This is a genomic window from Halomonas beimenensis (genome assembly GCF_002549795.1).
In the GTDB taxonomy this organism is placed as follows: domain Bacteria; phylum Pseudomonadota; class Gammaproteobacteria; order Pseudomonadales; family Halomonadaceae; genus Halomonas; species Halomonas beimenensis.
Genome location: NZ_CP021435.1, coordinates 2,636,348 through 3,087,877, shown reverse-complemented (window position 1 = coordinate 3,087,877; position 451,530 = coordinate 2,636,348). Strand labels below are relative to the sequence as shown.

Annotated in this window: 403 protein-coding genes, 4 tRNA genes, 3 pseudogenes and 1 riboswitch (2 of these 411 only partly in view); of the genes and pseudogenes, 224 read left to right on the top strand and 186 right to left on the bottom strand. The window is 68.9% G+C overall.

Going from position 1 to position 451,530, the window contains the following annotated elements; translation table 11 throughout:
* The 4 genes from BEI_RS14375 to BEI_RS14360 all read right to left on the bottom strand — a co-directional run.
* Positions 1-161, bottom strand: the 5' end (the start) of a protein-coding gene (locus BEI_RS14375) for a PhnE/PtxC family ABC transporter permease (protein ID WP_097790166.1). It extends 1,351 nt beyond the left edge of the window; the window shows 161 of its 1,512 coding nt (coding positions 1-161); the start codon lies at positions 159-161; its stop codon lies off the left edge, out of view.
* Positions 158-916 (bottom strand): ATP-binding cassette domain-containing protein, encoded by a 759-nt coding sequence (locus BEI_RS14370; protein ID WP_097790165.1) that lies wholly within the window; start codon positions 914-916, stop codon positions 158-160. Before BEI_RS14370 ends, BEI_RS14375 begins: the two co-directional genes overlap by 4 nt.
* The gene (locus BEI_RS14365; protein ID WP_097790164.1) at positions 916-1,770 is read right to left on the bottom strand and encodes a putative selenate ABC transporter substrate-binding protein; all 855 of its coding nucleotides are present in this window, start codon (positions 1,768-1,770) and stop codon (positions 916-918) included. The genes BEI_RS14370 and BEI_RS14365 overlap by 1 nt, the downstream gene beginning before the upstream one ends.
* 75 nt (positions 1,771-1,845) lie before the next feature.
* The gene (locus tag BEI_RS14360; protein WP_097790163.1) at positions 1,846-2,718 is read right to left on the bottom strand and encodes a MurR/RpiR family transcriptional regulator; all 873 of its coding nucleotides are present in this window, start codon (positions 2,716-2,718) and stop codon (positions 1,846-1,848) included.
* 214 nt (positions 2,719-2,932) lie between these two features.
* Between BEI_RS14360 and zwf the strand changes: the two genes are divergently transcribed.
* The 3 genes from zwf (at position 2,933) to BEI_RS14345 (ending at position 5,892) form a co-directional block, all read left to right on the top strand.
* Positions 2,933-4,438 (top strand): glucose-6-phosphate dehydrogenase, encoded by a 1,506-nt coding sequence (gene zwf / locus BEI_RS14355; RefSeq protein ID WP_097790162.1) that lies wholly within the window; start codon positions 2,933-2,935, stop codon positions 4,436-4,438.
* 81 nt (positions 4,439-4,519) lie between these two features.
* Entirely contained in the window at positions 4,520-5,197 is a 678-nt protein-coding gene (pgl, locus tag BEI_RS14350) for a 6-phosphogluconolactonase (RefSeq protein WP_097790161.1), read from the top strand.
* 32 nt (positions 5,198-5,229) lie between these two features.
* Positions 5,230-5,892: a bifunctional 4-hydroxy-2-oxoglutarate aldolase/2-dehydro-3-deoxy-phosphogluconate aldolase gene (locus tag BEI_RS14345; protein ID WP_097790160.1), complete on the top strand. Its 663-nt coding sequence runs from the start codon at positions 5,230-5,232 to the stop codon at positions 5,890-5,892.
* A 160-nt stretch (positions 5,893-6,052) separates the two neighbouring features.
* Here BEI_RS14345 and pgi (BEI_RS14340) read toward each other — a convergent pair whose 3' ends face one another.
* The 4 genes from pgi (BEI_RS14340) to ptsP (BEI_RS14325) are packed head-to-tail and all read right to left on the bottom strand — an operon-like array spanning position 6,053 to position 13,313.
* Positions 6,053-7,696, bottom strand: coding sequence for a glucose-6-phosphate isomerase (gene pgi / locus BEI_RS14340; protein ID WP_097790159.1), 1,644 nt, complete (start codon positions 7,694-7,696; stop codon positions 6,053-6,055).
* Positions 7,697-7,729: 33 nt separating this feature from the next.
* Entirely contained in the window at positions 7,730-9,478 is a 1,749-nt protein-coding gene (gene fruA / locus BEI_RS14335; RefSeq protein ID WP_097790158.1) for a PTS fructose transporter subunit IIBC, read from the bottom strand.
* Positions 9,475-10,449: a 1-phosphofructokinase gene (gene pfkB / locus BEI_RS14330; protein ID WP_097790157.1), complete on the bottom strand. Its 975-nt coding sequence runs from the start codon at positions 10,447-10,449 to the stop codon at positions 9,475-9,477. Before pfkB ends, fruA begins: the two co-directional genes overlap by 4 nt.
* Entirely contained in the window at positions 10,449-13,313 is a 2,865-nt protein-coding gene (gene ptsP, locus BEI_RS14325; RefSeq protein WP_097790156.1) for a phosphoenolpyruvate--protein phosphotransferase, read from the bottom strand. Before ptsP (BEI_RS14325) ends, pfkB begins: the two co-directional genes overlap by 1 nt.
* A 221-nt stretch (positions 13,314-13,534) precedes the next feature.
* Between ptsP (BEI_RS14325) and cra the strand changes: the two genes are divergently transcribed.
* Positions 13,535-14,524: a catabolite repressor/activator gene (gene cra / locus BEI_RS14320; protein WP_097790155.1), complete on the top strand. Its 990-nt coding sequence runs from the start codon at positions 13,535-13,537 to the stop codon at positions 14,522-14,524.
* Positions 14,525-14,534: 10 nt separating this feature from the next.
* Here cra and BEI_RS14315 read toward each other — a convergent pair whose 3' ends face one another.
* The 5 genes from BEI_RS14315 to edd all read right to left on the bottom strand — a co-directional run bounded on the left by BEI_RS14315 (position 14,535) and on the right by edd (position 20,362).
* Positions 14,535-15,488, bottom strand: coding sequence for a carbohydrate kinase family protein (locus BEI_RS14315; protein WP_097790154.1), 954 nt, complete (start codon positions 15,486-15,488; stop codon positions 14,535-14,537).
* Between the two features lie 33 nt (positions 15,489-15,521).
* Entirely contained in the window at positions 15,522-16,400 is an 879-nt protein-coding gene (locus BEI_RS14310; RefSeq protein WP_097790153.1) for an aldo/keto reductase, read from the bottom strand.
* Entirely contained in the window at positions 16,397-17,356 is a 960-nt protein-coding gene (locus tag BEI_RS14305) for a D-hexose-6-phosphate mutarotase (RefSeq protein WP_097790152.1), read from the bottom strand. The genes BEI_RS14310 and BEI_RS14305 overlap by 4 nt, the downstream gene beginning before the upstream one ends.
* Complete coding sequence (gene glk, locus BEI_RS14300; protein ID WP_097790151.1) at positions 17,353-18,321, bottom strand: glucokinase; 969 nt, start codon at positions 18,319-18,321, stop codon at positions 17,353-17,355. Before glk ends, BEI_RS14305 begins: the two co-directional genes overlap by 4 nt.
* 154 nt (positions 18,322-18,475) lie before the next feature.
* Positions 18,476-20,362, bottom strand: a complete 1,887-nt coding sequence (gene edd, locus BEI_RS14295) for a phosphogluconate dehydratase (protein WP_097790150.1) — start codon at positions 20,360-20,362, stop codon at positions 18,476-18,478.
* A gap of 206 nt (positions 20,363-20,568) precedes the next feature.
* Between edd and BEI_RS14290 the strand changes: the two genes are divergently transcribed.
* The 12 genes from BEI_RS14290 (at position 20,569) to lpxL (ending at position 31,493) form a co-directional block, all read left to right on the top strand.
* Positions 20,569-21,708: a GNAT family N-acetyltransferase gene (locus tag BEI_RS14290; protein ID WP_097790149.1), complete on the top strand. Its 1,140-nt coding sequence runs from the start codon at positions 20,569-20,571 to the stop codon at positions 21,706-21,708.
* A 274-nt stretch (positions 21,709-21,982) separates the two neighbouring features.
* Positions 21,983-22,288 carry a cell division protein FtsB gene (gene ftsB / locus BEI_RS14285; protein ID WP_097790148.1) on the top strand — a complete coding sequence of 102 codons (306 nt, stop codon included), beginning with the start codon at positions 21,983-21,985 and terminating at the stop codon, positions 22,286-22,288.
* Positions 22,285-23,016, top strand: a complete 732-nt coding sequence (gene ispD, locus BEI_RS14280; protein ID WP_097790147.1) for a 2-C-methyl-D-erythritol 4-phosphate cytidylyltransferase — start codon at positions 22,285-22,287, stop codon at positions 23,014-23,016. Before ftsB ends, ispD begins: the two co-directional genes overlap by 4 nt.
* Entirely contained in the window at positions 23,016-23,504 is a 489-nt protein-coding gene (gene ispF, locus BEI_RS14275) for a 2-C-methyl-D-erythritol 2,4-cyclodiphosphate synthase (RefSeq protein ID WP_097791099.1), read from the top strand. The genes ispD and ispF overlap by 1 nt, the downstream gene beginning before the upstream one ends.
* Positions 23,497-24,615 carry a tRNA pseudouridine(13) synthase TruD gene (truD, locus tag BEI_RS14270; RefSeq protein ID WP_097790146.1) on the top strand — a complete coding sequence of 373 codons (1,119 nt, stop codon included), beginning with the start codon at positions 23,497-23,499 and terminating at the stop codon, positions 24,613-24,615. The genes ispF and truD overlap by 8 nt, the downstream gene beginning before the upstream one ends.
* Positions 24,590-25,336: a 5'/3'-nucleotidase SurE gene (gene surE, locus BEI_RS14265; RefSeq protein ID WP_097790145.1), complete on the top strand. Its 747-nt coding sequence runs from the start codon at positions 24,590-24,592 to the stop codon at positions 25,334-25,336. The genes truD and surE overlap by 26 nt, the downstream gene beginning before the upstream one ends.
* Complete coding sequence (locus tag BEI_RS14260) at positions 25,323-25,988, top strand: protein-L-isoaspartate(D-aspartate) O-methyltransferase (protein WP_097790144.1); 666 nt, start codon at positions 25,323-25,325, stop codon at positions 25,986-25,988. The genes surE and BEI_RS14260 overlap by 14 nt, the downstream gene beginning before the upstream one ends.
* 13 nt (positions 25,989-26,001) lie before the next feature.
* Positions 26,002-26,979 carry a DUF368 domain-containing protein gene (locus BEI_RS14255; protein WP_097790143.1) on the top strand — a complete coding sequence of 326 codons (978 nt, stop codon included), beginning with the start codon at positions 26,002-26,004 and terminating at the stop codon, positions 26,977-26,979.
* Positions 26,972-28,072 carry a peptidoglycan DD-metalloendopeptidase family protein gene (locus BEI_RS14250; RefSeq protein ID WP_097790142.1) on the top strand — a complete coding sequence of 367 codons (1,101 nt, stop codon included), beginning with the start codon at positions 26,972-26,974 and terminating at the stop codon, positions 28,070-28,072. The genes BEI_RS14255 and BEI_RS14250 overlap by 8 nt, the downstream gene beginning before the upstream one ends.
* Before the next feature lie 117 nt (positions 28,073-28,189).
* Positions 28,190-29,188, top strand: a complete 999-nt coding sequence (gene rpoS, locus BEI_RS14245) for an RNA polymerase sigma factor RpoS (RefSeq protein WP_097790141.1) — start codon at positions 28,190-28,192, stop codon at positions 29,186-29,188.
* A 212-nt stretch (positions 29,189-29,400) separates the two neighbouring features.
* The gene (alr, locus tag BEI_RS14240) at positions 29,401-30,525 is read left to right on the top strand and encodes an alanine racemase (RefSeq protein ID WP_097790140.1); all 1,125 of its coding nucleotides are present in this window, start codon (positions 29,401-29,403) and stop codon (positions 30,523-30,525) included.
* A gap of 53 nt (positions 30,526-30,578) precedes the next feature.
* Positions 30,579-31,493 (top strand): LpxL/LpxP family Kdo(2)-lipid IV(A) lauroyl/palmitoleoyl acyltransferase, encoded by a 915-nt coding sequence (lpxL, locus tag BEI_RS14235; protein WP_097790139.1) that lies wholly within the window; start codon positions 30,579-30,581, stop codon positions 31,491-31,493.
* Positions 31,494-31,627: 134 nt separating this feature from the next.
* On the opposite strand, the gene ettA is transcribed toward lpxL, so the two are convergent.
* The 4 genes from ettA to BEI_RS14215 all read right to left on the bottom strand — a co-directional run bounded on the left by ettA (position 31,628) and on the right by BEI_RS14215 (position 35,609).
* The gene (gene ettA, locus BEI_RS14230) at positions 31,628-33,289 is read right to left on the bottom strand and encodes an energy-dependent translational throttle protein EttA (RefSeq protein ID WP_097790138.1); all 1,662 of its coding nucleotides are present in this window, start codon (positions 33,287-33,289) and stop codon (positions 31,628-31,630) included.
* Between the two features lie 88 nt (positions 33,290-33,377).
* A complete protein-coding gene (locus tag BEI_RS14225; RefSeq protein ID WP_097790137.1) occupies positions 33,378-33,578 on the bottom strand; it encodes a PA3496 family putative envelope integrity protein in 201 nt (66 codons plus the stop codon).
* A gap of 171 nt (positions 33,579-33,749) precedes the next feature.
* Positions 33,750-34,184, bottom strand: coding sequence for a PAS domain S-box protein (locus BEI_RS14220; protein ID WP_097790136.1), 435 nt, complete (start codon positions 34,182-34,184; stop codon positions 33,750-33,752).
* Between the two features lie 111 nt (positions 34,185-34,295).
* Positions 34,296-35,609, bottom strand: coding sequence for an MFS transporter (locus BEI_RS14215; protein WP_097790135.1), 1,314 nt, complete (start codon positions 35,607-35,609; stop codon positions 34,296-34,298).
* A 55-nt stretch (positions 35,610-35,664) separates the two neighbouring features.
* On the opposite strand from BEI_RS14215, the gene BEI_RS14210 reads away from it, so the two are divergent.
* The 8 genes from BEI_RS14210 to BEI_RS14170 all read left to right on the top strand — a co-directional run bounded on the left by BEI_RS14210 (position 35,665) and on the right by BEI_RS14170 (position 48,164).
* Positions 35,665-35,934, top strand: coding sequence for an Rdx family protein (locus BEI_RS14210; RefSeq protein ID WP_097790134.1), 270 nt, complete (start codon positions 35,665-35,667; stop codon positions 35,932-35,934).
* 140 nt (positions 35,935-36,074) lie between these two features.
* Positions 36,075-36,965, top strand: a complete 891-nt coding sequence (locus BEI_RS14200; RefSeq protein WP_097790133.1) for a DMT family transporter — start codon at positions 36,075-36,077, stop codon at positions 36,963-36,965.
* A gap of 351 nt (positions 36,966-37,316) precedes the next feature.
* Entirely contained in the window at positions 37,317-39,122 is a 1,806-nt protein-coding gene (locus tag BEI_RS14195; RefSeq protein ID WP_097790132.1) for a TolC family outer membrane protein, read from the top strand.
* 86 nt (positions 39,123-39,208) lie between these two features.
* Complete coding sequence (locus BEI_RS14190) at positions 39,209-41,377, top strand: type I secretion system permease/ATPase (RefSeq protein ID WP_227644485.1); 2,169 nt, start codon at positions 39,209-39,211, stop codon at positions 41,375-41,377.
* Complete coding sequence (locus BEI_RS14185) at positions 41,374-42,813, top strand: HlyD family type I secretion periplasmic adaptor subunit (protein ID WP_097790131.1); 1,440 nt, start codon at positions 41,374-41,376, stop codon at positions 42,811-42,813. The genes BEI_RS14190 and BEI_RS14185 overlap by 4 nt, the downstream gene beginning before the upstream one ends.
* Positions 42,814-42,817: 4 nt before the next feature.
* Positions 42,818-43,432: a response regulator transcription factor gene (locus BEI_RS14180; RefSeq protein WP_097790130.1), complete on the top strand. Its 615-nt coding sequence runs from the start codon at positions 42,818-42,820 to the stop codon at positions 43,430-43,432.
* Between the two features lie 148 nt (positions 43,433-43,580).
* Entirely contained in the window at positions 43,581-47,768 is a 4,188-nt protein-coding gene (locus BEI_RS14175; protein WP_153045798.1) for a retention module-containing protein, read from the top strand.
* 18 nt (positions 47,769-47,786) lie between these two features.
* Positions 47,787-48,164: a tryptophan synthase subunit beta like protein gene (locus BEI_RS14170; RefSeq protein ID WP_227644484.1), complete on the top strand. Its 378-nt coding sequence runs from the start codon at positions 47,787-47,789 to the stop codon at positions 48,162-48,164.
* A 25-nt stretch (positions 48,165-48,189) separates the two neighbouring features.
* On the opposite strand, the gene BEI_RS14165 is transcribed toward BEI_RS14170, so the two are convergent.
* From BEI_RS14165 to BEI_RS14155, 3 genes are all read right to left on the bottom strand, one after another.
* Positions 48,190-50,109, bottom strand: coding sequence for a bifunctional diguanylate cyclase/phosphodiesterase (locus tag BEI_RS14165; RefSeq protein WP_097790127.1), 1,920 nt, complete (start codon positions 50,107-50,109; stop codon positions 48,190-48,192).
* A 67-nt stretch (positions 50,110-50,176) separates the two neighbouring features.
* Complete coding sequence (locus BEI_RS14160) at positions 50,177-50,704, bottom strand: transglutaminase-like cysteine peptidase (RefSeq protein WP_338035682.1); 528 nt, start codon at positions 50,702-50,704, stop codon at positions 50,177-50,179.
* Positions 50,705-50,976: 272 nt separating this feature from the next.
* Complete coding sequence (locus BEI_RS14155; RefSeq protein ID WP_097790125.1) at positions 50,977-51,660, bottom strand: arylesterase; 684 nt, start codon at positions 51,658-51,660, stop codon at positions 50,977-50,979.
* Between BEI_RS14155 and BEI_RS14150 the strand changes: the two genes are divergently transcribed.
* From BEI_RS14150 to BEI_RS14125, 6 genes are all read left to right on the top strand, one after another.
* A complete protein-coding gene (locus BEI_RS14150; RefSeq protein WP_379802259.1) occupies positions 51,659-52,375 on the top strand; it encodes an ABC transporter ATP-binding protein in 717 nt (238 codons plus the stop codon). The genes BEI_RS14155 and BEI_RS14150 overlap by 2 nt on opposite strands.
* Positions 52,372-54,951 carry an ABC transporter permease gene (locus BEI_RS14145; protein WP_097790123.1) on the top strand — a complete coding sequence of 860 codons (2,580 nt, stop codon included), beginning with the start codon at positions 52,372-52,374 and terminating at the stop codon, positions 54,949-54,951. Before BEI_RS14150 ends, BEI_RS14145 begins: the two co-directional genes overlap by 4 nt.
* A gap of 27 nt (positions 54,952-54,978) precedes the next feature.
* Positions 54,979-56,403, top strand: coding sequence for a polyphosphate kinase 2 (locus BEI_RS14140; protein WP_097790122.1), 1,425 nt, complete (start codon positions 54,979-54,981; stop codon positions 56,401-56,403).
* A gap of 34 nt (positions 56,404-56,437) precedes the next feature.
* Positions 56,438-57,850, top strand: coding sequence for a hypothetical protein (locus BEI_RS14135; protein ID WP_097790121.1), 1,413 nt, complete (start codon positions 56,438-56,440; stop codon positions 57,848-57,850).
* Between the two features lie 219 nt (positions 57,851-58,069).
* Positions 58,070-59,335, top strand: a complete 1,266-nt coding sequence (gene glyA, locus BEI_RS14130; RefSeq protein ID WP_097790120.1) for a serine hydroxymethyltransferase — start codon at positions 58,070-58,072, stop codon at positions 59,333-59,335.
* 145 nt (positions 59,336-59,480) lie between these two features.
* Positions 59,481-60,467 carry an OmpA family protein gene (locus BEI_RS14125; protein ID WP_097790119.1) on the top strand — a complete coding sequence of 329 codons (987 nt, stop codon included), beginning with the start codon at positions 59,481-59,483 and terminating at the stop codon, positions 60,465-60,467.
* Here the strand turns inward: BEI_RS14125 and BEI_RS14120 are convergent.
* Positions 60,464-61,012 (bottom strand): FlgO family outer membrane protein, encoded by a 549-nt coding sequence (locus BEI_RS14120; RefSeq protein WP_097790118.1) that lies wholly within the window; start codon positions 61,010-61,012, stop codon positions 60,464-60,466. The two genes, BEI_RS14125 and BEI_RS14120, sit on opposite strands and share 4 nt — an antisense overlap.
* Positions 61,013-61,188: 176 nt before the next feature.
* Between BEI_RS14120 and BEI_RS14115 the strand changes: the two genes are divergently transcribed.
* The 8 genes from BEI_RS14115 to BEI_RS14080 all read left to right on the top strand — a co-directional run bounded on the left by BEI_RS14115 (position 61,189) and on the right by BEI_RS14080 (position 68,478).
* Complete coding sequence (locus tag BEI_RS14115) at positions 61,189-62,598, top strand: MBL fold metallo-hydrolase RNA specificity domain-containing protein (protein WP_097790117.1); 1,410 nt, start codon at positions 61,189-61,191, stop codon at positions 62,596-62,598.
* Positions 62,599-62,980: 382 nt separating this feature from the next.
* Complete coding sequence (locus BEI_RS14110) at positions 62,981-63,850, top strand: MBL fold metallo-hydrolase (protein ID WP_097790116.1); 870 nt, start codon at positions 62,981-62,983, stop codon at positions 63,848-63,850.
* 19 nt (positions 63,851-63,869) lie between these two features.
* Positions 63,870-64,289 carry a protein tyrosine phosphatase family protein gene (locus BEI_RS14105; protein ID WP_097790115.1) on the top strand — a complete coding sequence of 140 codons (420 nt, stop codon included), beginning with the start codon at positions 63,870-63,872 and terminating at the stop codon, positions 64,287-64,289.
* Positions 64,290-64,333: 44 nt separating this feature from the next.
* Positions 64,334-65,620: an NAD(P)/FAD-dependent oxidoreductase gene (locus BEI_RS14100; RefSeq protein WP_097790114.1), complete on the top strand. Its 1,287-nt coding sequence runs from the start codon at positions 64,334-64,336 to the stop codon at positions 65,618-65,620.
* Positions 65,620-67,395, top strand: coding sequence for a SulP family inorganic anion transporter (locus BEI_RS14095; RefSeq protein ID WP_227644483.1), 1,776 nt, complete (start codon positions 65,620-65,622; stop codon positions 67,393-67,395). Before BEI_RS14100 ends, BEI_RS14095 begins: the two co-directional genes overlap by 1 nt.
* The gene (locus tag BEI_RS14090; RefSeq protein ID WP_097790113.1) at positions 67,392-67,583 is read left to right on the top strand and encodes a YgaP family membrane protein; all 192 of its coding nucleotides are present in this window, start codon (positions 67,392-67,394) and stop codon (positions 67,581-67,583) included. Before BEI_RS14095 ends, BEI_RS14090 begins: the two co-directional genes overlap by 4 nt.
* A gap of 23 nt (positions 67,584-67,606) precedes the next feature.
* Positions 67,607-68,068 carry a YeeE/YedE family protein gene (locus BEI_RS14085; RefSeq protein ID WP_097790112.1) on the top strand — a complete coding sequence of 154 codons (462 nt, stop codon included), beginning with the start codon at positions 67,607-67,609 and terminating at the stop codon, positions 68,066-68,068.
* A complete protein-coding gene (locus BEI_RS14080; RefSeq protein ID WP_227644482.1) occupies positions 68,065-68,478 on the top strand; it encodes a DUF6691 family protein in 414 nt (137 codons plus the stop codon). The genes BEI_RS14085 and BEI_RS14080 overlap by 4 nt, the downstream gene beginning before the upstream one ends.
* Positions 68,479-68,502: 24 nt before the next feature.
* Here BEI_RS14080 and dsbG read toward each other — a convergent pair whose 3' ends face one another.
* On the bottom strand, positions 68,503-69,252 hold the full coding sequence (gene dsbG, locus BEI_RS14075; RefSeq protein ID WP_097790111.1) for a thiol:disulfide interchange protein DsbG: 750 nt from the start codon (positions 69,250-69,252) through the stop codon (positions 68,503-68,505).
* 125 nt (positions 69,253-69,377) lie between these two features.
* Here dsbG and nrdR point away from each other — a divergent pair, with 125 nt between their 5' ends.
* The 14 genes from nrdR (at position 69,378) to BEI_RS14005 (ending at position 85,702) form a co-directional block, all read left to right on the top strand.
* Positions 69,378-69,857: a transcriptional regulator NrdR gene (nrdR, locus tag BEI_RS14070; protein ID WP_097790110.1), complete on the top strand. Its 480-nt coding sequence runs from the start codon at positions 69,378-69,380 to the stop codon at positions 69,855-69,857.
* A 2-nt stretch (positions 69,858-69,859) separates the two neighbouring features.
* A complete protein-coding gene (gene ribD, locus BEI_RS14065; protein WP_097790109.1) occupies positions 69,860-70,990 on the top strand; it encodes a bifunctional diaminohydroxyphosphoribosylaminopyrimidine deaminase/5-amino-6-(5-phosphoribosylamino)uracil reductase RibD in 1,131 nt (376 codons plus the stop codon).
* A gap of 321 nt (positions 70,991-71,311) precedes the next feature.
* Positions 71,312-72,478, top strand: a complete 1,167-nt coding sequence (gene ribBA, locus BEI_RS14060) for a bifunctional 3,4-dihydroxy-2-butanone-4-phosphate synthase/GTP cyclohydrolase II (protein ID WP_097790108.1) — start codon at positions 71,312-71,314, stop codon at positions 72,476-72,478.
* 87 nt (positions 72,479-72,565) lie between these two features.
* Positions 72,566-73,063: a 6,7-dimethyl-8-ribityllumazine synthase gene (gene ribH, locus BEI_RS14055; protein ID WP_097790107.1), complete on the top strand. Its 498-nt coding sequence runs from the start codon at positions 72,566-72,568 to the stop codon at positions 73,061-73,063.
* Positions 73,060-73,560, top strand: a complete 501-nt coding sequence (gene nusB, locus BEI_RS14050) for a transcription antitermination factor NusB (RefSeq protein WP_097790106.1) — start codon at positions 73,060-73,062, stop codon at positions 73,558-73,560. Before ribH ends, nusB begins: the two co-directional genes overlap by 4 nt.
* A gap of 13 nt (positions 73,561-73,573) precedes the next feature.
* Positions 73,574-74,527, top strand: a complete 954-nt coding sequence (gene thiL / locus BEI_RS14045) for a thiamine-phosphate kinase (protein WP_097790105.1) — start codon at positions 73,574-73,576, stop codon at positions 74,525-74,527.
* Complete coding sequence (locus BEI_RS14040) at positions 74,524-74,997, top strand: phosphatidylglycerophosphatase A family protein (RefSeq protein ID WP_097790104.1); 474 nt, start codon at positions 74,524-74,526, stop codon at positions 74,995-74,997. The genes thiL and BEI_RS14040 overlap by 4 nt, the downstream gene beginning before the upstream one ends.
* A 46-nt stretch (positions 74,998-75,043) precedes the next feature.
* Positions 75,044-76,279, top strand: coding sequence for a DUF945 family protein (locus BEI_RS14035; protein WP_097790103.1), 1,236 nt, complete (start codon positions 75,044-75,046; stop codon positions 76,277-76,279).
* An 84-nt stretch (positions 76,280-76,363) separates the two neighbouring features.
* Positions 76,364-78,805 (top strand): endopeptidase La, encoded by a 2,442-nt coding sequence (lon, locus tag BEI_RS14030; protein ID WP_097790102.1) that lies wholly within the window; start codon positions 76,364-76,366, stop codon positions 78,803-78,805.
* Positions 78,806-79,013: 208 nt separating this feature from the next.
* Positions 79,014-80,021: a thiamine ABC transporter substrate binding subunit gene (gene thiB, locus BEI_RS14025; RefSeq protein WP_097790101.1), complete on the top strand. Its 1,008-nt coding sequence runs from the start codon at positions 79,014-79,016 to the stop codon at positions 80,019-80,021.
* Positions 79,997-81,694, top strand: coding sequence for a thiamine/thiamine pyrophosphate ABC transporter permease (thiP, locus tag BEI_RS14020; RefSeq protein WP_097790100.1), 1,698 nt, complete (start codon positions 79,997-79,999; stop codon positions 81,692-81,694). Before thiB ends, thiP begins: the two co-directional genes overlap by 25 nt.
* Positions 81,678-82,322, top strand: coding sequence for an ATP-binding cassette domain-containing protein (locus tag BEI_RS14015; RefSeq protein ID WP_097790099.1), 645 nt, complete (start codon positions 81,678-81,680; stop codon positions 82,320-82,322). The genes thiP and BEI_RS14015 overlap by 17 nt, the downstream gene beginning before the upstream one ends.
* 360 nt (positions 82,323-82,682) lie before the next feature.
* A complete protein-coding gene (gene ilvD / locus BEI_RS14010; RefSeq protein WP_097790098.1) occupies positions 82,683-84,527 on the top strand; it encodes a dihydroxy-acid dehydratase in 1,845 nt (614 codons plus the stop codon).
* Positions 84,528-84,610: 83 nt separating this feature from the next.
* Complete coding sequence (locus tag BEI_RS14005; protein ID WP_097790097.1) at positions 84,611-85,702, top strand: oxidoreductase; 1,092 nt, start codon at positions 84,611-84,613, stop codon at positions 85,700-85,702.
* Between the two features lie 116 nt (positions 85,703-85,818).
* Here BEI_RS14005 and nudE read toward each other — a convergent pair whose 3' ends face one another.
* Positions 85,819-86,403 carry an ADP compounds hydrolase NudE gene (gene nudE / locus BEI_RS14000; protein ID WP_097790096.1) on the bottom strand — a complete coding sequence of 195 codons (585 nt, stop codon included), beginning with the start codon at positions 86,401-86,403 and terminating at the stop codon, positions 85,819-85,821.
* Between the two features lie 105 nt (positions 86,404-86,508).
* Between nudE and yrfG the strand changes: the two genes are divergently transcribed.
* From yrfG to BEI_RS13950, 10 genes are all read left to right on the top strand, one after another.
* A complete protein-coding gene (gene yrfG / locus BEI_RS13995) occupies positions 86,509-87,186 on the top strand; it encodes a GMP/IMP nucleotidase (protein ID WP_097790095.1) in 678 nt (225 codons plus the stop codon).
* A complete protein-coding gene (locus BEI_RS13990) occupies positions 87,183-87,563 on the top strand; it encodes an RNA-binding S4 domain-containing protein (protein ID WP_097790094.1) in 381 nt (126 codons plus the stop codon). The genes yrfG and BEI_RS13990 overlap by 4 nt, the downstream gene beginning before the upstream one ends.
* Before the next feature lie 89 nt (positions 87,564-87,652).
* Entirely contained in the window at positions 87,653-88,528 is an 876-nt protein-coding gene (gene hslO / locus BEI_RS13985) for an Hsp33 family molecular chaperone HslO (protein WP_097790093.1), read from the top strand.
* A 244-nt stretch (positions 88,529-88,772) separates the two neighbouring features.
* On the top strand, positions 88,773-90,353 hold the full coding sequence (locus tag BEI_RS13980; RefSeq protein WP_097790092.1) for a phosphoenolpyruvate carboxykinase: 1,581 nt from the start codon (positions 88,773-88,775) through the stop codon (positions 90,351-90,353).
* Positions 90,354-90,478: 125 nt separating this feature from the next.
* Entirely contained in the window at positions 90,479-90,976 is a 498-nt protein-coding gene (gene msrB / locus BEI_RS13975; RefSeq protein WP_097790091.1) for a peptide-methionine (R)-S-oxide reductase MsrB, read from the top strand.
* Positions 90,977-91,152: 176 nt separating this feature from the next.
* Positions 91,153-93,510 (top strand): Tex family protein, encoded by a 2,358-nt coding sequence (locus BEI_RS13970; protein WP_097790090.1) that lies wholly within the window; start codon positions 91,153-91,155, stop codon positions 93,508-93,510.
* Positions 93,511-93,742: 232 nt separating this feature from the next.
* Positions 93,743-95,365, top strand: a complete 1,623-nt coding sequence (gshA, locus tag BEI_RS13965) for a glutamate--cysteine ligase (RefSeq protein WP_193765117.1) — start codon at positions 93,743-93,745, stop codon at positions 95,363-95,365.
* The gene (locus BEI_RS13960) at positions 95,362-95,913 is read left to right on the top strand and encodes a disulfide bond formation protein B (protein ID WP_097790088.1); all 552 of its coding nucleotides are present in this window, start codon (positions 95,362-95,364) and stop codon (positions 95,911-95,913) included. The genes gshA and BEI_RS13960 overlap by 4 nt, the downstream gene beginning before the upstream one ends.
* 86 nt (positions 95,914-95,999) lie before the next feature.
* On the top strand, positions 96,000-96,491 hold the full coding sequence (rsd, locus tag BEI_RS13955) for a sigma D regulator (RefSeq protein ID WP_097790087.1): 492 nt from the start codon (positions 96,000-96,002) through the stop codon (positions 96,489-96,491).
* Positions 96,492-96,638: 147 nt separating this feature from the next.
* Positions 96,639-97,613, top strand: a complete 975-nt coding sequence (locus BEI_RS13950) for a malate dehydrogenase (RefSeq protein WP_097790086.1) — start codon at positions 96,639-96,641, stop codon at positions 97,611-97,613.
* 132 nt (positions 97,614-97,745) lie between these two features.
* Here BEI_RS13950 and BEI_RS13945 read toward each other — a convergent pair whose 3' ends face one another.
* Positions 97,746-98,402 carry a histidinol-phosphatase gene (locus tag BEI_RS13945; RefSeq protein ID WP_097790085.1) on the bottom strand — a complete coding sequence of 219 codons (657 nt, stop codon included), beginning with the start codon at positions 98,400-98,402 and terminating at the stop codon, positions 97,746-97,748.
* Positions 98,403-98,550: 148 nt separating this feature from the next.
* Here BEI_RS13945 and BEI_RS13940 point away from each other — a divergent pair, with 148 nt between their 5' ends.
* Entirely contained in the window at positions 98,551-99,045 is a 495-nt protein-coding gene (locus BEI_RS13940) for an RNA pyrophosphohydrolase (RefSeq protein WP_097791096.1), read from the top strand.
* A gap of 75 nt (positions 99,046-99,120) precedes the next feature.
* Positions 99,121-101,385 (top strand): phosphoenolpyruvate--protein phosphotransferase, encoded by a 2,265-nt coding sequence (gene ptsP, locus BEI_RS13935; RefSeq protein ID WP_097791095.1) that lies wholly within the window; start codon positions 99,121-99,123, stop codon positions 101,383-101,385.
* A gap of 6 nt (positions 101,386-101,391) precedes the next feature.
* On the opposite strand, the gene BEI_RS13930 is transcribed toward ptsP (BEI_RS13935), so the two are convergent.
* Positions 101,392-102,171, bottom strand: a complete 780-nt coding sequence (locus BEI_RS13930) for an NRDE family protein (protein ID WP_097790084.1) — start codon at positions 102,169-102,171, stop codon at positions 101,392-101,394.
* A gap of 124 nt (positions 102,172-102,295) precedes the next feature.
* Between BEI_RS13930 and BEI_RS13925 the strand changes: the two genes are divergently transcribed.
* From BEI_RS13925 to BEI_RS13880, 9 genes are all read left to right on the top strand, one after another.
* A complete protein-coding gene (locus BEI_RS13925; protein ID WP_193765115.1) occupies positions 102,296-103,435 on the top strand; it encodes a response regulator in 1,140 nt (379 codons plus the stop codon).
* The gene (locus tag BEI_RS13920; RefSeq protein WP_097790082.1) at positions 103,432-104,226 is read left to right on the top strand and encodes a sulfite exporter TauE/SafE family protein; all 795 of its coding nucleotides are present in this window, start codon (positions 103,432-103,434) and stop codon (positions 104,224-104,226) included. Before BEI_RS13925 ends, BEI_RS13920 begins: the two co-directional genes overlap by 4 nt.
* A 141-nt stretch (positions 104,227-104,367) precedes the next feature.
* Positions 104,368-105,539 (top strand): IS3 family transposase gene (locus tag BEI_RS13915; RefSeq protein WP_097789061.1). Its coding sequence is split into 2 segments (ribosomal slippage): positions 104,368-104,644 and positions 104,644-105,539, totalling 1,173 coding nucleotides; the frame shifts between segments, so codons are not numbered across the junction.
* Between the two features lie 96 nt (positions 105,540-105,635).
* Positions 105,636-106,415, top strand: coding sequence for a prolipoprotein diacylglyceryl transferase (gene lgt, locus BEI_RS13910; RefSeq protein ID WP_097790081.1), 780 nt, complete (start codon positions 105,636-105,638; stop codon positions 106,413-106,415).
* A gap of 199 nt (positions 106,416-106,614) precedes the next feature.
* A complete protein-coding gene (locus BEI_RS13900) occupies positions 106,615-107,469 on the top strand; it encodes a thymidylate synthase (protein WP_097790080.1) in 855 nt (284 codons plus the stop codon).
* Complete coding sequence (locus BEI_RS13895) at positions 107,466-108,005, top strand: dihydrofolate reductase (protein WP_097790079.1); 540 nt, start codon at positions 107,466-107,468, stop codon at positions 108,003-108,005. Before BEI_RS13900 ends, BEI_RS13895 begins: the two co-directional genes overlap by 4 nt.
* Positions 108,006-108,090: 85 nt before the next feature.
* A complete protein-coding gene (locus BEI_RS13890) occupies positions 108,091-109,089 on the top strand; it encodes a ProQ/FINO family protein (protein WP_227644481.1) in 999 nt (332 codons plus the stop codon).
* Between the two features lie 471 nt (positions 109,090-109,560).
* Positions 109,561-110,580, top strand: a complete 1,020-nt coding sequence (locus BEI_RS13885; RefSeq protein WP_097790078.1) for a porin — start codon at positions 109,561-109,563, stop codon at positions 110,578-110,580.
* Positions 110,581-110,672: 92 nt separating this feature from the next.
* Positions 110,673-111,686 carry a hypothetical protein gene (locus BEI_RS13880; protein ID WP_097790077.1) on the top strand — a complete coding sequence of 338 codons (1,014 nt, stop codon included), beginning with the start codon at positions 110,673-110,675 and terminating at the stop codon, positions 111,684-111,686.
* Positions 111,687-111,735: 49 nt separating this feature from the next.
* On the opposite strand, the gene BEI_RS13875 is transcribed toward BEI_RS13880, so the two are convergent.
* The gene (locus BEI_RS13875; protein WP_097790076.1) at positions 111,736-111,954 is read right to left on the bottom strand and encodes a hypothetical protein; all 219 of its coding nucleotides are present in this window, start codon (positions 111,952-111,954) and stop codon (positions 111,736-111,738) included.
* Between the two features lie 345 nt (positions 111,955-112,299).
* Between BEI_RS13875 and BEI_RS13870 the strand changes: the two genes are divergently transcribed.
* Entirely contained in the window at positions 112,300-114,291 is a 1,992-nt protein-coding gene (locus tag BEI_RS13870; protein ID WP_338035681.1) for a sensor domain-containing diguanylate cyclase, read from the top strand.
* Positions 114,292-114,390: 99 nt separating this feature from the next.
* Here BEI_RS13870 and BEI_RS13865 read toward each other — a convergent pair.
* Positions 114,391-114,467, bottom strand: a tRNA-Arg gene (locus BEI_RS13865).
* Positions 114,468-114,580: 113 nt separating this feature from the next.
* Here BEI_RS13865 and BEI_RS13860 point away from each other — a divergent pair.
* Together BEI_RS13860 and BEI_RS13855 are read left to right on the top strand one after the other, a co-directional pair.
* Positions 114,581-115,378: a methyltransferase domain-containing protein gene (locus tag BEI_RS13860; protein ID WP_097790075.1), complete on the top strand. Its 798-nt coding sequence runs from the start codon at positions 114,581-114,583 to the stop codon at positions 115,376-115,378.
* Positions 115,375-116,364: a methyltransferase gene (locus BEI_RS13855; RefSeq protein WP_097790074.1), complete on the top strand. Its 990-nt coding sequence runs from the start codon at positions 115,375-115,377 to the stop codon at positions 116,362-116,364. The genes BEI_RS13860 and BEI_RS13855 overlap by 4 nt, the downstream gene beginning before the upstream one ends.
* 1 nt (position 116,365) lies before the next feature.
* On the opposite strand, the gene greB is transcribed toward BEI_RS13855, so the two are convergent.
* Positions 116,366-116,905, bottom strand: a complete 540-nt coding sequence (gene greB, locus BEI_RS13850) for a transcription elongation factor GreB (protein ID WP_097790073.1) — start codon at positions 116,903-116,905, stop codon at positions 116,366-116,368.
* Between the two features lie 145 nt (positions 116,906-117,050).
* On the opposite strand from greB, the gene BEI_RS13845 reads away from it, so the two are divergent.
* From BEI_RS13845 to cysN, 7 genes are all read left to right on the top strand, one after another.
* On the top strand, positions 117,051-117,692 hold the full coding sequence (locus BEI_RS13845; RefSeq protein WP_097790072.1) for a hypothetical protein: 642 nt from the start codon (positions 117,051-117,053) through the stop codon (positions 117,690-117,692).
* Between the two features lie 84 nt (positions 117,693-117,776).
* Complete coding sequence (locus BEI_RS13840) at positions 117,777-118,424, top strand: NUDIX domain-containing protein (RefSeq protein WP_097790071.1); 648 nt, start codon at positions 117,777-117,779, stop codon at positions 118,422-118,424.
* Position 118,425: 1 nt separating this feature from the next.
* Complete coding sequence (locus BEI_RS13835) at positions 118,426-118,872, top strand: DUF1249 domain-containing protein (RefSeq protein ID WP_097790070.1); 447 nt, start codon at positions 118,426-118,428, stop codon at positions 118,870-118,872.
* An 8-nt stretch (positions 118,873-118,880) separates the two neighbouring features.
* Positions 118,881-119,615 carry a metallophosphoesterase family protein gene (locus tag BEI_RS13830; protein ID WP_097790069.1) on the top strand — a complete coding sequence of 245 codons (735 nt, stop codon included), beginning with the start codon at positions 118,881-118,883 and terminating at the stop codon, positions 119,613-119,615.
* Between the two features lie 268 nt (positions 119,616-119,883).
* Positions 119,884-120,777 carry a sulfate adenylyltransferase subunit CysD gene (gene cysD / locus BEI_RS13825; RefSeq protein ID WP_379802356.1) on the top strand — a complete coding sequence of 298 codons (894 nt, stop codon included), beginning with the start codon at positions 119,884-119,886 and terminating at the stop codon, positions 120,775-120,777.
* Between the two features lie 72 nt (positions 120,778-120,849).
* Positions 120,850-121,194 (top strand): four helix bundle protein, encoded by a 345-nt coding sequence (locus BEI_RS13820; protein ID WP_097790068.1) that lies wholly within the window; start codon positions 120,850-120,852, stop codon positions 121,192-121,194.
* Between the two features lie 77 nt (positions 121,195-121,271).
* Entirely contained in the window at positions 121,272-122,699 is a 1,428-nt protein-coding gene (gene cysN, locus BEI_RS13815) for a sulfate adenylyltransferase subunit CysN (RefSeq protein WP_097790067.1), read from the top strand.
* Positions 122,700-122,786: 87 nt separating this feature from the next.
* On the opposite strand, the gene cmoB is transcribed toward cysN, so the two are convergent.
* Positions 122,787-123,773, bottom strand: coding sequence for a tRNA 5-methoxyuridine(34)/uridine 5-oxyacetic acid(34) synthase CmoB (gene cmoB / locus BEI_RS13810; RefSeq protein WP_097790066.1), 987 nt, complete (start codon positions 123,771-123,773; stop codon positions 122,787-122,789).
* A gap of 145 nt (positions 123,774-123,918) precedes the next feature.
* On the opposite strand from cmoB, the gene BEI_RS13805 reads away from it, so the two are divergent.
* Positions 123,919-124,971 carry an MBL fold metallo-hydrolase gene (locus BEI_RS13805; protein ID WP_097790065.1) on the top strand — a complete coding sequence of 351 codons (1,053 nt, stop codon included), beginning with the start codon at positions 123,919-123,921 and terminating at the stop codon, positions 124,969-124,971.
* A gap of 7 nt (positions 124,972-124,978) precedes the next feature.
* Here the strand turns inward: BEI_RS13805 and BEI_RS13800 are convergent, their stop codons facing one another.
* Together BEI_RS13800 and cmoA are read right to left on the bottom strand one after the other, a co-directional pair.
* The gene (locus BEI_RS13800) at positions 124,979-125,539 is read right to left on the bottom strand and encodes a hypothetical protein (protein WP_097790064.1); all 561 of its coding nucleotides are present in this window, start codon (positions 125,537-125,539) and stop codon (positions 124,979-124,981) included.
* Between the two features lie 79 nt (positions 125,540-125,618).
* Positions 125,619-126,359, bottom strand: coding sequence for a carboxy-S-adenosyl-L-methionine synthase CmoA (gene cmoA, locus BEI_RS13795; RefSeq protein ID WP_097790063.1), 741 nt, complete (start codon positions 126,357-126,359; stop codon positions 125,619-125,621).
* An 84-nt stretch (positions 126,360-126,443) separates the two neighbouring features.
* On the opposite strand from cmoA, the gene pgi (BEI_RS13790) reads away from it, so the two are divergent.
* From pgi (BEI_RS13790) to leuA, 7 genes are all read left to right on the top strand, one after another.
* Positions 126,444-128,129 (top strand): glucose-6-phosphate isomerase, encoded by a 1,686-nt coding sequence (gene pgi / locus BEI_RS13790; RefSeq protein ID WP_097790062.1) that lies wholly within the window; start codon positions 126,444-126,446, stop codon positions 128,127-128,129.
* A 136-nt stretch (positions 128,130-128,265) separates the two neighbouring features.
* The gene (locus BEI_RS13785) at positions 128,266-128,892 is read left to right on the top strand and encodes a YqiA/YcfP family alpha/beta fold hydrolase (protein ID WP_097790061.1); all 627 of its coding nucleotides are present in this window, start codon (positions 128,266-128,268) and stop codon (positions 128,890-128,892) included.
* A 38-nt stretch (positions 128,893-128,930) separates the two neighbouring features.
* Entirely contained in the window at positions 128,931-130,811 is a 1,881-nt protein-coding gene (parE, locus tag BEI_RS13780; RefSeq protein ID WP_097790060.1) for a DNA topoisomerase IV subunit B, read from the top strand.
* Between the two features lie 154 nt (positions 130,812-130,965).
* A complete protein-coding gene (parC, locus tag BEI_RS13775) occupies positions 130,966-133,227 on the top strand; it encodes a DNA topoisomerase IV subunit A (protein ID WP_097790059.1) in 2,262 nt (753 codons plus the stop codon).
* A gap of 82 nt (positions 133,228-133,309) precedes the next feature.
* Entirely contained in the window at positions 133,310-134,515 is a 1,206-nt protein-coding gene (gene serB / locus BEI_RS13770) for a phosphoserine phosphatase SerB (protein ID WP_097790058.1), read from the top strand.
* A 76-nt stretch (positions 134,516-134,591) separates the two neighbouring features.
* Positions 134,592-134,849: a TIGR02647 family protein gene (locus tag BEI_RS13765; RefSeq protein WP_097790057.1), complete on the top strand. Its 258-nt coding sequence runs from the start codon at positions 134,592-134,594 to the stop codon at positions 134,847-134,849.
* A 350-nt stretch (positions 134,850-135,199) separates the two neighbouring features.
* A complete protein-coding gene (gene leuA, locus BEI_RS13760) occupies positions 135,200-136,906 on the top strand; it encodes a 2-isopropylmalate synthase (protein WP_097790056.1) in 1,707 nt (568 codons plus the stop codon).
* 107 nt (positions 136,907-137,013) lie between these two features.
* Here the strand turns inward: leuA and epmB are convergent, their stop codons facing one another.
* Positions 137,014-138,039: an EF-P beta-lysylation protein EpmB gene (gene epmB / locus BEI_RS13755; RefSeq protein WP_097790055.1), complete on the bottom strand. Its 1,026-nt coding sequence runs from the start codon at positions 138,037-138,039 to the stop codon at positions 137,014-137,016.
* A gap of 108 nt (positions 138,040-138,147) precedes the next feature.
* Here epmB and efp point away from each other — a divergent pair, with 108 nt between their 5' ends.
* Positions 138,148-138,714: an elongation factor P gene (gene efp, locus BEI_RS13750; protein WP_097791090.1), complete on the top strand. Its 567-nt coding sequence runs from the start codon at positions 138,148-138,150 to the stop codon at positions 138,712-138,714.
* Between the two features lie 194 nt (positions 138,715-138,908).
* Positions 138,909-139,883, top strand: a complete 975-nt coding sequence (gene epmA / locus BEI_RS13745) for an EF-P lysine aminoacylase EpmA (protein WP_097790054.1) — start codon at positions 138,909-138,911, stop codon at positions 139,881-139,883.
* A gap of 23 nt (positions 139,884-139,906) precedes the next feature.
* Here the strand turns inward: epmA and asd are convergent, their stop codons facing one another.
* The 3 genes from asd to rsgA form a co-directional block, all read right to left on the bottom strand.
* On the bottom strand, positions 139,907-140,791 hold the full coding sequence (gene asd, locus BEI_RS13740; protein WP_097790053.1) for an archaetidylserine decarboxylase: 885 nt from the start codon (positions 140,789-140,791) through the stop codon (positions 139,907-139,909).
* Positions 140,792-141,025: 234 nt separating this feature from the next.
* Positions 141,026-141,859 carry a sulfurtransferase gene (locus BEI_RS13735; protein WP_097790052.1) on the bottom strand — a complete coding sequence of 278 codons (834 nt, stop codon included), beginning with the start codon at positions 141,857-141,859 and terminating at the stop codon, positions 141,026-141,028.
* A 34-nt stretch (positions 141,860-141,893) separates the two neighbouring features.
* Complete coding sequence (rsgA, locus tag BEI_RS13730) at positions 141,894-142,907, bottom strand: small ribosomal subunit biogenesis GTPase RsgA (protein WP_097790051.1); 1,014 nt, start codon at positions 142,905-142,907, stop codon at positions 141,894-141,896.
* Between the two features lie 82 nt (positions 142,908-142,989).
* Between rsgA and orn the strand changes: the two genes are divergently transcribed.
* Complete coding sequence (orn, locus tag BEI_RS13725) at positions 142,990-143,583, top strand: oligoribonuclease (RefSeq protein ID WP_097790050.1); 594 nt, start codon at positions 142,990-142,992, stop codon at positions 143,581-143,583.
* A gap of 123 nt (positions 143,584-143,706) precedes the next feature.
* Here orn and BEI_RS13720 read toward each other — a convergent pair.
* A pseudogene (locus BEI_RS13720) lies at positions 143,707-144,228 on the bottom strand (integrase core domain-containing protein); the annotation flags it as partial.
* Between the two features lie 85 nt (positions 144,229-144,313).
* Between BEI_RS13720 and tnpA the strand changes: the two are divergent.
* From tnpA to tnpC, 3 genes are all read left to right on the top strand, one after another.
* A complete protein-coding gene (tnpA, locus tag BEI_RS13715; protein ID WP_097788507.1) occupies positions 144,314-144,682 on the top strand; it encodes an IS66-like element accessory protein TnpA in 369 nt (122 codons plus the stop codon).
* A complete protein-coding gene (gene tnpB, locus BEI_RS13710; RefSeq protein WP_097788508.1) occupies positions 144,679-145,014 on the top strand; it encodes an IS66 family insertion sequence element accessory protein TnpB in 336 nt (111 codons plus the stop codon). Before tnpA ends, tnpB begins: the two co-directional genes overlap by 4 nt.
* 80 nt (positions 145,015-145,094) lie before the next feature.
* Positions 145,095-146,645, top strand: coding sequence for an IS66 family transposase (tnpC, locus tag BEI_RS13705; protein WP_097788509.1), 1,551 nt, complete (start codon positions 145,095-145,097; stop codon positions 146,643-146,645).
* Positions 146,646-146,682: 37 nt separating this feature from the next.
* Here the strand turns inward: tnpC and BEI_RS13700 are convergent.
* Both BEI_RS13700 and queG read right to left on the bottom strand, forming a co-directional pair.
* Positions 146,683-147,114, bottom strand: a pseudogene (locus BEI_RS13700) (leucine zipper domain-containing protein); the annotation flags it as partial.
* Positions 147,115-147,198: 84 nt separating this feature from the next.
* A complete protein-coding gene (gene queG, locus BEI_RS13695; RefSeq protein ID WP_097790048.1) occupies positions 147,199-148,308 on the bottom strand; it encodes a tRNA epoxyqueuosine(34) reductase QueG in 1,110 nt (369 codons plus the stop codon).
* Positions 148,309-148,409: 101 nt separating this feature from the next.
* Here queG and BEI_RS13690 point away from each other — a divergent pair, with 101 nt between their 5' ends.
* The 11 genes from BEI_RS13690 to BEI_RS13640 all read left to right on the top strand — a co-directional run bounded on the left by BEI_RS13690 (position 148,410) and on the right by BEI_RS13640 (position 161,596).
* A complete protein-coding gene (locus BEI_RS13690) occupies positions 148,410-149,948 on the top strand; it encodes an NAD(P)H-hydrate dehydratase (RefSeq protein WP_097790047.1) in 1,539 nt (512 codons plus the stop codon).
* Positions 149,929-150,432, top strand: coding sequence for a tRNA (adenosine(37)-N6)-threonylcarbamoyltransferase complex ATPase subunit type 1 TsaE (gene tsaE, locus BEI_RS13685; RefSeq protein WP_097790046.1), 504 nt, complete (start codon positions 149,929-149,931; stop codon positions 150,430-150,432). The genes BEI_RS13690 and tsaE overlap by 20 nt, the downstream gene beginning before the upstream one ends.
* Positions 150,429-151,880: an N-acetylmuramoyl-L-alanine amidase gene (locus BEI_RS13680; RefSeq protein ID WP_097790045.1), complete on the top strand. Its 1,452-nt coding sequence runs from the start codon at positions 150,429-150,431 to the stop codon at positions 151,878-151,880. The genes tsaE and BEI_RS13680 overlap by 4 nt, the downstream gene beginning before the upstream one ends.
* A gap of 157 nt (positions 151,881-152,037) precedes the next feature.
* Positions 152,038-153,981 carry a DNA mismatch repair endonuclease MutL gene (mutL, locus tag BEI_RS13675; protein ID WP_097790044.1) on the top strand — a complete coding sequence of 648 codons (1,944 nt, stop codon included), beginning with the start codon at positions 152,038-152,040 and terminating at the stop codon, positions 153,979-153,981.
* 16 nt (positions 153,982-153,997) lie between these two features.
* Positions 153,998-154,936, top strand: a complete 939-nt coding sequence (miaA, locus tag BEI_RS13670; RefSeq protein ID WP_097790043.1) for a tRNA (adenosine(37)-N6)-dimethylallyltransferase MiaA — start codon at positions 153,998-154,000, stop codon at positions 154,934-154,936.
* A 115-nt stretch (positions 154,937-155,051) separates the two neighbouring features.
* Positions 155,052-155,303 (top strand): RNA chaperone Hfq, encoded by a 252-nt coding sequence (gene hfq, locus BEI_RS13665; protein WP_097790042.1) that lies wholly within the window; start codon positions 155,052-155,054, stop codon positions 155,301-155,303.
* An 8-nt stretch (positions 155,304-155,311) separates the two neighbouring features.
* The gene (hflX, locus tag BEI_RS13660; RefSeq protein WP_097790041.1) at positions 155,312-156,628 is read left to right on the top strand and encodes a ribosome rescue GTPase HflX; all 1,317 of its coding nucleotides are present in this window, start codon (positions 155,312-155,314) and stop codon (positions 156,626-156,628) included.
* A gap of 108 nt (positions 156,629-156,736) precedes the next feature.
* Positions 156,737-157,951 carry an FtsH protease activity modulator HflK gene (gene hflK, locus BEI_RS13655; protein WP_097790040.1) on the top strand — a complete coding sequence of 405 codons (1,215 nt, stop codon included), beginning with the start codon at positions 156,737-156,739 and terminating at the stop codon, positions 157,949-157,951.
* 2 nt (positions 157,952-157,953) lie between these two features.
* Positions 157,954-158,838 carry a protease modulator HflC gene (gene hflC / locus BEI_RS13650; protein WP_097791089.1) on the top strand — a complete coding sequence of 295 codons (885 nt, stop codon included), beginning with the start codon at positions 157,954-157,956 and terminating at the stop codon, positions 158,836-158,838.
* 195 nt (positions 158,839-159,033) lie between these two features.
* Positions 159,034-160,230, top strand: coding sequence for an ATP phosphoribosyltransferase regulatory subunit (locus BEI_RS13645; RefSeq protein WP_097790039.1), 1,197 nt, complete (start codon positions 159,034-159,036; stop codon positions 160,228-160,230).
* A gap of 67 nt (positions 160,231-160,297) precedes the next feature.
* The gene (locus BEI_RS13640; protein WP_097790038.1) at positions 160,298-161,596 is read left to right on the top strand and encodes an adenylosuccinate synthase; all 1,299 of its coding nucleotides are present in this window, start codon (positions 160,298-160,300) and stop codon (positions 161,594-161,596) included.
* 345 nt (positions 161,597-161,941) lie between these two features.
* Here BEI_RS13640 and BEI_RS13635 read toward each other — a convergent pair whose 3' ends face one another.
* Together BEI_RS13635 and BEI_RS13630 are read right to left on the bottom strand one after the other, a co-directional pair.
* Complete coding sequence (locus BEI_RS13635) at positions 161,942-163,603, bottom strand: BCCT family transporter (protein WP_097790037.1); 1,662 nt, start codon at positions 163,601-163,603, stop codon at positions 161,942-161,944.
* Between the two features lie 42 nt (positions 163,604-163,645).
* A complete protein-coding gene (locus BEI_RS13630) occupies positions 163,646-164,071 on the bottom strand; it encodes a universal stress protein (RefSeq protein WP_097790036.1) in 426 nt (141 codons plus the stop codon).
* 452 nt (positions 164,072-164,523) lie between these two features.
* Between BEI_RS13630 and BEI_RS13625 the strand changes: the two genes are divergently transcribed.
* The 8 genes from BEI_RS13625 to BEI_RS13590 all read left to right on the top strand — a co-directional run bounded on the left by BEI_RS13625 (position 164,524) and on the right by BEI_RS13590 (position 174,048).
* Positions 164,524-165,858 (top strand): flavin-containing monooxygenase, encoded by a 1,335-nt coding sequence (locus BEI_RS13625; RefSeq protein WP_097790035.1) that lies wholly within the window; start codon positions 164,524-164,526, stop codon positions 165,856-165,858.
* On the top strand, positions 165,858-166,286 hold the full coding sequence (locus BEI_RS13620) for a RidA family protein (RefSeq protein ID WP_097790034.1): 429 nt from the start codon (positions 165,858-165,860) through the stop codon (positions 166,284-166,286). Before BEI_RS13625 ends, BEI_RS13620 begins: the two co-directional genes overlap by 1 nt.
* A complete protein-coding gene (locus tag BEI_RS13615) occupies positions 166,283-166,957 on the top strand; it encodes a DUF1028 domain-containing protein (protein ID WP_097790033.1) in 675 nt (224 codons plus the stop codon). Before BEI_RS13620 ends, BEI_RS13615 begins: the two co-directional genes overlap by 4 nt.
* A 105-nt stretch (positions 166,958-167,062) precedes the next feature.
* Positions 167,063-168,274 carry an acetylornithine deacetylase gene (gene argE / locus BEI_RS13610; RefSeq protein WP_097790032.1) on the top strand — a complete coding sequence of 404 codons (1,212 nt, stop codon included), beginning with the start codon at positions 167,063-167,065 and terminating at the stop codon, positions 168,272-168,274.
* 154 nt (positions 168,275-168,428) lie between these two features.
* Entirely contained in the window at positions 168,429-169,379 is a 951-nt protein-coding gene (locus BEI_RS13605) for a LysR family transcriptional regulator (protein WP_097790031.1), read from the top strand.
* 219 nt (positions 169,380-169,598) lie between these two features.
* Positions 169,599-171,086: an aldehyde dehydrogenase gene (locus tag BEI_RS13600; RefSeq protein ID WP_097790030.1), complete on the top strand. Its 1,488-nt coding sequence runs from the start codon at positions 169,599-169,601 to the stop codon at positions 171,084-171,086.
* 73 nt (positions 171,087-171,159) lie between these two features.
* Positions 171,160-172,569 (top strand): APC family permease, encoded by a 1,410-nt coding sequence (locus tag BEI_RS13595; protein WP_097790029.1) that lies wholly within the window; start codon positions 171,160-171,162, stop codon positions 172,567-172,569.
* 69 nt (positions 172,570-172,638) lie between these two features.
* Positions 172,639-174,048 (top strand): aminotransferase, encoded by a 1,410-nt coding sequence (locus tag BEI_RS13590; protein WP_097790028.1) that lies wholly within the window; start codon positions 172,639-172,641, stop codon positions 174,046-174,048.
* Between the two features lie 91 nt (positions 174,049-174,139).
* Here BEI_RS13590 and BEI_RS13585 read toward each other — a convergent pair whose 3' ends face one another.
* The 5 genes from BEI_RS13585 to BEI_RS13565 form a co-directional block, all read right to left on the bottom strand.
* Complete coding sequence (locus BEI_RS13585) at positions 174,140-175,000, bottom strand: glycine betaine ABC transporter substrate-binding protein (protein WP_097790027.1); 861 nt, start codon at positions 174,998-175,000, stop codon at positions 174,140-174,142.
* An 84-nt stretch (positions 175,001-175,084) separates the two neighbouring features.
* Positions 175,085-175,921, bottom strand: coding sequence for an ABC transporter permease (locus BEI_RS13580; RefSeq protein ID WP_193765112.1), 837 nt, complete (start codon positions 175,919-175,921; stop codon positions 175,085-175,087).
* Complete coding sequence (locus BEI_RS13575; protein WP_097790026.1) at positions 175,921-177,123, bottom strand: quaternary amine ABC transporter ATP-binding protein; 1,203 nt, start codon at positions 177,121-177,123, stop codon at positions 175,921-175,923. Before BEI_RS13575 ends, BEI_RS13580 begins: the two co-directional genes overlap by 1 nt.
* A gap of 174 nt (positions 177,124-177,297) precedes the next feature.
* Positions 177,298-178,449 (bottom strand): PQQ-dependent sugar dehydrogenase, encoded by a 1,152-nt coding sequence (locus BEI_RS13570; protein WP_097790025.1) that lies wholly within the window; start codon positions 178,447-178,449, stop codon positions 177,298-177,300.
* Between the two features lie 45 nt (positions 178,450-178,494).
* Complete coding sequence (locus tag BEI_RS13565) at positions 178,495-179,370, bottom strand: AEC family transporter (protein ID WP_097790024.1); 876 nt, start codon at positions 179,368-179,370, stop codon at positions 178,495-178,497.
* A 297-nt stretch (positions 179,371-179,667) separates the two neighbouring features.
* On the opposite strand from BEI_RS13565, the gene BEI_RS13560 reads away from it, so the two are divergent.
* Genes BEI_RS13560 through proX form a run of 3 tightly spaced genes read left to right on the top strand, consistent with a single transcriptional unit; the run spans position 179,668 to position 182,953 of the window.
* Positions 179,668-180,924, top strand: coding sequence for a quaternary amine ABC transporter ATP-binding protein (locus tag BEI_RS13560; protein ID WP_097790023.1), 1,257 nt, complete (start codon positions 179,668-179,670; stop codon positions 180,922-180,924).
* Between the two features lie 2 nt (positions 180,925-180,926).
* Positions 180,927-181,850 carry an ABC transporter permease gene (locus tag BEI_RS13555; protein WP_227644479.1) on the top strand — a complete coding sequence of 308 codons (924 nt, stop codon included), beginning with the start codon at positions 180,927-180,929 and terminating at the stop codon, positions 181,848-181,850.
* 47 nt (positions 181,851-181,897) lie between these two features.
* Entirely contained in the window at positions 181,898-182,953 is a 1,056-nt protein-coding gene (gene proX / locus BEI_RS13550) for a glycine betaine/L-proline ABC transporter substrate-binding protein ProX (RefSeq protein ID WP_097790021.1), read from the top strand.
* A 55-nt stretch (positions 182,954-183,008) separates the two neighbouring features.
* On the opposite strand, the gene BEI_RS13545 is transcribed toward proX, so the two are convergent.
* Positions 183,009-183,569 carry a PRC-barrel domain-containing protein gene (locus BEI_RS13545; protein WP_097790020.1) on the bottom strand — a complete coding sequence of 187 codons (561 nt, stop codon included), beginning with the start codon at positions 183,567-183,569 and terminating at the stop codon, positions 183,009-183,011.
* 179 nt (positions 183,570-183,748) lie between these two features.
* Here BEI_RS13545 and BEI_RS13540 point away from each other — a divergent pair, with 179 nt between their 5' ends.
* Genes BEI_RS13540 through BEI_RS13525 form a run of 4 tightly spaced genes read left to right on the top strand, consistent with a single transcriptional unit; the run spans position 183,749 to position 187,828 of the window.
* A complete protein-coding gene (locus BEI_RS13540) occupies positions 183,749-184,729 on the top strand; it encodes a metal ABC transporter solute-binding protein, Zn/Mn family (protein WP_097790019.1) in 981 nt (326 codons plus the stop codon).
* A gap of 35 nt (positions 184,730-184,764) precedes the next feature.
* Entirely contained in the window at positions 184,765-185,547 is a 783-nt protein-coding gene (locus tag BEI_RS13535; RefSeq protein ID WP_097790018.1) for a metal ABC transporter ATP-binding protein, read from the top strand.
* Positions 185,544-186,692 carry a metal ABC transporter permease gene (locus BEI_RS13530; RefSeq protein ID WP_227644478.1) on the top strand — a complete coding sequence of 383 codons (1,149 nt, stop codon included), beginning with the start codon at positions 185,544-185,546 and terminating at the stop codon, positions 186,690-186,692. The genes BEI_RS13535 and BEI_RS13530 overlap by 4 nt, the downstream gene beginning before the upstream one ends.
* The gene (locus BEI_RS13525) at positions 186,692-187,828 is read left to right on the top strand and encodes a metal ABC transporter permease (protein ID WP_097790017.1); all 1,137 of its coding nucleotides are present in this window, start codon (positions 186,692-186,694) and stop codon (positions 187,826-187,828) included. The genes BEI_RS13530 and BEI_RS13525 overlap by 1 nt, the downstream gene beginning before the upstream one ends.
* 410 nt (positions 187,829-188,238) lie before the next feature.
* On the opposite strand, the gene BEI_RS13520 is transcribed toward BEI_RS13525, so the two are convergent.
* The 5 genes from BEI_RS13520 to BEI_RS13500 all read right to left on the bottom strand — a co-directional run bounded on the left by BEI_RS13520 (position 188,239) and on the right by BEI_RS13500 (position 194,006).
* Entirely contained in the window at positions 188,239-189,267 is a 1,029-nt protein-coding gene (locus BEI_RS13520; protein ID WP_097790016.1) for a nickel/cobalt transporter, read from the bottom strand.
* Positions 189,252-189,941, bottom strand: coding sequence for a DUF1007 family protein (locus BEI_RS13515; RefSeq protein ID WP_097790015.1), 690 nt, complete (start codon positions 189,939-189,941; stop codon positions 189,252-189,254). The genes BEI_RS13520 and BEI_RS13515 overlap by 16 nt, the downstream gene beginning before the upstream one ends.
* 417 nt (positions 189,942-190,358) lie before the next feature.
* A complete protein-coding gene (gene fhuB, locus BEI_RS13510) occupies positions 190,359-192,365 on the bottom strand; it encodes a Fe(3+)-hydroxamate ABC transporter permease FhuB (protein WP_097790014.1) in 2,007 nt (668 codons plus the stop codon).
* Positions 192,355-193,224, bottom strand: coding sequence for an ABC transporter substrate-binding protein (locus BEI_RS13505; RefSeq protein ID WP_097790013.1), 870 nt, complete (start codon positions 193,222-193,224; stop codon positions 192,355-192,357). The genes fhuB and BEI_RS13505 overlap by 11 nt, the downstream gene beginning before the upstream one ends.
* A gap of 14 nt (positions 193,225-193,238) precedes the next feature.
* Positions 193,239-194,006, bottom strand: a complete 768-nt coding sequence (locus BEI_RS13500) for an ATP-binding cassette domain-containing protein (protein ID WP_097790012.1) — start codon at positions 194,004-194,006, stop codon at positions 193,239-193,241.
* 324 nt (positions 194,007-194,330) lie between these two features.
* Here BEI_RS13500 and BEI_RS13495 point away from each other — a divergent pair, with 324 nt between their 5' ends.
* The 4 genes from BEI_RS13495 to BEI_RS13480 all read left to right on the top strand — a co-directional run bounded on the left by BEI_RS13495 (position 194,331) and on the right by BEI_RS13480 (position 200,174).
* Positions 194,331-196,133, top strand: coding sequence for an ABC transporter ATP-binding protein (locus BEI_RS13495; protein WP_097790011.1), 1,803 nt, complete (start codon positions 194,331-194,333; stop codon positions 196,131-196,133).
* Positions 196,134-196,326: 193 nt separating this feature from the next.
* On the top strand, positions 196,327-198,495 hold the full coding sequence (locus BEI_RS13490) for a TonB-dependent siderophore receptor (RefSeq protein ID WP_227644477.1): 2,169 nt from the start codon (positions 196,327-196,329) through the stop codon (positions 198,493-198,495).
* Positions 198,496-198,670: 175 nt separating this feature from the next.
* Positions 198,671-199,234: a sodium:calcium antiporter gene (locus tag BEI_RS13485; protein ID WP_097790010.1), complete on the top strand. Its 564-nt coding sequence runs from the start codon at positions 198,671-198,673 to the stop codon at positions 199,232-199,234.
* Between the two features lie 85 nt (positions 199,235-199,319).
* Positions 199,320-200,174, top strand: coding sequence for a mechanosensitive ion channel family protein (locus BEI_RS13480; RefSeq protein ID WP_097790009.1), 855 nt, complete (start codon positions 199,320-199,322; stop codon positions 200,172-200,174).
* Positions 200,175-200,508: 334 nt separating this feature from the next.
* Here BEI_RS13480 and BEI_RS13475 read toward each other — a convergent pair whose 3' ends face one another.
* The 14 genes from BEI_RS13475 to BEI_RS13410 all read right to left on the bottom strand — a co-directional run bounded on the left by BEI_RS13475 (position 200,509) and on the right by BEI_RS13410 (position 218,943).
* The gene (locus BEI_RS13475; protein WP_097790008.1) at positions 200,509-202,590 is read right to left on the bottom strand and encodes a TonB-dependent siderophore receptor; all 2,082 of its coding nucleotides are present in this window, start codon (positions 202,588-202,590) and stop codon (positions 200,509-200,511) included.
* Between the two features lie 104 nt (positions 202,591-202,694).
* Positions 202,695-203,639 (bottom strand): helix-turn-helix transcriptional regulator, encoded by a 945-nt coding sequence (locus BEI_RS13470; protein ID WP_097790007.1) that lies wholly within the window; start codon positions 203,637-203,639, stop codon positions 202,695-202,697.
* Complete coding sequence (gene fhuF / locus BEI_RS13465) at positions 203,636-204,385, bottom strand: siderophore-iron reductase FhuF (RefSeq protein WP_097790006.1); 750 nt, start codon at positions 204,383-204,385, stop codon at positions 203,636-203,638. Before fhuF ends, BEI_RS13470 begins: the two co-directional genes overlap by 4 nt.
* A 107-nt stretch (positions 204,386-204,492) precedes the next feature.
* Positions 204,493-206,523 (bottom strand): TonB-dependent receptor family protein, encoded by a 2,031-nt coding sequence (locus BEI_RS13460; RefSeq protein WP_097790005.1) that lies wholly within the window; start codon positions 206,521-206,523, stop codon positions 204,493-204,495.
* A 148-nt stretch (positions 206,524-206,671) separates the two neighbouring features.
* Positions 206,672-207,529 carry an ABC transporter ATP-binding protein gene (locus BEI_RS13455; RefSeq protein ID WP_097790004.1) on the bottom strand — a complete coding sequence of 286 codons (858 nt, stop codon included), beginning with the start codon at positions 207,527-207,529 and terminating at the stop codon, positions 206,672-206,674.
* 3 nt (positions 207,530-207,532) lie between these two features.
* Positions 207,533-208,600, bottom strand: a complete 1,068-nt coding sequence (locus BEI_RS13450) for a FecCD family ABC transporter permease (protein ID WP_097790003.1) — start codon at positions 208,598-208,600, stop codon at positions 207,533-207,535.
* Entirely contained in the window at positions 208,597-209,616 is a 1,020-nt protein-coding gene (locus BEI_RS13445) for a FecCD family ABC transporter permease (protein WP_097790002.1), read from the bottom strand. Before BEI_RS13445 ends, BEI_RS13450 begins: the two co-directional genes overlap by 4 nt.
* Positions 209,613-210,623, bottom strand: coding sequence for an ABC transporter substrate-binding protein (locus BEI_RS13440; RefSeq protein ID WP_097790001.1), 1,011 nt, complete (start codon positions 210,621-210,623; stop codon positions 209,613-209,615). The genes BEI_RS13445 and BEI_RS13440 overlap by 4 nt, the downstream gene beginning before the upstream one ends.
* Positions 210,624-210,752: 129 nt before the next feature.
* Entirely contained in the window at positions 210,753-211,532 is a 780-nt protein-coding gene (locus tag BEI_RS13435) for an HpcH/HpaI aldolase family protein (protein WP_097790000.1), read from the bottom strand.
* The gene (locus BEI_RS13430; RefSeq protein WP_097789999.1) at positions 211,532-212,752 is read right to left on the bottom strand and encodes a type III PLP-dependent enzyme; all 1,221 of its coding nucleotides are present in this window, start codon (positions 212,750-212,752) and stop codon (positions 211,532-211,534) included. The genes BEI_RS13435 and BEI_RS13430 overlap by 1 nt, the downstream gene beginning before the upstream one ends.
* A gap of 26 nt (positions 212,753-212,778) precedes the next feature.
* On the bottom strand, positions 212,779-214,626 hold the full coding sequence (locus BEI_RS13425; protein WP_097789998.1) for an IucA/IucC family protein: 1,848 nt from the start codon (positions 214,624-214,626) through the stop codon (positions 212,779-212,781).
* A complete protein-coding gene (locus BEI_RS13420) occupies positions 214,623-215,846 on the bottom strand; it encodes an MFS transporter (protein WP_097789997.1) in 1,224 nt (407 codons plus the stop codon). The genes BEI_RS13425 and BEI_RS13420 overlap by 4 nt, the downstream gene beginning before the upstream one ends.
* Complete coding sequence (locus tag BEI_RS13415; protein WP_097789996.1) at positions 215,843-217,735, bottom strand: IucA/IucC family protein; 1,893 nt, start codon at positions 217,733-217,735, stop codon at positions 215,843-215,845. The genes BEI_RS13420 and BEI_RS13415 overlap by 4 nt, the downstream gene beginning before the upstream one ends.
* On the bottom strand, positions 217,732-218,943 hold the full coding sequence (locus BEI_RS13410) for an ATP-grasp domain-containing protein (protein WP_097789995.1): 1,212 nt from the start codon (positions 218,941-218,943) through the stop codon (positions 217,732-217,734). The genes BEI_RS13415 and BEI_RS13410 overlap by 4 nt, the downstream gene beginning before the upstream one ends.
* Positions 218,944-219,558: 615 nt before the next feature.
* On the opposite strand from BEI_RS13410, the gene BEI_RS13405 reads away from it, so the two are divergent.
* Both BEI_RS13405 and BEI_RS13400 read left to right on the top strand, forming a co-directional pair.
* Positions 219,559-219,635: transfer RNA gene (locus tag BEI_RS13405), tRNA-Ile, on the top strand.
* 302 nt (positions 219,636-219,937) lie between these two features.
* On the top strand, positions 219,938-222,166 hold the full coding sequence (locus tag BEI_RS13400; protein WP_097789994.1) for an EAL domain-containing protein: 2,229 nt from the start codon (positions 219,938-219,940) through the stop codon (positions 222,164-222,166).
* Between the two features lie 85 nt (positions 222,167-222,251).
* Here BEI_RS13400 and BEI_RS13395 read toward each other — a convergent pair whose 3' ends face one another.
* The 12 genes from BEI_RS13395 to BEI_RS13335 all read right to left on the bottom strand — a co-directional run bounded on the left by BEI_RS13395 (position 222,252) and on the right by BEI_RS13335 (position 230,025).
* The gene (locus tag BEI_RS13395; RefSeq protein ID WP_097789993.1) at positions 222,252-223,268 is read right to left on the bottom strand and encodes a phage integrase; all 1,017 of its coding nucleotides are present in this window, start codon (positions 223,266-223,268) and stop codon (positions 222,252-222,254) included.
* Positions 223,265-224,557 (bottom strand): hypothetical protein, encoded by a 1,293-nt coding sequence (locus tag BEI_RS13390; RefSeq protein WP_097789992.1) that lies wholly within the window; start codon positions 224,555-224,557, stop codon positions 223,265-223,267. The genes BEI_RS13395 and BEI_RS13390 overlap by 4 nt, the downstream gene beginning before the upstream one ends.
* A 155-nt stretch (positions 224,558-224,712) precedes the next feature.
* Complete coding sequence (locus tag BEI_RS13385) at positions 224,713-225,393, bottom strand: TraX family protein (protein ID WP_097789991.1); 681 nt, start codon at positions 225,391-225,393, stop codon at positions 224,713-224,715.
* Positions 225,390-226,244, bottom strand: coding sequence for a zonular occludens toxin domain-containing protein (locus tag BEI_RS13380; protein ID WP_097789990.1), 855 nt, complete (start codon positions 226,242-226,244; stop codon positions 225,390-225,392). The genes BEI_RS13385 and BEI_RS13380 overlap by 4 nt, the downstream gene beginning before the upstream one ends.
* Before the next feature lie 2 nt (positions 226,245-226,246).
* Positions 226,247-226,537: a DUF2523 family protein gene (locus tag BEI_RS13375; protein ID WP_097789989.1), complete on the bottom strand. Its 291-nt coding sequence runs from the start codon at positions 226,535-226,537 to the stop codon at positions 226,247-226,249.
* 10 nt (positions 226,538-226,547) lie between these two features.
* Positions 226,548-227,780: a virulence factor TspB C-terminal domain-related protein gene (locus BEI_RS13370; protein WP_153045796.1), complete on the bottom strand. Its 1,233-nt coding sequence runs from the start codon at positions 227,778-227,780 to the stop codon at positions 226,548-226,550.
* Between the two features lie 74 nt (positions 227,781-227,854).
* Positions 227,855-228,079: a major capsid protein gene (locus tag BEI_RS13365; protein WP_097787797.1), complete on the bottom strand. Its 225-nt coding sequence runs from the start codon at positions 228,077-228,079 to the stop codon at positions 227,855-227,857.
* 4 nt (positions 228,080-228,083) lie between these two features.
* Complete coding sequence (locus BEI_RS13360; protein ID WP_097789987.1) at positions 228,084-228,299, bottom strand: hypothetical protein; 216 nt, start codon at positions 228,297-228,299, stop codon at positions 228,084-228,086.
* Positions 228,296-228,625, bottom strand: coding sequence for a hypothetical protein (locus BEI_RS13355; protein ID WP_097789986.1), 330 nt, complete (start codon positions 228,623-228,625; stop codon positions 228,296-228,298). Before BEI_RS13355 ends, BEI_RS13360 begins: the two co-directional genes overlap by 4 nt.
* Before the next feature lie 379 nt (positions 228,626-229,004).
* Positions 229,005-229,223, bottom strand: coding sequence for a hypothetical protein (locus BEI_RS13345; RefSeq protein ID WP_097789984.1), 219 nt, complete (start codon positions 229,221-229,223; stop codon positions 229,005-229,007).
* On the bottom strand, positions 229,220-229,822 hold the full coding sequence (locus BEI_RS13340) for a hypothetical protein (protein WP_097789983.1): 603 nt from the start codon (positions 229,820-229,822) through the stop codon (positions 229,220-229,222). The genes BEI_RS13345 and BEI_RS13340 overlap by 4 nt, the downstream gene beginning before the upstream one ends.
* Complete coding sequence (locus BEI_RS13335) at positions 229,819-230,025, bottom strand: helix-turn-helix domain-containing protein (RefSeq protein WP_097789982.1); 207 nt, start codon at positions 230,023-230,025, stop codon at positions 229,819-229,821. The genes BEI_RS13340 and BEI_RS13335 overlap by 4 nt, the downstream gene beginning before the upstream one ends.
* A 107-nt stretch (positions 230,026-230,132) precedes the next feature.
* Between BEI_RS13335 and BEI_RS13330 the strand changes: the two genes are divergently transcribed.
* The 4 genes from BEI_RS13330 to BEI_RS19035 all read left to right on the top strand — a co-directional run bounded on the left by BEI_RS13330 (position 230,133) and on the right by BEI_RS19035 (position 232,778).
* Entirely contained in the window at positions 230,133-230,429 is a 297-nt protein-coding gene (locus tag BEI_RS13330; protein WP_097789981.1) for a helix-turn-helix domain-containing protein, read from the top strand.
* Positions 230,430-230,520: 91 nt separating this feature from the next.
* Positions 230,521-230,835: a hypothetical protein gene (locus BEI_RS19045; protein WP_153045795.1), complete on the top strand. Its 315-nt coding sequence runs from the start codon at positions 230,521-230,523 to the stop codon at positions 230,833-230,835.
* 163 nt (positions 230,836-230,998) lie between these two features.
* Positions 230,999-232,003, top strand: coding sequence for a hypothetical protein (locus BEI_RS19040; protein WP_153045794.1), 1,005 nt, complete (start codon positions 230,999-231,001; stop codon positions 232,001-232,003).
* Positions 232,004-232,214: 211 nt separating this feature from the next.
* Complete coding sequence (locus tag BEI_RS19035; protein ID WP_153045793.1) at positions 232,215-232,778, top strand: hypothetical protein; 564 nt, start codon at positions 232,215-232,217, stop codon at positions 232,776-232,778.
* A 378-nt stretch (positions 232,779-233,156) separates the two neighbouring features.
* Here BEI_RS19035 and BEI_RS13325 read toward each other — a convergent pair whose 3' ends face one another.
* From BEI_RS13325 to BEI_RS13270, 12 genes are all read right to left on the bottom strand, one after another.
* Positions 233,157-235,070, bottom strand: coding sequence for a methyl-accepting chemotaxis protein (locus tag BEI_RS13325; RefSeq protein ID WP_097789980.1), 1,914 nt, complete (start codon positions 235,068-235,070; stop codon positions 233,157-233,159).
* A gap of 204 nt (positions 235,071-235,274) precedes the next feature.
* Positions 235,275-235,706, bottom strand: coding sequence for a DUF7282 domain-containing protein (locus tag BEI_RS13320; protein ID WP_193765111.1), 432 nt, complete (start codon positions 235,704-235,706; stop codon positions 235,275-235,277).
* A gap of 111 nt (positions 235,707-235,817) precedes the next feature.
* The gene (locus BEI_RS13315) at positions 235,818-236,570 is read right to left on the bottom strand and encodes an anti-sigma factor (protein WP_097789979.1); all 753 of its coding nucleotides are present in this window, start codon (positions 236,568-236,570) and stop codon (positions 235,818-235,820) included.
* Positions 236,567-237,178 (bottom strand): sigma-70 family RNA polymerase sigma factor, encoded by a 612-nt coding sequence (locus BEI_RS13310; protein WP_097789978.1) that lies wholly within the window; start codon positions 237,176-237,178, stop codon positions 236,567-236,569. The genes BEI_RS13315 and BEI_RS13310 overlap by 4 nt, the downstream gene beginning before the upstream one ends.
* A gap of 147 nt (positions 237,179-237,325) precedes the next feature.
* Entirely contained in the window at positions 237,326-237,670 is a 345-nt protein-coding gene (locus BEI_RS13305; protein ID WP_097789977.1) for an AzlD domain-containing protein, read from the bottom strand.
* Positions 237,663-238,394 carry an AzlC family ABC transporter permease gene (locus BEI_RS13300; RefSeq protein ID WP_097789976.1) on the bottom strand — a complete coding sequence of 244 codons (732 nt, stop codon included), beginning with the start codon at positions 238,392-238,394 and terminating at the stop codon, positions 237,663-237,665. The genes BEI_RS13305 and BEI_RS13300 overlap by 8 nt, the downstream gene beginning before the upstream one ends.
* Positions 238,391-238,921 (bottom strand): helix-turn-helix domain-containing protein, encoded by a 531-nt coding sequence (locus tag BEI_RS13295; RefSeq protein ID WP_097789975.1) that lies wholly within the window; start codon positions 238,919-238,921, stop codon positions 238,391-238,393. Before BEI_RS13295 ends, BEI_RS13300 begins: the two co-directional genes overlap by 4 nt.
* A 151-nt stretch (positions 238,922-239,072) precedes the next feature.
* Positions 239,073-240,299: a serine/threonine transporter SstT gene (sstT, locus tag BEI_RS13290; RefSeq protein WP_097789974.1), complete on the bottom strand. Its 1,227-nt coding sequence runs from the start codon at positions 240,297-240,299 to the stop codon at positions 239,073-239,075.
* Between the two features lie 276 nt (positions 240,300-240,575).
* The gene (locus BEI_RS13285; protein ID WP_153045792.1) at positions 240,576-240,809 is read right to left on the bottom strand and encodes a hypothetical protein; all 234 of its coding nucleotides are present in this window, start codon (positions 240,807-240,809) and stop codon (positions 240,576-240,578) included.
* 420 nt (positions 240,810-241,229) lie between these two features.
* Complete coding sequence (locus tag BEI_RS13280) at positions 241,230-241,553, bottom strand: YnfA family protein (protein ID WP_097789972.1); 324 nt, start codon at positions 241,551-241,553, stop codon at positions 241,230-241,232.
* A 61-nt stretch (positions 241,554-241,614) separates the two neighbouring features.
* Positions 241,615-243,354 carry an isocitrate/isopropylmalate family dehydrogenase gene (locus BEI_RS13275; protein ID WP_097789971.1) on the bottom strand — a complete coding sequence of 580 codons (1,740 nt, stop codon included), beginning with the start codon at positions 243,352-243,354 and terminating at the stop codon, positions 241,615-241,617.
* Positions 243,355-243,567: 213 nt separating this feature from the next.
* The gene (locus BEI_RS13270; RefSeq protein WP_097789970.1) at positions 243,568-244,158 is read right to left on the bottom strand and encodes a gamma-glutamylcyclotransferase; all 591 of its coding nucleotides are present in this window, start codon (positions 244,156-244,158) and stop codon (positions 243,568-243,570) included.
* Positions 244,159-244,309: 151 nt separating this feature from the next.
* Here BEI_RS13270 and BEI_RS13265 point away from each other — a divergent pair, with 151 nt between their 5' ends.
* The 3 genes from BEI_RS13265 to BEI_RS13255 all read left to right on the top strand — a co-directional run bounded on the left by BEI_RS13265 (position 244,310) and on the right by BEI_RS13255 (position 246,154).
* The gene (locus BEI_RS13265) at positions 244,310-244,750 is read left to right on the top strand and encodes a YtoQ family protein (protein WP_097789969.1); all 441 of its coding nucleotides are present in this window, start codon (positions 244,310-244,312) and stop codon (positions 244,748-244,750) included.
* Positions 244,751-245,107: 357 nt separating this feature from the next.
* Positions 245,108-245,674 carry an NnrU family protein gene (locus tag BEI_RS13260; RefSeq protein WP_097789968.1) on the top strand — a complete coding sequence of 189 codons (567 nt, stop codon included), beginning with the start codon at positions 245,108-245,110 and terminating at the stop codon, positions 245,672-245,674.
* A gap of 12 nt (positions 245,675-245,686) precedes the next feature.
* On the top strand, positions 245,687-246,154 hold the full coding sequence (locus BEI_RS13255; protein WP_097789967.1) for a phosphatidylglycerophosphatase A family protein: 468 nt from the start codon (positions 245,687-245,689) through the stop codon (positions 246,152-246,154).
* A 4-nt stretch (positions 246,155-246,158) separates the two neighbouring features.
* On the opposite strand, the gene BEI_RS13250 is transcribed toward BEI_RS13255, so the two are convergent.
* Positions 246,159-248,099: a metallophosphoesterase family protein gene (locus BEI_RS13250; protein ID WP_097789966.1), complete on the bottom strand. Its 1,941-nt coding sequence runs from the start codon at positions 248,097-248,099 to the stop codon at positions 246,159-246,161.
* Positions 248,100-248,308: 209 nt separating this feature from the next.
* Between BEI_RS13250 and BEI_RS13245 the strand changes: the two genes are divergently transcribed.
* Positions 248,309-249,535: a permease gene (locus tag BEI_RS13245; protein WP_097789965.1), complete on the top strand. Its 1,227-nt coding sequence runs from the start codon at positions 248,309-248,311 to the stop codon at positions 249,533-249,535.
* Positions 249,536-249,707: 172 nt separating this feature from the next.
* On the opposite strand, the gene BEI_RS13240 is transcribed toward BEI_RS13245, so the two are convergent.
* A complete protein-coding gene (locus BEI_RS13240; RefSeq protein ID WP_227644476.1) occupies positions 249,708-250,397 on the bottom strand; it encodes a DUF4336 domain-containing protein in 690 nt (229 codons plus the stop codon).
* A 139-nt stretch (positions 250,398-250,536) separates the two neighbouring features.
* Between BEI_RS13240 and BEI_RS13235 the strand changes: the two genes are divergently transcribed.
* On the top strand, positions 250,537-251,442 hold the full coding sequence (locus BEI_RS13235; protein WP_097789964.1) for a cation diffusion facilitator family transporter: 906 nt from the start codon (positions 250,537-250,539) through the stop codon (positions 251,440-251,442).
* A gap of 67 nt (positions 251,443-251,509) precedes the next feature.
* On the opposite strand, the gene BEI_RS13230 is transcribed toward BEI_RS13235, so the two are convergent.
* The 3 genes from BEI_RS13230 to BEI_RS13220 all read right to left on the bottom strand — a co-directional run bounded on the left by BEI_RS13230 (position 251,510) and on the right by BEI_RS13220 (position 254,699).
* On the bottom strand, positions 251,510-252,031 hold the full coding sequence (locus BEI_RS13230; protein WP_097789963.1) for a cytochrome b: 522 nt from the start codon (positions 252,029-252,031) through the stop codon (positions 251,510-251,512).
* A gap of 115 nt (positions 252,032-252,146) precedes the next feature.
* Complete coding sequence (mntP, locus tag BEI_RS13225; RefSeq protein WP_097789962.1) at positions 252,147-252,719, bottom strand: manganese efflux pump MntP; 573 nt, start codon at positions 252,717-252,719, stop codon at positions 252,147-252,149.
* Positions 252,720-253,058: 339 nt separating this feature from the next.
* Entirely contained in the window at positions 253,059-254,699 is a 1,641-nt protein-coding gene (locus BEI_RS13220) for an FMN-binding glutamate synthase family protein (RefSeq protein ID WP_097789961.1), read from the bottom strand.
* 126 nt (positions 254,700-254,825) lie between these two features.
* Here BEI_RS13220 and BEI_RS13215 point away from each other — a divergent pair, with 126 nt between their 5' ends.
* The gene (locus tag BEI_RS13215) at positions 254,826-255,734 is read left to right on the top strand and encodes an alpha/beta hydrolase (protein ID WP_097789960.1); all 909 of its coding nucleotides are present in this window, start codon (positions 254,826-254,828) and stop codon (positions 255,732-255,734) included.
* An 11-nt stretch (positions 255,735-255,745) separates the two neighbouring features.
* Here the strand turns inward: BEI_RS13215 and BEI_RS13210 are convergent, their stop codons facing one another.
* Positions 255,746-256,654 carry a LysR family transcriptional regulator gene (locus tag BEI_RS13210; RefSeq protein WP_097789959.1) on the bottom strand — a complete coding sequence of 303 codons (909 nt, stop codon included), beginning with the start codon at positions 256,652-256,654 and terminating at the stop codon, positions 255,746-255,748.
* 166 nt (positions 256,655-256,820) lie between these two features.
* Between BEI_RS13210 and BEI_RS13205 the strand changes: the two genes are divergently transcribed.
* From BEI_RS13205 to BEI_RS13165, 9 genes are all read left to right on the top strand, one after another.
* Positions 256,821-258,332, top strand: coding sequence for a CoA-acylating methylmalonate-semialdehyde dehydrogenase (locus BEI_RS13205; RefSeq protein WP_097789958.1), 1,512 nt, complete (start codon positions 256,821-256,823; stop codon positions 258,330-258,332).
* Positions 258,333-258,356: 24 nt separating this feature from the next.
* A complete protein-coding gene (locus tag BEI_RS13200) occupies positions 258,357-260,012 on the top strand; it encodes a GMC family oxidoreductase (RefSeq protein ID WP_193765110.1) in 1,656 nt (551 codons plus the stop codon).
* Between the two features lie 202 nt (positions 260,013-260,214).
* Positions 260,215-260,421, top strand: coding sequence for a cold-shock protein (locus tag BEI_RS13195; RefSeq protein ID WP_097789956.1), 207 nt, complete (start codon positions 260,215-260,217; stop codon positions 260,419-260,421).
* A gap of 186 nt (positions 260,422-260,607) precedes the next feature.
* The gene (locus BEI_RS13190; RefSeq protein WP_097789955.1) at positions 260,608-262,377 is read left to right on the top strand and encodes an SLC13 family permease; all 1,770 of its coding nucleotides are present in this window, start codon (positions 260,608-260,610) and stop codon (positions 262,375-262,377) included.
* Between the two features lie 61 nt (positions 262,378-262,438).
* Entirely contained in the window at positions 262,439-263,107 is a 669-nt protein-coding gene (locus BEI_RS13185) for an alpha/beta hydrolase (RefSeq protein ID WP_097789954.1), read from the top strand.
* Positions 263,108-263,121: 14 nt separating this feature from the next.
* Entirely contained in the window at positions 263,122-264,054 is a 933-nt protein-coding gene (locus BEI_RS13180) for a prenyltransferase (RefSeq protein WP_097789953.1), read from the top strand.
* Between the two features lie 80 nt (positions 264,055-264,134).
* Complete coding sequence (trpB, locus tag BEI_RS13175) at positions 264,135-265,337, top strand: tryptophan synthase subunit beta (RefSeq protein ID WP_097789952.1); 1,203 nt, start codon at positions 264,135-264,137, stop codon at positions 265,335-265,337.
* Between the two features lie 113 nt (positions 265,338-265,450).
* Positions 265,451-266,761: a sensor domain-containing diguanylate cyclase gene (locus BEI_RS13170; protein WP_193765109.1), complete on the top strand. Its 1,311-nt coding sequence runs from the start codon at positions 265,451-265,453 to the stop codon at positions 266,759-266,761.
* 74 nt (positions 266,762-266,835) lie between these two features.
* Entirely contained in the window at positions 266,836-267,054 is a 219-nt protein-coding gene (locus BEI_RS13165; RefSeq protein ID WP_097789950.1) for a hypothetical protein, read from the top strand.
* Between the two features lie 76 nt (positions 267,055-267,130).
* On the opposite strand, the gene BEI_RS13160 is transcribed toward BEI_RS13165, so the two are convergent.
* The 6 genes from BEI_RS13160 to BEI_RS13135 form a co-directional block, all read right to left on the bottom strand.
* A complete protein-coding gene (locus BEI_RS13160) occupies positions 267,131-268,546 on the bottom strand; it encodes a PhoH family protein (protein WP_097789949.1) in 1,416 nt (471 codons plus the stop codon).
* 240 nt (positions 268,547-268,786) lie between these two features.
* Positions 268,787-269,161 (bottom strand): nitrite reductase small subunit NirD, encoded by a 375-nt coding sequence (gene nirD, locus BEI_RS13155; protein WP_097789948.1) that lies wholly within the window; start codon positions 269,159-269,161, stop codon positions 268,787-268,789.
* Positions 269,162-269,432: 271 nt separating this feature from the next.
* Entirely contained in the window at positions 269,433-271,922 is a 2,490-nt protein-coding gene (gene nirB / locus BEI_RS13150) for a nitrite reductase large subunit NirB (protein WP_097789947.1), read from the bottom strand.
* Positions 271,919-273,226 (bottom strand): NAD(P)/FAD-dependent oxidoreductase, encoded by a 1,308-nt coding sequence (locus tag BEI_RS13145; RefSeq protein ID WP_097789946.1) that lies wholly within the window; start codon positions 273,224-273,226, stop codon positions 271,919-271,921. Before BEI_RS13145 ends, nirB begins: the two co-directional genes overlap by 4 nt.
* 236 nt (positions 273,227-273,462) lie before the next feature.
* Positions 273,463-274,494: a CmpA/NrtA family ABC transporter substrate-binding protein gene (locus tag BEI_RS13140; RefSeq protein WP_097789945.1), complete on the bottom strand. Its 1,032-nt coding sequence runs from the start codon at positions 274,492-274,494 to the stop codon at positions 273,463-273,465.
* On the bottom strand, positions 274,491-275,084 hold the full coding sequence (locus BEI_RS13135) for an ANTAR domain-containing response regulator (protein WP_097791083.1): 594 nt from the start codon (positions 275,082-275,084) through the stop codon (positions 274,491-274,493). Before BEI_RS13135 ends, BEI_RS13140 begins: the two co-directional genes overlap by 4 nt.
* A 374-nt stretch (positions 275,085-275,458) precedes the next feature.
* Between BEI_RS13135 and BEI_RS13130 the strand changes: the two genes are divergently transcribed.
* Both BEI_RS13130 and cobA read left to right on the top strand, forming a co-directional pair.
* Positions 275,459-278,215 (top strand): nitrate reductase, encoded by a 2,757-nt coding sequence (locus BEI_RS13130; protein ID WP_097789944.1) that lies wholly within the window; start codon positions 275,459-275,461, stop codon positions 278,213-278,215.
* Positions 278,172-279,095 (top strand): uroporphyrinogen-III C-methyltransferase, encoded by a 924-nt coding sequence (gene cobA / locus BEI_RS13125; RefSeq protein ID WP_097789943.1) that lies wholly within the window; start codon positions 278,172-278,174, stop codon positions 279,093-279,095. Before BEI_RS13130 ends, cobA begins: the two co-directional genes overlap by 44 nt.
* A gap of 20 nt (positions 279,096-279,115) precedes the next feature.
* Here the strand turns inward: cobA and BEI_RS13120 are convergent, their stop codons facing one another.
* From BEI_RS13120 to BEI_RS13095, 6 genes are all read right to left on the bottom strand, one after another.
* Positions 279,116-279,526 (bottom strand): GNAT family acetyltransferase, encoded by a 411-nt coding sequence (locus tag BEI_RS13120; protein WP_097789942.1) that lies wholly within the window; start codon positions 279,524-279,526, stop codon positions 279,116-279,118.
* Positions 279,527-279,740: 214 nt separating this feature from the next.
* Positions 279,741-280,172 carry a GFA family protein gene (locus BEI_RS13115; protein WP_097789941.1) on the bottom strand — a complete coding sequence of 144 codons (432 nt, stop codon included), beginning with the start codon at positions 280,170-280,172 and terminating at the stop codon, positions 279,741-279,743.
* 43 nt (positions 280,173-280,215) lie between these two features.
* Positions 280,216-280,704 (bottom strand): peroxiredoxin, encoded by a 489-nt coding sequence (locus tag BEI_RS13110; protein ID WP_097789940.1) that lies wholly within the window; start codon positions 280,702-280,704, stop codon positions 280,216-280,218.
* Between the two features lie 31 nt (positions 280,705-280,735).
* Positions 280,736-281,428, bottom strand: a complete 693-nt coding sequence (locus BEI_RS13105; protein ID WP_097789939.1) for an SDR family oxidoreductase — start codon at positions 281,426-281,428, stop codon at positions 280,736-280,738.
* A 125-nt stretch (positions 281,429-281,553) separates the two neighbouring features.
* A complete protein-coding gene (locus BEI_RS13100; RefSeq protein WP_097789938.1) occupies positions 281,554-282,903 on the bottom strand; it encodes an MFS transporter in 1,350 nt (449 codons plus the stop codon).
* A gap of 363 nt (positions 282,904-283,266) precedes the next feature.
* Entirely contained in the window at positions 283,267-283,998 is a 732-nt protein-coding gene (locus BEI_RS13095; RefSeq protein ID WP_097789937.1) for a murein L,D-transpeptidase catalytic domain family protein, read from the bottom strand.
* Positions 283,999-284,191: 193 nt separating this feature from the next.
* On the opposite strand from BEI_RS13095, the gene BEI_RS13090 reads away from it, so the two are divergent.
* Positions 284,192-285,832 carry a L,D-transpeptidase family protein gene (locus tag BEI_RS13090; RefSeq protein WP_097789936.1) on the top strand — a complete coding sequence of 547 codons (1,641 nt, stop codon included), beginning with the start codon at positions 284,192-284,194 and terminating at the stop codon, positions 285,830-285,832.
* On the opposite strand, the gene BEI_RS13085 is transcribed toward BEI_RS13090, so the two are convergent.
* The 3 genes from BEI_RS13085 to BEI_RS13075 all read right to left on the bottom strand — a co-directional run bounded on the left by BEI_RS13085 (position 285,823) and on the right by BEI_RS13075 (position 290,546).
* Positions 285,823-287,685, bottom strand: a complete 1,863-nt coding sequence (locus BEI_RS13085) for an ABC transporter ATP-binding protein (RefSeq protein ID WP_338035679.1) — start codon at positions 287,683-287,685, stop codon at positions 285,823-285,825. The two genes, BEI_RS13090 and BEI_RS13085, sit on opposite strands and share 10 nt — an antisense overlap.
* 134 nt (positions 287,686-287,819) lie before the next feature.
* Positions 287,820-289,490, bottom strand: coding sequence for a peptidoglycan DD-metalloendopeptidase family protein (locus tag BEI_RS13080; RefSeq protein WP_097789935.1), 1,671 nt, complete (start codon positions 289,488-289,490; stop codon positions 287,820-287,822).
* Positions 289,491-289,694: 204 nt separating this feature from the next.
* On the bottom strand, positions 289,695-290,546 hold the full coding sequence (locus tag BEI_RS13075; protein ID WP_097789934.1) for a pirin family protein: 852 nt from the start codon (positions 290,544-290,546) through the stop codon (positions 289,695-289,697).
* Positions 290,547-290,644: 98 nt separating this feature from the next.
* Here BEI_RS13075 and BEI_RS13070 point away from each other — a divergent pair, with 98 nt between their 5' ends.
* Both BEI_RS13070 and BEI_RS13065 read left to right on the top strand, forming a co-directional pair.
* A complete protein-coding gene (locus BEI_RS13070; protein ID WP_097789933.1) occupies positions 290,645-291,559 on the top strand; it encodes a LysR family transcriptional regulator in 915 nt (304 codons plus the stop codon).
* 83 nt (positions 291,560-291,642) lie between these two features.
* The gene (locus BEI_RS13065) at positions 291,643-292,665 is read left to right on the top strand and encodes a glutathione S-transferase family protein (RefSeq protein ID WP_097789932.1); all 1,023 of its coding nucleotides are present in this window, start codon (positions 291,643-291,645) and stop codon (positions 292,663-292,665) included.
* Positions 292,666-292,841: 176 nt separating this feature from the next.
* On the opposite strand, the pseudogene BEI_RS13060 reads toward BEI_RS13065, so the two are convergent.
* Both BEI_RS13060 and BEI_RS13055 read right to left on the bottom strand, forming a co-directional pair.
* Positions 292,842-292,955 (bottom strand): annotated as a pseudogene (locus BEI_RS13060) (DUF188 domain-containing protein); the annotation flags it as partial.
* Positions 292,956-293,003: 48 nt separating this feature from the next.
* The gene (locus BEI_RS13055) at positions 293,004-293,453 is read right to left on the bottom strand and encodes a YaiI/YqxD family protein (RefSeq protein ID WP_097789931.1); all 450 of its coding nucleotides are present in this window, start codon (positions 293,451-293,453) and stop codon (positions 293,004-293,006) included.
* Between the two features lie 559 nt (positions 293,454-294,012).
* On the opposite strand from BEI_RS13055, the gene BEI_RS13050 reads away from it, so the two are divergent.
* Together BEI_RS13050 and BEI_RS13045 are read left to right on the top strand one after the other, a co-directional pair.
* On the top strand, positions 294,013-295,707 hold the full coding sequence (locus BEI_RS13050) for a DEAD/DEAH box helicase (RefSeq protein ID WP_097789930.1): 1,695 nt from the start codon (positions 294,013-294,015) through the stop codon (positions 295,705-295,707).
* Between the two features lie 133 nt (positions 295,708-295,840).
* Entirely contained in the window at positions 295,841-296,815 is a 975-nt protein-coding gene (locus BEI_RS13045) for a DMT family transporter (RefSeq protein WP_097789929.1), read from the top strand.
* Positions 296,816-296,849: 34 nt separating this feature from the next.
* On the opposite strand, the gene BEI_RS13040 is transcribed toward BEI_RS13045, so the two are convergent.
* The 3 genes from BEI_RS13040 to BEI_RS13030 form a co-directional block, all read right to left on the bottom strand.
* Positions 296,850-297,587, bottom strand: coding sequence for a glutamine amidotransferase (locus tag BEI_RS13040; protein ID WP_097789928.1), 738 nt, complete (start codon positions 297,585-297,587; stop codon positions 296,850-296,852).
* Between the two features lie 3 nt (positions 297,588-297,590).
* Positions 297,591-298,751, bottom strand: coding sequence for an acetylornithine deacetylase (gene argE, locus BEI_RS13035; protein ID WP_097789927.1), 1,161 nt, complete (start codon positions 298,749-298,751; stop codon positions 297,591-297,593).
* A 66-nt stretch (positions 298,752-298,817) separates the two neighbouring features.
* Positions 298,818-299,696, bottom strand: coding sequence for a LysR substrate-binding domain-containing protein (locus BEI_RS13030; protein WP_097789926.1), 879 nt, complete (start codon positions 299,694-299,696; stop codon positions 298,818-298,820).
* Between the two features lie 113 nt (positions 299,697-299,809).
* On the opposite strand from BEI_RS13030, the gene BEI_RS13025 reads away from it, so the two are divergent.
* Positions 299,810-300,979: a 2-aminoethylphosphonate--pyruvate transaminase gene (locus tag BEI_RS13025; protein WP_097789925.1), complete on the top strand. Its 1,170-nt coding sequence runs from the start codon at positions 299,810-299,812 to the stop codon at positions 300,977-300,979.
* A 65-nt stretch (positions 300,980-301,044) separates the two neighbouring features.
* On the top strand, positions 301,045-301,872 hold the full coding sequence (phnX, locus tag BEI_RS13020) for a phosphonoacetaldehyde hydrolase (RefSeq protein WP_097789924.1): 828 nt from the start codon (positions 301,045-301,047) through the stop codon (positions 301,870-301,872).
* 55 nt (positions 301,873-301,927) lie between these two features.
* Here phnX and BEI_RS13015 read toward each other — a convergent pair whose 3' ends face one another.
* The 4 genes from BEI_RS13015 to BEI_RS13000 form a co-directional block, all read right to left on the bottom strand.
* Entirely contained in the window at positions 301,928-302,494 is a 567-nt protein-coding gene (locus BEI_RS13015) for an antibiotic biosynthesis monooxygenase (protein ID WP_097789923.1), read from the bottom strand.
* 247 nt (positions 302,495-302,741) lie between these two features.
* On the bottom strand, positions 302,742-303,605 hold the full coding sequence (locus BEI_RS13010; RefSeq protein ID WP_097789922.1) for an SDR family oxidoreductase: 864 nt from the start codon (positions 303,603-303,605) through the stop codon (positions 302,742-302,744).
* Between the two features lie 70 nt (positions 303,606-303,675).
* Positions 303,676-306,981: an AAA family ATPase gene (locus tag BEI_RS13005; RefSeq protein ID WP_097789921.1), complete on the bottom strand. Its 3,306-nt coding sequence runs from the start codon at positions 306,979-306,981 to the stop codon at positions 303,676-303,678.
* Complete coding sequence (locus tag BEI_RS13000) at positions 306,978-308,234, bottom strand: exonuclease SbcCD subunit D (RefSeq protein WP_097789920.1); 1,257 nt, start codon at positions 308,232-308,234, stop codon at positions 306,978-306,980. The genes BEI_RS13005 and BEI_RS13000 overlap by 4 nt, the downstream gene beginning before the upstream one ends.
* Before the next feature lie 75 nt (positions 308,235-308,309).
* Here BEI_RS13000 and nfi point away from each other — a divergent pair, with 75 nt between their 5' ends.
* The 3 genes from nfi to BEI_RS12985 all read left to right on the top strand — a co-directional run bounded on the left by nfi (position 308,310) and on the right by BEI_RS12985 (position 310,370).
* On the top strand, positions 308,310-309,014 hold the full coding sequence (gene nfi, locus BEI_RS12995; RefSeq protein ID WP_097789919.1) for a deoxyribonuclease V: 705 nt from the start codon (positions 308,310-308,312) through the stop codon (positions 309,012-309,014).
* 71 nt (positions 309,015-309,085) lie between these two features.
* Entirely contained in the window at positions 309,086-309,652 is a 567-nt protein-coding gene (locus tag BEI_RS12990; RefSeq protein WP_097789918.1) for a DUF1415 domain-containing protein, read from the top strand.
* Positions 309,653-309,854: 202 nt separating this feature from the next.
* Positions 309,855-310,370 (top strand): hypothetical protein, encoded by a 516-nt coding sequence (locus BEI_RS12985; protein ID WP_097789917.1) that lies wholly within the window; start codon positions 309,855-309,857, stop codon positions 310,368-310,370.
* 45 nt (positions 310,371-310,415) lie between these two features.
* Here the strand turns inward: BEI_RS12985 and BEI_RS12980 are convergent, their stop codons facing one another.
* Positions 310,416-311,300 (bottom strand): aldo/keto reductase, encoded by an 885-nt coding sequence (locus BEI_RS12980; protein WP_097789916.1) that lies wholly within the window; start codon positions 311,298-311,300, stop codon positions 310,416-310,418.
* Positions 311,301-311,466: 166 nt separating this feature from the next.
* Here BEI_RS12980 and BEI_RS12975 point away from each other — a divergent pair, with 166 nt between their 5' ends.
* Entirely contained in the window at positions 311,467-311,892 is a 426-nt protein-coding gene (locus BEI_RS12975) for an OsmC family protein (protein WP_097789915.1), read from the top strand.
* A gap of 9 nt (positions 311,893-311,901) precedes the next feature.
* Here the strand turns inward: BEI_RS12975 and BEI_RS12970 are convergent, their stop codons facing one another.
* Together BEI_RS12970 and BEI_RS12965 are read right to left on the bottom strand one after the other, a co-directional pair.
* The gene (locus BEI_RS12970; RefSeq protein ID WP_097789914.1) at positions 311,902-312,621 is read right to left on the bottom strand and encodes a gamma-glutamyl-gamma-aminobutyrate hydrolase family protein; all 720 of its coding nucleotides are present in this window, start codon (positions 312,619-312,621) and stop codon (positions 311,902-311,904) included.
* Positions 312,618-313,613: an amidoligase family protein gene (locus BEI_RS12965; RefSeq protein ID WP_097789913.1), complete on the bottom strand. Its 996-nt coding sequence runs from the start codon at positions 313,611-313,613 to the stop codon at positions 312,618-312,620. The genes BEI_RS12970 and BEI_RS12965 overlap by 4 nt, the downstream gene beginning before the upstream one ends.
* Positions 313,614-313,709: 96 nt before the next feature.
* On the opposite strand from BEI_RS12965, the gene BEI_RS12960 reads away from it, so the two are divergent.
* On the top strand, positions 313,710-316,022 hold the full coding sequence (locus BEI_RS12960; protein WP_097789912.1) for a mechanosensitive ion channel family protein: 2,313 nt from the start codon (positions 313,710-313,712) through the stop codon (positions 316,020-316,022).
* 6 nt (positions 316,023-316,028) lie between these two features.
* Here the strand turns inward: BEI_RS12960 and BEI_RS12955 are convergent, their stop codons facing one another.
* Both BEI_RS12955 and BEI_RS12950 read right to left on the bottom strand, forming a co-directional pair.
* Positions 316,029-316,442, bottom strand: coding sequence for a hypothetical protein (locus BEI_RS12955; protein ID WP_097789911.1), 414 nt, complete (start codon positions 316,440-316,442; stop codon positions 316,029-316,031).
* Between the two features lies 1 nt (position 316,443).
* Complete coding sequence (locus BEI_RS12950; protein WP_097789910.1) at positions 316,444-317,556, bottom strand: J domain-containing protein; 1,113 nt, start codon at positions 317,554-317,556, stop codon at positions 316,444-316,446.
* A 272-nt stretch (positions 317,557-317,828) separates the two neighbouring features.
* Between BEI_RS12950 and BEI_RS12945 the strand changes: the two genes are divergently transcribed.
* The 3 genes from BEI_RS12945 to BEI_RS12940 all read left to right on the top strand — a co-directional run bounded on the left by BEI_RS12945 (position 317,829) and on the right by BEI_RS12940 (position 319,516).
* The gene (locus BEI_RS12945; protein WP_097789909.1) at positions 317,829-318,194 is read left to right on the top strand and encodes a glutaredoxin family protein; all 366 of its coding nucleotides are present in this window, start codon (positions 317,829-317,831) and stop codon (positions 318,192-318,194) included.
* A 126-nt stretch (positions 318,195-318,320) separates the two neighbouring features.
* Positions 318,321-318,647, top strand: a complete 327-nt coding sequence (locus tag BEI_RS19030) for a hypothetical protein (RefSeq protein ID WP_153045791.1) — start codon at positions 318,321-318,323, stop codon at positions 318,645-318,647.
* A gap of 80 nt (positions 318,648-318,727) precedes the next feature.
* Positions 318,728-319,516: a maleate cis-trans isomerase family protein gene (locus BEI_RS12940; RefSeq protein WP_097789908.1), complete on the top strand. Its 789-nt coding sequence runs from the start codon at positions 318,728-318,730 to the stop codon at positions 319,514-319,516.
* A gap of 168 nt (positions 319,517-319,684) precedes the next feature.
* On the opposite strand, the gene BEI_RS12935 is transcribed toward BEI_RS12940, so the two are convergent.
* The 11 genes from BEI_RS12935 to BEI_RS12885 form a co-directional block, all read right to left on the bottom strand.
* Positions 319,685-320,425, bottom strand: a complete 741-nt coding sequence (locus BEI_RS12935; protein WP_097789907.1) for a dienelactone hydrolase family protein — start codon at positions 320,423-320,425, stop codon at positions 319,685-319,687.
* A gap of 144 nt (positions 320,426-320,569) precedes the next feature.
* Entirely contained in the window at positions 320,570-322,423 is a 1,854-nt protein-coding gene (locus BEI_RS12930; protein WP_097789906.1) for a PHA/PHB synthase family protein, read from the bottom strand.
* A 270-nt stretch (positions 322,424-322,693) separates the two neighbouring features.
* Positions 322,694-327,268 carry an OmpA family protein gene (locus tag BEI_RS12925; protein WP_097789905.1) on the bottom strand — a complete coding sequence of 1,525 codons (4,575 nt, stop codon included), beginning with the start codon at positions 327,266-327,268 and terminating at the stop codon, positions 322,694-322,696.
* Positions 327,269-327,651: 383 nt separating this feature from the next.
* Positions 327,652-327,972: a hypothetical protein gene (locus BEI_RS12920; protein WP_097789904.1), complete on the bottom strand. Its 321-nt coding sequence runs from the start codon at positions 327,970-327,972 to the stop codon at positions 327,652-327,654.
* 14 nt (positions 327,973-327,986) lie between these two features.
* A complete protein-coding gene (locus tag BEI_RS12915) occupies positions 327,987-328,421 on the bottom strand; it encodes a gamma-glutamylcyclotransferase family protein (RefSeq protein WP_097789903.1) in 435 nt (144 codons plus the stop codon).
* A 194-nt stretch (positions 328,422-328,615) separates the two neighbouring features.
* Positions 328,616-329,041, bottom strand: coding sequence for a cytidine deaminase (gene cdd, locus BEI_RS12910; protein WP_097789902.1), 426 nt, complete (start codon positions 329,039-329,041; stop codon positions 328,616-328,618).
* A complete protein-coding gene (gene deoD / locus BEI_RS12905) occupies positions 329,038-329,772 on the bottom strand; it encodes a purine-nucleoside phosphorylase (protein ID WP_097789901.1) in 735 nt (244 codons plus the stop codon). The genes cdd and deoD overlap by 4 nt, the downstream gene beginning before the upstream one ends.
* A gap of 4 nt (positions 329,773-329,776) precedes the next feature.
* Positions 329,777-331,054 (bottom strand): phosphopentomutase, encoded by a 1,278-nt coding sequence (locus tag BEI_RS12900; protein ID WP_097789900.1) that lies wholly within the window; start codon positions 331,052-331,054, stop codon positions 329,777-329,779.
* Entirely contained in the window at positions 331,051-332,379 is a 1,329-nt protein-coding gene (deoA, locus tag BEI_RS12895; RefSeq protein WP_097789899.1) for a thymidine phosphorylase, read from the bottom strand. The genes BEI_RS12900 and deoA overlap by 4 nt, the downstream gene beginning before the upstream one ends.
* Positions 332,379-333,155, bottom strand: a complete 777-nt coding sequence (gene deoC / locus BEI_RS12890) for a deoxyribose-phosphate aldolase (RefSeq protein WP_097789898.1) — start codon at positions 333,153-333,155, stop codon at positions 332,379-332,381. Before deoC ends, deoA begins: the two co-directional genes overlap by 1 nt.
* 56 nt (positions 333,156-333,211) lie before the next feature.
* Positions 333,212-334,480, bottom strand: a complete 1,269-nt coding sequence (locus BEI_RS12885; protein ID WP_097789897.1) for a NupC/NupG family nucleoside CNT transporter — start codon at positions 334,478-334,480, stop codon at positions 333,212-333,214.
* Positions 334,481-334,592: 112 nt separating this feature from the next.
* Here BEI_RS12885 and BEI_RS12880 point away from each other — a divergent pair, with 112 nt between their 5' ends.
* Entirely contained in the window at positions 334,593-335,312 is a 720-nt protein-coding gene (locus tag BEI_RS12880; protein WP_097789896.1) for a DeoR/GlpR family DNA-binding transcription regulator, read from the top strand.
* 22 nt (positions 335,313-335,334) lie between these two features.
* Here the strand turns inward: BEI_RS12880 and ushA are convergent, their stop codons facing one another.
* From ushA to rbsK, 7 genes are all read right to left on the bottom strand, one after another.
* Positions 335,335-336,954, bottom strand: a complete 1,620-nt coding sequence (ushA, locus tag BEI_RS12875) for a bifunctional UDP-sugar hydrolase/5'-nucleotidase UshA (protein ID WP_097789895.1) — start codon at positions 336,952-336,954, stop codon at positions 335,335-335,337.
* Positions 336,955-337,066: 112 nt separating this feature from the next.
* The gene (locus tag BEI_RS12870; RefSeq protein WP_097789894.1) at positions 337,067-338,332 is read right to left on the bottom strand and encodes a NupC/NupG family nucleoside CNT transporter; all 1,266 of its coding nucleotides are present in this window, start codon (positions 338,330-338,332) and stop codon (positions 337,067-337,069) included.
* Positions 338,333-338,366: 34 nt separating this feature from the next.
* Positions 338,367-339,176 carry an outer membrane protein OmpK gene (locus BEI_RS12865; protein ID WP_097789893.1) on the bottom strand — a complete coding sequence of 270 codons (810 nt, stop codon included), beginning with the start codon at positions 339,174-339,176 and terminating at the stop codon, positions 338,367-338,369.
* 74 nt (positions 339,177-339,250) lie between these two features.
* Positions 339,251-340,318 carry a transaldolase gene (gene tal, locus BEI_RS12860; RefSeq protein WP_097789892.1) on the bottom strand — a complete coding sequence of 356 codons (1,068 nt, stop codon included), beginning with the start codon at positions 340,316-340,318 and terminating at the stop codon, positions 339,251-339,253.
* On the bottom strand, positions 340,315-342,354 hold the full coding sequence (gene tkt / locus BEI_RS12855) for a transketolase (RefSeq protein WP_227644705.1): 2,040 nt from the start codon (positions 342,352-342,354) through the stop codon (positions 340,315-340,317). The genes tal and tkt overlap by 4 nt, the downstream gene beginning before the upstream one ends.
* 36 nt (positions 342,355-342,390) lie before the next feature.
* Positions 342,391-343,398, bottom strand: coding sequence for a nucleoside hydrolase (locus BEI_RS12850; protein ID WP_097789890.1), 1,008 nt, complete (start codon positions 343,396-343,398; stop codon positions 342,391-342,393).
* 12 nt (positions 343,399-343,410) lie between these two features.
* Positions 343,411-344,328, bottom strand: coding sequence for a ribokinase (rbsK, locus tag BEI_RS12845; protein WP_227644475.1), 918 nt, complete (start codon positions 344,326-344,328; stop codon positions 343,411-343,413).
* 646 nt (positions 344,329-344,974) lie between these two features.
* Between rbsK and BEI_RS12840 the strand changes: the two genes are divergently transcribed.
* Together BEI_RS12840 and BEI_RS12835 are read left to right on the top strand one after the other, a co-directional pair.
* A complete protein-coding gene (locus BEI_RS12840) occupies positions 344,975-345,973 on the top strand; it encodes a substrate-binding domain-containing protein (RefSeq protein ID WP_097789888.1) in 999 nt (332 codons plus the stop codon).
* 272 nt (positions 345,974-346,245) lie between these two features.
* Positions 346,246-346,932: a CBS domain-containing protein gene (locus BEI_RS12835; RefSeq protein ID WP_097789887.1), complete on the top strand. Its 687-nt coding sequence runs from the start codon at positions 346,246-346,248 to the stop codon at positions 346,930-346,932.
* Positions 346,933-347,005: 73 nt separating this feature from the next.
* Here BEI_RS12835 and BEI_RS12830 read toward each other — a convergent pair whose 3' ends face one another.
* The gene (locus tag BEI_RS12830) at positions 347,006-348,142 is read right to left on the bottom strand and encodes an aminotransferase class V-fold PLP-dependent enzyme (RefSeq protein WP_097789886.1); all 1,137 of its coding nucleotides are present in this window, start codon (positions 348,140-348,142) and stop codon (positions 347,006-347,008) included.
* Positions 348,143-348,260: 118 nt separating this feature from the next.
* Positions 348,261-349,082, bottom strand: a complete 822-nt coding sequence (locus BEI_RS12825; RefSeq protein WP_097789885.1) for an IclR family transcriptional regulator — start codon at positions 349,080-349,082, stop codon at positions 348,261-348,263.
* Between the two features lie 196 nt (positions 349,083-349,278).
* On the opposite strand from BEI_RS12825, the gene xsc (BEI_RS12820) reads away from it, so the two are divergent.
* The 3 genes from xsc (BEI_RS12820) (at position 349,279) to BEI_RS12810 (ending at position 352,973) form a co-directional block, all read left to right on the top strand.
* The gene (gene xsc, locus BEI_RS12820) at positions 349,279-351,099 is read left to right on the top strand and encodes a sulfoacetaldehyde acetyltransferase (protein WP_227644474.1); all 1,821 of its coding nucleotides are present in this window, start codon (positions 349,279-349,281) and stop codon (positions 351,097-351,099) included.
* A 92-nt stretch (positions 351,100-351,191) separates the two neighbouring features.
* The gene (pta, locus tag BEI_RS12815) at positions 351,192-352,217 is read left to right on the top strand and encodes a phosphate acetyltransferase (RefSeq protein WP_097789884.1); all 1,026 of its coding nucleotides are present in this window, start codon (positions 351,192-351,194) and stop codon (positions 352,215-352,217) included.
* Positions 352,218-352,223: 6 nt separating this feature from the next.
* Positions 352,224-352,973: a TSUP family transporter gene (locus tag BEI_RS12810; RefSeq protein WP_097789883.1), complete on the top strand. Its 750-nt coding sequence runs from the start codon at positions 352,224-352,226 to the stop codon at positions 352,971-352,973.
* Positions 352,974-353,006: 33 nt separating this feature from the next.
* Here BEI_RS12810 and BEI_RS12805 read toward each other — a convergent pair whose 3' ends face one another.
* The 5 genes from BEI_RS12805 to BEI_RS12785 are packed head-to-tail and all read right to left on the bottom strand — an operon-like array spanning position 353,007 to position 356,850.
* Entirely contained in the window at positions 353,007-353,381 is a 375-nt protein-coding gene (locus BEI_RS12805; protein WP_097789882.1) for a Lin0512 family protein, read from the bottom strand.
* Positions 353,374-353,727 carry a Lin0512 family protein gene (locus tag BEI_RS12800; protein ID WP_097789881.1) on the bottom strand — a complete coding sequence of 118 codons (354 nt, stop codon included), beginning with the start codon at positions 353,725-353,727 and terminating at the stop codon, positions 353,374-353,376. The genes BEI_RS12805 and BEI_RS12800 overlap by 8 nt, the downstream gene beginning before the upstream one ends.
* Before the next feature lie 15 nt (positions 353,728-353,742).
* Positions 353,743-354,111 carry a cupin domain-containing protein gene (locus BEI_RS12795; RefSeq protein ID WP_097789880.1) on the bottom strand — a complete coding sequence of 123 codons (369 nt, stop codon included), beginning with the start codon at positions 354,109-354,111 and terminating at the stop codon, positions 353,743-353,745.
* Positions 354,112-354,139: 28 nt separating this feature from the next.
* Positions 354,140-355,873: a cobaltochelatase CobT-related protein gene (locus BEI_RS12790; protein ID WP_097789879.1), complete on the bottom strand. Its 1,734-nt coding sequence runs from the start codon at positions 355,871-355,873 to the stop codon at positions 354,140-354,142.
* Positions 355,870-356,850, bottom strand: a complete 981-nt coding sequence (locus tag BEI_RS12785; protein ID WP_097789878.1) for an AAA family ATPase — start codon at positions 356,848-356,850, stop codon at positions 355,870-355,872. The genes BEI_RS12790 and BEI_RS12785 overlap by 4 nt, the downstream gene beginning before the upstream one ends.
* Positions 356,851-357,077: 227 nt before the next feature.
* On the opposite strand from BEI_RS12785, the gene xsc (BEI_RS12780) reads away from it, so the two are divergent.
* From xsc (BEI_RS12780) to BEI_RS12765, 4 genes are all read left to right on the top strand, one after another.
* Complete coding sequence (gene xsc / locus BEI_RS12780) at positions 357,078-358,898, top strand: sulfoacetaldehyde acetyltransferase (protein ID WP_227644474.1); 1,821 nt, start codon at positions 357,078-357,080, stop codon at positions 358,896-358,898.
* 137 nt (positions 358,899-359,035) lie between these two features.
* Positions 359,036-360,172, top strand: a complete 1,137-nt coding sequence (gene thiO, locus BEI_RS12775; RefSeq protein WP_097789877.1) for a glycine oxidase ThiO — start codon at positions 359,036-359,038, stop codon at positions 360,170-360,172.
* Between the two features lie 144 nt (positions 360,173-360,316).
* Positions 360,317-360,700 carry a nuclear transport factor 2 family protein gene (locus BEI_RS12770; RefSeq protein WP_097789876.1) on the top strand — a complete coding sequence of 128 codons (384 nt, stop codon included), beginning with the start codon at positions 360,317-360,319 and terminating at the stop codon, positions 360,698-360,700.
* Between the two features lie 46 nt (positions 360,701-360,746).
* On the top strand, positions 360,747-362,186 hold the full coding sequence (locus BEI_RS12765) for an NAD(P)/FAD-dependent oxidoreductase (protein ID WP_097789875.1): 1,440 nt from the start codon (positions 360,747-360,749) through the stop codon (positions 362,184-362,186).
* Between the two features lie 230 nt (positions 362,187-362,416).
* Here BEI_RS12765 and BEI_RS12760 read toward each other — a convergent pair whose 3' ends face one another.
* From BEI_RS12760 to pdxR, 5 genes are all read right to left on the bottom strand, one after another.
* Positions 362,417-363,862, bottom strand: a complete 1,446-nt coding sequence (locus tag BEI_RS12760) for a cytochrome D1 domain-containing protein (RefSeq protein ID WP_097789874.1) — start codon at positions 363,860-363,862, stop codon at positions 362,417-362,419.
* A 111-nt stretch (positions 363,863-363,973) separates the two neighbouring features.
* Entirely contained in the window at positions 363,974-364,378 is a 405-nt protein-coding gene (locus tag BEI_RS12755; RefSeq protein ID WP_097789873.1) for a DUF7282 domain-containing protein, read from the bottom strand.
* Between the two features lie 58 nt (positions 364,379-364,436).
* Positions 364,437-365,219, bottom strand: a complete 783-nt coding sequence (locus BEI_RS12750) for an anti-sigma factor (RefSeq protein WP_097789872.1) — start codon at positions 365,217-365,219, stop codon at positions 364,437-364,439.
* Entirely contained in the window at positions 365,212-365,817 is a 606-nt protein-coding gene (locus tag BEI_RS12745) for an RNA polymerase sigma factor (RefSeq protein ID WP_097789871.1), read from the bottom strand. Before BEI_RS12745 ends, BEI_RS12750 begins: the two co-directional genes overlap by 8 nt.
* A gap of 329 nt (positions 365,818-366,146) precedes the next feature.
* The gene (pdxR, locus tag BEI_RS12740) at positions 366,147-367,616 is read right to left on the bottom strand and encodes a MocR-like pyridoxine biosynthesis transcription factor PdxR (RefSeq protein WP_097789870.1); all 1,470 of its coding nucleotides are present in this window, start codon (positions 367,614-367,616) and stop codon (positions 366,147-366,149) included.
* Positions 367,617-368,003: 387 nt separating this feature from the next.
* Here pdxR and BEI_RS12735 point away from each other — a divergent pair, with 387 nt between their 5' ends.
* The 4 genes from BEI_RS12735 to BEI_RS12720 all read left to right on the top strand — a co-directional run bounded on the left by BEI_RS12735 (position 368,004) and on the right by BEI_RS12720 (position 371,572).
* On the top strand, positions 368,004-369,017 hold the full coding sequence (locus BEI_RS12735) for a TRAP transporter substrate-binding protein (protein WP_097789869.1): 1,014 nt from the start codon (positions 368,004-368,006) through the stop codon (positions 369,015-369,017).
* A gap of 92 nt (positions 369,018-369,109) precedes the next feature.
* Positions 369,110-369,673, top strand: a complete 564-nt coding sequence (locus tag BEI_RS12730) for a TRAP transporter small permease (protein WP_097789868.1) — start codon at positions 369,110-369,112, stop codon at positions 369,671-369,673.
* A gap of 2 nt (positions 369,674-369,675) precedes the next feature.
* Positions 369,676-371,016: a TRAP transporter large permease gene (locus BEI_RS12725; protein WP_097791080.1), complete on the top strand. Its 1,341-nt coding sequence runs from the start codon at positions 369,676-369,678 to the stop codon at positions 371,014-371,016.
* A 64-nt stretch (positions 371,017-371,080) separates the two neighbouring features.
* Positions 371,081-371,572 carry a universal stress protein gene (locus BEI_RS12720; protein ID WP_097789867.1) on the top strand — a complete coding sequence of 164 codons (492 nt, stop codon included), beginning with the start codon at positions 371,081-371,083 and terminating at the stop codon, positions 371,570-371,572.
* A gap of 6 nt (positions 371,573-371,578) precedes the next feature.
* On the opposite strand, the gene BEI_RS12715 is transcribed toward BEI_RS12720, so the two are convergent.
* The 4 genes from BEI_RS12715 to BEI_RS12700 all read right to left on the bottom strand — a co-directional run bounded on the left by BEI_RS12715 (position 371,579) and on the right by BEI_RS12700 (position 375,515).
* Positions 371,579-372,337 (bottom strand): IclR family transcriptional regulator, encoded by a 759-nt coding sequence (locus tag BEI_RS12715; protein ID WP_097789866.1) that lies wholly within the window; start codon positions 372,335-372,337, stop codon positions 371,579-371,581.
* An 87-nt stretch (positions 372,338-372,424) separates the two neighbouring features.
* Positions 372,425-373,702, bottom strand: coding sequence for a TRAP transporter large permease (locus tag BEI_RS12710; RefSeq protein WP_097789865.1), 1,278 nt, complete (start codon positions 373,700-373,702; stop codon positions 372,425-372,427).
* An 11-nt stretch (positions 373,703-373,713) separates the two neighbouring features.
* Positions 373,714-374,274 (bottom strand): TRAP transporter small permease, encoded by a 561-nt coding sequence (locus BEI_RS12705; RefSeq protein WP_097791079.1) that lies wholly within the window; start codon positions 374,272-374,274, stop codon positions 373,714-373,716.
* A 14-nt stretch (positions 374,275-374,288) separates the two neighbouring features.
* A complete protein-coding gene (locus BEI_RS12700; protein ID WP_193765108.1) occupies positions 374,289-375,515 on the bottom strand; it encodes a TRAP transporter substrate-binding protein in 1,227 nt (408 codons plus the stop codon).
* Between the two features lie 219 nt (positions 375,516-375,734).
* Between BEI_RS12700 and BEI_RS12695 the strand changes: the two genes are divergently transcribed.
* The 4 genes from BEI_RS12695 to BEI_RS12680 all read left to right on the top strand — a co-directional run bounded on the left by BEI_RS12695 (position 375,735) and on the right by BEI_RS12680 (position 379,682).
* Positions 375,735-377,366: a GMC family oxidoreductase gene (locus tag BEI_RS12695; protein ID WP_097789864.1), complete on the top strand. Its 1,632-nt coding sequence runs from the start codon at positions 375,735-375,737 to the stop codon at positions 377,364-377,366.
* Positions 377,367-377,590: 224 nt separating this feature from the next.
* A complete protein-coding gene (locus BEI_RS12690) occupies positions 377,591-378,661 on the top strand; it encodes a YeiH family protein (protein WP_227644473.1) in 1,071 nt (356 codons plus the stop codon).
* Positions 378,661-378,867 carry a sulfur carrier protein ThiS gene (gene thiS, locus BEI_RS12685; protein WP_265331670.1) on the top strand — a complete coding sequence of 69 codons (207 nt, stop codon included), beginning with the start codon at positions 378,661-378,663 and terminating at the stop codon, positions 378,865-378,867. Before BEI_RS12690 ends, thiS begins: the two co-directional genes overlap by 1 nt.
* 29 nt (positions 378,868-378,896) lie before the next feature.
* Complete coding sequence (locus BEI_RS12680) at positions 378,897-379,682, top strand: thiazole synthase (protein WP_464388553.1); 786 nt, start codon at positions 378,897-378,899, stop codon at positions 379,680-379,682.
* Positions 379,683-379,692: 10 nt separating this feature from the next.
* Here BEI_RS12680 and BEI_RS12675 read toward each other — a convergent pair whose 3' ends face one another.
* The 3 genes from BEI_RS12675 to BEI_RS12665 all read right to left on the bottom strand — a co-directional run bounded on the left by BEI_RS12675 (position 379,693) and on the right by BEI_RS12665 (position 383,765).
* Positions 379,693-380,295, bottom strand: a complete 603-nt coding sequence (locus BEI_RS12675) for a class I SAM-dependent methyltransferase (RefSeq protein ID WP_097789862.1) — start codon at positions 380,293-380,295, stop codon at positions 379,693-379,695.
* A gap of 96 nt (positions 380,296-380,391) precedes the next feature.
* A complete protein-coding gene (gene pta, locus BEI_RS12670; protein ID WP_097789861.1) occupies positions 380,392-382,590 on the bottom strand; it encodes a phosphate acetyltransferase in 2,199 nt (732 codons plus the stop codon).
* Positions 382,587-383,765 carry an acetate/propionate family kinase gene (locus BEI_RS12665; RefSeq protein WP_097789860.1) on the bottom strand — a complete coding sequence of 393 codons (1,179 nt, stop codon included), beginning with the start codon at positions 383,763-383,765 and terminating at the stop codon, positions 382,587-382,589. The genes pta (BEI_RS12670) and BEI_RS12665 overlap by 4 nt, the downstream gene beginning before the upstream one ends.
* Positions 383,766-384,009: 244 nt before the next feature.
* On the opposite strand from BEI_RS12665, the gene BEI_RS12660 reads away from it, so the two are divergent.
* Positions 384,010-384,513, top strand: a complete 504-nt coding sequence (locus BEI_RS12660; protein WP_097789859.1) for a porin family protein — start codon at positions 384,010-384,012, stop codon at positions 384,511-384,513.
* 84 nt (positions 384,514-384,597) lie between these two features.
* On the opposite strand, the gene thiC is transcribed toward BEI_RS12660, so the two are convergent.
* From thiC to BEI_RS12635, 5 genes are all read right to left on the bottom strand, one after another.
* Entirely contained in the window at positions 384,598-386,487 is a 1,890-nt protein-coding gene (gene thiC, locus BEI_RS12655) for a phosphomethylpyrimidine synthase ThiC (RefSeq protein ID WP_097789858.1), read from the bottom strand.
* 68 nt (positions 386,488-386,555) lie between these two features.
* A riboswitch (TPP riboswitch) is annotated at positions 386,556-386,675 on the bottom strand.
* A gap of 80 nt (positions 386,676-386,755) precedes the next feature.
* Positions 386,756-387,424 (bottom strand): thiaminase II, encoded by a 669-nt coding sequence (gene tenA, locus BEI_RS12650; protein WP_097789857.1) that lies wholly within the window; start codon positions 387,422-387,424, stop codon positions 386,756-386,758.
* 276 nt (positions 387,425-387,700) lie between these two features.
* The gene (locus tag BEI_RS12645) at positions 387,701-388,627 is read right to left on the bottom strand and encodes a lysophospholipid acyltransferase family protein (RefSeq protein WP_097789856.1); all 927 of its coding nucleotides are present in this window, start codon (positions 388,625-388,627) and stop codon (positions 387,701-387,703) included.
* Positions 388,628-388,630: 3 nt separating this feature from the next.
* On the bottom strand, positions 388,631-389,011 hold the full coding sequence (locus tag BEI_RS12640; protein WP_097789855.1) for a DUF4870 family protein: 381 nt from the start codon (positions 389,009-389,011) through the stop codon (positions 388,631-388,633).
* Positions 389,012-389,267: 256 nt separating this feature from the next.
* Entirely contained in the window at positions 389,268-389,648 is a 381-nt protein-coding gene (locus tag BEI_RS12635; protein WP_097789854.1) for a VOC family protein, read from the bottom strand.
* 40 nt (positions 389,649-389,688) lie between these two features.
* Here BEI_RS12635 and BEI_RS12630 point away from each other — a divergent pair, with 40 nt between their 5' ends.
* From BEI_RS12630 to BEI_RS12605, 6 genes are all read left to right on the top strand, one after another.
* Positions 389,689-390,327 (top strand): class I SAM-dependent methyltransferase, encoded by a 639-nt coding sequence (locus tag BEI_RS12630; RefSeq protein WP_097789853.1) that lies wholly within the window; start codon positions 389,689-389,691, stop codon positions 390,325-390,327.
* A gap of 169 nt (positions 390,328-390,496) precedes the next feature.
* A complete protein-coding gene (locus BEI_RS12625; protein WP_097789852.1) occupies positions 390,497-391,921 on the top strand; it encodes an MFS transporter in 1,425 nt (474 codons plus the stop codon).
* Positions 391,922-392,060: 139 nt separating this feature from the next.
* The gene (locus tag BEI_RS12620) at positions 392,061-393,839 is read left to right on the top strand and encodes an acyl-CoA dehydrogenase (protein ID WP_097789851.1); all 1,779 of its coding nucleotides are present in this window, start codon (positions 392,061-392,063) and stop codon (positions 393,837-393,839) included.
* 79 nt (positions 393,840-393,918) lie between these two features.
* Positions 393,919-395,550, top strand: a complete 1,632-nt coding sequence (locus tag BEI_RS12615) for an acyl-CoA synthetase (protein ID WP_097789850.1) — start codon at positions 393,919-393,921, stop codon at positions 395,548-395,550.
* Positions 395,551-395,686: 136 nt separating this feature from the next.
* Positions 395,687-396,535, top strand: coding sequence for a 3-hydroxybutyryl-CoA dehydrogenase (locus tag BEI_RS12610; RefSeq protein ID WP_097789849.1), 849 nt, complete (start codon positions 395,687-395,689; stop codon positions 396,533-396,535).
* Positions 396,536-396,622: 87 nt separating this feature from the next.
* Positions 396,623-397,396 carry an enoyl-CoA hydratase-related protein gene (locus BEI_RS12605; RefSeq protein ID WP_097789848.1) on the top strand — a complete coding sequence of 258 codons (774 nt, stop codon included), beginning with the start codon at positions 396,623-396,625 and terminating at the stop codon, positions 397,394-397,396.
* Between the two features lie 71 nt (positions 397,397-397,467).
* Here the strand turns inward: BEI_RS12605 and thpD are convergent, their stop codons facing one another.
* The 3 genes from thpD to BEI_RS12590 form a co-directional block, all read right to left on the bottom strand.
* Complete coding sequence (thpD, locus tag BEI_RS12600) at positions 397,468-398,418, bottom strand: ectoine hydroxylase (protein WP_097789847.1); 951 nt, start codon at positions 398,416-398,418, stop codon at positions 397,468-397,470.
* A gap of 116 nt (positions 398,419-398,534) precedes the next feature.
* Positions 398,535-399,311, bottom strand: a complete 777-nt coding sequence (locus BEI_RS12595; protein ID WP_097789846.1) for a Mut7-C RNAse domain-containing protein — start codon at positions 399,309-399,311, stop codon at positions 398,535-398,537.
* A 32-nt stretch (positions 399,312-399,343) separates the two neighbouring features.
* Positions 399,344-400,252, bottom strand: coding sequence for a DMT family transporter (locus BEI_RS12590; protein ID WP_097789845.1), 909 nt, complete (start codon positions 400,250-400,252; stop codon positions 399,344-399,346).
* 167 nt (positions 400,253-400,419) lie between these two features.
* Here BEI_RS12590 and BEI_RS12585 point away from each other — a divergent pair, with 167 nt between their 5' ends.
* The 5 genes from BEI_RS12585 (at position 400,420) to BEI_RS12565 (ending at position 403,920) form a co-directional block, all read left to right on the top strand.
* The gene (locus BEI_RS12585) at positions 400,420-401,139 is read left to right on the top strand and encodes an SDR family NAD(P)-dependent oxidoreductase (RefSeq protein ID WP_097789844.1); all 720 of its coding nucleotides are present in this window, start codon (positions 400,420-400,422) and stop codon (positions 401,137-401,139) included.
* Positions 401,140-401,230: 91 nt separating this feature from the next.
* Entirely contained in the window at positions 401,231-401,929 is a 699-nt protein-coding gene (locus tag BEI_RS12580) for an aspartate/glutamate racemase family protein (protein WP_097789843.1), read from the top strand.
* A gap of 52 nt (positions 401,930-401,981) precedes the next feature.
* Positions 401,982-402,827 (top strand): MOSC domain-containing protein, encoded by an 846-nt coding sequence (locus BEI_RS12575; protein ID WP_097789842.1) that lies wholly within the window; start codon positions 401,982-401,984, stop codon positions 402,825-402,827.
* 100 nt (positions 402,828-402,927) lie between these two features.
* On the top strand, positions 402,928-403,302 hold the full coding sequence (locus tag BEI_RS12570; RefSeq protein ID WP_097789841.1) for a GNAT family N-acetyltransferase: 375 nt from the start codon (positions 402,928-402,930) through the stop codon (positions 403,300-403,302).
* Positions 403,303-403,305: 3 nt separating this feature from the next.
* The gene (locus BEI_RS12565) at positions 403,306-403,920 is read left to right on the top strand and encodes an FMN-binding negative transcriptional regulator (protein WP_097789840.1); all 615 of its coding nucleotides are present in this window, start codon (positions 403,306-403,308) and stop codon (positions 403,918-403,920) included.
* Between the two features lie 16 nt (positions 403,921-403,936).
* Here the strand turns inward: BEI_RS12565 and BEI_RS12560 are convergent, their stop codons facing one another.
* Positions 403,937-404,422, bottom strand: coding sequence for a nucleoside deaminase (locus BEI_RS12560; RefSeq protein ID WP_097789839.1), 486 nt, complete (start codon positions 404,420-404,422; stop codon positions 403,937-403,939).
* 108 nt (positions 404,423-404,530) lie between these two features.
* On the opposite strand from BEI_RS12560, the gene BEI_RS12555 reads away from it, so the two are divergent.
* The gene (locus BEI_RS12555; protein ID WP_097789838.1) at positions 404,531-405,496 is read left to right on the top strand and encodes an alpha/beta hydrolase; all 966 of its coding nucleotides are present in this window, start codon (positions 404,531-404,533) and stop codon (positions 405,494-405,496) included.
* Between the two features lie 15 nt (positions 405,497-405,511).
* Complete coding sequence (locus BEI_RS12550) at positions 405,512-406,321, top strand: hypothetical protein (RefSeq protein ID WP_097789837.1); 810 nt, start codon at positions 405,512-405,514, stop codon at positions 406,319-406,321.
* A gap of 3 nt (positions 406,322-406,324) precedes the next feature.
* Here BEI_RS12550 and BEI_RS12545 read toward each other — a convergent pair whose 3' ends face one another.
* The gene (locus BEI_RS12545; protein WP_227644472.1) at positions 406,325-406,963 is read right to left on the bottom strand and encodes a response regulator transcription factor; all 639 of its coding nucleotides are present in this window, start codon (positions 406,961-406,963) and stop codon (positions 406,325-406,327) included.
* 251 nt (positions 406,964-407,214) lie between these two features.
* Between BEI_RS12545 and BEI_RS12540 the strand changes: the two genes are divergently transcribed.
* On the top strand, positions 407,215-409,005 hold the full coding sequence (locus BEI_RS12540) for a PHA/PHB synthase family protein (RefSeq protein WP_097789835.1): 1,791 nt from the start codon (positions 407,215-407,217) through the stop codon (positions 409,003-409,005).
* Between the two features lie 7 nt (positions 409,006-409,012).
* Here the strand turns inward: BEI_RS12540 and BEI_RS12535 are convergent, their stop codons facing one another.
* The 3 genes from BEI_RS12535 to BEI_RS12525 are packed head-to-tail and all read right to left on the bottom strand — an operon-like array spanning position 409,013 to position 411,803.
* A complete protein-coding gene (locus BEI_RS12535) occupies positions 409,013-410,536 on the bottom strand; it encodes a PAS domain S-box protein (RefSeq protein WP_097789834.1) in 1,524 nt (507 codons plus the stop codon).
* Positions 410,536-411,186: a 2OG-Fe(II) oxygenase gene (locus BEI_RS12530; protein WP_097789833.1), complete on the bottom strand. Its 651-nt coding sequence runs from the start codon at positions 411,184-411,186 to the stop codon at positions 410,536-410,538. Before BEI_RS12530 ends, BEI_RS12535 begins: the two co-directional genes overlap by 1 nt.
* Positions 411,183-411,803 (bottom strand): CoA pyrophosphatase, encoded by a 621-nt coding sequence (locus tag BEI_RS12525; RefSeq protein WP_097789832.1) that lies wholly within the window; start codon positions 411,801-411,803, stop codon positions 411,183-411,185. Before BEI_RS12525 ends, BEI_RS12530 begins: the two co-directional genes overlap by 4 nt.
* Before the next feature lie 93 nt (positions 411,804-411,896).
* Between BEI_RS12525 and BEI_RS12520 the strand changes: the two genes are divergently transcribed.
* The 4 genes from BEI_RS12520 (at position 411,897) to BEI_RS12505 (ending at position 415,707) form a co-directional block, all read left to right on the top strand.
* Positions 411,897-412,454: an NUDIX hydrolase gene (locus BEI_RS12520; protein WP_097789831.1), complete on the top strand. Its 558-nt coding sequence runs from the start codon at positions 411,897-411,899 to the stop codon at positions 412,452-412,454.
* Between the two features lie 351 nt (positions 412,455-412,805).
* Positions 412,806-413,822 carry a TRAP transporter substrate-binding protein DctP gene (gene dctP, locus BEI_RS12515; protein WP_097789830.1) on the top strand — a complete coding sequence of 339 codons (1,017 nt, stop codon included), beginning with the start codon at positions 412,806-412,808 and terminating at the stop codon, positions 413,820-413,822.
* 68 nt (positions 413,823-413,890) lie between these two features.
* Complete coding sequence (locus tag BEI_RS12510) at positions 413,891-414,412, top strand: TRAP transporter small permease (RefSeq protein ID WP_097789829.1); 522 nt, start codon at positions 413,891-413,893, stop codon at positions 414,410-414,412.
* Positions 414,412-415,707, top strand: coding sequence for a TRAP transporter large permease (locus tag BEI_RS12505; protein ID WP_097789828.1), 1,296 nt, complete (start codon positions 414,412-414,414; stop codon positions 415,705-415,707). Before BEI_RS12510 ends, BEI_RS12505 begins: the two co-directional genes overlap by 1 nt.
* A 230-nt stretch (positions 415,708-415,937) precedes the next feature.
* On the opposite strand, the gene BEI_RS12500 is transcribed toward BEI_RS12505, so the two are convergent.
* Positions 415,938-416,249 carry a YqfO family protein gene (locus BEI_RS12500; RefSeq protein WP_097789827.1) on the bottom strand — a complete coding sequence of 104 codons (312 nt, stop codon included), beginning with the start codon at positions 416,247-416,249 and terminating at the stop codon, positions 415,938-415,940.
* 202 nt (positions 416,250-416,451) lie between these two features.
* On the opposite strand from BEI_RS12500, the gene BEI_RS12495 reads away from it, so the two are divergent.
* Together BEI_RS12495 and BEI_RS12490 are read left to right on the top strand one after the other, a co-directional pair.
* On the top strand, positions 416,452-416,958 hold the full coding sequence (locus tag BEI_RS12495) for a fasciclin domain-containing protein (protein ID WP_097789826.1): 507 nt from the start codon (positions 416,452-416,454) through the stop codon (positions 416,956-416,958).
* Positions 416,959-417,094: 136 nt separating this feature from the next.
* Positions 417,095-417,934 (top strand): fructosamine kinase family protein, encoded by an 840-nt coding sequence (locus BEI_RS12490; protein WP_097789825.1) that lies wholly within the window; start codon positions 417,095-417,097, stop codon positions 417,932-417,934.
* Here the strand turns inward: BEI_RS12490 and BEI_RS12485 are convergent, their stop codons facing one another.
* The 5 genes from BEI_RS12485 to BEI_RS12465 all read right to left on the bottom strand — a co-directional run bounded on the left by BEI_RS12485 (position 417,935) and on the right by BEI_RS12465 (position 422,488).
* Entirely contained in the window at positions 417,935-418,561 is a 627-nt protein-coding gene (locus BEI_RS12485; RefSeq protein WP_097789824.1) for an ABC-type transport auxiliary lipoprotein family protein, read from the bottom strand.
* Positions 418,558-419,496 carry an MlaD family protein gene (locus BEI_RS12480; RefSeq protein WP_097789823.1) on the bottom strand — a complete coding sequence of 313 codons (939 nt, stop codon included), beginning with the start codon at positions 419,494-419,496 and terminating at the stop codon, positions 418,558-418,560. The genes BEI_RS12485 and BEI_RS12480 overlap by 4 nt, the downstream gene beginning before the upstream one ends.
* A gap of 2 nt (positions 419,497-419,498) precedes the next feature.
* Positions 419,499-420,290 carry an ABC transporter ATP-binding protein gene (locus BEI_RS12475; protein ID WP_097789822.1) on the bottom strand — a complete coding sequence of 264 codons (792 nt, stop codon included), beginning with the start codon at positions 420,288-420,290 and terminating at the stop codon, positions 419,499-419,501.
* Positions 420,287-421,411: an MlaE family ABC transporter permease gene (locus tag BEI_RS12470; RefSeq protein WP_097789821.1), complete on the bottom strand. Its 1,125-nt coding sequence runs from the start codon at positions 421,409-421,411 to the stop codon at positions 420,287-420,289. The genes BEI_RS12475 and BEI_RS12470 overlap by 4 nt, the downstream gene beginning before the upstream one ends.
* 153 nt (positions 421,412-421,564) lie before the next feature.
* Complete coding sequence (locus BEI_RS12465; RefSeq protein WP_097789820.1) at positions 421,565-422,488, bottom strand: alpha/beta fold hydrolase; 924 nt, start codon at positions 422,486-422,488, stop codon at positions 421,565-421,567.
* 167 nt (positions 422,489-422,655) lie between these two features.
* On the opposite strand from BEI_RS12465, the gene BEI_RS12460 reads away from it, so the two are divergent.
* From BEI_RS12460 to BEI_RS12445, 4 genes are all read left to right on the top strand, one after another.
* A complete protein-coding gene (locus BEI_RS12460; protein ID WP_097789819.1) occupies positions 422,656-424,095 on the top strand; it encodes a TolC family outer membrane protein in 1,440 nt (479 codons plus the stop codon).
* 92 nt (positions 424,096-424,187) lie between these two features.
* Complete coding sequence (locus tag BEI_RS12455) at positions 424,188-425,390, top strand: efflux RND transporter periplasmic adaptor subunit (protein WP_097789818.1); 1,203 nt, start codon at positions 424,188-424,190, stop codon at positions 425,388-425,390.
* Entirely contained in the window at positions 425,387-428,566 is a 3,180-nt protein-coding gene (locus BEI_RS12450) for an efflux RND transporter permease subunit (protein WP_097789817.1), read from the top strand. Before BEI_RS12455 ends, BEI_RS12450 begins: the two co-directional genes overlap by 4 nt.
* A 146-nt stretch (positions 428,567-428,712) precedes the next feature.
* Positions 428,713-429,408 carry a hypothetical protein gene (locus tag BEI_RS12445; RefSeq protein ID WP_097789816.1) on the top strand — a complete coding sequence of 232 codons (696 nt, stop codon included), beginning with the start codon at positions 428,713-428,715 and terminating at the stop codon, positions 429,406-429,408.
* Between the two features lie 102 nt (positions 429,409-429,510).
* Here the strand turns inward: BEI_RS12445 and BEI_RS12440 are convergent, their stop codons facing one another.
* On the bottom strand, positions 429,511-430,116 hold the full coding sequence (locus tag BEI_RS12440; protein WP_097789815.1) for a TetR family transcriptional regulator: 606 nt from the start codon (positions 430,114-430,116) through the stop codon (positions 429,511-429,513).
* A 155-nt stretch (positions 430,117-430,271) separates the two neighbouring features.
* On the opposite strand from BEI_RS12440, the gene BEI_RS12435 reads away from it, so the two are divergent.
* The gene (locus BEI_RS12435; protein WP_097789814.1) at positions 430,272-431,303 is read left to right on the top strand and encodes a succinylglutamate desuccinylase/aspartoacylase family protein; all 1,032 of its coding nucleotides are present in this window, start codon (positions 430,272-430,274) and stop codon (positions 431,301-431,303) included.
* A 1-nt stretch (position 431,304) separates the two neighbouring features.
* Here BEI_RS12435 and dusA read toward each other — a convergent pair whose 3' ends face one another.
* Positions 431,305-432,306, bottom strand: a complete 1,002-nt coding sequence (gene dusA / locus BEI_RS12430; protein WP_097789813.1) for a tRNA dihydrouridine(20/20a) synthase DusA — start codon at positions 432,304-432,306, stop codon at positions 431,305-431,307.
* Between the two features lie 143 nt (positions 432,307-432,449).
* Here dusA and BEI_RS12425 point away from each other — a divergent pair, with 143 nt between their 5' ends.
* The 3 genes from BEI_RS12425 (at position 432,450) to BEI_RS12415 (ending at position 433,783) form a co-directional block, all read left to right on the top strand.
* Positions 432,450-432,689 (top strand): hypothetical protein, encoded by a 240-nt coding sequence (locus BEI_RS12425; protein WP_097789812.1) that lies wholly within the window; start codon positions 432,450-432,452, stop codon positions 432,687-432,689.
* A 118-nt stretch (positions 432,690-432,807) separates the two neighbouring features.
* Positions 432,808-433,131, top strand: coding sequence for a TraR/DksA family transcriptional regulator (locus BEI_RS12420; RefSeq protein ID WP_097789811.1), 324 nt, complete (start codon positions 432,808-432,810; stop codon positions 433,129-433,131).
* Between the two features lie 61 nt (positions 433,132-433,192).
* On the top strand, positions 433,193-433,783 hold the full coding sequence (locus BEI_RS12415; RefSeq protein ID WP_097789810.1) for a hypothetical protein: 591 nt from the start codon (positions 433,193-433,195) through the stop codon (positions 433,781-433,783).
* 1 nt (position 433,784) lies between these two features.
* Here BEI_RS12415 and BEI_RS12410 read toward each other — a convergent pair whose 3' ends face one another.
* Entirely contained in the window at positions 433,785-434,372 is a 588-nt protein-coding gene (locus BEI_RS12410) for a helix-turn-helix domain-containing protein (RefSeq protein ID WP_193765107.1), read from the bottom strand.
* Between the two features lie 106 nt (positions 434,373-434,478).
* The gene (locus tag BEI_RS12405; RefSeq protein WP_097789808.1) at positions 434,479-435,219 is read right to left on the bottom strand and encodes an SDR family NAD(P)-dependent oxidoreductase; all 741 of its coding nucleotides are present in this window, start codon (positions 435,217-435,219) and stop codon (positions 434,479-434,481) included.
* A 203-nt stretch (positions 435,220-435,422) separates the two neighbouring features.
* On the opposite strand from BEI_RS12405, the gene gltX reads away from it, so the two are divergent.
* The 3 genes from gltX (at position 435,423) to BEI_RS12390 (ending at position 437,306) form a co-directional block, all read left to right on the top strand.
* Positions 435,423-436,901 (top strand): glutamate--tRNA ligase, encoded by a 1,479-nt coding sequence (gene gltX, locus BEI_RS12400; RefSeq protein ID WP_097789807.1) that lies wholly within the window; start codon positions 435,423-435,425, stop codon positions 436,899-436,901.
* Between the two features lie 230 nt (positions 436,902-437,131).
* Positions 437,132-437,207, top strand: a tRNA-Ala gene (locus BEI_RS12395).
* 23 nt (positions 437,208-437,230) lie between these two features.
* A tRNA-Glu gene (locus BEI_RS12390) sits at positions 437,231-437,306 on the top strand.
* Positions 437,307-437,700: 394 nt separating this feature from the next.
* Here the strand turns inward: BEI_RS12390 and BEI_RS12385 are convergent.
* Together BEI_RS12385 and gltA are read right to left on the bottom strand one after the other, a co-directional pair.
* Complete coding sequence (locus tag BEI_RS12385) at positions 437,701-438,597, bottom strand: NAD(P)-dependent oxidoreductase (RefSeq protein ID WP_227644471.1); 897 nt, start codon at positions 438,595-438,597, stop codon at positions 437,701-437,703.
* 93 nt (positions 438,598-438,690) lie between these two features.
* Positions 438,691-439,977 carry a citrate synthase gene (gene gltA / locus BEI_RS12380; protein ID WP_097789806.1) on the bottom strand — a complete coding sequence of 429 codons (1,287 nt, stop codon included), beginning with the start codon at positions 439,975-439,977 and terminating at the stop codon, positions 438,691-438,693.
* A 454-nt stretch (positions 439,978-440,431) separates the two neighbouring features.
* Between gltA and sdhC the strand changes: the two genes are divergently transcribed.
* From sdhC to sucD, 9 genes are all read left to right on the top strand, one after another.
* The gene (sdhC, locus tag BEI_RS12375) at positions 440,432-440,809 is read left to right on the top strand and encodes a succinate dehydrogenase, cytochrome b556 subunit (RefSeq protein ID WP_097789805.1); all 378 of its coding nucleotides are present in this window, start codon (positions 440,432-440,434) and stop codon (positions 440,807-440,809) included.
* Positions 440,803-441,150: a succinate dehydrogenase, hydrophobic membrane anchor protein gene (gene sdhD / locus BEI_RS12370; protein WP_097789804.1), complete on the top strand. Its 348-nt coding sequence runs from the start codon at positions 440,803-440,805 to the stop codon at positions 441,148-441,150. The genes sdhC and sdhD overlap by 7 nt, the downstream gene beginning before the upstream one ends.
* A gap of 3 nt (positions 441,151-441,153) precedes the next feature.
* Positions 441,154-442,926, top strand: coding sequence for a succinate dehydrogenase flavoprotein subunit (gene sdhA, locus BEI_RS12365; protein WP_097789803.1), 1,773 nt, complete (start codon positions 441,154-441,156; stop codon positions 442,924-442,926).
* A gap of 11 nt (positions 442,927-442,937) precedes the next feature.
* Positions 442,938-443,648, top strand: coding sequence for a succinate dehydrogenase iron-sulfur subunit (locus tag BEI_RS12360; RefSeq protein WP_097789802.1), 711 nt, complete (start codon positions 442,938-442,940; stop codon positions 443,646-443,648).
* Between the two features lie 208 nt (positions 443,649-443,856).
* Complete coding sequence (locus tag BEI_RS12355; protein ID WP_097789801.1) at positions 443,857-446,694, top strand: 2-oxoglutarate dehydrogenase E1 component; 2,838 nt, start codon at positions 443,857-443,859, stop codon at positions 446,692-446,694.
* Between the two features lie 42 nt (positions 446,695-446,736).
* A complete protein-coding gene (gene odhB, locus BEI_RS12350; RefSeq protein ID WP_097789800.1) occupies positions 446,737-448,296 on the top strand; it encodes a 2-oxoglutarate dehydrogenase complex dihydrolipoyllysine-residue succinyltransferase in 1,560 nt (519 codons plus the stop codon).
* Positions 448,297-448,342: 46 nt separating this feature from the next.
* Entirely contained in the window at positions 448,343-449,782 is a 1,440-nt protein-coding gene (gene lpdA, locus BEI_RS12345) for a dihydrolipoyl dehydrogenase (RefSeq protein WP_097789799.1), read from the top strand.
* 140 nt (positions 449,783-449,922) lie between these two features.
* Positions 449,923-451,089: an ADP-forming succinate--CoA ligase subunit beta gene (gene sucC / locus BEI_RS12340; RefSeq protein WP_097789798.1), complete on the top strand. Its 1,167-nt coding sequence runs from the start codon at positions 449,923-449,925 to the stop codon at positions 451,087-451,089.
* Positions 451,089-451,530, top strand: the 5' portion of a protein-coding gene (sucD, locus tag BEI_RS12335) for a succinate--CoA ligase subunit alpha (protein WP_097789797.1). The gene runs 431 nt beyond the window's last position; the window shows 442 of its 873 coding nt (coding positions 1-442); it begins with the start codon at positions 451,089-451,091; its stop codon lies off the right edge, out of view. The genes sucC and sucD overlap by 1 nt, the downstream gene beginning before the upstream one ends.

The window sequence follows — 451,530 nt, the reverse complement described above, 5'->3', positions numbered from 1 at the left end:
CCGAGCTCCGACCAGGGATCACGGGTGATCACCGAAAGGTCGGCCAGGGGCATCAGCAGCAGCGCCAGCGCCACCAGGGTGAGGGTGTGGCGGGCCAGCCGCGGACCGCCGGCCGAGCCGGCCAGCCAGGTCGGCCGGCGGGGCTGGGTCGCCTCGTTCATGCCCGCCCCCGGGAGCAGGGCAGGGCCTCGAAGGAGGGGGCGGCCGGCTCGCCGCCGGAAGGCGACTCGGGAGGGGCGCCTCCCGCATCGGGGTAGAGGGCATCGAGGTCCGCCAGGTCGAGCTCGTCGGTCGGGGCGTCGATGACCAGTCGGCCGTCGTGCAGGCCCCAGACCCGGTCGAAACGGGAGAGGGCCAGCTCTCGCTGGTGCAGGGCGACCACCAGGGTATCGTGACGAGCCTCGATCAGGTCCAGCAGGCGTAGCGCCTGGTGAGGGTCGACGCTGGCCACGGGCTCGTCGCCGAGGAACACCGATCGCTCCTGGTAGAGGGCTCGGCCGATGGCCGTCCGCTGGCGTTGTCCCCCGGAGAGCTGGCCCACCGGCCGGCGCATCAGGCCCTCGAGGCCCAGCCGGTCGCAGAGCTCGGCCACCTCGGCCCAGGGAGCGCGCAGCGGGCGTACCAGGTTCCACAGGTTGGCCAGCGTCGAATGCTCCGCCAGCCGCCCCATGTAGATGTTGTGATAGACCGCGAGCCCCGGCACCAGGCCGTGATGCTGGGGGCACCAGGCGGCCTCATCGCCGAGGCGGGTCCGCAGGGCCTCCAGCAGGGTGGACTTGCCGGCGCCGCTGGGGCCGAGCAGGGCGACGCGCTCGCCGCGGTCCAGCCGCAGGCGCAGGCCGGGCAGCACCACCCGATCGCCATGGCCCAGGTCGGCATCCTCGAGGACGACCAGGGGCTCGCGCGGCGCGTCCATCAGCGCAGCAGGCCGAGATCTTCCGCCACGTCCTCGATGGGAGCGTACATGGCGTTGTCGGCGGGGATGAAGGCGGAGCGCGGGAAGCTGTCGAGCAGCTCCGGGTCGTCCATGGCCAGCAGGGCCTCGCGCACGGCCTCGGTGAAGCCGTCGCCGAAACGCTCGTCGGCATCGCCGCGCAGGGTCCATTGGTAGTCCGGGTAGCTGGGCGTGGACCAGATCACCTCGACCCGGTCGGTGTCCACCCGGCCGTCCTCCACGGCGGCCTCCCAGACCGCGTAGTTGACCGCGCCGAGCTCGTAGGTGCCGGCCTCGACCAGGGCGATGGTCCGGGAGTGGTCGCCGGAGAAGCCGACCCGCGAGAAGAGTGCCTCCGGGGCGGCGTCGAAGCGCTGGCGCAGGAAGTGCTCGGGCATCAGGCGGCCGGAGGTGGAGGTCTTCGAGCCGAACGTGAAGCTCTTGCCCTCGATGGCCTCGGGCAGTTCGTCTGCCGGCTCGAGGCCGGTGGACGCGTGGGCGATGAAGTAGCTCTTGAACTCGGCGTCCTCGGCGCCCTGGGCCAGGGCCCGGGAGCCGGGCACCAGGCGGCGGGCCTGGACCCCGGAGAGGCCGCCGAACCAGGCCAGCTGGACCTGGTCGTTGCGGAAGGCGGTGACCGCCGCGCCGTAGGACTTCACCGGCACGTACTCCACCTCGACCTCGAGGCGCGCCTCCAGGTAGTCCGCCACCTTGGAGAAGCGCTCGATCAGGCGCGACTGGTCCTCGTCGGGAATGGCGGTGAAGCGGAAGGTGTCGGCCGCCGCGGCCTGGGCGAACAGGGCGAGGGCGACGGCGGAAGCGGCGATCCAGCGCATGGGCGGGCTCCGTGGAAAGGGATGGGAGCCGCTATTGTTGTGATCTCGCGGGGAACCTGCAAGCCTCGGAGGCGTTCACGCCTTCTTGTCGCCCTCGACGACCGGATAGCGGGTATCGCGCAGGCTGTCCTTGATCTTCTTGAGGTGGGGCAGGAAGTCCTCGCCGCGGCGCAGGGTGACCCCGGTGGCCAGCACGTCGATCAGCGCCAGCTGGATCATGCGGGAGGTCATCGGCATGTAGTGATCGGTGTCCTCGGGGGCGGTGATCGCGAGGGTCTCGGTGCACTCGTCGGCCAGCGGCGAGTCCGGGGCGGTGATCCCCAGTACCACGGCGCCGTTCTCCCGGGCCAGGCGGGCGATATCGACGAGCTCCCGGGTTCGGCCGGTGTAGGACAGGATCACCACCACGTCGCCGGTGTGGCAGGCCGCGGCCACCATGCGCTGCATCAGCACGTCGATGTAGGCCGACACCGGCATGTTGAAGCGGAAGAACTTGTGCTGGGCGTCCTGGGCCACGGCCCCGGAGGCGCCCAGGCCGAAGAAGTGCAGCTGCTTGGCCTGGGTCAGGTAGTCGACGACTCGCTCGACCCGAGCCGGATCCACCTCGCGCCGCGCCAGGTCCAGGGCGGCGATGGTGGCGCCGAAGATCTTGCCGGTGTACTCGCCGGCGGCATCGCCGGGTTCCACCGCCTGGCTGACGTAGGGGGTGCCGCCGGCCAGGCTCTGGGCCAGCTTGATCTTGAAGTCCGGGTAGCCCTTGGCATCGAAGCTGCGGCAGAAGCGGTTGACGGTGGGCTCGCTGACCGAGGCCGCATGGGCCAGGCTGGCGATGCTCATGCTCGTGGCCGCGGCGGGATCGGCCAGGATGACGTCGGCGACCTTGCGTTCCGAACGGTTGAGCTCATCGAGTCGGTTGCGAATGCGGACCAGCAGATCGTGACTGACCATGCGCGAGGGAGTCTCCATGACGGTGGCGGCGGCGTGCCGCCTCTCTATGTGGTGATTTAACTACATTGTAGGGGGCATCCTAGCGCGACCCGGCGGCGGTCAGCCAGGGGCCTTGGTAGAGGGATCGGCATTTAGTAGTAAATTTACAAAATTATTTGGATCTACGGCGTCCGCTACGCTAGTATTTTGTTAAGTTAACCAGATGGGGGCGGAGATGAGCCAGTTCAAGCGGCCCGGTGAGGCCCGATCCTCAGGTGACATCGACACCGAAATCGATCTTGCCCTGTTCGGGGCGCTCGGCGATCTGGCCCAGCGAAAGCTGTTCCCCGCGCTCTTCCACCTGGAGCGGGAGGGGCTGCTGGCCCCCGATACGCGCCTGCTCGGCCTGGCCCGCCAGGAGCTGGACGTCGACGCCTTCCGATCCCGGATCGAGAAGGCCCTGAAGACCTACGTCAAGGCCGAAGAGCTGGATCGCGAGGCGCTGGCCCGCTTCCTGGCGCGTCTCGACTTCCTGCCCCTCGACTTCACCAAGCCCGAGGGATACGCCGCCATCCGTGAGTGGCGCCAGGAGGCCGCTCGCCCCATGGTGGTCTACCTGTCCGTGGCGGCGAAGATCTACGGCGACATCTGCCGTCACCTGGAGGCCAGCGGCAGTCTCGACGACGAGTCGCGGGTCGTGGTGGAGAAGCCGATCGGCTATGACCTCGCCTCCTCCGCCGAGATCAATGACGCCATCGGCGCGGTCTTCCCCGAGTCGCGCATCTATCGTATCGATCACTACCTGGGCAAGGAAACCGTCCAGAACCTGATCGCCCTGCGCTTCGCCAACCCCCTGTTCGGTACCCAGTGGAACCAGAACCACATCTCCCATGTGGAGATCACCGTGGCCGAGAAGGTCGGCATCGAGGGCCGCTGGGGCTACTTCGACGACGCCGGCCAGCTCCGCGACATGGTCCAGAACCACCTGCTGCAGCTGGTCTGCCTGATCGCCATGGACCCGCCGGCCAACCTCGATGCCGACGCCATCCGAGACGAGAAGGTCAAGGTGCTCAAGGCGCTCAAGCCCTTCACCGACGACATGCTGGGACGCGACGTGGTGCGCGGCCAGTACATCGCCGGCACCATCGACGGCCGGTCCGTGCCGGGTTACCTCGAGGAGGAGGGCGCCAACCGGGCCAGCCACACCGAGACCTTCGTGGCCATGAAGACCGGGGTGGCCAACTGGCGCTGGGCGGGCGTGCCCTTCTACCTGCGCACCGGCAAGCGGATGCCCGAGAAGCTCTCCCAGATCGTCATCCACTTCCGTCAGCAGCCCCACTACATCTTCGACCCCGACCAGCGCGAGCTGGCCGCCAACAAGCTGGTGATCCGCCTGCAGCCGGAGGAGGGCATCGCCCTGGAGGTGCTCACCAAGGACAGCGGGCTGGACAAGGGCATGCGCCTGCGCCGCGGGCCCCTGCACCTGGACTTCAGCAGCGCCTTTCCCAAGACGCGGATCCCGGATGCCTACGAGCGCCTGTTGCTGGAGGTCATGAAGGGCCAGCAGTACCTCTTCGTGCGGCGCGACGAGGTCGAGCACGCCTGGCGCTGGTGCGACAGCCTGATCGCCGCCTGGGAGGACGACGAGGTGCCGCGGCGCTATCCCGCCGGCTCCTGGGGGCCGGTCGCCTCCATCGCCATGATCACCCAGGACGGCCGCAGCTGGTATGAGGACTACTGAGGCATGACGATTGGCCCCAGGGCCGGTCGCGGCTCACTCAATACCGCCATGATCACCCAGGACGGCCGGAGGACTACTGAGATGCAAGACGATACCCCCAACGCGCGAGAAAGCCTGGCCCGCCAGCTCGCCGAGGCGGTGGCCGAGGCCCTGAGGCACGACCTGGAAGCCCGTGAGCGGGTGCTGCTGGTGGTCTCCGGCGGTTCGACCCCGGTGCCCTTCTTCCGCGCGCTGGCGGCCACGGCGCTGCCCTGGTCGCGCATCGACGTGACGCTGGCCGACGAACGCTGGGTGGCCGAGTCGGCCGACGACAGCAACGCCCGCCTGGTCCGCCGCGAGCTGCTGCAGGGCAAGGCCGCCGAGGCGCGCTTCACGCCCTTGACCAGCGCCGCGGAAACTCCCGAGGAGGGGGTGGCCGAGGTCGCCGCGCGTGTCGAGGCGCTGCCCTGGCCGGCCAGTGCGGTGGTACTCGGCATGGGAGGCGACGGGCATACCGCCTCCCTGTTCCCCGACAGTCCGGAGCTGAGCCTTGCGCTGTCCACCGCCGAGCCGGTGGTGGCCGTGCGCACCCCGAGTCAGCCCCAGGCCCGCATCACCCTGAGTGCCGACCGCCTGCACCAATGCCCTCGCCATTTCCTGCACATCACCGGCGAGGAGAAGCGCGCGGTGCTGGGCCGGGCGCTGGCCGGCGACGATACCCGGGCGCTGCCCGTCCGCGCCTTCCTGGCCAGCCCGCTCGGCATCTACTGGGCGCCCTGAGCCGCCATGGATCCCCTTTCAGGAGTCACGACATGACCATCGACAAACAGCTGCCGTCCACCCGTACCACCGAACTCGACAGCATCTGCCTCAAGGCCGAGGTGATCCCGGTGCTGGCCATCCAGCGCGTCGAGGACGCCGTGCCCCTGGCCGCTGCCCTGGTGGAGGGCGGGCTCAGCGTGCTCGAGGTCACCCTGCGCACGGATTGCGCCCTGGAGGCCACCCGGCGCATCAAGGAGGCCCTGCCCCAGGCCAGCGTGGGCATCGGCACCGTGCTGACCCCGGCCCAGTATCGCCAGGCCGAGCAGGTCGGCGCCGACTTCGTGGTCACCCCCGGCACCACCGAGGCCCTCTACCGCTACGGCGTGACCAGCCCGGTGCCGATGCTGCCCGGCGTGGCCACGGTCTCCGAGGTGATGATCGGCTGGCAGTTCGGCTATCGCCGTTTCAAGTTCTTCCCCGCCGAGGCCAGCGGCGGGGTCAAGGCCCTCAAGGCCTTCGCCGGTCCTCTCCCCGAGGCGCGCTTCTGTCCCACCGGCGGCATCAACCTCGACAACGCCGCGGACTACCTGGCCCTGCCCAACGTCATGTGCGTGGGCGGCTCCTGGCTCACCCCCAAGTCCCTGGTCGAGGCCGAGGACTGGAAGGCCATCCGCCAGCTGGCCCGGGAGGCCGCCGAGCGCTTCCACCACTGATTTCCCGTGTTCTCTCTCGACAGCCAGTCGCTGTCCTTTTCGCCCCGGCAACCCTGCCCGGGGCTTTTTTTGGTTGATCGTCCGGGTAGCTCGGCTCGCCGCGGCGAGCCGATGGCCGAGCCTCGTCGTGAGACGACGAGGCCGGGGGCGAGTGAGAGGGTCAGGACGAGGCCTTGCGTTTCTCGCGCTTGGCGGGCTTGGTCTCGGCGGGTTCCGGCGCCGGGAAGTGCTCGCGAACCAGCTTCAGCAGCCCCTGGGTGGAGGCGTCGAAGTCCTGGCTGTGGGCGTCGAGGCGGCTGCTGATCTCGCCGGCGATGCGCTTGCCGAGCTGCACGCCCCACTGGTCGAAGGAGTTGATGTTCCAGATCACCCCCTGGACGAACACCTTGTGCTCGTAGAGCGCGATCAGCGCGCCGAGGTTCTTCGGCGTCAGCTCGTCGAGCAGCAGGGTGCTGGAGGGGCGGTTGCCCGGGCAGCTGTAGGGATCGAGCTCGCCGCCCTTCTGGCTGCCCTCCATGAAGGCGTTGGCCTGGGCCAGCATGTTGGTGAGCAGGGCGAAGTGGTGGTCCTCCATGCCCGGCTCGGGCTTGAGCGAGGCGATGAAGTCGATGGGCACGTAGCGGGTGCCCTGGTGGAGCAGCTGGAAGAAGGCGTGCTGGCCGTTGGAGCCGGTCTGGCCCCAGACGATGGGGCCGGTCTTGTAGTCCACCGGCCGGCCGAAGATGTCCACCGACTTGCCGTTGGACTCCATGTCGAGCTGCTGGAGGAAGGCCGGCAGCTGATGCAGGGCCTGGTCGTAGGGCACGATGGCCTGGGTCTCGGCGCCCTGGAAGTTGATGTACCAGATGCCGATCAGCGCCATCAGCACCGGCATGTTGGCCTCGTTGGGCGCGGTCAGGAAGTGCTGGTCCATCTCGTAGGCGCCCTGGAGCATCTCCAGGAAGCCGTCGAAGCCCACGGCGAGCGCGATGGGCAGGCCGATGGAGGACCACATGGAGTAGCGCCCGCCGACCCAGGCCCAGAACTCGAAGACGTTCTCCTCGCGGATGCCGAATTCCATGGCCGCCTGGCGGTTGGTGGAGGCGGCGACGAAGTGGGCGCCCACGTCGGCGTCGGGGCCGGCGTGCTCGAGGAACCAGCGCCGCGCGGTCTTGGCGTTGAGCAGCGTCTCCTGGGTGGAGAAGGTCTTGGTGGAGACGATGAACAGGGTAGTGGCCGGGTCGAGGCGCGACAGCACCTTCTGGATGTGGGCGCCGTCGACGTTGGAGACGAAGTGGAAGTTGAGCTCGGGATGGCGGTACTTGAGCAGCGCCCGGCAGGCCATGTTGGGGCCGAGGTCGGAGCCGCCGATGCCGATGTTGACCACGTCCTTGATGCGTTGGCCGTCGTGGCCCTTCCACTCGCCGCTGCGCACCGCCTCGGAGAAGCGCCGGAGCTGCTCCCGGGAGCGGTGGATCTCGGGCATGACGTCCTGGCCGTCGACCCACAGCGGGCCCTCGCCGAGGTTGCGCAGGGCGGTGTGCAGGACGGGGCGGTCCTCGGTGACGTTGATGATGTCGCCGGAGAACATCTGGGCACGGCGCTGGACCAGGGCGGAATGGTCGGCGAGCTCGAGCAGCTTGTCGAGCACCGCCCGGGAGATATGGTGCTTGGAGTAGTCGAGGAAGAGCCCGCCGACGCGCAGGCTCATGGTGTCGAAGCGCTGGGGGTCGGCGGCGAAGTAGTCGGCGATGCGATCGTTGGCGGTGTCGGCCTGCAGGCGCCGGAGCGCCTGCCAGGTGATGCTGCGGGTGAGCTGGAACATGGAGGGCTCCTCGGAGATGCGTGCGTCTGGGCGTCAGGCGCTGGCCTCGACCGCCACGGGCTGGTCGCTGCGCTTGAGCGCGGCGTAGCCCAGGCCGGTGATCAGGGCGCCGGCCAGGATGGCGACCAGGTACCACAGCACCGGGGTGATGGCGTTGGGGATGAGCAGCACGAAGATGCCGCCATGGGGAGCCATCAGCTTGGCGCCGACCAGCATCGACAGTGCGCCGGTCACCGCGCCGCCGACCATGCAGGCCGGGATCACCCGCAGCGGGTCCTTGGCGGCGAAGGGAATGGCGCCCTCGGTGATGAAGCAGCAGCCCAGCACCAGCGACGCCTTGCCGGCCTCGCGCTCGGGCTCGGAGAACTTGGCCCGGGCCACCAGGCTGGCGATGCCCATGCCGATGGCCGGCACCATGCCGGCGGCCATGATCGCCGCCATGGGGGCGTAGGTCTCGGAGGCCAGCAGGCCGACGCCGAAGGTGTAGGCCGCCTTGTTGACCGGCCCGCCGAGGTCGAAGCACATCATCGAGCCGAGCAGGATCCCCAGCAGCACGGCGTTGGCCGAGCCCATGTTCTCGAGGAAGGCGGTCAGGGCCGAGAGCAGGGCGGCCACCGGCTCGCCGACGACGTAGATCATGGTGAGGCCGGTGATCAGGCTGGCGATCAGCGGGATGATCAGGATCGGCTTGAGCGACTCGATGCTCGCCGGCAGCTTGACGTAGCGGGTGACGGCCTTGGCCGCGTAACCGGCCAGGAAGCCGGCGAGGATGCCGCCGATGAAGCCGGCGCCGATCTCCGAGGCCAGCATGCCGCCGATCATCCCCGGGGCGATGCCGGGACGGTCGGCGATGGAGTAGGCGATGTAGCCGGCCAGCACCGGGATCATCAGCGCGAAGGCGGTGCCGCCGCCGATCTGCATCAGGGCCGCGGCCAGGGTGCCTTCCTCCTGGAAGGCCTCGATGCCGAACACGAAGGACAGCGCGATCAGCAGGCCACCGGCGACCACCATGGGCAGCATGAAGGACACCCCGGTCAGCAGGTGCTTGTAGACGCCCTTCTCCTTGACGCTCTTCTTGCGTTCGCCCTCGCCGGCCTGGGCGGCCGCGGCGTCTTCCATCTCGGCCTCGGCCAGGGCCGCCTCGATGGTCGGGCGGGGCTTCTTGAGCGCATTGCCGGTGGAGGTGCGATAGACCCGCTTGCCGGCGAAGCGGGTCGGGTCGACCTCGATGTCGCAGGCCAGGATCACCACGTCGGCCTCGCGGATCTCCTCGTCGGTGAGCTGGTCCTGGGCGCCCACCGAGCCCTGAGTCTCCACCCGGATCGCATGTCCGAGCGATTTTCCGGCTTCACTGAGGGCTTCTGCGGCCATGAAGGTATGGGCGACCCCGGTGGGGCAGGCGGTGACGGCGACGATCCGGCTCGCCCCTTCGGCGGCGGGGGGCGGCGCGGCGGGGGCTTGGGGCTCCGGCTCATACGGCCGGGCCTCGCGCTCGGCGCGCTCGAGGAAGGCCCGCGGATCGGGCAGGGCCTGATCGATCGCGGCCCGAAAGAGCCGCTTGCCTTCGAAGCGTTGCGGCGCGGGGACCTGGTCGGCCGCGACCACGATCAGGTCGGCCGCCGCGATGGCCTCGGCCGAGACGGGCCGGACGGGTTCCAGCTCGCCGTGCATCTCCACGTGGGTCTGCCAGCCGAGGCGGCCGGCGGCCTGCTCGAGTCGACGGGCGGCGAGGAAGGTGGTGGCCATGCCGCTGGGGCAGGCGGTGATGAGGATGACGTTCATGCGAGGGCTCCCCCTGCGTCGCCACCGGGCAGGTGGTGGACGCGGGTCTGTTGTTGGAGTCGAGGGAAATCGGCGGCATGGGCGTCGCCCACGCCGACATGGCGAACGGCTTCGGCGGACAGCGCCGTGGCCCGCCGCAGGATCTCGTCGGGTGCCTGGTGCGACAGTACGCCGTGCAGCATGGCGGCGAGCAGGGTGTCGCCGGCGCCCACGGTGCTGGCCACCCGGAGCCGCGGCGGCAGGGCCTGCCAGTCGCCGCGCCGGCTGATCCAGAGCACGCCGTCGGGGCCGGCGGAGAGCAGGGTCTCCTCGATGCCGGCGGCATGCAGGGCCCGGGCGGCCTCGAGGCGCGCGGCCTCGGTGTCGAGTGCCTGACCGGCCCAGTCGGCCAGCTCGTGCTCGTTGGGCTTGACGGCGGTGGGTCGGGCGGCGATGGCGGCATGGAGGGCCGGGCCGCTGGTATCCACCCAGACCGGCAGGTCGGCGGCGCGCAGCCGGGCGATCAGCTCGGCCAGGGCCTCGGGGGCGACGCCGGGCGGCAGGCTGCCGGCGATCACCACCGCCTCCGGGCGTCGCCGCGGATCGCCGGCCAGGTCCTCCAGCCAGGCCAGCAGCCGGCGCCAGGCGTCGGCGTCGATGGTCAGGCCCGGGCCGTTGATGTCGGTGACCCGGCCGTCGACCTCGGCGAGCTTGGCGTTGATGCGCGTCTCGCCGGGCACCCGGAGGAAGGCATCCTCCACGCCCAGGGCCTCGAAGGCGCGCAGGAAGGGGCCGTCGTTGTCGGCGCCCAGCAGGCCCGAGACGCAGACCTGGTGGCCGAGGGCGACCAGCACCCGGGCCACGTTGACGCCCTTGCCGGCGGCCTCGAGGTGGGTCTCCCGGGTGCGGTTGACCGCGCCGGGGGCCAGGCGATCCAGCCCGATCGAGAGATCCAGGGCGGGGTTCAGGGTCAGGGTCAGCAGGCGCGCCATCAGCGAGCCTCCAGGGCGTCACGGACCGCCTCGCCGGTGGCCTGGGCCAGGGCCAGCTCGGCCTGGGCTCGGGCCTCGTCGAGGTCGAACTCGCGCAGCCGGGCCTTGACCAGCGGCACCTGGCGGGCGCTGACCGACAGCTCGTCGACCCCCAGGCCCACCAGCACCGGCACCGCGGTGGGCTCGCTGGCCAGCTCGCCGCACACCCCGACCCACTTGCCCTGGGCATGGGCGGCCGCGACGGTCATCTCGATCAGCCGCAGCACCGCCGGGTGCAGGCCGTCGGCCTGGGCGGAGAGCTCGGGATGGTCGCGGTCGATGGCCAGGGTGTACTGGGTGAGGTCGTTGGTGCCCACCGAGAAGAAGTCCACCTCGGCGGCCAGGCTGGGGGCCAGCAGGGCACAGGAGGGCACCTCGATCATCACCCCGAGCTGCAGGTCGGTGGTGCGCTCGGCTTCGGGGATCTCGTCGAGCAGTCGATCGAGGATGGCCCGGGCGGCGCGGAACTCGGCCACGTCCTTGACCATGGGCAGCATGATGCGCAGCGGCCGGCCGACGGCGGCCATCAGCAGGGCGCGCAGCTGGGTCTCCAGCACCTCGGGGCGGGTCAGCGACAGGCGGATGCCGCGCAGGCCCAGGAAGGGGTTGGCCTCCTGGGGCAGCGGCCAGTAGGGCAGCGGCTTGTCGCCGCCCACGTCCAGGGTGCGGGCCACCAGCGGCCGGCCGTCCAGGGCCTCCAGGGCCTCATGGTACTCGGCGACCTGGGTCTCGAGATCGGGCTCCCGGGCATGGGCCATGAACAGGAACTCGGTGCGCAGCAGGCCCACCCCCTCGGCGCCGCGTTCCACGGCGTCCGCGGCATGGGCGGTGTTGCCCAGGTTGGACGCCACCTCGACCCGGTGGCCGTCGCGGGTGCGTGCCTCCGCGAAGCGGGCCTCCCAGGCCTCGGCCTCGCGGCGCCGGTGCTCGGCCAGGCGCCGCTCGGCGGATTGGCGGCGCTCGGCGGAAGGCGCGGGGGTGACGCGGCCGCGCTCGCCGTCGAGGATCAGCTCGGTGCCGTCGTCGATCGTCATGACCCGATCGCCGGCCCCCACCACGGCGGGGATCCCCAGGGCCCGGGCGAGGATGGCGCTGTGGGCGGTGGCGCCGCCCCGCGCCGTGAGCAGGCCCCGGACCCGGCCGGTGTCGAGGCGCGCCACGTCGGAGGGGCCGATGTCGTCGGTGACCAGGACGTAGGGATGATCCGGCGGCCGGGGGAGCTCGACCCGGCAGAGGATGCCCAGCACCCGGCGGCCCACGTCGCGCAGGTCGGCGGCGCGCTCGGCCAGCAGGCGGTCGGCAAGGCGCTCCTGGGCCTGGGCGGCGGTGTCGATGGCCTCCCACCAGCCGGCTTCGGCGGAGGCGCCCTCCTGGATGCCCTCCCGGGCGGCCTGGTGCAGTTCGGGGTCGCCCAGCATCTCCTCGTGCATGGAGAGGATCTGGGCCACCTCGCCGCCGCGGGCCTGGCGGACCAGGGCCTCGAGTTGCTCGGTCGCCTGGCGGATCGCCGCTTCCAGGCGCTGGATCTCGGCGGCCGGGTCGGCGGCACGGGCCGGGTACTCGAAGCGCGGGGTCCTGAGCACGAAGGCCGGCGCGATGGCCAGGCCCGGGGAGGCGGCGACCGCGACATGGGCCTCGTCGGCCGGCAGCGGCGCCGGCGCCGGGGCGTCCTCCCGGGGCTCGAGCGCCTCGCGATGGGCATCGAAGGGCTCGACCCGCTCGCCGAGGCCGTCCTCCAGGGCCCGGCAGACGGCGTCCAGGGCCGCCTCGGCCTCCTCGCCCTCGGCGGAGAACACCAGCTGCTGGCCGCGGCGGGCGCCCAGGTTGATGATCTTGGTCAGGCTGGTGGCGGACACGGCCTCTCCGCCGCCTTCGGCCAGGCGGACGCGGATCGCCGTGCCCTGGGCCCGGGCCACCTGCACCAGCTGCTTGGCGGGGCGGGCATGCAGGCCGTGGGCGTTGAGCACCGTGGCCCGGCGCTGGCGGGCCGCGGCGGACTCGCCGGCGAGCCGGGCGAGGAGGGTGTCGGCGTCGGCCGCCTGCAGGACGCCGGCGGCGTCGCTGTCCAGCAGCGCGAGGATGCGCTCCAGCAGGCCGCGATGGGCCTGGCCCTGGGCCGCCAGGCAGAAGACGCCGTGCACCGGCTCCCCGCCCGCGTCCAGGGGCGAGGCCGGGGTGGCCATGGCCAGGGCCGGCACGCTCACCCCGCGATCGCTGGCCACCAGCCACAGGCCCTGGCCGAGGGCCTGGGGCGCGGCCTCGGCGACGGCGGCCACGAAGCCCGAATCCACGCAGTCGGTCTGGCGCAGGCGGGCGGCGCCGGCCAGGGCCAGCTCCCGATGGTCCCGGGCGGGGAAGCCCAGGCTGAGGGTCTCGGCATCCAGCCGAGCCTCGACCACCGCCCTGGACAGCAGGCCGGCGATCTCGCCGGGGCTGTCGGCCGCGGGCAGGCGCTCGGCGATGCCGTCCTGGTCCAGCACGTGGGTCAGCTGGCGAAGGATGTCCAGGTGTTCGTCGCTCTGGGCGGCGATGGTCACCAGCACATGGACCCGCTGGCCGTCGTGCCAGTCGACGCCGTCCGGGAACTGCAGCACCCGCACCCCGGTGGCCTTCACGTGCACCCGGCTCTCCGCGGTGCCGTGGGGGATGGCGATGGCATTGCCCAGGAAGGTCGAGGACTGGGCCTCGCGTTCGTAGAGGCCGCCCCGGTAGTCGGGGGCGACCAGCCCCGCGGCGTGCAAGGCCTCGGCCGCCTGGTCCAGCGCGGTGCGCCAGTCGTCGGCCTGGCAGCCGAGCCGTACATCGTCCTGGCTGAGCGTCAACATCGGTCTCTCCGCTTCGTCGAGGGTGCGACGCCGGGGCGTTCCGTCGGCCCGAGGGCGTGGCAGTGGTGTTGTCGTGGGTAGGTGAATCGTGTCACTTGTGCTTTACTGAATGCTGGATCGATTCATCTTGCCTGGCAAGGTCGATCGACTACGACTTTCGCAGGGGGTGGAGGGCCCGCCGTCCGGCGTAGAATGCCCCCAACCACTTATAGGGGTAGACCATGACGCTCGCGGAAATCGCTCGCCTGGCCGGCGTCTCGCGTACCACGGCCAGCTATGTCATCAACGGGCAGGCCGAGAAACGTCGGATCAGCCAGGAGACCGTGGAGAAGGTGATGGCGGTGGTGCGCCAACACCGTTACCGGGTCGATCCCCAGGCGGCCGCCCTGCGGCGCGGCTCGAGTCGCACCCTGGGGCTGATCGTGCCCGACCTGGAGAACGCCACCTACGCGCGGCTGGCCAAGCTCATGGAGCGCGGGGCCCGGGAGCAGGGCTACCAGTTGCTGATCGCCGGCTCGGACGACCGGCCGGAGGCGGAGCGCGACCTGGCCCTGGCGTTGCGGGCCCAGCGCTGCGAGGTGTTGATCACCGCCAGCTGCCTGCCCATGGACGATCCCTTCTACGCCGAGCTGCAGGACGAGGGCCTGCCGGTGGTGGCGGTTGACCGGGGCTTCGAGCCGGGGCGCTTCGCCAGCGTGGTCAGCAACGACGGCGAGGCCGCCGAACGGCTGACCCGCTCGGTGCTGGACGGTTCGGTCTCGCGCATCGCCTGGCTGGATGCGGTGCCCTGGCTGTCGATCAGTCAGGAACGCCGCGCGGGCTTCCAGCGGGCGATCGAGGGGAGGGGGCTGGAGGTGATCGCACGGGCGGGGGAGCGCTACGACCGGGCCGAGGGGGCCCGGCTGATGCGCGAACTCCTCGACGGCCCGGGCCTGCCCGATGCCCTGGTCACCGCCTCCTATTCGCTGTTCGACGGGGTGCTCGATACCCTGCTGGAGCGCGGCGGGCTGCCGGCCTCGCTGCGCCTGGCCACCTTCGGCGACAGCCGGCTGCTCGATTTCCTGCCGCTGCCGGTCAACTCCGCCCTCCAGGACCATGAACGCCTGGCCGCCACCGCGCTGTCCTGTGCGCTGGCCGCCTCGCGAGGCGAGTATCGGGCGGGGCGCGAGGTCATCCCGCGGCGGATGCGGTGGCGCACCGCCGCGGGCTGATCCCCGCCGTTCAGGCGGCCAGGTCGTCCCGGGTCGGCAGGGCGACGTAGGCGCCGGGACGGGTGACGGCGTGGGCGCCGCAGCGACAGGCGAAGGCCAGCGCCGCCTCGAGGCGCTGGGTATCGCGGTGCCAGCCTTCCTCGACGCCGTCCTCGGCCAGGCGGGCCAGCAGTCCGCCGATGAAGGCATCGCCCCCTGCCGTGGTGTCCACCGGCTCGACCGCGGGCGGGGTGACGGCGAGCGAGAGCCCCGCGCCCTCGGCGCGCACGGCGCCGCTGCCGTCGGTGATCACGATGAGCCTGACGCCGGCCGCCAGGCGCTCGGCCAGCCAGGCGTCCTCCGGGTGATCCCCGCGCAGGGCCTCGACTTCCTCCCGGGACAGCTTCAGCAGGTCGGCGGTGTCGAGCAGCCGGGTCACCAGGGCCACGTCCACCCGGTCGTCGGGCCAGAGGTTGTGACGCAGGTTGGCGTCCACGCTGACCAGGCAGCCGGCCCGGGCGGCCATCTCGGCCATGGCCAGGGTGGTCTCGGCGATCGCCGGCTCGGTCAGGCTGTTGCTGCACAGGTGGAGGAGGGCGGGCTCGGCGAAGACGCCGGCCGGCAGGTGCTCCAGTCGGTAGAGCAGGTCGGCGGCGGGCGGCCGGTAGAAGTCGAAGGTGCGCTCGCCGTCGGCGTCCCGGGAGACGAAGGCCAGCGCCGTGCGCGCCTTGCGGGTCCGTACCACCCCGGAGAGGTCGACGCCCTGGGCGGCCAGCTCCGCGGCGAGGAAGTCGCCGAAGTGATCCTCGCCGAGCATGCCGAGGAAGCGGCTGGGCACGCCGAGCCGGGCGCAGGCCACGGCCACGTTGGCCGGGGCGCCGCCGGCATAGGGGGTGAAGGTCTCCGTGGTGTCGGCCGGGGCGTCTCCCAGGCGACTGGAGAGCATGTCGACGAGGGCCTCACCGAAGGCGATGACGGGCAGCATGGTCGTGGATCCTCATGGTGGAAGGGGATGGGGTCAGGCCACCTCATGGCCCCGGGCGGCTTCCAGCAGCGCGAACCAGGCCGGCCGGGGCAGCGTCAGGGCGGCGTCCCGCTGCAGGGCCTGGATGCGTTTCGCCTTGAGGCTGCCGATCACCGGGAGCGGCCGGCCGGGCAGGGCGCGCAGCCAGGCCAGGGCCAGGCCGGCGGGGGTCACGCCGAACGCCTCGGCCTGGGCCAGCAGTTCGGCTCGCGCCGGGCCGGTCAGCACCCGGCCGCCGCCCAGGGGCGACCAGGCCATGGGAGCCTGGCCGTCGCCGACCAGGGCATCGAAGAGGCCGTCGAACAGCGGCTGCGGATGCGCCAGGGAGAGCTCGAGCTGATGGGCCACCAGGCGGTGTTCCATGGCGGCCTGCAGCCGGCGCCAGGCCTCGGGCAGGAAGTTCGAGACGCCGGCGGCGCCGACCTTGCCGGCGGCGATGGCGTCGTCCAGGGCCCTGGCGGTGGCCTCGGCGTCCATCAGCGGATCGGGGCGGTGGAGCAGGAAGTGATCCAGGCGCTCCACGCCCAGGCGCTCGAGGGAGGCGTCGATGGCCGCGGTCACGTAGGCCGCCGAGCTGTCGTAGTGCTTGACGGCATGGGGCGAGGCGTCGCGCTCGGGGGTGACGATGCTGGTCTTGGTCACCACCCGGACCCGGCTGGCCAGGCCGGGGCGGGCACGCAGGGCGTCGCCGAACAGCGTCTCGCCGGCCCGGTCGCCGTAGATGTCGGCGTGGTCGAACCAGTGCAGGCCCTGGTCGAGTCGGGCCTCGAGCCAGTCGGCCAGGGCCTCGGGGGCATGCAGGTCCGGCGTCTCGTGCAGGGCCATCATGCCCAGGGCGAAGGGGACGTCGAAGGTAGGGACGGAATCGGTCATGGGTCGCTCGCCAGGGAGAGGGTGGTGCCCAGCAGGTGCTGTGCGCCGGGCACCAGCCATACCGGGTCGAGCCGGGTGTTGGCGGATTCGATGCACAGGAAGTGGCGGCCCGCCTCGGCGGGGGTGTCCGCCGGCAGGTCGTCGCCGGGATGCCAGACCACCGCCGAGTCGCTTCCCTGGCGGGCGATCCGCAGCCGCCGCCGGCCATCGTCGAGGATCAGCTCGGCGTTGCTGTGGTAGATGCGGTCCAGGCCGCCGCGCACGCCCAGCTCGCCCTGCTGCTCGCGCTCGGCGAAGTCGGCGAGCTTGTCCAGGTAGCGGGCGCCGGCCAGGCCCTCGATGCGGCAGGCCTGGGCGTCGGCCACGGCGAGATAGCTGTGCAGGGCGCCGGTGATCTTCACCGGCGTCTCGCCGACGTGCTCGGTGACCAGCTCCACGTGCAGGCGCCGGGCGTTGGCCTGGATCACCGCCCGGGGCACCAGCTGGGAATGCAACCGCTCCAGCGGCGAGAGGTGCAGCTCGACGCCCTCCTCGTGCTCGTCCACGGCGTCCAGGCGCCAGTCGGCCTTGCGGGCCGGGCCGTGCATGGGGCCGGAGTGGTCCGGCGACTCGTCGGCGGTGCGCTCGTCGGCGAACCAGGGCCAGCACAGTGGGATGCCGCCGCGGATGGCGCCGGGCAGCGCCTGGGGCGTGGGGGTGACCCATAGCCAGCCGCCGGGGACCAGGCCCTCCGGGGACTGGGAGGCGCCGGCCGCCGGGGCGCCGGCGAAAGGCAAGGAGCCCTCAGCTGGCGCGGCCCCGGGCGCCGGAAGATAGTGCAGGACCTGGGCGCCCTGGAGCGAGACGGCGAGCTCGCCCCAGGGCTCGCGGGCCAGCCAGACCTCGCGGCCGGCCCAGTCGGCGCGGCGTTGGCCGTCGGTGGCGTCCAGCAGGGCGCGCAGGGATGCGGGAATCATTCGACCTCCTCATTGTGCAGGGCCTCGGCGGCGCCCAGCAGGCCCGTCCAGGGGGCGGTCACCACCTGCACCGGGATCCGCGCCGTGTAGCCGCTCATGCGGCCCTTGTCGGAGAAGGCCTCCAGGAAGCGGCTGGCCGGCAGCCAGTCCAGCAGCCGGGGCAGGATGCCGCCGCACAGGTAGACCCCGCCGCGGGCGCCCAGGGTAAGCGCGGCGTCACCGCTGACGTCGCCGAGGATCTTCAGGAAACGCAGCAGGGTATCACGGGCCACGGCGTCGCCGCTGCCGGCCGCCTCGGTGACCTCGGCGGGGGTCTCGTAGCGTGGCGGGGCGCCCTTCAGCGAGCAGTGAGCCCGGTAGAGGTCGAGCAGCCCCTGGCCGCACAGCAGCCGCTCCACCGAGATGCGGCCGTAGCGGTTGCGGAAGTGGCGCAGCAGGTTCTGCTCCCGCTCGTCGGTGGGGGCGAAGGTCACGTGGCCGCCCTCGGTGGGCAGGGGGATCCAGGCGTGGCGACCGGGGAAGACGCCGGCCACGCCGAGCCCGGTGCCGGGGCCGATCACCAGGCGGGTCGCGTGGGGGGCGGCCTCGCCGGCCTGCAGGGTCACCCGCTCGTCCTCGGCCACGTGGGGCACGCCCAGGGCCTGGGCCATGAAGTCGTTGATCACCTTGAACAGCGAGAGGCCCAGCGCCTCGCGCACCTCGGTCCTGGTGAAGTCCCAGTGATTGTTGGTCATGGTCACCCGCTCGCCGTGCACCGGGCAGGCGAAGGCCAGGCAGGCTTCCCGGGGGGCGGCGTCGCCCACGGCGCCGACCCGGGCCAGGTAATCGCGGATGGCGCCCACCGGGCCGTCGTAGTCGGCACAGGGCAGGCTCTGGATGCCGTGGGGGTCGACGGCACCGGCCGTCACCAGCGCGAAGCGGGCATTGGTGCCGCCGATGTCACCGATCAGGGCGGGTCGTGTCATGGCTTCGTCTCGAGTGTTCTCAGGGGGCTAGCCTAGGGTGCGGCCAAGGAGGCCCGCCATGGTGCCGCCCCTCTCGATGTTCCCACCGATCAGGACGGGTCCTGTCATGGCCGCGTGCACCGATCAGGGCGGGTCGTGTCATGGCCGCGTGTCCTCAGGCGTCCTCGTCATGGATCTGGCCGGCCTGGCGGGCCAGGTCGTCGGCCTCGAAGCCGCCGAAGACCCCGGCCCCTTCCTCGGCGCGCATGGCCAGGTGGCGGAAGCCGCCGAACAGCTCCCGGCCCAGGCCCACGTGATAATGGTCCAGCTCGGCCACGTGCTGTTCGCGATCGGCCCAGGCATGGGCGTCCACCCTGGCCTCCAGGGTGCCGGCGTCGGCGTCCAGGCGCACGATGTCGCCGTCGCGTAGCCTCGACAGCGGCCCGCCGTCCAGCGCCTCGGGCGTCATGTGGATGGCCGCCGGGACCTTGCCCGAGGCGCCGGACATGCGCCCGTCGGTGACCAGGGCGACCCGGTAGCCGCGGTCCTGGAGCACCCCGAGGTAGGGCGTCAGCTTGTGCAGTTCGGGCATGCCGTTGGCCTTGGGGCCCTGGAAGCGCACCACCACGATCACGTCGCGGTCCAGCTCGCCGGCATCGAAGGCGGCCTTGAGCTCGTTCTGGTCCTCGAAGATCCGCACCGGCGCCTCCACGACCCGGTGCTCGGGCGCCACCGCCGAGACCTTGATGACGCCGCGGCCCAGGTTGCCGTCCAGCACGCTGAGTCCGCCGGTGGGGGCGAAGGGCTCGGCCACGCCGCGCAGCACGTCCGGGTCCAGGCTTTCGGCGGGACCCTCGCGCCACACCAGTTCGCCGTCCTCCAGGAAGGGTTCCCGGGTATAGGCGGTGAGGTCGGTGCCGAAGATGGTGGGGATGTCGCCGTGGATCAGGCCCGCGCCGAGCAGTTCGCGGATCAGCAGGCTCATGCCGCCGGCGGCCTGGAAGTGGTTCACGTCGGCCTGGCCGTTGGGGTAGATGCGGGTCAGGCTCGGCACCACCGCGGACAACTCGGTGAAGTCGTCCCAGGTGACGGTCAGGCCCGCCGCGGCGGCCATGGCCACCAGGTGCATGGTGTGGTTGGTGGAACCGCCGGAGGCCAGCAGGCCGACCATGGCATTGACGATGGCTCGCTCGTCGATCTGCCGGTAGAAGGGGCGGTAGTCGCCAGCCGCCTCGGTGTGGCGGACCGCCTGCTCGGCAGCGAAGCGGGTCAGCGCCTCGCGCAGCGGCGTGCCGGGATTGACGAAGGAGGCGCCGGGCAGGTGCAGCCCCATGATCTCCATCATCAGCTGGTTGGAGTTGGCGGTGCCGTAGAAGGTGCAGGTGCCGGGGCTGTGGTAGGACTGGGACTCGGCCTCGAGCAGCTCCTCGCGGCCGACCTTGCCTTCGGCATAGAGCTGGCGGACCCGGGCCTTTTCCTTGTTGGGCAGGCCGCTGGGCATGGGGCCGGCGGGCACGAAGACCGCGGGCAGGTGGCCGAAGCGGGCGGCACCGATGAACAGTCCCGGGACGATCTTGTCGCAGACGCCGAGGTAGAGGGCGGCGTCGAACATGTTGTGGGACAGGCCCACGGCGGTGGCCATGGCGATCACGTCCCGGGAGAACAGCGACAGCTCCATGCCCGGCTGGCCCTGGGTCACCCCGTCGCACATGGCGGGCACGCCGCCGGCGAACTGGGCGGTGGAGCCCATGGCGCGGGCGGCTTCCTTGATGATCTCGGGGAAGGGCTCCAGCGGCTGGTGGGCCGAGAGCATGTCGTTGTAGGACGAGATGATGCCCAGGTTGGCCGAGTTCATCAGCTTGAGCCTGTCCTTGTCCTCGGCGCCGCAGGCGGCGAAGCCGTGGGCCAGGTTGCCGCAGGAGAGCTCGGCACGATGCACGCCGCGGCGATGCTGGTCGGCCATGCGCTCCTCGTAGAGCGCCCGCCGTTCGGCGCTGCGCTCGCGGATGCGCCGGGTCACCTGCTGGACGGTGGCGTTGAGGGGCGTGCTAGCTTGGGCCATGGAACACCTCGACAGGGAGAAATGGGATATCTAGTAAGTTTAACAAAAAAATATCCGGATGCTCGGGTTTTGTCGGTTAATGCGGCTATAGTTGTAATTATTTTACCATGATTGCGGGGCGAGCCAGCGGCTTGGCGGGACGTCGGGGGACCTGCACACTGTAGGCATCCTGCCGGCCCCCTGTCAGCCGGCGCCCCGGAGACGCCATGAGCCGCCTGCACCTCGCCGAGCAGTCCGCCGTCGCGGCGGTCCCTGCCGCATCCTGGAACGCCCTGGTGGGCGACGATCATCCCTTCCTGCGGCATGAGTTCCTGCACGCCCTGGAGGCCAGCGGCGCCGTGAGTGCCGCCACCGGCTGGGAGCCCCGCCACCTGACCCTGTGGCGAGGCGATGCCCTGGTCGGGGTGCTGCCCCACTACCGCAAGCACCACTCCTTCGGCGAGTACGTCTTCGACTGGGCCTGGGCCGAGGCCTGGGAGCGCGCCGGGGGACGCTACTATCCCAAGGGGCTCAGCGCCATTCCCTTCACCCCGGCGCCGGGGCCGCGGCTGGCGCTGGCGGCGGACGTCGATCCCCTCGAGGCCCGTCGACGGCTGGCCGAGGTCTGGGAGGACGGCGAGCTGTCGAGCTGGCACCTGCTGTTCGCCGAGGAAGCCGAGGTGGCGGCCTGGCGATCGGCCTGTCCCGGGTTGATCCCGCGTCGGGGCGTGCAGTTCCAGTGGCGGGATCATGGCTACGGGGACTTCGCCGGCTTCCTCGCCGCGCTGACCTCCAAGCGGCGCAAGGCCATCCGGCGGGAGCGTCGCCGGGTGGCCGAGCAGGGTCTGACCCTGCATCGCCTGGAAGGCGAGGCCATCGGCGAGGCGGATCTGGCCCATTTCTATCGCTGCTATCAGATCACCTACCTGGAGCGGGGTCGCCAGGGCTATCTCAACGAGGCCTTCTTCGCCCGGCTGCGCCGGGCCCTGCCGGAGTCACTGGTGCTGGTCCAGGCACGCCTGGAGGGCGCCCCGGTGGCGGCGGCGCTCTGCCTGCAGGGCAGCCATACCCTCTACGGGCGCTACTGGGGGAGTGAGATCGAGGCGGATGGCCTGCACTTCGAGGCCTGTTACTACCAGGGGATCGAGCACTGCCTGGCGCGTGGCCTGACGCGCTTCGATCCCGGGACCCAGGGCGAGCACAAGCTGGCCCGGGGCTTCGCGCCACGCCGGCTGACGTCGCTGCATCACATCGCCGATCCTCGGCTGCGGGCCGGCGTGGCGCGCTTCTGCGTCGAGGAGGCCGCTCATGTCGAGGCCTATATCACCGCCGCCGAGCAGGCCCTGCCCTTTCGCTCTCCGGCGTGACGGCAGCGCGTTCGCCGCCCGAGGCTCTCGCGGGTAGGGTATCGCGCGGGGCTGATCCGTCGACAAGCTTGTAGGCCGGATAAGCCGAAGGCGCATCCGCCGTGGCGGAGACACCGTCGGCTTGGTCTGTCGGGTGCGCTCGCAAGCTCGCTTACCCTACCTACGCGACTCTCCGGCGTGATCGGGGAATGGTCGGACCCCGTTTCATGGGTGAGGGGGCGAGGGGAAGATGGCATACTAGCCGCCATCGAATTCCCTGGTGACGGACCCCCGCATGCTCAAGTGGTTGGCCATGGTGCTCATCGCCCTTCAGGCGCTGCTGCAGTATCGCCTGTGGCTCGGCGAGGGCGGCCTGCGCGAGCTCGCCGAGGTGCGCCAGCGCGTGGCGCGCCTGGAGACCGAGAACGCCCCCCTGCGGGCGCGCAACGCGCGCCTCGCCGCCGAGGTGGTCGACCTCAAGAACGGCCTGGATGCCATCGAGGAGCGGGCCCGCAGCGACATCGGCATGGTGCGCCGGGACGAGCAGTTCTTCTGGGTGCCCGACGCCGTCGACGCCGGCGGGGGAGGGCGGACGCCTTGAACGAGAGACCCTGGCTGGTGGTGCCCGCCGCGGGCAAGGGGCGCCGCATGGGGGCGGAGCGTCCCAAGCAGTACCTGCCCCTGGCCGGCCGCCCGGTGCTGGCCCGCACCCTGGCGCGGCTGCACCAGGCCTTCCCGGATGCCCGACTGTGCCTGTGCCTGGATGCCGAGGACGCCCACTTCGCCCCGGACGACGTGCCCTTCGCCGACTGGCGGCGGGTGCCCGGCGGCGCCGAGCGCGTCGACTCGGTGGTCAATGCCCTGGCGGCCATCGCCAATGACGCCGCCGACGGCGACGCGGTGCTGGTCCATGACGTGGCGCGCCCCTGCGTGACCGCCGACGACCTGCGCCGGCTGCGGGCGGCGGTGGCCGCCGATCCGGTGGGCGCGTTGCTGGCGACCCCGGTGGCGGACACCATGAAGCGCGACGACGGCGCCGGCCGGGTCAAGGCGACCGAGCCCCGTGAGGGCCTCTGGCATGCCCTGACGCCCCAGGGGTTTCGCTACGGACTGCTGCGCCACGCCCTGGCCGAGGCCGCCCGGCGCGGTGTCGCCGTCACCGACGAGGCCTCGGCGGTGGAGGCGCTGGGTCATTCGCCGCGCCTGGTGAGCGGCCGCCGCGACAACCTCAAGATCACCCATCCCGAGGACCTGGTCCTGGCCGAGCTGATTCTCGCCGCCCAGGCGGCTCGGGATGATCACTCCCCGGACAGGAACGACAACGCATGATGCGAATCGGCCACGGCTTCGACGTGCATCGCTTCGGTGAGGGCGACCACCTGATGATCGGCGGCGTCGCCATCCCCTTCGACCACGGCTTCGTCGCGCATTCCGATGGCGACGTGCTGCTCCACGCGGTCTGCGATGCCCTGCTGGGGGCCTGCGCCCTGGGCGACATCGGTCGTCATTTTCCCGACACCGATCCCGCCTGGGCCGGCGCCGACAGCCGGGACCTGCTGCGCCGGGTGGTGGCCGTCGTCACCGAGGCCGGGTATCGGGTCGGCAACCTGGATGCCACCGTCATGGCCCAGGCGCCGAAGCTGGCGCCCCATGTCGCGGCCATGGCCGGGCATCTCGCCGCCGACCTTGGCGTCTCGAGCGGCGCGGTCAACGTCAAGGCGACGACCACCGAGCGGCTGGGCTTCACCGGTCGCGGCGAGGGCATCGCCGCCGAAGCCGTGGTCCTGCTGGTCGCCCCGGAGGCCGCCCATGGCTGAGGCGATCGCCTGGCCACCGAAATGGCCGCGGGTGCTGGACGCCCGCTTCGGCGCTCCTCGTCCCGGCGACTACCGGGCCACGCCCGAGGATTTCCGGGTCGAGGAATGCCTGGGTTTCGCCCCCGAGGGGCAGGGCGAGCATCTCTGGGTGTGGGTCGAGAAGCGTGACCTGACCACCGACCGGGCGGCCCGCCAGCTGGCCCGCGCCTGCGGGGTGACGCCCCGGGACCTGGGCTACGCCGGCATGAAGGATCGCAAGGCGGTGACCCGGCAATGGTTCTCGGTGCACCTGCCCGGCCGCGAGGCGCCCGAGGACCTCGACGCCCGGCTCGCCGACACGCCCCTGACCCTGCTGGAGATCACCCGCCATCCGCGCAAGCTCAAGCGCGGGGTCCATGGCGCCAACCGCTTCCGCCTGCGCCTGACCGGCGAGGCGCTCGCCGATCCGAGCCTCGAGGCACGCTGGGACTGGTTGTGCCGGCACGGCGTGGCCAACTACTTCGGCCCCCAGCGCTTCGGGCCCGACGGTCGCAACCTGCACCGCGCGGCGAGCCTGCTGGCCCGGGGCTGGCGCAAGCGCGACGACCGTGACGGCATGCTGCTCTCCTCGGCACGCAGCTTCCTGTTCAACGAGCTGCTGGCCGGGCGCATCGCCGAGGGCTGCTGGGACGCTCCCCTGCCGGGGGAGGTGGTCGTCCTCGACGGCTCGAGCAGCCAGTTCGTCGCCGAGTCGGTCGATGCCTCCCTGAGCGAGCGGGCCGAACGCCTGGATCTCCATCCCAGCGGCCTGCTCTGGGGGCAGGGCGACTCCTTGGCCCAGGGCGAGGCCCGGGTCCGGGAACAGGCCCTGGCCGAGGCGCATCCCGAACTCTGCGCCGGCCTCGAGCGCGCCGGGGTGCGCACGGCGCGCCGCCCTCTGCGGGTACGGCTGGGTGCCGCGCGTCTGGAGCGCGGCGAGGACGAGCTCTGGCTGTCCTTCACCCTGCCTCGGGGGGCCTTCGCCACCGCGGTGCTGCGCGAGCTGATCGACCATCCCAGCCTGAGTTATCAACCGCCCCGGCAGGGGCCCGAGCGAGGAGCCGCCGATGCGTCGACTTCTGCTGTCCAATGATGATGGGGTCCATGCCCCTGGCCTCAGGGCCCTGCATGATGCCCTGACTCCCCACGCGCGTCTGCGCGTGGTGGCCCCCGATCGCGACAAGAGCGGGGCCAGCAACTCCCTGACCCTGACGCGCCCCCTGGCGCTGTCGACCCTGGACAACGGCTTCTACAGCGTCGACGGCACCCCGGCGGATTGCGTCTACCTGGGGGTCAACGGCGTCTGGGAGGAACGGCCGGACCTGGTGATCTCGGGGATCAACCATGGCGGCAACCTCGGCGACGACGTCCTCTATTCCGGCACCGTGGCCGCCGCCATGGAGGGGCGCAACCTGGGGATGACCGCCATCGCCATGTCCCTGGTGGGCCATCGCTACTTCGACACCGCCGGCCGGGTGGCGGCGACCCTGGTGGGTGCCGCCGACCGCCTCTCGCTGCCGCCGCGCAGCCTGCTGAACGTCAATGTCCCGGACCTGCCCTGGCAGGAGCTGCGAGGCTTCCGGGTGACCCGCCTGGGCTACCGGGGGCCGGCGGCGGAGCCGCTGGAGGTCCGCGACCCGCGGGGCCGCAAGCGCTACTGGATCGCGCCGGTGGGCGAGAACGCCGACGACGGCCCGGATACCGACTTCGCCGCCGTGGAGGCCGGCTTCGTGTCCATCACGCCGCTGCAGACCGACCTGACCCGGCACGCGGCGCGCGACGACGTTCAGGAATGGCTGGATGCGCTCACCTGACCTTCGCGGTGTCGGCATGACATCGCAGCGAACCCGCGACCGCATGGTGGATCGCCTGGCCCGTCAGGGCATCGCCGACCGTCGGGTGCTGGAAGTGATGGCGACCGAGCCGCGGCACCTCTTCCTCGACGAGGCCCTGGCCCATCGCGCCTACGAGGACACCTCCCTGCCCATCGGTCATGGCCAGACGCTGTCCCAGCCCTGGATCGTGGCACGCATGACCGAGCTGGTGCGCCAGGAGGCGCCGGGCCGGGTGCTGGAGATCGGCACCGGCTCCGGCTACCAGACCCTGGTGCTCGCCCGGGTGGTGACGGAACTCTGGTCGGTGGAGCGGATCAATGCCCTGCACCGACGCGCCGCGGAGCGGCTGCGCCTGCTCGGCGTGCACAATGCCCGGCTGCGGCTGGCCGACGGCGGCCATGGCTGGCCGGAGGCGGCGCCCTTCGAGGTCATCCTGCTGACCGCCTGTGCCGGGGCGCTGCCCGAGCCCCTGCTCGCCCAGCTGTCCGACGGCGGGGTGATGATCGCCCCGGTGGCGGGCAAGGACGGTACCCAATGGCTGACGCGGGTGCGTCGCCAGGGGGATCACTACGAGACACAGCGGCTCGAGCCGGTGCGCTTCGTGCCGCTGCTGGAAGGCGTCATCCGTTGAAAGGAGTCAGTTCTTGAAGCGTCACTTCGGCCTCTTGCTCAGGGGCGCCGGCATGGGAGCCGCCGATGCGGTCCCCGGCGTCTCCGGCGGCACCATCGCCTTCGTCACCGGCATCTACGAGGAGCTGCTGCATACCATCCGCCGTTTCGGCCCCAGCGCCCTGGGGGCCTGGCGCCGCGGCGGCCTGGCCGGCCTGGCGGCACACCTCAACCTGGCCTTCCTGCTGCCGCTGCTGGCCGGCATCGCGGCCAGCCTGGTCAGCGTCGCCCACCTGGTGGTGTGGCTGATGGACGACCATCCGCTGCTGCTCGACGGCTTCTTCTTCGGCCTGGTGGCGGCCTCGGTCCTGGTGGTCGGTCGACACCCCGCCGACTGGCGCATCTGGCACGTCCTGCCGCTGGTCGGGGGGCTGCTGCTGGCCCATCTCCTGCCGGGGCTGATGCCCTGGGTCACCCGGCTGGGAAGTCCCGAGCTGGTGCTGGTGGTGGGGGGAGCCATCGCCATCAGCGCCCTGCTGCTGCCGGGCGTCTCGGGCAGCTTCCTGCTGCTGGCCATGGGGCTCTATGGCAAGGTGATGGAGGCGGTGCGCTCCCTCGACCTCGAGGTGATCGCGCTGTTCGGCGGCGGTTGCCTGGTCGGGCTGTTCGTCTTCTCGCGGCTGCTGTGCTGGTTGCTGGACCGCTACCACACCGCCACCCTGCAACTGCTGGTGGGCTTCATCATCGGCTCGCTGCCGGTGCTGTGGCCCTGGCGTGAGCTGGTGCGCTACCAGCTTGGTCCCGAGGGCCAGATGATCCCCCTCGACTTTCGTTATCTGACACCGGGGGAGTTCACCCAGGTCACCGGGGAGCCCGCCCAGCTGGTCGCCGTGCTGGCCTTGATGCTGGCCGGTGCCGTCCTGGTGTGGGGCGTCGGCCGTCTCCATCGCGCCCCGGCCCCGTCGCCGGGCATGGGAGGCCACAAGGACAAGGAGAAAGGTTCCAATGCATAAGGTATTGCTGATTTCCGGCCTGGCCCTGAGCCTGGCGGGCTGCGCGGCGTCTCAGGAAACGCCCCAGCCGGTGAGGGTCCAGGACCTGTCCGTCGGTCGGGCGGACGCCGTGCCCGCCACCTATACCGTCGAGCCCGGCGATACCCTCTACGGTATCGCCTGGCGCCATGACATGGACTATCGCGACCTGGCCCGGCTCAACCGGCTGGGCCCGCCCTACCGCATCCAGCCCGGGCAGCGGCTGGTGCTGGGCGGCGACGGGCCGGCCGAGGCCGGCTCGTCCGCGGCGAGCGGCGGGGTCGTGGCCACCGGCCTGGGGGGCGGCGCCGAGGAGGATGGCTCCCTGGACTGGTTGTTGCCCGATGACGCCGGCGAGACGGGCCAGGGGCCCGACGAGACGCGCCCCGAGCCAGCCGAGGCCGTCGCCGATGCCGAGGCGAACGTGAACGTCGAGGGCCCCGGGCCGGTCTACGACTATGACAGTCCCGGCGCCGACGGCGAGTTGAGCGAGCGGGACCTGGCCGAGCGTCGCGACCGAGAGGCGGCCGACGAGGCGCCATCGGCGGAGACCGAGGCTCGGCCGGCGCAGGCGAGCGACGAGGCGCCCGAGGAGGCGGAACCGGCCGCCGAGGAGGCCGTACCCGAGGCCGATGCCGGCACCCAGGTGGCCGGCGAGCCGGAGACCCGTGCATCGGAGGGACGTCGCTACACGCCGGTGGACGAGGTGCCCTGGCAGTGGCCCGTCGACGGCGACGTGATCGGTGCCTATGGCGAGGGCGGCAGCATCACCGCCGGCATTGATATCGGCGGACAAAAGGGGCAACCTGTCAAGGCGGCCGGTCCGGGCATCGTCGTCTATGCCGGCAGCGGCGTGAGGGGCTACGGCAACCTCATCCTGCTCAAGCATAACGACCAGTTCCTCAGCGCCTACGCCCACAACGACAGCCTTCGGGTGAAGGAAAACGACGTGGTCGAGGCCGGCGAGGTGATCGCCACCATGGGAGACAGCGATGCCGAAGACGTCAGGCTGCATTTCGAGGTGCGCAAGGATGGCCAGCCTCAGGACCCGCTGGACTACCTGCCGAAGCGTTGAAAGGGTGGGGCACTGCGAGGCTCGTTACAGCACAGCAACGTCATACAATAACAACCTCTGACATCGATCGTGTCGGGCATGACACGATGCCCAATCGCAACCACGGGGTAGCAATCGATGAGCATGCTTGAACGGGATCTTCAAGAAGTGGACCTGGACTCGACCACCGAGGCCAGGGATGCGGGGGACGAAGAAGAAGAGGTTGAGCTGGATACCGGCAACGATGCCGAGGACGAGGAGGCCTTCGAGAAGGCCCTCAGTCGCGAGGATCGCCACTACCATCACAGCCTGGATGCCACCCAGATCTACCTGAACGAGATCGGCTTTTCCCCGCTGCTGACCCCCGAGGAAGAGGTCTACTACGGCCGCCTGGCCCGGAAGGGCGACCCGGCGGGCCGGGCCCGCATGATCGAGTCCAACCTTCGCCTGGTGGTCAAGATCGCGCGGCGCTACCTGAACCGGGGGCTGACCCTGCTCGACCTGATCGAGGAGGGCAATCTCGGCCTGATCCGGGCCGTGGAGAAGTTCGATCCCGAGCGGGGGTTCCGCTTTTCCACCTACGCCACCTGGTGGATCCGCCAGACCATCGAGCGGGCGCTGATGAACCAGACCCGCACCATCCGCCTGCCCATCCACGTGGTCAAGGAGCTCAACATCTACCTGCGCGCGGCCCGCGAGCTGACCCAGAAGCTCGATCACGAGGCCACCGCCGAGGAGATCGCCGACTACCTCGACAAGCCGGTGGAAACCGTCAAGAAGATGATGGGGCTCAACGAGCGGGTGTCCTCGGTGGACTATCCGGTGGGCAACGAGAGCGACAAGCCGCTGATCGAGACGCTCACCGACGACAACGACCTGGGGCCCGAGTCGACCCTGGTGGACGGTGACGTCAAGCAGCACGTCGACGAGTGGCTGGCCGAGCTCACCGAGAAGCAGTGCGAGGTGGTGGTGCGTCGCTTCGGCCTGCGCGGCCACGAGGCCTCGACCCTGGAGCAGGTCGGCGAGGAGATCGGCCTGACCCGCGAGCGGGTCCGCCAGATCCAGGTGGAGGCCCTGAAGAAGCTGCGCCGCATGCTGGACAAGCAGGGGCTCGACCTGGATGCGATCTTCGAGTAGTCATCGCCGCTCCCCACGACCCGGGAAGCCAGGACCTCGTCCTGGCTTTCTGCGTTCTGGCCGGTGAAACATGGCGCTGAGGATTGTTCTGGATTTAATCCATAAATTGGTTTTTATGACTGATATTTTTGATGTTTTTGGAGATTAATGCCGAGAAATTGCCGTTTTCTTGGAAAATAATGGGTGTTTCTCTTTCGTCTCCGGAGTGATTCATGGCCCGACCCCTGCGTGCCGACATCGACCTCGACGCCCTGCGCCACAACTATCGTCTGGCCATGGAGCTGGCCCCCGACAGCCGCGCCGTGGCGGTGCTCAAGGCGGACGCCTATGGGCACGGCCTGGTGCCCTGTGCCCGGGCCCTGGAGGGGCTGGCGCCGGCCTATGCCGTGGCCTGCCTCGAGGAGGCGGAGCGCCTGCGCGAAGGGGGCATCTCGGCGCCGATCGTGCTGCTGGAGGGTATCTTCGAGGCCGCCGAGCTCGAGCGCGTGGAGGCGCTGGGCCTGTGGATGGCGATCCACAGCGACTGGCAGCTGGACGCCCTGCTGGCCCGGGGCCCCGGCCGGCCCATCCCGGTCTGGCTCAAGGTCGACTCCGGCATGCATCGCCTGGGCTTCCCCCCCGAGCGGGTGGAGGCGGCCTGGCGCCGTCTGGCCGAGGCCCCGGCCCACGCCTGCGACCTGCATCTGATGAGCCATTTCGCCACCGCCGATGCCGAGGACACCGCCTACTTCCGGCGCCAGTCGGCCCTGCTGAGCGAGCTTGCCGAGCGCCTCGGCGCTCCCACCTGCCTGGCCAACTCGCCGGCGACCCTGGCGCGGCCGGAGAGCCATGGGGCCTGGAACCGTCCCGGGGTCATGCTCTATGGCAGCGATCCCCTGGAGCGGGACAACGCCGCCAGTCGGCGCCTGGCGCCGGTCATGACCCTGCGCTCCGAGATCATCGCCGTGCGTGAACTTCCGGCGGGCGAGCCGGTGGGCTACGGCGGCCGCTGGGTCACTCCCCGGCCGTCGCGCATCGGGGTGGTGGCCTGCGGCTACGGCGACGGCTACGACCGTCATGCCGTGGACGGCACCCCGGTGCTGGTCGAGGGGCATCGGACGGCCCTCGCCGGCAAGGTCTCCATGGACATGCTCACGGTGGATCTCACCGACCTGCCGCAGGCCGGCATCGGCAGCGAGGTGGTGCTCTGGGGGCGGGCGAGCAATGGCGAGGTCCTGTCCGTGGACGAGGTGGCCCGTCACTGCGATACCATCAGCTACACCCTGCTCACCGGGGTGCTGCCCCGGGTGCCCAGGCGGTATCATGGGGCGCCCGGGAATGCCCCCGACCCCCGTTAAACCCAGACGAGAGATCCGAGGCGCGCCACCGACGAGCTCGCCTCCCGACGACCATGTCCAAGGATGACTCCCCGACCGCCTTCGCCCATCCCCGTTACTGGCCGACCTGGCTGGCCATCGGCGCCATGCGAGTCGCCGCCTGGCTGCCCTGGCGCTCGAAGCTGTGGCTGGGCCGGGGCATCGGCCTGCTGGCCTGGCGCTTCGCCGGGCGCCGCCGGCACATCACCGAGACCAATATTCGACTGTGCTTCCCCGAGCTCGACGAGCGGCGGCAACGTCGACTCGTCAAGGAGACCTTCATCGCCAACGGCATCGGCATCCTCGAGACGGCCACCGGATGGTGCCGGGATCCCGAACACCTGCGCCATCGGGTGGTCTTCAAGGGCCGCGAGCACATGGCCCGGGTGCAGGCGCAAGGCAAGGGCGCGCTGATCATCGGCATCCACTTCTCGACCCTGGACCTGGGCGGGGCCCTTCACTCGCTGTTTTTTCCCGCCGATGCGGTCTACCGCCCCCATGACAACCCGCTGTTCGAGCGCTTCATGACCCGGGCCCGCTCGCGGATCTTCGACCGGACCATCGATCGCCACGACCTGCGCGGGGTGGTGCGCCGGCTCAAGGCCGGCCACAACGTCTGGTACTCCCCGGATCAGGATTTCGGTCGCGACGCCAGCGTCTTCGCGCCCTTCTTCGGGCTCCAGGCGGCCACGGTCAAGCTCACCGCCAAGATCGCGCGAATGACCGGGGCCCCGGTGATACCGCTGATCTTCCACCGCAATCCCGACGATCGCACCTACACCCTGGAGTACCTGCCACCCCTGGAGGACTTCCCCTCCGGCGACGAGGTCGCCGATGCCGCCCGGGTCAACGCCGTCATCGAGGCCGCCATCCGCCGCCACCCGGAGCAGTACCTCTGGCTGCACCGCCGCTTCAAGACCCGGCCAGAGGGCGAGCCCAAGCTCTACTAGCGCCCTTCGGGCAGCTACAAGCTACAAGCGCCGAGCTACAAGAAAACCCCACGAACCTTGCGGTTGTGGGGTCTTCTTCCAGCTTCAAGCTTCAGCCCGCGAAGCGGGCGATCTTAGAGCTCCGGCGAAGCCGGTCAGGCGTCGATGCGCTTGTACTTCATCCTGTGCGGGGTATCGTCGCCCACGCGCTTGCGGTGATCCGCCTCGTACTCGGTGTAGTTCCCCTCGAAGAACTCCACGTGGGAATCCCCCTCGAAGGCCAGGATGTGCGTGGCGATGCGGTCGAGGAACCAGCGGTCGTGGGAGATCACCAGGGCGCAGCCGGGGAAGGCCAGCAGGGCCTCCTCGAGGGCGCGCAGGGTCTCGATGTCCAGGTCGTTGGACGGCTCGTCCAGCAGCAGCACGTTGGCGCCCTGCTTGAGGGTCTGGGCCAGCTGCAGGCGGCCCCGCTCGCCGCCGGACAGGTCCGACAGGCGCTTCTGCTGGTCGTTGCCCTTGAAGTTGAAGCGTCCCACGTAGGCCCGGGAGGACACCTCGTAGCCGTTGATGTTGAGGATGTCCTGGCCGTCGGAGACCGCTTCCCACACCGTCTGCTTGTTGTCCAGGGCGTCGCGGAGCTGCTCCACGTAGGCGATGTCGACGGTCTCGCCGACCACCACTTCGCCACGGTCCGGCTGTTCGGTGCCGTTGATCAGCTTGAACAGCGTCGACTTGCCGGCGCCGTTGCCGCCGACGATGCCGACGATGGCCCCGGGGGGGATCGCGAAGTCCAGGTTCTCGTAGAGCAGCTTGTCATCGAAGGCCTTGGACACGCCGTGGAACTCGATGACCTTGTCGCCCAGGCGCGGGCCGGGCGGAATGTAGATCTCGTTGGTCTCGTTGCGCTTCTGGAAGTCGCCGGACTGCATCTCCTCGAAGCGGTTGAGGCGCGCCTTGCTCTTGGCCTGGCGACCCTTGGCGTTGGAACGCACCCACTCGAGCTCGTGCTTGATGGCCTTCTGGCGGGAGGCCTCCTGCTTGGCCTCCTGCTCCAGGCGCTTCTCCTTGGCCTCGAGCCACTGGGAGTAGTTGCCCTCGAAGGGAATGCCTTCGCCGCGGTCCAGCTCGAGGATCCAGCCGGCCACGTTGTCCAGGAAGTAGCGGTCGTGGGTGATCGCCACCACGGTGCCGCTGTAGTCGTGCAGGAAGCGCTCCAGCCAGGCCACGGACTCGGCGTCCAGGTGGTTGGTGGGCTCGTCCAGCAGCAGCATGTCGGGGCTGGAGAGCAGCAGGCGGCACAGCGCCACGCGGCGACGCTCGCCACCGGAGAGGTTGCCCACCTGGGCCTCCCAGGGCGGCAGGCGCAGGGCCTCGGCGGCGACCTCCAGCTTGCGCTCCAGGTTGTGGGCATCGGCGGCCTCGATGATGTTCTCGAGCCGGGCCTGCTCGGCGGCCAGGGCGTCGAAGTCGGCGTCCGGCTCGGCGTAGGCGGCATAGACGCCATCGAGCTTCTCCTGGGCTTCCTTGATGGCGCCCAGCGCCTCCTCCACGGTCTCGCGGACGTTCTTGGCGTCGTCGAGCTCCGGTTCCTGGGGGAGGTAGCCGACGTTGATGTCCGGCATCGGCCGGGCCTCGCCCTCGAACTCGGTGTCGACGCCGGCCATGATGCGCAGCAGGGTCGACTTGCCCGCGCCGTTCAGGCCCAGCACGCCGATCTTGGCGCCCGGGAAGAAGGACAGCGAGATGTCCTTGAGAATCTGCTTCTTGGGGGGCACGACCTTGCCCACCCGATTCATGGTGTAGACGTATTGCGCCATGGAATCTCACTAAGGTTGGAGGTTCGGGATTGGAGCATCCAATGGCCCAAGATGATAGAGCCCGGGCGGAGGAAAGGCCAGGGGCGCCTCACTCCTCTTCATCGAGGTCCCAGTCGTCCTCGATGGCACGCCTCAGGCGCCGATCCTCGAGCAGCGTCTCCAGGCGGCGACGGGCCCGTAGCTGCTCGGCGCGGCTGGCCGGGCGGGCGCGTTGATAGGTCTCGTCGTTGACGGCGGGGTCGTGGTCCGCCTCGTCGAAGAAGTCGTCGTCCAGGGTATCGGGGCGCATGCGAAATCCTCCCATGGCCGAGCCGCTCGTGGCGCGGCGCATCCAGTCCGCCACCCTGCCCAGGGCAGGGTCACCCGGTGCCCATGGCGGGCACCTGACGGCTATATAAGACGGGAGGCGGCCGAGCGCAAGCCCCGAAAGGGCCGATTTGTCATCGGCCGGGGAGCGGGCTCAGGACAGGCCGTGCTCGGCCTTGAGACGTTCGAGTTCCTGCTGGGCCTCGACGCGCTCGGTGACGTCCTTCTGCACGCCGATGAAGTAGGTGAGGTTGTCGTCCTCGTCGAAGAGCGGCGTGATCGACAGCTCATTGTAGAAGAGGGTGCCGTCCTTCTTGTAGTTGCGCAGCACCTCCCGGCAGGGGCGGTGCTCCTGAAGCGCCTTGCGGATGACCGCCAGGGCAGGTTGGTCGCGATCCTCGTTCTGCAGGAAGCGGCAGTCGCGGTAGAGGATCTCGTCGGCGCTGTAGCCGGTCAGGCGCTCGAAGCCCTGGTTCACGTAGATCAGGATGTTCTCGTCGCCTTCCTGCTCGGCGACGACGATGCCATCCTCGGAGGCATCGACCATGCGTTCGAGGAGGTCCGGGCTGATCATGGGGGGTCGTTTCATCAGGGCGTTCCTGGTAGCGGAGGCTGTACGGGCGCCGTTCCCTCGTCGGTACCCTTTGCGAAATATCATGGCCAGCCGGGCGCGGGATTTCAACGACCGGCCGTCGAGCGGCTATTCGACCTCGGGCAACCGTCGGGCGCTGGCCGCCGCGGCCAGCGCCGTGGCGGCCAGCACCAGCAGCAGGGCGGGGGCGCCGAGCCACTGGGCCTGGGCACCGACCGGCCCCCCCACGGCCAGCATCAGCACCCCGGTGAGGGTGTTGGACAGGGCCACGTAGAGGGCCCGGTCGTCCTGCCCGGCCAGGTCGACGATATAGGTCTTGCGGCCCAGTCGGACGCCGGCATGCACGATCACCAGCAAGGCATAGACCAGCGCGTAGGGCCATACGGTCTGGGTCCAGGCCGCGGGCCACCAGGCGAAGAGGGCGCCGAGCAGGCAGCCGACGGTCGTCCCCAGGGCGGCATCGCGCATCACGATGCGGCTCGAGGCGTCGGCGCGCCGGCCCCAGATGGGGCTGGCCAGCATGCCGGCCACCCCGGAGACGATCACCAGCGCCCCTAGTCCGCCGAGTTCGGTACCGGCCTGCTGCTGGCCGAGCAGGGCCACGTAGGGCAGGGCCAGGGCGCTGGACAGCAGCAGGGCGCGGGCCAGGTTGAAATGCAGGAAGGCGCGATCCTCGCGCAGCAGCCGCAGGCCGGTGCGGATCGCCGACCAGGCGTTCTCGCCGCCCTCCACGGCGCCGGGCGTCTCGACGATCCGCGACGCGCAGAAGGCGTTCAGGGCCCAGCCCAGGGCCGCCACCCCCAGCAGCGCGGCCAGGGCGAGCTCGCCGGGGCGGTCCTCGAACAGCATCAGCACCGCGCCGGCGGCCAGGGTCGCGGCGCCGGCCAGGCTGCCGCTCCAGCCCATCAGGGTGCCGCGCCGGCGCTTGGCGATGGTCTTGCCCATCACGTCCTTGGTGGCGATGGAGGACAGGCCCCGCGCCAGCGACAGGGCCACCAGCACGGCCAGCACCAGCCCACCGCCGATGGTGCCGCCGCCGAACAGCGCCAGCAGGGCCAGGGCGGCGGCGGTCAGCGCCTGGAGCACGCCGCCCACCACCCAGACGCCCTTGCGCTCGGGGCGGCCGCGGATCAGCCCCGCCACGAACAGCTGGGGGAGCAGGGCGCCGGCCTCGCGGATCGGCACCAGCAGGCCCACCATCCACAGCGGTGCGCCGATCACCCCGAGCAGCCAGGGCAGGACCAGCCGGGCGCTGGCCAGCTCGTCGGCGAGCTTGTTGCCCAGCGAGGCGGCGAGGTGCAGGAAGAAGTTGCGCGGCTGCTCCCGGCAGGCCTCGTCCGGGATGTCGCGACACATGCGGCTGTCCTCGTCGCCGGTCAGCCACTCGTAGAGGCGGGTCTGGCTGATCTCGGGTACGGCCATGCGGGCTCCTCGCTGGTAGGATGGTGACCTTCATTGTTGCGACAGGAAGGGCGTCGTGTCACGTATTCGCATTCACTACTGTACCCAATGCCAGTGGCTGCTGCGCAGCGCCTGGTACGCCCAGGAACTGCTCTCCACCTTCGGCGAGGAACTGGAGGAAATCGCTCTGGTGCCTTCCCACGGAGGCTACTTCGAGATCTTCTGCGACGACGAGAGCCTCTGGGAGCGCAAGCGCGACGGCGGCTTTCCCGACGTCAAGACGCTCAAGCAGCGCGTGCGCGACCGGCTCGACCCGGGGCGGGATCTGGGCCATATCGATCGATAATGCTGCGGGCTGCGGGCTGCGGGCTGCGGGCTGCGGGCTGCGGGCTGCGGGCTGCGGGCTGCGGGCTGCGGGCTGCGGGCTGCGGGCTGCGGGCTCGAGGTTCGAAGCTCGCGGCCCGAAGCTGACTACAAGGAGCTGCCATGACACCGGATCGTCGCGCCATGCTCTACGGCCTGGGCGCCGTGGGCCTGTGGTCCACCGTGGCCACCGCCTTCAAGGTGGCGCTCGGCCACATGACCCCGCTGGAGCTGATGTGGATCGCCTCCCTGGTCTCCTGGGCCGTGATCGGCCTCCTGGTGGTGCGCCGCGGCCAGCTCGGGGAAGCATTGAGCCGCGGCTGGCGAACCGCCGCCTGGGCCGGACTGATGAACCCGGTCGCCTACTACCTGGTGCTGTTCGCCGCCTACGATCGCCTGCCCGGCCAGGAGGCCATGGCGCTGAACTACACCTGGGCGCTCGCCATGGCCTTCCTGGCGGTGCCCATCCTCGGTCAGCGCCTCACGCCGATGGACGTGGCGGCCGGGCTGATCGCCTATGGCGGCGTCTGGGTGATCGCCACCCGCGGACAGGTGTTCGACGTGGCCTTCGCCGACCCCCTCGGGGTGGGGTTGGCGCTGGCCTCGACCCTGCTGTGGGCGCTGTACTGGCTGCTCAACGTGCGTGACCGCCGCGCGCCGCTGGTCGCCCAGTGGCAGAACTTCTCGGTCGGGGTGCCGGTGCTCACCCTGCTGCTGTTGCTGGGCCCGGGGTTCGAATGGCATGGCGTGACCGGCCTGGCCGCCGGGGTCTACGTCGGACTGTTCGAGATGGGCATCGCCTTCGTGCTCTGGCAGCTGGCGGTGGGCACGGTGTCCCGCACCGCCAAGGTCTCGAACCTGATCTTCCTGTCGCCGCCGGTGTCGCTGGTGCTCCTGCATGTGATCGTCGGCGAGCCCATCCTGCCCTCGACCCTGCTCGGCCTGGTGCTGATCCTCGGCGGGCTGGGACTGCAGCAGTGGCAGAAGGCGCCGGCCTCCCCGGCCGAGGCTTAGATGATGATCCGGGATGTGCCTGCGCTCGACCGCCCGGGGCCAGACCATCGGCTCGGAGTACTCATTTTCCTCCAATAAGACGCCGGAGCATTCAAGATCTGGCTGGGGCGGCCGAAAACGGTCATACCGACACTTGTGCGAGGTAAGCGAATCCCCCGGGGTTCGCTTTCTTTTACAAGAGTGTTGCGCATGACCAAGTGTTGTTACATTGTGTAGCGTTTTGATGCTTGATCCCTCATGTTCATGGCCAGGGCTTCTGCGGGCCTTAGGCGGGCTATTGCGTTCCGTCATATAACTAAAAGCAATAAAGACTCCGATTGCGGAGCGAAGGGAATTCTAGGAGACAGCCTGATGAAACTGCCGGTCGATTCTCGCCGGGGAATCGTATGGGGGAGGCGTGCCCTTTCCCGGGGCTCGTTGCTGGTGATGGGGCTGTTGCCCATGGCCGCCTGGTCGCAACCCGAGAGCGGACAGCTAGGCGAGGTGGCGCAGCGGGCGCTCTCCACCAATCCCCAGGTACAGGCGGCCTATCATGACTTCCTGGGGGCCGAGCATGAGGTCGATATCGCCCGGGGCGGCTACCTGCCCAGTATCGATGTCAGCGCCGGGTTAGGCAGGGAGAGCCGCGAGGGCGATGGACGTGGCAGTTTCGGCTCGGATTTCGCCGAAGTCTCCCTGACCCAGATGATCTACGACGGCTTCGCCACTCGTGACGAGGTGACGCGTCTCGATCGCACCAAGCGAGCGCGCTATTACGAGCTGCTGGATACCGGCGAAGAGATCACCCTGGAGGTGACTCGCGCCTACCAGGACGTGCGGCGTCGCCGCGAACTGGTGGAGCTGGCGCGAGACAACTATGCCAAGCACCTGGAGGTCTTCGAGCAGATCGAGCAGCGCGTCATCGCGGGCGCCGGCCGGCGCGTCGACCTGGAGCAGATCAGCGGCCGCCTGGCCCTGGCCGAGTCCAACCTGATCACCGAAGCCTCCAATCTCCACGATGTCAGCGCCCGTTATCAGCGCCTGGTGGGAGTCCTCCCTGCCGACACCCTGGCCCGAGCCCCCTCCTTCGAAGCGAAGCTGCCGGCCTCGGTCAGCCAGGCGGTGCGCCTGGCCTACGAGGGCAACCCCGGCTTCCACGCCGCCATCGAGAATATCGCCGTGGCTCGCGCCGAGCGCGACGGGACTCGCTCGACCTTCCAGCCGCGACTCGATTTCCGGGCCACCGCGGGCACCAACAACCTCGACGACGGAGTCGGGGGCCGCGATCGTCAAAGCGTCGAACTGGTGGCCAGCATGAACCTCTATCGGGGCGGCAGCGACCTGGCCAGCTTCCGTCGCGCCGGCGAGCTGGTGGCGCAGGCGCACAGCCAGCGTGACCTGGCATGCACCAATCTGCGTCAGACCACCCAGATCGCCTATAACGACGCCCGTCGCCTGCGCGAGCAGCTCACCCATCTGAACCAGCATCGCCAGTCCATCGACCGGGTGCGCGGTGCCTACCAGCAGCAGTTCGATATCGGGCAGCGCACCCTGCTCGACGTGCTGGACAGCGAAAACGAATACTTCGAGGCCAGTCGTGCCTACGTCAATGCGCAATATGATGTCGCCATTGCCGACGCTCGTACGCTGGCGGCCATGGGGCGCCTGATGCCGGCCCTGGGGCTGGCGAGCGACCGGATATCGACCCTGGCCGAGGCGTACAGCGGGGACGTCAGCCTCGACCCGGAGAGTCTCTGTCCGGTGGAGACGCCGGCCGCGCCGAGCCTGGAGGATCTCATCGGCGACATAACCGTATCCGTGGAGCCCTATGCCCCGGACTTCACCCTAAGCGCCGACGCCCTCTTCGCCGTCAACAGCGCCGCGCTGAGTCCCGCCGCTCAGGGCGAGCTGACGCGCCTGGCCGACCGGCTGCGCGCGCGTCGCGATATTCGACGCATCCTGATCGCCGGCCATACCGACAGCACCGGCAGCGATGCCATCAATGAGCCGCTCTCCCAGTCGCGTGCCGACAGCGTGGCCGAATTTTTGATCTCAAGGGGCGTTTCCGTCGAGCTGATCGAGAGTCGCGGCTACGGGGCCAGCCGTCCCGTGGCCGGCAACGACACGGCGGAAGGGCGGCGCCAGAATCGGCGCGTCGAGATCACTCTCGACGGTTGAGAGCCATCGCGCCCCCCGTCCAGAAGGGGGATCGAGCCTAGGGGGCGCGCGCCGCGCCTGCGGAATCGGTTTGGGAATCTTGCACAGTGACGACGGATGCGAAAGAGGCGTTGGCGGCCTCGCGGGCCTTCCCTCAGGACGACTTGCTGGGCTGCCTGCAGATCATCGCCAAGGCCCATGATCACGAGACCAGCCTCACGGCCCTGGTCGGGGGATTGCCCCTGGAAGAGGGGAAGCTGACCCCCGGCATCGTGCCCCGAGCAGCGTCCCGCGCCGGCCTGTCGGCGAGTCACGGCCGGGCGGCACTGGGGCAGATCAATCGAGACCTGCTGCCGGCGATCCTGTTGCTGGAGCCCGGCCGCGCCTGTGTGCTGGTGGGGCTGGATGACGAGGCCGCCGAGGCCGAGGTCATCTACCCGGAGCTTGGCGGGGCCAGCGTACGACTGGACCTCACGGACATCGAAGCGCGGTACAGCGGGCAGCTGATCTATGTGCGTCCCAAGTTTCGCTTCGATAGCCGGGGCAGCAAGGTCAAGCGTGAAGACAAGGGGCACTGGTTCTGGCGCGTGATCGCCGAGAACCGTCCCCTGTACCGGGACGTGCTCCTCGGGTCGGTGATGATCAACCTCTTCGCCGTGGCCATGCCGCTGTTCGTCATGAACGTCTACGATCGGGTCGTGCCCAATCAAGCCACGGAGACCCTCTGGGTGCTTTCCGTGGGCATCTTCCTGGTGCTCTGCCTCGATCTGTTGCTCAAGCTGCTGCGGGCGGCCTTCGTCGACCTGGCCGCCAGCCGCGCCGACGTCAAGCTGTCGGCGAGCCTGATGCAGCGCGTGCTGGGCATGCGTCTCGAGGGGCGGCCGGCCTCCACCGGCTCCTTCGCCGCGACCCTGCAATCCTTCGAGTCGGTGCGAGGGTTCATCGGTTCGGCCACCGTGGTGGGCCTGGTCGACCTGCCCTTCGTGCTGCTGTTCGTGACGATCGTGGCCTGGATCGGAGTGCCCTTGGTGGTGCCCATCGTGGCGGGAATCGGCTTCGTGCTGCTCTATGCCCTGGCGGCCCAGAGCAAGCTGCACGACCTTTCCGAGACCACCTGGCGAGTCAGTGCCCAGCGCAATGCCTCCCTGGTGGAGTCGCTGGGTAACCTGGAAACGGTCAAGACCCTGCGTGCCGAGAGCCGGTTGCAGGCCATCTGGGAGAAGGCGACCGCCTACCTGTCCAGGACTTCCGCCCAGCTCCGGCTGATCGGCACCTCGGTGTCCAGCGTGGCACTCTGGGCCCAACACACCGTGGCGGTCGCGGTGATCATCATCGGCGTCTACCTGATCATCGCCGGCGACCTCTCCCAGGGCGGGCTGATCGCCGCCTACCTGCTCTCGTCCCGGGCCATGGCGCCGGTCAGTCAGGCGGCGGCCCTGCTGGCGCAGTATCACCAGTCCTCCACGGCGCTTTCGTCGCTGGACGAGGTGATGGAGACGCCGGTGGAGCGTCCCGAGGAGAAGGCCTTCGTCTCGCGCCCCGTGGTAGAGGGGGCCCTGGAGGCGAAGCGGGTCAGCCTGCGCTACCCGGATGAGGAGCGCGAGGCGCTCCGTGACCTGTCGCTGTCGATCCGTCCCGGCGAAAAGGTGGCCCTCCTGGGAAGAGTCGGCTCCGGCAAGTCGACCCTCAACAAGCTATTGCTGGGGCTCTACCAGCCCACCGCCGGCGCCCTGACCCTGGATGGCGTCGATATCCGCCAGTTCGACCCCCACGAACTGCGTCGACACATCGGCTACGTCCCCCAGGACGTCGCCCTCTTCTTCGGTTCCCTGCGCGAGAACATCGTCGTCGGTGGCGGCAGCCAGGGGGTGGATGACGAGGCCCTGCTCAAGGCATGCGAGATCAGCGGGTTGGCGCCGCTGGTCAACAGCCACCCCCAGGGCATCGACCTGCCGGTGGGTGAACACGGGCAACGGCTGTCCGGCGGGCAGCGCCAGGCGGTGGCCATCGCCCGTGCCGTGGTCAGCGACCCCCAGGTGCTGCTGATGGATGAGCCGACCAGTGCCATGGATCATGCCAGCGAGGAAGCCTTCAAGAAGCGTCTCGGCGAGTATGCCCAGGCCAAGACCCTGGTGATCGTCACTCACCGTACCTCGCTGCTTGCCCTGGTGGAGCGCATCGTGGTGGTCGACGCCGGCCAGGTCGTTGCCGATGGCCCCAAGGACCAGGTGATGGCCGCGCTGCGGAGTGGTCAGATCGGGAGGGCCGGCGCATGACCGAGTCCCGGCCGTCATCTCTGGAACAACGAAGCTTCGAGGCCATCGGGCAATTCTCCCTGCGGGGCGGCAAGCCGATGCGTCCCTTGATCGATCGTCTCTTCGCGCGAGGGGTGTCGTCACTCCACCTTCATCGCGACTGGGCAAGCGACGCCGATTGGGCGCGCCTGCAGCAGGAGCCGCTGCGTGCCCGGGGGCTGCTCTATGTCGTCTTCCTGTCGCTGATCTTGCTGGCGGGGTGGGCCTTCCTTGCCCAGCTCGACGAGGTGGCCCGGGGCGCGGGGAGGGTCATCCCCTCCTCGCAGCTCCAGAAGGTACAGTCCTATGATGGCGGCGTGGTGCAGGAGATCCTGGCGCGCGAGGGCGAGCGGGTCGAGGAAGGGCAGCTCTTGATGCGTCTCGACCCTACCCGCTTCGTGGCGAACTTTCGCGAGAATCGTGCCCAGGCACAGGCGCTGCAGGCCCGGATCGCCGGCCTGCGCGCCCTGGTGAACGGTGAGCCATTCCGGCCGGGGGCGGCGCTGGTGGAAGAGGCACCGGAGCTCGTCGCCCAGGAGCGGGAGCTCCACGCGAGTCGTCGCGCCGAACTGGAGGAGGCCCGGGATATCGCGCGGGAACGGCTCGAGCAGCGCCGGGAGGAGCTCAACGAGGCCCAATCGCGGGTGGATACGGCAAGCCGTGAGTTGCGGATGGTCAACCGCGAGCTGGAACTGACTCGTCCGTTGCTGGAGGCCGGCGCCGTCTCCGAAGTGGAGGTATTGCGGCTCGAGCGAGAAGTGTCTCGGGCCTCCGGCGAGCGCAACCAGGCGAGGTCCCAGGTGGCCCGGCTGGAGGCCGCGGTGGAGGAGGCCGAGGCTCGGCTGCGTGAGGTGGTGCTGGAGAAACGCGGCGAGTGGCGCGATCGGCTGGCATCGGCCGTCGGCGAGCTTTCGGCGCTAGACGAGTCGAGCGCCGGCCTGCAGGACCGGGTACGCCTGGCGGAGATTCGCTCTCCCGTGGACGGGGTCGTACAGCGGATGCATATCAATACCCTGGGGGGCGTCGCCCAGCCCGGCCAGGATGTGGTGGAGATCGTTCCCGAGGATGAGCTGCTGCTCGTGGAAGCGCGAATCGCGCCACGGGATATCGCCTTCCTGCGCCCCGGGCAGCCCGCCACCATCAAGCTGACGGCCTATGACTATGCCATCTATGGCGGCCTCGAGGCGGAGCTCGAGCATATCAGCGCCGACACCATCGCCGACGATGATGACAACACCTTCTATCTGGTTCGAGTGCGGGCAACCGAGGAAAGCCTGGCCGGCTTTCGGCGCCGCGAGCTGACCATCATCCCCGGCATGACCGCCCAGGTGGATGTGATCACCGGCAAGCGCAGCGTACTGGAATACCTCCTCAAGCCGATCTTGCGTGGCGCTGGCAACGCCCTATCCGAAAGGTGATCGCATGGAACAGACGCTTATCGTGGTTCATGGGGAAGAGACGCTCCCGCGCTGGCAGGCCGCCTTCCCGGAAGGCGAGTGCGGCACGGTAGAACAGGCCCGGTCGCAGATGGGGAGCAGCGGCCTGGTCTGGGTTTCCGAGCGAGTCGATGAGTGGCCGATGCTGGTACGGCAGTGGAGTCAACGGGGAGCGGCGGTCGTGGTGCTCTCCTACCGACCCAATCAGGCTCAGGGGCTCGAGGCCCTGGAGGCTGGCGCCCGGGGCTATGTGCATGCCCTGGCCAATCCCGAGGTGTTGCACCGCGTGGCCACGGTGGTGACCCATGAGGGGCTCTGGGTAGGGCCGGAGCTGGTCTCCCGCGTCGTCGGCGCCGGCTTCAGTGCCTTGGGCGGCGCCCCCCGGGGCAGTCAGCAAGGGCTTGAGCGCCTGACCGAGCGCGAGCGCGCCGTGGCCTTGGCCGTGGCGGAAGGCCAGAGCAACAAGGAGGTGGCTCGGCACCTGGCGATCAGCGATCGCACCGTCAAGTGCCACCTCAGCGCCATCTTCCGCAAGCTGGAGGTGCGAGATCGCATGCAGCTGGTGCTGCACCTCTCCCGATCGGAGACCGTCGATGCCTGATCGGTCCCGCCCTATCGCAGCGATGGCCGCCTAGGCCATCGGTACGATAGGTTTCCTTCCTCGCCTTGCATAGCATCTTTTATCAGTAATACAAGGACCAAGGCCGCCCGCTCGGCACGGTCAAGGCTTATGCAAAGGAAAATTCGTTATGGCAATGCCAACCATTCAATCGATTACCGGTCAGGCCTGGGCGCGAGACGCCGATGGCAACCTGAGGGAGTTGAGCGTCGGCGACCTCCTGCGAGAGGGCGAGGTGCTGGTTACCTCCGATAACGGCATCGTACACCTCGACTTCCATGATGGCCTGGCGCCCGTGGCTATCGAGGGTGGTCAGGAAGTCGCCATGACACCCGAGGTGGATGCCGAGACCTCGCCGGATGTGGAGGCCAGCAGCGTCCAGGATGCCGATCTGGAGGCCCTGCTGACCGCGCTGAACGAGGGCGAAGGTGACCTGCTCGAAGGCTTGGAGGCTACCGCCGCCGGTGGCGGTGGTGGTCCGGGCGCCGGAAGCGGACATGATTTCGTGCGCCTGGCGCGTATCATCGAGGAGACTCCGGAGGCCGGGCTGGCCTTGGGCAATGCCCAGGAGGGCGAGGATTCCGACCCACCCACCACACCCGAGCCGGTTGCTCTCGAGGTGACGCAGCTCGACCCCGAGCCCGAGCCGGAGCCCGAACCGGAACCGGAGCCGGAACCCGAGCCGGAGCCGGAGCCGGAGCCGGAACCCGAGCCGGAGCCCGAGCCGGAGCCCGAACCGGAGCCGGAACCCGAACCCGAACCGGAGCCGGAACCCGAGCCCGAACCGGAACCCGAACCCGAACCGGAGCCGGAACCTGAGCCCGAACCGGAACCCGAACCGGAGCCCGAGCCCGAGCCCGATACTCAGTCTCCAGGCGTGACCGTGACCCTGCAGGGGGCCGGCGAGGACGGCGTTTTCAATCGGGAAGAGATCGGCGAAGACGGCACCGTGACCACCCTGGTGACCCTGGAGGAAGGCACCGAGTTGGGCGATTCCCTGGTGGTCACAGACGACAAGGGCAATGAGCTGTTCAATGGGGACGTCACCCAGGCGATGCTCGATGACGGCCTGAGTATCGAGGTGGCGGTGACCACTGCTGATACCGAGGTCAGCGTTGTCGCCACAATCATGGATGCGGCCGGCAATCGGGCTAGCGATCAGGACAGCAAGGGGCTCGACACCGAGGCCGACGCCAGCATCGGCATCGATCCCCTCACCGGCGACGACGTGATCAACGGCGACGAAGCCACCCAGACCATCACCGTGACCGGCAGCGTCGGCGGCGACGCCGGCGAGGGCGACACCGTGACCCTCACCGTGGGCGGCAACGACTACACCGGCACGGTGGACGCCGACGGCAACTACGCCATCGAGGTGCCGGGCGGCGTGCTGGCCGACCACGACCGGGTCGAGGCCAGCGTCAGCGGCGAGGACGACGCCGGCAACGCCTACGGGGCCGAGGCCGAGCGCGACTACGCCGTCGACACCGAGGCCGACGCCAGCATCGGCATCGATCCCCTCACCGGCGACGACGTGATCAACGGCGACGAAGCCGGCCAGCCGATCAGCGTGACCGGCAGCGTCGGCGGCGACGCCGGCGAGGGCGACACCGTCACCCTCACCGTGGGCGGCAACGACTACACCGGCACGGTGGACGCCGACGGCAACTACGCCATCGAGGTGCCGGGCGGCGTGCTGGCCGACCACGACCGGGTCGAGGCCAGCGTCAGCGGCGAGGACGACGCCGGCAACGCCTACGGGGCCGAGGCCGAGCGCGACTACGCCGTCGACACCGAGGCCGACGCCAGCATCGGCATCGATCCCCTCACCGGCGACGACGTGATCAACGGCGACGAAGCCACCCAGACCATCACCGTGACCGGCAGCGTCGGCGGCGACGCCGGCGAGGGCGACACCGTGACCCTCACCGTGGGCGGCAACGACTACACCGGCACGGTGGACGCCGACGGCAACTACGCCATCGAGGTGCCGGGCGGCGTGCTGGCCGACCACGACCGGGTCGAGGCCAGCGTCAGCGGCGAGGACGACGCCGGCAACGCCTACGGGGCCGAGGCCGAGCGCGACTACGCCGTCGACACCGAGGCCGACGCCAGCATCGGCATCGATCCCCTCACCGGCGACGACGTGATCAACGGCGACGAAGCCGGCCAGCCGATCAGCGTGACCGGCAGCGTCGGCGGCGACGCCGGCGAGGGCGACACCGTCACCCTCACCGTGGGCGGCAACGACTACACCGGCACGGTGGACGCCGACGGCAACTACGCCATCGAGGTGCCGGGCGGCGTGCTGGCCGACCACGACCGGGTCGAGGCCAGCGTCAGCGGCGAGGACGACGCCGGCAACGCCTACGGGGCCGAGGCCGAGCGCGACTACGCCGTCGACACCGAGGCCGACGCCAGCATCGGCATCGATCCCCTCACCGGCGACGACGTGATCAACGGCGACGAAGCCGGCCAGCCGATCAGCGTGACCGGCAGCGTCGGCGGCGACGCCGGCGAGGGCGACACCGTCACCCTCACCGTGGGCGGCAACGACTACACCGGCACGGTGGACGCCGACGGCAACTACGCCATCGAGGTGCCGGGCGGCGTGCTGGCCGACCACGACCGGGTCGAGGCCAGCGTCAGCGGCGAGGACGACGCCGGCAACGCCTACGGGGCCGAGGCCGAGCGCGACTACGCCGTCGACACCGAGGCCGACGCCAGCATCGGCATCGATCCCCTCACCGGCGACGACGTGATCAACGGCGACGAAGCCACCCAGACCATCACCGTGACCGGCAGCGTCGGCGGCGACGCCGGCGAGGGCGACACCGTGACCCTCACCGTGGGCGGCAACGACTACACCGGCACGGTGGACGCCGACGGCAACTACGCCATCGAGGTGCCGGGCGGCGTGCTGGCCGACCACGACCGGGTCGAGGCCAGCGTCAGCGGCGAGGACGACGCCGGCAACGCCTACGGAGCCGAGGCCGAGCGCGACTACGACGTCGATGTCAGTGCGCCTACCGTCGATGTCACCCTGGGTAACCAGGGTGAGCCGCTGATCGAGGGAGCGTCGACCGCGATTACCATTGCCTTCAGCGAGATCGCTCACGGAGCGGACGGGGGTGAGCCGCTGACGGCTGAGCAGGTAGCCGAGTTGCTGCAGCTTGATGGACTGGAGCTGGAGGGTGAGCTGAGTCAGGATGGCGCCGACTCGACACTCTGGACCGGTACCGTGGTCGCGACCGGGGAGCCCGGAGAAGATGCCACCGCCACCATCGACGACGACAGCTATGCCGATGCCGCCGGCAATCTCGGTAGCGGTGATAGCGACGACTTGCTGGTGGCGACTGCCGAGACCTTCGAGCCGCCGAGTGTCGACGGCATTATCGCTGGGGTCGCGGCCCACACCAGCGGCAATGGCGGGGGCAATGGCAATACCGGCACCTACGCCAACAATGGTCACGGCGGTCGTCTGAAGGGTGATGCCATGGAAGGGAGTGGCTCCACCAAGGGGGCGCCGAAGGATTCGGAGGGGTATTTCGGCGTCGATCATCGCTCCAATGGCCATCAGGATGACCCCGGGATGATCGATGGCCACGAGGCGCTGTTGATCCAGGTCACACAGCCCTTGGAAGCCATGACCTTCTCGATCAAGGGCGAATTGAATGGAGCGACCTACTCGCTTTTCGATAGCGACGGCAATCGCATCGGAGATCCGTCCCCGGTCGAGGCCTCGAATGGTCGAGTGGAGATCACCAGCGACGACTCCTTCAGCTATATCGCCTTCGATGGAAACTCCAGCGGCGACTCGGAGTTCGCCGTCAAGCCCATCGGCTATCTTGCCGAGTCCGGTGAGGCGTTCGTCCATGGAGACGGCGGTGCCAATACCCTCCAAGGCGGAGAGGAGGGGGACGTCCTGATCGGCGGTGCCGGAGACGATCTCCTGATCGGCGAAGAGGGTGACGATGTGTTCCAGTGGCAGCTTGGAGATGAGGGAACCATTGGCGCTCCTGCCACCGATGTGGTCAAGGACTTCGCCGAAGGCGATGATGTGCTGGATGTGGCCGACCTGCTCCAGGGAGAAGAATCGGCGGTCGATCTCAGCAGCTATATCGTCGCCGAACAGGAAGACGGCGATACCGTACTGTACCTGAACTCACAGGGCGAGCTGGGTGGCGACAAGCAAAATGCCGACCAGGTGACGCGTCTGGAGGGCCAGTCCTTCAGTGATTTCGGCGCATCGCCGGGAGATGGTGAAGACCTGATCGCCAAGATGGTGGCCAGTGGTCAACTGAATATCGATCAGTAGAATACGCGTCTTCACCCCTTGCCTAAGATCACCGCCCGGTTGTGCCGGGCGGTTTTTTTGAATGGAATGAACGCCATGTATGTGAAGCGCGATGATAGCGGTAGCATCATCAAGGTCAGCAAGATCGAGGATGAGGACTGTACGGAATTCGTGGAGAGTCGTGATCAGGGGCTGAGAGACTTTCTTGACAGGGCGGGCCAACATGATGAGATGACTCGCTCGGATCTCGACTTCGTTCGCGTGCTGGAAGACGTGATCCATCTACTGATGGACAAGGGGGTGATCCGCTTTACCGACCTGCCGGATGCGGCAAGGGACAAGCTGATAGCGCGGCAGAGCCTGAGGAGTCGCATCAACCATGTGGGTCTGATGGCGGAAGGGGATGACGTCATCTAACGCCGTCCCCCATGCCGGATCATGATCAGGCCATCTGCAGGTCTGGCTGGCGGACGCCGGGGCCGGTGACGCCATCCAGGCCGATGTCGATCACCGTTTCCCATTCGAGATCGTTGCCCACACCTTCGGCGATGGCCAGGATGCCCAGGGAGTGACAGAGCGTTGCCATGCCCCGCACGATGGCCTGCTGCTGGGGGTTGGTATCGATGCCCCGTATCAAGCTGCGGTCGATCTTCAGGTAGGCGAGGCCGCTGTCCTGCAGGTCGCCGAGGCGGGTGAATTCACTGCCGACATGCTCCAGGCCGATGCGGCAGCCCAGCGGCTGCAGCTCTCGACACAGGCTGCGGAAGCTCTCCAGGTCGCGAAGGGCCAACGATTCGGGCAGCTCCAGCCACAGTCGGCCGGCCTCATCGGGGTGCGCCCTGAGCAGCGCGCTGAGTTCGAGCAGGAAATGCGCATCGTGAATCGAGGCCGGAGACAGGTTGACAGCCATCGGCCGTCGCTCCGTCGCAATGGTGGCGATGGCGGTTCTGGTCACCGCCAGATCCAGCTGGCTGGTCAGTTCCAGGCGAGACATCCAGGGCATGAAGGTGCCAGCCGCTCGCCACTCGCCTTCGAGATAGAGCCGTGAGGGAGACTCATGATGGATGAGCGCTCCGTTGTGATCGAGCACCGGGAAGCTGGCGAGTCGCGCCCCCCGGGAGAGAGCTTGAAGCAGGGCGTGACGCCACTCGGCGTGGGTGGTATACAGCAGGTCGCGTCGCTGGGCCTCGACCCACTGCAGGCCCAGATCGCCCTGAGTCTCGGCGGCGGCCAGGGCACCGTCCAGGCCCGCCAGCAGTTCGCCGACCGGGTCGCCGGGAGCATAGTGGCAGAGTGCCGATGGCAGTCCCGGTCCTGCCGAGGCGTCGCCGTGCCGTAGGGCCTTCAGCTCTCCCAGCAGGGCCGATGTCAGAGCCTCGGGGGCTTCGCCGCCGGGGATCAACAAGGCGAAGTCGCTGCCGTTAAGGCGTCCCACGATGCCTCCGCCGTGAGTGTCGCCCAGCCTGCGTAGGCTCTCGCACAATGCCCTCAGTAGCGAGTCGGTACCGGTGCGTCCGAGGGCCTGATTGATCTCCGTCAGACGTGCCAGGCGCACCAACACGAGACAGCCGCTGGCTCGCTCATCGTCGCTTTCCAGATGAGTCGTCAGTTGGGTGAGGAAGGCGTCACGGTTCAGGGCGCCGGTCACTTCATCCTGCTGCACGCGACGGCGTAGCCTGTCGAGCTTGTTGCTCTCATCGCTCAGCATCTGGCGCACCGACGCGGAGAGCTGATTCATGGCCTGCACCACCTGGCGCAACTCTCGGGTTCGGGGCTCGGGGCGGCTAGTGAAGCGACGGGCTCCGATGTCGCTGGCCTGGGAGGTGACCGCCGCGAGGGGGCGGCGGATGGTGTGGACGATCCAGCCGGCGAGCACCAGGCCGATGACGGCGGCCAGTCCGAACCAGGCAATCAGCCGAATGGCGCCATGCCAGAGGGAGTGATAGGCGAAGCTATGATGGCTCTGCAGTGTCAGGCTCCCGTACTGTTGCCAGCCGCTCTGGATCACCGCCCGACTCGGTGGCACTTCGAAGCGTACCAGTTCGATGAACCAGCTCGGCACGCCGTCGATAGTGCCATCCGCCTTGCGACGGGCGATCAATTCCCCCTCGGGATTGCGGAGCTCGATCAGCTGATAGTGCCCGGTATCGAACTGGGCGGCCATCAACAGCTCGAGGCTCACCGGATCCTGGCTCAACTGGCTCATGGAGAGTGCCAGGGCATTGACGTTATCGCTGTTCTTGACGCGGATTTCCTGCTCGGTGTAATCCCTCAGCACCGTCAGGCCCACGGCCAGGCTCCCCCCCAAGGTCAGGAGCAGGATGGAAAGAACAGTTAACCAAAGGTGTTTGATCAGCGACATGGGGGCCACTCCCTGGCGGTTTTCCGCGTTGATTCGATGGCATGTCTGGTAAGGGGGTGGGGTGACATCATAGGAAACCCTGCTCCTGCATTCGGGTCAGCACGCTGCTCCAACGGGACAGGCGCTGAGCCGGGTTGGCACGTGACTGTGTCGAACCGCCGGCCCAGAGGCCATCGCTGTTGAAGCTGAAGATGGGGTCCAGATCGACTCGCTGAGACGCAGGGGTAATCGAGGGCACTAGATTGTCGAGGATCAAGGGTTCGCTGGCGGGCGTCTCGTAGTAGCCGAGCACCATATGGGCCTGGGTGATCTGGCTGCGGCCGATGCGTGCTCGAACATAGATCAGGCGCAACGTCCGCGTCGGTACGCCAAGGCGGTTCAGGGTGATGTACTTGGCGATGGAATAATCCTCACAGTCGCCTTCGGCTCTGCCCATGGTCTCCAGTGGTGTGGCCCAGTAATCCTCATGACCCCAGATATCGATATCCTCCAGCCAGAGGATGCGGCGATTGAAGAAGTCATTGGTATCGCGAAGCTGGGTCCGTAATGGTTGGGATGTCAGGCGGTCGAGCAGGCGGAACCACTCTTCCAGCATGGCACGGCCGCGACCGCCATAGCGCGAGTGCATGGTGAGGCGCAACTGGGCAGGGTTGAGGCTACCCGTTGCCCGGCTTGACCATCCTCCCAGGAGGGGCGTGGCCGTAAAGGCCAGGCCGGCGCCGAGAAAGCCTCGGCGCGAGCAGCACAAGGAAGAGTGAGGTGGCTGGGCCATGGTAGAGGTGGTCCATCTCGCAAACGGCGCCAGGCATGTGGCGCCGCGAGGCTGCCCAGCTCTACCGGGGACTATCGGCAGTGGAGCGGCCGGCTTTAGTGCGCTGCTTCGGTTTGGGCCAGGTCGGCCTCCAGCAGGGGGGCCAGCGCCGGCCAGACATTGGCCAGGATGGCGGGCTGGGCCGCCGCCGTGGGGTGGATGCCGTCGGCCTGCATGAGCCCGTGGTCCAGGGCGACCCCCTCCAGGAGGAAGGGCACCAGCGGCACAGAGTAGCGATCCGCCAGCCGCTGGAAGACCCCGGTGAAGGCGTCGCGGTAGGCCGGGCCGTAGTTGGGCGGGACGTCGATGCCGAGCAGCAGCACCTCGGCCCCGGCGGCCCGGCTGGCCTCGATCATCGTCGCCAGGTTGGCGCGCAGCTGGCCGGGCGGCAGGCCGCGCAGTCCATCGTTGCCGCCGAGTTCCAACAGAACGATATCCGGGGCATGCTGTCGGAGCAGCTCGGGGAGACGCGCCGCACCGCCGCTGCTGGTCTCCCCGCTGATGCAGGCGTTGACCACCCGGGCCTTGCCGTCGAGCCGCTCGGCGAGCAGGTGCACCCAGCCGGCCTCGCGTTCGATGCCATAGGCGGCGCTCAGGCTGTCGCCCATCACCAGCACCAGGGGGCGCTCGGCCGCCGCCAGGGGGGCGGCCGCCAGCAGCATCGCCAGCAGGCCCCACAGGAACACGGGGATGAGGCCTCGAGTTCCTCGGGATCGACCAACAGGGATGCGCTTTCTCATGTCCAACTCCTTGCCAGGAAACCGTTCTCCGATTCTGCACGCCGCTCACCTGACCAAGCGGGTGGAAAGCGGCGAGCGCTCACTGACCATTCTGAGTGATCTCGACCTCGAGGTGTTCCCCGGGGAGTCCCTGGCCATCCTCGGGCAGAGCGGCGCGGGCAAGTCGACCCTGCTCGGCCTGCTGGCCGGACTGGACGCCCCGAGCGCCGGGGAACTGCGGCTGTTCGGCGAGTCGCTGGGGGAGCTGGACGAGGACGGGCGGGCCGCCCTGCGGGCCGGCCGCGTGGGCTTCGTCTTCCAGAACTTCCAGCTGCTGCCGACCCTGACCGCCCTGGAGAACGTCCTGCTTCCCCTCGAGCTCGCCCCGGGGGCCGATGCCGAGGCCCGGGCCCGCGACTGGCTGGGCCGCGTGGGCCTCGGCGAGCGCCTGGATCACCTGCCCAAGCAGCTGTCCGGCGGCGAGCAGCAGCGGGTGGCCCTGGCCCGGGCCTTCGTGACCGGCGCCGAGCTGGTGTTCGCCGACGAGCCCACCGGCAACCTGGATCCGGCCACCGGCGAACGCATCATCGACACCCTCTTCGCCCTGAACCGCGAGGCAGGCACCACCCTGGTGCTGGTCACCCACGACCGGGCCCTGGCCCGCCGCTGCGATCGTTGCCTGGAACTCGTCGAGGGACGGCTGCGGGTGGCCGAGGCCGAGGAACTCGGGGCATGAGGGGCCGTCACCTGCACGCGCTGCGGCTGTCCTGGCGGGGGCTCGGGCGCGACCTGAGGGCCGGGGACGTGCGCGCGCTCTTCCTGGCGCTGACCCTGGCGGTGGCCGCCGCCACCATGATCGGCTTCTTCCTCGATCGCCTCGAGCGCGGCCTGACCCGCCAGGCCGGCCAGCTGCTGGGCGGCGACATCGTCCTCGAGCAGTCGCGGCCCTTCGAGGCCGAACTGCGCACGGCCCTGGAAGGCGCCGGCCTGACGCTGTCCGACCAGGTGGACATGGTCTCCATGGTCAGCCATGGCGAGGCCTTCCAGCCGGTGAGCGTCAAGGCGGTGGATGACGCCTATCCCCACTATGGGGTGTCCGTGGTCGATCGCGGCGCGGGCACCGAGTCACTGCCCCGCGGTCCCGCCCGGGGCGCGGTCTGGGTCGCCCCGCGCCTGGCCCTGCTGCTCGCCCTGGCGGTCGGCGACGCCCTGCGCCTAGGACAGGCCGAGCTCGTGGTGAGCGGCATCATCGAGCGTGAGGCCGACCCCTCGGCGGGCTTCGGCAGCTTCAATCCGCGCTTGATGATGCACGTCGACGATCTCGAGGCCACCGGCCTGGTGCAGCCCGGCTCGCGCATCGAGTACGAGATCCTGGCCGCCGGTCCCGCCGAGGCCGTGGAGCGGATCACGCCCCGGCTCGAGCGGCTTCGCGCGGCGGGGGTGGAAGTCCGCGACGTGCGCCGGGACCGGCCGCGGCTGGGCAGCGCCCTGGAACGCGCCGATCGCTACCTGAGCCTGGCGGGCCTGGCCGCCGTGCTGCTGGCGGGGGTCGCGGTGGCCATGGCCACCCGTCGTTACGTGGAGCGCCACCTGGACACCGCCGCCCTGCTGCGTTGCTTCGGCGCCTCCCAGGGCGAGCTGGTACGGCTGTTCGCCCTGCAGCTGCTGTGGCTGGCGCTGGCGGCCTCGGCGCTGGGCGCCTTGCTGGGACTGGCCGGCCAGGCGGTCCTGCTGGCGGTGCTCGGCGCGCTGGTGGCGGTGGAGCTGCCGCCCCCCGGGCTCATGCCGCTCGCCCTCGGCGTGCTCACCGCCCTGGCCGTGCTCGCCGGCTTCGCCGGCCCCACCCTGCTGCGCCTGCGGCGGGTCAGCGCCCTGAAGGTGCTGCGCCGGGAGCTGGATCCGCTGCCGGCCTCCGCCTGGGCGGTGGTGGGCGTGGCCGGCCTGGTCTTCGGGGCCTTGCTGTGGCTCTACTCCGGGGATCTCGCGCTGTCGCTGGCCTTGCTCGCCGGCGGGGCCCTGGCCGCGGCGGGGCTCTGGGGCCTGGGCGGGGCGCTGCTGGCCGGCTTGCTCGCGCTCTGCGCGCGGCTGCCGCGAGGCGACGAGGCGGGGCCGTGGCAGGCCCTGCGCCTGGGCGGCCGGCAGCTGGCGCGGCGCCGGGGCAACAGCCTGGGCCAGCTGCTGGCCTTCTCGGTGGCCTTCTTCGCCATGGCCATGATCGCCCTGGTGCGCGGCGACCTGCTCGATGCCTGGCGCGATCAGCTGCCCGAGGACACCCCCAACCACTTCGCCATCAACATCCAGCCCGGCGAGCGTGACGCCTTCGAGGCCGCCCTGGCCGACGCCACCGAGGAGGCGAGCGCCCTCTATCCCATGGTGCGCGGACGGATCACCGCCATCGACGGTCGTCTGCCCCGCGAGGCGGTGCCCGAGGAGGCCAGGGGCGACAACGCCCTGCGTCGCGAGCTCAACCTGACCTGGCGGGCCACCCTGCCCGAGGGCAACCGCCTGGTGGCCGGCGAATGGTTCCAGCCCGACGAGCGCCGGGGCGCCGGGGGCTGGGTCGACGCCGCCGAAGCGGGGCAGGGGGGAACCCGGGTGCCGATCTCGCTGGAGCGCGGCCTGGCCGATCGCCTCGGGCTGAGCCTCGGCGATACCCTGACCTTCACCATCGGCAGCGACGCCATCACCGGCGAGATCGCCAGCCTGCGCGACCTGGACTGGGACAGCTTCCGGCCCAACTTCTACGTGATCTTCCCGCCCGGGGTGCTCGAGCGCTTCGGCCACAGCTTCATCACCGCCTTCCACCTCGCCCCCGGCGACCGGGAGACCCTGGGCGGCCTGGTGCGCGACTTCCCGGGCGTGACCCTGCTCGATGTCGAGGCCATCCTCGAGCGGGTCCGCGAGGTCCTGGCCCAGGTCACCCGGGCGGTGGAGCTGGTGCTGGCCTTCGTACTGCTGGCCGGCGTCAGCGTGCTTCACGCGGCGCTGACCGCGAGCCTGCCGGTCCGTGCCCACGAGGCCGGGTTGCTGCGGGTCTTCGGCGCCGGGAACCGGCTGCTGTCGCGGGTGCAGGGTGCCGAGTATGCCCTGCTGGGGCTGGCCAGCGGCCTGCTCGCCGCGGGGCTGGCGGAACTGGCCGTGGCCGGGCTCTACTGGGGCTGGCTGGAGTTGACGCCGCGCTGGCACCCCTGGCTGTGGCTGGGGCTGCCGCTGGGCGGGGCGCTGCTGGTCGGCGGCATCGGCCATCTGCTGTCCCGGGGACTGCGGCGGCAGGCCCCGGCGGCGAGCCTCGGCCTATTGGGGGAGACATAGTCCCGGGCGTCCATCAGGGAGGAAGGTATGAAGGAATCGCTGCGCTATCGCCTGCTCAGCGCCCAGCTCGAGATGGCCCGCCAGGCCTCGCGCTCGGTGGTGCTGGTGGTCACCGGCCATGCCGCCACCGGCAAGACGGCGCTGATCAACGAGCTCAACCATCGGATGGAGAACCGTCTCACCGAGGTGCATGCCCTGGCGCCGAGCAGCGAGGAACGCGCCCGTCCCTACTGGTGGCGCTACTGGCGCCGCCTCCCGGCGCGGGGGCGGGTCGGGGTCTTCGTGCACGGCTGGTACGGCGATGCCCTCTTCGCCCGAGCGGAGCAGCGGATCGGGCCAGGCGCCTTCCGGGACCACCTGGCGGAGATCCGTGCCTTCGAGGCCGAGCTCGCCGCCGAGGGCATCGCCCTGGTCAAGCTGTGGCTCGACATCGATGCCGAGGAGCAGGGGCGCCACCTCCAGGCCCTGCAGCGAGATCCGTCCCGGGCCTGGCAGGTCAAGGACCATGACTGGCAGCGTCACCTCCAGCATGGGGTGCTGGAGACCCTGGGCCGGGAGATGCGCGAGGCCACCGAGGCCGAGCACGCTCCCTGGCGGCGTCTCGCGGGAGGGCCGCGCCATGCCCCGGCCAAGACGGTGGAGCGTCGTCTGGTGACGGCGATGGCCGGGCCCTTGCCCAGCGTCACCCCTCCGGAGGAGGCGGTCACCCCGCTGGCCGAGGCTCCGCCCCGGCTCGCGGATCTGCCCGTGCCGACGGACAAGGCCATGGACAAGGACGACTACCTCGAGCGTCTGGCCCGAGCCCAGGCTCGACTGGCGGGCAACGCCCGGGAGATCCAGCGCCGTGGCATCCCCGTGGTGCTGGTCTTCGAGGGGCAGGATGCCGCCGGCAAGGGAGGCTGCATCCATCGCCTGACCTCGGCGCTGGATGCGCGCCTCTATCGTGTCCACCGCATCGGCGCCCCCAGCGACGAGGAGCGGGCTCACCCCTGGGCCTGGCGGTTCTGGCGACGCCTGCCCCTGGACGGGCGAGTGGCCATCTTCGACCGCTCCTGGTACGGCCGGGTCCTGGTCGAGCGGGTCGAGGGGTTGGCCTCGCCGGAGGCGTGGCGTCGGGCCTACGGCGAGATCCGCCGCTTCGAGCGCCAGCTGCTGGCCCATGGGGCGGTGCTGGGCAAGCTCTTCCTGGCCGTCGACAAGGACGAGCAGCTGAGGCGCTTCCGGGCTCGGGCCGAGACGCCCCACAAGCGTCACAAGCTCACCGAGGAGGACTGGCGCAACCGCGAGCGCTGGGAGGACTACCGAGAGGCCATCGACGCGATGTTCGCCCATACTCATGGCGTCGATGGGGGCTGGGCCCTGATCGACGCCAACGACAAGCGCCGCGCTCGCCTGGCGGTGCTGGATCACGTCAATCGCCTGCTGGAGGCGCGTCTCGACGCGCCGCGCTGACGTCCCGCGGGCTCGATCATCAGGGAGGTGACGCATGCTCACGACCACGACCCGGATCGCCGCGCTCGCGGCCATGCTGGCCTTGTCCACCGGCCCGGCCCTGGCCGACGCCGAACGCCTCGAGGCCGACCTGCGCGCCCGCTTCGCCGGGACGCCGGGCGAGTTCACCCTCGGCGAGGTGTCCGACAGCCTGCTCGGTGGCCGGACCACCGCCGAGGACCTGAGTTTCGTCGAGCCGGGCGGCGAGCGGGTCAGCGTGGCCCGCTACGTCGTCGAGGGCGACTACGATGCCCCCGATGCCGTGATCCTGGAGGGCTTGAACGTCGAGGCCCGGGGGGAGGACGTGGGACGGATCACCGCCGAGCGGATGCGGGTCGCCGAACCCGAGGGGCCGCTGTTGTGGGGGGAGGGGCGCTCCCTGGAGGAGGCCTTCGTGGCCGCCGAGCTGACCATCGATGGCCTGGCCATGGAAGGGGAGGGCGGCGGAGTTGCCTCCGCCGACGGCAAGAAGCCCCGGCCGGCCCGGGCCGCCTCCCGGGGACGCGTCACCGTCGAGCACCTGCAGGCCGTCGACCTGTCGCGCCGGGCCGTCGGCCGCCTGGAGATGAGCGGCATCGCCGGCGAGTCGGAGGGAGGCGACATCGGCGCCGGCCGCTTCTCGCTGGCCGCCCTGCGGATCGAGGGCCTGCGCCAGCGGGACGGCGAGGAAGAGGATGCCACCCTGGATCGCCTGGAGATGAACGACCTCAGCATCGAGGCCGACCGCCTCGTGGCCGAGCTGGCGAGCCTGAGCGTCGACGGCGACATGACCGACGGCGAGGGGGGCGTCCGGCTGGAGTCGCTCGAGCTGGACCTGGCGAGGATGATCGAGATGGCCCCGCCCGCGGAGCGGACCCAGCTGCGCATGGCCAGCAACGTGCTCACCGGCGGCAGCGGCCGGCTCACCCTGGATGCCGTGTTCGACGGCAACTGGGAGGCCCTCGGCGCCAAGGCCCTGCTGGCCGGAGAGAGCCGGATCAGCGCCGGCGACGCCTTCCGCTGGGATCTCGACGTCGAGCTGCCGGTGCGCCTGCCGGACGGCGTGGAGCCGTCGACCTACCTCGCCCGGATGGACGATCTCGAGGGCGTCACCCTGCTCGGCGGCGAGATCGAGACCACCCTGACCGATCTCGGGCTCTTCGGCCGCATGCCCGCCGTCATGGCGGCCAGCCGGGGGATCGGCGAGGCCCAGTTCCTGGAGCAGGCGCGCACCCAGGCCAAGGGCTTCGGCACCATGCTGGGACCGGAGTTCGGCGCCGTCCTCGACGGCCTGGTGGACATGATGGAGGGCCAGGCCAGTGAATTGATGGTGCACCTGACCCTGCCCGCCGAGAGCGGTGTGGACAGCCTCGCCGCCGACCCGCTGGCCCTGCCGAGCAAGCTGTCGATGCGCGTCGAGACCCGCTGATCCTCAGTCGCCATGGGACCTTGGGATCCTGTGGGAGACAAGCGTCAGTCGTAGGGGAGATAAGCGCCAGCGCATCTGCCAGGATCCCTGCCTTCAGGATTTCTTAAGCGAGCATAAGAAATGATGGGGCGCAGGATGACGGGCTTTCATGTGAAAGCCGCCATGGGCTGGGGTATCATGAGGGCCTTCGATTCTCCCGTGACGCGAGGTTCCCCGCCGATGTTCAGCCGTGATATGCAGATTGCCGGTTTCGATGACGCCCTGTTCGACGCGATGCAGAAGGAAAGCGCGCGTCAGGAGGCGCACATCGAGCTGATCGCCTCCGAGAACTACGCCAGTCCTCGGGTCATGGAGGCCCAAGGCAGCCAGCTGACCAACAAGTATGCGGAAGGCTACCCCGGCAAGCGTTACTACGGCGGCTGCGAGTACGTCGACGTCGTCGAGCAACTCGCCATCGACTATGCCAAGGAGCTGTTCGGCGCCTCCTATGCCAACGTCCAGCCCCACTCCGGTTCCCAGGCCAACGGCGCCGTCTTCCAGGCCCTGGTCAAGCCGGGCGACACCGTGCTGGGCATGAGCCTCGATGCCGGCGGTCACCTGACCCACGGTGCCCGCCCGAACTTCTCCGGCAAGCACTACAATGCCGTGCAGTACGGCATCGACGAGAACGGCCGCATCGACTACGACGAAGTGGCCCGCCTGGCCCGCGAGCACCAGCCGAAGATGATCATTGCCGGCTTCTCGGCCTATTCCCAGATCATCGACTGGGCCAGGTTCCGCGAGATCGCCGACGAGGTGGGCGCCTACCTGCTGGTCGACATGGCCCACATCGCCGGCCTGGTGGCCGCCGGGGTCTACCCGACGCCGCTGCCCCACGCCCACGTGGTGACCACCACCACCCACAAGACCCTGCGCGGTCCCCGTGGCGGCCTGATCCTCTCCAGCGAGGGCGACGCGGACATCGAGAAGAAGCTGCAGTCCGCGGTCTTCCCGGGCAGCCAGGGCGGCCCCCTGGAGCACGTCATCGCCGCCAAGGCGATCTGCTTCAAGGAAGCCATGGATCCCGAGTTCAAGACCTACCAGCAGCAGGTAGTCAAGAACGCCCAGGTCATGGCCGGCGTCTTCATCGAGCGTGGCTTCGACATCGTCTCCGGCGGCACCGAGGATCACCTCTTCCTGCTGTCCCTGGTCAAGCAGGGCCTGACCGGCAAGGATGCGGACGCCGCCCTGGGCCGCGCCCACATCACGGTCAACAAGAACGCCGTGCCGGGCGATCCCCAGAGCCCCTTCGTGACCTCCGGCCTGCGCATCGGCACCCCGGCGGTGACCACCCGCGGCTTCGGCGAGACCGAGTGCCGCGACCTGGCCGGCTGGATCTGCGACATCCTCGACGTCATGGCCAGGGGCGACGACACCGCCGCCATCGAGGCCGAGGTCAAGGGCAAGGTCGAGGACGTCTGCGGCCGCTTCCCCGTCTACCGCTGATCCGCGCCCGACCCCGTCGACGTCCCGGCCTGTCCGGGACGGGGCGTCGTGCATTCAGCGCCCGGAAGCGGGCCCTGTTCGGCCCTTTGCGTGCCGGGCGGCTGGGCTAGGCTTGGCGCCTTCGCAGGAAGGACCGAGTCGAGTCATGCTGGAACACCGTGGGCCCTCCCGGCACGAGTCCCTGTTGCCTCCGGGGCGGGAGGATGAGAGCGCTCAGGGCTGGATGGTCAGCTACATCGATGTGATGACCCTGCTGGTGGCGCTCTTCGTGCTGGTCATCGCCCTCTCCGATCGCCTGTCACCCCCCGAGGGAGGCGAGGCGGGGGCCGAGCCCGGGGACGGGGTCACCCCGGCGCGGTTCGGCGTGCCCCTCCCGCCGGCCCTGCGTCAGGCCCGGGCCGAGGCGCCGCCCCCGGCTCGGTCCACGGGGCTGGCGCCGACGGCGATCACCGCGGCCCTGGGCGTGGCCGGCCTGCCGACGCGTCGCGCTCCCGCGCCGCCGACGCTGCTGGCGAGTCACCCGGAAGCGCCGGCCGGTGACGTTCCGGCCATGTCGCTGCCCCGACTGGCGCTGCCCTCCGGCATCGAACTCTCGGCGCCACTCGCCGACTACATGGTGATCCTCACCGATCGGCTGCCGGCCGGCGTGGAGGCGGCGCCCGAGGCCGCCGGCGAACGCCTGACCCTGGCCGCCCGGGAGGTCGCCGAGGAAGTGGCCTCCGCTCCCTACCTGCCGAACCTGGAGGGCGTGGAGGTCTCGCGGGTGCCGGAGGGCATGCGGCTGCGGGTCGAGGATCGCCTGCTGTTCCCCTCGGGCCAGGCCGAGCTCACCGAGGCGGGCCGCGCCCTGGTGGCCGAGCGCCTCCGCGAGGTGGTGGCTCGCCACGTCGGGGAGGTGGCCGTCCAGGGCCATACCGACGACCGGCCGATCCGCACGCCGCGCTTCCCCTCCAACTGGGCGCTGTCCAGTGCCCGGGCCATCGCCATCGTCGAGGCGCTGATCGAGGCCGGCGTCGAGCCCGGCCGGCTGCGCGCCGTGGGGCTGGCCGACACCCGCCCCCTCGCCGCCAACGACACCCCCGAGGGACGCGCCCGGAATCGGCGGGTCGAGGTGGTGATCCAGGCCCGTTAGGGCGACCAGCCGTTCAGCATGGCGCGCAGGTCGTTGGTCAGCGGCAGGCGGATCGTGGTCGCGGCCATCGCATTGGCGTCCCCCACCCGCACCACCCTCAGGGTCAGGTAGAGGCTCTCCTCGCCCACGGCGTAGGTGCCCACCAGCAGCGAACGGGCCCCCTGGTCGACCCCGATTCGCGGCGCCAGCCGCGACAGCATCAGCTCGCCGGTGCCTTCCTCGACGTAGAGGCTGCCGCGCAGACGCACCTCCCGCACCCTCAGGCCGGCCTCGGTCAGGGCGGCGGCGGCGATCTCGGTGGCCAGGCGCCCCAGGGTCGAGGAGCGTCCCAGATCGTCGATATCGACCAGGGTGGTGGCGATCAGCGGATCGTATTCCGCCAGGCGGGGTTGTGACGCGACCATCTCGGCCGTCGCCGTGGTCAGGACCTCGTCCAGGGTGGTGGGCGGTACCGGCGCTTCCGAGAGGGTGGCGCAGCCGGTCAGGCCGACGGCCAGGCCGGCGGCGAGGACGCAGCGAAGGAGCGGGCGTGGCGATGCGGACATGGGCAGGGCGTTCCTTTCAAGTCGGCGAGACGGGGCCAGGGCGGCGGCACGAACGAGGGCGTGCCCTCGCCGTTCCTTCATCGGCGACCGCGCGGGAGACTTGAACGCCGGGCGGTCAACGACGGGCTTCGTTATGCTGAGCGGGAAGGACCGAACCGATGACGAGGAGAGGTGCCATGTCGACGTTGACCTTCCTGGGCGCGGTGGGCGAAGTCACCGGCTCCCGCTATCTGCTCGAGGTGGATGGCGATCCCCGGCCCCACAAGCTGTTGCTGGAGTGCGGCATGCACCAGGGCGGGCGCGAGGCCGAGGGGGCCAATGCCGTGCCCTTCGGGCGCCTGGTCGAGCAGCTCGAGGCGGTGGTGCTGTCCCATGGCCACCTGGATCATGCGGGGCTCCTGCCCAAGCTGGTCCGGGAGGGATATCGAGGCCCGATCCATTGCACGGCCGACACCGCCGAGCTCCTCGAGATCATGCTGGTCGACGCCGCCTTCGTGATGGCCAAGGACGTCGAATGGGAGAATCGCTGGCGGGCACGGAACGGCAAGCCGGCCATCGAGCCGCTCTACGACGAGGACGACGTGGCCCGGACCCTCTCGCTCTGCGAGCCCCATGGCTACGGCCAGCCCGTGCACCTGCCCGGTGGCGTGACCCTGGTGTTTCGTGATGCCGGCCATATCCTGGGCTCGGCCATCGTCGAGCTGGGCATTCCCTCCGGCGGCCAGCAGCGCCGGCTGGTGTTCTCGGGCGACCTGGGCAATCCCGCCTCGGTGCTGATGAAGGACCCCGAGAAGGTCTATGACGCCGACCTGGTGCTGATGGAGAGCACCTACGGCGACCGGGATCACCGCCCCCTGGAGGAGACCCTCGAGGAGTTCGCCCGGGTGCTGGAGGAGGCACACGCGGACGGGGGCAACGTGCTGATCCCGGCCTTCGCCGTGGGCCGGACCCAGGAGATCCTCTACCACCTGAGCGTGCTCTACCATGAAGGCCGGCTGCGCCAGCAGATGGTCTTCCTCGACAGCCCCATGGCGATCCGCGTCACCGAGCTCTATGCCCGCAAGCGCAAGGCACTCGATCCCGATGACCTCAAGGTCCTCAACGTGGCCGCCCATGGCGACCCCGGCCGGTACCTGCCGATCCTGCGCCTGACGCGCACCGTGGAGGAGTCCATGGCCATCAACCGCATCCACGGCGGGGCCATCGTCATCGCCGGCGCCGGCATGTGCAACGGCGGGCGCATCGTCCATCACTTCCGCTACAACCTGGAGCGGCCCAGCACCCGCCTGGTGATCGTGGGCTTCCAGGCGGAGGGTACCCTGGGCCGCCAGATCGTCGACGGCGCCGAGCGAGTCCGGGTGCTGGGCGAGGAGCTGGCCGTCAAGGCCCGGGTCCACACCCTGGGCGGCTTCTCCGCCCATGCCGGTCAACGCCAGCTGATCGGCTGGGCCGGCGCCTTCCGCGACCATCCCCGCTTCTATCTGGTGCACGGCGAGCCCGGAGCCCAGCAGGCGTTGCAGGCGGCGCTGGCCGGGAGCGGCATCGATGCCGAGATTCCTGCCTACCGACAGCGCATCGAGCTCTGACCGCCCCTCGTCTCCGACGACGCTTCCCTCCCTCGCACCCCAGCCCCCGACGCGTCGTCAGGGGCGCCATGTCTCCCTTCCCCTGACCCGGCAAGGCGCTGACTCGAACTTGCGGCAGGTCAAGGAACGCCGGCTAGCACCCGCTAATGTCAAGACTGGGGCCGGACCGATGCCGGGTGGCCGGGCGCCCCATGGCTCAACGCCGGGGCGTTGCATGTCCCCGAGTCATGGATCATAGCGCCCGGCGATCTTTCCCGGCTCCCATATTCCAAAAAAGTCTAACTTTAGATTAAATTATTTGTTTATCATGCGGTCATACCCGCAGACCCGGGACGCGCCGAGATCGCCGTCCCCCATCCTTCGCGGCCAACGGAGGCACACCATGTCCCAGCAGCCCATCGTCAAGGCCTTCTTCGACGAGCCCACCAATACCTTCAGCTACGTGGTCCGCGATCCGGACTCGAATGCCTGCGCCATCCTCGACTCGGTACTCGATTTCGACTACGCCGCCGGGCGCACCGACGTGCGCTCCGCCGACGAGATCATCGCCCATGTCGAGGGCGAGGGCCTGACCGTCGAGTGGATCCTCGAGACCCATGTTCATGCCGACCACCTCTCGGCGGCTCCCTACCTGCAAGAGAAGCTCGGCGGCAGGACCGGCATCGGTGGGCGCATCACCGAGGTCCAGGAGATCTTCGGCAAGGCCTTCAACGCCGGCACCGAGTTCGCCCGGGATGGCAGCCAGTTCGATCGCCTCTTCGAGGAGGGCGACACCTTCGCGATCGGCGGCCTGGAAGGGCGGGTGCTGCACACCCCGGGCCACACCCCGGCCTGCCTGACCTATGTGATCGGCGACGCCGCCTTCGTCGGCGACACCCTCTTCATGCCCGACTACGGCACGGCGCGCTGCGACTTCCCCGGCGGCGACGCCCGCACCCTCTACCGTTCCATCCAGAAGGTGCTGGCGCTGCCCGGCGAGACCCGGCTCTTCCTGTGCCACGACTACAAGGCCCCGGATCGCGAGGAATACCAGCACGAGACCACCGTGGCCGAGCAGCGTGCCCACAACATCCATGTCCACGAGGGCATCGGCGAGGACGACTTCGTCAGGATGCGCACCGAGCGCGATGCCACCCTCGGCATGCCGCGTCTGATCCTGCCCTCGGTGCAGGTCAACATGCGCGCCGGCGAGATGCCTCCCGCCGAGGACAACGGCCAGGTGTACCTCAAGGTACCGATCAACCGCTTCTGATCCCGAAGGAGAGACGTCCATGAAGATTCAGCAACTCGAGCCGGGGGTGGCCATCGCCGACGCGATCAGCGTCGCCGATCTCGACGAGGTGGCGCGCCGGGGCTTCCAGTCGGTGATCTGCAACCGCCGTCCCGGCGAGGCGGAGGATCATCCCGACGACCGTGCGCTTCGCGAGCGAGCCGAGGCCCTGGGCCTGGCCTGGTGCTGCATCCCGGTGACGCCCGGCGAGTACGGCGAGGCGGACATCGAGGCCTTCGGCCGCGCCCTGGACGAGCTGCCGACGCCGATCCTGGCGTTCTGCCGCACCGGGAGACGAGCCGTGCATCTCTGGGCCCGGTCCCGGGCCCGCGAGCCGGGCTGCGATATCCCGGCGCTGCTGGAAGCCGCCCACGCGGCCGGCCACGATCCCCAGCCGATCCGCGAGATGCTGGACGCCTGACGGCGCCCGCCACGACAACGACAACTCGACCCCGGAGCCACGCCATGCCACATCCGACCTCCCAGACCTCGTCCCGCCGCCACGACGTCGTCGTGATCGGCGGCGGCGCGGCGGGCATCGCCGTGACCGCGAGCCTGCTGAGGCGCCGCGGCGATCTGGACATCGCCATCGTCGAGCCCGCCGAGATGCACAGCTACCAGCCCGGATGGACCCTGGTGGGCGGCGGCGTCTTCTCTGCCGCCATCACCCGGCGGCCCATGGCCGACGTCATCCCGGACAAGGCGACCTGGTACGCGGCCCATGCCGAGCGGGTGGACCCGGGTGCCCGGGAAGTGGTGCTGGGGGATGGCCGCCGGCTCGGCTATACCCGCCTGGTGGTGGCCCCGGGGCTGGTGATCGACTGGGGCGCCATCGAGGGACTGGAAGCGACGCTCGGCCAGCACGGCGTGACCTCCAACTACCGCTTCGATCTGGCGCCCTATACCTGGTCGCTGGTGCAGTCGCTGGAGAAGGGCAGGGCGCTGTTCACCCAGCCGCCCATGCCGATCAAGTGCGCCGGCGCGCCGCAGAAGGCCATGTACCTGTCCTGTGATCACTGGCGTCGCCAGGGCCGCCTGGGGGACATCGAGGTGAGTTTCTGCAACGCCGGTGAGGTGCTGTTCGGCGTCGCCGACTACGTGCCCGCGCTGGAGCACTACATCGATCGCTATGGCATCGAGACGGCCTTCGGCCATCGCCTGGTAGAGGTGGATGGCCCGTCACGCCGGGCGCGTTTCGCCGTGAAGGATGCCGAGGGCGAGCGCGAAGTGGAGAGAGGCTTCGATATGCTCCATGTGGTGCCGCCGCAGAAGGCGCCAGCCTTTATCGCGGCGTCGCAGCTGGGCAACGAGGGCGGGTGGCTGGATCTGGATCCGGAGACGCTCCAGCACGCTCGCCATCCGGCGGTGTTCGGCCTGGGTGACGCCAGCGGCACCGCGAATGCCAAGACCGCCGCGGCGGTGCGCAAGCAGGCCCCGGTGGTGGCCGAAAACCTGCTGGCCTCCCTGGACGACAAGCCCCTGTTGGCGGCCTACCTGGGCTATGGCTCCTGCCCGCTGACCGTGGAGCGGGGGCGTATCGTGCTGGCCGAGTTCGGCTACGGCGGCCAGTTGCAGCCCACCTTCCCGCGCTGGGTCAACGACGGCACCCGGGCGACCCGGCGGGCCTGGTGGCTCAAGGCCAAGCAACTGCCCTGGCTGTACTGGAACGGCATGCTCAAGGGGCATGAGTGGCTGGCCAGGCCGGCCCGCCGCCATGCCGATCGAGACGACACTCAGACCGCGAGAGGCTGATGATCCCTTCACGCTGGCTTCCCCTGATCGGTTGGCTGCACGGCTACCGGCGCGACATCCTGGCTCGCGACCTGCTGGCGGCGGTCATCGTCACCCTGATGCTGGTGCCCCAGGCCCTGGCCTACGCCCTGCTGGCCGGTCTCCCTCCGGAGGTGGGGCTCTATGCCAGCATGCTGCCGCTGGTGCTCTACGCGGTCTTCGGCACCAGCGCCACCCTGGCGGTGGGGCCGGTAGCGGTGGCCTCGCTGATGACCGCCTCGGCGCTCTCCGGCATCGCCGCCCCCGGCAGCGCCGAGTACGTGGGGGCGGCCCTGGTGCTGGCGGCGTTGTCCGGGCTGGTGCTGGTGGCCATGGGCCTGCTGCGTCTCGGGTTCCTCGCCAATTTCCTGAGCCACCCGGTGATCTCGGGATTCGTCACCGCCTCGGGCATCCTGATCGCCGCCAGCCAGCTGCGTCATATCCTCGGCGTGGAGGCCTCCGGCCATAACCTGGTGGAAATGCTCTCGGCGTTGATCGCCTCGCTCGGGGAAGTGAACGTCATCACCCTGGCCATCGGTGGCGGGGTCTGGGGGTACCTGTTGCTGTGCCGGCGGCATCTCAAGGGCGGGCTGCACCGCCTGGGGCTGTCCGCCAGGGCGTCGGACCTGGTGGCCAAGGCCGCGCCGGTCTCGGCGGTGATCGTCACCACCCTGCTGGCCTGGGCCCTGAGGCTCGGCGAACGCGGCGTGGCCCTGGTCGGCGAGGTGCCGAGCGGCCTGCCCAGCCTGGCCCTGCCGAGCCTCGAGCCGGGGCTGTGGTCGAGCCTCGCGCCCTCGGCGGTGCTGATCAGCCTGGTGGGCTTCGTGGAGTCCGTCTCGGTGGCCCAGACCCTGGCCGCCAAGCGACGCCAGCGCATCGACCCCAACCGGGAGCTGATCGCCCTGGGCCTGGCCAATCTCGGTGCCGGCGGAAGCGGCGGCTCGCCGGTGTCCGGCGGCTTCTCCCGCTCGGTGGTCAACTTCGAGGCCGGGGCCGCCACGCCGCTCGCCGGCGCTTTCACGGCGGTCGGCATCGCGCTGGCGACCCTCACCCTGACCACCCCGCTGGCCTTCCTGCCCAAGGCGACGCTGGCGGCCACCATCATCGTCGCCGTGGTCACCCTGATCGACCTGGGCGCCATCAAGCGTACCTGGGCCTATTCCCGGGCCGACGGCGTGGCCATGCTGGCGACCCTGGCGCTGACCCTGGTCCATGGCGTGGAGAGCGGCATCCTGGCGGGGGTGTCGCTGTCCCTGGGCCTGCACCTGTATCGCACCAGCCGCCCCCACAGCGCCGTGGTGGGCCGGGTGCCCGGCAGCGAGCACTTCCGCAACGTGCGCCGCCACGAGGTGGAGACCGACGAGCGCCTGGTCATCCTGCGCGTCGACGAGAGCCTCTATTTCGCCAACGCCCGCTACCTGGAGGACACCGTCATGGCCCTGGCGGCCCGCCAGCCGGGCCTGGCCCATATCGTGCTGGCCTGTCAGGCGGTCAACGTCATCGACGCCTCGGCGCTGGAGAGCCTGGAGGCCATCAACAACCGGCTGAAGGACGCCGGCGTCAGCCTCCATCTGGCCGAGGTCAAGGGGCCGGTGATGGATCGCCTGGAGCACACCGACTTCTACCGGGAGCTGACCGGCCGGATCTTCCTCAGCACCTATGACGCCTGGCGGGCCCTGCACGGGGATGACGCCGGGGTCGTCCCCGCGCCGGACGAGCCGTCCGGCGCTTCCCTCAAGCAAGGAGTCTCACCATGAAGACGAACGTCGGCGGCATCGACAAGATCGCGCGCATCCTGATCGGGGCCCTGCTCATCGTGCTGGCCCTGACCGGCACCATCGGCGCCTGGGGCTGGATCGGGGTGATCCCGCTGGCCACGGGGCTGCTCAATACCTGCCCCCTCTACTCGCTGCTGGGCATCAGCACCTGCAAGCCCCGTCACTGACACCGACAAGGAGGAACGACGACTTGGATATCACGGCAAGCCTGCACGGCCTGATCGGGGGCATCCTGATCGGGCTCTCGGCCACCTGGCTGATGATCACCCTGGGCCGCATCGCCGGCGTCAGCGGGATCATCGGCACCCTGGTCACCGTCCGCCCGAAAGGCGACAGCGCCTGGCGCCTGGCCTTCCTGCTGGGGCTCGTCTCGGGCCCCCTGGCGCTGGCGCTCGACGGCGGCGGGCTGGGCAACGTCCTGGGCCGCCCCGAGGCGGTGATCGGCGAACCCGCCGGCGGCGTCGCCCTGATGCTCGTCGCCGGACTGCTGGTGGGCGTCGGCACCGGCATCGGCAGCGGCTGCACCAGCGGCCACGGGGTCTGCGGCCTGGCGCGGCTGTCGCCGCGTTCGATGGTCGCGACCCTGACCTTCCTGGTGGCGGCGATCGTGACCGTCTTCGTGGTCCGGCATCTGATCGGAGGTGGGGCATGAGCGTCCTGATGGCCTACATCGCCGGATTGCTGTTCGGCCTCGGCCTGGCCGTGTCCGGCATGACCGATCCCGCCCGGGTACTGGGGTTCCTGGATATCCTGGGGGCCTGGGACCCCACCCTGATGTTCGTGCTCGGCGGCGCCGTGGTGACCAACTTCTTCGGCTACCGGCTGGCCCTGCGTCGGCCCAACCCGCTGTTCGCCGGGGCCTTCCAGCTGCCCACCCGGCGCGACCTGGACGGCCGCCTGATCGGCGGCGCGGCGCTGTTCGGCATCGGCTGGGGGCTGTCCGGCTACTGTCCCGGCCCGGCCTTCGCCTCCGTGGCCGGCATCACCGCTCCACTGGCCGCCATGCTCGGCGCCATGATCGTCGGCTGGTTCCTCGCCCGGGCCCTGCCCCAGCGCGGCTAGGCAAGTGGGCGGCACCGAGGGTGGTCAGGGCCGCGGGCCGAGGATCTCGGTGAGGCGTTCCTCGGAGGGCATCCCCTGGTCGGTCTGCAGTCGGTCATCGACCCGGTAGACCAGCCCCGGCGTGGCCACCAGGCCCAGCCGTTCCATCAGGCCATGGTTCTCCTGCAGGGCCAGTTCCCACCGGCGGGGCAGGGGCTCCAGCGGCTCGATCCCGTCGCCTCGCTCGTGGGCGGCCAGGGCCGCGGCCGGGTCCGCGGCGGCCAGCAGCGAGACGGCCAGGCGCGGGCTGTCGTGCTCGAGGATACCCACCATGACGTGGCGCAGCCGGACGCGACCGGCCTCCACCCAGGGGCGGGCGGCCTGCCAGAAGCGGCGGCAGTAGGGGCAGTTGGGGTCGGTGAACACATAGACGGTGCGAGTGGCGTCCGCGTCGCCGTCGGCGATCCAGGCGCTGTCCTGCAGGGCCTGCCAGGTCTCGGCCTCCTGCGGGGCGCGGACCAGCCGGTCGAGGGGGGCCTCGGAGAGGTTGTTCCCCTCCGTGTCCACCAGGTTGCCGATCACGGCATGCTCCCCGTCGGCGGTGACGAAGACCGTCATCGGCCGTCCCCGGGCGCTGGCGGCGTAGCCGGTCAGGCCGCCGGGGGCCGCGAAGCGCCCATGGACGGTCAGTCCCTGGGCCTCGAGGGCCGCGAGCGGGGCCGGCGTCTCCTCGGCGGCGGCGGTGAGGGACAGCAGCAGCGTGGCGGGCAGCAGGGCGCGTGACAGGGCGGGCATGGGATCCTCCGTGAATGCATCGGCCCCCTGAGGACAGCGTCGCGCGCCCGGGGTTCGCTGGGCGCCCTGGCCGCAAAACCGTTACAATGCGGTCACATCGTCTTTCCCGACCTCGGATACCTGCTATGCACTGCCCCTTCTGCGGCGCCCATGACACCCGCGTCACCGACTCCCGCCTGGTCGCCGACGGCGATCAGGTGCGTCGGCGGCGCCAGTGTGCGGCCTGCGGCGAGCGCTTCACGACCTACGAGACCGCCGAGCTGGTGATGCCCCGGGTCATCAAGTCCGACGGCTCCCGGGAGCTGTTCGACGAGGCCAAGCTGCGCGCGGGCATGCTGCGGGCCCTGGAGAAGCGACCGGTCAGTGCCGAATCCATCGAGGCCGCGGTGGAGCGGATTCGCCAGACCCTGCGGGCCCGGGGCGAGCGCGAGGTGCATGCTCGCGATATCGGCGAGGAGGTCATGCACGCCCTCAAGCGCCTCGACCAGGTGGCCTATATCCGCTTCGCCTCGGTCTACCGCCGCTTCCAGGATATCGACGAGTTCCGGGCCGAGATCGATCGCCTGGCCCAGGAGCCCAGCTTCCGCCCCGACGAGTCCGAGTGACCATGACCGACCTGTCCGATTCCCCCGAGGCCTGGATGGCCCGGGCCCTGGTGCTGGCGCGCCGGGGCCTGTACACCACCGATCCCAACCCCCGGGTGGGCTGCGTCCTGGTCAAGGACGGGCGAGCGGTGGGAGAAGGCTGGCACGAGCGGGCCGGCGAGCCCCATGCCGAGATCCATGCCCTTCGCCAGGCCGGCGAGGCCGCCCGCGGCGCCACCGCCTACGTGACCCTGGAACCCTGTTCCCACCAGGGGCGCACCGGTCCTTGCGCCCTGGCCCTCGTCGATGCCGGCGTGGCCCGGGTGGTGGTGGCGATGACCGATCCCAACCCCCTGGTGGCCGGTCGCGGCATCGCCCGGCTGCGCGAGGCCGGCATCGAGGTCGAGGTCGGCCTGCTCGAGGTCGAGGCTCGGGCCCTCAATCCCGGCTTCGTCTCGCGCATGGCCCGGGGCCGCCCCTTCGTGCGGCTGAAGATGGCCATGAGCCTGGACGGGCGTACGGCCATGCGCTCCGGCGAGTCCCAGTGGATCACCGGCCCCAGGGCGCGGCGCGAGGTACAGCGCCTGCGCGCGCGCTCCAGCGCCGTGATCACCGGTGTGGAGTCGGTGATCTTCGACAACTCCCGGCTGACGGTACGCGCCGACCAGCTCGAGTTGCCCGACGGCGAGGCCATCGCCGCCCGCCAGCCCCTGCGCGTGGTGGTGGACTCGCGGTTGCGCCTGCCGGAAGCGGCGGCCTGCCTGCGCGAGCCGGGGCGTACCCTGGTGGCCACCGTCGAGGGGCAGGACGGCGAGCACCGGGCCCGTCTCGAGGGCGCCGGGGCCGAGGTGCTGGCGCTGCCTGCCGGGGCGGACGGCCGGGTCGACCTGGCGGCCCTGCTCGCGCACCTGGCCGAGCGCGAGGACGCCAACGAGGTGCTGCTGGAGACCGGTGCCACCCTGGCCGGCGCCATGCTGGACGCCGGCCTGGTCGACGAGATGCAGCTCTTCGTGGCCCCGACCCTGCTGGGCGGCGAGGCCCGGCCGCTGTTCGCCCTGGCGGGGCTCGAGCACATGGCCCAGCAGCGCCCCCTGGAGATCCTCGACATCCGGGCGGTGGGGCGCGACTGGCGCATCACTGCCCGGCCGCGGTGAGCGACAAGCGCCCTTCGGGCAGCTACAAGCTACAAGGTGCAAGCGCCAAGGAAACCCCGAAGGTCGAGGCCTTCGAGGTTTGCTCTCCCTCGGTGAGACTCCATGCTGCTGACTTGCAGCTTGCAGCTTGCAGCTTGCAGCTTGCAGCTTGCAGCTTGCAGCTTGCAGCTTGCAGCTTGCAGCTTGCAGCTTGCCGCTCACGAAACTGGCGCCCGCGGCCGCACCACGGTACCCTGACGCGGTTTCAGAGCGGGCGACGCCCGGCGGCGACCCCGACGTCGTCGCGTCGCGACAGCCGCCGGTAGCATCAATGGAGATTCCATGGAGCACTCCTCCTCCGGGGGCCTGGCCCCCATCGCAGAGCTGATCGAGGACATCCGCCAGGGGCGGATGGTGATCCTCATGGACGACGAGGATCGCGAGAACGAGGGCGATGTCATCATGGCCGCCGAGATGGTCGAGGCCGAGCACATCAACTTCATGGCGCGCCACGCCAGGGGGCTGATCTGCCTGCCCATGACCCGCGAGCGCTGCGAGCGACTGCAGCTGCCGCTGATGGTGCGCGACAACGGCTCCGGCTTCGGCACCAAGTTCACGCTGTCCATCGAGGCCGCCGAAGGGGTGACCACCGGGCTCTCCGCCGCCGACCGGGCGCGGACCGTCCAGGCGGCCGTGGCACGGGACGCCAAGGCGGAGGACATCGTCCAGCCCGGCCACATCTTTCCGCTGATGGCCGAGCCCGGCGGGGTGCTGCGCCGCGCCGGCCATACCGAGGCGGCCTGCGACCTGGCGGCCCTGGCCGGCCTGGACCCCAGCGGCGTGATCTGCGAGGTGATGAACGAGGACGGCAGCATGGCCCGCCGGCCCGAGCTCGAGCGGTTCGCCCGCGAGCACGGCCTGAAGATGGGCACCATCGCCGATCTCATCCACTACCGCATCCACAACGAGCAGACCGTGGAGCCCCAGGAGTCGATGCCGGTGCAGACGCCCCACGGCGAGCTGATGTTGCACGTCTTCCGCGACCGCATCCAGGGCGCCCACCATCTGGCCCTGGTCAAGGGACACCCCCATCCCGAGGCCCTGACCACCGTGCGGGTCCACCTGGCCAACGTGATGCGCGACCTGCTGTCGCTTCAGAAGGGCGACGTGGCCGGCTGGACCGCCCATGAGGCCATCGCCGAGGTGGCCCGCGCCGACCAGGGCGTCTTCGTGCTGCTCGACGACGGCCGTCCGCGCCAGGACCTCCAGGACCTGCTCGACGTCTTCCTCGAGCGGCGTCGCCCGCCGCGCACCACCGACTCCGACGGTGCCGGCAACTACCTCACCATCGGCACCGGCTCGCAGATCCTGCGCGACCTGGGCGTGGGGCGCATGCGCCTGCTCAGCTCGCCCTGGAAGTTCTCGGCGCTGTCGGGCTTCGACCTCGAAGTGGTCGAGCGCCTCGAGCCCGGCCAGGCGCCGGCCGCCGAGGCCGGCGACGGCATCTGAGCCAGCTTCGTTCAACGCATTGACACGACGCCGCCCCCGCGGCGTCATGTGGATTCCGTACCCCTCGGGTTCAGCAGGAAAGAGACCATGCAACCGATTTCCCAAGTCGAAGGCAGCTTCGTCGACGTCGATGGCCGCTACGTGATCGTGGTGGGCCGCTTCAACCATCATGTGGTGGACAGCCTGGTGGAGGGCGCCGTGGACAGCCTGGTGCGTCACGGCGTGGACGCCGACAACATCGACATCGTCCACACCCCCGGCGCCTGGGAGCTGCCGCTGGCCATCAAGCGGGTGCTCCAGGTGGCCCGCCCCGAGGCGGTCATCGCCCTGGGCGCGGTGATCCGCGGCGGCACGCCCCATTTCGAGTACGTGGCCGGCGAGTGCAACTCGGCCATGAACCGCCTGCAGCTGGAGTTCGATACCCCGGTGGCCAACGGCGTGCTCACCGTCAACTCCATCGAGCAGGCCATCGAGCGCGCCGGCACCAAGGCCGGCAACAAGGGCGCCGAGGCGGCCATGGCGGCCATGGAGATGGTCTCGCTGCTGCGCTGCTTCGGCGACGACGGCGCGGAGGAGGCCCGATGAGCGAGCGCCGAAGGGAGCCGTCCAGGGCCCAGCAGGGGCGTCATGCGGCCCGGGAGCTCGCGGTTCAGGGGCTCTATCAGTGGCAGTTGACCGGCAAGTCGATCGCCGCGGTGGAGGCCGAGTTCCGCAGCCAGGTGGCCGACGAGGATCTGGAGGATCACGAGAACTGGCACAAGGTCATGGAGATCGCCGACCTGGCGCTCTTCCACCAGCTGCTGCATGAGGTGGTCCGCCACCGTGCCGAGCTGGATGCCGCCATCGCCCCGCTGCTCGACCGCCGGCTCGAGGACCTCGACCTCATCGAGCTGGCCATCCTCCGCCTGGGCGCCTACGAGCTCGCCAAGCGTCCCGAGGTCCCCTACCGCGCGGTGATCAACGAGGGCGTCGAGCTGGCCAAGTCCTTCGGCGCCACCGAGGGGCACAAGTACGTCAACGGCATCCTCGACAAGCTCGCCGCCAGGCTCCGCGGCGCCGAGGTCAGCGCGCGGCGTCGCTGAAGGCCGAGACCGGATGCACAGCGAATTCGAGCTGATCGCCCGCTACCTCGCCCCGGCTCCGGCGACCCCCGACCAGGGCGTCACCCTCGGGGTGGGTGACGACTGCGCCCTGCTGGCGACCACGCCCGGCGAGCGACTGGCGGTGAGCGTCGACACCTCCGTCGCCGATGTCCACTTCCCCGCGGGTGCGCCCGCGGCGGCCATCGGCCACCGGGCGCTCGCCGTCAGCCTGAGCGATCTGGCCGCCATGGGGGCCCGGGCGCGCTGGTGCCTGATGTCGCTGACCCTGCCCGAGGCGGACGATGCCTGGGTCGCCGCCTTCGCCGAGGGCTTCCATGCCCTGTGCGAGGCGACCGGCGTCGCCCTGGCCGGCGGCGATGTCACCCGGGGCGAGCTGGCCGTGGGGGTCACCGTCATGGGCGAGGTGCCGCCGGCCCTGGCCCTGACCCGCGGCGGGGCGCGGCCCGGCGACGTCCTGGCGGTGACCGGCGCGCTGGGCGGCGGCGCCGGCGGTCTGGCGCGCTGGCAAGCCGGCCGGCGCGATCCCGGGGATCCGCTGCTGGCGCGTTACCTGACCCCCCGGCCACGGCTGGCGGCCGGCCTGGCGCTGCGCGACCTGGCGACCTCGGCCATCGACGTCTCCGACGGCCTGCTCGCCGACCTGGGGCACCTGCGCCAGGCCTCGGGGCTGGGCGCCGCCCTGGACCCGGAGCGGCTGCCCCTGGCCGAGGGGCTCGTCGATGCCCTGGGCGAGGCGGGCGCGCGCCGCGCCGCCCTGGCCGGCGGCGACGACTACGAGCTGCTGGTGACCCTGCCCGGCGAACGCCTGGAGGAGGCCCGAGCCCGCCTGGCCGGGCAGTCGCTGGCGCTCACGGCGATCGGGACGATCACCGAGACCCCGGGAGTGACCGGCGTCGAGACCGGCGGGACCACCGGGTGGCAGCACTTTTCAGGAGACACGCCATGAACCGTGCCCCCCAGAGCGTCTGGCATCGGCCGGTCCACTTCCTCGCCTTCGGCTTCGGCAGCGGGGCCGTGCCCTTCGCGCCGGGCACCGTCGGCACCCTGGCGGCGATCCCCTTCTACTGGCTGATGTCCGAGCTGCCGTTGGGCTGGTACCTGATGGTGGTGGCGATCACCTTCCTGTGGGGCGTCTGGCTGTGCGAGAAGAGCTCCCGGGACCTGGGCGTCCACGACCACTCCGGCATCGTCTGGGACGAGTTCGTCGGCTACTGGCTGACCATGACCGCGGTGCCGTTCTCCTGGGAGGCCGCCCTCTGGGGCTTCGTGGTCTTCCGGGTGTTCGATGTCTTCAAGCCCTGGCCGATCCGCTGGGCCGACCGACGGGTCGCCGGGGGCTTCGGCATCATGATCGACGACGTCCTGGCCAGCGCCTACGCCTGGAGCACCATGCACCTGTGGTTCTGGCTGCACTGAGGCCCGGGGCGCCGGCGACGGGGCGTCCCGGGACAAGGAGAGGGGAATGCGCAAGGAGCGCCTGATCGTGCCGGTGCTGGCGGTGCTGGCCCTCGCCTGGGCGGTGGCCCAGACGCTCGCCGGCCTGCTCTTCGAGCGGGAGCTGGCCAGGACCCTCGAGGACCTCCAGGCCCGGGGCGAGCTGTCGATCCGCCGCAGCGACGTCCAGCGTGGCTGGCTGACCTCCCGGGGCATCCTGCACGTCTCGTCGCCGTTCGGCCAGGGAAGGCACCTGGACATCGTCTACCGGGCCCGTCATGGCGTGCTGAGCACGCGCCTGGCGGGCACCCTGCGTCCCCACCTGCCCGCCCGGGGCGAGACGTCCCCCGGCGACGTCGAGCTCGCCCCCCCGGACTGGGAGGCGAGCTACAACCCCTTCACCGCCACCTTCGACGGTCGCCTGGAGCTTTCGCCCCTGGTCGTCCACCAGCAGGGGCGCACCCTGACCCTGCAGGGGGGGCGCGTCCTGGTGCAAGGCAGCTTCGGCGACTGGCGACTGAAGGCACGGCTGGCGAGCCTGCGACTCGACGACGGCGAGGCCAGCCTCCGGGCCGGCCCGGTCATCCTGGAGAGCCGGTACGCCTACACGGAAGGGGCCTATCACTTCACCCAGCAGGACCTGTTGCGTCTCCAGGGGCTGGCCTGGCGTTCCCCGGACCTGTCCCTGGATGCCGAAGAGATCGCCCTGCACGGCCGGACCACCCTCGACGAGGAGGAATTGCGCCTGCGCGGCCGCCTGGACCTGGGGGAGATCCGCTCCTCCGGGGAGGTCCTGGCCACGGGGGACCTGACCGCCGAGCTGTCCCGGCTCGATGCCGACGCCCTGCGGACGCTGCTGGCGGCGCTGCGGCGCGAAGCGGCCCGCGGTCCTTCGCCTGCGCCGTGGCGGGAGACGTTGAGCCCCGTGCTGCGTCAGCTGCTCGCCGACTCCCCCCGGCTGGACATCCACTCGATCGATCTCGACAGCCCGATGCTGGGGCTTTCCCTGCAGGGCGAAGGCGTGCTGGTGTTCGATGCCCGCGACCTGGCGGCGCTGGATCCGTCGGCCCTGGACGAGCCGGCGGAGCGCGGCGAGTGGCGTGAGCGCCTCGACGGCGATTTCCTGTGGCGGGACCTGCCGCCGGTCATCGCGCTGTGGCTGGGCCTGCCCCTGGACACCCGGGAACTGCAGATCGACGTGGTGCGCGGCGAGGTGCGCCTCAACGGCCGACCGCTGCCGCCGGTCCTCGAATCCCTGCGATGACTTGAAGTTCGGCTCTCTCGCCCGCATTCCCGAACACATCACATCACGGGTCGCGATGTCCCGCGCCTTCAGGACGAGGTACGCATGAGCGAAGACGATCAGCGCTTTGACGAGGATGGCCTGGAATGGGTCCAGGCCGACGCCGCCACGGACGACGAACTGGAACTCGAACTGGACCAGGGAGCCGGGCATGCGGTGGTGCCGGCCAGTGACACCCTGCCCGAACGGGTCTACCTGCTGCCGATCCACAACCGTCCCTTCTTCCCCGCTCAGGTCCAGCCGCTGGTGATCAACCGCGAGCGTTGGGAGGACACCATCCGCCGCGTCGGCAACACGCCGCACCACATGGTGGGCCTGGCCTTCGTGGGCGAAGCCGGCGTGGACGAGCTGAGCCACGAGGACTTCCCCGAGGTGGGGACCGCGGTGAAGGTCCACAAGCTGCAGGGTGAGGATTCGCAGCTGCAGTTCATCGCCCAGGGCATGCGGCGCTTCCGCATCCAGCGCTGGCTGTCCAAGGAGCCGCCCTACCTGGTGGAGGTCAGCTACCCCAGGGAGCCGGTGGACGCCGAGGACGAGGAGACCCGCGCCTACGCCATGGCGTTGATCAACGGCATCAAGGAGCTGCTGCCGATCAACCCCCTCTACGGCGAGGAGCTCAAGCACTACCTCAATCGCTTCAGCCCCCACGAGCCGGGGCCCTTGACCGATTTCGCCGCGGCGATCACCTCGGCCAAGGGCCCCGAGCTGCAGGACGTGCTGGCCACCCTGCCGGTGATGGAGCGGATGCAGAAGGTGCTGCCGCTGCTGCGCAAGGAGATCGACGTCGCCCGGCTGCAGAGCGAGATCAGCGAGCAGGTCAACGCCCAGATGCAGGAGCGCCAGCGGGAGTTCTTCCTGCGCGAGCAGCTCAAGGTCATCCAGCGCGAGCTGGGCATCTCCAAGGACGACCGCGAGAACGACGTCGACACCTTCCGCGCCCGCCTGGCCGACAAGACGGTGCCCGAGCGGGTCATGGAGCGCATCGACGACGAGCTCGAGAAGCTCTCGGTGCTGGAGACCGGCTCGCCGGAGTACGGCACCACCCGTCACTACCTGGACTGGCTGACCTCGCTGCCCTGGGGCGTCACCAGCGACGACCAGCTCGACCTGGGCCATGCCAGGGTGGTGCTCGACCGCGACCATGACGGCCTCGAGGACGTCAAGGAGCGCATCATCGAGTTCCTCGCCGAGGGCACCTTCAAGGGCGACGTGGGGGGCTCCATCCTGCTGCTGGTGGGCCCCCCCGGGGTCGGCAAGACCTCGGTGGGGCGTTCCATCGCGGAGGCGCTGGGCCGCAAGTTCTACCGGTTCTCGGTGGGCGGCATGCGCGACGAGGCCGAGATCAAGGGCCACCGGCGCACCTACGTGGGCGCCATGCCCGGCAAGCTGGTCCAGGCCATCAAGGAGGTCGACGTCGAGAACCCGGTGATCATGCTCGACGAGATCGACAAGATGGGGCAGTCCTTCCAGGGCGACCCGGCCTCGGCCCTGCTCGAGGTGCTCGACCCCGAGCAGAACGTCGACTTCCTCGACCATTACCTGGACGTGCGCCTGGACCTCTCCAAGGTGCTCTTCGTGTGCACCGCCAACACCCTGGACACCATCCCCGGGCCGCTGCTCGACCGCATGGAGCAGATCCGCCTGTCCGGCTACATCGCCCAGGAGAAGATGGCCATCGCCAAGCATCACCTGTGGCCCAAGCTGCTCGAGCGGGATCGCATCCCCAGGAAGCGCATCAACCTCACCGACGCGGCCCTGCGCCAGGTCATCGAGGGCTATGCCCGGGAAGCCGGGGTGCGTCAGCTCGAGAAGCAGTTGCACCGCATCGTGCGCAAGGCGGCGGTCAAGCTGCTCGAGTACGACCAGCAGAGCGTCAAGGTCTCGGTGAAGAACCTCGAGAGCTTCCTCGGCGCGCCCACCTTCCGCAAGGAGAAGGTGATGAAGGGGGAGGGCGTGGTCACCGGCCTGGCCTGGACCGCCCTGGGCGGCGCGACCCTCTCGGTGGAGGCCGGCAAGGTCCACTCCCTGGACCGCGGCTTCAAGCTGACCGGCCAGCTCGGCGAGGTCATGAAGGAGTCGGCCAACATCGCCTACAGCTATGCCCTGGGCCATCTGAGCGACTACGGTGCCGATGCCGACTTCTTCGACTCGGCCTTCGTGCACCTGCACGTCCCCGAGGGGGCGACGCCCAAGGACGGCCCCTCGGCCGGCGTGACCATGACCACGGCCCTGCTGTCGCTGGCCAAGCACCGACCCATCGGCCGGCCGCTGGCCATGACCGGCGAGCTGACCCTGACCGGGCATGTGCTGCCGGTAGGCGGGATCCGCGAGAAGGTCATCGCCGCCCGGCGCAGCGAGATCTTCGAGGTGATCCTGCCCGAGGCCAATCGCCGCGACTACGAGGAGCTGCCGGACTACCTCAAGGAGGGCGTGACGGTGCACTTCGCCGGCCACTACAAGGATGTGGCCAAGGTGGTGTTCGGTTAGCGAGGAACGAGGTTCGAGGAGTGAGGCGATGGAGTTCGCCGTAGGGTGGGTAAGCGAGCCCGCGAGCGCACCCACCGTTCGGTAGATGCGCTGTCGCTTATCTCCCCTACGCCTGCCGCCGAGCCCCGTCGGTCACGTCCCTCCGCGCGCCCGCCATGGCATAATGGCGGGCGCGCTCGTTTTCATTCCCGAACAACAAGGAACGCTCATGACGTCCAAGCTGCCGGCCGCCGGCCTGGCGCTGGCGACGCTGCTCGCCGGCGGCGCCGCCCAGGCCGATCGGACCCTCACGGTCTATACCTACGAGTCCTTCGTCTCCGAGTGGGGCCCCGGTCCCGGCATCGAGGAGGCCTTCGAGGCCCGCTGCGGCGACTGCGAGCTCGAGTTCGTGGCCTTGCCCGGGGGCGTCGACATCCTCCAGCGGCTGCGGCTGGAAGGGGAGGGCACCGCCGCCGACCTGGTGCTGGGCCTGGACATGAACCTGATGGCCGAGGCTCGGGCGCTGGACCTGCTGGCGCCCCATGGCGTCGACACCCGCCCCCTCGCGCTGCCCATCGACTGGGACGACGATACCTTCCTGCCCTACGACTGGGGGCACTTCGCCTTCGTCTACGACACCGAGCAGCTCGCCACGCCCCCCGGCAGCTTCGAGGAGCTGCTCGAGGCCCCCGAGGACGTCCAGGTGATCCTGCAGGACCCGCGCACCAGCATCACCGGCCAGGGGCTGATGCTGTGGATCAAGCATCTCTATGGCGAGCGGGCCCCGGAGATCTGGGATCGCCTCGACGAGCGGGTGCTGGCCGTCACCAACGGCTGGAGCCAGGCCTACTTCTCGCTGTTCATGAACGGCGAGGCGCCCATGGTGCTCTCCTATGCGACCTCGCCGGCCTACCATATGGGAGTGGAGGGCACCGACCGCTACCAGGCGGCGCACTTCGAGGAGGGGCACTACCTGCAGGTGGAGACCGCCGCCATGGTGGCGAACACCGAGGTGCCGGCGCTGGCCCGGGACTTCCTCGCCTTCGTGCTCACCCCGGACTTCCAGCGCCACATCCCCCTGGGCAACGTCATGAACCCGGCCATCGACCTGGGCGACGAGCTGCCCGAGGTGTTCGGCCGCCTGATCGAGCCGAAGAGCCTGACCTTCACCCCGGAGCAGGTTCGCGCGCATCGCCGCGAGTGGATCCGTGAATGGCTGAACGCCGTGGCCCGGTGACGCCGGTGTCACGCTGGGCCACGCTCTCGCGCTGGCCGCTGGGGTGGGGGCTCGCCGCCTTCACCGCCGTGGTCGGGCTGGGACTCGGCAGCCTGGGGGCGCTGCTGTGGCAGGCCCGGGGGCTGCACCCGGCGATGCTCTGGGAGGAGCCCTGGCTCGCCGCCGTGCTGCGCTTCACCCTCTGGCAGGCGAGTCTCTCGACCCTGCTGTCCATCGGCCTGGCCGTGCCCGTGGCCCTGGCCCTGGCCCGGCGACCCCGCTTCCCGGGCCGGCACCTCCTGCTGCGCGCCATGGAGCTGTCGCTGGTCATTCCCAGCCTGATCGCCCTGTTCGGCCTGGTGGCCGTGCATGGCCGCCGGGGCTGGGCCGCCCCGCTGCGCGACTGGCTCGGCGCCCTGCCGGAGGATTACCTCTACGGGTTGTCGGGGATCGTGCTGGCCCATGTCTTCTACAACCTGCCCCTGGCGGCCCGGCTGATGCTCCAGGCCCTGGAGGAGGCGCCGGCCGCCCAGTGGCGGCTGGCCGGCCAGTTGGGCCTGACCCGTGTCGCCCTGTGGCGGGCCCTGGAGTGGCCGCGCCTGGCGCCCCTGGTGCCCCGGCTCGCGGCGCTCGTGTTCACGCTGTGCTTCACCAGCTTCGCCATCGTCATGACCCTGGGCGGCGGGCCCAACTCCTCGACCCTCGAGGTGGCGCTCTACCAGGCCATGAAGTTCGACCACGACCTGGCCCTGGCCGCCCTGCTGGCGCTGACCCAGCTGACCATCTGCCTGTCCCTGTGGCTCCTGGCCCTGTCCCGGGGTGGCACCCCGAGGCTCGCCGTGAGCGGTCGGCCCGGCCGGCCCCCCGGGCGCTGGTGGCGGCGCGATGCCGGCGGCCTGTCCCGGTTCACCGACTCCCTCTGGCTGGCGGGGCTCGCCGCCCTGCTGTTGCCGCCTCTGGTCGCGGTGCTGGTGGCCGGCATCGTCGGCCTGCCCGAGCTGCCCCAGGGCGCGAGCCTGGCCCCCGCGGCCCTGCGCAGCCTGGTCATGGCACTGGGCGCCGGGCTGGGGGCCCTGGCGCTGGCGGTGGCGCTGCTGGCCGGCAGCCAATGGCTGCGGGCCAGCCGTCGTCCGTTCGAGGCGCTGGTCATGGAAGGGGGAGGGCAGCTGATCCTGGTGATCCCGGCGCTGGTGCTCGGCACCGGCCTCTTCCTGTTGCTGCGCCCGCGACTCGGCAGCGGCTGGGAGGGCTACGCCCTGGTGGTGCTGGTCAACGCCTTCATGGCGCTGCCCTTCGCCATGCAGGTGGTGCGCGGGGCCCTGCCGGGCCTCTCGGCGCCGGAGCAGCGTCTGGCCGACCAGTTCGGTGTGCGGGGCCGGGCGCGGGTGCGCTGGCTGATCTGGCCCCGGCTGCGTCGGCCGCTGGCGCTGGCGCTCGCCTATGCGATGACGCTGTCGCTCGGCGACTTCAGCGTCATCGCCCTGTTCGGCAGCCCCTCGGCCCCGACCCTGCCGATGCTGCTCTTCCAGCAGCTGGGCGGCTACCGCTGGCAGGGAGCGGCGGCCACCGCCATGCTGCTGCTCGCCCTGGTGGCGCTGGTCTTCGCCCTGCTCGACCGGCTGACCCGGCGTCCTCCCCGCCATGCCTGGACATTCCTCCCGCCACGAGAGAGGCGCGATGCTCGACTGTCATGACCTGACCTTCCACTACCGCCGCTGCGATCCGGGGGAAACGCCGGACTTCTGCTTCACCTTCGCCCTTCCCCCGGGGGAGTGCCTGGCGGTGGAGGGGCCGTCGGGGTCGGGGAAGAGCACCCTGCTCGCCTTGCTGGCCGGTTTCCTGGAGCCCGGGGGCGGTCGCCTGACCTGGAGGGGGCGCGACCTCCTGGGGCTGCCACCCTGGGAACGGGGCATCACCACCGTCTTCCAGGATCACAACCTCTTCGACCACCTGCCGGTATGGATCAACGTGGGGCTCGGCCTGGCGCCCGACATGAAACTGTCCCGGGAGCAGCAGGCGCGGATCCGCGAGGGGCTGGCCGAGGTCGGCCTGGCCGGGCTGCACGATCGTCTGCCCGGGGAGCTTTCCGGCGGCCAGCGCCAGCGGGTGGCGCTGTTGCGGGCCCTGCTGCGCGGCTCGCCGCTGCTGCTGCTCGACGAACCCTTCACCGGCCTCGACGAGGCCACCCGCCAGGGCCTCTGGGCCCTCGTGCGTCGCCAGAAGGCCGCGGGGGTGGCGGTGCTGCTGGTCAGTCACGACCGTGACGATATCGAGGCCCTGGCCGATCGGCGCTGCCGGCTGGATAGCGGCCGGCTGGTGTGAGCCGGCGTCGCCGTACGCCGTAAGAGTCAACGGCCGGGGGGGCGGTCCAGCGTAATCATAGTTGAGCCTGACGAGGGGCGCCGGGGACAAGCCGAAGAGGAGGTCCTACGCCAGGGATGGCGTCGGTAGCGTACAGGGAAGTATTCACAGCGCCTCCTCGGAGGCTTGTCGACGGATCAGCCCCGAGCGATACCAGCTAACGGCTGTAGCGCTGGGGAAGGGCGAGGTGTGATCTCCCTGTTGCGCGAGGCCGCAAGGCACTGGCCCCTCGCCCGGGGGCATGACAGAATCGAGCGCACTGGACACCAAGGATCGCCCGGGCCCGACCCAGGGCGGCATGCAGCATTTCAAGAGGACACCATGCCCGAGTATCGCTCCCGCACCACCACCGCCGGCCGCAACATGGCCGGCGCTCGCGCCCTGTGGCGCGCCACCGGCATGAAGGACGACGATTTCCACAAGCCGATCATCGCCGTGGCCAACTCCTTCACCCAGTTCGTGCCCGGGCACGTGCACCTCAAGGACATGGGCCAGCTGGTGGCCCGGGAGATCGAGAAGGCCGGTGGGGTGGCCAAGGAGTTCAACACCATCGCCGTGGACGACGGCATCGCCATGGGCCACGACGGCATGCTCTATTCGCTGCCGAGCCGCGACATCATCGCCGACAGCGTCGAGTACATGGTCAACGCCCACTGCGCCGACGCCCTGGTGTGCATCTCCAACTGCGACAAGATCACCCCGGGGATGCTGATGGCCGCGATGCGTCTCAACATCCCGGTGATCTTCGTCTCCGGCGGCCCCATGGAGGCGGGCAAGACCAAGCTGCTCGACCACGGCCTGGACCTGGTCGACGCCATGGTCATGGCCGCCGACGACAGCGTGGACGACGAGACCCTCAGCGAGGTGGAGCGCAGCGCCTGCCCGACCTGCGGCAGCTGCTCCGGGATGTTCACCGCCAACTCCATGAACTGCCTCACCGAGGCCCTGGGCCTGGCGTTGCCCGGCAACGGCACCCTGGTGGCCACCCATGCCGACCGCCGCCGGCTGTTCGAGACCGCGGGCCACCGCATCGTGGAGCTGGCCAAGCGCTACTACGAGGGCGACGAGGCGCACCTGCTGCCCCGGGCCATCGGTTCCAAGGCGGCATTCAGGAACGCCATGACCCTGGACATCGCCATGGGCGGCTCCACCAACACCATCCTGCACCTGCTGGCCGCGGCCCAGGAGGCCGAGGTCGACTTCACCATGGTGGACATCGACCGGCTGTCCCGGGAGGTGCCGCAGCTGTGCAAGGTGGCGCCCAACACCCAGAAGTACCACATCGAGGACGTGCATCGCGCCGGCGGCATCATGGCCATCCTCGGCGAGCTGGACCGGGCCGGCGTCCTGGACACCCGGGTACCCACCGTCTACGGCGACAGCCTGGCCGAGGCCCTCGAGGCCTGGGACATCATGCGCTCGCCGAGCGCCGAGGTGGTGGAGTTCTACAAGGCCGGTCCCGGCGGGATCCCGACCCAGACGGCGTTCTCCCAGAGCGCCCGCTGGCCCAGCCTCGACGGCGACCGGGCCACCGGCTGCATCCGCGACCTCGAGCATGCCTTCTCGAAGGAGGGCGGCCTGGCGGTGCTCCATGGCAACATCGCCCGGGACGGCTGCGTGGTGAAGACCGCCGGGGTCGACGAGTCGATCCTGGTCTTCGAGGGGCCGGCCCATGTGGTGGAGTCCCAGGACCAGGCCGTGGAACACATCCTCGACGGCCGGGTGAAGGAAGGCGAGGTGGTGGTGATCCGCTACGAGGGCCCCAAGGGCGGCCCGGGCATGCAGGAGATGCTCTACCCGACCTCGTACCTGAAGTCCAAGGGGCTGGGCAAGGCCTGCGCCCTGCTCACCGACGGCCGCTTCTCCGGCGGCACCTCGGGCCTGTCCATCGGGCACGTCTCGCCCGAGGCCGCCGGCGGCGGGGCCATCGGCCTGGTGGAGAGCGGGGACCTCATCCGCATCGACATCCCCAACCGCACCATCGACGTCCGGCTCGCCGACGAGGAGCTCGAGCGTCGCCGGCAGGCCGAGGAGGCCCGCGGACGCGAGGCCTGGAAGCCGAGCATCCAGCGTGACCGCAAGGTCTCGGCGGCCCTCAAGGCCTATGCGCTGCTGGCCACCTCCGCCGACAAGGGAGCGGTGCGCGACCTGACCAAGCTCGATTGAGCGACTGAGCGCGCGCCGGCCCCGGTCTCCGGGGCCGGCGGCGCCCGCCACGACAAGATTCGTTCCTGCAGGGAAGCCTCGGTATGAAGACTCAGACCCTCAACGTCGGCCTGATCGGTTTCGGCCTGGCCGGCAGGACCTTTCACGCCCCGCTGATCCAGGCGGCGCCGGGCCTGGAGCTGACCGCGGTGGTCTCCAGCGACCCCGCGAAGGTCCAGGCGGCCTATCCGGAGGTCACGGTGCATGCCAAGGCGGCCTCGCTGTTCACCGACCGGGACATCGACCTGGTGGTGATCGCCACCCCCAACGAGACGCACTTCCCGCTGGCCAAGGCGGCCCTGGGCAAGGGCAAGCACGTGGTGATCGACAAGCCCCTGGCCGTCTCCCTGGCCGAGGCGCGCCAGCTCAAGGCCCTGGCCGACGGTGCCGAGCGGTTGCTCAGCGTCTTCCACAACCGCCGCTGGGACGGCGACTTCCTGACCCTCAAGTCGTTGCTCGACGAAGAGCGGTTGGGTCGGGTGGTGGAGGTGGAGTCACGCTTCGACCGCTTCCGGCCGGTGGTTCCCGACCGCTGGCGGGAGCAGCATCGCCCGGGCAGCGGCCTGTGGTTCGACCTGGGCCCCCACCTGCTGGACCAGGCCCGGGCCCTGTTCGGCATGCCCCGGGCCATCCTGCTGGAACTGGCATCGCTGCGGGACGGCGCCGAGATCGACGATGACTTCCTGGCGGTGCTGGAATACGACCGGCTGCGGGTGACCCTGCGGGCCGGTTGCCTGGTGGCCGAGCCCACCCCGCGCTTCCGCGTGCACGGCACCCAAGGGAGCTTCGTCAAGTACGGCCTGGATCCCCAGGAGGCCTGGCTCAGGGAGGGCGAGAGCCCACAGCCGGCCTGGGGCATCGACCCGAGCCCGGGGCGGTTGACGCTCGAGGAGGGGCAGGGCGAGGACGCCGCCCTCGTGGAACGCGAGGTCGAGGGCGTTCCCGGCGATTACCGGGCCTACTACGACGGCATCGCCCGGACCCTGCTGCGTGGCACGCCGCCGCCGGTGACCACCGAGGAGGCCCTGGAGGTGATGACCCTGCTGGCGGCCGGCCTCGACAGCTACCGCCAGGGCCGCTGGGTCAAGCTCAAGGAGGGCGGCAGCCTGCCGCGACGGCTGCACGCCAAGCACTAGCACCGCCTGCCATGGCCGTGGGGCTTCCGGCTTCCAGGCGCCTAGCGCCGCTCTTCCAGCTTCGAGCTTGACGCGAAGCGTCGGGAGACGCGCTGTCGCCGGTCTCCCCTGCGCCCCTACCAGAGCGAGGGCTCGGACGCCTCGGCGCGGACCTTGTCCCGGGCGATGTAGAGCGCCGCGATGGCTCGGGCCTCATGGAAGTCCTCCCGGGCCAGCAGGGCGGAGAGCTCGTCGATGGCGTGGGTCTCGACGATCAGCGGCTCCGGCTCGTCGCCGGGCAGGCGCCGGGGGTAGAGGTCGGTGGCCAGCATCACCTGCATGCGATGGCGCATGTAGTTCGGCGCCAGGGTCAGCTCCACCAGCGGCTCGATCCGGTGGGCACCGAAGCCGCACTCTTCCATCAGCTCGCGGTTGGCGGCGCTGACGATGTCCTCGCCCGGATCCACCAGCCCCTTGGGCAGGGTCAGGGTGTAGTCCTCGACGCCGGCGGCATACTCGCGGATCAGCAGCACGTGGTCGGGATCGGGCATGGCCACGATCATCACCGCGCCGGCTCCTCGCCCGGTGCCGCCCAGGCGCTCGAAGGTGCGCTCGGCGCCGTTCGAGAAGCGCAGCTCCATCTCCTCGACGTGGAACAGCCGGCTCCGGGCGACGCTGCGCCGGGCCAGGACGTGGGGCTTGGAGGGGTGGTGGTCGGACATGGGGGCTCCGGTCGGGCGGTGGAATGCGTGCGCGGCGTCGATTGGTTACACTATCACGTCTCCCCCGAGGAGACGTTACCGCGCCGACCCTGACCGAGGAAGCCCATGATCGACTGGCGTGCCATCGACACCGTCCTGCTGGACATGGACGGCACCCTGCTGGACCTGCACTTCGACAGCCACTTCTGGCTCGAGCACCTGCCGCGTCGCTACGTGGAGCTGCACCGTCTCGACGAGGCCACCCAGGAGGAGATCCGCGAACGGATCATTCGCGAGCAGGGCACCCTCAACTGGTACAGCCTGGCCTACTGGAGCCGCGAGCTCGGCGTCGACATCCTGGCGCTGAAGCGCGAGGTCCAGCACCTGATCGGCCTGCGCGGCGACGCCCTGGACTTCCTGCGCTGGCTCAAGGACGCCCATCCCCGGGTGGTGCTGGCCACCAATGCGGATCGCGAGAGCCTGGCGCTCAAGCTGCCGCTGACCGGCCTGGAGGATTTCGTCGACGCCATCGTCTCGTCCGCGGACCTGGGCGTGCCCAAGGAGGCCCAGGAGTTCTGGTTCGCCCTTCAGGAGGTCGAGCCCTTCGACCCGGCCCGCACCCTGTTCATCGACGACAATCCGGCGGTGCTGGAGAGTGCCCGGGAGTTCGGCATCCGCCACCTGCTGGGGATCAAGCAGCCCGACAGCCGCCGGCCGGAGAAGGAGCTCGAGGAGTTCATCGCCCTGGATCGCTTCGCCGCCATCCTGCCCGGCAACCGCCCCCCGGAGGGAGGTCGGGAATGAGTGGGGTGCGGCTCGACAAGTGGCTCTGGGCGGCGCGTTTCTTCAAGACCCGCGCACTCGCCAAGAAGGCCATCGAGGGCGGCAAGGTGCACTACGACGGTGCCCGGGCCAAGACCAGCAAGGCCGTGGAGGTCGGGGCGCGGATCCGCGTACCCCAGGGCTGGGACACCTGGGAGGTCGAGGTGGTCGCGCTCTCCGATCAGCGCCGCGGCGCCCCCGAGGCTCGCGCCCTGTATCGCGAGACGCCGGAGAGCGAGGCGCGGCGGGCGCGAGAGGCCGAGCAGCGTCGCCAGGCCAACCAGGCCATGCAGCATCCCCTCAAGCGGCCCGACAAGAAGCAGCGGCGCGAGATCAAGCGCTTCATGCGGGGGGAATAAAGAGGGAAGAGGAAAGAGCGAACAAGGCGTGCAGGGGGCTTCTTGTTCTCTTCCCTCTTATCTCTTGCCACTGATTTCAGGCCAGCATCATGACCGACCAGATCCAGCGTTTCCTCTTCGAGGACACCAACATCCGCGGCGAGATCGTCCACCTCGAGCAGGCCCATGCCGAGGTGATGGAGCGCCACGACTATCCGCCCGCGGTGACCCGTCAGCTCGGCGAGCTGCTCGCCGCCGTGGCCCTGCTCACCGAAACCATCAAGCTCGACGGCACCATGAGCATCGAGGTGCGCGGCAAGGGGCCCCTGTCGCTGCTGATGGCCGAGTCCAATCCCGGGGGCGAGCTGCGTGCCATCGCTCGCCTCGACGAGGAGGCGGCGCTGCCCGCCGAGGATGCCGGCTTCAGGGACCTGGTGGGCGAGGGCCAGATCACCATCACCCTGGACCCCCGGGAGGGCCACCGCTATCAGGGGATCGTCGCCCTGCACCGGGACAGCCTGGCGGGCTGCCTGGAGGACTACTTCGCCCAGTCGGAGCAGTTGCCCACCCGGCTGTGGCTGGCCGACGATGGCCGGCGCGCCGCCGGCCTGCTGCTGCAGCGCCTTCCCGACGAGGCGGCGAACCAGGACGACGACGCCTGGGAGCGCACCGTTCACCTCGCCTCCACCCTCACCGACGCCGAGCTGCTCGAGGTGGAGCAGCGGGAGCTGCTGCATCGACTCTTCCACGAGGAGACGGTGCGGGTCTTCGAGCCCAAGGCGCTGCGTTTCGCCTGCACCTGCTCGCGGGAGCGGATCGCCGGGGCCCTGCTGTCCCTGGGCGCGGAGGAGCTGCGCGACATCCTCGCCGAGCAGGGCGGCATCGCCACCCAGTGCCATTTCTGCCATACCCGCTACGAGTTCTCCGTCGCCGAGGTGGAGGCGATGCTCGCCGATCCCGAGGGGACGCCCCCGACACTGCACTGATTCATGACGGATCATCGAAACGTGCCGTCAATGGAGACGATGTAGTAGTAAAACTACATGATCGTCGCGCATCGATGCCGTTTCCTGTCGCGCGGGTTTTTGCCATAATGCGCCGCGTTCTTCCGAATCCGGGCGCCGTCCACACAAGACGGTCAACCGCAAGCGGCGTCCGGGGTGGAACCCATCACGCGTACCCTACGCCCGGCAAACGAGAGAGAATCGGCCGCAAGGCCCAGGACACGACATGACCACGACTCAAGCCGCCCCCCAGGCCGCCAGCGAGCAGGCCGCCATCGCCCACGTCAACCTCACCACCGCCGAACTGATCGAGCGGGCCGTGGCCAACGGCGAAGGCCGCCTGTCCGCCCAGGGCGCCCTGGTGGTGAACACCGGCGAGCGCACCGGCCGCTCCCCCAAGGACCGGTTCATCGTCGATGAGCCGTCCACTCGCGACGAGATCGACTGGGGCAGCGTCAACCAGCCCTTCGACGCCGACAAGTTCGAGGCCCTCTGGGACCGCGTCGAGGCCTACCTGACCGGCGGCGAGCACTACATCTCCGAGCTGCACGTGGGCAGCGACCCGAGCCACTACCAGCCGGTGCGGGTCATGACCCAGACCGCCTGGCATAACCTCTTCGGCCGCACCATGTTCGTCCGTCCCGAGGCCTACAACCCCTCGGCCAAGGAGGAGTGGACCATCCTCAACGCGCCCTGGTTCGAGTGCGACCCGGCCCGGGACGGGACCCGCAGCGAAGGCTGCGTGATCCTCGACTTCGCCGGGCGTCGGGTGCTGATCGCCGGGATGCGCTACGCCGGCGAGATGAAGAAGGCCATGTTCACGGTGCAGAACTTCCTGCTGCCGGCCGCCGACGTCCTGCCCATGCACTGCAGCGCCAACGTCGGCGAGGACGGCGAGACCACCCTGTTCTTCGGCCTGTCCGGCACCGGCAAGACCACCCTGTCCGCCGATCCGGCGCGCTTCCTGATCGGCGACGACGAGCACGGCTGGGGCCCTGGCACCGTCTTCAACATCGAGGGCGGCTGCTATGCCAAGTGCATCGACCTCTCCGAGAAGAACGAGCCGGTGATCTGGAACGCCATCAAGTTCGGCACCGTGCTGGAGAACGTGGTCCTCGATGACCGTCGCGAGCCGGACTATGCCGACGACAGCCTGACCCAGAACTCCCGGGCCGCCTATCCGCTGGAGCACATCGAGAAGCGGGTCGTCGAGAACCGTGCCGGCGAGCCCAATGCCATCGTCTTCCTGACCTGCGACATGAGCGGCGTGCTGCCCCCGGTCTCGGTGCTGTCCAAGGAGGCCGCCGCCTATCACTTCCTGTCCGGCTACACCGCCAAGGTGGGCTCCACCGAGATGGGCTCCTCCAGCGGCCTGGAGGCGACCTTCTCCACCTGCTTCGGCGCGCCCTTCTTCCCCCGCCCGGCGCGGGTCTATGCCGACCTGCTCATCAAGCGCGTGGCCGAGAAGGACGCCCAGGTCTACCTGGTCAACACCGGCTGGACCGGCGGCGCCTACGGCGAGGGCGGCTCTCGCTTCTCCATCCCGACCACCCGCGCCATCATCAGCGCCATCCAGAGCGGCGTGCTGCGCGACGTGGAGACCCGCGAGATCGAAGGGCTCAACCTGTCCGTGCCTGCCGCCGTGCCCGGCGTCGACCCGCGCCTGCTCGACCCCCGCGAGACCTGGGAGGACAAGGCCGCCTATGATCGTCACCTGCGTGACCTGGCCGCCAAGTTCGTCGACAACTTCAAGAAGTTCGACGGGGTCAGCGAGGCCATCGTCAAGGCGGGCCCCAGCCTGACCTGAGGGTCGAACCCGAGCGTGATAACCCTGTCCGAAAGGGGGAAGCCGAGGCTTCCCCCTTTTTCGTGGGTGTAAGGATGGCGGGGTGAGCGCGACTCAGGGTCACCCCCGAGGATGGGAGAACGAGCATGAAGCGACGCAATTTCCTGGGGCTGCTGGGGCTCGGTGGGCTCTCGACCCTGGTCCCCGGCCTGGCCGGCGCCCGCCCCAAGCTGGATCTCGCCCCGGCCCCGGGCCTGGAGCGCCTCGAGCTTTCCGAGGCGGAATGGCGCGAACGCCTGTCCGAGGCCCGTTTCGAGATCCTGCGCGAGGACGGCACCGAGCCGGCCTACTCGAGCCCCCTGGACCAGGAGACCCGGGACGGGGAGTATCGCTGCGCCGGCTGTGACCTGCTGCTGTTCACCAGCGACATGAAATACGACTCCGGCACCGGCTGGCCGAGCTTCTTCACCCATGTGGAGGGGCACCTGCTCACCGAGCTCGACCTGGTGCTGCTGATTCCCCGGACCGAGTACCACTGCGCCCGCTGCGGCGGCCACCAGGGCCATGTCTTCGAGGACGGCCCTCGGCCCACCGGCCTGCGCTGGTGCAACAACGGGCTGGCGCTGCGCTTCGTCCCCGCCTGAGCCGGGCCCCGGCTTCGCCGGGAGCATGAAGCCTGAAGCTTGAAGCTTGAAGCTTGAAGCTTGAAGAAAGACCTTGCCACCGGAATCGGTGGCAACAGGCTGCCTTCCAGCTGCCGGCGCCGCCGGGGTTGTGATACCTTGTCGCGATCCTCTGCACCCGGATTGCCAAGGAATTCATGGACGCACAAGCCAAGATCATCGACCGTCTCGCCGAGGAACTCGGCGTCCGCGCGCCCCAGGTGGCGGCCACCGTGGAACTGCTCGACGGCGGGGCCACCGTCCCCTTCATCGCCCGCTACCGCAAGGAAGTCACCGGCGGGCTGGACGACACCCAGCTGCGCCAGCTCCACGAGCGCCTGGGCTACCTGCGCGAGCTGGAGGAACGCCGCGAGGCGGTGCTGGCGAGCATCGACGAGCAGGGCAAGCTGACCCCGGAGCTGGCCGCGAGCATCCGCGCCGCCGACACCAAGCAGCGCCTGGAAGACCTCTACCTGCCGTACCGCAAGAAGCGCCGCACCAAGGCCCAGATCGCCCGGGAGGCCGGCCTGGAGCCCCTGGCCGAGGCGTTGCTGGCGGACCCTGCCCGGGATCCCGAGACGGAGGCGGCCGGGTATCTCCGCCCCGCGGAAGGAGACACCCCGGCCATCGAGGACGCCAAGGCCGCCCTGGACGGTGCCAAGCAGATCCTCATGGAGCGGTTCGCCGAGGAGGCCGAGCTGGTCGGCCGCCTGCGCGAGCGGCTGTGGAGCGAGGGGGAGCTGTCCGCCCGGGTCATCGACGGCAAGCAGAAGGAGGGCGCCAAGTTCTCCGACTACTTCGAGCATGACGAACCGCTGGCCAAGGTGCCCTCCCACCGGGCGCTGGCCATGTTCCGCGGGCGCAACGAGGGCGTGCTGTCGCTGAGCCTGCGCCTGCCCGGCGAGGAAGAGGCCGTCATCCATCCGGCCCAGGTGGCCATCGCCCGGCACGTCGGCATCGAGGATCGTGGGCGCCCCGCCGATCGCTGGCTCGCCGAGGTGGTGCGCTGGACCTGGCGGGTCAAGCTCTACACCCACCTGGAGACCGAGCTGATGGGGCGCCTGCGCGAGCGCGCCGAGCAGGAGGCCATCGAGGTCTTCGCCGCCAACCTCAAGGACCTGCTGCTGGCCGCCCCGGCGGGGCCCAAGGCGACGCTGGCCATCGATCCGGGGCTGCGCACCGGCTGCAAGGTGGCGGTGGTCGACGCCACCGGCCGCTTCCTGGAACACGCCACCATCTACCCCCATGCCCCGCGCAACCAGTGGGACGAGTCCCTGGCGATCCTGGCCCGGCTGGTGGATCGCCACGAGGTGGCCCTGGTCGCGGTGGGCAACGGCACCGCCAGCCGCGAGACCGACAAGCTGGCGGGCGAGCTGGTCAAGGCCCTGGCCGGCAAGCGTCCGCTCGCCAAGGTGATGGTCAGCGAGGCCGGGGCCTCGGTGTATTCGGCCTCGGAGTATGCCGCCCGGGAACTGCCCGACCTGGACGTGACCATCCGCGGGGCGGTGTCCATCGCCCGCCGCCTGCAGGACCCGCTCGCCGAGCTGGTCAAGATCGAGCCGAAGTCCATCGGCGTGGGCCAGTACCAGCACGACGTCTCCCAGGTGCAGCTCTCCCGCAGCCTGGAAGCGGTCATCGAGGACTGCGTCAACGCCGTGGGCGTGGACCTCAACACCGCCTCCTCGGCGCTGCTGTCGCGGGTGGCCGGCCTCAACGCCGGGCTCGCCGAGAACATCGTCGCCCGTCGCGACGCCGAGGGCGCCTTCACCAGCCGTCGCCAGTTGCTCGACGTCGGCCGCCTGGGCCCCAAGACCTTCGAGCAGTGCGCCGGCTTCCTGCGCATCATGGACGGTGACAATCCCCTGGATGCCAGCGCCGTGCACCCCGAGGCCTATCCGCTGGTGGAACGCATCGCCGAACGCAGCGGACGCCCCCTGGCCGGGCTGATCGGCGACAGTGCCACCCTCAAGGGCATCAAGCCGGCGGATTTCGCCGACGAGCGCTTCGGCGTGCCCACCGTCAGCGACATCCTCAAGGAACTGGACAAGCCCGGCCGCGACCCGCGTCCCGAGTTCAAGGCGGCCGAGTTCCGCGAGGGCGTCGAGACCCTCAAGGACCTGGAGCCCGGGATGGTGCTGGAGGGCAGCGTCACCAACGTCACCCACTTCGGCGCCTTCGTCGACATCGGGGTGCACCAGGACGGCCTGGTGCACATCTCGGCGTTGTCCGACAAGTTCGTGGAGGACCCGCGCTCGGTGGTCAAGGCCGGCGATATCGTCAAGGTCAAGGTCATGAGCGTGGACCTGGACCGGGCACGCATCGGGCTGTCCATGCGCCTCGATGACCAGCCCGGCGAGGACGGCGAGCCGGCCAGGCGTGGCCGAGCTCCCCGCGGGCGTCAGGGCAAGGCGCCGCGCAAGGGCGGCGGCTCGCCCAAGTCGGGGCAGGGCGGCCAGGGCGATGGCCAGCTCGGCGCCCTGGGCGCGGCCCTGCTCAAGGCCAAGAAAGAGCGCTAGCATCGCGGCCACGGGCCACGGGCCACGGGCCACGGGCCACGGGCCACGAGCGACGAGCGGTCGGTAGCGAGCTCGATGCGACGGAGGCTGCCCGAAGCCCGTGGCCGGCTTGCCTTGAATCGGCGCTTTGCGGCGCCATAATCTGTTGTCTTGCGGGTGCCCCGGCGCCCGAACCGTCAACCGGGAGGCCGGCCGCCGCCTTGGCCGGCCTCTCCGACATGGGGTGACCATCTTGTCCGAAACGCTTTCCCCCCACATCAAACGCCTGGGCCGGTTGGCCGACCAGGGACGCTTCGGTCGCCTGCGCCGCGGCATCGAGAAGGAAGGGCTGCGCGTCGATGGCGCGGGGCGCATCGCCCAGACCCCGCATCCCCGGGCGTTGGGGTCCAAGCTGACCCATCCGCACATCACCACCGACTATTCCGAGGCCCTGCTGGAGTACATCACCCCGGTCTACAGCCGCCCGGAAGACGCCCTGGACTTCCTCGCCGACCTGCATCGCTTCAGCTATCGCCACCTGGGGGAGGAGCTGATCTGGCCGGCCAGCATGCCGGCGCGGCTCGAGGGCAACGACAGCGTGCCCATCGCCGACTATGGCGCCTCCAACGTGGGCATGATGAAGCATGTCTATCGCAAGGGGCTGGACGTGCGCTACGGTCGGATCATGCAGGCCATCGCCGGGGTCCACTACAACGTCTCGCTGCCCGACGACCTCTTCGCACTGCTCCGCGAACTCGATGGCGAAGGGGGCACGGCCATGCAGGACTACCGTTCCGCCCGCTATTTCGGCCTGATCCGCAACTTCCGTCGCCACAGCTGGCTGCTGCTCTACCTGTTCGGCGCCTCGCCGGCGGTGGATCGCAGCTTCCTGCCCGACGGCCGGGTGCCGGAGGGGCTCAGGCCCCACGGGCGAGAGACGCTGGTGTCCCCCTACGCCACCAGCCTGCGCATGTCCGACCTGGGCTACCAGAACAAGGTGCAGTCGCAGCTCAAGATCTGCTTCAACTCGCTTTCCAACTACGTCAACACCCTGCGTCATGCCATCTCCACCCCCTGGCCGGACTACCAGGCCAAGGGGGTGCGCCGGGACGACGACTGGCGCCAGCTCAACGCCAACATCCTGCAGATCGAGAACGAGTACTACAGCGACATCCGTCCCAAGCGGGTGGCGCGCCACGACGAGACGCCCAGCCAGGCCCTGGAGGCACGCGGGGTGGAGTACATCGAGGTGCGTTGCCTCGATCTGGATCCCTTCGATCCCTTGGGGATCGACGCCACCCAGAGCCGCTTCCTGGACACCTTCCTGATGTGGTGCCTGCTCACCGAGAGTCCCTGGATCTCCGACGAGGAGTGTGCCCACCTGGACGACAACCGGCGCCTCGTCGTCGCCCGGGGCCGTGATCCCGAGCTGCGCCTGGATCACCTGGGCCGCAAGCGCGCCCTCGCCGACTGGGGAGGCGAGATCTTCGCCGGGCTCGGCGAGGTCGCCGACCTGCTGGATCGCCTCGAGGACGGCGCGCCGCATCGCCAGGCCCTGGAGGCCTTGGCGCCCCGGCTCGAGGATGCGTCGCTGACGCCCTCCGGGCGCCTGCTGGCACGGCTGGAGGAAAACGGCGAGGACTTCATCGAGACGGTGCTCGGGCTGGCCCGAGAGCAGGCCGCCCGGCTGCGTGAGGAGCCGATCGGCCGAGCGCGGGAGGCGCTCTTCGACCAGCTGGTGGAGACGTCCCACCAGCAGCAGGGGGACATCGAGGTCGCCGACGTCGAGCCCTTCGCCGACTTCCTGGCCCACTACTTCGAGCGGGCCCGGGAATCCCGGGCGCTCACGCCCCTGCGGGCCGGAGGCCGGGCATGATCGAGTTCCTCGACGACTGGCGGGTCCGCCACTGGAGCCTGGCAGGCCTGGCCTTCTCGGTGCTGATGATGGCCGTGGCCCTGGGGCTCGAGCACCTGGGCGGGCTCGAGCCCTGTCCGCTGTGTATCTTCCAGCGGGTCGCGGTGATCGCCGCCGGGGCGGTGTTCGCCGTGGCGGCGATCCACGACCCCCGGGGGCGCGGCGGGGCGGTGGCCTACGGGCTGGCCGCCCTGGTGGCGGTGGGCGCCGGCATCGGCCTGGCCGGCCGGCATCTCTGGCTGCAGTCGCTGCCCGCCGACCAGGTGCCGACCTGCGGCCCGGGGCTCGACTACATGATGGAGGTCCTGCCCCTTCAGGAGGTGGTGGCCATGGTACTCTCCGCGTCCGGCGAGTGTGCCGAGATCAGCGCCCGCTTCCTGGGGCTGTCGCTGCCCGGCTGGACCCTGATCGGCTTCCTGGTGCTGGCCATCGCGCCCCTGGGCCTGCTGTGCCGGTCCCTGCGCCGGCGCTCGGGGTATCGTTGGCCGGGCGGCGAAAGGCAGGATTGACAGCGCCCCTCCCAGGGAGGACGCTGAGGCTCCTGGCCGGGTCATCGCCGTGCCCGAGACGGGTTTCATCGAGCGAGGGAGGCATCATGCTGGAAGACTGCAAGAGTGCACAGGAGCGCTGGGGGGGCGTCCACAAGCTGATCGACCGCTGGCTCGACGAGCGCCGCGAATTGCTGGTGCACTTCGTCGAGCTCAAGGAAGCCTGCGACGCCGACCTGGAGGAAGTGACCAAGGCGCGCATCGATGCCTTCAGCGAGCTGTTGATGGACTACATCAGCGCGGGCCATTTCGAGATCTATCCCCAGCTCAAGGCCGAGTGCGAGGCCTTCGAGGACCACGAGGCCCTGTCCGTGGCCGATCGGCTGCTGGCCCGCCTGGACATGTCGACCGAGCTGGTGCTGGCCTTCGACGAGGACTATGCCAGCCCGGTACGCTGCCAGCACTACCTGCCGCGCCTGCCGGCCTGGCTGGACCGCCTGGCCAAGGGGCTCACCGAGCGCTTCTCCCTCGAGGATCGCTTGATCGCCCGCCTGCATGCCGCCCACGCCCCCCGGCCCCAGGCCTCCACCGAAGCCTGATGCCGCGGCGCCCGTCGCCCCGGGCTAGTCGCAGGTCGAATTGAGTTTTGTGCACTGCAGGCCTACCATTCCTCCGGTTCGACTCCCGGCCGGGACGGTCACCGCGCCGTCCGGCCCATCCTCACGGCGACAACCGAAGGAGCCATGATGAAAGATCCCGTCCGTATTGCCATTACCGGCGCCGCCGGCCAGATCAGCTACTCCCTGGCCTTCCGCATCGCTTCCGGTGACATGCTGGGCAAGGACCAGCCGGTCATCCTGCAGCTGCTCGAGATTCCGCCGGCCATGGACGCGCTCAACGGCGTGGTGATGGAGCTCAACGATTGCGCCTTCCCGCTGGTGCAGGACATCATCGCCTCCGACGATCCCAATGTCGCCTTCAAGGATGCCGATTTCGCCCTGCTGGTCGGTGCCCGTCCGCGTGGCCCGGGCATGGAGCGCAAGGATCTGCTCGAGGCCAACGCCGCCATCTTCTCCGTCCAGGGCAAGGCCCTGAACGATCATGCCAGCCGCGATGTCCGCGTCCTGGTGGTGGGCAACCCGGCCAACACCAACGCCCTGATCGCCTCCTGCAACGCGCCGGACCTGGATCCGGGCCAGTTCACCGCCATGATGCGCCTGGACCACAACCGCGCCCTGACCCAGCTGGCCCAGAAGGTCGGCAAGCACGTCACCGACGTGGAGTCCATGATCGTCTGGGGCAACCACAGCGCCACCCAGTACCCCGACCTGGCTCACTGCAAGGTGGACGGCACCCCGGCCCTGGAGCTGGTCGAGCGCGACTGGTACGAGAACGACTTCATCCCCACCGTGCAGCAGCGCGGCGCCGCCATCATCAAGGCTCGCGGGGCCTCCTCCGCCGCCTCCGCCGCCTCCGCCGCCATCGACCACATGCGTGACTGGGCGCTGGGCAGCGACGGCATCGTCAGCATGGGCATCCCGGCCGACGGCAGCTACGGCATCGAGCCGGGCGTGATGTACTCCTACCCGGTGATCTGCAAGGACGGCAAGTACGAGATCGTCCAGGGCCTGGAGATCGACGACTTCAGCCGCGAGCGGATGACCGCCACCGAGAACGAGCTGCGCGAGGAACGCGCCGCGGTGGAGCATCTGCTGGGCTAAGCGCCGAGCTACAAGCGCCGAGCTACAAGCAAAACCCCCGAAGGTGGAAGCCTTCGGGGGTTTGCTTTTGCCCGGTCTGGGACCATGCTGCTGCAGCTTGCAGCTTGCAGCTCCCGGCGAAGCCGGGCCGGATCAGTCGCGCAGGCTGATGATCTTCCAGCCGCGCTCCTCGGCGGCCTGGCGCAGGGTCTCGTCCGGGTCCACCGCCACCGGGTGGTCGACCCGTTCCAGCAGGGCCAGGTCGTTGTGGGAGTCGCTGTAGAACCAGGCATCGTGCAGCGAGAGCTCGCGGCCTTCCAGCCACTGCTCGAGCCGGGTGACCTTGCCCTCCCGGTAGCTGGGCACGCCGCTGACCCGGCCGGTGTAGCGGCCGTCGATCATCTCCGGCTCCACGGCGATCAGCTCGTCCACGCCCAGGCGCTCGGCGATGGGGCCGGTGATGAAGCGGTTGGTGGCGGTGATGATCAGCAGGGTATCGCCCCGGGCCCGGTGCCGGGCGATCAGCTCCTCGCCCCGGGGCAGGATGTGGGGCTCGATCTTGCTGGCCATGAACTGCTGGTGCCAGGCCGCCAGCTGTTCCGGGGAGTTCTCGGCCAGCGGCTTGAGCGCCACGGCCAGGAACTCCGCCATGTCGAGGGTGCCGGCCTCGTAGTCGGCCATGAAGCGGTCGTTGGCTTCCTTGTAGGCCACCGGATCCACGGCGCCCTGCTCGAGCAGGAACTCCCCCCAGGCATGGTCGCTGTCGATGGAGAGCAGGGTGTTGTCCAGGTCGAAGATGGCGAGGCTCACGGCTTTCCTCTTGTTGTCGGTGTCACGTCGAGCCCGCGATTATGGCAGAAGCCCGGCCCCCCTTCGAGGGCGCCGCCATCGGCGTATTGATACGTTTCACGGCCTTGTGGAAGAATGCATTCAATACTGGATTCATAAGGTGAAGTCCGTGATCGACGCAGACGGCTTTCGCCCCAACGTTGGCATCATCATCGCCAACGACCACGGGCAGCTGCTATGGGCGCGTCGGGTAGGGCAGAATGCGTGGCAGTTTCCCCAGGGAGGCATCAAGGCGAACGAGACTCCGCAACAGGCACTTTTTCGCGAACTGCACGAGGAAATCGGCCTGACCGCCGAGGACGTCGAGGTGCTTGCCTGTACCCGGGGCTGGTTGCGCTATCGCCTGCCGCGACGCATGGTACGAACGCATTCCCGGCCGGTGTGCATCGGCCAGAAGCAGAAGTGGTTCCTGCTCAGGATCCGCTGTGGCGAGACCCGGATCTGCATGGATGGCGGTCCGGCGAAGCCGGAGTTCGACGGCTGGCGCTGGGTCAGTTACTGGTATCCCCTGGGACAGGTGGTGCCCTTCAAGCGTGAGGTCTACCGGCGCGCGCTGCGCGAGTTGTCGCCGCGAGCCCAGCGCCTGGCCCTGGGGCATGGCTGACGACCCGAGATGACCGGGGCGCGTCCCCGGTGACACCCTCAGCGAGGCATAACGACAATGGACAGCAAGACGCCGATGCTCGAGGTGTTGCGCCGCATCATCCTGGAGGTCAACGGGGCTCGCAACCTGGACGCCGCCCTGTCGACCATGGTGCGTCGCATTCGCAAGGCCATGCGTACCGACGTATGTTCCTTCTACCTCTACGACGCCGAGCTCGAGCAGCTGGTGCTGATGGAGACCATCGGCCTGCGCAGCCAGGCCGTGGGCCATGTGGCCCTGCCCGTGGGCGAGGGGCTGGTGGGACTGGTGGCGCAGCGCGAGGAGCCGATCAACCTCGAGGATGCCCGGGCCCACCCGCGCTTCCGCTACTTCGAGGCCACCGGCGAGGAGCGCTACTCCAGCTTCCTCGGCGTGCCCATCATCCATCAGCGCCGCATGCTCGGCGTGCTCGTGGTCCAGCAGGCCGACAAGCGGCGCTACGACGAGGCCGACGAGGCCTTCCTGGTCACCATGGCCGCCCAGCTGGCCGGGGTGCTCGCCCATGCCCTGGCCACCGGCAGCCTCACCCGTCCCTCCCTGCCCGGCGGCCAGGCGACCTTCACCGGCGTGGCCGCCTCCCCGGGCATGGCCATCGGCGAGGCGGTGATCATCGCGCCGCCGGCGGACCTGGACAGCGTGCCGGATCTCATCCCCACCGACGAGGAATACGAGATCGCCCGCCTCAGGGAGGCGATCGGCAAGGCCCGGGACGAGATCCGGGCGGCGGGGGAGCGGCTGGCCAATCGCATCTCCGCCCAGGAGCTGGCGCTGTTCGACGTCTATCAGCAGATGCTCGGCGAGGCGGCGCTGTCCCAGGAGGTGGTCAAGCGCATCCGCGAGGGGCAATGGGCGCCCGGGGCGCTGGCCGACGTGGTACGCCGCCATGTCCAGTACCTGGAGCGGGTGGACGACGATTACCTGCGCGAGCGGGCGGCGGACGTCCGTGACCTGGGGCGGCGCGTGCTCGCGCACCTGCAGGAGGAGGCGGCCGCCACCCCCGCCGTCTACCCGGAGAACACCATCCTGGTCAGCGACGAGATCAGCGCGGCCATGCCCGGCGAGGTGCCGCGGGAGCGGCTGGCCGGCATCGTCTCGGTACGCGGCTCGAGCACCTCCCATGCGGCGATCCTGGCCCGGGCCATGGGCATTCCCACGGTGCTCGGCATGGTGGACCTGCCGCTGCCGAGGCTCAATGGCGCGCGGGTGGTGCTGGACGGCCACCGGGGGCGCCTCTTCGTGCGTCCCTCCGCGGAGCTCGAGAGCCACTACCAGGCCCTGATCGAGGAGGAGCGGGCGCTGGCGGAGGTGCTCGAGCACGAGCAGGACCTGCCCAGCCGCACGCCGGACGGCTACGACATGCCGCTGATGGTCAACACCGGGCTGGCGGTGGACGCCGTGGCCCTGCTCAAGTCGCGCATCGGTGGGGTCGGCCTCTACCGCACCGAGGTGCCCTTCATGACCACGGAGCGTTTCCCCGGCGAGCAGGAGCAGACCCGCCTCTACCGGGAGCAGCTCGAGGGGTTCGCCCCCTTGCCGGTGGTGATGCGCACCCTCGACATCGGGGGCGACAAGGACCTGCCCTATTTCCCCATCGAGGAGGCCAATCCCTTCCTCGGCTGGCGGGGCATCCGCGTGACCCTGGATCATCCCGAGGTGCTGATGGTCCAGTTGCGCGCCATGCTGCGGGCTTCGCAGGGGCTCGACAACCTGCAGATCCTCTTGCCGATGATCACCAACGTCGACGAGGTCGATGATGCCCTGCGTCTCCTGGACCGGGCGATCAGCGAACTCGGCGAGGACGGCATCGAGGTCTCGCGGCCCAAGGTCGGGGTGATGCTGGAGGTGCCGGCGACGCTCTACCAGCTCGACGCCCTCGCGGAGCGGGTGGACTTCTTCTCCGTGGGCAGCAACGACCTGACCCAGTACCTGCTCGCGGTGGACCGCAACAACCCCCGGGTCGCGGAACTGTACGACGCCTGTCACCCGGCGGTGCTGTCGGCCATGGCCCGGCTGGCCGGGGAGGCGAAGGCGCTGGGGGTGCCGACCTCGGTGTGCGGCGAGCTGGCCGGGGATCCTGCCGGGGCCCTGCTGCTGATGGGCATGGGCTTCGATGCGCTTTCCATGAACGCCCCCAACCTCCCCAAGGTCCGTGCGGCCATCCGCCGCGTCTCCCGCGACGCCGCCCAGGGGCTGGTCGAGGAGACCCTGGCGCAGCCCTCGCCGGCCCGGGTTCGCCGCCTCCTGGAGGAGCGGATGGGGGAGTGGCAGCTCACCCATCTCCTGCCGCCCAAGGACGAGTGAGACGGCTCAGCCCGCCGGTGGGGCCTCGAGCTCCAGGTGGCGGGCCCCGAGCGGGATACCGTCGGGGCCGAAGCGTCGCTCGCCGATGGTCAGGCGGCCATCGGCCCGCCAGTCCAGCCAGGTGGTGGCGCGGGTGCCGTAGTCCCGGCCGAGGATGAAGGCGGCCGACAGCCGGCGCTCCAGTTCGAGCCCCACCCCGGTATCCGGCAGGTGATGGTCCTCGGCCTCCGTGGTGTCGCTCAGGGCCGCCAGGGCGTCGTCCGGCCAGCGGCCATGATGAAGGCTCCCGGCCAGTCCCTGGCGAGCGGCGATCAGCTTGGGCCAGGGGGTGTCCAGGTCGCCGTTGGACAGGCCGTGCAACCCGGAGGGGACGCGGCGCAGGGTGACCCGATCCCGGCCCCGATGCAGGTGCCATAGCCGGCGGCCGTCGCCGGCCAGCAGGTTGAAGCCGGCATAGCGGCGGGCGTCGCCGTCGGCGAGCTCGGCCAGCCAGGCCGGCAGGTCGGGACACTCCAGGGCCGTGCGGACCAGGGCGCCGCGGCTCGGCGCGTCCGTCGGGACGCGCAGGCCGGGATCGCGGACATTGGTCACGGCGGCGAAGCGGCCATCGCGGTGGACCGCCAGCCAGGTGCCGCCGGCCTCGAGATCCCGCCCGCCGACGATCGCCGGCGAGTCCACCTGGGTGGCCAGGGGCGCGGCGGGGCGGGCATGGAACTCGTCGCGATTGGCCACCAGGCGCAGCCTGACGTGGCCGTCGGGCGAGTGAGAGAAGGCGATCAGGCACATGGCCGGAAGCCTAACCCTTGCCGAGACGAAGGGAAAGCCGGTGCCATGACAAGGCGGCGCCGCCATCGTACACTCTGCGGGAATCACCGATTTCCGCCTTCATCGACCCGGTACAGGGATGAAAATGCGAGTCGAGACAGACGAGGGACAGGTCTGGTCGCGTCTGGTCAAGCCGATCCTCTGGCCCGTGCTGAGCGCCCAGGGCGTGCTGGTGCTGCTGTGCCTGGCCCTGGCGCTGAGCGGCTGGTGGCTGATGCCGGGCCAGGCCTCCTGGGGCGCGACCTTCGGGCTGCTGCTCGCTCTGCTGGTGGGCAGCAGTCTCAACGTGGCGGTCTTCCTGATGCTCTTCAAGCAGCGCCTGCGGGCCCGGGAGCAGGGCCTCGAGGCCGCCCTGGCCGGCATCGGTCGGCGCCTCGAGGCGGCGGGGGCGGCCACCGACTCCTCCGAGCTCCAGTCCCTGATGGATCCCCACCTGCCGCTGTCACGGCGCCTGGATGCCGTGACCCGAGCCTGCGAGGTCATGGCCGCACGCTGGCAGGCCGAGCGGGAGGCCGCCCGAGGCGTGGAGCGACGCCTCACCGATGACCTCGAGGCCCAGCGAGGACGCCTGGCCCGCCTGGAGACCGGTCGAGTCAGGGCCCGCGAGGAGTCGCGCCTCAAGTCGGGCTACCTGGTCCACCTGCAACAGATGCTCGGCCCGCTGCTGGAGTCGGTGGAGCGAGTGCTGGACAGCGACGTCTGCCGACGGGAGGCCAGCGAGGACGAGCGGGCCGCCTTCCAGGCGCTGCAAGACCGACTGGCCGAGACCGCGGTGCTCCTCGAGACCCTCGGGGATCCCGCGAGCCTGGGCGAGGGGCGCGTGTCCGGCCGTGTCCTGGTGGTGGACGATGGCCCGGTGAACCTCATGCTGGCCCAGAAGGTGCTGGAGCGTCAGGGGCTGGAGGTGGCGACCGCCACCAGCGGCAAGGAGGCCCTGACCTGCCTGGAGAAGGAGCCCTTCGATCTGGTCTTCATGGACATCTACATGGCCGACATGGACGGGGTGGCCACCTGCCGGGCCTGGCGGGCCCGGGAAGCCGAGCAGCCCGGGAGGCCTCGCAGCATCATGGTCGCCCTGACCGCCAACGCGGGGGATGCCGATCGCCGGCGCTTCCGCGAGGCCGGGATGGACGACTACCTGGCCAAGCCCTATCGTCCCCAGGATCTCCTGGCGCGGGTGCGGCACTGGCTCCCCGGCACCCTGACCGCGGAGGAGGGCGCATGAGCGCGATGACCCTGTTGCTGGGCTATCTGCTGCTGGGCAGCCTGGCCGGCACCCTGGCGGGGCTGTTCGGGATCGGTGGCGGCCTCATCATCGTGCCCGCCCTGGTCTTCGCCTTCGACCTCCAGGGAGTGGCCTCCGAGGTCGGGATGCATCTGGCGGTGGGCACCTCGCTGGCCACCATCGTGGTCACCGGGGCATCTTCCGCCTGGGGGCATTACCGCCGGGGCAGCATCCACCGTGAATGGTTCCTGGCGCTGCTGCCCGGCCTGATGCTGGGCGCGATCGGTGGCGTCTTCGTCGCCGGCAACCTCTCCGGAGGCCTGCTGGGGCTGCTCTTCGGCCTCTTCATCCTGGCGGTGGCGCTGCGCATGGCGCTGGGGCGCGGCCCGGAGCCGGGCGAGCTGCAGCCCGGCCGGGCGACCATGGGGGTGGCCGGCGGGGTGATCGGGGCAATCTCGGCGCTGTTCGGCATCGGCGGCGGCACCCTGAGCGTTCCCTGGCTGACCCGTTGCGGCGCCACCATGACCCAGGCCGTGGGAACGTCCTCGGCCTGTGGCCTGCCCATCGCCCTGTTCGGGGCCGTGACCTTCGTCGTCGTGGGTTGGGGCGTGGCGAACCTTCCCCCGGGGGCCACCGGCTACGTGATGTGGCCCGCCTTCCTCGGCATCGTGCTCACCAGCGTGCCGTTCGCCCGGGTGGGGGTGCGCCTGGCCCACTTCCTGCCGGCTCGGGCGCTGCGCCTGTCCTTCGCGGGGCTTCTCGCCCTGGTGGGGATCAAGTTCCTGCTCTAAAGCTTGAAGCCGGAAGAACACCCGCTTCGCGGGCTTAAGCTGGAAGAAACCCCTTGACCCTTATGGGCTGGCTGGAGAGGGTTTGTCTGGAGTGCCCCTGAATTTGTAGACACCTTACCTGCAACCCGGAGGTAAGGTGCTATGCGCTTGAAAACCCGTCGCCAGTTCTCCCTGGAGTTCAAACGCCATGTGGTCCAGCATTCGCTGGAGTCCCCCGAACCCCAGGCCCGCGTAGCGGAGCGGTTCGGGATACACCCGAAACTGCTAGGTCGATGGAGGCGAGAACTCGTGACCACGGATGACCGCCAGCCCAAGGGGGTGCCCAACGCGGGTCCCCACAAGAGCCAGCATGAGCTGGAGCGTGAGAACCGGCGACTCAAGAAGCGTCTCGAGCGGGCCGAGCTGGAAGTCGAAATCCTAAAAAAGGCCAACGAGTACTTCGCCAAAGACCCGAAGTGAAGTTCGCCTTCATCAAGCGCTACCGCTCCCGACGCTGGACGGTTGTTTTGATGTGCGGAGTACTCGGCGTGTCCAAGGCGGGCTTCTATCGCTGGCTAAGTCGCCGACCGTCCCCCCAGGTGACGGAGAACGAGCGCCTGTTGCGCTTCCTGCTGGCCGAAGCTGACCGGCAGGCAGGCGTACCAGGTTATCGCAAACTCTGGCAGGCGGCCGTGAACGTGGGCTTTGCCTGTAGCCAGAATCGTGTGCAGCGGCTCCTGCAGCGCGCGGGCTATCGCTCGACACGGGCCTTGCGCCCCGGTTATCGGCGCCCCAAGCCTGGCCTGCCGGCCTTACCCAACCTGCTGAACCGAGAATTCGATGTGACGGCGCCCAATCGCGTCTGGGTCTCGGACATCACACAGGTACGCTGTCACGAAGGCTGGTGGTACCTGGCCATCGTCATGGACCTGTATTCCCGGCGGATCGTCGGCTGGGCCGGTGGGCCTCTCAACGACAGCCACCTGGTGGAGCGGGCGCTGAGGATGGCCTGGGCGGCGCGGCAGCCCTCAAGCGGAGGCATGCTGTTCCATTCAGATCAGGGGGCGCAGTACCGCAGCGAGAACGTGATGCGGTGGCTGACGGAGCGAGGCATCACGTTGAGCATGTCCCGTCGTGGCAATTGCTGGGATAACGCCTGTGCCGAGAGTTTCTTTGCCCAGCTGAAGGAAGAGTGGCTCCGTCGCCTGGCACGGCAGAGTCGTGCTGAACTGCAGGCTGAGGCGGAGTACTACATCGAAGAGTATTACGATAAGGTGCGGCTGCATGGCGCCTTGGGCGGGGTATCGCCCAAGGCGTTTGAAGCCGCTGCCTGATCAAGGTGTCTACTTTTTCAGGGCCACCTCAGTCTTCCAGCTTCCAGCTTCCAGCTTCCAGCTTCCAGCTTCCAGCTTTCCGTTTCCGAGGATTCCATGCTGCCCTATCCCGATATCGATCCCGTGGCCATTTCCCTCGGGCCCCTGCAGGTCCACTGGTATGGCCTGATGTACGTCATCGGTTTCGTCGCCGCCTGGTGGCTGGGGCGTCGCCGGGCACCGCGCATCGGCCTGAACGGGGACGACGTGGGCGACCTGATCTTCTACGCGGCCCTCGGCGTGGTGCTCGGCGGGCGGCTGGGCTACGCGCTCTTCTACGGCCTGGAGCAGTGGCTCGCCGACCCGTTGTGGATCTTCCGCGTCTGGGACGGCGGCATGAGCTTCCATGGCGGCCTGGTCGGCGTGCTCCTGGCCTCCTTCTACTTCGCCCGCCGCAAGCGCGTCGCCTATTTCACCCTCACCGACTTCGTCGCCCCGCTGGTGCCCATCGGCCTGGGGGCCGGGCGCATCGGCAACTTCATCAATCACGAGCTGCCGGGACGGGTCACCGAGCTGCCCTGGGGCATGGCGTTTCCCGGCATGGGGCCCGAACCGCGTCACCCCTCGTCGCTCTACGAGGCCTTGCTGGAAGGCGCGGTGCTCTTCGCGGTGCTCTGGTGGGTGTCGGCGACGCCGCGCCGGCGGGGCCTGATCTCCGGGTTGTTCCTGTCCCTCTACGGCCTCTTCCGCTTCGCCGTGGAGTTCGTCAGGATGCCGGATGCCCATATCGGCTTCGTGGCCTTCGGCTGGGTGACCATGGGCATGCTGCTGACCCTGCCGATGATGCTCGCCGGCCTCGCGCTGATCGCCTGGTCGCGGCGACAGCCCATCCCCTGACCCGGACTGCGTCCGGGAGCTTGAAGAACGCCCGCTTCGCGGGCTTAAGCTGGAAGCTCGAAGAAAAACCTTGACCCCATGATGTCGGGGTTCATGCTGCCTTCCAGCTTCCAGCTTCCAGCTTCCAGCTTCCAGCTTCCAGCTTCCAGCTTCCAGCTTCCAGCTTCCAGCTTCCAGCTTCCAGCTTCGGCTGTGTAGAATGGTCGGCCCATTTCCCAGCTTCGACGATGCCGTGACCGACGACACCCTGCCCGCCCTCGAACAGCCCTATCTGGACCTGATGCGCGCCGTGCTCGACCACGGCGTGGAGCGTGACGACCGCACCGGCGTGGGGACCCGCTCGCTGTTCGGCCACCAGATGCGCTTCGATCTCTCCCGTGGCTTCCCGCTGCTGACCACCAAGAAGCTCCATCTGCGCTCGATCATCTTTGAACTCCTGTGGTTCCTGAAGGGCGACACCAACATCGCCTACCTCAAGGAGCACGGGGTGCGCATCTGGGACGAGTGGGCCGACGAGAACGGCGACCTGGGACCGGTCTACGGCTACCAGTGGCGCAGCTGGCCGGATCCCCGGGGCGGCCATGTGGACCAGATCGTCCGGCTGCTCGAGCAGCTGCGTACCAACCCCCAGTCCCGGCGACTGATCGTCTCGGCCTGGAATCCGGCCCTGGTGGACGAGATGGCACTGCCGCCTTGCCACTGTCTCTTCCAGTTCTACGTGGCCGAGGGGCGGCTGTCCTGCCAGCTCTACCAGCGCAGCGCCGATATCTTCCTCGGGGTGCCCTTCAACATCGCCAGCTATGCGCTGCTGACCCGGATGATCGCCCAGGTGGCGGGCCTCGAGCCCGGCGACTTCGTGCACACCCTGGGGGACGCCCATCTCTACCGGAACCACCTGGAGCAGGCCGAGCGGCAGCTCGCCCGCACCCCGCGTCCGGCGCCGCGTCTGGAGCTCGACCCGGGCGTCACCGATCTCTTCGACTTCCGCTTCGAGCACATCGCCATCCGGGACTATGACCCCCATCCTCACATCAAGGCGGAGGTGGCCGTATGACCGACGACACCCTGGTGCCGGTGGCGATGATCGCCGCCATGTCCGCGAACCGGGTCATCGGCGTGGACAACCAGCTGCCCTGGTACCTGCCCGAGGACCTCAAGTTCTTCAAGCGCATGACCCAGGCCAAGCCGCTGGTCATGGGCCGCAAGACCTTCGCGTCCATCGGCCGACCGCTGCCCGGGCGTCTCAACATCGTGGTGACCCGGGATCCCGACTTCCACCACGAGGGGGTTCGCGTCTGCCACGACCTGGCCTCGGCCCTGGATCTGGCCGACCGTCAGGCCACCATCGACGGGGTGGACGAGATCATGGTCATGGGCGGTGGCCAGATCTACGCCCAGGCGTTGCCCCATGCCAGCCGGCTCTATCTCACCGAGGTGGCCATCGAGGTGGAAGGGGACGCCCGCTTCCCCGAGCTGGACATGACCGAGTGGGAGGAATGCCAGCGCGTCCCCGGCACGCCGGCGGAGGGGCAGCCGGCCTATGACTTCGTGCAGTATCGACGCCGGGGTTTGCCAGACACGGCGGCCTGACACAGACTGAGGTGGGCGGACGTGGCCCTCCCCGGGCGCGGGAGAGGGGCTCGCCAGGCCCTCGTCACGCATGGAGGATCAGGAGTTGATCGAGGAAAGCCCCTTGCGCCTGATGGCGTCGCTCGAAGCCCGGGTCGAGAGCCTGTTGGCCGTCCAGTGCGAGTCCCGGGTGAAGCACCAGGCCCTGCAGGCCCGTCTCGATGCCCTGGAGCGGCAGCGACAGGCCCTCGAGGCGCACAACGCCGAGCTGGCCGCCGAAGCGGAGCAGGTGGCGGCTCGCCATCGCGAACTGCAAGCGCGCCTCGCGGAGGCGGAGGCGGCCCGGCTGGAGCTCGCCGAGGAGAATCGCGAACTCGAGGAGCAGAACCGCGAGCTCGAGGCCCACAACCAGCGGCTCCAGGCCCGCCTGGACGGGGGCGAGTCGACCCCGGTCTTCCAGCGCCCCCATCGCCAGGCCCGCGGGCTCGCCGCACTGATCGGCCACCATCGCGCCGCGTCCCGAACCGACGACGCGCCGCCCGAGCCCGAGACGCCGGCCCCCGAGGCCCAGATCTCGCCGGCCCAGAGCGACCTGCCCATCGGCGAGGCGCCATCCCCCCAGGCGCTGCTCGAGCAGTGGTACCGGCGCTATCCCGACACCTTCTTCAAGGGCCATACCCGGCCGCTGAAGGTGGGCATCCACGAGGACCTGGCCGCCCGTGAGCCCTGGCCCGAGAAGCTGGTGCGCCGCGCCCTGGCCTGCTACGTCAACCTCCCGCGATATCTCAAGTCGGTGCGCGAGGGTGCCGAGCGCCTCGATCTCGCCGGCGAGCCGGCCGGGGCGGTGGACCGGGGAGCCGCCGATCACGCCCGCAAGAAGCTCGAGCGCCTCCAGGCCGAGCGCCGGCGCAAGGGCAAGCCGGCCAAGCGACGCGAGGCGAAGCGGCCGGACTCTTCCCGCGGCGCCAGCGACGCCCCCGCCCGCCGCAAGCGTCATTCCGCCCCCGCGGCCGCCATCGAGCCGGCCCCCCGTGAGGACGAACCCTCCGACCAGCGGCTCCAGCGCAAGCTGGACGAACTGGTCGCCCGCCACAATCCCCGTTGATCCCGCGACCGGCTGCGTTGACGGCCGGTCGCGGCTCCAGCGTTCGTTTGACTTGAAACCGTCATATCGGCGGGGCATGATGAACCCGCTCATCGCTGCCTGATGCTGTTTTAGCTCACGGTGAACGGCGTCCTGGCGACGTCCGTTCCCGGGCCTCTGGCCGGCGGCGTCGGCGGGTCCGCCGGGATGGCGCCCTGACCGATTTCGCAGGGAAATGCTCCGCGATCGGGTGATGTGACGAATGAAAACAGTGTTTTTTTCTTGTTGCGCTCCCGCGAATCACGGTATAGAGTTCCCCCTGCGAGCATTGGACTATAACAAGGCTTCGCCGTGGTCTGGCTCGCTGCTGCCGCCTCCGGGAGGAGAGGGCACCAACGAGAACCGGCACCAAGACCGGCAAGCCCGCCGCCAAGACTCGAAGAGAGCAGCGGCAACGATCGAAACAGCAAGCTAGTCAAAAGGATTATCGCAATGAAAAAGACACTGTTAGCGACTGCCATCGCCGGTGCCATGGCCGCCTCCGGCGCCCAGGCCGCCACCGTCTACAACCAGGACGGCACCAAGCTCGACATCTACGGCAACATCCAGATTGCCTACTACGATACCAACAATGCTGCCGGCGATAGCCAGGACGGTATCGCCGACAACGGCACCACCTTCGGCTTCGCCGCCGAGCACGTCATCTCCCAGGGCCTGACCGGCTACCTGAAGCTCGAGTTCGACGACATCAAAGCCGACGAGATGAAGACTGCCGTCGACAACGATGATTCCGGTGATACCGCCTACGTCGGCCTGCGCGGCGATTTCGGTGACGTTCGTGTCGGCTCCTACGACCAGCTGATCGACGACTGGATCCAGGATCCGATCACCAACAACGAAGGCTTCGACGTCTCCGACTCCACCGGTGCTCACGGTGGCGGTGCCGATCAGGAGACCGACAAGGTCACCTACACCTCTCCGTCCCTGGGTGGCTTCCAGTTCGCCGTGGGTACCCAGTACAAGGGTGACTTCGACTCCGCCGACGGTGGTGACGCCGACGAAGGCGACAGCAACGCCTCCTTCTTCGGTGGTGCCAAGTACACCATGGGCGCCTTCTCCGTCGCCGCTGTGTATGACAATCTCGATAACATCAACTACACCACCACCGGTGGCGATGTCGAGAGTGTTGGTGACCAGTACGGCGTGACCGCCCAGTACACCATCGACACCCTACGTCTGTCGGCCAAGTGGGAAACCTTCGACGCCGACCAGGAAGACAGCGACGTCGACTTCGCCGCTCTGGGCGCGCGCTATGGCTACGGCATGGGTGACGTCTACGGTGCCTACCAGAACGTCGACTCTGAAGGCTCCGACGACGATCGCGACGAGGTCATCATCGGTGCCAACTACAGCATCTCCGACGCCATGTACACCTGGGTCGAGGCTGCCTGGTACGACAAGGAAAACGACGAAGATGACGGCGTGGGCGTGGGTATCACCTACCTGTTCTAAGCCCGCCTGCAGGGCTATCCTGCACATGGGTTGAACATCGAAAGCCGATCCCCCGGGATCGGCTTTTTTCATTGGCGAAGAGCGAGACACGCATGAGACGACCGATCCTGACGGCCGGGGTGCTGGCCCTGGGGTGTTCCCTGGCGGCGGCCCCGGCCCTGAGCAGCGAAATGGAGGAGCGCTTCCGCGAGCAGGGCAAGGCGATGGACCTGACTGGCTTCTTCAATGCCGAGACCGACGCCCTCAGCCAGAGCTTTCGCTTCGGCAGCGTCAATGCCCATGACTTCACCGTGACCGAGCCGGGCCTGTACCGCTTCGAGAGTCGCGTCACCGCCGGCTATTCCGAGGATTACCGCATCGCCGCCGCGCTGCTGGACGACCAGGGCAACGTCATCGCCCGCAGCGAGGCCTTCGGCCAGGATGGCGGCCTGGCCCTGCGCCGGCGGCTCGCGCCCGGCGACTATGTGCTGCGGGTCGAGGCGCAACGCTTCGGCACCCGGGGCCGGGCCGGGGACGGCTACTCCGTGTGCGTCGTCGCCCTGGACGACCAGGGGCGCGTGAGGGAAAACCGCATCAGCGACGGCGAGGGGATCTTCTTCTCCGGCCGTAACCGTCAGGGCGGCGAGTCCGTCTTCGTGCGCGGCGACGAGGCCGTGGCGACCCTGGGCGGTGCCTCGCCGGCGGGGAGCGAGGCGGTCGGCGAGCCCTCGGCGCCCGAGCCGGTCAGTCGGGCCGAGACAGCCGCCGACGAGCCTCACGAGGCCGAGGTGGCATCGGCTGCCTCCGGGGTCGAGACCATCGTCACCGACGTCAAGATCCGCGCCCGCGGCGAGGTGCTGACCTTCGAGATGGCCGAGCCGGGCAACGTGGCCATCACCACCTCGACCTATCCCACCGGCTACGAGGATACCTATCGGATCGAACTGGAGGTCCGGGACGGCTCGGGTCGGGTGGTGGCCGAAGGAGCCGGGGAAGGCTTCGACGGTGACGTGGACATGACGACCGAACTGGCGCCGGGGCGCTACCGTATCCATGTCCAGGGGCAGAAGTTCGGGTCGGGCATGACGGGCGTGAACAACTACGAACTGCGCGTGGAGAAGCGCTGACAAGCGGCGGGGCGCCTCGGGCGCCCCGCGAGTTCTCCTGCTGGCAGGATCAGCTCATCTCGTCGGATTCCATCATCATGTGGATCAGTTCCTGAAGATCCTTGACCTGCTGCTCGAGGGCCTTCACGCGGTCCTCGGCCGCATCCTCCTGGGCCTTCTGGTTGATCTCGTCCATGCGCTCCTGAAGCATCTCGGAGTCCATGGCATACGCGGCACCGCCCATCATCAGCATGGCCAGGAAACCGGCAGTCAGAGTCTTGATGTTCATGGGGCACCTCTCGGTCGGTGGATTGAGCCTGGGACCCGCGAATGGGTCTTGCTCGCTTAGTGCCTCCGCCGTCGCATTCCTTACAGCTGGTTTAGCAGAGGCCTGTTTGAGGTATAGCAGAGAGCGGCAGGAGCTGCTGCTCATCTCAGCCGACAGGCAGAGGGGCGCGAATGTTCCCCCCGGAGCGTGCCGTCAACCGGTCGCGGCGAGGCGCAGCCAGGCAAGAAATGCCCGGATCGGCATGGCGGAGTCCCGCTGTTCGGGGGATGGAGGAGGCTCCCGGGCTGCTATAATTAGACAAAACTGATACATTGTCCTTGTGCCCATCCTGGAAGAAGGTGTTTCGTGCCGTTCCACCTCCCGAGCTACCTGCGCCGGCTCCTCTCCCTCAAGGGCCGCCTGATGATGGGGCTGATCGCCACCTGGGCCGTGGTCATGGCCCTGTTGCTGGGGTTCGGCTGGCAGACGGGGCACCGGCTGCTGGAGGATTCCAACCGGACCCACCTGCGCTACGAGACGCGCCTGATCGCCGATGCCCTGACCCGCCAGATCGAGTCCCGCCTCGAGGCCCTGGAACGGCTGGCCGGGCGCCTGGACGCCGGGCGCCACCACGGCGACGCCTACCTCCTGCAGGAACTGCAACATAACGATGCCCTGCTGGAATGGTTCGACGGCATGCTCGTCACCGACGCGGAGGGGACGGTGCTCGCCGGCTGGCCCGGCAACGATGTCCTGCAGGGGCTCGAGCTCGGGGAACGGGACTACTTCCAGCACGTGAAGGCGTTTCGGGAGCCTCATGTCAGCCAGCCGATCCTCGGCCGGGCCCGCGGGATTCCCGTGGTGATGTTCGTGGTGCCGCGGTTGGGGGAAGGTGGCGCCTTCCGGGGGCTGGTCGGGGGTGCCGTCAAGCTCCACGGGGGCGGCCTGTTCAGCCGGCTCGATCGCCTGCGCCTCGGCCGCGACGGGTTCGCCGCCGTCATGACGGCGTCCGGCACCATCCTCTATCACCCCACGCGGGACCATATCCTCGATCCGGTGCCGGATGCGGACACCAATCCCTGGCTCAACCTGGCGCTGCTCGGCTGGGAGGGAGAGGCCGAGGGCCCCCTGCTGTCGGGAGACCCGGCCTATCAGGCCTATCGCCAGATCTGGCCGGCGGACTGGATCGTCGGCGTCGCCCTGCCCAAGGCGCAGGTGATGGCTCCCCTGGAGGCCTGGGTCAGCCGCCTCGGCTGGCGGGTGCTGCTGGTGGCCGGCCTGATGCTGCCGGTGATCAGCTGGCTGCTCTGGTTGATCCTGCGGCCGCTGTTCCGCCTCGAGCGTCAGATCGAGGAGGTCGGTCGGGGGCGGCGCAGCCGAGTCACGCTCGATACCCGGATGCACGAGCTGCAGCAGGTGGCCGATGCCTTCAATCGGGTCGAGGTGGAGCGCAGCGCGGCCCTCGAGCGGCTGAGGGATCGCCAGGCCTTCCTCGATGCCATCCTGGCCTCCTCGCCGGGAGGGATGTTCGTGACCGACACCGCCGGCAATATCACCTACATGAACCCTTCCCTGGTGGAGCTGACCGGCTATGCCTTCTCCCAGCGGCCCCAGGGCGAATGGGTGGAGCACATCCATCCCGATGACCGTCAGTCGGCCCTGGACCTGTGGCATCACAGCATGGTGACCGGCGAGGATTTCCTCCAGCAGTATCGCCTGTACCGCCGGGGAGGGGACCTGCTGTGGCTGGAGGTGCATGCCAGCCGGGTGTCCATCGACGGGCGGATCATCGGCTTCGTGGGCACGGTGAAGGACATCACCGAGCGTCGCGAGGAGGAGGCGCTGCGCCAGTGGGAGGCCGAGCATGATCCGCTGACCGGCCTGCTCAACCGGCGGGGGTTCGAGCGACGCCTGGAGGAAGCCCTGGCCGACTGGCGCAAGACCGCCACGCCCTCGGTATTGATCCTCTTCGACCTCGATCACTTCAAGCCGGTCAACGACGAGGGGGGGCATGCCCTGGGCGACGAACTGCTTCGCCGCATCGGCCAGGTCGTGGCCTGGGAGGTGCGTCGCAGCGATCACGTGGCGCGTCAGGGAGGCGATGAGTTCGGCATTCTGCTGCCCAGCTGCACGCTCGAGCAGGCCCAGGGCATCGCCCAAGGGTTGCGTGATGCCGTGAGCGAGGTGAGCGTCACTCACCAGGACAAGGAATATCGGGTGACGCTGAGCCTGGGAATCACCAGTTTCCGGGAGGGCGACCAGCGGGTAGCCGCGGTGATGGAGCGAGCGGATGCCGCCAGCTACGCGGCCAAGCGTCAGGGACGCAATCGCATCGTGGTCGAGGCGGATACCGCCTAGGGAGCGTGATGGACGCCTCGTGCCCGGTGCAGGGCCGCCCCGGAGGGAAGAGGCATCATCGGTTCGAGAGCACGGCCGGGAGAGGGGCTCGAGAGGGCGTGGCGCCCTCTGCAGGATTCGAACCTGCGACCTGCCGCTTAGGAGGCGGCTGCTCTATCCGGCTGAGCTAAGAGGGCGAAGCGAGCGCTAGTATAAGCGCCTGAGCGGGCAAGATAAACCCGTCGCGGACCATGCCGTCGCCGCGACAAGCCGGGTAGAATGGACGCCATCCTGGATGTGGACCTCAGCCATGCGCGACCGACCTTCCTACCTGTCGCCGGCCGGCGATCGGCACTTCGACGGCCTCGCCGACAAGTTCTCCGAGAGCCTCTATGGTGCGTTTCGCGGCGAGCTGCGCCTGGCCCTGCTGGATCGCCTGCTCCCCGAGATGCTCGAGCTCCATGGCCAGCCGGTGCTCGAGGTCGGCGGCGGGCTCGGCCAGCTGGCCGGCTGGCTGGTCGAGCGCGGCCATGCCGTGACGCTCACCGAGCCGTCCGCCGAGATGCTGGACCGGGCCCGCTCGCGCCTGGAAGGCCAGCCGCTGACCTGTCTCCAGGCATCGCTCCAGGCCTTGCCCTCGCTGGCGCCGGGCCCCTGGCCGCTGATCACCTGCCATGCCGTCCTCGAGTGGATGGGGGAGCCGCGAGCGGCGCTGGCGACCCTGGCCGGCCTGCTGGCCCCGGGCGGGCAGCTGTCGTTGATGGTCTTCAATCGTGATGCCCTGCGGCTGTCGAATGTCATCAAGGGCAACCTGGAGAAGGCCCTGGCCGATCGGCTGGAAGGCCAGGGGCGCCGACGGCGCCTCACCCCCATGTCGCCGCTGACCCACGACCAGGTCGTGACCTGGGCCGCCGAGAACGGCCTGGCGGTCACCGCTGTCGCCGGCGTCCGCGTCTTCCTTGACTACCTGCGTTGTGCCCCCGAGGAGGCGGCCGACCGCCAGGCCCTGCTCGAGCTGGAGTGGCGCTACTGCCGCGTCGACCCCCACTGGCGGCTGGGCCGCTACCTGCTCTACACCCTGACCCGTCCCGAGGAGCCCGCTTCATGAGTGCCGAGACCCCCGTCTGCCAGCTGCTGGAACGCCAGGACGCCGACTATCGCGGTTGGCTGTGGGTGGCCCCGCCCCGTGACGCCTGGCTGGAGGAGGGCGAACGGGCGCTGCTCGCCGCCGACCAGGCGGTGCTGGAGGCCTGGCAGGAGCGCGGCCGGCCGGCCCACTCGCCCTTCGCGGGCGAGCCGCCGTCGCCTCCGGGCGTGGTGCTGTTCTGGCCCAAGGCCCATGCCCTGGGGGAGTGGTGGCTGCTCTGGCTGTGCGCCTATCTGCCGGCGGGGACGCCCTTGCAGGTGGTGGGCGAGAACCAGGGCGGCATCAAGCGGGTGCTCAAGGTGCTGGCGGCCCTGGGGCTGGGCTGCCGCAAGCTCGACGGTGCCCGGCGCTGCACCCTGTTCGAATCCCGCCTGGATAGGGTCGGCCTCGATCCCGACGCCGCCTGGACGACCTTCGAGGCCGAAGGCCTCACCCTGGCGAGCCATCCGGGGGTCTTCGGTCACGGCAAGCTCGACGATGGCACCCGGCTGCTGATGGGCGAGCTGCCGGGGGTGTTGCCGGATCGCGGGGAGGTCCTGGACATGGGATGCGGGGACGGGATCCTCGCCGCCTGGCTGGCTCGCCGAGGCCTGGCGACCACCGCGGTGGACGTCAATGGCTTCGCCGTGGAGGCCACGCGGCGGACCCTGGCCGCCAACGCCCGGCCCGGCGAGGTGCTGGCCGGCGACGTCTACACGACCCTGCCGGGGCGGCGTTTCGATGCCATCGTCAGCAATCCGCCCTTCCACCAGGAACGTTCCATCGACTATGGCCCCGCCGGGCGGCTGATTCGCGAGGCCCCGGATCATCTGCGCAGGGGAGGGCAGCTGGTGCTGGTGGCCAACGCCTTCCTGCCCTATCCGGACCTGCTGGAGGCGGCGTTCGGCGGCTTCGAGGTGCTGGCCGACGATCGTCGCTTCCGGGTCTATCGGGCGAGCAAGCGCTGACTCAGCGCCGGGGGGCGCGGTAGGCGATATCGGTGATGATGTAGGTGGTCTCGCCCCCCGGGGCGGCGACGGTGACCTCGTCGTCGAGCCCCTTGCCGAGCAGGGCCTTGGCCAGGGGCGCGTCGACGCTGATCCAGCGCTTGGCGGTGTCGGTCTCGTCGTGGCCGACGATGCGCAGGGACATCTCCTCGCCATCCTCGTCCTCCAGGGTGACGAAGGCGCCGAAGAAGACTCGGTCCGTGTCCTCGGGCAACCGGTCCACCACCTGCAGCTCGTCCAGGCGCTTGGTCAGGTAGCGGATGCGCCCGATGACCCGGTTGAGTTCCTTCTTGTTGTAGGTGTAGTCGGCGTTCTCGCTGCGATCGCCCAGGGCGGCGGCCTCGCCGACCTTGGCCGACAGCGCGGGGCGCTTGACCCGGGACAGGTGATCGAGGATCCCGCGGAGGCGGTCGGCTCCCTCGGCGGTGATCAGGTTGCTCTTGGGCTCCTGGCGCGGGTCCTTGGCGGGATCGCGCCAGCGCGTCATGTTGCGGCCTTTCATCCTCGCCTCCCCTTTGACTGAGAGCCGAAACATACGCCATCCGCGGGCGGGAGGGCAATCCGGGCGCGGGTGGCGAATAATTCAAACGTTCGTTACATTTTCTCCAGTGGGACCCAAGCCACAACCACAACAAGGAGACCCCCCGATGATCCGACGCTCGCCGTTCGCCGCCGCCCTGAGCCTGGGCCTCGCCGCCGCCCCGCTCGCCGAGGCCCTGGCCTGGGAGGAGGCGCTCTTCTCCCTGCGCAGCCGCTGGGAGCACACCACGACCGCCATGGACGAGGCGCGCCGCGTCGATGCCCTGGAGGCGCTCGCCGAGGAAGCCGAGGACCTGGCCGACGCCAATCCCGAGGCCAGCACGGTGCTGGTCTGGCAGGGCATCGTCCTGGCCTCCCTGGCCCGCGAGGCCGGCGGGCTGGACGCCCTGGGGGCGGCCAAGGAGGCCCGGCGCGTCCTGGAACGGGCCCTCGAGCTCGATCCCCGGGGCCATCGCGGCTCGGCCTATGTCACCCTGGGCGCGCTCTACGACCGGGCGCCGGGCTGGCCGGTGGCCTTCGGTGACGACGACACCGCCGAGCGCATGTTCCGCGAGGCGCTGGAGATCCGGCCCGAGGGTATCGACGTCCACTATTACTATGCCGCCTACCTGGAGGAGGAAGGGCGCGAGGACGAGGCCCTGGTGCATGCGCGGCGCGCCGCGAACGGCCAGGCGCGGGAGGGGCGCGAGGCCTCGGACGAGGCGCTGCGGGGCAAGGCCAGAGCCATCGTCGCTCGCCTGGAAGGCTAGGTCCGCTTCGGTCGCGGGGGCGCGAAGGTTGGCAGCTCCCCACCGGGTCACGATAATGAAGGCTTCGTGAACACCGGAGGTCCCATGTCGGAGCGCGATACTCCCCCGTCCCCCGATGCCTTGTGCGCCGCGCCCTTCGACGCCGCGGACGTGGAGTTGATCGAGCGGCGTTGTCTCCACCAGGGCTTCTTCCGCCTCGAGGAGCTGCACCTTCGCCATCGCCTCTTCGAGGGTGGCTGGAGCGCGCCCATGGTGCGCGAGGTGCATCATCGCCATGACGCCGTGGGGGTGTTGCTCTACGATGTGGAACGCGACGCCGTGGCCCTGGTGGAGCAGTTCCGGCCGGGAGCCATCGACGATCCCGCGTCCCCCTGGAAGCTCGAGGTCGTGGCGGGACTGGTGGAACGCGGCGAGAGCGTCGCCGAGGTGGCGCGCCGCGAGGCCCGGGAGGAGGCCGGTTGCCGGGTGGGCGAGCTGATCGAGCTGCACACCTACTACCCGAGTCCGGGGGCCTGCGACGAGCGGGTCACGCTGTTCTGCGGGCTGATCGACAGCCGCGGGCTGGGGGGCATCCATGGGCTCGATGCCGAGCACGAGGACATCCGTGTGCATGTGCTGTCCTTCGCCCGGGCGTGGGAACTCTTGCAGGCCGGACGACTCGACAATGCCATGTGCCTGATCGCCTTCCACTGGCTGGCGACGGAACGGGCCTCATTGAGAGCGAGGAGCTAGCGTGTCGAAAACCGCCTACGTCACCGACCTGAGGACCCTCCAGGGCGAGTGCACCGCCAACTACCTGCGGCTCACTCGCCTGCTGGGGGATCTGGAGGCCGGGGAGACTCGCGAGGTCGAGCTGGTCAACGACGGTCGCCGGCTCGGGGCCCTGTGCCTGAAGATCCAGGAGCGGGCGCCCTATACCAGCATCGTGCGGGTCTCCCAGCGTGGGGTGCTCGACGGGCTCATCGAGACGCCGCGCATGCGGGTCCACCTCTACCACGACGTGCGCATGGCCGAGGTCACCGACTTCCAGCGCCAGCGCCACTTCGACGGGCGCTACCGCTATCCCAACGCGCGCATGCACCAGCCCGATGAGAAGCTGCAGCTGAACCGCTTCCTCGGGGAGTGGCTGGATCACGGCCTGGCCCACGGCCATTCCCTGGACCTGCCCGAGCTTCCCTGAGGCGTCCGATGCGACTGATCCAGATCACCGATTGCCACCTGCATGCGGATCCCGAGGCACGCTCGCGGACCGGCATTCCCTGTCGCCAGCTCGAGCGCGTGGTGGCCGCCGCGGCGGCCCTGCGCCCCGACCTGGTCCTGGTGACCGGCGACGTCAGCGAGGACCGGACCGCCGCCTCCTACGCCCTGGCCGAACGCTGTCTCTCGGTGCTCGACCGTCCCTGGTTCTGGTTGCCGGGCAACCACGACGACCCCGACCTGATGAGCGACTGTCGCCCCTTTCACCCCGAGGTGGAGCTGGGCGACCGGCGCCTGCTGATCGTCGACACCCAGTGGCCCGGCCGGGAAGGGGGGCGGATCGGCGAGGCGCGCCTGAAGGGGCTCGCCGAGCGTCTCGCCGAGGACGACCGGCCGATCCTGGTGGCCATGCACCACCCGCCGCTCGCCGTGGGCTCCGCCTGGCTCGATGCGCTGGGGCTGGCCGATGCCGAGGCCTTCTGGGAGACCCTGGCCGACCATGAACATGTCGAGGCGGTCTTCTGCGGACACATCCACCAGGCCTTCGTCGGCCATGGCCCGGCCGTGGCCGGCGCGATCCCGGTCTATGGCTGTCCCGCCAGCAGCGACCAGTTCCTTCCCGGGTCCACGGACTTCAGCGTGGACGAGGCGTCCCGTCCGGGTTTCCGGGTGATCGACCTGCACGGCGATGCCCTGACGACCTGGGTGGAGCGGGTCGATCCCTGAACCATGCCCCGAACCCGACGAAGGACGGACGGGCATCCCGCGAGCGCCGGCGTTCCCCATGGCGCCAATAGCTCTTTTTTGAATAAAAAGATAGATATTAATTCTTTTACGTTATTATCGGCCGAACGGTACCCTCTGGCCCAAGATTCCCATTTCCGCCCACGTCATGCGAGGTAGCCGGGCCATGAACAGTCTTCATGCACCGACACGCGAGAGCGCCGTCACCGCCGAGGGCAGCAGCGCCCCCGCCGGCCTGACGCCGCGGCGGCTGACCCACCTGCAGCAGCTGGAAGCCGAGTCCATCCACATCATCCGCGAGGTGGCCGCCGAGTTCTCCAACCCGGTGATGCTCTACTCCATCGGCAAGGACTCCTCGGTGATGCTGCATCTGGCGCGCAAGGCCTTCTACCCGGGCCCGCCGCCCTTCCCGCTGATGCACGTCAACACCACCTGGAAGTTCCGCGAGATGATCGAGTTCCGCGACCGCATGGCCGCGGAGTCCGGCATGGAGCTGATCGAGCACATCAACCAGGAAGGCGTCGAGGCGGGCATCAACCCCTTCGACCACGGTTCCAGCGGCTACACCGACGTGATGAAGACCCAGGCCCTGAAGCAGGCCCTGGACCAGTACGGCTTCGACGCCGCCTTCGGCGGGGCGCGCCGGGACGAGGAGGCCAGTCGCGCCAAGGAGCGCGTGTTCTCCTTCCGCGACAAGCACCACCGCTGGGATCCCAAGAACCAGCGCCCGGAGCTGTGGAACCTCTATAACGCCCGGGTCAACAAGGGCGAGTCGATCCGCGCCTTCCCGCTCTCCAACTGGACCGAGCTGGACATCTGGCAGTACATCTACCTGGAGTCCATTCCCATCGTGCCGCTCTACTACGCCGCCCCGCGGCCCGTGGTCGAGCGCGACGGCATGCTGGTGATGGTCGACGACGACCGCCTGCCGCTGGCGCCCGGCGAGAAGCCCCAGGAGAAGTGGGTGCGCTTCCGCACGCTCGGCTGCTACCCGCTGACCGGCGCGGTGGAGTCCAGGGCCGATACCCTGCCGGAGATCATCCAGGAAATGCTGCTCACCCGTACCAGCGAGCGCAGCGGCCGCGCCATCGATCACGACCAGGCAGGGTCGATGGAGAAGAAGAAACGGGAGGGGTACTTCTAACGCGCCGTAGGCGCGTTAGAAAGCCGGAAGCCCTAAGCTTGAAGCTGGAAGAAAACCCGGGAGGGACTCCTGATGGATTTCGAAAAGCTTCAAGTGTGGAAGCGTTCGGTGCGGCTTTCGGCGGAACTCTACCAATCCCTGCGAGAGCTGCGCGATTACGGCTTCAAGGACCAGATCACCCGCTCCGGGCTTTCGGTACCCAGCAATATCGCAGAGGGCATGGCACGGGGTACTGGCAAGGACAAGCGTCATTATCTGCTGATTGCCAAGGGATCCTGTGCCGAACTCAGAACGCAGCTCTACATCGGCATAGAGATCGGCTACGTCGATGAGACCTCCGGCCACCGATGGATACAGGAAACACGTGAGATTGCCGCCATGCTGTCCGGCCTGATCGGCAAGCTCGCTACAGATTGACATCGGCTGAGGAGCGAGTGGCTGGTGGGGTTTCTTCCAGCTTCAAGCTTCCAGCTTACAGCTATTGAAGGTGTGTCATGGCACATGCGTCGGAATTGATCGCAGACGATATCGAAAGCTATCTGCGTGAACACGAGCAAAAGGACCTGCTGCGTTTCATCACCTGCGGCAGCGTGGACGACGGCAAGTCGACCCTGATCGGCCGGCTGCTGCACGACTCCAAGATGATCTTCGACGATCAGCTGGCGGCCATCACCCAGGCGTCGAAGAAGAGCGGCACCACCGGCGAGGAGGTGGACTTGGCGTTGCTGGTGGACGGTCTGCAGTCCGAACGGGAGCAGGGCATCACCATCGACGTGGCCTACCGCTTCTTCTCAACGGACAAGCGCAAGTTCATCATCGCCGACACGCCGGGGCACGAGCAGTACACCCGCAACATGGCGACCGGTGCCTCCACCGCGGGCCTGGCGGTGATCCTGATCGATGCGCGGTACGGCGTCCAGACCCAGACCCGTCGGCACAGCTTCATCGCCGACCTGCTGGGGATCCGTCACCTGCTCATCGCGGTCAACAAGATGGACCTGGTGGACTACAGCCAGGCGCGCTTCGAGGAGATCGTCGCCGAGTACCGGAACTTCGCCGAGCAGCTCGGCGCCGACGACATCCGCTTCGTGCCGCTCTCGGCGCTGAAGGGCGACAACGTGGTCAACCGGAGCGAGGCCATGCCCTGGTATCAGGGGCCGGCACTGCTCGAGCTGCTCGAGACCGTGGAGGTCCGTCACGACCAGAACCTCACCGACCTGCGCCTGCCGGTACAGTACGTCAATCGCCCCAACCTGGACTTCCGCGGCTATGCCGGCACCCTGGAGGCGGGCATCCTGCGTCCCGGGCAGGCGATCAAGGTGCTGCCTTCCGGCAAGACCTCGACGGTCGAGCGCATCGTCACCTACGACGGCGACCTGGACGCGGCCTGGCCGGGCCAGGCGATCACCGTCACCCTCGCCGATGAGATCGATATCTCCCGGGGGGACTGGATCGTCGCCGCCGACGCCGAGGTGGCCGAGGCCAGCGCCTTCGATGCCGACATCGTCTGGATGAACGAGCAGGCCCTGGAGCCGGGCCGCCAGGTCGACATCCGCCTGGCCGGGCGCTCGGTGGCCGGCCAGGTCGAGACCATCCACCACCAGGTGGACGTCAATACCCTGGAGCGCCATCCGGCCGAGCGCCTCGAGCTCAACGCTATCGCCCGCTGCCGGGTGGCGCTGAACGGGGAGGTGCCCCTGGACGCCTACGACCGCAGCCCCGGGACCGGCAGCTTCATCGTCATCGACCGGTTGTCCAACGTCACAGTGGGGGCGGGGATGATCCGCGGCGCCGCCGAGGCCGAGGGCGCGACCCCGGGCGAGGTCGACTGGGCCGGCTTCGAGGTCGAGCTCAATGCCCTGGTGCGCAAGTACTTCCCGCACTGGGAGGCCAAGGACATCAGCAAGCTGATCGACCGCTGACGCGCCTTCCTCCCAGGCCATCCCCGTCGAGGCCCCTTCGCGCAAGCGGCGGGGCCTCGTCGTCTGGGCCGGAAACGACCGGCGACCTCAGGCCGGCCGATTGGCGATCACCACCGCCCGGCGCGGCGCCGGATGGCCCTCGCGGGTCTTCGTCGGGTCGTCCGGGTCGAGGAAGTCGGCCAGGGACTGGAAGGTCATCCAGTCGGTGGCGCGCTGCTCGTCCAGGGGGGTATCGGCCTCGTCCACCACCCGCACGTTCTCGAAGCCGCCGCGTTCGAGCCAGGTGCACAGGGCGGCGGAGGAGGGCAGGAAGTAGACGTTGGGCATGGCGGCGTAGCGATCGCCCGGCAGCAGCACGGTGGTGGCGTCGCCCTCCACCACCAGGGTCTCGAGGACCAGCTCGCCGCCGGGGCGCAGCGCCGCCCGGAGCTGGGCCAGGTGCTCCAGGGGCGAGGGGCGGTGGTAGAGCACGCCCATCGAAAACACGGTGTCGAAGAAGGCCAGGTCCTCCGGCACGTCCTCGATGCCCACCGGCAGGAAGTGCACCGCGCCGCCGTCGGCGTCGCCCACGAAATGCCGCACCGCCTGGAACTGCCAGTAGAAGCGCGGCGAGGGGTCGATCACCAGCACGAAGCTCGCCCCGGCGCCGGCCATGCGCCAGGCGTGATAGCCGTTGCCGCCGCCCACGTCGAGCACCCGGCGGCCGGAAAGCGGCGCCAGGTGAGGGGCCACCCGCTGCCACTTCCAGTCGGAGCGCCACTCGGTGTCGATGTGCACCCCACCGAGGCGATAAGGGCCCTTGCGCCAGGGCGCCAGGGCACGCAACAGGTTTTCCCCCTGCCGGCGCCGGGAGGCGTCGAGGTCGGCCTCCACCGTCACGGTGTCGGCGTCGAGCACCACCCGGCGATCCTCGGGCAGCGGCGGCAGCTTGGCCACGGCCTTCTCCCAGGCCGGCAGATCGCCGTAGCGCTTGCGGTCCAGGCCGCGGGCCAGCTGCTCGGGGAGCCGGGCCAGCCAGGTGTCGAGGCCCTGGTCGACGAAGGCGCGGTAGAGGTCTCGGTGTAGGGGCTGCATCGTTTCGCCTAGGCTGAGGGTAAGACGGGACGCCGCGGCGGGCGGCTCCGCGCGGCGGGACAGAGTGTACCCGAGGGGACGGCTGGATGACGACGCTTCCCGGTCCCCGGCGCGTTTCGGCGAGGGGAAGCGAAGGAGGGCGATCATGACCCGCGAAACGCCTTCCGAGGGCGTGGTGCCGCTCGACGAGCTGGAGGTCCTGGTCGTCGTCGACAACGAGACCGACACCCTGTCCAGCATCGACGAGGGCGTGCCCCAGCGCCCCGAGGTGGCGGGGCTCATCGAGCGCACCCCGCCGAGCCGTCATTACCAGGGCCATGCCTGCAAGACGGTGTTCGACCGGCTGTGCTGCGCCTGCCACGGTTTCTCCGCGCTGTTGATCGGACGCCGCGACGGCCGGGAGCATCGCCTGCTGTTCGATGTCGGCCCCTATCCCGGCATCTGGCTCGACAACGCCGAGCGCCTGGCCCTGGACCCGGGCAGCATCGAGGGCGTCTTCCTGTCGCACTGGCACTTCGACCACAGCGGCGGGCTGCCGGAGGTGATCGCCGCCATTCGCGCGGCCCGGGACGCGGCGGGGGCGCCACCGCCGCTGGTCGACCTGCACCCCGACCGTCCCGACCAGCGCGGCGCCCTGCTGCCGAGCGGGACCCTGGCCATGCTGCCGGCGGATCCGACCTTCGAGGCACTCGATCGGGCGGGAGGCCGGGTCGTCACCCATGGAGCGCCCCATCCGCTGTGCGAGGGTTTCTTCCTCGGCAGCGGCGAGATCGCCCGGGTCACCGACTACGAGACCGGCCTGCCCGGTCACCACAGCTTCCACGGCGAGCGGGGCGAGCCCGACCCCTGGATCATGGACGAGCGCTTCGTCGCCGCCTGGGTGCGGGGGCGGGGCGTGAGCGTCTTCTCGGCCTGTTCCCACGCCGGCATCGTCAACGCCTGCCTGACGGCCCAGGACCTCTTCCCGGGCCTGCCGCTGGACCTGGTCCACGGCGGCTACCACCTGGCGGGCAAGGGCATGGAGAAGCGCATCGCGGCCACGGTGCACGACCTCGAGACCCGCATCCGGCCCCGGCTCGTCGCCCCCGGGCACTGCACCGGCTGGCGGGCGAAGATGCGCCTGGCCGAGGCCTTCGGCCCGGGCCACTATGCGCCGAGCCTGGTGGGCAGCGTCTATCGCCTGACGGCCACGTCCTGACGCCCGCTCACGGGCCCGCGGCGAGGCGGCGGTTGCTCTCCTCGAATCGCCTCAGGTTGCGCTCCAGGTCGTAGGGCCTTTCCTCCAGTCGTTCCGGCTCCCATTCGCTGCGGGCCTGGGCGAAGAAGTCGCCGCCGTAGACGTGCAGGGCGCCGGTCATGCGGTCCAGCGGATTGATCACGGAGTGGATGGCGTCGTGGCCCAGCGGCAGGATCTCGCCGGCGCCGATGGAGGTCGCGCCCCTCGCCTCGATGCGGCCGGCGGGGGCATCCGGTACCCGTTGCCAGAGGATGTTGTCCTCGCGGCCGGTGTAGATGCCGATGACCGCCCACATGCGGTGGTCGTGGGGCAGCAGGACCATCCTCGGGCCCCACACCACGTCGAGGATGGTGAGCTCGTCCGAGCGATAGAGCGTCCGGACGCCGGCATGGTCCGGCTCGCCCAGGGCCGCGAGTACGGCCCGGGGGGCCTCCAGCGCCAGGGTCAGGCGCTCACGGGTGGCCTGCCGCGCCTCGCCTTCGGTCACGGCCTGGCAGCAGCCCTCCACGAAGCGGTCGAGATCGAACATGCCGCGCTCCACTCCCTCTCTGCTCTCGAGGGATCCGGTGGGGTCTTCCTTTCCAGTCTAGTGGTGGCGGGCGAGGGCGCTATTCCTTGAAGGCGATCAGGGAAGCGAAGTTCAGGTACTGGAACCACACCAGCGAGCGGTCGAAGCCGGCCTGGGCCAGGCGGGCCCGGTGGGCCTCGAGGGTGTCCGGCACCAGGACGTTCTCCAGGGCGGTGCGCTTCTGGCTGATCTCCAGCTCGCTGTAGCCGTTGGCGCGCTTGAAGTCGTGGTAGCGCTCCACCAGCCAGGCGTTGTCCTGCTCGTCGGCGGCCTTGATCTTCTCGGAGAGCACCAGCACGCCGCCGGGTTCCAGCGCCTCGAAGAGGCGGGCGATGACGGCGTCGCGGTCTTCCGGGGCCAGGAACTGCAGGGTGAAGTTGAGCAGGATCATTCCCGAGGGCCGGTAGTCGAGGTGGCGGATGTCGCCTTCCTCCACCGTCATGGCATGTTCGGGGTGCTCCGCGCTCAGGGTCTCTTTGGCCCGCTCGACCATGGCCGGGGAGAGATCCACCCCGGTGTAGCGGAAGGCCGCCGGCGGCAGCTGGCCGGCCAGCGCCAGCCCGGCGGCGCCCAGCGAGCAGCCCAGATCGTAGACGTGGCCGCCGTGGCGCAGGTGGCGCCGGGCCAGCGGGCCGAGCATGGCCAGGATCTGACCGTAGCCGGGCACCGAGCGGCGGATCATGTCGGGAAAGCAGGCCACCACCCGCTCGTCGAAGGAGAAGCGCGCCACCCGGTCCAGGGGTGTCGAAAAGATGGCGTCACGGTAAGATGCGTCACTCATGGGCAGGGCTGGGCGTCGGGCTGGAGGCCCGACATTGTACGCCTCCCTGCCCGCGGCTGCACGACAGGACCTCCAGGAGGCATCATGAGCCATCTCCCCGTCGACCAGCGGGGTGCCTGGCGCGCCCTGGCCGACCATGCCCAGCGCATGGGACGCCGCCATCTGCGCGAGCTCTTCGCCGAGCACCAGGGACGACATGCGACCTTCACCCGGCACGCCGCCGGGCTGACCCTCGACCTCTCCAAGCAGCGGTGGAGCGAGGAGACCCTCGAGCTGCTGCTGGATCTGGCCCGGGACGCCGGCGTTCCCGAGGCCATCCGCAGGCTGCTGGCCGGCGAGCGCGTCAACCGCAGCGAGGACCGCCCGGCGCTGCACACCGCCCTGCGCCTGCCCGCCGACGCGCGCCTCGAGGTCGACGGCCAGGACCTGGTCGCCTCGGTGCATGCCACCCTGGAACGCATGTCCGGCATGGTCGAATGCTTCCACGCCGGCCAGTGGCGGGGCGCCACGGGCAAGCCGATCCGCGACGTGGTCAACCTGGGCGTCGGCGGCTTCGACCTGGGCCCGCTGATGGTCACCCATGCCCTGGCCGACTATCGCCCCGAGGACGTCCATCGCATCGACGTGCACTTCGCCTCGACCATGGACGGCTCCCAGCTGGCCGACTACCTGGCGCGGCTCAATCCCGAGACCACGCTGTTCGTGCTGTCTTCCAAGTCCTTCACCACCATCGATACGCTGTCCAACGCCCGTACCGCCCGGGACTGGCTCAAGGCGCGGCTGCTGGGCGGCGCCCGCCAGGAGGGCGTCGACGAGGCGCTGGTGATGCGCCAGCACTTCATCGGCGTCTCGGCCAAGCCGGAGAAGATGAGCGAGTGGGGCATCGATCCCGACCACCAGCTGGAGTTCTGGGAGTGGGTCGGTGGACGCTACTCGCTGTGGGGCGCCATCGGCCTGCCCATCGCCCTGGTGGTGGGCATGGACCATTTCCGCGCCCTGCTCGCCGGGGCCCATGCCATGGATCGCCACTTCCGTGAGGCGCCGCTTGCCGACAACCTGCCGGTGCTGCTGGCGCTGGCGGGGATCTGGAACGTCAACTTCCTCGACATCCGCGCCCATTCCATCCTGCCCTACGATGGCCGCCTGGAGTACTTCGCCGCCTACCTGGAACAGCTGGAGATGGAGTCCAACGGCAAGGCGGTGACCCACGAGGGCGAGCCGGTGAGCTACTCCACCTGCCCGGTGCTGTGGGGGCAGCTCGGCCCCAACGCCCAGCACGCCTTCTACCAGCTCCTCCACCAGGGCACCCAGGCCGTGGAGTGCGACTTCATCGCCCCCAAGGTGCGCTACGACGACGTCCCCGATCCCGCCACCCGGGACCATCTGATGGACCAGCATCGCCTGACGCTGGCGAACTGCTTCGCCCAGTCCCGGGCGCTGATGCTGGGCGATGCCGCGGTGGCCGACGATGGCCCGCGGCCCGGCTACCGCCGCTACCGGGGCAACCAGCCCTCCAGCACCCTGCTGCTGGATCGCCTGACGCCGGAGACCCTGGGCGCGCTGATCGCCCTCTACGAGCACAAGGTGTTCGTCCAGGCGACCGTCTGGGACATCAACCCCTTCGACCAGTGGGGCGTGGAGCTGGGCAAGACCCTGGCCGGCGAGACCCAGCGCATCCTGCAGCGACAGCAGGGCCTGGACGGCATGGACGACTCCACCCGGGGCCTGATCGAGGCGGTCTGGGCGGCCGAGCCGGAGAACGACCGGTGAGTCGGCGGGGCAGGGATATCGCCATCAGGTTGTCCCTCGGGGCTGACCCGTCGACAGGTCCCGGCGCCCCTCGACGTCTCCACCTCGATCCTGGGATCGCCGGGGGTGGGCTGGCCATTTATACAGGGGGTCGGGTATGCTGAGCGCCGGCCTGCCGCGGGTCCCGACCAGCGGGGTGCTCTATCTCCACGGCTTCAACAGCGCCGCCGCCTCGCCCAAGGCGGCGCTGGTGCGCGAGGCCTGCGCGGTGCTCGGGCTCCGCTGCGTGACCCCGGACCTGCCGCACCGCCCGGATCAGGCCCTGGACGAGGCCGCCGCCCGGCTCGGCGAGCTGGGGGACTACCCGCTGGTGGTTGGCAGCTCCATGGGCGGTTTCCTGGCGACGCTGCTCGCCGAGCGCCACGACCTGCCGGGGGCGTTGATCAACCCGGCGGTGGCGCCCGGACGACTGGTGGCGGACTGGGTCGGTGAGACCTTCGTCAATCGCTACAGCGGCGAGCGGTTCGTGGTCGAGGAGGCCCACCGTCGGGCGCTGGAGGCGATGACGCCGACGGGGGTCACGGCGGGGCGCTACCTGCTGCTGCTGGGAACCGACGACGAGACCCTGGACTGCCGGGACGCCTTCGCGCTCTACCGGGGCGCCAGGACGATCCTTCATCCCGGCGGCGATCACGGCTTCTCGGCCCTCGCGGAGTACCTGCCGGCCATCTTCGCCCAGGGCGGGCATGCCCTGGCCTACGGCACCGTGGCGGCGCGGGGCTGACGCACCGATTCGAACACCTACAGGAAGCAGACGACGCCATGACCCAATACAGCGCCAGCTCGATCGAGGTGCTCGCCGGACTGGAACCCGTGCGCAAGCGCCCCGGCATGTACACCGACACCGCGCGGCCCAACCACCTGGTCCAGGAGGTCATCGACAACAGCGTCGACGAGGCCCTGGCCGGGCATGCCAGGCGGATCGGCGTGCGGCTGTTCGAGGACGGAGGCATCGAGGTCGGCGACGATGGTCGCGGCATGCCCATCGACCTTCACCCCGAGCACGGCGTCTCCGGGGTCGAGCTGATCATGACCAAGCTGCACGCCGGCGGGAAGTTTTCCTCCTCGAGCTACCGCTTCTCCGGTGGCCTCCACGGCGTCGGCGTCTCGGTGGTCAATGCCCTCTCGAAGCGCCTCGAGGTGGAGGTGCTCAAGGGCGGGGAACGTCACGGCATGGCCTTCGAGCACGGCGAGACCGCGTCCCCGCTGGAGGTCATCGGCTCCGCCGCCAGGCGGGCGACCGGCACCGTGGTGCGCTTCTGGCCGGAGCCGAGCTACTTCGACTCGCCCAGGCTCTCGCTGTCGCGGCTCAAGCACCTGCTGCGGGCCAAGGCGGTGCTCTGTCCCGGGCTCGAGGTCACCCTCACCGAGGCCGACGGCACCCGGAGCGTCTGGCAGTTCGAGGACGGCCTGCGCGACTACCTGGCTCAGGCCACCGACGGCTATGAGGTGCTGCCGGCCTCGCCCTTCGTCGGCCACTTCGCCGACGACGATCAGGCGGTGGACTGGGCCGTGCAGTGGCTGCCCGAGGGGGGCGAGCCGTTGCTCGAGAGCTACGTGAACCTGATCCCCACGCCCCAGGGGGGCACGCACGTCAACGGCCTGCGCGCCGGCCTGCTCGAGGCGTTGCGCGAGTTCTGCGACTACCGCAGCCTCTTGCCCCGGGGCGTCAAGCTGACCGCCGAGGATCTCTGGGAGCGGGTGTCCTTCGTGCTCTCGGTGAAGATGCTCGATCCCCAGTTCGCCGGCCAGACCAAGGAGCGACTCTCGTCGCGGACCGTCGCCGGCTTCGTCTCCGGGGTGGTCAAGGATGCCTTCTCGCTGTGGCTCAACCACCACGTCGACCAGGCCGAGGCCCTGGCCGAGCTGGTGATCAGTGCCGCCCAGCGGCGCCAGAAGAGCGCCAAGAAGGTGGCGCGCAAGAAGGTGACCTCGGGGCCGGCGCTGCCCGGCAAGCTGGCCGACTGCTCAGGCCAGGACCCGGCGGGCAGCGAGCTCTTCCTGGTGGAGGGCGACTCCGCCGGCGGCAGCGCCAAGCAGGCCCGGGACCGCGAGACCCAGGCGATCCTGCCGCTGCGCGGCAAGATCCTCAATACCTGGGAGGTGGACTCCCATGACATCTACGGTTCCCAGGAGGTCCATGACATCGCCGTGGCGATCGGCATGGACCCCGGCAGCGACGACCTCACCAAGCTGCGCTACCACAAGATCTGCATCCTCGCCGACGCCGACTCCGACGGCCTGCACATCGCCACCCTGCTGTGCGCGCTCTTCGTGCGCCACTTCCCGGCGCTGGTCGACGCCGGCCACGTCTTCGTGGCCATGCCGCCGCTGTATCGCATCGACCTGGGCAAGGAGGTGTTCTACGCCCTGGACGAGAGCGAGAAGGCGGCGATCCTCAAGCGCCTGGAGGGCAAGCGCGGCACCCCCAACGTCCAGCGCTTCAAGGGCCTGGGCGAGATGAGCCCGCTGCAGCTGCGCGAGACCACCATGGCCGCCGACACCCGCCGGCTGGTGCAGCTGACCCGGGAGGACGGCGACGGCACCCTGGAGATGATGGACATGCTGCTGGCCCGCAAGCGCGCCGCCGACCGCAAGAGCTGGCTGGAGGACTACGGCAACCTCGCCGAGATCGAAGTCTGACCCGGCTTCGCCGGGAGCTTGAAGCCGTAAGCTTGAAGCTGGAAGAAGGGGGGGCAGCCGGGTGTCTTCCAGCTTCTAGCTTCCAGCTCATCACAGCAGTTGAAGGGGGCGCAGTCCTCGATGACTCCACAAGTGTGAACAAGGCCACCGTGCTATGAGTATGGATATCCAGGTGGCGGAGGGCGACGTCGAGCGCCTGTCCCTCCGCGAGTACACCGAGAAGGCGTACCTCGACTACTCGATGTACGTCATCCTCGACCGGGCGTTGCCGCACATCGGCGACGGCATGAAACCGGTCCAGCGGCGCATCGTCTACGCCATGCGCGAGCTGGCGCTGAACGCCAGCGCCAAGTACAAGAAGTCGGCGCGCACCGTCGGCGACGTGCTCGGCAAGTTCCATCCCCACGGCGACAGCGCCTGCTACGAGGCCATGGTGCTGATGGCCCAGTCCTTCAGCTACCGCTACCCGCTGGTGGACGGCCAGGGCAACTGGGGCAGCCCCGACGACCCCAAGTCCTTCGCCGCCATGCGCTACACCGAGGCGCGCCTGTCGAAGTTCGCCGAGGTGCTGCTCGCCGAGCTCGGCCAGGGCACCGTGGACTGGACCCCCAACTTCGACGGCACCATGCAGGAGCCGGTGGTGCTGCCGGCGCGGCTGCCCCACGTGCTGCTCAACGGCGGCACCGGCATCGCCGTGGGCATGGCCACCGATATCCCGCCCCACAACGTGGGCGAGGTCGTCGAGGCCACCTGCCACCTGCTGCGCCACCCCGAGGCCACCACCGCCGACCTGGTGGCATACCTGCCGGGCCCGGACTTCCCCACCGCCGCCGAGGTCATCACCCCGCGGGCCGAGTTGCGCAAGGTCTACGAGAGCGGCCGCGGCTCGGTGAAGATGCGCGCCCGCTACGGCCTCGAGGACGGCAACGTGGTGATCACCGCGCTGCCCTACCAGGTCAGCGGCGCCAAGGTGCTCGAGCAGATCGCCGGCCAGATGCAGGCCAAGAAGCTGCCCATGGTGGCCGACCTGCGCGACGAGTCCACCCACGAGGAGCCCACCCGGCTGGTCATCGAGCCGCGCTCCAACCGGGTCGACATCGAGGCGCTGATGGCGCACCTCTTCGCCACCACCGACCTCGAGAAGAACATCCGCATCAACATGAACGTGATCGGCCTGGACGGCCGGCCCCGGGTCATGCCGCTCCCGGATCTGCTCGGCGAGTGGCTGCGCTTCCGCCGCAGCACGGTGCGCCGGCGCCTCGAGCATCGCCTGGGCAAGGTCCAGGACCGGCTGCACATCCTCGAGGGCCTGCTGGTCGCCTACCTCAACATCGACGAGGTGATCCGCATCATCCGCGAGGAGGACGAGCCCAAGGCCGCGCTGATCGAGGCCTTCGGCCTCAGCGAGCGCCAGGCCGAGGCGATCCTCGAGCTGCGCCTGCGCCACCTGGCCAAGCTCGAGGAGATGAAGATCCGCGGCGAGCAGGACGACCTGGAGGCCGAGCGCGCCCGCCTGGAGGAGCTGCTGGGCTCCGAGGCCGCGCTCACCGACCTGATCGAGGAGGAACTCCGCGCCGCCGCCCAGGACTACGGCGACGCGCGCCGCTCGCCGCTGGTCGAGCGGGAGGAGGCCAGGGCGCTCTCCGAGGTCGAGCTGCTCGGCGCCGATCCGATCACCGTGGTGCTTTCCGAGAAGGGCTGGATCCGCAGCGCCAAGGGGCACGACATCGACCCCGCCGGCCTCTCCTACAAGGCCGGCGACCGCTTCGCCCTGGCCGCCCGGGGCAAGACCAACCAGCCCCTGGTGCTGCTCGACGACACCGGCCGCGCCTACACCCTGACCGCCCACAACCTGCCCAGCGCCCGTAGCCAGGGCGAGCCCGTCACCGGCCGGGTCAACGTGGCCGCCGGGGCGCACATGGCCGGCGTCATGCTGGCGCCTCCCGACACCCGCTACCTGCTGGCCTCCGACGGCGGCTACGGGTTCGTGGCTCGGCTGGAGGCGCTCACCGGCAAGAACAAGGCCGGCAAGGCCGTGCTCACCCTGCCCAAGGGCTGCAGCGTGGTGCCCCCCCTGCCGGTGCCGGAAGGGGAGGGCATCAGCGTGGCGGCGGTCTCCAACGAGGGCCGCCTGCTGGTCTTCCCCCTGGAGCAATTGCCGGAGCTGGCCAAGGGCAAGGGCAACAAGATGCTCGACATCCCCGGGGCGCGGGCCGCCCGGCGCGAGGAGTTCCTCCGCGACCTGGCGCTGCTGGCTCCCGGCCAGGCCCTGGTGGTGCACGCCGGCAAGCGCAAGCTGACGCTCAAGGCCGAGGATCTCGACTACTATCGGGGGGAACGCGGCCGCCGCGGCAGCAAGCTGCCCCGGGGCCTGCAGAAGGTCGACCGCCTGGAAAGCTTGAAGCCGGAAGCTTGAAGCATGAAGAAAACCCGGCTCGGCGCTGGAAACCGGCACACTTCCGGCTTCCAGCTTCGAGCTTCTAGCTATCGGGGTTGTAATGACAAGACGACTGTTGATCCGCGCCACCGGGTCCGCTCGACCCGGCCAGCTGGCCGGGCTGGGCCGTGCCCTGGCCCAGAGCGGGGCACGCCTGCTGGACATCAACCAGAGCGTGACCTTCGGCATGGTCTCGCTGGAGGCCCTGGTGGGCCTCGACCATGACGTCGACCTGGAGGGCGCCCTGGCGGCGGCCGGCGATCACCTGGGGCTGGACGTCCAGGCGATCCAGGTCAGTGCCGAGGACTATCATCGCTGGAGCGTGGCGGCCGGCGAGCCCCGGCTGATCATGACGCTGCTGGCCCCCCACCTGCCGGCCGGGATCCTCGCCGAGGTGGGGGCGCTGACCGCCGAGCACGGCCTCACCGTGGAGCTGATCCACCGCCTCTCCGGCCGCGAGCCCCTGGACGGCGGCATGCCGGAGCACGGCGCCTGTGTCGAGTGCTGGCTGCGCGGCGAGGAGATCGACCTGGAGGCGCTGCGCGAGAAGGCCCTGGCGCTGGGCGCGGCCCACGGCGTCGACATCGCCCTGCAGGAGGACTCCATCTGGCGCCGCCATCGCCGCCTGGTGTGCTTCGACATGGACTCCACCCTGATCCAGGCCGAGGTGATCGACGAGCTGGCACGCCGCCACGGCGTCTATGACGAGGTGGCCGAAGTCACCGAGCGGGCCATGCGCGGCGAGCTGGACTTCCAGCAGAGCTTCCGCGAGCGCATGAGCAAGCTCAAAGGCCTCGACGAGTCGGTGCTCGCCGAGATCGCCGAGGAGCTGCCGCTGATGGACGGCCTGGAGCGGCTGATGCACCACCTCAAGCGGCTGGGGTATCGCACCGCCATCCTGTCCGGCGGCTTCACCTACTTCGCCCGTCATCTCCAGGAGAAGCTCGGCTTCGACGAGGTGCATGCCAACGAGCTGGTGATCGAGGACGGCAGGGTGACCGGCGAGGTCCGCGAGCCCATCGTCGACGCCGACCGCAAGGCCGCCCTGCTTCATGAGATCGCCGAGCGCGAGGGCCTGACCATGGAGCAGACCATCGCCGTGGGCGACGGCGCCAACGACCTCAAGATGCTGGCCGCCGCCGGGCTCGGCATCGCCTTCCGCGCCAAGCCGCTGGTCCGCGAGAAGGCCCGGCACTCCATCTCCACCCTGGGGCTGGACGCCGTGCTCTACCTGATCGGCTACCGCCAGGGCGACCTGGAGGCGTGAGGCGTTTTTCCCTGGCGCCGCCTCGCCAGTCGCGGTAGCGTCGGGGGACGCCCACGAGAATGCCAAGGAAAGCGTCATGACCCAGCCCCGCTATACCCCGGAACTCCTCGACGAGCTCAAGGTGCTCGGCCTGTTCAATCCGGTCAACCACCAGGAAGGCATCAAGGTGCACTCCAGCGCCGAGCCGACGATGATCGAGGCCACCCGGCGCCTGTACCAGAAGGGGCTGGTGACCCAGGCCGACGGTGGCTACCTCACCGCCCTGGGCCAGGAGGCGGCGGAGCATGCCCGCGACCTGCTGACGATCCTCGGCACGGCCGACGTGACCACCTGAGCCTCCGGCCGGCAGGCGAGAGTTGACAAGCCGCGCCGGGCCTGATTCTCTAGAGGCATGAACATGACATCGCGCAACCTCGTCCTCGACCTACGACTACTAGCCCGCCGCTGAGCGCGCCGGGCGATGTCGCTGCATCGCCCATCCGTACCGGTCGAATCGAGGTTGCTCCATGTCTACCATTGCCAGTATCACCCCCATGAACATCGTCGCCCGCCATGTCGCCCCTGTGGTCCGCTCGGTCCGCGGGGAGATGACGGTCGCCACCGTACACCATGACGACGCCCCGTCTGCCGCCCGGCAGCCGGGGCGTCGCCGTTTCTGAATGCCGCACCCGGGAGAACGCCACCATGATGCTCGATAACCCCTCCACCAAGTACCGCCCCTTCGTGGCCGTCGACCTGCCCGACCGCCAGTGGCCCAACCGGCGCATCGAGACGCCGCCCCAGTGGTGCGCCGTCGACCTGCGTGACGGCAATCAGGCGCTGATCGATCCCATGGACCAGGAGCGCAAGCAGCGTTTCTTCGACCTGCTGGTGAAGATCGGCTTCAAGCAGATCGAGGTCGGCTTCCCCTCCGCCTCCCAGACCGATTTCGACTTCGTGCGTTCGCTGATCGAGAACGACAAGGTGCCGGACGACGTGCACATCCAGGTGCTCACCCAGGCCCGCCCGCACCTGATCGATCGCACCTTCGAGGCGCTCAAGGGCGCCAAGAACGCCATCGTCCACGTCTACAACGCCACCGACCCGGTGTTCCGCCGGGTGGTGTTCAACGTCAACAAGGCCGAGTGCATCCAGATCGCGGTGGACGCCACCACCCGCATCCGCGAGCACATGGCGGCCGCGCCGGAGACGAACTGGACCTTCCAGTACTCCCCGGAGCTGTTCTCCACCACCGAGATGGATTTCGCCGTGGAGATCGTCGACGCCGTGGAGGCCACCTACGGTGGCAGCGTCGAGAAGCCGATGATCGTCAACCTGCCGGCCACCGTGGAGTGCGCCACGCCCAACAACTACGCCGACCAGGTGGAGTGGTTCTGCCGCCACGTCGCCCATCGCGACCACCTGATCGTCAGCGTGCATCCGCACAACGACCGCGGCACCGGCGTCGCCGCCGCCGAGCTCGCCGTGATGGCCGGGGCCGACCGGGTCGAGGGCTGCCTGTTCGGCAACGGCGAGCGCACCGGCAACGTCGACCTCGTCACCCTGGCCATGAACCTCTACACCCAGGGCGTGCACCCGGGCCTCGACTTCTCCAACATCACCCCGATCATGCGCGAGGTGGAGTACTGCAACCAGTTGCCGGTCCACCCGCGCCATCCCTACGTGGGCGACCTGGTGTTCACCGCCTTCTCCGGCTCCCACCAGGACGCGATCAAGAAGGGCATGGCCGCGCGTCGCGAGAACCCGGACGGCGTTTGGGAGGTGCCCTACCTGCCCATCGATCCGCTGGACGTGGGCCGCAGCTACGAGGCGGTGATTCGCGTCAACAGCCAGTCCGGCAAGGGCGGCATCTCCTACCTGCTGGAGCAGGAGCACGGCATCGAGCTGCCGCGCCGGCTGTCCATCGAGTTCAGCCAGGTGGTGCAGGAGGTGGCCGACCGGCTGGGCAAGGAGATCACCTCCGAGATGATCTACCAGGCCTTCGTCGACGAATACCTGGACCAGCGTGAGCCCTTCGCCCTGGTCAGCCACCGCATGTCCTCCGAGCCGGACAGCCCCACGGTGACCCTGGAGGCCACCATCGAGGAGCGCGGCGCGCGGCGCACCATCCAGGGGCAGGGCAACGGCCCGCTGGCCGCCTTCATCAAGGCGCTGGCCGCCGAGGGGCATGACGTGGAGATCATCGACTACCACGAGCACTCCCGCGGCCAGGGCGCCGACGCCGAGGCCATCGCCTACGTGGAGGTGCGCGTCGGCGGCGAGGCGGTGTTCGGCGTCGGCACCGACGAGAGCATCACCAGCGCCTCCATCAAGGGCGTGATGAGCGCCATCAACCGCAAGCTCTCCACCGAGGCTCCCGCGGCCAATGTGACGGCCGCCTCCTTAGCTTGAAGCCATAAGCGGGAAGCTTGAAGACACCCCGATAAACCCAGCCCCCATATCGATTCCTCGGCATGGGGGCTGGGCTTTCTTCTGGCTTCAAGCTTCAAGCTTCAGGCTTACAGGGGTGTCTTGCTGGCTTCACCGGGCACCTCGCGCACCAGGGTCGGCATCAGGAACCCCGGCAGCCGGGGGCGCAGCTCGGCGACCAGGGCCCGGGCCGTGTCGTCGGGTACCGCGAAGTGGGCGGCGCCGGCCACCGGGTCCAGCACGTGCAGGTAGTAGGGCAGCACCCCGGCCTCGAACAGTCGCTCGGAGAGGGCGGCCAGGGTGTCGGCATCGTCGTTGACGCCACGCAGCAGCACGCTCTGGTTGAGCAGGGTCACCCCGGCCGCCTGCAGTCGGCGGCAGGCGTCGACCACGGCCTGGTCGATCTCGTTGGCGTGGTTGACGTGCAGCACCATGACCTTATGCAGCCGGGTGCCGCCCAGCCAGGCGAGCAGGGCGTCGTCGATGCGATCGGGGATGACCACCGGCAGCCGGGTGTGGATCCGCAACCGCTTCAGGTGAGGGATGGCGTCCAGGCGCTCCACCAGCCAGGCCAGCTGGCGGTCGCTGGCCGCCAGGGGATCGCCGCCGGAGAGGATGGCCTCGACGATGGACGGATCGTCGCGCAGGTAGGCCAGGGTCTCCTCCCACTGGGCCCGGGACGGCGCGTTCTCCTCGTAGGGGAAGTGGCGGCGGAAGCAGTAGCGGCAGTTGACCGCGCAGGCGGGGCTGGCGATCAGCAGCACCCGGCCGGCGTACTTGTGGATCAGCCCGCGCCGGGGGGTATGGTCGGCCTCCGCCAGGGGGTCGGCCACGTAGCCGGGGGCGGCCTCGGCCTCCTCGCCGAGGGGCAGCACCTGGCGCAGCAGCGGGTCCTGGGGGTCGCCGGGCCGGATGCGCGCCAGGTAGGCCTCGGGCACCCGTACCTCGAACAGCGCATGGCCGGTCTCGGCGCCGGGCCACCAGCGCGGCTCGAGCTCCAGGCGCCGGCACAGTTCCCGGGGATCGCGGAAGGCGGCGGCGAGCTGGCGCTGCCAGGCGCCGGGAGACGGCTCGGCGGCCCGGCGCTGCAAAGGGATGGGGCTTCGGGTTATCATGCGGGGCACCCGTCGATGCGAGCGAGGGGATCCCCCTCGACCACCGTCATTTGCTTGCGCGCGCCCTCGGCCCTGGCCGGCGGCGCGCTGGAATATGGAACGATCATCATGGCGAACTATTCTACCAACGAATTCAAGCCCGGTCTGAAGGTCATGCTGGATGGCGATCCCTGTGCCATCCTCGAGAACGACTACGTCAAGCCGGGCAAGGGCCAGGCCTTCAACCGCGTCAAGCTGCGCAACCTGATGACCGGACGGGTCTGGGAGCGCACCTTCAAGTCCGGCGAGTCCCTGGAAGGCGCCGACGTCCTCGAGCTGGACATGGAGTACCTCTACACCGACGGCGAGATGTGGTACTTCATGCTCACCGACGGCTCCTTCGAGCAGTACCCGGTGGAGAAGAAGGCCCTGGGGGACACCGAGAAGTGGCTCAAGGAGCAGGTGGTCTACACCGTGACCCTGTGGAACGACAACGTCATCAACGTCACCCCGCCGAACTTCATCGAGCTGGAGGTCACCGAGACCGACCCCGGCCTCAAGGGCGACACCGCCCAGGGCGGCTCCAAGCCGGCGACCCTGTCCTCCGGCGCCGTGGTGCGCGTGCCGCTGTTCATCAACGAGGGCGAGGTGCTGAAGGTGGATACGCGGTCCGGCGAGTACGTCTCCCGCGCTTGAAGTGCGGCCCTTCCTGCACTCGCTCATACGGCGTTGAATCCCGAGACGGCTTACTCATTTAGCGCTGCTAAACTCCGCCGCCTTACTCGGGATTCGCCTTGTCTGAGCATCGCTCGGAGAGGGCTATAGCTGGGCTGATACGGTTCCAAGGCCACGCCAGCGGCGTGGCCTTGGCGATTCTGGAGACCCTCAAGATGATCGATGATTGGCGACCCTCGGCCGAGATCGCGACCCTGCGCGAGCGGGCGCGGCTCATCGCCGAGGTGCGGGCCTTCTTCGCCGAGCGCGGCGTGCTGGAGGTGGAGACGCCGGTGCTGGGCCACGGCGGCAGCACCGACGTGCACCTGGCCTCGCTGGCCTGTGCGGCCACCACCCCGGCGGGACGCGAGCGACTCTGGCTGCAGACCTCGCCGGAGTTCCACATGAAGCGGCTGCTGGCCGCGGGCAGCGGGCCCATCTTCCAGATCGCCCGCTGCTTCCGCGACGGCGAGGTGGGGACCCGCCACAACCTCGAGTTCACCATGCTGGAGTGGTACCGGCCGGGGCTCGACTTGGACGGGCTGATCGAAGAGACCGCCGCCTTGATCCGCCGGGTGCTGCCGATCGATCCCGGGCCCCTGCGCCGCCGCCGCTATCGCGAGCTGTTCCGCGCGTCCCTGGGCCTGGATCCCTTCCACGAGCCCCTGGAGGCCCTTCGTCGCCTGGCCGGGGAGAAGGGTGGCCTCTCGATGGCGGACGCCCCGCGGGACGATTGCCTGGACCTGCTGATGAGCCTCGAGATCGAACCGGGGCTCGGGCGGGAGGGGATTGAGGTGGTGGTGGACTATCCCGCCGGCCAGGCGGCGCTGGCCCGTCGCTACCGGGACCCGGAGGACGGCGAGTGGGTCGCCGCCCGCTTCGAGGTCTACCGCCAGGGCCTCGAGCTCGCCAACGGCTACGACGAGCTCACCGACGCCGAGGAGCAGCGGGCGCGCTTCGCCGAGGACAACGCCGCCCGCCGTGCCATGGGCCTGGCCGAGGTGGATGTGGACGCGCGCCTGCTGGCCGCCCTCGAGGCCGGCATGCCGGAGGGCAGCGGCGTCGCCCTGGGGCTCGACCGGTTGATCCAACTGGCGCTGGGCAAGGCCCACGTGGCCGAGGTGATGGCCTTCGCCACGCCCCGGGCCTGAGAGTCTTCGGGCGGGTCTGCTCGTCAGGAAGGGCTCGATGCCGCTTCCTGGCGAGGAACTGCTCCCAGCGTCTCGTCGAAGAAGCCCAGCCGCTCGCCCATCCGCACCCTGCGTTCCGTGTCCTGGGCGTCGAAGGCCACCGGCTCGGCGAAGGCCATCACCACGGTGGAGCCGAGCTTGAAGCGGCCCATCTCCTCGCCCTTTTCCAGGCGGACCGGGGTGTCGAAGCGCAGGCGCTGCACCTCGCCCCGGGGCAGGGGCGTGATCTGGCCGGCCCAGACCGTCTCGATGGCGGCGACGATCATGGCGCCGACCAGCACCAGGGCCATGGGGCCGTGGGCGGTGTCGAAGTGGCAGACCAGCCGCTCGTTGCGGGCGAAGAGGTTGGGCACGTGATGGGTGGTGGCGGCGTTCACCGAGAACAGCCGGCCCGGCACGTAGACCATCTCCCGGAGGGTGCCCGCCAGCGGCATGTGCACCCGGTGGTAGTCGCTCGGCGAGAGGTAGACGGTGGCGAAGCTGCCGTCGCGGAAGCGCGAGGCGGCCTCCAGGTCGCCGCCCAGCAGGTCGGCGGCGGTGAAGTCGTGGCCCTTGGCCTGGATCAGCCGGCCGTGGCCGATGGGGCCGAACTGCGAGAGGGTGCCGTCGGCGGGCGAGACCAGCCCCTCGCCGATGGGCCGCGCGCCGTCCTTCAGCGGTCGGGTGAAGAAGTCGTTGAAGCTCGGGTAGGCGCTCGGCTCCGGCTCGTGAGCCTCGCCCATGTCGACCTTGAACTGGCGGATGAAGGCGCGAATCAGGGCGTTCTTCAGCCAGCCGACGCGACAGTCGGCCAGTCGGCCGATCAGGCGCGAGAGCAGGTGCTGGGGCAGGGGGTACTGGATCAGGGCGAACAGCTTGGCTGGGGTCACGAAACGGAAGTCCCTGTAGGTATGTCGTAGATCAAGAGTTGAGCTGGAAGAGCGGCGCTTCGCGCCTGGAAGCTTGAAGCCGGAAGAAAACCCGGCTGGGCTTCGTCCGGAGCCTGAAGTCATAAGCTTGAAGCTGGAAGAAAATCCTCGATCCCTTCGGTGGCGGATTCAAGCTGTCTTCCAGCTTCCAGCTTCCAGCTTCCAGCTTCCAGCTTCCAGCTTCCAGCTTCCAGCTTACGGCTTCTCTATGGGCGTATCGTCGCGGTTGCCCCACTCCTTCCAGGAGCCGGCATAGCCGCGCATCTTCTCGAAGCCCAGTGCCCTGCCCACCAGCCAGGTGAAGCCGCTGCGGTGGTGGCTCTGGCAGTGGGTGACCACCTCCATGTCCGGGGTCAGGCCCAGGGCCTCGAGTTCGGTGATGAGCTCGGCATAGTCGCGGATGCGCAGGTCGCGTTCCTTGTCCATGGCGTCGGTCCAGTCCAGGTTCACCGCGCCGGGGATATGGCCGAGTCGCTTGTTGTCGCCCTTCTCGCCGTCGTACTCGGCCCGGGAACGCGCGTCCCAGATCGCGAAGCCCTTCTCGCCCAGGCGTTCCTGAAGCTCGGCGCGGTCGATGGCCACCTCCGGGTGGAGGATCTCGGCCTCGTAGCGGCTGGGCGTCGGCGGCGTCGGCTCGGTGGACACCGGCAGGCCGGCGGCGCGCCAGGCGTGGATCCCGCCGTTCAGGTAGGAGTAGCGGGTATGGCCGATCAGCTCCAGGGTCCACAGCAGCCGGCCGGCCCAGCCGCCACCCTCGTCGTCGTAGGCCACCACATGGGTGTCGCGGGTCAGGCCGAGGGACGAGAACAGTTCCGACAGGGCGGCCTCGTCCGGGACCTCGTTGGGCACCTCGCCCTTGCCGCGCAGCAGCCGCTTGAAATCCAGGTAGACGGCGCCGGGCACATGGCCCTGCTCATGGCTCTCCGCCTTCAGCGGCACGTCGATGACCAGCAGGGAGGGGGCGTCCAGCTGCTCGGCGAGGCGTTCGGGCTCGACGATCAGCGGCAGCAGGTTGTCTTCGGAACTCATGGCGCTCTCCTGGCTCGGGTTTCCGTCTTTTCTCTCAACTGTCTTCGAGACTATCGACGATTCGGCGATAGCTGGCAAAGCGGTCGGCGTGGACCTCTCCGGCCTCGACGGCATGGATCAGCGCGCAGCCGGGTTCCTGGCGGTGCCGGCAGTCCCGGAAGCGGCAGCGGCCGAGGAGCTCGCGGAACTCGATGAAGCCCCGGGCCACCTGATCCTCGTCCAGGTGGGTCAGGCCGAACTCGCGGATGCCCGGGGAGTCGATCAGCTCGCCGCCGCTGGGCATGTGGTAGAGCCGCGCCGTGGTGGTGGTGTGGCGACCCTTGCGGGAGTCCTCGGACAGCGCGCCGATGCGCAGTTCCTCGTCCGGCAGCAGGCGGTCGATCAGGGAGGACTTGCCGACCCCGCTCTGGCCGACGAACACCGAGGTGCGACCCGCCAGCCGCCGGTGCAGGGCATCCAGGCCGCCGTCCCGGGCCGTGGTGGTGGTCACCACCGGGTAGCCAAGTGACTCGTAGCGGTCCAGCAGCTCGCGCAGTGCGCCGCCCGAATCCGGCAGCAGGTCGATCTTGTTCAGCACCAGCACCGGGGGGATGCCCGTGGCCTCGGCGGCCACCAGGTAACGATCGATGAGGTTGGCGTGGGGCTCGGGCTCCACGGCGAAGACGATCAGGATCTGGTCGATGTTGGCCGCCACCGGCTTGAGCTGGCCCCGGGGATCGGGACGCTCGAGCACGTTGTCGCGCTCGCCGCGGGCCACGACCACGCCGCTGCCGTCCTGCCCGGCTCTCCAGATCACCCGGTCGCCGGTGACCAGGCCCTCAAGGTTGGCCCGCAGGTGGCAGCGCACCGGCGCCTCGCCGCCCTCGGGCAGCACGTCCAGGGTACGGCCGAAGTGGGCGATCACCCGGCCGGGCTGCTCGGGACCGTATTCCCCGGCGGCCAGCTGCTCGGATTCCTTGGCGCCGCGCTTCTCGGCGCGCCTGGCGCGTTCGGCCTGGATCTTCTCGATGCGCCAGCGCTGCTGGCGGCTCAACTTGCGCTTGCTCATGATGGCCCGAAGGTCGGTACAATGGCCGCATTGTACTCATCAACGGGACCGGCTGTCGCCGGCCGCCCGACAAGGAAGCCCCATGGCCGCAAACCAAGAGACCCCCGACCCGCGTACCCAGCGCCTGGTGTGGATCGACCTGGAGATGACCGGGCTCGACCCGAACCGCGAGCGCATCATCGAGGTGGCCACCCTGGTCACCGACGCCGACCTCAACGTCATCGCCGAGGGGCCGGTGATCGCCGTCCATCAGCCCGATAGCCTGCTCGTGGCCATGGACGACTGGAACCAGAAGACCCATGGCGAGTCCGGCCTGGTCAAGCGGGTCAAGGAGAGTCGCGTCGACACCGCGGAGGCCGAGCGCCGTACCCTGGAATTCCTGCGCCAGCACGTGGCGCCGGGCAGCTCGCCCATGTGCGGCAACAGCGTCCACCAGGACCGCCGTTTCCTGGAGCGCGAGATGCCCGAGCTGCTGGCCTTCTTCCACTACCGCAACCTGGACGTCTCGACCCTCAAGGAACTGGCCAAGCGCTGGAACCCGGGCGCGCTCGCCGGCTTCAGCAAACGCAACGTCCACCTGGCCATGGACGACATCAAGGAGTCCATCGCCGAGCTGGCGCATTACCGCCGGACCTTCCTGCGTCTGGAGGATAATGCCCGCGATGAAGAGGAGTAGCCGCAAGCGCCGTGCCGCCAAGTGGCGAGTAGCAAGTGACCTCACACCTCAGTGACCTCGGGTGGGATGTCGTGTCTTTCTACTTTCTACTTTTTACTTGAACCTCGGAGGACCGCTTGGCCGCTAGGTGTGTAAACCCACCAGGTTGTTCACGGAAAGGCCTAACCGGTGAACCGGAGAGCAGTAATCCAAACTGGCATGCGGCCGATGCCAGTTGTACTGGTGCAGCCAGGCCGGCAGATGTTGCCGGCGCTGCTCCGAGCTCTCGTAGGACCGCGCATAGGCCCATTCGCGAAGGGCGGTTTGAATAAACCGCTCTGCCTTGCCATTGGTGCGTGGGGTATAAGGGCGAGTGCGCTTGTGCGTTAGCCCCAGGCGCCGGCACAGGCGCTGGAATGCCTTGGATTTGTAACAGGCGCCGTTGTCGGTCAGGACACGGGCGAAGCGAACCCCGAGCCGCCGGTAATAACGCATCGCGTCCAGCAGCGCGTAACACGCGCTCCAACCGGTTTCATTGGGATAGAGGGTGCCGAAGGCCACCCGTGAGTGATCGTCGATAGCGATATGGACATACTCCCACCCCGCGCCGGGCGTGTTCTGCTGGCGATCGCCCGTCACCCGATGGCCCGGGCGTTCGAAACGTCCGTAACCGGTCGCTGAACACACCTTCTGCGAAGGGCCTTGGCCGGTGACAGTAGGTGCCCACGTAACAATAGATGGGCACCTATTCATGACATCCCCAAGCACCGAACGCGAGGTCCGTCGTCGCCGTCGCTATACCCCGTCGTTCAAGGCCAAGATCGTCGCGGCCTGCCTACAGGGCGACGCCTCGATTGCCCAGATCGCCCTGCAGCACGGGCTCAACACCAACCTCGTCCAGACCTGGATTCGCAAGGCCAAACGCCAGAGCCAACTGCCGACCGTGCCGGAGTTCGTGCCACTTCCGGCCCCGGCAGCAACGGCTGATTCCCCTACGCCTCCCACTTCCGCCGCGGCAATCCGGATCGAGGTGCCCTCGGCGCATGGCACGATCACCGTGCGTTGGCCGGTCGCCGAGGCGGCCCAGTGCGCGCAGTGGATGAAAGGGCTGCTGGGATGATCCGTATCGACGAGATCTGGCTGGCCACCGAGCCGCTGGACATGCGCGCCGGCCCGGATACGACGCTGGCTCGGGTGGTGAAGGTGTTCGGCGCGGCTCGCCCGCACTGTGCCTATCTCTTTGCCAACCGTCGCGGCAACCGCATGAAGGTGCTGGTTCACGATGGCCTGGGCGTCTGGCTGTGCGCCCGGCGTTTGAACCAGGGCAAGTTCCACTGGGCCGGTAACTGGCACGGCGATCGCGTCGCGCTGTGTTCCGAGCAGGTGACGGCGCTGGTGCAAGGCCTGCCCTGGCAGCGTCTCGGTGCCGACGGGGTGATCTCGGTCGTGTGATGAGCGGCACAGACTTGGCGGCCCGGCTATTCGCGGATGCGCTAATCCCGCTGTCGCCGGCGGGCTGGCATACTTGGCGGATGAAAACGCCGCCCGATCTGTCCCAGCTCACTCCCGATCAACTCCGTCACCTGGCGGCAACCCTGATGTCGCAGGTCGAGCAGCAGGAACAGGCACTGGCGCAGAGTCAGAAAACGCTGCGGCATACCGAGCAAGTCAATCAGAAGCTGAGCTACGAACTGGCGCTGCTCAAGCGCCATGCCTTCGGCAAGCGCAGCGAGCAGCTCAACGTCCTGCAGATCAGCCTGCTGGACGAGGTGGTGGATGCCGACATCGCCGCCATCGAGACCGAGCTGGAGGACCTGAAGCTCGCCTCCGCGACACCGACGCCCAAGAAGGCGCCCAAGCGCGCCCCCTTGCCGCCCGAACTCCCGCGCACCGAGATTCACCATGATCCGGAGAATGATCTCTGCGCGTGTGGTTGTCAGCTGCGGCGGATCGGCGAGGAAATCAGCGAGAAGCTCGACTACACGCCGGGCGTGTTCCACGTCGAGCGCCATATCCGTGGCAAGTGGGTCTGCGACCAGTGCGAGACGCTGACCCAGGCGCCGATGCCGGCGCAGATCATCGACAAGGGCATTCCCACCGCCGGCCTGTTGGCCCAGGTGCTGATCGCCAAGTATGCCGACCACCTGCCGCTCTATCGTCAGGAGCAGATCTTCGCCCGGGCTGGCGTGGCGATTCCGCGCTCCACCCTCGCCGAATGGGTCGGCGTCTGCGGCGTGCGGCTCCAACCGCTGATCGATGCCTTACGTGACCTACTGCTCAGCGAGCCGGTGCTGCATGCCGACGAGACCCCGGTGCCGATGCTGGCCCCGGGCAAGAAGAAGACGCACCGCGCCTACCTCTGGGCCTACGCCACCACGCCCTACGCCGGGTTGAAGGCGGTGGTCTACGACTTCAGCGAGAGTCGCGGCGGGCAGCATGCCCGTGACTTCCTCGGCGACTGGCGGGGCAAGCTGATCTGCGACGACTACAGCGGCTACAAGCAGAGCTTCGCCAACGGCGTCACCGAGATCGGCTGCATGGCCCATGCGCGTCGCAAGTTCGTCGACCTGCATGTGGCCGGCAAGAGCCAGATCGCCAAGCAGGCCATCGAGCTGATCGGCCAGCTCTACCAGGTGGAGCGCGAGGCACAGACGCTCACCGCGGAAGAGCGCCAACGACTGCGAGAGACACGAGCGAGGCCCATCGCCGACGCGCTGCACCGCTGGATGCTGGCTCACCGCGAGAAGGTGCCGAACGGCTCGGCGACGGCCAAGGCGCTGGACTACAGCCTGAAGCGTTGGGTGGCGCTGACACGCTACCTCGACGACGGCGGGCTGACGATCGACAACAACCGGGTTGAGAACCTGATTCGCCCCTGGACGCTGGGCCGCAGCAACTGGCTGTTCGCCGGGTCACTGCGCAGCGGCCAGCGCGCCGCCACCATCATGAGCCTGATCCAGTGCGCCAAGCTGAACGGCCATGAGCCCTACGCCTACCTGAAGGATGTGCTGGAACGGCTGCCGACACATAAGGCCAGCCAGCTCAGCGAACTCCTGCCTCACAACTGGCAGCACACCGACTGATTACCGGCAAGCGGTGTTGCCCGTTCGCTTACAAACGTCCCAACTTCTTGATATCCAAGTGCAGGAGATCCCCTGGCGCGTCATGTTCATAGCGGTTATCAGGCCTTGCCGGTGACAGCAAGGCCAGCCGGTTCAGCCCCTTGCGCTTGAGGATCCGCGCCACCGTGCTCTGCCCGATGCCCAGCGCCCGGGCGATCTGGCGATAGGTCTGACGCTGCTGACGACGTTCGATGACCTGCTCCACGGTGGCGGCATCGGTGGCACAAGGGCTCCGCCCCGGGCGCGACGAGCGGTCTTGAAGCCCCGGGAGGCCTTCTTCGCGGAACCGGCGGACCCACTTGTAGACCGTTCTCACACTGACGCCCTGAGCTTGAGCCACTTCCCTTGGCCGTATCCCTTCATCGATGACACGACGTGCCAGCAGGGCTCGACCATGTGGGGTAAGACGGGCATTCTGGTGAGTGTTCATCCGGACCTCCTGGAGCGATTGGTTGGTTCGCATCTCCAGTCTTCCGGGTAGGTTCCGGATGAACAACCTACCGAGAGATCACAGCTAGGCGCTTTCCGTGGCGATCAGCCGCTCGCGCTTCTCCCGCTGGCGGTCCAGCGCCCAGCGCACGTGCTCGCGGACCAGGTCGGAGGGGTAGGGCAGGCGGGCGCGCAGGACGGCTTCCACGCTCTCGCTCCAGGGGGCGTTGCCGAGCCCCACCGCCAGGTTGCGCAGCCAGCGCTCGTAGCCGATGCGCCGGATGGGACTGCCGGCGGTCTTGTCCAGGAACTCCTCCTCGCTCCAGGCGAACAGCGCCGTGAGCTCGGCTCGGTCCAGGTCGTGGCGGGGGGCGAAGTCGGCCTCCCGGCTGACCCGGGCGAAGCGGGTGAAGGGGCAGACCAGCTGGCAGTCGTCGCAGCCGAACACCCGGTTGCCCATGGCGGCGCGAAACTCCTCGGGGATGGGCCCGAACAGCTCGATGGTGTGATAGGAGATGCAGCGCCTGGCGTCCACGACCCTGTCCTCGACGATGGCGTCGGTGGGGCAGGCCGTGCGGCAGGCGCTGCAGCTGCCGCAGTGCTCGGCCTCGAAGGGCGCGTCCACCGGCAGAGGCAGGTCGGTGTAGAGTTCGCCGAGGAAGAACAGCGACCCGGCCTTGGGGTTGAGCAGCATGGCGTTCTTGCCGAACCAGCCGAGGCCGGCCTTGCGGGCCAGGGCGCGCTCCATCACCGGGGCGGAGTCCACGAAGGCGCGGTAGCCGAAGGGACCGGCCTCCGACTGGATCCACTTGGCCAGCGTCGCCAGGCGCTTGCGCATCAGCTTGTGATAGTCGCGGCCCACCGCGTAGCGGGAGACGTAGGCCTTCTCCGGCCGGGCGAGCATCTTCGTCGTCTCCACCTCGGCGGGCAGGTAGTCCAGGCGCACGCTGATCACCCGCGCAGTGCCGGGCACCAGTTCCTCGGGACGCGTGCGCTTGGTCCCGTGCTTGGCCATGAAGCCCATCTCGCCGTGGTGACCGGCGTCGAGCCAGCGCTGCAGGCGGGCCTCGTCCTCGGCCAGGTCGACGTCGGTGATGCCCACCTGCTGGAAGCCGAGTTCGCGCCCCCAGGTCTTGATGCGCTCGGCCAGCCGGTGGAGATCGGGGGCGTCGCCTTGGGGAGACGGCTGGGTCATGATTCAGGAAACACCGTGCGGAAAGGCGCCGCGACGCTTGGCGTCCGGCGAGAGAAACGACACACTCCATGGTAAAGCATCGCGTTCAGGGGAGATAGCGCATGACGGGGTCGTCCCATGCCGCCGGTGTCCAGGAGGGCAGGGCGCTGTATCGCGCCGAGCAGGTCCGGGAGCTGGATCGTCGCACCATCGCCGCCGGCATCGAGGGCTTCGCCCTGATGCAGCGGGCCGCGGCGGCCGCCTGGCGGGTGCTGAGGGAAGCCTGGCCCGAGGCGCGCCGCCTGAGCGTGTTGTGCGGCGGCGGCAACAACGGCGGCGACGGCCATGTGCTGGCCGCGCTGGCCGCGGCCGAAGGGCTCGAGGTCCAGCGCGTGGTCCTGAAGCCCGTCGAGGAGCTCTCGGGGGACGCCCGCCGGGCGGCGGACATGGCCACGGCCGCCGGGGTCGGCCTCCAGCCCTGGACGACCGGGCTTTCGCTGACCGGCGAGGTGTGGGTGGATGCCCTGCTCGGCACCGGGCTGTCCGGGGAGGTGCGCGGAGCCTTCCGCGACGCCATCGCCGCGCTCAACGACGGCCCCTGGCCGGTGCTGGCCATCGACATTCCCTCCGGCCTGCATGCCGATACCGGGGCCGAGCTGGGTATCGCGGTGCGGGCCGATCGCACGGTCACCTTCATCGGCGACAAGCTGGGGCTGCACACCGGCCGGGCCCCGGCGCTCACCGGTCCGGTGTGCTTCCGCGATCTCGAGGCTCCCGCCGAGGCGCGCGCGGGGCTCGCCCCGGCGGCCCGGCGGCTCCACCGGGGCCTGATCGCCGCGGCCCTGCCGCCGCGGCCCCGGGACGCCCACAAGGGCGCGGCCGGTCATGCCCTGGTGCTCGGCGGGGCGCCGGGCTTCGGCGGCGCGGCCCTGCTGGCCGCCGAGCACTGCGCTCGGCTCGGGGCCGGCAAGGTCAGCCTGGCCACCGCTCCCGAGCACGTCACCGCCAGCCTGGTGCGGCGTCCCGAGGTGATGGTGCACGGGGTGCGCGGCGCCGCCGACCTCGGCGAGCTGCCCGCCCAGGCCGGCGTGCTGGTGGTGGGGCCGGGCCTGGGTCAGGGCAGCTGGGGACAGGCCATGCTGCAGGCGGCACTGGCCGCGGGCCGTCCCCTGGTGGTCGATGCCGATGGCCTCAACCTGCTGGCGCATCGCTTCACCGGCGAGCATCGCGACGACTGGCTGCTCACCCCCCATCCCGGCGAGGCCGGCCGCCTGCTGGGCATCGGCGCCGCCGAGGTGGAGGCCGACCGTCCCGCGGCGGCCGCCGAGCTGCAGCGCCGCTATGGTGGGGTGGTGATCCTCAAGGGCGCCGGCAGCCTGGTGGCCGGGCCCTCGGGGCTGGCGGTGTGCCCCTACGGCAACCCGGGCATGGCCAGCGGGGGCATGGGCGATGCACTGTCCGGGATCCTCGGCGCGCTGCTGGCCCAGGGACTCGACCCGGAGACCGCCGCCCGAGTCGGCGTGATGGTGCATGCCCTGGCCGCGGACATGGCCGCCGCGACGGGCGGCGAGCGTGGCCTGCTGGCCGGCGATCTGGCATCCTGTGCGCGAATTCTGGTCAACCCGACGATGGGCGAAGACGATGCAGCTGCGACTCGATGACGAGGCCCGCCAGGTGGCCTTCGGGGAGGCTCTGGGCCGGGCCCTGGCGGGCCATGGCCGGGTCTATCTCGAGGGTGAGCTGGGGGCGGGCAAGACCACCCTGACCCGGGGCATCCTGCGGGCCTATGGCCATCGCGGGGCGGTGAAGAGCCCCACCTACACCCTGGTCGAACCCTATGAGCTCGAGGGGATTCGGGTCCACCACTTCGATCTCTATCGTCTGGGCGACCCGGAGGAGCTCGAGTTCATCGGCGGCCGCGACCTGCTGGCCGACGACGCCCTCTGCGTGATCGAGTGGCCGGCCCGGGGCGAGGGCTGGCTGCCGGCCCCGGACCTGGTGGTGCACCTGGCCCTGGCCGACGGGGGACGCCGGGCGACCCTCACCGCCGGCAGCCAGTACGGTCGCCGGGTGATCGAGCGCCTGGCCGACGATCCGGCCCTGCCGTCCGCGCGACCGGCCGAGGAGGACAACGACGCCTTATGAGGAAGGGAGTCCTGCGTCGCCGCCTGCTCGGGGGCCTGCTGGCGCTGGCCCTGGCGGTCCCGGCCTCCGGGCTGGCCGCCAGCATCGATAACCTGCGCCTCTGGGCGGCGCCGGACCATGCCCGGCTGGTGTTCGACCTGTCGTCGCCGGCCCAGGCCGAGGTGTTCCGCCTCGACGACCCGCGCCGGCTGGTCATCGACCTGCAGGACACCCGCCTCGCGACGGATATCGAACGGCTCGACCTGCAGGGCAGCGCCATCCGCCGAGTCCGCACCGGCATCCGCGCCGGGGACGACCTGCGCGTGGTGCTGGAGCTCTCCCGGGCGATCGAGCCACGCCACTTCACCCTGGCGCCCAACGAGCAATACGGCCACCGCCTGGTGGTCGATCTCGAATACCCCGGCGAGAGCGCCGTGGAGGATCCCATCGATCCCATCGAGGCGATGATCCGCGAGCAGGAGATCGCCGCCGACCGGGCCCAGGCGGAAGCCGTGGCCGAGGGCCGCGACCCGGCCTCGGTGGCCGCGGTCCTCGAGCCCGCCCGTCCGCATCCCAAGCGCGACATCATCATCGCGGTGGATGCCGGCCATGGCGGCGAGGACCCGGGGGCCATCGGGCCCAGCGGCGTGCGGGAGAAGGACGTCGTGCTGTCCATGGCCCAGCGCCTGGCGCGCCGGATCGATGCCACCGAAGGCTTCAAGGCGGTGATGATCCGCGACGGCGACTACTACGTGGGCCTGCGTCAGCGCACCCGCATCGCCCGGGAACAGAAGGCCGACTTCTTCGTCTCGATCCACGCCGATGCCTTCCGCAGCCCGCGTCCCCACGGCAGCTCGGTCTATGCGTTGTCCCAGAGCGGTGCCACCTCCGAGACCGCCCAGTGGCTCGCCGCCAGCGAGAACCGTTCGGACCTCATCGGCGGCGTGGACGGCAACCTCTCCCTGGACGACAAGGACGAGGTGCTGCGCGGCGTGCTGCTCGACCTGACCATGACCGCGACCCTCAACGACTCCCTGACCATCGGCGGTCAGGTGCTCGATCGCCTGGGGCGGGTCAACGACCTGCACAAGTCGCGAGTGGAGCAGGCCGGCTTCGTGGTACTCAAGTCGCCGGACATCCCCTCGCTGCTGGTGGAGACCGGCTTCATCTCCAACCCCGACGAAGAGCGCCGGTTGCGCGATGCCGGCTACCAGCAGCGCATGGTCGAGGCCATCTTCGGCGGCATCGAGGCGCATTTCCGTCGCAATCCGCCCCCGGCCAGCCTGCTCGCCTGGCGGCGGGACCAGGGCCGCGACACCGCCGGCAACGAGTATCGCATCCAGCCCGGCGATACCCTCTCCGAGATCGCCGCCCGTCACGACGTGCCCCTGGTGCAGCTGCGCCAGGCCAACGAGCTGGAGGGCGATGTCATCCGGGTCGGGCAGGTGTTGCGGATACCCCGTTCATAAGCTGGAAGCCTGAAGGGCGGCGCTGCGCGCCTGGAAGCTGGAAGTCCCCGGCTTCGCCGGGAGCTGAAAGTCTTGAGCTTGAAGCTAGAAGATGGACCTTGATACCAGAATTGGTGGCTACAAGCTGCCTTCCAGCTTACGGCTCGAGTGGAGTGATATGACAGACAGCCAACGCATCCAGATCCTCGACCCCCGCCTGGCCAACCAGATCGCCGCCGGCGAGGTGGTGGAGCGCCCGGCCTCGGTGGTCAAGGAGCTGGTCGAGAACGCCATCGACGCCGGCGCGGGCCGCGTCGAGGTGGAGCTGGAGGCCGGCGGTGCCCGGCTGATCCGGGTGCGCGACGACGGGCGCGGGATCGGCGAGGACGACCTGCCGCTGGCGCTGTCCCGCCATGCCACCAGCAAGATCGCCTCCCTCGAGGACCTGGAGGGCGTGGCGAGCCTGGGCTTTCGCGGCGAGGCCCTGGCCTCGATCAGCTCGGTGTCGCGGCTCGAGCTGGTCTCCAACACCCACGAGGACCCCACCGGCGGCTGGCGGGTGGTGGTGGAGGGGCGTCGCATGGAGCCCCGGGTCACCCCCTCGCCGCATCCCCGGGGCACCTCGGTGACGGTGCGCGACCTCTTCTTCAACACCCCGGCCCGGCGCAAGTTCCTGCGCACCGAGAAGACCGAGTTTGGCCACGTGGAGGAGGCCTTCCGCCGCCAGGCCCTGTCCCGGCTCGACGTCGGCTGGGTGCTGCGCCACAACCAGAAGACCATCCACCAGCTGCGTCCGGGGGGCGACCTGGTGGGCCACGAGCGGCGTCTCCAGGCGTTGCTCGGCAAGGCCTTCCTGGAGAATGCCCTGCACCTGGACATCGAGACCGGCGGGCTGCGCCTCTGGGGCTGGGTGGGCCTGCCCACCCATTCCCGTGCCCAGGCGGACCAGCAGTACTTCTTCGTCAACGGCCGGGTGGTCCGCGACCGCCTGGTGGCCCATGCCATCCGCCAGGCCTACCGCGACGTGCTCTTCCATGGCCGGCATCCGGTGTTCGTGCTGTATCTCGAGGTGGATCCCACCGTGGTCGACGTCAACGTGCATCCCACCAAGCACGAGGTGCGCTTCCGCGACGGACGGATGGTCCACGATTTCCTGTTCTCCAGCCTGCATCGCGCCCTGGGCGAGGCCCGGGCCGGGGCGGCTCCGGAAGGCGAGGGCGGCAAGCCGGCGGTCCGGGAGGAGGCGGTCGTGGCGGAGACCGGCGAGGTGCGCGAGGCACCGCCACAGCCGACCTGGCAACAGCAGCCCATGGCGCTGCATGGGCGCGAGGAGGGGAACGAGCATAAGGTGACCCCGGACCGGGTCCGGGCCTTCATGGAAGGCTACCGGGCCCTGCACCCGGAACACGAGGAGAGCCTGCTCACGCCCCAGCCCGCCGCGCCGGGGGCCGGCGGCACCGCCGCCGGGGTCGCCCTGGCCGAGCGCCAGGGCCAGGCGACGCCGCGGCCGGCCATGCCCGAGGCGGATGCCACCCGGGCGCCGCCCCTGGGCTATGCCGTGGCCCAGCTTCACGGCATCTATATCCTGTCCCAGACCGAGCGCGGCCTGGTGGTGGTCGACATGCACGCGGCCCACGAGCGCATCGTCTACGAGCGCATGAAGGCCCAGGTCCATGGCGGGGCGCTGGAGGCCCAGCCGTTGCTGGTGCCGGTGTCCCTGGCGGCCAGCGCCGCCGAGGTGGCCACCGCCGAGGGCGAGCGCGAGGCCTTCGCCCGCCTGGGGGTGGAGCTCGATGCGGCCGGGCCCGAGACGCTGCTGGTGCGCCAGGTGCCGGCACTGCTGGTCGACGCCGACGTCGAGCCGCTGATCCGCGACATGCTCGGTGACCTGGAGCGTTACGGCCGCTCGGATCGCATCGAGGCGCATATCAACGAACTGCTGGCCACCATGGCTTGCCATGGCAGCGTGCGGGCCAACCGCCAGCTGACCCTGGAGGAAATGAACGCCCTGCTGCGCGACATGGAGCGCACCGAGCGCAGCGGCCAGTGCAACCACGGTCGCCCCACCTGGACCGAACTGAGCATGAAGGAGCTGGACCGCCTCTTCCTGCGCGGCCAATGACAGACGACGAACGACCATGAATGATACCCGCCCACCGGCGATCTTCCTGATGGGCCCCACCGCGGCCGGCAAGACCGACCTGGCCATCGAGCTGCACGAGCGGCTGGGCTGCGAGCTGATCAGCGTCGACTCGGCGATGGTCTACCGCGGCCTGGACATCGGCAGCGCCAAGCCGTCCGCGGAGGAGCTGGCCCGGGCCCCGCACCGCTTGATCGACATTCGAGAGCCCGACGAGCCCTATTCGGCGGCGGAGTTCCGCGAGGATGCCCGCCGGGAGATGGCCGCCATCACCGATGCCGGCCGGGTGCCGCTGCTGGTGGGGGGCACCATGATGTACTTCCAGCGGCTGACGGAGGGCGTGGCCAACCTCCCCTCGGCCGATCGCGAGGTGCGTGCCGAGCTGGAACGCGAGCTCGAGCGCCAGGGCCTCGCCGCCCTCCATACGGAGCTCGCCCGGGTCGATCCCGTCGCCGCCGAGCGCATCCATCCCAACGATCCCCAGCGGCTGATGCGGGCCCTGGAGGTATACCGCGTCAGCGGCCGTCCGCTCACCGCGCTGTGGCGTGAGCAGCGGCCGGAAACCTTTCCCTGGCGCACGCTGTCGATAGGGCTCGCGCCCGCCGACCGGGCCATGCTGCATGCGCGCATCGCCGCTCGCTTCGACGCCATGCTGGAGGCCGGCTTCCTCGACGAGGTCGCCGCCCTCCGGGCACGCGGGGGGCTTCACCCCCAGCTGCCGGCGATGAAGAGCGTGGGCTATCGTCAGGGGTGGGAGTACCTGGAAGGCGCGCTGGATTACCCGACCTTCCGGCACCGGGGCATCGTCGCCACCCGCCAGCTGGCCAAGCGGCAGCTGACCTGGATGCGCGGCTGGCCGGAGCTGCACTGGGTCGACAGCCTGGGCCCGGACCCCCTCGGCGAGGTCCTGAAACTGGTGCGCGAATTCGGCACTTAGCGTAAGATGGCCGTTTCGAGTGGCCGTCTGATCGGGCCCGTCGGTTAATTCGTGTCGCCCCTGGCGGGGGCGAGCACACCAAGATCAACCCCAGAGACAACTCAGGGAGAGCAACATGTCCAAAGGGCAGTCCCTTCAAGATCCGTACCTGAACATCCTGCGCAAGGAGCGCATTCCGGTATCGATCTTCCTGGTCAACGGCATCAAGCTGCAGGGCCAGATCGAGTCCTTCGACCAGTTCGTCATCCTGCTGCGCAACACCGTCAGCCAGATGGTCTACAAGCATGCCATCTCCACGGTCGTGCCGTCGCGCAACGTGCGACTGCCGGCCCCGGACGCCGGAGCGCAGTCCGACAGCAACGCGTGAGGTATTGATTGTTTTTCGAACGTCCCGACGCCGGTGAGACGGCGGTCCTCGTCCATGTGGATTTCCAGGACGAGCAGGAGCGAGAGGATGCCGGCGAGTTCCTCGAGCTCGTGCGCTCGGCCGGCGCGGAGCCGGCCACCCTGCTGACCGGGTCGCGCAACCGGCCCGACCCGCGTTCCTTCATCGGCTCGGGCAAGGTCGAGGAGCTGCGCGAGGCCCTGGATGCCCACAAGGCCGAGCTGGTGATCTTCAACCATGCCCTCAGCCCCTCCCAGGAGCGCAACCTCGAGCAGTCGCTGAAGTGCCGCGTCCTCGACCGCACCGGGTTGATCCTCGACATCTTCGCCCAGCGCGCGCGGACCCACGAAGGCAAGCTGCAGGTCGAGCTGGCTCAGCTGGAGTACATGTCGACCCGGCTGGTACGGGGCTGGACCCACCTGGAGCGCCAGAAGGGCGGCATCGGCCTGCGTGGTCCCGGCGAGACCCAGCTGGAGACCGACCGGCGGTTGCTGCGTGCCCGCATCAAGGCGATCCACAAGCGCCTCGACAAGGTACGCAGCCAGCGCAGCCAGAACCGCCGTGCCCGGTCCCGGGCCGAGATCCCCAGCGTGTCCCTGGTCGGCTATACCAACGCCGGCAAGTCGACGCTGTTCAACGCCCTGACCGCCTCGAGGGTCTATGCGGCCGACCAACTGTTCGCTACCCTCGACCCGACGCTGCGGCGCCTGGAGGTCGAGGACGTCGGGCCGGTGGTGCTGGCCGATACCGTGGGGTTCATCCGCCACCTGCCGCACAAGCTGGTGGAGGCCTTCCAGGCGACCCTCCAGGAGGCCGCCGAGGCCAGCCTGCTGGTGCACGTGATCGACGCCGCCGACCCCGATCGCGAGCTCAACGTGAGCCAGGTGGAGGACGTGCTGGACGAGATCGGTGCCCTGGAGGTGCCGACCCTGAAGGTCATGAACAAGATCGACCTCTTCGACAGTGCCCCGCGCATCGAGCGTGACGGCGAGGGGCGCCCCGAGGTGGTCTGGCTGTCGGCACGGGACGGCAAGGGACTGGAGCTGTTCGAGCAGGCGCTCTCCGAATGCCTGGCCGACGACATCATCGACTTCGAACTGACCCTGGAGCCGCAGCAGGGCAGGCTGCGGGCCGGCCTGCACGAGCTGGGGGCGGTGCGCGACGAACGCTTCGACGAGCAGGGGCGCACCCTGCTGGAGGTACGGCTGCCGCGGCGCGACTTCCTGCAGCTGATGGCTCGGCTCGGCGAGCGAGCCGACGACTACCTGCCCGAGACGCTGCAGGATCGCCCCCTGTGGGAACAATGAGTCGCCTTCGGGTGCCGGCCGGTGCAGGCCGGCCGGCGCCACAAGGATCGCAACCGATGCCTGCCGCGCATGGCGGCGGCGGAATGGAACGCATAGTGGAGACGACGTATGGCCTGGAATGAGCCCGGTGGCGGCAACCAGCACGATCCCTGGAGTGGGGGAGGGCGCCGTGGCGGAAGCGGCGGCGGTGGCCGTGGTGGCGGCAACCAGGGGCCGCCCGACCTCGACGAGGCCCTGAAGAAGTTTCAGGACAAGCTCAACAGCATGCTGGGCGGCCGCGGAAAGCGTGGCGGCGGCGGCGGAGGCGGTGGCGGCAAGCCGCGCAATGCCTTCGCCCTGCCCGGCCTGCTGTTGATCGTGGCCCTGGCGATCTGGGCGGCCTCCGGCTTCTACCTGGTCGACCAGTCCGAGCGCGGCGTGGTACTGCGCTTCGGCAAGTTCCAGGAGGTGGTCACCCCCGGCCTGCAATGGAACCCGCCGCTGATCGACGACGTGCGCATGGTCAACGTCACCCGGGTACGCTCGGTGAGCCAGACCCAGTCGATGCTGACCCAGGACGAGAACATCGTCTCCGTCGAGATCTCGGCCCAGTACCAGGTCGCCGATCCGCGCGGCTACGTGCTCAACGTGCGCAACCCGGAGCTGTCGCTGGAGAACGCCCTGGACTCGGCGCTGCGCCACGTGGTGGGCGGCACCGACATGATCGACATCCTGACCTCCGGCCGCGAGATCCTCGGCACCGCGGTGGCCAGCCGCCTGCAGTCCTACCTGGACAGCTACGGCACCGGCATCCGCCTGCAGACGCTCAACGTCGAGTCCACCTCGCCGCCCGACGCGGTGCAGGACGCCTTCGACGACGTCATCCGCGCCCGCGAGGATCGCCAGCGCACCATCAACCAGGCCATGGCCTACGCCAACGCCGTGATACCCGCCGCCCAGGGCCAGGCCCAACGCATCGTCGAGCAGGGCCAGGGCTATCGCGAGTCCGTGGTGGCCGAGGCCCGCGGTCAGGCCAACCGCTTCAATGCGTTGCTGACCCAGTACCAGGACGCCCCGGCGATCATGCGCGAACGCCTCTATCTCGACGCCCTGTCCGAGGTCTACGGCGAGACCGCCAAGGTGATGGTGGACGTGGACAGCGAGGCGCCGCTGATGGTGCTGCCCATGGATCGGCTGAGTCGCGGCTCCACCGGCGGGATCGCCGGCGAGAGCGGCCGCGACGAGCTCGATCCCGCGGTGCTCGAGCGCCTGCGCGCCACCCAGTCCTCCAGTGACAGCAACCGCAACTCCAGCAGCAACGGAATCCGCAGGGAGGGCCGTTAATGATGATCAACAACCGATCCCTGCTCATCGTCGGCGGCCTGGCCGCCGCCGCCTGGCTGGCCAGCAACAGCCTCTACGTGGTGGACGAGACCGAGCGCGCGGTGAAGCTGCGCTTCGGCGAGGTGGTCGAGGAGAACATCCAGCCGGGGCTGCACTTCAAGGTGCCGATCACCCAGACCATCCGCAAGTTCGACACCCGGGTGCTGACGCTGGACACCGATGCCAGCCGCTACCTGACCCTGGAGCAGAAGGCGGTGATCGTCGACTCCTACGTCAAGTGGCAGGTGGTCAACCCGACCCGCTACTACGAGGCCACCTCGGGCAACGAGATGCAGGCGGTGCGGCTGATCCAGCCACGGGTCGACGAGAGCCTGCGGAACGAGTTCGGCCGCCTGAACCTCCAGCAGATCATCTCGGAGAAGCGCGACGAGCTGATGACCGGTCCCACGGAGGAGCTCGACCGCCTGATGCGGGAGGAGCTCGGCGTGGCCGTCCTCGACATCCGGGTCAAGCGCATCGACCTGCCCGAGGACGTGTCCTCGGCGGTCTACGACCGCATGCGCTCCGAGCGCGAGCGGGAGGCCCGCGAGTGGCGCGCCCAGGGCCAGGAAGAGGCGGAGCGCATCCGCGCCAACGCCGACCGTCGTCGCCAGGTGCTGCTGGCCCAGGCCAACGAGCGCTCCGAGACCCTGCGCGGTGAGGGCGATGCCGAGGCCGCGGCGATCTTCTCCGAGGCCTATGGGCAGGACGAGGAGTTCTTCTCCTTCTGGCGCAGCCTCGATGCCTATCGCAACAGCTTCAAGGGCGACGGCAACATGCTGGTGCTGGATCCGTCCAGCGACTTCTTCCAGTACCTGAAGAGCCCGCGTCCTCAGGCCGGGGAGTGACGGCCGTGGCGGGGCGGCGACGCCGCCCCGCCACGGGGTTCATCCCGTTCCCAAACGTGGTAGACTCCTGTAACCGGGCGTGGCCCGGTTTTTTTGTGGCCTCTCCACTTCCCCGGCAACCCCCTCCGGCGCTCCCGCCACGTCACGCCGCGAGGCTTGCCGAAGGCCCAACCACCGTCTTGCAGGAAGAACGACATGACCATCGCTGACCGCTGGCTGTTGCCCGACGGCATGGACGAGGTGCTGCCGCCCCAGGCCAGCCGCATGGAAGAGCTGCGCCGGGCATTGCTCGACCTCTACCATCGCTGGGGCTACGATCAGGTGATGCCGCCCCCCGTGGAGTTCCTCGACTCCCTGCTCACCGGTACCGGCACCGAGCTGGACCTCCAGACCTTCAAGCTCACCGACCAGCAGACCGGCCGCATGATGGGCGTCAGCGCCGACGTCACGCCCCAGGTCGCGCGCATGGACGCCCACTCCCTGAAGCGCCAGGGGCCGGTGCGGCTGTGCTACTGCACCAACGTGCTGCGCGCCAAGGCCGACCAGCACCAGGGCGGCCGCAGCCCGGTGCAGGTGGGGGTGGAGCTGTTCGGTCATGCCGGGCTGGAGGCCGACGTGGAGATCCTGCGCCTGGCGCTGACCAGCCTGCAGGCCGCCGGCGCCGGCGAGGTCCACCTGGCGCTGGGTCACATCGGCATCTACCGTAGCCTGGTGGAGGCCGCCGAGCTCACCCGGGAGCAGGAGAAGGCGGTGTTCGAGGCCCTCGAGCTCAAGTCCCCGGGCGAGCTGGCGGCGCGGGTGTCCGAAAGCGTCGCCGACCCGTCGCTGGCGGCGATGCTGTGCGCGCTGGGGGAGCTGCATGGCGGCCCCGAGGTGCTGGACGAGGCCCGCGAGGCCTTCGCCGAGGCGCCCCAGGCGGTGGGTGCGGCCCTGGACCAGCTGCGCGCGCTCCATGCCGGCGTGGCCGCGGAGCATCCCGAGGTCGACCTGTACTTCGACCTGGCCGAATTGCGCGGCTATCAGTACCACACCGGGATGATGTTCGCCGCCTACGTGCCCGGCTACGGCCAGGCGCTGGCCAAGGGAGGGCGCTACGACGACACCGGGCGAGCCTTCGGCCGTGCCCGCCCGGCCACCGGTTTCTCCCTGGAGCTCAAGCTGCTGGCCACCCTGGTGCCCAGCGAGCCCCGCCACGACGGCATCTGGGCCCCGGCGGAGGGAGAGGGCCTGGCGGAGGTCGTCAACGCCCTGCGCCAGCAGGGCGAGCGGGTCGTGCAGGCGCTGCCGGGGCAGCGCACCGGCCCCGAGGAACATCGCTGCCATCGACGCCTGGTCCAGGCCGACGGCGGCTGGCAGGTGGCGCCCCTGGCGTCGACCCCCGATCAGGCCTGACGCAGGCAGACACGATACCGGCACCGCCCCCGACTCCGGCGGCGCAGCAACGAGAGACGAGAGCACTATGGGCAAGAACGTAGTCGTACTGGGCACCCAGTGGGGTGATGAAGGCAAGGGCAAGGTCGTCGACCTGCTGACCGAGTCCGCCGGCGCGGTGGTGCGGTTCCAGGGCGGGCACAATGCCGGCCATACCCTGGTCATCGATGGCGAGAAGACCGTCCTGCACCTGATCCCCTCCGGCATCCTGCGTGACGACAAGACCTGCGTGATCGGCAACGGCGTGGTGCTGTCGCCTGAGGCCCTGATCGAGGAGATCCGCGAGCTGGAGGCCAAGGGCGTGCCGGTCCGCGAGCGCCTGCGCCTGTCCCCGGCCTGTCCGCTGATCCTGCCCTACCACGTGCGCCTCGACCAGGCCCGGGAGAAGGCCCGCGGCGTGGCCAAGATCGGCACCACCGGACGCGGCATCGGCCCGGCCTACGAAGACAAGGTGGCCCGTCGCGGCCTGCGCCTGGGCGACATGCTGCACCGCGAGCGCTTCGCCTCCAAGCTCGGCGAGGTCCTGGACTACCACAACTTCGTGCTGACCCAGTATCACGGCGAGGAGCCGGTGGACTTCCAGCAGGTCCTCGACGACGCCATGCGCATGGCCGACGAGCTGCGAAGCATGGTCTGCGACGCCGTGACCCTGGTGCACGATATCCGCAAGGCCGGCGACAACATCCTCTTCGAGGGCGCCCAGGGCTCGCTGCTGGACATCGACCACGGCACCTACCCCTTCGTGACCAGTTCCAACACCACCGCCGGCGGCACCGCCACCGGCTCCGGCGTCGGCCCGCTCTACCTGGACTACGTGCTGGGCATCACCAAGGCCTACACCACCCGCGTCGGGTCCGGTCCCTTCCCCACCGAGCTGTTCGACGAGCACGGCCGTCACCTGGCCGAGAAGGGCCACGAGTTCGGCGCCACCACCGGCCGGGCACGGCGCTGCGGCTGGTTCGACGCCGTGGCCCTGCGCCATGCCGTGCAGATCAACTCGGTGTCCGGCCTCTGCCTGACCAAGCTCGACGTCCTGGACGGCCTGGAGAACATCCGCGTCTGCGTGGGCTATCGCAGCAAGGACGGCGACGTCCTCGACACCCCGGTGGATTCCGAAGGCTACGAGGCCATCGAGCCGGTGTACCAGGACCTGCCCGGCTGGTCCGAGTCCACCCTGGGCGTCAAGCGCGTCGAGGACCTGCCCGCCAACGCCCGTGCCTACATCTCCTTCCTCGAGGAGCAGGTGGGCACCTCCATCGACATCATCTCCACCGGCCCGGACCGCAACGAGACCATCGTGCTGCGCAATCCCTTCGCCGAGCACTGAGGTCGCCGGCGCCCGCCGGCGTCGAGATCACGCCATAACGAACGCCGCCCGGGAGGACCCGGGCGGCGTTCTCGTATCCGGCACGCGTCCTCACGCGGGCGGATGAACGAGCCGTAGGGCAGGTAAGCGAGCGTGCGAGCGCACCTGCCATGAGGCAGGCAAGTCGGAAGAATCGGTAGATGCGCTGGCGCTTATCTGCCTTACGACGGCCATGAGCGCACCCTGGCTCATTCGGTGGCGACATCCCCCGTTCACGCTGATCTGCGAAGTACCAAAAAGATCGCCCCGCACGGGGCGGGGCGATCCTCGTCGAGAGCGCCGGCGAGGCCGGCTCGATGGTGGGGGTCAGACGCTCTTGGGCTCGCTGGTCAGGCCCTTGACGATGGCGTAGCAGGCTGCCAGCAGCACCAGGGTGAAGGGCAGGCCGGTGGTGATCACCGCCGTCTGCAGGGCCGTCAGGCCGCCGCCCAGCAGCAGGGCGATGGCGACGGCGCCCTCGATCAGGGCCCAGAAGATGCGCTGCGGCTTGGGCGCGTCCACCTTGCCGCCGGCGGTGATGGAGTCGATCACCAGGGACCCGGAGTCCGAGGAGGTGATGAAGAACACCATCACCAGCACGATGCCGACGAAGGACGTGATCGCGGTCAGCGGCAGCTGGCCGAGCATCACGAACAGCTGCAGCTCCAGGGCCGCTTCCTGAACGCCCTGGAAGCCATCCCGAACGACCTGGTCGATGGCGGTGCCGCCGAAGGAGGTCATCCACAGCACCGAGACCACGGAAGGCACCAGCAGCACGGCGATCAGGAACTCGCGGACGGTACGGCCGCGGCTCACGCGGGCGATGAACATGCCGACGAAGGGTGACCAGGAGATCCACCAGGCCCAGTAGAAGGCGGTCCAGCCCTGGCTGAAGTTGGCGTCCTCGCGGCCGAACGGCATGGACAGCGCCGGCAGGTTCACCAGGTAGGACATCAGGTTCTCGAAGAAGCCGGTGGCGATCAGCAGGGTCGGACCGACGAAGATCACGAACAGCAGCAGCAGGAGGGCCAGTACCATGTTGAGCTGGGAGAGGCGCTGCACGCCCTTCTCCACGCCCAGCAGGATGGAGCACAGCGCCACGGCGGTGATGCCCATGATCAGGATGACCATGGTGGCGTTGGTGTTGGGTACGCCGAACAGGTAGCTAAGCCCCGCGGAGGCCTGGGAGGCCCCGAGCCCCAGGGAGGTCGCCAGGCCGAAGAGGGTGGCGAACACCGCCAGGATGTCGATGACATGGCCCGGCCAACCCCAGACGCGCTCGCCCAGGATCGGGTAGAAGATCGAGCGCATGGTCAATGGCAGGCCCTTGTTGAAGGAGAACAGGGCCAGCGCCAGGGCCACCACCGCATAGATCCCCCAGGGGTGGAGGCCCCAGTGGAAGATGGTGGCGGCCATGCCCAGCGAGATGGCGGCATCCTGGTTACCCGCGGCGGCGCCCAGCGGCGACCAGTCGGTGCGTACCCCGTTCTCCACGGTGGTGCCGCCCATGGCGGTGCCGAAGTGGGTCAGCGGCTCGGAGACGCCATAGAACATCAGGCCGATGCCCATGCCCGCGGCGAACAGCATGGCGAACCAGCCGGCATAGCTGAAGTCCGGGGTGGCATGGGCCCCCCCGATCCTCACCTTCCCGAGGGGGGTGAAGATCAGCACGATCGACAGCACCACGAAGATGTTGGCGGCCAGCAGGAAGAACCAGGACAGGTTCCCGGTCAGCACGCTGAAGATGGCGTTGAAGATCGGCTCCACCTGATCCTGCAGGGCCAGGGTGATGATCACGAAGAACAGGATCACCAGCGAGGAGAAGGTGAAGACCTTGCCGTGAAGGTCGAGGCTCACGCCCAGCTTGGTGGTGGCGATGTTGTCCTGACCGATCACGTAATCGGTATCGATGAGATTGGCCGGGCCCTCGGGGGCGGGAATGCCCTCCCCCGGGCCGGCCGCCTCTGGGGCTTTGTTGTCGTTCGTCACGAGAGTCTCTCCTTGTCGACGTCGATGTGCGAAGTGTAGGCGTCAATCCTGCGAGGGACGCACCAGAAAGACCGAAGCCTTGGTGTGGGTGGCGACCTTGCCGCCATGGGACGGGATGACGACGTCCAGATGCTTCGGCGGGTGGGTCGGCATGATCACCAGGTCGGCGCTGACCTCGTCGATGGCATCGATGAGGACGTCGTCGAGCTCGGCGATCGGATCCGGCGTGGTGAAGACCCGGGCGCTGACCGGCTGGCCGTGCACCTTGGCCCGCTCCTGGGCGAAGGCTTCCAGCTTCTGCTGATACTCCTCCGGATTGTGGGCCACGCTGCCCGGGACCGTGGAGGTCACGGCCACGTAGCAGACCTCGGCCTTGTAGTGCCTGGCCTGATCCGCCACCACCTGAAGCGATGGTTCGATCACATCGAAATGCGCCAGGTCCACTGGCACCATGATCTTCTTGAACATGCCTACGCTCCTTCTGGGTCGGGTATCGGCTGTCATACCCGACAAGTGTGGCCTCTCGATGACCGTGAAGCTTGTCACGCTTTCAACGGATTACGCCGTCGATCGGTGCACGCTCGGGCGTGCAGGGATGGCTCGCCGGTGGCGAGCCATGACCCATGGCCATTTCGAATAACGCATTGTAATCAAGCGCTCTTTTCCTGATAACCATAAATTAGATAAACCCTTGCCTTCATTGGGGCTTTGCTCGTTGCGGCATAGTCTTGTCCTGGGGCGATGCCCGGCGGAGAAGGGCACTATCGTTGATGATCAATCCCGGGCTCGGTGGAGGGCGGCCCCGACGGTAGTTGTCTTTGCATAGATATTTATGATGCCAAAGCCATAATAACTATATTTTATTTAACCAGGGTGGGCTCCTAAGGTGGTCGAGACTAGACAACAAGGAGATCCCTCCCATGACCGAGCCCGTTTTCGAGAAGGAATACACCGATACCCTGGTGGTCGGTGGCGGTCAGGCCGGCGTGGCCATGAGCGAGCACCTGGGCAACCTCGGCGTGCCCCACCTGGTGCTGGAGCGCGACCGCATCGCCGAGGCCTGGCGCAGCCGTCGCTGGGATTCGCTGGTGGCCAACGGGCCGGCCTGGCACGACCGCTTCCCCGGTATGGAGTTCGAGGATGTCGACGCCGATGCCTTCGCCCCCAAGGAGCGCGTGGCGGCCTATTTCGAGGCCTATGCACGCAGGATCGGTGCCCCCATCCGCACCGGCGTGGAGGTCAGGAAGGTCGAGCGGAACCAGGGCCGGCCGGGCTTCACCGTCGAGACCTCCCGGGGCGTGATCGAGGCCAATCGCGTGGTGGCGGCCACCGGCCCCTTCCAGCGTCCGGTGATTCCGCCGATCGCCCCCGAGGACGAGCGCCTTACGCAGATTCATTCGGCCGAGTACCGCAATCCCCGGCAGTTGCCCGAGGGGGCAGTGCTGGTGGTCGGCGCCGGTTCCTCCGGGGTGCAGATCGCCGAGGAGCTGCAGCGCAGCGGCCGGCAGGTCTACCTCTCGGTGGGGCCCCACGATCGCCCGCCGCGTGCCTACCGCGGGCGCGACTTCTGCTGGTGGCTGGGCGTGCTCGGCGAGTGGGATGCCGAGGTCATGAAGCCGGGCACCGAGCACGTCACCATCGCCGTCAGCGGGGCCGATGGCGGCAAGACGATCGATTTCCGCGAGCTGGCGCATCAGGGCATGACGCTGGTGGGACGGACGAAGGCCTTCCAGGGTGGCGTCGTGACCTTCGAGGACGACCTGGCCGACAACCTGGCCCGGGGGGATGCCAACTACCTGGCGATGCTGGATGCCGCGGACGATTACATCGCCCGCAACGGCCTCGACCTGCCGGAGGAGCCTGAGGCCCGTCGCATTCCGGACGACCCGGCGTGCGTCGTCGACCCGCTACGCGAGCTGGCCCTGGACGCAGCAGGCGTGACCGCGATCGTCTGGGCAACCGGCTTCTCGGTGGACTACGGCTGGCTGGACGTCGACGCCTTCGACGAGAACGGCAAGCCGCAGCACCAACGCGGCGTGTCCCGCGAGCCAGGCGTCTACTTCGTGGGCCTGCCCTGGCTGTCCCGGCGAGGTTCCAGCTTCATCTGGGGCGTCTGGCACGACGCCAAGCACATCGCCGACCACATCGCCACTCAGCGCAAGTACCTGGCCTACCACGCGGCCGCGCAGCGCCGGGAAACGAGCGCGCCATCCACGTCATCGCGCGACGATGCCAGCGCAGAGAGGGTCAACTGATGCCGACGCACACGCGAATCCGCATGTTCAACACCCAGGAGACGTACCCCAACCAGTCGCTGGACAACGATCTCTGCCAGGCGGTACGAGCGGGCAACACCGTCTATGTCCGCGGCCAGGTCGGCACCGACTTCGAGGGCCGGCTGGTCGGCCTGGGCGATCCCCGTGCCCAGGCCGAGCAGGCCATGAAGAACGTCAAGCAACTGCTCGAGGAGGCCGGCTCCGAGCTCGGCCATATCGTCAAGACCACCACCTACATCACCGATCCGCGCTTCCGGGAGCCGGTCTATCGCGAGGTGGGCAGCTGGCTCAAGGGCGTCTTCCCGATCTCCACCGGCCTGGTGGTGGCCGGCCTCGCCCAGCCCGAGTGGCTGATGGAGATCGACGTCATCGCCGTGATCCCCGACGACGAGGAGGGCAACTCATGACCTTTTCCATCGCCGGCTTCTGCCGCGAGACCGGCCAGTTCGGCACCGCCATCAGTTCCTCGAGCATCTGCGTGGCCAGCCGTTGTCCCTTCATCGCCCCCGGCAAGGGGGTGGTGTTGACCCAGAACGTCACCAACCCCGCGCTGGGGCAGCTCGGCGTCCAGCTGCTTCAGGAAGGGCTCGATGCCGAGGAGGTGCTGGCGCGACTCGTCGAGGGCGAGGCCTACCCCGAGTGGCGCCAGCTCCAGGTCCTCGACGCCGAGGGCCGAAGCGCCACGCACAGCGGGGCCGAGACCCTGGGCCGCCACGCCACCCGGCAGGGCCGGGACTGCGTGGCGGGCGGCAACATGCTGGCCGATCCGGGCATCGTCGACGCCATGGTCGTCGCCTTCGAGTCCCATGACGGCGAGCTCGCCGAACGCCTGCTGGCCGCCATGGACGCCGGCCTGGCCGCCGGCGGCGAGATGGGCCCGGTATTCTCGGCGGGCCTCAAGGTCACCGACCGGGCCAGCTGGCCGGTGGTCGACCTGCGGGTCGACTGGCACGTCGCGCCGCTCACCGAGCTGCGCATGATCTGGGAGCATTATCGCCCCCAGCGCGACGCCTACGTGCTGCGGGCGGTACGCCCCGACGACTCGCCGTCCTATGGCGTGCCGGGGGATGAGCGCTGAGCGTATCCCGGTGAGGTTCGGCCGGGAACTGGCCAGCCAGGAGTGGTCATGGCATAAGAACCATGACCACCGCGGTTCGTTTTCCCTGACCATTCGGGTGTTTCCATGTCCCAAGACAGCGTCGTCGACCTGCTCGCCGAGCTGGTCGCCTTCGACACCACCAGCCACCGTTCCAACCTGGCGCTGATCGCCTTCATCGAGGACTACCTGGCTCGCCACGGCGTGGCCTCGCGTCGCGTCCTCGACGACTCCGGTGAGAAGGCCAACCTCTATGCCACCATCGGTCCGGCGGACCGGGCCGGGGTGATGCTCTCCGGGCACACCGACACCGTGCCGGTCACCGGCCAGGCCTGGAGCGTGGATCCCTTCCGGCTGACGGCCGAGGGCGAACGTCTCTACGGGCGGGGCACGGCCGACATGAAGGGCTTCCTCGCCGCCATGTTGGCCGCGGTGCCGGCCCTGGTCGAGGCCGACCTGGTGGTGCCCGTCCACCTGGCCTTCTCCCATGACGAGGAGGTGGGCTGCCTGGGCGTGCGCACCCTGCTGGCCGACCTGGCCCACCAGCCGGTGCGCCCGGCCGCCTGCCTGGTCGGCGAGCCCACCTCCATGCGGCTGGCCACTGCCCACAAGGGCAAGCTCGCCTTCCGCCTGCACGTGCGCGGCAAGGCCTGTCATTCCGGCATGGCACCCGAGGGCGTCAACGCCATCCACGTCGCCGCTCGCCTGGCCACCTGGGTCGAGGAGACGGCCGCGGCCAAGGCAATGCGCGGCCCCTTCGACGAGCGATTCGCCATTCCCCACACCACCCTGCAGGTGGGCACCATCCAGGGCGGGGCGGCGCTGAACATCGTGCCCCAGGATTGCCGGCTGGACATCGAGATCCGCAACGTCGCCCAGGACGACCCCGAGGCGCTGCTCGGCGAGCTGATGGCCGTCGCCGCCTCTCTGGAAGCCGAGATGCGCGAGACGCATCCCGAGGCCGGCATCCGCCTGGAGCGCCTCAGCGACTACCCGGGCCTGTCGATGGCCGACGACCATGCCCTGGTGGACTTCATCCTGGCGCTGCTCGACGAGCGAACCCTGGAGCGCATCGGCTACGGCACCGAGGGGGGGCTCTTCCAGCGCGAGCTGGGTATCCCGACCCTGGTCTGCGGGCCCGGCAGCATGGCCCAGGGCCACCAGCCCGACGAGTTCGTGACCCGCGAGCAGCTGGCCCGTTGCGAGGCCTTCCTGGCCCGGCTGACCGGGGCCCTCTCCGGGCCCGAGGCGCGGCGTCGCCTGGCCGAAGGCGAGCTGCTGGCCGCCGCCCCGGCGTGAGTCGACGGATCATCCCCGGGCGACAACGCTAACGGCGATAGCCCGGCCCAGGCCCCGCCGCCGAGACGCCCGGCCCGGGCGCCTGGTATGCTGACGGGGATCGCCCCGCCTGCGCGGCGGGGCGCCCCTGTCCGTCAGCGGCGGTACCCAGTCGATGCGTCAATTCACCCTCAAGCAGCTGCGCTACTTCGTGGTCGCCGGAGAGCTCTCCAGCGTCACCCAGGCGGCCCGCAAGCTGCATGTCTCCCAGCCCTCGATCTCCGCGGCCATCCAGCAGATCGAGGAGGTCACCGGGCTGCAGCTGTTCGTTCGCCACCATGCCCAGGGGCTGTCGCTGACACCCTCGGGCAAGCAACTGCTGGGCCGGGCGCGGAAGCTGCTCCGCGATGCGGAAGGGCTCGAGAAATATGCCCTGTCGCTGGGCGAGGAGATCGGCGGCGAGTTGCGCCTGGTGGCCTTTCCCACCTTCGCGCCGGTGTTCCTGCCCCAGCTGTTGCGTCGCTACGCCGATCGTCACCCCTCGGTCAGCCTCTACTGCGACGAGATGAACCAGGTCGATGTCGTGCGTGGCCTGACCCAGGGGGACTACGAACTGGCCTTCACCTACGATCTCCAGGTTCCCGAGGAGGTCGAGTTCACGCCGCTCTACCGTTTCCCGCCCTATGCGGTGGTCGCCGCCGATCATCCCCTGAGCCGGCGTGACAGCATTCGCCTCGACGAGCTGGTGGCCTATCCCATGGTCCTGCTCGACTGGCCGTTGAGCCGTGAGTACTTCCTGTCGATCTTCACCCACCACGGCCTGACGCCGTCCGTGGCCCACCGTGCCAAGTCCATGGACATGCTGCGGGGGCTGGTGGCCAACGGCTTCGGCTTCTCGCTGTTCAACACCCCGCTGACCGCCCTCGAGTCCCTCGACGGCGGGCGCCTGAGGCCCCTGCCCCTGGAAGACGAGGCGCAGCCGCTCTCCATGGGCATCGCCTGCCTGCGCGGGCTGCGCCTGAGCCCCGCCGCCGAGGCCATGCATCGCCTGGCCCAGGACAGCGAGGCGCGGGGCGATGTCTTCGAGCGGCTGGGGGCGGGGCTGGCCCAGGCCATTTCTTCCTGACCGGGACTCGCCCCGGTCACCAAGGACGACCCCATGCATAGGAGATGAGCCGTCCTCACGGATGCGATGGCGTGACGGCATTGCATAGGAATTTATGATTCTGTTCTTCGAATTATAATATTTTATTTAACCAAGAGGCCGGGACTATCGTGACCCTACGGTCGTGAGAGAGGCCGAGACGACCCGACAACAATGACACTGACAACGGAGACCCTCCCGATGGCGGCACACGATCTGTCCTTCTGGCGAGACCTGCGCTCCCGGCTGACCCTGCCGGACGGGGCCTTCATCGACGGCCGGCCGGTCCAGGCCGGCGACGGCGCCACCCTGACCACCTGGAACCCGGCCACCGGCGAGGCCCTGACCGAGGTCGCGGCCTGCGGCGTCGAGGACGTGGAACGCGCCGTGGCCGCGGCGCGGCGCAGCTTCGAGGCCGGCGACTGGTCCCGGGCCGCGCCGGCGAGCCGCAAGGCGGTGCTCCAGCGCCTGTCGGCCCTGATGATGGAGCACCAGGAAGAGCTCGCCCTGCTCGAGACCCTGGACACCGGCAAGCCGATCCGCGATGCCTTCGAACTCGACATCCCCGGCGCCGCGGGCTGCTTCGGCTGGTACGCCGAGGCCACCGACAAGCTCTACGGGGAGGTGGCCCCCACCGACGGCGACAACCTGGCCACCATCACCCGCGAGCCCGTCGGCGTGGTGGCCGCGGTGATTCCCTGGAACTTCCCCCTCGACATCACCGCCTGGAAGCTGGCCCCGGCGCTGGCCGCCGGCAACAGCGTGATCCTCAAGCCCGCCGAGCAGTCCCCGCTCACCGCGCTGCGCCTGGCCCAGCTGGCCACCGAGGCGGGCCTCCCCGATGGGGTCTTCAACGTCCTGCCGGGCCACGGCCATGTCACCGGCCAGGCGCTGGGGATGCACGCGGACGTGGACTGCCTGACCTTCACCGGCTCCACCGCCACCGGCAAGCGCTTCCTGGAGTATGCCTCCCGTTCGAACATGAAGCAGGTCTGGCTGGAGTGCGGCGGCAAGAGCCCCAACCTCGTCTTCGCCGACAGCGACCTGGACGCCGCGGCCAGGACGGCGGTGCAGGGCATCTACTTCAACCAGGGCGAGGTCTGCTCGGCCAACTCGCGGATCCTGGTCCAGCGCGACGTCAAGGACGCCTTCGTCGAGCGCTTCGTGGCCGCCGCCTCCGAGCTGGTGGTCGGCGACCCGCTGGATCCGGCGACCGACGTGGGCTCGCTGATCGACGCCGATCATGCCGGCAAGGTGCGCGGCTATATCTCGCTGGGCCTGGAAGAGGGGGCTCGCCTGGCCCTGGGCGAGGCACCCGGCGGCGAGGAGCAGGGCGCCTTCGTCTCGCCGACGCTGTTCGAGGGCGTGACCCCGCGGATGACCATCGCCCGGGAGGAAATCTTCGGCCCGGTGGCCGCGCTGATCGAGTTCGCCGACGAGGACGAGGCGGTGGCCATCGCCAACGACTCCATCTACGGCCTGGCCGCGTCGGTGTGGACCGAGAACCTGTCACGGGCGCATCGCGTCTCGCGTCGCCTGCGGGCGGGGACCGTCTCGGTGAACACCGTGGACGCCATCGACTTCACCACCCCCTTCGGCGGCTACAAGCAGTCCGGCTTCGGGCGCGACCTGTCGCTCCACGCCCTGGACAAGTTCACCCAGCTCAAGACCACCTGGGTGCGTCTCTGAACCGCCCCTGAACAGGCCCGCCGCTGCCTCGCCGGCGAAAGCCTAACCCCACAACAACAAGAGGGTGACCTCAATGCAAGATGCCGTATCCAAAGCGGCGGCCCCGACGGCCGCCGGCAAGAAGGCCCGCGGGATCCTGGGGCTCAAGTCCCTGATGGCCGTCGCGGTTGGCCTGGTGGTGTCCCAGGGCGTCATGGTGCTGATGCTCCAGGGCGTCGGCATCGCCGGCTCCGCCTTCATCGTGCCCCTGGGCATCGCCTGGGTGCTGGCGCTGTGCTACGCGGCGTCCTTCTCCGAACTGGCCCTGCTGGTGCCCCGGGCGGGCAGCCTGAGCGCCTACACCGAGGTGGCCCTGGGGCACTTCCCGGCGATCCTCTCGGTGTTCTCCGGCTACGTGGTGGTGGCGATGTTCGCCCTGTCCGCCGAGCTGCTGCTGGTCAACTTCCTGCTCGGCGTGCTGTATCCGGCCGTGGAGGGCACCCAGTACGTCGCCTTCGGGATCCTCGGCGCCTTCACGGTGCTCAACCTGCTGGGCATCGACGTCTTCGCCAAGCTGCAGAACGTGCTGGCCTTCGCCATGGTGGTGGCCCTGACCCTGCTCGGCGTCAGCGCCCTGACCGGCGGCTTCGCCCCGCATGCGTTCCGGGCCGCCGAGCTGGCCGGCGACTTCAACCTGGGCGACGGGGCCTTCACCCTGATCGCGCTGGCCATCTGGGGCTATGTGGGGGCCGAGTTCGTCTGTCCGCTGGTCGGCGACGCGCGTCGTCCCGAGCGCTACATCCCGCGCTCGATGTACCTGGGCCTGACCGTGATCTTCGCGGTCTTCGCCCTCTACTGCCTGGGCGCGCTCTTCTACCTGCCGCGTGAGGTCCTGATGACCGCGGAGCTGCCGCACCTGGAGTACGCCACCGCCGCCTTCGGCGGGTCGGGCACCTTCCTGCTGGCCGTGGCCGCGATCACCGCGACCTGCAGCACGGTGAACACCTCCCTGGCCGCCGTGCCGCGCATGCTGCAGGGCATGGCCGAGCAGGGTCAGGCCTTCCCGGTGCTGGGCTGGAAGACCCGGAAGACGCGCGAGCCCTGGGTCGCGGTGCTCTTCACCGCCGGCGTCACCGGCCTGCCGCTGCTGATCTGGGGCAACGACGCGGGCACCGTGGGCCTGCTGCTGATCTCCGCCGCCATCGCCTGGCTGATCGCCTACATCATCGCCCACGTCAACGTCATCGCCCTGCGTCGTCGCTATCCCGACGCCGAGCGCCCCTATCGCTCGCCCTTCTATCCGCTGCCGCAGCTGATCGGCATCGCCGGCATGGTCTACGCCATCGTCTACGCCTCGCCGGCCCCGGAACTGACCGTGGAGATCTTCACCAACGCCGGCGTGGTGCTGGGCATCGTCAGCGTCGTCGCCGTGGCCTGGATCAAGCTGGTGATGAAGAAGCCGCTGTTCAAGCCCGAACCCCTGAACGAGATCGCCAAGCGCTGATTCCCGGCGCTCGAAGCAACCCAGGGAGGCGCCCCGCGGGGCGCCTCCCGACCCCGAAGGAGTCACACCATGACCAGTCAGCAATCCCCCGCCCAGCTCGAGAAACAGGAAATCTGGCAGAAGGATCGCGATCACTTCATGCATCCCTGGACCGACTTCTCCACCTTCAAGGAGACCGGGTCCATGGTCTTTCACCGGGCCGATGGCGTCTCCCTCCAGGATGCCGACGGCAAGCGCTACCTGGACGGCATCGGCGGCCTCTGGTGCGTGAACATCGGCTACGGTCGGGACGAGATCGCCGAGGCGGTCGCCGCGCAGATCCGCGACATCCCCTACTTCTCGACCTTCGGCCACCACACCACCGCCCCGGCGGCCCGCCTGGCCGCCAAGCTCGCCGAGCTGGCGCCGGGTGATCTGAACCACGTCTTCTACGGCTGCGGCGGCTCGGTGGCCAACGACACCGCCGTGCGCATGATCCACTTCTACTTCAACCAGCTCGGCAAGACGAGCAAGAAGCAGATCATCTCGCGCATCGACGGCTATCACGGCAGCACCTACATGGCCATGTCGATCACCGGGGTCGAGTTCGACCACATCGGCTTCGACATCGACCGGCAGCTGGTCCACCACATCTCCTGCCCGAACCCCTACCGTCGGCCGGAGGAGCAGAGTCTGGAAGCCTTCTGCGACGAGAAGGTGAAGGAGCTCGAGGACAAGATCCTCGAACTGGGCCCGGACAACGTGGCGGCCTTCTTCGCCGAGCCGATCATGGGCGCCGGCGGCGTCATCGTGCCGCCCGAGGGCTACCACCGGAAGACCCTGGAGGTGTGCCGCAAGTACGACGTCCTCTACGTCTCCGATGAGGTGGTCACCGCCTTCGGCCGCCTGGGGCACATGTTCGCCTCCGAGGACGAGTTCGGCATCGTCCCGGACATCATCACCTGCGCCAAGGGCCTGACCTCCGGCTACCTGCCGCTGGGCGCGACCATCTTCTCCGACCGCATCTACGAGGTGATCAGCGAGCCCCAGGCCGACGGCGCCATCTTCACCCATGGCTTCACCTATTCCGGCCATCCGGTGAGCTGCGCGGCGGGCCTCAAGAACATCGAGATCATGGAGCGGGAAGGCCTCTGCGATCACGTCAAGGACGTGGGCGCCTACTTCGAGAGCCGCATCAAGGCACTGTCCGACCTGGAGATCGTCGGCGACATCCGCGGTCGCAAGTTCATGATGTGCCTCGAGAACGTGGCCGACAAGGCGACCAGGGAGCTGATCGCCCCCGAGGCCAAGGTGGGTAACCGCATCGCCGACGAGTGCCAGAAGCGCGGCCTGATCGTGCGCCCCCTGGCCCACATGAACATCCTCTCCCCGACGCTGATCCTGACGCGGGAACACGTCGACTTCGTGGCGGACACGCTGCGCGAGAGCATCGAGGCCGCGACCGCCTCGCTCAAGGCCGACGGCTACCTGCCGCGCTGATCCGTCGCCCGCTCGCCCGGGAAACAACGAGAAGGGGAGATGCCGCCAGGCATCTCCCCTTCGTCTCGTCGCGGCCGTCGAGGCTGTGACCTCAGGATTCCGGCAGCCACTCCTGGACCAGGTCCTGGTTCTCCGCGACCCACTGCTTGGCGTTCTCGTAGGGGTCGGCGTCCTCCTGCTGGTTCAGCAGCTGGACCTCGCCCATCTGCTCCGGGGTCCACTCGAAGGCGTCCAGGATGGCGTAGGCCTCCGGCATGTCCTCCTCGAGACCCTGGCGAGCCATGGTGTGGATCTGCTCGGCGCCGCCGTAGACGTTCTTGGGGTCCTCCAGGTACTTGAGGTCCCAGCGGGCGAACTTCCAGTGCGGGGTCCAGCCGGTCACCACGATCTCCTCGTCGTTGGCGACGGCGTTCTGCAGGGCCGCGGTCATGGTGGCGCCGCTGCCGCTCTGCAGGTCCACATCGAGGTCGTATTCCTCGATGACCTCCTCGGTCAGGCCCATCAGGCCGGCGCCCGGGTCGATGCCGGTGATCTTGCCGTCGATGGCATCGGCGTGGTCGTCGAGGTCGGCGATGGAATTCATCTCGCTGTAGGCCGGCACCACCAGGCCGAGCTTGGTGCCGTCCAGGTTGACCCCCAGGTCGACCACCTGATCCTCGAGACGGTCATGATAGTCCTGGTGGGTGGTGGGCAACCAGGCGGTGGTCATGGCGTCGGCGTCGCCGGTGGCCACGGACTGCCACATGGCGGCGGCAGACAGGGAGGTGAGCTCCACCTCGTAGCCGGCCTGCTCGAGCACGGCGCGCATCACGTTGGTGGAGGCGACGGCATCGGACCACTCGACGTAGGCCAGGTGGACGGTGCCCTTGTCGGCGGCCTGGGCGGTGGCGGCGGTGAGGCTGGCACCGGCGACCAGGGCCAGGCCGGCGAGACGCATCGGTTGCTTGGTCATCGGAAGTCCTTGATTAAGAATGCGTACCAAAGGATGCAGAGACGGGCCGCGGCATGCAACCGACGGCCCACCAACGCAGGGGCCTCAGGCCTTCTGCTTGCGCAGCGACTGGGTCAGGCGATCCAGCAGCATGGCCAGGATCACCACGGCGATGCCGGCCTCGAAGCCGTCGCCCGGGCGCAGGCGCTGGATGGCCCGCCAGACCTCGCTGCCCAGCCCGTCGGCGCCGATCATGGCGGCGATCACCACCATGGACAGCGCCAGCATGATGGTCTGGTTGATGCCGGCCATCACCGTGGGCAGCGACAGCGGCAGCTGGACCTTGAACAGCTTCTGGCCGCGGGTCGCCCCATAGGCGTCGGCGGCCTCCACCAGCTCGGTGGGGACCTGTCGGATGCCCAGGGTGGTGAAGCGGATCGCCGGCGGCATGGAGAAGATCACCGTGGCGAAGATCGCCGACACCGAGCCGATGCCGAAGAAGGGGATCGCCGGGATCAGGTAGACGAAGGCCGGCATGGTCTGCATGAAGTCCAGCACCGGCATGATCGCCCGGTAGAGCCGCTCGGAGAGCGCCGCGGCGATGCCCACGGGCAGGGCGATCACCACCGCCACCAGGGTGGCGATCACCACCAGGGTCAGGGTCTCGATCATCGGGTCCCAGAGGCCCAGGTTCAGGATCAGCACCAGCCCGGCCACGGCGCCGATGGCCAGGCGGACGTTGGCCAGCCACCAGCACAGCGCGGCGATGATCACCAGCAGCGACCAGTCGGGCAGCCACATCAGGGCGTCGTTGAGGCCGTCGATGCCGGTCTGGGTGAGGCGCGAGATGCCGCGGGTCACGGCGGAGTATTCGCTGGTCAGCCAGTTCAGGCCGCCCTCGATCCAGTCACCCAGCGGCATGCGGGGGAATTCGATAGCCATCAGTGTTCTCCTGCCTGTGCGAGTTCATCGAGGACGGCGCCCTTCACGACCACGCCCTGCAGTACCTGGTTGTCGTCCACCACCGCGATGGGGAAGCGGTTCTCGCTGAACATGGCGAAGAGGTTGTGCAGGGGCTCTTCGCGGGTGACCTTGCGGAAGTCCTGGGTCATCGCCTCGGTGACGGTTTCCTTGCCTTCCTCGAGGGCCTTGCTGGCGGCGTCGGCATCGATCAGGCCGATCAGCCGGCGCTCGCGGTCCAGGATGTAGATGGAGTCCAGGCTGTGGTCACGCATCTTGCGCAGTGCGGTGCGCGGGCCATCGGTGTCACGCACCGTGGAACGCACCTTGCGCATGGCGCTCTCGGCGCTGAGGATGCGCGACTTGTCGACGCCTTCGATGAAGCGGCGCACGTAGTCGTCCGCCGGCTTGGTGAGGATCTCCTCGGGGGTGCCGATCTGCACCACCTCGCCGTCCTTGAGCAGCACGATGCGATCGCCGATGCTCAGGGCCTCGTCCAGGTCGTGGGTGATGAAGACGGTGGTCTTCTTCATGCGATGCTGGAGCTGCAGCAGCTCCTGCTGCATGTCGCCACGGATCAGCGGATCCAGGGCCGAGAAGGCCTCGTCCATCAGCAGCACGCTGGCGTCGTTGGCCAGGGCACGGGCCAGGCCGACCCGCTGCTGCATGCCGCCGGACAGCTGGCGGGGATAGGCGTCCTCCCAGCCCTCCAGGCCGACCTGCTTGAGCGCATTGCGGGCGGTCTCACGGCGCTCGGCGGCGTCGATGCCGCGGATCTCCAGGCCGAACTCCGCGTTCTGCTGCACGGTGCGGTGGGGGAAGAGGGCGAAGTTCTGGAACACCATGGAGAAGTGGCGGCGGCGGCACTCCAGCAGCTCCTTCTCCTTGAGGCTCGGGATGTTCTGCCCGTCGATGACGATTTCCCCCTCGGTGGGGTCGATCAGGCGGTTGAGACAGCGGATCAGGGTCGACTTGCCGGAGCCGGAGAGCCCCATGATCACCAGCAGCTCGCCCTCGTAGACATCGAAGTCGATGTTGGACAGGCCCAGGGTCTGGCCGGTCTTGTCGAGGATCTCGGGGCGCTTGAGGCCCTGGTCGCGCAACTCCAGCGCCTTCTTCGGCTGGTTGCCGAAGACCTTGCTGAGGTTGCGGACCCGAATCTTGACGTTTCGGTTGTCACTCATTGGCGGTGCCTTGGTCGGCGCCCGGCCTTGGCCCCCAGGGGCCCAGGCCGGGAATGGGTTGTCGGGGTCGGTGTCGCGTCAGCATGCCATTCGGCCGCGTTGACGCGTAGTGAGGCGGCATACCCTAGCGTTTATTGAATGGTCATTCAAATTTGTGCCAGGGATGACGGGGCCTCAGGAGGGACAGTCGTTCGACTCGGCGGAAGCGGGCCGAAGGCGAAAAAGGCTACCGTTGTCCCGGTCGTTGAGCAAGTAGAGGGCACCGTCGTGGCCCTGGTGCACGGTGCGGATGCGGCCGATCTGGCCGGCGAGGATGGCCTCGCGCTCGACGATCTCGTCGCCCTCGAGGCGCAGGCGCAGCAGGGTCTCGCTGCGCAGCCCGCCGGCCAGGAAGTCGCCGTGCCAGGGGGCGAAGTCCTCGGCGGTCACCTGGGCCAGGCCGGAGGGGGCGAAACGGCCCTCGAAGACATGCACGGGGTCGCGCATGCCCGGCGCGCTGTCGCGGCCGATGGGCAGGTTGGTGGCATAGTCGCGGCCCAGGGTGACCTCCGGCCAGCCATAGTTGACGCCGGGCTCCAGGCGATTGAGCTCGTCGCCCGTGCGGGGGCCGTGCTCGGTGGACCAGGGAACGCCGTCCTCGGCGATGGTCAGGCCCTGAGGGTTGCGATGGCCGATGCTGAAGAGCGCGTCGAGCGCCTCGGGATCGCCGACGAAGGGGTTGTCGGCCGGGACGCCGCCGGTGTCGGTCAGGCGCAGGAAGCTGCCGGCGTGGTCGCCCCTGTCCTGGGCCCGCTCCGGTGTCACGCCACGATCGCCGATGCTCATCAACAGGGTGCCGTCGGGCAGCCAGGCAAGTCGCGAGCCGTAATGCCGGCCTGGCTGCGAGAAGCGGTCCTGGACGAACAGGTGCTCGAGATCCTCCAGGCGCCCCTCGCCCAGTCGTGCCCGGGAGAGGCTGGTCGCCGTACCGCCGGGGCCGGGGCGGCTCCAGGTGAAGTAGAGCCAGTCGTGGTCCCCGTCGCCGTAGTCGGGGTGAAGGGCGAGGTCGAGCAAGCCGCCCTGGCCCCGGGTCGAGACCTCGGGCAGGGCCGCGATCCAGCGGATCCGGCCGTCGTCGATCGAGGCCAGGCGGCCATCGCGCTCCCCGACCAGGAAACGCCCGTCGGGCAGCATGGCCAGCCCCCAGGCGTGATCGAGGCCCGACGCCACGGTCGTCAGGCAGACGTCCAGGTGGCGGGTGGGGATCAGGCGGGCATCCGCCGGGTCGGTGGCGCCCAGGCCGAGCAGCAGGGCGATCGCCGCCAGGGGGCGAAGCGGAAAAGCCATGGTGTTCCCTCCGGAGGTTTCCCGTCCCCATTATAGGCGGGGGGGCTACATCAGCAGGGCCAGCAGGATCGGCAAATAGATGAGCGACAGCAGGGTGGAGCAGAACACCAGGCTCGCCACGTAGTCCGGCTCGCGTCGGGCGCGTTGGGCGAACAGGTAGTTGAACACCGCCACCGGCATGCTCATCTGCAGCACCAGGATGGCATGGGCCGTGGGGGGCAGCGAGAGAAGGGCGCCGATGCCCCAGGCCATGCCCGCCGCCAGCGGCAGTCGCAGCAGGCTGAAACCGAGTCCGGACCGCAGGCTTCGGACCTGGATGTTGGCCAGGGACACGCCCAGGGTGATCAGCATCAGCGGCACGGTGAAGCCGGAGATCAACTCGACGCTGTTGGCGAGCCAGCGCGGCAGGGCGGCGTCGGTGAGCAGCAGCCCCAGGGCGACCAGGATGGCATACACCGTGGGCGTGGTGGCGAGCACCTTCAGGGGGTTGCCACGTCCGGCCATCAGCGAGCCCAGGGTGAACTGGAAGAGGGTCACCGTCACCATCACGGTGATGCCGAACACGAACCCCGCGCTGCCGAAGGCGTAGAGCACCACCGGCAGGCCCATGTTCCCGGTGTTGGGGTACATCATCGGTGCCAGCAGCACCCGCCAGTCACGTCGCAGCAGGCGACTGGCCAGGCCGGTGGCGATCGCCATGCCCAGCAGCACCAGGGCCGTGGCCAGCATGGTGCGGCCGAAGCTGCCGGCATCGATCTCGGCGTCGGCCAGGGAGGCGATCACCAGCGCGGGGGTACCGATGTTGAAGACCAGGCGGGTGACGAAGTCGACCGGGAAGTCGTGGCCGAGCCTGACCCAGCCGAAGCCCAGGCCGGCCCCGGCCAGGACCGGCGCCATCACGGCGAAGAGTTCGGCAAGCATGGAGGCGGGAGCGTCCTTGTTCCGTCGTGTGTCTCAGGGGCGTAGGGAGGATCGCCATCCTAGCAGACGTCGCGTCGGTCGACCTCTTCAGGGCCGGCTTGACGCTCCCGGGGCGCGGCTTCTAGTTTTCAAATACGAGACATGCAGGAATCCCGGTGCCGGGCCATCGGCTCCGCCGGAGGATTCCTCAGCACTGCCCGGGCGCGCGACGCTCGGTGCTCCTTTCCTTGATTCCGGCTGGATGCCGCCCTCTCGAAGCCGCGCCGACCCGTCGCCCGCCCCGCATCGGGAGGAGGCATGACGGACGGCAACGAGGTTCCGGCCAGTCGCCAGAAGGTCGTCGTGGAGCACCTCTACAAGGTCTTCGGCGATGACCCCGAGGAGACCATCCGGCGCGCCGCGGCCGGCGAGACCAAGGACAGGATCTATGCCGAGACCCGCTCGGTCGCCGCCGTCGCCGACGTCTCCTTCACCGTGGCCCCGGGCGAGATCTTCGTCGTCATGGGCCTCTCCGGGTCGGGCAAGTCGACCCTGATCCGCTGCCTCAACCGCCTCATCGAGCCCACCCGGGGCCGCATCCTGCTGGATGGCCAGGACGTGGTGGCCATGGACGCCGAGGCCCTGCGCGAGTTGCGTGCCCGCAAGCTCTCCATGGTCTTCCAGCACTTCGCCCTCTTTCCCCACAAGACCGTCGGGGAAAACGTCGAGTTCGGCCTCAAGGTGCGCGGGATGCCGCCCGGCGAGCGTCGCGAGAAGGCCTTGCGCGCCCTGGCCCAGGTGGGGCTCGAGGCCTATGCCGACGTGCCGCCGGACAACCTCAGCGGCGGCATGCAGCAACGCGTCGGGCTGGCGCGCGGGCTCGCCGTGGATCCCGAGATCATGCTGATGGACGAGCCCTTCAGCGCCCTGGACCCGCTGATTCGCCGCGACATGCAGGACGAGCTGCTGGCGCTCCAGGAGCAGCTGCACATGACCATCCTGTTCATCACCCACGACCTGCACGAGGCCCTGCGCATCGGCGATTGCATCGCCATCATGAAGGATGGCCGCTTCGTGCAGACCGGCACGCCCGAACAGATCGTCGCCGCCCCGGCCGACGACTACGTGGCCGCCTTCACCCGCGACGTGGACCGCGGCCGGGTCTTCCGCATGGGCCGGCTGAGCCACGAAGCGCCCACCGTGACCCCGGACGACGACCCGGCGACGGCACGACGGCGCTGCGAGGCGCACCAGGTGACGGGGCTTCATGTGGTCGACGCGGACGGCTATCCCTTGGGCATCCTGGTGCGCACGGACCTGGTATCGGCCGAGGGCCGCGCCCTGCGTGACCTGATGCGGCCCGACTTCCCGGCGGCCCGGGCCGACCAGGAGCTGATCGAGCTCTATGGCGAATGTGCCAAGGGCTTGCCCATCGCCGTGCTCGACGAGACCGGACGCCTGCTGGGCAGCGTCGATCCCCTGCGGGTCTTCGCCCTGCTGGCCGGCAATGGAGGCGAGGGGCAGGCGTCCCCCAGTGCCGAGGCCTCGGCCCCCCTGGCGGCGAGGGAGCAATGACCATGGCCGACAGCATCTCCGACTTCTATACGCTGCCCCTGGACGACTGGATCGAGGTGGCGGTCAAGGATTGGCTGGTGCCGAACTTCCGGCCGGTCTTCCAGGCCCTGCAATGGCCGATCGACCAGGTGCTCGGCGGCCTCGAGGACTTCCTCTTGTGGCTCCCCTATCCGGTCTTCGTGGTGGTGGTGCCGCTGATCGCCTGGCGGGCCGCCGGCACGCGGGTCGCCATCTTCGCCCTCTCGGCGGTGATCTTCATGGACCTGCTGGGCATCTGGCGGGAGACCATGATCACCCTGTCGATGATCGTCACCGCGGTGACCTTCTGCACGATCGTGGGCGTGCCCCTGGGGATCCTCGCCGCGCGCAGCGACCGCTTCGCCGGCATCATCCGGCCGGTGCTGGACATCATGCAGACCATCCCGCCCTTCGTGTACCTGGTGCCCATCGTGATGCTGTTCGGCGTGGGCATCGTGCCCGGCGTCATCGCCACCATCATCTTCGCGCTCCCGCCGATCATTCGCCTGACCAACCTGGGCATCCGCCAGGTACAGGGGGAGCTGGTCGAGGCCGGGCTGGCCTTCGGCGCGACCCGGCGACAGCTGCTGTTCGAGATCCAGATCCCGCTGGCGCTGCGCACCATCATGGCCGGCCTCAACCAGACGCTGATGCTGTCGCTGTCGATGGTGGTGATCGCCGCCCTGATCGGCGCCGGCGGGCTGGGGCTGACGGTGTTCACGGGACTGGGGCGCCTGGACATCGGCCGGGCGACCCTGGGGGGCATCGGCATCGTGCTGCTGGCGATCCTGCTCGATCGCGTCACCCAGGCCCTGGGGGAGGGCGGGCGCGCCGATACCGGCAAGAAGCGCTCCTTCAAGAAGCTGCTGTTCAAGGGAATCAGGAGGACCGACAGGGATGACCACTGATGATCCGGCCCCGGGGCGCTTCGGGGCCTCGTAGAGGAGGGCATCGCATGCATTCGCGACTCCAAGCCAGATCCGTGCTGGGGGCGTCGGGACTCGCCCTGGCGTTGTGCCTGACGCCGGGATGGGCCGCCGCCGACCAGCACCTGCCCGGGGAAGGCGTCACCGTGACCCCGGCTCGGGCCACCTGGGACACCGGCTGGTTCCCGGCCGCCGTCTACAGCCATCTCCTGGAGGAGCTGGGCTATGAGGTGGATCGGCCCACCACCCTCGACAACCCGCCCTTCTACCAGTCGGTGGCCCAGGGCGACGTGGACTTCTGGGTGAACGGCTGGTTCCCCCTGCACAACACCTATCGCCGCACCTTCCGGGCGGGGGCCGAGCTGATCGGCTACGTGGCTCAGGGGGGGGCCCTGCAGGGCTACCTGATCGACAAGAGGACCGCCGACGAGCACGGCATCACCGGCCTCGAGGACTTCCGGGATCCCGAGGTCGCCGCCCTGTTCGACTCGGACGGCAACGGCAAGGCCGAGCTGGTCGCCTGCCCGCCGGGCTGGGGCTGCGAGCTGGTGATCGCCCACCATCTCGAGGCCTATGGCCTCACCGATACCGTCGAGCCGATCAAGGCGAGCTACTCCGCCTCCATGGCCGATGCCCTGGGGCGGTACCAGGAAGACGGCTCGATCTTCTTCTATACCTGGACCCCCAACTGGACGGTGGGCCTGCTCGAGCCGGGCAAGGACGTGGTGTGGATCACCGTGGACGAGGCCACCCTGCCCGAGGACCAGCGGGACTTCGAGGACGATACCGTGCTCCATGACGTCGTCGGCTGCACCGAGAACCCCTGCAACCTGGGCTGGCCGGCCAACGACATCCGCCCGGTGGTCAACAGCGCCTTCGCCGCGGAGAACCCGGCGGCGGCCGAGCTGTTCGAGGAGGTCCGGATTCCCGTCGACGACATCTTCGCCCAGAACGCCAGGATGTTCGACGGCGAGGACAGCGCCGAGGACATCCAGCGACACGCCGAGGAATGGATCGCGACCCATCGCGAGCAGGTCGATGCCTGGCTCGACCAGGCACGCCAGGCCGCCGCCTCGGCCATGTAGCCCCCTGGGCGCGAGCGCGGCGCCGGGCCTGGCCCGGCGCCGTCGGGGGGGAGCCTTACTGGGCGGAGTCCTCGGCGGCCCGTTGCGTCCGCTCGCCGGCGGCCTCCAGGGCGCGGCCGATGCGATCCAGGGCCCGCGAGGCCCCTTCCTGGGTCGTCTCCCAGGCGCTGGCGGCGCCCTCCCGGGTGTCGCTCCAGGCCTGCTGCATGTTCTGGCGGGCCTGGCTCCACCAGCCGTCGGTGTATTCCGGTTGCCGGGTGATGGCGGACTCGTCGAGATCGACGGTTACCCGGTACTCGATGGCATCCAGGCGGTCGCCGTGGCGGGTCTCGACGCTGAACTCCCCTGCCTCGATCACGTACTGCTTCTCGCCCATGTCGAGCAGGTTGCCGGTGTCGATCACCAGCGCCCGCAGGCGCATGTCGTCGTCGAGCAGCAGGTCTTCCACCTCGCCGATGACCACGTCGGGCGCCTCCCGGCTGGTGACCTCGGCATCGAGCAGCTCGTCGGCGGAATAGAGTCCCTGGGGGGCGGCCTGGGCGGTGCCGGCCGAGGCCAGGCCGGTGGCCAGCAGGGCCGCCACCAGCGGACGTGTCAGGGCGTTGGGTCGAGTCATCCGATGTCTCCTTGAACTGAGTCCTTGCCTGACGCCGCATGGCGTCAGGCCTTCCATTGGTCTCCCGTCGGCCGCCAGGGTTCAGCGCCTCGGGGCGAAGGGTTTACGGCGCCGCTTTTACTCCGGTGCCCGGCGAATGCTATACCTGCGATTTCGCACGGTACGAAAGGAGAGGCGACATGGGAACCCGCCGGACGGCGATGGGAATGCTGTTGCCACTGTGCCTGGGGATCACGGAGCTCCAGGCCCAGGCGCCCCAACCGGTGGAGGCCGTGGTGACCATCGGGATGATCGGCGACGTGGCCGAACGGGTCGGCGGCGAGTGCGTCGAGGTCACGGCGATCATGGGCCCCGGGGTTGACCCGCACCTCTACCAGGCCAGCGCCCGGGACGTGGCCACCTTCCAGGACGCCGAGCTGATCCTCTACTCGGGCTATTCCCTGGAGGGCCAGCTCGGCGAGGTGCTGGGACGCTTCGCCGAGATCAAGCCGACCCTGGCGGTGGCGCCGTCTTCCATCGAGCCCGCCGACCTGATCACCGTCCAGGACGTCTACGGCATCGACCCCCACCTGTGGATGGACGTCTCGCTGTGGGCCAAGACCCTGCCAGTCCTGGCCTCGGCGATCACCGAGGTGCGACCCGAGTGCGAGGCGGCGATCCAGGCCAATGCCGAGGCCTACGGCCGCCAGCTCGAGGCGCTCCACGCCTGGATCGGCGAGAGCATCGCCACCATCCCCGAGGCCCAGCGCATCCTGGTCACCGCCCACGACGCCTTCAACTATTATGGCCGAGCCTACGGGATCGAGGTTGCCGGCATCCAGGGCATCAGCACCGAGACCGAGACCGGCGTGGCCGATATCCGCGCCATGACCGAGGTGGTGGTGGAACGCGAGGTGCCGGCGGTATTCATCGAGAGCACCATCAACCCGCGCACCGTCCAGGCGGTGATCGATGCCGCCCGCCAGCAGGGCCAGGAGGTGGAGATCGGCGGCCAGCTCTACTCCGACGCCATGGGCGAGGCCGGCACCGCCGACGGCACCTATATCGGCATGCTCTACACCAATACCCGGCACATCGTCGAGGCGCTCGGCGGCACCCCGGCGCCGCTGCCCGAGGCCCTGGCCGGATGGGCCGAGCGCTGGGACATTCCCATGCCATAGTCGATTCGGTCGCCGACCAACAGGAAAGCACCTTCATGACCCTCTCGCTGCATGAACCGGACCTCGCCCTGCACGTCGAGGACCTGACCGTCAGCTACCAGAGCAAGCCGGTGCTGTGGGACATCGACTTCGACGTGCCGCCCGGGGTGATGGCGGGCATCGTCGGGCCCAACGGTGCCGGCAAGAGCACCCTGATCAAGAGCGTGCTGGGACTGGTGCCGGCGGTGGCCGGCCATGTGCGGCTGTTCGGGCTGCCCTACAAGGCCCGCCGGCGGCGGGTGGGCTACGTGCCCCAGCGCTCCAGCGTCGACTGGGACTTCCCCACCACCGCCCTGGACGTGGTCACCATGGGGCTCTACGGCCGGCTGGGCTGGCTCAGGCGCCCGGGGCGGCGCGAGCGCGACGAGGCCATGGCGGCCCTGGAGCAGGTCGGCATGGCGGACTTCGCCCGCCGCCAGATCAGCCAGCTTTCCGGCGGCCAGCAGCAGCGGGTCTTCCTGGCCCGGGCGCTGGTCCAGCAGGCCGACGTCTATTTCCTGGACGAACCCATGGCCGGGGTCGACGCCACCACCGAGCGCGCCATCGTCGACATCCTTCGTCGCCTGCGCGACGACGGCAAGACGCTGATCGTGGTGCACCATGACCTTCAGACGGTGCGCAGCTACTTCGACTGGCTGCTGATCCTCAACGTGCGGGTCATCGCGCAGGGGCTGGTGTCGGAGGTCTACACCGCCGACAACCTCAAGCGGGCCTACGGCGGCCAGATCGCCCTGCTCGACGACACCGGCCTCCTGTCCAACCAGGCCTCCGGCTCATGATGGGCGTGCTGGCGCTCCTTCAGGACTACACCATCCAGAACGTGGTCGCCGGGGCGGCCCTGCTGGGACTGATCAGCGGGGTGTTGGGCAGCTTCGCGGTGCTCCGCCAGCAGAGCCTGCTCGGGGACACCATGTCCCATGCGGCCCTGCCCGGGGTCTGCCTGGGCTTCATCATCGCCGGGACCCGGCACATGGGCAGCATCCTGCTCGGGGCGCTCGCCACCGGAGCCCTGGCCGCCCTGGTCATGCTGCTGCTGACCCGCATGAGCCGGCTCAAGACCGATGCCGGCCTGGGTATCGCCCTGAGCGTCTTCTTCGCCCTGGGCGTGGTGCTGCTGACCTACATCCAGGGCATGAACAACGCCGCCCAGGGCGGCCTCGATGCCTTCCTGTTCGGCCAGGCGGCGGCCACGCTGCGGTCGGACGTCTGGATCATGGCCGGCATCACCGTCGTCGCCCTGGCACTGGTGGTGGCGTTGTGGAAGGAGTTCAAGCTGGTCACCTTCGACCCGGAGTTCGCCGCCTCCCTGGGCATGCCGGTGGTCTGGCTCGAGGTCGGGCTCACGGTGATGATCGCGCTCGCCGTGGTGGTCGGCCTGCAGATGGTGGGCGTGGTGCTGATGGCGGCCATGGTCATCGCCCCGGCGGTGGCGGCGCGCCAGTGGAGCCATCGCCTCGAGGACATGGTCTGGCTGGCCGCGGCCATCGGCGTGGCCGGCGGCGTCTTCGGCGCCCTGCTCAGCGCCCTGTCCCGGGGGTTGGCCACCGGCCCGCTGATCATCCTCAGCGTCTCCGGCGTGGTGCTGGTGTCGATCACCCTGGCCCCGGGGCGCGGCCTGGTCTGGGAGGCGCTGCGGTTGTGGCGGGGGCGGCGCCGGCAGCGCGACCAGCAGGTGCTGACCACCCTTTACCGGCTCGCCGCCCACCACGACGACCCCGTCTACCGCTCCGAGCAAGGCATGCTCGACACCTACCATGGCCTGGGCACCAGGGCGGCGTTGCGAAAGCTCGAGCGCCGCGGCCTGGTCGAATGGGGGCAGGCGCCGCCGGGCGAGCCCGGCCCCGAGCGGCGCTGGGTGCTGACCCCGGCCGGCATCGCCGAGGCCGAGCGCATCCTCGCCTCGTTGAACGGGGAGGGGGCCTGATGCTGGCCGCGCTGTTCGACAACGTGCCGCTGATGATCATGCTGGTGGGCGCGCTGGTGGGCATCGCCTCCTCCCTGGTGGGCACCTTCCTGGTGCTGCGCGGCAACAGCATGCTCTCCGATGCCATCGGCCATGCCATCGTCTTCGGCATCGTCATCGTCTGGCTGCTCACCCACCAGCAGAGCGGGCCGGTGCAGCTGGTCGGCGCCGCCCTGACGGGGCTGCTCACCGTGGTGCTCACCGAGCTGCTGGTGCGCACCCGGCGGGTCAAGCAGGACGCCGCCATCGGCCTGGTCTTCCCCGTACTGTTCTCCATCGGCGTGCTGCTGCTCAACCTCTACGCCCGGGACGTGCATATCGACACCCACACGGTGCTGCTCGGGGAGATCGGCTTCGTCTGGCTGGACACCGTCACCCTCGGCGATCTGCGGGTGCCCCGGGCATTGCTGTCCATGGGCGCCATGACGCTGCTCAACGCCGCCTTCGTCGGGCTCTTCTACAAGGAACTCAAGCTCGCGACCTTCGACGAGGGCCTGGCCCGGGCCCTGGGGCTGGCGCCCGGGGTGCTCTTCTACGGCCTGTTGATGCTGACCAGCGGCACCGCGGTGGCGGCCTTCGACGCCGTGGGGGCGGTGCTCTTCGTGGCCTTCGTCATCGTGCCGCCGGCCACCGCCTACCTGCTCACGGACCGGCTATGGCTGATGTTCGGCTACGGCACCCTGGTGTCCATCGCCGCCAGCGTCAGCGGCTACTATCTGGCGGTGGCCTGGAACGTCTCCATCGGCGGCATGATGGCGGTGATGACCGGCGTTTTCCTGATGCTGGCCTTCCTCGCCGGCCCCCGCTACGGGCTCGTCGCCCAGTGGCTGCGCCGTCGTGGCCAGCGCCGGCTCAACGAGATCCGCACCCTGGCCGTGCACCTCTACAACCACGAGGGGACCCCGGCGCAGCGCGAGGAGAACGTCACCCGGGCGCTGCGCGAGCACCTGCTGTGGGACGACGCCAAGGCCCGCCGGGTGGTGGAGCGCAGCTGCGAGCGGCGACTGATCGTGCGCGCCGGCGAGGCCCTGTCCCTGACCTCCGCCGGCCGCGAGCTGGCCCGGGAGATCCTCGAGCCGGGACGCTCGCGGCGCTAGGGTCGTGGGAGCGCAGCTTGCTGCGCGATGGAGTAATGTCGGTACCGAATGGTCGCGGGTGCGCTCGCAGGCTCGCTTACCCCCCCCTGCGGACTCGGGGCCAGCGCGGCCGTCGTAGGGGAGATAAGTGCCAGCGCATCTACCGATTTCCCCGGGGGAACGCCATGGCCTTCCATGACCCGAATCCGAAAGTCCGTGAGATCGAGCGGCAGAATGCCCGGTTGCGTGCCGCCTTCTTCGCCAGGCTGTTTCGCGGTGCCTGGTGGAAACTTCGCACGGGCTTGTTGCGTCTTCGGTTCCGGCGTCGTCGGCGTCAACGTCGAGGCTGAGGCGCTGCGCTCGCGCCTTCCTGTGCTGTCGGGGATAACGCCCGGCCCCTGGCCAGGCGTCGCCCTGGGAGTAGTCGGGCACTACCCGCCGAAGGGTGAGGGAGCGGCGCTGGGAGCCGCGTCGAGGAGCGGAAGGTCCCCGGGGGCGCGCACCCCGGCCATGAAGAGGGAGAGGCCCAGGAGCAGGATGAGCAGGCCTCCCGCGAAGCCGGCTCCTCGCAGGCATCGCTGGATGCCCGACACGCGCAGGGAACGCTGCAGGCGACGCTCGGCCCATCCCCTGGCCATCACGCTGGCCAGGGCCAGCGCCGAGACCGTGAGGGCCGTCCCCACGGCCATGGCCAGCACCGCCAGCACGCCGGCCCAGTAGTGGCCCAGCAGGGAGGCGGCCCCGACCAGCAGGACGCTGCCGCTGCAGGGCCGCATGCCGATCGACGCCACCACCGCCAGGGCGCCCCGCCAGTCCTCGGCCTGCCGGGGCGTCAGGTGATGGGCGCAGTCACACTCGTGATCGTGGTGATCATGGTCATGGCCAGGGTCGGCCGCCGCGTGGCGGTGAGGCGAGTGCGCCAGCGCGCGCCAGCAGAGCCAGAGCCCCAGCATCGCGACCAGCAGGTAGCTGGCCTGCTCCAGCCAGACCACCGAGCCCATGGCCTGGCGCGTCAGCCATCCCAGGCCGTGGACCAGCACCGTGACCAGGGCGATGGCGACCACGGCCTGCAGCAGCGAGGCCAGGCAGGACAGCAGCAGGGCCCGGCGCAGGGCGCCGCCCTGGCTGAGCAGGTAGGTGCCGAGCACCGCCTTGCCGTGGCCGGGGCCGGCGGCATGGAAGACGCCGTAGCCGAAGCTGAGGCCGAGCAGGCTCAGCCAGGCGGTGGTGCCCGGGGCGGCGTCGAGGGTGGCGACCGCCTCCGTCAGGGCGCGGTGCAGGTCCCGCTGCCAGGCGACCAGCTGCAGGCCGAGCCCTTGGTCCCCGGCGAACCAGGCCAGGCCGAACACCGCCAGCGACAGCGCGCCGAGTCCGAGGAGCCAGCGCCATCGGGGCCGGGCAGCCGCGGGGTCAGGCGCCGAGGAGGCGGCACGATCGGAGGACGTCAGAGGGAATCGCATCGCACTTCTCCGGTCTCGGCGAAGAAGCGGCCCAGCCCCTCCGGCGCCTGCTCGGTACGGTCCAGCCGCGCCGCCTCGGCGACTCGGGCCGGGTCGGGATCGGCGGCCATGATGCGCGTGGTGCAGTCGGCACCCGTCACGCGCAGGGCATCCGGCCGGGGCGTTTCGCCCTCCGCCTCGTGCAGCACCTCGAGATAGTAGGTCGGGTCGTAGATCCGGTAGTGCATCGCGGCCTGCTCCAGCGGCAGGGGCTCGGCCAACGGCAGCCGGAACATGAGGACGACCCGGCCGTCGCGCGCCAGGGTGGTGAAGTCGTCGACCTCGCCGAGCGCCACCGCCTCGCCGTCATGGGTGACGTGGGTGAAGTAGTGCTGCGGGGACAGGTTGTGACGGATCTCCACGCCGAGCTGGTCGAGGCGAGCCTCCATGGGGGCCTCGCCGGAGGCGGCTCGCAGCTCCTCCAGCACCAGCTGGCTGTAGAAGGGATCGAGGCGCCAGCGTTGCTGCAGGGCCTCGACCCGGCCGTGCTCGTCCATCAGCACGCGCACCGAGACGTCCACCCAACCGTGGGGGTGGGCCGGGCTCGCCAAGGGCCAGAGCGACAGGACGCTGGCGAGGCAGAGGGCGAGGAGGCGGCGCCGGGCCCCGCCTCGTGATGGGCATGTAGTCAGCATGGCCGATATCCTATGGCAGCGGCGAGGGGGCGGCAACGCCGGGCGATGCCGCTCCAGAGTCATCGCAGGAATGATTGTTTCTCGGGGCTTATCCGTCGACAGGTCCCGGAGCGCCGGACCGACGAGGGGGCGCTGTGAACCCCTCCATGGGCGCTACCGACGCCCTGCGGCGCTTTCGCCTCCTGCTCCGCTTGCAGGACCGGTGCTGGCCATCCCTGGCCAGCCCGTTCGGAGCCGTGCTCCTCACCCCTGGCGTAGGACCCCCTCTACGACCTGTCCCCGGCGACCCTCGTCTGGCCCAACGGTGATGGCCCTGGATGCTGACCTCGGTCGTGCATCCCTCAGAGTCGGAGCCGCTGTCGGCCGGGGCTGTCGGGTGCGCTCGCAAGCTCGCTTACCCGACCTACGCCGCATCGCTCAGAGCCGCCGCAGCCCCCACATGAAGTAGGCGCCGCCGAGCAGCGAGGCCACCAGGCCGGCGGGGATCTCCTCGGGGAACAGCCACTGGTGCCCCAGCCAGTCGGCGAGCACCATCAGCAGCGCCCCGGCGAGGGCGGCGCCGAGCAGGTGCGTACCGGCCCGGGAGAAGCCCAGCAGCCGGGCCAGGTGCGGGGCCAGCAGGCCGACGAAGGACAAGGGGCCGACCACCAGGGTGGCGCCGGCGGTGAGCAGGGCCACGAGCAGCAGCAGGGCCAGCCGCGCGCGCGCCAGGGGCAGCCCCAGGGCGGTGGCGGTGGCCCCGCCCAGGGGCAGGATGTCCAGCCAGCGGGCCAGGGGCGCGGCGACCAGGGCCAGCAGCAGCGCCGCCCCGGTCACCGTGAGGGCGCTGGTCAGGTCGACGTAGTAGGTGGATCCGGAGAGCCAGGCGATCACCTGCTGGCCCCGGGGGTCGCCGCCGGCCAGCACCACGGCCCTGACCGCGTCGAACAGCGCCATGATGGCCACCCCGGTGAGCAGCAGCCGCTCCGGCTGGAAGCCGCTCCTGCGGTTCAGCCCCACCAGCACCGCCAGGCTGGCCAGGGCGCCCAGGGTGCCGGCGCCCACCAGGGCCAGGTTGCTCGGGGCGGGCAGCAGGAAGATGGCGCCCATCAGGGCGATGGCGCTGCCCCCGCTGATGCCCAGCAACTCGGGGCTGGCCATGGGGTTGGCGGTGAGCCGCTGGATCAGGGTGCCGGCGATGGCCAGCATCACCCCGCAGCCGGCCGCGGCCAGCACCCGGGGCAGGCGCCACTGAAGCAGGGCCCAGTCGCCCGGGGACGCCCACTGCCAGCCGCTGCCCGTCTGGCCGGCCAGCAGCGCCACCACGGCGAGCCCGGCGAGGGCCAGGGCCAGCCAGGTGGCCAGGCGTCCGGGGGCCGGATGCCGGGTGCCGAAGGCCCGGGCCTCCCGGGGCGGGGTCTGGCCGCCCAGGTGCAGCCGGGGGATCAGCCACAGCAGCAGCGGCGCGCCCAGGGCCGCGGTGGTGGCGCCGGTGGGGATCAGGGTCGGCAGCGCCCCGGAATAGCGTTGCAGCAGCTGGTCGGTGGTGGCCAGCAGCAGGGCGCCGAGCAGCGTCGACCAGAGCAGCCGCGGGCCCAGGCGGCGGGCGCCGGCCAGGCGCACGATGTTGGGGGCCGCCAGGCCGATGAAGCCGATGATACCCACCACGCTGACCACGCAGCCGGTGAGGAAGACCGCCAGCCCCAGGCCGGCCAGGCGCAGGTGCTTGAGCGAGATGCCCAGGCTCCGGGCGCCGGCCTCGTCGAGCTCCAGTACCGCCAGGGGGCGCAGCAGCCAGATCGCCGCCAGGGCGCCCAGGGCCAGGCGCGGGGCCAGGAAGGCGGCGTCCTGCCAGCCGTTCTGGGAAAGCGAGCCGGCGCCCCAGATCAGCAGCCCCTTGAGCTCCTCCTGATGGAAGAGCAGCAGCACCATGGACAGGGCGCCGAAGTAGAGGTTGACCACCAGGCCGCCGAGTACCACGACCACCGGCGCCAGGCCGCGGCGCCAGGCCAGGGCGAAGACCAGCCCCATGGCCAGGCCGCCGCCGGCGAGCGCCACCCACTCCCGTCCCAGGCCCAGCAGGCCGGGCGCCAGCAGGCTGGTGGCCAGCAGCGCCAGGTTGGCGCCGTTGGCCACCCCCAGGGTGGTGGGGGCGGCCAGGGGGTTACGCAGTACCTGCTGCATCAGCACCCCGGCCAGGGCCAGGCCGCCCCCGGCGAGCAGCGCCATGGCCAGGCGCGGCCACCAGGCGAAGTGCAGCACCAGGGCCTCCGGCGTGGCGCCGGTGCCATCGATCAGGGCGGCGAGGCCGGGGCCCAGCCCGGTCCGGGCATCGAGGACGGCGAGGCTCAGGGCCAGCAGGGCGAGGCCCAGCACGAGACAGGCGCGCCCCGGTGTCAGCTTCGGCCAGGGCCGGCGGGGATGGGCGAGGGCATCAGACGGCATCGGGGGCCTCCAGGGCGGTCACCAGCAGCTCGGCGAAGCGTTCCGCCGAGGGCAGGGCGCCGAAGCTCCACACCGGCGGCAACACGAGGGGCTCGCCCCGGCTGGCCTCGGCCAGGTGGTGCCACAGCCCGCCCTCGGCCAGGGCCTCGCGCACCCCGGCGGGGTAGGGCTCCACCACCACCAGGCGGGCGTCCAGGCCGGCCAGCGCCTCGATGCCCACCAGCGAGAAGCCCCAGGCATTGGTGGGCCCGGTCCAGCCGTTCTCGAGGCCGAGCCGGCCGATCACCGCCTGGAAGAGGCCGTTGTCGCCGAACACCCGCACATGGCGGCTATCCATGAACTGCACCATCACCAGGGGAGGCTCATCGCCATTCAGCCGTTCCCGCAAGGAGTCGATGCGGGCCTCGGTTTCCTTGATCAGCCGGGTCGCCGTCCCGGGGCGGCCCACCAGCTCGCCGAGCGAGAGCGTCAGCTCGAGCATCTCCGCCCAGGTGTCGCGGCCGGGGCTGTAGAGCGGCAGGGTCTCCACCGGGGCGATGCGCTCGAGACGCGGCGTGAGGTTGGCGAACATCGGCGAGATCAGGATGCGCTCCGGGGCCAGGCTCGCCAGCAGCTCCAGGTTGGGCTGGCTGCGCAGGCCCAGGTCGACCGTCGTCTCGGGCAGGGCGGGCTCGCCCACCCAGTCGTGGTAGGCCTCCACCTGCGCCACCGCCCGGGGCGGGGCGTCCAGGGCCACCAGGGTCTCGGCCAGGGTCCAGTCGAGGGTAGCCAGGCGGGGCGTGTCGGCCGGGGCAGAGGCGGCGACCAGCCAGGCCAGCAGCCCGGCCAGCCATGACGAGGCGCGTCGAGGAGGGAACACGGGCGACTCCGGGGCTAGTGGGCGATGGCGACGCGGTGCTCGCCGGTGGGGTGGGCCATGACGTGCATGGGCAGGCCGTAGATGGCCTCGAGGGTGTCGCCGTTCATCATCTCCTCCGGCGTGCCATGGGCCAGCAGGCGACCGCCGTGCAGCGCCACCAGGCGGTCGCAGTAGCGGGCGGCCATGTTGATGTCATGGAGCACGATCACCACGCCGAGGCCCAGTTCGCGACACAGGCGCCGGGTCAGGGCCAGCACCTCCACCTGGTGGGCGATGTCCAGGGCCGCCAGGGGCTCGTCGAGCAGCAGGAAACGGCTGCCCTGGGCCAGCAGCATGGCCAGCCAGACCCGCTGGCGCTCGCCCCCCGAGAGGGTGTCCACCTGGCGGTCGGCGAAGGGCTCGGTGTGGGTCAGTTCGAGGGCGCGGTCGATGGCCGCCTCGTCCTCGCGGCCGTGGCGGCCCAGCAGCCCGTGCCAGGGGTAGCGGCCGAAGCCCACCAGCTCGCGGCCGGTCAGGTTCTCGGCGGCGGGCAGGTGCTGGGGCAGGTAGGCCACCCGGCGGGCGAAGGCGCGATGGCCCCAGGTCGAGAGCGGCTTGCCGTCCAGGTGCAGCTCCCCCCGGCTGGCGGGCTGTTGGCGGGCCAGCAGCTTGAGCAGGGTCGACTTGCCCGACCCGTTGTGGCCGATCAGGCCGTGGATCCGACCTTCCTCGAACCTCAGGTCGAGGGGATGCAGCAGGCATTGACCGTTGACCTCGAAGGAGGCGGCGCGCGTTTCGATCATGGGGGGCTCCGCTACCGGGGTGCCGCCCGGAGGGGCGGTCCATCGCGCGGCAAAGCGTAAGACAAACGAGAATTCTTATCAATGTTATCGGTTGGTCCTGCACGGCAACTGCAGTTGGTTCTGGCGAGGGGCGCCGGGGACAGGTCGAAGAGGGGGTCCTACGCCATGGATGGCGTCGGTAGCGCCCAGGGAGGGGTTCACAGCGCCCCCTCGCAGACCTGTCGACGGATCAGCCCCGAGTGACAAGACTCACTTCGATAGCCCTGGTTGGTCCGGCACCCCGCATGGCGTAGGCTTGGGCCCCCGTCCACAAGGAAAGTCCCGATGTCTTCCACCGCTTCCAGTTTCCAGGCCCTGGGGCGACTGCTGCGCTATGCCCGGGGGTACCGGCGTCGCATCATCGCCGCCAGCCTCTGCTCGATCCTCAACAAGCTCTTCGATATCGCCCCGGAGATCCTCATCGGCGTGGCCATCGACGTGGTGGTCAACCAGGAGGAGAGCTTCGTCGCCGGGTTGGGCTTCACCACGGCCCAGGAGCAGATCCTGGTGCTCGGCGCCCTGACGTTCTTCATCTGGGCCGGCGAGTCGCTGTTCGAGTACCTCTTCCAGATCCTGTGGCGCAACCTGGCCCAGCGGCTGCAGGCCGACCTGCGCCAGGACGCCTACGAGCACGCCCAGCGCCTGGACATGGGCTTCTTCGAGTCGAAGAGCTCGGGGCAGCTGGTGGCGACCATGAACGACGACGTCAACCAGCTCGAGCGCTTCCTCGACGGCGGCGCCAACGCCATGATCCAGGTCGGCGTCACCGTGGTGGCGGTGGGCGCGGTCTTCTTCGTGCTCTCGCCGCTGATCGCCCTGCTGGCCTTCACTCCCATCCCGCTGATCGTCTGGGGCGCCTTCTACTTCCAGCGCAAGGCCGGCCCCCTTTACGCCGACGTCCGCGAGCGGGTCGGCGACCTCTCCAGCCGGCTGGCCAACAACCTGGCGGGCATCGCCACCATCAAGAGCTTCACCGCCGAGGCCCGCGAGGCCGAGCGGCTCAAGGCCGCCAGCGAGGCCTACGTGGAGGCCAACCGGCGGGCGATCCGCATCAGTTCCGCCTTCATCCCGGTGATCCGCATGGCCATCCTCACCGGCTTCCTGGCCACCTTCACCGTGGGCGGCATGATGGCGCTGCGCGGCGAGCTCAACGTGGGCGCCTACGGCGTGCTGGTGTTCCTCACCCAGCGCCTGCTGTGGCCGCTCACCGGCCTGGCCCAGGTGATCGACCTGTTCGAGCGGGCCATGGCCAGCACTAGGCGCATCCTCGACCTGCTGGCCACCCCCATCCGGGTGCGCGATGCCGCCGACCGGCCCCTGGCCGATCCGGTACGCGGCGAGGTGCGCTTCGAGGACGTGGCCTTCCGCTACGGCGGGTCCGGCGCCGGCGTCGAGGGCATCGACCTCGCGGTGCCGGCGGGCCATACCCTGGCCCTGGTGGGCGCCACCGGCTCCGGCAAGTCGACGCTGATCAAGCTGCTGCTGCGCTTCGTCGAGCCCGACGCGGGTCGGGTCCGGGTCGACGGCCAGCCGGTCGATTCGGTGAGCCTGGCCTCGCTGCGCCGGGCCATCGGCCTGGTCAGCCAGGACGTCTACCTGTTCGAGGGCACGGTGCGGGACAACATCGCCTACGGCAAGCCGGAGGCCGAGGAGGGCGAGATCATCGAGGCGGCCAGGACCGCCGAGGCCTGGGACTTCATCCGGGCGCTGCCCGAGGGCCTGGACACCCCGGTGGGCGAGCGCGGCGTGCGACTGTCCGGCGGCCAGCGCCAGCGCCTGTCGCTGGCCCGGGCGCTGCTCAAGGACCCGCCGATCCTGGTGCTCGACGAGGCCACCAGCGCGGTGGACAACGAGACCGAGGCGGCCATCCAGCGCTCGCTCCAGCACATCGGCCATGGCCGCACCGTGATCATGATCGCCCACCGGCTCTCGACCATCGTCCATGCCGACGAGATCGCCGTCATCGAGGCCGGCCGGGTGGTCGAGCGCGGCACCCACGGCGAACTGCTCGCCCGGGACGGCCGCTATGCCGCCCAGTGGCGGGTGCAGACCGGCGTGGTCGAGGCGGCCGACGTGCCCCAGGCCTGATCCCTTCCCCCCATCCCTTCCTCGACCGGCGGCCCCTGGGCCGCCGGTGTCGTCTCCGAGCCTGATCCCCACGCGTTCCGGTGAGGGCAGACCCATCGTTCTTCTGAAATGCGAAGCATTCTTATTGTGTCAATTAATGCGAGTCATTATCATGCGCGTTCCCGTTGTATTAGAACCGAAGGCTTGCTCACCCATGTCCCATCCCGCTTCCCGCCCCGTCGGGGTCGATCCCCTCGCCCTGGCCGTTCGCCGGGCCCTTGGCCTGGCCACCGCCGGCGCCTTCGTGCTGATGTCGCCCGCCCTGCTGGCCCAGGAGAGCGAGTCCGCCGAGGAACTCGAGACGGTGACCGTCGAGGCCGAGGCGCTGTCGATCGTCACCGAGGGCTCCGACGACTATCGGGTCCCGCGCACCAGCACCGCGACCAAGCTCGACCTGACGCCCCGCGAGACCCCGCAGTCCGTCTCGGTGGTGACCCGGGCGCAGATCGAGGACTTCAACCTCGACACCATCAACGATGCCCTGGAGTCCACCCCCGGCGTGACGGTGGAGCGGGTCGAGACGGACCGGACCTACTATTCCTCGCGGGGCTTCGAGATCTCCAACCTGCAGGTCGACGGCCTGCGCCTGCCGATGCCCTACAACAACGTCCACGGGGACATCGACACCGCCGTCTACGACCGCATCGAGGTGGTGCGCGGCGCGACCGGCCTGATGTCCGGCTCCGGCAACCCGGCGGCCACCGTCAACTTCATCCGCAAGCGCCCCACCGAGACCCCTCGGGCCTCGGTCTCCGCCACGCTGGGCAGCCGGGACCATCGCCGCCTGGAGCTGGACGTCTCCGGTCCCCTGGACGACGAGGGCCGGGTCCGCGGCCGCCTGGTCGCCGCGGGACTGGACTCCGATTCCTACCTGGATCGCCTGCACCGCGAGCGCGGCGTGCTCTATGGCGTGCTGGAGGCCGACCTCACCGACAGCACCCAGCTGGCCCTGGGCCATACCTGGCAGCAGAACGATACCGACGGCAACATGTGGGGGGCGCTGCCGCTCTACGATTCGGCCGGCAACCCCACCGACTATGACCGCTCGACCTCCCCGGCTCCCGACTGGTCCTACTGGAACGGCGAGACCCACCGCAGCTTCGTCGAACTGACCCAGCGTCTCTCCGACGACTGGCAGGTCAAGGGGACCGTCACCCACCTGGACATGCTGTCCGATACCAAGCTGTTCTACATCGGCACCGTGCCCGACGCCTCCACGGGCCGGATCCCCAACAGCTTCTACCTGAGCAAGTACGATCGCCACCTCGAGCAATGGGTCGCCGACCTGCATGCCAAGGGCGATGTCGAGGTCCTCGGGCGCCACCATCAGCTGGTCCTGGGCGCCGACTGGAGCCAGAGCCGCAATCAGCAGAGCTCGCTCTACGCGGCCGCCACGGAGGACCTTCCCCCGCTGGACGAGTGGGACGGCAGCTACCCGGAGCCCGAGTTCGGCGATCCCGACTTCGCCAACGACGCCACCATCAAGGAGCGCAGCCTCTACGGCGCCGCCAAGCTGGACCTGGCCGACCGCTGGACCGCCGTGGCCGGTGCCCGCCTGAGCTGGCTGGATACCGTGGGCGAGCAGTACGGCAGCTCCCAGGACACCACCCTGGACAACGAGCTGACGCCCTATGCCGGCCTGATCTACGACGTCACCGACCAGGCCTCGCTCTACGCCAGCTACACGGAGATCTTCAATCCCCAGACCGAGACCGACCGGAACGGCGATTACCTCGATCCGGTCGAGGGGGTGAGCTACGAGCTCGGACTCAAGGCCGACGTCTTCGACGGCGGTGCCGACGCGGCCCTGGCGCTGTTCCGTACCGAGCAGAACAACGTGGCCCAGGTGGTCGGCAACGTCGGGGGCCGGGACGTCTATGCGGGCGCGGACGGCATCACCAGCGAGGGCGTCGACGTGACGCTCGCCGGCGAGCTGGCCCCGGGCTGGCAGGCCAGCGTCGGCTACACCTACCTGGAGATCGAGGACGCCGACGGCGAGGCCACCAACACCTACATCCCGCGCAACATGGTGCGGGGGACCACCAGCTACCGGCCGGCCAGCCTGGATGCGCTCAAGGTCGGCGCCCGGGTGCGCTGGCAGGACGACATCGAACGCGAGCGGGATCGCGACGATGGCAAGACGCGCCAGGACGCCTACGCCCTGGTCGACCTGATGGCCAGCTACGACTTCAGCGACAGCCTGACCGGCTCGCTGAACGTCAACAACGTCACCGACGAGAAGTACCTGACCAGCCTCAAGTGGGACCAGGGCTTCTACGGTGCCCCGCGTCACGTCATGGCCAACCTGACCTGGACCTACTGAGTCCCGAGCGGGTGACCCCGGCCAACCAGGGCCCATCCCGGCGACGGGGTGGGCCCTTGGCGTACCCGGGTGCCGCGATGCGCGACTGGACAATCCCGCCGCTTGTCACGACGCTTGGCCAGGATGGGGACGGCCGGGAGCCGTCGCGTCACGCCTTGCAAGGGGAGGGTCGGGCATGACCGTCGTCGCCTTCGTGGCCGGGCTGGTGTTGTTGATCGTGGGCGCCGAGGGCCTGGTCCGCGGGGCCTCGCGGTTGGCCGCCCGCCTGGGCATCTCCTCGCTGATCATCGGCCTGACGGTCGTCGCCTTCGGCACCAGCTCGCCGGAACTGGCGGTCAGCCTCAAGGCCGCGATCGGCGACCAGGCCGGCATCGCCATGGGCAACGTGGTCGGCAGCAACGTCTTCAACCTGCTGGGCGTGCTGGGGCTCACCGGCCTGCTGGCCCCCTCGGGCATCGCCCTCTCGCCCGCCATGATCGGCTTCGACCTGCCGGTGATGATCGCGGTGGCCCTGGCCTGCCTGCCGATCTGCGTCACCGGCGGCCGGATCAGTCGCTGGGAGGGCGGCGTGTTCTTCGGCTACTACCTGGCCTATACCCTCTACCTGATCCTGGCGGCGGCACGCCACGACGCCCTGCCCGGATTCGGCATGGCGATGCTCACCTTCGTGTTGCCGATCACGGCGCTGACGCTGGTCCTGCTGGCGCTGCGCGACCGGCGGCGGACCCGAACACGCTGAAGGGGCTCCCCCGATCGACGCCGCGGCGTCGCTGTGCGATGGTCGTGCCTGACCATCGACCGGTACCGAGGAGCGCCAACCCGACATGCCTGAGGATTCCTTCTGGGTGGAACTGCTGAGCAACCGTGGCGTGAGTTCGGTGGCGCTGGTGGCCGTGCTCGTCGCCTTGCGCATCCTCGCGGTGCGTGTCATCCGGGGCCGCAAGGAGATCCTGTCCGATTACCGACGCGCCTGGCTGGCCCGCACTCGCAATGCCACCGTGGTCCTCGCCCTGGCCGGCCTGGTGCTGATCTGGCTGCCTTCCCTGCATGCCTTCGCGCTGTCCATCACCGCCTTCGCCGTGGCGCTGGTGATCGCCACCAAGGAGCTGATCCTCTGCCTGTCGGGCACGGTGCTGCGCGTCGTCAATCAGCCCTTCGAGATCGGCGACTGGGTCGAGATCGGCGACCTGCGCGGCCAGGTGGTCGACGAGACCATGCTGGCGACCACCCTGCAGGAGATCGGCGGGCCCGTGGGCCGCTTCGAGTACTCCGGCAAGACCATCGTGGTCCCCAACAGCGTCTTGTTGACCACGCCGGTCCAGAACCAGAACTTCTTCAAGAAGTGGGTGTATCTCGAGGTCTGCGTCGTCCTGGAGCCCGACGTGGACATGCGATCGGAACTGCCGGCCCTGGAGCAGGAGATGGCGATGCTGTACGACCCGCATGCCGAACTGGCCGAGCGCTACAGCGCGATGATCCGGAAGCGCAGCGGCATCGACATCGCCGAACCCCACCCGCGCGTGACCCTTGCCACCACGGACATCGGCAAGCAGCGTATCGACGTCACGCTGTTCTGTCCCACGCCCAACGCCTTCGAGGTGGAGCGGGCCATCAACGATGCCGTCCTGCGCCGCTACTGGCGCCTGCGCCAATCGGCGAGCGCCTCGACGGAAGCATGAGGTGAGACCGCCAGGCTGAGCTGACCCAGGCCTGCAGTCGGGGCCGGCGGCTGCGACGTCTCGCCAGATGGCGATCGAAGCTGTCTAAAGAATGGCTCTTCGCAGATTCGCGGGAAGTGGGGTGTCGTGGGAGCACTGCTTGCTGCGCAATGACCTCGCGCTCTAAAGAGCGCTCCCACCAGGGATCTCGAGAACCGAGGCGAGTTCGGAAGTGGGAGCGCAGCTTGCTGCGCGATGGGGTGATGTTGGCAACTGATGATGGCGCGAGGTTGTATGACAAAAAAACCGGCGGCCCGAGGGCCGCCGGTCATCGTCGAAAGGACAGGGGCGCGGGTCAGAAGTCGTAGCTGACCGTCGCCTTGACGCTGCGCTCGGCGCCGAAGTAGCAGAAGTTGATGCTGCTGCAGCCGGAGACGTATTCCTCGTCGAGCAGGTTGGTGACGTTGAGCCGCGCGGAGACGCCTTCGAGACCCAGCTCGGCCAGGTCGTAGCCCAGGGTGGCGTCGACCACGGTGTAGTCGGGCACCTTCTCGGTATTGGCCTCGTCGGCGTAGATGTCGGCGTAGTAGCGCACCCCGAGGCCCGCATCCAGGCCGGCGAGCCCGCCCTGCTGGAAGGCGTACTGCCCCCACACCGACGCCTGGTGACGCGGCACCCAGTTGTCGGTGTTGCCCTCGTTGGCGTCGTCGGTCTTCTCGAGGGTCACGTCGGTGTAGCTGTAGCCGGCCTGCAGGCGCAGGTTCTCGGTCAATCGGGTATGGGCCTCCAGTTCCACGCCCCGGGACTCGATCTCGCCGGTGGCCCGATGGAAGCTCTCGCTGGCGCGCTTGGTGGCCAGGTTCTCCTGGGTGATGTGGAAGAGCGCCAGGCTGTAGCGGTCCTGGGTGCCGGCCGGCTGGAACTTCAGGCCCGTCTCCACCTGCTCGCCCTGGGACGGCTCGATCAGGTCGCCGTTCTGGTCGGTGGCGGAGTTGGGGCTGAAGGAGGTGGTATAGCTGGCGTAGGGCGCCAGGCCGTTGCCGAAGAGGTAGAGCACCCCGGCCCGACCGCTGAACTGGGTGTCGTCCAGTGTGCTCTCGGCCCCGCTGTCGCGGTCGGTGTTGGTGATGTCGACCCAGTCATGGCGCCCGCCCAGGTTCAGCCGCCAGTTCCCCACGGCCAACTGGTCCTGGAGGTAGAGGCCGGTCTGTTCGAGCTCCCGCTTGCGGCGGATATCCGGGTACATGGCGGTAGGCTCGGCGCCGTATTCGGGGTCGAAGGCATCGATGGCGGGGAAGGCGCCCGAGCCCCAGACGACGTCGTTGTCCAGCTGCTGGTAGTCGACACCGGTCAGCAGGGTATGCTCGACGGCGCCGGTGGTGAGCCGCGCCTCGAGCTGGTTGTCTACCGCCAGGGCCTCGAGGGACTCGTCGCCGCTGGAGAAGTAGCGATTGAGCTCGGTGGCGCTGGCCCAGCCGAAGGCATAGACCTGCTGCAGCTCGACGTCGGATTCGGTGTAGCGCAGCCTCTGCCGGCCGGTCAGGGCGTCATTGAAGCGGTGCTCGAGCTCGTAGCCCACCATGGTCTGTTCGCGCTCGAACTTCTCGAAGTCCTCCTCGCCCTCGAAGAAGGTGTTGGCGATGCGACGGCCGTTGCGATCTTCCACCGTGCCCTCGAAGGGCAGGCCCGAGTGTGAGCCGCCCTCCGGATCCTTGTGCAGGTAGGCGTGCAGGGTGAGGCTGGTGGCGTCGGTCATGTCCCAGGTCAGCTGGGGGGCGAAGGCGTAGCGTTCCTCCTCCACCGGCCCGAACTGGGTGTCGGCGGCCCGGACCAGGCCGGTGAGGCGGAAGGCGAGGCGGCGCTCGTCGTCCAGCGGGCCGGTGAGGTCGAAGGCGGCGCTGCGCTGGGCGTTGTTGCCGGCGCCCAGGCGCAGCTCGCCGCCGCGCTCGAACTCGGGGCGCTTGCTGGTCTGGGCCACCAGGCCGCCCGGGGAGGCGCGACCGTAGAGCACGGAGGCCGGCCCCTTGACCACCTCGATGCGCTCCAGGAACCAGGGATCGATGACCAGCGAGCTGAAGGAGCCGCCGTCGCTCATCACCTTGAGGCCGTCGAGGAAGGTGTTGTTGACGCTGCCGTCGGTGAAGCCGCGCAGTATCAGGTAGTCGTAGCGGTTGGAGGCGCCGACCTGGTTGGTGTAGACGCCCGGCGTGTAGTCGGCGGCGCGCTGCACGGTCTCGGCGCCGCGGGCTTCCCACTCCTCGCTTTCGACGATCGACACCGACTGCGGCGTCTCGTTGAAGGGCGTCTCGGTCTTGGTGGCCGCCTCGGCGGTGACGGTCAGGGTGGAGAGTTGCTCGGCGTCTTCGGCGTGGGCCGCCAGGGCCATGCCGGCGGCGGCGAGCGAGACCGCCAGCGCCAGCGGACGGGGAGTCGGCATGCGGGGATTCCTTTCTGATAGCGTGTGACGTTAGGCAATGAGAATTATTCCTTTTTGGCTGCCCGGCGAGGTATGCCAGACGCTCACACGGCTATGCGGAATGCTCAGCGCGTCGGCGGGAGGGAACTCGGCGAATGGCCGAAGCGACGGCGGAAGGCGGTGGCGAAGTTGCTGGCATGGCGGTAGCCGCAGAAGTGGGCGGCCTGCTGCACGCTGTAGCCCTGGCGAAGGTAGTCGTGGGCCAGGCGCAGCCGACAGTCGCGCAGGTAGTCGAACACCGAGCGGCCATAGGCGGCCTGGAACTTGCGCCTCAGGCTGGCGGGGCTCATGGCGGCCAGCTCGGCCAGGTCGGCCAGGCGGTGATCGGCGGCGGGATCGTCGTGCAGGGCCCGGCAGACCCGTTCCAGTCGCTGGCGCTCCTGGGGCGGCAGGCGCGGCGCGGGGGCCTGCGCCGGCTCGTCGAAGCGGCCGCCGTGGGCCAGCAGCTGCAGGCTCAGCCCCTCGAGCACCAGGCGCCGGGCCTCGTCCGGCAGCGGCGTGGCGAGTGCCTGCTCCAGGCCCTGGCGCAGGTGCTCGGGTAACCGCCAGGCCTGCACCCGGGAGGCGCCCGGGCACGACGCCGTCAGGCCCAGCCGGTCCAGGCAAGCCTCGTCGAGGCTCAGGGTCAGGGCGCGGAGGCGCTGGCCGGCGGGCTGGGAGGCCGCCAGGCCGCGGTCGGCCTCGAGTCGCACGCTCAGCGCCATGCCGGCGCCCAGCGGCCGCGGCTCCTGGTCGCCCAGGGCGACCTCGGCCCGGCCCTCCAGCAGGACGATGATCGACAGCGGCGAACGCGTCCGGGAGCGGGAGTCGTAGCGATGCAGCACCTCCACATCGGAGGCGACCAGCTGCATGCCCCGTCGCGGCGAGAACTCACGCACCAGGCCGCGGACCACCGGCGCCTCGGCCCGGGGCGAGAGGTCCGGGACCCGGTAGTCAAGGCCGTAGCGCCGGCCATAGGCCTGCAGGTCCCGGGGCGTGTGCAGGCGGACGCCGGCGGCGGGCCGACTCATCCGGCCGCCTTCGCCGCTTGGCGGGCGGGACGGCACTCCAGCGGGCAGTTGGCGCAGTAGCCGAGCTCGTCGATCAGGTAGCGGATGCAGCACAGCCGGCGCACCCGGGCGGGCTGGTCCGGTGCGGCGGGCGTGACGTAGCGCACCGGCCGGTAGAGCGGGTTGCGGCGGCCGTCGGGCAGGCTGCGACTCTCCATCAGCGCCCGGGCGGGTTCGGCCAGGTCCGGCGAGGCCATGGGATGATCGGCCAGGGCACCGGTGAAGTACTCGAAGTAGTTGCCGGCGTTGCTCCAGAACACCTTGGGCGAGGCCCCGGTGGCCGCGGCCAGGGCCTCGATCAACGGCGTCAGGTGGCCGTCGAGCAACGTGGCGAAGCGCGACAGGGGAGCGAGCTCGGCCAGGGGCCGGCCGGCATGGCGCAGGTCCAGGCGGGTGGTGCGGCCCTCATCGGATTGCTCGAGATGCAACTCGTCCAGCCCCAGCGGCAGGTCGCGCTCGAGCAGCAGGTTGGCGGCCAGGCCGTGGGCCGCCAGGGCACTGAAGTGCCACTTGGACCACAGCGAGGCCACCGCCCGGCGGTCGCCGTGACCGTACCGGGCGCCGAAGCGGGCGAACAGCGCGTCCAGGTAGGCCGGGTCGAGGAGCTCCCGGGCGGATCGGGCATCGGGATCTGGGGTCGCCGAGACCCTGGGGGGCGCCAGGCCTTCCAAGGGCCCGATATACAGGGTCGACAGCGCTTGAGTCATGGGGCCTCCACCGGAACGTCATCGCGGGATGATGGGTAGCATGACAACGGCGGCCCGAAGGCCGCCGCTGGTGGGATGGGATCACGCAATCAGGATGCCACGGCAGGTCAGAAGGCGATCCTGCCTTCCAGCATATACGCCCGCCCCGGCATCGGAACGCGGCCCACCGGGCTGACGTCGGCGCCGCGGAAGTAGGCGTCGTCGTCGAGCAGGTTGGTGGCCGAGAGTCCCAGGTTCAGGGTGGTAGCGGCATCGAGGCGGAAATCGCGGCCGATGCGAGCGTTGACCCGGGTATAGGCGGGCAGCTTGCCGGCGCTGCCGTTGGCGGTCTCCTGCTCGGTGTTGGCGGCATCGCTGAAGCTGTCGCTGTAGTAGTTGGCGCTCAGGTTCGCCTGCCATTGATTCAGCTCGTAATCGGCGCTGGCACTGACATGGTGCTCCGGCGCGTTGGGCAGGTCGTTGCCGGCGTTGTCGCCGCTACGCTGCTCGGTCGACAGGTAGGTGTAGCCGAGGCCCAGCGCCAGGCGCTCGCTAGCCTGCCAGTCGGTTGCGAGCTCGATGCCTTCGTGACGAGTCTCGCCCAGGTTGACGAAGCGATCACTGGGCTTGTCGAACTGGATCTGGTCCTCGTAGTCGATGCGGAACACCGTCGCCGTGGTGGTGAGCGTCGGCGTGACATCCACACGTGCACCCAGCTCATAGTTCCAGGCGGTCTCGTTGGCCACGTCGCCGTCGCGGGTGGCCTGGGCGATCTGTACCGGCACCAGCGACCTCTGGGCGTTGGCGAACAGGAAGACCTCATCGGTGGCGGCGAAGCCCACCGTCAGTCCCGGCAGGAGCTCGTCGGTGTCGTTGGTCGAGGCGGTGTCGTTCAGCTCGTCGGAAAAGTCCATGCGCACGTCTTCGTAGCGCAGTCCCGGGGTGAGCTCCAGCCGGCCGTCCATCAGGCTCAGGGTATCGCTGGCATAGAGCGCCACGGCGTCGGTCTCGAGATCCCAACGGCGCACGGTGGAGTGGCTGCCATCGTCGAGTTGCTGGCGATTGACGTCGAAGTCGACCTCCTCGCTCACGTAGCGCGCGCCGAGGGTGACGGTATGGATGCCCTCGCGTACCGTCAGGCGCGGCTCGGTGCCCCAGACATGGAACACCCGCGGCGAGTCGGCCACGTGGCTGGATGTCGCCTCGGGATCGGCCCAGTGCCCGCCGCTGGTCAGGTCCTGGCCGAAGAAGAAGGTGCGATCCGCCCGGTGGGCGAAGTTGCGCCAGGTGAATTCGACATCACTGCTGGGGGTGAAGGTCCAGGCCAGGGTCCCGCGCAGCATGTCCGCCTCATAGGCGTCATGCGGACGCTGGGAGTCGGTGCGGTCGCGCTCGTAGGCCTCTGGGCTGAGCGCCCCGGGCAGCTCGGCGTCCACGTCGTAATACTGCACGCTGGCGTCCAGCGTATTGCGATCGTCGATGAAGTACTCGGCGTCGACCAGGAAGTTCTGCACGTCGGTCTCGGAGTGCTCGCGGAAGCCTTCCCCGCCCTGGACGTTGGCCTGGAACTGCAGCGCCAGGTCGTCGGTGACGAAGCCGCCGATGCGGTAGTAGGTGTCGTGGAAGACATGGCCGCTGTCCTCGGCGATGGTCACCCGCTCCGACAGGGTCTGCTCGACGTCCCCGGGAATCGGCTTGGTCAGGAAGTTGACCACGCCGCCGACGTTGTTGGGGCCGTAATGCACCGCCGCGCCGCCGCGCACCACATCGATGGTGTCGATGCTCTGCAGAGTCACAGGGAACAGCGAGGCGCTGACGTTGCTGTACGGGCCGATGGCGATCGGGTAGCCGTCCACCATCATCTTCAGGCGTTCACTGCGCAGCGGATTGAGGCCACGCAGGCCGATGTTGGGCAGCACGCCGGTGCCGGTCTCGTCGAGAATCTGGACGCCGGGCACCGAGCGCATCGCGTCCTCGATGTTCAGGGCGCCGCTGTCGTGTAGCTGCTCGGGCTCGATCACCGTGCGCGAGCCGGGGTAGGTTTTCACCTCCTCCTCCGTGGGGTTGCCGAGCCAGTCGCCCTGGACCACCAGGGTATCGAGTTCGGTGACGTCTTGCGCCTGGGTGGATGTCTGGGCCTGGGCGGCGGAGGCGAGCATGGCGGATGCCAGGCCAATAGCGGCGGCGAGGGGCGTTCTGGGGGTGCAGCAGGAGCGAAGCATAGCGAGAGTACTCGTTCGGTTGTTAATCTTAATGAAAACGATTATCAATGTTATATGAGTTTATGCTCTCTGCCTAGGGGCGGGATCAAAGCGCCGGCGGGTTGAGCGAGGACATCGGCACGAAATAGGGTGCTGCAGCATCGCCATGGGGCACCGGGGCGTCATCGATGATGCGGGCGCGGATACGGAAGACATCCATCAGCAGCCGTTCCGTCAGCACCTCGGTGGGAGACCCTGCCTGGACCAGCTGGCCCGCGCGCATGGCGACCAGCCGGTGGCCCACTTGGGCCGCCTGGTTGAGGTCGTGCAGCGACATGATCACCGTGAGCCCCTGCTCGCGATTGAGTGCCTGGAGCAACTCCAGGATCTCCAACTGATGGCCCAGGTCCAGGTAGGTGGTGGGTTCGTCCAGGATCAGCAGGTCGGCCTGCTGGGCCAGGCATAGGGCGACCCAGGCCCGCTGGCGCTCGCCACCGGACAGCGCCGACAACGGGCGGCCCTCGTAGCCGGCGAGGCCCGTGACCCGAATCGCCCAGCGCACCCGGGCATGATCCTGCTCGCCGAGTGAGGCGAAGAGCCGCTGGTGGGGAAAGCGGCCATAGCGTACCAGCTGCTCGACGCTGAGCCCTTCGGGGGCCTGGGGGTGCTGGGGCAGCATGGCCAGGCGTCGGGCCAGCTGGCGGCGGGGCCAGGACGTCACCGGGCGGCCATCGAGCAGGGCCTCGCCGCGCCAGGGCGTCATCAGGCCGGACAGGGCGCGCAGCAGGGTACTCTTGCCGCAACCGTTGGGGCCGATCAGGCAGTGGATGCGGGCCGGCTCGAAGTCGAGGGTCATGTCCGACACGATGACCTTGTCGGCATAGCCCAGGCGCAGGTCGCGGGTCGCAAGGCGCGGCGCGGCCGGGGCGCCAGGGGCCTCCCCGGGGGTGGAAGGAAGGGGCATCGCTCAGGGCCTCCTGGACAACAGGGCGAGAAAGAAGGGCACGCCGAGCAGGGAGGTGACCACGCCGATGGGCAGCTCGGCGGGGATCAGCACGACGCGGCCGGTCAGGTCGGAAACGAGCACCAGCAGGGCGCCGCAGAGCGGGCTGACGATGAGCTGACGCCCGAGGTCGGGGCCGACCATCAGCCGTGCCACATGGGCGACGATCAGGCCGACGAAGCCTACGGGGCCGGCGATGCCGACCGCGCTGGCGGCGAACAGCACCGCCACCAGCAGCAGGGCGAAGCGCGAGCGCTCGACGCCGAGCCCGCGGGTGGCGGCGACGTCGTCGCCCAACTGCAGCAGGTTGCCGCCCCTCACCAGCGGTGGCAGCAGCAGGAGGCTGCCCACCGTCCACGGCAGCAGGGTGCCGAGGTGCTCCCAGTCGCGGCCGTAGAGGCTGCCCGAGAGCCAGGCCAGTACCGTCTCGGTGGTGGCCTGGGCCCAGCCGGCCAGAATGCCGGTGGTCAGGGCGCTGAGCAGGCCCGCCACGGCGATGCCGCACAGCACCAGCCGCACCGGCGTCGAGCCCTCGTTCCAGCTCAGCCGGTAGACCACGGCCGCCGCCACCAGCCCGCCGAGGCAGGCGATCAGCGGCAGCCAGTCGAGGCTCAGGGCCGCGCGCAGATAGGGATTGCCATCGCCGACCAGGCGCTCCGCGGCGGCGAAGGTCACTACCGCCGCCAGGCCCGCGCCGGCATTGATGCCCATCACCCCGGAGTCGGCCAGGGGATTGCGCATCACCGCCTGCAGCAGCGAGCCGGCGATGGCGAAGTGGATGCCGACCTGGGCCCCCACCAGCAGGCGCGGCAGACGCAGGTTCCAGATGATGTCCTCTGCGACCGGATCCCGGGCCGCGGCGTCGCCGGTCAGGGCCAGCCATACGCGGTCAGGCGACAGGGTGACGGCACCGAACAGCAGGTTGGCGAGCGCGCCCAGGGCGACCAGGGTCAGCAGCACGGCGACCAGCAGGCGCATTCGGTCATTCGCGGAGGTGCCGGTGATGGAAGGGGCGCGGGCGGAAAGGGTCATGGCGTTCTCGCGCGAATCAGGGCGATGAAGAGCGGACCGCCGATCAGGGCGGTGAACAGCCCCAGGGGCAGTTCCTGGGGCGCCGCCAGGCTACGGGCGAGCAGGTCGCTCAGGGAGACCAGCAGGGCGCCGGTCAGGGCCACCAGCGGCAGGGCCTGGCGCTGGTCGATGCCGACCAGCAGGCGCACCAGGTGAGGGGCAATCAGGCCGATGAAGGCCACCGGACCGGCGACCGCCACCGACGCCGCGGTCAGTGCCACGGCCAGCGTCACGAAGCCCAAGCGCAGCAGGCCGACGGCACCGCCCAGGGAGCGCGCCATGCTGTCTTCCAGCTGCATCAGGTTGAGCCAGCGCCCGGTGGCGAGCGACAGCGCCAGGCCGCCGAGGGCCCAGGGCAGGATCTGGCCGACATGGGCCCAGCCGCGGCCCTGCAGGCCGCCGGCCAGCCAGCCATAGAGCTGCTGCGCCTGGGCACCGGAAAACAGCAGGAAGGCGGTGACCAGGGCCGACGCCAGGGCGGTGACCGCCATCCCGGCCAGGGCGAGCATCAGCGGCGAGAAGCCGCTGCGCGCCGCCAGCAGGAATGTCAGCAGGGCGGCGCCTGCGCCCCCGACCATGCCGATGGCGGGGAGCCAGGTGGCATCCACCCGCCAGCCGACCTGGGCCATGACCACGGCCATCGAGGCGCCGGCGACGACGCCGGTGATGCCGGGGGAGGCCAGGGGGTTGCGGGTCACCGTCTGCATCAACTGACCGGCCAGGCCCAGGCTGGCCCCCACCAGCAGGCCGGCGACGAAGCGGGGCAGGCGCAGCTCCAGCACCAGGATCGCGGCCATGCCCTCGCCGCGTCCGGCTGCCACCTCGATCAGCTCATCAAGCGACAGGGGCACGCTGCCGATGACCATGGCCAGTACGCCCGTGGCGACGATGGCGACGGCGAGCAGGGCGCCATGCAGCGCGAGTCTCGAGCCACGAGGTGCCGTGGCGCCGGCAGAAGAGGGCAGCAAGGTGCTCATGGGTAGGGGTGACTGGCGATGGCGTCCGGCAGTTCGGGACGCTCGAAGGTCTCGGGATAGAGTCGCCAGGCCATCTCGTCGACGATCAGGCGGCGCGCGATGGGGCCGCCGCCTTCCTTCCAGTGGGGGCCGACCTCGTATACCCGGCCGTTCCTGACCGCCTCGAGATAGGGCCATACCGGGTTGTTGGCGAAGGCCCGCTCGCTGCCGGTGCGGAACAGGAAGATGACGTCGGGGTCCAGGGCCAGCAGCCGCTCCAGGCTGATCGAGTAGCCGAAGGGAATGTTCCGCTCCGGGGCCGGCGACGGACCGGCGGCGTTGGTCGCCTTCAGGCGTTCGAGCAGGGTGGCGGTCAGGAAGTGGTCGTAATAGGCGAAGGGCGCCTCCCCGGCGCCGGTCAGCAGGATGGCACTGACGCCCCCGGGGGCCTGCTCGACGAGGCCGGCGAGGCGCTCGTCGAAGGCCCGGTTCATCGCCTCGCCCTCGGCGCGCTTGCCCAGCGCCGCGGCGATCCCCGTCACCGCGCGGCGGCTGTCCTCCAGGCTGACGACATCGAAGGCGTGAAAGGGGGCGATGGCCTCGAGCTGGCGGGCATGGGGCTCGGTATAGCGATGGATGCCGATGATCAACTCGGGGTCGAGCTCGGTGAGCAGCTCCAGGTTGGTGCTGGCGCGCTGGCCGAGGCTCCGGGTATCGGCCAGCGGCGCGCCGAGATAGCGGGGCAGCGGTTCGCTGCCGAAGGTCGAAGCGCCGACGGGGGCGACACCGAGGGCGGCCAGGGTGTCGGCGGCGAAGGTCGAGATGGCCGCGACCCGCTCGACCGTTCTGGCCTCGATCGGGGTGCCCCTGTCATCCCGCAGCGAGGGCCGGTCGCCATCGTCGGGGGCCTCGGCCAGCGCTCCCTGGCTCGTCCCGACAAGGAGGGCAAGACCCAGGGCGATGAGCCGCCTGCGGCAGCTGGCGCGGCGTCGCGCTCGGGGTGGGCGGGGGAAACACTCGCATGCCATGCGCCTTCCTTCCATCAAGCTTGGGCGAAATATGGCAGGGGATTGTAATTTAAAGACGAGTCATTTGCATTAGGGTTGACGTTCCCCGGCCGCCTGGGTGCCGGGGAACGGGCAGGCAGGAAGCCTGCGTCAGGAACCTGCGTCCGCCGCATCGAAGGCAGCGCGAAGCTCGCGCAGTCGGCGGAACAGGATGCCGCGGTCCTCGCCCACCAGGAACGTCGCCACCCCGCGTTCCCGCCAGTAAAGGTGCTGGCCCTCGGCGCGGGGGATGGCACAGAAGCGGCGTCCCGCCCGCGCGCAGGCCCCGGCGACCCGGTCCAGCGCCCGGCGCACCTCGGGGTGTCCGGTGTCCGGGGCGACGCCCAGGTCATGGGCCAGGTCCATGGCCCCCTCGAGGATCCAGTCCACCCCGTCCACCTCCGTGATCGCGTCGATGTTCTCCACGCCGAGGGCGGACTCGATCATCAGCACCACCAGGAGCTCGTCGTTGGCGCGATTCAAATAGTCGCCGAGGGGCAGGCGTCCGAAGCCGGTGGTCCGGCCCCCGGTGATGCCGCGTCGGCCGAGCGGCCGGAAGCGAGCCGCCGCGACCACCTGGCGGGCCTGGTCGGCGTTCTCGACACGCGGCACCACCACGCCCATGGCGCCGGCGTCCAGGGCGCGCTGGATCGCCCCGGGATCGATGCCCGGTACCCGCACCAGGGAGGTGATGCCGGCGCACTCGGCGGCCCGGATCATGTGTTCCATGGCCTCCGGATTGACGCTCAGATGCTCCAGGTCGAGCACCACGAAGTCATAGCCCGCATGGCCCAGCATCTCGACCAGCCAGGGGGTCGGCACCGAGTTGAGCATGCCGTAGACGCAACCGCCCTGGTCGAGACGGCGCTTGAGGGGATTGGCGTCGAGCATCAGGCGTTCTCCTCGTCGTCGACCCGGTCATCATCGATGAAGTGCATGATCGGCGCCGGATGGCGCAGGAAATGCTGGTGGGAGATGTTCCAGGCGTAGGCGCCGGCCAGGGTGAACAGCAGCATGTCGCCGATGGCCAGTCGCTCGACCTCGACCTGGCGGGCCAGCACGTCCTTGGGGGTACAGAGCTGGCCGACGACGCTGACCCTGGTCCGGGCCAGCGCTTTCCCATCGCCGCCGCGCCCCGGCAGGCGCACGAAGGGATGGTCGTGACCCTGTGCCGCCGGGGTGCGGAAGTGGTGAGTGCCGCCCCGGCATACCGCGAACCACTGGCCGTGGTTGCGCTTCAGGTCCATCACCTCCATCAGGTAGTAGCCGCAGGGAGCGGTCAGGTAGCGACCGCACTCGAAGCGAATGCGATAGCGCCGCAGGCGCGGCTCGGCGAGTTGCCGGGCGAGCCCGCCGCAGAACTCCTGCCAGTCGAACTGCCGGCCTGGCTCGCGGTAGTTGATGCCGATGCCACCGCCGACATTGATCTGGTCGATGTCCAGACGATACGCCTCGCGCCAGTGCTCGACCTGCCGGAAGAGGTCGCCGAGCAGCCTGAGCTGGGCCTCGGCGTCGAGCTGATGGGAGATCAGGTGGAAGTGGAAGCCCCGCAGCACGATCCCCGGGTGGCGTTCGAGGAAGGCGAGACAGGTTTCCAGGTCGTCGGGATCGATGCCGAAGGGCGTGGGCACGCCGCCCATGGTCAGCGTCGTCGAGGGCAGGTTGTCGGTGGCCAGGTTCATGCGCAGCAGGATGTCCTGGCGGCGATCGCCCGGCTCCAGCAGCCGGGCCAGGCGTTCGAGCTCGGTCAGGCTCTCCACGTGGATGAGCTCGACGCCGAGCTCGAGGGCGAGGGAGAGCTCCGAGGCCAGCTTGCCCGGGCCGCCGAACAGCACGGGGACCTCGGGGAAGCGCTCGCGGATCAGTGCCAGCTCGCCACCGGAGGCGACCTCGAAGCCGGCCACGCGACCCTCGAGGGCGTCCAGTATCGGTGCCTCGGCATTGGCCTTGACGGCGTAGAACATCTCGCAGGGTTCGGGCAGCTGTGCCACCACGCCTTCGACGTGACGGCGCAGGGCCGGAAGGTCGTACAGGTAGGCGCACTGGGGGTCGGCGCTCGCCGCCTGGAGGCGGGCCGCTTCCCGGGCCATGGTGTCGAGTCGAAATTGCATAGCGTGTTCCTGGGGGGATTCCCGAGTCAGCGGGTGTGGAGAGATGGGGCGAAGGGGCTGGCCAGCGGCACGTACTCGGAGGCGCGGTCGGCTCGCTTGAGCACCCGGTTCAGCAGGTTGGTCTTGTTGGGCCAGGGCTCGCCCGCGAGCAGGCGATCGATCAGCCGGGCGGAGAAGGCGTTGCCGTGGCGCCGCTGGTAGCGTGTCAGGCTCGAGCCGAGGCACTGCCACAGCTGGGGCTCGAGCTCGGCGTCGTGCCGCGCCAGGAAGAACACCGCCTGGGCGAGGTTGTTGATCAGCAGGCAGTAACCGATGCGCTTGACCCCCAGTTCCTCGGGGTAACGTACCGAGTCCCTGGCGCGCTCGGTGAGCCGGGACAGGCGCTCGTCGGGCCACTGCTCGGGCAGCAGCTTGGTGCCCTCCAGGTCGCGGATATAGACGTGGCAGGGCTGGCCATGGCGCAGCCCCACCACGACGTTCTGCAGGTGGGGCTCGAAGACCACGCCCAGCCGGCACAGGGCGAACAGCATCGGGTGAACCAGCCGCTCGACGTAGGCCTCGAACCAGCGCAGCGCCGCCTCGCTCCGAGACAGGCCCCGGTGGCGGGCCAGGTCCATGATCTGCCGTTCCAGCGGCGATGCCCCCGAGACGCTGTCGGCAAACAGCGCCGCCGCCAGCATCGGCGTCTCGTCCTCTTTCCAGGCCGGGGTCTGGCGCAGGATCACGCCGAACGCCTCCCGCAGGGCGACGCGGGTCTCCCACGGCTGGTCGCGGAAGTCGGCGGTGACGAAACCGGGCTCGGCCATCAGCGTCAGCGTCGGGAAGGTCTCGCCCAGGACGCGGGCTTCTTCACTGAGCAAGTGGCTCACGGCGACGGCGCTGTCGAGTTCGTACCAGGCGTTCTTGCGCACGCAGTTGGTCAGGCGAACATGCAAGGAGCACTTCAGGAAGCGGTCGCGGCCGGGCTGGAAGAGGGTGCGCACCGAGGCCGTGGGATACCAGGGGTCACCGGCCGGTCCCAGGTCGAGCAGGCGGCCGCTGTCGAGGGCCTGGCGCACCACCTCCAGGCCACGGACATGCCCGACCTGCCAGGGATGCACCGGCAGCGCCCGGTAGCCGTCGGGCAGGGAAAGCTCGGGGAGCTGGCGCTCCAGTTGGGTATAGGCGTCTTCGTCGAGATGGGAGGCCTGGGCGAGATCGCTCGCCGCCACGGCGAAGTAGTGCAACGGGAAGGCCGCGCCGAGCTCCGGGGAATAGCGCCGGATGGCGTCGAGGGCGACCCCCTCGCGGCTCTTGGGCGTGGGGTGGAAGGCATGGCCGAAGGTCAGCGACTGTTCCGAGCGCAGGTAGGCCGCCTCGCCCTGGCCCCAGTCGCCGTCATCGGCACCGGCGATGAACTCGCCCATCAGCGCGACGCTGTTGCCGATCTGGGACAGCAGCTCGTCGTTGAAGGGTTGGTCGAAGCGCAGGGCCAGCTCGCCGAGCAGCATCCGCGCCAGGCGTTGCCAGTCCAGCGCCTGCCAGGGCTTGCCGAAGCCGGCGCCGAACGGCGCGGAGCGGTAGGCGTGGTTGAGGGTGATCGAGGGACGCTCGACCGCGATCAGCAGCCACTGGCCGCTGAGCGGCAGCGAGACCTGCAGCACATGGCCGCCCCTGAGGCGCCGGTGCTGCTGGATCACCTGCGGCCAGGCGCGGGCGCCGAAGGGGCTATCCCAGACGAGGTCGCCGGCCGGCGCGGCGACCTCGCGACAATAGGCGTTGAGCAGTGCCCAGATCGCGCGGGTGCTGGCCTGGTCGCGGATGTCCTGAAGCTTGAAGGCCCTCTGCGGGGCGACGGAGGAACGGTCGATGAAGAGATCACGGCTAGGCGTCATGTTCGCTTCCTGGGAGAAAGGGAGGAATGAAGTCGAGTGAGGCCGGGGACCAGGCTCAGTCCGAGGGCGGCCAGCACCCAGGCCGAGGCCAGCAGGGGGGTGGCCAGGCCGTAGCGCGAGGCCAGGAGGCCGGCGCCGAGACCGGCCGTGACGCCGGCCCACTTGGCGGCGGCATCGAGGCGCCCGAACAGGCGCCCGGCCCGCTGCCGGCTCGCGTCGCTCATCAGCCGATGAAGCGCGACGAAGGCGGTGGTCATGGCCAGGCCCATCGCCAGCCGGGCCAGCCAGATGCCGGCCTGGGCCTGCCAGCCGCCACCCGGGAGGGCGTACTGCGCCCAGCAGGCGAGCGCCATGGCGGCGAAGGCGAGGGTCAGGAGGTGCCGCGGGCGGTAGCCTGCCAGCGCCTTGCCCAGCGGGGCGGAGCAGGCGAGGTACACCAGGTGGGGCAGGCTGAAGAGCGCGGCCAGCGTGACCGTGGAGAGCCCGGCGAAGCGTGCCTGGAGATCGGCGATGAAGTAGGGGTAGGTGACCACGCAGGCGAAAGAGAAGCCGAATTGCAGCCACAACAGCAGCCCGGGGTTCACCCTTTCGCCGGTGTCCCCTGACGTGGGGCACGCTTTCCCCGTCGCGGCGTCCGCGGTCCCGGCCCCGGAGCGGGATGCCCCCGGGGCCGGAAAGGTGGCCACGAGGGCCGCCGCCGTCAGCGGCAACAGGGCGAGCCAGGCGTACAGGGTCAACGGCGATATCGCCCCCATCAGGGCACCGAACAGGATCGGGGCGACGACCAGGGCGGCCCGCGCCGAGGCCTGCATGGCGGTGAGCGCCCGGGCCAGGCGCTCACCCTCGAGCTCGCCGGCGAGCCAGGTATTGGAGGCGGCGAAGGTGCCGCCGAGCAATCCCTGCACGACCAGCGCCAGGGCGAAGCCGCCCACCGAGCCGGCCTGGCTCGCCAGCCCGAACCCCAGGGCCAGGCCGATCTGGGCGCGGATCAGCGAACGGCGGGCGCCGAAACGGTCGGCGAAGCGCCCCCACCAGGGCGCCGCCAGGGCGGAGCACACCGTGGGCAGCACATAGAGCCAGCCGACCAGGTGAAGCTGCGAGGAACCGAACTCCTCGCTCAGCAGGGTGGCGAAGAAGGGCGGCATGCCCAGCGCCGCCAGGGAGGCCACGAAGTGGCACAGCATCACGCCCCGTACCCGTCGGCGTTCTTCCCGGGTCATGGCGTCGCCTCGAGCCGGGTGTTCGCCGACGCCGGTGCGGCGCCGGGGCTCGCCTGATCCCCGATGGCCGACTTCAGGAAGTTCGGCGCCGTCCTGCCGTAGAACTTGTTGATGTCGCTGGCCCCGGTACTCGCCTTGCTGGCCAGGGTGCCGGCGGTCAACAGGTACTTGGCGTCGAGGAAGTCCCTTTCCAGCAGCCCTGTCACGGGCGAGGCGTCTTCCTCCGGCATGGCGGCCAGGCTGTCGGCCATGGCGCGACGCACTTCGCCGTAGAGCTCGCCCCGTTCGCCGTGGCCGCGCGCGGCCAGGTGCTCGATCAGCGGGGCGACATTGAGCTGCAGGGTGATGGTGACGAACATCTGCTCGAGGGCGCGGGAAGACTCGCTCCAGATGCGCGGGTCCTCGAGGCCCTCCACCAGGCGATACAGCGCCGGCCAGCGGGTCTCGAGCCGGTCACGCTGCAGGCGGGGCGCGTCATTGTCCTTGAGCAACAGGCGCATCTCTCCGCCCTGGCGCAGCAGCAACATCGAGTTCTGCTGATTGGACTCCAGCGCCACGCCATAGCGCAGCCACAGGGTCAGGTGTATATCGAAGGTCAGCCGCAGGTAGGCCCGCAGGAAGGCGCGGACATCGCCGTCGAAGAAGCGCTCGGCCAGTTCCTCGTAGACCACCCCGCCGTTCCCTCCGGCAGCCTCGCGCTGGTTGGCCCTGCCGGGGCTGGGCGCGACCAGGCCCGCCACCGAGACCAGGGTGGCGTCCTCGACCGCCGAGGGATAGCGGCGCAGGATGAAGCCGAGGAAGGATTGGCCCGCGACATGGGCGCCCTGGTGCTCGTCGGTGAGCAGCAGCCGCCCGGCGAGCCGCGCATCCTGCTCGGCGATGGCGCCGAGCAGGCACTGGACCCGGTGGCCGTCGCCGATGGTGCTGGGCTTGATGGTGCGGATATTGCGGCTGCCCAGGGTGCGGATGGTCAGCGGCAGCTTGATGTGGGTCTCGGGGCGCTCGGTGAGCATCAGGCTGCGCACCGAGAGCGTGGGCTGCACCTCGACGGCCGCCAGGGGCGCCTTGATCACGCCCTCGGCCAGGCCCGCCTCCTCGAGCATGGCGTCGAGCCCCGATGCCCACAGGAAGGGGTGGACGGGCAGCAGCCGATGATCCCGCGCCAGCCGGGCATCGAGTCCCACTCGCTCGGGGCTCGGCCACCACTCGGGCAGGGTCGTAACGCTCGCGTGGAAGAGGGCTTCGGGCACCGCCAGCCAGCGCAGCATGAAACGCGGCTGGAACTCGGGAGCGAAGCGCCGGAGCGCCGTCACATCGAAGCCCAGCTTGGCCCGGGCGGTAGGGTAAAAGGGATGATCCTGGAAGGCGGCCAGGCGATCGTAGTGGGCGAAGCGGGCCGACCACTCGGTGGGAAGGGGGGCGATCGCGCAGCGGCCAAAGTAGTCGTCCCGGGCCTCGCGGCAGGCGAGCCGGTGCTGCTCGGCCAGGCGGCACTCGTCGGCGAAGGCGGCGTAGTAGTCCCGCGCCTCCGCTTCCAGGCCCTCGCCGAGCCAGGCGATCAGGCTCGCCGCGTCCTTCAGCTCCCTCGGGCGCTCATCCGGGGCGTCGACCACCACCACGGGGGCGTGACGATAGCGCCAGGACTGCATGAAGCGCTCCGGCGTCACCGGCAGCCAAAGGGTGCCCGAGGCCAGCGCCGGGATCTCCAGCCAGGGGCCAGGCGAGAGGGGAGGCGTCTCCAGCCGGGACAGCGCCACGGGCGCCTCCTCCAGCACCCGAGCCTGGCGAGTGATGCCCTGCACGTCCTCGCGCAACAGGGCATCCACCACGCGCGCCAGCATGTAGCGCCGGTCGTCGGTCTCGATCATCGGGCTGGCGTCGAGGGTCATGGCCGAACCTCCCAGGTCAGCGAATCCAGGGTCGTGGACACGCGCTCCCTGAGCCGGGTGGTGCAGTCACCGGCGGCACGCAGCACGCCGAGATAGTCCTTGTTGGAGTGGCTCAGGGTCAGCCGCTCGCCGGCCCGGCGCAACGGGTGGAAGTCGACGAAGCCGTCCTCCCAGCACCGGCGGAATGCGTCGGGTACCTGCACCAGCTGGCCGGAGCGAGTGGCCCTGACGTACTCGATATGCAGCCCCTTGCGGGCGATGTCGAATCCGGGCAAGGCCTCGCCCAGGTGCAGGCGCAGGATGGTGCGGAACAGCTCGATGCCGAGGGCTTCATCCAGCAGGAACTCGCGGCCGTCGCCGATGGTGCGGTAGTTGATCTCGATCAGCCGCGGACCCGTCGGCGTCAGCACGAACTCGCTGTGGCAGGAGCCGAAGCCGATGCCGAAGCGGCGGATCTGGTCGACGACGTCATCGATCACCGACTGGTCCAGGTCGAGCCCCCAGTGGGCGGCCAGCTCGATAAAGTGCGGAGGCGCAGACAGCTCGACGCGAAAGCCGCCGAGGACCTCGAAGCGCTCACCGTCGCCGAGGGTCTCCAGGGTATAGAGCTCGCCTTCCAGGTATTCCTCGATCAACAGGGCCAGGCCGGGATGGCGTTGCCAGAGGCCTTCACAGCAGACAGCCAGGGCGTCGCGGCTGTCGACGCGGCTGACGTCGAGGCTGGCCACGCCTTCGCGGGGCTTGACCACGCAAGGCAGCGGGCAGTGCGGAAGAATCTCGGCGAGCTCCTCGGGCGACGTGACCAGGCGATGCCAGCAGGACGAGAGGGACAGCCCCTCGAGGCGCTGGCGCATGGATGCCTTGTTCTTGGCCGCGAAACAGACTCGCCAGTCCTTGGCCGGCAGGCCGAAGTAATCCGCCACCAGGGCCGTGGCGGCCTGCAGGTGGTCACTGTGGGAGAACACCGCCCGGGGCGTGATGCCGGCCTCCTGCAGGGTCTCGAGAATGGCGATGGGGCTGAACACGTCACAGCCGAGAATCGCCTCCGGGTAGGTGGGTAGGCCTTCCTGGGCGAAGTGTCGGCGGTGATCACTGGGCAGATCGGTGACGATCACCGGGTCCAGCCCCAGTTCTCGTGCCGCGGACAGGAAGCCCTCGTTGAGGACCTCCGTGACCACGTGGGCGACGAAGACGACGGGGTAGGGCATCGCGGACTCCTTGTCTCTCGAGCGGGTTGGGGTACCAGGCCGGGCAGGCGGCGCCGGCATCCCCGGGGTTGGGTGGCGCCATTCTAGATGCAATTGATATTGATTATCAATAACACCGAGTGGCCGGCTGGTTGCGAATCGCCAGGTCGGTCGTGGCAGAGGGAAGTGACGCCGCCCACAGCGCTCGGCAGCCGAAGGTTGCATCAGGCTCGGGCCTCCCTGCCGACACGGCGGTCGCCGAGGCTCCCTGGTGGCATCGTTGACCGCATCGACGCCTGGCTGGCGCGATTCGGCTTCGTGCTCACACCGGCCTGGGGGGCTCGAGGGTGGGTGGGCGTTTCCAGCTGGTATGCCCCCTTGACGCCCGTCTTGAGCCGCTGACCGGCTGCAGGGTCGAGGAGAGGGGAGCTCGGTGGTCGCCGCGGGAAGGTGAGCCTCGCGGCATGCCGGACGCCGAGAGCCCGAGGCGGGCCATCACCCCGCAGGGGGAAGCGAGGGCGTTCGAGCACCAGGCCGAGGCGCTAGCGTGAGAAGAAGCAATGACGACGTGAGAGGAACAATCAGTGCCGCTGGCCTCGACCGGCGGCATTCGCTATCATACGGGCCCGCCGATAAGGGCCTATAGCTCAGTTGGTTAGAGCAGGGGACTCATAATCCCTTGGTCGCAGGTTCGAGTCCTGCTGGGCCCACCAGAATTCAAGCAGTTACGCTTGCTTTCCCCCCTCTTGGTGCTGTTCATCGCTGTACCTGTCCACATTGTGTCCATCCGGGACTTTTCCGCCAAACGCTGGCCACCGTTGATCGGAAGACAGGTGACGCGCCACGCATAAAACTTGATTCTCTAATGTAATGGGTTGCACCCTGTACGTGTAAGGGGTGGCATAACCTAGAGCAGTACTCATGGAATCGTACTAGGTCAGTCAGAAGTACCTGACTACTCTGCTCAGGCTTCTGCTAGCCTAGGACTAAGTTAGCTCACTCGCGGGAAGGGCGGATGGTGCCTGTAGGTGGAAGCAAGAGACGAAGCGTACTCCAGACGACTCTGGTTGTCGGCCTGCTTGCCATCACGGGGGTAGGACACGCGGCTCCTGTGTTCGAGGGCAATGTCGTTTTCGCTGGGTCCGCCACCTACCCCCCGCATCAATGGTTGGGCGAAGATGATGAGCCCCATGGCTTCGTTGTCGAGCTGGAAAATCAGCTGGCCGAGCAGGGAGGGACACAAGCTGAACACCTGCTATTGCCTTGGAAAGAGGCGTTACAAGCGGTGATCTCTGGCGACGCCGATGCTGTGGCCCTCTTCTTATCGGAGCAAAGGCGAGAATATTTCGATTTTACCGAACCGTTTTACTACGTTCCACATGCAATATTTTCTCACAAAAACGGAGAACGTCTTGCTAGTTTAGGAGATTTAGTAGGATACCAGGTCGCGGTTGTGGCAGGAGGTTATGCGGAGCAGCGCCTATCCCAAGACTATCCGAATGTTCAGCTACTTAAGGTTCCCAACGAACGTGATTGCCTGGAGGTTGTCGCTTCTCGATCCGCCGATGCTTGCGTAGAAGCCACCCATACTGCTAGGTACTACGCATCCGACCTGCCTGTCATTAAAACGAGTGCCCCTTTCTGGCCTCGTCCCTATGTCTTTGGTGTTCGAAAGGGTAATGATGAGCTTCGTGATTGGTTAGATCGTCAGCTTTCCATGGCAATCGCTAATGGGACCTATGGTGATATTTATCAGCGTTGGCAACCTCGCTTGAGATCGGAAGATACAAGCTTTTTTGAAAGCCTTAAGGCACTGGCATGGATAGCCTTTCCCATCATTTTCATGGCGGTCCTTGGATGGTGTTGTTCTTGGTATTTTAAAAGGAAGGTCTCGGATCGCACTCGCCAATTAACCGAAGAACTAGTCGCTCGTCGTCAGTTGCAAGGTGAGCTGGAATATCGTGCGGGACATGACTTGGTAACAGGGCTTCCCAATCGAGGGAAATTTGTCGCTGATCTTGACAAACATCTGCAACAGGAACGCAGTGAAGTTGCTGCGGTGATCTTGATAAGACTGCTCAACGTGGAGCAGATCATTTCGATCTTTGGTTATCAGGTGTTCCGTGAGCTATTGCAGAATTTTGGCCAACGTCTAAAAGCGATGGGATTCATCCAGGTTGGTCATTTCGGGTCAGGAGTCTTCGCCGTCGTACCCAGCATGGATATCAGCTATCAGCACATTGTTGATAATATGATTGAGCCATTCGAGCTTGGTACGATTAGCTTGGATGCGCAGGTTGTCATGGGGGTCAGTCATAATGAAGGTGAAAGCTCAATCGATGCCGAAGAGCTGTTGCGGCGCTCCATGACAGCTTTTTCCACAGCTTCCAAGGCAGAAAAAACGTGGGTTATTTATAGCCCTGAGCTGGAGCCAGATCCTAAAGATATTTTCTTGCTACAACAGTTCAGGCGCCAGGGTACTCGCGATATGTTTCTGGTTTTTCAGCCTAAGCTCGATCTGGCTACGGGTTATATCAAAGGGGCCGAGGCACTTCTACGCTGGAGCTCTCCAGAGCTGGGGGCTGTCTCTCCTGGGAAGTTTATTCCCATTCTGGAGAAGTCGGGCCTGATCACGGAAGTCACGCACTGGGTTGTTGAGCAAGCATGGAGTGCCATGTTTAGGTTTCAAGAGCGTGATGGTTCCTTCGGTGTTAGTGCCAATATTGCCGCCAGGGATTTGATGTCCGGATGCGGTCTTGTTGATCTGATTCAAAGTTTGCAGGGGGTACGAGAAACTCAACGACTTTGCTTGGAAGTCACGGAGACAGGCGTGATAGAAGACTACGAACATGCAATTGATGTTCTTAGCACGCTTCGTGCTTCAGGTGTGCATTGTGCCGTCGACGATTTTGGCACTGGGTATGCCTCACTGTCGTATCTTAGCAAATTGCCTATTGACGAAGTTAAGCTCGACAGGAGCTTTATCAAGGATATGGTCAGCAATAGGCAGAATCACGCCATCGTGGCCTCAACAATCGAGCTTGCGCATACTCTCAATTTGAAGGTGACAGCGGAGGGCGTAGAGGATATGGATACGCTAAGGGCTCTGGCTGCATTGGGTTGTGATACCGCTCAAGGTTATATTATCTCACGCCCCATCGCAGAGTCTGATCTTATTCACCTCTTGGGTCGCCCCTATTTGAAAGTTTCCCAGGTCAGGAGCCAGGGAGAACTCTCTACTTGAATGTCTCTCCGGTTTTCTTGAGCTTTTAGCCTCTGTGTGCTTTGCATTATTGAGCAGAGGAAAGTCTCCCGCGTCATGGGGGAACTTACCCATCTTGAAAACTGGCATGATGGCCAAACGTGGTTTTGGGTCCATATTTTATGGCTTCGCTAAGGTGATCCGGCGACAGGTGAGCATAGCGCATGGTCATCTGAATGGACTGGTGGCCCAGGATCTTTTGCAGGGTGAGCAGGTTCCCGCCGTTCATCATGAAGTGGCTGGCGAAGGTGTGCCGCAGGACGTGGGTGCGCTGGCCCCTGGGTAGCTCGATGCCGCTGCGATCCAGGGCACGGGTGAAGGCCAGGTAAGCGTCCTTGGGAAACAGGCGGCCGACCTCGGGGCCATGGTCCTTGAGGCGCTGGTAGAGATCCTGGTCGATAGGGACCGTCCTGGTCCGGCCATTCTTGGTGTTCACGAAAGTGATACGCCCCTCCCTGACGTTCTCGCTGCGTAGCGATTGGGCCTCGCTCCAACGGGCGCCGGTGGTCAGGCAGATGGAAGCGATCAGGACGAGGTGCTTGTTCCTGGATTGGCGCATTTCCCGAAACAGCGTGTCGATCTGCTCCTGGGAGAGGAACGACGGTTCCCGCTCCGGGATCCTGATGGCCTTGAAGGCGGCGAAGGGGTTTTCGCCGTGCCACTCCTTCATGCGAATGGCCAGATTGAACACGGCCCGCAGGTGGGCCATGTCATGGTTCACGGTGTTGGGTGAGAGGCCGGCATCGAGGCGTTCCTGGCGGAATCGGGCGACGTCGGCGGGCCGGATGGTGGCAGCCACCGGGTTGCCCATGATGCCCACCAGCTGGCGAAGCTTGCCCAAGCGGGAGCGGCCATCCCGCAGGGTGGAGCCGTGGGCGTCGTACCAGAATTGCACCAGGTCCAGGAGGCGACGGCGATCACGCTTCCTGGGGTTGTAGTCCTCTCCGGCGGCGGCCTTGGCGCGAGTGACAGCCTCGAAGCGCTTGGCCTCGGCCTGGGTCTTGAAGGTCTTGCGGATACGCCGCCCGAAGGTGCCGTCGGGGCGAATGTCGACCTGCCAGCCGGTCTTTACCTTCCTGATCATGCAGCCTTCCCTAGCAATCGTCGCTCCACCAGCTTCTGCTCGACCAGCTGACGGAAGGCGCTGCTATTGATCCCCCGGCGCCGGTAGTAGTGCTCCAGGTCCTCCCACATGCCGGATGCCTTGAGGAAGTCGATGGCCTGGTGGGTGCCGAAGCCCTGGCGGGCGTAGATCGAGATGAGGTTGCCGAAGGCCAGGCAGACGTTTTTCTCGTTGCCCAGGCCAGGCTCCTTGCGGGCCCGCTTGTACATGAAGGCCGGGGCGTGGGCGAAGAACCGGGGATCGTCCTGGAAGCACTGCCAGAAGGGATCGATCAGGGTGCGGGTGGCGTTGAGGCGATAGCTCTGCATGGCGCTGCGCCAGATCCCGGTGAGGTGAGGCACGGTGTCGGTGAAGCGCTGGAAGCCGTGGGCGTCGTCCAGGACCTCGCCGGTGTCGACGTTGCACGGGATCCCGCGGGCGAACTCGGCGAGCACCGATTGATGAAAGCGCATCTCGATGCGCCAGACATCGCGCTCGGGGTCATAGACCTGGGCCAGGTCGTCGTTCGTGGCGTTGCCCCATACGCCCTGCCAGAAGTGCAGTTTGTCGCGGTGGTGGGCTTCCTTGGTCTTGTTGTAGATCGCGCACTGCAGAGCCCCGGCGGTGCCGAACATGAGCGTTTCGGCGCGTCCGTAGGTGGTGGCGATGTTGCCATGGTCGAAGCTCAGGGAGTCGATGCCGTCGATCTTCATGACCTTCTTCGAGCGGGTGACGAAGCGATCCATGAAGTCCTTGGGCGGCTCCCAGCCCTGGACGTCCAGGGCGAGATGGACGGCACAGCCGGCATGCTCCACGTGCTCGAGGAGGCAGCAGGCGATCATGTCCATGAGCTTCTGGCAGTCCTCGGGGCTGCGCTCGTGCAGGTAGTGGGGCGAGAGCTCGATCTTGACGTGGGTGCCGACGTTCTCGGTCTTCACGTGCCGGGCCTGGAAGAACACGATGACGCCCAGGTCATTGTTCTGGAGGCGGTAGCGGAAGCCGGAGCCGGCAGCGCCGGCCCCCACGGCCCAGGTATGGCCGAACAGGTCGATGGTGGCCCCACGACCCTCCTGGTAGACGCCGATGATCTTGTCGAACTGTGGCAGGTAGGGGAGGCCCCGGTAGAGCTGGCGGACGGTATCCACGCCCGCGTGCAGGAGCTTCACCTGGTCCATGTTCACCTGGCCCCTGGCACTGATGAACAGGTTGCCGAGCGGGTCCCGTTCCCCCGTCTCCAGCGATTCCCTGGAATAGCGATCCCAACGCTTCATTTCGAAAATCACCTATTGGTCAGTAGTGGCAGGTTTCGACACGCTTCGGTGTCATTCTGCGAGACGTGTTACAGGGAGGGTCTCGCCGGGCCCGCTCGCGCGGCGCGGGGATGCGGGCGCCAGCGTCCTCTCCCGCGCCGCCGCTCGAGGGGCCGTCATGTCAGCCCCCGAGCGATATAGATTCCCCATAGGTGCAGCGGGTAGAACCAGCGCGTGAGCGGCCGGGGCAGACGCATCGGGGGTAAGTGAGTGGTCACCAGGGCGAGCAACAGGAGCACGCCCAGGAAGGCCGACACGGCGGACAGGCTCGGGCCGTACTGGAGCACCGGCCAGGTCAGGAGCGGGACCAGCCAGGCGAGCGGCCAGCGGATCGCGGCCATGAAGGCGAGCACCAGGAAGAACGCCAGCGGGCCGTATTCGTTGAGCCAGGTGAAGCCGGCCAGGAGCACGCCGGCCACCAGGGCGACGGGATCCCGGTGCCGGTGATAGGCGGCGAGGTAGGCCCCGGCGGCGAGCGTGAAGCAGATGTTGCCGAGCGGCTGGCCGTGCATCGCCATGAACGGCCATTGCGCGAGGATGGCGATGCCGAGGATCCGGTCGGCGTAGCGTCGGGCGTGGGTCGAGTGCAGCGCGTGCCACGCCACCATGAAGCAGAACATCGGCAGGGCGAGCCGACCCAGGGTGTGGCGCAGGATCTCGGGTATGTCACCACTCACTAGCCAGAGGCTGGCGTGATCGACGGCCATGGAGGCGATGGCCAGGCCCTGGACCAGGGGCAGCCAGGTCGGCAGGGAGCGGGCAGGCGCCTGGGGGACGGGAAGCGCGGTCGTGGTCATAGGTCGAGTACCTCCACCTCGAAAGGCAGCCCCCGCTCCAGGGCGTTCAGGCACTGGGGGAGCGAGGTGACGATGGGCATGCCCTGCTGGTCATAGAGGCGGCAACTGGTGTCGTCGTCGCCGCGCAGCGTGCCGGCGTAGGCAGTCACGGTGTCCGGCTCGGATTCTCTGGTGCGGTTGGCGGTGGCGGCGGCCTGGCGGGGGGCCTGAGCGGTGGCCTCGGGACCCACATAGCCGGTGACCTGGGTGATGGCCAGGATCACCGCGCCGATGGCGCCGACCAGCACCAGGGGCGCCATGACCAGGATGCGCGGCAGGCGCTTCTTGCCGGTGTGCATCGAGGCCGAGGTGTACTGCTCGAAGACCCATTTCGGGTACTTCCAGATCGAGGATTCGCAGTCGGCGTCCTTGGAATGGGCGGCGGGGTTGGTGTGGCAGACGCCTTCCCAGCGCCAGACGATGGCCCCGTTGAGCTTGCCCTTGCGCATCAGGTGCTCGTGGGTGTCGACCAGGGCGCGGACGTCGCTGGTGAGCTGGGAGGGGTTCTGGCAGGTCAGGATGAAGTCCACGCCCCGGTGGCGGTGGGTCTCCAGGGCGGCGATCTCGGGCGGCGGTTCGCCGGTGTTGCGGTAGCGCCGCCAGCGTTGCTGCACCTCGTCGATGAGGATCAGCGAGCCGTCGGGGACGTCCATCCACTCGTCGGGGATGGGGGCCTGGTTGCGCAGGTCGCGGACGTTGCCGAAGAAGGGCCGGTCGGTGCCTTCCTCGGTGCGCAGCCAGTTGATCATGGTGTAGACGGCGCGCAGGGTCTTGCCGGCCCCAGGAACTCCCGAGATGAGATGAATCGCCATGGTCAGGACCCTCCGGTGATGAGCGCGGACGGGCCGAGGCTCCAGTTCTTGAACATGCCGCGCAGGATGAAGGCGGAGCCGATGGCGGAGAGGCCGACGTCGAAGCCGGCGAGTTGGACGAACCACAGGTACTGTCCCGAGTCGCCCAGGTAGTCCATGGCGGTGTCGAGGATCTGGTCGATCAGGACGGCGCCGATGGTGGTGAAGACCACCAGGCTCGCCACCTTCACGATGGCGAGCACGACGAGGTACTTGGCGATGAAGGACAGGATGGTGATGAGCACGGCGGGCATGGGGACCTCCTCAGGCGGTGGAGGGCCGTGACTGGCCCAGGACGATGAACAGCGCGGAGATGAAGCAGAGCCCGATGACGGCGCCACGAATGTTGCCGGCCAGCTCGCAGGCGGGCTGCCAGTCGAGGCTGATGGTGCCGTAGAGCGGGATCTCGATGACGTTGGGTTCGGGACACATGCCCACGCCGAGCCCGGCGTCGTAGTCGGGCAGGTCGTCGATGACGTTCACGTTCCACTCGGGCGTGGGCAGGGTGGGATAGGCGGACGCGGGCGGTTTCTCCTGCCACTGGTCGAGCATTTCATCGGGGGCGGTGTTACCGCCGGTTTCGGCGTCGGGGTTCGGGGCCGGCTCGCCCTTGAGCTGGGCCTCGGTGTTGGCGGCCCACTGGCCGACCTGGCGGGCGACCGCCGGGGCGATGGCCTGTTGCTTGGTGGGCACGACCGAGGTGGCGGGCTCGCCGATGATGCTGATCTCGTTTTCCCACTCGGGGACCGGTTCGCCCTCGGTCCAGATGTCGTCGACGATGGTGGCCGGGAGGTGTTCGTCGAGGGTTTCCAGGTCTTCCTCGGTGGCGGGCACCATGGCGCCGTCGGGATCGTAATACGGGTCGGTGTCGACGGCGGCGGAGGTGAAGCCCATCAGGACGTTGGAAGTGCCGTAACGCGCGTAGATGGAGCCGCTGTTCTCAACGATGCCCTGAAAGGGCAGGTTCTTGTTGTAGATGGCGTCCGCTTCTTTGTAGCAGGCGATGTGGTTGAAGATGCTGGGGTGAACCCCGGTGCACATGGTGTAGCCGCCGGAGAAGCGGATGTTGCCGTTGGCACCGTCGGCGCCGTATTGCGCGATGTTGTCGGCGTAGGTCTCGAAAATCTGTTCCAGGTCGGCGACCTCGGGGTCGGGGGCCAGGATCTCGTTGTTCTGGGACAGGGCGAAGCCCGCCGCGACGATGGCCAGTTGAAGACCGGGATGCATGACGCCCCGGGCGAGCGCCGAGAGGGCGGCACGGCGCAGCGAGGCCTTGGGGATGCTGGTCGAGAGTTGTTTGTAGATGCGCGGGTCGTTGGCGGCCAGGCGGTAACTGGCACGCACCGAGGTCTGGACGTGGGTGGCGTTACTGCCGGTGGACTGGACGGAGTTGACGACCGCCTGCCCCTCGATGGCTAGTGATGGAACAGGAGCCAGAAGGCCGGCAACAAGGCCAGCAATACCAACATACCGGGGGAGAGTTCGAGCATGGGTCATGGCCTCGGGTCCTGTCGGTGAATCGAAAAGGGCCCCCGTAGGGGCCCGGGGTGGGGCGGTGCGTGGGGCGCGGGTCACATCACGCGGCGGATAAGCTTGAAGACCAGGATGCCGGCGAGCACGCCGAGCACGGCCAGGCCGACGGCGCCCACCGGGGTCATGGCGCCTTCGATGGTGGAGACGAGGCCGGTGGTGTCGATGCTGGAGCCGCCGGTTTCGGTGGCCAGGGCGGAGCCGGACACCAGGGCCAGGGGGACCAGGGCGACACGACGGGCTTTCTTGGCGAAGACAGTTTTCATGGCATTACCTCATGTAGGAGTGGAGTTGCTGGGCGATGGCACGGATGGCCCAGGCGGCGGCCCAGACCATGCCGATGGCGAGGGCGACCGTGATGGCGTCCTCGACACTCAGCCAAGGCTGGGTGCCAGCCTCGACGAGTTCGGCGGCGTCGACCCATTCCAGGGGCTCACGGCAGGAGCCCAGGTCGGGGTCGAAGTCGCGGCAGACCTGCACCTTCATGACTTGGCGGCCTGCTTGGGCTCAGACGCGGGGGCGGTGGCCTGAGCGGTGGAGGGCTTGCGCACGGCGATGGCGTGCATGGTGATCTTGCCGCCGGTGGTCCTCATCTCGGCGTCGATCTCGAGGTTGCACGGCATGTGCGCGGCGTAGGGGCGGATCTGGTCGAGGATCTCGTAGGGGGCCGAGATGGTGGCGACCTCGTAGCCGACGCGGTTCTCGTTGCTGGCGTCGGCCTCGTTCATGACGGTGAGCTTGGCGCCCTTGACGCCGTTGTCCATGGAGTAGCGCATGGCGCCGATGACGCGGGCTTGGATGGTGTTGATCATGGTGTGGTCCTTCCTGTCGTGGCTGCGTGGCTGATGAGCTGTTCGCAATGCTCAGCGAGAGCCGCTAGCTCGGTGGTGAAGGGAGAGTCGCCCTCGATCTCCCGGCTGTGGTACTCGGCAAGGCGGTAGAGGAGCGCCGCCTTGCCCAGGTCCCGGCCGTGGAGGCAGCGGCAGGCCCGCTCCCTCAAGGCTCGGGGCTCCGGGCAGGGGTCCCCCTGCCGCGCCACCCTGCCCCTCGGTCGAGCCGCACGGCAGTCGCCGCCGTGGCCCCCGTCAAGGGCGCTCGCTGCGCTCGCCCCCTCGCCCTTGACGGGGCCCAGGACGCCGACTCGGGGAGCCGTGCGACCGATGGGCGACGGGTGACGGGCAGGGGACAACATCAGCAGGCTCCCGAGCCTTGGGAGGCGGGCCGGTCGGTGCCCAGGCCCAGGGCGTGGAGGTCGCCGCGTTCGAGACGGTCGAGGCCGTCCTGGATGAGCAGCTCGCCCAGGGCGGAGGGGGTGACCTGGTGCGTGCCGGCCTGGACGAGGTAGCGGCCGTAGTCGGCGGCGTCCAGGAACACGCGGATCGACTGTTTCTTGCCGGTGGCAGTGGTCATGGGGTGTTCCTCGGGTGGGGGTGGATCAGGCACTGACGCCCTTCGGTTGTCGGGCTACGACCCTCACGAATCGGAGATTCGTGTCGGTTCGCAGCCGGGGAGGGGCGCTGGGACGGTGTGTTCCCACCAGGGCATAACCCCGGTGAGGCAGGGATCGAGGCAGCGTCGAAAAAAGCGGCCCGCTCGGTCGCCCCAGGCGCGGGACAGGGCAGGAGCGGCGGGGCGACGTCGCGGGCCAAAGGCGCGGGGACGCTACGGGAGGAAACGGGCGTGAGGTGATGCGCGAAAAAGCACAGGCCAGTGGCCGGACGAGAGGCTGATGCGCGAACCGGCACAGCCTTGCGTGTGGCGGCATAGGCTCGGCGGACAATGACCAGGGCGGCTACGCGAGAGGTGAGGCCGGGGGCGAACACGCCCTGGCTGCCGGGGGCGGTGGAGCGCTCCAGGAAGACGCCAGCGGGGGCGTCGGCCATGTCGGCGAAGAAGACGGTCCAGGTGCCGGTATGGCGGTTCTGGTCGATGTAGCCGGCTTCGCGGCCCTCGACCTGGAAGAAGGTGACGGTGCCCAGGGAGTCGGTGACGGTGCGGAAGGTGATCATGCCCAGTCCTCCTGCTGGAGGCACTGCCGTTGCAGCAGGGCAATGTTGATCATGCGGTATTTGCCGACCTTCACGGCGGGCAGGTGACCGTTACGGATGTGGCCGTAGACCACCCCTTGTTCGAGGCCGGAGAGCTCGGCGAAACGCTCGATGGTCATCAGGGGCACGTTTGCCGGGACCTGGGGCGCTTGTGTGTCTTCCATGTCGTCACCTGCCTTTGGTTGCCTGTGTTAGGCTTCAAGTGGTCTGGTGTACAGGTAATCTGTAGGGTAATCACGAATGATCACAGTAGTCATGGGTGAGTATAGTCATGGATGGTGAGGCGTCAAGCGTGATTGGCGAAAAAATCCGTGCCCTGCGAGAGGCCGAGGGCATGGGGCGCCAGGAGTTCAGCGACTTGACGGGTATCCCGAAGAACACCCTCATTCGGCTGGAGCAGGGGAAAAACTCCCCATCTGGCAAGGTGCTTATGCAGGTAACGAACACGTTCCCGCAGTACACGATGTGGCTGATGAACGATCAGGTGATTGAGGATGCTGGGCAGATCAGCCCGGAGATTGAGAAGGCGCGGAAGACGCTCAAGCAGACAGGGACGGATACCGACTAGCCAGGAAGGCAGCGGCAAGGTGGTACCAGGGCGGCAGGCTCCAAGGATAGGAGGTCGGCCTTGAGCAACGCAGGGAAGTGTGGAGGGAATCGTGATGGGGATGGAGGATCGGGACTACTACTGGGAAGACCGTAAGCGTCGAGAAAACAAGTTCAGTAAAAAAGATACTCACTATCGCCCCAAGGAATTCAGAAGAAAAGACAGCCAAATATCCGGCAAGCCTCCGAATGACTGGCACGTTCGTCCTGATGTGGCCCGTCAACAATGGAAGTTTCTTTTCGCTTTTTTGGCGGGAGGCTTGGTAGCGTTCTGGACGGTTTTGGTCATCTTGCATCTTAATGCAGATCTTCTTTTTGTACCTTATGAGGCAACGCGGAAAGTGTTGTCTGCCACTGGTTTGTTGTGATGGATGATGGTAATGAATTGAAGGATGGGCACAAGCGGGCGGAGGAGGTTGTTTCAACATCAATAAAAAGCACGTTGTAGTGTTATAAGGATCAATGTATAAAGCCTCGGGTAATCTCTCGAGATTCTAAGTGATTTGAACTGTTTAATGGGCGCAGGGAGGCATGATGAATATTGTTGGTGATGAACAGGGTAAAGGGCTTGTAGCAAAAGCGGATAAAGATACCGTCAGGTCAATGTTCCATTTGATGGTTGGGAAGCCTGATAGTAATCATCAGATGTTTACTAGGCCAGTCTGTATTCGCCCTGAAGATATTTATGAATTAAATGAAAGGGTTCAGGAGAAGCTGAGAGCTCATCATCAAGAGTCCTTAGTGGCATCAGCGGCACTAGTTTTTGACGATAAGACAACAACAGAGTTTGGCGGCTGGGCTGAGTTTGAGTCATATAATTGGAGTCGCTCAAAGGTCACTAAAGAAGTAAGGCTCAAGTGGCAGTTTTTGCTTAATGTCCAGGGTTATGAACTCCCTCAGCAGCATACATTAACAGTTAAGCTTTGTGCGAGTGCCAAGCCATTAGAAGTTCTTCAGGCTATGTTTTCAAAGAATCCTGAGGAAAGTGATGAGGCCGAAGTTAAGTTTGCGCCTGTTTTTTGCAGGGTTGACTTCATAAATAGTGTTGTTAGTGAAGAGCTAATGGCAGTCGTTGACAAATGGAATGCGGCATTGCCAGTGCCTGAGTCAAGATCTGGATTTCATGACTTATTGGATAGGCATAAAAGAAAGATTGCAATGCTTGTCGACTACTCTACGCCTGTTATTTTTCCTTTTGCTTCGGTTGCGTACCTGAAGTCCATGTTTGATGATAAGGACTATTCTGCTTCGCTAACTATAGGGACTTCCATTGAGGTTATGACCTGGTTGGTTTTTAGTTTGATGGCTTTTACAGTTATCGTAAAGATTTCAAACTTGCTAGCTAGAAGAGCGTTTTCTTCTATTAAGGAGCATGGTGCTTATTCTGTTTTTCAGCTAACGAGTGGTGATCGAAATAGGCTTGATGTAATTAGGAGGTCTAACAAAAAGGTGTTTTCTAAGTTTGTTTTTTCTGCTCTTGTGTCCTTGGCATTCAATATCTCAGCAGGGATTTTTGTGGCCCTGAATTTTAGTTGACGACAAAAGTGGCAGGTTGGTCTGTGCTGACCTAAGTTTTAGAAAGGTCTAGAGTGAGCGTGTCAACAAAGCGTCAACCGAGATGCCCTATGTAGGCGGGCATTGGTAGGTTTGGCGCTTTCAAGATTCTGATTTTTCTAGGTGAAGGCAGGTGTCGGCATGCTTCCTCTCGCCTTCAAAATCCTTTCTGCATTGTTTGGAGGTGCCAAGGATGGTGGGTTTTATTAACTTATTAAAAAGTTTTTCAAGAATGTTTTCAAAGTTTTGCTTCTTGTCCTTGATTTTTGTTCTGGTCATTTTGTTAATTTTGGAGCTCATAGCCTTGTCTAGCTTGGTTTCAAATAGTGTTGGCCAGCTTGTTAATGATATTTTTGAAAAAAACATGTTGGTTCCTTTGACTGTGGTTATGGCTACAACTGTTTTTACTAAGGGGGCGAAAAATTTAAGATCGTTGGTGAGTGGTTTTAGCCTGTTGTATATTTGTGCTTTTTATCTGTATATTGATTATAGGTTTGACCCAATGGAGGATCCCCAGGATTATTTTTTAGGGTGGGTTTATTTTTTTGCTGGAGAAACCTTTTTTAATTTAATGGCTTTAGTCAATAAGTTTGGTTTTACTGTCGGATGTTTTGGGTTGATAACCTCTTTGTATGACATAACTCTTGATCATGAGGTCTATAAAATAAAAGAGGGTAAGTCGAAGGGTGGGAATAGTGAGAAGAGTTATCGGGGGGAGAAAAGGAAAGTAGGGAAAAGAAGGTTGAGAAAGCTATGATTAGCTTAGCCGGATCTGAAAAAAACCGTCAGCTCAAGTGTGAAATATATAAAGAGTAGGCAGGTTGAGCTATTTTGAGTCTCTTCTTTTGTAATTCACTGTGTTGAAGGCATAGTGTCCATAGGGCGTCCATGCAATAGACACTTGACGGGCGTGCTCTGCCATGTTTTGTCTCTGTAATGGACTGATTTGTCAGGCATTGGGAGATACTGGAATGTATTAGAGGTATCTCATAATCCCTTGGTCGCAGGTTCGAGTCCTGCTGGGCCCACCAGGACACTCTGACTCGCCGTTGCGGCAGCCTGTCCTCCGAACCGCATCGGATAATGGGGCCGACCACTGTGGCGGTCGGCCCCATTTCGTTTCGCCGAGGCCGATCTACGCCAGTGCCAGGGGGCGTTCGCTTTCCTCTCGTGCGTCGTTGAGCGCGTATTCCTGCCCTGCGTCCTTGAGCTTGAAGCTGCCGACCAGCTCCGCCAGGCGGTCGGCCTGCTCGCGCAGCTGCTCGGCGGCGGAGGTGGATTCTTCCGCCAGGGCGGCGTTGTGCTGGGTCATGCGGTCGAGCTCGGCCACGGCGACGTTGACCTGGCCGATGCCGTCGCTCTGCTCGGTGGTGGCGTGGCTGATTTCGCCGAGCATGGCCGCGACGCGGTTCACCACCTCGACGAGCTCGTGCATGGCGCCGCCGGCGTCGCGGACCAGCCGGGTGCCGCCCTGGACCTTCTCGCCGGAGGCCTCGATCAGGCCGCGAATGTCCCGCGAGGCCTCGGCGCTGCGCGTGGCGAGCTGGCGCACCTCGCCAGCCACCACGGCGAAGCCCTTGCCGCTCTCGCCGGCGCGGGCCGCTTCCACCGAGGCGTTGAGCGCCAGCAGATTGGTCTGGAAGGCGATGTCGTCCATGACCTTGATGATGTCGCCGATCCGCGCGGAGGCGTGCTGGATCTCGCCCATGGTCGTGACCACCTCGCCGACGGTGTCGCCGGTGCCTTGGGCCAGCTCGGCGGCGGACTGCGAGAGGCGGTTCGCCTCGAGCGACGACGCCGAGGTGTTCTCCACGGTGCCGGTGATCTGTTCCATCGAGGCCGAGGTCTGCTGCAGGCTGGAGGCCGCCTGGTCGGTGCGTCGCGACATGTCCTGGCCGCCGCTGGCGATCTCCTGGGCGGCGTGGCGAACGGCGTCGCTGCTGCGCCTCACCTGGGCGAGCACGTCGTGCATCTTGTCCGCGAAGGCGTTGAACTGGATGGCGAGCTCGCTGGCCTCGTCCTTGCCGCGCACGGGCAGCCGCAGGGTCAGGTCGCCGTCGCCCTCGGCGATCTCGCGCATGGCCTCCGCGGTGCCGCGGATGGGGCGGAAGAGGGCGCGCAGCAGCCACGCCAGGACCGCGAGGCTCGCCAGCAGGATCAGCGCCACGATCAGCATGACCCACAGCACCGCCTGGTTGAGGTCGGCGAACAACTCGCCGCGGGGGATCCGGGCGAAGGCGATCCAGTCGGTGCCGGGCACGTCGATGGCGGCGACCAGCTGCTCGGCGCCGTCCGGGTCGGTGAGGGTGGTGTAGCGATAGCCGTCCCCGGCCAGCAGCTCGCCGGCCCGGGTCTCCCAGCCGGGCAGTTCCTCGATCGGCCGGCCGGCCATGGCCGCGCCGTCGGGGTGCACGCTGATACGGCCGTCCCGGCTGGCCAGGAAGACCGCGCCCGTCTCGCCGAGCCGGTAGTCGCCGATGGTGTCGACCATGGTGTCCAGGGCATAGCCGACGCCGGCGACGCCCACGCGTTCGCCGTCGATCTCGACCACGTGGTTGATGAAGACCTTCAGCTCTCCGCCCTCGGAATCGATGTCCAGGCGATAGTCGGGACCATCGGCATCGTCGACCACGTCGTAGAACCAGGTGTCGGCGTCAGGGTCCAGCGTCCGCTGGCGCCCCTGCGACGTGTAGTAGTCGCCGCTGAGGGCCGAGACGAAGAAGACGGTGTTGGCCCCGGTGCGCCGCTGCAGCCGGTCGAGGTAGGTCACGGCGCGTTCGGTCTGCGCCCGCGATTCCCCCTGGCGCAGCCAGTCGTGCAGGTAGCCGTTGTTCGCCAGCTCCCGGGCCGTGGTGATCGGCCCGCTCAGGGTGGTCTCGATGTCGTTGCGAATGCTCTCGAGCGTGGCCGGCAATTCGGCGTGGGTGACCCGGTCGGTGATCAGCTCACTGAATAGCCGATACTGGATGGCCGCGCTGCCGCCGACGATCAGGATCATGCAGAGGCTGATGCCGAGCATCAGCTTTCGGGCGATGGTGAGATGCTTCATGGTTTTCCCCTGGCTCGCGCCCTCTCGGGGCGCCTGCTCTTTTGTTGACTGATTGGTCAGCTTTCTATCGGCAGGTCAGGGAAAATCTGTAGGGGGCGGCGCAGGGGGCGCACCGTCGCTGTCGACGGGGAGGGCGTTACCGGGCGAGCCGTGGCGGTTCGGGCAGCGCTGGGGCGGGGCCGGGTTGCGGCCCCGCGTCTGGCGTCACTGCGCGGTGATGGTGGTCATCACCAGGTTGCCGTCTCGCTTGACCGGGCCGTCCTTCGAGGCGCCGAGGGTGTACTCGAAGACGCCCGTCTCCATGCCGCCTTCCTCGCTGTGGACCATCAGCATCAGGTGGTCGCCGGCGCTGACGTCCTCGGTCAGGATGGCGGTCACGTCGCGGTTCTCGCCTTCCTTGAGCGGGGCATGCCCGACCACGGGGCCGGGGGCCATGCTCTCGTCGGTGCGGTGCACCACCAGCCAGCCGTTGCGGCTCGCCGTGACCTTCTCGGCGGACACGGTGCCATCGGCGACGGACTGGTCGTCGGCCCAGACCTCCGGGTGCATGTCGCCGTGCATGTCGGCCTGGGCCAGGGAGGCGCCGGCGAGCAGGGAGGCGGTTACGAATGCGCTTGCCATGAGCTTGGTCATCATCGGTCTCTCCTTGAGTGTCGAGCACGCCCCATCGGTGGAAGTGGTTGGCGATGGGCGTGCTGCTGGATACGCAAGAAGGCGCCGGACGGTTTCAGCTCGGCATGAAAAACCTCACAGGCGTTGCGACGTCCCCTCCCGGACGGTGGGGTAGAGATAGCCGTGGATCGCGGGGCCCGTCGGCTGGCCGGTGGGAGATCCGCCCGGCGGCTCGATGCTGATGCCGAAGGTGGCCCGCTTGAGCAGCTCGGGGTCGTAGTCCTGCAAGGAGGCGGCATCCAGGGTCAGGTCGTCGTCGAGCACCCCCACCGATCGCGGGGAGGGCCCGAGCGAGGCCTCCTTGATCCACAGCTGGTAGGACTTGTCCGGCAGGGGTTCCGCCGTCACCGGCCGGACGTGCAGCTGCCGACTGGCCAGGTCCACGGACAGCATGAACGCCGGCTGCTGGTCGTTCTGCTGGAATACGGCGACGAAGGGCGGCCGGCTCGGCTCCTGGCCGAGGGGGGCGACCAGCACCACGGCCAGCGCCAGGGCCGCGGCGGAGGCCAGCCCGGTGCTCCAGCGCCAGAACCGCAGGCGCCTGTGGAGGGCGGCCAGCTGGGCGGTGCGGGGCCGTTCCGGGGGCGTCGGCGCCTCCGACTCGAGCGCCTCGATGCGCCGCTCGATCCTCGCCAGCAGGTCCGGCCCCGGGGTCACGGCCTCGATCTCGTCGCCGAGCGGGGCGAGACGCGCCTCCCAGGCGAGGATCCGCGCGTCCAGCTCGGGGTCGTCCTGCCGGCGGCGTTCCACCGCCGCCCGCTCGTCGGCCTCCAGGGTGCCCAGCACGTACTCGGCGGCCAGCATGTCGGTATCGTCACGCTCGGTCATGAGGCCAGACATCCCTTGAGTTGCTTGAGGGCCCGATGGAGCCAGGTCTTGACGGTATTCACCGGCTGCTCGAAATGCGCCGCCAGCTCGGCCCGGGACCACCCCTCGAGATAGGCCAGGCGCACCATGTCCCGGCGGATGGCCTCCAGCTCATCCAGGCAGGCATGCAGGCGCCGGGCCTCCTGGTCGCGCTCGAGGCGCTCGCGGGCCCCGGGCTCGCCGGAGGCGGCGTGCTCGAGGGCCTCCTCCGTCTCCTGGGGAGCCGCGGGCCGCCGGCGGAGGTCGTCGATGGCGCGGTGGCGGGCGATGGTCACCAGCCAGGTCATGGGCGAGGCCCGCCCGACGTCGAACTGCGCCGCCTTGCGCCAGATCGCGACATAGACTTCCTGCATGACATCGTCCGTGCGTGCCCTGTCCTTCAGGATACGCAGCACCGTGCCATAGAGTTTCCCAGAGGTGGCCTCGTACAGCTCCACGAAGGCCTGGCGATCCCGGCCGGCCACGCGCTGCAGCAGGGGGCCCAACCGGTCGTCGGGGGAAGGGGCGTTCGGCGAGGGCGGGTGGGGGGCGCCCCGGGGCGTCGAGGAGGATCCTGTGACGTCGGACATGCAACCATCCCTGTTGGTGTCGCGTGAGGCGATCCTGCTTGTCGCCAGAGTGCCGCCCCCTCGTGCGGCGGTCAAGGCGGGCCTTTCCACGTCGGCCAGCCGGAGCCTGTCGCCAGGGCCCGGCTCCCCGGCGCCGGCGCGTCCGGCCTAGCCGAGGCCGCCCAGCACCACGACCAGGCCATAGGCGGCGACCCCGGCGGCCACCGGCCAGCCCAGCGAGCGGGTGCGGCGCCACACCAGCAGGGTGGCGATCACGCCGATGGCCGTGGCGACCCAGGCGAGGGCGTCGGGCTCGCGCGGCACCAGGGAGACGCCGAGCACCGCGGCGACCATCAGCGGCCCGAGGATGCCGAGCCACTGGGGCATGGCCTCCACGCCGTCCCGGCCGGCGGTCTTCCTGAGGCGGCGCCGCATCCACAGCAGCGGGACCAGCCGCATCAGCAGGGTGCCGAGGGCCGAGGCCAGCACGGCCAGCCAGAGCGCGTCATTCATGGCCGCCTCCCGAGGTTCGCGGGTCGACCTTCACCAGGTAGAAGCACAGGGCCCCGCAGGCGGCGGCCAGGGGGATGCCGAGGTTGGTCAGGCCGGCCAGGGTGCAGAGCATGGCCAGGCCGATGCTGGTGCCCAGCGCCAGGCTCCAGCGCCGCGAGGTGAAGCGCGGCACCACCAGCACCAGGAACAGCGCCGGCAGGGCGAAGGGCATCACCTCGCCGAGCAGCGGCCAGCCGCCGATCAGCCAGTCGCCGGCCACCGCGCCCAGCGCGGTGCCGCCGATCCAGCTGGCCCAGGCCAGCAGCGCCGCCCCGGTGAACCAGCCGAGCCGCTGGGCCTCGGGAAGCTGGGGCAGGCGGTGGTGGGCCAGGGCGAAGACCTGGTCGGTCAGGCCGTGCATCAGCCAGGGCCACCAGCGGCTCGTGGTCACCCAGGGCGCCAGGTTGGGCGCATAGACCACATGGCGAAGGTTGATCAGCAGCGTCATGGCGACCACCAGCCACAGGGGCGCGCCGCCGGCGACCATGCCGACGAACAGGAACTGCGAGGCGCCGGCATAGACCAGGGTGGAGATGACGACCGCCTCCCAGGCGCTGAACCCCGCCTGGACGGCGATCAGTCCGAAGGAGATCGCCACCGGCACGTAGCCGCCCAGCAGCGGGATGGCCTCGCGCAGGCCGGTCAGCCAGGGCCGGGGCGGCGAGGAGGTGGCTTGCAGGCTCATGGGGTCTCGCCTCCCTCGGCGTAGATGACGCTGAGCAGCAGCGTCGCCCAGGTCTCCCCGGTGCGATACAGGTGGGGCCGGTCGGCCGCGAAGGTGACGCTGTCGCCGGCGGCGAGCGGCGTGGTGGCGCCTTCGGGGCCGGCTTCCAGGCTGCCGGCGATGACGGTGAGCGTCTCCCGGGCGCCCGGGGTGTGGGCCTCGGCATGGCGCAGGGTGTGGGGCGCGCAGCGCATCCAGTAGGCATCCACCCGGGGCCGGTCCTGGCCCTGGTCGAGCAGCCGCACCTGCACGCCTTCCTCCCCCAGGGGCACGTTGATCGGCGCCACCAGGGTGCCGAAGGGCACGTCCAGCTGCACGGCCAGCCGCCAGATGGTGTCCAGGGTGGGGTTGCCGACGCCCTGCTCGAGGCGCGACAGGTTCGACTTGGCCAGGCCGGCGGCGGCGGCCAGCTGGGAGAGCGACAGGCCCTTCTCCTGCCGCAGGCGCTGCAGGTGGTGGCCCAGGGTGCCGAGGGACAGGCGGTCCATGGGGGATGCTCCGCTTCGTTCGATATACAGAACGTTCTATGAAACGAACGGGGATCTGTCAAGGATGAAGCGAGCGGGAAGGGGGAAGAGGGAAGCAGAATGAGGCGGAGGGGAAGTGGAGCCCGGCCGTCGCGGCGGCCGGGCGAGGGGCTCAGGCCTCGTCGCTGCGCTCGTCGGCGTGGCAGGCCGCGGCGGTGAAGAGCACGTCGGTGGAAGAGTTCAGCGCGGTCTCGGTGGCGTCCTGCAGCACGCTGATCACGAAGCCGATGGCGACCACCTGCATGGCCACCTCGGCGGAGATGCCGAACAGGCTGGCGGCCATGGGGATCAGCAGCAGCGAGCCGCCGGCCACGCCGGAGACGCCGCAGGCCGCCAGGGCGGAGACGATGCACAGCAGCAGGGCGGTGGCGAAGTCGACCTGGATGCCCAGGGTATGGGCGGCGGCCAGGGTGGTCACCGTGATGGTGATGGCGGCGCCGCACATGTTGATGGTGGCGCCCAGCGGGATCGAGACGGCGTAGGTGTCGGCGTGGAGCCGCAGGCGTTGGCAGAGCTCCAGGTTGACCGGGATGTTGGCCGCCGAGCTGCGGGTGAAGAAGGCGGTGATGGCGCTGCCGCGCAGGCAGGTGAAGACCAGCGGGTAGGGGTTGCGGCGAGTCTTCCAGAACACGATCAGCGGGTTGGTCACCAGGGCGACGAAGACCATGCAGCCGAGGATCACCGCCAGCAGCCGGGCGTACTCGGCCAGGGCGTCCAGGCCGTTCTCCGCCAGGGTGTTGGCGACCAGGCCGAAGATGCCCAGCGGCGCGAGGCGGATGACCAGGCGGACGATGCCCGACACGGCATCGGCGAGGTCGTTGAGCGCCCGACGGGTGGTCTCGGCGCTACGGCGCAGCGTCAGCCCGAGCCCCACCGCCCAGGCCAGGATGGCGATGAAGTTGGCCTCCATCAGCGCCGTCACCGGGTTGGTGACGGCACTCATCAGCAGGTTGCGCAGGATCTCCTGGATGCCTCCGGGCGGCGTGCCGCCGGCCGCCGGGACCTCGAGGGTCAGGGTGGTGGGGAAGGCGAAGCTCGCCGCCACGGCCACCAGGGCGGCGACCAGGGTCCCCGCCAGGTAGAGCACCAGCACCCCGCGGATATGGGTGGGCTGGCCGTGACGGTGGTTGGCGATGGCGGCGGCCACCAGCACGAAGACCAGCACCGGGGCCACCGCCTTCAGGGCGGAGATGAACACCTGGCCGAACAGCGCGGCCGACCGGGCGTCCTCGGGGGAGAGGGTCGCGAGCAGGAGGCCGGCGGCGATGCCGAGGGCGATCTGGGGAATCAGGCCAAGCCGCAGCAGCGGACGGCTCAGGGTGTCGAGGGTGGCGAACATGGTGCGTCTCACGGGATGGTGGAAGGCGGTGTACGGTCGGGAGCCCGTCGGTCGGCGGCGGCCGCTCCATGAGATCGCCGGCCGGGGAGAGACGCCGGCCAGGGGGCGAGGGAGGCGATGCGGTCGAGCCCGGGGTGAGGCTCCCATTGGGCAGGCGCATTCTATCACCGACGCCCCTTTATGGAAGTTGTGTCTGGGATGTATTGGTAGTTCAGGAAGATCGGCTGGCTAGTGTCGGGATTGCGAGATAACTGGCGGGGTGGGCCACCTGTCGCCTCAGGAGCTGCCGGGCGATTGCTGCAGGTAGAGGTGGGGATCGTCGTTGAAGGTCAGCGGGACGTCGCTGCGGCATTCCCTGCAGAGACAGGACTGCGCCTCGAAGTCGGGCACGAAGCGTTGCCAGGTCGAGCGGTCGCGGCTGACCTCGTTGTTGCCGCATCGGCACAACAGGATGAAGGTGCCGGAGGGGCCGGGCGAGAAGAGGATTCGCGGGTCAGGGCGCGAGGTCATGACGAGGCGCACCTCAGGCAAGAGCATTTCGGGTGCATCAATTAAGCAGGTTGAGTCTTTCATGTCTCGGAGCCCTTTGCAAGAAACGGCATACAATGTCGGCGAACGCGTAGGGAATGAGCATGAAACAACCGTATGTTTCGTAACGGGGAAGCAGGTCATGGGCGTCCATTCTCGGGGGAAGGGACGGGATCTTCGACCGGCGATCCCTGACGCCTGGGCGACGAGATCGCCGACGGCCGTCGACGTCGAGGCGTACAAGAGGCACATGGCGATCCGCCCCGGTGCCCGCCATCGAGGTTCGGGGCTCGACCGCTGGCGTTCGGCGACGGGGCGAAGAAAGTCAGGCGGGGCCGGAAAAGCCGGTGGGATCGGGGAGACCGCCCCAGCGGGGCGCCGGGACAGGCAGGGAAGCGCTCGCTAACCCCCGCGGGGGCCGAGCAGGATGACCCCGGCCCCGGCCAGGCAGAGGCCGGCGCCGATCAGGTCCCAGCGGTCGGGCAGGCGCTGCTCCACGGCCCACAGCCAGCCCAGCGAGGCGACGATGTAGACGCCGCCGTAGGCCGCATAGGCCCGGCCGGCATAGTCGGCCGAGGACAGGCTGAGCAGCCAGGCGAACAGCGCCAGGCTGGCCATGCCGGGGACCAGCCAGAGCGCGGACTTGTCGAGCCGCCACCAGGCCCAGACGCTGAAGCAGCCGGCGATCTCCGCCAGGGCGGCGGCGACATAGACCAGGGCGGTCATCGGTCCCGCCGCGCCGGGCCCGGTGTCCCGGAGGGTGCCGGGACGTCATGCCAAGTCCGCCTCATGCCGAGAGGCGTGCCTCCACGGCGTCGAGGAAGCCGTGCATGTCCACCACCGTCTCCCCGGCCGGGTCGTTGGTCTTGCCCTTGAGGTCGCCGGTGATGATGCCGTCGCCGACGGTGTCGATCAGGGCGGCCTTGAGGCGGGTGGCGTAGTCGGCCAGCGCCGGGTTGGCCTCGCGCTCCGCCAGGGTCTCCAGGGCGTTGGCCACGGCGAAGATCAGCGCCGAGGAATTGAAGTGAGCCTCCTTGCCGTCGCTCTCCAGGTACTTCAGGTAGAGGTCGTGGGCGGTGCCGTGGGGCGCCTCGAACAGCATGGTGCCGTTCTTGCTCTCGATGATGGAGCTGGCGGTGGCGAGGCTGCCGCCGAGGGCCGCGGAGATGTCCGAGAAGATGTCGCCGTCCAGGTTCTGCGCCGGGTAGAGGGCGTTGCGGGGCGGGTCGGTGATCATCTTGATCAGCTGGCTGGAGGGTCGCATGATCATGAACGACGGCGGCGGGGTATCCGCCTTGGCCAGCTCGTGGCGCACGTCGGTGATGACGGTGCTGAACACCTCGTCGTATTCCATGTACTCGCGCTTGAGACCGAAGTAGACCTCCTTGTCCTTGCGCGAGGCGTCGCGGAACACCTGCAGCACCCAGTCCTTGATGGCCTCGTGATCGTTGGACATCAGCAGGATGGGGTCGCCCTTGCGGACGCGACGGGCATGCTTCTCCTCGCCGTCGACCACCACCTTGAGGAGGCCGTCCTCCTCGGCGGGGGCGTTGAAGCTGCCGTACTGGTCGCCGCCGCCGGCGCTCATCCGCGAGATCGACACCTGGGCCTTGCGGCTGGGGATGCCGTAGCGCTTGAGCTGTTCCACCAGCTTGTAGAGCTTGCGGCCGGTGTTGTTGTCCGGCACGCCCCACAGGGCGCGCTCCGGCGGGTTGGCCACGATCCGCGCGGCCTGGGCGTCGATCAGCTCGTAGTGGTAGGCCAGGCCCAGCGACTCGGCCTTCGCCTGGTAGTGATCCCGGTAGATGGCCTCGATGGCTGCGCGCATCACGCCGTCATAGCCGGCGATCACGGTGTCCTTGAGGCCCAGGTAGATGTCGCGCTGCTCGTCGATGGCGCGCTGGAAGAAGCGGTGGGCCCAGGCCTCGACCGCCTCCAGGTCGTTGGTGGCCAGCAGCCAGGGATCGCCCTTGTTCACCTCGCGGCGGTGCAGTTCCACCGGGTCGCCACTGGCGCCCACGAACATCAGCTTGACCACGCCGGTGGCGTCGGACAGGGCGTTGGCGCTGTCCTTGATGCCGCCTTCGTCCATGGTGTCCACCTCGATGTCGCGGCCGATCCACTCCGGCCGCTCCATCTGGAGGTTGCGGAACTGGATGTCCTCGCGGGTGATGTTGCCGCCGATGCCCTTGCGGATCGCCCCGTTGGGCGACTTGGTGGCCAGCGGGTGCAGGGTGCTCGGGTCCAGCTCCGGATGCTTGGCCAGCAGCTCGTCGAGCTGGGCCCGGTTGACGGTCATGCCGGCGTTCTTGACGCCGACGCCGAAGCGGTTGAGCGCATCGATGGCGTCCTTGACCGCCTGGCCGTTGGTGACCAGCCGGTTCTCGGCGGTCAGGTCGATCTCGACCAGGTCGATGTCCAGCGGCGCGGTCACGAACTTGTCGAGGATCTTCTCGAAGGCCACCTGGGCCATCTCGTCGCCGTGCAGGATGACCAGGGGGGATGCCACCTTGATCTTGTCGCTCATCATTCTTCCCATTCGCACTAGTGGAGTCTGCCTGCCTCACCCTCCGGATGAGGCCCGGCTCGTGGCCGGGGAACGCCGGTCAGGCCGCGGCGTCGGGCTCGCTTCGACCAATGCTTCATTGTACATGCAATGCCGAGCCGACGGGGGCGCGGGACCATGCCGTTCCGGGCATCGGGCGCGGGTGCGGCCGTCGTTCGGGTGGGGAAGACGCCCTCACATGGGCTTCGGGCCGGTCCTGGCCGGTGAGTGAGCGTGCACTCTCCGGGCCAGGTCGGCCACGTGGGGATCCTCCACCCCGAGCGCCTCCAGGGCCTCGGCCAGGTTGAGCAGGTAGTCCCGGTTGGGGCCGCTGGGGCCGTGGGCCTCGGCGATCTGGCGGGCCATGGCGGTGGGCTCGGCCTCGCCCAGGAAGGCGGCGTTGTCCTCGGTGGCGATGTAGGTCAGCCCCTGGGCGGTCTCGCCGCCCTCGAAGAAGAGCGTGGTGACCTCGCGCAGGTAGCCGTTCTTCTCGCGCACGTCCAGGGGGCGGAGGGTCTCGGGGGTGATGCGGTAGGCCATGCCGTGGCAGAGGGCGCCGGGCTCGGGGACCAGGGTGGCCACCCGTCCTGGGGCCTCCGGGGTGCCGCGGTGGTCGTGGGAGCCTTGCCAGAAGCGCCGCGTCCAGCCGCGGATATGCGCCGGGCGACGCTCCAGGTAGGGGAAGCCCGCCTTCCAGATCAGCGAGCCGTAGCCGAACAGCCAGAGGCTGTCCCGATCATCGAAATGGGTCATGCGGCGGTTGAGGGCGGTGGTGTCTTGGACCATGGGGCTCGTCCGTGTCGTCGTCGGCGCGTATCGGCCTTCATGATGCGCCGCCGGGGCGGCAGGGCGAAAGCCCGGCAAGGCTTGTATACAAGATTCACCAGCGTAAGATGGATTTCCACGTTTGCCCATCCCGTCATCGAGGAGTGCCCCCATGAGCTTTCATGTCTACCTGTCCGGCGAGATCCACACCGACTGGCGCGAGGAGATCCGGCGCGGCGCCGAGGACGCCGGCCTGGACGTCGTCTTCACCTCGCCGGTCACCGACCACGACGCCAGCGACGCCGCGGGCGATCACCTGGGCCCGCAGAGCGAGGGCTTCTGGCGCGACCACAAGTCGTCCAAGGTCAACGCCATCCGCACCAAGACCCTGATCGAGCAGAGCGACCTGGTGGTGGTGCGCTTCGGCGACAAGTACAAGCAGTGGAACGCGGCCTTCGATGCCGGCTACTGCGCCGCCCTGGGCACGCCCTACGTCACCCTGCACGGCGAGGAGATCGTCCATCCGCTCAAGGAGGTCGACGCCGCGGCCATGGCCTGGGCGACCACTCCCGCCCAGGTGGTGGAGATCCTCCGCTACGTCTTGCGCGCCTGATTCCTTCAACATCGAGGCTGATCCGTCGACAGGTCCCGGAGCGCCGGACCGACGAGGGGGCGCTGTAGACCCCTCCATGGGCGCTACTTTTGCCGTCCATGGTCAAAAGACCCCCTCTGCGACCTGTCCCCGGCGCCTCTAGTCTGCCCAACGGTGATTGCTTTGAAGTCTTTCCCTTCGGGACTGGTGTCCACCGGCCCCGGCGGCCCGCCGCCTGTCGGTTCCGACCGATGGTCATGAGAGTCACGGATGTCGAGTCACATTTTTCGATCCCTGGAGGCGAATAGCGCTATTTAACGAAATGCTGCTAGGCTCACTCGGGTTCGACAACTCTCTGATTCGAGGAGCTTCCCCGCCATGACCGTGATGATTCTCGGCCTTGTGATCTTCCTCGGTGTGCATTCCGTGCGCATCGTCGCCGACGACTGGCGCAGCGCGCGCATCGCGCAGTGGGGCGAGCTGCGCTGGAAGGCCCTCTACGGCCTGGCCTCGCTGATCGGCCTGGCGCTGGCGATCTGGGGCTTCGGCCAGATGCGCCTCTCGCCCGTCCAGCTGTGGGTGCCGCCGGTGGCCCTGCGCCACCTGGTCGCGCTGCTGATGATCCCGGCCTTCATCCTGGTGGTGGCGGCCTATGTCCCGCATAACCATCTCAAGGCCCGCCTGGGGCATCCCATGATCCTGGGCGTGAAGCTCTGGGCCTTCTCCCACCTGCTGGCCAACGGCCGGCTCGGCGATGTCGTCTTCTTCGGCGCCTTCCTGGTCTGGGCGATCCTCGACTTCCGCGCCGCCCGGCGTCGCCCCGCGCCCGCCCCGGCCGCCCCGACCCTGGGGGGCACCCTCGCCACCCTGGTGATCGGCGTGATCGCCTACGGGGTCTTCGCGTTCTGGCTGCATGCGCCCTTGATCGGCGTGCCGGTGATGTGAGGACTCACCGACATGGAAGCGCTGTGGATGTGGCCGGCCACCGGCCTTGGCCTGGGGCTCTCGCCGCTGGCCTCCGGCACCTTCGGCTCGCTGCTGGCGCTGCCGCTGGCCTGGTGGCTGCTGGGACGCTCGCGCCGCCTGCAGCTCGGGCTGGTGGCGGTGTTGCTGGTGGCGGCCATGCCGCTGTGCCAGCTGGCCTCGGACACCCTGGGCGGCAAGGACGACGGGCGCATCGTCGCCGACGAGATCGTCGCCTTCCCGGTGGCGGTGCTCGGTCAGGCGGCGGCCCGCCAGCCGCTGGCGATGGCCGGAGCCTTCGTCGCCTACCGGGTGCTGGACGCCACCAAGCCCCCGCCGGTGGCCCAGGTGGAGGCCGTGGCCGGCGGGGTGGGCATGATGCTCGACGACCTGGTGGCGGCGCTCTATGCCTGGCTGCTGGTCGCCGGCGGGCTGGCCCTGTGGCGCCGCCGCGCGATCTGAGCCGTCAGGCCTTGTCCGGCGGAGGCGGCGGGAAGTCCACGTCGAAGCCCCGGGCGTCGAGCTGGCGGATCGTGGTGGGGCGGCCCTGGTCGTCGAGCTCCACCAGGCCGATGCCGGCGCCGTTCCAGAGCCGTTCGCCGGCCCGGGCCCGGTCCGGGTCCCGGGGACGGATGTGCATGGGCCGGCGCTTGGTGAACCAGTTGAGCGGCGAGCGGGGCGCATAGAGCCAGCGGTTGGCGCGGTCGAACCAGTCCAGCAGGGTGTCGGGGAAGGCGTTCTTGAGGCCGCTGGAGGTGATCTGCCACAGCCGTGGCCCGCCCCGGCGGTGGCGAATGCGGATGTCGTAGGCGAAGGAGTAGTGCACGTCGCCGGAGAGGATGACGTAGTGCCCGGGCGTGCGCGAGTGGCGGAAGATGTTGAGCATCACGCTGGCCGCGCCGCGGTGGGCCATCCAGTTCTCGGCATCCACCAGCAGCGGCTTGCCGGCCAGGGTGAACAGCTTCTGGATGGCCTCGATCAGCTTGACGCCGAACATCGGCGCCGGCGAGACGATGATCACCGAGGGGGCGTCCAGCAGCTCCTGCTGGAATTCCGACAGGGCCTCCCAGTCCATGAGTCCCGAGGGGCGGCGCGGGCTGCGCTCGCTGCGCCAGCGGCGGGTGCGGGTGTCCAGCACCACCAGCTTGGGCGGCCCCGGCAGCTGGAACTCCCAGCCCTCGAAGCGCAGCAGGTGACGGATGCAGGCGTCATGGGGCTCGGCGGGGAGCCAGCCGTCGGCGTCGGCCGCCGCCTCGAGCAATCCGTCCAGCTCGTCCAGGGGCTCGGCCAGCCGGTCCGGGTCGTTGCCCCAGCCCTGGCAGAGCAGGTAGGCGAGCAGGGCATTGCCGATGATGCGCCGCGAGAAGGGATGGCCGTAGGCGGTCGTCTCCCAGTCGGCGGTGAGGTTCCAGTCGTCGGTGATGTCGTGGTCGTCGAAGATCATCAGCGACGGTAGGTGGGCGAGCAGCCGGGCGGCGGCGGGCAGGCCGGCGACGAAGCGCTCGATGATCGCCGCTTCGGCATCGAAGGCCTCGGCGTGAGGGGCGTCGAGCGCGGGCTTGGCCACTTCCACCAGCCGCCAGGGGGTGGGCGACCACACCAGCAGGTACATGGCGATGACCTCGGCGAAGCTCATCAGGTGGTTGTGGGCATGGGCCGAGGTGAACACCGGCTTGCGCACGCCGCCGAAGAAGCGTTCGCGCAGGTCGGCGCTGCTGGTCACGTCCGGCAGCAGCGCCTCGCGGCGGTAGTAGGTCGCCTCGGCGCCATAGAGCGCCTGGCTGTCGGTCACGGTGGCGCCTTCCAGGGGCTCGTCGAACAGCCCCAGCCGATGGATCAGGGCGTGGATGGCGACCAGCAGGGGGCCGGCCACGTCGTCGACGTAGACCTGGTCGCCGGTCATCAGCAGCCAGGCCGGCCAGGCCTCGGCGTCGTCTCGGCGCTCGGCGAGCCAGGCGTCGGCGCGCACCAGGCCGTCCGGGCCGTCGTGGTGCGGCCGTCGGCAGGAACCGTGCAGCAGGCGGCGATGGCCCTCGGCCAGCACGAAGGCCGGCCGCCGGGCGCCCTCGTGGAGCAGGTGGGGCGCCCAGTCGGCGATGCCGGCCTCGCTGTCCCCGGTGGCGAGGCGCAGGTCGTAATCGATGGCCACGCCGGTGGGCAGCGGCGTCTCCAGGTGGACGTCGATCAGGTGCAGGACGGCGTGGCGGCCCAGCGGCAGGCGCCGGACCCGCCGCTCGTTCAGGCTCAGCCGGCGCGGGGCGTGCCCCTCGGGGTGCAGCAGCAGCCGGCCCTCCAGCGGGCGGCTGCCCACCAGCCAGATCAGCAGGCGCTCGGGCGAGAGGCGGCGCAGCAGCGGGCCGGCGAGTACGTCGGGGAGCGGGGCGTGGTCGGTATCGGGAGACGTCATTGTCGGGGGCAGCTTCCTGGGTCGGCCGGCGAAACGGCGAGGACCTGACTCGCCAGCCGCCATGGTAGCCGACAAGGCCCCCTCGCCGTGAGTCGCCGAGGAGCGACGTGAGCCGGGCTTGACTGGGGGGGTGGCCAAGGGGGCTAGACTGAATGGGTTCCGTGACCGTATCTCGGCTCATTCCCCCGGTTCAAGCAAGGAGGCGCTCCATGACGAGGTTCCTGGCGCAGTGGCACGAGGCGGCGATTACCAGCCTCGGCTTCTTTTGGATGGCGCTCTGGGCGTTCGTCCTGGGTTATCTGATCAGCAGTCTCATCCAGGTGTTGGTGAGCCGGGAGCGCATGCAACGTGCCATGGGAAAGGACGGCCCCCGCAGCATGCTGCTGGGTACCTTCTTCGGCTTCATATCCAGCTCCTGCAGCTTCGCGGCCCTGGCCACCACCCGGGCCCTCTTCCAGAAGGGGGCCGGGCTGGCGCCTTCCCTGGCCTTCCTGTTGGCTTCCACCAACCTGGTGGTCGAGCTTGGCTTCGTGATCGCGATCTTCCTGGGCTGGCCCTTCGTGGTCGGTGAATACGCGGGCGGCGTCATGCTGATCCTGTTCGCCTGGGCCTTCGTCCGCCTCACCTCACCGGATCGATTGATCGCCCGAGTCCGGGACCGCCTCGGCGGCGGGGATGGCCAGCACGACGGCCATTCGCCGCCCGACTGGCGGCGGCGTCTCACCAGCCGCGACGGCTGGGAACGGATCGCCCGCACCTACGTGATGGAGTGGCAGATGGTCTGGAAGGATGTGCTGATCGGCTTCAGCGTTGCCGGCATCATCGCGGCCTTCGTCCCCCGGACCTTCTTCCAGGCGCTCTTTCCGGGCGCAGGGACATCGGCCGGGGCCTTGGAGCTGATCGCCCAGGCGCTGATCGGCCCAGTGGCCGCCTTCTTCACCTTCATTGGCTCCATGGGCAACATTCCTCTGGCGGCTGTCCTGTTCGACAACGGCGTGAGCTTCGCGGGGGTGATGGCGTTCATCTTCTCGGACCTGGTGGTGCTGCCGGTGTTACGGATCAATGCGCGCTATTACGGCTGGAAGATGGCGTTCTACCTGCTGGCAGCCCTGCTCTCGGGGCTGGTGCTGACGGCGCTGCTTCTGCATCTGGGGCTGGATCTGCTGGGTGCGCTGCCGGATGCCACCCTCACCGGGCGCATCACCGAGCGCGAGTTTTTCGCCCTCAACTATGGTTTCTTTCTGAACCTGGCCTTCCTGGGAATTACCGTGGTCCTGGCCTGGCTGTGGTGGCGAGCTCCCGGTGATGGCAATCATCACCATCACCACCATGGGGACGACAGCCCCTCGCTGGGGACCCGGGTGTTGCAGGGCCTGGTGGGGCTGGCTCTGGCCTGGCTGGTGGGGGGACTGCTGGTGGCACCTCTGGCCGGCTGAACCGGTCTGACCGGGCCAGGGATGCCTGGGAAGCCGGTGAGCGACGGCCAGACAAGGCAAGAGTCGGTGACGAGGCGAGTCCACAGGGAGTCAATGAATCCGTTGATCGGACTCGCCCGCGAGTCGAGGGTCAACGCCGTATAACCGGGCGCAGGCGCTGTTCAGACAATGGCTAGCGCAGCCAGTGGAAGGCGCGGAGCAGATAGGCCTGGGCATCGTGCTCGATGAGACGCCCATGGGACAGGATCAGTCGCTCCGGGGCCCAGTCGAGCAGCGCCTCCAGATGGGCCCGGGCCGTCCGGCGGTGGCCGAGGAAGGTCAGCCGCCAGTCCAGGGGCATGCCGCCGTGCGGGGCCAGGATGCCGGTGACCCGGGCCAGCCAGCGTTGCCAGGGCCTGAGGGACTCCGGCGGGAAGTTCTCCACCAGGTCGGCGACGATCAGGGTGGCGGAGGGGCGATGGAAGAAGACGCATTCCACCATCCGTGGCGAGCCGGTGAACAGGCGCTGGTCGATCACCGGCTGCCAGTCCGGGTGGGGCGCCTGCAGGGTGCCGTCGAAGCGCAGGTCCCGGCGCTTGGCGATCAGTTCCGGGGTGCCATGGGTCAGGGCACCGGGGTAGGCCCGCTGCCAGGCGTCGAGGAAGAGATGATGCAGGTGGTTGGGGGCGACCAGGTGGTGCACCGGCCCGAGGCTCTCCAGCTGGCGTTGTCGCTCGGGCGTCAGGCGGATGGGACTGTGCACCCAGAGCCCGCCGTCGGGCAGGCGCACGACCGTCATTCGGGTGGCATAGGGCAGCCCCATGAAGGGCACCGTCTCGCCCTCGAACAACCAGAGATCCTCGTCCCACTGACGCATCGTCATGCTCCCTCTCCTCCATGATCGGGAAACCCTTTCGACAGACCCTTAGCCTAGCAGCCTGCCGGCGTGACGCGGCGAGACAGGGCCTCGGACGGGCGTGTTAGGCTGGCGACACCCCGATGCGGAGCGAAGGAGGCGCGCCATGGGGCAGCATCACGACCATTCCCACCCACCGGGCGACAGCCAGCGCCGCCTGGGCTGGGCGATCGGGCTCACCGGCGCCTTCATGGTCGCCGAGGTGGTCGGCGGGATCCTCTCCGGGTCGCTGGCGCTGTTGGCCGACGCCGGTCACATGCTCACCGACACCGCGGCGCTGGCCCTGGCCTGGTTCGCCACCCGGCTCAGCCGGCGGCCGGCGGATCGCCGCCGCACCTTCGGCTACCACCGGGCGCAGATCCTGGCCGCCTTCGTCAACGGCCTGGCGCTGATCGCCATCGTGATCTGGATCGCCATCGAGGCCATCCGCCGCCTCGTCACCCCCGTGACGGTGGCCGGCACGCCCATGCTCGTCATCGCCGGGGTGGGCCTGGCGGTAAACCTGGTGGTGTTCGCGATCCTGCACTTCGGCGATCGCGACAACCTCAACATGCGTGGCGCGGCCCTGCACGTGCTCGGCGACCTCCTGGGCTCGGTGGCCGCCATCGTCGCCGCGCTGGTGATCCTGGCCACGGGCTGGATGCCCATCGACCCCCTGCTGTCGCTGCTGGTGGCGGTGCTGATCCTGCGCAGCGCCTGGCGATTGACCCGGGAGTCCGGGCACATCCTCCTGGAGGGGGCGCCGGAGGCACTCGACGTGACGCGCATCGAGCGCGAGTTGCCGGAGCGCCTGGCGGCGGTGCGTGACGTCCATCACGTCCATGCCTGGTCGCTGACCCCGGGCCGGCATCTGCTGTCGCTCCATGCCGCCATCGAGGAGGATGCCGACCGCGAGGAGACGCTGGTGGCCATCAAGGCGGTGCTGCTCGAGCGCTTCGACGTGGAGCATGCCACCATCCAGCTCGAGGCCGTCGAGCGCTGTGCCGACGAGGTGAAGGATCGCCAGGAGTGAGCCCGGCGCTCAGGCCTCGGCCTGCCCAGGGTCGGGCAGCGCCGAGTGTAGCCACCAAGGCGGTGCGTCAGCTCATGCGCTGCAGGCTGCGCTCGCCGAGCCACCACTGGTGGACGAGTGCGGCCAGCACATGGCCGCCGATCATCAGCCACAGCAGGTTGGCGGCGACCTCGTGGATCTCCTCGAAGGATTCCTCGAGCCACTCGATCTCGGCGCCGGCAGGAATCAGCGGCAGACCGAAGAAGGCCACGCCATGGCCGCTGCCCCAGGCGGTGAACACGCCGCTGACCGGGAGCAGCAACAGCAGGGCATAGAGCGCCAGATGGCCTAGGCGGGCGGCGAGACGCCAGTGGGCGGGCGGGGCCAGGCGGCCGCGGTTGAGCCAACGCCAGGCCAGACGGACGGCCAGCAGCCCGAGCAGCAGCACGCCGATGCTCTTGTGCCACGCCATCAGCCTGGCCTCGCCGAACCCTTCGAGGGCTTCCATCCACCAGTCGCTGGCGAGCATCAGCAGCACCAGCAGGGCCATGGACCAGTGCAGGGCGCGGGACACGAGGCCGTATCGCTGTTCGGTATCGAGCCAATTCATGAGGATCACTCCTTGGGGCATGGGACCAGGATCCTTTTACCCGGCATACCTTGCAGGAGCCTTAAGGGCCCGTTCATGACGGGCTCCTCTCGTGACCGGCGTCGCGAACCGGGCGTCACCAGAGCCCCAGGTGATCGACCAGGATGGTGGTGCCGATGCCGATCAGCACCACGCCGCCGAGCACCTCCGCCCGCTGGCCGACCAGCACCCCGAGACGCCGGCCCAGCAGCACCCCCAGGGTCGCCATCAGGGTGGTGGCCGCGCCGATGGCCAGGGCGGTCAGCAGGATGTTGACCTCGATGAAGGCCAGGCCGATGCCCACGGTGAGGGCGTCGATGCTGGTGATCACGGCGGTGGCGGCGACCAGCCACCAGGCCTGGCGTCGCGGGGCGGGGGCGTCGCCCGCTCCATCCGGCGTCGAGAGCCCGCCGAGAATCATGCGCCCGCCGAGGATCAACAGCAGGATGAAGACGATCCAGTGATCCCAGGCGGCGATATGCCGGGCGGCGCCCAGGCCTAGGGCCCAGCCGATCAGGGGGGTCAGGCCCTCGACCACGCCGAAGATCAGGCCCGTGCGCAGAGCCTCGCGGAATCGGGGGTGATCGACGGCGGCGCCCTTGCCGATGGCGGCAGCGAAGGCGTCGGTGGACATGGAGAAGGCCAGCAGGGTCGTGGAAAGCGGCGTCATGGCTCAGGGTTCCGGGCCGGGCGATTCACCACGACGGCACGACGCGCCCGGCCACGGACGTCGCACCGTCGATGGTCTCGCCCACCCCGGCGCTCGCGAGACGACCTGAGGCGTCGTTCGTCGAGCGCCGGGGCGCACCTGCCACGGCATCTGGCCGACCATGTTGACAGGCGCTCTCGCACACGCGGCGCGAGCCGGCTACTCCCCAACGAGGGTAGGGTGGATGGGGCCGCGATAGGCAGGCTCCATCACCGGGATGGGCGCAGCCTATCACCTTCCCGTCGGGGCGTCAGCCCCTCGGCCCCTCCGAGGGTATCCGGCGCGCGGCGGGGTGAGCCCTCACACCAGCTTGCTCTCCCGCAGGCGGGCCTGGGCAATGGGCGGGGCGAAGCTGTCCGGGTCGGCGTCATTCCAGTAGTCGCGGAAGACCGGGTGATGGGCGGCGCGTCCCTCCAGCAGCTCGTCGGGTGCGAGAAAGTCGAAGAGGGTGGCCAGGCTGCGGATCTCGTGGCGGGACACCCGGCGGATGATGTGCTCCGGGCCCAGCTCGGCGGGATGCCGAAGGCCGGCGGCGGCGAGCATCTCGGCCAGCGCCTGGCGGGTGCCGGCCTGGTAGCGTTGCACCCGCTCCGCCTTGAGGGGGATGTCGAGCCGGCTGCCCCGCCAGGGGTTCTGGGTGGCCACGCCGCTCGGGCAGCGGTCGGTGTGGCAGCTCTGGGCCTGGATGCAGCCCAGGGCGAACATGAAGCCCCGAGCCGAGTTGCACCAATCGGCGCCCAGCGCCAGGGTGCGGGCGATGTCGAAGGCGCTGATCACCTTGCCGGCGGCGCCGATGCGCACCCGCTCGCGCAGCCCCGTTCCCACCAGGGTGTTGTGCACCAGCAGCAGGGCATCGGTCAGCGGCATGCCCAGGCTGTTGACGAACTCCAGGGGGGCCGCCCCGGTGCCGCCCTGGCCACCGTCCACCACCACGAAGTCGGGATGCTGGTCCTCCTCGAGCATGGCCTTGACCACCCCGAACCATTCCCAGGGGTGGCCGATGGCCAGCTTGATGCCCACCGGCTTGCCGCCGGAGAGCTCGCGCAGGCGCCGGATGAAGCCGATCATCTCCCGGGGCGTGGCGAAGGCGCCGTGGGCCGACGGGGAAACCACGGCGCGCCCTTCGGGGACGCCACGCACCCGGGCGATCTCGGCGGTGACCTTGGCGGCGGGCAGGATGCCTCCATGGCCGGGCTTGGCGCCCTGGGAGAGCTTGATCTCGATCATCTTCACCGTGTCCCGGGTCGCGGCCGCGGCGAAACGCTCCGGGTCGAAGCGTCCGACCTCATCGCGGCAGCCGAAGTAGCCCGAGCCGATCTCCCAGACCAGGTCGCCGCCCCTCTGGTGATACGGGGAGATCCCGCCCTCGCCGGTGTCGTGGTAGAAGCCGCCTCGCCGGGCGCCGTCGTTCAGCGCGCTGATGGCATGGGCCGACAGCGAGCCGAAGCTCATCGCCGAGATGTTGAAGATGCTCACCGCATAGGGTCGGGGGCGATCGGGGCCGACCATCACCCGGAAGTCGTGATCCTCGATGTCGGCGGGCGCCAGGGAGTGGTTCATCCACTCGTAGCCCGGCGCCTGCATGTCGCGCAGCGAGCCGAAGGGCTTCTTGTCGATGGTGCCCTTGGCCCGGCGGTAGACCAGGCTGCGCTGCTCGCGGGAGAAGGGCACCTCCTCGTTGTCGCGCTGGATGAAGTACTGGCGAATCTCGGGGCCGAAGGACTCCAGCAGGTAGCGCAGATGGGCGGTGATCGGGTAGTTGCGGCTGACCGTGTGACGGCGTTGCCAGAGGTCGTGGGTGCCCATGCCGGCGAGGAGCCCGAAGGTCAGGGTGCCGAGCCCCCAGCCCCACGCCGGGGCCAGCAGCAGGGCGACCAGGCAGAACAGGAAGCCGAGCAGGCTCAGGGCATAGACGAGGAAGCGGCGGGGCGGTCGAGGCATGGCGGACTCCGGGCGGGGGAACCCTGCCATTGCAGGCCCGGGGCGGGCGAGTGTCAATCTCTCGCCCCGACGGGACCTATGCTGTGGATACGGAAGGACGCGCGTATTCCGGGGGCAAGGCAGTCGATGACATCGCACGACAGTTCCTTCATCAGCCAGGGCACCCGCTGCGCGGGCACCCTGATGCTGCCCGAGACGGGGACCAAGCCGCCGGTCATCGTCATGGCGCATGGCTTCGGCGCCATCCGTGCCGCCGGGCTCATGTCCTTCGCCGACCGCTTCGTCGCCGCGGGCTATGCGGTCTTCACCTTCGACTATCGAAGCTTCGGCGACAGCGCGGGCGAGCCGCGCCAATGGGTCAGCCCGCGCCGCCACCTCCAGGACTGGCGGGCGGCGGTGCGGCACGTGCGCGCCTTGCCCGAGGTGGATGTCGCCCGCCTGGTGCTCTGGGGTACCTCCTTGTCCGGCGGCCATGTCATCCAAGCCGCCGCCGGGGATGCCGGCATCGCCGCGATCATCGCCCAGGTGCCGCATGTCAGCGCCCCGGCGAGCCTGAGGCGGGTGCCGCTCGGCAACATCCTTCGCCTGGGGGCGGCGGGCCTGGCCGATCTGGTCGGCGGGTGGTGGGGACGGCCCGTCTACCGGCCGATCGTGGGGCGGCCGGGCGAGGTCGCTGCCATCACCACGCCGGAGGCCTGGGACGGCTATCTCGGTCTCGTGCCCGAGGGGGCGCCCTGGGAGAACAAGACCCGGGCGCGGGCCTTCCTGGCCTTCCCCTTCTACAGCCCGATCCGCCATGCGCACCGGGTGTTCGCCCCGGCGCTGGTCATCGCCGGCCGGCGCGATGCGGTGACGCCGGCCGGCGCCGCCCGCAAGGCGGCGGACCGCCTGCCCCGAGGACGCTTCGAAGCGCTCGACTGCCACCACTTCGCCCCCTACGTGGGCGAGACCTTCGAGCGCAACGTCCGCCTGCAGCTGGATTTCCTGCGGGAGGTCGTGCCGACGACCCCGGGCGCCGAGCGCTCGGGACCCTGACATCCCGGCGTTCAACGCTCTCCCAGGGACCACACCCGGTCGAGCACGGCCAGCGCCGCGGCGATCACCGGCTCGTCGCGGCGGTCGCGGCGCCAGAGGAAGCTCAGCGCGCAGGGGAGGCGCACCCCCTCGGCGACGGCCAGCCCGCGCTCCTGGCGCTCGGCCATGGCTAGGGCATCCCGCGCCTGGCTGAGGCCCACGCCGGTGCGCACCATGTCCAGCATGCAGGCCTCCTGGTCGACCCGGGCCACTGGCCGGACCGCCAGCCCCCGGGGGGCGAGCTCGCGCTCGAGGAGCCGATGATGCACGGACTCGCCCGGCGTGACGATCCACGGCAGCTCCGCCAGCCGGGCCCAGTCGCCGCCGCCCAGGCGTGAGCCCCAGCCGGGCGGGGCCACCACGTGGTAGTCGAACCGGGTCAGTTCCAGGTAATCGAGCACGTCGCCGGCCTCCGCCGGCCCCTCGCCGGGCGGGGCCAGGAAGAAGCCCACGTCCAGCTCGTCGCGGAGGATCCGGTCACGCACGTTGCCGCTCATGCCGTGCTGCAGCTCGGTCTCCAGCTGCGGGGCCCGTTCCACCAGATGGTGCAGGAAGGCCCCCAGGCGGATGAACTCCGGGTCGACGATGGTGCCGATGCGCAGCCTGCCGCGCGGGGTCTCGTGCAGCGCGCCGGCCGCCAGGTCGAAGGCCTGGCAGGCGCTGAGCGCCTCCTCGGCCTTGGGCAGCAGGGCCTGGCCGTCGGCGGTCAGGGCGAGCCCCTGGGGACGGCGACGGAACAGCGTGAGGCCCAGTGACTGCTGGAGCTGCTTGAGCTTGAGGCTCACCGCCGGTTGGGTGAGGTGGAGCCGCTCGGCGGCCCGGGAGACGCTGCCTTCCCGGGCGACGGCGACGAAGGCGCGCAGTGTCTGCAGGTCCTGCATGGGGCTCCCCGGGGCGTTAGTGATATCAGAGAAACTTATATCCTGGTTTTGAATTTCTCAATTGCTCCGAGCGGCCATGACGCTAGTCTAGACAGATGATCCGTCGCGAAGCCTGTTAAATCGGGGTTTCGGCGACACAGGCGAACAACGACGAGGCGAGGCCCGCATGACCACGACCCCTATCCAGCATTATATCAATGGCCAACTTGCCGACGGCGACTCCGGTCGTACCCAGGAGGTCTTCAATCCGGCCACCGGCCGGGTGAGCGGTCGGGTGGCCCTGGCCTCCCGGGCCGATGTCGATGCCGCCGTCGCCGCCGCCGAGGCGGCCTTCCCGGCCTGGGCCGACACCCCGCCGATCCGTCGGGCCCGGGTGATGTTCCGCTTCCTGGAACTGTTGAATGCCCACAAGGACGAGCTGGCCCGAGCCATCACCCGGGAGCACGGCAAGGTGTTCACCGATGCGCAGGGCGAGGTGGCTCGGGGCATCGACATCGTCGAGTTCGCCTGCGGCATCCCGCAGCTGCTGAAGGGCGACTACACCGAGCAGGTGAGCACCGGCATGGACAACTGGACCATGCGACAGCCCCTCGGCGTGGTCGCCGGCATCACGCCGTTCAACTTCCCGGCCATGGTGCCGATGTGGATGTTCCCCGTCGCCATCGCCACGGGCAACTGCTTCATCCTCAAGCCGAGCCCGCTCGACCCCAGCGCCTCGCTGATGATCGCCGACCTGCTCGAGCAGGCCGGCCTGCCCAAGGGCGTGTTCAACGTGGTGCAGGGCGACAAGGAGGCCGTCGAGGCGCTGATCGAGCATCCCGAGGTCCGGGCGCTGTCCTTCGTGGGCTCCACGCCCATCGCCAACCTGATCTACGAGAACGGGGCCCGCCACGGCAAGCGCGTCCAGGCCCTGGGCGGGGCCAAGAACCACATGGTGGTGATGCCCGACGCCAACCTGGACAAGGCCGTCGACGCCCTGATCGGCGCCGCCTATGGCAGTGCCGGCGAGCGCTGCATGGCGATCAGCGTGGCGGTGCTGGTGGGCGAGGTGGCCGACGAGATCGTGCCGCGGCTGGCGGAGCGGGCCCGCGCGCTCAAGGTCAAGAACGGCATGGAACTCGACGCCGAGATGGGCCCCATCGTCACCGCGGCGGCGCACCAGCGCATCACCGGCTACATCGACAAGGGCGTCGAGGAGGGGGCCGACCTGGTGGTGGACGGCCGCGACTTCGACGGCAGCCGTGCCGGCGAGGGCTGCGCCGAGGGCTTCTGGATGGGCGGCACCCTGTTCGATCGCGTCACCCCGGAGATGACCATCTATCGTGAGGAGATCTTCGGTCCGGTGCTGGCCTGCGTGCGGGTGCCGGACGTGGCGACCGCCATCCGCCTGATCAACGAGCACGAGTTCGGCAATGGCGTGAGCTGCTTCACCGAGAGCGGCAGCGTGGCCCGGGAGTTCGGCCGCCGCATCCAGGTGGGCATGGTGGGCATCAACGTGCCGATCCCGGTGCCCATGGCCTGGCACGGCTTCGGCGGCTGGAAGCGTTCGCTGTTCGGCGACACCCACGCCTATGGCGAGGAGGGCGTGCGGTTCTATACCAAGCAGAAGTCGATCATGCAGCGCTGGTCCGACGCCATCGACGCCGGCGCCGAGTTCGCCATGCCGACCGCCAAGTAGGGCGGCCTGGCCAGGAGCATGCCGATGAACGCACAAGCACGAGAGTTCGACTACGTCATCGTGGGCGCCGGCACCGCCGGCTGCCTGTTGGCCAACCGCCTCAGCGCGGACCCGGCCAACCGGGTGCTGCTGATCGAGGCCGGCGGGCGCGATCGCTATCACTGGATCCATATCCCGGTCGGTTATCTCTACTGCATCGACAACCCGCGCACCGACTGGCGATTTCGCACCGAGCCGGATCCGGGGCTGAACGGTCGCTCGCTGATCTATCCGCGCGGCAAGACGCTCGGGGGCTGCTCGAGCATCAACGGGATGCTCTACCTGCGCGGCCAGGCCCGCGACTACGACGGCTGGGCCGAGTTGACCGGCGACGACGCCTGGCGCTGGGAGAACTGCCTGCCCGACTTCATGCGCCATGAGGATCATCATCGCCTGGACCCGGGCGGCGATGCCGACGCCGCCCATCGCGATTTCCACGGCCACGGCGGGGAATGGCGCATCGAGAAGCAGCGACTGAAATGGCAGGTGCTGGACGATTTCGCCTCGGCCGCCGTGGAAGCCGGCATTCCGCGGACCCGGGACTTCAACCGGGGAGACAACGAAGGGGTCGACTACTTCGAGGTCAACCAGCGCTCGGGCTGGCGCTGGAACACCTCGAAGGCGTTCCTGCGCGACGTCGAGAAGCGCGACAACCTGACCCTCTGGCATTCCACCCAGGTGCTGGGCCTCGAGTTCGCGACGGGCGAGGGCGACGAGCCCCGCTGCCGCGGGGTGAAGGCCGAGCGGTCGGGCGAGGAGGTCGTGGCGACGGCCCGCCGCGAGGTGATCCTCTCCGCCGGCGCCATCGGGTCCCCCCAGCTGCTGCAACTCTCGGGGGTCGGCCCGGCGGACCTGCTGGCCGAGCACGGCATCCCGCTGGTACACGAACTGCCGGGCGTGGGCGAGAATCTCCAGGACCACCTGCAGATTCGCTCGGTCTACAAGGTGACCGGGGCGAATACCCTCAACACCATGGCCAACTCGCTGTGGGGCAAGGCCCGGATCGGCCTGGAATATGCCCTGACGCGTTCCGGTCCCATGAGCATGGCGCCGTCACAGCTGTGCATCTTCACGCGCAGCTCCGAGGACTACCGGCACCCCAACATCGAGTACCACGTCCAGCCGCTGAGCCTGGACGCCTTCGGCCAGCCCCTGCACGACTTCCCGGCGATCACGGCCAGCGTCTGCAACCTCAATCCGACCAGCCGGGGCACGGTGCGGATCAAGAGCCGCGATCCCCGGCAGGCGCCGGCCATCGCCCCCAACTACCTGAGTACGCCCGAGGACCGCCAGGTGGCGGCGGACTCGCTGAGGGTCACGCGTCGCATCGCCGCCCAGCCGGCCTTCGCCAGGTACGCGCCCGAGGAGGTCAAGCCGGGGGTGGAGTACCAGAGCGACGAGGACCTGGCGAGGCTGGCCGGGGACATCGGCACCACCATCTTCCATCCGGTCGGGACCGCGAAGATGGGGCGCGAGGACGATCCCATGGCCGTGGTGGACTCGCGCCTGCGGGTCCGGGGCGTGCGCGGCCTGCGGGTGGTGGACGCCAGCGTGATGCCGACCATCACCAGCGGCAACACCAACTCGCCGACCCTGATGATCGCGGAGAAGGCGGCGGCCTGGCTGAGGGAGACGTCGTAATCTTGTCGTCATTCGACGCAAATAGGGTTTGACCTGCGCCCTCGAAGGGCGCATGCTGCTCGCAGTTGGTTGGCAAGTCGCACATCGCAAGTGGTCATCGAAAGCTCAATAGCGTCGGTCGCCCGGTGAAAGTCTCTTGTTATACCCACTGCAACTCGGGTATCTCCCCGGCAAAACATCACGCTATTCGAGGATTTCGACAATGGCTACCGGTACCGTCAAGTGGTTCAACGACACCAAGGGCTACGGCTTCATCTCTCCGGACGACAACGGTGACGACCTGTTCGCCCACTTCTCCGAGATTCAGGCCGACGGCTTCAAGTCCCTGCAGGACGGCCAGAAGGTCTCCTTCGACGTCACCCAGGGCAAGAAAGGCCTGCAGGCGTCCAACATCAAGGCCATCGACTAAGCTCGACCGGTGACTTGATTCGCCGCCTCCGGGCGGCCTGGCGGGGCTCGCGACAGCGAGCCCCGCTTTCGTTGGTGCGGACCTTGCAAATTCCTTTTGCGTCTAAATGAATTTCTAAAAATAACTTTTTAGTATATGCGCCTGGCGGCACAATGAGGTGGTTCGTACTCTCCCTCTGGAATGCCCATGTCCCCGGACGCCTGGATCTCGCTCGTCGTCGTCACCGCCGTCTTCCCCGTGATGGCCCTGACCCGTATCGGCCCCGACATGGTGCTGATGGGCGCGCTGGTGCTGCTGCTCGGCCTGGGCGTGGTCGACCCCCAGCAGGCCCTGGGCGGCTTCTCCAGCAGCGGGCTCTTCACCGTCGCCTTCATGTACGTGCTGGTGGCCAGCATCCGCGAGACCGGGGGCATCGACCTGATCATCCGCTACGTGCTGGGGCGACCCAAGGGCGAGCGCCTGGCCCTGGCCCGGCTGGTACTGCCGGTGGCGCCGCTCAGCGGCTTCCTCAACAATACCCCGGTGGTCGCCACCTTCATCCCGGCGGTGCTGAGCTGGAGCCGGCGGCTCAACCTGCCGGCCCATCGCCTGCTGATGCCGCTGAGCTTCGCGTCCATCCTGGGCGGTACCATCACCCTGCTGGGCACCAGCACCAACCTGGTGGTCCATGGCCTGCTCATCGAGCGCTATCCCTCGCTGGCCATGGGGCTCTTCGATATCGCCTGGGTCGGGGTGCCGGTGGCGGTGGTCGGCGTGACCTACCTGCTGCTGGTGGGGCGGCGCCTGCTGCCGCCGCGCCAGGGCGCCACCGAGGTGTTCGAGAATCCCCGGGAATTCACCATCGAGATGGAGGTGGATCCGGCCGGTCCCCTGGTGGACAGGACGGTCGAGGAGGCCGGCCTGCGCCATCTTCAGGAACTCTTTCTCGTGGAGATCGAGCGCGACGGCAACGTGGTCAGCGTGGTGGGCCCCGGGGAACGGCTCAAGGGCGGCGATCGGCTGGTCTTCGCCGGCACCTCCGCCGGCGCGGTGGAGCTGCAGCAGATCCGTGGCCTGGTGCCCTCCCACCACGGCGAGTCCAGCCTGCAGAAGGACTTCAAGGAGCGCCGCCTGGTCGAGGCGGTGGTCTCCGACCAGTGCCAGTTCATCGGCCGACGCATCCGCGACGGTCACTTCCGCACCCTCTACGGCGCCGCCGTCCTGGCCGTGTGCCGGGGCGGCGAACGGGTGGCCGGCAACCTGGGCCAGATCCGCCTGCAGCCCGCCGACGTCCTGCTGCTGGAGGCGCGCCCCCCCTTCATCGAGCGCCACCGCCAGTCCCGTGACTTCCTGCTGATCAGCCAGCTCAACGGCTCGGCCCGTCCGGCCCACGAGCGGGCGTGGCTGGCCTGGAGCATCCTCGCCGGGGTGGTGCTGCTGGCCACCACCGGCCTGACCAGCCTGCTCAATGCCGCCATGCTGGGCGCGGCGGCCTCGGTGCTGTCCGGCTGCTGCACCATCGGCGCCGCCAAGCGCGGCCTGGACACCCAGGTGCTGCTGACCCTCGCCGCCTCCTTCGGCCTCGGCGCCGCCCTGGACGCCAGCGGGGCCGCCTCCGCCCTGGCCGGCACGGCCATGGGGATGGTCGACGGCAACCCCTGGTGGCTGCTGATCGGCACCTACCTGGTGGTGGCCCTGCTGACCGAGCTGGTCACCAACAACGCCGCCGCGGTGATCACCTTCCCGGTGGTGATCGCCGGGGCCGAGAGCCTGGGAGTCAGCCCCATGCCCTACGTGGTGGCGGTGATGTTCGCCGCCTCGGCCAGCTTCCTGACGCCCATCGGCTACCAGACCAACCTGATGGTCTACGGCCCCGGCGGCTATCGGGTGAGCGACTACCTGCGGGTGGGCGCCCCCCTGAACCTGCTCACCGCCGTGGTGGCGCTGGGGCTGATTCCGATCGTCTGGCCCTTCTGATCCCCCTCGCCGTGGGCGGCGCTTTGCGCTAGGGTGACGCTTTTGCGCCGGAGACGAGTCCATGAGCGAACCCGACGAGCTGATCATCGAGCCGCGTAGCGGCCAACCCGCCGATGCCTGCGTCTTCATCCTGCACGGCCTGGGGGCCGACGGGCACGACTTCGAGCCCCTGGTGCCGGCCCTGGCGTTGCCCGAGGGCGTCAACGTCCGCTTCATCCTGCCCCATGCGCCTCGCCTGCCGGTGACCATCAACGGCGGCATGGTCATGCCGGCCTGGTATGACATCAAGGAGATGAGCCTCGACCGCCGGGTCGACGAGGCCCAGCTCAAGGCCTCCGCGGAACGCATCCAGGGCCTGGTCCACGAGCAGCTCGAGCACGGCATTCCCGCCGAACGGATCATCCTCGCCGGCTTCTCCCAGGGCGGGGCCGTGGCCTACCAGGCGGCCTTGACCTTCCCCCGACGCCTGGGCGGCCTGCTGGCCATGTCCACCTACCTGGCCACCGCCGACAGCCTGCAGCCGGCCGAGGCCAACCGCGACCTGCCCATCGAGATCCATCACGGCCATCTCGACCCGGTCGTGCCCGAGGCCCTGGGCCAGGCCGCCCGCGACCGCCTCGAGGCCATGGGCTATCCGGTGCACTATCGCCAGTACCCCATGGCCCATGCGGTCTGCCCCCAGCAGGTGGCGGACATCGGCCGCTGGTTGACCGAACGCCTGGCGCGCTGAAGGGAGCCCTCGGCATGGAAGCCGCCGAAGGGGCGCTCGCCCCGTCCGCACCTTGGCGCACCGTCCTGCGTTGTGCGCGTCCCCCCTTCCTGGTGCTGGCCCCGCTCTGTGCGGGCCTGGCGATCCTTACCGCCCGCCTGGAGGGACACGCCGTGGCCCCCTGGGAGGCACTGCTGGTGCTGCTCGCCGCCCTGCTGGCCCACGCCTCGGTGAATCTGCTCAACGAGCATCACGACTACACCAGCGGCCTGGATGACCAGACCCGGCGCACGCCCTTCTCCGGCGGCAGCGGGGCCCTGCCGGCCCGGCCGGAGGTCACGCCCTGGGTGCGTCGGGCCGGCCTGGGGTGCCTGGCCGGGGTGGTCGTCATCGGCACCGGCTTCCTGTGGCGTCAGGGGCCCGAGCTGCTGGCCTACGGCCTGCCGGGACTCGCCCTGGTGGTGGCCTACACGGGCGTGCTGACGCGCCGGGCGCTGCTTTGCCTGCTCGCCCCGGGCCTGGGCTTCGGCCTGCTGATGGTGGTCGGCGGCCACCAGGCGCTCACCGGCCGGTTCTCCTGGGTCGCCCTGACGGCATCGCTGGTGCCCGGCCTGCTGGCCAGCGCCCTGCTGCTGCTCAACCAGCTGCCCGACATCGAGGCGGACCGCCGGGTCGGCCGCCACCATCTCGCCATTCGGCTGGGCCCCCGACGGGCCGCTCGGCTGGTCGCGGCGCTGCTGGTGACCGCCTTCCTGGTGGTGCCCCTGGGCTGGGGGGCCGGCCTGCTGCCTTCCGGTGCCTGGCTGGCCTGGCTGCCCGCGCCGGCGCTCGCCTGGCTGGTGATCCGGCTCTGGCGGTTGCCCGAGGCGCCCGACACGCCGGCGCTGGTGCCCTTGCTGGGCCTCAACGTGGCCCTCCAGCTCGGCGTCCTGGCGCTGCTCGAGCTGGGGCTGTGGCTGGCGGGCTGACCTCGCCTCGACGTGGCGGGGGCGTCGGGGCATGATGTCGGGACAACGCTGAACACCTCCGACTGCAGGAAGCAGACCACATGACACGATCCGCCTTCGCTCCCTTGCCCGATGACGCCGGCTACTTCGGTCGCTTCGGCGGCCAGATCATTCCCCCCGAGCTCAAGCGGGTGATGGACGAGATTTCCGAGGCCTACGACGAGATTCGCGCCCGCGACGACTTCCAGCAGGAACTCGCCGGCCTGTTCGCCGACTACGTGGGGCGTCCCAGCCCGATCTTCCACGCCCGGCGGCTCTCCGAGCGGCTGGGCGGGGCCCAGATCCACCTCAAGCGCGAGGACCTGAACCACACCGGCGCCCACAAGATCAACCACTGCCTGGGGGAGGCGCTGCTCGCCAAGTTCATGGGCAAGACCAAGGTGATCGCCGAGACCGGCGCCGGCCAGCACGGCGTGGCGCTGGCCACCGCCTGCGCCCTGGTCGGCATCCCCTGCGAGATCCACATGGGCCAGGTGGACATCGAGAAGGAACATCCCAACGTCACCAAGATGAAGATTCTCGGTGCCCGCCTGGTGCCGGTGACCCGTGGCACGGCCACCCTCAAGGACGCCGTGGACAGTGCCTTCGAGGAGTACCTCAAGGATCCCCGGAACTTCCTCTATGCCATCGGCTCGGTGGTGGGGCCGCATCCCTTCCCGAAGATGGTGCGAGACTTCCAGGCGATCATCGGCCGCGAGGCTCGGGAACAGTTCCAGGAGCGCCACGGGCGCCTGCCCGACCAGGTCGCCGCCTGCGTGGGCGGCGGCTCCAACGCCATCGGCATGTTCACCGCCTTCCTCGATGACGAGGGCGTGCGCCTGGTGGGCGTGGAGCCCGCCGGCGAGGGGCTGGACACGCCGCGACACTCGGCGACCCTCACGCTCGGCCAGCCCGGCGAGATCCACGGCATGGCCTGCTACGTGTTGGAAGACGAGGCGGGCAACCCGTTGCCGGTGCACTCCATCGCCTCCGGCCTCGACTACCCCGGGGTGGGGCCGCAGCACAGCTACCTCAAGGAACACGGCCGGGTCGACTACGTGACCGCCACCGACGATGAGTGCCTGGATGCCTTCCTGACCCTGTCCCGGGTCGAGGGCATCATTCCGGCCCTGGAGAGCGCCCATGCCGTGGCCTGGGCGATGCGTACCGCCCCGACCCTCGGCCCCGACCAGCACCTGTTGATCAACCTCTCGGGACGCGGCGACAAGGATGCCGACTATGTGGCGGCACGACTGAGCCTGTAACCGGTCGATCGCCATCAGGCGTCGATTCGGGGCCTGTCCGTCACGGCGGACTGGGCTAGGGTGAAGGCAACCGTCGCTTTCTGATCGCAAGGGAGACCCCAAGGATGTGGGGTATGACATGGATTCGGGACCGGTGGCGACGTCGACGTGTCCCTCGGGACGTCTCGCTGTCCGACGCCCTCTTCGAACACTTCCCCGGCGCCGCCCTGCTGGCGGATGCCGATGGCGTGGTATTGCGCCTCAGCCCGGGCGCCGAAGCGCACCTCGGCCAGGCGGCGAGTGACCTGGTGGGGACGCGTCTCTCCGGGCTCGACGAAGACCCGTTGAGGGGGGAGCTGGCGCGGGGGATGGCCGCCTGCCTCGCCCAGGGTCGCCCCTGGCGGGGGGCGGTACGCTGTCGCCGGGCCGACGGCGACCTGCGTTACCAGGACGTCGTCATCCGCCCGCTGGCGGGAGGCGAGGGCCCGCCCCGGTTGCTGGTGGTCCTGCATGACGTGGACGACCTGGTCGCCCGGGCCCGGGTCGACCGGGAACGTCTCGCCGACCTCGAGGCCGGCCTGGCCCGGCTGCCCGGCGCGCTCTTCCGGTTGCGCCAGACGCCTCGGGGAGAACTGGGCTTCGAGTACGTGAGCGACGGCATCCGGGAACTCTGCGGTCTCACCCCGGAGACGCTCCAGGCGTCCCCGGAGGCCCTGTTCGCGCGGATGCCGGACGCAGATCGTCGCGCGCTGACGACCACCCTGGCTCGCTCGGCGGTTGGCCTGACGCCCTGGGAGCAGGACGTGCGCCTGACGCTCCCGCAGGGCGAACGCTGGCTGGAGATTCGCGCCCGGGTGCGGCGGGGGAGGCAGGGCGTGACCCTGTGGGACGGCTGGCTGCAGGACATCACCCAACGCAAGGAGGAGGAGTCGCGCACCCGGGCGCTGGTCACCACCGACATGCTCACCGGGTTGCTCAATCGTCGCGGCTTCTTCGCCAACGGCCGTGCGGTGTTGGCCTATGCCGCCCGCCATCACCAGCGCGTGGCGGTCGCCATGCTCGATCTCGATCACTTCAAGGCATTGAACGATACCCACGGCCACGCCGCCGGGGACATCGCCCTGCAGTGCTTCGCGCGCACCTGCCGCGATTGCCTGCGCCCCTATGATCTCATCGCCCGCCTCGGCGGCGAGGAGTTCGCCATCATGCTCGCGGACGGCGACCCCGAGGAGGCCTGGCGGGTCTTCGAGCGACTGCGTCGCCGGGTGGCCGAAACCGAACTCGCCCTGGGCGGCGAGACGCTGCACATCACGGTGAGCCTGGGGCTGGCCTTCCTCGAGCCGGACGGCGACCTGAACGAGGTGCTCGGCCGGGCCGACCGGGCCCTCTATCGGGCCAAGCACGAGGGCCGGAACCGGGTCGTCGGACCGTCGCCGGTGGTGTGAGGCGGCCGACTGGCGGGGAGGAGCCGCCTTGGTTCAGGATAGGGGGGGATGTATCCCCAACGAAGGAGAAGTCGATGACATTGTCCGAGGATTTCCGTCTGCCCGTGGCCTGCCCCAACTGCGGGAGCCACCTGATGCGCGTCTCCAGCATCAAGAACCCCGACGACCAGGTCCACTGCGCCTCCTGCCAGCGCTTCGTCTGCCTCTACCACGAGGCCCAGACGGTGCTGCGTCAGGGCCCTGGCAGCGAGAGCGAGGCGCTGATCGAGAAGGCGGTCAACCGCGGCCCCTGAGAGCGGGGTGGAATGCTGACGGGCCGGCACCTTTCGGTGCCGGCCCGTGCCGTCCAGGATCAGGCTCCGGTGACGCTCAGAGCAGTTCCTCGCCGGCCAGTGCCAGGCGCGAGCGTTCCACGCTCTTCAGGGTGACATGGCCGGCGTGGGGCCAGTCGCGGAAGTGCTGCACCACCGCCGCCATGCCGCAGGTGTTGGCGGTGAGGTAGGGGGTGTCGATCTGTCCCACGTTCCCCAGGCAGACGATCTTGGTGTTGCGTCCGGCCCGGGTGATCAGGGACTTGAGCTGCTTGGGCGTGAAGTTCTGGGCCTCGTCGATGATCAGGAAGGTGTCGTTGAGGGTGCGCCCGCGCATGAAGCCGGGGGCACGGATCTGCACCCGGGAGCCGAGCAGCTGGCGGGTGGCCTCCTGGTCCCAGCTGGTGCTGCCGTCATGCTCGTCGCGCAGCAGGTTGTCCATGTTGTCGTGGAAGGCGCCCATCCAGGGCGACATCTTCTCCTCCTCGGTGCCGGGCAGGTAGCCGATGTCCTCGCTCATCGAGATCGGCGCCCGGGTGAACACCACCCGCTCGAAGCGCTTGGCGTCCAGCGTCTGCTGGAAGGCCGCGGCGAGCGTCATGAAGGTCTTGCCGGTACCGGCGCTGCCGGCGATGGTGACCAGGTCGATGTCGTCGTCCATCAGCAGGTTCAGGGTGAAGTTCTGCCGGCTGTCGTGGGCGTGCACGCCCCAGACGCTGGCGCCGTGGCGGTAGTTGGTGAGCAGTTCCAGCGCGGCGTGGCGGGGGCCGAGATCGCGGATCACCGCCTCGAAGCTGGCCCCGTCGTCGCTGTCGGACACCAGCATGCCCAGGTGCCAGTCGCCCGGGATCTCGCCGGCGAGGCGATAGATCACCTGGCCGCCGTCCTCGCGCTCGACCTTCACCTCGACCTTGAGGCTTTCCCACAGGCCGCTGCCGTCCCCCCCTGCCTCGGGATAGATCCGGGCGCCGCCGATCATGGCGTCGGTGTCGTCGAAGGCGCGGTCGGTGAGATAGTCCTCCACCGGCACGCCCAGGGCCGCGGCCTTGACCCGCAGGTTGATGTCCTTGGTGACCAGGATCACCGAGGCATCGGGGCGTTCGTCGCGCAGCCGGCAGGTCTCGGCCAGCAGGCGGTTGTCGGGGCTGTCCTCCAGGTGCTCCGGCATCGACAGGTCGTCGTAGCACAGCAGGCGTAGCCGGCCCTCGGAGCCGGACAGCCGGGGGATGGGAATGCCATCGCGGATCTGGCCGAGGTCGACGTTGGCGGTGAGGTCCGACAGGGTCCGGCTGACTTGCCGGGCGGTACGGGCGATTTCGCGGATGCCGTTCTTGTGCTTGTCGAGCTCCTCGAGCACGGTCATGGGGATCACCACTTCGTGCTCATCGAACTGATAGAGGGCGGCGGGGTCGTGGATCAGGACGTTGGTGTCCAGCACGTAAAGCCGGGTGGCCTTCTTGTCGATGCGTACCATCGGCGCAGCTCTCCTGATTGTCACCGGAACGGCGTCAGTAAGATGACGCCTCGATGTCGACACTGTCAGCGCGGGATGTCAGATCCATGACAGGGCGTGACGTGCCGGCCTGACGGTTTCTAGTCGTGCGCACCTCCCGTTTTCATGTGACCGCAATATTTGCCACTCGGCTTCAAGCATGGCCCAACTGTGCCGTACTGCACAATTCGGGCCACCAACGCAACGCCTTCCCTGAGGCGCTCAGGCCAGGATCATGACCCGGTCGTCGTCGAAGCGGACCGTCCAGGTACGCAGGTGCACCGTCTCGTCCTCGAGGCAGCGGCCGTCGCGGAGCCGAAAGTGCTGCTTGTAGAGCGGCGAGGCCACCACCGGCTCGCCGTCCAGGTCGCCGACGATGCCGCGGGCGATGACGTTGGCGCCGGCGAAGGGGTCGCGGTGGTCCAGGGCGTAGAGCTCGGTGTCCTGGCCGGGCAGGTAGAAGAGCGCCACCTGGGCCGGGCCATCGGCGGTCTCGAGCCAGGCGGCGACGCCGGAATGGGGAACCAGGTCGTCCCGCGAGCACAGGGGCTGCCAGGTCGCGGTCGTGGTCGGGGCTGCTGCGGTTGCGTTAGTCATGGAACACTCCTTGGCTTGTGGGTGGCTGGGTCAGGGCTCCAGGGCCTGCCGAAGAAAGGTGGGAGCGATCTTTAGATCGCGATGGCGGTTGGCGGCTACCTGGGGCCAGACCCGGGGGATGCTCGCCCATCGCGCAGCAAGCTGCGCTCCCACGACTCGTGTCGACTTTCCTGTGGCGGGTAGCTTGTAGGTCGGATAAGCCGAAGGCGCATCCGACGTGACGCAGACGCCGTCGGCCTGGTCTGTCGGGTGCGCTCGCGCAGCCATTTCCTTACGCAGGCCGGAGCTGGCCGCGCTCCTCGGTCACTATGATGTCCGGGTCGGGACGCGCGTCGTTGACGAAGCTGCGGAAGCGCTTGAGCTTCTCCGGGTCGTTCAGGGCACCCGCCCACTCGCACTCGTAGGCGTCGATGACGGTGCGCATCTGCGCCTCGAGCTCGTCGCCGATTCCCAGGCTATCCTCGAGCACCACCTCCCTGAGGTAGTCCAGGCCGCCCTCCAGGTTCTCGCGCCACACCGAGGTGCGCTGCAACCGGTCGGCGGTGCGCACGTAGAACATCAGGAAGCGATCGATGGCCTGGATCAGCTGCGCGTCGTCCAGGTCGGTGGCCAGCAGCTCGGCGTGGCGCGGGCGCATGCCGCCGTTGCCGCAGACGTAGAGGTTCCAGCCGTGCTCGGTGGCGATCACGCCGACGTCCTTGCTCTGGGCCTCGGCGCACTCGCGGGTGCAGCCGGAGACCGCGAACTTGAGCTTGTGCGGCGAGCGCAGGCCCTTGTAGCGGTGCTCGAGCCGGATCGCCATGCCCACGCTGTCGGCCACCCCGTAGCGGCACCAGGTGCTGCCCACGCAGGACTTCACGGTGCGCACCGACTTGCCGTAGGCGTGGCCGGTCTCGAAGCCGGCCTCGATCAGCTCGCCCCAGATGTCGGGCAGGTCCTCGAGGCGGGCGCCGAAGAGGTCGATGCGCTGGCCGCCGGTGACCTTGGTGTAGAGGCCGTACTTCTGGGCGACCCGGCCGAGCACCACCAGCCTGTCCGGGGTGATCTCGCCGCCGGGGACACGTGGCACCACCGAGTAGGTGCCGTTCTTCTGCATGTTGGCCATGAAGGTGTCGTTGGTGTCCTGCAGCGGGATGTGCGCGGCGTCGGTGATCGGCTCGTTGAAGCAGGAGGCCAGGATCGAGGCCACCGCCGGCTTGCAGATGTCGCAGCCCAGGCCGTGGCCGTGGCGGTCGATCAGCTCGCCGAAGGTCTTGATGCCCTCGACGCGGACGATGTCGTAGAGCTCCTGGCGGGTGTGGGCGAAGTGCTCGCAGATCGACTGGTCGACCTCCACACCGCGGGCCTCGAGCTCATGGTCGACCACGCTCTTGAGCAGCGCCGCGCAGCCGCCGCAACCGGTGCTCGCCTTGGTCTCGGCCTTGACGGCCCCCAGGTCGGTGGCGCCGGCATCGAGGGTCGCGCAGATCGCGCCCTTGGTGACGTTGTGGCACGAGCAGATGGTGGCGCCGTCGGGCAGGGCGTCCGCGCCCAGCGTCGGCGCGCCCTCGGTGGAGGGCAGGATCAGCGAGGCCGGATCCTCGGGCAGCTCCAGGCCGTTGGCGTAGTACTGCATCAGGGTGTCGTAGGTGGCGTTGTCGCCCACCAGCATGGCGCCGAGCAGCTTCCTGCCGTCGCCGGAGACCACCAGCTTGCGATACTCCTGCTTGATCTCGTCCAGGTAGCGGAAGGTCCGCGCACTCGGGTTTCGGTTGCCGTGGGCGTCGCCGATGGCGCCCACGTCGACGCCGAGCAGCTTGAGCTTGGTGCTCATGTCGGCACCGGTGAAGGTGGTCTCGCCTCCACACAGGGTATCGGCGGCGGCCTTGGCCATCCGGTAGCCCGGGGCCACCAGGCCGAAGATGCTGTCGTTCCACAGCGCCACCTCGCCGACGGCCAGGATCGCCGGGTCGCTGGTCAGGCAGCGGTCGTCGATCACCACGCCGCCGCGCTCGCCCATCTCCAGGGCGCAGTCGCGGGCCAGCTCGTCGCGGGGGCGAATGCCGGCGGAGAACACGATCAGGTCGGTCTCCAGCACCTTGTCGTCCTGGAACACCATGCGATGGAAGCTGGCCTCGCCGTCCTCGATGCGCTGGGTAGCACGGTCGGTGAGCACCTGCACGCCCAGGGACTCGATCTTCTCGCGCAGCAGTTCGCCGCCCTCGGCGTCGACCTGCATCGGCATCAGCCGCGGGGCGAACTCGACCACGGCGGTGTCGAGCTCGAGGCCGCGCAGGGCGTTGGCCGCCTCGAGGCCCAGCAGGCCGCCACCGACCACCACCCCGGTGGTGGCGTTCTCGGCCGCCGCACGGATGGCGTCCAGGTCGTCCAGGGTGCGGTAGACCAGGCAGTTGTCGCGCTCGTGGCCGGGAATCGGCGGCACGAAGGGGTAGGAGCCGGTGGCCAGCACCAGCCGGTCATAGGGGTAGCGCCCCTGGTCGGTGACTACCTCGGCCCTGTCGCGGTCGATGGCGGTCACCGCCTCGTGAAGACGCAGCTCGACGCCGTTCGTGGCGTAGAAGTCGGCGTCGCACAGGGCCAGCGACTGGGCGTCCCGGCCGGCGAAGTACTCGGACAGGTGGACGCGGTCGTAGGCGCGATGGCGCTCTTCCCCGAACACCGTGATGCGGTACTGGGCGGTGGCGCCGCGTTCGATGAGTTGCTCGACCAGATGATGGCCGACCATGCCGTTACCGATGATGATCAACTGGGGCTCGTTCATGCGGCCTCCTCCTGCAGGGGGGTGGACGTCGGGGCGTCGAGAAGCGTCGTGGCGTCGGCCTGGCCGAACAGCAGCGCCTGGCGGCAGGGGCTCAGGTCGCGGCCGGCCAGCGACTGCGCGAAGTACCAGGGGCCGGCGGCGGTGTCACCGTAGAGGACGGCGCCCTCGAGCCTGCCGGCACGCAACAGCAGGCGGCGGTAGTCGCCATGCTGCGGATCGTGATAGGTCAGCACCTCATGGTCGTCGTCGGCCTCGATGGGGCCGAAGGCATACAGCGACACGCCGCTGACCTTGAGCTTGGTGGCGGTGGGGGCCTCCACGTAGCCGTCGGGACGTTCGCCGGCCAGGTGGGCGGCGAGCACCTCGACCTGGCGCCAGATCGGCTCGACCAGCCCATAGGTCCGGCCCTCGAACTGGCAGCACTCGCCCAGGGCATGGATCGCCGGGTCGGAACTGGTCAGGTGGGCGTCGACGACGACCGCGCGGTCGACCTCGAGGCCGGCCAGGCGGCCCAGCTCGGCATTGGGCGCGATCCCGATGGCCACCACCACGCAATCGGCGGGCAACAAGCGGCCATCCGCCAGGCGGGCGCCGCTGACATGGCCGTCGTCGTCGGCCTCCAGGCGATCGAGCCTGCCGCCGGTGATGATCTCGAGCCCGCGCGTCGCGAGTTCGTCTTCCAGCAGGCCGGCGGCGGTGGCGTCGAGCTGGCGGTTCATCAGCCGCGCGTCACGCTGGACGACGCTCACCCTCATGCCGCGCTTGCGCAGGCCCTCGGCGGCCTCCAGGCCCAGCAGGCCGCCGCCGATCACCACCGCGCGCCCGCCGCCCCGGGTCCGGGAGCAATCGACCAGCGCCGCGGCGTCATCGAGATCGCGAAAGGCATGAACGCCATCGAGCTCGAGGCCGGGAATCGGCGGCATGGCCGGCCGCGACCCGGTGGCCAGCACCAGGCGGTCGTAGCCGAGTTCGCGGCCGGCGTCGGTGGTCACCCGCTGGGCCTGCCGGTCGATGCCCTCGACCCGCTCGCCGAGCACCAGTTCGACGCCCTGTGCGGCGTACCAGTCGGTGTCGCGCAGGGTCAGCGCCTCGCGTTTCATCTCGCCGGCCAGCAGCGGCGAGAGCAGGATGCGGTTGTAGGCGGGGCAGGGTTCCTCGCCGATCAGGGTGATGCGGCGGGGGGCGCCGTCGCGGCGGACCAGGCCTTCGACCAGACGCTGTCCGGCCATGCCGTTGCCGACGATCACCAGGTGATCGATGGGGCGGGCCGCCGCCTGAGGCCGTATGGAGCCATCGGAGCACATGGGATTTCCTCCTGAAACGCAGAAGACGCCTCGACGCTCCCCGGCTGTGGGGAGCATGGAGACGTCTTCGTCTGGCATTCGATGTGCGATCGCCGTTGACCGCCGGGGCCGGGGCCCTTCGTTCGCCCAGTACCAATCAAGTATCGGGCCAGTTTTGTATAACTATCAATCAATACAGTGAGTTGTAGTGGCTATTGGCCTGCCCGAGGGCAGGCCTCCCTGGCCTCTGTCCCGGGTCATGCACAGCCCTGGTGCGCGGCGGCATCGAAGTGCACGGCGCTGTAGCAGGCGTCGATCCGGTTGCGGTCGAGGGAGCCGCCGAGCTGGCGGGCCAGGTGTTCCACCACGGCCCCCAGTTGGCCGGCCTCGGGGCGCAGGGCCGTGAAGCGCTGATCGACCGGCGCCTCGCCCAGCGGCAGGGTCGGCAGGTGGTCCAGGGCGCGGTCCAGGTAGGGCGGCAGGGCCAGCCAGTCTCGTGCCTGGCGTCGATGCTCGGGCGAGGCGGACAGCCAGTCGGCGGCGGCGATCGGGGCGCGGATCATGGCCGTCAGGGTGAGCGGATGGCGTTCGGCCCATTGCCGAGTCACGCCCAGCATCTTCTCCGGGTGACCGGGCCATAGCTGGGCGCCGGTGGCGACGATACGGCCGCCGCCGCGATGCGCGGCCTGGGTGCCCCAGGGCTCGCCGACGCAGAAGCCATCGATGCGTCCCAGCTCGAGCGCCTCGACCATGCGCGATGGCGGCAGGGCCACCAGTTCGACGTCGGCGTCGGGGTCGAGGCCGTCCAGGGCCAGCCAGTCGCGCAGCTGGAAATGGTGGCTGGAGAAGGGGTGCACCATGGCCAGCCGCGGCCTCGGGGCGCCACGGTGTCGCAGCCGGGCGGCGAAGTCGCGGGCGTTGACGGCCGGGTCCCGACCTCCGGGGGTGTCGTCGTAGGGGGCGGCCATGCCCTGCGCCCAGCGGTGCGACAGCACCAGGGTGTTGCCGTTGCGTCCCAGCACCAGCGGAGCCAGGGTGTCGCAGGGCGGGCCCGAGAGCCCCAGGCTCATGGCCAGCGGCAGGGGGGCGAGCAGCTGGGCGCCATCGAGCAGGCCGGCGGCGAGCTTGTCGCGCAGGGTCGACCAGGCGCTCTCGCGGGACAGCGTGACGTCGAGCCCCTCGGCGGCGAAGAAGCCGCCTTCCCGGGCGATGATCGGCAGGGCGGCGTCCAGCAGGGGGACGAAGCCCAGGGTCAGGCGAGGGCGCTCGGGGGCGTGGGACATGCTCATTGGCCTTTCTCCAGTCCTTCGAGGATATCGATCACGTTGGCGGCCACCTCGCCGATGCGCTGGCCGCGGTCCATGGCCAGCTTGCGCAGCATCCGGTAGGCCTGGGGCTCGTCGCAGTCCTGGTGCTTCATCAGCAGGCCCTTGGCCCGCTCGATGCGCTTGCGGTCGGCCAACTGGCCCCGGGCGCGATCGAGCTCCTGACGCAGCGACTGGAAGGCATCGAAGCGGGCGATGGCCACCTCGAGGATCGCCTTGACCCGACCCGGCACCAGGCCGTCCACCACATAGGCGCTGACGCCGGCCGCGAGGGCGGCCTGCATCGTGTCGGGCTCGTGCTGGTCGGCGAAGAAGACCACCGGTCGCGGGTTCTCCCGGTTGAGCAGCGCCATGCTGTCGAGGGTGTCCCGGTCGGGAGATTCCATGTCGATGATCACCACGTCGGGCGCATGACGGGCGACCATGTCGTTGAGGCTCGAGGGCCCCTGAAGGCGGCAGATCACCTCGTGGCCTTCTCGGCCGAGGGCTTCCTCGACCATGGCGGCGCGGACGGTCTCGTCGTCCACCAGCAGGATTCGCAAGGGCTGGGGCATGGGGGTATGGCTCGTGGTCTTGGTCATTGCCCGTGCTCTTGCAAGAAGCATTCCATCGACGGCGCGGCCGGCGCTCAAGGCGCGCTTCCCGCTCGGCGGCGACGGACGCTGCACCTCCGGAGGGCGTGGCGGGCCCTCGTCGCTGCGGCCTGGTGCAAGATGCGCCACGGGAGCGAGGAGGCAAGCCCGCCGCGACGCGCCTCACCGAGGATGGCACGCCACTTGCTTGACTCTTGCCAGTACAGGCATATCATCCCGGGCCGCCGCGTCGGCGGCCCATGGCAACGACGCCCACCCTCCACCTCGGCCCTTGCCGGTGTGGACGGTGGGCGTCGTCGTTCCGGGACCCGCGATCGCTATCGAGGAGTGCACCAATGCATCAGGCTCGAACCACCTGCCCCTACTGCGGCGTCGGCTGTGGCGTGAGGGCCGACATCGAGGACGGACGCCTCCACGGCGTGGAGGGCGACGGGGACCATCCCGCCAACTATGGACGGTTATGCGTCAAGGGCTCGGCGCTTGCCGAGACCCTGGGGAGTCACGGCCGCCTGACGCGCCCCCGGGTCGACGGCGTCGAGGTCGACTGGGACACCGCGCTCGACGCCGTGGCCGAACGGCTCCAGGCCACCCGCGACACCGCGGGCGAAGGGGCCCTGGCGGCCTACCTGTCGGGGCAGCTGCTCACCGAGGACTACTACGTCGCCAACAAGCTGTTCAAGGGCTTCCTCGGCACGCCGCACCTGGATACCAACTCCCGGCTGTGCATGGCCTCGGCGGTGGCCGCCTACAAGCGCGCGCTGGGCGCCGACGCCGTGCCCTGCAGCTACGAGGACCTGGAGGAAGCCGAACTGGTCGTGCTGGTGGGCTCCAACCTGGCCTGGAACCATCCGGTGCTCTATCAGCGACTGCGCACCGCCAAGATGCGCAATCCCTTGATGCGGGTGGTGGTGATCGATCCCCGAGTCACCGACACCTGCGAGATCGCCGACCTCTACCTGGGACTCAGGCCCGGCAGCGACGCCCGGCTGTTCAACGGCCTGCTGGCCTGGATGGCCGACAAGGGCAGGCTCGACCGGCTCTACCTGGAGCGGCACACCCAAGGGGTCGAGGCGGCACTGGCCGCGGCCCGCGAGGACGACGCCGCCGTCGAGGCCATCGCCGCCGACTGCGATCTCGACCCGGAGCGTCTGGAGACCTTCTTCTACTGGTTCGCCAGCCAGCTGCACGTGGTGACCCTCTACTCCCAGGGCATCAACCAGTCGTCCAGCGGCACCGACAAGTGCCAGGCGATCATCAACTGCCACCTGGCCGGCGGCAAGATCGGGCTGCCCGGCGCCGGGCCCTTCTCGATCACCGGCCAGCCCAACGCCATGGGGGGCCGCGAGGTGGGCGGGCTGGCCAACCAGCTGGCGGCCCACATGGACTACGACTCGCCCGGAGCCATCGACCGGGTCACGCGCTTCTGGGCCACCGAGACCCTGGTGCCGACCCTGCCCGAGGGGCCGGGACACAAGGCCGTGGAGCTGTTCGAGGCCATCGAGCGCGGCGAGGTCCGGGCGCTGTGGGTGATGGCCACCAACCCGGCGGTCAGCCTGCCCGACGCCGACCGCGTGCGGGCGGCGCTGGCGAAGTGCCCGCTGGTGATCGTCTCCGAGTGCATGGCCGACACCGACCTGCTGCCCTACGCCGACATCGTGCTGCCGGCCTCCTCCTGGTCGGAGAAGGACGGCACCGTGACCAACTCCGAGCGGCGCATCTCGCGCCAGCGCGGCCTGCTGCCGCCCCCCGGGGAGGCACGCCACGACTGGTGGATCGTCTGCGAGGTAGCCCGGCGCCTGGGCTATGGCGAGGCCTTCGCCTATGAGCACCCCGCCGAGATCTTCGTCGAGCACGCCCGGCTGTCGGGCTTCGAGAACGACGGCAACCGGATATTCGATATCTCGGCGCTGGCCGAGCTCGACCGCGAGGCCTACGACGCCCTGGCGCCCGTCCAGTGGCCGGTCACCCGAGCCGCGCCGCGAGGCACTACGCGACTGTTCGAGGATGGCCGCTTCGCCACGGCGGACGGCCTGGCCCGGTTGATGCCGGTGCGGCCGCGTGGCCCCGCTCAAGCGCTCGGCGAGTCGCGCCCGCTGCGCCTCAACACCGGTCGGGTGCGCGACCAGTGGCACACCATGACCCGGACCGCCCGGGCGCCGCGCCTGATGAACCACCGTGCCGAGCCGTTCGTCGAGATTACCCCCGAGGATGCCGCGACGTTCGGCGTGGGCGACCAGCAGCTGGCGCGGCTGACCGGCGCCGGCGGCGAGTATCGCGGCCGGGTGCGGCTGACCAAGGGCCAGCGTCGCGGCGAGGTCTTCGTGCCCATGCACTGGACCGATCGTTTCAGCGGCGCGGCGCGCGCGGGACGCCTGCTTGCCGCCCACCTCGACCCGATCTCCGGTCAGCCCGAGACCAAGCACGGCGCGGTGGCGCTGGCGGCGCTCGAGGTGGGCTGGGAGGCGACCCTGCTGATGGCCAGCGACGACGCCTCGGGCGGCGAGTTCGAGGGGCGCGACGACGGCGCCTACTGGGCGCGCATTCCGCTGGCCCACTGCCAGCGCTGGCAGCTCGCCAGGGGGAAGCCCGGCGAGCCCCGCGACTGGCTGGCCTGGGTGCAGCGCTGGCTGCCCACGGCGCCGACCCTGTGGTGCGACGACCCGGCCGGCGGTCGGCTGCGCGCCGCGGGCCTCGAGGACGGCCGCCTCCGCTGGTGGCTGATGGTGGCCCCGCCCGCCGAGCTGCCGGGGCTGGCCTGGCTCGACGAGCGCTTCGCCGAGTCGAGCCGAGGGCAGCCCCTGACGGCCGATCGGCGCCGGCGGCTGCTGGCTGGCTGCGACGCCGGCGAGGCCGATGCCGGCCCCCTGGTATGCAGCTGCCACCAGGTGGGCCAGAAGGCCATCGTCGAGGCCATCCAGGCCGGCGACACCAGTGTCGAGGCCCTGGGGGCGAGGCTGGCCTGCGGCACCCAGTGCGGCAGCTGCCTGCCCGAACTCAAGTCCCTGATCGAAGACACCGCCGGAGCCGATCCGGAAGAGGAGGATGACCATGCGCGTGCTGAGCAAGCCCCGAAAGCCGTTCACGTCGCTTGAGGGCCTGAGCCCGATCGCCGCCCTGGCGCGCCTGGGCCGTGACGCCTCGCGCTGGTGGCAGGGCGTCACGGCAGGGCGGTCGGACGATGATGCCGCCCGGCTCTCGCTGCGCGGCGAGTGTCGGTCCGGACGCGTCTACCTGGTCGGCGCCGGCAGCGGCGATGTCGAGCTGCTGACCCTGAAGGCGGCGCGATTGCTCGCCCAGGCCGACGCCGTGGTCTACGACCGCCTGGTCGGCGAGGAGGTGCTGGCGCTGATCCCCGCCGGTCGCGAGCGCTACTACGTGGGCAAGGCGCGGGGTCACCACAGCGTGCCCCAGGCCGAGATCGGCGCCCTGCTGGTGCGCCTGGCCGGCGAGGGCAAGGCCGTGGTGCGCCTCAAGGGCGGCGATCCCGGGGTGTTCGGGCGCATGGGCGAGGAGCTCGCCGCGCTGGCCGAGGCGGGGGTGCCGACGCAGGTCGTGCCCGGCATCACCGCCGCCTCGGCGGCCTGCGCCGCCATGGGGATCCCGCTCACCGACCGTGCCCACGCCCAGCAACTGCGCCTGGTCACCGCCCAGCAATGCCGCACGGGCGGCGAACCCGACTGGGGTGCCCTGGCCCGGCGGGACGAGACCCTGGTCTTCTACATGGGGCTGGTCAAGGTGGAGGCGATCTGCGCCGGCCTGCGCGGCGCCGGGCTGCCCGACGACTGGCCGATCCTGCTGGTCGCCAACGCCAGTCTGCCCGGCCAGCGTTCGCTCGTCGGCACCCTGGCGGACATGCCGGCGCGCCTCGAGGCAAGCCCCCTGCCGTCGCCTTGCCTGATCATCGTGGGCAGCGTGGTGCGGATGGCCGAAGCCAGCCGGGTGACGCCGCTCGCGCGAGGCGAGCCGGCCTGAGGCATGGGCGTCTGGCTGGCTCAGGTCAGCCGGCGTCCCATGCTGATGCGCTCCTCGATATCGAACCCCAGCCGGCGGTAGAAGTCGGCCACCGCGTCGTTTCCGCCACGGATCTGCAGGTTGACCTTGACGCAGCCCATCCCGCGTAGTCGCTCGATGGCATGGTCGACGATGCGCCTGCCGAGACCTTGCCCTCGGTGGGAGGGGGCCACCGCGACGGCATACAGCCAGCCGCGGTGGCCGTCGTAGCCGACCAGGCAGCTGGCAACGACCTCGCCGTCGTCCTCGATCACATAGAGATGGTCGTCCACGGCCAACTTGGCCGCGAGAATGGCCTCGGGGGCGTTGTAGCCGGTGTAGTCGGGAAAGCTGGCCCGCCACAGGGCGGTCAGGCTGGGGGCATCGCCTTCGCGGTATTTCCTCGGGATCATCGTCGCTGTCTTCGTGGCCTGGAGTCTCGTCGCGCGGGCGTCGCCGGGGGAGGTCAGCTTAACCAGACCGGCGTGAACCGGCCAGCGCCTGCCGGGATGCCGCCGATGGGCTCGGCGGAAGAGGCATTCGGGGGCAAGCCCCGTCCAAGACGATCGCCTCATGCAAGGACAGGGGGGGAGGCCGTGCCGATGGGCACGGCCAAGGGCCGCAGGCTCAGTCGCTCCCCTTGTCGAAGGCCTCCATCACCTCGCGACCGGTCAGGTCGTGGGTGGCGTTGGCGAAGGCATACCAGGGGGGCTTGTCGTCGATGAAGATCTGGGTGTCGAAGGTCCAGGCCTGGCCATCATCGACGAGCCCCGCCGGCACGGCGTAGTGCTCGCCGGTCCTGAGCCGGTAGAAGAGGTGGGTGCCGCAATGCCGGCAGAAGGCCCGTTCGGCCCAGTCCGAGGAGGCGTAGATGCTGACGCTGTTCTCGCCCTCGATCTCGACCCGCGAGACCGACTCCAGGGCCAGCAGGGGGCCGCCTCCCCAGGTACGGCACATCCGGCAGTGGCAGGCGCCGATGTTCTGGCGGGCGGCCGCCACCGACAGGGTCACGGCGCCGCACAGGCAGCTGCCGCGCAGGGTCATGGCATCGTTATGCATGGTCGTCTCCTCGGCAATGGGGATTCCCTGGCGCGGCCCGGTTTCAGCCCTTGAGCTGGGCGAGGATGGTGTCGGCGCTGCTCGCCTCGATCACGCCCTTCTGGGTGTCGACGCCGAGATACTCCACCACGCCGTCGTTGGCGATCAGGGCGAAGCGCTTGCTGCGGGTGCCCATCCCGCCGGCGCTGGCGTCCATGTCCAGGCCCAGGGCGCGAGTGAACTCGGCGTTGCCGTCGGCCAGCATGGTGAACTGTCCGGCGTTCTGGTCCTTCTGCCAGGCATCCATCACGAAGGCGTCGTTGACCGCCAGGCAGCCGATGGCGTCGGCACCGGCGGCGAGGATGTCGTCGGCGCGGACCACGAAGCCGGGCATGTGGGTGTTGGAGCAGCCCGGCGTGAAGGCGCCGGGCACGGCGAACAGCACCACCCGGCGGCCGGCGAAGAAGTCGCCGGTGGAAAGGTCCTCGGGCCCCTTGGGGCCGTTGGTCTTGATCGAGACGTCGGGAAGGCGGTCACCGATGGCGATCGTCATGGGGAAACTCCTTTTCGGTTGGTAGGGGTGTTCATTCCTCGGCCAGCGGGGGCGTGGGACGCACCAGGATCTCGTTGACGTCCACATGCGCGGGCTGGCCGACGGCATAGAGGACGGCCGCGGCGACGTCGCGAGCCTCCAGCGCTTGCTCGGGTGGTTCGTCGAAGAAGGGCGTGGCGACCATGCCGGGCTCGATCAGGGTCACCCGGATGCCGCTGCCGCGCAACTCCTCGCGGAGATTGTAGCCGAGTCCGGTCACCGCCCACTTGGTGGCCCCGTACATGGAGCCGGGGATGGTGGCGCGTCCCGCGGCGGAGCCGGTGAGCAGGACATGGCCCCGGCTCCGGCGCAAGGCCGGCAGGGTGGCCTGGACCGTGAGGCCTACCCCATAGAGGTTGGTGAGGATCATGTCTCGCCAGGCCTCGTGGTCGGCCTCGCTGAAGCCGCCGGGGGAGCCGCCTCGGCCGGCATTGGCGAACACCGCATCGAGCCGGCCGAAGCGTTCGAGGGCCTGTTCCACCATGGCCTGCTGGTCCGTCATGGAGGTCACGTCCATGACGACCGGCAGCACGTTCTCGGGACCGAGTTCCCGGGCCAGGCTGTCGAGGCGCTCGCGGGAGCGGGCCGCCAGCACCAGCTTGTACCCCTCCCGGGAGGCGGCGCGGGCGGTGGCGGCGCCGATGCCGCTGGACGCGCCGGTGATCAGGAATACGCGTGCCGTCATCGTCCTCATCCGTTGCGTTGATTCGACCAGCTTCCAGCATGGTCACAACACCGGGCCCCTGCAAACGCGAACGCCACCGCCGCGGCGAGGCGGCGGTGGCGCTGACGGGCGACGGATGGTGCGGCTCAGCGCAGCGACAGGGCCGTCGAGGGCTGGGCACCGACCGCTTCCTGATAGGCGGCACTCTCCTCGGCCTCGACCTCGGGGGAGAAGCGCACCACCAGGGCACACAGCGAGGCGATGATCACTGCCACCCCGAGATAGAACAGGCCTTCCTGGTAGGTCAGGGCCTCGGAGCGGAACAGGAAGCCCGCGGCCACGGCGCCGGCGTTGCCGCCGGCACCGACGATGCCGGCCACGGCGCCCAGGGCCTTCTTGTTGATGAAGGGCACCACCCCGAAGGTCGCGCCCTCGGCCATCTGCACGAAGAGGCTGAACACCAGCATGATGCCGATGGCCAGCGCCAGGACATGCATCTGCGAGAAGAACATCAGCGCCACGCCTTCGCAGAGCATGGCGATGAACAGCCAGCGCACGCGGCCCTTGAGGCCCGAATTCCGGGCGAAGAGGTCCGAGAAGATGCCGCCCAGGGTGCGGGCGAAGAGGTTCATCAGGCCGAACAGGCCGGCGATCATGCCCGCGGTGGCCAGCGTCAGGTCGAAGTTATCGAAGAAGTAGATGGCGGCGATGTTGTTGATGGTCAGCTCCACCCCGAAGCAGGCGGCATAGACCACGAACAGGGCCCAGACGCGCACGTCCCTGGCGGCGGCGGCGAAGCTGGCGCCCATGCCGTGCTCGCCATCGGCCTGGGGGAGTTCACCGCGGGCTCGCAGCTCGTCGAAGTTGCCGTCCGGGGCGTCCTGGGTGAAGACGTAGTAGGCGATACCGACGAGGAACAGCACCACGCCGGGCACCACCATGGCCAGGCGCCAGCCCAGCGTCTCGCTGACGCCGAGCATCAGGATACCGGAGAACACCAGCGGCATCAGGATCTGGGTGGTGCCGCCGCCCAGGTTGCCCCACCCGGCCGAGGTGGCATTGGCGGTGCCCACCACGTTGGGGGCGAACATCACCGAGGTGTGGTACTGGGTGATCACGAAGGAAGCGCCGATGGCGCCGATGGCCAGGCGCGCCAGCAGGAAGGTCTCGAAGCTGTCGGCCAGGCCGATGCTCATCACCGGCAGCGAGCCGAGGCACAGCAGCCAGGTGTAGGCCTTGCGCGGGCCGATCTTGTCACACAGGACACCGATGGCCAGGCGCACGATCACGGTGATGGCCACCGAGGCGATGATGGTGTTGCCGATCTGGGTCTTGGTCAGGCCAAGGTCGTCGCGCACCACCGCCATCAAGGGGGCGATGCCGAACCAACCGAAGAAGCAGATGTGGAAGGCGAACCAGGAGAAGTGGAAGGCGCGCATCTGCGGCATCTTCCAGTTGAGCAGGCGGATTCTGTTGGCCTTGTGGCGGATTTCCATGGGGAATACCTCGTCGAATGACGTTCGAACACACGATCCTGGGCCTTCGCCGTTGAAGGTCGGGTCCGACGCACTCGTACCCCGGAGGGGCCTGGTCCACGTCCGGCTCTCACTGGTCAGGTAGATGCACGGGGCTTGCCATGTTGAGTGGTTTGATTTTTTTTCAGTGGCTTATGGTTCGAGGAGGGGCGCAGGATGTCCGCGCTGGGGGCGAGGAATGGTGCAAGGCCGTTGGCCTCGGCGGGGCCTTGCCCCGCCTTGGTGCCTGCCGGAGATGGCCGATCGTCGCGAGCGGCACGGAGGTCGCGTCGAGCCCATCGAGGGGATGAGGCGAGTGGCTCGCGACGCGACGTATCGGGGCCGCTATTGCATGGCCAGGCGCTGGTCGCCGCGGGGGCAGCTCAGGAACTCGGAGCTGGCCAGCCATTCCGGGTCGGGGTAGTAGGTGAAGAGGTATTGGCTGTCCTTGAGGCTGTCGATCAGCGGGACGGCGACCTCCGAGCGTACCGCCGGGCAGCCATGGCTGCGTCCCAGCCGCCCCGTGCGCTCGATGAAGGACTGGCTGACGTAGTCGGCGCCATGCATGACGATGGCCCGCTCGAAGGCCAGGTCGTTGACGCCCGGTTCCAGGCCCTCCAGGCGCAGGGAGTAGCCGTTGCGGCCATGATAGCTGTTCATGGTCCGGAACAGGCCCAGGCTGGACTGGTGGCTGTCCGGCGTGTTGGAGAACTCCCGGGCCATGGCGTTGCCGGAGCCCTGGCCATGGGAGACCAGCTCATGGAACAGCAGACGATTGCGGGCCAGGTCGAAGACCCAGAGGCGTTTCTCGGTGGACGGTTGCGAGAAGTCGATCACCGCCAGGCGCTCGGCGTCGGGATCGGCACAACTCAGGGCGCGGGCCGCCAGGCGCAGGACCTCGGGATCGGCCTGGGGCGCCAGCCGGGTCAGGCGCTGGGCGAGGGGGGCGGCGGGCGTGGCGGCCGGCGTATGGGCCTGGGCGAGGAAATCCCCCGAGAGGGCGGGGGTGGTCAGGGTCAAGAAGGCGACGGCCAGCAGGGGGCCCGTCGCTCGGCATAGCGAACGCAGCGATGACATGCGGAGTCCCAGTGTTGTTGGCTTGCGCGAATCTCACCGGCTCGACTGGCCGGCGAAGGCCAGGCGGGTGGCGGCCCGAGGGGGGCGTATCATGAAAGGTGAGGTCGGAAAGACCAGTCCCGTCATTCAGGGGCCAGGAGGCCGGTTCATGCAAATCGCGGGAAGGGTATCACGAAGGCTGGGATTCTGGAGTATGGCTTGTCTGGTACTTCTGGTGCCGTTCGTCGCGTCGGGAGGCGAGCCGGCGCCATCGCCAGGGGGCGAGCCACCCCTGCGCCCCTTTCCGATGGACGAGCTCGGCGCCGGTCCGCTGTCGCCCCCCCTGGCGGAGGCGCTCCAGGCCGCGCCGCCAAGCGTCTCGGCCTTCTATGTCCGCCGGGGCGGCGAGCTGGCCTGGCAGGCCCCGGAACGGGTGGCCGCGCTGGTGTCGCTGCTTCAGGCGCTGGAGGGCGAGGGGCTCTCGCCGGCGGACTATCGGCCCGCACGGCTGCAAGAAGCGGCACGGGGCGGTCTCGACGAAACCGCCTCGCGGCAGGAACGGACCCGTTTCGACGTGCAGGCCACCGAGACCCTGCTGCGGGCCCTGCGCCATCTGCAACGCGGACGACTCGATCCGACCCGGGTCTATCCCGGCTGGGAGATCCCGGTCGCCCCGCCCCGCCTCGACCTGGTGGCGATCCATCGGCTCCTGGCGGCCGGCGAGGTGGATCGCGCCCTGGCCCGGGCCCGCCCCGAGGGGGAGCCCTACGCCGACCTGCGCCGGGCCCTGGCGCGCTACCGCAACATCGTGCGGTTGGGCGGCTGGCCGACGCTGCCCGAGCGCCGGGCGTCGCTGCGCCCGGGTGACGTCCATGCCGACGTGGCCCTGCTGCGTCGGCGCCTGGCCATGATCGGCGAGCTGGAGGTGATGGTCGCCGACACGGAGCACTATGACGACATCGCGCTCGAGGCCCCGCCGCCGCACCGCTACGACCCGCCCCTGGTCGCCGCGGTGCGCCGCTTCCAGCGGCGTCACATGCTCGAGGAGGACGGCATCGTCGGGCCGCGGACCCGGGCGGCGCTCAACGTGCCGGCCAGTCGGCGCCTGGCCACGCTGCGGGCCAACCTGGAGCGCGCTCGCTGGCTGTCCGGCGAGTCGTCGGCTCCCCGGGTACGGGTGGACGTGGCCGGCCAGCGGATCCACTACCGCCGCCCCGGCGGGGAGCGCTGGGAGTCCCGGGTCATCGTCGGCCAGCCCGGCCGTCCCACCCCGGTGCTGCACTCCGCCATCACTCACTTCACCCTGAACCCGACCTGGACCGTGCCGCCGACCATCCTGCGCGAGGACGTGCTGCCCGAGGTGCGTCGCGACCCCGGCTATCTGATCGATCACGACATGGTGGTGCTCAGCCCCGAGGGACGGCGATTGAACCCGTGGCGCATCGACTGGTGGCGGCCGGGACGGGTGATCCTGCGCCAGCGCGCCGGCCCGCAGAACCCGCTGGGTCGCCTGGTGCTGCGCTTCCCCAACGATCACCTCGTCTACCTGCATGACACGCCCGCGCAACGCCTCTTCCTGAGACCGCAGCGGGCCCTGAGCTCCGGCTGCATCCGCGTGGAGGGGGTCATGGAGCTGGGCCGGATGCTGTTCGCCGACACCGGCACGTCACGGGATCTGATGGCATTGATCGACACGGGAGCCACCCGCGACGTCTCCCTGGCACGGGAGGTTCCCCTGGCACTGCACTACTGGACGGCGATGGGGGACGGGAGCGGCCTGCCGAGCTTCCGCCCCGACATCTACGACCGCGACCCGGCCCTGATCGCCGCCCTGGCCGGCCCGCCTCAGGCGTAGCCCCTGGCCTGCAGGCGAAACAGCCGGGCATAGCGGCCGTCCCGAGCCATCAGGCTCTGGTGGTCGCCGCGCTCGAGGATGCGCCCGCCGTCGATGACGAGTATCTGGTCGGCGGCGCGCACGGTGGAGAATCGGTGCGAGATCAGTACCGTCATCTTGTCCCGGGCGTGGTCGCGGAAGTCGGCGTAGACCGCGGCCTCGGCGGCGGCGTCCATGGCCGCGGTGGGCTCGTCGAGCACCAGGATGTCGGCGTCCTCGCGCATGTAGGCGCGCGCCAGGGCGATCTTCTGCCACTGGCCGCCGGAGAGCTCCTGGCCGCCCTTGAACCAGCGCCCCAGCTGGGTGTGGTAGCCCCCCGGCATGGTGGCGATGAAGTCCTCGGCCAGGCCACGCCGGGCCGCCTCCCGCCAGCGCTGCTCGTCCTCGAAGGCCGCCACGTCGCCGGCGCCCAGGTTCTCGCCGACCTTGAGCTGGTAGCGCACGAAGTCCTGGAAGATCACCCCGATCCGCCGGCGCAGGGTCGCCAGGTCCCAGTCGCGCAGGTCGCTGCCGTCGAGCAGGATGCGCCCCTCGGTGGGGTCGTAGAGCCGGGTCAGCAGCTTGATCAGGGTGGTCTTGCCCGAGCCGTTGACGCCGACCAGTGCCAGGCTATGGCCGGGCGTCAGGTGCAGGTCGATGCCGGCCAGCGCCGGACGGTCGGCACCGGGGTAGGTGAAGCCCACGCCCTCGAAGCGGATGCCGTCGCCGGGACGGGCACCGGCGGTCAGACGCCCCCTCTCCTCGGGGACTGGCTGCTCCAGGTACTCGTAGAGGTTGGACAGGTAGAGGTTGTCCTCGTACATGCCGCCGATGGCGGTCAGGCTCGCCGACAACGCCGCCTGGCCCTGCTTGAAGACCATCAGGTACATGGTCATCTCGCCCAGCGTCAGCGCCCCGGCCACCGTCTCCACCACCACCCAGGCGTAGGCGCCGTAGAAGGCCAGGGTGCCGAGCAGGCCCAGCAGGAAGCCCCAGGTCTCGCGGCGGATCGTCAGCCGGCGATCCTCGGCATAGAGGGTGTCGAAGATGCGCCGGTAGCGATCCAGCAGCAAGGGCTCCAGGCCGAACAGCTTGACCTCCTTGATGCTGTCCTCCCGGGCCAGCACCGTCTCCAGGTACATCTGCATGCGGGTCTGGGGCGAGCGCCAGCGAAACAGCCGGAAGGCGTCGCCCGAGAAGCGTGCCTCGGAGAGGAAGACGGGCAGGGCGCCGACGACCAGCACCAGCAGTGCCCAGGGCGAGAAGCGCACCAGCAGCACGGCGAAGCTCGTCAGGGAGATGGCGTTCTGCAGCAGCGAGAAGGTCTTGTTGACCAGCCCCAGGGGACGGGTCGAGGCCTCGCGTCGCGCCCGGGTCAGCTTGTCATAGAACTCCGAGTCCTCGAACTGGGCGAGGGTGAGGGTGCCGGCCTTCTCCAGGATCATGACGTTGACCTTCTGGCCCAGCAGGGCGCGCAGCAGCGACTGCTGGGCCGAGAGGCCCCGCTGGGCCAGGGCGATCAGCGCCACCACGCCGGCCTCGAGCAGCACATAGTCCAGGGCAGGGCGCAGCAGGAGGGTGAGGTCGTCCTCGCCTGCCTGGTGCCGTTCCATGGCCGCGACCACCGCATCGACGATCAGCTGGCCAACCCAGGCCGCCACGGCGGGCATCACGCCGGCCACCAGGGTGCACAGGGCCAGCCCCAGCGTCAGGCGGCGAGAGGTCTGCCAGACCAGGCCCAGGGCCCGATGGCTGTAGCGGAAGACGCCCAGGAAGGCGGCGAGGCGGCTCTCCGCGGATGGGGAGGACGCCGCATGAGCATGATCGGTGGACAAGCGTGACCTCCGCGGCGGGACGACAGGCCCAGTGTACCCCGGGCAGTGGGGGGCGGTGCAGGCCGGCATGTCGGCCCCTGACACGCCGACGCCCCGCGGGGGCGGGGCGTCGTCGGGGAGGGGCGGTGAAGGCGTCAGCCTTCGTCGTCGCTGGCCTCGGCGGCGGTGCTGGCCACGGCGGTGCCGGTCTCGCCGCTCTCCAGGGCTGCCAGCATGGGCTCGGCCGCGCGCTGGAAGGCGACCAGGGCCTCGCCGCTGAGGCTCTGGCTCTCGGGCAGGTCGACCTTCATGGCGTCGACCTGGCGGTTGTTGACCAGTACCTCGTAGTGCAGGTGCGGCCCGGTGCTGCGGCCGGTGTTGCCGGACAGGGCGATGCGCTCGCCCCGGGTCACCCGGTCGCCGCGGCTGACCAGGGGCCGCGAGAGGTGCAGGTAGCGGGTCTTGTAGCCGTTGTCGTGGCGAATGACGATGTAGCGGCCTGCCGCCGGGTGGTTGCCGACCTTCTCGACCCGGCCGTCGGCCGGGGCGTTGACCGGGGTGCCGGTGGGCATGGCGAAGTCGGTGCCCTTGTGGGGACTGATGCGGCCGGTCACCGGGTGGCGGCGACGCGGGTTGAAGTGGGAACTCAGCCGGTAGTAGCCGTCGAAGGGACGGCGGTCGAAGGCCGGGTCCAGGCTTTCGCCGTCCGGGGTGTAGAAGCGGTTGTCGTCGCTGTTGCGGACCAGGGTGAGGTTCATGCGCGCGCCCTCGTAGCGGACCGCCAGCACGCGGGGATCGAGGCTCTCGCCGTCGATGAGGTCGGACTCCACGAGGACCCGGAAACGATCGCCGCGACGGGTGTCGCGACGGAAGTCGAGCTTCTTCTCCAGGACGTGCGAGAGCCGGGCGACCTCGGCGCTGGTCAGGCCGGTGGCCTGGGCCGAGCGGGCGAAGCTGCCGTTGACCGTGCCGGCATAGAGGCGCTGGGTGGCCTCCCCCGCCCGTTCGATGGTGGCCACCTCGACGCCTTGCTCGCCGCGCTCGATCAGATAGCCGTCCCGGGCGTTCTTCATCAGGCGCAGGGCCAGCAGCTCGCCCTGCTCGTCGAGCTGGTACTCGAAGTGCTGGCCGACCCGCCAGTGGGTGAGCAGGCGCGGCTCCGGCAGGCTCTCGAGCAGGTTCATCACCTCGCCGTAGCCCATGCCCAGGTGCTCCTGGGCCATGATGGCGAAGGTGTCACCGGACTCGACGGTGTAGGTCTGCCATTCCGGCACGTAGGGTTCGCTGGCGGCGATCTCCTCCTCGAGCACGATCGGCCCCTCGTCGAAGAGCTCCAGCTCGTCCTCGGAGATGTCCTCGTAGGAGGTGGCATCGGCCACCAGGCGCTCGTCGGCGGCCAGCATGCCACTGGCCACCGTGCCGATGACGATCGCCAGATGACGGGCTCCCTCGTCGAGCCTCGGAGCGCTCGCCTCCTCGTCTCGGGCGGGGAGGGCGGCGGCGATCTCGGGCGAACTTTCCAGGAAGCTGACGTCGACGATCTCGGTGGCCGCGAGCTCGGAGACGGGCACCGGTTCGCGAGTGGCGTCCATGGCGCGGGAGGCCAGATGGATGGCCTCGGAGACCGGGGCGGGATTCAGGGCGGGGACGCCGGGGGTGGCGTCGGCCTCGAGGGGGACCAGGACGGTGTCCTGAGTCTGCCGGTCATGCCGGGCATCCTCGACGGCGGTGACGATCTTGTGCGCGCCCAGCACGGTGACCATGGTGGCAACCGGCAATAACAGTAACTTGTGCGTGCGGGGCAGCGAATGGAGGATCCGCATCATGTGTTCGGCCGTGATGAATAGGTGAAAAGAACTTATAAAAAGGCATCAGAACCTTAACCCATGATGATTAGGGTGCCTAGTCTGTACACCCATACAGGCATGCCCGCCCCGGCTCTGTTTGCCCCGTGAGAGCCGGGCGGGCGAACACTGTTTGTTTATGGCGACGGTGCCATGCCGTCGCCCTTGCTGGCAACCCTCGAGCGGTCATCCGTCGGTGAGGGTGCCGTCCCGGTAGTCACGCAAGGCCTGATCCAGCTCGTGGCGATGATTCATCACGAAGGGCCCATAGTGGGCGATCGGTTCGCGGTGGGGCTCGCCGGCGAGGAGCAGCGCCTCGGCACCGCCGCGGCTTTCCAGCTCCAGGCGGTCACCTTCGCCCAGCCGGACCAGCTCGCCCGGGGAGACGGCGTCGCCGGCCACCGACAGCTCGCCGGCGAAGACGAACACCAGCAGGGTGGTGGCGTCATTGTCCAGCGTCAGGGCGCCGCCGGCCTCCAGGCGCGCGTGGGCCACGCCTCCCTGGCCCGCCAGCGCATCCAGCGGGCCGGCGATGGCCTCGCCGTCGACCGACCGCCAGGTGCCCCCCAGGACCTTGAGCTCCGCCCCGGACGCCGCCAGGCGCGGCATCTCCGCGTCGCGGACGTCCCGGTAGGTGGCCAAGCTCAACTTGTCCCGGGCCGGCAGGTTCAGCCATAGCTGGAAGGCATGCAGGCCCCGGTCGTCGGTGAAGGGCGTCTCGCCGTGGATGATGCCCCGCCCGGTGTGCATCCACTGGGCGTCACCGGCGCCGATGCTGCTGTGGTGACCCAGGTGGTCCTCGTGGCGCAGGCCGCCACGCAGGGCATAAGTCAGGGTCTGGATGCCCCGGTGGGGGTGGGGCGGGAAGCCGCCGATGTCGTCATCGTCGGCGGCCGCCTCGAGTTCGTCGAGCATCAGGAAGGGATCCAGGCCGCCGCCGAAGTCGTGGAGTCGGCGGATATCGACGCCGTCGCCGTCCTGGCTGGGATGGCTCCGCATGCGCCGCAGGATACGGCGGGAGAGGGATTCGGCGGTCATGGCGGTCTCCTGTCGGGTGACGTATGACTGGCATTCTAAGGCGAAATTTTCGAAAATTAATCGCAATATTTCGCGCTATTCATTCGAGGAAATCGAACATGTCTCGAGTCACGCTAGCCCAGTGGCAGATGTTGGCCGCGGTGGTCGAACACGGAGGTTTCTCCCGGGCCGCCGAGGCCGTACACAAGAGCCCCTCGACCCTGAACCATGCGGTCCACAAGCTGGAGGAGCAGTTGGGGGTGGCGGTGCTGGAGCCGGTGGGGCGGCAGGTGCGCCTCACCGAGGCCGGCGAGCTGCTGCTGCGCCGGGCACGGCAGCTGCTGGAAAACGCCGACGCCCTGGAGGATGTGGCCTCGCGACTGGCCGAGGGGCTGGAGGCCGAGATCGTGCTGGCCATCGACCAGATCTTCCCGCCGGATGCGCTGGCCAGGTCCCTGGACGCCTTCTCCGAGGCCTTTCCCCACGTGCGTGTCCAGCTCCACGAGACGGTGCTCCATGGAGGGGTGGAGATGCTCGAGGACGGTCAGGTCGATCTGCTGGTCTCCGGACTGTCCGCTCGGGGGTTCCTCGGCGAGCCCCTGGTCACGGTCCGCTTCATCGCCGTGGCGCATCCGGAGCATGCCCTGCATCGGTTGGACCGGGAGCTGGACCTCCGCGACCTGGAGCAGCATCGCCAACTGGTGGTTCGGGACTCCGCCCAGCGCCAGTCGCTGGATTCCGGCTGGCTCAAGGCCGAGCAACGCTGGACGGTGAGCCACCTCGACACCTCCATCGGCATGCTGGAACGCAACCTGGGCTTCGCCTGGGTCCCCGAGACCCGCATTCGTCCCGCCCTGGAGGCCGGCCGGCTCAAGCCCCTTCCCCTGACCGCCGGGGGGGTGCGCGAGATCCCTCTCCAGATCATCCATCGTGATCAGGATCGTGCGGGGCCGGCCACCCGGGCCATGGCCGAGCAGCTGCGTACCAGCGTCGCGGCCTGTGCCGGCACTCGAAATTTCGAGAATATCGAATGATTCTGCCCAAAATGTGCGCTTGTTGTTCGATTTGATCGGCTTATTCTGGAGGGCAACCTGACGTATTGAGCGAGGAGTTCGAAATGGGCCTGTTGATCGACGGACAATGGAAAGACCAGTGGTACGACACCAAGTCACACGGCGGCGAGTTCGTCCGCGAATCCGCCAAGCTCCGGGAATGGCTCACCCCCGACGGCGCGCCAGGGCCCGACGGCCAGCCGGCTCGGCCGGCCGAGGCCGATCGCTACCATCTCTATGTGTCCCTGGCCTGCCCCTGGGCGCACCGCGCCCTCATCATGCGTCGCCTCAAGGGGCTGGAGTCGCTGATCGGCGTCTCCCACACCAGCCCGCTGATGTTCGACCAGGGCTGGACCTACCACCGCGACGAGGGCTCCAGCGGCGACCCGATCAACGGCGTGGACTACCATCGCGAGCTCTATACCCGGACCGATCCCCACTACACGGGGCGGGTCACGGTGCCGGCGCTGTGGGACAAGCGGGATGGCCGCATCGTCAACAACGAGTCGGCGGACCTGGTGCGCATCTTCAACACCGCCTTCGACGAGCTCACCGGCAATCGCCTGGATCTCTATCCCGAGGACCTGCGCGAGACCATCGATGCCGTCAACGCCGACGTCTATGACCACGTCAACAACGGTGTCTACAAGGCCGGCTTCGCCACCGAGCAGCACGTCTACGAGAAGCATGTTCACGCCCTGTTCGCGGCCCTGGACCGGCTGGAGCGGCGGCTGAACGAATGGCGCTACCTGGCCGGCGAATGGTTGACCGAGGCCGATATCCGGCTGTTCACCACCCTGGTGCGCTTCGACGCCGTCTACCACGGTCACTTCAAGTGCAACCTGCGGCGCATCGAGGACTACCCGAACCTCTCGAACTACCTGCGGGAGCTCTATCAGTGGCCCGGAGTGGCGGAGACGGTCGACATGGACCATATCCAGCGCCACTACTACCTGAGTCACCAGACCATCAATCCCAACGGCATCGTTCCCGCCGGGCCGCTGCTCGGCCTGGATCGCCCCCATGACCGCGAGCGCCTGCCGGGCAAGGGCATTCGCGAGAAGGGGGAAAGCAGCTGGAAGCTGTAAGACGCGGCTACGCCGCTCGAAGAGGGAAGATCGGCGCTTCGCGCCAGAGGAAGCGTGGCTTCGCCGCGATAAGAAGGAAGAACGGCGCTTCGCGCCTGGAAGAGGGCAGAAGAACCACGATCCTGGCTTCCCTCTTCCCTCTTCCCTCTTCCCTCTTCCCTCTTCCCTCTTCCCTCTTACTTCTGCTTCGCCAGCCAGCGATCCAGGGCGTTGGCGAACTCCCGGCGGTCGACGTCCGAGTAGCCCTTGGGCCCGCCGGTGTGCTCGCCGCTGGCCCTCATGGTTTCCATGCCGATCCTGTATCAGCCGCATCTGGACCTCATCCAGATGCGGGGTGGTTAAGTGTTCTTTGCCAGCCAGCGGTCCAGGGCGTTGGCGAACTCCCGGCGGTCGACGTCCGAGTAGCCCTTGGGCCCGCCGGTGTGTTCGCCGCTGGCCCTCATGGTGTCCATGAAGTCCCGCATCTGGACGCGGGCGCGGATATTGCTCTCGTTCAGGGCCTCGCCGCGGCTGGTCATCACGCTGGCCCCGCGCTCGATGGCGGCCAGGGCCAGCGGCAGGTCCGAGGTGACCAGCAGGTCGCCGGGCTGGATCCGCTCGACGATCTCGTCGTCGGCGGCGTCGAAGCCGTGACTCACCGAGAGTGCCTTCACCCACTTGGAGGCGGGCAGGGGGACCTGGTGGTTGGCCACGAAGGTGGTCGGGGTGGCGGTGCGCTCGGCGGCGCGCACGATGATCTCGCGGGCGATCCGCGGGCAGGCATCGGCGTCGACCCAAAGGTTCGGCATGTGGGCTCCTCGAAGATGTAGTCGGGTTGAGCGGGGCTCGGGGCTGATCCGTCGACAGGTCTTCGAGGGGGCGCTGTGAACCCCTCCCTGGGCGCTACCGACGCCATCCATGGCGTAGGACCCCCTCTTCGACCTGTCCCCGGCGCCCCTCGTAACGCCCCATGGCCATAGCGGGGAAGAAAATGGAAAAGGCTGGCCAGCTCGGATCGGCGATGGTAGCATGCGCGCTCCTCGCATGTGCTGACCCCACCATCATGACTCGGCGCCCGTTCACGATCGATGAACGCGACGCCCGCGAAGACGCCGGGCCCAGGGCCCCAAGCGTTCGAACTGTGAAGATGGAGCGCCACCGAGAATTCGCCGCCCGGGCGGATTCGGCGCAGACGGTCGCCACGACGGTTTCGCCTGCCAGTGCAGGCGTGCCGGATGCCAGGTGCGACCGGCGTCCCCGACTCCGATGTTGACGACCTGCCTCGTGCAGGAGCCTGACCGTGTGACCGCGTCAGGGGCGCCCACTGATGTTTCTTGCCGGCGATGCCGGCCTACCAAGGTGTGATTCATGACCTCGACTTCCGTCGCCTCGCCGAGTTTCGGCGATCTGGCCCTGCTGCCTACCGTTCTCTCCGCCATCGAGACCCTCGGCTACCAGACTCCGTCGCCGATCCAGGCACAGACCATTCCGGCCCTGCTGGAAGGCCGCGACATGCTGGGCCAGGCCCAGACGGGCACCGGCAAGACCGCCGCCTTCGCCCTGCCGCTGCTCTCTCGCCTCGACCTCGAGCGCCGCGCGCCCCAGGTGCTGGTGATGGCGCCGACCCGCGAGCTGGCCCAGCAGGTGGCGGTCTCCTTCAGCAAGTACGGCCAGAACCTCAAGGGCCTGGAAGTGGCGACGCTGTGTGGCGGCATGGAATACCGCGACCAGCTTCAGGCGCTCAAGCGGGGCGCCCAGGTCGTGGTCGGCACCCCCGGCCGGATCATCGATCACCTGGATCGCGGCAGCCTCAAGCTGGACGGCCTGTCCGCCCTGGTGCTCGACGAGGCCGACGAGATGCTGCGCATGGGCTTCATCGACGACGTCAAGCGCGTGGTCGCCGACACTCCCCAGGACGCCCAGCGGGTGTTCTTCTCCGCGACCCTGCCCACCGAGATCGAGCGCATCGTCAACCGCTATCTGGTGGATCCGGTCAAGGTGGCCATCGAGTCCCGTACCACCACCGGCGAGAACATCGAGCAGCGCCGCGTGCGCGTGGAAGGCGGCGCCAAGCTCGAGGCCCTGGCACGCATCATCGAGGTCGAGCCGGTGGATGCCGCCATCGTCTTCGTGCGTACTCGGGCCGCCTGCACCACCCTGATGGAGCAGCTCTCCGCCCGGGGCGTCAACGTGGCCAGCCTGTCCGGTGACCTGGACCAGAGCCTGCGCGAGCGCACCATCACCCGCCTCAAGCGCGGCAAGGTGGACGTGCTGATCGCCACCGACGTGGCGGCCCGTGGCCTGGACGTGCCGCGCATCACCCACGTCATCAACTACGACCTGCCCCAGGACGCCGAGGCCTACACCCACCGCATCGGCCGTACCGGCCGGGCCGGTCGCGACGGCGTGGCGATCACCTTCGCCGGCAACCGCGAGGGCCGCAAGATCGGCTGGCTGGAGCAGGCCACCGGCCAGAAGATGAGCGAGATGGCCCTGCCCGACGAGGCCGCCATCCGCGCCCACCGGGACGAAGTCTTCCACCAGCGCGTGGTCGCGGCCCTGACCAAGGGCGCCGACGAGCAGCGTGCCCTGGTGGAGCGTCTGGTCGCCGAAGGCCATGATCCCATCGAGCTGGCCTGTGCCTTCGCCGCCATGGCCCGCGCCGACGAGGCCCCCATCGGCCGCCTGCAGGCTCCCCGCAAGGAGCGCAGCGAGCGTGCGCCCCGTGACGGCAAGCCGCCGCGCCGCGAGCGTGGGCCCAGCGAGGGCATGACCCGCTACCGCGTCTCCGTGGGCCACAAGGACGGCGTCAAGCCCGGCCAGCTGGTCGGCGCCCTGGCCAACGAGGGCGGCATCGAGGGCAACCGCATCGGCCGGATCGACATCCGCAATGCCTTCTCCGTCGTCGAGTTGCCGAGCGGGCTGCCGTCCAGCATCCTGGCCAAGATGGGCCGCGCCCGGGTCGCCGGCCGTCCGCTGGAGATCAGCGAGGACCGCGCTCCCGAGCGGGCGCCGCGTCGTCGCCGCGACGACGACGGCCCGATCCGTCGCGAGCGGGCCTGAATGTCGCGATAAGGTGAGAGGCGCCGCCCCGAGCGGCGCCTGACACACCGCCAGGACCGAGCAGGCCGGGGGACTCCCCCGGCCTGCTCGTCGTTTCGAACGTCGATGCCGTAGGCCGAGGGAGGAGACAAGGATGTGGAAGCAACTGCCGTTTCGCCTGCGGGGCTACCTGATCACCATGACCGGCGTCCTCTTCCTGTCGCCGGATGCCCTGCTGGTCAAGGATACCCAGGTGGGCGTGGCCACCTTCATGTTCTGGCGCGGCCTGCTGCTGGGTGCCGTGCTGCTGCTGGTCGCGCTGGCCCGCTACGGGCGCGCGCTGCCGGCGGCCGTGCGGGCCTGCGGCCCGGCCGCCTGGTGGTGCCCGCTGGCCTTCGCCGGCAGCGCCTGGGCCTTCGTCATCGGCAATCGCCTCACCTCCGCCGGTAACGTCCTGGTGATGATGAACCTGGCGCCGCTGGTCGCCGCGTTGATCGGCCTGCTGGTGTTCGGCCAGCGGCTGCGCCGCCAGACCTGGATCGTGATCGCGGTCTGCGTCGGCGGGGCCAGCCTGATGGCGGCGGGGGAGGTCGGGCGCGGCAGCCTGCTGGGCCTGGCGGTCGCCCTGTTCGTGCCGCTGTCCATCGCCATCAACACCACCGTGGCCAGCGCCCAGAAGGGGCAGCGCCGGCGTGGGGTCGATACCACCGTGATCCTGCCCCTGGGCTGCCTGGCGATGCTGATCCCGGCGGCCCTGCTGGGCGGCGCTCAGCTGCCGCCCCCGGAGGACATGCAGCGGCTGGCGCTGATGGGGGCCCTGCTGCCCGTGGCCTATTTCCTGATCCAGACCGGGCCGCGCTACCTGCCCGGTGCCGAGGTCAGCCTGGTGATGCTGCTCGAGACTCTGGTGGGGACCCTGCTGGTCTGGTGGTGGGTCGGCGAGGTGCCGACCGTCCTGGCCTTCGTCGGGGGCGGCATGATCGTCGTCGCCATGCTGACCGGCACCCTGCGCGACCTGCATCGCCAGCGCCGCAAGGCCGCCGCCGGCGCGCCGGACGGCCGGCGGCTGGTCGAAGGGGCCTCGTCGGACCCCGCTCCGGCCGACGCGGAGCGAGCCGCACGAGGATGAGCCCGCTCGGCATCGCCGAGCCGAGCGGCTGGCTTCAGCCGCCGTGTGCCACCAGGGTGCGGGCGAATCGGCGCAGCAGCCCGGTCGCTTCCGGGGTGGGCGCCACCGCCGCGATCAGCGCCGCGGCATCCTGGCCCTGCTCGGCCAGGGGAGCGCGCTGATGGGCCAGGTAGGCGCGCATCACCGCCGGGGTGAACTCGGGATGGAACTGCACGCTCCACTGGCGCGGGCCGTGGCGCAGCGCCTGGTAGGGATCGTGGTCGTTCTCGGCCAGCACCCGGGCGTCCGAGGGGGCGACCAGCGCCGACTGGGCATGGGTCAGCTGGGCGGCAAAGCGGTCCGGTAAGGTTCCCAGCAGGGGATCGCGACGGCCGGCCTCGGTCAGCCGGATCTCGCGGGTGCCGGTCTCGCGGCCCGCCGGGTGATAGCCGCTCTCGCCGCCGAAGGCCGCGGCCATCAGCTGGTGGCCGTAGCAGACGCCGAGCATGGCGATATCGCGCTCGCGCGCCTCGCGCAGCCAGGGCCTGAGCGCCTCGCTCCAGGGCTCGGCGTCGCTGACCATGGCATGCGAGCCGGTGATCACCAGGCCGTCCCCGGCGCCCAGGGCCGGCGGGTCGCCGTCGTGGCGTGCATCGAAGACCTCGACCACGAGCTCGGGGTGCGCCTCGATCGCCGGTCGCAGGGCGGCGAGGAACAGGGCCTCGAAGTCGCCGTGGTCGCGGGCCACGTCGGCGAAGGTGTCGCCGGTCTTGACGATCAGCAGTCGTGGCATGGCTCAGGCATCCCGAGCGAGGCGCCGTCCCAGGGCCCGCATGAAGGCCGAGCCGGCCTCCAGCTGGGTGACCTCCAGGTACTCGTCGGGCTGATGTGCCTGGCCGATGCTGCCCGGGCCGCAGATCACCGTGGACAGCCCGGCCCGCTGGAACTGGCCGGCCTCGGTGGCGTAGGCCACGGCGCCGGCGGGCGCCTCGCCGACCAGGTCGCGGCACAGGGCCAGCACCTCGGCATTGTCATCGTCGGCGAGCGCCGGGACGGTGGTGTTGAGCCGCTCGGTGTGGATCCCGGCCTCCGGGGCGCGCTCGCGCATCTCGGCCTGAAGCGTCTCGGCATAGGCCTGGACTCGCCCGATCAGGTCCTCGAAGCGGTCGGAGGGCAGGTGCCGGATCTCCCACTCGAAGCGGCATTCCCGAGCCATGATGTTGATGGCGGTGCCGCCCTGGATCTTGCCCACGTGCAGGCTCGAGTGGGCCACGTTGAAGGCCTCGTCGACCCGGCCCTCGGCGCGCAGCTCGGCCATGACGTCCTCGATGTAGGTCACCAGGCGGGCGGCCACGTGGACCGCCGACACGCCCTGGTTGACCTGGCTGGAGTGGGCGGCGCGGCCGGTGACGGTGGTGCGCAGGTTGGTGGCCCCCTTGTGGGCGACCACCGGCTGCATCATCGTCGGCTCGCCCACGAACACCGCCGCCGGACGCGGATGGTCGGCCATCAGTCGCTCGATCAGCCGCGGTGCCCCGATGCAGCCGACCTCCTCGTCGTAGGAGAAGGCCAGGTAGATGGGCCTGTCCAGCTCGAGCTCGACCCAGCGCGGCACCTCGGCCAGGGCGCAGGCGATGAAGCCCTTCATGTCGCAGGTGCCGCGGCCGTAGAGCCGGCCGTCGCCACCGTCGCGCAGCACGAAGGGATCGCTGGACCAGGGCTGGCCGTCCACCGGCACCACGTCGGTGTGGCCGGAGAGCACCACCCCGCCCTCGACCTCGGGTCCGATACGGGCGAGCAGGTTGGCCTTGGTCCCCTCGTCGTTGTCCACCCGCCAGTGCTCGACGCCATAGTCGTCGAGGTAGGCCTCGACGAAGGCGATCAGGTCCAGGTTGGAATCGCGGGAGACGGTGGGGAAGCCCACCAGCCTCTCGAGGAGCTGGGCGGCATCGGTCATGGTCGGGCTCCGAAAGGGAAGGTCGCCCGCTAGCCTACCATGGCGCCGGGGTCGAAGGGATGGGCCTCAGGGCTCGGCGAGGCCCTCCCTCACCACTTCCAGGAAGCCCGCCACCAGGCGCCGCTCGCTCTGCTGGCGCAGGCAGACCAGGGTCTCGGTCATGCGATGGCCGCTGTCCTCGATGGCGAGCCGGTGCAGGCCGGGGTGGGTCCCGGCCTCGGCCGCCGAGACGATCCCCACCCCCAGGCCCGCCGTCACCAGCTCGAAGACCGCCTCGCGCCCCTCGGCCTCGATGGCCGGGCGTACCCGCACCCCCGCCGTGCGCAGCTCCGCCTCCAGGGCCTGGCGAGTCATCGACCCGGGCTCGCGCAGTACCAGCGGGGCCTTGGCGAGATCGGCCAGGCGAATCGACGACCAGCGGGCCCAGGGGTGGTTCGTGGGAACGAAGGCGATCAGCGGGGCCCGGCTCAGCTCCAGCGACAGAAGGCGGGGATCCTCCGCCGTGCGGCCCAGCACCGCGAAGTCGGCCTTGTGCTCGAACAGCCGGGCCAGGGCCTCGTCGGTGTTGCCGGTCATCAGCTGGAAGCGTACCCCGGGATAGCGCGCCTGGAAGCGGGCGACGTAGGGCAGTACATGGATCGGCGAATCCACCGCCAGGGTGAGCCTGCCCGATTGCAGGTCCCGGGCGCCGGCCAGCAGCGCCTCGGCCTCGTCGGCCGCGGCGAACAGGCGCTGGGTGATGCCGAGCAGCCGCTCGCCCAGGTCGGTGAGCTCCACCGAGCGCCGGCTGCGCCGCAGCAGGCTGACACCGAAGCGTTCCTCCAGCTTGCGGACCTGGTCGGAGACCGCCGGCTGGCTGAGGCAGAGCCGTTCAGCGGCCCGGGTGAAACTGCCCTGGACCGCCACCGCATGGAAGGCGCGCAGCTGCGCGTGGGAAAGGGCCATGGTTTCAGTATAAGTTCAGCTTGTATCAAGGATACGATAAATCGATTTTATCTATGGTCAAGGGGCTGGTCTGATGGGCGCCAATCCAGTTCACCACGACCCGGAGCCGTCTCATGTCCCTCGCCACCGCCACTCGAGCCTCGTGTCTCGCCGACGAGTCCGGCCAGGAAGCCCCCTACCTGCTGACCCCCGGTCCCCTGACCACCAGCGCGACCACCAAGGCCGCCATGCTGCGCGACTGGGGCTCCTGGGACGGCGACTTCAACCGCCTGACCGCCGAGATCCGCGAGCGGCTGCTGGCGATGGTCGGCGCGCCCAGGGACACCTACGCCTGCGTGCCCCTGCAGGGCAGCGGCACCTTCGCCGTGGAAGCCGCCCTGGCCACCGCCATCGACCGTCGGGGCAAGGCCCTGGTGCTGGCCAACGGTGCCTACGGCCAGCGCGCTGCCCGGATCCTCGACGTCCTCGGCCGGGCGCACGTCGTCCACGACAAGGGCGACTACCTGCCGCCCCGGGGCGAGGAAGTGGCCGAGCGTCTCGACGCCGACCCCGAGATCACCGACGTCTTCCTGGTCCACTGCGAGACCAGCTCGGGGATCCTCAACCCGCTGGCCGAGATCGCCGAGGTGGTCAAGGCCCGGGGCAAGGGGCTGATCGTCGATGCCATGAGTTCCTTCGGCGCGGTGCCGCTGGCCACCGAGACGGTGCCCTTCGACGTCATGGTCTCCTCAGCCAACAAGTGCCTCGAGGGGGTGCCCGGCTTCGGCTTCGTGATCCTGCGCCAGGACCTGCTGGCGGCCAGCGCCGGTCGCGCCCACTCCCTGAGCCTCGACCTGCTCGAGCAGTGGTGCTACATGGAGCGCACCGGCCAGTGGCGTTTCACCCCGCCGACCCATGTGGTCGCCGCCTTCCACACCGCCCTGGCCGAGCACCGCGCCGAGGGCGGGGTGGCGGGGCGCCTGGCCCGCTACACCCGCAACCGCGACCGCCTGGTCACCGGCATGCGCGAACTGGGCTTTGCGACCCTGCTGGAGGATCGCTGGCTGTCGCCGATCATCACCACCTTCTTCAGCCCGGGCCATCCGGCCTTCGAGTTCGGTCGCTTCTATGCAGAGCTCAAGGCGCGAGGCTTCGTCATCTACCCGGGCAAGCTGACCCAGGCCGAGAGCTTCCGCATCGGCTGCATCGGCCGGCTCGACGAGTCGGTGATCGCGCGGCTGCTCGACGCCGTCCGCGAGGCGCTGGCCGCCATGGGCGTCGACGATTGCCGCCCGGCGGCCTGAGCCGCCCCTCCGAGGGCTCCGACGCCGGGACCCTGACTGCCACAACAATGGAAGAGGACAGACCCATGCAATACACCGCTCCCGACCGCCTGCAGGCCGCCATCCTCGACTGGGCCGGCACCGTGGTGGATTTCGGCTCCTTCGCGCCGACCCAGATCTTCGTCGATGCCTTCGCCGAGTTCGGCGTCACGATCAGCCTGGAAGAGGCCCGCGGCCCCATGGGGATGGGCAAGTGGGATCACATCCGCGCCCTGTGCGACATCCCCGAGATCGCCGAACGGTGCGCCAGGGTGTTCGGCCATGTACCCACCGATGCGGACGTGACCGCCATCTACGAGCGCTTCATGCCGTTGCAGGTCGAGAAGATCCCCGAGCACTCGGCGCTGATCCCCGGGGCCGTCGAGGCCATCGCCGCGATGCGCGACCGGGGCATGAAGATCGGTTCCTGCTCCGGCTACCCCGCCGTGGTCATGGAGCGGGTCGTCGAACTGGCGGGGCAGAACGGCTACGAGGCCGACCACGTGGTGGCCTCCGACGAGGTGCCCAACGGCCGTCCGCACCCGGGCCAGGCGCTGGCCAACGTCATCGCCCTGGGCATCGAGGACGTGGCGGCCTGCGTCAAGATCGACGACACCACCCCGGGCATCCTGGAGGGGCGCCGTGCCGGCATGTGGACGGTGGGCCTGACCTGCTCGGGCAACGCCCTGGGCCTGACCCTCGAGGAGTTCCAGGCGCTCTCGCCCGAGGCCCTGGAAGCGGGGCGGGCACGGGTTGTCCGGCGGTTCGAGGCCTCCCGGCCGCACTACCTGATCGACACCATCGCCGACCTGCCGGGGGTGATCGATGACATCAATGCCCGGCTGGCCCGCGGCGAGTCGCCCCAGGCCTGCTGAGCGGGGTTTGCACGGCAGGATCGCCACGACCGGGCCCAGGCCCGGTCGTTCGCGTTCAGGCGGAGCGGCGGCGCAGGCGCGGCGGGCGCAGCGACTCGCCGCGCAGCCAGGGCCCCAGCAGCCGGGTCGACAGCGGGATGAACAGAAACACCATCACCGGGGTGAGCATCAGGGTACTGGCGAGCACCCGGGGCACCAGCGGCAGGCCGGCGAGCGCCTCGCCGAACAGTCCCTGGAAGGCCAGCGACACCGGGAAGAATGCCAGCCAGATGGTGATGGCCTGCTTCCAGCGCGGCGGCGTGGGGGTGCCGGCTTCCTGGAACCAGCGGTCCAGTCCGGTGGCGCGGTGCTCCTGGGGGGCCTCGAAGAGCCCCTCGCCGCGGGCCAGCCAGGCCCGGCGCGAGGCCGAATGCTCCCAGACGGCCAGGGTCGCGGCGTCGCGGAAGCGGAAGATGATCTGGTACTCGTCGTCGCCGGGAGGCGGCGCCAGCACGCCCGAGCCCAGGTAGCCGGCGAAGTCCGCGGCCAGTTCCCGGCCTTCCTCGAGCCATTGGATGAAGTCGCGGTAGCGCCCGCGGGCGACGCGGCGTGCCACCATCAGGGTGACGGGGGAAGGCGACATGGTAGGTCTCCTGAGGGTTCGGCGGCCCGGGTAGGGCCGCCGAAGACACCACGGATGGGTGAATCCGTCGATGGGGCGGGGAATGATACGCTGGATATCCGAATTTATCTACTTGTATGGACCGATAAAGACCGCATATTCAGGCTTGTTTGCTGATGGTTGCCCCTTTGTCGATCGATGTCGTCTGGCCTGAAGGATAGGGGGGACCTACCCTTCGTCAGTCTCAGGGGATAACCGGCTGTTGCCCTCACTCCCGCTCGTCCCGGGTCGAACGCAGCAGCACCCGGTCCATGCCCCGGGTGCTCAGGAGTCGCTTGAGCGCCGCGAACAGGTGGGTGGGCACCGTCACCGCGTAGCGGGGCCTCGGGCGTGCGCTCTCCAGGGCGTGGATCAGCTTGTCCACCACGGCGTCGGCGCCCAGGGTGAAGGGCGCCTTGCCGTCCTGGCTGGCCAGGCGGGCCTCCACCTTCCCGTAGGTCTCGGCATGGGCGCTGTGGGCGGTGTCGATGTTCGCCTTGAAGGCGCGGTAGGCGTTCTCCCGGAAGCGGCTGGCGATGGGGCCGGGCTGGATCAGGCTGACCTCGATGCCGCTGCCCCGGAGCTCCTGGCGCAGGGTGTCGGTGAGGCCCTCGAGGGCGAACTTGGAGCAGACGTAGGCACCGCGATAGGGCAGGGCGGCGAAGCCCAGCACCGAGCTGTTCTGCACGATGCGGCCGTGCCCCTGGGCGCGCATCATCGGCAGCACCCGGGTGGTGAGTTCGTGGGTCCCGAGCAGGTTGGTCTCCAGCTGTTCTCGCAGCACCGCCCGGGACAGGTCCTCCACCGCGCCGGGCGGGCCGTAGGCGCCGTTGTTGAACAGCGCGGTCAGCCGCCCGCCGGTGCGTTCCCGCACGTCCTCCACCGCGGCCTCGATCGAGGCGCCGTCGGCGAGGTCCAGCGGCAGGGCCTCCAGGCCCTCCTCGCGGAGCCGGGCGACGTCCGCCTCGCGGCGGGCCGTGGCGAAGACCCGCCAGCCGCGTGCCGCCAGGGCATGGGCCGCGGCATGGCCGATGCCGCTCGAGCAGCCGGTGATCAGCAGGCTGCGTGTCGTCGCGTCTCGGGTGTCGGACATTCTCTTCCGTCTCCTTCTCGCCGGCCGTGGCCGGACCTCGTCGGGTGTCGTGTCGCTCGGGGCGCGTGCCTCAGCCGCTCACCAGCCGGGCCTGGCTGGTGCCGTTGCCCAGCGGTTCCACCCGGATCTGCACCGGGATGCGCTCGTGCATCTCCTGGACATGGGAGATGACCCCGACCCGGCGGCCCTGGGCCTGCAGGCCGTCCAGGGCCTCCATGGCCAGCGCCAGGGACTGCGGGTCGAGGCTGCCGAAGCCCTCGTCGATGAACAGCGATTCGATGGTGAGCTCTCCCGAGGCCATCGACGCCAGCCCCAGGGCGAGCGCCAGGGAGACCAGGAAGGTCTCGCCGCCGGAGAGCGAATGCACCGAGCGGCGTTCGTCGCCCATGTCCCGGTCCACCACCAGCAGGCCCAGTTCGCTGCCCCCGCGGATCAGGCGGTAGCGGCGGCTGAGGCCGGCGAGGTGGACGTTGGCGTGCTCCAGCAGCTGCTCCAGGTTGTAGGCCTGGGCGATGCGCCGGAACAGCTTGCCGTCGGCGGAGCCGATCAGCTCGCTGATCCGGCCCCAGCGGCGGTGCTCGGCCCTGGCCGCCTCCAGTTCGGCCTGGGCATCCCGCTGCCGCTGGCGCCGACGGTCGTCGTCGCGCAGGGCATGGGCGGCCTCGTCGCGTGCTTGCTGGGCGGCGTTCAGCCGTGGGGCTAGGGCCTCGCGCTCCCCGTTCAGCGCCTCGCGGCGGCGGGCGATCTCGGCCTCGACCGACGCTTCCAGCAGCGCCGGCTCGCTGTCGCCGGCCTCGGCCAGTTCCTGATCGCGGCGGTGGGCGATCAGCGCCTGGCGGCGTTCGGCCAGGGTGGCGGTGGTCTGCTGGAGGGCCTGGTCGGCGTCTTCCAGCTGCTGCCGCTGGCGCTCGGCCTCGTCGTCGGACTGGGCCTGCAGCCTTGCGAGCATGGCGTCGTCCAGTTCCGGATGGGCCTGCCGCCACTCGGCCAGCTCGGCCTCCAGGGTGTCGCGCTCCCGGCGGAGCGCCTCGAGCCGCTCTGCCTCGTGGACTGCCTGCTGGGCGAGCCGCTGATGCTCGCGTTGCGCCTCGTGATGCTTCGCCTGGGCGGTGTCCCGGGCCCGGCGGGCGCTCTCCTGGCGGGCGTCGAGATGCTGCTGCCAGGCGTCCGGCGAGGCGTGCTCGCCGAGCCGTGTCCGAAGGTCGGCGGCCAGGGCCTCGCGGGCCTGGTGCAGCGGCGGCAGCCGCTCGGCCAGCCCGGCGAGCTCCTGCTCGAGTTCGCTCTGCTGGGAGCCGAGCCGGGCGAGGTCGATCTCGTCCTGATGCAGCGCCTGGTTCAGCGGCGCGAGTTCGGCCTCGGCCTGGGCCAGTTCGTCGAGGGCGCGCCGATGCTCGGTTCTCCGGGTCTCGCTGAGCTGCCGCTGATGGCCCAGCCAGGCATCGCGCTCCTCGGTGGCGATATCGGACAGCTCGGGCTGCAGCGGATGCGCGTCGAGGGCCCGGTGTGCCTCGGCGCGCTGCCGGTCGGCGTTGCCGAGGTCCTCGCGCTGCTGGATCACCGAGGCCTTCAGGGCGCGGTATTCGCCTTCGATGTCATAGCGCTGCTGGTAGGCCCGGTCGCGCTGATCCTGCGCCTCCGCCAGCTGGCGATCCTCTTCCGCCTGCTGGGCGGCGAGCTGGGCGGCCTCCGGCGAGGCGGGCGGCCGATGACGCCAGGGGTGCTCGAGCCCGCCACACACCGGGCAGGGCTCGCCGTCCGTGAGGCCCTCGCGCAGGCGGATGACACTCTCGCTGCGCACGGCACGGCTGCGCTCGACGAAGGCCTGAATGCTCGAGAGGTGGCGTTCGGTGTCATCGAGGCGCTGCCGGGCTGCCTGGCCCCGGGCGAGCAGTGCCTCGAGTCGCTTTTCGTTGTCCGTCAGGCGTGTCTTCAGTGCCTGATGGGACTGGTCGGCGCGGCAGGCCTCCTGCCAGCGGCCGTGCAGCTCGCCGAGGCCGAGCCGGCGCTGGGCGGCCGCGTCATGGGCCCGCTGGGCGGCCTGTCGAGCGGCGTCCAGATCGTCATGGTCGCCGATCAGGCGCTGCAGGGCGGCGTGCCAGCGGTCGCGCCGCTCGCGCCGCCGGCCATGGGCCTCGTCGGCCTGGCGCCGCTGCTCGGCGAGCACATCGGCGCGTCGACGACGTTCTCCGTGGGTGCGCTCGAGCTCTGCCAGCTGCTGATCATGGCTCGCGAGCCGCTGGGCCAGTTCACGGGCCTCGCGCAGCTCGGGCTCGGCCTTGCGGCGTGCCTCGGTGGCTTCCGCCAGTGTGCGTTCGGCGGCCTCACTGGCGCGCTTGGCCTGTTCCTGTGCGCTCTCGGCGTCGGTCAGCGCTCTCTGCGTCTTCTCGAGATTCGCCTCCAGGGCCCTGAGCTCGCCGGGCAGCTCGGCCTGGCGCCTCAGTCGATGGCGCTGGGGGAGGATCACCCGGCGCCACGCCTGATCCTCCCGGGCGGCCGTCAGCGCCTGCCAGGCTTGCTCGGCCGCGTGGAGTTCGGCCTGGCCCCGCTGGACGTTGGCTCTCAGCCGGTCATCTTCGTCGTGCCAGCGCTGCTCGGCCTGGAGCGATGCCGTGCGCTTCTGGAGGTCAGTGAGTGCTTGCTGGGTGGCCTCGGCGGCCCGCTCCAGCTCGGCGCGGGCCTCGGGCTCGGCCGGCAGGTCGTCCGCCAGCCGGGCCTCCAGGGCCTCGACCCGCCGCTTCGCGTCGCTGGCGCGGCGATAGGCGGCCATCGAGATCTCGGAGTACTCGGCGGTGTCGGTGAGCTTCTCCAGCAGGTCGCTGCGCTCGTTGTCGTCGGCCTTGAGGAAGGTGGCGAACTCGCTCTGGGCCAGCAGCACGGCCCGGGTGAACTGCTCGAAGGTGAGCCCCAGGCGCTCGGGAAGCAGGCGGTCGAACTCGCGCTTCTGGGCGGTCAGCAGCCGATCGTCCTCCAGGTCGGTGAGCGATTGTTCGACCTTCTGCAGCTTGCCCCCGGCCTTCTCCCGCGCCCGACGTACCGCCCAGCGGGCACGGTAGCGACGGCCGTCGCGGCCCAGGAAGTCGACCTCGGCGTACCCGCTGGCGGTGCCTCGGCGCAGCAGGGTGCGGGGATCGCTGGTGGTCAGCGTCTCCTGACCCACGTCGGGCAACTGGGCGTCGCGCACGGGCGCGTGACGCAGCCGGGGCGTGCCGCCGTAGAGGGCCAGGCAGAGGGCGTCGAGCAGGGTGCTCTTGCCGGCGCCGGTGGGGCCGGTGATGGCGAAGAGCCCGGCGTCGCGCAGCGGCGAGGCGGTGAAGTCGAGGGCCAGGGGGCCGGGCAGGGAGGCCAGGTTGGCCAGGCGCAGGGCGAGGATCTTCATGCGCTGGCCTCCCCGTCGTCGTCCAGCACGTCCTGGAGCAGTCGGTCGAAGTCGGCCATCACCCCGTCGTCGGGGGGGCTCCCCCAGCGCGCCTGCCAGGTGCGCTCGAACAGCCGGCGGGGGCCGAGCTCCTCCAGGTCGATCCCGGCCGGGGCGGTGTCGGACTCGACCCGGGGCAGGCGCCGTTCGAGACGCAGCAGGCGCAGCGCCCGGCCCTCTAGGGCCGACTCGATGCGGGCGCGCAGGTCGGGGATCGGCGCCTCGAGCTCGACGCGCGCCTCGAGCCAGGGCCAGCGCTCGCGGGGCAGGGCCGGATCGTCCTCCACGGCCTCGAGCTCGGCCAGCACCGCGTCGAGGGGCGCGGGGCCGAGGCGGTGCATGGCTACCGGACGCGGCACCGGCAGCGCCTCGAGGCTCGCCAGGCGCTCGCCTTCCAGGGTCGCCTCGACCACCTGGTGGGGATAGTCGACCTCGCTGAAGTCCAGGGGCAGGGGGCTGCCGCTGTAGCGGATGCGATCCTCGCCGACGCCCTGGGCGCGATGCAGATGACCCAGCGCCACATAGGCGATGTCCTGGGGGAAGAGGGAAGCCGAGAGCGACTCCTCGCCGCCGATGACGATGGGACGTTCGCTGTCCTCGGAGACCGCCGCGCCGCGCAGGTGGGCGTGGCTCATGGCCACCAGGGCCTGGCCCGGCTCGCGGCGCGAGCGAGCCGCGTCGATCAGTCGCTCATGGACCCGGGAGATGCCGGCCACGTAGGCATTGCCGGGGTCGTCGTCCTCTCCCTCCAGGCCGCGGCCGGTGACCTCGGCGGGGCGCAGGAAGGGCAGCGCCAGGCACCAGGCCCGGGTCTCGCCCTCGGCGTCGGCGAGCGGCACCAGCAGGCGCTCGGCGTCGAGCTCGCCGGCCTCGGTCCAGGTCACCCGGCCCAGGGCATGGGTGCGCAGCCGGCGCATCAGCGGCGCCGGCAGCTCGATGCGATTGCCGCTGTCGTGATTGCCGGCGATCAGCACGATGTCGAGCCGGGGCAGGCGGGCATGGGCCTCGACGATGAAGTCATAGAGCAGCTCCTGGGCCCGCAACGAGGGGTTGACCACGTCGAAGAGGTCGCCGGCCACCAGCAGGGCGTCGGCACGGCGGCTGACCAGGGTGTCGAGCAACCAGGTCAGGAAGGCCCGGTGCTCCTCATGGCGTTCCTGACCATGGAAGCTCTGGCCCAGGTGCCAGTCGGCGGTGTGGATCAGTCTCAGCATCGGCTCCCCGGTGTTCCGTCACACGGCAAAAGCCGTAGTCTAACCCGGACGACCCCCGTGAATCAGGGAGCCCCGATGTCGACGACGCCCTTGCACGACTGGAACCTGGAGCCCGAGGCGGCCATCGCCCTGCAGCGACGCCTGGCCGGCCGGGTCGAGCACGCCGATCGCCTGGACCCGGTGCGGCGCATCGCCGGCGTGGACATCGGCTTCGAGGAGGACGGCGCGGTGACCCGCGCCGCGGTGGTGGTGCTGGCCTGGCCGCCGGCGACCGGCGGAGCCTTCGAGGTGGTGGAGCAGGCGGTGCATCGCGAGCCCACGCGCCTGCCCTACATCCCCGGCCTGCTGTCCTTCCGCGAGGTGCCGGGCGCCCTGGCCGCCTTCGACAAGCTGTCGAGCCGCCCCGAGCTGGTGATGGTGGACGGCCAGGGCATCGCCCATCCGCGCCGGCTCGGGGTGGCCAGTCACCTGGGGCTGTGGCTGGACCTGCCGACCATCGGTGTGGCCAAGAAACGCCTGGTCGGACGCCATGGCCCGGTGCCCGAAGGCCGCGGCGACTGGACGCCGCTGGTCGACGACGGTCCCCGGGGGGAGGAGGTGATCGGGGCCGTGCTGCGCTCCCGGGCCAGGGTCAAGCCGGTCTTCGTGTCGCCGGGCCACCGGATAGGCCTGGAGACCGCCGTGGCCTGGGTGGTGGCCTGCCTGGGCAAGACCAAGCTCCCCGAGCCGACGCGGTTGGCCGATCGCCTTGCCTCGCGCCGAGACGAGAAGCGGCGCTGATCCGCCCGGCGGCTTGCCTTCCGGGGCGGGGCGGCGGACCATTGGGGACTCCCTCCTCTCGGATGCTTGCCATGACCGCCTCGCCCGCCCATCCCCTCGATGCCACCCGCGCCTGGGTCGAGACCTTCGTGGTCGGCCTCGAGGTCTGTCCCTTCGCCGGCCGCGAGGTGGCCCGCGACAGCATCCGCTACGTGGCGGTGGACGCCTCCGACCCGGCGGCGGCCCTGATGCGGCTGATGGAGGAGTGCTGGCACCTCGATGGCCATCCGGAGACCGAGACCACCCTGATGGTGCTCACCGGGGGACTGGAAGACTTCGACGACTACCTGGACGTGCTGGGGCTGGCCGAGGCGCTGCTGGTGGAGCAGGGCTACGAGGGCGTCTACCAGCTGGCGAGCTTCCACCCCGACTACCGGTTCGAGGGCGAGGCCGAGGACGCGCCGCGCAACTTCACCAACCGCTCGCCCTGGCCCATCTGGCATCTGATCCGCGAGGCCGGGCTCGAGCGAGCGCTGGCCCACTATCCCGATCCCGAGGCGATCCCCGAGCGCAACAAGGCCCGCATGCAGGCCGAGGGGCGTGAGCGGCTGGCGGCCTCGCTGGCCGTCCTGCGCGGCGAGCCACCCCGCGAGGCGTGACGGCCAGGACCGACGGCGCCTTGTCCGTTACCTGGAGCCCCACGAGGCGTCCCAAGCGAAGTTCGATCATCGCCACATCGTGCGCTGGCGCGGTGGGGTCATCCATCGGGTGATGTTAATGTAGGGTGGGCCCGATGAGGTGACCGGCCCCCGGTGCCCTCGAACACCAGAAGACGACACCCTCGACGGTCGAGTTCCCGCCATGCTGAAGCGCCTCTTCCGCAAGACTCCGGTCCGCTGCTGGATCATCAAGCAGATCGACGAACGCCTCCTGCACCTCTGCGGGCAAGGCCGGCTGGAGACCGACCTGAAGGCCCGGGAGGCGGCGCGGCTGCTGGAAGGGGGAGAGTACCGGGGCGGCGTCCGGATCGGCGACACCGGCATCGTGCTCAACAGCCGGCTCTTCGCGGCGCTCGTGCCGCTCGATGGGCTGCACCTGGACGGCGCGGACATCGCGCACTGGCGAGGTCGTGCCTGGGGCATCTCCCAGGTGCCCCAGCATTGCTGGGCCTGGGAGGGCCGGCTGGTCGCGAAGCCCAACCCCGCCGGCCACCCGCCGCTGGTCAGCAGCGAGGATGTCTCGGCGATCCGTGGCCGGGTCGACGAGAACCGCCAGGCGCCCGGCCGGGTCGAGTTCCGGGCCGGCGACGCCCTGGAGGATCCTCATTATGACCTCAGCTTCGAGCGGGCCCGCCGCAAGTCCTCCGAGGACGCTTGATCCCGAGGCGTCGTGCGCCCCGCACGGCGACGGGCGCCGGCAGGCCTAGACGATATCCAGGGGTTCCTTGCGCGTCGGCACCGGGCAGACGGCGTCGAGCCGGGCCAGGGCCTCGTCGTCGAGACGCACCGCCAGGGCCGCGGCGTTGTCGCGCACGTGGTCGGGCTGCACCGCCTTGGGAATGGCGATGAGGTCGCGTCGGCCCTCGATGGGCCGGATCGCCCAGGCCAGCAGCAGCTGGGCCGGGGTCAGGTCGCGCTCGGCGGCGAGGGCGCCGACCTCGGGGTGGTCGAGCAGCCGCCGATGCAGTCGTCCGCCCTGTGCCAGGGGACAGTAGCCCATCAGGGCCATTCCCCGCTCGCGGTGCCAGGGGCGCAGCGAGTGCTCGATGCCCCGGGAGCCGAGATGGTAGAGCACCTGGTTGACGGCGCAGTCGCCTCCGCCGGGAAGGTCGGTCAGGGCCGCCATGTCGTCGACGTCGAAGTTGGAGACGCCGAAGCGGCGGATCTTGCCGGCGTCGCGCAGCCGCTCGAAGGCGTCCAGGGTCTCCTCCAGCGGGATCCCGCCGGGCCAGTGCAGCAGGTAGAGATCCAGGTAGTCGGTCCCGAGTCGCCGCAGGCTGGCCTCGCAGGCGGCGATGGCCGAGTCGCGACCGGCGTTCCAGGGATAGGCCTTGGAGACCAGGAAGGCCTGGTCACGCCGGCCCGCCAGCGCCTCGCCGACCACCTCCTCGGCGCCGCCGTCGCCGTACATCTCGGCCGTGTCGATCAGGGTCAAGCCCAGGTCCATTCCCTGCTGCAGGGCGCGGACTTCCTCGGCGCGCGGGGTCAGGCCCTCGCCCATGAACCAGGTGCCCTGGCCGATGGCGGGCAGCGTCACGGCGGGTTCGTGGGCGGTGGCCGCCAGGCGTACCACGGTTGCGTCGCTCATCGCGTTGCCTCATCCTCGAGAGATATTTTGGAAGTATTTTCCACTGAATCCTGGCGTGGAATCGAGGCGGGTGCAAGGGCTTCGCGTTTCTGCGGAGGCTGTGCCATCTTGCAGTCGCGATGGTGGTTCCGACGTCGTTCCATTCCCTTGGATGACAGGAGGTATCATGAGCATCAAGAAATTCGGCAGCGCCCACTGGGAAGGCAGCGTCAAGCAGGGCCGGGGCAAGGTCTCCACCGAGAGCGGCGCACTGGCGGATCAACCCTATGGCTTCAACACCCGCTTCGAGGGCGTCCCCGGCAGCAACCCCGAGGAGCTGATCGGCGCCGCCCATGCCGGCTGCTTCTCCATGGCCTTCTCGATGATGCTGGGGGAGGCCGGCTTCGAGCCGGAGGCCATCGACACTCAGGCCACCGTGACCCTGGATCCCGACAGCCTGACCGTCACTGGGGTGCACCTGGACACCACGGCCCGGGTGCCCGGCTGCGACCAGGCAGCCTTCGACCAGGCCGCTCAGGGCGCCAAGGACAACTGTCCCATCTCCAAGCTGCTCAACGCGGAGATCACCCTGGACGCCAAACTGACGGGCTGACGCCGTCCGTCAATCCTCCTCGCACGAGGCCACCGCCGGGTGGCCTCGCTGCGTTGCGGGCTTCCTGGCCGCGTTCACCAGGGCGCGAATCAGCCGCTGCTGGGGACGATTGAACACCAGCCATTCCGGGTGCCATTGCACGCCGATCAGGAAGTCGTGATCCCGGGACTCGATGGCCTGGACCAGGCCGTCGCGGTCGCGGGCGACGATCTCGATGCCCTGGCCGGCCTCGCGCACTGCCTGGTGATGCAGGCTGTTGATCCGGCACCAGGTGACCCGCAGGATACGATAGAGCCGGCTGTCGCCGACGATGTCCACGGTCTTGCGGGGCAGCACGGTGCGTCGCCGCTTGAGGCCCTCGTAGCTGGTGTAGATGTCCGGGTCCAGGGTCCCACCCTGGTGCACGTTGATCAGCTGGGCCCCGCGACAGATGCCCAGCACCGGTGTGCCCCGGGGAATGAAGCGTGCCAGCAGTGCCATCTCCAGTTCGTCGCGCTCGGGGTCGACGCGCACATCGAGCTGCATCTCGCCGCCGTAGTGGTGGGCCTCGATGTCGTCCCCGCCGCCGATGATCAGCCCGTCCAGGTCATCCGGCCGGGGGCGCGAGGGCGAGAGGCGCAGGGGGCGGCCGCCATGCCGCCATACGGCGAACCAGTCGAACCACCAGGCGATGCGGCTCTTGCGGTCCGAGGTGGTGATGCCGATCAGTGGTCGAGTGGCCTCGTTCATGGGCGCGCCACCCTCCGACGCAGGGCCCGCCAGCAGCGCTTGAGCCATCCGGCGCGATGCTCGGCAAGATAGTCGGCACTGCGCTCGGCCAGCGTCCTCGGGGCCGCGGCCAGCCGCTCCACCTCCAGCCAGCGGTTCCACTCCTGGGTCGCGTCCCAGTCGGGATCGGACAGCTGGGCGTTGGGCAGCCGGTAATGGTAGGTCGGCCGGGGGTGCACCAGCCGGTTGGCCAGCAGCTCGTGGGGATGCCGGGGGTGCAGGTAGGCGAACAGCGGCAACAGGTCGAGCTCCCGGTTGCGGGTGGGGTTGTACTCGAGATAGTCGTCGATCAGCGTTTCCACGTCCGGCGCATAGGCCGGATCCAGGACCTTCAGCACATAGGCCCGCGGGAAGGGGTTGGCATGGGGCAGCACCTCCCGGGTGATGTCGACCTGGATCTGGTCGCGCAGCCAGGGGGCGGTGAGCAGGTAGGCGCGCAGGTGAGCGAGGATGCTCTCGGCGGCGAGATCCGGCACCTCGGGGTTGAGATGCAGGCCGAAGCCGTAGAGCAGGCTGGCGTCGGTGCCCTTGCCGCCGTGCTCGCGCAGGGCCCGGACCAGGGCGTCCAGCTCGCCGAGCTCTTCCCAGGGCACCGGCGGACAGACGATCTCGGTGGGCACCAGGCCCGTGACCACGTCGCCGATCAGTTCCCGGGTGCGGTTGTGGAAGTCCTGACGCATGCGCTCCCACTCGCTGTCCCAGTAGGCCTCATGGTCGATGAGGCGCTCGTCGGGGTGGGCGTACTGGGTGTCCAGCTCGATGCCGAAATCGCCCCACCGCGCGCCCTTGACCCTGAGGCGGTGGGGACTCAGGACCTCCACCTCGCCGCCGAACAGCTCGCACACCAGCCGCGCGGTGTCCCGCGGCGGCAGGCCGGCGAACTCGATCTCGACGCCGACCCGGCGGGGGCGTCCCTCGGCGTTGCGGGGCATGGGTGGAGCTTGCGGCGTCATGCGGGCATCCTGTGTGACGTTGTCCGGCAGCCTAACATACTGCCGATCCATCACAGGATGAGGGGAGATCACTCCTCTCTCAAACAGGGAGATTCGATGTTGCCCATCGTGCGCCGTCTCATGCCGGCCCTGCGGGGTCTGTTGTTGTTGCTGATGGTGGGACTGGCCCCGACGGTCGCGGCCCAGAACCTGCCGCTTTCCGCCCTGGGGAGCGGCCAGGGCGACGACGGTCACGACCCGGCGGCCTTGCAGCAGTCGCTGGAGCGCATCATCGCCACCCTGGAGGACGATGCCCGGCGGGGCGAGCTGTTGGCGGATCTCGAGGCCCTGAGGACGGCCAACGGCCAGGTGGTCGAGGGCGAGGGCATCACCACCCGGGAGGGCCTGCTGGGCGCCCTGGGCGAGGCCTTCGACGCCCTAGGCGAGCAGCAAGGCCCCTCGCCGATCGCCGAGTGGCGACGGCAGTTCCGCCAGGGCTGGGCGGAGCTCTCCGAGCTGGTGACGAGGACCGGCGATGGGGAGCTGCTGCGCTTCGCCGTCGAGCTGGCGGTGCTGGTGGGTATCTGGGCCGGTCTGCTGGTGATCCTGATCGCGCTGGGACGCATGCTGGCCCAGCGTCGCCACTGGCCGCTGGACCTGCCCCGGGAACCCAAGGGGGGGCTGCTGGCGATCCATTTCCTGCGACGCATGCTGCCCTGGGCCCTGGCCTTCGCGCTGGTGCTGGGCGTCGCCCAGCTGGTGCCGGAGAGTGCCGGGCGCACCGGGGCCCTGGTGGTCGCCTACGTGGCCCTGTGCGGGCGAACCCTGTCGGTGGTGGTGGAATCGGTGATCTCGGTGTTCACCCGGGGGCATCGCTTCGTCGCCGTGCAGATCCTCCAGCAGAGTGCCTTGCGCCCCCTGTTCATCATCGGCGCCCTGATCGCCCTGGGGGATGCCTTCAACTCCTCACGGCTCAACGAGGCCATCGGCACCGACCTGGCGAGCCTGCTCTCGGTGCTGGCCAACGTCCTGGCGGCCATGCTCAGCGGCCGCTTCATCATCCGCTTCAAGCGGCCCATCACCCACCTGATCCGCAACCGTCCCTACCGCCACCGCCGCGACAGCAGCAACGCCGCGGACATGGTGCGGACGCTCGGCGGGCTCTGGCACGTGCCGGCGCTGCTGCTGGTGGGGGGCTCGCTGCTGGCCATCTTCGTCACCGGCGGTGACGTGGGCACGGCCCTGGCTCGTTCCATCATCACCGCCTCCCTGCTGGTGCTGACCCTGGTGGTGACCGGGCTCATCCGGCGTCACGCCGAGCGACGGGTCAAGCGGCGCCACCGGCGGGAGTATCGTCGGCGCCTGGAGCGCTTCGGCTATGCGTTAGGGCATGTGCTCGCCTGGGTGGTCTTCGCTGAGCTGTCGCTGCAGGTCTGGGGCGCCTCGCTGGTGGGGATCGGACGCCAGGGGGTGACCAGCGTGCGTATCGGCCAGGCGCTGCTGGGCATCGGCTTCACCGTGCTGCTGGCCTGGCTGGCCTGGATCTTCGCCGACACCGCGATCCAACGGGCCCTGACCTCCTCGGCACGCTCCCGGGGGCGCCGGGTCAACCAGGCCCGGGCCCAGACCATCACGCCGATGATCCGCAACATCATCTTCGCCACCATCGTGATCATCGCCGCCATCGTCGGTCTGGCCAACCTCGGGGTGAACGTCACGCCGCTGCTGGCCGGTGCCGGGGTGATCGGCCTGGCGGTGGGCTTCGGCGCCCAGACCCTGGTGCAGGACCTGATCACCGGGATCTTCATCCTCATCGAGGATTCGCTGGCGGTGGACGACTTCGTCCAGATCAACGGCCACATGGGCACCGTCGAGGGGCTGACCCTGCGCACGGTGCGGCTGCGCGACCTGGACGGGATCGTGCATATCATCACCTTCAGCCGCATCGAGTCGATCCACAACATGTCCCGGCAGTTCGGCATCGCGCTGATGAAGATCCGTATCCCCTACGACATGTCCATCGACGCCGCCACCACCCTGATGCAGGACACCGCCCTGGAGCTGCGTCAGGACCCGATGATGCGTCACCACATCTGGTCGCCGCTGGAGATGCAGGGCATCGACCGCTTCGAGGACGGCTGTGCCATCCTGCGCATGCGCTTCCGGACCTCGCCGGAGATGCAGTGGGACGTGGCCCGGGCCTTCAACCTGCTGCTCAAGCAGCGCATGGAGCAGCAGGCCCTGGACCTGGGGGTGCCGCGGCTCAGCGTCAGCATGGAAGGGCACGGCGGCGGTCGCCTGGACGGCTCCGCCGAGCGGGGCGAGCAGCGCGACGCCAGCGGGCGGCGTCCCGGCGAGGCGGGGGTGGCCGACCCCAACCGCGACACCAGCGCCCGGGGCGGGGCCCCGGACCCCTCGCCGGGGCAGTAGCGGACGCTACAGCAGGTAGTAGCCCAGGGCGACGCCGCCGCCCAGGGTCGCCAGCCACAGGGCGGCCAGCAGCCAGGGGCCGCGCAGGCGCCGCCAGCGGTTGTGCAGCCGGGCGGCGTGGTTGAGGCGCTGCATCCACTCCTCGAAGCGCGACCCCGGCGGGCCGGGCGGCAGCGAGAAGTCGTCGGCCGGCCCCACCCGCCAGTAGGGGGCATGGGTCAGGCCCAGGCGGGCGCGGAGCCGGCCGATGTCGGAGAGGGTGTCGTGGAGGGCATCGTACTCGGCGCGCCGCCACTCGGCCTGGAGCACGGCGGCGGCGTCGGCCTTGAGCGCGGTGTGTTCGCAGGCCTCGATGGCGGCGGCGATCTCGGCGTCGTCGGCCTCCGGGTCGAGGCGCAGTCGCTGGTAGAGGTCTCGCATCTCAGCTTACCTTCATCAGGAAGTCATAGGCCCGGCGGATCCGCTGGAAGCGTCGCGAGGCGCTGGCCACGATGGCCTCGCCCTCGTGGTAGAACCGATCCGGATGATGGGCCTGGGCCAGCCGACGATAGGCCTTGCGGATCTCGCCGCGACTGGCGCCGGGTTCGAGCCCGAGCACGGCCAGGGCGCCGCGTACCCTGGCATCCGGCGGCGGACCGGCGTGGCGGCCGGTGTCCTCCCGTCGGGAATGCCGTTCCTTGTGCTGCTCCCCCTGGCGCCTTTCCTCCTGCCGTTGCGATTGGCGTTCCCGTTCGGCGCGATGCCGCTGGCGGCGGCGCTCCTCGGCCTTCTGCCTGTCACGACGGGCGGCCTCGCGCTCGGCCTGGCGGCGACGCTTCTCCGCCTCGCGTCGAGCCTGCCTGTGTTGCCGAGCGGCCTCGCGTTCGGCGCGGCGGCGCGCCTTCTCCTCCTGGCGTTGCGCCTCGCGCTGGCGCTTCGCCTCCTCCCTGGCCTCGCGGGCCTGTCGGCGGGCCTCGGCCTGTTCGGCCCGGCGCCGTTCGGCCGCCTCGGCGGCCTCGTCCCGCGCCTGGTCGGCTCGTTGCCGGCCCGCGCTCGCCTCGTGCCGCTCCTCCTGGGATCGGCCCTCCCGCGCCCGCCAGTAGTCGCGTCGGCTGGGGTCGGCCGGCGCCGCCAGGGGGCGGCCCGCCTGGGAGGCATAGAGGGTGGCGAACTCCTCGGGGGCCACGCCGAGCAGGTCGGCCAGGAAGCGCAGCACGTGATGGTTGGCCAGCGTCGGCTCGCCCGTGTCGCTGGCCAGGGCGATGGCCAGGCGCAGGAAGGCCCGGGCCGACTCGCCGTGGAGCTCCTTCTGCAGCACCTCGGCGGCGAGCTGGATGGCGCTCAGGTCCTGGTTGGCGGCGATCTCGAGGATGGGGGCGAGGTCGTGGCCGTGTCGAAAGGCGCCGGTCAGGGCGACCAGGTGGGCGCGTTCCGCCTCCCCGACCGGGCCCCGGTGGGTCAGGACCCAGGCCAGCAGCAGCAGGGCGGCGGTGTCGGCCTGGTCCCGGCTCTGGAGGAGCAGCAGTTCGAAGGTGGAGAAGCGGGCGGAGGTCATTCCCTGACTCTTGGGTGGGTGTCGTGGCGCCGGCCATGTTCTCCCCGGTCGCGGGGCTTGGCAAGTCCGGCCGGGGGCTGTGCTAGCTTAGGAAGAATGCCGAGGGGCGTCGCGACGCCGCGGACTCGCCTGCCCGAGTCTCCCTCGGTCGGACGCCCGGGCTGCGTCGGGGCCGCCGACGACCGGCGAGGCGAACGCCACGATTCCTCGGGGGCTCCCCAAAGGCATCGGCGGCCAGCGCCATTTCTTGATGAGGCAAGGAGAATTCGCCGATGCGACCATGGTGGAAGCGCCTGCTGGCGCCGGTGGTGTGGGTGGCCGAGCGGCTCGGCACCTCCCAGGAGGTGCACCGAAGCGCGGAGGAGCAGGCCGAGGTGGACCAGGAGTGCGAGGACCTGGCGCTCTACCTGGCCTGGCGTTGCCCCTATGGCCTCAAGGTGAAGCGGGAAATCACCCGGCTGGGGCTCGACATCGAGGAGCGCGACGTGCGGCTCGACCCCGATCATCGTCGAACCCTGGAGCAGGAAGGGGGCAAGTTCCAGACGCCCTGCCTGCGCATCCGCGAGGCGGAAGGCGGCGAGCGCTGGCTCTACGAGTCCGAGGCGATCATCGACTACCTGCGTACTCGCTTCTTTTGAGGCACGTCGCTCTCCCGTCATGCGCATCTTGGCGGGGCAATGGTCGTATCGACGGGGAGCGTGGCGATGTCGTACGGGTGACAGGGAACCGGCCGAAGACGTCGGCCCGATGCCGGGGGCACAGGGATGATACTCAAGGAAAAAACCGCCTGTGCCGACACCGACGAGCGCGGCTTCCCCGGCCCCAAGCAGGAGCAGGACCTGGCCCTCCCCCTGCGCCGGGAGTCTGGCGACAGCGAGCGGATCCGCTTCATCATGGCCTGGTGTGTCTTCCGGGAGGATGAGCCATCAATGATCCAGGAACGGCGGCTGACGACTCATGGGGGTCATGCCGGAAAAGGCCGTAAGCGCGCTCGTCCGTATCATGCATACGGCCCGATGATCAAAGGTTCACATGCCGAATGTTCCTGGTTTTTCAGGATTCCACAAGGTGGGGCATGGATGATGCGCTAGTCGACATTGTTGAACAGGCCGGCTCGCTCAAGTCAGCAAGCGAGTTAGTGCCATGATATCGATTGGGCGAGTATAGAAGCATGTCTGACTCTGCTGCGTTTCGTTCGGACGGATGGGGCGCGAGAGCCCGCATCGGACTCATCACACCTCACAACGACGTCGTCCCGGAATCCGAGTTTCATGCCTTGGCGACCGAAGGCATATCCGTCCATGCCGCGCGAGTTCCCTTGGGATGGACCAGCGGGCCGGAGCCGCCATTGATCGGCCTGGATGCGGTACGCGCTTTTGCGGAGCCACCGCATGTCGATTCCGCTGCAGAAATGCTTGCTACCATGCCTCTGGATGCGATCGCATATGGATTTACGAGTAGTAGCTATCTGCTCGGCCCAGACGGCGATGCAAGGCTCAAAAGCAGACTGGAGATAATGACGGGTGAAATACCTGTGGCGATACCATGCCTGGCCGTTGTCAAGGCGCTGCGTGCGCTCGGCGTAACTACCCTGGCACTCGTCAACCCTCCATGGTTCCCTGCCGACTTGAGCGAGCATGGCGCAGACTACTTTAGAAAATCGGGCATCGAGGTGATGTATGCAGCCTCCGCCACAGGCTTAGCCAAGGATCCATTGAGTGTGCAACCTGAACGTCTTTATGAATGGGTGCGAAAGCATACCCCCAGAGCGACGGAGTCGATATTTCTGGGTGGGGGCGGCCTGCGCTCAATCGGCGTGATTGAAGCATTGGAAGAAGCGTTGGCATTGCCAGTGCTCACTGCGAACCAGGTCGTTTTCTGGCAGGCCCTGCGCTTGGCGGGCGTTGAGGAATGTCTTGATGGCTATGGACGAATCTTCGAGCACCCTCTCCCCGCCTGACCAGCGCATGCAGTCGGACGCCGTGATGCAGGGCGCTAGAGGAGAATTCTCTCAGCGTCTCCTTCTGGCCGAAAGATGACATCGATCGCCATCGGGGAAAGGCTCCATTCACCTCACCCCTGACTGTGCCCCGTCGGAAGGGGCCGCTGACGCCGAACCTGGGGCGCGTTACAGCGTCTCCTCCAGGAGCATGGCCAGTCGCTTGTGATGCAGGGCGTCGGCGGCCGTGTCCCAGGAAGGGGAGTCCTTGGCCGTGAAGCCGTGGGCCGCGCCCCGATAGAGCTCGGTGGTGAAGTGCACGCCGGCCCTGGCCAGTGCCTCGTCCAGGCGGGCGATCTGTTCGGGGGGCAGCAGCTCGTCCCGGTCGGCATGGCCTAGATAGACGCGCGCCTCGATGTTTCCCACCACCTTCACGGGGCTGTTGTCGTCGGTGGCGTCGGCGAGATTGGCCGAGTGGAAACCGGCCGCGGCGGCGACGCGGTCGGGGTGTTCGGCCGCCATGCGCAGCGCGAAGGCGCCGGTCATGCAGTAGCCGACCACGCCCACCTTGCCCTCCGCGAACTCCGCCTCGCGATCGATGCACGTGAGCAGGGCGGCGAAGTCGCGGGACTGCGCCTCGGGGGGGAGGTGGCCGGCATACACGACCAGGGTCGGTCGCACGTCCGGATCGCGGAAGGACTTGCCCCTGGGGACGACGGGGCCGCGCGCGTCGCGATAGTAGACGTTGGGCATCAAGACGGCATAGCCGTTGTCCGCGATCCGCTGGGCCTTCTGGTGATAGCAGGGGCGCAGGCCGCCGATATCGGTGAACAGCACCACGGCCGGCAGCGGGCCGTCGGCGTTCCCGGGCGTGAAGATGTGGGCGTCGATGGTGCCGTCGGCGGCGGGGATTTCGATAGCACGGGACATGCGCGGGCTCCGGATCGTCGATGGCGGATGATGACGGGACGCGGCTGTCGAGCTGGCGCCGCCTCATGATGGTAGCGGCGCCCAGAGACGGATGATACTCCCGCCTCTGCCATCGAGGGGGCGAGGCCCTGCGCCACGGGCCCTTCACCCGCCGAACGAGTCGTCGACCCGCACCCGGACATAGGACCCCGGCGCCTCCTCGAGGGGCGGGAAGCGGTGGCTGCCGGGGTCCCGGGCCGGCACCTGGCCGCCGGCGTGGCGCTGGAGCCAGTGGCGCCATTCCGGCCACCAGGAGCCCGGGTGGTGGGTCGCCGAGGCCAGCCAGCGCTCGGGATCCTTCGGCAGGCGCCCATAGGTCCAGTAGCCGTACTTCGAGGAGCCGTCCGGGTTGATGACGCCGGCGATATGCCCGGAACCGCCAAGCAGGAAACGGGGTGGCTTGCCCAGCAGGTGTGCGCCGCGGTAACTGGACTGCCAGGGGGCGATGTGATCCTTCTCGGTCGCCACGAAGAACGTCGGGATGCGCACCTGGCTCAGGTCGATGGCTTCCCCCGCCAGGGAAATGCCGCCGGGTTCGGCGAGGCGGTTCTCCAGGTACATGTTGCGCAGGTAGAAACTCTGCATGCGCCGCGGCATGCGGGTGGAGTCGGAATTCCAGTAGAGCAGGTCGAAGGCCGCGGGAGCGCGACCGAGCAGGTAGTTGTTGATCACGAACCCCCAGATCAGGTCGGCGGACTGCAGCAGGTTGAAGGCGTTGGCCAGGTGCGTGCCTTCCAGGTAGCCGCGCTGGGCCATGTGCTGCTCCATGTAGCGGATCTGCTCCTCGTCGATGAAGACCTCCAGCGGCCCCACGTCGCCGAAGTCGAGCAGGGTGGTGAAGAAGGTAGCGCTGTGCACCCGTTCATCGCCCCGCGCGGCCTGATGCGCCAGGGTGCAGGCCAGCAGGGTGCCGCCGATGCAGTAGCCGATGGCGTTGAGCGTCTCCTCGCCGGTGACCTCCGCCACCACGTCCATGGCCTTGAGGGTGCCCTGGGTGAGGTAGTCGTCGAAGGCCACCTCGGCATAGCGTTCGTCGGGGTTGACCCAGGAAATCACGAAGACGGTGATCCCCTGCGCCACGGCCCAGCGGATGAAGGAGCGCTGCGGGGTCAGGTCCAGGATGTAGAACTTGTTGATCCAGGGCGGGACGATCAGCAGCGGCCGACGGTCGACCTCCTCGGTGGTCGGCGCGTACTGGATGAGCTGGATGAGCTCGTTCTGGTAGATGACCTTGCCCGGGGTCACCGCGAGGTTCTCGCCCAGCGCCAGCTCGGCCGAATCGCTCTGCTTGATGCGCAACAATCCCTCGCCCCGGGCCAGGTCCTCCATCAGGTTGGCCAGGCCCTGCAGCAGGTTGGCTCCGCCGGTGCGCACCGTGGCCTCGATCACCTCCGGGTTGGTGGTGGCGAAGTTGCTGGGGGCGAGGGCGTCCATCAACTGACGGGCATAGAACTCGACCTTCACCCGCTCGTCGCGGTCCAGTTCCTCGGTGACCTCATGAACCCCCTCCAGCCACTGCTCGGCGGTCAGTTGGTAGGCCTGGCGGAGGGCGTCGAAGAAGAGGTTTTCCTCCCAGCCTTTCCCCTTGAAGCGTCGATCTCGCCGGTTGGGCTCGTGTTCCGATGACGGCGCTTCGCCGAGCAGGCGCCGCGCGGTGTTCTGCCACAGTGCCGCATAGTCCTGCCACAGTCGCTGCTGGAGCTCCAGGGCCCGTTGCGGATGGAGGAGGAACTGCTGATTCAGGCGGGTGAGCGCCTTGGCCGCGACGGCCGGATCGGGCAGGGTGAAGAAGTCCCCGCGTGCCTGGCGCTCGAGCCAGCCCTGCCAGGCCCGAGACGACCCGGTCGATAATCGTGCCAGGGTCTCGGCATAGCGCTGTGCCAGCTCATCGGGTGGCGTCTCATGGGGAGGAGTCGCCCGATCGCCGGGCTTCGCGGAGGACGGCTTTCGGTCATTCATCGCCTGGCCCCTTGGTGAGTACGATTCGATGGCGGCAGCCTCCGGCCAATGGACGGAGGCGGGCCGGCGCGGCCTTCATCTGCCGCAACCTATCGTCTCAGTATCGTAGGGGGTGGGTGAGACGCAACCGCGGCGCCTGCACATCGTGATTGCTGGGTGACCTCGAAGAAAGAGGCGAATCATGTTCCCGGTGCGTGGCCTGTGACGGTATAGCGTGGCCGACCATGGGCCATGACCGGCTTCACGCTTGTCGGAACCAGCCTGCCATCATCAGAACGGGCTCCATTCCCAACCCCAATCCTGCGCTTTCGGCTTCATTTCCGGTTTGGGATCGGTGAGCCACATTTGTGCCGGTAGCGGGGTCAGCAACGATGTGCTGGCCTGCACACCGATCGCCTTGTCGTCACTGGTCAGCCTGGCCTGTGTCTGGATTTCATTAGCCATAGGCGACAGCCTTAGCACGATAGCCTGTACCCCGGACGTGAAATCCCCCAGGGACCCTGTGCCGATCTGGAGATCGCCCATCGTGCCGTGCCATTCCATGGCGCTCATCGGAGTCTCACTGGTGAAGTCGATCCATGGCGTCCAACTGGTGCTGTCGCTCGGCGCCGGGTTCAGCCAGATACCGAAGCTAAGCCCCCGGTATACGATCTGACCTGTCACCGTCTGGGCATCGCCTTGTGTTCGATTACGCAACTCGAACTTGATCGATTTGGCCTTCAACAGCTCCTTGGGGATATCCATCGGCGACATGCCGAAGATCTTCTCGAGCGAATCATCGTGCTGGAATTGAAGGCGCAGCTGCCAGTTGGTGAATTTCTTCCCGCCGGGATCTCGCACCGGCACCTCCGGGCGTTTGATCACGGGGACCGGGGTAATGGCTTCATACGCCACAACGACACTGCGCTCAGCGGGATCCTCCAACGGGCCTTCGGCATCGATCGGCTCGGTTTCGCCGACGCCGGTCACGTTGAGGATGCGGTGATTCGGGATGCCGAGCGTATCGATCAGGTAGTCGCGTACCGACTGGGCTCGCTGCTCGGACAATGTCTGGTTGCTGCTGGTACTGCCGGTCTCGCTGGTGTGTCCCTCGATCAGCCGGAACCGTCCTTCATCGCCAAGATTGGGCACCAATTGATTCTTCAGGTACTCCTTGTGCGCTGGCGTCAAGTCACTGGAGCCAACGCCGAAATCGGCCAGCAGGATCTTTCCGCGGGCCCACTCTTCCCCGACTTCGACGTTGAGCTCTTTCACCGAGGGGAAATCACGACCCGGCTGCAACGGTTCCTCGGCATTGTGCAGGCGAGCCGAGCTGCGTTGATACTGCTCTTCACTGAGGGCGCCCCTGGACCGCGCGTCATCGAGGTTCTGCTGATGATCGCGGTTTTGCACCGGATCCGATTGTCGGTGGGCCTGGTTGGCGTGTTCTTCCGCGACCTGCCTGGCATGCGCCATTCTCTGCTGAGCGGCCCGGCTGGTCTCGGCCTGATTCGTCGAAGACGCGTTCCGCGCATCCGAATCCGCCTGCTGTTCGGCCTGACTCAGCAGGCTGGTCAGCGCCTGCAAGCTGGAACGTTGGGCTTCACCCGATTCCTGCATCGCCCGGCTCGCCAGTTGCCGAGCGGCATTCACGGTCTCGCTGCCGAGCGACATATCGCGGAAGATGCCTCCGGTCGCCAAGGCATTGAGCATACCGGAGAGCCCGGAAGGAGCCGGTGCCGGGGGCGCGCTTTGAATGTTGATCGACGACGAGGGCACGGAAGCGGCTTGGGGGATGATATCGTGCGCCCGGCTACCGGGGGATACGCCGGAGATCTCCGGGGCCGACCCTTGGCACCGTTGCGACGGATCGATCATACGGTCCACATCGCGCACTTCGGTCGCGTTGCACTTGGACAGCAGGGTCTCGGCGTAGACGCCCCTTGTCGGCAGGCTGATCAGCTTCTGGGTCCGCATCTCGTCCAGCGTCAAGTAGGTCGCGGCGGAAAGGCTTTCATCGGCTTGCAGCCGCTGCCCCTGTACTTGCAGGGGAAACGCCACGAGGTTACCCATGACGCCCACGGCCCTGTTTTCGATCAGCTGCAACAGGGGGACATTCCGAACCTGGCCATCCCCATGGTCGTAGGGGTGGCTGAAGGGTTCGAGACGCAGGGCGCGGCGGTCAGGATCCTCCCCCAACCACAGCGCACGCAAATAGGCCATGCGATTGGACTTGATATGCTGCGCCAGTGCTTCGAGCGCGCTGTAATCCTGATAACGCCGAGTGCGGGTCTGGATGATATCCGGTCGCACCGGGTTGAGGCTGTCGATGGCATAAGCCGGGTAGTCACCCTTCAGGGTTTCACTCAATCCCACCTGGTCGATCAGCTCTACACTGCGCTGCCGGGGCAGCACGTCACTGGGGTCGGTATGGGCGGTGACACGCAGACGCGTCAAGTTGTATTTCTGCACCTCGAAGACCCGTTCCTTGAACGGAGTATCATCGCTACCGCCGAAGAATTCGGCCACCTCTCTAGCGACATCACCAACATTATCGATGGTTTCTCCGACTCCGACCACTTCGGATTCAACGGCCTGTTTCGGTGAGAACATCACCTCGATCCCGCTAATGCTGGCGATCGGGACCGGTTGTGAGGTGAACACGCTCACTGCCGAGGCTTCTCGTGAGTCATCCTGTTGCAGGGTAACGGTCCCGCCTTCGGTGGTATGCACCAGGAGTGACACGCCGGCTCTCCATGGTTCACGCAGCTCGACCGTCCAGCGGGATACGGTGATTTCCGGCCGAGTTTCTTCATAGATTTCAGGAGTGTGGACCAGGCGATACAGGGCATCGAGTCCAGTCTGGTATTCCGAGGGAATCAACTCGCGGAGCCGATCCGAGTAGCGGTCTAGCCAGCTGATCAGTGAGGATTGCGCGAAACTCTGAACCCAGCTCAAGCCGCCCATGCTGTTATTGATCACTTGCCTGACGAGGTTCTGCACGTTCTGGCGAAAAATGGTATCGTCCGAGTAGGTCCCGTCGGCATCGACAGTGGTTCCCAACCAACTCCCCCTCACCGAGACCCCGCCATCTTCGGAGATGTTGACTTCATGGGGGGAGAACCCACCTTCGTGAACCAGGAAGTTCTCGACTTTGCTGGTGAAACGCACCCAGGCATCGTACCCGATCATTTCGGCGTGATGGGATATCTCGTTCGGGGTCGACAACGCTTCCAGGCCACGCTCAACGGCCTCGTTTATCGCGCGGGCCATGAAGATCGAGCGATCGATATTCGTCGGTTGATTCTCGTTGTATACGGTCAGGTTCCAATGTGCACCGGTCATCCTGCTGACGACTTCCGTGCCGCTATCGCTAAGGCGCAATCGCAAGGTGCGCATCGCTCCTAGTGGGTCGAAACTGCTGAACGAAGGTATGTCATCCCACAGCGCAGTCGGCACTTCATAGGGAATCATCAACACATCGAGCTGATCCACCAGCTCGGTTTGTACGTTGTAATGCTCGAGCACCTGAAAGTACTCGACGGTCATCGCGTGATTGCGATTATGGTTACGAACGATGCGCGTACGAATATCCTCTGTTTCGGCTTGCTGGCTCTGGGTCACGACCATGGAGCGCTGCGAACGGACTCGCGTGCTGCGTTGCTCAACGCTGTCCATCAGGCTTTGCAAGGTGTTGGCAGTGATCTCTCGATGGCCACTGCTGAAACTGCTCGAGCTCGCAGCACTTCCGCCCAGGCTAAAACCGACCGAGCCGAGCACGCCCTTGGCGATGCCGGCCAGACCGCCGGTGATGCCTCCTCCCCCCTGGACGGTGCTGCTTCCACCACGCTGCACCTCATCGACAGTACCCTCGACGATTTCCTCGATGGCCCGATCCCGGTGCATGTCATGCTGGAGACTCTCGCGGGCGGTCGCCCGGTCGCGACGTCGAGCGCGATCTTCCCGCGACCATTCGATCATGGCAATCCTGGTCTCCTCGCACGGTGCCAGTGCCAGCGAGTACAACAACTGGCCCAGGCCATGCCCGACCCGTGTCCAGGATTGCTTGTAGACGTTCAACCGGCCAAGGGTCGGCGATGATGGCTGGTGGACCCCCTTTTCGCTGGCGGTCGTCCAGTCGTAGGGTATCGGGCCGGCGATCGGCCGACGCTCGCCTGCCATTTCCGCTAGCGCTTCGCGTTCCCCTAGCTCGGGTTCACCCACGCGGACGATCTGATTGAAGTAGAACTGACGCGTCTCGACGCTTGCCGTGAAATCGAGCGCGCAATTGCCATTCCTGCGGATCACCTGCGGGCTGAACAACTCGGGGGCGTTGGCGACATCGGCCGGATCCGGCGGTGTCAGGAAGGCTCCGCCTTCCAACCGGCCTTCGGGCATCCAGCGATCGACCTCGTCGGAGACCGTTATCACGCTCCCGTGGCTCAGGTCACCGGAGCCGACATCGAACACGAGGCCGCCGTCGTGTCGCGGCTGGCCATCGACCGTCGGGCTGACGGCGATCCGAGTATCTTCTGCGGCCTCTTCCAGCAGATCGGCACTGATATAGCCCGTGGGACCAGCCGTGACGGTACGTTCGCTGACGGTCTCGCCCGATTTCATCACCCGCAGTCGCATCTGCGCCCCCGGCTGGGGCTTGCCGGATCCATCCTGAACCCTCAGTCGAACCTTGCCGATGGCGCGAACCGGCTTCAGGTGGCCGTCATCGTCGTAACGGTAGGTGAAGGGCTGCTCATACTGGTGACGGTGCAAGGCCAGGCGGCCATTGGTGGCGAATGCCGAAGGGCCTACGGCTCCCCAATCGATATTATTATTGTAGTCATGTTGAGAATTGGAATCGTTAGCCATCGTAACCCCCGTGAAGATGTGATGTCACAGTGACGCCGAGAAGCCGGGTATGATGTTTTTAATACATGGATGACTAGAGACTTAGTGTGGAGTCTAGTCGCTCACCCGACTGCATCAACCCGTGTGACTTACAGGGAGGACCTGGACAAGCCGGTGGCGCTCTGGTTAGCCACTTGTCATCGGAGGGGGGCTTGGATGTCGCGATTCGAGTGGACGTCTCACCCGAGGAGGAGGGGAAGCCTACCTGAAGTGGACCCTGACGCTAGCGAGTGGCCGGAATAGCTGGCTCCTCGTCTTCTATCTGCGAGGATCGGGAGGCTCGGCGTCGATACGCCTTCGGGGCTCGACCAGGCGTATCGAGAGAGCCTTGGGATTGCGGTCGGTCACTGACCCGCCCCGATCCTCAGCCGCAGCGCCTGCAGGGCGCCGATCTCCAGGCGCAGCTCCTCGGAGACCAGCGGATGGCCGTGCAGACGCAGGTCCACCGTGGCGGCGGCGCCCTGGTAGGTGACCTCGGTGGAGATCGTCGCCTCGTCGGTCAGGGGGGCCAACGGGCCATAGGCGATGCCTTCCACCTCCAGGGCCGTCAGGCCGAGATCCGCGAGCGCGTCCTCGACGGCTCGCTCCACCGCCCAGCCGTAATACAGGTAGAGCCCGCCATAGGCCAGGCCGGCGACAAGGATCAATGAGACGAGGCGGCCCATGGCATCCTCCGTGGTCAGGGATGGTAGCGGGGCGCCGTGCGGTCGCCGCCGAGATCGGCACGAGCGATCGGCCAGCCGCCTTCGCGGATCGCCGGGCAACCGGCGACGTCGTGGAGATAGAGGTAGAGCCAGGCCGGACCGAAGGCGGTGGTGTGCACGGCGCGGTCATAGGTGCCGGCCCGCGGCGTGCGGACCCGGTAGTCCTCCAGCCGGTCGAGGCCGGCGAGCAGGGCGACATCGACCCGGAACACCTCCACCTCGACGCCCCAGGACGGCTCGGCCTTGGCGCCGGGGTAGGGGCCGAGATCGAAGAGGGTGACCGTGGTCAGGCGATCCGTGCCCAGGTAGTCGGCGCCCGCCAGCCAATGATGGTTGCGCAGGCCGCGCTTCAGGGTGCCGTAGACGGCGACCAGGGGCGTGCGGGTGATGGCCAGGGCGGGGGAGGGCATGGTGACGAGTCTCCTGTGGATCGAACCCGGGGCTCCAGTCTACCAAAGCCGCTCTGCGGCAGGGGATAAGCGCCGGCGCATCCCCCAGTCTCGCGACGCCAAGTCCGCCGGATGCACTCGCAGGCTCGCTTATCCGGCCTACGTCGATACCGGAGCGGCACCGCCGGGATGAGCCCCGGCGGTGCCGGGTCGGCTCAGTCGCCCAGGGTCGAGGAACGGCCGAGGTTCTCTGGGCCGAAGGAGTCCGGCAGCAGCTCGTTCATGGTGTAGCGCCTGAGCAGCCGGCCCTCGGCGTCGACCACCCGGATGCGCGTCTCGGCGGTGGCGAACTCGCGGATGCGCTGGCGGCAGTCGCCGCAGGGCGTGCACAGGTGCTCGCCGGGCCCGATCACGTAGACCTCGCGCAGCTCGCGCTCCCCGGCGCTGGCCAGGGCGGCGATGGCCGAGGCCTCGGCGCAGATCCCCTTGTAGTGGGCCACCTCGACGTTGGCGCCCGTGTAACGCCTCCCGCTCTCGCTGACCACCAGGGCGCCCACCGGATGGGCGGAGTAGGGCGCATAGGCCCGGTCGCGGACGGCGATCAGCGCCTCGACGATGTCGCGCTCGATGGCCTCGCTCATGAGAGCGCCTCCCCGGTCGCGTCGTCGCGCAGCACGCCATCCAGGGCGATGGTCATCATCTCGTCGAAGGTGGTGGCGCGCTCGTCGCTGGACAGGGAATCGCCCTTGACGATGTGGTCGGAGACCGTGCAGATGGTCATGGCTCGGGCGCCGAACTCGGCGGCCACGCCGTAAAGGCCGGCGGCCTCCATCTCCACGCCGACGATGCCGTAGCGGCGGAGAGTCTCGATGAGGTTCGGATCGGGGTTGTAGAAGAGGTCCGCCGAGAAGAGGTTGCCCACCTTGACCGGCACGCCCTGGGCGGCGGCGGCGTCCACGGCGTGGCGGGTCAACTCGAAGTCGGCCACGGCGGCGAAGTCGTGCCCGAGGAAGCGGGTGCGGTTGACCCCGGAATCGGTGCTGGCGCCCAGCCCGATCACCACGTCGCGCACCGCCACGTCGTCGCGCACCGCGCCGCAGGACCCGACCCGGATCAGCCGCTTCACGTCGTAGTCGGTGATCAGCTCCTTGGCGTAGATGGACACCGAGGGGATGCCCATGCCGTGGCCCATCACCGAGATCTCGCGGCCCCGATAGGTGCCGGTGTAGCCGTACATGTTGCGCACGCGGTTCACCTGGCGCACGTCCTCGAGGTAGGTCTCGGCGATGTACTGGGCGCGCAGCGGGTCGCCGGGCATCAGCACGGTATCCGCGAAGTCGCCGCGCTCGGCCTGGATATGGGGAGTCGCCATCGTGTCAGTTCTCCGTGTCGTGGTCGGGCAGGAAGCTCTCGCCGTCGTCCATGGGCGGCAGGCCGAAGTGGCGGGCCAGGCTCTGGCCGATGTCGGCGAAGCTGGCCCGGGCCCCCAGCGAGCCGGGCGCCAGCCCGGCGCCGACGGCCAGCACCGGAACGTGCTCCCGGGTGTGATCGGTGCCGGTCCAGGTGGGATCGCAGCCGTGGTCGGCGGTCATCACCAGCAGGTCGTCGTCCTCGAGCCGCTCGAGCAGCTCCGGCAGGCGGGTGTCGAAGGCCTCCAGGGCGGCGGCGTAGCCGGCCACGTCGCGACGGTGGCCGTAGACCATGTCGAAGTCGACGAAGTTGGTCATGATCAGGGTGCGCTCGCCCGCGGTCTCCAGGGCCTGGAGGGTGGCGTCGAACAGGGCCTCGTGGCCGCTGGCCTTGATCGTCTGGGAGATGCCGCAGTGGGCGTAGATGTCGGCGATCTTGCCGATGGCCACCACCTGACCGCCGTCGTCATGGAGCTTCTGGAGCACCGTGGGCGCGGGCGGCTCGACGCTGTAGTCGCGGCGGTTGGCCGTGCGGGCGAAGCTCGCGGCGTCGTCGCCGGTGAAGGGGCGGGCGATCACCCGGCCGATGTTGTAGGGCTCGAGCAGGCGCCGGGCGATCTCGCACACCCGGTAGAGCCGCGCCAGGCCGAAGGTCTCCTCGTGGGCGGCGATCTGGAACACCGAGTCCGCCGAGGTGTAGACGATGGGTTCGCCGGTGCGCACGTGCTCCTCGCCCAGCCGGGCGATGATCTCGGTCCCGGAGGCATGACAGTCGCCCAGCACCCCGGGCAGCTCGGCCTCGCGGATCAGCGCCTGGAGCAGCTCGCTCGGGAAGCTGTGCTCGCGCTGGGTGAAATAGCCCCACTCGAAGCACACCGGCACCCCGGCGAGCTCCCAGTGGCCCGAGGGAGTGTCCTTGCCCGAGGAAATCTCCCGGGCATGGCCGTAGGCGCCGGCCACCGTCTCGGGCGGGGTGACGCCGTCGGCCCAGGTGCCGGTGCTCTCCCGGTGGGCATGGAAGAGGCCCAGCCGGCCGAGGTTGGGCAGCTTCAGCGGGCCCTGGCGTGTAGCGCCCGCGGCGGGGCCAGGGCCGTGTTCGGGGCCCTGAACGAGATCGGCCTGACCCTTGGCGCAGGCCTCGGCGATGTGGCCCAGGGTGTCGGCCCCGGCATCGCCGAAGGCCGCGGCGTCGGGGGTGGCGCCGATGCCGAAGGAGTCGAGGACGAGGACGAGCGCACGTGTCATGGGGCCTCCCGGCGGATGATGTCCTGTATCAGTGTAGGCGCGGGCGCCGGCGTCTCGCCGAGTTCGACGGCGGCCAGCAGCTGGCGCTCGGCGCGCTCGGCGTCGTCCTCGCTGCGGGCGTGGACGGTGGCCAGGGGCTGGCCGGCCGCGAGGCGATCGCCCAGCGCGGCGATGCCGGTCAGGCCCACCGCCGGGTCGACGGGATCATCGGGGGCGCGGCGCCCGCCGCCGAGTTCCACCACGGCCAGACCCAGGGCCCGGGTATCCATCCGTCGCAGGTGGCCGGCACGCTCGGCCCGCACCTCGCGCACCACCGGGGCGGTGGGCAGGTGGCGGTCGGCGGCCTCGAGCAGGTCGCTGGGGCCGCCGAGGCCGGCCACCATGCGTGCGAACCGCTCGGCGGCCGCCCCCGAGGCGAGTCGCTCGTCGAGACGGGCCTGGGCGGCGTCGCGGTCCGCGGCCAGGCCGCCGGCCAGCAGCATCTCCGCGGCCAGCGTCCGGGTCACCGTCAGCAGGCGGCCGTCGCGGCGTTCGCCGGTGAGCACGGCCAGCGCCTCGCGGACCTCCACGGCATTGCCGGCGCAGGGCGCCAGCGGCTGGCTCATGTCGGTCAGCAAGGCGGTCGTGGAAGTTCCGGCCTGACTCGCCACCTCGGCAATCGTGCTAGCGAGTTCCCTGGAGGCTTCCGCCGTGGGCATAAAGGCCCCGCTGCCCACCTTGACGTCCATGACCAGGGCATCGAGGCCGCAGGCCAGCTTCTTGCCGAGGATGGAGGAGACGATCAGCGGCAGCGACTCCACGGTGGCGGTGACGTCGCGCACCGCGTAGAGGCGCCTGTCCGTCGGAGCCAGGCGGCCGGTCTGGCCGATGATCGCCACCCCGACGTCCTTGACCAGGCGGCGGAAGGTGGCGGTATCGGGGGTGACCGAGTAGCCGGGGATCGCCTCGAGCTTGTCCAGGGTGCCGCCGGTGTGGCCCAGGCCGCGACCGGAGATCATCGGCACGTGGCCGCCGCAGGCGGCGACCCAGGGGCCGAGCACCAGCGAAACCAGGTCGCCCACGCCGCCGGTGGAGTGCTTGTCGAGCACCGGGCCGGGCAGGTCGAGGTCGGACCAGTCGAGCACCTCCCCGGAGTCGCGGATGGCCTCGGTGAGCGCCACCGTCTCGGCGGCGTCCATGCCCTGCAGGTAGATGGCCATGGCCAGGGCGCCGACCTGGGCGTCGGAGAGGCCGCCGTCGCCGATGCCCTCGACCAGCTCGCGGATTGTCGCCGCCGGCAGGGCCCGACCGTCGCGCTTGGCGCGGATGGCCTCCTGGGGCAGCATCAGTAGTCGCCCTCGGCGGCGGCGCCGCCGCCGAGGGCGCCCAGCGTCAGCAGCAGGTCGTCGAGCAGGCCCGAGGCGCCGAAGCGGAAGTGGTCGCGGTCGACCCAGGCTCCGCCCATGACGCGCTCGGCCAGCTGCAGGTAGGCCTGGGCGTCCTCGGCGGTGCGCACCCCGCCGGCGGCCTTGAAGCCGACGTCCCGGCCGCTGTCGCGGATCACCTCGAGCAGGGTCTCGGCGGCCTCCAGGGTGGCGTTCACCGCGACCTTGCCGGTGGAGGTCTTGAGGAAGTCGGCGCCGCCTTCCACGGCCAGCTCCGCGGCGCGGCGGATCAGCGCCGGATCCTCGAGCTCGCCGGTCTCGAGGATCACCTTGAGGGTGGCGTCGCCGCAGGCGGCCTTGCACATCTCCACCAGCTCGCGGCCCACGGCCTCGTCGCCCGCCATCAGGGCGCGATAGGGGAAGACCACGTCCACCTCGTCGGCACCGGAGGCCACCGCCTCGCGGGTTTCCCGGGCGGCGGCCATGACGTCGTCGTGGCCGTGCGGGAAGTTGGTGACCGTGGCGATCTTCACGGTGCCGTTGAGCCGATGGGCGGTCAGCGCGCGGCGGGCCGGGACGATGAAGCGTGGGTAGACGCAGACCGCGGCCGGGGTGCCCACCGGGGTCTTGGCCCGCTGGCACAATGCCTCGATGCTGGCGTCGGTGTCGTCGTCGTTGAGGCTGGTGAGGTCCATCAGGGACAGGGCCTGACGGGCGGCGCGTTCGATGTCGGTCATGAGGGTGTCCTATGCGGTGAATGGGGCGCCGCGGGGTGACCGCGGCGCTGGCCGGTTCAGGCCCCGAGGGCGATGAAGAAGCCGGCGATGGTGGCGGACATCAGGTTGGAGAGGGTCCCGGCCAGCACGGCCTTGAGGCCGAAGCGGGCGATGTCGTGGCGCCGGGTCGGCGCGATGCTGCCCAGGCCGCCGAGCAGGATGGCGATGGACGAGAGGTTGGCGAAGCCGCACAGGGCGAAGGACAGGATCGCCATGGTGTGGGCGGACATCGCCTGACCGGTGGCGGCCACCACCTGCTCGCCGTCGATGTAGGGCGCCAGGTTGATATAGGCCACGAACTCGTTCACTACCAGCTTCTGGCCGATGAAGGAGCCGGCCAGCGTCGCCTCCTCCCAGGGGACGCCGAGCAGGAAGGCCAGGGGGGCGAAGACCCAGCCGAGGATCATCTCCAGGCTCAGCGACTCGACCCCGAACCAGCCGCCGACCCCGCCGAGGATGCCGTTGAGCAGGGCGATCAGGCCGATGAAGGCCAGCAGCATGGCGCCCACGTTGGCGGCCAGGTTGAGGCCCGAGGAGGCGCCGGCGGCGGCGGCGTCCAGGACGTTGCTGGGGTGGTGCTCCTCGGCGTCGAGGCGTTCCTCTGCCTCGGCCATGTCATCGGCCGGGGTCTCGGTCTCGGGCATCAGCAGCTTGGCGAACAGTAGGCCCCCGGGAGCGGCCATGAAGGAGGCCGCCACCAGGTACTCCATGGGGATGCCCAGGGCCGCGTAGCCGGCCAGCACCGAGCCGGCCACCGAGGCCAGGCCGCCGCACATCACCGCGAACAGCTGCGAGGGCGTCATGCGGGCGATGAAGGGCCGCACCACCAGCGGCGCCTCGGTCTGGCCGACGAAGATGTTGGCGGTGGCCGACAGCGATTCGGTGCGCGAGGTGCCCAGTGCCTTCTGCAGGGCGCCACCGAGGATCCGGATCACCCACTGCATGATGCCCAGGTAGTAGAGCACCGCGGTCAGCGAGGAGAAGAAGATGATGACCGGCAGCACCTTGATGGCGAAGACGAAGCCGGTGGCCTCCACGTTGGCCAGGCCGCCGAACAGGAAGTCGATGCCGTCGTTGGCATAGAGCACCACCTGGCTCACGGCGTCGGAAACGCTCTTGAGCACCACCTGGCCGGCGGGCACGTAGAGCACGAAGGCGCCGAGGCCGGCCTGGATGGCGAAGGCGCCCCCCACGGTGCGCAGGCGGATGGCGCGACGGTTGGTGGAGAAGATCAGGGCGATGGCGATCAGGGTTGCCATGCCGACGAGGCTCATTATTGGTGTCATGGGAATCGATCCTGGGGCATCGGGGCGGCCGGAGGCCAGGGGTGAATGGGCGAGTGAAAATTGTATCACCCGATGTTATTTTTTTAACATTCCTGGCAAAGAGAAATAGCCAATGAACGAGCGCAGTGCAAGGCGCCTGGCCCGGATCGGCGAGGCCCTGGCCCAGGGGGGGAGCCTGCGGCTGGCCGAGGCGGCGGCGCTGTGCGGCGTCTCGGAGATGACCATTCGGCGGGATCTGGCGGCCTCCGACGGCGAGCTGGTGCTGATCGGCGGCCACCTGATGCGCGCCGACGACCCGCGTCACGGCTCCGTCTACGACCTGGCCGTCCAGCGCGATCGGCATGCCGCCGCCAAGCGGCGGTTGTGCGAGCGGGCCCTGGCGATGCTGGCCCCGGACGACACCCTCTTCATCGACTGTGGCACCACCCTGATGCCGCTGGCGGCGAGCCTCCCCGAGGATCTCTCGCTGACGGTGGTGACCTATGCCCTCAACGTGGCCGAGGCGGTCAGCGAGCGTCCCGGTGTGCGGCTGTGGCTGCTGGGCGGGGTCTATCACGCCTCGTCGCGCTCCTTCGCCAGCGACGACATGCCGGCCGCCATCCGGCGGCTCGGCATCAACAAGGCCTTCCTGTCGGCGGCGGGAGTGCACCCGCGCCAGGGGCTCAGCTGCTTCCACTTCCACGAGGTGGCCCCCAAGCAGGCCGCCATCGCCACGGCCGAGCGCCGCGTGCTGGTGGTGGACGCCAGCAAGCATGGCCTGGTACGGCCGGCCCGCTTCGGCGGGCTCGAGGACATCGACGAGGTCATCACCGAGGACGGGGCACCCGGTTGACACCCCTTTGTCGCCGGCGGTGTCAGGGCTGCCACGCCGCCGCCTCGATGGGGCTGTGTCGCGCGATGAAGCGCTTGAGCACCTCGGCATCGGTCACGCCCGTATCGACGAAACGGGGATGGTCGCTGAGCGGGGGATAGCCGTCGCCCCCGGCGGCCGAGTAGGTGTTCAGGGCCAGGCGATAGGTGCCGGAGGCCTCGACGCGGGTCTCGCCGTTGCCGTACACCACCAGGTCGCGGAGCTCGCCATCCTTCACCGCGAAGCTGACCTGGCCGAACTGCACATAGGCCCCGGAGTCGGTCGGCATGGCGGTCAGGGTCTCCAGGTAAGCCTGCAGTTCGCGGCCGCTCAGGTCCACGTAGGCCACGCGATTGCCGAAGGGTTGGACCTGGAGGATGTCCCGGTAGGTCACCGGACCCTCGGGCAGGCCGTGGCGGATGCCGCCCGAGTTGACGATCGCCAGGTCGGCGCCGGTCGCCGTGGCCTGGGCGGTGGCGATCAGCCGGCCCAGGTTGGTCTGCTCGAAGCGTACCCGGTCACGGTCGCCCTCCAGCCGGCCTCGCACTTGGCCGACGGGCTCTTCCAGTCGGCGTTGGCCCTTCTCCTGGAAGGGCGCCAGCAGGGCCAGCATGGCGTCATCCTCGGGGATCCGCGCGTCGGCCAGCCGCCGAGGCGGGCCGCCGTCGGCCCGAACGTCCCTCAGCAGGTTGACGGGCAGCAGGCGATAGCGCTCCAGGTCGAGCTCGCCGTCCCGGTAGACCAGGTCGGCGCGTCCCACGTACTTGCCCCATTCATGGGCCTGCACGATGAGCGTGCCGTTCTTCACGTCGGGGACGCAGGCATCCCCAGGAACGAAGTCCTCATCCATGCGATTCTCGGCGGCCATGCACACCGGTTCCTGGGAGTGGCCGCCCACCACCAGGTCGATGCCGGGCACGCGCCGGGCGAGGGTGACGTCGCCCGGTGCATTGGCGCCGTGCCGGGCGTCGGCATAGTGGCCCATATGGGTGACGGCGATGACGAGGTCGGCGCGCTCCCGTAGCTCGGGGACGAGCTTGGCCGCCTCCTCGACGGGGTCGCGAAACTCGATATCGGCCAGATACTCGGGGTTGCCGATGACCGCCGTGTCGTCCGTGGTCAGGCCGAGGACGGCGACCTCGAGCCCCTCCAGCTCGAAGAGCTCATAGGCGGGAAAGAGGCGCTGCCCCGTGGATCGCCGATAGATGTTGGCCGACAGCAGCGGGAAGTCGGCCCAGGCCTCCTGCCGGCGCAGCACCGCCAGGGGGTTGTCGAACTCATGGTTGCCGACGGCCATGGCGTCGTAGCCCAGCAGGTTCATGCCCTTGAAATCGGGCTCGGCATCCAGCAGGTCGGACTCGGGGACGCCGGTATTGATGTCGCCACCCGAGAGCAGCAGCGACCGTCCGCCTTCGGCCTCGACTTCGCTCCGGAGGCGGTCGACCAGTGTCTTGCGGGCCGCCATGCCGTATTCGTCCCGGGCGTTGCGCCAGAAACGGCCGTGATGATCGTTGGTATGCAGGATGGTGAGGCGGTACGTCGTCTCCGGTGCCGGCGTCGCACAGCCGCCGAGCAGTAGCAGCATGCCCGCGAGCAGGGCGCGGCTCCCTATCGTGTGACGCATCGAGGACTCCTTTCGATCGGTAGCGGCAAGCCGGCACCTGCCTCGTGCCGGCTCGCGGAGATGGACGCCGGGCAGCATGGCGTCCCCAGGCCGCCCGGCGTTCTTGGCGGCATCAGGCCAAGGAGAGGAAGAAGCCGGCGAGGGAGGCCGACATGAGGTTGGAGAGGGTGCCGGCGAGCATCGCCTTGAGGCCCAGTCGGGCGATGTCGTGGCGGCGGCTCGGCGCGATGCTGCCCAGGCCACCGAGCAGGATGGCGATGGACGACAGGTTGGCGAAGCCGCACAGGGCGAAGGACAGGATCGCCTTGGTATGGGGCGTCATCGCCTCGCCGGTGGCGGCCACCACCTGCTCGCCGTCGATGTAGGGCGCCAGATTGATATAGGCCACGAACTCGTTGACCACCAGCTTCTGGCCGATGAAGGAGCCGGCCAGGGTCGCCTCTTCCCAGGGCACGCCGAGCAGGAAGGCGAGCGGGGCGAAGAGCCAGCCGAGGATCAGCTCCAGGCTCAGCGACTCCATGCCGAACCAGCCGCCGACCCCGCCGAGGATGCCGTTGAACAGGGCGATCAGGCCGATGAAGGCCAGCAGCATGGCGCCGACGTTGGCGGCCAGGTTGAGGCCCGAGGAGGCCCCGGCCGCCGCGGCATCCAGCACATTGGTCAGGTGGTCCTCCTCCGCTTCCAGGCGCTTCTCGGCGGCGGAGACGCTGTCCTCCGGCGTCTCGGTCTCGGGCAGGAGCAGCTTGGCGAACAGCAGGCCGCCCGGGGCGGCCATGAAGGAGGCCGCCACCAGGTACTCCATGGGAATCCCCAGTGCTGCGTAGCCGGCCAGTACCGAGCCAGCCACCGAGGCCAGGCCGCCGCACATCACCGCGAACAGCTGCGACCGGGTCATGCGGGCGATGAAGGGCCGCACCACCAGGGGCGCCTCTGTCTGGCCGACGAAGATGTTGGCGGTGGCCGACAGCGACTCGGTGCGCGAGGTGCCGAGCGCCTTCTGCAGGGCGCCGCCGAGGAGGCGGATCACCCATTGCATGATGCCCAGGTAGTAGAGCACGGCGGTGAGCGAGGAGAAGAAGACGATCACCGGCAGCACCTTGATGGCGAAGACGAAGCCGGTGGCCTCCACGTCGGCCAGGCCGCCGAACAGGAAGCCGATGCCGTCGTTGGCATAGGCCACCACCTGGCTGACGGCATCGGAGACGGTGGCGAGCACCGCCTGGCCGGTAGGCACGTAGAGCACGAAGGCGCCGAGGCCGGCCTGGATGGCGAAGGCGCCGCCCACGGTGCGCAGGCGGATGGCGCGACGGTTCGAGGAGAAGAGCAAGGCGATGAGGATGAGCGTCGTCATCCCGATCAGGCTCATGGTGATGTCCATTAGGGTGCCCTCATGATCCGGGAGAATGACGCCGTTACAGGAAGTTGAGCTTGAGCGAGTAGATCAGGGCGTTCTGGTAGGCGCCCGGGGTGCCCAGCTTCTCGTCTGCGTAGCGGTACTGGACGCCGGTGGTGATCGTCTCCACGGGGTGCCACCACAGGGCCACGGCGCCGTTGGTGCCGGTGCTGCCGGCCTTCTCGCCGACGAAGTTCTGCGTCAGGTAGGCGTCGTCCCGGGCGAAGGTCTGCTCGTGCCAGTTGGTCAGGCTCAGCCTCTGGCCCAGGGCGTGGAAATCGTAGCCGGCGACCCAGCCGCCGATATAGCCGTTCATGCCGGTATAGCCGCTGCTCTGCACCCGGGCGGGCCCGAGGAAGGGCTTGATCCACAGGCCATTGGCGAAGGTGTGGCGATAGCCCAGGCCGAGGACCTGGTCCTGCTCGCGGACATCGAAGCCGTGGTCCCGGAAGTCATAGACATGGGCATAGAGCGAGAAGGGGGAGTCGCCGAGGTAGAAGTGCGACGTCACCTTGGCGGCGGTGCGGAAATTGTCCTTGCCGCCGCTGCGTTCGTCGAAGCTGCCATGGTTGGGGTTCTCGGCGTCGAAGAAGCCGTAGAGCTCGCCCCAGTCGAAGCCGGCGCCCCCCTCCAGCTCCAGGTAGACGAAGTCGCTCTTGGCGGCATTGGTGGCGGTGCGCTCCTCGGTGCCCCCGGACCAGTCGAGGTAGTTGACCGAGGCATTGGCGAACGACCAGTTCGGGGTCAGGGCATCGGCCTGGGCGATGGGGGCGAGACCGGCCAGCAGGGAGGCGATGGTCAGGGGCAGGCGGCGTGCAGGGTAAGACATGGGATCCTCGTGTTGTCGTTGTGCTTGGTGATGGTGTCGGAAGGGCCGGTCGGGTCGACCGGCCGGGAGAAGCGTCAGTCGACCAGACGCAGCAGCTCGTCGAAGGCGCGCTCGAAGGCCGCGAGCCCCTCCCGTTGGAGTCGCTCGCCGACGTCATCGAGATCGATGCCCAAGGCCTTCAGCTCGGCCAACCGCTCGCGGGCCTCGTCGAGGCCGGCGGTCAGCGTTTCGGCCGCCTCGCCGTGGTCGGCGAAGGCCGCCAGGGTGGCATCGGGCACGGTGTTGACGGTGTCGGGGCCGATCAGCTCTTCCACGTAGAGGACGTCGGAATAGGCCGGATTCTTGGTGCCCGTGCTGGCCCACAGGCAGCTCTGGGGCCGGGCGCCGGCCGCGCGCAGCGTGGCGAAGGCCTCGTCGCCGAAGACCTCCCGCCAGCGGGCATAGGCGGTCTTGGCCGAGGCGACGGCGATCCGGCCGCGCAGGTGGGCGGCGGACTCCGGCAGCTGGCCATCGATCAGGGTGTCCACCCGGCTGAGGAAGAAGCTCGCCACCGCGTGGATGTGGTCGACCGGCTGGCCGGCGGCATGACGGGCGGCCAACCCGTCCCGGTAGGCGGTGAAGACGTCGTCCAGGTGCCGCGGCGAGAACATCAGGGTGACGTTGACGTTGAGGCCGGCGGCGATGGCGTCGCGGATGGCCGGCAGGCAGGCCCGGGTGGCCGGGATCTTGATCATGGCGTTGGGCCGGTCGATGGCGGCCCAGAGGCGCTCGGCGGCGGCCAGGGTGCCTGCCGCGTCCTGGGCCAGGTGCGGCGAGACCTCGAAGCTGACGTAACCCTGATCGCCGCCGGTGGCCTCGTAGCGGGGTCGCAGGAGGTCGCAGGCCGCGCGGATATCGGGCAGCACCAGGGCCTCGAAGCGCCGTTCGGGGTCGGGCTCCTGGTCGCGCAGGCGCGCCAGGTCGTCCTGGTAGAGCGGGTCCTCGGCGATGGCCTTGTGGAAGATCGTCGGATTCGAGGTGACGCCGGCGATGGCGTCCTCCTCGAGCCAGCGCTCGAGGCGACCGCTCTCCAGCAGCCGGCGCGACAGGTTGTCCAGCCAGACCTGCTGCCCGAAGTCGACGATGCGGCGAAGACGACTCATGAGAAAACCTCCTGGGATGCGCGGGTGGTGGCCAGCAGTTGGCTGGCCCGTTCGGTCACGACCTCGGCGGTGAGGCCGAAGTGGCGGTAGAGCTCGTCGGCGGGGGCCGACTCGCCGAAGGTGTCGAGCCCCACGACATCGCCATCGAGGCCCACGTACTTCCGCCAGTAGTCGGTCACCCCGGCCTCGACCGCCAGGCGGGGCACTCGGGGCGGCAGCACGGCGTCGCGGTAGTCGCGGGGCTGGCGGTCGAAGACGAAGGTGGAGGGCAGCGACACCACCCGGGCCCGGAGGCCCCGGGCGGCCAGGCGCTCCCGGGCCGCGACGGCCAGTTCGACCTCCGAGCCGGTAGCGATCAGCACGAGATCCAGCGCGCCCGTCTCGCGGGCGAGCACGTAGCCGCCGCGGCGGATGTCGGCCAGCTGCCGGGCATCGCGCGGTTGGGCGGGCAGCGCCTGGCGGCTGAGGATCAGGCTGGTGGGAGTGTCGGCGTGCTCCAGGGCGACCTGCCAGGCCACCTGGGTCTCCACGGCATCGCAGGGTCGCCAGACGTCCATGTTGGGCATCAGGCGCAGGCTGGCGGTCTGTTCCACCGGCTGGTGGGTGGGGCCGTCCTCGCCAAGGCCAATGGAATCGTGAGTGAACACGAAGATGGGGTTGATCTTCATCAAGGCGGCCATGCGCAGGGCATTGCGGGCGTATTCCGAGAACATCAGGAAGGTCCCGCCGAATGGCCGGATGCCGCCATGCAGGGTCAGGCCGTTCATGATCGCGGCCATGCCGAACTCGCGTACGCCGTAGTGCACATAGTTGCCGCCGCCGTCGCGAGTGAGGGGGCGGGCCTGGTCCCACAGCGTGAGGTTGGAGCCGGCCAGGTCGGCCGAGCCGCCGAGGAGTTCCGGCAGTTGGGGGGCGAAGGCCTGGATCGCCTGCTGGCTGGCCTTGCGGGTGGCGAGCGTCTCCGAATGCTCGGCGACGGCCTCGAGGTGGCGCTGGGCCAGGATCGCGAAGTCTTCCGGCAGGGCGCCGGCGAGCCGGCGCTCGAACTCCGCGGCGGCCTGGGGATGGGCCTCGGCGTAGCGCGCGAAGCGTTCCCGCCAGGCGGCCTCGTCACGGGCGCCGCGTTCCCGGGCGCTCCACTCCGCGGCGACGGCCTCGGGGATCTCGAAGGGGGAGTGGGACCAGCCCAGGGCCTTGCGGGTGGCCCGGATCTCGTCCTCGCCCAGCGGAGCGCCATGGCTGTCGTGGCTGCCCTGCTTGGTGGGGGCGCCCTTGCCGATCAACGTCCGGCAGGCGATCAGGGTGGGGCGGTCGTCGGCCTTCGCCCGAGTGATGGCGGCGTCGACTTCAGCGACGTCATGGCCGTCGACGCCGTCGATCACCTGCCAGCCGTAGGCCTCGAAGCGCTTCCCGGTGTCGTCGGTGAACCAGCCCTCGACCTCTCCGTCGATGGAGATGCCGTTGTCGTCGTAGAGCACGATCAGCTTGCCGAGGCCCAGGGTGCCGGCCAGGGAGGCGGCCTCGTGGCTGATGCCCTCCATCAGGCAGCCGTCGCCCACGAAGGCGTAGGTGTGGTGGTCGACGATGGGCAGGCCGTCGCGGTTGAATTCCTCGGCGAGCTGTCTCTCGGCGAGGGCCATGCCCACCGCGTTGGCCAGGCCCTGGCCGAGCGGCCCCGTGGTGGTCTCGACGCCGGGGGTATAGCCGACCTCGGGATGGCCCGGCGTCCTGCTGCCCAGGCGGCGGAAGCGTGCCAGGTCGTCGGTGGCGACGTCGTAACCGGTCAGGTGCAGCAGGGCGTAGAGCAGCATGGAGCCATGGCCGTTGCTGAGCACGAAGCGGTCGCGGTCGGGCCAGTCGGGGTTGGCGGGATTGTGGCGCAGGTGGCCGTGCCAGAGGGCGACGGAGATCTCGGCCATGCCCATGGGCATGCCGGGGTGGCCGGAGCCGGCGCGCTGCACGGCGTCCATGGACAGGACGCGCAGTGCGTTGGCGAGGGTATCGGTGTCGGGCGTTGTCATTATCGAAGCATCCAGCGTGTCGGTGATCGAGTCGGGCCGGGGAGGCGCCCCTCAGGCGTCTTCCGCGCGGCCGGGGGCGATGAAGGTGTCCATGAACAGCCGCATGAGGCGCGGGCCGTCGACGTCCACGCAGACCCGTTGTGACGGCAGGCCGTCCCAGGCGGTGGGGGGGAAGTCCCGGTCGTCGGGGCGCTGGATGGTCTGGCCCATGGCAAGGCCGTCGCCTACGGCACGCACCGGTCCCTGGCGGACCTCGAACAGGCTCGGGTCGAGGACATAGGCCACTGCGCTGGAGTCGTGGACATAGCAGCCGTCGATGGCCTCGCGCTCCGAGTAGAAGTCCACGTAGTGGCGCGAGATCGACCACATGAAGTCGCCATCCTCGCCGCCAAGCTCGCGCAGCCGCCGGAAGTCGGCGTCGGTCATCAGCACCCGATGGGTGACGTCCAGGCCGACCACGGTGACCGGCCAGGCGGCGGTGAAGACGAGGTCGGCGGCATGGGGGTCGCCGTGGATGTTGGCCTCGGCCACGGGGGTGATGTTGCCGCCCTGGCCGCCGACTCCGAAGGCGCCGCCCATGACCACGACCTCCTTGACCAGGGGGGCGATCTCCGGGGCCTCCTTGAGCGCCAGGGCCAGGTTGGTCAGGGGGCCGACCGCGATCAGGGTGATCTCGCCGGGGTGGCGGCGCACCGTGTCGATGATCAGGCGGTAGGCCGGGCGGGGGTCGGGCCGGCGGGTCGGCTCGAAGGTCAGGCCGACGTTGCCGAGGCCGTCGTCGCCATGCACGAAGGTCGGCGGCGGTGACTTGGGCATCACCAGGGGCTCGGCGGCGCCGCGGGCGATGGGCGTCTCCAGGCCGAAGTGCTCGCCCAGGTAGAGGGCGTTGCGGGTGGTGGTGTCGGTTCGGGCATTGCCGTGCACCGTGGTGATACCCATCAGCTCGATGGCCGGATGGCGATGCAGGAACAGCAGCGCCATGGCGTCGTCGACGCCCGGGTCGGTGTCGAAGAGTACCTTGATCGGCGATGTCCGGTCGCCGGGATGTGCGCTGGTCATGAGGGTTCTCCTTCAGGAATGCGCGGGGGGAAGGATTTCGTCGTGCCGGGGGATCGATGCCTGGGCACCGGCCCGGGTGACCGCGATGGCCGCCGCGGCTTGACCGTAGCGGATGGCCGCCTCGATGCCCTCGCCGCGCGACAGCGCCGCGGCGAAGGCGCCGACGAAGGTGTCGCCGGCCGCCGTGGTGTCCATGGCCGTCACCGGCCGCGCGGCATAGTGATGCAGGCGGTCGTCGACCGCCGCGACCACCCCCTGGGCGCCCAGGGTGATCAGTACCTGGCGGCAGCCCGCCTTACGTAGGCATTGCACGGCCCGGGCGGCCTCGTCGGGATGGGTGACGGTCTGCCCGGAGAGGGCCGCGGCCTCGGACTCGTTGACCACCAACCAGTCGACCAACGCCAGGAGGTCGCGGGGCAGCGACATGGCGGGGGCGGCATTGAGCAGGGTGAGGCAGCCATGGTGGCGGGCCCGTTCGAGGGCGTGGCGCACCGTCGCCAGGGGGGTCTCCAGCTGGCAGATCACCAGTCGGGCCGAGGCCAGCAGGGCGTCGCAGCCCTCCACGTCCGCGGGGGTCAGTTCGCCGTTGCTGCCGGGGGTGACCACGATGCTGTTGCGGCTGTCGTCGTCCACCTGGATCACGGCCACGCCAGTCGGCTGCTCCCCACACCGTCGTATCCCCTGGCAGTGGATCCCCTCGCGCTCGAGGCCATCCCGCAAGGCATGGCCATAGTCGTCGTCGCCGACGCAGCCGACCATCGCCGTCGCGGTGCCCAGCCGGGCGAGCGCCACGGCCTGGTTGGCGCCCTTGCCGCCGGCGGTGGTGGTGAAGCCATGACCGGTCAGGGTCTCGCCGGGCTGTGGCAGCCGCGGGGTTCGCACCACCAGGTCCATGTTCAGGCTGCCGACGACGACCACGTCGGCGGGCACGGTCGGCGCCGTGTCATGAGGTTGAGTCGAGGGGGGAAGAGTCAAAGCGGTCACCCTGAGGTTGTCTGGATCGAGAGACGACGGTCGCGACGCCTTGGGTGGCAGCGCCCCTTCGGCCATGGCCGGCCGGAGCCGGTGCCGAGGCGGTCGGGCCGATCGCGAGTTGGCTCGGCATCGCGTCGAGCCACGGCTGGGCGGCCGAGGCGGAAGGGCGTTGGCCTCCGTCGTGGCGGTGGCGAGCGTCCGGGGATGAAGCGTCCATCGTGGTGTTCCTGGCTTGGCTGTCGTTGTTTTTTCACCACCCTATTCAAAGGAAAACGTTTGCGCAATCGTTTTTCTGAAGAGTTTTGCCTAGAATGATCGACAAACAGCCCATCCTGGAGCATCGTCCCGGGGCCACGGGCGAGGCGGTATCGCCCCGGCGACCCTGAGGCCTCGTCATGGGTTCCCGCTTTCCTACATTTAGATAAATCAATGGGTTATTATCGACGGGCAGTTGGGCGCCGCCCCTTGCCCACCACGGGCGACGCTGCGAACGGCCCGTGGGGGCCGGGGGAGGAGGCGCGGCGAGCGTTCAGGGCCAGGGGTGAGGCGCTCGATGACATGACCGGGCAAGAGGGGGAGCCGTGATGGCGGGAGCAAGGCGATGGTGACGATCACCGATGTGGCGAAGGCGGCGGGAGTCTCCGTTTCCACCGTCTCCCATGTGCTCAACGGGACGCGCTTCGTCAAGGAGGAGACGCGGGCGAGGGTGAGGGCGGCGGTCGAGCGGCTCGACTACACCCCGAGCAGCTCGGCGCAGTCCCTGAAGAAGCACATGACCCATACGGTGGGGATGCTGGTGACCAGCTCGGCCAACCCCTATTTCGCGGAGGTGGTGTCCCGGCTCGAGTCGTCGCTCTATGCCGCCGGCTTTAACCTGATGTTGTGCAACTCGGGGCGGGACATCGACAAGCAGCGCAGCTATATCCGCACGCTCAAGGGGAAGCGCATCGATGGCCTGCTGGTCCTGGAATCCGTGATGTCCCCGGCCTATCGTGAGCTGCTGGCGTCCTGCCCCTTTCCGGTCGTGCTGCTGGACATGGAGGCACCGGGACTGGCGAGCGTCAGCGACGATTCGGAGCAGGGCGGCTATCTGGCGACATCGCATATGATCGCGCAGGGGCATCGGGCGATCGGCTGCATCACGGGACCGGCCGAGCATCATCAGTCGTCCCGGCGCTATCGCGGCTTCAGCCGTGCCCTGAGGGAGGCCGGCATCGCCCTCGACCCCGACTGGGTCTTTCCCGGCAACCTGGAGGTCGATGGCGGGGAAGCCGCCATTCGCCGGCTGTGCCGGGGCGAGCGCCGCCCCACCGCCCTCTTCGCCTTCAATGACCTGTCAGCGCTCGGGGCCATCAGTCAGGCCACCCGCCAGGGGCTCAGCGTGCCCGACGACCTCTCGGTCATCGGTTATGACGACATCGAGATCGCCCGCCTGCTCATCCCTGCCCTGACCACCGTTCGCCAGCAGACCGACACCATGTGTCGCGAGGCCTGCCGGCTGATAACCTCGGCCATCGCCGCCAGGGTACCGGTGTCCGAGCACCTGCGGATCCCGCCGGAACTCATCGTCCGCGATTCCGTGAAGCCCCCCCCGGGCTGACGACGTCGGGACCGGAGCCGAGCCTCCGATGGCCGAGGCGTCGCGCCATCGTATTGAGGACCATTGCATTATGCCGGGCACACGCCACCTAGACGGGGCTTGCCCGTGTCACGTCGATGCGCGAAGAACCCGAGGCACGGGCCATGGCGGCTGAATGCCGGACTCGGCTTGCCCGGGATCAAGGCCTCGTGCCTGGGGGCTTGCTATGGTGTAGAGGAGGCCGCCGAGGAAGGTGGCCGCATTCTGATTCCCGTTTCCCAGGAGGATGTCCCATGCGCGCCGCAGACGTCATGACGCCCAATGTCATCACCGTGTCCCCCGACAGCGAGGTTCGCGAGATCGCGAGCCTCTTGCTCGAGCATGGCATCAGCGCGGTGCCGGTCGTCGACGGCCAGGATCACCTGCTGGGCATCGTCAGCGAGGGCGACCTGATCCGCCGCATCGAGAACGAGGACGAGGGCGCGCGCTCCTGGTGGCTGCGGCTGTTCTCCACCGGCGACGAGGCCGCCGACTACGTGCGTACCCATGGTCGCCTGGCGGGCGAGATCATGACGCCTAACCCGATCACCGTGGACGAGGACGCTCCCCTGCACGAGATCGCGCAACTGCTGGAGAAACGCCGCATCAAGCGGGTGCCGGTGGTCCGGGAGGGCCGTGTGGTGGGGATCGTCAGCCGCTCCAACCTGCTGCGTGGTTTCTCCGTGGAGGCACCGGCGACCCAGGCCAGCGGCGACGACCGCGAGATTCGCGACGCCATCCTCCAGGAGGTCGACAAGCACACCGGGGTGATGGTGGAGCGGCTCAACGTCATCGTCGCCGAGGGCAAGGTGCAGCTGTGGGGCTTGGTGGACAGCAAGGAGCAGCGTTGGGCCGTCCAGGTGGCCGCCGAGAACACCCCGGGGGTCAAGGCGGTGGAGAACAACCTGGGGTTCCTGCCCAGGGGCATGGGCGGCGTCTGAGTCGCCATCACCGAGTCACGAAAAGGGCGGCCCAAGGGCCGCCCTTTTCAGTGGTGCGTCATGCCGATCAGGCTCACTCGTCGGTGGTCTCGATGCGGGTGATCGCTTCCTGCAGGTGCTCGAGGGTGCGATCGATGTGGTGCAGCTTGTCGAGGCCGAACAGGCCGATACGGAAGGTGCGGAAGTCGTCGCCCTCGTCGCACATCAGGGGCACACCGGTGGCCACCTGCAGGCCCGCCGCGGCGAACTTGACCGCGATGTCCGGGTCGCGGGTGTAGCTCACCACCACGCCCGGGGCCTCGAAGCCCGGGGCGGCGACGCTCGGGTAGCCGTGCTCGGCGAGCAGCTCGCGGACCCGGCGGCCCAGCTCGAGCTGCTCGTCGCGGACCTTCTCCAGGCCGTAATCCTCGGTCTCGGCCATGACGTCGCGCAGGGTGCGCAGGCCGTCGGTGGGCATGGTGGCGTGATAGGCATGGCCGCCCGCCTCGTAGGTCTCCATGATCGACAGCCACTTCTTGAGATCGCAGGCGAAGCTCGAGCTCTCGGTCTCCTCGATGATGTCCCGGGCCAGCCGCGAGAGCATCACCATGCCGCAGCAGGGGGAGCCGCTCCAGCCCTTCTGGGGGGCGCTGATCAGGATGTCCACGCCGGTGTCCTGCATGTCGACCCAGTCGGTGCCCGAGGCGATGCAGTCCAGCACCATCAGGCCGTTCTCCTCGTGGATGGCCTCGCTGATGCGGCGGATGTAATCGTCCGGCAGCTTGATGCCCGAGGCGGTCTCCACGTGAGGCGCGAAGACCAGGTCGGGCCTCTGGTCCTGGATGGCCTCGATCACCTCCTCGACGGGCGGCGGGGCGAAGGGGGACATCGGGTCATCGTCGTCCAGCCGGCGCGCCTTGCGCACGTAGAGGTCCGAAGGGATCTGGCCCCGTTCGAGGATCTGGCTCCAGCGATAGCTGAACCAGCCGTTGCGGATCACCAGGCAGCGCCGGTCGGTGGCGTACTGGCGGGCCACCGCTTCCATGCCATAGGTACCGCTGCCGGGCACGATGACGGCGGAATGCGCGCGATAGACCCGCTTCAGGGAGGCGGAGACGTCGCGCATCACTTCCTGGAAACTCTTCGACATGTGGTTGAGGGAACGGTCCGTGTAGACCACCGAGTACTCGAGCAGTCCATCGGGGTCGACATCGGGTAACAAACCGGCCATTGCAGTCTCCCTGTTGCGGTGCGGGCCTACGGTCGATGGCTTCGAGGATATGCGGAATCCGCGGCGCAGGCCAGTGTGAGGGCACCCCGGGGCGTATCTGCAGCCCGGTGCCGCCCCCTCAGTGGTCCGCCGTCGCCAGCTCCTCGGCCTCGGGAACCGCGTCCCAGCTGATGTCGGCGATGGCCTGGGCCGCGCGTTGCAGGGCCGGCAGGCAGGCCAGGGCCTTCTCCCGGGTCATGCGCATCACCGGCGCCTGGATGGCCAGGCCGACGTTCGAGGGGCCCTCGGGGTGGGGCGCCAGCACCGCGATGCACAGCAGACCGGGCAGGAACTCCTCGTCGTCGAAGGCGTAGCCGTTGTCGCGAACGGTCTCGATCTCCGCCTCCAGCGCCGCCCGGTCGGTGAGGGTGTTGGGCGTGAACGCCTTCAGCGGCGTCTGATCCAGCAGCCGCTTGCGTTGGGCGGGCGCCATCTGGGCCAGGAACAGCTTGCCGCTGGCGGAGCAATGCACCGGTACCCGCGAGCCGGGATGCAGGTAGAAGCGCAGCGGGGCCGAGGTCTCCACCCGGTCCAGGTACAGCACCTCGCCCCCCGACAGGGCGGTGATGTTGCAGCTTTCCCCGACCTCCTCGACCAGCTCGGACAACACCGCGTGGCGGGCCCCGTGGACGGTGTCATGAAGCAGCAGGTTCTCGGCGAGCCGCCGCAGCCGGTTGCCCTTGCTGTAGTGGCGCCCATCGGCCTCGCGCTGCAGCATGCCGGACGACTCCAGCTGCTGGAGCATGCGATGCAGGGTGGGCTTGGGAAGCCCCGTCTCCTCCACCATGCCCTGCAGCGTGAAGAACTGGTCCTTCCCGGCAATGACCTCGAGCAGGGCCAGCAGGCGCTGGGCCGGTGTCTCCCCCTCGAGGCGACTCATTTCGGTGCGATTGGTGGTCATGGTGCCCTCTCCCTCTTTGCCTCCAGGCTAATTCGTTCCTAAAAAGAAATCAATTTGTACCGTTTTTTGAAATTGATGTTGACGACGCACGATCCCGTGGCTAGCTTGGAGATGTGTTCCGTTTTACGGAACCAATCGTATCGTAAATGGCTATTTCCATAACAACAGCCGCTCAGCCATCCCCGGGAGGACACCCATGAGCACAGACAACACCGCAGACACCCGCCAGGTCGTGCAGGGCAAGCAGACGATGACGCCCTCGGAGGCCTTCGTGGAGACCCTGGTCGCCAACGGGGTGACCGACATGTTCGGCATCATGGGCTCGGCGTTCATGGACGCCATGGACATCTTCGCCCCGGCCGGCATCCGGCTGATCCCGGTGGTGCACGAGCAGGGCGCGGCGCACATGGCCGACGGCTATGCGCGGGTCTCGGGGCGCCACGGCACGGTGATCGGCCAGAACGGCCCGGGCATCTCCAACTGCGTGACCGGCATCGCCGCGGCCTACTGGGCGCACAGCCCGGTGGTCATCGTCACCCCCGAGGCGGGCACCACCGGCATCGGCCTGGGCGGCTTCCAGGAATGCCATCAGCTGCCGATGTTCCAGGAGTTCACCAAGTACCAGGGCCACGTGACCCACCCGGCGCGGATGGCCGAGTACACCGGTCGCTGCTTCGATCGGGCGATGTCGGAGATGGGCCCGACCCAGCTGAACATCCCGCGGGACTACTTCTACGGCGAGATCGAGTGCGAGATTCCCCAGCCGTCGCGGCTGGACCGCGGCCCGGGCGGCACCCGGACCCTGGACGAGGCGGCGGCGCTGCTGGCCGAGGCCGAGTTCCCGGTGATCGTCTCCGGGGGCGGGGTGGTGATGGCCGACGGCGTGGACGCCTGCCAGGCGCTGGCCGAGCGGCTGGGTGCGCCGGTGGTCAACAGCTACCAGCACAACGACTCCTTCCCGGCCAGCCATCCGCTGTGGTGCGGGCCGCTGGGCTACCAGGGCTCCAAGGCGGGCATGAAGCTGATCGCCCAGGCCGACGTGGTGGTGGCGCTGGGCACGCGGCTGGGGCCGTTCGGCACCCTGCCGCAGCACGGCCTGGACTACTGGCCGAAGGACGCCAAGATCATCCAGATCGACGCCGACCACAAGATGCTGGGCCTGGTGAAGAAGATCGCGGTGGGCATCTGCGGCGACGCCAGGGAAGCCGCCGAGGCGATCACCGAGCGCCTGGCGGGCCGCGAGCTCAAGTGCGACGCCAGCAAGGGGCAGCGTGCCGAGCTGATCGCCAGCGAGAAGGCGGCGTGGGAGCGCGAGCTCGACGAGTGGACCCACGAGAAGGACCCGTTCAGCCTCGACGCCATCGACGAGGCGGCCGGCGAGACGCCGTTCTCCGGCGGCGAGTACCTGCACCCGCGCCAGGTGCTGCGGGAGCTGGAGAAGGCGATGCCCGAGGACGTGATGGTGTCCACCGACATCGGCAACATCAACGCCGTGGCGCACAGCTACCTGCGCTTCGACCGGCCGCGCAGCTTCTTCGCGCCGATGAGCTTCGGCAACTGCGGCTATGCGCTGCCGACCATCATCGGCGCCAAGGTGGCGGCGCCGGAGCGTCCGGCGATCGCCTACGCCGGGGACGGCGCCTGGGGCATGAGCCTGATGGAGACCATGACCGCGGTGCGCCACAACATCCCGGTGACCGCGGTGGTGTTCCACAACCGCCAGTGGGGCGCGGAGAAGAAGAACCAGGTGGAGTTCTACAACCGTCGCTTCGTGGCCGGCGAGCTGGACAACCAGAGCTTCGCCGAGATCGGCCGGGCGATGGGCGCCGAGGGGATCACCGTGGATCGCATCGAGGACGTGGGCCCGGCGCTGAAGAAGGCGGTGGACCTGCAGATGAACGAGGGCAAGACCTGCATCCTGGAGATCATGTGCACCCGGGAGCTGGGCGACCCCTTCCGCCGCGACGCGCTGAAGAAGCCGGTGCGGCTGCTGGAGAAGTATCAGGACTACGTCTGAGGCGGCAGCCGTGGTGTGTTCCCCCCGACGATGTCGGGGGGCTTTTTTCTTCATCCCCGCCGCCCCGGGCGGCGGAGACGGGAGGCCGAATCATGAAAGCCTTGAACGAGATCCTGGCGCGCGCCCGCCGCTCGCCGCGACGGATCGTGCTCTGCGAAGGCGAGGACGAACGGGTGCTGCAGGCGGCCGTCAAGGCCGCCGAGGACGGCATCGCTCACCTCACCCTGGTGGGCAAGTGGGCGACGCTGGCCGAGCTGGCGAGATCCCGCGCCTTGAGCCTGTCGCGCCTGGAACTGATCGACCCGGACGACTCGCCGCTCACCGAGTCGCTGGCGGAGGCGCTGTTCGCGCTGCGCCGGAAGAAGGGCATGACCCGGGAAGACGCCGCGGCGGCGATCCGGGAGCCGCTGTGCTTCGCCAACATGCTGGTCCGCGAGGGCCATGCCGACGGATCCGTGGCCGGGGCGGTGCATACCACCGGAGACGTGGTGCGCAGCGCCATCCAGATCCTGGGCTTGGCCCCGGGGTGTCGTCTGGTCTCCAGCTTCTTCCTGATGATGCTGTGCCAGCCGTTCCACAGCCTCAAGGGCGGGATGATCTTCTCCGACTGCGGCCTGGTGATCGACCCGGATGCCGAGCAGCTGTCGCAGATCGCCATGGCCGCGGCGGACAGCGCCGAGGCCCTGCTGGGCGAGCAGGCGCGGGTCGCCATGCTGTCGTTCTCGACCAGCGGCAGCGCCCAGCACGGCAACGTGGAGAAGGTGGTCCAGGCGGCGCGTCGGGTGAAGGAGCGCCGCCCGGGGCTCGCCATCGACGAGGACGTGCAGCTCGATGCGGCCATCGTCGCCGAGATCGCCGAGCGCAAGCTGCCCGACTCCCAGGTCAAGGGCAACGCCAACGTGCTGATCTTCCCCGACCTGGAGGCCGGCAACATCGGCTACAAGCTGGCCGAACGGATCGGCGGCGCCGAGGCCATCGGGCCCTTGCTCCAGGGACTGGCCAAGCCGGCCAACGACCTGTCGCGGGGCTGCAGCGTCGACGACATCTACCATGTCATCGCCGTGACCACCGTCCAGGCCCAGGCCGCCGAGGCGCGGGCCGCTGCCGCGGCGGGCTGAACGCCCATGACCCTCGAGATTCCCCTCGCCTTCCTGGCCATCGCCGCCCTGGCCGGCTACTTCCAGACGGTCACCGGCTTCGGCCTGGGGATGATCGTGATGGGCGCCACCAGCGGGCTGGCGGTGGCGCCCGTGGCCTCGGTGGCGGCGGTGGTCAGCCTGATGACACTGGCCAACAGCGCGGTGGCGCTGCCAGGGAAGCTGAAGCATCTCGACATGTCGGTCATCGCGGCCACCGTCGTCGGCATCGTGCCGGCGACGGTCATCGGCGTGCTGCTGCTCGATCTCCTCAGTGCCAGTGCCGCCAGCGTGGTGCGCATCGCCCTGGGCCTGGTGGTGTGCTACGGCGGACTCAGCCTGGTGCTGCGCCCCCGCCAGCGCGAGACCCTCTCTTCCAGGATAAGCTTCTTCATCAGCGGGGTGCTCTCGGGGCTGTGCGGCGGACTCTTCGGCATCGCCGGGCCGCCGGTGATCTACCAATGCTACCGCCAACCATTGGCGCCGGTGGCGATCCGCAACATGCTGATCCTGATCTTCGCCGCGACCTCGGGCATGCGCACCCTGTTCGTGGCCCTCAAGGGGGCGCTGGATCTCGAGATCCTCACTCTCACGGCCTGGGCCATACCGGTCGTAGCGTTGGCCACCTATGCCGGGCGGCGCTGGCCGCCTCCCTTGTCCTCCCTGGCCATGCGCCGCCTGGCCTTCGTCACCCTGATGCTGATCGGGGGCGGGCTGATCCTCTCCGAGTCGACCTGAACGCCCCTATCGGCGGCAAGGGGCGCAAGGCGGTCAGCCGGCGCCCTCACGCAGCCGCCAGGCATCGGCCTCGATCGGCAGGAAGGCGGCGATCGCCGCGGTGGCGATGACGTGGGTGGTGGCATTGTCCGGGTCGTGGACGTTCAGGCCGCCGTGCACCACCTCGACCTCGGCACGGCCGCGGGGCAGCTCGGCCGCCACCACCTCGGCATCGACCCGCTCGGGGGCCTGCACGCCGATGGTCACCTGGACCCGCATCTGGCGATGGTCGATGCCCAGCGACTTGAACAGCACGATGGAGGAGTGGTGCAGGGCGTCCTGCACGGCGCGACAGGCCGCCTTGGTGTAGTCCTCGCCGTAGAGGTCGTTGCCGGTGCCCATCTCGAGGATGATGCGTCGTTCAGTCATGCGCGCGCTCCATGTCGAAGGAGACGATGACGGCGGCATTGGCGATCACGGTGGTGCCCCCGCCGCCGGGCTTGTCCACGTCGAGCCCGCCCTGGACCACCGAGATCCGCGGCTGGCCGTAGGGAAAGATGTCCAGCAGCGCCTCGGTGTCCACCGCCTCGGGCTGCTGGATGCCGATCTCGACGTCGATCAGCATGGCGTCCTTGGGAAAGCCGAAGGCGTCGGCCACGTTGAGCGAGTTGTGCCACAGGGCATCGCGGATCGCCCGGGCCGCGGCCTGGGTGTAGTCGCGGCTGCGGATCGAACTGCCCAGGCCGAACTGGTGCACCATGCGGGTCTTGGCCATGCCGGGTCTCCGTCGTCAGTCGGTGTCGTGGTGGCGGATCACGAAGTGCTTGGTGGTCGTCTCCAGCACCTCCCAGTAACCGCGAAAGCCGTCGGGAATCAGGAAGGCATCGCCGGTGCGGAAGGTGCGGGTGCCGCCGTCCTCGTCGATCAGCCGCACATGGCCCGAGAGGATATAGCAGAACTCGTCGCGATCGGTGAAGGCATGCCACTTGCCGGGAGTGCTGGTCCAGGTCCCGGCGACCATCCGGCCGTCGGGGCTCTCGAACAGCAGCGTGGATTCGTGGTGCGGGTCGCCCTCGACCACGCGGGCCGGGAGGTCGGCCAGGCGCCGCCGGGCGGTCTCGCCGGGGTCCTTGCCGAAGTGGATGGTCTTGATTGTCATGGGACTCTCCTCTGCGAAGGGGCAGGGATCAGCGCCGATGGCGGCCGCCGATCCGCTCGACGATCTCGTCGAAGAGGTGGGTGTCCAGTGCCTGGGACATGTCGGTGGCCAGGCAACGGCGATAGAAGGGACTGAGGTCCAGGCCCACGCCCAGCCCCAGGATCTCCACCTGGCCTTCCCGGGTGCGCCGGGCGACCACTTCCTTGAGGTGGTTGTCCAGGTAGTAGGCGTCGTTGGCCAGGTTGGTGGCGCTGTCGGCCGGGCAGCCGTCGGAGATCACGATCAGGATGCGCCGCGTCTCGGTGCGAGCGAGCAGGCGCTCGCAGGCCCAGTCCACCGCCTCGCCGTCGATGCCCTCACGGAAGAGGTCGGGCTTGAGCAGGGCGCCGACGTCGCGCCGGGCGCGTCGCCAGCTGCGGTCGGCGTCCTTGAAGACCATGTGGCAGAGCCCGTTGAGCCGCCCGGGATGCCGGGGGCGCCCGCGGCTCATCCACTCCTGGTAGGCACGGCCGCCGTTCCAGGCGCCGGTGGTGAAGCCCAGCAGTTCGGTCCGCGCCCCGATCATCTCCAGGGCCCGGATCAGGCTGTCGACCATCATCGCCACCGGCTCGCTGTGGTGCTTCATCGACCCCGAACAGTCGATCAGGAAGCTGACGATGCAGTCGGTCCCCAGGCGGTACTGGTCGCGGTAGAAGAGGCGACGTTCGGTCGGCGAGCTGACCAGCTGGGCGAGGCGACGGCCATCGATATGGCCCTCCTCCTCGCCGAAGGCCCAGCCGTCCGGCCGTGGCCGCCAGAGCACCTGGCCGAGCCGGCGGGCGAGCCGCGGCACGTTGATGCCCTGCTCGGCGATGGCCCGGTCCAGGCGCTCGCGGTTCTCGTGCAGCAGGGCGCGGCGCACCAGGCTGGCGGCCGATACCTCGCGATCGTAACGGGTGGTATAGACCCGGTAGGCGAGCTCGGCGTCCTCGAAGGCCTTGCTGCGGCCGCTCTTCGCGGTGGCGAGGCCCTCGCCTTCCTGGTCCGCCTCGTCGAAGTCGAGCAGCAGGGCGAAGCCTTCCTCGACCGTCTCCTCGATCTCGCCGTCCTCCTCGCCTTGCCCGGCCTCGGCGCGCTCGGCCACCGCGCCCTCGCCGACCACCCGGGCGATGGCCAGGGCATGCTCGGCATAGGCCGCCTGATCCCGGCGGTGCCGGCGAATCCCGGCGAGCGGCGTACCCAGGTCCCCGACCAGGGACGCTCGGGTCCCTTCGATGTAGTCCTCGGTCTCCTCGAGCACGGGGCGGGCATGGAGCCGTGACCAGCACATCTGCGCCACGGTGTAGAGCAGCAGGCCGAGGCTGCCCTCGGTCAGGCCCGAGCGACAGAAGTCCCGGGACCAGGCGTCGAAGCGTCGGCGCAGGTTGGCGGCCATGCCCGGCATGTCGGCGGGGGCCAGGGTCTCCACGCGGAGTTGCTCGAGCAGCTCGAAGACCAGGCGCTCGACCGCCCCCTCGGGGCAGTGCTCGCGATGCCACCTCGCGTCGGAATGGAGCAGTCGCAGGGCCATGCCGTCGGCGGCGGCGCGGCAGTCGGCGAAGGCGGCCTGGCCCGTGTCGAGGCGCAGGTGAGGGGCATGGGTCGGCAGCCGCGCCTCACCCTGGTAGAGGCGCCGCCCGCGGTAGTGCAGGTCGCGGCGACCGGTCAGGGCACGCAGGCTGGCCGCGCAGAGGGCCTCGATCCGCTGCTGGCGGCGCGCCTGCTGCTGAGCGCTCGCGCTCATGACGCCTCGGCCTCCCGCAGCCAGGACTCGTCGAGCTCCTCGCCGAAGCAGCGCTGGTAGTACTCGGCGACGATGGGCCGTTCGGCCTCGTCGCACTTGTTGAGGAAGGACAGCCGGAAGGCGAGGGCGGGATTGCGGAAGATCTCGCAGTTCTCGGCCCAGGTGATCACGGTGCGGGGCGACATCAGCGTCGACAGGTCGCCGGCGGCGAAGCCCTGACGGGTCAGGTTGGCCACCGCCACCATGGAAGCGATGAGTCGGCGGCCCTTCTCGGTGTCCTTGCTGGGCACCCGGCCGAGCACGATGGCCGCCTCCTCGTCCCGGGGCAGGTAGTCGAGCTTGGCGACGATGTTCCAGCGATCCATCTGGGCATGGTTGAGGACCTGGGTGCCCTGGTAGAGGCCGCTGAGGTTGCCCAGTCCCAGGGTGTTCGAGGTGGCGAACAACCGGAAGTGGGGATGGGGATGGATGACCCGGTTCTGGTCGAGCAGGGTGAAGTGGCCGTCCCGCTCCAGGATGCGCTGGATGACGAACATCACGTCCGGCCGGCCGGCGTCGTACTCGTCGAAGATCAGCGCCACCGGGCGCTGCAGCGACCAGGGCACGATGCCTTCCTGGAATTCCGTCACCTGCACGCCGTCGCGCACCACGATGGCGTCCTTGCCCACCAGGTCCAGGCGGCTGATGTGGCCGTCCAGGTTGACCCGCATGCAGGGCCAGTTGAGGAGCGCCGCCACCTGCTCGATGTGGGTGGACTTGCCGGTGCCGTGAAGCCCCTGAACCATCACCCGCCGGTTGCGGGTGAAGCCGGCCAGGATGGCCAGGGTCACGTCGGGATTGAAGCGATACGCCTCGTCGATCTCGGGCACGTAGTCATCGCGCTCGCCGAAGGCGGGCACCATCAGGTCACTGTCGATGCCGAAGAGCTCGCGGGCCGACACCATCCGGTCGGGCCGGGCGTTCATGGGCTCTGTCATCAGTGTCTCCTCGTCCCGCCACGGGACCGTCGATCAGGGGATTCCCGGCCGCCTCGGTGAGCTGGGCGACCGGAATGTCCTGGGAGCATAGATCAGTTTCATAAAAAGAATCAAACCGTACCGTTTAGTGAAATTCGCCTTGACGCCCCTCCGAGGTTCCGCCTAGAGTGCTCATCGCGTTCCATAAAACGGAATGAAAAGTTCCAATAAAAGATCTCGGAGGTCCCGTGAGCACAGACAACACCGCAGACACCCGCCAGGTCGTGCAGGGCAAGCAGACGATGACGCCCTCGGAGGCCTTCGTGGAGACCCTGGTCGCCAACGGGGTGACCGACATGTTCGGCATCATGGGCTCGGCGTTCATGGACGCCATGGACATCTTCGCCCCGGCCGGCATCCGGCTGATCCCGGTGGTGCACGAGCAGGGCGCGGCGCACATGGCCGACGGCTATGCGCGGGTCTCGGGGCGCCACGGCACGGTGATCGGCCAGAACGGCCCGGGCATCTCCAACTGCGTGACCGGCATCGCCGCGGCCTACTGGGCGCACAGCCCGGTGGTCATCGTCACCCCCGAGGCGGGCACCACCGGCATCGGCCTGGGCGGCTTCCAGGAATGCCATCAGCTGCCGATGTTCCAGGAGTTCACCAAGTACCAGGGCCACGTGACCCACCCGGCGCGGATGGCCGAGTACACCGGTCGCTGCTTCGATCGGGCGATGTCGGAGATGGGCCCGACCCAGCTGAACATCCCGCGGGACTACTTCTACGGCGAGATCGAGTGCGAGATTCCCCAGCCGTCGCGGCTGGACCGCGGCCCGGGCGGCACCCGGACCCTGGACGAGGCGGCGGCGCTGCTGGCCGAGGCCGAGTTCCCGGTGATCGTCTCCGGGGGCGGGGTGGTGATGGCCGACGGCGTGGACGCCTGCCAGGCGCTGGCCGAGCGGCTGGGTGCGCCGGTGGTCAACAGCTACCAGCACAACGACTCCTTCCCGGCCAGCCATCCGCTGTGGTGCGGGCCGCTGGGCTACCAGGGCTCCAAGGCGGGCATGAAGCTGATCGCCCAGGCCGACGTGGTGGTGGCGCTGGGCACGCGGCTGGGGCCGTTCGGCACCCTGCCGCAGCACGGCCTGGACTACTGGCCGAAGGACGCCAAGATCATCCAGATCGACGCCGACCACAAGATGCTGGGCCTGGTGAAGAAGATCGCGGTGGGCATCTGCGGCGACGCCAGGGAAGCCGCCGAGGCGATCACCGAGCGCCTGGCGGGCCGCGAGCTCAAGTGCGACGCCAGCAAGGGGCAGCGTGCCGAGCTGATCGCCAGCGAGAAGGCGGCGTGGGAGCGCGAGCTCGACGAGTGGACCCACGAGAAGGACCCGTTCAGCCTCGACGCCATCGACGAGGCGGCCGGCGAGACGCCGTTCTCCGGCGGCGAGTACCTGCACCCGCGCCAGGTGCTGCGGGAGCTGGAGAAGGCGATGCCCGAGGACGTGATGGTGTCCACCGACATCGGCAACATCAACGCCGTGGCGCACAGCTACCTGCGCTTCGACCGGCCGCGCAGCTTCTTCGCGCCGATGAGCTTCGGCAACTGCGGCTATGCGCTGCCGACCATCATCGGCGCCAAGGTGGCGGCGCCGGAGCGTCCGGCGATCGCCTACGCCGGGGACGGCGCCTGGGGCATGAGCCTGATGGAGACCATGACCGCGGTGCGCCACAACATCCCGGTGACCGCGGTGGTGTTCCACAACCGCCAGTGGGGCGCGGAGAAGAAGAACCAGGTGGAGTTCTACAACCGTCGCTTCGTGGCCGGCGAGCTGGACAACCAGAGCTTCGCCGAGATCGGCCGGGCGATGGGCGCCGAGGGGATCACCGTGGATCGCATCGAGGACGTGGGCCCGGCGCTGAAGAAGGCGGTGGACCTGCAGATGAACGAGGGCAAGACCTGCATCCTGGAGATCATGTGCACCCGGGAGCTGGGCGACCCCTTCCGCCGCGACGCGCTGAAGAAGCCGGTGCGGCTGCTGGAGAAGTACCAGGACTACGTGTAAGACGGGCGGCGCCGCTCTCTCGCTGAGCTGACGCCCTCGCCAAGCCCCGGCCTCACCGGCGACGAGACGCGCCAGGCCGGGGCTTTTTTGTGGCCGCGTCATGACTCCCCACAACCACGGTTTCGAGGAGACGACCCATGAAGGACTTTCTGATCATCGGTGGTGGCGTCATCGGCATGATGACCGCTTGGCAACTTGCCGAGGCCGGTCACGAGGTGACCCTCGTGGAGCGAGGCCCCTGCGGGGGGGAGGCCTCCTGGGCCGGGGGCGGCATCGTCTCGCCGCTCTATCCCTGGCGGCATCCGGCCCCCATCTCGCAACTGGCGAGCTGGTCGGAGGGCCGCTATCCCCACCTGACGGCCCACCTGGCCGAGGCGACCGGCATCGACCCGGAGTTTCGCCGCCAGGGGCTGCTCTACCTCGACCTGGAGGACGCGCCCCAGGCCATGGCCTGGGCGGGGCGCGTCGACAAGCCCCTGAGCCGGGTCGATGCCTATGCCGTCTATGCCCGGGAACCCCGCCTGACCGAGGGCCTCGAGGGCGGGCTGTGGATGCCCACCCTGGGCAGCCTGCGCAACCCCCGGCTGGGCCAGGCGCTGCGTGCCCGGCTGCAGGCGTTGCCGGGCATCACCCTGCACGAGCATTGCCCGGTCGAGCGCCTGGTGGTGGCCCGCGGCCGTATCCATGGCGTCGACACCGCCGCCGGGCGCTTCACGGCCGGCCGGGTGATCCTGTGCGGCGGGGCCTGGACGGGCCAGCTCCTGGCGCCCCTGGGGATCGCCCTGCCGGTCAGGCCGGTCAAGGGGCAGATGATGGTGTTCAGGACCCCGACCGTCACCGGGAGCCGGCAGTGGCTGGAACGGGTGGTGCTGCGCGGCGGGCGCTATCTGATTCCCCGGGCCGACGGGCGCGTGCTGGTGGGCTCGACCCTGGAGGAGGCCGGCTTCGACAAGACGCCTACCCCCGAGGCCCGGGCGTCCCTGCATGCCAGCGCGGTGTCCATCCTGCCGGCGCTGGCCGAGTGCGAGGTCGAGCATCACTGGTCGGGGCTGCGGCCGGGGGCGCCCGACGGCCTGCCCTTCATCGGCGAGATCCCCGGCGTGGCGGGCCTGTTCGTCAATGCCGGCCACTACCGCAATGGCCTGGTGCTGGCACCGGCCGCGACCCGACTGCTGGTCGACGAGCTGCTGGGGCGCGCGCCGATCCTCGACCCGACGCCCTTCCGCCCGGCCGCGCGGCTGGCCGCCGCCGAACCGCTGGCCGCGACCGGCTAAGCCGGGCCGCGAGGCTGGCCCAATATCCCGCCGGCAACTGGCGCTAATGCCGGGCCGGCGGGATCAGTAGGCTCGTAAGCGATGGGGGCCGAGTGCCCCGCTCGCTGCGCTTCACCTCACAATGACAACTCTCAGGAGACCGACATGAGCCAACCCGACACCACCTTCCTCCAGGCCTTCAGCGACGCCCTGAACCGTCATGACATCGACGCCGTGATGGACATGATGACCGAGGACTGCGTCTTCCACGCCATCGCCGGCCCGGAGCTGCAGGGCAAGAGCTTCGTGGGACAGGCCGAGGTCCGCGAAGGTCTGCAGAACGCCTGGAAGACCGCTCCGGACGCCTGCTGGGTCGACGCCGAGCACCACGTGATCGGCGACAAGGGCTTCACCGAGTCCACCTACAAGGGCACCACCACCGACGGCGTACGCAGCGAGGCGCGGATGATCGATGCCTTCACCTTCCGCGACGGCAAGATCGCCGTGAAGAACGCCTTCCGCAAGAATCGTCCGCCCGTCAACGCCTGATCCGACGAGGTCCGAACCACGGCATCCGACTGCGAGGAGTCCTCTCATGGAGACAACAATGCCAAACGCCGGGGCGGCGACGCAGCAGGCGACCTCTCCCGCCCATCCGTACGATCCGGCCTACGATCCCCTGAAGAGTGCGACCCCGGGGGCGGGACGCGACTATGCGCCCACCTACTGGATCGGGACGGCCGGCGAGCCTCCGGCGGATGACGGCCCGATCACGCAGGACACGGATGCCGACGTGGTGATCATCGGCTCCGGTTTCACCGGCCTGACCGCCGCCATCTTCCTGGCCCGGGAGTACGGCATCAAGGCCACCGTGCTCGAGGCCAACCGCACCAGCTGGGGCTGCTCGACCCGCAACGGCGGGCAGGCCCAGTGCGCCTCGGGCCGCCTCAAGCGTTCCCAGTGGATCCAGCGCTACGGCCTGGACACCGCCCTGAAGCTGCATCGCGAGTGCCTGGACGCCATGGACACCTTCAAGGGATTGATCGCCGACATCGATTGCGATCCCCAGCCGGGTGGCCATCTGTATCTGGCTCACCGCGACAAGGTGATGCCGACCCTGGAGAAGGAAGCCAAGCTGCTGCGGGAGACCTTCGGCTACGATGCGCGGATCCTGGATGCCGATACGGTCAAGCGCGAGTGGATCGGCGACCAGGAGGCCGCGGGGGCGATGCACGAGCCCGAGGGCATCGGCATCCATGCCGGCAAGCTGGCCTTCGGCTATCATCGCAAGGCCCGGGCGCTGGGCGTCAAGATCCACCCGGCCAGCCCGGTACAGGGCTGGGAGACCCGAGGCGGCGTGCACTACCTCAAGACGCCGGGCGGCGTGGTGAAGGCCCGGGCGGTGGGCATCGCCACCGGCGGCTATACCTCCCAGAGCCTGCATCCCCAGCTCAAGAACCGCCTGTTGCCGATCCTCTCCAACTCCATCGTCACGCGACCGCTCACCGACGCGGAGCGCGAGGCCTGCAACCTGCGCACCCACCAGATCATCACCGACACCCGGGTGCTGCGCCACTACTATCGGCTGCTGCCCGACAACCGCCTGCAGATCGGCAGCCGCAGCGCCATCACCGGCCGCGATGCGCCCCAGAAGAAGTACGAGCGGCTGCTGGTCGGCGACATGCATCGCAAGTTCCCGGCCCTCGAGGGCATCGAGCTCGACTACTCCTGGTGGGGCTGGGTCGACGTCAGCCATGACATGATGCCGCGCATTCACCAGCCCGACCCGCGGGAGACCATCTACTACGCCCTGGGCTATGGCGGCAACGGGGTCATGTATTCCGCCCAGGCCGGGCGGCGCCTGGCCCAGTGGATCGCCGGGCATGGCCAGGAGCTGGACCTGCCGATCTTCACCTCCAGGCTGCCGTTCCCGAACCTCCGGGAGAAGGTCGAATCCCAGGCCTTCGCGCCCTTCCGGCGCTTCGGGCAGCGCTTCCTGTATCGCTGGTACTACCTGAAGGACGAGGTGCTCTGAGCCACTCCCCAGCCAGATCCGAGAAGCCGCCCGCGAGGCGGCTTCTTCATGGGCGGGCGATATCGCGCTCGGGATCGGAGAGTGCCGACGGCCTGCGGGATCGGCGCCGCCAGGCGCTCGATGCCCGGCTCGCTGCGCGACTCGGGGATCGCCGAGAAGCCGGGCCGGCGGTCTTCGCGGCGGGGACGTCGCAGAAGTGGAGGTCCCCGCACTCGATCGGACCGCGTGCCTCAAGGATTGCCGGGGACGGCGATCCAGAACGGGAAGGCGCCACCCGCGGGGACCCGAGCCACTACCTTCAGGGTTCGGGTATCGATCACCGCCACGGTGTCGTCGGCGGTGATCGAGGCGTACAGGTAGCGACCATCGCGGCTGGCCCTCACGCCATGGGGACCGCTGCCTACCTCCACCTCGGCGGCGAGCGTCAAGTCGCGCGCATCGATCACGCTGATGGTGGAGTCCGCGATCGCCCCGGTCGCCACATAGGCTCCGCCGGGAATGACATCGATCCCTCCGTGGCCGTTGCCGACCGCCAGTGTCTTCAGCATTTCCTCCGTTTCCAGGTCGAGCACGCCGACCCGGCCGACGAAGTCCCGGATCCACAGCCTGCGGCCATCGGCGCTGATGTCCAGGTTGTGCGGCGTCTCGAGGCCCGGGGTCGCGATTTCATCGCGCTTCGCCAGTTGCCGCATGTCCACCACGGCGATGGCACCGCCGCCTTGCAGCGTCACGTAGGCCAGGTCACCGTCCTCGCTGAACACGCTGTTGTGGGGTTCCGGGCCGACCGGGATCTGGTCGATCAGCACCCCTTCCTCCATGTCGATCACCGCCACGCGGTTGCCGTCGGGCAACGCCGCGAGGCCCAGGCGGCCGTCGGGCGATATCTTCACCCCCTGTGCCACTCCGCCCACCGGAAGGGTCGCTTCCACATCGCCGCTGCGGGCATCGAGGAGATAGACATTGCCGGTCTTGAAACCCGAGACCAGCAGTCGAGTGCCGTCCGGGCTCAGGGCATCGTAGTGGGCCCCCTCGATGCCCGGCCAGGCCTCCCCGGAGGGCAGCACCGTGACGAGGCCGCTGTTCTGCACGGCCACCTGGATCGCCTGGGGAAAGAGCGACTCGAGTGGCAGAGGCGTCGTGTCCTCTGCCGGTGTCTCCGCTTTCGCCACCGTCGGCGTGGCCTGTTCGCCGAACCGATCGAGCCCCTGACGCAGGCGACGGACGTCCTGGCCATCGAGGTCCTCCCGGCTCAGGTCGGCGATGTCCTCGGCGGTGTAGGGTCTGAAGTCATCGGGCAGGCCCGCGGGGTCGAGCTCGAGGAGCATGAAGTTGAGCACGGCGGCGATCTCGCCAGGGGGCAGCGCGCCTTCCCAGGCCGGCATGTTGCCATCGTAGGTCTCATCCTTGACGGTGATCGGCCCGGTCAGGCCATTCAATACCACCTGGCCCAGGTAATGCCGTCCATCGGGCGTGCCCCGGGCGGCGTAGAGCGCGCCGACGTGCCCGCGATGGGGCGGAAAGATGCCACTCAGGCCTTCACCGTTCGGTTGATGGCAGTCGGCACAGTGGCGGGCATAGAGCTCTGCGCCCTCGGCATTCGCCTGGGGGGCGGCGAGCACAGGAGCGCTGCTTGCCAGCAGGGAGGCGGCGAGCCAGGGAAGAAGGGCTGGTTTCATGATCGTCCTCTCGTCGGGCGACGGACGAATCCGTGAGTCACACCCCGTGCTCGGGGGCGGCGGCGGATTCGCGGAAAGAAGGCTAGGGCCGGGCAAGCCCGGCCCACGGTGTCACTGCACCGGCACGGGGCGAACGACGGGCTTGCCCTCCCGGATCATGGGGGGATCGACGTCCACCGAGCCGGGGCCGAACTCATACACGCCGGGCTCGCCGCTATCTCGGTGGAGCATCACGAACAGGCGCTCGCCGGCCGTTACCTCCCGTTCCAGGGGGATCCGGATGGCCGTCTCTACCCCCGCGGCCACTGCGGCATGGCCGATGGAGGCGGGGGCGACGATGTTGCCTTCCGCATCGCTTTCGTGCACCACCACGAAGGCAGCCTCGTCGACGTCGACGGCATCCACCGTGGCGGTATCGCCGGCCGATTGGGCCGAGACCTCGAGGCTCTGAGCGGCAGCGGTGCCGGCGAGGCCGAACGTGAGGGCGGCAGCAGCCAGGGAATAGCGAAGCATCATGCGGCAATCTCCTTGTCTTGCAGGTCGTGACGAAATAAAGGAACTCGGTGGAAAGCGCTCAGAGCCTGAGCCTGACCAGTTCCTCGGTGGGCAGCTCGCCAACCAGCAGCGAGCCTGCGTGGCTGTCCGGCCAGCCGACGATTCCCTGACGGCCCTGCCGGGTGATGTAATGGCCCTGTCGAGCAACGGCGTCGCGTACGCTTGCCTGGTTGAAGAACAGGGGTTCGGTAACCACGTATTGCACGATCACCTGCTCCTTGACGCGATAAGCCAGGGCGGCGGCGGGCTGTTCCTGAAGGACCGTCTCCCAGCCGCCGAGGAAGGTCACGTCCGGCGCCTGAAGGGGCTCGATCGACAGGGAGAGCGCGCGAGACAGGGCGTCGGTGTCCATGGTGGAGCGGGGGGGCAGTCGATCGGCCAGGACATGCCGATAATCGGCCACGGCATCGTCCACCATCGGTACGCCATCCCGGGCTGACCAGCTCGGCAGCCAAAGGGTCACCAGCAGACAGGCCTGAGCCAAGGCCAGTCCCCACCCGAGCCAGCCCCACCAGGGCCGCCTGGGGGGACGTCGAGACGGCGTCCCCAGCAAGCGACGCCGAAGACGCCGCTCCATGGCGGCGGAGGACTCTGCGGTGGGCTTGAGCGCCTCCAGTCGGCATGCCACGGCTCGCTGCCGTTCCAGCTCTCGCTGGCAGAGGGGGCAGGTGGCCAGGTGCCGAGTCATCTCCCGACGTTCCCGGGCGTTCAGTTCGCCGTCCAGGTAAGGCGCCACGCATTCCAACCAGTTGGCATGCTCCTTCACCGCCTGGACGTCCCACGAACGGTCTTGGTCACTCATGGCCTTCTCCTCCCTTGGCCTGCGAGGTCCGGCTACCGCGGCCGGGAAGGCCCCGGGAGTGCCGATCGGCCAGCAGTCCGGCCAGCAGGCGCCGGCCGCGAGCCAGCCGGCTCGTCACCGTGCCCAGAGGAATGCCCAGGGTTTCGGCGATCTCTCGGTAGCGGTAGCCCATCAGGTCATGCAATTCGACGACGATGGCGAACTCATCGGGCAATCGACGCAGCAGGGACGTGACACGGGCATCGGACTGCGCTTCCACGACGAGCTCGAAGGGCCCCGGGCCTTCGCTGGCGATGGCCTGCCAGTGCCCTTCCTCGATGTCCGTGATCGGCAGCAGCTCCTGGCGACGTGCCCAGGAGCGTCGCTGGTCGGCGATTTGGCGCAGCAGGATCCTCACCAGCCAGGGGCGTGACGCCTCGGCTGTCTTCAGGCTCCCGAGCTTTTCCCAGGCCTGCAGGCAGCTCTCCTGGACGAGATCCTCGGCGATGGCCACGCTGCCCGTGCGTTGCGTGGCGATGGACAATAGGTGCGGGATATGCGGCTGCACCAGGCGTCGATAGTGCCTCCTGCGCAGCGAATCCTGTCCTGGAAACCGCATCCGTTTCTCTCCCGACGATGTTGTGCTTCTTGGTAGACGTCATGACCCCACGGGGTTATTCCCGTTTCGGCCGGATGCGCGGTATGTCCCCGGACGATCTTCCGCCGGGGCCGGGGCATTCGGTGTACCGAGTGTCGCTGGGATGGTGGGGCGAGGCGCGAGGGCGGGGATCGAGCCGATGGCGACAGGAGGGGAAGCGGGTAGGTCCGCTGGGCGCGCTGCCGTCGATCGGCGTTGGTGCCCGCCGAGCCAAGCTCAGGCGAGGGCAGTCTGCCAGGATGCCGTCGTCATGAGCCGTCCGTGTCAGCGTATCGTGGCGCTCTGTTCCATCATGGCATCATGGCCTGCGGAATCAGCGCCGCCAGGCGCTCGATGCCCGGCTCGATGCGCGACTCGGGAATCGCCGAGAAGCCGAGCCGGAAGTACTCGAGGCGGGGGGCGTCGAAGAAGTGGATGTCCCCGCACTCGATCAGGATACCCTGCTCGGCGGCCAGGCGCCGGAGCTCATGGCAGTCGAGCCCCTCGGGACCCCTCACCCAGAAGCAGGACCCCCCATAGGTGGAGGGCACCGACGATTGCGGCATGTGGCGCGCCAGGGCGTCGCCCATGCGCTCCCAGCGGCTGTGGAAGGTCTGGTGGATCTGGCGCAGCAGCGCATCGTGATAGCCGCGATCGAGGAACAGCGCCACGGCCCGCTGGTTGTTGGTGGGGGGATGGCGCAGCATCAGCCGGCGCAGCGCCCGCGCCTCGCGGATCAGCGCCGGGGGGCCGACCATGTAACCCAGCCGCAGCCCCGGGGCCAGGGTCTTGGAGAGGCTGCCCACGTAGATCACCCGATTGTGGCGATCCAGGCTCTTCAGGGCCGGTGTGGGATTGTCCAGGTAGTTGGTCTCGCTCTCGTAGTCATCCTCGACGATCAGGAAGTTGTCGGTCTCGGCCAGGTCCAGCAGCTGGCGACGTCGCTCCAGGGGCATGGTGACCGTCGTCGGCGCCTGGTGGCTGGGGGTGACGTAGACCAGCTGGCAGTCGGTGATGTCGTCCTCGAGACGCATGCCCGCCTCGTCGACCGGCAAGAGGCGGATGTCATCGGTGAAGGTCCGGGCGATGTTGTACATGTCCACATAGCCGGGGTTCTCCATGCCGAAGCGTCGGCCTTGCTTGAGCAGCAGCATGCTGGTGATCCAGAGCGCCTGCTGGGCGCCCACCGTGACCAGGATCTCCTCGGGGTTCGCCCAGACGCCCCGCCTCGGCAGCAGGCGCTTGTGGATCTGCTCGATCAGCAGCGGGTCGTCGTCGTTGAGGTGGTCGACGGCCCAACTGCGGATCGCGGGCACGCTCATGGAGTCGCGGCTGCACTCCCGCCAGTGCTGGGTGGGGAACAGCTCCGGGTCGATCTGGCCATAGATGAACGGGTAGTCGTAGCGATGCCAGTCGCTGGGCTTGCTGATGGTGGCCTGCCGGGAGGGGTGCATGGTCAGCAGGTCCTCCCAGGGGAGGCGTTCGGCATCGATGTCGTTGAGCCGTACCGGCTTCTCGGCTCGCCCCTCGAGAATCTCGGGGTTGACGTAGTAGCCGCTGCGTTTCTTGGCGATCAGGTAGCCATCGTCGAGCAGTTGTTCGTAGGCCAGCATCACGGTGTTGCGGGCGACGTTCAGCTCCTTGGCCAGCTTGCGGCTCGAGGGGAGGGCCTCTTCCAGTGGCAGGTGACCATCGAGAATGGCGCGCGCGATCTGTTCCCTGAGCTGGCGCTGGAGGCTTTCCGGCAGGTCGGGGTCGAGATGGAAGAGGAGTTGGCTCATGGGATGCGGGTCTCACCACGGATATGAAGGAGCGATTCGGTCCGATTATGACATAGCCCGCGATCCGAGCGAGGTCAGGGAAGGGCGCTGGCCTGGCGCTTGGGGACGGGTTCCTGGATCATCGAGCTGGTCCAAACGATGGAGCCATACTGGTCCTACTAGGGGGCGGGCCCGGGGCGTAGAACGTGGTAATCAGGATATGACGAAAAGCGCGTATCCTCTGATCGGACGAGGCGAGAGACGCGGCGAAAGGACGAGGCCACAATCACAAGTTTCCTTTGCCCGCCAGTCAGCTCTCGACATCCCGTTGGCGGAGGTTCAACGGCACCGGTCATCCGTCAGGACATCGTCCTGTCATTCGGACAATAACAAGGCTTGGAGATCACAATGCGTATTCAGAACCTGATCATCCCCGTGGCAGTATCCGCAGCCGGCCTGGCCCTGAGCGGCAACGCCATGGCCGAGACCTGGAAGATGGCCCTGGGCGACGCCGCCGGGGGCACCCAGTACGAGCTGGGGAGTACCTTTGCCGATCTCGTCGAGGAAAAGACCGACGGCGAGGTTACCGTCGAGCTGTTCCCGAACGGCCAGCTCGGCAGCGAGCAGGACACGGTCAACAGTGCCAGCATGGGACTGCTCGACCTCTCCGTCCTGGCCATCAACAACATCACCCCCTTCTCGCCGACGGTGGGCGTGATGACCCTGCCCTACGTGATCCAGGGGCCGGAGGATGCCCGCACCCTGACCCAGGGCGCGATCGGCGAGGAGCTCACCGAGAACACCATCCGCGATGCCGGCGTCCGCATCCTGGGATGGGCCTACTCCGGCTGCCGTCGCCTCACCAATTCCGCCCGCCCGGTGGCCGAGCCCGCCGACCTGGACGGGCTGAATATCCGCGTGCCCAAGAACGAGATCATGATCTCTTCCTATCAGGCCTGGGGCGTCAACCCGAGCCCCCTGGCCTGGTCCGAGACCTTCACCGCCCTCCAGCAGGGCGTGGTCGATGGGCAGGACAATCCCTACATCACCATCGACGCCATGAAGTTCTATGAGGTTCAGGATCACGTCACCGACAGCTGCTATGTCTTCTCCATGGAACCCCTGATCATCAGCGAAGGGAAGTTCCAGAGCCTGAGCCCCGAGATGCAGGAACTGGTGCTGGAGGCCGGTCAGGAGGCCACCTCGCACAGCTATGACTACCTGCTGGCCACCGAGTCCGACATCAAGCGTCGGCTGGTCGAGGAGCACGGCATGGAGATCACCCAGCCGGCCAATAACGAGCAGGAGTGGATCGACAAGGCCACCTCCATCTGGCCCGATTTCTACGACAGCATCGGTGGCAAGGAGAAGCTCGACGCCGACCTGGCCGCCCTCGGCCGCGACCCCGCCCCTGCAGAGTAAATCCCCGTCCCCCGTGGCCGGCTGGCCCGTATCGGTTCCCGCCGATACGGGCGGCCGCCCACCGGGAACCTGACCGTCAAGGGGATCACCTCATGAAACATCGCATCTTCAAGCTCGTCGACAACCTGGAGAGCGTGCTGTGTCAGCTGCTCCTGGTGTCCTTCGTGCTGTTGCTGTTCGCGCAGATCGTGCTCCGCAACCTGTTCAGCTACTCGCTGCCCTGGGGCGACGAGCTGGCGACCTACGCCTTCGTCTGGTTCGCCTACCTGGGCGCGGTCTATGCCACCAAGATGTCCGCCCACAACCGGGTGACCTTCCAGTTCAAGTTCCTGCCCCGCTGGGTCGAGACGGCCTGCGGCGTGATCACCGACCTGATCTGGATCGGCTTCAATGCCGTCTTCATCTACCTCAGCTACGACTTCGTCTTCAACAAGATGAACCTCTTCTGGAAGTCCCAGACCCTGGGGATACCGATGAAGTACTTCTATCTCATTCTGCCCATCGCCTTCGTCGCCATGACCCTGCGCATTCTCCAGAACAACTACCTCAAGTTCGTCAAGAAGGCGGATCTCGTCGACCCCGAGACCGAGGAGGTCGAGAAGCTCAAGCATCGCGACGATACCCAGGGCACCGGCCCGCAACACGGGGGGCAATGACCATGGATCCCACGATCATCTATGTGCTGTTCGGCACCTTTTTTTTGCTGCTCGTCATCGGGGCCCCCATTACCGTGTCCCTGGGGGTGGCGGCGCTCGCCACCTATCTCAGCCTGGACGAGAACCCCATGGCCTTCGTGCAGATCGCCTTCACCTCCGTGGGCTCCTTCCCGCTGATGGCGCTGCCGGCCTTCATCCTCGCCGGCGCCCTGATGGAGGCCGCGGGGATCTCCAAGCGGCTGGTCGACATCGCCGAGGCCTTCGCCGGTCCCATCACCGGTGGCCTGGCGGCGGCGACGGTGTTCGCCTGCATGTTCTTCGGCGCGATCTCCGGCTCCGGTCCCGCCACCACCGCGGCGGTGGGGATGCTGATGATTCCGGCCATGGCCAATCGTGGCTACGACAAGGGCTACGGCTCCGCGATCACGGCCTCCTCGGGCGGCCTGGGGGTCGTCATCCCGCCGTCGATTCCCATGGTGATCTTCGGCATCTCCGGGATGGGCCTGCAGCCCCCGCCCGAGGCGGTGGCCGAGCATGGCGCCTTCCAGACGCTGTCGATCCCCAAGCTGTTCATCGCCGGCATCCTGCCCGGGGTGGTGATCGCCGGCTGCCTGCTGACCATCAACTTCCTGATCTCGCGCAAGCGGGGCTATCGCGGCCTGACCGACCACTGGTCCTACGACCAGATCCGCCACACCCTGCGCAAGGGCGTGTGGTCCATGCTGGCGCCGATCATCATCCTCGGCGGGATCTACAGTGGACTCTTCACGCCGACCGAATCGGCCATCGTGGCGATCTTCTACACCCTGGTCGTGGGCGTCTTCCTGCACAAGGAGCTGGCCTGGAAACCGGCGCTGCGGACCCTCGAGACCACCACCTGGATCACCGGGCGGGTGCTGCTGATCCTGTTCACGGCGACGGTGTTCGGTCGGCTGCTGGTGGAACAGCAGGTGCCGGCCTATATCGCCGAGGTGATGCTGAGCGTCACCGACAACCTCTATGTCATCTGGGCGATGATCATCTTCTTCCTGCTGTTCGTGGGCATGTTCATGGAGACCCTGGCGGCGATCATGATCCTCACGCCGGTGCTGCTGCCGATCATGTACATGCTCGGCATGGACCCGGTCCACGTGGGCATCGTGGTGGTCTGTGCGCTGGCCATCGGCTTCCAGACGCCCCCGTTGGGGGAGAACCTCTTCGTCGCCTCGGGGATCGGCGGGGCCTCCATCGAGGAGATCTCCCTGAAGGCGCTGCCCTTCGCCGCGGGCTCCATCGTCGCGCTCTTCATCATCGCCTACTTCCCGCAGATATCGCTCTGGCTCCCCAGCCTGCTGGGCTACTAGCCGGGCGCCACCCACTCGAGGCCGGGCAGGAAGCAAGCGCGACCTGGCCCGGCGAGGAGGCATCATGACTCATGGTATCCGCCGAATCCTGTGCTGCGTGGGACTGCGCGGCGATTGCGACCTGGTGCTCGACAAGGCGGTGGGGCTGGCACTGGCCACCGGGGCCGAGCTCCATGTGCTGCACGCGGTCAAGTCGCTTTCCAACGACGTGGTCAACACCCTGAAGGTCAACATCCGCGACCGGGACGTGCTGGGCGGCCTGATGCAACAGCGTCTCGATCAGGCCGAGGAGGAGCTCGACCAGCGCATCGCGACCTTCTGGGCGCGCCATCCCGAGCTGCGCGAGGCCTACGGGGATCGGCAGGTGACGCGAAGCGTGCTGGAGGGGTATCCGGCCTCGGTGATCGCCCATTTCGCCAAGCGGACCGGCAGCGACATGATCGTGCTGGCCGCCAACAAGCGCGGCTTCACGGCGACCTACGCGGGCAAGGTGACCAAGGGAGTGATCAAGCGGGCGAGGGTACCGGTGGTGGTGGTGCCGACTAGGGGAGAGTGACAAACCTTATATTGTCTCCTCTAGCTCGGCTGCCACTTGCCGCATCAAGGGAGCCCATTCCATCAATGACTCGATGGAATGCCGCAATCGGGGAGCATGGATTGCCAAGGTGGCTTGGATATGGCCCACCCCATCGAAGATGGGGACAGCGATAGCGACCATCCCTTGGATGAACTCCTCGTTATCGGTACTCAAACGATCCCTGGCAATCTGGCCTAACTGCTCCTCAAGGGCGGAAGTCGACGTCAGGGTATAGGGGGTATGGGCCTCCAGATCCAGGCTCGATAGTAGGGCACGCCGTCGATTAGGAGGCATCAGGGCAAGGAACAGCTTGCCGCTGGCCGTGCAGTGCAGTGGCAGTCGCGATCCGGGCGCCAGCTGGATGCGAACCGGCCAGTTGGTTTCCACTCGATCGTAGTAGAGTAGTTGATGGCCATCGAGCAACGTCAGGTTGCAGGTCTCACCCACCTCCTTGGCCAAGCGTTCCAGCAGCATTCGTCGCGGTGCCTTGAGACTCTCATTGGCCAGCGTGCCCATGGCCATGCGATGCAGCCGTGGACCGGGCAGCAGGTGACGGCCGTCCAGGTCTCGTGTGATCAGCTGCTGTTCCTCGAGCTGCTTCAGAAGGCGATGGATCGTGGGCTTGGGGATGTCCAGTCGCTTGTCGAGATCCGCGGCGCTGATACTGTACTCCGCTGTGGTGATCTGTTCGAGCAGGCTGATCGCCCGCAGGAGGGTGGTGTTGGGGGAGGAGTCTTTGGTCATGGGCTCTCCTTACGACGAACTTCCTGGCGGTGCCTGGGCCGATGATAGCGCAGCAGGCCCAGGCGGGCCTGCTGCGCAGCGGCGGTGTCAGAGGTTGACCAGGAACATGGACAGTGGCGGCCACAGGGAGATCGCGAGCCAGCAGGTGATCAACGCGATGAAGTAGGGTATCACGAAGCGCACCAGTCTGAGATAGGGTATGCCGGTGATACTGCTGGCCACGTAGAGGTTGAGCCCGAACGGTGGCGTAACGAAGCCGATGGCCGCCCCCACGAGGAAAATCACCGAGAAATGGATGGGGTCTACGCCGGCATTCTGAGCAATCGGCGCAAGGATGGGCGCCAGGATGATGGTGACGGGCAGGCTCTCCAGGATCATCCCCGCCAGAAGAATCATCACCATGCAAGCTCCCAGGATGGCATAGTAATTACCCAGACCATTCAGGAAGCCTTCCAGGATCTGGCCGGCCCCCAGCACGGAAAGCAGCTGTTGCATCACCACCGAGATGGCAATCAGTGGGGCGAGCATGCCGGCGATCTGTCCCGAGCGCAGCATGATGGCCGGTAGCCGGAAGACGCTGATTTCCCTGGTTATCAAGAGTCCCGCGATCAAGGTGAAGCCCACCGTGATGGCAGCGGCCTCGGTCGGCGAGAACTTGCCAGAGTAGATGCCGTACAGCACGACCCCGATGGTGGCGAAGCCCAGATAAGCCTTGCGTGCGAAGCCGGCACTTTCCTTGACCTTGAAGGGGATCAGGGTGCCCCAACCATGACGGCGGGCTACCAGGTGGCAGGCGACCATCATTCCCAGCACCATCATGGCCCCGGGAATCATGCCGGCGATGAACAGGTCGCTGATCGACAAGTTCATCATGAAGCCATATACGATGAAGATGATGCTGGGCGGAATGATGATGCCAACGGTGCCGCCGGAAGCCGCGGTGGCCGCCGAAAACCGGTCATCGTAGCCGTTCTTCTTCATTTCGGGTTGCATGATCGAACCGATGGTCGCCGTGGTGCCGGCGTTGGAGCCCGAGATTGCGGCGAAAAGCCCACAGGCGCCCAGCGTCGCCATGCCCATGCCGCCGCGTACCCAGCCCAGCACCGAGTAGGCGAAGTCAGATAGGCGTTTGGCGATCCCTGCCGCATTGATCAAGTCCCCCGTGAGGATGAACAAGGGGAGGGCCAGAAGCCCGAAGAAGCTCAAGCCCTGAAACAGTGTCACGCCGATATTGGCCAGGGTGAAGTCGATGACCATGCTGGTCCCGACCACCCATAGTCCGATGACCAAGAAAATGGGTACACCGAGCAAGAAGCATAAGGTCACGCCTGTCGTGATCAGGCCGATAAGAAGACCGTCCGTCATGATCTGTCCTCCTAATCCATGATCGAGGGCTGGAGGTTGAAAGGCTCACGCAGGCGGAAGCGTTGCCAGTCAGCGAAGAGGTTCTGCAGAACCCGGTAGATGATCAATACCCAGGCCGCCGGTGTGGCCAGGTAGAACCACCATTGCATGACGTTATCCGTGCCCGGCACGATGGCGAAGTTGTTGTAGGCTAGCTGTACTTGATCGATGGTGAAGTTGATCACCATGATCCCGAAGCCAATCCAGAGAACCGCATCCAGCACGAGGCATAGGAACTGCCCAGTATAGGGAAGACGCATGCGGATCTCATTGAGCGACAAGTGTGTGCGGTTCTTGACGTTTAGCGAGGCTCCGAACCAGGTCAGCCAGAGGAACAGCAGCACGGGAATGCTGGTGCTCCAAGGAGCCTGAACGCTGAAGAAGAAACGGCGAATCACCTCCACGAAGATGATGCCTGACATGCCGGCGTAAGACAGCAGAATAATGCACTTCTCCAGGTTCTCATCCAGCCAGCGAAGGGGAACCAGCCACCTCGTGGCTGGTTGAGCTTGTTGGTAATTGTGGTTTGCCATCATGAGCCTCCGGTTCAGCCCTTCCACCAGCGCTGAGGCTTGACATTGACTGCAGCCATATCGCGCGGTATCTCACGAGCGATGCCGTGAATTTCCTTGTAAATATCCACGCCACCTGCCCAGGCATTGAGGCGTTCACGCCATTGCTCCCATGGCTCCGGATTGAACTCCGGCGAGCACAGCTGTTCGGCCTTCTCACGCTCGGCATCCGATAGGGGAGCAACCCGAACGTTGTTCTGAGCGAAGACAGTATTTTCGGCAGGATGCTCGGTGGCCCCTACGATCTGGTAGCGACCCGCCTCGTTCATGCCCTGGGTAAAGACTTGCGCACAGTAGGCCGACTCCATGACCTGTTCTTGAAGCTCGCTTCCCAGGCTCTCGAACTTGGAGAGGTTCATGGCCGTGTGTTCGGTGCCTGCAAAGAACCTCAAGTCGACTGCCTGGGAAACGACGGGGGCCATCCCCGCATAGGCCACCGCGCTCATCCAGGTCTCCGCTCCATCGAGCAAACCTTGGCGGAGCCCGTCAAGGGTTTCTTCCCAGGCCACGGGTACAGGGTTGAGCCCCAACTGCTCCATGGCAATGCGTCCGAGCTGCGTGCCGGTGACACGGTTCTTGGTGCCCTGAAGCTGTTCCAGGCTGGTCACCAGCGGCTCATCCTGCCACTTAAGGCCCAGCATGATGCCCCGCAGGTCACAGTGCGTGAACAGGAACTGCAGGTTGTGGCGCTGGCGCAGCGGTTCACGCAGCAGCGTCTCACTTCGCCTGTCATAGAAGAAATGAAACATCGAAGCGACGCTCGGGAACATATAGGCGAAGTCGAGGATGTTGAGGTAGGGCGCGCCCCCTGCGGAGTTCTGGGTCGAAGCCGAGAAGATATCGACGATCCCCTGCTGGGCCTTGCTGACGCAGTCGAGCTGGTTACAGACCTCATTGCTTCCCATGAACTCCACTCGAATCGCACCGTTGGTGCGTTCCTCGAGGTCCCGTGCGAAGAACAACTGCCCCGATTTCTGGATATCCAGGTTGCGCTCGTTGAACCCCGAAGCCCCGAATCGAAGCTGGAACTTCGGCTCGGTCTGATAGCGGCGTTGCTGCTCTTGTTCAGCGGCCCGAGCCAGGCTGCTGGCTGTGAGGCCGGCGCCTAAACCGGAGGCGGCGATCAGGGTGGAGGTCAGGCCGAATCGACCCGAGATGTTCAGAAAATCCCGGCGAGATACGTTTCCAATCGGTGATTTCATGAGCAGGACTCCCGCGTGTTGTGATTGGACTTGTGATGGGGTGGCGTATGCCGGACTCCTCGCCCTCTCAGGGCGTAAGAATGAGGAGCACGGTCTCAACCTAGGCCAACCAAAGCCGGGTTTCAAGTTTTTATGAGATGAAATGTCTCGATATTGACAACCCTTGAGTTGTTGACCACTCTTAATGAGACAGAATGTCTCACTAAAGGTGTTAATCCCATGAAATCAACAACATACAAGCAAGGGGCCTTTGACTACATCATCGTGGGGGCTGGCTCGGCAGGTTGTGTGCTCGCCAATCGGCTCAGTGAGGACCCTGCTGCGAAGGTCTTGCTGCTGGAGGCGGGGGGTGCCGACTGGAACCCCTGGATCCATGTTCCGGTCGGCTATTTCAAGACCATGCACAATCCAGCGACGGACTGGTGTTATCTCACCGATCCGGATGAGGGCATCAACGGTCGTCGACTGCAGTGGCCTCGCGGCAAGGTGCTAGGGGGCTCAAGTTCCCTCAACGGGCTGCTGTACATCCGGGGGCAGCGCGAGGACTACGATGACTGGGCCGCGGCAGGAAACATGGGCTGGGACTACGATTCCGTCTTGCCGTACTTCAAGAAGTCCGAGTGTCAGGAGCGCGGCGCCGACCCGTATCACGGCACCGAGGGGCCATTGAAGGTTTCTGACCTGCGGCTGCGGCGTGAGATCGCCGAACGGTTCATCGAAGCCGCCAAGGCCGCCGGGATTCCCGAGAATCGCGACGTCAACGGGGCGACTCAGGAAGGGGTGGGCTACTTCCAGCAGACCTCCTACAAGGGCTTTCGGTGTTCGACCGCCAAAGCGTTTCTTCGTCCAGCACTAAAGCGAGCGAATCTAACCGTCATCAAGCGTGCGCACTGTCAGAGGCTGCTCCTCGAGGGAAAGCGCGTGGTGGGCGTCGAATATCGTCGTGGTGAGCGTCAGGAGGTGGTGCGGGCCAACCGCGAGGTGCTGCTCTCCAGCGGCGCCATCGGATCGCCGCAGATCCTGCAGTGTTCCGGCATCGGTAACCCCGAGCATCTCAAGGAGGTGGGGGTCCAGTGCCTGCATGAGCTTCCGGGGGTGGGAGAGAACCTGCAGGATCACCTGCAGATCCGTTTGGTGTTCAAGACCCGTTGCCGAACACTCAATGATGAAGTGCGCCACCCCCTGAAGAAGCTCGCGGTGGGCACTCAATATCTCATGACCCGGACTGGGCCTCTGACCCTCGCCGCCAGCCAGGTATGTGTGTTCACCCGGTCACGTGAAGGACTGGATCGTCCGGATATCCAGTTTCATATGCAGCCGCTTTCTGCCGACAAGCCGGCCGAGGGCGTGCACCCCTTCTCTGCCTTCACCTCATCGGTATGTCAGCTTCGCCCCACGAGTCGCGGTTCCATTCGCATCACCAGCCCCGACCCGGCCGTCTATCCCTCGATCCAGCCCAACTACCTGAGTACCGAGGAGGACTGCAGGGTCGCAGTGGATGCCATCAAGGTAGCGCGGCGCATCGCCAAGCAGCCACCTCTGGCCTCGGTGGTTACCGAGGAGTATGTGCCCGGTTCGCAGTATCAGAGCGACGCCGAGCTCCTCGAAGCGGCGCGCCAGTACAGCCAGACGATCTATCACCCGGCCGGTACCTGCAAGATGGGGCATGATCCGTTGGCGGTCGTGGATGACCAGCTTCGCGTGCACGGCCTGGAGGGCCTGCGCGTGGTGGACGCCTCGATCATGCCGGTGATTGTCTCCGGGAATACCAATGCGCCTACGATCATGATCGCCGAAAAGGCCTCCGACATGATCAAGCGGGCCCATGCTCACCATGCTCGAGCCTCCTGACGGAGTGGTAACTGGTTGGACTCAAGGCGGGTGAGGAACTGGTTCTAACTCCCTTCACTCCGCCCATGCACCATGACTTCCAGTAGGCCGGGACCCATCCCTTGCCTGGCCTGGCACCCAAGGATGGTGTCCCCGACATCCCTGCCGGGATTCGTACTCCAATAACGAAGGGCCGATCCTGTCGCAGGAGGCGACAACCGTCCCGTGGTTTACAAGGTGGCAAGATGACGCATCGAGACACCGGTGGCAGCACCGACATGTCGACCCTTCAGGGTAACAAGCGGGCCTTGCCCCGCAGCCTGCAACCGCTCCAACGCATCATGCCGGGCTTGATGATCTGCATCACCATCGCCCTGGCGACGACCTTCATCGCCGACCATTATGGCGGGCCGACGCTGCTCTATGCCCTGCTGTTCGGCATGACGCTGCACTTCCTCTCCGAGGAGGGACGTTGCCTGGCCGGCGTGGAGTTCGCCGCCAAGCGAGTCCTGAGAGTCGGGGTCGCGCTGCTCGGGGTGCGCATCACCATCGAGCAGGTCGCCGAGCTCGCCATCGGCCCCGTGCTGACCGTGGTCTGCGGGGTGATGTTCACCATCGCCATGGGCGCGGTGCTCGCCCGTGTGCTGGGCCTCGACCGGGACATGGGCCTGCTGACCGGCGGCTCGGTGGCCATCTGCGGTGCCTCGGCGGCGCTGGCGCTGTCGGCCGTGATGCCGCGCCACGCGAACCACGAACGCAACACCATCATGACCGTGGTCGGCGTGACCACCCTGTCCACCATGGCCATGGTGACCTATCCGCTCATCGTCGGCGTGCTGGGGCTGAGCGACAGCGAGGCGGGCATCTTCCTCGGCGGCACCATTCATGACGTGGCCCAGGTCGTGGGCGCGGGCTACATGATCTCCGAGAGCACCGGCGATGTGTCGACCTTCGTCAAGCTGATGCGGGTGGCGATGCTGGTGCCGGCGGTGATGATGTTCATGTTCCTGTTCCGGCGCGATCGTCGCGACGAGGACGGCGAGGGCAAGGTGCCGATGCTGCCGGCCTTCCTCGTGGCCTTCGTGGCGCTGGTGATCGTCAACAGCCTCGGCTGGGTTCCGCCGATGGTCGCGGAGGGCTTCACCGACCTGTCGCGCTGGTGCCTGGTGACCGCCATCGCCGCCCTGGGCATCAAGACCTCCTTCCAGAAGCTGGCCGTGGTGGGCTGGAAGCCGGTGATCCTGATGGTGGCCGAGACCGTCTTCCTGCTGCTGCTGGTCCTGGCCTTCATCCACTTCGACCTGGCGAGCCTGTGATGATGATCCCCGTGCATATCAACGGCGAGCCGCATCTCGTCGAGGACGGCTGGCGGCTCGAGGCGTTGCTCGCCGACCTCGGCCTGGCGGGAGCCCGGATCGCCGTCGAGCTCAACGAGGAGGTGGTGCCCGCCAGTCGCCATGCGACCATCGCGCTCGCCGCGGGAGATCGCATCGAGATCGTCCATGCCATCGGCGGCGGCTGAGCCCCTGCCCAAGGAGACCCTGCATGACAATGAGTGATCAGCCCCTGCGCATCGCCGGTCGCGAGTTCGCCTCGCGCCTGCTGGTCGGCACCGGCAAGTATCGCGACGCGGCGGAGACGGCGGCGGCCCTCGAGGCCAGCGGGACGGAGGTGGTGACCTTCGCGGTCCGCCGGACCGACCTGGGACAGGGCAACGACGAGCCGCCCCTGCTGGAGGTGGTGCCGCCGTCGCGCTACACCCTGTTGCCCAATACCGCCGGCTGCTTCGATGCCCGGGCGGCGGTGCGCACCTGCCGGCTGGCGCGGGAGCTGCTGGACGGCCACAACCTGGTCAAGCTGGAGGTGCTGGGCGACGAGACGACCCTCTACCCCAACGTGGTCGAGACGCTCAAGGCCGCCGAGGCCCTGATCGCCGACGGCTTCGACGTCATGGCCTACACCAGCGACGATCCCATCGTGGCCGGCGAGCTCGAGGCCCTGGGCTGCTGCGCGATCATGCCGCTGGGCTCGCTGATCGGCTCGGGCTGCGGCATCCAGAATCCCCACAACATCCGGCTGATCATCGAGCGAGCCTCGGTGCCGGTGCTGATCGACGCGGGGATCGGCACCGCCTCGGAGGCGGCGCTGGCCATGGAGCTGGGCTGCGACGCCGTGCTGATGAATTCGGCCATCGCCCATGCCCGGGATCCGGTGGCCATGGCTCGGGCGATGAAGGCCGCCGTCGAGGCCGGCCGCGGCGCCTACCTGGCCGGGCGCATGCCGCGCCGCGACCGGGCCGAGCCTTCCTCCCCCGTGGCGGGGCGCATCGCGGGCTAGAAACGACGCGTCAGGGGCGGCAGTGGTAGACCTTCGCCGGGAGAATGTTGAAGGGTTCGAAATCGCACTCCACCTCGGAGAAGACCCGGCGCAGGTCGGGCAGCACCCGGGAGGAGAACTGATAGACCAGCATGGCGCCCTGGGGCGAGAGCGCCTCGAGACTGTTGCGGAGGATGGTCTCGCGGGTGGTGGCCGCCAGGGTGCTGAAGGGAAGGCCGGACAGCACGTAGTCGGCGGTGGGCAGCCCCAGGCGGGCCAGCTCGACCTGGATCGTCTCGGCGGAGCCCTGGACGACCTGTAGGCGGGGATCGGGCAGGGATCGCCGGAGGAAGTCGACGAACTCCGGGTTGGTCTCCATCGCGAGCAGGGTCATCCCGGGCGGCATGCGGCGCAGCAGCTCCCGGGTGATGGTGCCGACGCCGGGGCCGTACTCGACGATGACGCGGGCGCTGCGGAACTCGATGCGCTCCACCAGGCGCCGCACCAGGAAGGGGGAACTGGGAATGATCGAGCCCAGCATGCGCGGATGCTTGAAGAAGTTGCGTGCGAAGAGCGAGAGCTGGGCGCGTCGCCCGTGTCCTGCCAAGGCCGTGGGCCGGTCTTGCGCGGTCATGGGCGAGCCTCCTGCGGGGAAAAGGGCGAAGCCTTCCTCCACTCTAGGTCGACGGCGCCCAGGGCGAAAGGTCGCCCGGTGCTTCTTCCCGTCGGTTCACGCCTCCTGGGCGGCCTGGATGGCGGTCAGGGCGATGGTGTAGACGATGTCGTCCACCAGTGCCCCCCGGGAGAGGTCGTTCACCGGCTTGGCCAGCCCCTGGAGCATGGGGCCGACGCTCACCACGTGGGCGCTGCGCTGCACCGCCTTGTAGGTGGTGTTGCCGGTGTTCAGGTCGGGGAAGACGAACACCGTGGCCCGGCCGGCCACCGGCGAGTCCGGCGCCTTCTGCCTCCCCACGCTCTCGATGGCCGCGGCGTCGTACTGCAGGGGGCCGTCGATGATGAGCTCCGGGGCCCGCGCCCGAGCCAGGCGGGTGGCCTCGCGGACCTTGTCCACGTCGGCGCCGTGGCCGGAGTCGCCGGTGGAGTAGCTGATCATGGCCACCCGGGGCTCGATGCCGAAGGCGGCGGCGGAGCGGGCGCTCTGGATGGCGATGTCGGCCAGGGTCTCGGCGTCCGGGTCCGGGTTCACGGCGCAGTCTCCGTAGACCACCACCTGCTCGGGGAGCAGCATGAAGAAGATCGAGGAGGCTCGCCGATAGCCTGGCGCCGTGCGGATCAGCTGGAAGGCCGGCCGCAGGGTATTGGCGGTGGTATGCACCGCCCCCGACACCAGGCCGTCCGCCTCGCCCTGGGCGAGCATCATGGTGCCCAGCACCACGTTGTCGTGAAGCTGGGCCTCCGCGGTCAGGGCGTTGAGCCGGCCGCGGCGACGGGCGACCATGGGCCGGATGTAGCGTCGCCGCACCGCCTCGGGGTCGATGATCTCCAGGTCTTCGGGCAGCGCCAGGCCGCGCTGCCGGGCCACCTCGGCGATGGCCTCGCGCCGGCCCAGCAGGACGCAGTCGGCGATGCCCCGACGCTGGCAGAGGATCGCCGCCTCCAGGGTGCGGGGCTCGTCCCCCTCGGGCAGCAGGATGCGCTTGCGCGCCTGCTGGGCGAGGGTGACCAGGCGGTGGCGGAAGGCCGCCGGCGACAACCGGCGGGGCACGCCTCGGCTCAGGGTCTCGCGCAGCCAGTCCGGGTCGAGGTGGGCGGCCACGAAGCGTGTCACCCGCTCGGCCCGCTCTCGATCGTCCACGGGGATGTCGCGGCTCATCCGGTCCAGCCGGCGGGCGGTGGCGTAGCTGTCGTCGTCCACCATCAGCACCGGCAGGCCGGTGTTCAGGGCCGGCCGGCAGAAATCGATCATGGCCTCGCCGGGCGGCTCGCCGTGGGTCAGCAGCAGCCCCGCCAGGGGCACGCCGTTCATGGCGGCGAGCGCCGTGGCGAGCAGGATGTCGTCCCGGTCGCCGGGGCTGACGATCAGCTTGCCCGGCGCGAAGGCATGCAGGGCATGGGCCGCGCTCCGGGCGCAGAGATGGGTACCCAGCACTCGGCGCCGGTCGTCCTCGCCCTCGTGGAGCAGGCGCGCGCCCAGGGCCCGGGCCACGTCGCGGGTGCGCAGGGCGCTCAGGGCGGCATGGTAGGGCACGGCGCCGATCAGCGGCGGCGTCGCGGGATCGAGGCGCGCCAGGCGGTCCCGCCAGTCGGCCAGCCGGGCGGCGGCCTGGTCCATGGCGGCCTCCGGGCCGATCGTGGCCTCGGGCACGGCATCCTCGGCGGGCAGTCGCATCAGCAGGCAGCCGAGGATGCGCAGGGCCTCATCGTCGCCGAAGCCCCGGGCGTGGAGCTCGAGGCGCTCGGCCAGGGCGCGGGGCTCGCCCGGGTCGCCGTCGGCCACCAGCAGCAGGTCGGCGTCCAGGGCATGGGCGAGCTGGGCGTTGAGCCGGCTGGCATAGCCGCGCCGGGGGCCGGGGGCCAGGCCTTCCACCAGGATCAGCGAGGGCGGCTCGCCGGCCTCGGGGGCGGCGAGCTCGGCGTGGCGTGCCACGGCATGCTCCATCAGGTCGTCGAGGCGATCCTCGCGCAGCCAGGCCTCCAGGGTGTCGCGGTCCAGGGGCGCGGGCGGGGCCAGGCCGAACAGGCTCGCCACCAGCGCCGAGGAACGGTCCAGCGAAGCCTGGGCCGGATCGCCGAGGCCGGCCATCGCGGCTCCCGGCGCCGCCTCTTCGGCGACGTCCTGGCGGAAGGGCTTGAGGAAGGCGGCATGCAGGCCCAGGGTGTCCAGGGCGCGCAGCAGGCCCAGGCTCGCCGAGGTCAGGCCCACCCCGGCCTCGGTGGGAACCAGCAGCAGGGTGCGAGGCTCGGTCATGATCGGGGGCTCTCCAGCAGGCGACGGGTCTCGGCGGCGATCCAGGCCTCCTCGTCGGTGGGGATCACCCAGAGTTCGGGGCCCTGGCCGGCGTCGACGCGCCCCTCCGTGCCGTCGATGGCGGCATTGGCGCCGGCGTCGAGGCGGGCGCCGAAGTGGTGGAGCTGGTGGATCACCCGGGCGCGCACCGCCGGGGCGTGCTCGCCGATGCCGCCGGTGAAGACGATACCGTCCAGTCGAGGCAGGGCGCAGGTCAGGGCGGCCAGGGCCTTGGCCAGCCGGTAGCAGAATACCTCGATGGCCAGCCAGGCACCGGCATGGTGCTCGGCGGCGGCCTGCTCCAGCCGGCGCATGTCGTTGGACAGCCCCGACAGCCCCAGCAGGCCGCTCTCGTGGTTGAGCAGGCGATCGATGCGCTCCAGCGACCAGCCCAGCCGGCGGGCCAGGTGAGCATGCAGGCCGGGGTCGACGTCGCCGCTGCGGGTGCCCATCACCAGGCCTTCCAGCGGCGTCAGGCCCATGCTGGTGTCGACGCTCTCGCCCCGCCAGACGGCGCAGGCCGAGCAGCCGTTGCCCAGGTGGGCGATCAGCCAGCCCCCGTCCTGGCGCCCGCTGAGCGTGGCGACCCGGCGGCTCACGTAGGCGTGACTGCTGCCATGGAAGCCGTAGCGGCGGATGCCATGGCGCCGGTAGAGGGGCTCGGGCAGGGCATAGCGATAGGCCCTAGGCGGCAGCGTCTGGTGGAAGGCCGTGTCGAAGACCGCCACCTGGGGCAGGTCGGGGAACAGGCGGCGGGTGGCGCCGATGCCCTCCAGGTTGGCGGGGTTGTGCAGGGGGGCGAGTTCGCTGAGTCCCTCGAGGGCGCGCACCACGGCGTCGTCGAGCCGGGTGGCGTCATGGAAGCGCTCGCCGCCGTGCACGACACGATGCCCCACGGCCACGGGCGCCAGGCCTTCCAGCCGGTCGAGGATGGCCGCCATCGCAGCATGATGGTCGGCCCCGGCCAGGGGTTCGGCGAAGCGCTCGCCCCGGCTGTCCGTGCCCGTGAGTCGGGCGTCCTCGCCGCCCAGCCGTTCGGCGAGGCCGGCGAGCCGGGCAGGGGCGTCACCGCTCGCGATCAGCGCGTACTTGATCGATGAGGAACCGCAGTTGATCACCAGTACCGGGTCTTGCATCGCGTGTCCTTCAGCCAGGGGGCGTGCCGGAGAGGGAAGGCCGCTCGCCCCTTTCCTTGCCCGGCGAGGCCTCGCCGGGTCTCCTTGCCAGGAATCTATCACGACAAGGCGGTCGCCGCGGTGACATCCTTCGCCAAGGGGCGCTGGCATGATGTCGGTCAAGAGATACACTGGCGCTTGCGCGGACTCTGTACCAGAATGGTCGATGCGCAGGGAAACACTGTTTCCTAACTGGAGGATGACCATGAAGACCTTCGTGATGCCCGCCGCCGCCGCGGCCTTCCTGCTGATCGGGGCGACCGCCCAGGCCCAGGGCCCGATGATGTACCAGCCGAGCCCCTATATCGGCGGCGATGCCCTGTTCTGGGAACTCGACCCCGACGGCCCCGGTAACTTCGACAGCACCGGCCTGCGGCTTCGCGCCGGGGTGGCCTTCAACGACTACTTCGCCCTCGAGGGGCATCTCGGCACCGGTGGCTCCGATGGCCCGGTCGACCTGGACTATCTGGCCGGCGGCTACGCCAAGGGCATGCTGCCGATCACGCCCCAGTTCAAGATCTTCGGCCTGCTGGGGGCCACCGAGGTGGAGTTCGACGGTGCGGACTCCGAGAGCGACATCTCCTACGGGGCCGGGGCCAGCTACGCCATCGGCCCGAACGTCTCGCTGGATGCCGACTGGATGCGCTACCTGGAGGAGTCGAACTACGATTTCGACGCCGTGAGCCTCGGCGCCACCTTCCACTTCTGACGCCTCGGCGTCCCCGGAACGACAGCGCCCCCGCCGAGAGGATCGGCGGGGGCGCGCTCGTTGGGCACCTCGTGCTCCCGGGGATCAGACCTCCTTGTAGAGCTCGGCGCCCTGCGCGCGGAACTTCTCCGCCTGTTCCTCCATGCCCTGCATCACCGCCTCGGCGTCGCCCTCCAGGCCGTGCGCGCTGGCGTAGTCACGCACCTCCTGGGTGATCTTCATGGAGCAGAACTTGGGCCCGCACATGGAGCAGAAGTGGGCCACCTTGGCCGAGTCCTTGGGCAGGGTCTCGTCGTGGTACTCCCGGGCGGTGTCCGGGTCGAGGCCCAGGTTGAACTGGTCCTCCCAGCGGAACTCGAAGCGTGCCTTGGAGAGGGCGTTGTCGCGGCGCTGGGCGGCCGGGTGGCCCTTGGCCAGGTCGGCGGCGTGGGCGGCGATCTTGTAGGTGATGATGCCGGTCTTGACGTCGTCCTTGTTGGGCAGGCCCAGGTGCTCCTTGGGGGTTACATAGCAGAGCATGGCGCAGCCGTACCAGCCGATCATCGCCGCGCCGATGCCCGAGGTGATGTGGTCGTAGCCCGGGGCGATGTCGGTGACCAGCGGGCCCAGGGTGTAGAAGGGCGCCTCGTCGCAGTACTCGAGCTGCTTGTCCATGTTCTCCTTGACCAGGTGCATGGGCACGTGGCCGGGACCCTCGATCATCACCTGGACGTCGTGCTTCCAGGCGATGCGGGTCAGCTCGCCCAGGGTCTTGAGCTCGGCCATCTGGGCCTCGTCGTTGGCGTCGGCCACCGAGCCCGGGCGCAGGCCGTCGCCCAGCGAGAAGGCCACGTCGTAGCGCTTGCAGATCTCGCAGATCTCCTCGAAGTGCGTGTACAGGAAGCTCTCCTGGTGGTGGTAGAGGCACCACTTGGCCATGATCGAGCCGCCCCGGGAGACGATGCCGGTGACCCGCTTGGCGGTCAGCGGCACGTAGCGCAGCAGCACGCCGGCATGGATGGTGAAGTAGTCCACGCCCTGCTCGGCCTGCTCGATCAGGGTGTCGCGGAACACCTCCCAGGTCAGGTCCTCGGCCACCCCGTTCACCTTCTCCAGGGCCTGGTAGATGGGCACGGTGCCGATCGGCACCGGGGCGTTGCGGATGATCCACTCCCGGGTCTCGTGGATGTTCTGCCCGGTGGAGAGGTCCATGATGGTGTCGGCGCCCCAGCGGATGCCCCAGGTCATCTTGTCGACCTCTTCCTCGATGGAGGAGGTCACCGCCGAGTTGCCGAGGTTGCCGTTGATCTTCACCAGGAAGTTGCGGCCGATGATCATCGGCTCGGACTCGGGGTGGTTGATGTTGCAGGGGATGATCGCCCGGCCGGCGGCGACCTCGTCGCGAACGAACTCCGGGGTGATCTCCTCGGGCAGCCGCGCGCCATGACCCTGGCCCTGGTGCTGGTGGCCGAGGATCCGCTCCACCTCCTCGGATCCGAGGGCTTGCCGACGTTGATTTTCCCTGATGGCGATATATTCCATCTCCGGGGTGACGATGCCCTGGCGGGCATAGTGCAGCTGGGTGACGTTGCGGCCGGCCTTGGCACGGCGGGGCGTGCGGGTCAGGTCGAAGCGCAGCGGGGCCAGCATGGGGTCGTTGGCACGGCGGCGTCCGTATTCCGAGGTGGGACCGTCGAGGAACTCGGTGTCGTCGCGTTCCTCGATCCAGGCCCGGCGCAGTTCGGGCAGGCCGCGGCGCAGGTCCACGGTGACCTCGGGGTCGGTGTAGGGACCGGAGGTGTCGTAGACCAGCAGCGGCGGGTTGGCCTCGTCGGCGCCGGAGGTCCTGGTCGGCGAGAGGCTGATCTCGCGGAAGGGCACGCGGAGGTCGGGGCGCGAGCCCTCGACGTAGACCTTGCGCGAGCCGGGCAGGGCCTGGATGGCGGCCTCGTCGACGCGGGCGCTCTCGGCGAGGAAATGATCGGTCTTGCTCATGGTCGTGCTCCCTTGGCTTGGAGGTTTCGTCAGGGAGGACCGCTGGGAGGACAGGGGCCGCCGGCGCCGGCGGCGTGTCGCTTGATCCCTACGCTGGTCCTAGCCAGTTCAGGTTCAACGGGATCCATGCTTCGGCGCCTCGCGCCGCATGATCTCAGCCGTCGTCAACGGCACCCCGTCAAGCGAGAGTGATGTGTTTCGGTCAGTGTGCCTGCCACGCCGGGCACCGCCAGGGCCAGGCGCGGCTCCTCGATGGGACCAGGGCGGGTCAGTCGGCCCGGTCCAGCCCCATCTGCCAGAAGTCGATCTCGAGTCGGGTGGCGTCCCGGAACAGCCGAACGAGCCCGTCGAAGCGTGCCGGGGTCACCTCGGCCAGCCGGGCGTCGAGCCAGGCGCGTTCGGCGTGCATGGCGGCCTGGAAGGGCTCGCCCTCGTACATGGTGATCCAGGCGTCATAGGGATTGGCGTCGCCGCGCACCGTGAAGGGCTGGGCGTTGAGCCAACGGGCGATCTCGCCGTAGCCCACCAGGCAGGGCGCCAGGGCCACGCGCAGGTCGAGCAGGTCGCCGCGGCTGCCGGCGTCGAGCACGTAGCGGGTATAGGCCAGGGTGGCCCGGGCCTCGGGCAGCGTCGCCAGGTCCTCCTCGGTGATGCCCCAGTCGCGGCAATAGCCCAGGTGCAGGTCGAGTTCCACGTCGAGGATGGTCTTCAGGCCGTCATGGGCCTGGCGCAGCTCGGTCAGGTCGCGGCTCTTGTAGGCGGCCAGGGCATAGGCCCGGGCGAACTGGATCAGGAAGAGGTAGTCCTGCTGCAGGTAGTGGCGAAAGGCGTCCTCGTCGAGGTCGCCCGCGCCGAGCCCGCGCACGAAGTCGTGCTCGAGGTAGGCGCGCCAGTCCTGCTGGCAGGCGTCGGTCAGGTCGCTGAAGCGGTAGCCCATCTTGCCTCCGGTGCGGTCGGATCCGGAGTGCGGGCGAAGCGGAAGAGGGGGGAGGGCCGACGGAACGAGAAGGGGCGCCGGGCCCACCGCCTGATTCCCTACGCCGGTTCACGCGGGGCCGCAGCCCCCGCACACCCGGATCAGGTTCCACGGGACCAGCGCTGGGCTCTATCGTGTAGCGAGCGAGAGCCTGCGCCATCTCAGCCGGTTCCACCGGCACCCCGTCAAGCGAGTCGAACCAGTCTAGCAGGTTGGGGGGCGAAGGCCAGCCCCCGATCAATACAGGCGGAAGCGCTTCCAGTCGGCGCGTCCCTCGAGTTCCTCCGGGACGCGGCGGTAGCGCTTGTATTCCCACTGGTACTGGGCCGGGTCGAGGGCCACGGCGGCTTCCACGCAGGCGTTGACGCCGGCCGCCGAGGTCGCCTCGTCGGCGTCGTAGACCCGCTCGTCGGCGGGCAGGAAGTGCAGGACGAAGCCGCGGCCGGGCAGGCGCCGGGCGACGCCGGCGACCACCCGGGCCTCGGTGCGCGCCACCAGCTTGGGCAGCAGGGTGGCGGTATAGGCCGGGCGGCCGAAGAAGGGCGCGAAGACGCCGCTGCCCCAGTCCGGTTCCTGGTCGGGCAGGATGCCCACCGCCTCGCTGCGCTTGAGCGCCTTGAGCAGGGCCGCCACCCCGCGGGGATTGGTGGGTACCAGGCGGGCGCCCTGGCGTTCGCGGCCCCGGCGTGTGACCGGGTCCAGGTCGGCCAGCTTGGGCGGCTCGTACATGGCGGTGAAGGGGAAGTGGCTCGACAGCCAGAAGTTGAGCACCTCCCAGTTGCCGAAATGCGGGGCCAGCACGATGACGCCGCGGCCCTCGGCGCGGGCCTCGTCCAGCAGCTCGCGGCCGTGGACCTCAAGGATCGAGGCCTCCAGGCGATCCGGGTCACCCATCCAGGCGAAGCCGAGCTCGAGCATGGTGGCGCTGGAGTGGATCAGGCTGTCCCGCGCCAGGCGTCGCCGCCGGGCCTCGGCCATCTCGGGATAGGCCTGGGCGAGGTTGATGCGGGTGACCCGGCGCTCACGCTTGCTGAGCGCCTGGACCAGCGGGCCGACCAGGCGCGCCAGCCGCCACAGGGACGTCAGGCGCCAACCGGACAGGGTGCGCCACAGGGTCTCGATGAGCCGGGCCTGGTGACGCCCGGCGGAGGAAGAACCGGCCATGGATCAGACCAGCCAGGTGTCCACGTTGTCCGGGGCGCGCTTCTCCTGCAGCCCCTTGAAGCCCTTGACGCAGCGGATGATCAGCCAGACCGCCAGCGCGATCAGCAGCGGGAAGCCGATCACGATCAGCGTCAGCAGACCCGCCACGGCACCATAGAGCAGTCCGATCCAGAAGGTGCGGATCTGATAGCGATAATGCTCATCGAGCCAGGCCGGGCCCTTGCCGCGATAGACGTAGGCGATCACCACGCCGACCAGGGAGGTGAAGCCCACGACGAAGCTGGCCAGGTAGAGGGCGTAGACGACCATGGCCATGGTGGTGTCGGGGGACGGGTCGGACTCGGCGACCACGCGGTCGGGATCGAGGGGCTCGTTCTCGTTCATCGGTCGTCCTTGAGGTTGGGGAACGGGACGGGGTCGGCGCCCATGATACCCGTCGCGGGCGACGATGCCACCGCCGGGCGCTCAGCGCCGGAGGCTAACGCAGTGACGTTGTCGCTTGGGGCTAATCCGTCGACAGGTCTGCGAGGGGGCGCTGTGAACCCTTCCCTGGGCGCTACCGACGCCATCCATGGCGTAGGACCCCCTCTTCGACCTGTCCCCGGCGCCTCTCTCCGGAACCAAAGATGATCGCCTTGCCTCAGCGCTTGGGGCGGCTGATCTCGAGCAGGTTGCCGTCCGGGTCGCGCAGGTAGAGCGACTCGATCTCGCCGGTGGCACCCTGGCGGGTCACCGGGCCCAGCTCGACCTCCACGGAGAGGGCGTCCAGGTGGCGCTTCACCTCGTCCAGCGGCAGCCGGCTGCGCAGGCAGAGATCCAGGCTGCCCGGGGTCGGGGTGGCGGCCCGGGGCGCGATGTCGGTGGCGGTCCAGTGCAGGCGCAGGGCCATGTCGCCGAGCATCAGGTCCACGCGTTCCCGGTCGCGGTAGCGGACGTCGAGCCCCAGCACCCGGGTATAGAAGTCCACCGCGCGGGAAATATCGGTCACGGTGATGACCAGATGATCCAGACCTGACAGCATGCATGCCTCCTTGGAAGTTCGTCCTGGCACAGAGAATACGATGATGCAGACCTGTCCGCTATGCGCATCCGCCGACCATGCCCCCTACCATCGGGATGCGCGGCGGGACTATCTTCAATGTCGACAGTGCGACCTGGTGTTCGTGCCCTCCCATCAGCGCCTCTCCCCGGCGGAGGAGAAGGCGGTCTACGACCAGCACGAGAACTCGCCGGAGGATGCGGGCTATCGCCGCTTCCTCGCCCGGCTCTTCGATCGTCTGGCGGCGCGGCTGGCCCCCGGCGCCCGGGGCCTCGACTTCGGCGCCGGCCCCGGGCCGACGCTCTCGGTGATGTTCGAGGAGGCCGGTCACCCCATGGCCATCTACGATCCGTTCTACGCCCCCGACGAGCGAGTGCTAACGGGCCGCTACGATTTCATCACCGCCACCGAGGTGGTCGAGCACCTTTTCGCCCCGGGCCGCGAGCTCGGGCGACTGGCCGGGCTGCTAGCCCCGGGGGGCTGGCTGGGACTGATGACCAAGCGGGTGCGGTCCGCCGAGGCCTTCACCGGCTGGCACTACATCCTCGACCCCACCCATGTGTGCTTCTTCAGCGAGGCGACCTTCCGCTGGCTCGCCGAGCGGCTCGACATGGCCGTGACGTTCCCCGCCGACGACGTGGTATTGCTGCAGCGCAGGTAATGGCCACCTTTCGATAACCTGCCGTTATCGAGAGCGAAAGTCCGTGAAATGGCCTTCTCGGGGGATTGGCGGCGCCTCGCGCGGCGTCGTATATTCCCGCCACGAGAACCTGCCACGGCCGTGCGCGGCGTGGGTCCCTACACACGCCTCCCGCTCGAGACGATCGCTGATGTCACGGCAATTGCTGCTCATGGCCCTGGCCCCACTGCTGGGCCTCTTCATCCTGGGAATCGGCAACGGCTTCCTGGCCACCCTGATCACCCTGCGCCTGGACGCCGCCGGCGAGTCCCCCGTGGTCATCGGCTGGGTCTCCTCGGCCTACTTCATCGGCCTGGCCCTGGGGGCCATGCTCAACGACCGACTGCTGCTGGCCATCGGGCATATCCGCGCCTACGGCAGCTTCGCCTCCCTGGTGGCGGTCACCGTGCTGCTGCAGGGGCTGCTCTTCGATCCCACCGCCTGGTTCGTGCTGCGCCTGATCGGCGGCTGGGCCACCGTGGGGGTCTTCCTGGTCATCGAGAGCTGGCTGCTCACCGCCGGGGACGCCACCGTCCGGGGGCGTCTGCTGGCGCTCTACATGATCGCCCTCTATGCCGCCGGGGTACTCGGCCAGCTGCTGCTCGGCGTCACCGACGCCATGGGGCCCACCGCGCCCTTCATGATGATCGGCCTGCTGGCCTCGCTGTCGGTGCTGCCCATGGCGATGATCCCGCGCGTCACCCCGTTGATCGAGAAAGCCGAGCCGCTCTCGCCGTTGCGCCTGATCACCCTGACCCCCACCGGCGTGGTGGGCAGTTTCGGCTCGGGGCTGGCCGTGGCGGCGGTCTATACCCTGCTGCCGCTCTACCTGCAGCGGATCGGCTTCGGGGTGGACCGGGTCGGCCAACTGATGGCGGTGATGGTGCTCGGCGCGATGCTGCTGCAGTACCCGGTGGGGCGCTGGTCGGATCGTCACGACCGCCAGATGGTGCTGATCGGCCTCGGGGGCTTCTGCGCGCTGATCTCCGCCGGGATCCTGTTCCTGCCGCTGCCTTCCTGGGGGCTGGCCGCGCTGCTCTTCCTGCTCGGCGGTGGCGTCTTCTCGCTCTATCCAGTGGCGGTCAGCCACTCCGCCGACCGGGCCCCGGCCGGCGCCCTGGTGCGCATGAGCCAGGGCCTGCTGCTGATCAATGCCATCGGGTCGACGCTGAGCCCGCCGATGATCAGCCCGGTGATGACGGTGGTCGGCGACACGGGGCTGTTCTGGTCCCTGGGGGCGCTGGGGGTGACGCTGGTGGGCTTCTTTGCCTGGCGGCGCCATGTGCGTCCGGCGCCGGTGCCGGTGGCGCCCTTCTCGCCCTCGACGCCGATCACCGCCGCCGGTGCCGAGCTGGCGGTGACCGAGGCGTGGGTCCAGGGGGCGCTGGAGCACGAGCATGTCGAGGACCTGTCCGATGCGGTTCCCGATGTCGAGGTGGCCGAGCCGCTGGTGGGGCCCCCGCCCCCGGACGAGCCGCATATCGTCTACTACGACGAAGAGGAAGACGCCGCAGGGGCGAGCGACGATGGCGATGCCACGGAGGCGGTTTCTCGGGCGGAGGCCTATCGGACCTGATCGTCGAGGGCGCCCCGCCAGCCTCCTGAGCGGGCTGTGCCGCACCGAGCGGCCCGGGCCGAATCGACTTAGGGCTAATGGTCAATGCGAGGGTAGTGAATCTACTATCGCCGCTATCATTTTCCCTAAGGTGTTGCCCATGACTCCCTTCGTGCCCCCCGTCCGCGATATTCGCTTCGTGCTCGAGGAACTCCTCGAGCACGGCTCGCTGTCCCTGCCCGGCTTCGAGGAGGCCACGCCCAAGCTGGTGGAGGCCGTGCTGGAGGAGGCGGCACGCCTGGCCGGCGAGGTCTGGGCGCCGCTCAACGCCGGCGGGGACCGCCAGGGGTGCACGCGCCGCGACGACGGCGGCGTGAGCGTGCCGGACGGCTTCGCCGAGGCCTATCGGGCCTACGCCGAGGGCGGGTGGAACGGCATCGGCGTGGCCGAGGCCCACGGCGGCCAGGGCCTGCCCGGGGTGGTGGCCAGCGCCGTCCAGGAGATGCTGCATGGCGCCAACATGGCGCTGGGGCTGTGCCCCATGCTCACCGCCGGTGCCATCGAGGCCCTGATCCAGCACGGCAGCGCCGACCAGCAGGCGCGCTACCTGACGCCGCTGGTGGAGGGGCGCTGGACCGGCACCATGAACCTCACCGAGCCCCAGGCGGGCTCCGACCTCTCCAAGGTGCGCACCCGGGCGGTGCCCTGTACCGAGGAGCCGGGGCGCTATCGCCTGTATGGGCAAAAGATCTTTATCACCTGGGGCGAGCACGACTGCGCCGAGAACATCGTTCACCTGGTGCTGGCGCGCACCCCGGACGCTCCCGAGGGCAACAAGGGCATCTCGCTGTTCCTGGTGCCCAAGTTCCTGGTCAACGACGACGGCTCCCTGGGGGCGCGCAACGACGTGGTCTGCTCGGGGCTGGAGCACAAGCTCGGCATCCACGGCTCGCCCACCTGCGCGCTGAGCTTCGGCGAGCGGGACGGGGCCATCGGCTACCTGGTCGGCGAGCAGGGCCGCGGGCTCAACCACATGTTCACCATGATGAACGAGGCTCGCCACAAGGTCGGCATCGAGGCCATCGGGGTCGCCGAACGCGCCTGTCAGCAGGCCGTCGCCTATGCCCTGGAGCGCATCCAGGGGCGCCGTGACGGGCAGGAATGCGCCATCGCCGAGCACCTGGACGTCAAGCGCATGCTGCTCTCCATGCGGGCCCGTACCGATGCCCTCCGGGCCCTGGCGCTGAGCTGCGCGGCCGACATGGACCGGGCCCGCCACGCCCAGGATGCCGCCGAACGCGAGGCGGCCCAGGCCCGGGTCGAGGTGTTGATCCCGGTGATCAAGGCCTTCTCCACCGACCAGGGCGTGGACATCGCTTCGCTGGGCGTGCAGGTCCACGGCGGCATGGGCTACGTCGAGGAGACCGGTGCCGCCCAACTGCTGCGCGATATTCGCATCACCCCCATCTACGAGGGAACCAACGGCATCCAGGCCCTGGACCTGGCCGGCCGCAAGCTGGGCCGCGACGGCGGCGCCGCCCTGTCCGCGCTGGTCGGCGAGGTGGAGGCCACCGCCGAGGCACTGGCCGCCAGCCCCGACCTCCGAGCCCTGGGTGAGAGCCTCGCCGCCGGTGCCGCCGACCTGCGCGCCGCCATGGCCCGGGTACTGGAACACGGCCGCGATGCCGACGCCCTCCAGGCCGTCGCCACCCCCTTCCTGTCCCTGACGGGCCATGTGCTCTGCGCCTGGCAGATGGGCCGCGCCGCCCTCAAGGCCGAGGCCACCCTGGCCGCCGGCAGCACGGACGCCTTCTACACCACCAAGCTGGCGGCCGCCGATCATGCCCTGCGTCAGTGGTTGCCGATCGGCCGCGCCCAGCGAGCGGTCATCGAGGCCGCCCCGGCGCGCCTGGCCTCGCTGGACCCGGCCTCGCTCTGAGCCCGCCCGTCGCCGGCCCGGCCGGCGACGCTTTCCGTCTCTCCCGGCCGCCGGCCGCCCGTTCCCACTGGAGCCCATCATGACCCCGAGCATCTTCGACCAGGGCCTGCCCCCGACCCCGGCCAACCACGTGGCCCTCTCGCCGCTGACCTTCATCGAGCGCAGTGCGACGATCTATCCCGACTATCCGGCGGTGGTGCACGGCGACACCCGCCGCGACTGGGCCACCACCTGGACGCGCTGCCGTCGCCTGGCCTCGGCGCTGGAGCGCCGCGGCGTCCGGCCCGGCGAGACGGTGGCCGCCATGCTGCCCAACGTGCCGGCCATGTTCGAGGCCCACTTCGGGGTGCCGCTGATGGGCGGGGTGCTCAATACCCTCAACATTCGCCTGGATGCCGCGGCCATCGCCTACATGCTCGAGCACGGCGAGGCCAGGGTGATCCTGGTCGATCCCGAGTTCAGCGCCGTGATCGAAGAGGCCGTGGCCGGGCTGGCGCACCCGCCGCTGATCATCGACGTGGACGATGCCGAGTATGCCGAGGGGCCGCGACGCATCGGCGAGTTGGAGTACGAGGCGCTGCTGGCCGAGGGCGACCCCGACTACGCCTACCGGCTGCCCGAGGACGAGTGGCAGGCCATCTCGCTGAACTACACCTCCGGGACCACCGGCAAGCCCAAGGGCGTGGTCTATCATCACCGCGGCGCCTATCTGAACGCGGTGAGCAACGTCCTCGAGTGGGCCATGCCCCACCACCCGGTCTACCTCTGGACCCTGCCGATGTTCCACTGCAACGGCTGGTGCTTCCCCTGGACCATCGCCGCGAACGCCGGGGTCAACGTCTGCCTGCGCAAGGTCGAGGCCAAGAAGGTCATGGACCTGATCGCCGACGAGGGCGTGACCCACTTCAGCGGCGCACCGATCATCCTCAATGGGCTGGTCAACCTGCCGGCGACAGACAAGCGAGCCTTCGATCACCCGGTGAAGGTCACCACCGCCGGGGCCGCCCCGCCGGCCTCGGTGATCGCCGGGGTCGAGTCCCTGGGTATCGAGGTCACCCACGTCTACGGCCTCACCGAGGTCTACGGGCCGGTGACGGTCTGCGCCTGGCACGAGGCCTGGAACGAGTTGCCCCCGGAGGAACGGGCGCGCCTCAAGGCTCGCCAGGGCGTGCGCTACCACATGCTCGAGGCGCTGTGCGTGGCCGATCCCGACACCCTGGTGCCGGTGCCGAAGGATGGCGCCACCGTCGGCGAGATCCTGATGCGCGGCAACAACGTGATGAAGGGCTATCTCAAGAACGAGGCGGCCACCCGCGAGGCCCTCGAGGGTGGCTGGTACCACACCGGCGACCTGGCGGTGTGGCATCCCGACGGCTACATCGAGATCAAGGACCGCGCCAAGGACATCATCATCTCCGGCGGCGAGAACATCTCCACCATCGAGGTGGAGGACGCCCTCTATGCCCATCCGGCGGTGGAGGAGGCCGCGGTGGTGGCCCGGCCCGACGAGAAGTGGGGCGAGACGCCCTGCGCCTTCGTCAAGCTCAAGGCGGAGGCCGGCCCGGTCACCGAGCGCGAGATCATCGATTACTGCCGGGCGCGGCTGGCCCATTTCAAGGCGCCCAAGACGGTGATCTTCACCGAGCTACCGAAGACCTCCACCGGCAAGATCCAGAAATTCCTGCTGCGCGAGCAGGCCCGGACCCAGTAGGCTGGGACGGCAACATGCCCCCGGGCCTTGCCCGAGGAGTCGACGAGCGCAGACGCTTTTCCGGCAGGGCCTCTTGCCCGGGCGCCGTCGGAGGGCGGCGCCCCAGCCGTCAACCCAAGCGAAGGAGAGAGCAGCAATGAGTCAACGACCGATCGGCGTGGTGGGCGCCGGCACCATGGGGCAGGGCATCGCCCAGGTGCTGGCGACGAGCGGTTTTCCGGTGCGGCTGTACGACATGGCCGAGGACGCCCTGGAGCGCGCCCGGGGGGCCATCGACAAGGGCCTGGGCAAGCTCGTGGCCAAGGAGAAGATGAGCGAGGGCGACCGGGATGCGGCCCTGGAGCGACTGGCCGCCACCACGGCGCTGGAGGACCTGGCCGACTGCGCGGTGGTCATCGAGGCCGCCCCGGAGCAGCCCGAGCTCAAGGAGCGGCTCTTCCGCGACCTGAGCCGCCTGAGCGAGGACGCCATCCTGGCCTCCAACACCTCCTCGCTGTCGCTGACTCGCCTCGCCGCGGTCGCCGAGCGCCCGGAGCGGGTGGTCGGCATGCATTTCTTCAATCCCGTGCCGGTGCTCAAGCTGGTCGAGGTGATCCGCGCCGAGCAGACCAGCGACGACACCGTGGCACGCATCGAGGCGCTGGCCGAGGCCCTGGGCAAGACCGCCGTGCGGGTGGGGGACTCCCCGGGCTTCGCCGTCAATCGCCTGCTGGTGCCGATGATCAACGAGGCGGCCTTCCTGGTGCAGGAGGGCGCGGCCACCCCCGAGGCCGTGGACCGGGCCATGAAGCTGGGGGCGGCCCATCCCATGGGCCCGCTGGCGCTCGCCGACCTGATCGGCCTGGACGTCTGCCTGGCGATCATGGAGGTGCTGCAGGAAGGCTTCGGCGACCCCAAGTACCGGCCCTGTCCGCTGCTTCGCCGCATGGTCGATGCGGGCTACCTGGGACGCAAGTCCGGGCGCGGTTTCCATGCCTATTCGTGAGCTCGACAAAAGGCGGGATTGCCGACCAACCTAGCGTTCGCTAGGGTGAGGGCGCATCGTCGTCACTTTCCATCACGAGGAGCCATCATGAGCGAGCAGCTGATCGAGGTGCAGGACAACGCCGGCGTCGTCCGCCTGACCATCAACCGGCCCAAGGCGCTCAACGCCCTGAACAGCGAGGTCATCGACAAGCTGGGCTCGATCCTGGACGGGCTCGAGACCCATGACGACCTGCGCGCCGTGCTGATCACCGGCGCCGGGGAGAAGGCCTTCGTCGCCGGTGCCGACATCACCGAGATGCGCGACAAGACCCCCGAGCAGGCTCGCGAGTTCGCCGGCCAGGCGCTGCGCACCATCAAGCGGCTGGAGACCCTGCCGGTGCCGGTGGTCGCGTTGGTCAACGGCTTCTGCCTGGGCGGTGGCTGCGAGCTGGCGCTGGCCTGCGACTGGGCGGTGGCCAGCGACAACGCCGTCTTCGGCCAGCCGGAGGTGCTGCTCGGCGTGATTCCCGGCTTCGGCGGCACCCAGCGCCTGCCGCGCCGTGTCGGCCCGGCCATGGCCCTGGACCTGGTCACCACCGGCCGCAAGATCGACGCCAGTGAGGCGCTGCGCATCGGCCTGGTCAACCGGGTGATGCCCCAGGCCGAGCTAGAGGACTACGTGGCCGAGCTCACCAAGCAACTGGGCGGCAACGGCCCGAAGTCGGTGCGCGCGGCCAAGCAGGCGGTTCATGACGGCATGGACCAGGACCTGGACAGCGCGCTCGCGCTGGAGACCAGCCTGTTCGCGCTGTGCTTCGCCGGCGAGGAGCAGACCGAGGGCATGTCCGCCTTCGTCGAGAAGCGCAAGCCGAACTTCTGAGCCGGCCGAGCCGGAGTGGAAGCGGCGGCCGTGGTGGCGACACCACGGCCGCTTGCGTATCCGCCCGGGGGTCAGGACAGGGGCGCGACCCCCTGTCCCGCCAGTTCGGGGAAGGCGTCGTGCATGGTCAGCTCGACGGTGTTTTCCCGGGCCCCCAGGAACTCGGGCCGCCGCATGGGCGCCGCGTAGGGGTCCTCCAGGGTGTTGTCCACACTGTTGTAGACGAAGAAGAGGTTGGAGCGCGGCCAGGGCGACATGTTCTCGTTCGAGGCGTGCAGGGTGTTGCACTCGAACAGCAGCAGCGATCCCGCCGGCCCCTTGGGGGCCTGGATGCCGCCATGCTCGGCAAGCCGGGCGAGGGCCTGGCGGTCCGGCACCCCGATGCGCTGGGCCTTGAGCGACTCTTTCCAGTTCATCTCCGGCGTCTCGCCCACGCAGGGCACGAAGTAGCGGTGCGAGCCGGGTATCAGCATCAGCGGACCGTTGAACTCGTCGTTCTCGGTGAGCATCAGCGAGGCGCTTACCGCCCGCATGCGGGGCATGCCGTCCTCGGCGTGCCACGTCTCGAAGTCCGAGTGCCAGTCGAACCCGCTGCCTTGAAAACCGAACTTGTCGTTGATCCGGGACTGATGGATATACACCTCGCTGCCCAGCAGCTGACGCACCATGCCGAGGATGCGCGGATCCCGGGTCAGGCGGTCGAAACGCTCGGAGAGTTCATGCATGCCGAACACCGAGCGAATGGCGCCGCTGTGGGGGTCCTGGATGACCCGCTCGGAGCGCATCAGGGCATCGTCCCGGGCCATCTGACGCAGTTCCTCGAAGAAGGGCTCGGTGATGTCCCGGGAGAAGAACCCGTTGAACCACAGGAAGCCGTCGCGCTCGTAGCGCGACAGGGCCACCTCGTCCAGCGGGCCCTCCCAGCGCCTCTGGTTGCGCGAGTGGACGATGGGCTCGGCGCGGAGGAAAGGCGCCTCGTGTGTCTTGAGCCGGCTGGGGTAGGGATCCTGGCGATCACTCATCGAGATTGCCTCCTGGCCTGCGAAGCAGGCCCTGGCGACGGGGGCTGTGACGTGATGCGCGCGTCCCGGCGCTCCCCGTCGAGCAAGGATGGCCGTCTCGCTCCCTGAGAGACGGGCTACCTGTCACCCTTGCGGTCGGGAGCGGGGAATTCAAGTCGCCGCTTGAGGCGCTCGACCAGGGCCTCCATGCGGGACACGTGGCTGCCGTGCCAGTAGACCTGGCCGCAGCGGTCGCATTGCAGGAAGTCGTCCACGTAGCGCCGCGTCAGCGGTTCCAGGCGGTGATCCACGTCGGCCTTGTGGACCGGCACGAGCCGGCCGTTGCACCGGGTGCAGCGGGTGAAGGGAGCGAGCTCGTCCCGCAGGTCGAAGGCGCGGGCGACCTCCTCCAGCTGGTCGAAGGGATCGTCGGCGCGCACGAAGCGCCCCAGGGCGATGCGCTTGCGCTTGAGCAGGTTGCGGTCCCTGGTCAGCAGTATGCGTCCCTCCGTCTCGGCCCGGGCGGCCAGCTCGGCGTCGCCGGCGTGGTTGCGGTAGTGGCAGTCGATCCCCAGCAGGCGCAGGTAGCGGGCCAGCCGGCCCAGGTGGACGTCGAGCAGGAAACGCCGCGGCCGGGGCAGGGGCGGGCGCAGGTGGCGGGGGGGCGCCAGCGGAAGGGGCGCGCCGGGAGGATAGACGTGCACCTCGTCGCCGCCGCGGAGGTGATAGTCGAAGCCCACGGAGGCGCCGTCCACCAGGATGACGTCCACCTCCGGGTGAGGCACCCCGAGGGCCTCGATGACGTCCTTGATCGCGGCCCGGCGATCCACCTCATAGGCCAAGGCGCGATGCCGCCGCTCGGCAGGCAGGAAGTCGTTCAGCTCGTCGTGGAAGCGGAAACGGGCCTCGGCCATGGGGCGATCCTGGGAAACGGTGGGCCTCGGCCTCAGTCTAGGCGGCGCGGCTCCCTGCGGCCGACGGCTGCCGTCCGGGGCCGTCGCCATACCCCGGTGGTGATCGCCGTGCCGGTCAGGGTGATGGCCATGCCGGCGACGATCTGCAGGCTGAGCGTCTCGCCCAGCAGCACATAGCCCCACAGCAGGGCGCTCACCGGGACCAGGAAGGTGACGGTGGAGGTGGCCGTGGCCCCGGCGCTGGCGATCAGCCCGAAGAACAGCAGGAAGCCCAGGGTGGTGCTGAACACCGCCAGGCCCAGGCCGTTGGCCCAGCCCTGCCAGCTGATGGCGGCCTCCGGCCACAGCCACAGCCCCGGGATCAGCAGCACCACCGCCGACATCGCGCAGCTGCCCGCCGCCAGCACCCGTACCGGCAGATGGGACAGACGGGTCTTGGAGTAGTTGCCGGCGATGCCGTAGCAGAAGGTGGCACCTAGGACCGCCAGGATGAACCAGCCGTCGCCGCCCAGGGCGAAGTCCAGCCGGTCCGCGGACAGCACGTAGACGCCGAGGAAGGCCAGCGCCAGCCCCAGGTACTGGCGTCGCCGTACCGGGGTGGCGAAGAACAGCGCGCCGAGCAGGGCGGTGAACAGCGGCGTGGTGGCATTGATCAGCGAGGTGAAGCCCGCCTCCAGGCGAGTGGTGGCCAGGGCCAGCAGCGAGAAGGGCAGCACGTGGTTGACCAGCCCGAGCAGGGTCAGCCGGCCCAGGTTCTCCCAGGCCAGTCGCAGGTAGGTCGGGCCCAGCAGCAGCGGCACCATCAGCAGGGCGCCGACGCCCATGCGCACCAGGATCAGCGGCACCGGACCGAATTCCGGCACCGCCACCCGCATGAAGATGAAGGACATGCCCCACAGCGAGGAGAGCAGGATCAGGCGGAGGCTATCGGCCGGGGTCATGGGCGCTTCCCTTCGAGGCGACGTTGGAAGTGGCAAAAAATAAGCATGTTAATGGCTTGGCCGGGCGCTTGAAACCCTGCCTTCCCCGTCTCCGGCACTATGCTGATGGCAGCGGGCGATTCCTGCCATCCCGGGCTGGCGACTCGCCCGGGAGATCACGAGGGGGCATGAACATGGGCAAGCGGGCATTGATCGTGGGGGCGAGCGGGGGAATCGGCCGAGGCATCGCCGGTCGCCTCGCCGCCGACGGCTGGCACATCCTGGCGCAGGGGCGCCGGTCGATGGCCCTGAACGAGACTCTTGAGGCCGTGCGCCAGGCGGGCGGCGAGGGGCAAACCTTCGAGGCGGAGCTCGACGACATGAGTCAGGTGGCGGCGCTGGCGGCCTGGGCCCGTGAGGCGGGGCCGCTCCAGGCGGTGATCTGGTCCGCCGGCGGCGGGCGCTCCGTCGCGACCGGCCCCGAAGCGATCGCCGAGTGGGAGCGTACCCTGGCCACCGCGCTGCATGCGCCCATGCAACTGGCGGCGCACACCCTGGCCTCGCTGCAGGCCACCCAGGGCGCCTATCTGTTCGTCTGCGGCATGTACGCCAAGATGGGGGTGGCGCGCATGGCCGCCCATTGCGCCGCGCGCCATGGCCTGGAGGGCTTCGCCAAGGCACTGTTCGAGGAGGTACGCGAGAGCGGGGTCGGCGTCACCCTGATCCATCCCGGCTTCGTCCACTCCCGGCTCACCGCCTCGGACCGGCTGGATCCGGCGAAGATGATCCGGGTGGCTGATATCGCCGAGACGGTGGCCATGGCGCTGGCTCTCTCGCCCCAGGCCTGTGTGACCGAGCTGACGGTGCGGCCGCAGCGCTCGCCCTATCGGCCCGGGGGCACCGGCTGACGCGAGCCCGGCGGTTCCCTCGAGGCCGGGTGCGTGTCATCGTCGAGAGGTGAGGCCATCGGCAAGGACGCATAACCACACGGAGGTGACCATGAAGACCATCGGCCTGCTCGGCGGCATGAGCTGGGAATCCACGGAGAGCTACTACCGCGCCCTGAACGAGGGCGTGAAGGAGGCGCTGGACGGGCTGCATTCGGCCCGAGTGGCGATGGTCAGCGTCGACTTCGCGGAGATCGAGGCGCTGCAGCGCGAGGACCGCTGGGACGAGGCGGGCGAGCGGCTCGCCGAGGCGGCCCGGCGCGTGCAGGCGGCGGGGGCGGACCTGCTGCTGATTGCCACCAACACGATGCACAGGGTGGCACCGCAGGTCGAGGCGGCCATCGACATCCCGCTGTTGCACATCGCCGATGCCACCGCCGAGAGGTTGCGCGAGGACGGCATGCGCCGGGTTGGCCTGCTGGGCACGCGCTTCACCATGGAGCAGGCCTTCTACAAGACACGGCTCACTGAAGGCTTCGGTATCGAGGTGCTGGTGCCCGAGCCGGACGAGCGGGAGGTGGTGCACCGGGTCATCTACGAGGAGCTCTGCCAGGGGCGCATCGAGGCCGCATCCAGGACCGAATTCCTCGCGATCATCGACGCCCTGCAGGAGCGCGGCGCCGAGGCGGTGATCCTCGGCTGCACCGAGATCGCGCTGCTGGTCGAGCAGGCCGATACCCCGGTCCCCCTCTACGACACCACGGCCCTGCATGCGGCGGCCGCGGTGGCCGCCGCCCTCGCCGAGGCATAAGCGTTCCGGGATTGATAGAGTAGCGGTATCCACCAACGCCAGGGAGGCAGGGATGCGCATCACTCAGCTCAACGTCTACCCGGTCAAGTCGCTGCAGGGCGTTGCCCTCGAGGCGGCGGCCCTCACCCCCCGCGGGCTGGCCTTCGACCGCCACTGGATGGTCGTCGACGACGACTTGCGTTTCGTCACCCAGCGCGAGCTGCCGGCCATGGCCCGGGTGGCGGTGCGTCTCACCGAGCAAGCCCTGGTGCTTGAGCACCCTCAGGCCGCCCCGCTGGAGGTGCCCCTCGCCGGCGACGTCCGGCCGCGCCTCACGGTGCGCGTCTGGAAGGACGTTTGCCAGGCCCTGGACGAGGGCGAGGCGGCAGCGGGCTGGCTCACCGAGGTGCTGGGCCGCTATCGCGGTGGCGGCCTGCGGCTGGTGCGTTTCCCGGGGGATCGTCGCCGCGAGGTCGAGACCGATCATCTCCAGGTCGGGGAGCGGGCCCATACCGCCTTCCCCGACGGCTATCCCTTCCTGGTGGCCAGCGAGGCCTCGCTGTCGGCGCTCAACGACCGACTCGCCGCCAAGGGACTGGAGGCCGTGCCCATGTCCCGCTTCCGCCCCAACCTCGTGGTGGACGGCGCCGAGCCCTTCGCCGAGGTCGACTGGGACGCGCTGACCGGCGAGACTGGCCTCCGCCTGGGCCTGCGCAAGCCCTGCAAGCGCTGCAAGATCATCACCCAGGATCAATGCACTGGCGACGCTCCGGTGCCCAAGGAGCCCCTCAGGACGTTGGTGGAGATGGACACCCAGCCGGGCTGGCGGGGCGCCTTCTTCGGTCAGAACGCCATCCTGCTGGACGGCGAGGGGGCGACCCTCGCCGTCGGCGACCGGCTGACCGCCACCCGCCGCTAAGCCCCTGGGTGGTACCCCTTACCGTGAAGATGCGTCCCTGCGGCTCGAGCCGGCCGGCCTCCTGGACCGGGACTGGGCCGCCGAACTGGTGCGGGCCAACATGGGCCAGGACTATCGTCGGCATGGCCTCGCCTGGGACCCGGCCGCCTTCGCCGCCCACTGGGCCGCCGGAGAGAACCTCCTGCTGTGGCTCGCCGGAGAGCCGGTCGGCTACCTGCGGCTCCATCATGGCGAGGACCGGTGCTATCTGCAGGACCTGCAGGTGGTGGTCGGGCGGCGCGGCCAGGGCCTGGGGAGCCGGGCGCTCGAGCGGGCCGGGGCGCTGGCCCGGGAGAAGGGGGCACGGGCGCTGCGTCTCAGGGTCTTCGCCGACAGCCCGGCCATCCGGTTCTATCGACGCCACGGCTTCGTCGAAGTCATGCATGACCCGCCGCTGGTCGGCATGGAATGCCGGACGCCCCACAAGGAACCGTGAACGATGCACATCCCCGATCATCTGCGCATGGCCGACCTCGCCGAGGTGCAGGCCTTCATCGACGCCCATTCCTTCGGGGTGCTGGTGACCCCGGACCTCGAGGCCACTCATCTGCCCTTCGTGCTGCGCCGGGAGGAGGGCGAGCTGGGGCGGCTCTATGGTCACGTCGCCCGGGCCAATCCCCACTGGCAGGCCCTGGAGGGCGCCGAGGCGCTGGTGGTGTTCGCGGGGCCGCACGCCTACGTCTCGCCTTCCTGGTACGACAGGGCGCCGGCGGTGCCGACCTGGAACTACGCCGTGGTGCATGCCCGAGGCCGGGCAAGGCGGCTGGACGAGGCCGGCACCCGCGAGGCGGTGCGTGAGCTGGTGGCGGTGCACGAGCCTGCCTTGCTCGAGGATCGCGAGCGCCTGCCCCCGGACTTCGAGACCCGCCTGCTCGCGGCGGTGGTGGGGTTCCGGATCGAGCTTACCGCGCTCGAGGGCAAGCACAAGCTGGGCCAGCATCGCCGCCCGGAGGATCAGCGCGGTGTCCATGCCGCCCTCGCCGAGTCCCCCGACCCCGAGGCGCGGCGCCTGGCCGACTACATGCGGGCCACCGGGATCGGCACAGGCGAGTAGGCCCCTGCCCGGGCCCTCATCGACTCTCGGCGCCGTGCAGGCGCTTGTGCAACGCATGGACGCGCTCGTCGAGCCCCTCGACGGGGCCTTCCACCCGGGCGCCGGGCACGACCTGCTGGATCGGCAACGGCGCCACCGGCGGCGGTTCGACCCCCAACTCGGCCAGCCAGCGGCCGAGCTGTTCGGACGAGCTGGCATAGACGATGCGCCCCAGTCCCACCCAGCCATGGGCGGCGGCACACATCGGACAGTGCTCCCCGGAGGTGTAGACGGTGGCGGCGGCGCGCGCCTCCGGGCTCAGGTGCTCGGCGGCCCAGCGGGCGATGGCGAATTCCGGATGCCGGGTGGCGTCGCCGGCGGCGACGCGGTTGCGGTCCTCGTAGAGGACCTCGCCATCGGCCGAGACCAGGATCGAGCCGAAGGGTTCGTCGCCGGCGACCAGGGCCTCCTCGGCGAGGGTCAGGCAATGTTCCAGGAATTTCGTGTCGTCGTCGCGGATCATGGGCGGTTCTCCGTCAGGGGCCTGTTACCTGGAGTGTAATGGCTCCCCGGCCGGGCTGTGCTAGCTTCAAGGGCATCGGTCGAGCCGGCTCAAGCGAGGTGGCGCCCCATGCTCTTCATCACCAACCGGTGTCCCCGCCAGAGCATCAAGACGAGAATCCATCGGAACTTCGATTTCGATCTCGCCGACAACGCCGCCGGCAACTCGGTGTTCTTCTGCGAGCGCCTGGGCCGCGATGTCTACGAGGAACTCGGCAGCCGACGCTTCCTCGACCGGGTCGCCGAGGAGAAGCATCGCCAGGTGCTCTTCTATGTCCATGGCGGGCATCGGCTGCCCGAAGACGTCTTTCCGCTGGCCGAGTCCCTGCAGGCGCTGTGCGAGGCCCAGGAGCCGGACGAGGTGCGGGTGGTGCCCTGGATCTGGCCCTGTGACGGGGATCGCGGCGTCGTGCACGAGGACTGGGACGATCGGGCCTCGGCGGATCTCAGCGGGTTCGCCTTCGCTCGCGCCCTGCAGCGGTTGCTGTACCGGCGCCTCGCCGACGACGGCACGGGCGCCGGGGGGCACCTCCCCAAGCCGCTGAGTCTGCTCGCCCATGGCCTTGGCGCCCGTGTGCTCGCCGAGAGCCTCCACCGCTGGCGGGTCCATCACCTGCCCCGGGGCGTGCCGATGCTGTTCCGGCATGTCTTCCTGGTCGCCGCCGACCTCGAGGACACCGCACTGGAGGCCGGCGGCATCGGTGAGGATATCGGTCATGTCGCCCGCCAGGTCACCGTCTACTTCGCCGCCGAGGATCCGGGGCTCACCTCCGGTGGCGTCCACCAGGTCGCCGCGTGCCGGCTCGGACATCGCGGCCCGGCCGACATGGGCCGGGTGCCGCGGCATGTCATCGCCGTGGATTGCGACGACGTCGGGCGGCGCCACGATCTCCGGCGGGAGCATGCCGACTTCCACGTCGGCCTGAGCCCCGCCGAGCCCGGCGTGGTCTTTCGGCATCTGTTCGCCGCCCTGATGGCGGGGCGCGTGTTCGCCGAGGACGAGACTCGACGATTGACCATTCTCAGGGAGGGCTGAGCCCGAGGAGTGCCCATGAGCATCAACCTGACTCCGGTCCTGCGCGAGGAATACGAGCGTCTCTTCGAGACCTGCCACATCCGCCCCGAGCGAAGCCGCAGCGTGGAGCAGGCCGCCGACCGGCTGCTGGAGCACCGCGAACGCTACCGCCAGGTCGGCGAGCGTCAGGGCGTGCCCTGGGTCTTCGTGGGGCTGGTCCATCAGATGGAATCCGGAGGCGACTTCGGCTGCCACCTGCACAACGGCGATCCCCTCACCGCGCGCACCGTGCATGTCCCGGCCGGTCGTCCTCGACGCGGCTCCCCTCCCTTCACCTGGGAAGACAGCGCTGTGGACGCGTTGGCCATGAAGCGCCTCAATCGACATCCCGACTGGAGCCTCGCGGGGCTGCTCTATCAGCTCGAGCGCTACAATGGCTGGGGCTATCGGCGCTTCCACCCGGAGGTGCTGTCGCCCTACCTGTGGAGTTTCTCGACTCACTACGACCGGGGGAAGTACGTGGCCGACGGCCGCTGGTCCGACACCGCCGTCTCCCGTCAGGCCGGGGCGGCGGTGATCCTGCGCCGCCTGGCCGAGCTCGGCGAGGTGGCCTTCCCCGAGCGCCCGGCGCGGGGCCCCCTCAAGCCTCTGGTGCCGCGCTATGCCATGCGTCGTTCCACGAAGGCCGAGACCGTGGCCCGGGTGGAGGCCCTGCAGCGCTGGCTGAACAGCTTCCCGAGCCTGTTCGTCGCCGTCGACGGCGTGCCGGGGCGGCGCACCTCCGAAGCCTATCGGCTGGCCACCGGTCATTACCTCCCGGGGGACCCGCGCATCGAGCAGGGGTAGGGCTCAGGCGTCCGGCAGGGGCGGCACCAGCCCGAGGGCGGTGACCATGCGCACCAGTTCCGCCAGGTTGGCGGCCCCCAGTGCCTTCATGGCGCGCAGCCGGTAGATCTCCACCGTCTTGGCGCTGATGTCCAGCCGATCGGCGATCGCCCGGCTGGTCAGGCCCTCGGCGACCAGCACCAGGATCTCGCGTTCTTTGGGCCTCAGGGCATCGAACCGCTCGCGAAGGGCGTCGAGACGCTCGCGCTCCCGGCGGCGACGACCGTGCTCGGCCAGCGCTTGCTGGACCAGGTCGATGAGCTGCTGATGGTTGAAGGGTTTCTCGACGAAGTCGAAGGCCCCGGCCTTGAGGGCGGTGACCGCCATGGGCACGTCCCCGTGGCCGGTCATGAAGATGACCGGCGAGGTATCCCCGCGCTCGACCAGGCGCTGCTGAACCTGCAGGCCGGAGAGGCCGGGCATCCGCACGTCGAGCAACACCAGGTCGTGGGCCTCGGGCCCGGCATCCAGGAAGGCCTCGCCGTCGGGGTAGGGCAGGGGGGTCAGGCCCACGGATTCGAGCAGCCAGGACAGGGATTCGCGCAGGGCCGCGTTGTCGTCGACGACGGCGATGCGGGCAGGCGCTCGAGGGGACTCGGTCACACGGAGGCTCCGGCGATGGCTAGCGGGATGCAGGCGCAGTGTACCGCCTGGGGGCCTCCTCGACCACGTGCTCCGGCGGCGAGCCGTAGCAGCCTGTCGGGTTTGACCGATCATCACGAGAATCACGGATTTCGTATCAAGTTGGCCGAAAGACCGGGATTCGCAGTAGATCAGCGTTAAGTCCGACAGGCTGCTAGCCTGTGGGAGGCGGCCGCGAGCGGCGACCGCCGAGGCGACAGGGAGGAGAGACGATGCGGCAGTTCCCCCACGAGACGGGCGACGCCGGTGCGGGCGAGCCGACCGGGACGGAGCGCCCCGAACCCGGCGCCCGGGCGGCCGAGACGCTGGATCGTGCCTTCAATGCCAGCCTGGCGCGCTGGACCGCAGGCATCTCGCCGGCGGGACTCGCCAGCCTCTATGGCGAGTGGCTGATGCATCTGGCGCTGGCGCCGGGCAAGCAGCTCGAGCTCGGCGAGAAGGCCGCCCGCAAGACCGCGCGGATGGCCCGCTACGTGCAGCGCCTGGCCACCGATCCCGCCTGCGAACCCTGCATCGAACCCATGGTGCAGGATCGCCGCTTCCGCAGTGCCGCCTGGCAGCAGTGGCCCTACAACCTGATGTACCAGTCGTTCCTGCTGACGCAGCAGTGGTGGCACAACGCCACCACCGAGGTCCCCGGCCTGCCGGCGCCGAGAGAGCAGGCGATCAACTTCGTGGTGCGCCAGTGGCTGGATCGCTGGTCCCCGTCCAACCTGCCGTGGACGAACCCGGAAGTCGCCGCCGTGACCCTGGCCACCGGTGGCCAGAACCTGGTTCAGGGCTGGCATAACCTGGTCGAGGATTGGGAGCGGGCGATGTCCGGCAAGCCCCCGGTAGGGGCGGAGGGCTTCCGCGTGGGACGCGAGCTCGCCACCACCCCGGGCAAGGTGGTGTACCGCAATCACCTGATGGAGCTGATCCAGTACGCTCCCGCCACCCGACGGGTCCAGGCCGAGCCGGTGCTGATCGTGCCGGCCTGGATCATGAAGTACTACGTCCTCGACCTGCAGCCCGGCGCCTCCCTGGTCGAGTACCTGGTCGCGCAGGGTCACACGGTCTTCATGATCTCCTGGCGCAACCCGGACTCGGAGGACCGCGACCTGGGCATGGCGGACTACCGCCGGCTGGGGCCCATGGCCGCCCTCGACGTGATCGGCGAGATCACCGGCTGCGGGCGGGTGCACGGCGTGGGCTACTGCCTGGGCGGGACCCTGATGTCGATCGCCGCGGCGGCCATGGCCCGGGACGGCGACGACCGCCTCGCCAGCCTCACCACCCTGGCCACCCAGGTGGACTTCACCGAGGCCGGGGAGCTGATGCTGTTCATCGGCGAAAGTCAGGTCGCCTACCTGGAGAGCATGATGTGGGACCAGGGCTACCTGGACGGCTACCAGATGGCCGGCGCCTTCCAGATCCTGCGTTCCAACGACCTGATCTGGTCGCGGGTGGTGCACGAGTACCTGCTCGGCCGGCGCCAGTCGATGAACGCCCTGATGGCCTGGAACGCCGATCTCACCCGCCTGCCCTATCGCATGCATTCGGAGTACCTGCGTCGGCTGTTCCTCGACAACGACCTGGCCAGTGGCCGCTATGTGGTGGGCGGCCACCCGGTGGCGATCAGCGACATCCGGGTGCCGATCTGCGCCGTGGCCACCACCGGCGATCACGTGGCGCCCTGGCGCTCGGTGTACAAGATCCACCTGCTCGCCGATGCCGACGAGGTGACCTTCCTGCTGACCAATGGCGGCCACAACGCCGGCATCATCAGCGAACCCGGCCACCCGGGACGGCACTACCGGCAGCATACCCTGAAGGCCAGCGATCACTATCTCGACCCGGATCGCTGGCAACAGACGGCGACGACCCACGAGGGCTCCTGGTGGCCGGCCTGGCACGACTGGCTGACCGAACGTTCCTCCGGGGAGGTGGCGCCCCCGCCGATGGGCGGCGAACGCTACCCGCCCCTGGGGGAGGCCCCCGGCCGTTACGTGGCCATGCCCTGAGGCGCGGTCAGTCGGCGAGGCGCAGGGTGCCGGCGAAGCAGGCGCCGGAGCCGGCATCCTCCAGGCTCAGGCGGCCGCCCATGGCCTCCATCAGCGAGTGCGCGATGGCCAGCCCCATGCCCAGGCCCTCGGGCTTGGACGTGTAGAAGGGGGTGAAGAGGTCGGGCTTCATCGCCTCGGAGATCCCCGGTCCCCGGTCCTGGACCCGGAACACCAGTTCCCGTGGCGTGATTCGCTCCGCGCAGACACGGACGCGATCGGCGCCGGGATGGTCGCGGCTCGCCTCCAGGGCGTTGAGCAGCAGGTTGACCAGGACCTGCTCCAGGGCGATGGGATCGGCCTGCACCCGCGGCAAGTCGTCGGGCAGGGCCGGCTCCAGGGCCACCCCGGCCTGCCGGAACTGCCAGTCGCACAGTCGCAGGGCGCCGTCCACCGCCGTCGCGAAGGCCAGGGGACGGCAGCGGGTCTGGCCCCGTCGCACATAGGCACGGATGTGGCGCAGTCGTTCGGCCAGCCCCGCCACCTGCTCGTTGATGCGGGTCAGCGGCAGGGCCAGGTCGCGTGCCGGTGCCTCCGGGGCCGCCTCGAGCCGCATCAGGGCGCCGCTGGCGTAGTTGGCGATGGCGCCGAGGGGCTGGTTGAGCTCGTGGGCGATGTTGGAGGCCAGCTCGCCGGTGGTGGCCAGCCGGTTGGCGTGGGCGATCTGTTCCTGGTGGCGCCGGGCCTGGGCCTCGGCGGCCTTGCGCAGGCCGATGTCGCGGTTGAGCAGGGATAGCCGGCCGGGTTCGCCGCCGGGCGCCTCATCGGCCAGGGCCACGCAGAGCACCGGAATCGGGCCCTCGGGGCCGCGCATGGCGAGCTCGCCGCTCCAGCTGCCGTCGCGGGTCACGGCGGGCCCGATCTCGTCGTTCAGGATGGCCAGCGACGCCTCGGTGTAGGCGTCGGCCAGGCCGACGTCGGCCGGGGGGAGGGCCAGTCCCCGGCGGGCCGCCTCGTTGAGGTAGAAGACGCGGCCGGCGGCGTCGGCGAAGAGCACGTAGTCGGTGGTGGAGGCCACGACTCGGGCCAGTCGCTCGCGGTTGGCCTCGGCCTGGATCCGCCGGGTCACGTCCCGGGAGACGCAGAGGATGTCGATCAGCTCGCCGGTGGCGGGATCGCGTCGGGTGCGGCTGGTGGTCTCGAACCAGACGTAGTGGCCGTCCCGGGCCCGGAAGCGGTAGGTGTGCTGGTAGAAGCCGTCCCGGTGGTAGACGCGCGGCGACTTGTTGAGCAGGTCGGCGAGGTCGTCCGGGTGGAAGAGGTCGTAGGCCGAGACCCCGATCAGCTCGGCCGGTGCGTAGCCGATCAGCTCCCGGGCGGCCGGCGACGCATAGAGGAAGGTGCCGTCCCGGGCGTGACGGGAGATCAGGTCGGTGGTGCGCTCGGTCAGCCAGCGATAGTGATCCCGCTCCTCGGCCAGCCGCTCGCAGCGAGCCCGGAGTTCGGCGGTCTCCGCCTCCAGCGCCGCCAGGCGCGTCCGTGCGTCCGCCATCAGTGGGCCGGATCCACCAAGCCGCCCAGCGAGGCGTTGCGCCGGAACCAGCCGGCGATGCTGGCCCGGGGACGACGGGTCGGCAACACCTCGTGGGGCACCCGGTCGGAGAGGAAGCAGACGAAGGTGCCGGCTTCGGGGCGCACCCGGGCGACCTCGCGGTCGGCATCGTCGGGGGCGAAGATCACCATCTCGCCGCCGCCGTCCTCGGGCCAGTCGGGGTTGAGGTAGCCCACGGTGGAGATGACCCGATTGGCGCGGCCCCGGAAGCTGTCCAGGTGGCGGCGATAGAAGGCGCCGGCGGGGTATTGGGCGAAATGCGCCTCGTACTCGAACAGGCCCAGGAACAGCGCCTGGTTCAGGGTCTGCTGCAGATCGCCCATGGCCTCCAGGTAGCGTCGCTGGGCCAGGCTCTCCCGGTCCAGCCAGCGGATGGCGTCGCCGCGGATGTCGCGACGCAGGTGGCGCTCGGTGCCGCGGCCGATGCCCGCCGCCTCCAGGGCCCGGCGTTCGGCCATCTCCTCGAGCTCGGCGAGCAGCGGGGCGTGGAGCGATTCGGGCAGGAAGCCCTCGCCCAGGTACCAGCCCTGCTCCACCAGGGCATCGACCAGCTCGGCCAGGCGGGCCTCGGGCAGCAGGGAAGCGTTCATTCGACGTACCTTGAGCGTTCGGGGTGGAAGTGGAGTTCGCCCTCGGGCCGCCGGAACAAGCTGATGGGCATGCCGAAGCCCTCCGCCAGCAGCTCCACCAGCATCATCGACGACAGCCCCCAGATGACGTGACCGTCATGCCGGTAGCTCGGCACATAGTAGTCGCGGCCCTCGACGCGGATCACGTCGGTGTGGGTGCGGCGGTCGGCCAGGAAGTCCGCCAGCGGCACCTCGAAGATGGCGTCCAGCTCGCGCCGGTCCGGGACCAGCGGCAGCCCCGGGGGAATCAGGCCCACGTAGGGCGTGACCTTCAGGCCGTGCAGGGAGATCACGTCCGACAGTCGGCCGAGGACCTCCACCCGGGCGGGGGGCAGGCCGATCTCCTCCTCGGACTCGCGCAGGGCCGTGGCCAGCAGGTCGGGATCCTGATCCTCCCGCTTGCCGCCGGGGAAGGCCACCTGGCCGCCGTGGGTGGAGAGATGGGTGGCGCGGCGGGTGAACAGCAGCGTCGGCACGGGGCGTGCCACCAGGGGCAGGAGCACCGCGGCCTGCGGCAGGTCGAGCCGCAGGCGCCGCGGAGCATGCGCTTGCAGGCGCTCGCGAAGATTCTCTAACATGGTGATTCCGTCGGGTTTGAACCCTTTTACCCAGTCGCCATGAGCGGCGTCAAGCCCGGACCCGACCCCTTCCCCAGCCTGCCAGGGAGCGCCATGAACTTCTGCAGCCATTGTGGTCAGCCGGTCCGCTTCGCGATTCCCGAGGGCGACGATCGGCCGCGCTTCCTCTGCGAGGCCTGCGGCACCATCCACTACCAGAATCCGCGCATCGTCGCCGGCACCCTGCCGGTATCCGGCTCCCGCATCCTGCTGTGCCGCCGCGCCATCTCGCCGCGCAAGGGCTACTGGACCCTGCCGGCGGGCTTCATGGAGAACGCCGAGACCACCCTGGAGGCGGCCGCCCGGGAGACCCGCGAGGAGGCCGGTGCCGAGGTGCGCCTGCACGGCCTCTACACCCTGATCAACCTGCCGCACATCGACCAGGTCTACATGATCTTCCTCGCCGACCTGGAGGGCGGCTTTGAGGCCGGCCCGGAGAGCCTGGAGGTGGCGCTCTTCGAGGAGCACGAGATTCCCTGGGACGAGCTGGCCTTCCCCACCATCGAGCGTACCCTGCGCCACTTCTTCGCCGATCGTCCCGGCGGCGACTATCCCCTGCACGTCAGCGACATCACGCCGGAGGATCGCGAGCGTTACTTCGGCTCCGCCTGACCCCTCCGTCAGCCTTTGCCTTTCCCGTTGCGGCCTGCGTTGCTGCACCTGCGACATGGGGCGGGACCCCGGTACCCGGGGGCTTGCCGGCTTCGCGCTATCTGAAAACGACGCGAGGATGCTGCACTTGCGACATGCTGGCGAAGGGGGGGAGGTGATGGGTTGTGGTATTCCAGTCACATCCTGGTGATGAGTGCTGTCTTGGGTATTATTGTCTAGTGGAATTTGCTAGATAGATTGCAGAATTAAAAAATATCCACTGTTACGGCTTGTAACCCTGGTCCATTGACCCGCCCGGGAGGCACCGATAAAAGGACTGCTCCAACCCAGCCATCCCGCAGAGCGTCCATCATGTCCCACTACAAGAAGACTCTCGTCCGTACCTCCGTCGCCGCCCTCGCCACCGGGGCCTTGCTGTTCGGCGCGGGTGCCGCCCAGGCCGCCACCACCCTGCGCCTGGCCACCGACTCGGGCACCCAGGGCTCTCCGGCCGGCGATACCCTCGATGAATGGAGCCGGCTGATCGAGGAGAAGTCGAATGGCGAGCTCGAGGTCGAGGTCTACTACCAGAACGAACTGGGCGGGCAGCAGGAGGTCTTCGACCTGCTGGTAGCCGGCGGCATCGACATGATGCTCAGCTGGCCGATGACGTCCTACGACAAGCGCATCGGGGTCATCTACACCCCCTACATGACGCTGTCCTGGGACGAGGCCATCGAGGCCTACAGCCCGGGTGGCTGGGTCAACGAGCTGCTCGGCGACATCTTCGCCGACATCGGGCTGAAGTTCTTCGGCCCCTGGCCGGAAGGCTTCAACGGGGTGGCCTCCCGGGGTCAGTACGCCCTCAACGTCGAGGACGCCGAGGGGCTGGCCGTGCGCACCATGACCGTCTTCCCGGCGCCGCAGACCATGCAGGCCCTGGGCTACCAGACCGCTGCCATCGACTGGGGCGAGGTCTACACCGCCCTGCAGACCGGCGTGGTCGACGGCGAGGCGGGCAACGTCATCTACTGGCCCTACGAGTATTTCCGCGACACCCTCGACTACTACGTCCACACCAAGCACTTCTTCATGACCGGCATCCTGACCATGAACATGGACAGCTACGAGCGGCTGAGCGAGGAACACCAGCAGGTGGTCAGCGAGGCGGCCCAGGCGGTCATGGAGCAGCAGTTCGTCGACGCCCGCGAGCGTGACGAGCACTACATCGCCAAGGCCCAGGAAGACGGCATGGAGTACTTCGCCCTGCCCGAGGAGACCCTCCACGACTTCGCCCGCCGCGCCCGCGAGCAGGTCTGGCCGCTCATGGAGGAGGAGCTGGGCAGCGAGATCATGGACACCATCCGCGCCAACGCCACCCCGCTGTGACGCTGCACCCCTGAACCCCGGCGCCGGCCCGCTTCCCGGGCCGGCGCCCCCGTTGCGAGGGCCCACCCATGCAACCCTTCCTCAAGGCCCTGGACGAGAAGGTCGGCTGGCTGCTCAACGCCATCGCCTTCGTGGCGAGCCTGCTCGTCGTGGGGCTGATGCTCTTCCTGATCCTGGCCCGCTACGTCTTCGGCTGGTCGCTGGTCGGCACTCTCGAGCTGGTCATGCTCGCCGGCATGTGGCTCTACATGACCGGGGCGCTGATCGCCAGCCGACGCCGGGAGCACCTGGTGGTGGACTTCCTCGAGCTGCAGCTGCGCGACGCCCGGGTCAAGGCGCTGCACCGGACGCTGGTGGCGGTGATCGTCGCCGTGATCAGCGCCTGCTTCGTCTACTGGGCCCAGCGCATGCTGGCTTGGGGCGTGCAGCGTCCCCAGCACACCCCGGAGCTATCGATCCCGCTGTGGGTCTCCCAGGCGGCCATCATGGTCGCCAGCGTCGGCTGCTTCTGCTACGCGCTGCGGGACATCTGGCAGGGGATCGCCGACCTGCGCGGCGCCCGCTACACCCTGAGCGGGGAGGAATCCTGATGGAAGGCTTGTTCGCGATCCTGTTGCTGCTGGTGCTCATGGGGCTGGGCGTGCCCATCGCCTGGTCCTTCGCCGGCGTGCTGGCCTACCTGGCCATGGCCTATGACGCCAACCTCGATACCCTGATGATGCAGGGCTTCCGCTCGGTGGACTCGGTGATCCTGATCGCCCTGCCGTTGTTCGTGCTCACCGGCTACCTGATGCAGAGCGGCGGCATCGCCAGCCGCCTGGTGACCTTCATCGAGACCCTGGTCGGCAAGCGGCGCGGGGGCATGGGCGCCTCCATGGTGCTGGCCTCCGGCGTGTTTGGCGCCATCGCCGGCACCGCCACCGCGGCGGTGGCCTCCATCGGCACCATCATGATCGGTCCGCTGGAGCAGCGCGGCTATCCCCGCGGCTATTCCTCGGCGCTGCTCGGCATCTCCTCGCTGCTGGGCATCCTGATCCCGCCGTCGATCACCATGATCCTCTTCGCGGTGGTGACCCGCCAGTCGGTGGCGGCGCTGTTCGCGGCCACGGTGGGGCCGGCGCTGCTGCTGATCCTGGGGCTGATCCTGGCCAACCGACTGGCCGCCGGCCGGCTCTTCCAGGAGGTGGCCGGTGCGACGCATCCGGCCGGCCAGGCTCCGTCCAAGGCCCGGGCGACCTGGCGGGCGCTGCCGGCGCTGAGCCTGCCCTTCATCATCCTCGGCGGCATCTACGGCGGGGTCTTCACCCCTACCGAGGCGGCGGCGGTGGCGGCCTTCGCGGCCATCGTCATCGGCTTTCTGGTCTACCGCGACCAGTCCTTCCGGCACTTCACGCGCAGCGTGATCGCCGCCTCGGAGACCACCGGCTCGATCATCCTGATCCTGCTGTTCTCCTTCATGATCGGCCGCATCCTGGCCTTCGAGCGGGTGCCCCAGGACCTCACCGAGCTGATCACCACCCTGATCCAGAACCCGCTGCTGATCCTGATCGCGGTGAACCTCTTCCTGGTGCTGGCCGGGGCCATCCTCGACGACGTCTCGGTGACGGTGGTGGTGGCGCCGCTGTTCCTGCCCTTGATGGTCGATACCGGCGTCCATCCGGTGCACTTCGGCGCCATCGTCGCCTGCTCGGTGGTGATCGGCGCGAACAGCCCGCCGGTGGCGCCGATCCTCTACATGGCCTGCCGGATCGGTCGAGTGTCGATCCACAAGACCTTCTCGCCGGCCCTGCGGCTGATCGCCTTCGTGGGCATCCCGGTGATGCTGATCACCACCTTCGTGCCCGAGCTGTCGCTGTTCCTGCCGCGCCTGCTGGGCTTCATCTAGGGCACACACGGATTCATTACTGCGCTCGATATCTTGGCCGCCGGCGATGATCGCAAGCCTCATTGACTGGGGTGTCAACTCCGGTTGCTGCGCTTCGGCGACGGCCAACCTCTCTTCGCTCATGACATGAATCTGCTCGTCCCCCGGCGTACCCGGAGCTCCGGGCAGGGGGCTCACCGGGTACGCCATTCGACTCGACGCCACGGGCCCAAGGCCCGTGGCGTCGTCCGTTACAGGTCCGCCAGCCGCCAGACGTCGTAGGCAGGCTCCTCGTAGGGGTGGGCCTCCTTCAGTGCCGCCAGCGCCTGCTGGATCAGGCCATCCTCGCAGACCAGCTCCACCTTGAGCTCCTCGACCCGCTCCAGGTCGCCGACCCGCCCGATATGCGGGTCGGCACCCGCCAGGGGGCGGAACTGGCCGGTGCCCGGCGTCTGGAAGCAGCAGGCCTCGTAGTCGCCGATCCGTCCCGCGCCCGTGGCGAAGACGGCCTCCTTGACGGCCTCGGCGTCCTCCACGGGGACGAAGAAAGCAAGCTTGTACATGGGCCTTTCCTCTCCGCTGGTGTCGAGATCCCGTTGTGCCACAGGACCTTGGCCGGCGTCAGCCGTCTCGAGGGCCGGGCCGAGAAAAAAATACTTGTCCAATAGCTGTACAGAGCCTATTGTCTGTACAGGCAGAGGCGGCGGCGCCTCTCCGCTAGGTCGAGCGCCACCCGCTCGCGTTTCCCCAGAGGAGCGAATCACCATGAATGCCTTCATCACCGCAGCACCCAAGTGGATCGGTACCGGCCTGGTGGGCCTTACGCTGGCAGGCGCCGTGCAGGCCGACCAGCACGGCATGAAAGCCGACATCGTCGATACCGCCGTGGAAGCCGGCCAGTTCGAGACCCTGGTCGCCGCCGTGCAGGCCGCCGACCTGGTGGAAACCCTCAAGGGCGAGGGTCCCTTCACCGTGTTCGCGCCCACCGACGAGGCCTTCGCCGCCCTGCCCGAGGGCACCGTGGAGGATCTGCTCATGCCCGAGAACCAGGACACCCTGCGCGCCGTGCTGACCTACCACGTGGTGCCCGGCAAGATCATGGCCGAGGACGCCATGGCCGCCGACAGTGCCACCACCGTCCAGGGCCAGGACCTGACCATCACCACCATGGACGGCCAGGTGATGATCGACGACGCCACCGTCATCCAGGCCGACATCGAGGCCAGCAACGGTGTCATCCACGTCATCGACAGCGTCCTGATGCCCGAGTGACACCTGTCCATCCCCCCACGCGGTTGTCTCGTGCAACCCCGTCCTTGCCGCCCCTCCCGGGGCGGCCTTTTTGTGTCTTTGACAAGCGGCGGCGCAGCGGCGAGTCTCCATCCCGATGAAGGAGGGAGAGAGCATCATGCCGGACGAACTCGATGCGCTGTTGCGACGTTGCGGCATCCGCCCGCTCGGGGAGCCGACGGCGCTGTCCGGCGGCGGCATCGCCGCGGTCTACCGCCTGGCCACCGATCGCGGCGAGGCGGTGGTCAAGCGCGACGCTCCTGCCCGACTGGCCGGCGAGGCGGAAGGGCTGCGCGCGCTGGACGAGGCGGGGACCCGCCTGGTGGTGCCCGAGGTCTGGGGGCAGGACCGCGGCTGGCTGGTGATGGAGGCCCTGGAGACGACGCCGCCCACGCCGGCCTCGGAGGTTGCCCTGGCGGAGGGCCTGGCCGAGCTGCATGCGCCGACCGGCGAGCCGCATGGCTGGCCCCGGGACAACGCCTGCGGCGCCACGCCCCAGCCCAACGGGCCGCTGGCCGACGGCCGGGCCTTCCAGCGCGAGCGTCGGCTGCTGCCGCTGGCCCGGGCCTGCCACGCCAAGGGGCTGCTGGATCACCGCCTGCGCGAGCGCTTGGAGGACGTGGCTCATGACCTCGAGACCTGGCTGCCGGACGCGCCGGCCTGCCTGGTCCATGGCGACCTCTGGTCGGGTAACGTGCTCCATACGCCGCGGGGCCCGGCGCTGATCGACCCCGCCGTCTACCGGCATTACCCGGAGGTGGACCTGGCGATGCTGACGCTCTTCGGGGCACCGTCGCCGGCCTTCCTCGAGGCCTACTGGGACGGTCGGCGGCCGGATGACTGGCCGCGGCGCGAGGCGCTCTTCCAGCTCTACCCGCTGCTCAACCACCTGTTGCTGTTCGGTGGGAGCTATCGTGGTGCCGTCGAGCGGACGGTAGCGCGACTGGAAGGCGCCTGATCACCGCGTCGCCGCCATCCGCGACAGCGTCCAGTCGACCAGTTCGGCGGCCAGCCGGTCCGCGGCGTGACCGAAGGCCTCGACCACCGCATCGAGGCCGTCGTCATCGCTGGGTACCACCGCCTCGACACGGTGGCTGGCCAGCACCTCGCGGCTGGCCTCGTCGAGCAGCTGGACATCCAGACGCAGCACCACCTCGGGGTTCCCCCCGCGGTAGCGGCTGTGGAACGCCCCCAGGTGGCTCGCCAGGGTGGCGTCGGCGCGCGCCCGGCTGGCATCGTCCACCACGGCGGCCAGGCGCCCGTCGAGGCGGAAGGCCTCGACCAGGTGGTCGCGCAGCAACCGCGGCGCATCGTCACGCCAGCGGGCCCCGGCATAGGCCTGGAACTCCCCGGGGGAGGGCATGACCAGCAGGCGGGGCCCATCCAGCGGGGCCCCGGCGCTCGGCGTATCGACCCGCAGGGTCAGGTCGCCGGCGGTTTCGGCGGACGCCGACAGGGAGGGCACGGGCAGCGCGAAGAGGCGCACCGGCTCGCGCTCGGGCAACAGGCCGCAGCCCGTCAGCATCACGGCCATCAGCAGGGCCGGTGTTGCCAGGATGAATCGAGGCCCGAGACGCCGGCTCATGGCCTGAACTCCCGGATGTCGTCACGGCCCCGCAGGATCCCGGCCGGATCGTACTCGAGGCGTCGCACCAGCCGGTTCAGGGCGCGAAGCGTGGCGTGCAGTTCGCGCAGGGCCGGGTCGAGCTCGCCCACGCCCTGCAGGCCCCGGCCCAGGGCCCCCTCGTGTCGGGCGGTCAGGCGATCCAGCCGGGCGGTAGCGGCTTCCAGCGACTGCATGGCGCGTCGGGCGCTCTGCAGGGTCGCGCGAGCCTCCCCGTCCAGCAGCCCCTCGGCGCGCTCGCCCAGGCGGCGGACGCTCTCGAGGGACGCCTCCAGCCGCTCGCCGGCTCGCCCGACGCGCACCAGGGTCTCGCCGAGGGTAGCGCGCTGGTCGACCAGCGACTGCGAGAGGCGCTCCAGGTTGCCCAGGGTGCGCGTCAGGCGCGCGGCGTTCTCCTCGGAGAGCAGCCGGTTGGCGTTGACCAGCAGCCGGCTGACCCGGGCGAACAGCTCCTCGCTGTTGGCGAGCAGCGAGCTCAGCGGCGAGGGCTCGGCCTGGATCAGCGGCGGGTCGTCGCGATCGCCCTGCAGGCGGGGGCTCTGGGGGGTGCCGCCGGAGAGCTGGACGTTCATGGTACCGGTGATGTTGGCCAGCGCCAGGCTGGCCCGGGTGTCCTGCTTGATCGGGACGTCGCCGTAGACGCGGATCAGGGCCCGCACCTGCCGCGGATCCCGGGGATCGAGGCGCAGCCGGACCACGTCCCCGACCTCGATGCCGCTGTACTGCACCGCATTGCCCTCGGAGAGCCCGCTGACGGCGCGATTGAAGCGAATCTCGTACCAGGCATAGTCGCGGTCGACGCTGGACTTGCCGAGCCAGAGGGCGAAGAGCAGCGCGCTGCCCAGGGTGATCACCGTGAACAGCCCGATCAGCACATGGTGGGCGCGGGGTTCCATCGTCAGGGCTCCTCCACCGGGTGGGCCGCCCGCCGGGCGGCGCGGCCGCGGGGGCCATGGAAATAGGCCTGGATCCAGTCATCGTCGGTGGCCGCGACGACGTCGAGGCGATCGGCGACCAGGACCCGGCCTCGCGACAGCACCGCCACCCGGTCGCAGGCGGTATGGAGGGTGTCCAGGTCGTGGGTGACCAGGAAGACGCTCAGGCCGAGGGCGTCGCGCAGGGTCAGGATCAGGCGGTCGAAGGCCGCCGCGGCGATCGGGTCCAGGCCGGCGGTCGGTTCGTCCAGGAACAGCACCTCCGGGTCCAGGGCCAGGGCGCGGGCCAGGGCGGCTCGCTTGATCATGCCACCGGACAGCTCGGCGGGGTACTGGATCGCGGCCTTCCCGGGCAGGCCGGCGAGGGCCAGCTTGGCCCGGGCCAGTGTCTCGGCGTCGGGGCGGGGGAGCCCGAGGTGCTCGATCAGCGGCAGGGCGACGTTCTCCTGCACCGTCAGCGAGGTGAACAGCGCGCCGCGCTGGAAGAGCACCCCGAAGCGGCGCTCCACCCGGGAGCGCGCCGGCGCGGGGAGGCGCCGGAGGTCCTGGCCGAAGACCTCGATGCCCCCGGTGCTGGGGCGCTTCAGGCCGACGATGCTGCGCAGCAGGACGGACTTGCCGGTGCCCGAGCCGCCGACCACGCCGAGGATCTCGCCCGGATAGAGATCGAGATCGAGGTCCTCGTGGACGCGATGCTCGCCGAAGCGGTTGGTCAGCCCGCGGATCCGGATCAGCGGTTCTCGTGTTGCATTCACCAGCCCATCTCCATGAAGAAAAGCGCCGCCACCGCATCCAGCAGGATCACCACGAAGATCGACTGCACCACGCTGGAGGTGGTGTGCTCGCCCACGGACTGGGCGCTGCCGCTGACCTTGAAGCCCTCCAGGCAGCCGATCACCGCGACCAGGAAGGCGAACGGCGGTGCCTTGGCGAGTCCCACCAGGAAGTGGTCGAGGGGGATATCGCGCTGCAGGATGGCCAGGAACTGGGTGAGGGAGATATCCAGGGCGAGCAGGCAGACCAGGGCGCCGCCGAGGATGCCGCTGAGCATGCCCACGAAGGTGAGGATCGGCAGGGCCAGCATCATCGCCAGCACCCGCGGCAGCACCAGCAGCTCGACGGGGTCGAGCCCGAGGGTGCGCACGGCGTCGAGTTCCTCGTTGGCCTTCATGGCGCCGAGCTGGGCCGTGAAGGCGCTGGCGGTGCGACCGGCGAGCAGGATCGCGGCCAGCAGCACCCCGAACTCGCGCAGGAAGGCGAAGGCGACCAGGTGGACGGTGTAGATGGTGGCGCCGAAATCCCGCAGCACCGTGGCACCGAGAAAGGCCACCACGACGCCCACCAGGAAGGTCAGCAGGGCGACGATGGGCAGGGCGTTGAGTCCCGTCTGGTGCACCTGGGCCACCATCGAGGTCAGGCGCCAGCGAGCCGGCCGCCAGGCGGTGGCGGCGAGGGTGACGAGCACCTGGCCGATGAAGCCGAGCAGCTGGCGCTGCTGCTGCCAGAGCCCCTCGACGAGCTGGCCGGTCCGGGCCAGGCCATCCCTCAGCGGTCGGACGGGGCGCACAACGGGCGGCTGGTTGTCGGCCATGGCCTCGCCCAGGGTGCGCAGGAGGGCACGGCGCGTCGCCGGCAGCTCGGGCGCCCAGTCGTCGATCGCGGCGAGCGGCCCGGCGCCGACCAGCTCCATCAGCAGTACGGCACCGGCGGTATCCAGGGCGTCGAGCCGAGCGAGGTCGATCCCTTCGGGAGAGGGCTCGCGGGCCAGCGCCAGGCGCTCGACCTGGCGCTTCAGGGTCGCGTAGTGCACCAGGGTCCAGTCGCGAGCCTGGGACAGGCGGCCGTTCCGCTGATCGATGTGGCCAGGATCGCTCATGGGGAGAGCATCTCGCGCGAGTCATGGTGGCCGACGGGGTCGGCACGCCTGCCTACATAGTATGACCCTGGCAAGCGGTCGTGTCGGGGAGATCGCCGGACGGGCGGCCAGCACACCGAATCGGAGGCGCGCGGTGATGGTCGGCGCAACCGCTCAACCCGTGCCGTCCCCCTTCAGCCAGCGCAGGCCGCGCTGCCACCAGGTCGGGGCTCCCTCGGCGGTGCCCGGCAACTGGCGGTGGCGGGGGCGGCCGAGGAAGTCGGCGATGGGCCACACCTGCTCGGGCCGGTCGAGCATGGGGGCGTGACCGCACCCCGGCGCCTCCAGGCTGACCAGCTCGGGCTGGGCCCGACGCATCGCCTCGATCGTCTCGGCGCGCAGCAGCGGCGAGTCGGCGCCGCGCACCACCATCAGCGGACAGCGGATCGCCTGCCAGTCCGCCCAGGTGTCACGAGGTGTGTCGTGGACGAATTGCTCGCCGATGCGGGGATCATAGTGGTAGGTCCAGCTCCCGTCAGGCAACCGCCGCGCGCTCTCCAGGGCCAGGCGGCGCCAGGCCGCCTGGTCCTCGATGCCGAATCCGGCATAGTGGCGGCGCAGTTCGGCGGCCAGCTCGCTGAACCGCGAGAATCGATGGGGCACCCCGAAGTAGCCGGCCAGGTCGGCGAGGCCGTCCGGATCCAGCTCGGGGCCGACGTCGTTGAGCACCAGGCGATCGATGCGGTCGGCGGTGATGGGATCGGCGGCGAGCCGCACGCGCAGCAGGCCCCCCATGGAGGTGCCGACCCAGGGGACCCGCTCGAGGCCGAAGTGATCGAGCACCGTGGCTGCTATGGTCATGTAATGGGCGTAGAGGTAGTCGTGCTCGGGGTAGAGCGACCAACTGGACAGGCCGCGTCCCGGGGTGTCCGGGGCCAGCACCCGCCAGTCGGGCCCCAGGGTTCGGGCGAAGGCGGCGAAATCGCCGCCGTGGCGGGCCAGGCCATGCCAGGCCACGAGAGTGCGGGGGGCGTCGGGGTGCCAGATGCGTACCGCCACCTCCAGCTCCCTGACCCGCACCCAGTCGAGCTCGTCCATGCGCGGTCGTCCTCGGTCGAGACTATGCTGCTATGCAGCGTAGCCAATTCGGGGGTGTCTGCCGAGATGGCCGACTGTTTTCTTGATCGTTGCATGATGGGCCATGGATCGAGACCGCAAACATGCGACAATGTATGTATCGTCACATTCGCAGAAGGAACTTGCCGATGAAGCCGTATCGTCCGGGGGAGGTGGGCTCTCGCTCCCTCCTGTCGTTGCTGGTGGCGGCCCTGATGGCCGGGCCGGTCCAGGCGGCCGACCTGCTGACCATCACCCGGGATGCCCTCGAGAACAACGCCGCACTGGCCTCGGCCCGTGCCGAGACCGCCGGGGTGGAAGCAGGCCGCGACGTCGCCCGGGGCGACCTCCTGCCCCAGTTGACGGCCGCCGGGCAGGTCGCCCACAACCGCCAGTACGAGCGCCAGACATCGGGGTTCACGCCAGGGTCGGGAGACGATCGCTACAACAGCGCGGGCCTGAGCCTGGAAGCCACCCAGGCGCTGTATGATGCCCGCGACAGCGCCGAGGTCGAGCAGGCCGAGCGCCGGATCGACCAGCAGACCTATCGCCTGGCGGCCACCGAGCAGCAGTTGCTGATCGACGTGGCCTCGGCCTACTTCGATATCCTGCGCGCCCATGAGGTGCTGGAGGCGCGACGCGCCCAGGAGCGGGCCATCGGTCGGCAGCTGGAGCAGGCCCGGGAGCAGTTCGAGGTGGGGCTGATCGCCATCACCGAGGTGGAGGAGGCCCAGGCACGCTTCGACCAGTCCCGGGCCGAGCGCATCGCCGCCGAGAGCAATCTCCAGGTCAGCTTCGAGACGCTCGAGCGTCTCACCGGGGAGCGCTACGAGAGCATCGAGGTCCTGCAGGACGCCATGCCGGTGACCCCGCCCGAGCCGGCCCGCCGGGACGACTGGGTGGAGACGGCCATGGAGCGCAATCCCCTGGTGCTGGCCACCCGGGCCGGCGTCGAGGTATCGCGCAGCGGTGTCGATGTCGCCCAGGCCCAGCGCCTGCCGGTGGTCGAGGCCTTCGCCAACTACGACTACGCCGACAGCGACCAGGATGGCGTCGAGGGCCATACCTCCGCCAGCCAGGTCGGCGCCCGGGTGAGCCTGCCGCTCTATACCGGCGGCCGCACCAGTGCCGGCATCCGCCAGTCCACCTACGCCCTGGAGGCCAGCCAGTACGACTTCGAGGACCAGCGTCGGCAGACCGTCCAGCGGGTGCGTTCCCTGTTCACCCAGGTCAGCAACGACGTGGCCACCGTGGAGGCCCGGGCCCAGGCCATCGTCTCCAACCAGAGTGCGCTGGATGCGACCCGTGCCGGATACGAGGTGGGAACCCGCAACATCGTCGACGTGCTCAACGCCGAGCAGAACCTGTATGACGCCGTGGCGGCCCATGCCGAGGCGCGCTTCGACTATGTGGTCAATCTGCTCACCCTGCGCCAGCAGGCGGGCACGCTGGACGTCGAGGCCATCGAGACCCTCGACGGTTGGCTCGACGAGAGTCGGAGCGTGTCGCTGACGCTGCCGGGTGCCGCCGCCGATGACCCCTATGACGCGGCCCTCGAGATCGGGGCGCCTCCGTCGCCGGAGGAGTGACACCTCTTACCCGCATGGGTGAATACCCGCATGCGCGGCTGCCAGGCCGCCGCGCGTCAACGACTTTCGATCCCCTAACGAGATAGCCCGAGATGAACACGATCCTGCAACGGACCCGGGTTGCGCTGGCCCTGGCCGCGAGCCTGATGCTGGTCGCCTGTGGCCAGGGAGAGCCCCCTCAGCAGCAAGCCGCCGCGGCCGACGCCGGCCAGGCGCCGCCGCAACCCAAGCCGGTCATGACGCTGGCCCGCCAGGACATTCCCCTGGACAAGTCCTATCCCGCCAAGCTGCGCAGCGAGAACGAGGTGACCCTGGTGGCCCGGGTCACCGGCTTCCTCGAGGCGCGCCGCTTCGAACCCGGCGAGGTCGTCGAGGAGGGCGAGGCGCTCTATGCGATCGAGCCCGACCTCTACGAGGCGACCGTGGCCCAGCGCGAGGCCGACCTGGAAAGCGCCCAGGCGGAGCTGGCGAGGGCCCAGCGCGATGCCACTCGCTTCCGGCGGCTGCTCAACCAGAACTCGGTCAGCCGTCAGCAGGTGGATCAGGCCCAGGCCGATCTCGACGTGGCCCGGGCCCGGGTGGCCCAGGCCGAGGCCGCCCTGGCCAGCGCGCGCATCGACCTGGGCTATGCCGAGGTCACCGCGCCGGTGGGGGGGGTGATCGGCCTCAGCCGCGTCAACGTGGGTAACCTGGTCAGCCCCGGCACCGAGCTGGCCACCATCACGCCGCTGGATCCGCTGGAGGTGCGCTTCCAGCTGCCCCAGGAGGACGCCTTCGCGCTGCGCCGCCAGCTGGGGAATCGCGCGCCGACGTCGATCGGGGCCAGCCTGTCGCTGCCCGGCAGCGGCGGCACCCTGGAAGGCCATCTGGACTTCCTCGGCTCCCGGGTGGACGAGGCCACCAGCACCGTCCAGGCCAAGGCGACCTTCGCCAACCCGGACGGGGCGGTGCTGCCCGGCCAGTTCGTGCGCGTGCGGCTGGCCGGCATGCAGCGCTTCGACGTCCTGGCGGTGCCGGAGATCGCCCTGACCCAGGGCCTGATGGGGCCCCAGGTGTTCGTGCTCGACGAGGACGACGTGGCCCGGGCCCGCCCGGTGGAACTCGGCGAGCTGGCCGGCCCCTGGCAGATCCTGCGCGGCGGGGTCGAACCCGGCGAACGGGTGGTGGTCGGTGACCCGGCCGGCCTGCAGCCGGGCACGCCCATCGCGCCCCAGGCCTTCGACGGCGACGCCGAAGCGCTGATGGCCAGGAACGGCGGCGAGGCCGCGTCGGGCGAAGGGAGCGGTACGCCATGAACTTCGCCAACTTCTTCATCAAGCGGCCGATCTTCGCCTCGGTGCTGGCCATCATCCTGACCCTGGTCGGGCTGATGAGCATGCGGGTGCTGCCCGTGGAGCAGTACCCCAGCGTGGTGCCGCCCACGGTCTCGGTCAACGCCACCTTCCCCGGGGCCGACGCCGAGACCGTGGCCCAGACGGTGGCCGCGCCCCTGGCCGAGGCCATCAACGGCGTGGAGGACATGCTCTACATGACCTCCACCAGCGCCGACAACGGCTCGATGAGCCTCTCGGTGGCCTTCGACATCGGCACCGACGGCGACATCAACACCATCAACGTCAACAACCGGGTGCAGGGCGCGCTGTCCCAGCTGCCCGAGGCGGTGCAGTCCCAGGGGGTGACGGTTGAGCTGAGCTCCAGCTCCATCCTGATGCTGGTCTCGCTGATCTCGCCGGAGGGGGACTACGACCGCATCTACATGCAGAACTACGCGACCCTCAACGTCCTGGACGAGCTGCGCCAGGTGCCGGGGGTGGGGTCCGCCGAGGTGCTCGGCGGCGGCGAGTTCGCCATGCGCGTGTGGATGGACCCGGACAAGCTGGCCCAGTACGACCTGACGCCCGCCGAGGTGGCTCGGGCGATCCGCGCCCAGAACACCGAGGTGCCGGCCGGCAACCTGGCAGCCACCCCCCAGTCCGACCCGCGGGCCTTCACCTACACCATCTCCGCCGGCGGCCGGTTGTCGAGCGTCGACGACTTCCGCGAGATCTTCCTGCGCACCAACCCCGACGGCTCGGCGCTGCGCCTGGCCGACGTGGCGCGCATCGAACTCGGTGCCTCCTTCTACGGGGTCGAGGCACGCCTCAACGGCGGCACCATGACCCCGATCATCATCAACCAGCAGCCCGGCGCCAATGCCCTGGAGACCGCGGCGGCGGTCGAATCGACGATGGAGGAACTGTCCGGACGCTTCCCGCCGGGCCTCGAGTACGTGGTGCCCTACGACACCACCCAGTTCATCGACGCCTCCGTGGAGACGGTGCTGCACACCTTCATCGAGGCCTTCCTGATCGTCGGCGTCATCCTGTTCATCTTCCTGCAGAACTGGCGCTTCACGGTGATCGCCATGTCGGTGGTGCCGGTCTCGGTGCTGGCAACCTTCGCCGGCTTCTATGCCTTCGGTTTCTCCATCAACCTGCTGACGCTGTTCGCGCTGGTGCTGTCCATCGGCATCGTGGTGGACGACGCCATCCTGGTGGTGGAGAACGTCGAGCGGGTGCTCGGTGAGGACGAGGACATCTCGGTTCGCGAGGCCACCGTCCAGGCGATGAAGGAGGTCGGCGGGCCGGTCATCGCCACCTCGCTGATCATGGCGGCGGTCTTCGTGCCGGTGGCCTTCCTGGGCGGGTTCACCGGCCAGATCTATCAGCAGTTCGCCCTGACCATCGCCATCTCGGTGGCCTTCTCGGCCCTGATGGCGCTGACCTTCACCCCGGCGCTCTCGGCGATCTTCATCAAGCGCAAGTGGAACGAGACCTCCACCGCCTTCGGCCGCGCGGTGCGCACGCCGCTGCGGCTCTTCGACCGGCTCTTCGCCGGCATCACCGCCGTCTACCTCTGGGTGGTCAAGAAGCTGGTGCGGTTCTGGGGACTCGCCCTGCTGCTCACCGCCCTGGTGGGCGGCGGGTCCTGGTGGCTCTACCAGAACACGCCCTCGACCCTGGTGCCGGAGACCGACCAGGGCATCGTGCTGGCCGCCGTGCAGCTGCCGGATTCGGCCTCCCTGACGCGGACCCGGGACTACATGGGCGAGCTGAGTGCGGCCATCCAGGAGATCCCCGGGGTCAAGTACTCCACGGCGGTGGCGGGCTACGACATCCTCTCGAGCTCGGTGAACACCGCGCGGGGGATCATCTTCGTCAACATGGAGCCCTGGAGCGAGCGTAACCTCACCGCCAATGAGCTGGTCGGCCGCATCATGGGCCTGGGCGCCCAGATTCCGGGCGGCTCGGCCATGGCCTTCAACATGCCGCCGATCATGGGCCTCTCGACCACCGGCGGCTTCACCGGCTACCTGCAGTCCTTCGAGGGGGCCTCGCCCCAGGAGCTCTACCAGGCCTCCGTGAAGGTCATGCAGGCCGCCGGCCAGCATCCGGCGCTCAACCGCGTCTTCACCACCTTCAACGTCAACGTGCCGTCCTTCCGGGCGGAGATCGACCGCCAGAAGGCGCTGAGCTACGGGGTCTCGCTGGAGGATCTGCACAATACCCTGGCGAGCACCTTCGGCAACGGCTTCGTCAACTTCTTCAACTACCAGAGCCGCAACTTCCAGGTCTATCTGCAGAACGAGGACCGCTTCCGCCGGACCCCGGCGGACGTGGCCAACGTCCATGTGCGCGGCGGCAACGGCGAGCGCATCCCGCTCTCCGAGTTCGTGACCCTGGAGCGTCAGGCGGCTCCCGCGGTGGTGACCCGCTTCGGCGTCTACACCGGCGCCCAGTTCCAGGGCGGCCCGGCGCCGGGCTACAGCTCGGGGCAGGCCATCGCCGCGATGGAGGAGATCGTCGCCGAGGAGCTCGGCGACGGCTGGGGCATGGGCTGGACCGGCACCGCCTACCAGGAGACCTCGGCGGGCAATGCCGCGACCCTGGCCATCGTCTTCGGCCTGCTGATGGTGTTCCTGATCCTGGCGGCTCAGTACGAGAGCTGGTCGCTGCCGCTGGCGGTGCTGACCTCGACGCCCTTCGCCTTCCTGGGCGGCATCGGCGGGATCGTCCTGCGCGGGCTCGACACCAGCGTCTATGTGCAGATCGGCATGCTGGTGGTGGTAGGCCTGGCGGCCAAGAACGCCATCCTGATCGTGGAGTTCGCCGAGCTGCAGCGCCGCGAGCTGGGCCGCTCGATCCGCGAGGCGGCGATCACCGCGGCGGAGCTGCGGTTCCGGCCCATCGTGATGACCTCGCTGGCCTTCATCTTCGGTACCCTGCCGCTGGCCCTGGCCGCCATCGCCAGCGATACCAGCAGCCATCACATCGGCACCACGGTGGCCGTGGGCATGGCCGCGGTGGCGGTGATCGGCAGCCTCTTCGTGCCGACCTTCTACGCCATGATCGCCGGCATCTCCGAGCGGTTGCGCGGCCTGATACGTCACCAGGCCGGGGATCGTCCCGCCCTGGAGCAGGACGCCGGCTGAGGGCGGCGTCGACCCGCCGACGGGCATCGTCCCCCCGGGGGCGGTGCCCGTCGGCGTGTCGGTGGAAGGTGACGAGACGGCGAGGGCGGCTATGCTGAGGGACAGGCATCGTTTCGCCCGCTAACGGGCTTCACGGAGGACTCGCCATGGACACCCTCATCGCCTACGCGCTGCGCTTTCCGCTGATCGTCTTCAGCGTCCTGCTGGGGCTGCTGGCGCTCTACTGGTTGCTCGTGCTGCTGCGCCTGGCGCCCCTGGAGCTCTTCGAGCACGACAGCCTGCGCAACGACAACCTGGCCAGTGCCCTGGTCTCGCTGGGCTTCGCCGGGCTGCCGGCCTCGCTGGCCCTGACGGTGCTGATCGTGCTGGCCGGGCTCCTGACCCTGGGCGTGGAGGTCGCCGTGCTGACCTGGCTGCCGCTGGGCTTCTTCCGCATCCCCCTCGGCGTGCTGGTGCTCTGGGCAGCCTTCGCGCTCGCCTCGCCCCTGGCGGCGGGCATCTGCCATCGCCTGCACCGTCCCCTGCATCGGCATCCCGAACGCCATCCCCGCTGCCTGCTTGGCGAGGTCGTGCGGGTCACCGACCAGGCTGAGGCCGATGGCCGGGTGACCGCGGTGCTCGAGGAAGACGAAGCCCGGGACGTCTGCCTGCTGGGTAAGCCGGGCGAGCGGCCGACGCCGGGCGAGCGGCGGGTGCTGGTCAAGTACCTGCCCGAGGCCGGGGCCTTTCGTGCGGTGCCGGAGCGGGAATTCCTGGATGCCCGTACCCGGCTGGTGCGGTTGCACCTGTTGGGGCGTCATCACGGGCCGGGCTCACGCAACGGCGGGTCGGCCTCGGCCTAGGAGCCAGTCGGGTCTGACCGGTCGTCACGAGAATCACGGATTTCGAGTCAAGTTCATCGATCGAGTGAGGCGCGAATGGCGCGCGATTCGACGAAATGGCTCCTAGCGGCGCATCAGGGCGAGCTGGGCATCGACCAGGGCCATGCCGCGCTCATGGAGGGAATAGGCCTCGGGGTCGCGCAGCCAGTCGTGGAAGATGCCGCTGAGCAGCGACTGCAGCAGGCGGGTGGCGACCTCGGGGGCGAGGTCCTCGCGAAGCAACCCCTGCGCGCGGGCGGCGCCGAGATAGTCTCCCAGGGCCTCGAGACACTCGCTGGCCATCTCGCTTTGCATGGCCTGGGGGTCGATGTCGCTGAAGAACTCGCAGCGGTGGACCAGGATGGCGTGGACCCGGCGATGGCGGGGCTGTTCCAGGCGCAGGAAGCCGCGCTCGCAGCCCAGTCGGATGGCCTCGAGCGGTGAGGTGCCCTCGCCGGCGGTCTCCGCCACCAGTTCCTCGAAGGGCAGACGCACCCGTTCGAGCATGGCACGGAAGAGGTCGGCCTTGTTGCGGAAATGCCAGTAGACGGCGCCCCGAGTCATCCCCGCGTGTCGAGCGATCTGCTCCAGGGAGGTGCGGGCGACTCCCTTCTCGAAGAAGACCTCCTCGGCGGCATCGAGCAGCGCCAGGCGGGTCGCCTCGGCTTCGGCCTTGGTGCGTCGGGCCATAGATGATCCACTCCTGACGGGTCTGTCCCTCATTCTACCCGATCGAATGGGGAGTATCACATTAGAAAGCGAATGCTCGCTATCTTGTGAGCGCTTGTCGCCGCTGCCGGGATGCGGGAATATGAGAGAACGCTGTTTCCATCGAGAGGTCGCCCATGGCGCGAGCCCCCTTCGAACTCGCCGGCGTGCGCGTGGCGCCGGGTTCCCGCAGCCAGATCGACGTGCCGGTGGCTCGGCTCTACACCCATGCCCCGCTGCATATCCCGGTGGAGGTAGTGCACGGACGCCAGGCGGGGCCGGTGATGCTGGTGTGCGGCGGCATCCACGGCGACGAGATCAACGGCGTGGAGATCGTCCGTCGGCTGTTGCGTTCCCGCCAGATCCAGCGGCTGCGTGGCACCCTGATCGGCGTGCCGATCGTCAACGTCTTCGGCTTCGTCCAGCACAGCCGCTACCTTCCGGACCGGCGCGATCTCAACCGCTGCTTCCCCGGCAGCGAGTCCGGCTCCCTGGGCAGCCGGGTGGCGGCGCTGTTTCGCGAACAGATCGTCGATCAGGCCACCCACATCATCGATCTGCACACCGGGGCCATCCATCGCACCAACCTGCCCCAGATCCGGGCGCAGCTCATCCCCGGCAGCGAGACCGAGCGGATGGCCAACGCCTTCGGCGCGCCGGTGATCCTCAATGCCGACCTCCGCGAGGGCAGCCTGCGCCACTATGCCGAGACCCGCGACATCCCGGTGCTCACCTACGAGGCCGGGGAAGCCCTGCGCTTCGACGAGTGGGCCATCGCCCCGGGGGTGCGCGGGGTGCCGCCCGTGATGCGCCGGCTCGGCATGCTCAGCGGCGAGAAGCGCCGACGCACGCCGCCGGCCGCCGAGGTGGCCAACGGCTCGAGCTGGGCTCGGGCCCCCATCGACGGCATCCTGCGGCCGCAGGTACGCCTGGGCGCCCGGGTGGCCAAGGGCGAGCTGCTGGGGCGGGTCGCCGATCCCTTCGGCAACGCCGAGGGCGAGGTGCGCTCCATGGCCGACGGCATCGTCATCGGCATGGGTCGCCTGCCGCTGGCCAACGAGGGCGAGGCGCTCTTCCATATCGCTCGCTTCGATGCCATCGAGGAGGCCGAGAACGCCGTGGAGACCTTCCAGTCCAGCCTCGAGCCGCCGCCTGACCCGCTGTACTGAGTCAACCGGCCAGCGCCGGGGCGGGTGCCGGCTCGGGGACCAGGCCCAGGGCGTCGTCGAAGACCGAGAGACCGGCGCCATCGCGGTGGGCGTGTTCGGAGAGGTGGCGACGGAACTTGCGTCCCCCCGGGCACCCCTGGAAGAGGCCGAGCAGATGGCGCGTCACGTGGTTGAGCTTCGCGCCTTCGGCGAGACGTTCGGCGATGTAGGGCCGCAGCGCCCGGGCCGCGGCATGGCGGCTCGCGGCCGGCCCCGGCTCGCCATAGAGGTGTTCGTCGACACCGGCCAGCAACCAGGGGTTCTGGTAGGCCTCGCGGCCGACCATCACGCTGTCCACGTGTTCGAGCTGCGCCTGGCACGCCTCCAGGCTCTTGAGCCCCCCGTTGATGCCGATATGCAGGTCCGGACGGCTGGCCTTCAGCCGGTGGACCCGCGGATAGTTCAGCGGCGGGATGTCGCGGTTCTCCTTGGGCGAGAGCCCCTCCAGCCAGGCCTTGCGGGCATGCACGATGAACACCTCGCAGCCGGCGTCGGCGACCCGCTCGATGAAGTGTGCCAGGTCGGCGTCCTCGTCCTGGTCGTCGATGCCGATGCGGCACTTGACGGTGACGGGAATCGACACCGCCTCGCGCATGGCCGCGACCGCGTGCGCCACCTTGTCCGGGTGGGCCATCAGGCAGGCGCCGATCAGGTTGTTCTGCACCCGGTCGCTGGGGCAGCCGACGTTGAGGTTGACCTCGTCGTAGCCCCATTCCTCGGCGATGGCCGCACACTCGGCCAGCGCCCCGGCGTCGCTGCCGCCGAGCTGCAGGGCCAGCGGATGCTCCACCGGGTCGTAGCCGAGGAAGCGCTCCCGGGGGCTGCCGTGCAGGATGGCCCCGGTGGTCACCATCTCGGTATAGAGCAGGGCGCGCCGCGTCAGGGTTCGCGCGAAGGCGCGGTAGTCGCGGGTCGTCCAGTCCATCATCGGCGCGACGGAGAAGGTACGGTCGAGATCGGTCATCGGCATCACAGGGGTAGGGCGGTGAGGTGGCATTCTACCAGTCGCGGCGTAGGTTGCGAGGGGCGGCGTTGCGTGAGAAGGCTCCGAGCCGGCTTCGTCCATACTCATGGTGTCGACGTGGCGGTAACGGTCAGGAGGCGAGCATGAGCGACGAGGCACTCGATGACAGCCAGCGGGAACTGCTGGCGCGCGTCCTGCAGCACGGCGGCGTGCTGGCCGCGCCCTTCGGTCATGTGGGCGAGGACAGCCTGCTGCCCGAGCTGGTGGCCGATATCGAGGCGCTGGAGGTGACGGGACGCCTCCGGGTGGAGCGCGATCCCGACGGCGACCCCCGGCGGCTCGAGCTCACCCCGCAGGGCTATGAGGCCCTGGAGATGGAGTGATGGGCGGGCGTTGAAGCAGGGAGCTTCGACGTGGTGGTAGTGTCGGAAGTAGCAACCCGGGGACGCCGTTCGCCCAGCGACGCCCCCGTTCCCGTGTCAATGGCTGGGGAGACATGACATGAGCGATCGCCAGGAGCGACTGGAAACCTTGCGGGACGAGCTGATCGATCGCCTCGAGCGCTATCGGGCAGACAAGACTCGGGCCGGCGGTCCGCTGGACAAGGACCTGGAAGAGCAGTCCATCGAGCTGGAGAACGCCGAGACGATCGATTCCCTGGAGAACGAGGCCGAGGAGGAGCTGATCCAGGTCATGCATGCGCTGGCCCGGATCCGCGAGGGGCAGGGCGAGAACTGCGAGAACTGCGGCGAGCTGATCGACGAGGCGCGACTGTCGGCCGTGCCCTTCACCACGCTCTGCCGCGACTGCGCCGAGGCAGGATGAGACCCCCGATCCCCCCTTGGGGGCCGGGCGGGTCGGGATGGGCCGGACAGGGAGGACGACCATGAAGGCGTGGTATCGAGGTCTGCTGCTGGCCGGGTTGGCAGGGTGGCTGTCGGCCTGTGGCGGAAACGAGGAGGACAAGCCGCCTCCCGATCAGCGGCTCGGGGGAGTGGCCCAGCCGGACGTGGTCGAGGAGGCGCCGGAGCCGGCGCCTCGTGTCGAGCCCTTCGACGAGGCGGTGACGATCGAGGTGTCCGCCCGGCTTCGCAACGATCGTCGGCTCCTGGTGGAGGGCGCCACCAACCTGCCGGAAACCACCCGTCTTCAGGTGCTGGTGGAAAGGGAGGTCAGCGGGGTGCGCTGGCAGCAACGGACCCGGGTGGAAGGGGGAGGCTTCTCCGCGGGCCCCTTCGGGCCGGGCAGCGGGCTGCCGGACGGGGGCTATCGCATCACCGTGAACATGCCCGCGGCGAGCATCCAGCCCCCGGAGGTACGGGCGCGACTGGGACAGGACGGCGAGCATCTCCAGGGTCCATTGGTCGGGCAGTCGCGCCATGGCCTGGGACGGGTGGTCAGCACCACCCAGCGCTTCCTGGTCGGCAGCCAGCCACGCCACACCACCGACCAGGTGGAGGTGCTGGAACTCGAATAGGCTAGACGGTTTCCTGGCGCCACAGGCCGACGACCTTGCCGACCAACCGGCAGTCGGGCGTGTAGGGAGAGGGTGCGTCGCCGCCGTCGCCCTGGAAGGTCAGCTCGCCCCTCGTGCCCTGCCGGACATGGCGCAGCACCAGTCGGCCCTGTTCCTCGATCAGGTAGAGACCGGGTTGTCGAAAGATCTCGGTGGGGGCGATGGCCGCCAGATCCCCGCTGTCCAGGTAATCGAAGGTCTCGCCCGGGGCGGGCGTGATCAGGTGGCAGTCGCCGTCCCACCGCTGGCCTGGGGTCAATTCCAGGGGCAGGGTGATCCCCTGGCTCTCGTGGCCCTCCCAGGGAGGAGCGCCCTCGTGGCGGAGCAAGAGGGGGGCGGGACGCTGGCGTTCGCCCTCCAGCAGTGCGGAGAGCGGGCAGTTGAGGGCCTGGGCCAGGGCGACCAGGCGCTCATGCCCGATCTGCTTGATGGCCCCGGACTCCCAGTAGGAGATGGTGACGTCCGAGACACCGACCCGCCGGGCGAGCGCGGCCTTGTTGAGTTTGGCCTCCAGCCTGAGTTGCTTGATCCGTGGGCCGAGAGTTTCCATTGAACGTCGTCCTGTCTGAGATCGAGGAAAGGAAAGCATGGTCCGTGATTGCTCAGGGCTGTGCAATAGCGCGCATCAACGCTATGACAACCCGTCTCCTCCCCTGTTACCAGGGGATGGCCATGTCGTCCCAGTCCCGGAAGTCGCCGCTGTCCTCCGGTGTGCGGCGGCCCAGCACGTCCAGCAGGCGTTCGGCCACGAAGTCCGGGGAAAACAGCTTGCCCTCGGGGACCCGAGCCTGGAAGGGGTGGGACAGGGCGGTGTCGGTCGTGCCGGGGTGCAGGCAGACCACGGTGGCATGCGGATTGAGCCGCCGGAGCTCCACGGCCGCGGTCTTCATCAGCATGTTATGGGCCGCCTTGCTGGCCCGGTAGCCGTACCAGCCCCCCAGGCGGTTGTCGCCGATGGAGCCCACCCGGGCCGAGAGGCTGGCGATGAGCGCCGGGTGGCGCCCCTTGAGCGAGCCCTCCAGGGCCTTGAGCAGCAGGGCCGGCGTGGCGGCGTTGACGTGAAACAGGCGGGCCAGGGCCGCGGCATCCAGATCGGCGAGCCGTTTTTCCGGGGCGATGCCGGCGGGCTCGTCGTGCAGCATGCCCACGGCATTGACCATCAGGTGCAGGGGAGCCCCGTCGAGGTGGTCGGCGAGCCGCTCCAGGGCCGCGGGATCGGTGATGTCCAGCCGGACCGGGTTCCATCGGGGATCGTCGCGCCGCTGCGGACGTCGACTGACGGCATGCAGGCGGCCCAGCCGTGGGCTGGCCAGCAGCGCATCCGCCAGGGCCGAGCCGATTCCCCCGGAGGCGCCGGTGACCAGGGCGGTGAAACCGTCGGGAAGCTGGGGCAGCATGCTCGCTCCTTGAGGTAGCGGGGGATTCCAGTCATGGACCATCGAGCCTGGCAATGATTCCGCCGCCACGGCTGCCGGGCCGAGGCGAGGTGCGTATAATGCGCCCATCCGCCCTGGCGAGGAGCCTGCGGGACCCGATCGAGCACTGAGCGGCGTTCCGCAGGCGCCTGGGGCCCCATTCCCCCGACTGGACCAAGGACGACATGACCGTACGTACCCGTATCGCGCCGTCTCCCACCGGCGATCCCCATGTGGGCACCGCCTACATCGCCCTGTTCAACCTCTGCTTCGCCCGCCAGCACGGCGGCCAGTTCATCCTGCGCATCGAGGACACCGACCGGGCGCGCTCCACCGAGGAGTCGGAGCAGATGATCCTCGACTCCCTGCGCTGGCTGGGGCTGGAATGGGACGAGGGACCCGACGTGGGCGGCCCCCATGGCCCCTACCGCCAGAGCGAGCGTGGCGATATCTATGCCGAGTACGCCCGTCAGCTGATCGACGCCGGTCATGCCTTCAAGTGCTACCGCACCAGCGAGGAGCTCGACGCCCTGCGCGAGGCTCGCAAGGAAGCCGGCATGCACCTGGCGCTGAAGCCCGCCGACCTGGCGCTGCCCGAGGAGGAGGTCGCCCGCCGCGAGCGCGAGGGCTGGCCTTACGTGGTGCGCATGAAGGTGCCGGCCAGCGGCACCTGTGTGGTGGAGGACATGCTGCGCGGCACCATCGAGGTGGACTGGGCCCAGGTCGATGCCCAGATCCTGCTCAAGTCCGACGGCATGCCCACCTACCACCTGGCCAACGTGGTGGACGACCACCTGATGGGCATCACCCATGTCCTGCGCGGCGAGGAGTGGATCAATTCCGCGCCCAAGCACCAGCTGCTCTACGAGTACTTCGGCTGGCCGATGCCGGTGCTCTGTCACATGCCGCTGTTGCGCAATCCCGACAAGTCCAAGCTGTCCAAGCGCAAGAACCCGACCTCCATCAACTATTATCGGCGCATGGGTTTCCTGCCCCAGGCGGTCACCAACTACCTGGGTCGCATGGGCTGGTCCATGCCCGACGAGCGGGAGAAGTTCACCCTCGACGAGATGATGAGCCACTTCGACATCCAGCGGGTCTCGCTGGGCGGGCCGGTCTTCGACCTGCAGAAGCTGACCTGGCTCAACGGCGTCTACATCCGCGAGGACCTGGACGACGATGCCTTCCTGCAGGCGCTGCGCGACTGGGCCTTCAACGAGGACTACGTGCGTCGGATCCTGCCCCAGGTCCGCCCGCGGGTGGAGACCCTCTCCGACGTCATGCCGTTGGCCGGCCACTTCTTCTCCGGCCTGCCGGCGATCGAGGAGGGCGACTTCGACGGTATCAAGCTGGGCCGCGAGGACCTGCTCAAGCTGCTGCAGTTCCTGGTCTGGCGGTTCGAGGCGGTGCCCGCCTGGCACAAGGAGGTGCTGTTGACCGAGGTGAAGGCGCTCTCCGCCCACTTCGAGCTCAAGATGAAGGACTTCCTGGCACCGGTGTTCATCGCCATCACCGGCTCCACCTCCAGCACCTCGGTGATGGACGCCATGGCCATCCTCGGCTCCGACATGACCCGCGCGCGGCTGCGTCACGCCATCGCGGTGCTCGGCGGCGTCTCCAAGAAGCAGGCCAAGCGCTTCGAGAAGGAATATCGCGATCTCTAACAAATAGGAAAACGCTGAAGTTCCGTCGCGAGCGACGATAGGCGGGGACGCCGAGGCTGGTCGCCGCCGGAGCGCAGCGCCCGGAGTGTAGCCTGCTACATGAGGAGACGACCGGGCCGGCGCTCCGGCACCGCCGGCGGCCAGGATATCGAGCGCAGCAGGAAATTCTCGTTTTCCCGTTGACGAAGCCGAGGGGAATCAGTACTATACGCCTCGTCTTCACGAGATGCGGGGCCTTAGCTCAGCTGGGAGAGCGCGACACTGGCAGTGTCGAGGTCAGCGGTTCGATCCCGCTAGGCTCCACCAAGTCTCGCTATCGGAGATGATGCGTCCCATTCGTCTAGTGGTCTAGGACACCGCCCTTTCACGGCGGTAACAGGGGTTCGAACCCCCTATGGGACGCCACTTTCCCTTCTTGTGGATATCCAGGCGCCTCGAGCGTCTTTTTTTGTCCCTGAGCCTGCTTGCCGCCCCCGCGCGGTCGCCTTGTCTAGTACTTTGGTGCTAGAAACCGGGCGTTTTTCCCCTTGACTTGTCCACTTTACCTGTTCCTGTTTTCCGCCCTGTGCACAGCAGCGGCGTGAAGCCCGTGGTTGCGGCGTTCTTTAATTAAGTCTTTAAAATCAGTGGGTTGCTATAGGTCAAAATTTGATCAATCTAAGCGCGACCCGCTAGTCATGGCGGTCCGGGGCGCTTATCTAGGCGTTGTGAACAGGGTTATCCACAGAATGTGTGGAAAACGCTGCAGGCGGGCGACAGGACGATGACGGCGGGTCCCGTCGCCGCCTCGGTAGGGCGGTCAGGGGGCGTCGTGGGGGCGATCCTGCAGCCGGCGCAGCAGGGAGGAGGTATCCCAGCGGCCGCCGCCCATCGCCTGGACGTCGCCGTAGAACTGGTCCACCAGGGCGGTCACCGGCAGGCGGGCGCCGAGCCGGCGGGCCTGCTCCAGGCAGATCCCCAGATCCTTGCGCATCCAGTCCACCGCGAAGCCGTGCTCGTACTCGTCGGCGATCATGGTCCGATGCCGGTTGTCCATCTGCCAGGAGCCCGCGGCGCCCTGGCTGATGACCTCGACCACGCGGTAGGGGTCGAGCCCGGCCTTGTCGGCGAAATGCAGCCCCTCGGCCAGCGCCTGGATCAGGCCACCGATGCAGATCTGGTTGACCATCTTGGTCAGCTGGCCGCTGCCGGCCGGGCCCATCAGGGTCACGGCTCGGCCGTAGTGCTCGAGCAGCGGGGCGGCGCGCTCGAAGTCGGCCACCTCGCCGCCGCACATGATGGTCAGCGCGCCGTTCTCGGCGCCCTGCTGGCCACCGGAGACCGGGGCGTCGAGAAAGCCGATGCCGCGTTCGCGGCAGGCCGCGTCGAGTTCGGCGGCCAGCTCCCCCGAGGCGGTGGTGTGATCGACCAGCAGGCTGCCGGCGGACATGCCGTGCAGGGCGCCCTCGGGGCCGGTGGTCACCTGGCGCACGTCGTCGTCGTTGCCCACGCAGATCAGCACCAGGTCGGCGCCGGCGGCGGCCTCGCGGGGCGTGGGATGCTGGCTGCCGCCATGGCTCCCGACCCAGGCGGCGGCCTTGTCGCCGGTGCGGTTGTAGACACGAACGTCGAGGCCGGCGCGGGCCAGGTGGCCGGCCATGGGGTGGCCCATCACGCCAAGGCCGATAAAGGCAACCGTCGAGATTGTCGGGTTCATGGATGGCTCCTTGCGGGTGGGAAATCAGGCGTCACGAACGACGAAGGCCGCCCAGGGGCGGCCTTCGTCAGCGAGCGGTCCGGCGGGCCGGCCTCACTCGGCAGGGTAGTCGCGCTGGTCGTGGCCGACATAGAGCTGGCGCGGGCGACCGATCTTGTAGCTGTCGCTAAGCATCTCGTTCCAGTGGGAGATCCAGCCGATGGTCCGGGACACCGCGAAGATCACGGTGAACATGTTGGTGGGGATGCCCATCGCCTTGAGGATGATGCCGGAATAGAAGTCGACGTTCGGGTACAGCTTGCGCTCGATGAAGTACTCGTCCTCCAGGGCGATCTGCTCCAGGCGCTTGGCGATCTTGAGCTGCGGATCGTCGGCCATGCCGAGCTGGGCCAGCACCTCGTCGCAGGTCTCCTTCATCACCTTGGCGCGCGGGTCGAAGTTGCGGTAGACGCGGTGGCCGAAGCCCATCAGCTTGAAGGGGTCGTCCTTGTCCTTGGCCTTGTCGATGAAGCGCTGGATGTTCTCTTCGGAGTCGTCGCCGATCTCGTCGAGCATGTTCAGCACCGCCTCGTTGGCGCCCCCGTGGGCCGGTCCCCAGAGGGCGGCGATGCCGGCGCTGATGCAGGCGAAGGGGTTGGCGCCGGTGGAGCCGGCCAGGCGCACCGTGGAGGTGGAGGCGTTCTGCTCGTGATCGGCATGGAGCATGAAGATGCGGTCCATCGCCTTGGCGAAGACCGGATTGATCTCGTAATCCTCGCAGGGGTTGCTGAACATCATGTAGAGGAAGTTCTCTGCATAGTTCAGGTCATTGCGGGGATAGTTGAACGGCTGGCCGATGTTGTACTTGTAGGACATGGCCGCGATGGTCGGCATCTTGGCGATCAGGCGGATGGCGCTGATCTCGCGGTCTTCCGGCTTGGTGATGTCCAGATGGTCATGGTAGAAGGCCGCCAGGCCGCCGACCACGCCGCACAGGATCGACATCGGGTGGGCGTCGCGACGGAAGCCCTTGAAGAAGTTGGCCAGTTGCTCGTGGACCATGGTATGGCCGCGGACGCGGCCCTCGAAGTCCTGGTACTGCTCCTTGGAGGGCAGCTCGCCGAACATCAGCAGGTAGCAGAGCTCGACGAAGTTGGAGTGCTTGGCGAGTTGCTCGATGGGGTAGCCGCGATGCAGCAGCACCCCCTTGCCGCCGTCGATGTAGGTGATGGCGGACTGGCAGGAGGAGGTGGCCATGAAGCCGGGGTCATAGGTGAAGAGGCCTTCGGCGCCCAGGCCACGGACATCGACCACATCCGGCCCCACGGTGCCCGAGTAGACCGGCAGCTCGATCGGCTTATCCAGACCCTCTACCGTCAACGTTGCTTTCCTGTCAGCCATAACTGGCCTCCTCTCGAGTTCATGGTGGCGCGATAAGTCGTGATTTCGCAGAACTTGCCGGCGAAAAGGTTCGCCCACTATAGAAGCGTCCTGGCGATTGTCAATTCGCCCATGGCCGGCCTTGCCTTATGCAAACAAGCGTTCTATGTATAGGTTGTGTCTGGTTAATGGTGCTCCGCATCATGCCGATCCCCGGCGTGGCGGGGGTTCGGAGAGCGTGCGCTAAGTGCCGGGATGACGGACTTTTTGCGCACTTTCAGAACCTGCCACCATAGTCGAGTCGGCGGCGTCTTCATTTGTCATGGGGGGGGTGGACCCCTATAATCCTGTCGCGCGACTGGCAGGAAACGGCGGTCGTGGCCCTCGGTCACGATCGAGTCCCTTCCCGAAACCACCGCCCGTGAGGGCCTCGCCCGAGTGCCCACCCGCGGGCCAAGAGAGTGTGTAGAAAGCCGTGAATAGCAAACGACCCGTAAATCTGGATCTGTCCACGATACAGTTTCCGCTCCCCGCCCTGACGTCGATCGCTCACCGCATCACCGGCGTCATCCTTTTCATCGGCCTGATCTTCGGCTTCTGGGCCCTCGACGCCTCGCTGTCCTCGCCCGAGGGCTTTGCCGCCGTGAGCGACGCCCTGGCCCACAACTTCCTGGCGAAGTTGATCGCCTGGGGGCTGTTGTCGGCACTGGCCTTCCACTTCGTGGCCGGGATCAAGCACTTGCTGATGGACATCGACATCGGCGTGACCCTCGAGGGGGGCGTCAAGAAGGCGCAGATCACCGTGGTGGTGAGCGTGGTCCTGATCATTCTGGCGGGAGTCTGGGTATGGTAACCAACATCACGAACTTCGGACGCAGCGGGCTGTCCGACTGGCTCGTCCAGCGCGTCTCGGCCATCATTCTGGCCCTCTACACTCTCTTCATCGTCGGCTACCTGCTGTTCCACCCGGGCCTCGACTATGCCGCCTGGAGCGGTCTCTTCGCCCAGACCTGGATGCGCATCTTCTCGCTGTTGGCCTTCGTGTCGCTGTCCGCGCACGCCTGGGTCGGTCTGTGGACCGTGACCACTGACTACCTCAAGCCGACCGGCATCCGTATCGCCACCCAGACCGTCATCATCCTGGCCATCTTCGTGTTCCTGGTCTGGGGCATCCAAGTTCTGTGGGGAGCCTGATCCATGTCCAACATGCGTAGCCTGACCTTTGACGCCATCATCATCGGCGGTGGCGGTTCCGGCCTGCGGGCCGCCCTCGAGCTGGCCAAGTCCGGCAAGAAGACCGCCGTGCTGTCCAAGGTCTTCCCGACCCGTTCGCACACCGTGTCCGCCCAGGGTGGCATCACCTGCGCCATCGCCTCCGCCGACCCCAACGACGACTGGCGCTGGCACATGTACGACACCGTCAAGGGCGGCGACTACATCGCCGACCAGGACGCCGCCGAGTACATGTGCTCCGAGGGCCCCAAGGCGGTCTTCGAACTCGAGCACATGGGGCTGCCGTTCTCCCGCTTCGACAACGGCCGCATCTACCAGCGTCCCTTCGGCGGCCAATCCAAGAACTTCGGCGAGGGCGGCCAGGCGGCCCGGACCTGCGCCGCGGCGGACCGTACCGGTCATGCCCTGCTGCATACCCTTTACCAGAACAACCTGAAGAACAATACCACCTTCCTCAACGAGTGGTACGCCGTCGACTTGGTCAAGAACGCCAACGGCGACGTCGTCGGCTGCATCGCCATGGACATCGAGTCCGGCGAGGTGGTTCACGTCAAGTCCAAGGCTACCGTGCTGGCCACCGGCGGCTCCGGCCGCATCTACGCCTCCACCACCAACGCCCTGATCAACACCGGCGACGGAATCGGCATGGCGCTGCGCGCCGGCTTCCCGATGCAGGACATGGAGATGTGGCAGTTCCACCCGACCGGCATCTACGGCGCCGGCACCCTGGTGACCGAGGGGTGCCGCGGCGAGGGGGGCTACCTGATCAACAAGGACGGCGAGCGCTTCATGGAGCGCTATGCCCCCAACGCCAAGGACCTGGCCGGTCGCGACGTGGTCGCCCGCTCCATGGTCATGGAGATCCTCGAGGGCCGCGGCTGCGGCGAGAACGGCGACCACGTCTACCTCAAGCTGGATCACCTGGGCGAGGAGGTGCTCGGCAAGCGCCTGCCGGGCATCGTCGAGCTGTCCAAGACCTTCGCCCACGTGGATCCGGCCAAGGAGCCGATCCCGGTGGTGCCGACCTGCCACTACATGATGGGTGGTGTGCCGACCAACGTGCACGGCCAGGCGATCATGCAGGATGGCGAGGGCAACGACCAGATCGTCAACGGCCTCTACGCCGTCGGCGAGGCGGCCTGCGTGTCGGTGCACGGCGCTAACCGCCTGGGCGGCAACTCGCTGCTCGACCTGGTGGTGTTCGGCCGCGCGGCCGGCATGTTCATCGAGAGCGCGCTCAACGAGGGCGTCGACTACCTGGCGGCCAGCGAGTCCGACGTGGCCTCGGCCATGAAGCGCATCACCCGCTGGAACGAGTCTGAGAGCGGCGAGACCGTGCCCGAACTCAAGCGTGAGCTGCAGGACACCATGCAGAACGCCTTCGGCGTCTTCCGTCAGGAGGAGAACATGCAGGAAGGGGTGAAGAAGCTCGCCGAGCTCCGCGAGCGGATCGCCCACGCCTACCTGCCGGACAAGTCCAATGCCTTCAACACGGCCCGCGTCGAGGCGCTCGAGCTCGACAACCTGATGGAGGTCGCCGAGGCCACCGCCATCGCCGCCCTGGAGCGCAAGGAGAGTCGCGGCGCCCATTCCCGCTACGACTATCCGGATCGTGACGACGCCAACTGGCTGAAACACTCGCTGTACTTCCCCGCCGAGAAGCGGCTGGGCAAGCGCGACGTGAACTTCGCGCCCAAGACCGTCGACATGTTCGAGCCGAAAGTCCGTACCTACTGAGGGGAGTCACGATGTCCACGCTTCAGGTATCCCTGTACCGCTACAATCCCGAAACGGACTCCGCCCCCTACATGGAGGAGTTCCAGGTCGACACCCAGGGTCGCGACCTCATGGTGCTCGACGTCCTGCACCTGGTGAAGGAACAGGACAACGGCCTGGCCTACCGTCGCAGCTGCCGCGAGGGCGTGTGCGGCTCCGACGGCATGAACATGAACGGCAAGAACGGCCTGGCCTGCATCACCCCGCTCTCCGAGGTGGTCAAGAACAACAAGCTCACGCTGCGCCCGCTGCCGGGCCTGCCGGTCATCCGTGACCTGGTGGTCGACATGGGGCTGTTCTACAAGCAGTACGAGCGGATCCAGCCGTACCTGCAGAACGACACCCCGGCGCCGGCCATCGAGCGCCTGCAGTCCCCCGAGGACCGCGACAAGCTCGACGGCCTCTACGAGTGCATCCTCTGCGCCTGCTGCTCGACCTCCTGCCCGTCGTTCTGGTGGAACCCGGACAAGTTCGTCGGCCCGGCCGGCCTGCTGCAGGCCTACCGCTTCCTGGCGGACTCCCGGGACGAGGCCACTCGCGAGCGCCTGGAGGGTCTCGAGGACCCGTTCAGCGTGTTCCGCTGCCGCGGCATCATGAACTGCGTGGCGGTGTGCCCGAAGGGCCTCAACCCCACTCGCGCGATCGGCAAGATCCGCGAGATGCTGCTGGCGAATGCCACTTAAATCGTGGGCCCCGGCTTGTTATCATACGCCGCGAACTGCGACGCGCTGTCGCAGTTTGGCCCCCGGTGAGACGTCGAAGCCGGTGCCTCGTGCACCGGCTTTTGACCATCGAAGCAAAGGTGCCCGCCCGCCGGCCGGCCACCGACGATGTCGCCACGGGTGAGCCGTGACGACAGATACCACCCCATCAGTGCAGGGTGACCGAGAGATGCAACAAGGCATAATGGAGTTGATGTGGCGCTCCTCCCACGTCAGTGGCAGCAATGTCCATTACGTGGAAGCGCTCTACGAGCAGTACCTCGATGATCCCTCCGCCGTTCCCGACGAATGGCGCCAGTACTTCGACCAACTGCCGCGCCCCGACGGCAGCGCCACCCGCGACGTTCCGCTTGCCCCTACCCGCGAACAGTTCTATCAGCTAGGCCGCCAGCGCCGCACCGCCCTGGCCGCCGGTGCCTCGTCCGACAGCGACGAGAACCGCAAGCAGGTCAAGGTCCTCCAGCTGATCAACGCCTACCGCTTCCGCGGCCACCAGAAGGCCGACATCGATCCCCTCGATCTGCGCGACGCGAAACCGGTGCCCGACCTGGACCTGTCCTTCCACCAGCTGTCGAAGGCGGACCTGGACACCGAGTTCCAGACCGGCTCCTTCTTCCTGGGCGTGGACAAGGCACCGCTCAAGGAGATCGTGGAGGCGCTGGAGCACACCTATTGCCGCAGCATCGGCTGCGAGTTCATGCACATCGTCGACACCGAGGAGAAACGCTGGCTGCAGCAGCGCTTCGAGTCGGTGCGCTCCAAGCCCAAGTTCAGCGACGACGTGCGCAAGCACGTGCTCGAGCGGCTGACCGCCGCGGAAGGCCTGGAGAGCTACCTGGCGTCCCGGTACCCGGGCACCAAGCGCTTCGGCCTGGAGGGGGGCGAGTCCTTCATTCCCATGATGGACGAGCTGATCCAGCGTGCCGGCGGGTACGGCACCAAGGAAGTGGTGATCGGCATGGCCCACCGGGGGCGCCTGAACGTGCTGGTCAACATCCTCGGCAAGAATCCGTCCGAGCTGATCGACGAGTTCGACGGCAAGAAGGTGGTCGAGCGGGGCTCCGGCGACGTCAAGTACCACCAGGGCTTCAGCTCCAACGTCATGACCCCAGGCGGCGAGGTGCACCTGGCGCTGTCGTTCAACCCGTCCCACCTGGAGATCGTGGCGCCGGTGGTCGAGGGCTCGGTGCGCGCCCGCCAGGACCGCCGCGACGATCCGGATGGCGGCAAGGTGCTGCCGATCAACGTCCACGGCGATGCCGCCTTCGCCGGCCAGGGCGTGGTCATGGAGACCTTCCAGATGTCCCAGACCCGGGCCTACCGGACCGGGGGCACGGTGCACATCGTGATCAACAACCAGGTGGGCTTCACCACCTCCCACCCGGAAGACTCGCGCTCCACCGAGTACTGCACCGACATCGCCAAGATGGTCCAGGCGCCGATCTTCCACGTCAACGGGGACGACCCGGACGCCGTGCTGCACGCGACCCAGGTGGCCCTGGACTACCGCCAGCAGTTCAAGAAGGACGTCGTCATCGACCTGGTCTGCTACCGTCGCCGCGGCCACAACGAGGCCGACGAGCCGTCCGCGACCCAGCCGATGATGTACAGCAAGATCAAGGAACATCCCTCTTCCCGGACCCGCTACGTCAAGCGCCTGGTCGAGGAGGGGCTGCTGACCGAAGACGATGCCAAGGCCATGATGGAGAAGTACCGGGACGACCTGGTCGCGGGCAATCACGTGGCCAATGCCCTGGTGCAGAAGCCGAACACCGCGCTGTTCGTCAACTGGAAGCCCTACCTCGGCCACGAGTGGAGCGGCCACACCGATACTAGCTTCGACCTCAAGCGCCTGCAGCACCTGGCGGCCAAGATGTGCGAGATCCCCGACGGGATCGGCGTGCAGCGCCAGGTGGCCAAGATCTACGATGACCGTCGCAAGATGCAGGCCGGCGGCATGGCCGCCAACTGGGGCTTCGCCGAGACCCTGGCCTACGCCACCCTGCTCGACCAGGGCCATCCGGTACGCCTGACCGGCCAGGACGTCGGCCGCGGCACCTTCTCCCACCGTCATGCGGTGGTGCACAACCAGAAGGACGGCACCACCTACGTGCCCTTGCAGCACCTGTCCGACGGCCAGCCGCGCTTCACCATCCATGACTCCTTCCTGTCGGAAGAGGCCGTGCTGGCCTTCGAGTACGGCTACGCCACCACGGCGCCCAACGACCTGGTGATCTGGGAGGCGCAGTTCGGCGACTTCTTCAACGGTGCCCAGGTGGTGGTCGACCAGTTCATCTCCTCCGGCGAGACCAAGTGGGAGCGCCTGTGCGGCCTGACCATGCTGCTGCCGCACGGCTACGAGGGGCAGGGGCCCGAGCACTCCTCGGCGCGCCTGGAGCGCTTCCTGCAGCTGTGTGCCGAGCACAACATGCAGGTCTGCGTGCCGACCACCCCGGCGCAGATCTTCCACCTGCTGCGTCGCCAGGTGATCCGCAAGCTCCGCAAGCCGCTGGTGGTGATGTCGCCCAAGAGCCTGCTGCGCCACAAGGAAGCCGTCTCCAGCCTCGACGAGCTGGCCAACGGCAAGTTCCAGATGGTGCTGCCCGACCAGGGCAAGCGCGACCCGGCCAAGATCGAGCGCATCATCCTGTGTGCCGGCAAGGTCTACTACGACCTGGCCAACTGGCGCGAGGAGAACGGCCGGGACGATGTGGCCATCCTGCGTCTCGAGCAGCTCTATCCCTTCCCCGAGGAGGAGCTCTTCGAGGCCATCCAGGCCTACACCAACGTCACCGACGTGGTGTGGTGCCAGGAGGAGCCGCTCAACCAGGGCGCCTGGTATCCCAGCCAGCACCACATGCGGGCCGTCGCCGAACGCCTCAAGGCGGGCATGGGCGGCAAGCTGAAGTTCGCCGGCCGTCCGGCCTCGGCGGCTCCCGCGGCGGGCTACATGTCCGTGCACATCGAACAGCAGCGCCAGCTGGTGGAAGACGCCTTCAACCTCTGAGGCAGCCCACCGGGACGAGAGAGAACTCACAAGGGAAACGACATGGCTACCGAGATCAAGGCACCCACCTTTCCGGAATCCGTTGCCGAAGGCAGCGTGGCCGCCTGGCACAAGCAGCCGGGCGACAGCGTCGAGCGTGACGAGCTGATCGTCGAGATCGAGACCGACAAGGTGGTGCTCGAGGTCGTGGCACCCGAGGCCGGCACCCTCTCCGAGGTGCTGGCGGAAGAAGGCGATACCGTGCAGTCCGAGCAGGTCCTGGGCCGCCTCGGCGAGGCGGCCGAGAGCGGCGGCGAGAAGGGCGAGGCCGCGGAGCAGAAGGCCGAAGCCAAGACCGAGTCGAAGTCGGAGGCCAAGCCGCAGGCCGGCGGCGGCAAGCAGCACGAGGTGAAGGCGCCGACCTTCCCCGAGTCGGTCCAGGAAGGCACCGTGGCCAGCTGGGCCAAGCAGGTCGGCGAGGCCGTCAAGCGTGACGAGCTGCTCGCCGAGATCGAGACCGACAAGGTGGTGCTCGAGGTGGTGGCCCCGGCGGACGGCGCGCTGACCGAGATCAAGGCCGAGGAGGGCAGCCAGGTGGCCTCCGAGCAGGTGCTGGCGGTGTTCACCGAGGGCGCCGGCGGCGAGTCCGCGCCGGCGGCTGGCCAGGTGGCGCCCGCGGCGTCGGCCGACGATGGCGCCAGCGACGAGAAGGTCGGCGGCAAGATCCTCGCCCCGGCGGCGCGCAAGCTGGTCGCCGAGAACGACCTCGACATCGACAGGATCGAGGGTACCGGCAAGGGCGGCCGCATCCTCAAGGAGGACGTGCAGAAGGCCCTGAAGGACGGCAGCGCCAAGAAGGCCGCCAAGCCCGCCGGCGGCGGTGCCAAGGCCGCCGCGGCGCCCGCCCCGGCCGTCGAGGGCGAGCGCCCGGAGAAGCGCGTGCCGATGAGCCGGCTGCGCCAGACCATCGCCAAGCGCCTGGTCGAGGCCCAGCAGACCGCCGCCATGCTGACCACCTACAACGAGGTGGACATGGGCGCGGTGATGGAGCTGCGTGCCCAGTACAAGGACACCTTCCTGAAGGCCCACGACACCAAGCTCGGCTTCATGGGCTTCTTCGTCAAGGCGGCCAGCGAGGCGCTCAAGCGCTTCCCCGACGTCAATGCCTCCATCGACGGCACCGACATCGTCTACCACGGCTATCAGGACATCGGCGTGGCCGTGTCCACCGACCGTGGCCTGGTCGTGCCGGTGCTGCGCGACACCGACAGCATGAAGATCGCCGACGTCGAGAAGGGCATCGTCGACTTCGGCAAGCGCGCCCGGGACGGCAAGCTCGGCATCGACGAGATGCAGGGCGGCACCTTCACCATCACCAACGGCGGCATCTTCGGCTCGCTGATGTCCACCCCGATCCTCAACCCGCCGCAGACCGCCATCCTGGGCATGCACAAGATCCAGGAGCGGCCGATGGCGGTGAACGGCAAGGTCGAGATCCGTCCGATGATGTACCTGGCCCTGTCCTACGATCACCGCATGATCGACGGCAAGGATGCGGTGCAGTTCCTGGTCACGATCAAGGAACTGCTCGAGGATCCGGCGCGCCTGCTGCTGGACATCTGATCCGCGGCGCCACGAGTTTCAGCGAAACACAACGCAAGGAGCCAACATGGCCGACAAGTTTGATGTCATCGTCATCGGCGCGGGCCCCGGCGGCTACGTGGCCGCCATCCGCGCCGCGCAGCTGGGCCTGAAGACCGCCTGCGTCGAGAAGTGGATCGGCAAGGAAGGCAAGGTGGTGCACGGCGGCACCTGCCTGAACGTGGGCTGCATCCCGTCCAAGGCCCTGCTGGAGGCCTCTCACAAGTACGTCGAGGCCAAGCATGACTTCGACGACCTGGGCATCGAGACCGGCGACGTCAAGATGGACGTCAAGAAGATGATGGCCCGCAAGGACCAGATCGTGAAGAACCTCACCGGTGGCATCGCCGGCCTGTTCAAGGCCAACGGCGTCACCGCCATCGAGGGCACCGGCAAGGTGGTCGCCAAGAACCAGGTCGAGGTCACCGACAAGGACGGCAACACCTCCACCGTGGAGGGCGACAACATCGTCGTCGCCGCCGGCTCCGTGCCGGTGGAGATCCCGCCGACCCCGCTGACCGAGGACCTGATCGTCGACTCCAGCGGCGCCCTGGAATTCCAGGAAGCGCCCAAGCGCCTCGGGGTGATCGGCGCCGGCGTCATCGGCCTGGAGCTCGGCAGCGTGTGGAGCCGGCTGGGCAGCGAGGTCACCGTCCTCGAGGCCCTGGACGACTTCCTGCCGATGGTCGATTCCGCCATCGCCAAGGAGACCCAGAAGCTGCTCAAGAAGCAAGGCCTGGACATCCGCCTGGGCGCCCGGGTCACCGGCTCCGAGGTCAAGGGCACCGAGGTGGTGGTCCAGTACACCGACAGCAAGGGCGAGCAGGAGATCACCTTCGATCGCCTGATCGTCTGTGTCGGCCGCAAGCCCTACACCAAGGGCGTGATCGGCGAGGGCGTGGGGGTCGAGCTGGACGAGCGTGGCTTCGTCCACGTCGACGACCAGTGCCGCACCAGCGTGCCGGGCGTCTATGCCATCGGCGACTGCGTGCGCGGCCCGATGCTGGCCCACAAGGCCTCCGAGGAAGGCGTGATGGTCGCCGACATCATCGCCGGCCACAAGGCCGAGATGAACTACGACGCCATCCCCAGCGTCATCTATACCTTCCCCGAGGTGGCCTGGGTCGGCATGACCGAGCAGGACGCCAAGGCCCAGGGCATCGAGGTCAAGACCGGGACCTTCCCGTTCGCGGCCAGCGGCCGGGCCATGGCCAACAACGCCACCGAGGGCCAGGCCAAGGTGATCGCCGACGCCGAGACCGACCGGGTGCTGGGCATGCACATCGTCGGCCAGCATGCCGGCGAGCTGATCGCCCAGGGCGTCATCGCCATGGAGTTCGGCTCCAGCGCCGAGGACCTGGCGCTGACCTGCTACGCGCACCCGACCATGTCCGAGGCGGTGCACGAGGCGGCCCTGGCCGTGGATGGCCACGCCATCCACATGGCGAACCGCAAGAAGCGCAAGTAAGACAACAACAGCGCCGCCTGAGGGCGGCGCGTCCCTTCCGGCGACGCATCGGGAGGGAACGGTGGTAGCCGGCGCCCGGCGCCCAGGCGGCGTCCGCTCCGGCTACCGTTCGAGTCACATGCAACCAATGGCATGAATCGATGAACCTTCACGAGTATCAGAGCAAACAGCTGTTTGCCGATTATGGTCTGCCCGTGTCCAAGGGCTTCGCGGTGGACACCCCCGAGGAAGCGGCCGAAGCCTGCAAGAAGATCGGCGGCGAGATGTGGGTCGTCAAGGCCCAGGTCCATGCCGGGGGGCGCGGCAAGGCCGGCGGCGTCAAGCTGGTCAAGAGCCCGGAGGAGGCCAAGGCCTTCGCCGAGCAGTGGCTGGGCAAGAACCTGGTGACCTTCCAGACCGACGAGAACGGGCAGCCGGTCGCCAAGATCCTTGTCGAGAACTGCACCGATATCGCCAGCGAGCTCTACCTGGGCGCCGTGGTCGACCGGGGCACCCGTCGGGTGGTCTTCATGGCCTCCACCGAGGGTGGCGTCGAGATCGAGAAGGTAGCCGAGGAGACCCCCGAGAAGATCCTCAAGGCCGAGATCGACCCGCTGGTCGGCGCCCAGCCGTACCAGGCCCGTGAGCTGGCCTTCGCCCTGGGCCTGAAGGGCGACCAGGTCAAGCAGTTCACCAAGATCTTCCTGGGCCTGTCCAAGCTGTTCCATGACAAGGACCTGGCGCTGCTCGAGATCAACCCGCTGGTGATCACCGAGGAAGGCAACCTCCACTGCCTGGATGCCAAGGTCAACCTGGACGGTAACGCCCTCTACCGCCACCCGGACCTGCAGGCCATGCGCGATCCCTCCCAGGAGGATCCGCGCGAGGCCGAGGCCGCCGCCTGGGACCTCAACTACGTGGCCCTGGACGGCAACATCGGCTGCATGGTCAACGGCGCCGGCCTGGCCATGGGCACCATGGACATCATCAAGCTCCACGGCGGCCAGCCGGCCAACTTCCTGGACGTCGGCGGCGGCGCCACCAAGGAGCGCGTGGCCGAGGCGTTCAAGATCATCCTCTCCGACGATTCCGTGAAGGCCGTGCTGGTCAACATCTTCGGCGGCATCGTGCGCTGCGACATGATCGCCGAGGGCATCATCGGAGCCGTCGAGCAGGTCGGCGTCAACGTGCCGGTGGTGGTGCGTCTCGAGGGTAACAACGCCGAGCTGGGTGCCGAGAAGCTGGCCTCCAGCGGTCTCAACATCATCGCTGCCAAGAGCCTCACCGACGCGGCTCAGCAGGTCGTCAAGGCAGCGGAGGGCAAGTAATGAGCATCCTGATCGACAAGAACACCAAGGTCATCTGCCAGGGCTTCACCGGCGGCCAGGGGACCTTCCACTCCGAGCAGGCGATCGCCTACGGCACCCAGATGGTCGGCGGCGTGACCCCGGGCAAGGGCGGCCAGGAGCACCTGGGCCTGCCGGTGTTCAACACCGTCAAGGAGGCCGTGGAGCAGACCGGCGCCGAGGCCAGCGTGATCTACGTGCCGGCCCCGTTCTGCAAGGACTCCATCCTCGAGGCCGCCAACGCCGGCATCAAGCTGATCGTGTGCATCACCGAGGGCATCCCGACCCTCGACATGCTCGACGTCAAGGTCAAGTGCGACGAGCTGGGCGTGCGACTGATCGGCCCGAACTGCCCCGGCGTGATCACCCCGGGCGAGTGCAAGATCGGCATCATGCCGGGCCACATCCACCAGCCGGGCAAGG

Excerpts from the sequence above, each read along its gene's own strand:
- BEI_RS14370 (WP_097790165.1), bottom strand. The coding sequence starts at position 916 with ATGGACGCGCCGCGCGAGCCCCTGGTCGTCCTCGAGGATGCCGACCTG.
- BEI_RS14365 (WP_097790164.1), bottom strand. The coding sequence starts at position 1,770 with ATGCGCTGGATCGCCGCTTCCGCCGTCGCCCTCGCCCTGTTCGCCCAG.
- BEI_RS14360 (WP_097790163.1), bottom strand. The coding sequence starts at position 2,718 with ATGGTCAGTCACGATCTGCTGGTCCGCATTCGCAACCGACTCGATGAG.
- zwf (WP_097790162.1), top strand. The coding sequence starts at position 2,933 with ATGAGCCAGTTCAAGCGGCCCGGTGAGGCCCGATCCTCAGGTGACATC.
- pgl (WP_097790161.1), top strand. The coding sequence starts at position 4,520 with ATGCAAGACGATACCCCCAACGCGCGAGAAAGCCTGGCCCGCCAGCTC.
- BEI_RS14345 (WP_097790160.1), top strand. The coding sequence starts at position 5,230 with ATGACCATCGACAAACAGCTGCCGTCCACCCGTACCACCGAACTCGAC.
- pgi (WP_097790159.1), bottom strand. The coding sequence starts at position 7,696 with ATGTTCCAGCTCACCCGCAGCATCACCTGGCAGGCGCTCCGGCGCCTG.
- fruA (WP_097790158.1), bottom strand. The coding sequence starts at position 9,478 with ATGAACGTCATCCTCATCACCGCCTGCCCCAGCGGCATGGCCACCACC.
- pfkB (WP_097790157.1), bottom strand. The coding sequence starts at position 10,449 with ATGGCGCGCCTGCTGACCCTGACCCTGAACCCCGCCCTGGATCTCTCG.
- ptsP (WP_097790156.1), bottom strand. The coding sequence starts at position 13,313 with ATGTTGACGCTCAGCCAGGACGATGTACGGCTCGGCTGCCAGGCCGAC.
- cra (WP_097790155.1), top strand. The coding sequence starts at position 13,535 with ATGACGCTCGCGGAAATCGCTCGCCTGGCCGGCGTCTCGCGTACCACG.
- BEI_RS14315 (WP_097790154.1), bottom strand. The coding sequence starts at position 15,488 with ATGCTGCCCGTCATCGCCTTCGGTGAGGCCCTCGTCGACATGCTCTCC.
- BEI_RS14310 (WP_097790153.1), bottom strand. The coding sequence starts at position 16,400 with ATGACCGATTCCGTCCCTACCTTCGACGTCCCCTTCGCCCTGGGCATG.
- BEI_RS14305 (WP_097790152.1), bottom strand. The coding sequence starts at position 17,356 with ATGATTCCCGCATCCCTGCGCGCCCTGCTGGACGCCACCGACGGCCAA.
- glk (WP_097790151.1), bottom strand. The coding sequence starts at position 18,321 with ATGACACGACCCGCCCTGATCGGTGACATCGGCGGCACCAATGCCCGC.
- edd (WP_097790150.1), bottom strand. The coding sequence starts at position 20,362 with ATGGCCCAAGCTAGCACGCCCCTCAACGCCACCGTCCAGCAGGTGACC.
- BEI_RS14290 (WP_097790149.1), top strand. The coding sequence starts at position 20,569 with ATGAGCCGCCTGCACCTCGCCGAGCAGTCCGCCGTCGCGGCGGTCCCT.
- ftsB (WP_097790148.1), top strand. The coding sequence starts at position 21,983 with ATGCTCAAGTGGTTGGCCATGGTGCTCATCGCCCTTCAGGCGCTGCTG.
- ispF (WP_097791099.1), top strand. The coding sequence starts at position 23,016 with ATGCGAATCGGCCACGGCTTCGACGTGCATCGCTTCGGTGAGGGCGAC.
- truD (WP_097790146.1), top strand. The coding sequence starts at position 23,497 with ATGGCTGAGGCGATCGCCTGGCCACCGAAATGGCCGCGGGTGCTGGAC.
- surE (WP_097790145.1), top strand. The coding sequence starts at position 24,590 with ATGCGTCGACTTCTGCTGTCCAATGATGATGGGGTCCATGCCCCTGGC.
- BEI_RS14260 (WP_097790144.1), top strand. The coding sequence starts at position 25,323 with ATGCGCTCACCTGACCTTCGCGGTGTCGGCATGACATCGCAGCGAACC.
- BEI_RS14250 (WP_097790142.1), top strand. The coding sequence starts at position 26,972 with ATGCATAAGGTATTGCTGATTTCCGGCCTGGCCCTGAGCCTGGCGGGC.
- rpoS (WP_097790141.1), top strand. The coding sequence starts at position 28,190 with ATGAGCATGCTTGAACGGGATCTTCAAGAAGTGGACCTGGACTCGACC.
- alr (WP_097790140.1), top strand. The coding sequence starts at position 29,401 with ATGGCCCGACCCCTGCGTGCCGACATCGACCTCGACGCCCTGCGCCAC.
- lpxL (WP_097790139.1), top strand. The coding sequence starts at position 30,579 with ATGTCCAAGGATGACTCCCCGACCGCCTTCGCCCATCCCCGTTACTGG.
- ettA (WP_097790138.1), bottom strand. The coding sequence starts at position 33,289 with ATGGCGCAATACGTCTACACCATGAATCGGGTGGGCAAGGTCGTGCCC.
- BEI_RS14225 (WP_097790137.1), bottom strand. The coding sequence starts at position 33,578 with ATGCGCCCCGATACCCTGGACGACGACTTCTTCGACGAGGCGGACCAC.
- BEI_RS14220 (WP_097790136.1), bottom strand. The coding sequence starts at position 34,184 with ATGAAACGACCCCCCATGATCAGCCCGGACCTCCTCGAACGCATGGTC.
- BEI_RS14215 (WP_097790135.1), bottom strand. The coding sequence starts at position 35,609 with ATGGCCGTACCCGAGATCAGCCAGACCCGCCTCTACGAGTGGCTGACC.
- BEI_RS14200 (WP_097790133.1), top strand. The coding sequence starts at position 36,075 with ATGACACCGGATCGTCGCGCCATGCTCTACGGCCTGGGCGCCGTGGGC.
- BEI_RS14195 (WP_097790132.1), top strand. The coding sequence starts at position 37,317 with ATGAAACTGCCGGTCGATTCTCGCCGGGGAATCGTATGGGGGAGGCGT.
- BEI_RS14185 (WP_097790131.1), top strand. The coding sequence starts at position 41,374 with ATGACCGAGTCCCGGCCGTCATCTCTGGAACAACGAAGCTTCGAGGCC.
- BEI_RS14180 (WP_097790130.1), top strand. The coding sequence starts at position 42,818 with ATGGAACAGACGCTTATCGTGGTTCATGGGGAAGAGACGCTCCCGCGC.
- BEI_RS14175 (WP_153045798.1), top strand. The coding sequence starts at position 43,581 with ATGGCAATGCCAACCATTCAATCGATTACCGGTCAGGCCTGGGCGCGA.
- BEI_RS14165 (WP_097790127.1), bottom strand. The coding sequence starts at position 50,109 with ATGTCGCTGATCAAACACCTTTGGTTAACTGTTCTTTCCATCCTGCTC.
- BEI_RS14160 (WP_338035682.1), bottom strand. The coding sequence starts at position 50,704 with ATGCTGGAAGAGTGGTTCCGCCTGCTCGACCGCCTGACATCCCAACCA.
- BEI_RS14150 (WP_379802259.1), top strand. The coding sequence starts at position 51,659 with ATGTCCAACTCCTTGCCAGGAAACCGTTCTCCGATTCTGCACGCCGCT.
- BEI_RS14155 (WP_097790125.1), bottom strand. The coding sequence starts at position 51,660 with ATGAGAAAGCGCATCCCTGTTGGTCGATCCCGAGGAACTCGAGGCCTC.
- BEI_RS14145 (WP_097790123.1), top strand. The coding sequence starts at position 52,372 with ATGAGGGGCCGTCACCTGCACGCGCTGCGGCTGTCCTGGCGGGGGCTC.
- BEI_RS14140 (WP_097790122.1), top strand. The coding sequence starts at position 54,979 with ATGAAGGAATCGCTGCGCTATCGCCTGCTCAGCGCCCAGCTCGAGATG.
- BEI_RS14135 (WP_097790121.1), top strand. The coding sequence starts at position 56,438 with ATGCTCACGACCACGACCCGGATCGCCGCGCTCGCGGCCATGCTGGCC.
- glyA (WP_097790120.1), top strand. The coding sequence starts at position 58,070 with ATGTTCAGCCGTGATATGCAGATTGCCGGTTTCGATGACGCCCTGTTC.
- BEI_RS14125 (WP_097790119.1), top strand. The coding sequence starts at position 59,481 with ATGCTGGAACACCGTGGGCCCTCCCGGCACGAGTCCCTGTTGCCTCCG.
- BEI_RS14120 (WP_097790118.1), bottom strand. The coding sequence starts at position 61,012 with ATGTCCGCATCGCCACGCCCGCTCCTTCGCTGCGTCCTCGCCGCCGGC.
- BEI_RS14115 (WP_097790117.1), top strand. The coding sequence starts at position 61,189 with ATGTCGACGTTGACCTTCCTGGGCGCGGTGGGCGAAGTCACCGGCTCC.
- BEI_RS14110 (WP_097790116.1), top strand. The coding sequence starts at position 62,981 with ATGTCCCAGCAGCCCATCGTCAAGGCCTTCTTCGACGAGCCCACCAAT.
- BEI_RS14105 (WP_097790115.1), top strand. The coding sequence starts at position 63,870 with ATGAAGATTCAGCAACTCGAGCCGGGGGTGGCCATCGCCGACGCGATC.
- BEI_RS14100 (WP_097790114.1), top strand. The coding sequence starts at position 64,334 with ATGCCACATCCGACCTCCCAGACCTCGTCCCGCCGCCACGACGTCGTC.
- BEI_RS14095 (WP_227644483.1), top strand. The coding sequence starts at position 65,620 with ATGATCCCTTCACGCTGGCTTCCCCTGATCGGTTGGCTGCACGGCTAC.
- BEI_RS14090 (WP_097790113.1), top strand. The coding sequence starts at position 67,392 with ATGAAGACGAACGTCGGCGGCATCGACAAGATCGCGCGCATCCTGATC.
- BEI_RS14080 (WP_227644482.1), top strand. The coding sequence starts at position 68,065 with ATGAGCGTCCTGATGGCCTACATCGCCGGATTGCTGTTCGGCCTCGGC.
- dsbG (WP_097790111.1), bottom strand. The coding sequence starts at position 69,252 with ATGCCCGCCCTGTCACGCGCCCTGCTGCCCGCCACGCTGCTGCTGTCC.
- nrdR (WP_097790110.1), top strand. The coding sequence starts at position 69,378 with ATGCACTGCCCCTTCTGCGGCGCCCATGACACCCGCGTCACCGACTCC.
- ribD (WP_097790109.1), top strand. The coding sequence starts at position 69,860 with ATGACCGACCTGTCCGATTCCCCCGAGGCCTGGATGGCCCGGGCCCTG.
- ribBA (WP_097790108.1), top strand. The coding sequence starts at position 71,312 with ATGGAGCACTCCTCCTCCGGGGGCCTGGCCCCCATCGCAGAGCTGATC.
- ribH (WP_097790107.1), top strand. The coding sequence starts at position 72,566 with ATGCAACCGATTTCCCAAGTCGAAGGCAGCTTCGTCGACGTCGATGGC.
- nusB (WP_097790106.1), top strand. The coding sequence starts at position 73,060 with ATGAGCGAGCGCCGAAGGGAGCCGTCCAGGGCCCAGCAGGGGCGTCAT.
- thiL (WP_097790105.1), top strand. The coding sequence starts at position 73,574 with ATGCACAGCGAATTCGAGCTGATCGCCCGCTACCTCGCCCCGGCTCCG.
- BEI_RS14040 (WP_097790104.1), top strand. The coding sequence starts at position 74,524 with ATGAACCGTGCCCCCCAGAGCGTCTGGCATCGGCCGGTCCACTTCCTC.
- BEI_RS14035 (WP_097790103.1), top strand. The coding sequence starts at position 75,044 with ATGCGCAAGGAGCGCCTGATCGTGCCGGTGCTGGCGGTGCTGGCCCTC.
- lon (WP_097790102.1), top strand. The coding sequence starts at position 76,364 with ATGAGCGAAGACGATCAGCGCTTTGACGAGGATGGCCTGGAATGGGTC.
- thiB (WP_097790101.1), top strand. The coding sequence starts at position 79,014 with ATGACGTCCAAGCTGCCGGCCGCCGGCCTGGCGCTGGCGACGCTGCTC.
- thiP (WP_097790100.1), top strand. The coding sequence starts at position 79,997 with ATGGCTGAACGCCGTGGCCCGGTGACGCCGGTGTCACGCTGGGCCACG.
- BEI_RS14015 (WP_097790099.1), top strand. The coding sequence starts at position 81,678 with ATGCTCGACTGTCATGACCTGACCTTCCACTACCGCCGCTGCGATCCG.
- ilvD (WP_097790098.1), top strand. The coding sequence starts at position 82,683 with ATGCCCGAGTATCGCTCCCGCACCACCACCGCCGGCCGCAACATGGCC.
- BEI_RS14005 (WP_097790097.1), top strand. The coding sequence starts at position 84,611 with ATGAAGACTCAGACCCTCAACGTCGGCCTGATCGGTTTCGGCCTGGCC.
- nudE (WP_097790096.1), bottom strand. The coding sequence starts at position 86,403 with ATGTCCGACCACCACCCCTCCAAGCCCCACGTCCTGGCCCGGCGCAGC.
- yrfG (WP_097790095.1), top strand. The coding sequence starts at position 86,509 with ATGATCGACTGGCGTGCCATCGACACCGTCCTGCTGGACATGGACGGC.
- BEI_RS13990 (WP_097790094.1), top strand. The coding sequence starts at position 87,183 with ATGAGTGGGGTGCGGCTCGACAAGTGGCTCTGGGCGGCGCGTTTCTTC.
- hslO (WP_097790093.1), top strand. The coding sequence starts at position 87,653 with ATGACCGACCAGATCCAGCGTTTCCTCTTCGAGGACACCAACATCCGC.
- BEI_RS13980 (WP_097790092.1), top strand. The coding sequence starts at position 88,773 with ATGACCACGACTCAAGCCGCCCCCCAGGCCGCCAGCGAGCAGGCCGCC.
- msrB (WP_097790091.1), top strand. The coding sequence starts at position 90,479 with ATGAAGCGACGCAATTTCCTGGGGCTGCTGGGGCTCGGTGGGCTCTCG.
- BEI_RS13970 (WP_097790090.1), top strand. The coding sequence starts at position 91,153 with ATGGACGCACAAGCCAAGATCATCGACCGTCTCGCCGAGGAACTCGGC.
- BEI_RS13960 (WP_097790088.1), top strand. The coding sequence starts at position 95,362 with ATGATCGAGTTCCTCGACGACTGGCGGGTCCGCCACTGGAGCCTGGCA.
- rsd (WP_097790087.1), top strand. The coding sequence starts at position 96,000 with ATGCTGGAAGACTGCAAGAGTGCACAGGAGCGCTGGGGGGGCGTCCAC.
- BEI_RS13950 (WP_097790086.1), top strand. The coding sequence starts at position 96,639 with ATGAAAGATCCCGTCCGTATTGCCATTACCGGCGCCGCCGGCCAGATC.
- ptsP (WP_097791095.1), top strand. The coding sequence starts at position 99,121 with ATGCTCGAGGTGTTGCGCCGCATCATCCTGGAGGTCAACGGGGCTCGC.
- BEI_RS13930 (WP_097790084.1), bottom strand. The coding sequence starts at position 102,171 with ATGTGCCTGATCGCCTTCTCTCACTCGCCCGACGGCCACGTCAGGCTG.
- BEI_RS13925 (WP_193765115.1), top strand. The coding sequence starts at position 102,296 with ATGCGAGTCGAGACAGACGAGGGACAGGTCTGGTCGCGTCTGGTCAAG.
- BEI_RS13920 (WP_097790082.1), top strand. The coding sequence starts at position 103,432 with ATGAGCGCGATGACCCTGTTGCTGGGCTATCTGCTGCTGGGCAGCCTG.
- lgt (WP_097790081.1), top strand. The coding sequence starts at position 105,636 with ATGCTGCCCTATCCCGATATCGATCCCGTGGCCATTTCCCTCGGGCCC.
- BEI_RS13900 (WP_097790080.1), top strand. The coding sequence starts at position 106,615 with ATGGTCGGCCCATTTCCCAGCTTCGACGATGCCGTGACCGACGACACC.
- BEI_RS13895 (WP_097790079.1), top strand. The coding sequence starts at position 107,466 with ATGACCGACGACACCCTGGTGCCGGTGGCGATGATCGCCGCCATGTCC.
- BEI_RS13885 (WP_097790078.1), top strand. The coding sequence starts at position 109,561 with ATGAAAAAGACACTGTTAGCGACTGCCATCGCCGGTGCCATGGCCGCC.
- BEI_RS13880 (WP_097790077.1), top strand. The coding sequence starts at position 110,673 with ATGAGACGACCGATCCTGACGGCCGGGGTGCTGGCCCTGGGGTGTTCC.
- BEI_RS13875 (WP_097790076.1), bottom strand. The coding sequence starts at position 111,954 with ATGAACATCAAGACTCTGACTGCCGGTTTCCTGGCCATGCTGATGATG.
- BEI_RS13860 (WP_097790075.1), top strand. The coding sequence starts at position 114,581 with ATGCGCGACCGACCTTCCTACCTGTCGCCGGCCGGCGATCGGCACTTC.
- BEI_RS13855 (WP_097790074.1), top strand. The coding sequence starts at position 115,375 with ATGAGTGCCGAGACCCCCGTCTGCCAGCTGCTGGAACGCCAGGACGCC.
- greB (WP_097790073.1), bottom strand. The coding sequence starts at position 116,905 with ATGAAAGGCCGCAACATGACGCGCTGGCGCGATCCCGCCAAGGACCCG.
- BEI_RS13845 (WP_097790072.1), top strand. The coding sequence starts at position 117,051 with ATGATCCGACGCTCGCCGTTCGCCGCCGCCCTGAGCCTGGGCCTCGCC.
- BEI_RS13840 (WP_097790071.1), top strand. The coding sequence starts at position 117,777 with ATGTCGGAGCGCGATACTCCCCCGTCCCCCGATGCCTTGTGCGCCGCG.
- BEI_RS13830 (WP_097790069.1), top strand. The coding sequence starts at position 118,881 with ATGCGACTGATCCAGATCACCGATTGCCACCTGCATGCGGATCCCGAG.
- BEI_RS13820 (WP_097790068.1), top strand. The coding sequence starts at position 120,850 with ATGGATTTCGAAAAGCTTCAAGTGTGGAAGCGTTCGGTGCGGCTTTCG.
- cysN (WP_097790067.1), top strand. The coding sequence starts at position 121,272 with ATGGCACATGCGTCGGAATTGATCGCAGACGATATCGAAAGCTATCTG.
- cmoB (WP_097790066.1), bottom strand. The coding sequence starts at position 123,773 with ATGCAGCCCCTACACCGAGACCTCTACCGCGCCTTCGTCGACCAGGGC.
- BEI_RS13805 (WP_097790065.1), top strand. The coding sequence starts at position 123,919 with ATGACCCGCGAAACGCCTTCCGAGGGCGTGGTGCCGCTCGACGAGCTG.
- BEI_RS13800 (WP_097790064.1), bottom strand. The coding sequence starts at position 125,539 with ATGTTCGATCTCGACCGCTTCGTGGAGGGCTGCTGCCAGGCCGTGACC.
- cmoA (WP_097790063.1), bottom strand. The coding sequence starts at position 126,359 with ATGAGTGACGCATCTTACCGTGACGCCATCTTTTCGACACCCCTGGAC.
- pgi (WP_097790062.1), top strand. The coding sequence starts at position 126,444 with ATGAGCCATCTCCCCGTCGACCAGCGGGGTGCCTGGCGCGCCCTGGCC.
- BEI_RS13785 (WP_097790061.1), top strand. The coding sequence starts at position 128,266 with ATGCTGAGCGCCGGCCTGCCGCGGGTCCCGACCAGCGGGGTGCTCTAT.
- parE (WP_097790060.1), top strand. The coding sequence starts at position 128,931 with ATGACCCAATACAGCGCCAGCTCGATCGAGGTGCTCGCCGGACTGGAA.
- parC (WP_097790059.1), top strand. The coding sequence starts at position 130,966 with ATGAGTATGGATATCCAGGTGGCGGAGGGCGACGTCGAGCGCCTGTCC.
- serB (WP_097790058.1), top strand. The coding sequence starts at position 133,310 with ATGACAAGACGACTGTTGATCCGCGCCACCGGGTCCGCTCGACCCGGC.
- BEI_RS13765 (WP_097790057.1), top strand. The coding sequence starts at position 134,592 with ATGACCCAGCCCCGCTATACCCCGGAACTCCTCGACGAGCTCAAGGTG.
- leuA (WP_097790056.1), top strand. The coding sequence starts at position 135,200 with ATGATGCTCGATAACCCCTCCACCAAGTACCGCCCCTTCGTGGCCGTC.
- epmB (WP_097790055.1), bottom strand. The coding sequence starts at position 138,039 with ATGATAACCCGAAGCCCCATCCCTTTGCAGCGCCGGGCCGCCGAGCCG.
- efp (WP_097791090.1), top strand. The coding sequence starts at position 138,148 with ATGGCGAACTATTCTACCAACGAATTCAAGCCCGGTCTGAAGGTCATG.
- epmA (WP_097790054.1), top strand. The coding sequence starts at position 138,909 with ATGATCGATGATTGGCGACCCTCGGCCGAGATCGCGACCCTGCGCGAG.
- BEI_RS13735 (WP_097790052.1), bottom strand. The coding sequence starts at position 141,859 with ATGAGTTCCGAAGACAACCTGCTGCCGCTGATCGTCGAGCCCGAACGC.
- rsgA (WP_097790051.1), bottom strand. The coding sequence starts at position 142,907 with ATGAGCAAGCGCAAGTTGAGCCGCCAGCAGCGCTGGCGCATCGAGAAG.
- orn (WP_097790050.1), top strand. The coding sequence starts at position 142,990 with ATGGCCGCAAACCAAGAGACCCCCGACCCGCGTACCCAGCGCCTGGTG.
- tnpA (WP_097788507.1), top strand. The coding sequence starts at position 144,314 with ATGACATCCCCAAGCACCGAACGCGAGGTCCGTCGTCGCCGTCGCTAT.
- tnpB (WP_097788508.1), top strand. The coding sequence starts at position 144,679 with ATGATCCGTATCGACGAGATCTGGCTGGCCACCGAGCCGCTGGACATG.
- tnpC (WP_097788509.1), top strand. The coding sequence starts at position 145,095 with ATGAAAACGCCGCCCGATCTGTCCCAGCTCACTCCCGATCAACTCCGT.
- queG (WP_097790048.1), bottom strand. The coding sequence starts at position 148,308 with ATGACCCAGCCGTCTCCCCAAGGCGACGCCCCCGATCTCCACCGGCTG.
- BEI_RS13690 (WP_097790047.1), top strand. The coding sequence starts at position 148,410 with ATGACGGGGTCGTCCCATGCCGCCGGTGTCCAGGAGGGCAGGGCGCTG.
- tsaE (WP_097790046.1), top strand. The coding sequence starts at position 149,929 with ATGCAGCTGCGACTCGATGACGAGGCCCGCCAGGTGGCCTTCGGGGAG.
- BEI_RS13680 (WP_097790045.1), top strand. The coding sequence starts at position 150,429 with ATGAGGAAGGGAGTCCTGCGTCGCCGCCTGCTCGGGGGCCTGCTGGCG.
- mutL (WP_097790044.1), top strand. The coding sequence starts at position 152,038 with ATGACAGACAGCCAACGCATCCAGATCCTCGACCCCCGCCTGGCCAAC.
- miaA (WP_097790043.1), top strand. The coding sequence starts at position 153,998 with ATGAATGATACCCGCCCACCGGCGATCTTCCTGATGGGCCCCACCGCG.
- hfq (WP_097790042.1), top strand. The coding sequence starts at position 155,052 with ATGTCCAAAGGGCAGTCCCTTCAAGATCCGTACCTGAACATCCTGCGC.
- hflK (WP_097790040.1), top strand. The coding sequence starts at position 156,737 with ATGGCCTGGAATGAGCCCGGTGGCGGCAACCAGCACGATCCCTGGAGT.
- hflC (WP_097791089.1), top strand. The coding sequence starts at position 157,954 with ATGATCAACAACCGATCCCTGCTCATCGTCGGCGGCCTGGCCGCCGCC.
- BEI_RS13645 (WP_097790039.1), top strand. The coding sequence starts at position 159,034 with ATGACCATCGCTGACCGCTGGCTGTTGCCCGACGGCATGGACGAGGTG.
- BEI_RS13640 (WP_097790038.1), top strand. The coding sequence starts at position 160,298 with ATGGGCAAGAACGTAGTCGTACTGGGCACCCAGTGGGGTGATGAAGGC.
- BEI_RS13630 (WP_097790036.1), bottom strand. The coding sequence starts at position 164,071 with ATGTTCAAGAAGATCATGGTGCCAGTGGACCTGGCGCATTTCGATGTG.
- BEI_RS13625 (WP_097790035.1), top strand. The coding sequence starts at position 164,524 with ATGACCGAGCCCGTTTTCGAGAAGGAATACACCGATACCCTGGTGGTC.
- BEI_RS13620 (WP_097790034.1), top strand. The coding sequence starts at position 165,858 with ATGCCGACGCACACGCGAATCCGCATGTTCAACACCCAGGAGACGTAC.
- BEI_RS13615 (WP_097790033.1), top strand. The coding sequence starts at position 166,283 with ATGACCTTTTCCATCGCCGGCTTCTGCCGCGAGACCGGCCAGTTCGGC.
- argE (WP_097790032.1), top strand. The coding sequence starts at position 167,063 with ATGTCCCAAGACAGCGTCGTCGACCTGCTCGCCGAGCTGGTCGCCTTC.
- BEI_RS13605 (WP_097790031.1), top strand. The coding sequence starts at position 168,429 with ATGCGTCAATTCACCCTCAAGCAGCTGCGCTACTTCGTGGTCGCCGGA.
- BEI_RS13600 (WP_097790030.1), top strand. The coding sequence starts at position 169,599 with ATGGCGGCACACGATCTGTCCTTCTGGCGAGACCTGCGCTCCCGGCTG.
- BEI_RS13595 (WP_097790029.1), top strand. The coding sequence starts at position 171,160 with ATGCAAGATGCCGTATCCAAAGCGGCGGCCCCGACGGCCGCCGGCAAG.
- BEI_RS13590 (WP_097790028.1), top strand. The coding sequence starts at position 172,639 with ATGACCAGTCAGCAATCCCCCGCCCAGCTCGAGAAACAGGAAATCTGG.
- BEI_RS13585 (WP_097790027.1), bottom strand. The coding sequence starts at position 175,000 with ATGACCAAGCAACCGATGCGTCTCGCCGGCCTGGCCCTGGTCGCCGGT.
- BEI_RS13580 (WP_193765112.1), bottom strand. The coding sequence starts at position 175,921 with ATGGCTATCGAATTCCCCCGCATGCCGCTGGGTGACTGGATCGAGGGC.
- BEI_RS13575 (WP_097790026.1), bottom strand. The coding sequence starts at position 177,123 with ATGAGTGACAACCGAAACGTCAAGATTCGGGTCCGCAACCTCAGCAAG.
- BEI_RS13570 (WP_097790025.1), bottom strand. The coding sequence starts at position 178,449 with ATGGCTTTTCCGCTTCGCCCCCTGGCGGCGATCGCCCTGCTGCTCGGC.
- BEI_RS13565 (WP_097790024.1), bottom strand. The coding sequence starts at position 179,370 with ATGCTTGCCGAACTCTTCGCCGTGATGGCGCCGGTCCTGGCCGGGGCC.
- BEI_RS13560 (WP_097790023.1), top strand. The coding sequence starts at position 179,668 with ATGACGGACGGCAACGAGGTTCCGGCCAGTCGCCAGAAGGTCGTCGTG.
- BEI_RS13555 (WP_227644479.1), top strand. The coding sequence starts at position 180,927 with ATGGCCGACAGCATCTCCGACTTCTATACGCTGCCCCTGGACGACTGG.
- proX (WP_097790021.1), top strand. The coding sequence starts at position 181,898 with ATGCATTCGCGACTCCAAGCCAGATCCGTGCTGGGGGCGTCGGGACTC.
- BEI_RS13545 (WP_097790020.1), bottom strand. The coding sequence starts at position 183,569 with ATGACTCGACCCAACGCCCTGACACGTCCGCTGGTGGCGGCCCTGCTG.
- BEI_RS13540 (WP_097790019.1), top strand. The coding sequence starts at position 183,749 with ATGGGAACCCGCCGGACGGCGATGGGAATGCTGTTGCCACTGTGCCTG.
- BEI_RS13535 (WP_097790018.1), top strand. The coding sequence starts at position 184,765 with ATGACCCTCTCGCTGCATGAACCGGACCTCGCCCTGCACGTCGAGGAC.
- BEI_RS13530 (WP_227644478.1), top strand. The coding sequence starts at position 185,544 with ATGATGGGCGTGCTGGCGCTCCTTCAGGACTACACCATCCAGAACGTG.
- BEI_RS13525 (WP_097790017.1), top strand. The coding sequence starts at position 186,692 with ATGCTGGCCGCGCTGTTCGACAACGTGCCGCTGATGATCATGCTGGTG.
- BEI_RS13520 (WP_097790016.1), bottom strand. The coding sequence starts at position 189,267 with ATGCGATTCCCTCTGACGTCCTCCGATCGTGCCGCCTCCTCGGCGCCT.
- BEI_RS13515 (WP_097790015.1), bottom strand. The coding sequence starts at position 189,941 with ATGCTGACTACATGCCCATCACGAGGCGGGGCCCGGCGCCGCCTCCTC.
- fhuB (WP_097790014.1), bottom strand. The coding sequence starts at position 192,365 with ATGCCGTCTGATGCCCTCGCCCATCCCCGCCGGCCCTGGCCGAAGCTG.
- BEI_RS13500 (WP_097790012.1), bottom strand. The coding sequence starts at position 194,006 with ATGATCGAAACGCGCGCCGCCTCCTTCGAGGTCAACGGTCAATGCCTG.
- BEI_RS13495 (WP_097790011.1), top strand. The coding sequence starts at position 194,331 with ATGTCTTCCACCGCTTCCAGTTTCCAGGCCCTGGGGCGACTGCTGCGC.
- BEI_RS13490 (WP_227644477.1), top strand. The coding sequence starts at position 196,327 with ATGTCCCATCCCGCTTCCCGCCCCGTCGGGGTCGATCCCCTCGCCCTG.
- BEI_RS13485 (WP_097790010.1), top strand. The coding sequence starts at position 198,671 with ATGACCGTCGTCGCCTTCGTGGCCGGGCTGGTGTTGTTGATCGTGGGC.
- BEI_RS13480 (WP_097790009.1), top strand. The coding sequence starts at position 199,320 with ATGCCTGAGGATTCCTTCTGGGTGGAACTGCTGAGCAACCGTGGCGTG.
- BEI_RS13475 (WP_097790008.1), bottom strand. The coding sequence starts at position 202,590 with ATGCCGACTCCCCGTCCGCTGGCGCTGGCGGTCTCGCTCGCCGCCGCC.
- BEI_RS13470 (WP_097790007.1), bottom strand. The coding sequence starts at position 203,639 with ATGAGTCGGCCCGCCGCCGGCGTCCGCCTGCACACGCCCCGGGACCTG.
- fhuF (WP_097790006.1), bottom strand. The coding sequence starts at position 204,385 with ATGACTCAAGCGCTGTCGACCCTGTATATCGGGCCCTTGGAAGGCCTG.
- BEI_RS13460 (WP_097790005.1), bottom strand. The coding sequence starts at position 206,523 with ATGCTCGCCTCCGCCGCCCAGGCCCAGACATCCACCCAGGCGCAAGAC.
- BEI_RS13455 (WP_097790004.1), bottom strand. The coding sequence starts at position 207,529 with ATGCCCCTTCCTTCCACCCCCGGGGAGGCCCCTGGCGCCCCGGCCGCG.
- BEI_RS13450 (WP_097790003.1), bottom strand. The coding sequence starts at position 208,600 with ATGACCCTTTCCGCCCGCGCCCCTTCCATCACCGGCACCTCCGCGAAT.
- BEI_RS13445 (WP_097790002.1), bottom strand. The coding sequence starts at position 209,616 with ATGAGCACCTTGCTGCCCTCTTCTGCCGGCGCCACGGCACCTCGTGGC.
- BEI_RS13440 (WP_097790001.1), bottom strand. The coding sequence starts at position 210,623 with ATGGCATGCGAGTGTTTCCCCCGCCCACCCCGAGCGCGACGCCGCGCC.
- BEI_RS13435 (WP_097790000.1), bottom strand. The coding sequence starts at position 211,532 with ATGCTCGACGCCAATCCCCTCAAGCGCCGTCTCGACCAGGGCGGTTGC.
- BEI_RS13430 (WP_097789999.1), bottom strand. The coding sequence starts at position 212,752 with ATGCAATTTCGACTCGACACCATGGCCCGGGAAGCGGCCCGCCTCCAG.
- BEI_RS13425 (WP_097789998.1), bottom strand. The coding sequence starts at position 214,626 with ATGACGCCTAGCCGTGATCTCTTCATCGACCGTTCCTCCGTCGCCCCG.
- BEI_RS13420 (WP_097789997.1), bottom strand. The coding sequence starts at position 215,846 with ATGACCCGGGAAGAACGCCGACGGGTACGGGGCGTGATGCTGTGCCAC.
- BEI_RS13415 (WP_097789996.1), bottom strand. The coding sequence starts at position 217,735 with ATGACCCTCGACGCCAGCCCGATGATCGAGACCGACGACCGGCGCTAC.
- BEI_RS13410 (WP_097789995.1), bottom strand. The coding sequence starts at position 218,943 with ATGCCCTACCCCGTCGTCTTCGTCGCCCACGTGGTCACGGAGGTCCTC.
- BEI_RS13400 (WP_097789994.1), top strand. The coding sequence starts at position 219,938 with ATGGTGCCTGTAGGTGGAAGCAAGAGACGAAGCGTACTCCAGACGACT.
- BEI_RS13395 (WP_097789993.1), bottom strand. The coding sequence starts at position 223,268 with ATGATCAGGAAGGTAAAGACCGGCTGGCAGGTCGACATTCGCCCCGAC.
- BEI_RS13390 (WP_097789992.1), bottom strand. The coding sequence starts at position 224,557 with ATGAAGCGTTGGGATCGCTATTCCAGGGAATCGCTGGAGACGGGGGAA.
- BEI_RS13385 (WP_097789991.1), bottom strand. The coding sequence starts at position 225,393 with ATGACCACGACCGCGCTTCCCGTCCCCCAGGCGCCTGCCCGCTCCCTG.
- BEI_RS13380 (WP_097789990.1), bottom strand. The coding sequence starts at position 226,244 with ATGGCGATTCATCTCATCTCGGGAGTTCCTGGGGCCGGCAAGACCCTG.
- BEI_RS13375 (WP_097789989.1), bottom strand. The coding sequence starts at position 226,537 with ATGCCCGCCGTGCTCATCACCATCCTGTCCTTCATCGCCAAGTACCTC.
- BEI_RS13370 (WP_153045796.1), bottom strand. The coding sequence starts at position 227,780 with ATGACCCATGCTCGAACTCTCCCCCGGTATGTTGGTATTGCTGGCCTT.
- BEI_RS13365 (WP_097787797.1), bottom strand. The coding sequence starts at position 228,079 with ATGAAAACTGTCTTCGCCAAGAAAGCCCGTCGTGTCGCCCTGGTCCCC.
- BEI_RS13360 (WP_097789987.1), bottom strand. The coding sequence starts at position 228,299 with ATGAAGGTGCAGGTCTGCCGCGACTTCGACCCCGACCTGGGCTCCTGC.
- BEI_RS13355 (WP_097789986.1), bottom strand. The coding sequence starts at position 228,625 with ATGATCAACACCATCCAAGCCCGCGTCATCGGCGCCATGCGCTACTCC.
- BEI_RS13345 (WP_097789984.1), bottom strand. The coding sequence starts at position 229,223 with ATGACCACTGCCACCGGCAAGAAACAGTCGATCCGCGTGTTCCTGGAC.
- BEI_RS13340 (WP_097789983.1), bottom strand. The coding sequence starts at position 229,822 with ATGATCACCTTCCGCACCGTCACCGACTCCCTGGGCACCGTCACCTTC.
- BEI_RS13335 (WP_097789982.1), bottom strand. The coding sequence starts at position 230,025 with ATGGAAGACACACAAGCGCCCCAGGTCCCGGCAAACGTGCCCCTGATG.
- BEI_RS13330 (WP_097789981.1), top strand. The coding sequence starts at position 230,133 with ATGGATGGTGAGGCGTCAAGCGTGATTGGCGAAAAAATCCGTGCCCTG.
- BEI_RS19040 (WP_153045794.1), top strand. The coding sequence starts at position 230,999 with ATGATGAATATTGTTGGTGATGAACAGGGTAAAGGGCTTGTAGCAAAA.
- BEI_RS19035 (WP_153045793.1), top strand. The coding sequence starts at position 232,215 with ATGGTGGGTTTTATTAACTTATTAAAAAGTTTTTCAAGAATGTTTTCA.
- BEI_RS13325 (WP_097789980.1), bottom strand. The coding sequence starts at position 235,070 with ATGAAGCATCTCACCATCGCCCGAAAGCTGATGCTCGGCATCAGCCTC.
- BEI_RS13320 (WP_193765111.1), bottom strand. The coding sequence starts at position 235,706 with ATGATGACCAAGCTCATGGCAAGCGCATTCGTAACCGCCTCCCTGCTC.
- BEI_RS13315 (WP_097789979.1), bottom strand. The coding sequence starts at position 236,570 with ATGACCGAGCGTGACGATACCGACATGCTGGCCGCCGAGTACGTGCTG.
- BEI_RS13310 (WP_097789978.1), bottom strand. The coding sequence starts at position 237,178 with ATGTCCGACGTCACAGGATCCTCCTCGACGCCCCGGGGCGCCCCCCAC.
- BEI_RS13305 (WP_097789977.1), bottom strand. The coding sequence starts at position 237,670 with ATGAATGACGCGCTCTGGCTGGCCGTGCTGGCCTCGGCCCTCGGCACC.
- BEI_RS13300 (WP_097789976.1), bottom strand. The coding sequence starts at position 238,394 with ATGAGCCTGCAAGCCACCTCCTCGCCGCCCCGGCCCTGGCTGACCGGC.
- BEI_RS13295 (WP_097789975.1), bottom strand. The coding sequence starts at position 238,921 with ATGGACCGCCTGTCCCTCGGCACCCTGGGCCACCACCTGCAGCGCCTG.
- sstT (WP_097789974.1), bottom strand. The coding sequence starts at position 240,299 with ATGTTCGCCACCCTCGACACCCTGAGCCGTCCGCTGCTGCGGCTTGGC.
- BEI_RS13285 (WP_153045792.1), bottom strand. The coding sequence starts at position 240,809 with ATGACCTCGCGCCCTGACCCGCGAATCCTCTTCTCGCCCGGCCCCTCC.
- BEI_RS13280 (WP_097789972.1), bottom strand. The coding sequence starts at position 241,553 with ATGACCGCCCTGGTCTATGTCGCCGCCGCCCTGGCGGAGATCGCCGGC.
- BEI_RS13275 (WP_097789971.1), bottom strand. The coding sequence starts at position 243,354 with ATGAGCGACAAGATCAAGGTGGCATCCCCCCTGGTCATCCTGCACGGC.
- BEI_RS13270 (WP_097789970.1), bottom strand. The coding sequence starts at position 244,158 with ATGGTCCAAGACACCACCGCCCTCAACCGCCGCATGACCCATTTCGAT.
- BEI_RS13265 (WP_097789969.1), top strand. The coding sequence starts at position 244,310 with ATGAGCTTTCATGTCTACCTGTCCGGCGAGATCCACACCGACTGGCGC.
- BEI_RS13260 (WP_097789968.1), top strand. The coding sequence starts at position 245,108 with ATGACCGTGATGATTCTCGGCCTTGTGATCTTCCTCGGTGTGCATTCC.
- BEI_RS13255 (WP_097789967.1), top strand. The coding sequence starts at position 245,687 with ATGGAAGCGCTGTGGATGTGGCCGGCCACCGGCCTTGGCCTGGGGCTC.
- BEI_RS13250 (WP_097789966.1), bottom strand. The coding sequence starts at position 248,099 with ATGACGTCTCCCGATACCGACCACGCCCCGCTCCCCGACGTACTCGCC.
- BEI_RS13245 (WP_097789965.1), top strand. The coding sequence starts at position 248,309 with ATGACGAGGTTCCTGGCGCAGTGGCACGAGGCGGCGATTACCAGCCTC.
- BEI_RS13240 (WP_227644476.1), bottom strand. The coding sequence starts at position 250,397 with ATGACGATGCGTCAGTGGGACGAGGATCTCTGGTTGTTCGAGGGCGAG.
- BEI_RS13235 (WP_097789964.1), top strand. The coding sequence starts at position 250,537 with ATGGGGCAGCATCACGACCATTCCCACCCACCGGGCGACAGCCAGCGC.
- BEI_RS13230 (WP_097789963.1), bottom strand. The coding sequence starts at position 252,031 with ATGAATTGGCTCGATACCGAACAGCGATACGGCCTCGTGTCCCGCGCC.
- mntP (WP_097789962.1), bottom strand. The coding sequence starts at position 252,719 with ATGACGCCGCTTTCCACGACCCTGCTGGCCTTCTCCATGTCCACCGAC.
- BEI_RS13220 (WP_097789961.1), bottom strand. The coding sequence starts at position 254,699 with ATGCCTCGACCGCCCCGCCGCTTCCTCGTCTATGCCCTGAGCCTGCTC.
- BEI_RS13215 (WP_097789960.1), top strand. The coding sequence starts at position 254,826 with ATGACATCGCACGACAGTTCCTTCATCAGCCAGGGCACCCGCTGCGCG.
- BEI_RS13210 (WP_097789959.1), bottom strand. The coding sequence starts at position 256,654 with ATGCAGGACCTGCAGACACTGCGCGCCTTCGTCGCCGTCGCCCGGGAA.
- BEI_RS13205 (WP_097789958.1), top strand. The coding sequence starts at position 256,821 with ATGACCACGACCCCTATCCAGCATTATATCAATGGCCAACTTGCCGAC.
- BEI_RS13200 (WP_193765110.1), top strand. The coding sequence starts at position 258,357 with ATGAACGCACAAGCACGAGAGTTCGACTACGTCATCGTGGGCGCCGGC.
- BEI_RS13195 (WP_097789956.1), top strand. The coding sequence starts at position 260,215 with ATGGCTACCGGTACCGTCAAGTGGTTCAACGACACCAAGGGCTACGGC.
- BEI_RS13190 (WP_097789955.1), top strand. The coding sequence starts at position 260,608 with ATGTCCCCGGACGCCTGGATCTCGCTCGTCGTCGTCACCGCCGTCTTC.
- BEI_RS13185 (WP_097789954.1), top strand. The coding sequence starts at position 262,439 with ATGAGCGAACCCGACGAGCTGATCATCGAGCCGCGTAGCGGCCAACCC.
- BEI_RS13180 (WP_097789953.1), top strand. The coding sequence starts at position 263,122 with ATGGAAGCCGCCGAAGGGGCGCTCGCCCCGTCCGCACCTTGGCGCACC.
- trpB (WP_097789952.1), top strand. The coding sequence starts at position 264,135 with ATGACACGATCCGCCTTCGCTCCCTTGCCCGATGACGCCGGCTACTTC.
- BEI_RS13170 (WP_193765109.1), top strand. The coding sequence starts at position 265,451 with ATGACATGGATTCGGGACCGGTGGCGACGTCGACGTGTCCCTCGGGAC.
- BEI_RS13165 (WP_097789950.1), top strand. The coding sequence starts at position 266,836 with ATGACATTGTCCGAGGATTTCCGTCTGCCCGTGGCCTGCCCCAACTGC.
- BEI_RS13160 (WP_097789949.1), bottom strand. The coding sequence starts at position 268,546 with ATGGTACGCATCGACAAGAAGGCCACCCGGCTTTACGTGCTGGACACC.
- nirD (WP_097789948.1), bottom strand. The coding sequence starts at position 269,161 with ATGACTAACGCAACCGCAGCAGCCCCGACCACGACCGCGACCTGGCAG.
- nirB (WP_097789947.1), bottom strand. The coding sequence starts at position 271,922 with ATGAACGAGCCCCAGTTGATCATCATCGGTAACGGCATGGTCGGCCAT.
- BEI_RS13145 (WP_097789946.1), bottom strand. The coding sequence starts at position 273,226 with ATGTGCTCCGATGGCTCCATACGGCCTCAGGCGGCGGCCCGCCCCATC.
- BEI_RS13140 (WP_097789945.1), bottom strand. The coding sequence starts at position 274,494 with ATGAGCATGTCCCACGCCCCCGAGCGCCCTCGCCTGACCCTGGGCTTC.
- BEI_RS13135 (WP_097791083.1), bottom strand. The coding sequence starts at position 275,084 with ATGCCCCAGCCCTTGCGAATCCTGCTGGTGGACGACGAGACCGTCCGC.
- BEI_RS13130 (WP_097789944.1), top strand. The coding sequence starts at position 275,459 with ATGCATCAGGCTCGAACCACCTGCCCCTACTGCGGCGTCGGCTGTGGC.
- cobA (WP_097789943.1), top strand. The coding sequence starts at position 278,172 with ATGCGCGTGCTGAGCAAGCCCCGAAAGCCGTTCACGTCGCTTGAGGGC.
- BEI_RS13120 (WP_097789942.1), bottom strand. The coding sequence starts at position 279,526 with ATGATCCCGAGGAAATACCGCGAAGGCGATGCCCCCAGCCTGACCGCC.
- BEI_RS13115 (WP_097789941.1), bottom strand. The coding sequence starts at position 280,172 with ATGCATAACGATGCCATGACCCTGCGCGGCAGCTGCCTGTGCGGCGCC.
- BEI_RS13110 (WP_097789940.1), bottom strand. The coding sequence starts at position 280,704 with ATGACGATCGCCATCGGTGACCGCCTTCCCGACGTCTCGATCAAGACC.
- BEI_RS13105 (WP_097789939.1), bottom strand. The coding sequence starts at position 281,428 with ATGACGGCACGCGTATTCCTGATCACCGGCGCGTCCAGCGGCATCGGC.
- BEI_RS13100 (WP_097789938.1), bottom strand. The coding sequence starts at position 282,903 with ATGGAAATCCGCCACAAGGCCAACAGAATCCGCCTGCTCAACTGGAAG.
- BEI_RS13095 (WP_097789937.1), bottom strand. The coding sequence starts at position 283,998 with ATGTCATCGCTGCGTTCGCTATGCCGAGCGACGGGCCCCCTGCTGGCC.
- BEI_RS13090 (WP_097789936.1), top strand. The coding sequence starts at position 284,192 with ATGGCTTGTCTGGTACTTCTGGTGCCGTTCGTCGCGTCGGGAGGCGAG.
- BEI_RS13080 (WP_097789935.1), bottom strand. The coding sequence starts at position 289,490 with ATGATGCGGATCCTCCATTCGCTGCCCCGCACGCACAAGTTACTGTTA.
- BEI_RS13075 (WP_097789934.1), bottom strand. The coding sequence starts at position 290,546 with ATGACCGCCGAATCCCTCTCCCGCCGTATCCTGCGGCGCATGCGGAGC.
- BEI_RS13070 (WP_097789933.1), top strand. The coding sequence starts at position 290,645 with ATGTCTCGAGTCACGCTAGCCCAGTGGCAGATGTTGGCCGCGGTGGTC.
- BEI_RS13065 (WP_097789932.1), top strand. The coding sequence starts at position 291,643 with ATGGGCCTGTTGATCGACGGACAATGGAAAGACCAGTGGTACGACACC.
- BEI_RS13055 (WP_097789931.1), bottom strand. The coding sequence starts at position 293,453 with ATGCCGAACCTTTGGGTCGACGCCGATGCCTGCCCGCGGATCGCCCGC.
- BEI_RS13050 (WP_097789930.1), top strand. The coding sequence starts at position 294,013 with ATGACCTCGACTTCCGTCGCCTCGCCGAGTTTCGGCGATCTGGCCCTG.
- BEI_RS13045 (WP_097789929.1), top strand. The coding sequence starts at position 295,841 with ATGTGGAAGCAACTGCCGTTTCGCCTGCGGGGCTACCTGATCACCATG.
- BEI_RS13040 (WP_097789928.1), bottom strand. The coding sequence starts at position 297,587 with ATGCCACGACTGCTGATCGTCAAGACCGGCGACACCTTCGCCGACGTG.
- argE (WP_097789927.1), bottom strand. The coding sequence starts at position 298,751 with ATGACCGATGCCGCCCAGCTCCTCGAGAGGCTGGTGGGCTTCCCCACC.
- BEI_RS13030 (WP_097789926.1), bottom strand. The coding sequence starts at position 299,696 with ATGGCCCTTTCCCACGCGCAGCTGCGCGCCTTCCATGCGGTGGCGGTC.
- BEI_RS13025 (WP_097789925.1), top strand. The coding sequence starts at position 299,810 with ATGTCCCTCGCCACCGCCACTCGAGCCTCGTGTCTCGCCGACGAGTCC.
- phnX (WP_097789924.1), top strand. The coding sequence starts at position 301,045 with ATGCAATACACCGCTCCCGACCGCCTGCAGGCCGCCATCCTCGACTGG.
- BEI_RS13015 (WP_097789923.1), bottom strand. The coding sequence starts at position 302,494 with ATGTCGCCTTCCCCCGTCACCCTGATGGTGGCACGCCGCGTCGCCCGC.
- BEI_RS13010 (WP_097789922.1), bottom strand. The coding sequence starts at position 303,605 with ATGTCCGACACCCGAGACGCGACGACACGCAGCCTGCTGATCACCGGC.
- BEI_RS13005 (WP_097789921.1), bottom strand. The coding sequence starts at position 306,981 with ATGAAGATCCTCGCCCTGCGCCTGGCCAACCTGGCCTCCCTGCCCGGC.
- BEI_RS13000 (WP_097789920.1), bottom strand. The coding sequence starts at position 308,234 with ATGCTGAGACTGATCCACACCGCCGACTGGCACCTGGGCCAGAGCTTC.
- nfi (WP_097789919.1), top strand. The coding sequence starts at position 308,310 with ATGTCGACGACGCCCTTGCACGACTGGAACCTGGAGCCCGAGGCGGCC.
- BEI_RS12990 (WP_097789918.1), top strand. The coding sequence starts at position 309,086 with ATGACCGCCTCGCCCGCCCATCCCCTCGATGCCACCCGCGCCTGGGTC.
- BEI_RS12985 (WP_097789917.1), top strand. The coding sequence starts at position 309,855 with ATGCTGAAGCGCCTCTTCCGCAAGACTCCGGTCCGCTGCTGGATCATC.
- BEI_RS12980 (WP_097789916.1), bottom strand. The coding sequence starts at position 311,300 with ATGAGCGACGCAACCGTGGTACGCCTGGCGGCCACCGCCCACGAACCC.
- BEI_RS12975 (WP_097789915.1), top strand. The coding sequence starts at position 311,467 with ATGAGCATCAAGAAATTCGGCAGCGCCCACTGGGAAGGCAGCGTCAAG.
- BEI_RS12970 (WP_097789914.1), bottom strand. The coding sequence starts at position 312,621 with ATGAACGAGGCCACTCGACCACTGATCGGCATCACCACCTCGGACCGC.
- BEI_RS12965 (WP_097789913.1), bottom strand. The coding sequence starts at position 313,613 with ATGACGCCGCAAGCTCCACCCATGCCCCGCAACGCCGAGGGACGCCCC.
- BEI_RS12960 (WP_097789912.1), top strand. The coding sequence starts at position 313,710 with ATGTTGCCCATCGTGCGCCGTCTCATGCCGGCCCTGCGGGGTCTGTTG.
- BEI_RS12955 (WP_097789911.1), bottom strand. The coding sequence starts at position 316,442 with ATGCGAGACCTCTACCAGCGACTGCGCCTCGACCCGGAGGCCGACGAC.
- BEI_RS12950 (WP_097789910.1), bottom strand. The coding sequence starts at position 317,556 with ATGACCTCCGCCCGCTTCTCCACCTTCGAACTGCTGCTCCTCCAGAGC.
- BEI_RS12945 (WP_097789909.1), top strand. The coding sequence starts at position 317,829 with ATGCGACCATGGTGGAAGCGCCTGCTGGCGCCGGTGGTGTGGGTGGCC.
- BEI_RS19030 (WP_153045791.1), top strand. The coding sequence starts at position 318,321 with ATGATACTCAAGGAAAAAACCGCCTGTGCCGACACCGACGAGCGCGGC.
- BEI_RS12940 (WP_097789908.1), top strand. The coding sequence starts at position 318,728 with ATGTCTGACTCTGCTGCGTTTCGTTCGGACGGATGGGGCGCGAGAGCC.
- BEI_RS12935 (WP_097789907.1), bottom strand. The coding sequence starts at position 320,425 with ATGTCCCGTGCTATCGAAATCCCCGCCGCCGACGGCACCATCGACGCC.
- BEI_RS12930 (WP_097789906.1), bottom strand. The coding sequence starts at position 322,423 with ATGAATGACCGAAAGCCGTCCTCCGCGAAGCCCGGCGATCGGGCGACT.
- BEI_RS12925 (WP_097789905.1), bottom strand. The coding sequence starts at position 327,268 with ATGGCTAACGATTCCAATTCTCAACATGACTACAATAATAATATCGAT.
- BEI_RS12920 (WP_097789904.1), bottom strand. The coding sequence starts at position 327,972 with ATGGGCCGCCTCGTCTCATTGATCCTTGTCGCCGGCCTGGCCTATGGC.
- BEI_RS12915 (WP_097789903.1), bottom strand. The coding sequence starts at position 328,421 with ATGCCCTCCCCCGCCCTGGCCATCACCCGCACGCCCCTGGTCGCCGTC.
- cdd (WP_097789902.1), bottom strand. The coding sequence starts at position 329,041 with ATGAGCGAGGCCATCGAGCGCGACATCGTCGAGGCGCTGATCGCCGTC.
- deoD (WP_097789901.1), bottom strand. The coding sequence starts at position 329,772 with ATGGCGACTCCCCATATCCAGGCCGAGCGCGGCGACTTCGCGGATACC.
- BEI_RS12900 (WP_097789900.1), bottom strand. The coding sequence starts at position 331,054 with ATGACACGTGCGCTCGTCCTCGTCCTCGACTCCTTCGGCATCGGCGCC.
- deoA (WP_097789899.1), bottom strand. The coding sequence starts at position 332,379 with ATGCTGCCCCAGGAGGCCATCCGCGCCAAGCGCGACGGTCGGGCCCTG.
- deoC (WP_097789898.1), bottom strand. The coding sequence starts at position 333,155 with ATGACCGACATCGAACGCGCCGCCCGTCAGGCCCTGTCCCTGATGGAC.
- BEI_RS12885 (WP_097789897.1), bottom strand. The coding sequence starts at position 334,480 with ATGACACCAATAATGAGCCTCGTCGGCATGGCAACCCTGATCGCCATC.
- BEI_RS12880 (WP_097789896.1), top strand. The coding sequence starts at position 334,593 with ATGAACGAGCGCAGTGCAAGGCGCCTGGCCCGGATCGGCGAGGCCCTG.
- ushA (WP_097789895.1), bottom strand. The coding sequence starts at position 336,954 with ATGCGTCACACGATAGGGAGCCGCGCCCTGCTCGCGGGCATGCTGCTA.
- BEI_RS12870 (WP_097789894.1), bottom strand. The coding sequence starts at position 338,332 with ATGGACATCACCATGAGCCTGATCGGGATGACGACGCTCATCCTCATC.
- BEI_RS12865 (WP_097789893.1), bottom strand. The coding sequence starts at position 339,176 with ATGTCTTACCCTGCACGCCGCCTGCCCCTGACCATCGCCTCCCTGCTG.
- tal (WP_097789892.1), bottom strand. The coding sequence starts at position 340,318 with ATGAGTCGTCTTCGCCGCATCGTCGACTTCGGGCAGCAGGTCTGGCTG.
- BEI_RS12850 (WP_097789890.1), bottom strand. The coding sequence starts at position 343,398 with ATGACCAGCGCACATCCCGGCGACCGGACATCGCCGATCAAGGTACTC.
- BEI_RS12840 (WP_097789888.1), top strand. The coding sequence starts at position 344,975 with ATGGTGACGATCACCGATGTGGCGAAGGCGGCGGGAGTCTCCGTTTCC.
- BEI_RS12835 (WP_097789887.1), top strand. The coding sequence starts at position 346,246 with ATGCGCGCCGCAGACGTCATGACGCCCAATGTCATCACCGTGTCCCCC.
- BEI_RS12830 (WP_097789886.1), bottom strand. The coding sequence starts at position 348,142 with ATGGCCGGTTTGTTACCCGATGTCGACCCCGATGGACTGCTCGAGTAC.
- BEI_RS12825 (WP_097789885.1), bottom strand. The coding sequence starts at position 349,082 with ATGACCACCAATCGCACCGAAATGAGTCGCCTCGAGGGGGAGACACCG.
- xsc (WP_227644474.1), top strand. The coding sequence starts at position 349,279 with ATGAGCACAGACAACACCGCAGACACCCGCCAGGTCGTGCAGGGCAAG.
- pta (WP_097789884.1), top strand. The coding sequence starts at position 351,192 with ATGAAAGCCTTGAACGAGATCCTGGCGCGCGCCCGCCGCTCGCCGCGA.
- BEI_RS12810 (WP_097789883.1), top strand. The coding sequence starts at position 352,224 with ATGACCCTCGAGATTCCCCTCGCCTTCCTGGCCATCGCCGCCCTGGCC.
- BEI_RS12805 (WP_097789882.1), bottom strand. The coding sequence starts at position 353,381 with ATGACTGAACGACGCATCATCCTCGAGATGGGCACCGGCAACGACCTC.
- BEI_RS12800 (WP_097789881.1), bottom strand. The coding sequence starts at position 353,727 with ATGGCCAAGACCCGCATGGTGCACCAGTTCGGCCTGGGCAGTTCGATC.
- BEI_RS12795 (WP_097789880.1), bottom strand. The coding sequence starts at position 354,111 with ATGACAATCAAGACCATCCACTTCGGCAAGGACCCCGGCGAGACCGCC.
- BEI_RS12790 (WP_097789879.1), bottom strand. The coding sequence starts at position 355,873 with ATGAGCGCGAGCGCTCAGCAGCAGGCGCGCCGCCAGCAGCGGATCGAG.
- BEI_RS12785 (WP_097789878.1), bottom strand. The coding sequence starts at position 356,850 with ATGACAGAGCCCATGAACGCCCGGCCCGACCGGATGGTGTCGGCCCGC.
- thiO (WP_097789877.1), top strand. The coding sequence starts at position 359,036 with ATGAAGGACTTTCTGATCATCGGTGGTGGCGTCATCGGCATGATGACC.
- BEI_RS12770 (WP_097789876.1), top strand. The coding sequence starts at position 360,317 with ATGAGCCAACCCGACACCACCTTCCTCCAGGCCTTCAGCGACGCCCTG.
- BEI_RS12765 (WP_097789875.1), top strand. The coding sequence starts at position 360,747 with ATGGAGACAACAATGCCAAACGCCGGGGCGGCGACGCAGCAGGCGACC.
- BEI_RS12760 (WP_097789874.1), bottom strand. The coding sequence starts at position 363,862 with ATGAAACCAGCCCTTCTTCCCTGGCTCGCCGCCTCCCTGCTGGCAAGC.
- BEI_RS12755 (WP_097789873.1), bottom strand. The coding sequence starts at position 364,378 with ATGATGCTTCGCTATTCCCTGGCTGCTGCCGCCCTCACGTTCGGCCTC.
- BEI_RS12750 (WP_097789872.1), bottom strand. The coding sequence starts at position 365,219 with ATGAGTGACCAAGACCGTTCGTGGGACGTCCAGGCGGTGAAGGAGCAT.
- BEI_RS12745 (WP_097789871.1), bottom strand. The coding sequence starts at position 365,817 with ATGCGGTTTCCAGGACAGGATTCGCTGCGCAGGAGGCACTATCGACGC.
- pdxR (WP_097789870.1), bottom strand. The coding sequence starts at position 367,616 with ATGAGCCAACTCCTCTTCCATCTCGACCCCGACCTGCCGGAAAGCCTC.
- BEI_RS12735 (WP_097789869.1), top strand. The coding sequence starts at position 368,004 with ATGCGTATTCAGAACCTGATCATCCCCGTGGCAGTATCCGCAGCCGGC.
- BEI_RS12730 (WP_097789868.1), top strand. The coding sequence starts at position 369,110 with ATGAAACATCGCATCTTCAAGCTCGTCGACAACCTGGAGAGCGTGCTG.
- BEI_RS12725 (WP_097791080.1), top strand. The coding sequence starts at position 369,676 with ATGGATCCCACGATCATCTATGTGCTGTTCGGCACCTTTTTTTTGCTG.
- BEI_RS12720 (WP_097789867.1), top strand. The coding sequence starts at position 371,081 with ATGACTCATGGTATCCGCCGAATCCTGTGCTGCGTGGGACTGCGCGGC.
- BEI_RS12715 (WP_097789866.1), bottom strand. The coding sequence starts at position 372,337 with ATGACCAAAGACTCCTCCCCCAACACCACCCTCCTGCGGGCGATCAGC.
- BEI_RS12710 (WP_097789865.1), bottom strand. The coding sequence starts at position 373,702 with ATGACGGACGGTCTTCTTATCGGCCTGATCACGACAGGCGTGACCTTA.
- BEI_RS12705 (WP_097791079.1), bottom strand. The coding sequence starts at position 374,274 with ATGGCAAACCACAATTACCAACAAGCTCAACCAGCCACGAGGTGGCTG.
- BEI_RS12700 (WP_193765108.1), bottom strand. The coding sequence starts at position 375,515 with ATGAAATCACCGATTGGAAACGTATCTCGCCGGGATTTTCTGAACATC.
- BEI_RS12695 (WP_097789864.1), top strand. The coding sequence starts at position 375,735 with ATGAAATCAACAACATACAAGCAAGGGGCCTTTGACTACATCATCGTG.
- BEI_RS12690 (WP_227644473.1), top strand. The coding sequence starts at position 377,591 with ATGACGCATCGAGACACCGGTGGCAGCACCGACATGTCGACCCTTCAG.
- thiS (WP_265331670.1), top strand. The coding sequence starts at position 378,661 with ATGATGATCCCCGTGCATATCAACGGCGAGCCGCATCTCGTCGAGGAC.
- BEI_RS12680 (WP_464388553.1), top strand. The coding sequence starts at position 378,897 with ATGAGTGATCAGCCCCTGCGCATCGCCGGTCGCGAGTTCGCCTCGCGC.
- BEI_RS12675 (WP_097789862.1), bottom strand. The coding sequence starts at position 380,295 with ATGACCGCGCAAGACCGGCCCACGGCCTTGGCAGGACACGGGCGACGC.
- pta (WP_097789861.1), bottom strand. The coding sequence starts at position 382,590 with ATGACCGAGCCTCGCACCCTGCTGCTGGTTCCCACCGAGGCCGGGGTG.
- BEI_RS12665 (WP_097789860.1), bottom strand. The coding sequence starts at position 383,765 with ATGCAAGACCCGGTACTGGTGATCAACTGCGGTTCCTCATCGATCAAG.
- BEI_RS12660 (WP_097789859.1), top strand. The coding sequence starts at position 384,010 with ATGAAGACCTTCGTGATGCCCGCCGCCGCCGCGGCCTTCCTGCTGATC.
- thiC (WP_097789858.1), bottom strand. The coding sequence starts at position 386,487 with ATGAGCAAGACCGATCATTTCCTCGCCGAGAGCGCCCGCGTCGACGAG.
- tenA (WP_097789857.1), bottom strand. The coding sequence starts at position 387,424 with ATGGGCTACCGCTTCAGCGACCTGACCGACGCCTGCCAGCAGGACTGG.
- BEI_RS12645 (WP_097789856.1), bottom strand. The coding sequence starts at position 388,627 with ATGGCCGGTTCTTCCTCCGCCGGGCGTCACCAGGCCCGGCTCATCGAG.
- BEI_RS12640 (WP_097789855.1), bottom strand. The coding sequence starts at position 389,011 with ATGAACGAGAACGAGCCCCTCGATCCCGACCGCGTGGTCGCCGAGTCC.
- BEI_RS12635 (WP_097789854.1), bottom strand. The coding sequence starts at position 389,648 with ATGCTGTCAGGTCTGGATCATCTGGTCATCACCGTGACCGATATTTCC.
- BEI_RS12630 (WP_097789853.1), top strand. The coding sequence starts at position 389,689 with ATGATGCAGACCTGTCCGCTATGCGCATCCGCCGACCATGCCCCCTAC.
- BEI_RS12625 (WP_097789852.1), top strand. The coding sequence starts at position 390,497 with ATGTCACGGCAATTGCTGCTCATGGCCCTGGCCCCACTGCTGGGCCTC.
- BEI_RS12620 (WP_097789851.1), top strand. The coding sequence starts at position 392,061 with ATGACTCCCTTCGTGCCCCCCGTCCGCGATATTCGCTTCGTGCTCGAG.
- BEI_RS12615 (WP_097789850.1), top strand. The coding sequence starts at position 393,919 with ATGACCCCGAGCATCTTCGACCAGGGCCTGCCCCCGACCCCGGCCAAC.
- BEI_RS12610 (WP_097789849.1), top strand. The coding sequence starts at position 395,687 with ATGAGTCAACGACCGATCGGCGTGGTGGGCGCCGGCACCATGGGGCAG.
- BEI_RS12605 (WP_097789848.1), top strand. The coding sequence starts at position 396,623 with ATGAGCGAGCAGCTGATCGAGGTGCAGGACAACGCCGGCGTCGTCCGC.
- thpD (WP_097789847.1), bottom strand. The coding sequence starts at position 398,418 with ATGAGTGATCGCCAGGATCCCTACCCCAGCCGGCTCAAGACACACGAG.
- BEI_RS12595 (WP_097789846.1), bottom strand. The coding sequence starts at position 399,311 with ATGGCCGAGGCCCGTTTCCGCTTCCACGACGAGCTGAACGACTTCCTG.
- BEI_RS12590 (WP_097789845.1), bottom strand. The coding sequence starts at position 400,252 with ATGACCCCGGCCGATAGCCTCCGCCTGATCCTGCTCTCCTCGCTGTGG.
- BEI_RS12585 (WP_097789844.1), top strand. The coding sequence starts at position 400,420 with ATGAACATGGGCAAGCGGGCATTGATCGTGGGGGCGAGCGGGGGAATC.
- BEI_RS12580 (WP_097789843.1), top strand. The coding sequence starts at position 401,231 with ATGAAGACCATCGGCCTGCTCGGCGGCATGAGCTGGGAATCCACGGAG.
- BEI_RS12575 (WP_097789842.1), top strand. The coding sequence starts at position 401,982 with ATGCGCATCACTCAGCTCAACGTCTACCCGGTCAAGTCGCTGCAGGGC.
- BEI_RS12570 (WP_097789841.1), top strand. The coding sequence starts at position 402,928 with ATGGGCCAGGACTATCGTCGGCATGGCCTCGCCTGGGACCCGGCCGCC.
- BEI_RS12565 (WP_097789840.1), top strand. The coding sequence starts at position 403,306 with ATGCACATCCCCGATCATCTGCGCATGGCCGACCTCGCCGAGGTGCAG.
- BEI_RS12560 (WP_097789839.1), bottom strand. The coding sequence starts at position 404,422 with ATGATCCGCGACGACGACACGAAATTCCTGGAACATTGCCTGACCCTC.
- BEI_RS12555 (WP_097789838.1), top strand. The coding sequence starts at position 404,531 with ATGCTCTTCATCACCAACCGGTGTCCCCGCCAGAGCATCAAGACGAGA.
- BEI_RS12550 (WP_097789837.1), top strand. The coding sequence starts at position 405,512 with ATGAGCATCAACCTGACTCCGGTCCTGCGCGAGGAATACGAGCGTCTC.
- BEI_RS12540 (WP_097789835.1), top strand. The coding sequence starts at position 407,215 with ATGCGGCAGTTCCCCCACGAGACGGGCGACGCCGGTGCGGGCGAGCCG.
- BEI_RS12535 (WP_097789834.1), bottom strand. The coding sequence starts at position 410,536 with ATGGCGGACGCACGGACGCGCCTGGCGGCGCTGGAGGCGGAGACCGCC.
- BEI_RS12530 (WP_097789833.1), bottom strand. The coding sequence starts at position 411,186 with ATGAACGCTTCCCTGCTGCCCGAGGCCCGCCTGGCCGAGCTGGTCGAT.
- BEI_RS12525 (WP_097789832.1), bottom strand. The coding sequence starts at position 411,803 with ATGTTAGAGAATCTTCGCGAGCGCCTGCAAGCGCATGCTCCGCGGCGC.
- BEI_RS12520 (WP_097789831.1), top strand. The coding sequence starts at position 411,897 with ATGAACTTCTGCAGCCATTGTGGTCAGCCGGTCCGCTTCGCGATTCCC.
- dctP (WP_097789830.1), top strand. The coding sequence starts at position 412,806 with ATGTCCCACTACAAGAAGACTCTCGTCCGTACCTCCGTCGCCGCCCTC.
- BEI_RS12510 (WP_097789829.1), top strand. The coding sequence starts at position 413,891 with ATGCAACCCTTCCTCAAGGCCCTGGACGAGAAGGTCGGCTGGCTGCTC.
- BEI_RS12505 (WP_097789828.1), top strand. The coding sequence starts at position 414,412 with ATGGAAGGCTTGTTCGCGATCCTGTTGCTGCTGGTGCTCATGGGGCTG.
- BEI_RS12500 (WP_097789827.1), bottom strand. The coding sequence starts at position 416,249 with ATGTACAAGCTTGCTTTCTTCGTCCCCGTGGAGGACGCCGAGGCCGTC.
- BEI_RS12495 (WP_097789826.1), top strand. The coding sequence starts at position 416,452 with ATGAATGCCTTCATCACCGCAGCACCCAAGTGGATCGGTACCGGCCTG.
- BEI_RS12490 (WP_097789825.1), top strand. The coding sequence starts at position 417,095 with ATGCCGGACGAACTCGATGCGCTGTTGCGACGTTGCGGCATCCGCCCG.
- BEI_RS12485 (WP_097789824.1), bottom strand. The coding sequence starts at position 418,561 with ATGAGCCGGCGTCTCGGGCCTCGATTCATCCTGGCAACACCGGCCCTG.
- BEI_RS12480 (WP_097789823.1), bottom strand. The coding sequence starts at position 419,496 with ATGGAACCCCGCGCCCACCATGTGCTGATCGGGCTGTTCACGGTGATC.
- BEI_RS12470 (WP_097789821.1), bottom strand. The coding sequence starts at position 421,411 with ATGAGCGATCCTGGCCACATCGATCAGCGGAACGGCCGCCTGTCCCAG.
- BEI_RS12465 (WP_097789820.1), bottom strand. The coding sequence starts at position 422,488 with ATGGACGAGCTCGACTGGGTGCGGGTCAGGGAGCTGGAGGTGGCGGTA.
- BEI_RS12460 (WP_097789819.1), top strand. The coding sequence starts at position 422,656 with ATGAAGCCGTATCGTCCGGGGGAGGTGGGCTCTCGCTCCCTCCTGTCG.
- BEI_RS12455 (WP_097789818.1), top strand. The coding sequence starts at position 424,188 with ATGAACACGATCCTGCAACGGACCCGGGTTGCGCTGGCCCTGGCCGCG.
- BEI_RS12450 (WP_097789817.1), top strand. The coding sequence starts at position 425,387 with ATGAACTTCGCCAACTTCTTCATCAAGCGGCCGATCTTCGCCTCGGTG.
- BEI_RS12445 (WP_097789816.1), top strand. The coding sequence starts at position 428,713 with ATGGACACCCTCATCGCCTACGCGCTGCGCTTTCCGCTGATCGTCTTC.
- BEI_RS12440 (WP_097789815.1), bottom strand. The coding sequence starts at position 430,116 with ATGGCCCGACGCACCAAGGCCGAAGCCGAGGCGACCCGCCTGGCGCTG.
- BEI_RS12435 (WP_097789814.1), top strand. The coding sequence starts at position 430,272 with ATGGCGCGAGCCCCCTTCGAACTCGCCGGCGTGCGCGTGGCGCCGGGT.
- dusA (WP_097789813.1), bottom strand. The coding sequence starts at position 432,306 with ATGACCGATCTCGACCGTACCTTCTCCGTCGCGCCGATGATGGACTGG.
- BEI_RS12425 (WP_097789812.1), top strand. The coding sequence starts at position 432,450 with ATGAGCGACGAGGCACTCGATGACAGCCAGCGGGAACTGCTGGCGCGC.
- BEI_RS12420 (WP_097789811.1), top strand. The coding sequence starts at position 432,808 with ATGAGCGATCGCCAGGAGCGACTGGAAACCTTGCGGGACGAGCTGATC.
- BEI_RS12415 (WP_097789810.1), top strand. The coding sequence starts at position 433,193 with ATGAAGGCGTGGTATCGAGGTCTGCTGCTGGCCGGGTTGGCAGGGTGG.
- BEI_RS12410 (WP_193765107.1), bottom strand. The coding sequence starts at position 434,372 with ATGGAAACTCTCGGCCCACGGATCAAGCAACTCAGGCTGGAGGCCAAA.
- BEI_RS12405 (WP_097789808.1), bottom strand. The coding sequence starts at position 435,219 with ATGCTGCCCCAGCTTCCCGACGGTTTCACCGCCCTGGTCACCGGCGCC.
- gltX (WP_097789807.1), top strand. The coding sequence starts at position 435,423 with ATGACCGTACGTACCCGTATCGCGCCGTCTCCCACCGGCGATCCCCAT.
- BEI_RS12385 (WP_227644471.1), bottom strand. The coding sequence starts at position 438,597 with ATGAACCCGACAATCTCGACGGTTGCCTTTATCGGCCTTGGCGTGATG.
- gltA (WP_097789806.1), bottom strand. The coding sequence starts at position 439,977 with ATGGCTGACAGGAAAGCAACGTTGACGGTAGAGGGTCTGGATAAGCCG.
- sdhD (WP_097789804.1), top strand. The coding sequence starts at position 440,803 with ATGGTAACCAACATCACGAACTTCGGACGCAGCGGGCTGTCCGACTGG.
- sdhA (WP_097789803.1), top strand. The coding sequence starts at position 441,154 with ATGTCCAACATGCGTAGCCTGACCTTTGACGCCATCATCATCGGCGGT.
- BEI_RS12360 (WP_097789802.1), top strand. The coding sequence starts at position 442,938 with ATGTCCACGCTTCAGGTATCCCTGTACCGCTACAATCCCGAAACGGAC.
- BEI_RS12355 (WP_097789801.1), top strand. The coding sequence starts at position 443,857 with ATGCAACAAGGCATAATGGAGTTGATGTGGCGCTCCTCCCACGTCAGT.
- odhB (WP_097789800.1), top strand. The coding sequence starts at position 446,737 with ATGGCTACCGAGATCAAGGCACCCACCTTTCCGGAATCCGTTGCCGAA.
- lpdA (WP_097789799.1), top strand. The coding sequence starts at position 448,343 with ATGGCCGACAAGTTTGATGTCATCGTCATCGGCGCGGGCCCCGGCGGC.
- sucC (WP_097789798.1), top strand. The coding sequence starts at position 449,923 with ATGAACCTTCACGAGTATCAGAGCAAACAGCTGTTTGCCGATTATGGT.